The sequence below is a fragment of the Pseudomonas fulva genome (genome assembly GCF_023517795.1).
GTDB classification, from domain to species: Bacteria; Pseudomonadota; Gammaproteobacteria; order Pseudomonadales; family Pseudomonadaceae; genus Aquipseudomonas; species Aquipseudomonas fulva_D.
On record NZ_CP082928.1, the window covers coordinates 2397854 to 2850791 of the forward strand.

The 452938-nt window shown below is 64.9% G+C and carries 425 protein-coding genes, 3 tRNA genes, 3 rRNA genes, 1 other RNA gene, 3 pseudogenes and 1 riboswitch (1 of these 436 only partly in view); of the genes and pseudogenes, 206 read left to right on the forward strand and 229 right to left on the reverse strand.

The window, feature by feature from the left end; all coding sequences use genetic code 11:
* Positions 1–203: 203 nt before the first annotated feature.
* The 13 genes from K8U54_RS10730 to K8U54_RS10790 form a co-directional block, all read right to left on the reverse strand.
* Positions 204–1265: a protein-glutamate methylesterase/protein-glutamine glutaminase gene (locus K8U54_RS10730; protein WP_249910114.1), complete on the reverse strand. Its 1062-nt coding sequence runs from the start codon at positions 1263–1265 to the stop codon at positions 204–206.
* Complete coding sequence (locus tag K8U54_RS10735; RefSeq protein WP_249910115.1) at positions 1262–1780, reverse strand: chemotaxis protein CheD; 519 nt, start codon at positions 1778–1780, stop codon at positions 1262–1264. The genes K8U54_RS10730 and K8U54_RS10735 overlap by 4 nt, the downstream gene beginning before the upstream one ends.
* Complete coding sequence (locus tag K8U54_RS10740) at positions 1773–2588, reverse strand: CheR family methyltransferase (protein WP_249910116.1); 816 nt, start codon at positions 2586–2588, stop codon at positions 1773–1775. The genes K8U54_RS10735 and K8U54_RS10740 overlap by 8 nt, the downstream gene beginning before the upstream one ends.
* A gap of 1 nt (position 2589) precedes the next feature.
* The gene (locus K8U54_RS10745; protein ID WP_249910117.1) at positions 2590–3105 is read right to left on the reverse strand and encodes a chemotaxis protein CheW; all 516 of its coding nucleotides are present in this window, start codon (positions 3103–3105) and stop codon (positions 2590–2592) included.
* Positions 3106–3108: 3 nt separating this feature from the next.
* Entirely contained in the window at positions 3109–4758 is a 1650-nt protein-coding gene (locus tag K8U54_RS10750) for a methyl-accepting chemotaxis protein (RefSeq protein ID WP_249910118.1), read from the reverse strand.
* Between the two features lie 50 nt (positions 4759–4808).
* Positions 4809–5306, reverse strand: coding sequence for a chemotaxis protein CheW (locus K8U54_RS10755; RefSeq protein ID WP_249910119.1), 498 nt, complete (start codon positions 5304–5306; stop codon positions 4809–4811).
* Positions 5303–7474, reverse strand: a complete 2172-nt coding sequence (locus K8U54_RS10760) for a chemotaxis protein CheA (protein WP_249910120.1) — start codon at positions 7472–7474, stop codon at positions 5303–5305. Before K8U54_RS10760 ends, K8U54_RS10755 begins: the two co-directional genes overlap by 4 nt.
* A gap of 5 nt (positions 7475–7479) precedes the next feature.
* A complete protein-coding gene (locus K8U54_RS10765; protein ID WP_249910121.1) occupies positions 7480–7800 on the reverse strand; it encodes an STAS domain-containing protein in 321 nt (106 codons plus the stop codon).
* Positions 7797–8165: a response regulator gene (locus K8U54_RS10770; RefSeq protein ID WP_070884736.1), complete on the reverse strand. Its 369-nt coding sequence runs from the start codon at positions 8163–8165 to the stop codon at positions 7797–7799. Before K8U54_RS10770 ends, K8U54_RS10765 begins: the two co-directional genes overlap by 4 nt.
* Positions 8166–8173: 8 nt before the next feature.
* Positions 8174–9328, reverse strand: a complete 1155-nt coding sequence (locus K8U54_RS10775) for a methyl-accepting chemotaxis protein (RefSeq protein ID WP_249910122.1) — start codon at positions 9326–9328, stop codon at positions 8174–8176.
* A 184-nt stretch (positions 9329–9512) separates the two neighbouring features.
* Complete coding sequence (locus K8U54_RS10780) at positions 9513–10151, reverse strand: response regulator (RefSeq protein ID WP_249910123.1); 639 nt, start codon at positions 10149–10151, stop codon at positions 9513–9515.
* A gap of 431 nt (positions 10152–10582) precedes the next feature.
* A complete protein-coding gene (locus K8U54_RS10785) occupies positions 10583–11779 on the reverse strand; it encodes a class I SAM-dependent rRNA methyltransferase (RefSeq protein WP_249910124.1) in 1197 nt (398 codons plus the stop codon).
* Between the two features lie 116 nt (positions 11780–11895).
* Positions 11896–12435: a type 1 glutamine amidotransferase domain-containing protein gene (locus K8U54_RS10790; RefSeq protein WP_249910125.1), complete on the reverse strand. Its 540-nt coding sequence runs from the start codon at positions 12433–12435 to the stop codon at positions 11896–11898.
* Positions 12436–12657: 222 nt separating this feature from the next.
* Between K8U54_RS10790 and K8U54_RS10795 the strand changes: the two genes are divergently transcribed.
* The 3 genes from K8U54_RS10795 (at position 12658) to K8U54_RS10805 (ending at position 14774) form a co-directional block, all read left to right on the forward strand.
* Complete coding sequence (locus tag K8U54_RS10795) at positions 12658–13470, forward strand: HDOD domain-containing protein (protein ID WP_249910430.1); 813 nt, start codon at positions 12658–12660, stop codon at positions 13468–13470.
* Between the two features lie 32 nt (positions 13471–13502).
* A complete protein-coding gene (gene mutM, locus K8U54_RS10800) occupies positions 13503–14315 on the forward strand; it encodes a bifunctional DNA-formamidopyrimidine glycosylase/DNA-(apurinic or apyrimidinic site) lyase (RefSeq protein ID WP_249910126.1) in 813 nt (270 codons plus the stop codon).
* A gap of 117 nt (positions 14316–14432) precedes the next feature.
* On the forward strand, positions 14433–14774 hold the full coding sequence (locus tag K8U54_RS10805) for a multidrug transporter (RefSeq protein ID WP_249910127.1): 342 nt from the start codon (positions 14433–14435) through the stop codon (positions 14772–14774).
* Positions 14775–15047: 273 nt separating this feature from the next.
* Here K8U54_RS10805 and ggt read toward each other — a convergent pair whose 3' ends face one another.
* From ggt to K8U54_RS10840, 7 genes are all read right to left on the reverse strand, one after another.
* On the reverse strand, positions 15048–16742 hold the full coding sequence (ggt, locus tag K8U54_RS10810; protein WP_434059996.1) for a gamma-glutamyltransferase: 1695 nt from the start codon (positions 16740–16742) through the stop codon (positions 15048–15050).
* Positions 16743–16994 (reverse strand): YfhL family 4Fe-4S dicluster ferredoxin, encoded by a 252-nt coding sequence (locus K8U54_RS10815; protein ID WP_249910128.1) that lies wholly within the window; start codon positions 16992–16994, stop codon positions 16743–16745.
* A gap of 289 nt (positions 16995–17283) precedes the next feature.
* Positions 17284–17766, reverse strand: coding sequence for a pantetheine-phosphate adenylyltransferase (gene coaD / locus K8U54_RS10820; protein WP_093506703.1), 483 nt, complete (start codon positions 17764–17766; stop codon positions 17284–17286).
* 147 nt (positions 17767–17913) lie between these two features.
* Positions 17914–18903, reverse strand: coding sequence for a hydrolase (locus K8U54_RS10825; RefSeq protein WP_249910129.1), 990 nt, complete (start codon positions 18901–18903; stop codon positions 17914–17916).
* A gap of 38 nt (positions 18904–18941) precedes the next feature.
* The gene (gene rsmD / locus K8U54_RS10830; protein WP_249910130.1) at positions 18942–19547 is read right to left on the reverse strand and encodes a 16S rRNA (guanine(966)-N(2))-methyltransferase RsmD; all 606 of its coding nucleotides are present in this window, start codon (positions 19545–19547) and stop codon (positions 18942–18944) included.
* Complete coding sequence (locus tag K8U54_RS10835; RefSeq protein ID WP_249910131.1) at positions 19547–21046, reverse strand: M16 family metallopeptidase; 1500 nt, start codon at positions 21044–21046, stop codon at positions 19547–19549. Before K8U54_RS10835 ends, rsmD begins: the two co-directional genes overlap by 1 nt.
* Positions 21039–22397 (reverse strand): M16 family metallopeptidase, encoded by a 1359-nt coding sequence (locus tag K8U54_RS10840; RefSeq protein ID WP_249910132.1) that lies wholly within the window; start codon positions 22395–22397, stop codon positions 21039–21041. The genes K8U54_RS10835 and K8U54_RS10840 overlap by 8 nt, the downstream gene beginning before the upstream one ends.
* A 253-nt stretch (positions 22398–22650) precedes the next feature.
* Here K8U54_RS10840 and ftsY point away from each other — a divergent pair, with 253 nt between their 5' ends.
* The 4 genes from ftsY (at position 22651) to rpoH (ending at position 26758) form a co-directional block, all read left to right on the forward strand.
* Positions 22651–24087, forward strand: coding sequence for a signal recognition particle-docking protein FtsY (gene ftsY, locus K8U54_RS10845; protein ID WP_249910133.1), 1437 nt, complete (start codon positions 22651–22653; stop codon positions 24085–24087).
* Positions 24087–24758: a cell division ATP-binding protein FtsE gene (gene ftsE, locus K8U54_RS10850; protein WP_249910134.1), complete on the forward strand. Its 672-nt coding sequence runs from the start codon at positions 24087–24089 to the stop codon at positions 24756–24758. The genes ftsY and ftsE overlap by 1 nt, the downstream gene beginning before the upstream one ends.
* Positions 24755–25771 carry a permease-like cell division protein FtsX gene (gene ftsX / locus K8U54_RS10855; RefSeq protein ID WP_249910135.1) on the forward strand — a complete coding sequence of 339 codons (1017 nt, stop codon included), beginning with the start codon at positions 24755–24757 and terminating at the stop codon, positions 25769–25771. The genes ftsE and ftsX overlap by 4 nt, the downstream gene beginning before the upstream one ends.
* A gap of 132 nt (positions 25772–25903) precedes the next feature.
* On the forward strand, positions 25904–26758 hold the full coding sequence (gene rpoH / locus K8U54_RS10860; protein WP_070884720.1) for an RNA polymerase sigma factor RpoH: 855 nt from the start codon (positions 25904–25906) through the stop codon (positions 26756–26758).
* A 190-nt stretch (positions 26759–26948) separates the two neighbouring features.
* On the opposite strand, the gene mtgA is transcribed toward rpoH, so the two are convergent.
* On the reverse strand, positions 26949–27671 hold the full coding sequence (mtgA, locus tag K8U54_RS10865) for a monofunctional biosynthetic peptidoglycan transglycosylase (RefSeq protein WP_249910136.1): 723 nt from the start codon (positions 27669–27671) through the stop codon (positions 26949–26951).
* A gap of 141 nt (positions 27672–27812) precedes the next feature.
* On the opposite strand from mtgA, the gene K8U54_RS10870 reads away from it, so the two are divergent.
* The 5 genes from K8U54_RS10870 to K8U54_RS10890 all read left to right on the forward strand — a co-directional run bounded on the left by K8U54_RS10870 (position 27813) and on the right by K8U54_RS10890 (position 30697).
* Positions 27813–28184, forward strand: a complete 372-nt coding sequence (locus K8U54_RS10870; protein WP_249910137.1) for a DUF423 domain-containing protein — start codon at positions 27813–27815, stop codon at positions 28182–28184.
* A 336-nt stretch (positions 28185–28520) separates the two neighbouring features.
* A complete protein-coding gene (gene thiS / locus K8U54_RS10875; protein ID WP_074886998.1) occupies positions 28521–28721 on the forward strand; it encodes a sulfur carrier protein ThiS in 201 nt (66 codons plus the stop codon).
* A 42-nt stretch (positions 28722–28763) separates the two neighbouring features.
* Positions 28764–29558 (forward strand): thiazole synthase, encoded by a 795-nt coding sequence (locus K8U54_RS10880; RefSeq protein ID WP_070884716.1) that lies wholly within the window; start codon positions 28764–28766, stop codon positions 29556–29558.
* 118 nt (positions 29559–29676) lie between these two features.
* On the forward strand, positions 29677–30348 hold the full coding sequence (trmB, locus tag K8U54_RS10885) for a tRNA (guanosine(46)-N7)-methyltransferase TrmB (protein ID WP_249910432.1): 672 nt from the start codon (positions 29677–29679) through the stop codon (positions 30346–30348).
* 4 nt (positions 30349–30352) lie between these two features.
* Positions 30353–30697: a hypothetical protein gene (locus tag K8U54_RS10890; protein WP_249910138.1), complete on the forward strand. Its 345-nt coding sequence runs from the start codon at positions 30353–30355 to the stop codon at positions 30695–30697.
* Here the strand turns inward: K8U54_RS10890 and K8U54_RS10895 are convergent, their stop codons facing one another.
* Entirely contained in the window at positions 30698–31582 is an 885-nt protein-coding gene (locus tag K8U54_RS10895) for an EamA family transporter (RefSeq protein ID WP_249910139.1), read from the reverse strand.
* 196 nt (positions 31583–31778) lie between these two features.
* Positions 31779–32558, reverse strand: coding sequence for an exodeoxyribonuclease III (locus K8U54_RS10900; protein WP_070884712.1), 780 nt, complete (start codon positions 32556–32558; stop codon positions 31779–31781).
* A gap of 93 nt (positions 32559–32651) precedes the next feature.
* Between K8U54_RS10900 and pyrE the strand changes: the two genes are divergently transcribed.
* Both pyrE and K8U54_RS10910 read left to right on the forward strand, forming a co-directional pair.
* Positions 32652–33293 carry an orotate phosphoribosyltransferase gene (pyrE, locus tag K8U54_RS10905; RefSeq protein WP_249910140.1) on the forward strand — a complete coding sequence of 214 codons (642 nt, stop codon included), beginning with the start codon at positions 32652–32654 and terminating at the stop codon, positions 33291–33293.
* A 27-nt stretch (positions 33294–33320) separates the two neighbouring features.
* Positions 33321–33914 carry a DUF4124 domain-containing protein gene (locus K8U54_RS10910; RefSeq protein ID WP_249910141.1) on the forward strand — a complete coding sequence of 198 codons (594 nt, stop codon included), beginning with the start codon at positions 33321–33323 and terminating at the stop codon, positions 33912–33914.
* A gap of 38 nt (positions 33915–33952) precedes the next feature.
* On the opposite strand, the gene K8U54_RS10915 is transcribed toward K8U54_RS10910, so the two are convergent.
* Entirely contained in the window at positions 33953–34351 is a 399-nt protein-coding gene (locus tag K8U54_RS10915) for an acyl-CoA thioesterase (protein ID WP_070884709.1), read from the reverse strand.
* A gap of 303 nt (positions 34352–34654) precedes the next feature.
* On the opposite strand from K8U54_RS10915, the gene K8U54_RS10920 reads away from it, so the two are divergent.
* From K8U54_RS10920 to K8U54_RS10945, 6 genes are all read left to right on the forward strand, one after another.
* On the forward strand, positions 34655–35623 hold the full coding sequence (locus tag K8U54_RS10920) for a PstS family phosphate ABC transporter substrate-binding protein (RefSeq protein WP_249910142.1): 969 nt from the start codon (positions 34655–34657) through the stop codon (positions 35621–35623).
* Between the two features lie 165 nt (positions 35624–35788).
* The gene (locus tag K8U54_RS10925; RefSeq protein ID WP_249910143.1) at positions 35789–38074 is read left to right on the forward strand and encodes an ABC transporter permease subunit; all 2286 of its coding nucleotides are present in this window, start codon (positions 35789–35791) and stop codon (positions 38072–38074) included.
* Positions 38075–38087: 13 nt separating this feature from the next.
* Complete coding sequence (gene pstA / locus K8U54_RS10930; RefSeq protein ID WP_249910144.1) at positions 38088–39764, forward strand: phosphate ABC transporter permease PstA; 1677 nt, start codon at positions 38088–38090, stop codon at positions 39762–39764.
* A 102-nt stretch (positions 39765–39866) separates the two neighbouring features.
* Positions 39867–40700 carry a phosphate ABC transporter ATP-binding protein PstB gene (pstB, locus tag K8U54_RS10935; protein ID WP_249910145.1) on the forward strand — a complete coding sequence of 278 codons (834 nt, stop codon included), beginning with the start codon at positions 39867–39869 and terminating at the stop codon, positions 40698–40700.
* 105 nt (positions 40701–40805) lie between these two features.
* Positions 40806–41534 (forward strand): phosphate signaling complex protein PhoU, encoded by a 729-nt coding sequence (phoU, locus tag K8U54_RS10940; RefSeq protein ID WP_249910146.1) that lies wholly within the window; start codon positions 40806–40808, stop codon positions 41532–41534.
* Positions 41535–41665: 131 nt separating this feature from the next.
* The gene (locus K8U54_RS10945) at positions 41666–42568 is read left to right on the forward strand and encodes a response regulator (protein WP_249910147.1); all 903 of its coding nucleotides are present in this window, start codon (positions 41666–41668) and stop codon (positions 42566–42568) included.
* 51 nt (positions 42569–42619) lie between these two features.
* Here the strand turns inward: K8U54_RS10945 and K8U54_RS10950 are convergent, their stop codons facing one another.
* Positions 42620–44038 carry a DASH family cryptochrome gene (locus K8U54_RS10950; protein WP_249910148.1) on the reverse strand — a complete coding sequence of 473 codons (1419 nt, stop codon included), beginning with the start codon at positions 44036–44038 and terminating at the stop codon, positions 42620–42622.
* Between the two features lie 169 nt (positions 44039–44207).
* Here K8U54_RS10950 and K8U54_RS10955 point away from each other — a divergent pair, with 169 nt between their 5' ends.
* Together K8U54_RS10955 and K8U54_RS10960 are read left to right on the forward strand one after the other, a co-directional pair.
* Positions 44208–44801, forward strand: coding sequence for a MarC family protein (locus K8U54_RS10955; RefSeq protein ID WP_070884702.1), 594 nt, complete (start codon positions 44208–44210; stop codon positions 44799–44801).
* On the forward strand, positions 44798–45580 hold the full coding sequence (locus K8U54_RS10960; RefSeq protein WP_249910149.1) for an N-acetylmuramoyl-L-alanine amidase: 783 nt from the start codon (positions 44798–44800) through the stop codon (positions 45578–45580). The genes K8U54_RS10955 and K8U54_RS10960 overlap by 4 nt, the downstream gene beginning before the upstream one ends.
* Positions 45581–46073: 493 nt before the next feature.
* On the opposite strand, the gene K8U54_RS10965 is transcribed toward K8U54_RS10960, so the two are convergent.
* Complete coding sequence (locus K8U54_RS10965) at positions 46074–47858, reverse strand: KinB sensor domain-containing domain (protein WP_249910150.1); 1785 nt, start codon at positions 47856–47858, stop codon at positions 46074–46076.
* Positions 47855–49198: a sigma-54-dependent response regulator transcription factor AlgB gene (gene algB, locus K8U54_RS10970; protein WP_249910151.1), complete on the reverse strand. Its 1344-nt coding sequence runs from the start codon at positions 49196–49198 to the stop codon at positions 47855–47857. Before algB ends, K8U54_RS10965 begins: the two co-directional genes overlap by 4 nt.
* A gap of 225 nt (positions 49199–49423) precedes the next feature.
* Here algB and K8U54_RS10975 point away from each other — a divergent pair, with 225 nt between their 5' ends.
* The 6 genes from K8U54_RS10975 (at position 49424) to K8U54_RS11000 (ending at position 53342) form a co-directional block, all read left to right on the forward strand.
* Positions 49424–50275 carry a BON domain-containing protein gene (locus K8U54_RS10975; RefSeq protein ID WP_249910152.1) on the forward strand — a complete coding sequence of 284 codons (852 nt, stop codon included), beginning with the start codon at positions 49424–49426 and terminating at the stop codon, positions 50273–50275.
* Between the two features lie 82 nt (positions 50276–50357).
* Positions 50358–50786: a ferritin-like domain-containing protein gene (locus K8U54_RS10980; RefSeq protein ID WP_249910153.1), complete on the forward strand. Its 429-nt coding sequence runs from the start codon at positions 50358–50360 to the stop codon at positions 50784–50786.
* Positions 50787–50988: 202 nt separating this feature from the next.
* The gene (locus tag K8U54_RS10985; protein WP_249910154.1) at positions 50989–51285 is read left to right on the forward strand and encodes a hypothetical protein; all 297 of its coding nucleotides are present in this window, start codon (positions 50989–50991) and stop codon (positions 51283–51285) included.
* Positions 51286–51348: 63 nt separating this feature from the next.
* Positions 51349–51513, forward strand: coding sequence for a DUF1328 domain-containing protein (locus K8U54_RS10990; protein ID WP_013789335.1), 165 nt, complete (start codon positions 51349–51351; stop codon positions 51511–51513).
* A 7-nt stretch (positions 51514–51520) separates the two neighbouring features.
* Complete coding sequence (locus K8U54_RS10995) at positions 51521–51988, forward strand: inhibitor of vertebrate lysozyme family protein (protein WP_249910155.1); 468 nt, start codon at positions 51521–51523, stop codon at positions 51986–51988.
* Between the two features lie 124 nt (positions 51989–52112).
* On the forward strand, positions 52113–53342 hold the full coding sequence (locus tag K8U54_RS11000; protein ID WP_249910156.1) for a nucleoside recognition domain-containing protein: 1230 nt from the start codon (positions 52113–52115) through the stop codon (positions 53340–53342).
* On the opposite strand, the gene K8U54_RS11005 is transcribed toward K8U54_RS11000, so the two are convergent.
* Both K8U54_RS11005 and K8U54_RS11010 read right to left on the reverse strand, forming a co-directional pair.
* The gene (locus K8U54_RS11005; protein WP_249910433.1) at positions 53324–54493 is read right to left on the reverse strand and encodes a DUF5924 family protein; all 1170 of its coding nucleotides are present in this window, start codon (positions 54491–54493) and stop codon (positions 53324–53326) included. The genes K8U54_RS11000 and K8U54_RS11005 overlap by 19 nt on opposite strands.
* A gap of 224 nt (positions 54494–54717) precedes the next feature.
* Complete coding sequence (locus K8U54_RS11010) at positions 54718–55617, reverse strand: LysR family transcriptional regulator (protein WP_249910157.1); 900 nt, start codon at positions 55615–55617, stop codon at positions 54718–54720.
* 153 nt (positions 55618–55770) lie between these two features.
* On the opposite strand from K8U54_RS11010, the gene K8U54_RS11015 reads away from it, so the two are divergent.
* Both K8U54_RS11015 and K8U54_RS11020 read left to right on the forward strand, forming a co-directional pair.
* Positions 55771–56952, forward strand: coding sequence for an acyl-CoA dehydrogenase (locus K8U54_RS11015; RefSeq protein WP_249910158.1), 1182 nt, complete (start codon positions 55771–55773; stop codon positions 56950–56952).
* Positions 56953–57026: 74 nt separating this feature from the next.
* The gene (locus K8U54_RS11020) at positions 57027–58250 is read left to right on the forward strand and encodes a CaiB/BaiF CoA transferase family protein (RefSeq protein ID WP_249910159.1); all 1224 of its coding nucleotides are present in this window, start codon (positions 57027–57029) and stop codon (positions 58248–58250) included.
* A gap of 30 nt (positions 58251–58280) precedes the next feature.
* Here K8U54_RS11020 and hmpA read toward each other — a convergent pair whose 3' ends face one another.
* Positions 58281–59462 carry an NO-inducible flavohemoprotein gene (hmpA, locus tag K8U54_RS11025; protein ID WP_249910160.1) on the reverse strand — a complete coding sequence of 394 codons (1182 nt, stop codon included), beginning with the start codon at positions 59460–59462 and terminating at the stop codon, positions 58281–58283.
* A 156-nt stretch (positions 59463–59618) separates the two neighbouring features.
* On the opposite strand from hmpA, the gene norR reads away from it, so the two are divergent.
* From norR to rrf, 6 genes are all read left to right on the forward strand, one after another.
* Positions 59619–61181: a nitric oxide reductase transcriptional regulator NorR gene (gene norR / locus K8U54_RS11030; protein WP_249910161.1), complete on the forward strand. Its 1563-nt coding sequence runs from the start codon at positions 59619–59621 to the stop codon at positions 61179–61181.
* Positions 61182–61786: 605 nt separating this feature from the next.
* Positions 61787–63322, forward strand: a 16S ribosomal RNA gene (locus tag K8U54_RS11035).
* A gap of 162 nt (positions 63323–63484) precedes the next feature.
* Positions 63485–63561, forward strand: a tRNA-Ile gene (locus K8U54_RS11040).
* Between the two features lie 19 nt (positions 63562–63580).
* Positions 63581–63656: transfer RNA gene (locus K8U54_RS11045), tRNA-Ala, on the forward strand.
* A 257-nt stretch (positions 63657–63913) separates the two neighbouring features.
* Positions 63914–66805 (forward strand): 23S ribosomal RNA (locus tag K8U54_RS11050).
* A 137-nt stretch (positions 66806–66942) separates the two neighbouring features.
* Positions 66943–67058: ribosomal RNA gene (gene rrf / locus K8U54_RS11055) — 5S ribosomal RNA — on the forward strand.
* The 16S, 23S and 5S rRNA genes sit together here with 2 tRNA genes alongside, the layout of an rRNA operon.
* A 519-nt stretch (positions 67059–67577) precedes the next feature.
* On the opposite strand, the gene K8U54_RS11060 is transcribed toward rrf, so the two are convergent.
* The 9 genes from K8U54_RS11060 to K8U54_RS11100 all read right to left on the reverse strand — a co-directional run bounded on the left by K8U54_RS11060 (position 67578) and on the right by K8U54_RS11100 (position 76593).
* Complete coding sequence (locus K8U54_RS11060; protein ID WP_249910162.1) at positions 67578–68363, reverse strand: HpcH/HpaI aldolase family protein; 786 nt, start codon at positions 68361–68363, stop codon at positions 67578–67580.
* 10 nt (positions 68364–68373) lie between these two features.
* Complete coding sequence (locus K8U54_RS11065) at positions 68374–69177, reverse strand: carbon-nitrogen hydrolase family protein (RefSeq protein ID WP_249910163.1); 804 nt, start codon at positions 69175–69177, stop codon at positions 68374–68376.
* A 294-nt stretch (positions 69178–69471) separates the two neighbouring features.
* The gene (locus K8U54_RS11070; protein ID WP_249910164.1) at positions 69472–70470 is read right to left on the reverse strand and encodes a TRAP transporter substrate-binding protein; all 999 of its coding nucleotides are present in this window, start codon (positions 70468–70470) and stop codon (positions 69472–69474) included.
* A 25-nt stretch (positions 70471–70495) separates the two neighbouring features.
* Positions 70496–71779, reverse strand: coding sequence for a TRAP transporter large permease subunit (locus K8U54_RS11075; RefSeq protein WP_249910165.1), 1284 nt, complete (start codon positions 71777–71779; stop codon positions 70496–70498).
* Positions 71779–72318, reverse strand: a complete 540-nt coding sequence (locus K8U54_RS11080; protein ID WP_249910166.1) for a TRAP transporter small permease — start codon at positions 72316–72318, stop codon at positions 71779–71781. Before K8U54_RS11080 ends, K8U54_RS11075 begins: the two co-directional genes overlap by 1 nt.
* Positions 72319–72795: 477 nt before the next feature.
* A complete protein-coding gene (locus K8U54_RS11085) occupies positions 72796–74076 on the reverse strand; it encodes a TRAP transporter large permease (RefSeq protein ID WP_249910167.1) in 1281 nt (426 codons plus the stop codon).
* Position 74077: 1 nt separating this feature from the next.
* Entirely contained in the window at positions 74078–74683 is a 606-nt protein-coding gene (locus K8U54_RS11090; RefSeq protein WP_249910168.1) for a TRAP transporter small permease subunit, read from the reverse strand.
* A gap of 71 nt (positions 74684–74754) precedes the next feature.
* Complete coding sequence (locus tag K8U54_RS11095) at positions 74755–75810, reverse strand: TRAP transporter substrate-binding protein (RefSeq protein ID WP_249910169.1); 1056 nt, start codon at positions 75808–75810, stop codon at positions 74755–74757.
* Positions 75811–75921: 111 nt separating this feature from the next.
* Positions 75922–76593, reverse strand: a complete 672-nt coding sequence (locus K8U54_RS11100) for an RraA family protein (RefSeq protein ID WP_249910170.1) — start codon at positions 76591–76593, stop codon at positions 75922–75924.
* 107 nt (positions 76594–76700) lie between these two features.
* Here K8U54_RS11100 and K8U54_RS11105 point away from each other — a divergent pair, with 107 nt between their 5' ends.
* Complete coding sequence (locus tag K8U54_RS11105; RefSeq protein WP_249910171.1) at positions 76701–77621, forward strand: LysR family transcriptional regulator; 921 nt, start codon at positions 76701–76703, stop codon at positions 77619–77621.
* A 20-nt stretch (positions 77622–77641) separates the two neighbouring features.
* Here the strand turns inward: K8U54_RS11105 and K8U54_RS11110 are convergent, their stop codons facing one another.
* Complete coding sequence (locus K8U54_RS11110) at positions 77642–78472, reverse strand: DUF1206 domain-containing protein (RefSeq protein WP_249910172.1); 831 nt, start codon at positions 78470–78472, stop codon at positions 77642–77644.
* Positions 78473–78678: 206 nt separating this feature from the next.
* Positions 78679–78755 (reverse strand) — tRNA-Arg (locus tag K8U54_RS11115).
* Between the two features lie 337 nt (positions 78756–79092).
* Between K8U54_RS11115 and gabD the strand changes: the two genes are divergently transcribed.
* From gabD to K8U54_RS11145, 6 genes are all read left to right on the forward strand, one after another.
* The gene (gabD, locus tag K8U54_RS11120; RefSeq protein WP_249910173.1) at positions 79093–80541 is read left to right on the forward strand and encodes an NADP-dependent succinate-semialdehyde dehydrogenase; all 1449 of its coding nucleotides are present in this window, start codon (positions 79093–79095) and stop codon (positions 80539–80541) included.
* A 150-nt stretch (positions 80542–80691) separates the two neighbouring features.
* Entirely contained in the window at positions 80692–81972 is a 1281-nt protein-coding gene (gabT, locus tag K8U54_RS11125) for a 4-aminobutyrate--2-oxoglutarate transaminase (RefSeq protein ID WP_027909035.1), read from the forward strand.
* 282 nt (positions 81973–82254) lie between these two features.
* Complete coding sequence (locus tag K8U54_RS11130; RefSeq protein ID WP_249910174.1) at positions 82255–83331, forward strand: FAD-dependent oxidoreductase; 1077 nt, start codon at positions 82255–82257, stop codon at positions 83329–83331.
* Positions 83332–83687: 356 nt separating this feature from the next.
* Positions 83688–85082 carry a methyl-accepting chemotaxis protein gene (locus K8U54_RS11135; protein WP_434060023.1) on the forward strand — a complete coding sequence of 465 codons (1395 nt, stop codon included), beginning with the start codon at positions 83688–83690 and terminating at the stop codon, positions 85080–85082.
* Positions 85083–85446: 364 nt separating this feature from the next.
* Positions 85447–86814: a glutamine synthetase family protein gene (locus K8U54_RS11140; protein ID WP_249910176.1), complete on the forward strand. Its 1368-nt coding sequence runs from the start codon at positions 85447–85449 to the stop codon at positions 86812–86814.
* Between the two features lie 129 nt (positions 86815–86943).
* Positions 86944–88257 carry an NAD(P)/FAD-dependent oxidoreductase gene (locus K8U54_RS11145; RefSeq protein WP_249910177.1) on the forward strand — a complete coding sequence of 438 codons (1314 nt, stop codon included), beginning with the start codon at positions 86944–86946 and terminating at the stop codon, positions 88255–88257.
* A 51-nt stretch (positions 88258–88308) separates the two neighbouring features.
* On the opposite strand, the gene K8U54_RS11150 is transcribed toward K8U54_RS11145, so the two are convergent.
* Complete coding sequence (locus tag K8U54_RS11150) at positions 88309–89685, reverse strand: uracil-xanthine permease family protein (RefSeq protein WP_434059997.1); 1377 nt, start codon at positions 89683–89685, stop codon at positions 88309–88311.
* Positions 89686–89978: 293 nt separating this feature from the next.
* Between K8U54_RS11150 and tauA the strand changes: the two genes are divergently transcribed.
* From tauA to tauD, 4 genes are all read left to right on the forward strand, one after another.
* The gene (gene tauA, locus K8U54_RS11155) at positions 89979–90962 is read left to right on the forward strand and encodes a taurine ABC transporter substrate-binding protein (RefSeq protein WP_434059998.1); all 984 of its coding nucleotides are present in this window, start codon (positions 89979–89981) and stop codon (positions 90960–90962) included.
* A 67-nt stretch (positions 90963–91029) separates the two neighbouring features.
* Entirely contained in the window at positions 91030–91818 is a 789-nt protein-coding gene (locus K8U54_RS11160; RefSeq protein WP_249910179.1) for a taurine ABC transporter ATP-binding protein, read from the forward strand.
* Positions 91808–92623: a taurine ABC transporter permease TauC gene (gene tauC / locus K8U54_RS11165; protein ID WP_249910180.1), complete on the forward strand. Its 816-nt coding sequence runs from the start codon at positions 91808–91810 to the stop codon at positions 92621–92623. Before K8U54_RS11160 ends, tauC begins: the two co-directional genes overlap by 11 nt.
* A 5-nt stretch (positions 92624–92628) precedes the next feature.
* A complete protein-coding gene (tauD, locus tag K8U54_RS11170; protein WP_249910181.1) occupies positions 92629–93492 on the forward strand; it encodes a taurine dioxygenase in 864 nt (287 codons plus the stop codon).
* Between the two features lie 396 nt (positions 93493–93888).
* Here tauD and K8U54_RS11175 read toward each other — a convergent pair whose 3' ends face one another.
* The 3 genes from K8U54_RS11175 to K8U54_RS11185 form a co-directional block, all read right to left on the reverse strand.
* Positions 93889–96351: a TonB-dependent siderophore receptor gene (locus tag K8U54_RS11175; RefSeq protein ID WP_249910182.1), complete on the reverse strand. Its 2463-nt coding sequence runs from the start codon at positions 96349–96351 to the stop codon at positions 93889–93891.
* A gap of 146 nt (positions 96352–96497) precedes the next feature.
* Positions 96498–97457 (reverse strand): FecR domain-containing protein, encoded by a 960-nt coding sequence (locus K8U54_RS11180; protein ID WP_249910183.1) that lies wholly within the window; start codon positions 97455–97457, stop codon positions 96498–96500.
* A complete protein-coding gene (locus K8U54_RS11185; RefSeq protein WP_249910184.1) occupies positions 97454–97972 on the reverse strand; it encodes a sigma-70 family RNA polymerase sigma factor in 519 nt (172 codons plus the stop codon). The genes K8U54_RS11180 and K8U54_RS11185 overlap by 4 nt, the downstream gene beginning before the upstream one ends.
* Positions 97973–98211: 239 nt before the next feature.
* On the opposite strand from K8U54_RS11185, the gene K8U54_RS11190 reads away from it, so the two are divergent.
* The 4 genes from K8U54_RS11190 (at position 98212) to K8U54_RS11205 (ending at position 100432) form a co-directional block, all read left to right on the forward strand.
* Positions 98212–98427 (forward strand): dodecin, encoded by a 216-nt coding sequence (locus K8U54_RS11190; RefSeq protein WP_013789361.1) that lies wholly within the window; start codon positions 98212–98214, stop codon positions 98425–98427.
* A gap of 115 nt (positions 98428–98542) precedes the next feature.
* A complete protein-coding gene (locus tag K8U54_RS11195) occupies positions 98543–98764 on the forward strand; it encodes a DUF1161 domain-containing protein (RefSeq protein WP_249910185.1) in 222 nt (73 codons plus the stop codon).
* Between the two features lie 160 nt (positions 98765–98924).
* Positions 98925–99920 (forward strand): LLM class flavin-dependent oxidoreductase, encoded by a 996-nt coding sequence (locus tag K8U54_RS11200; RefSeq protein WP_249910186.1) that lies wholly within the window; start codon positions 98925–98927, stop codon positions 99918–99920.
* A gap of 86 nt (positions 99921–100006) precedes the next feature.
* Positions 100007–100432, forward strand: coding sequence for an OsmC family protein (locus tag K8U54_RS11205; protein WP_249910187.1), 426 nt, complete (start codon positions 100007–100009; stop codon positions 100430–100432).
* A 62-nt stretch (positions 100433–100494) separates the two neighbouring features.
* On the opposite strand, the gene K8U54_RS11210 is transcribed toward K8U54_RS11205, so the two are convergent.
* Positions 100495–100914 carry a hypothetical protein gene (locus tag K8U54_RS11210; RefSeq protein WP_070885797.1) on the reverse strand — a complete coding sequence of 140 codons (420 nt, stop codon included), beginning with the start codon at positions 100912–100914 and terminating at the stop codon, positions 100495–100497.
* Between the two features lie 90 nt (positions 100915–101004).
* Between K8U54_RS11210 and K8U54_RS11215 the strand changes: the two genes are divergently transcribed.
* Together K8U54_RS11215 and K8U54_RS11220 are read left to right on the forward strand one after the other, a co-directional pair.
* Entirely contained in the window at positions 101005–102093 is a 1089-nt protein-coding gene (locus K8U54_RS11215) for an aminopeptidase (RefSeq protein WP_249910188.1), read from the forward strand.
* 34 nt (positions 102094–102127) lie between these two features.
* Positions 102128–102382 carry a DUF1161 domain-containing protein gene (locus tag K8U54_RS11220; protein WP_249910189.1) on the forward strand — a complete coding sequence of 85 codons (255 nt, stop codon included), beginning with the start codon at positions 102128–102130 and terminating at the stop codon, positions 102380–102382.
* Between the two features lie 20 nt (positions 102383–102402).
* Here K8U54_RS11220 and K8U54_RS11225 read toward each other — a convergent pair whose 3' ends face one another.
* The 3 genes from K8U54_RS11225 to K8U54_RS11235 form a co-directional block, all read right to left on the reverse strand.
* Positions 102403–103050, reverse strand: a complete 648-nt coding sequence (locus K8U54_RS11225; protein ID WP_249910190.1) for an HAD family hydrolase — start codon at positions 103048–103050, stop codon at positions 102403–102405.
* Positions 103051–103113: 63 nt separating this feature from the next.
* Positions 103114–104076, reverse strand: coding sequence for a hypothetical protein (locus K8U54_RS11230; RefSeq protein WP_249910191.1), 963 nt, complete (start codon positions 104074–104076; stop codon positions 103114–103116).
* 65 nt (positions 104077–104141) lie between these two features.
* A complete protein-coding gene (locus K8U54_RS11235; protein ID WP_249910192.1) occupies positions 104142–104690 on the reverse strand; it encodes a hypothetical protein in 549 nt (182 codons plus the stop codon).
* A 563-nt stretch (positions 104691–105253) separates the two neighbouring features.
* Here K8U54_RS11235 and K8U54_RS11240 point away from each other — a divergent pair.
* The 5 genes from K8U54_RS11240 to K8U54_RS11260 all read left to right on the forward strand — a co-directional run bounded on the left by K8U54_RS11240 (position 105254) and on the right by K8U54_RS11260 (position 110629).
* A complete protein-coding gene (locus K8U54_RS11240; protein WP_249910193.1) occupies positions 105254–105859 on the forward strand; it encodes a c-type cytochrome in 606 nt (201 codons plus the stop codon).
* Between the two features lie 152 nt (positions 105860–106011).
* Positions 106012–106641 carry a thiol:disulfide interchange protein DsbA/DsbL gene (locus K8U54_RS11245; RefSeq protein ID WP_249910194.1) on the forward strand — a complete coding sequence of 210 codons (630 nt, stop codon included), beginning with the start codon at positions 106012–106014 and terminating at the stop codon, positions 106639–106641.
* 22 nt (positions 106642–106663) lie between these two features.
* On the forward strand, positions 106664–107527 hold the full coding sequence (locus K8U54_RS11250; protein ID WP_249910195.1) for an endonuclease/exonuclease/phosphatase family protein: 864 nt from the start codon (positions 106664–106666) through the stop codon (positions 107525–107527).
* 2 nt (positions 107528–107529) lie between these two features.
* Positions 107530–109563 (forward strand): GGDEF domain-containing protein, encoded by a 2034-nt coding sequence (locus K8U54_RS11255; protein ID WP_249910196.1) that lies wholly within the window; start codon positions 107530–107532, stop codon positions 109561–109563.
* A 160-nt stretch (positions 109564–109723) separates the two neighbouring features.
* Positions 109724–110629, forward strand: coding sequence for a peptidoglycan DD-metalloendopeptidase family protein (locus tag K8U54_RS11260; RefSeq protein ID WP_249910197.1), 906 nt, complete (start codon positions 109724–109726; stop codon positions 110627–110629).
* Positions 110630–110644: 15 nt separating this feature from the next.
* On the opposite strand, the gene K8U54_RS11265 is transcribed toward K8U54_RS11260, so the two are convergent.
* The 7 genes from K8U54_RS11265 to K8U54_RS11295 all read right to left on the reverse strand — a co-directional run bounded on the left by K8U54_RS11265 (position 110645) and on the right by K8U54_RS11295 (position 117869).
* The gene (locus K8U54_RS11265) at positions 110645–111391 is read right to left on the reverse strand and encodes an endonuclease/exonuclease/phosphatase family protein (protein WP_249910198.1); all 747 of its coding nucleotides are present in this window, start codon (positions 111389–111391) and stop codon (positions 110645–110647) included.
* A 155-nt stretch (positions 111392–111546) separates the two neighbouring features.
* A complete protein-coding gene (locus K8U54_RS11270; protein WP_249910199.1) occupies positions 111547–112305 on the reverse strand; it encodes a hypothetical protein in 759 nt (252 codons plus the stop codon).
* A 235-nt stretch (positions 112306–112540) separates the two neighbouring features.
* Positions 112541–113881, reverse strand: coding sequence for a hemolysin family protein (locus tag K8U54_RS11275; RefSeq protein WP_249910200.1), 1341 nt, complete (start codon positions 113879–113881; stop codon positions 112541–112543).
* A gap of 349 nt (positions 113882–114230) precedes the next feature.
* Positions 114231–115538 carry a phosphate regulon sensor histidine kinase PhoR gene (gene phoR, locus K8U54_RS11280; RefSeq protein WP_249910201.1) on the reverse strand — a complete coding sequence of 436 codons (1308 nt, stop codon included), beginning with the start codon at positions 115536–115538 and terminating at the stop codon, positions 114231–114233.
* A 51-nt stretch (positions 115539–115589) separates the two neighbouring features.
* Positions 115590–116279, reverse strand: coding sequence for a phosphate regulon transcriptional regulator PhoB (gene phoB, locus K8U54_RS11285; RefSeq protein WP_070885833.1), 690 nt, complete (start codon positions 116277–116279; stop codon positions 115590–115592).
* Between the two features lie 101 nt (positions 116280–116380).
* A complete protein-coding gene (ubiA, locus tag K8U54_RS11290) occupies positions 116381–117271 on the reverse strand; it encodes a 4-hydroxybenzoate octaprenyltransferase (RefSeq protein WP_249910202.1) in 891 nt (296 codons plus the stop codon).
* A gap of 55 nt (positions 117272–117326) precedes the next feature.
* Positions 117327–117869 carry a chorismate--pyruvate lyase family protein gene (locus K8U54_RS11295; RefSeq protein WP_434059999.1) on the reverse strand — a complete coding sequence of 181 codons (543 nt, stop codon included), beginning with the start codon at positions 117867–117869 and terminating at the stop codon, positions 117327–117329.
* Between the two features lie 143 nt (positions 117870–118012).
* Here K8U54_RS11295 and K8U54_RS11300 point away from each other — a divergent pair, with 143 nt between their 5' ends.
* The 4 genes from K8U54_RS11300 to K8U54_RS11315 all read left to right on the forward strand — a co-directional run bounded on the left by K8U54_RS11300 (position 118013) and on the right by K8U54_RS11315 (position 120422).
* On the forward strand, positions 118013–118180 hold the full coding sequence (locus K8U54_RS11300) for a rubredoxin (protein WP_070885836.1): 168 nt from the start codon (positions 118013–118015) through the stop codon (positions 118178–118180).
* Between the two features lie 94 nt (positions 118181–118274).
* Positions 118275–119423 carry an FAD-dependent oxidoreductase gene (locus K8U54_RS11305; RefSeq protein ID WP_249910203.1) on the forward strand — a complete coding sequence of 383 codons (1149 nt, stop codon included), beginning with the start codon at positions 118275–118277 and terminating at the stop codon, positions 119421–119423.
* A 169-nt stretch (positions 119424–119592) separates the two neighbouring features.
* Entirely contained in the window at positions 119593–119865 is a 273-nt protein-coding gene (locus K8U54_RS11310; RefSeq protein ID WP_013789407.1) for an HU family DNA-binding protein, read from the forward strand.
* A gap of 164 nt (positions 119866–120029) precedes the next feature.
* Positions 120030–120422 carry a helicase gene (locus K8U54_RS11315; protein ID WP_249910204.1) on the forward strand — a complete coding sequence of 131 codons (393 nt, stop codon included), beginning with the start codon at positions 120030–120032 and terminating at the stop codon, positions 120420–120422.
* 45 nt (positions 120423–120467) lie between these two features.
* Here the strand turns inward: K8U54_RS11315 and K8U54_RS11320 are convergent, their stop codons facing one another.
* The 6 genes from K8U54_RS11320 to exbB all read right to left on the reverse strand — a co-directional run bounded on the left by K8U54_RS11320 (position 120468) and on the right by exbB (position 126980).
* Complete coding sequence (locus tag K8U54_RS11320) at positions 120468–121871, reverse strand: aminoacyl-tRNA deacylase and HDOD domain-containing protein (protein WP_249910205.1); 1404 nt, start codon at positions 121869–121871, stop codon at positions 120468–120470.
* A 95-nt stretch (positions 121872–121966) separates the two neighbouring features.
* Positions 121967–124042: an ATP-dependent DNA helicase RecG gene (gene recG / locus K8U54_RS11325; RefSeq protein WP_249910206.1), complete on the reverse strand. Its 2076-nt coding sequence runs from the start codon at positions 124040–124042 to the stop codon at positions 121967–121969.
* An 8-nt stretch (positions 124043–124050) separates the two neighbouring features.
* Positions 124051–124974: a hydrogen peroxide-inducible genes activator gene (locus K8U54_RS11330; RefSeq protein ID WP_249910207.1), complete on the reverse strand. Its 924-nt coding sequence runs from the start codon at positions 124972–124974 to the stop codon at positions 124051–124053.
* A 152-nt stretch (positions 124975–125126) separates the two neighbouring features.
* Entirely contained in the window at positions 125127–125870 is a 744-nt protein-coding gene (locus K8U54_RS11335; RefSeq protein ID WP_249910208.1) for an energy transducer TonB, read from the reverse strand.
* Positions 125867–126295: a TonB system transport protein ExbD gene (exbD, locus tag K8U54_RS11340; protein ID WP_070885843.1), complete on the reverse strand. Its 429-nt coding sequence runs from the start codon at positions 126293–126295 to the stop codon at positions 125867–125869. Before exbD ends, K8U54_RS11335 begins: the two co-directional genes overlap by 4 nt.
* Before the next feature lie 4 nt (positions 126296–126299).
* On the reverse strand, positions 126300–126980 hold the full coding sequence (gene exbB / locus K8U54_RS25330; protein ID WP_434060024.1) for a tonB-system energizer ExbB: 681 nt from the start codon (positions 126978–126980) through the stop codon (positions 126300–126302).
* A 620-nt stretch (positions 126981–127600) separates the two neighbouring features.
* Here exbB and K8U54_RS11350 point away from each other — a divergent pair.
* A complete protein-coding gene (locus tag K8U54_RS11350; protein ID WP_249910210.1) occupies positions 127601–128458 on the forward strand; it encodes an SDR family oxidoreductase in 858 nt (285 codons plus the stop codon).
* A gap of 40 nt (positions 128459–128498) precedes the next feature.
* Here the strand turns inward: K8U54_RS11350 and K8U54_RS11355 are convergent, their stop codons facing one another.
* The 5 genes from K8U54_RS11355 to K8U54_RS11375 form a co-directional block, all read right to left on the reverse strand.
* The gene (locus K8U54_RS11355; RefSeq protein WP_249910211.1) at positions 128499–128879 is read right to left on the reverse strand and encodes a RidA family protein; all 381 of its coding nucleotides are present in this window, start codon (positions 128877–128879) and stop codon (positions 128499–128501) included.
* Between the two features lie 180 nt (positions 128880–129059).
* The gene (spoT, locus tag K8U54_RS11360; protein WP_070885847.1) at positions 129060–131168 is read right to left on the reverse strand and encodes a bifunctional GTP diphosphokinase/guanosine-3',5'-bis pyrophosphate 3'-pyrophosphohydrolase; all 2109 of its coding nucleotides are present in this window, start codon (positions 131166–131168) and stop codon (positions 129060–129062) included.
* A gap of 60 nt (positions 131169–131228) precedes the next feature.
* Entirely contained in the window at positions 131229–131492 is a 264-nt protein-coding gene (rpoZ, locus tag K8U54_RS11365) for a DNA-directed RNA polymerase subunit omega (protein ID WP_013789418.1), read from the reverse strand.
* Between the two features lie 168 nt (positions 131493–131660).
* Entirely contained in the window at positions 131661–132281 is a 621-nt protein-coding gene (gene gmk, locus K8U54_RS11370; RefSeq protein ID WP_249910212.1) for a guanylate kinase, read from the reverse strand.
* 55 nt (positions 132282–132336) lie between these two features.
* Positions 132337–133200, reverse strand: coding sequence for a YicC/YloC family endoribonuclease (locus K8U54_RS11375; protein WP_249910213.1), 864 nt, complete (start codon positions 133198–133200; stop codon positions 132337–132339).
* Between the two features lie 161 nt (positions 133201–133361).
* Here K8U54_RS11375 and rph point away from each other — a divergent pair, with 161 nt between their 5' ends.
* The 4 genes from rph to K8U54_RS11395 all read left to right on the forward strand — a co-directional run bounded on the left by rph (position 133362) and on the right by K8U54_RS11395 (position 135618).
* Positions 133362–134084: a ribonuclease PH gene (rph, locus tag K8U54_RS11380; RefSeq protein ID WP_249910214.1), complete on the forward strand. Its 723-nt coding sequence runs from the start codon at positions 133362–133364 to the stop codon at positions 134082–134084.
* Positions 134085–134111: 27 nt separating this feature from the next.
* Positions 134112–134486: a DUF4870 domain-containing protein gene (locus K8U54_RS11385; protein WP_249910215.1), complete on the forward strand. Its 375-nt coding sequence runs from the start codon at positions 134112–134114 to the stop codon at positions 134484–134486.
* Between the two features lie 133 nt (positions 134487–134619).
* A complete protein-coding gene (locus K8U54_RS11390; protein WP_249910216.1) occupies positions 134620–135420 on the forward strand; it encodes a hypothetical protein in 801 nt (266 codons plus the stop codon).
* A gap of 15 nt (positions 135421–135435) precedes the next feature.
* On the forward strand, positions 135436–135618 hold the full coding sequence (locus tag K8U54_RS11395) for a hypothetical protein (RefSeq protein ID WP_249910217.1): 183 nt from the start codon (positions 135436–135438) through the stop codon (positions 135616–135618).
* Positions 135619–135624: 6 nt separating this feature from the next.
* Here the strand turns inward: K8U54_RS11395 and K8U54_RS11400 are convergent, their stop codons facing one another.
* The 11 genes from K8U54_RS11400 to K8U54_RS11450 form a co-directional block, all read right to left on the reverse strand.
* Entirely contained in the window at positions 135625–135948 is a 324-nt protein-coding gene (locus K8U54_RS11400) for a DUF3392 domain-containing protein (protein ID WP_249910218.1), read from the reverse strand.
* An 80-nt stretch (positions 135949–136028) separates the two neighbouring features.
* Complete coding sequence (gene hemW, locus K8U54_RS11405; protein ID WP_249910219.1) at positions 136029–137183, reverse strand: radical SAM family heme chaperone HemW; 1155 nt, start codon at positions 137181–137183, stop codon at positions 136029–136031.
* A gap of 241 nt (positions 137184–137424) precedes the next feature.
* Positions 137425–138018 (reverse strand): RdgB/HAM1 family non-canonical purine NTP pyrophosphatase, encoded by a 594-nt coding sequence (gene rdgB, locus K8U54_RS11410; RefSeq protein ID WP_249910220.1) that lies wholly within the window; start codon positions 138016–138018, stop codon positions 137425–137427.
* Positions 138015–138419, reverse strand: coding sequence for a DUF4426 domain-containing protein (locus K8U54_RS11415; protein ID WP_249910221.1), 405 nt, complete (start codon positions 138417–138419; stop codon positions 138015–138017). Before K8U54_RS11415 ends, rdgB begins: the two co-directional genes overlap by 4 nt.
* Positions 138420–138427: 8 nt before the next feature.
* Positions 138428–139048, reverse strand: coding sequence for a methionine biosynthesis protein MetW (gene metW / locus K8U54_RS11420; RefSeq protein WP_075928463.1), 621 nt, complete (start codon positions 139046–139048; stop codon positions 138428–138430).
* 2 nt (positions 139049–139050) lie between these two features.
* On the reverse strand, positions 139051–140190 hold the full coding sequence (metX, locus tag K8U54_RS11425; protein ID WP_249910222.1) for a homoserine O-succinyltransferase MetX: 1140 nt from the start codon (positions 140188–140190) through the stop codon (positions 139051–139053).
* 122 nt (positions 140191–140312) lie between these two features.
* On the reverse strand, positions 140313–142295 hold the full coding sequence (locus tag K8U54_RS11430) for a dynamin-like GTPase family protein (RefSeq protein WP_249910223.1): 1983 nt from the start codon (positions 142293–142295) through the stop codon (positions 140313–140315).
* A 108-nt stretch (positions 142296–142403) separates the two neighbouring features.
* Positions 142404–142700: a DUF167 domain-containing protein gene (locus K8U54_RS11435; RefSeq protein ID WP_249910224.1), complete on the reverse strand. Its 297-nt coding sequence runs from the start codon at positions 142698–142700 to the stop codon at positions 142404–142406.
* Positions 142701–142845: 145 nt separating this feature from the next.
* Entirely contained in the window at positions 142846–143436 is a 591-nt protein-coding gene (locus tag K8U54_RS11440) for a YggT family protein (RefSeq protein ID WP_111461365.1), read from the reverse strand.
* A gap of 11 nt (positions 143437–143447) precedes the next feature.
* Positions 143448–144266, reverse strand: coding sequence for a pyrroline-5-carboxylate reductase (gene proC / locus K8U54_RS11445; protein ID WP_249910225.1), 819 nt, complete (start codon positions 144264–144266; stop codon positions 143448–143450).
* 36 nt (positions 144267–144302) lie between these two features.
* Positions 144303–144989 (reverse strand): YggS family pyridoxal phosphate-dependent enzyme, encoded by a 687-nt coding sequence (locus K8U54_RS11450; protein WP_249910226.1) that lies wholly within the window; start codon positions 144987–144989, stop codon positions 144303–144305.
* A gap of 136 nt (positions 144990–145125) precedes the next feature.
* On the opposite strand from K8U54_RS11450, the gene K8U54_RS11455 reads away from it, so the two are divergent.
* Entirely contained in the window at positions 145126–146160 is a 1035-nt protein-coding gene (locus K8U54_RS11455) for a type IV pilus twitching motility protein PilT (protein WP_070885862.1), read from the forward strand.
* 65 nt (positions 146161–146225) lie between these two features.
* A complete protein-coding gene (locus K8U54_RS11460; RefSeq protein WP_070885863.1) occupies positions 146226–147371 on the forward strand; it encodes a PilT/PilU family type 4a pilus ATPase in 1146 nt (381 codons plus the stop codon).
* 271 nt (positions 147372–147642) lie between these two features.
* On the opposite strand, the gene K8U54_RS11465 is transcribed toward K8U54_RS11460, so the two are convergent.
* From K8U54_RS11465 to K8U54_RS11485, 5 genes are all read right to left on the reverse strand, one after another.
* Positions 147643–148929 carry a HipA domain-containing protein gene (locus K8U54_RS11465; RefSeq protein WP_249910227.1) on the reverse strand — a complete coding sequence of 429 codons (1287 nt, stop codon included), beginning with the start codon at positions 148927–148929 and terminating at the stop codon, positions 147643–147645.
* Positions 148926–149177 carry a helix-turn-helix domain-containing protein gene (locus K8U54_RS11470; RefSeq protein WP_249910228.1) on the reverse strand — a complete coding sequence of 84 codons (252 nt, stop codon included), beginning with the start codon at positions 149175–149177 and terminating at the stop codon, positions 148926–148928. The genes K8U54_RS11465 and K8U54_RS11470 overlap by 4 nt, the downstream gene beginning before the upstream one ends.
* A 126-nt stretch (positions 149178–149303) precedes the next feature.
* The gene (locus K8U54_RS11475; protein ID WP_249910229.1) at positions 149304–149606 is read right to left on the reverse strand and encodes a hypothetical protein; all 303 of its coding nucleotides are present in this window, start codon (positions 149604–149606) and stop codon (positions 149304–149306) included.
* A gap of 226 nt (positions 149607–149832) precedes the next feature.
* A complete protein-coding gene (locus tag K8U54_RS11480) occupies positions 149833–150690 on the reverse strand; it encodes a TIGR03915 family putative DNA repair protein (protein ID WP_249910230.1) in 858 nt (285 codons plus the stop codon).
* On the reverse strand, positions 150690–151901 hold the full coding sequence (locus K8U54_RS11485) for a putative DNA modification/repair radical SAM protein (protein ID WP_249910231.1): 1212 nt from the start codon (positions 151899–151901) through the stop codon (positions 150690–150692). The genes K8U54_RS11480 and K8U54_RS11485 overlap by 1 nt, the downstream gene beginning before the upstream one ends.
* A 137-nt stretch (positions 151902–152038) precedes the next feature.
* Between K8U54_RS11485 and K8U54_RS11490 the strand changes: the two genes are divergently transcribed.
* Positions 152039–152440: an NINE protein gene (locus tag K8U54_RS11490; RefSeq protein WP_192423842.1), complete on the forward strand. Its 402-nt coding sequence runs from the start codon at positions 152039–152041 to the stop codon at positions 152438–152440.
* Positions 152441–152554: 114 nt separating this feature from the next.
* Here K8U54_RS11490 and K8U54_RS11495 read toward each other — a convergent pair whose 3' ends face one another.
* The 7 genes from K8U54_RS11495 to gshB form a co-directional block, all read right to left on the reverse strand.
* Positions 152555–153826, reverse strand: a complete 1272-nt coding sequence (locus K8U54_RS11495) for a dihydroorotase (RefSeq protein WP_249910232.1) — start codon at positions 153824–153826, stop codon at positions 152555–152557.
* Positions 153826–154833 carry an aspartate carbamoyltransferase catalytic subunit gene (locus K8U54_RS11500; protein ID WP_249910233.1) on the reverse strand — a complete coding sequence of 336 codons (1008 nt, stop codon included), beginning with the start codon at positions 154831–154833 and terminating at the stop codon, positions 153826–153828. The genes K8U54_RS11495 and K8U54_RS11500 overlap by 1 nt, the downstream gene beginning before the upstream one ends.
* Positions 154830–155351: a bifunctional pyr operon transcriptional regulator/uracil phosphoribosyltransferase PyrR gene (gene pyrR, locus K8U54_RS11505; RefSeq protein ID WP_070885869.1), complete on the reverse strand. Its 522-nt coding sequence runs from the start codon at positions 155349–155351 to the stop codon at positions 154830–154832. The genes K8U54_RS11500 and pyrR overlap by 4 nt, the downstream gene beginning before the upstream one ends.
* A 21-nt stretch (positions 155352–155372) precedes the next feature.
* On the reverse strand, positions 155373–155816 hold the full coding sequence (gene ruvX, locus K8U54_RS11510; RefSeq protein ID WP_013789443.1) for a Holliday junction resolvase RuvX: 444 nt from the start codon (positions 155814–155816) through the stop codon (positions 155373–155375).
* Positions 155816–156385: a YqgE/AlgH family protein gene (locus K8U54_RS11515; protein WP_249910234.1), complete on the reverse strand. Its 570-nt coding sequence runs from the start codon at positions 156383–156385 to the stop codon at positions 155816–155818. The genes ruvX and K8U54_RS11515 overlap by 1 nt, the downstream gene beginning before the upstream one ends.
* Before the next feature lie 69 nt (positions 156386–156454).
* Positions 156455–157351 (reverse strand): energy transducer TonB, encoded by an 897-nt coding sequence (locus tag K8U54_RS11520; RefSeq protein ID WP_249910235.1) that lies wholly within the window; start codon positions 157349–157351, stop codon positions 156455–156457.
* A gap of 101 nt (positions 157352–157452) precedes the next feature.
* Positions 157453–158415, reverse strand: a complete 963-nt coding sequence (gene gshB, locus K8U54_RS11525) for a glutathione synthase (protein WP_249910236.1) — start codon at positions 158413–158415, stop codon at positions 157453–157455.
* A gap of 228 nt (positions 158416–158643) precedes the next feature.
* Between gshB and pilG the strand changes: the two genes are divergently transcribed.
* The 8 genes from pilG (at position 158644) to K8U54_RS11565 (ending at position 172146) form a co-directional block, all read left to right on the forward strand.
* Entirely contained in the window at positions 158644–159051 is a 408-nt protein-coding gene (gene pilG, locus K8U54_RS11530; RefSeq protein ID WP_070885873.1) for a twitching motility response regulator PilG, read from the forward strand.
* A 48-nt stretch (positions 159052–159099) separates the two neighbouring features.
* On the forward strand, positions 159100–159465 hold the full coding sequence (pilH, locus tag K8U54_RS11535) for a twitching motility response regulator PilH (protein ID WP_013789448.1): 366 nt from the start codon (positions 159100–159102) through the stop codon (positions 159463–159465).
* Between the two features lie 44 nt (positions 159466–159509).
* Positions 159510–160049: a chemotaxis protein CheW gene (locus K8U54_RS11540; RefSeq protein ID WP_249910237.1), complete on the forward strand. Its 540-nt coding sequence runs from the start codon at positions 159510–159512 to the stop codon at positions 160047–160049.
* A gap of 82 nt (positions 160050–160131) precedes the next feature.
* On the forward strand, positions 160132–162180 hold the full coding sequence (locus K8U54_RS11545; protein WP_249910238.1) for a methyl-accepting chemotaxis protein: 2049 nt from the start codon (positions 160132–160134) through the stop codon (positions 162178–162180).
* A 68-nt stretch (positions 162181–162248) separates the two neighbouring features.
* Positions 162249–163097, forward strand: a complete 849-nt coding sequence (locus tag K8U54_RS11550; protein ID WP_283939409.1) for a CheR family methyltransferase — start codon at positions 162249–162251, stop codon at positions 163095–163097.
* A gap of 14 nt (positions 163098–163111) precedes the next feature.
* Positions 163112–170608 (forward strand): Hpt domain-containing protein, encoded by a 7497-nt coding sequence (locus K8U54_RS11555; RefSeq protein WP_249910239.1) that lies wholly within the window; start codon positions 163112–163114, stop codon positions 170606–170608.
* Positions 170605–171663: a chemotaxis protein CheB gene (locus K8U54_RS11560; protein ID WP_249910240.1), complete on the forward strand. Its 1059-nt coding sequence runs from the start codon at positions 170605–170607 to the stop codon at positions 171661–171663. Before K8U54_RS11555 ends, K8U54_RS11560 begins: the two co-directional genes overlap by 4 nt.
* Before the next feature lie 12 nt (positions 171664–171675).
* Positions 171676–172146: a chemotaxis protein CheW gene (locus K8U54_RS11565; protein WP_249910241.1), complete on the forward strand. Its 471-nt coding sequence runs from the start codon at positions 171676–171678 to the stop codon at positions 172144–172146.
* A gap of 64 nt (positions 172147–172210) precedes the next feature.
* On the opposite strand, the gene K8U54_RS11570 is transcribed toward K8U54_RS11565, so the two are convergent.
* From K8U54_RS11570 to K8U54_RS11580, 3 genes are all read right to left on the reverse strand, one after another.
* Positions 172211–172735, reverse strand: a complete 525-nt coding sequence (locus K8U54_RS11570; protein ID WP_249910242.1) for a cytochrome b — start codon at positions 172733–172735, stop codon at positions 172211–172213.
* A 113-nt stretch (positions 172736–172848) separates the two neighbouring features.
* Complete coding sequence (locus K8U54_RS11575) at positions 172849–173568, reverse strand: 16S rRNA (uracil(1498)-N(3))-methyltransferase (protein WP_249910243.1); 720 nt, start codon at positions 173566–173568, stop codon at positions 172849–172851.
* Positions 173569–173646: 78 nt separating this feature from the next.
* Entirely contained in the window at positions 173647–175050 is a 1404-nt protein-coding gene (locus K8U54_RS11580) for an adenosylmethionine--8-amino-7-oxononanoate transaminase (protein WP_249910244.1), read from the reverse strand.
* 264 nt (positions 175051–175314) lie between these two features.
* Between K8U54_RS11580 and K8U54_RS11585 the strand changes: the two genes are divergently transcribed.
* Both K8U54_RS11585 and K8U54_RS11590 read left to right on the forward strand, forming a co-directional pair.
* Positions 175315–175860: a cytochrome b gene (locus K8U54_RS11585; protein WP_249910245.1), complete on the forward strand. Its 546-nt coding sequence runs from the start codon at positions 175315–175317 to the stop codon at positions 175858–175860.
* A 61-nt stretch (positions 175861–175921) separates the two neighbouring features.
* Entirely contained in the window at positions 175922–176500 is a 579-nt protein-coding gene (locus K8U54_RS11590) for a YceI family protein (RefSeq protein WP_249910246.1), read from the forward strand.
* 93 nt (positions 176501–176593) lie between these two features.
* Here K8U54_RS11590 and K8U54_RS11595 read toward each other — a convergent pair whose 3' ends face one another.
* From K8U54_RS11595 to ahcY, 5 genes are all read right to left on the reverse strand, one after another.
* Positions 176594–178444 carry a DEAD/DEAH box helicase gene (locus K8U54_RS11595; protein WP_249910247.1) on the reverse strand — a complete coding sequence of 617 codons (1851 nt, stop codon included), beginning with the start codon at positions 178442–178444 and terminating at the stop codon, positions 176594–176596.
* A gap of 239 nt (positions 178445–178683) precedes the next feature.
* Positions 178684–179430 (reverse strand): siderophore-interacting protein, encoded by a 747-nt coding sequence (locus K8U54_RS11600; protein ID WP_249910248.1) that lies wholly within the window; start codon positions 179428–179430, stop codon positions 178684–178686.
* 65 nt (positions 179431–179495) lie between these two features.
* Positions 179496–180869, reverse strand: coding sequence for a nucleotide 5'-monophosphate nucleosidase PpnN (ppnN, locus tag K8U54_RS11605; RefSeq protein WP_249910249.1), 1374 nt, complete (start codon positions 180867–180869; stop codon positions 179496–179498).
* Between the two features lie 245 nt (positions 180870–181114).
* Entirely contained in the window at positions 181115–181957 is an 843-nt protein-coding gene (metF, locus tag K8U54_RS11610; RefSeq protein WP_249910250.1) for a methylenetetrahydrofolate reductase [NAD(P)H], read from the reverse strand.
* Positions 181958–182013: 56 nt separating this feature from the next.
* Positions 182014–183408, reverse strand: coding sequence for an adenosylhomocysteinase (gene ahcY / locus K8U54_RS11615; RefSeq protein WP_249910251.1), 1395 nt, complete (start codon positions 183406–183408; stop codon positions 182014–182016).
* 80 nt (positions 183409–183488) lie between these two features.
* Positions 183489–183641, reverse strand: a riboswitch (S-adenosyl-L-homocysteine riboswitch).
* 266 nt (positions 183642–183907) lie between these two features.
* Here ahcY and K8U54_RS11620 point away from each other — a divergent pair.
* The gene (locus tag K8U54_RS11620) at positions 183908–184297 is read left to right on the forward strand and encodes an acyl-CoA thioesterase (RefSeq protein ID WP_283939410.1); all 390 of its coding nucleotides are present in this window, start codon (positions 183908–183910) and stop codon (positions 184295–184297) included.
* Positions 184298–184418: 121 nt separating this feature from the next.
* Here the strand turns inward: K8U54_RS11620 and ligB are convergent, their stop codons facing one another.
* Positions 184419–186092, reverse strand: a complete 1674-nt coding sequence (gene ligB / locus K8U54_RS11625; protein WP_249910252.1) for an NAD-dependent DNA ligase LigB — start codon at positions 186090–186092, stop codon at positions 184419–184421.
* 224 nt (positions 186093–186316) lie between these two features.
* On the opposite strand from ligB, the gene K8U54_RS11630 reads away from it, so the two are divergent.
* Positions 186317–186643, forward strand: coding sequence for a hypothetical protein (locus K8U54_RS11630; protein WP_249910253.1), 327 nt, complete (start codon positions 186317–186319; stop codon positions 186641–186643).
* Between the two features lie 110 nt (positions 186644–186753).
* On the opposite strand, the gene metK is transcribed toward K8U54_RS11630, so the two are convergent.
* Positions 186754–187944: a methionine adenosyltransferase gene (gene metK / locus K8U54_RS11635; RefSeq protein ID WP_249910254.1), complete on the reverse strand. Its 1191-nt coding sequence runs from the start codon at positions 187942–187944 to the stop codon at positions 186754–186756.
* Positions 187941–188969, reverse strand: coding sequence for an ArsR/SmtB family transcription factor (locus tag K8U54_RS11640; RefSeq protein ID WP_249910255.1), 1029 nt, complete (start codon positions 188967–188969; stop codon positions 187941–187943). The genes metK and K8U54_RS11640 overlap by 4 nt, the downstream gene beginning before the upstream one ends.
* Positions 188970–189206: 237 nt before the next feature.
* On the opposite strand from K8U54_RS11640, the gene tkt reads away from it, so the two are divergent.
* The 6 genes from tkt (at position 189207) to fba (ending at position 195329) form a co-directional block, all read left to right on the forward strand.
* Positions 189207–191207, forward strand: a complete 2001-nt coding sequence (gene tkt / locus K8U54_RS11645; protein WP_249910256.1) for a transketolase — start codon at positions 189207–189209, stop codon at positions 191205–191207.
* A 66-nt stretch (positions 191208–191273) separates the two neighbouring features.
* The gene (gene epd, locus K8U54_RS11650; protein WP_249910257.1) at positions 191274–192338 is read left to right on the forward strand and encodes an erythrose-4-phosphate dehydrogenase; all 1065 of its coding nucleotides are present in this window, start codon (positions 191274–191276) and stop codon (positions 192336–192338) included.
* 4 nt (positions 192339–192342) lie between these two features.
* Positions 192343–193512, forward strand: a complete 1170-nt coding sequence (locus K8U54_RS11655; RefSeq protein WP_434060000.1) for a phosphoglycerate kinase — start codon at positions 192343–192345, stop codon at positions 193510–193512.
* Between the two features lie 111 nt (positions 193513–193623).
* The gene (locus K8U54_RS11660) at positions 193624–193818 is read left to right on the forward strand and encodes a hypothetical protein (RefSeq protein ID WP_249910258.1); all 195 of its coding nucleotides are present in this window, start codon (positions 193624–193626) and stop codon (positions 193816–193818) included.
* Positions 193819–193833: 15 nt separating this feature from the next.
* The gene (locus K8U54_RS11665; RefSeq protein WP_249910259.1) at positions 193834–194163 is read left to right on the forward strand and encodes an MliC family protein; all 330 of its coding nucleotides are present in this window, start codon (positions 193834–193836) and stop codon (positions 194161–194163) included.
* 101 nt (positions 194164–194264) lie between these two features.
* Complete coding sequence (fba, locus tag K8U54_RS11670; RefSeq protein WP_027903947.1) at positions 194265–195329, forward strand: class II fructose-bisphosphate aldolase; 1065 nt, start codon at positions 194265–194267, stop codon at positions 195327–195329.
* Positions 195330–195385: 56 nt separating this feature from the next.
* Here the strand turns inward: fba and K8U54_RS11675 are convergent, their stop codons facing one another.
* A complete protein-coding gene (locus K8U54_RS11675) occupies positions 195386–195547 on the reverse strand; it encodes a hypothetical protein (protein WP_249910260.1) in 162 nt (53 codons plus the stop codon).
* On the opposite strand from K8U54_RS11675, the gene K8U54_RS11680 reads away from it, so the two are divergent.
* Genes K8U54_RS11680 through K8U54_RS11690 form a run of 3 tightly spaced genes read left to right on the forward strand, consistent with a single transcriptional unit; the run spans position 195546 to position 197644 of the window.
* Entirely contained in the window at positions 195546–195989 is a 444-nt protein-coding gene (locus K8U54_RS11680) for a hypothetical protein (RefSeq protein ID WP_249910261.1), read from the forward strand. The genes K8U54_RS11675 and K8U54_RS11680 overlap by 2 nt on opposite strands.
* A gap of 23 nt (positions 195990–196012) precedes the next feature.
* Positions 196013–197098, forward strand: a complete 1086-nt coding sequence (locus K8U54_RS11685; protein ID WP_249910262.1) for a PQQ-dependent sugar dehydrogenase — start codon at positions 196013–196015, stop codon at positions 197096–197098.
* Between the two features lie 39 nt (positions 197099–197137).
* Positions 197138–197644 (forward strand): M48 metallopeptidase family protein, encoded by a 507-nt coding sequence (locus K8U54_RS11690; protein WP_249910263.1) that lies wholly within the window; start codon positions 197138–197140, stop codon positions 197642–197644.
* Here K8U54_RS11690 and K8U54_RS11695 read toward each other — a convergent pair.
* Entirely contained in the window at positions 197638–198120 is a 483-nt protein-coding gene (locus tag K8U54_RS11695; RefSeq protein ID WP_249910264.1) for a GreA/GreB family elongation factor, read from the reverse strand. The two genes, K8U54_RS11690 and K8U54_RS11695, sit on opposite strands and share 7 nt — an antisense overlap.
* A 5-nt stretch (positions 198121–198125) precedes the next feature.
* Positions 198126–200315, reverse strand: a complete 2190-nt coding sequence (gene yccS, locus K8U54_RS11700; RefSeq protein WP_249910265.1) for a YccS family putative transporter — start codon at positions 200313–200315, stop codon at positions 198126–198128.
* A 252-nt stretch (positions 200316–200567) separates the two neighbouring features.
* Here yccS and K8U54_RS11705 point away from each other — a divergent pair, with 252 nt between their 5' ends.
* Positions 200568–201245 carry a glutathione S-transferase N-terminal domain-containing protein gene (locus K8U54_RS11705; RefSeq protein ID WP_249910266.1) on the forward strand — a complete coding sequence of 226 codons (678 nt, stop codon included), beginning with the start codon at positions 200568–200570 and terminating at the stop codon, positions 201243–201245.
* A gap of 24 nt (positions 201246–201269) precedes the next feature.
* Here K8U54_RS11705 and K8U54_RS11710 read toward each other — a convergent pair whose 3' ends face one another.
* Positions 201270–203531, reverse strand: coding sequence for a putative bifunctional diguanylate cyclase/phosphodiesterase (locus K8U54_RS11710; protein ID WP_249910267.1), 2262 nt, complete (start codon positions 203529–203531; stop codon positions 201270–201272).
* Between the two features lie 163 nt (positions 203532–203694).
* Between K8U54_RS11710 and desA the strand changes: the two genes are divergently transcribed.
* The 3 genes from desA to K8U54_RS11725 all read left to right on the forward strand — a co-directional run bounded on the left by desA (position 203695) and on the right by K8U54_RS11725 (position 207803).
* Positions 203695–204879, forward strand: coding sequence for a delta-9 fatty acid desaturase DesA (gene desA / locus K8U54_RS11715; protein WP_249910268.1), 1185 nt, complete (start codon positions 203695–203697; stop codon positions 204877–204879).
* A 158-nt stretch (positions 204880–205037) separates the two neighbouring features.
* On the forward strand, positions 205038–206003 hold the full coding sequence (locus tag K8U54_RS11720; protein WP_249910269.1) for a GGDEF domain-containing protein: 966 nt from the start codon (positions 205038–205040) through the stop codon (positions 206001–206003).
* A gap of 420 nt (positions 206004–206423) precedes the next feature.
* Positions 206424–207803 (forward strand): OprD family porin, encoded by a 1380-nt coding sequence (locus K8U54_RS11725; protein WP_249910270.1) that lies wholly within the window; start codon positions 206424–206426, stop codon positions 207801–207803.
* A 100-nt stretch (positions 207804–207903) separates the two neighbouring features.
* Here K8U54_RS11725 and aguA read toward each other — a convergent pair whose 3' ends face one another.
* The 5 genes from aguA to K8U54_RS11750 form a co-directional block, all read right to left on the reverse strand.
* Positions 207904–209010, reverse strand: a complete 1107-nt coding sequence (aguA, locus tag K8U54_RS11730) for an agmatine deiminase (protein ID WP_249910271.1) — start codon at positions 209008–209010, stop codon at positions 207904–207906.
* A 24-nt stretch (positions 209011–209034) separates the two neighbouring features.
* Positions 209035–209913 (reverse strand): N-carbamoylputrescine amidase, encoded by an 879-nt coding sequence (aguB, locus tag K8U54_RS11735; protein ID WP_249910272.1) that lies wholly within the window; start codon positions 209911–209913, stop codon positions 209035–209037.
* 235 nt (positions 209914–210148) lie between these two features.
* Positions 210149–210772, reverse strand: coding sequence for a TetR/AcrR family transcriptional regulator (locus K8U54_RS11740; protein WP_249910273.1), 624 nt, complete (start codon positions 210770–210772; stop codon positions 210149–210151).
* Complete coding sequence (locus tag K8U54_RS11745; protein WP_249910274.1) at positions 210773–211834, reverse strand: polyamine ABC transporter substrate-binding protein; 1062 nt, start codon at positions 211832–211834, stop codon at positions 210773–210775.
* Positions 211835–211943: 109 nt separating this feature from the next.
* Positions 211944–213323, reverse strand: coding sequence for a glutamine synthetase family protein (locus K8U54_RS11750; protein ID WP_249910275.1), 1380 nt, complete (start codon positions 213321–213323; stop codon positions 211944–211946).
* A gap of 822 nt (positions 213324–214145) precedes the next feature.
* Between K8U54_RS11750 and K8U54_RS11755 the strand changes: the two genes are divergently transcribed.
* The 7 genes from K8U54_RS11755 (at position 214146) to K8U54_RS11785 (ending at position 222513) form a co-directional block, all read left to right on the forward strand.
* A complete protein-coding gene (locus K8U54_RS11755) occupies positions 214146–215504 on the forward strand; it encodes a glutamine synthetase family protein (protein WP_070885911.1) in 1359 nt (452 codons plus the stop codon).
* Positions 215505–215559: 55 nt separating this feature from the next.
* The gene (locus K8U54_RS11760; protein ID WP_249910276.1) at positions 215560–216927 is read left to right on the forward strand and encodes an aspartate aminotransferase family protein; all 1368 of its coding nucleotides are present in this window, start codon (positions 215560–215562) and stop codon (positions 216925–216927) included.
* 166 nt (positions 216928–217093) lie between these two features.
* Positions 217094–218194 (forward strand): polyamine ABC transporter substrate-binding protein, encoded by a 1101-nt coding sequence (locus K8U54_RS11765; protein ID WP_139159484.1) that lies wholly within the window; start codon positions 217094–217096, stop codon positions 218192–218194.
* Between the two features lie 149 nt (positions 218195–218343).
* Positions 218344–219438 (forward strand): polyamine ABC transporter substrate-binding protein, encoded by a 1095-nt coding sequence (locus K8U54_RS11770; protein ID WP_249910277.1) that lies wholly within the window; start codon positions 218344–218346, stop codon positions 219436–219438.
* Positions 219439–219495: 57 nt separating this feature from the next.
* Positions 219496–220650: a polyamine ABC transporter ATP-binding protein gene (gene potA, locus K8U54_RS11775; RefSeq protein ID WP_249910278.1), complete on the forward strand. Its 1155-nt coding sequence runs from the start codon at positions 219496–219498 to the stop codon at positions 220648–220650.
* 23 nt (positions 220651–220673) lie between these two features.
* Positions 220674–221555, forward strand: a complete 882-nt coding sequence (locus K8U54_RS11780; protein ID WP_249910438.1) for an ABC transporter permease subunit — start codon at positions 220674–220676, stop codon at positions 221553–221555.
* Between the two features lie 82 nt (positions 221556–221637).
* Positions 221638–222513: an ABC transporter permease subunit gene (locus K8U54_RS11785; protein ID WP_249910279.1), complete on the forward strand. Its 876-nt coding sequence runs from the start codon at positions 221638–221640 to the stop codon at positions 222511–222513.
* A gap of 471 nt (positions 222514–222984) precedes the next feature.
* On the opposite strand, the gene K8U54_RS11790 is transcribed toward K8U54_RS11785, so the two are convergent.
* The 3 genes from K8U54_RS11790 to K8U54_RS11800 form a co-directional block, all read right to left on the reverse strand.
* The gene (locus tag K8U54_RS11790; RefSeq protein ID WP_249910280.1) at positions 222985–224958 is read right to left on the reverse strand and encodes a BCCT family transporter; all 1974 of its coding nucleotides are present in this window, start codon (positions 224956–224958) and stop codon (positions 222985–222987) included.
* 221 nt (positions 224959–225179) lie between these two features.
* The gene (locus K8U54_RS11795) at positions 225180–226670 is read right to left on the reverse strand and encodes a YifB family Mg chelatase-like AAA ATPase (RefSeq protein ID WP_249910281.1); all 1491 of its coding nucleotides are present in this window, start codon (positions 226668–226670) and stop codon (positions 225180–225182) included.
* Positions 226671–226703: 33 nt separating this feature from the next.
* Complete coding sequence (locus K8U54_RS11800; RefSeq protein WP_070885918.1) at positions 226704–226976, reverse strand: accessory factor UbiK family protein; 273 nt, start codon at positions 226974–226976, stop codon at positions 226704–226706.
* A gap of 390 nt (positions 226977–227366) precedes the next feature.
* Between K8U54_RS11800 and glnK the strand changes: the two genes are divergently transcribed.
* From glnK to sutA, 5 genes are all read left to right on the forward strand, one after another.
* A complete protein-coding gene (gene glnK / locus K8U54_RS11805) occupies positions 227367–227705 on the forward strand; it encodes a P-II family nitrogen regulator (RefSeq protein ID WP_003096476.1) in 339 nt (112 codons plus the stop codon).
* A 40-nt stretch (positions 227706–227745) separates the two neighbouring features.
* Complete coding sequence (locus K8U54_RS11810) at positions 227746–229062, forward strand: ammonium transporter (protein ID WP_070885919.1); 1317 nt, start codon at positions 227746–227748, stop codon at positions 229060–229062.
* A 117-nt stretch (positions 229063–229179) separates the two neighbouring features.
* Positions 229180–230433, forward strand: a complete 1254-nt coding sequence (locus K8U54_RS11815) for an ammonium transporter (protein WP_249910282.1) — start codon at positions 229180–229182, stop codon at positions 230431–230433.
* A gap of 131 nt (positions 230434–230564) precedes the next feature.
* Positions 230565–230990, forward strand: coding sequence for a secondary thiamine-phosphate synthase enzyme YjbQ (locus K8U54_RS11820; protein ID WP_249910439.1), 426 nt, complete (start codon positions 230565–230567; stop codon positions 230988–230990).
* 76 nt (positions 230991–231066) lie between these two features.
* A complete protein-coding gene (gene sutA / locus K8U54_RS11825; protein WP_070885922.1) occupies positions 231067–231387 on the forward strand; it encodes a transcriptional regulator SutA in 321 nt (106 codons plus the stop codon).
* A 139-nt stretch (positions 231388–231526) separates the two neighbouring features.
* On the opposite strand, the gene K8U54_RS11830 is transcribed toward sutA, so the two are convergent.
* From K8U54_RS11830 to lptM, 6 genes are all read right to left on the reverse strand, one after another.
* The gene (locus K8U54_RS11830) at positions 231527–232222 is read right to left on the reverse strand and encodes an HAD family hydrolase (protein WP_249910283.1); all 696 of its coding nucleotides are present in this window, start codon (positions 232220–232222) and stop codon (positions 231527–231529) included.
* A complete protein-coding gene (gene xerC / locus K8U54_RS11835) occupies positions 232219–233124 on the reverse strand; it encodes a tyrosine recombinase XerC (protein ID WP_249910284.1) in 906 nt (301 codons plus the stop codon). The genes K8U54_RS11830 and xerC overlap by 4 nt, the downstream gene beginning before the upstream one ends.
* Positions 233125–233200: 76 nt before the next feature.
* Positions 233201–233896 (reverse strand): DUF484 family protein, encoded by a 696-nt coding sequence (locus tag K8U54_RS11840; protein WP_249910285.1) that lies wholly within the window; start codon positions 233894–233896, stop codon positions 233201–233203.
* The gene (dapF, locus tag K8U54_RS11845; RefSeq protein ID WP_249910286.1) at positions 233893–234723 is read right to left on the reverse strand and encodes a diaminopimelate epimerase; all 831 of its coding nucleotides are present in this window, start codon (positions 234721–234723) and stop codon (positions 233893–233895) included. The genes K8U54_RS11840 and dapF overlap by 4 nt, the downstream gene beginning before the upstream one ends.
* A 5-nt stretch (positions 234724–234728) precedes the next feature.
* A complete protein-coding gene (lysA, locus tag K8U54_RS11850; RefSeq protein WP_249910287.1) occupies positions 234729–235976 on the reverse strand; it encodes a diaminopimelate decarboxylase in 1248 nt (415 codons plus the stop codon).
* A 9-nt stretch (positions 235977–235985) separates the two neighbouring features.
* Complete coding sequence (lptM, locus tag K8U54_RS11855; protein WP_074885553.1) at positions 235986–236111, reverse strand: LPS translocon maturation chaperone LptM; 126 nt, start codon at positions 236109–236111, stop codon at positions 235986–235988.
* Between the two features lie 181 nt (positions 236112–236292).
* Here lptM and cyaY point away from each other — a divergent pair, with 181 nt between their 5' ends.
* The 3 genes from cyaY (at position 236293) to rnk (ending at position 237343) form a co-directional block, all read left to right on the forward strand.
* Positions 236293–236625 carry an iron donor protein CyaY gene (gene cyaY, locus K8U54_RS11860; protein WP_070885928.1) on the forward strand — a complete coding sequence of 111 codons (333 nt, stop codon included), beginning with the start codon at positions 236293–236295 and terminating at the stop codon, positions 236623–236625.
* Positions 236615–236818 (forward strand): DUF1289 domain-containing protein, encoded by a 204-nt coding sequence (locus K8U54_RS11865; RefSeq protein ID WP_249910288.1) that lies wholly within the window; start codon positions 236615–236617, stop codon positions 236816–236818. The genes cyaY and K8U54_RS11865 overlap by 11 nt, the downstream gene beginning before the upstream one ends.
* A gap of 117 nt (positions 236819–236935) precedes the next feature.
* Positions 236936–237343, forward strand: a complete 408-nt coding sequence (gene rnk, locus K8U54_RS11870) for a nucleoside diphosphate kinase regulator (protein WP_249910289.1) — start codon at positions 236936–236938, stop codon at positions 237341–237343.
* Between the two features lie 82 nt (positions 237344–237425).
* On the opposite strand, the gene K8U54_RS11875 is transcribed toward rnk, so the two are convergent.
* The 9 genes from K8U54_RS11875 to K8U54_RS11915 all read right to left on the reverse strand — a co-directional run bounded on the left by K8U54_RS11875 (position 237426) and on the right by K8U54_RS11915 (position 250999).
* A complete protein-coding gene (locus K8U54_RS11875; RefSeq protein WP_249910290.1) occupies positions 237426–239117 on the reverse strand; it encodes an ABC transporter ATP-binding protein/permease in 1692 nt (563 codons plus the stop codon).
* The gene (locus K8U54_RS11880) at positions 239114–241903 is read right to left on the reverse strand and encodes a M16 family metallopeptidase (protein WP_249910291.1); all 2790 of its coding nucleotides are present in this window, start codon (positions 241901–241903) and stop codon (positions 239114–239116) included. The genes K8U54_RS11875 and K8U54_RS11880 overlap by 4 nt, the downstream gene beginning before the upstream one ends.
* A gap of 14 nt (positions 241904–241917) precedes the next feature.
* A complete protein-coding gene (locus K8U54_RS11885) occupies positions 241918–244764 on the reverse strand; it encodes a TonB-dependent receptor (protein WP_249910292.1) in 2847 nt (948 codons plus the stop codon).
* Between the two features lie 166 nt (positions 244765–244930).
* Positions 244931–245917 carry a FecR family protein gene (locus K8U54_RS11890; RefSeq protein ID WP_249910293.1) on the reverse strand — a complete coding sequence of 329 codons (987 nt, stop codon included), beginning with the start codon at positions 245915–245917 and terminating at the stop codon, positions 244931–244933.
* Positions 245918–246007: 90 nt separating this feature from the next.
* On the reverse strand, positions 246008–246523 hold the full coding sequence (locus K8U54_RS11895) for a sigma-70 family RNA polymerase sigma factor (RefSeq protein ID WP_070886192.1): 516 nt from the start codon (positions 246521–246523) through the stop codon (positions 246008–246010).
* Positions 246524–246600: 77 nt separating this feature from the next.
* The gene (locus K8U54_RS11900) at positions 246601–249450 is read right to left on the reverse strand and encodes a class I adenylate cyclase (RefSeq protein WP_249910294.1); all 2850 of its coding nucleotides are present in this window, start codon (positions 249448–249450) and stop codon (positions 246601–246603) included.
* A gap of 105 nt (positions 249451–249555) precedes the next feature.
* Positions 249556–249801, reverse strand: coding sequence for a TIGR02647 family protein (locus K8U54_RS11905; RefSeq protein WP_070885935.1), 246 nt, complete (start codon positions 249799–249801; stop codon positions 249556–249558).
* Positions 249791–250645 carry a substrate-binding periplasmic protein gene (locus tag K8U54_RS11910; RefSeq protein ID WP_249910295.1) on the reverse strand — a complete coding sequence of 285 codons (855 nt, stop codon included), beginning with the start codon at positions 250643–250645 and terminating at the stop codon, positions 249791–249793. Before K8U54_RS11910 ends, K8U54_RS11905 begins: the two co-directional genes overlap by 11 nt.
* Before the next feature lie 78 nt (positions 250646–250723).
* Positions 250724–250999 (reverse strand): hypothetical protein, encoded by a 276-nt coding sequence (locus K8U54_RS11915; RefSeq protein WP_249910296.1) that lies wholly within the window; start codon positions 250997–250999, stop codon positions 250724–250726.
* Positions 251000–251153: 154 nt separating this feature from the next.
* Here K8U54_RS11915 and K8U54_RS11920 point away from each other — a divergent pair, with 154 nt between their 5' ends.
* From K8U54_RS11920 to K8U54_RS11955, 8 genes are all read left to right on the forward strand, one after another.
* On the forward strand, positions 251154–251951 hold the full coding sequence (locus K8U54_RS11920) for an IclR family transcriptional regulator (RefSeq protein WP_249910297.1): 798 nt from the start codon (positions 251154–251156) through the stop codon (positions 251949–251951).
* On the forward strand, positions 251948–252925 hold the full coding sequence (locus tag K8U54_RS11925; protein WP_249910298.1) for a 2-dehydro-3-deoxygalactonokinase: 978 nt from the start codon (positions 251948–251950) through the stop codon (positions 252923–252925). The genes K8U54_RS11920 and K8U54_RS11925 overlap by 4 nt, the downstream gene beginning before the upstream one ends.
* Positions 252918–253541 (forward strand): 2-dehydro-3-deoxy-6-phosphogalactonate aldolase, encoded by a 624-nt coding sequence (locus K8U54_RS11930; RefSeq protein ID WP_249910299.1) that lies wholly within the window; start codon positions 252918–252920, stop codon positions 253539–253541. The genes K8U54_RS11925 and K8U54_RS11930 overlap by 8 nt, the downstream gene beginning before the upstream one ends.
* Positions 253542–253602: 61 nt before the next feature.
* On the forward strand, positions 253603–254610 hold the full coding sequence (locus K8U54_RS11935; protein WP_249910300.1) for a Bug family tripartite tricarboxylate transporter substrate binding protein: 1008 nt from the start codon (positions 253603–253605) through the stop codon (positions 254608–254610).
* Positions 254611–254678: 68 nt separating this feature from the next.
* Positions 254679–255170, forward strand: a complete 492-nt coding sequence (locus tag K8U54_RS11940; RefSeq protein WP_249910301.1) for a tripartite tricarboxylate transporter TctB family protein — start codon at positions 254679–254681, stop codon at positions 255168–255170.
* Between the two features lie 2 nt (positions 255171–255172).
* The gene (locus K8U54_RS11945; RefSeq protein ID WP_249910302.1) at positions 255173–256708 is read left to right on the forward strand and encodes a tripartite tricarboxylate transporter permease; all 1536 of its coding nucleotides are present in this window, start codon (positions 255173–255175) and stop codon (positions 256706–256708) included.
* Positions 256708–257487 (forward strand): SDR family NAD(P)-dependent oxidoreductase, encoded by a 780-nt coding sequence (locus K8U54_RS11950; protein WP_249910303.1) that lies wholly within the window; start codon positions 256708–256710, stop codon positions 257485–257487. The genes K8U54_RS11945 and K8U54_RS11950 overlap by 1 nt, the downstream gene beginning before the upstream one ends.
* Entirely contained in the window at positions 257484–257924 is a 441-nt protein-coding gene (locus K8U54_RS11955; RefSeq protein WP_249910304.1) for a GlcG/HbpS family heme-binding protein, read from the forward strand. Before K8U54_RS11950 ends, K8U54_RS11955 begins: the two co-directional genes overlap by 4 nt.
* Before the next feature lie 40 nt (positions 257925–257964).
* Here the strand turns inward: K8U54_RS11955 and K8U54_RS11960 are convergent, their stop codons facing one another.
* Positions 257965–258207, reverse strand: a complete 243-nt coding sequence (locus K8U54_RS11960) for a DUF4282 domain-containing protein (RefSeq protein WP_075960223.1) — start codon at positions 258205–258207, stop codon at positions 257965–257967.
* Between the two features lie 202 nt (positions 258208–258409).
* Between K8U54_RS11960 and K8U54_RS11965 the strand changes: the two genes are divergently transcribed.
* Positions 258410–259075: a glutathione S-transferase family protein gene (locus K8U54_RS11965; RefSeq protein ID WP_249910305.1), complete on the forward strand. Its 666-nt coding sequence runs from the start codon at positions 258410–258412 to the stop codon at positions 259073–259075.
* On the opposite strand, the gene K8U54_RS11970 is transcribed toward K8U54_RS11965, so the two are convergent.
* The 3 genes from K8U54_RS11970 to argH are packed head-to-tail and all read right to left on the reverse strand — an operon-like array spanning position 259076 to position 261247.
* Positions 259076–259555, reverse strand: coding sequence for a GNAT family N-acetyltransferase (locus tag K8U54_RS11970; protein WP_249910306.1), 480 nt, complete (start codon positions 259553–259555; stop codon positions 259076–259078).
* A 19-nt stretch (positions 259556–259574) separates the two neighbouring features.
* Positions 259575–259817: a hypothetical protein gene (locus tag K8U54_RS11975; protein ID WP_249910307.1), complete on the reverse strand. Its 243-nt coding sequence runs from the start codon at positions 259815–259817 to the stop codon at positions 259575–259577.
* A gap of 35 nt (positions 259818–259852) precedes the next feature.
* Positions 259853–261247, reverse strand: coding sequence for an argininosuccinate lyase (gene argH, locus K8U54_RS11980; RefSeq protein ID WP_249910308.1), 1395 nt, complete (start codon positions 261245–261247; stop codon positions 259853–259855).
* 219 nt (positions 261248–261466) lie between these two features.
* On the opposite strand from argH, the gene K8U54_RS11985 reads away from it, so the two are divergent.
* The 10 genes from K8U54_RS11985 (at position 261467) to K8U54_RS12030 (ending at position 270981) form a co-directional block, all read left to right on the forward strand.
* Complete coding sequence (locus K8U54_RS11985; protein ID WP_249910309.1) at positions 261467–262543, forward strand: sensor histidine kinase; 1077 nt, start codon at positions 261467–261469, stop codon at positions 262541–262543.
* Complete coding sequence (locus K8U54_RS11990) at positions 262540–263286, forward strand: LytR/AlgR family response regulator transcription factor (protein ID WP_249910310.1); 747 nt, start codon at positions 262540–262542, stop codon at positions 263284–263286. The genes K8U54_RS11985 and K8U54_RS11990 overlap by 4 nt, the downstream gene beginning before the upstream one ends.
* 103 nt (positions 263287–263389) lie before the next feature.
* Positions 263390–264328 carry a hydroxymethylbilane synthase gene (gene hemC, locus K8U54_RS11995; protein WP_249910311.1) on the forward strand — a complete coding sequence of 313 codons (939 nt, stop codon included), beginning with the start codon at positions 263390–263392 and terminating at the stop codon, positions 264326–264328.
* Positions 264325–265098, forward strand: a complete 774-nt coding sequence (locus K8U54_RS12000) for a uroporphyrinogen-III synthase (protein ID WP_249910312.1) — start codon at positions 264325–264327, stop codon at positions 265096–265098. The genes hemC and K8U54_RS12000 overlap by 4 nt, the downstream gene beginning before the upstream one ends.
* 16 nt (positions 265099–265114) lie before the next feature.
* Positions 265115–266251, forward strand: coding sequence for a uroporphyrinogen-III C-methyltransferase (locus K8U54_RS12005; protein WP_249910313.1), 1137 nt, complete (start codon positions 265115–265117; stop codon positions 266249–266251).
* The gene (locus K8U54_RS12010; RefSeq protein WP_249910314.1) at positions 266248–267525 is read left to right on the forward strand and encodes a heme biosynthesis HemY N-terminal domain-containing protein; all 1278 of its coding nucleotides are present in this window, start codon (positions 266248–266250) and stop codon (positions 267523–267525) included. The genes K8U54_RS12005 and K8U54_RS12010 overlap by 4 nt, the downstream gene beginning before the upstream one ends.
* A gap of 312 nt (positions 267526–267837) precedes the next feature.
* On the forward strand, positions 267838–268299 hold the full coding sequence (gene rsd, locus K8U54_RS12015) for a sigma D regulator (RefSeq protein ID WP_249910315.1): 462 nt from the start codon (positions 267838–267840) through the stop codon (positions 268297–268299).
* Between the two features lie 139 nt (positions 268300–268438).
* Positions 268439–269554, forward strand: a complete 1116-nt coding sequence (locus K8U54_RS12020; RefSeq protein ID WP_249910316.1) for an AlgP family protein — start codon at positions 268439–268441, stop codon at positions 269552–269554.
* A gap of 175 nt (positions 269555–269729) precedes the next feature.
* On the forward strand, positions 269730–270158 hold the full coding sequence (locus K8U54_RS12025) for a phasin family protein (protein ID WP_249910317.1): 429 nt from the start codon (positions 269730–269732) through the stop codon (positions 270156–270158).
* 10 nt (positions 270159–270168) lie between these two features.
* On the forward strand, positions 270169–270981 hold the full coding sequence (locus tag K8U54_RS12030; RefSeq protein ID WP_249910440.1) for a phasin family protein: 813 nt from the start codon (positions 270169–270171) through the stop codon (positions 270979–270981).
* A 107-nt stretch (positions 270982–271088) separates the two neighbouring features.
* On the opposite strand, the gene K8U54_RS12035 is transcribed toward K8U54_RS12030, so the two are convergent.
* The 6 genes from K8U54_RS12035 to K8U54_RS12060 all read right to left on the reverse strand — a co-directional run bounded on the left by K8U54_RS12035 (position 271089) and on the right by K8U54_RS12060 (position 278467).
* Positions 271089–271460, reverse strand: a complete 372-nt coding sequence (locus K8U54_RS12035) for a gamma-butyrobetaine hydroxylase-like domain-containing protein (RefSeq protein ID WP_249910318.1) — start codon at positions 271458–271460, stop codon at positions 271089–271091.
* A gap of 63 nt (positions 271461–271523) precedes the next feature.
* On the reverse strand, positions 271524–272864 hold the full coding sequence (hslU, locus tag K8U54_RS12040) for an HslU--HslV peptidase ATPase subunit (protein ID WP_249910319.1): 1341 nt from the start codon (positions 272862–272864) through the stop codon (positions 271524–271526).
* Between the two features lie 25 nt (positions 272865–272889).
* Positions 272890–273426: an ATP-dependent protease subunit HslV gene (hslV, locus tag K8U54_RS12045; protein ID WP_249910320.1), complete on the reverse strand. Its 537-nt coding sequence runs from the start codon at positions 273424–273426 to the stop codon at positions 272890–272892.
* Between the two features lie 236 nt (positions 273427–273662).
* The gene (locus tag K8U54_RS12050; protein WP_249910321.1) at positions 273663–274364 is read right to left on the reverse strand and encodes an SPOR domain-containing protein; all 702 of its coding nucleotides are present in this window, start codon (positions 274362–274364) and stop codon (positions 273663–273665) included.
* Positions 274365–276104 (reverse strand): arginine--tRNA ligase, encoded by a 1740-nt coding sequence (gene argS / locus K8U54_RS12055; protein WP_249910322.1) that lies wholly within the window; start codon positions 276102–276104, stop codon positions 274365–274367.
* A 143-nt stretch (positions 276105–276247) separates the two neighbouring features.
* Positions 276248–278467 (reverse strand): primosomal protein N', encoded by a 2220-nt coding sequence (locus K8U54_RS12060; protein ID WP_249910323.1) that lies wholly within the window; start codon positions 278465–278467, stop codon positions 276248–276250.
* Between the two features lie 165 nt (positions 278468–278632).
* Between K8U54_RS12060 and rpmE the strand changes: the two genes are divergently transcribed.
* The 4 genes from rpmE to K8U54_RS12080 all read left to right on the forward strand — a co-directional run bounded on the left by rpmE (position 278633) and on the right by K8U54_RS12080 (position 282470).
* Positions 278633–278845, forward strand: coding sequence for a 50S ribosomal protein L31 (gene rpmE / locus K8U54_RS12065; RefSeq protein WP_070885964.1), 213 nt, complete (start codon positions 278633–278635; stop codon positions 278843–278845).
* A gap of 26 nt (positions 278846–278871) precedes the next feature.
* Entirely contained in the window at positions 278872–279669 is a 798-nt protein-coding gene (locus tag K8U54_RS12070; RefSeq protein WP_249910324.1) for a thermonuclease family protein, read from the forward strand.
* Positions 279666–281099 carry a M48 family metalloprotease gene (locus K8U54_RS12075; RefSeq protein ID WP_249910325.1) on the forward strand — a complete coding sequence of 478 codons (1434 nt, stop codon included), beginning with the start codon at positions 279666–279668 and terminating at the stop codon, positions 281097–281099. The genes K8U54_RS12070 and K8U54_RS12075 overlap by 4 nt, the downstream gene beginning before the upstream one ends.
* 102 nt (positions 281100–281201) lie before the next feature.
* Entirely contained in the window at positions 281202–282470 is a 1269-nt protein-coding gene (locus K8U54_RS12080; protein ID WP_249910326.1) for a malic enzyme-like NAD(P)-binding protein, read from the forward strand.
* Positions 282471–282582: 112 nt separating this feature from the next.
* Here K8U54_RS12080 and K8U54_RS12085 read toward each other — a convergent pair whose 3' ends face one another.
* The gene (locus K8U54_RS12085; RefSeq protein WP_434060001.1) at positions 282583–285018 is read right to left on the reverse strand and encodes a penicillin-binding protein 1A; all 2436 of its coding nucleotides are present in this window, start codon (positions 285016–285018) and stop codon (positions 282583–282585) included.
* 184 nt (positions 285019–285202) lie between these two features.
* Between K8U54_RS12085 and K8U54_RS12090 the strand changes: the two genes are divergently transcribed.
* The 11 genes from K8U54_RS12090 (at position 285203) to hemE (ending at position 300879) form a co-directional block, all read left to right on the forward strand.
* On the forward strand, positions 285203–286267 hold the full coding sequence (locus K8U54_RS12090; RefSeq protein WP_249910328.1) for a pilus assembly protein PilM: 1065 nt from the start codon (positions 285203–285205) through the stop codon (positions 286265–286267).
* Positions 286267–286839 (forward strand): PilN domain-containing protein, encoded by a 573-nt coding sequence (locus K8U54_RS12095; RefSeq protein ID WP_249910329.1) that lies wholly within the window; start codon positions 286267–286269, stop codon positions 286837–286839. The genes K8U54_RS12090 and K8U54_RS12095 overlap by 1 nt, the downstream gene beginning before the upstream one ends.
* Entirely contained in the window at positions 286836–287459 is a 624-nt protein-coding gene (gene pilO, locus K8U54_RS12100; protein WP_249910330.1) for a type 4a pilus biogenesis protein PilO, read from the forward strand. Before K8U54_RS12095 ends, pilO begins: the two co-directional genes overlap by 4 nt.
* On the forward strand, positions 287456–287974 hold the full coding sequence (pilP, locus tag K8U54_RS12105) for a type 4a pilus biogenesis lipoprotein PilP (RefSeq protein ID WP_249910331.1): 519 nt from the start codon (positions 287456–287458) through the stop codon (positions 287972–287974). Before pilO ends, pilP begins: the two co-directional genes overlap by 4 nt.
* 54 nt (positions 287975–288028) lie before the next feature.
* Positions 288029–290197: a type IV pilus secretin PilQ gene (pilQ, locus tag K8U54_RS12110; RefSeq protein WP_249910332.1), complete on the forward strand. Its 2169-nt coding sequence runs from the start codon at positions 288029–288031 to the stop codon at positions 290195–290197.
* A 3-nt stretch (positions 290198–290200) separates the two neighbouring features.
* Complete coding sequence (aroK, locus tag K8U54_RS12115) at positions 290201–290719, forward strand: shikimate kinase AroK (RefSeq protein ID WP_075928589.1); 519 nt, start codon at positions 290201–290203, stop codon at positions 290717–290719.
* Between the two features lie 51 nt (positions 290720–290770).
* The gene (aroB, locus tag K8U54_RS12120) at positions 290771–291877 is read left to right on the forward strand and encodes a 3-dehydroquinate synthase (RefSeq protein WP_249910333.1); all 1107 of its coding nucleotides are present in this window, start codon (positions 290771–290773) and stop codon (positions 291875–291877) included.
* A gap of 7 nt (positions 291878–291884) precedes the next feature.
* Entirely contained in the window at positions 291885–293507 is a 1623-nt protein-coding gene (locus K8U54_RS12125; RefSeq protein ID WP_249910334.1) for an AAA family ATPase, read from the forward strand.
* 203 nt (positions 293508–293710) lie between these two features.
* A complete protein-coding gene (gene gltB / locus K8U54_RS12130) occupies positions 293711–298159 on the forward strand; it encodes a glutamate synthase large subunit (protein WP_249910335.1) in 4449 nt (1482 codons plus the stop codon).
* 101 nt (positions 298160–298260) lie between these two features.
* Positions 298261–299679 (forward strand): FAD-dependent oxidoreductase, encoded by a 1419-nt coding sequence (locus K8U54_RS12135; RefSeq protein WP_249910336.1) that lies wholly within the window; start codon positions 298261–298263, stop codon positions 299677–299679.
* Positions 299680–299811: 132 nt separating this feature from the next.
* Positions 299812–300879 (forward strand): uroporphyrinogen decarboxylase, encoded by a 1068-nt coding sequence (gene hemE / locus K8U54_RS12140; RefSeq protein WP_249910337.1) that lies wholly within the window; start codon positions 299812–299814, stop codon positions 300877–300879.
* 6 nt (positions 300880–300885) lie between these two features.
* Here hemE and K8U54_RS12145 read toward each other — a convergent pair whose 3' ends face one another.
* Positions 300886–301287 (reverse strand): DUF2141 domain-containing protein, encoded by a 402-nt coding sequence (locus K8U54_RS12145; protein WP_249910338.1) that lies wholly within the window; start codon positions 301285–301287, stop codon positions 300886–300888.
* 84 nt (positions 301288–301371) lie between these two features.
* Between K8U54_RS12145 and K8U54_RS12150 the strand changes: the two genes are divergently transcribed.
* Genes K8U54_RS12150 through K8U54_RS12165 form a run of 4 tightly spaced genes read left to right on the forward strand, consistent with a single transcriptional unit; the run spans position 301372 to position 304860 of the window.
* A complete protein-coding gene (locus tag K8U54_RS12150) occupies positions 301372–302289 on the forward strand; it encodes a dialkylrecorsinol condensing enzyme (RefSeq protein ID WP_249910339.1) in 918 nt (305 codons plus the stop codon).
* An 18-nt stretch (positions 302290–302307) separates the two neighbouring features.
* Positions 302308–303465 (forward strand): beta-ketoacyl-ACP synthase III, encoded by a 1158-nt coding sequence (locus K8U54_RS12155; RefSeq protein ID WP_249910340.1) that lies wholly within the window; start codon positions 302308–302310, stop codon positions 303463–303465.
* Complete coding sequence (locus K8U54_RS12160) at positions 303455–303862, forward strand: hypothetical protein (protein WP_249910341.1); 408 nt, start codon at positions 303455–303457, stop codon at positions 303860–303862. Before K8U54_RS12155 ends, K8U54_RS12160 begins: the two co-directional genes overlap by 11 nt.
* Complete coding sequence (locus tag K8U54_RS12165) at positions 303859–304860, forward strand: BtrH N-terminal domain-containing protein (RefSeq protein ID WP_249910342.1); 1002 nt, start codon at positions 303859–303861, stop codon at positions 304858–304860. The genes K8U54_RS12160 and K8U54_RS12165 overlap by 4 nt, the downstream gene beginning before the upstream one ends.
* Positions 304861–305021: 161 nt before the next feature.
* Here K8U54_RS12165 and K8U54_RS12170 read toward each other — a convergent pair whose 3' ends face one another.
* The 6 genes from K8U54_RS12170 to K8U54_RS12195 are packed head-to-tail and all read right to left on the reverse strand — an operon-like array spanning position 305022 to position 309389.
* The gene (locus tag K8U54_RS12170; RefSeq protein WP_249910343.1) at positions 305022–305573 is read right to left on the reverse strand and encodes a hypothetical protein; all 552 of its coding nucleotides are present in this window, start codon (positions 305571–305573) and stop codon (positions 305022–305024) included.
* Complete coding sequence (locus K8U54_RS12175) at positions 305570–306676, reverse strand: beta-ketoacyl synthase N-terminal-like domain-containing protein (protein ID WP_249910344.1); 1107 nt, start codon at positions 306674–306676, stop codon at positions 305570–305572. The genes K8U54_RS12170 and K8U54_RS12175 overlap by 4 nt, the downstream gene beginning before the upstream one ends.
* On the reverse strand, positions 306673–306939 hold the full coding sequence (locus tag K8U54_RS12180; protein WP_070885984.1) for a hypothetical protein: 267 nt from the start codon (positions 306937–306939) through the stop codon (positions 306673–306675). Before K8U54_RS12180 ends, K8U54_RS12175 begins: the two co-directional genes overlap by 4 nt.
* Positions 306921–308108 carry an ABC transporter permease gene (locus tag K8U54_RS12185; RefSeq protein WP_249910345.1) on the reverse strand — a complete coding sequence of 396 codons (1188 nt, stop codon included), beginning with the start codon at positions 308106–308108 and terminating at the stop codon, positions 306921–306923. The genes K8U54_RS12180 and K8U54_RS12185 overlap by 19 nt, the downstream gene beginning before the upstream one ends.
* On the reverse strand, positions 308105–308989 hold the full coding sequence (locus tag K8U54_RS12190) for an ABC transporter ATP-binding protein (RefSeq protein WP_249910346.1): 885 nt from the start codon (positions 308987–308989) through the stop codon (positions 308105–308107). Before K8U54_RS12190 ends, K8U54_RS12185 begins: the two co-directional genes overlap by 4 nt.
* Positions 308982–309389 carry a beta-hydroxyacyl-ACP dehydratase gene (locus tag K8U54_RS12195; protein WP_249910347.1) on the reverse strand — a complete coding sequence of 136 codons (408 nt, stop codon included), beginning with the start codon at positions 309387–309389 and terminating at the stop codon, positions 308982–308984. Before K8U54_RS12195 ends, K8U54_RS12190 begins: the two co-directional genes overlap by 8 nt.
* A gap of 58 nt (positions 309390–309447) precedes the next feature.
* Between K8U54_RS12195 and K8U54_RS12200 the strand changes: the two genes are divergently transcribed.
* Positions 309448–310002 carry a methyltransferase family protein gene (locus K8U54_RS12200; protein ID WP_249910348.1) on the forward strand — a complete coding sequence of 185 codons (555 nt, stop codon included), beginning with the start codon at positions 309448–309450 and terminating at the stop codon, positions 310000–310002.
* Positions 310003–310067: 65 nt separating this feature from the next.
* On the opposite strand, the gene K8U54_RS12205 is transcribed toward K8U54_RS12200, so the two are convergent.
* From K8U54_RS12205 to K8U54_RS12315, 23 genes are all read right to left on the reverse strand, one after another.
* Positions 310068–310604: an Sbal_3080 family lipoprotein gene (locus tag K8U54_RS12205; protein WP_249910349.1), complete on the reverse strand. Its 537-nt coding sequence runs from the start codon at positions 310602–310604 to the stop codon at positions 310068–310070.
* 69 nt (positions 310605–310673) lie between these two features.
* Positions 310674–311114, reverse strand: coding sequence for an excinuclease (locus tag K8U54_RS12210; protein WP_249910350.1), 441 nt, complete (start codon positions 311112–311114; stop codon positions 310674–310676).
* Entirely contained in the window at positions 311111–311533 is a 423-nt protein-coding gene (locus K8U54_RS12215) for a hypothetical protein (RefSeq protein WP_249910351.1), read from the reverse strand. The genes K8U54_RS12210 and K8U54_RS12215 overlap by 4 nt, the downstream gene beginning before the upstream one ends.
* A gap of 24 nt (positions 311534–311557) precedes the next feature.
* On the reverse strand, positions 311558–312784 hold the full coding sequence (locus K8U54_RS12220; RefSeq protein WP_249910352.1) for a beta-ketoacyl-ACP synthase: 1227 nt from the start codon (positions 312782–312784) through the stop codon (positions 311558–311560).
* A 16-nt stretch (positions 312785–312800) separates the two neighbouring features.
* On the reverse strand, positions 312801–313529 hold the full coding sequence (fabG, locus tag K8U54_RS12225; protein WP_249910353.1) for a 3-oxoacyl-ACP reductase FabG: 729 nt from the start codon (positions 313527–313529) through the stop codon (positions 312801–312803).
* Positions 313529–313948 (reverse strand): hotdog family protein, encoded by a 420-nt coding sequence (locus K8U54_RS12230; RefSeq protein ID WP_434060025.1) that lies wholly within the window; start codon positions 313946–313948, stop codon positions 313529–313531. The genes fabG and K8U54_RS12230 overlap by 1 nt, the downstream gene beginning before the upstream one ends.
* A 41-nt stretch (positions 313949–313989) precedes the next feature.
* On the reverse strand, positions 313990–315180 hold the full coding sequence (locus tag K8U54_RS12235) for a beta-ketoacyl-[acyl-carrier-protein] synthase family protein (RefSeq protein ID WP_249910355.1): 1191 nt from the start codon (positions 315178–315180) through the stop codon (positions 313990–313992).
* Positions 315177–315656 (reverse strand): DUF3261 domain-containing protein, encoded by a 480-nt coding sequence (locus K8U54_RS12240; protein WP_249910356.1) that lies wholly within the window; start codon positions 315654–315656, stop codon positions 315177–315179. The genes K8U54_RS12235 and K8U54_RS12240 overlap by 4 nt, the downstream gene beginning before the upstream one ends.
* Positions 315653–316375: a class I SAM-dependent methyltransferase gene (locus K8U54_RS12245; RefSeq protein ID WP_249910357.1), complete on the reverse strand. Its 723-nt coding sequence runs from the start codon at positions 316373–316375 to the stop codon at positions 315653–315655. The genes K8U54_RS12240 and K8U54_RS12245 overlap by 4 nt, the downstream gene beginning before the upstream one ends.
* A 10-nt stretch (positions 316376–316385) precedes the next feature.
* A complete protein-coding gene (locus K8U54_RS12250) occupies positions 316386–317630 on the reverse strand; it encodes an NAD(P)/FAD-dependent oxidoreductase (protein WP_249910358.1) in 1245 nt (414 codons plus the stop codon).
* On the reverse strand, positions 317617–318765 hold the full coding sequence (locus K8U54_RS12255; RefSeq protein WP_249910359.1) for a sodium:proton antiporter: 1149 nt from the start codon (positions 318763–318765) through the stop codon (positions 317617–317619). The genes K8U54_RS12250 and K8U54_RS12255 overlap by 14 nt, the downstream gene beginning before the upstream one ends.
* Positions 318762–321101, reverse strand: a complete 2340-nt coding sequence (locus K8U54_RS12260) for an MMPL family transporter (protein WP_249910360.1) — start codon at positions 321099–321101, stop codon at positions 318762–318764. The genes K8U54_RS12255 and K8U54_RS12260 overlap by 4 nt, the downstream gene beginning before the upstream one ends.
* On the reverse strand, positions 321091–321699 hold the full coding sequence (locus K8U54_RS12265; RefSeq protein WP_249906123.1) for an outer membrane lipoprotein carrier protein LolA: 609 nt from the start codon (positions 321697–321699) through the stop codon (positions 321091–321093). The genes K8U54_RS12260 and K8U54_RS12265 overlap by 11 nt, the downstream gene beginning before the upstream one ends.
* Positions 321696–322121 carry an acyl-CoA thioesterase gene (locus K8U54_RS12270; RefSeq protein ID WP_249906124.1) on the reverse strand — a complete coding sequence of 142 codons (426 nt, stop codon included), beginning with the start codon at positions 322119–322121 and terminating at the stop codon, positions 321696–321698. The genes K8U54_RS12265 and K8U54_RS12270 overlap by 4 nt, the downstream gene beginning before the upstream one ends.
* A gap of 89 nt (positions 322122–322210) precedes the next feature.
* Positions 322211–323752: an HAL/PAL/TAL family ammonia-lyase gene (locus tag K8U54_RS12275; protein ID WP_249906125.1), complete on the reverse strand. Its 1542-nt coding sequence runs from the start codon at positions 323750–323752 to the stop codon at positions 322211–322213.
* On the reverse strand, positions 323733–324668 hold the full coding sequence (locus K8U54_RS12280; RefSeq protein WP_249906126.1) for a glycosyl transferase: 936 nt from the start codon (positions 324666–324668) through the stop codon (positions 323733–323735). The genes K8U54_RS12275 and K8U54_RS12280 overlap by 20 nt, the downstream gene beginning before the upstream one ends.
* Positions 324668–325411, reverse strand: coding sequence for a glycosyltransferase family 2 protein (locus K8U54_RS12285; RefSeq protein WP_249906127.1), 744 nt, complete (start codon positions 325409–325411; stop codon positions 324668–324670). The genes K8U54_RS12280 and K8U54_RS12285 overlap by 1 nt, the downstream gene beginning before the upstream one ends.
* Positions 325408–327066 (reverse strand): acyl-CoA synthetase family protein, encoded by a 1659-nt coding sequence (locus K8U54_RS12290; protein ID WP_249906128.1) that lies wholly within the window; start codon positions 327064–327066, stop codon positions 325408–325410. Before K8U54_RS12290 ends, K8U54_RS12285 begins: the two co-directional genes overlap by 4 nt.
* Entirely contained in the window at positions 327063–327608 is a 546-nt protein-coding gene (locus K8U54_RS12295; RefSeq protein WP_249906129.1) for a hypothetical protein, read from the reverse strand. Before K8U54_RS12295 ends, K8U54_RS12290 begins: the two co-directional genes overlap by 4 nt.
* The gene (locus K8U54_RS12300; protein WP_192422646.1) at positions 327605–327862 is read right to left on the reverse strand and encodes an acyl carrier protein; all 258 of its coding nucleotides are present in this window, start codon (positions 327860–327862) and stop codon (positions 327605–327607) included. The genes K8U54_RS12295 and K8U54_RS12300 overlap by 4 nt, the downstream gene beginning before the upstream one ends.
* 11 nt (positions 327863–327873) lie before the next feature.
* Positions 327874–328134 carry a phosphopantetheine-binding protein gene (locus K8U54_RS12305; RefSeq protein WP_070886005.1) on the reverse strand — a complete coding sequence of 87 codons (261 nt, stop codon included), beginning with the start codon at positions 328132–328134 and terminating at the stop codon, positions 327874–327876.
* Positions 328115–328924 (reverse strand): lysophospholipid acyltransferase family protein, encoded by an 810-nt coding sequence (locus tag K8U54_RS12310; RefSeq protein WP_249906130.1) that lies wholly within the window; start codon positions 328922–328924, stop codon positions 328115–328117. Before K8U54_RS12310 ends, K8U54_RS12305 begins: the two co-directional genes overlap by 20 nt.
* Positions 328897–329610 (reverse strand): beta-ketoacyl synthase chain length factor, encoded by a 714-nt coding sequence (locus K8U54_RS12315; protein WP_249906131.1) that lies wholly within the window; start codon positions 329608–329610, stop codon positions 328897–328899. Before K8U54_RS12315 ends, K8U54_RS12310 begins: the two co-directional genes overlap by 28 nt.
* Before the next feature lie 235 nt (positions 329611–329845).
* On the opposite strand from K8U54_RS12315, the gene K8U54_RS12320 reads away from it, so the two are divergent.
* Positions 329846–330616, forward strand: coding sequence for a ParA family protein (locus K8U54_RS12320; RefSeq protein WP_249906132.1), 771 nt, complete (start codon positions 329846–329848; stop codon positions 330614–330616).
* A gap of 13 nt (positions 330617–330629) precedes the next feature.
* Here the strand turns inward: K8U54_RS12320 and K8U54_RS12325 are convergent, their stop codons facing one another.
* Both K8U54_RS12325 and trxC read right to left on the reverse strand, forming a co-directional pair.
* A complete protein-coding gene (locus K8U54_RS12325; RefSeq protein WP_249906133.1) occupies positions 330630–330986 on the reverse strand; it encodes a universal stress protein in 357 nt (118 codons plus the stop codon).
* A 112-nt stretch (positions 330987–331098) separates the two neighbouring features.
* Positions 331099–331533, reverse strand: coding sequence for a thioredoxin TrxC (trxC, locus tag K8U54_RS12330; RefSeq protein ID WP_249906134.1), 435 nt, complete (start codon positions 331531–331533; stop codon positions 331099–331101).
* Between the two features lie 164 nt (positions 331534–331697).
* Here trxC and K8U54_RS12335 point away from each other — a divergent pair, with 164 nt between their 5' ends.
* Positions 331698–333152, forward strand: a complete 1455-nt coding sequence (locus K8U54_RS12335) for an alpha/beta hydrolase (RefSeq protein ID WP_249906135.1) — start codon at positions 331698–331700, stop codon at positions 333150–333152.
* 151 nt (positions 333153–333303) lie between these two features.
* Here K8U54_RS12335 and K8U54_RS12340 read toward each other — a convergent pair whose 3' ends face one another.
* Positions 333304–335043, reverse strand: a complete 1740-nt coding sequence (locus tag K8U54_RS12340; RefSeq protein WP_249906136.1) for a BCCT family transporter — start codon at positions 335041–335043, stop codon at positions 333304–333306.
* A 231-nt stretch (positions 335044–335274) separates the two neighbouring features.
* Positions 335275–337476: an OsmC domain/YcaO domain-containing protein gene (locus K8U54_RS12345; protein WP_249906137.1), complete on the reverse strand. Its 2202-nt coding sequence runs from the start codon at positions 337474–337476 to the stop codon at positions 335275–335277.
* 178 nt (positions 337477–337654) lie between these two features.
* On the opposite strand from K8U54_RS12345, the gene K8U54_RS12350 reads away from it, so the two are divergent.
* Positions 337655–337900: a type II toxin-antitoxin system CcdA family antitoxin gene (locus tag K8U54_RS12350; protein ID WP_249906138.1), complete on the forward strand. Its 246-nt coding sequence runs from the start codon at positions 337655–337657 to the stop codon at positions 337898–337900.
* On the forward strand, positions 337900–338217 hold the full coding sequence (locus K8U54_RS12355) for a CcdB family protein (protein ID WP_249906139.1): 318 nt from the start codon (positions 337900–337902) through the stop codon (positions 338215–338217). The genes K8U54_RS12350 and K8U54_RS12355 overlap by 1 nt, the downstream gene beginning before the upstream one ends.
* A 73-nt stretch (positions 338218–338290) precedes the next feature.
* Here K8U54_RS12355 and K8U54_RS12360 read toward each other — a convergent pair whose 3' ends face one another.
* Positions 338291–338704: a GFA family protein gene (locus K8U54_RS12360; RefSeq protein ID WP_249906140.1), complete on the reverse strand. Its 414-nt coding sequence runs from the start codon at positions 338702–338704 to the stop codon at positions 338291–338293.
* A gap of 184 nt (positions 338705–338888) precedes the next feature.
* Here K8U54_RS12360 and K8U54_RS12365 point away from each other — a divergent pair, with 184 nt between their 5' ends.
* On the forward strand, positions 338889–339587 hold the full coding sequence (locus K8U54_RS12365) for an aspartate/glutamate racemase family protein (protein ID WP_249906141.1): 699 nt from the start codon (positions 338889–338891) through the stop codon (positions 339585–339587).
* A 157-nt stretch (positions 339588–339744) separates the two neighbouring features.
* On the opposite strand, the gene K8U54_RS12370 is transcribed toward K8U54_RS12365, so the two are convergent.
* From K8U54_RS12370 to K8U54_RS12405, 8 genes are all read right to left on the reverse strand, one after another.
* Complete coding sequence (locus tag K8U54_RS12370) at positions 339745–340671, reverse strand: DUF4238 domain-containing protein (protein ID WP_249906142.1); 927 nt, start codon at positions 340669–340671, stop codon at positions 339745–339747.
* A 110-nt stretch (positions 340672–340781) separates the two neighbouring features.
* Positions 340782–341609 (reverse strand): abortive infection family protein, encoded by an 828-nt coding sequence (locus tag K8U54_RS12375; RefSeq protein ID WP_249906143.1) that lies wholly within the window; start codon positions 341607–341609, stop codon positions 340782–340784.
* A 120-nt stretch (positions 341610–341729) separates the two neighbouring features.
* Entirely contained in the window at positions 341730–342128 is a 399-nt protein-coding gene (locus K8U54_RS12380; protein ID WP_249906144.1) for a hypothetical protein, read from the reverse strand.
* A gap of 455 nt (positions 342129–342583) precedes the next feature.
* Positions 342584–342910 (reverse strand): hypothetical protein, encoded by a 327-nt coding sequence (locus K8U54_RS12385; RefSeq protein WP_249906145.1) that lies wholly within the window; start codon positions 342908–342910, stop codon positions 342584–342586.
* 33 nt (positions 342911–342943) lie between these two features.
* The gene (selO, locus tag K8U54_RS12390) at positions 342944–344407 is read right to left on the reverse strand and encodes a protein adenylyltransferase SelO (protein ID WP_249906146.1); all 1464 of its coding nucleotides are present in this window, start codon (positions 344405–344407) and stop codon (positions 342944–342946) included.
* Positions 344404–347751 carry a mechanosensitive channel MscK gene (gene mscK, locus K8U54_RS12395; RefSeq protein WP_249906147.1) on the reverse strand — a complete coding sequence of 1116 codons (3348 nt, stop codon included), beginning with the start codon at positions 347749–347751 and terminating at the stop codon, positions 344404–344406. The genes selO and mscK overlap by 4 nt, the downstream gene beginning before the upstream one ends.
* Positions 347752–347887: 136 nt before the next feature.
* The gene (locus K8U54_RS12400; RefSeq protein ID WP_249906148.1) at positions 347888–349630 is read right to left on the reverse strand and encodes a potassium/proton antiporter; all 1743 of its coding nucleotides are present in this window, start codon (positions 349628–349630) and stop codon (positions 347888–347890) included.
* 150 nt (positions 349631–349780) lie between these two features.
* Complete coding sequence (locus K8U54_RS12405) at positions 349781–350752, reverse strand: helix-turn-helix transcriptional regulator (protein WP_249906149.1); 972 nt, start codon at positions 350750–350752, stop codon at positions 349781–349783.
* Positions 350753–351100: 348 nt separating this feature from the next.
* Here K8U54_RS12405 and K8U54_RS12410 point away from each other — a divergent pair, with 348 nt between their 5' ends.
* Both K8U54_RS12410 and K8U54_RS12415 read left to right on the forward strand, forming a co-directional pair.
* Positions 351101–353323 (forward strand): TonB-dependent siderophore receptor, encoded by a 2223-nt coding sequence (locus K8U54_RS12410; protein ID WP_434059949.1) that lies wholly within the window; start codon positions 351101–351103, stop codon positions 353321–353323.
* Between the two features lie 75 nt (positions 353324–353398).
* A complete protein-coding gene (locus K8U54_RS12415) occupies positions 353399–353689 on the forward strand; it encodes a DUF2218 domain-containing protein (RefSeq protein ID WP_249906150.1) in 291 nt (96 codons plus the stop codon).
* Between the two features lie 14 nt (positions 353690–353703).
* On the opposite strand, the gene ppx is transcribed toward K8U54_RS12415, so the two are convergent.
* Positions 353704–355209: an exopolyphosphatase gene (ppx, locus tag K8U54_RS12420; RefSeq protein WP_249906151.1), complete on the reverse strand. Its 1506-nt coding sequence runs from the start codon at positions 355207–355209 to the stop codon at positions 353704–353706.
* A gap of 255 nt (positions 355210–355464) precedes the next feature.
* On the opposite strand from ppx, the gene trxA reads away from it, so the two are divergent.
* The 4 genes from trxA to K8U54_RS12440 all read left to right on the forward strand — a co-directional run bounded on the left by trxA (position 355465) and on the right by K8U54_RS12440 (position 360041).
* A complete protein-coding gene (gene trxA, locus K8U54_RS12425; RefSeq protein ID WP_013789608.1) occupies positions 355465–355791 on the forward strand; it encodes a thioredoxin TrxA in 327 nt (108 codons plus the stop codon).
* Positions 355792–356031: 240 nt separating this feature from the next.
* Positions 356032–357291 carry a transcription termination factor Rho gene (gene rho, locus K8U54_RS12430; RefSeq protein WP_013789609.1) on the forward strand — a complete coding sequence of 420 codons (1260 nt, stop codon included), beginning with the start codon at positions 356032–356034 and terminating at the stop codon, positions 357289–357291.
* Between the two features lie 315 nt (positions 357292–357606).
* Entirely contained in the window at positions 357607–359073 is a 1467-nt protein-coding gene (gene ubiD / locus K8U54_RS12435) for a 4-hydroxy-3-polyprenylbenzoate decarboxylase (RefSeq protein WP_249906152.1), read from the forward strand.
* Entirely contained in the window at positions 359073–360041 is a 969-nt protein-coding gene (locus K8U54_RS12440) for a CDP-6-deoxy-delta-3,4-glucoseen reductase (protein ID WP_249906153.1), read from the forward strand. Before ubiD ends, K8U54_RS12440 begins: the two co-directional genes overlap by 1 nt.
* Before the next feature lie 54 nt (positions 360042–360095).
* On the opposite strand, the gene K8U54_RS12445 is transcribed toward K8U54_RS12440, so the two are convergent.
* Complete coding sequence (locus K8U54_RS12445) at positions 360096–361076, reverse strand: NADPH:quinone oxidoreductase family protein (RefSeq protein WP_249906154.1); 981 nt, start codon at positions 361074–361076, stop codon at positions 360096–360098.
* A 150-nt stretch (positions 361077–361226) separates the two neighbouring features.
* On the opposite strand from K8U54_RS12445, the gene K8U54_RS12450 reads away from it, so the two are divergent.
* Positions 361227–361646 (forward strand): flagellar basal body-associated protein FliL, encoded by a 420-nt coding sequence (locus tag K8U54_RS12450; protein ID WP_249906155.1) that lies wholly within the window; start codon positions 361227–361229, stop codon positions 361644–361646.
* Here K8U54_RS12450 and K8U54_RS12455 read toward each other — a convergent pair whose 3' ends face one another.
* Positions 361647–362096 carry an EVE domain-containing protein gene (locus K8U54_RS12455; protein WP_249906156.1) on the reverse strand — a complete coding sequence of 150 codons (450 nt, stop codon included), beginning with the start codon at positions 362094–362096 and terminating at the stop codon, positions 361647–361649.
* Between the two features lie 68 nt (positions 362097–362164).
* Between K8U54_RS12455 and K8U54_RS25195 the strand changes: the two genes are divergently transcribed.
* Positions 362165–362296, forward strand: a complete 132-nt coding sequence (locus K8U54_RS25195) for a hypothetical protein (protein ID WP_283939375.1) — start codon at positions 362165–362167, stop codon at positions 362294–362296.
* 2 nt (positions 362297–362298) lie between these two features.
* On the opposite strand, the gene K8U54_RS12460 is transcribed toward K8U54_RS25195, so the two are convergent.
* From K8U54_RS12460 to K8U54_RS12475, 4 genes are all read right to left on the reverse strand, one after another.
* The gene (locus tag K8U54_RS12460) at positions 362299–362895 is read right to left on the reverse strand and encodes a 5-formyltetrahydrofolate cyclo-ligase (protein ID WP_249906157.1); all 597 of its coding nucleotides are present in this window, start codon (positions 362893–362895) and stop codon (positions 362299–362301) included.
* Positions 362896–362998: 103 nt separating this feature from the next.
* Positions 362999–363178, reverse strand: a non-coding RNA gene (gene ssrS, locus K8U54_RS12465) — 6S RNA.
* A gap of 33 nt (positions 363179–363211) precedes the next feature.
* Complete coding sequence (locus K8U54_RS12470) at positions 363212–363523, reverse strand: cell division protein ZapA (protein ID WP_249906158.1); 312 nt, start codon at positions 363521–363523, stop codon at positions 363212–363214.
* Entirely contained in the window at positions 363520–363729 is a 210-nt protein-coding gene (locus K8U54_RS12475; protein WP_013789617.1) for a TIGR02449 family protein, read from the reverse strand. Before K8U54_RS12475 ends, K8U54_RS12470 begins: the two co-directional genes overlap by 4 nt.
* A 144-nt stretch (positions 363730–363873) precedes the next feature.
* Here K8U54_RS12475 and K8U54_RS12480 point away from each other — a divergent pair, with 144 nt between their 5' ends.
* The 9 genes from K8U54_RS12480 (at position 363874) to gcvH (ending at position 373283) form a co-directional block, all read left to right on the forward strand.
* Complete coding sequence (locus tag K8U54_RS12480; protein WP_249906159.1) at positions 363874–364428, forward strand: YecA family protein; 555 nt, start codon at positions 363874–363876, stop codon at positions 364426–364428.
* Between the two features lie 34 nt (positions 364429–364462).
* On the forward strand, positions 364463–365797 hold the full coding sequence (pepP, locus tag K8U54_RS12485) for a Xaa-Pro aminopeptidase (protein WP_249906160.1): 1335 nt from the start codon (positions 364463–364465) through the stop codon (positions 365795–365797).
* A 4-nt stretch (positions 365798–365801) separates the two neighbouring features.
* Entirely contained in the window at positions 365802–366992 is a 1191-nt protein-coding gene (gene ubiH, locus K8U54_RS12490; protein WP_249906161.1) for a 2-octaprenyl-6-methoxyphenyl hydroxylase, read from the forward strand.
* The gene (locus tag K8U54_RS12495; protein WP_249906162.1) at positions 366989–367471 is read left to right on the forward strand and encodes a DUF4442 domain-containing protein; all 483 of its coding nucleotides are present in this window, start codon (positions 366989–366991) and stop codon (positions 367469–367471) included. Before ubiH ends, K8U54_RS12495 begins: the two co-directional genes overlap by 4 nt.
* A gap of 13 nt (positions 367472–367484) precedes the next feature.
* On the forward strand, positions 367485–368702 hold the full coding sequence (locus tag K8U54_RS12500; RefSeq protein WP_249906163.1) for a 2-octaprenyl-3-methyl-6-methoxy-1,4-benzoquinol hydroxylase: 1218 nt from the start codon (positions 367485–367487) through the stop codon (positions 368700–368702).
* Between the two features lie 94 nt (positions 368703–368796).
* Positions 368797–369798, forward strand: a complete 1002-nt coding sequence (locus K8U54_RS12505) for an extracellular solute-binding protein (RefSeq protein ID WP_249906164.1) — start codon at positions 368797–368799, stop codon at positions 369796–369798.
* 163 nt (positions 369799–369961) lie between these two features.
* Positions 369962–371515 (forward strand): ABC transporter permease, encoded by a 1554-nt coding sequence (locus K8U54_RS12510; protein ID WP_249910442.1) that lies wholly within the window; start codon positions 369962–369964, stop codon positions 371513–371515.
* 207 nt (positions 371516–371722) lie between these two features.
* Positions 371723–372817, forward strand: coding sequence for a glycine cleavage system aminomethyltransferase GcvT (gene gcvT, locus K8U54_RS12515; protein ID WP_249906165.1), 1095 nt, complete (start codon positions 371723–371725; stop codon positions 372815–372817).
* A gap of 82 nt (positions 372818–372899) precedes the next feature.
* Positions 372900–373283: a glycine cleavage system protein GcvH gene (gene gcvH / locus K8U54_RS12520; protein WP_249906166.1), complete on the forward strand. Its 384-nt coding sequence runs from the start codon at positions 372900–372902 to the stop codon at positions 373281–373283.
* Positions 373284–373349: 66 nt separating this feature from the next.
* Here the strand turns inward: gcvH and K8U54_RS12525 are convergent, their stop codons facing one another.
* The 5 genes from K8U54_RS12525 to K8U54_RS12545 all read right to left on the reverse strand — a co-directional run bounded on the left by K8U54_RS12525 (position 373350) and on the right by K8U54_RS12545 (position 379445).
* Entirely contained in the window at positions 373350–373652 is a 303-nt protein-coding gene (locus K8U54_RS12525) for a DUF2388 domain-containing protein (protein ID WP_070886036.1), read from the reverse strand.
* Positions 373653–373755: 103 nt separating this feature from the next.
* Entirely contained in the window at positions 373756–375363 is a 1608-nt protein-coding gene (locus K8U54_RS12530; RefSeq protein WP_249906167.1) for a methyl-accepting chemotaxis protein, read from the reverse strand.
* Between the two features lie 50 nt (positions 375364–375413).
* Positions 375414–377198, reverse strand: a complete 1785-nt coding sequence (locus K8U54_RS12535; RefSeq protein WP_249906168.1) for a GspE/PulE family protein — start codon at positions 377196–377198, stop codon at positions 375414–375416.
* A gap of 90 nt (positions 377199–377288) precedes the next feature.
* Complete coding sequence (locus tag K8U54_RS12540; protein WP_249906169.1) at positions 377289–378020, reverse strand: DUF502 domain-containing protein; 732 nt, start codon at positions 378018–378020, stop codon at positions 377289–377291.
* 54 nt (positions 378021–378074) lie between these two features.
* Complete coding sequence (locus K8U54_RS12545; protein WP_249906170.1) at positions 378075–379445, reverse strand: inorganic triphosphatase; 1371 nt, start codon at positions 379443–379445, stop codon at positions 378075–378077.
* A gap of 299 nt (positions 379446–379744) precedes the next feature.
* Between K8U54_RS12545 and K8U54_RS12550 the strand changes: the two genes are divergently transcribed.
* The 5 genes from K8U54_RS12550 (at position 379745) to K8U54_RS12570 (ending at position 385921) form a co-directional block, all read left to right on the forward strand.
* Positions 379745–380425 (forward strand): TIGR00153 family protein, encoded by a 681-nt coding sequence (locus K8U54_RS12550; RefSeq protein ID WP_249906171.1) that lies wholly within the window; start codon positions 379745–379747, stop codon positions 380423–380425.
* A gap of 38 nt (positions 380426–380463) precedes the next feature.
* Positions 380464–381729: an inorganic phosphate transporter gene (locus K8U54_RS12555; protein ID WP_249906172.1), complete on the forward strand. Its 1266-nt coding sequence runs from the start codon at positions 380464–380466 to the stop codon at positions 381727–381729.
* A 225-nt stretch (positions 381730–381954) separates the two neighbouring features.
* Positions 381955–383103, forward strand: coding sequence for an acetylornithine deacetylase (gene argE / locus K8U54_RS12560; protein WP_249906173.1), 1149 nt, complete (start codon positions 381955–381957; stop codon positions 383101–383103).
* A 118-nt stretch (positions 383104–383221) separates the two neighbouring features.
* Positions 383222–384520 carry an amino-acid N-acetyltransferase gene (argA, locus tag K8U54_RS12565; protein WP_249906174.1) on the forward strand — a complete coding sequence of 433 codons (1299 nt, stop codon included), beginning with the start codon at positions 383222–383224 and terminating at the stop codon, positions 384518–384520.
* Positions 384521–384685: 165 nt separating this feature from the next.
* Complete coding sequence (locus K8U54_RS12570) at positions 384686–385921, forward strand: M20/M25/M40 family metallo-hydrolase (protein ID WP_249906175.1); 1236 nt, start codon at positions 384686–384688, stop codon at positions 385919–385921.
* A 42-nt stretch (positions 385922–385963) separates the two neighbouring features.
* Here the strand turns inward: K8U54_RS12570 and trmA are convergent, their stop codons facing one another.
* Both trmA and K8U54_RS12580 read right to left on the reverse strand, forming a co-directional pair.
* Complete coding sequence (gene trmA, locus K8U54_RS12575; RefSeq protein WP_249906176.1) at positions 385964–387058, reverse strand: tRNA (uridine(54)-C5)-methyltransferase TrmA; 1095 nt, start codon at positions 387056–387058, stop codon at positions 385964–385966.
* A 438-nt stretch (positions 387059–387496) separates the two neighbouring features.
* Positions 387497–388786 carry an NCS2 family permease gene (locus tag K8U54_RS12580; RefSeq protein WP_249906177.1) on the reverse strand — a complete coding sequence of 430 codons (1290 nt, stop codon included), beginning with the start codon at positions 388784–388786 and terminating at the stop codon, positions 387497–387499.
* Positions 388787–389044: 258 nt separating this feature from the next.
* On the opposite strand from K8U54_RS12580, the gene K8U54_RS12585 reads away from it, so the two are divergent.
* Both K8U54_RS12585 and K8U54_RS12590 read left to right on the forward strand, forming a co-directional pair.
* Entirely contained in the window at positions 389045–390736 is a 1692-nt protein-coding gene (locus K8U54_RS12585) for a molecular chaperone HscC (protein ID WP_249906178.1), read from the forward strand.
* Between the two features lie 6 nt (positions 390737–390742).
* The gene (locus K8U54_RS12590) at positions 390743–392278 is read left to right on the forward strand and encodes a J domain-containing protein (RefSeq protein ID WP_249906179.1); all 1536 of its coding nucleotides are present in this window, start codon (positions 390743–390745) and stop codon (positions 392276–392278) included.
* 72 nt (positions 392279–392350) lie between these two features.
* Here the strand turns inward: K8U54_RS12590 and K8U54_RS12595 are convergent, their stop codons facing one another.
* From K8U54_RS12595 to K8U54_RS12620, 6 genes are all read right to left on the reverse strand, one after another.
* On the reverse strand, positions 392351–393589 hold the full coding sequence (locus K8U54_RS12595) for an MFS transporter (protein ID WP_249906180.1): 1239 nt from the start codon (positions 393587–393589) through the stop codon (positions 392351–392353).
* Between the two features lie 350 nt (positions 393590–393939).
* Positions 393940–394233, reverse strand: a complete 294-nt coding sequence (locus tag K8U54_RS12600) for a hypothetical protein (protein ID WP_070886050.1) — start codon at positions 394231–394233, stop codon at positions 393940–393942.
* Between the two features lie 112 nt (positions 394234–394345).
* Positions 394346–396475 (reverse strand): ATP-binding protein, encoded by a 2130-nt coding sequence (locus tag K8U54_RS12605; protein WP_249906181.1) that lies wholly within the window; start codon positions 396473–396475, stop codon positions 394346–394348.
* 70 nt (positions 396476–396545) lie between these two features.
* Entirely contained in the window at positions 396546–398936 is a 2391-nt protein-coding gene (locus K8U54_RS12610; RefSeq protein ID WP_249906182.1) for a response regulator, read from the reverse strand.
* Between the two features lie 61 nt (positions 398937–398997).
* Positions 398998–399483 carry a response regulator gene (locus K8U54_RS12615; protein ID WP_249906183.1) on the reverse strand — a complete coding sequence of 162 codons (486 nt, stop codon included), beginning with the start codon at positions 399481–399483 and terminating at the stop codon, positions 398998–399000.
* A 16-nt stretch (positions 399484–399499) separates the two neighbouring features.
* Positions 399500–401758 (reverse strand): ATP-binding protein, encoded by a 2259-nt coding sequence (locus K8U54_RS12620; protein WP_249906184.1) that lies wholly within the window; start codon positions 401756–401758, stop codon positions 399500–399502.
* A gap of 284 nt (positions 401759–402042) precedes the next feature.
* Between K8U54_RS12620 and K8U54_RS12625 the strand changes: the two genes are divergently transcribed.
* Entirely contained in the window at positions 402043–402978 is a 936-nt protein-coding gene (locus K8U54_RS12625; RefSeq protein ID WP_249906185.1) for an SdiA-regulated domain-containing protein, read from the forward strand.
* 39 nt (positions 402979–403017) lie between these two features.
* Here the strand turns inward: K8U54_RS12625 and K8U54_RS12630 are convergent, their stop codons facing one another.
* From K8U54_RS12630 to K8U54_RS12650, 5 genes are all read right to left on the reverse strand, one after another.
* The gene (locus K8U54_RS12630) at positions 403018–403581 is read right to left on the reverse strand and encodes a DUF4136 domain-containing protein (protein ID WP_249906186.1); all 564 of its coding nucleotides are present in this window, start codon (positions 403579–403581) and stop codon (positions 403018–403020) included.
* 31 nt (positions 403582–403612) lie between these two features.
* Complete coding sequence (locus K8U54_RS12635) at positions 403613–404230, reverse strand: DUF4136 domain-containing protein (protein WP_249906187.1); 618 nt, start codon at positions 404228–404230, stop codon at positions 403613–403615.
* Between the two features lie 25 nt (positions 404231–404255).
* Positions 404256–405005 carry a methyltransferase domain-containing protein gene (locus K8U54_RS12640; protein WP_249906188.1) on the reverse strand — a complete coding sequence of 250 codons (750 nt, stop codon included), beginning with the start codon at positions 405003–405005 and terminating at the stop codon, positions 404256–404258.
* Positions 405005–405307 (reverse strand): MazG-like family protein, encoded by a 303-nt coding sequence (locus K8U54_RS12645; protein WP_249906189.1) that lies wholly within the window; start codon positions 405305–405307, stop codon positions 405005–405007. Before K8U54_RS12645 ends, K8U54_RS12640 begins: the two co-directional genes overlap by 1 nt.
* 209 nt (positions 405308–405516) lie before the next feature.
* Positions 405517–406368 (reverse strand): MaoC family dehydratase, encoded by an 852-nt coding sequence (locus K8U54_RS12650; protein ID WP_249906190.1) that lies wholly within the window; start codon positions 406366–406368, stop codon positions 405517–405519.
* A 281-nt stretch (positions 406369–406649) separates the two neighbouring features.
* Between K8U54_RS12650 and K8U54_RS12655 the strand changes: the two are divergent.
* A pseudogene (locus K8U54_RS12655) lies at positions 406650–406979 on the forward strand (helix-turn-helix transcriptional regulator); the annotation flags it as partial.
* Here the strand turns inward: K8U54_RS12655 and K8U54_RS12660 are convergent.
* Positions 406980–408335, reverse strand: a complete 1356-nt coding sequence (locus tag K8U54_RS12660) for a 3-oxoacyl-ACP reductase (RefSeq protein WP_249906191.1) — start codon at positions 408333–408335, stop codon at positions 406980–406982.
* A 136-nt stretch (positions 408336–408471) separates the two neighbouring features.
* Here K8U54_RS12660 and K8U54_RS12665 point away from each other — a divergent pair, with 136 nt between their 5' ends.
* Positions 408472–409749: an acetyl-CoA C-acetyltransferase gene (locus K8U54_RS12665; RefSeq protein ID WP_249906192.1), complete on the forward strand. Its 1278-nt coding sequence runs from the start codon at positions 408472–408474 to the stop codon at positions 409747–409749.
* Positions 409750–409815: 66 nt separating this feature from the next.
* Here K8U54_RS12665 and ada read toward each other — a convergent pair whose 3' ends face one another.
* On the reverse strand, positions 409816–410859 hold the full coding sequence (ada, locus tag K8U54_RS12670; protein WP_249906193.1) for a bifunctional DNA-binding transcriptional regulator/O6-methylguanine-DNA methyltransferase Ada: 1044 nt from the start codon (positions 410857–410859) through the stop codon (positions 409816–409818).
* Between the two features lie 173 nt (positions 410860–411032).
* On the opposite strand from ada, the gene K8U54_RS12675 reads away from it, so the two are divergent.
* Positions 411033–411920 (forward strand): PA4780 family RIO1-like protein kinase, encoded by an 888-nt coding sequence (locus K8U54_RS12675; protein WP_249906194.1) that lies wholly within the window; start codon positions 411033–411035, stop codon positions 411918–411920.
* A 185-nt stretch (positions 411921–412105) separates the two neighbouring features.
* On the opposite strand, the pseudogene K8U54_RS25335 reads toward K8U54_RS12675, so the two are convergent.
* Together K8U54_RS25335 and K8U54_RS12685 are read right to left on the reverse strand one after the other, a co-directional pair.
* Positions 412106–412615: pseudogene (locus tag K8U54_RS25335) on the reverse strand (methyl-accepting chemotaxis protein); the annotation flags it as partial.
* A 1611-nt stretch (positions 412616–414226) separates the two neighbouring features.
* Positions 414227–415840 (reverse strand): response regulator, encoded by a 1614-nt coding sequence (locus K8U54_RS12685; protein ID WP_249906196.1) that lies wholly within the window; start codon positions 415838–415840, stop codon positions 414227–414229.
* A gap of 323 nt (positions 415841–416163) precedes the next feature.
* On the opposite strand from K8U54_RS12685, the gene K8U54_RS12690 reads away from it, so the two are divergent.
* From K8U54_RS12690 to K8U54_RS12715, 6 genes are all read left to right on the forward strand, one after another.
* Positions 416164–417231, forward strand: coding sequence for a DUF2333 family protein (locus tag K8U54_RS12690; RefSeq protein ID WP_249906197.1), 1068 nt, complete (start codon positions 416164–416166; stop codon positions 417229–417231).
* 3 nt (positions 417232–417234) lie between these two features.
* Positions 417235–417768 carry an NUDIX hydrolase gene (locus K8U54_RS12695; protein WP_249906198.1) on the forward strand — a complete coding sequence of 178 codons (534 nt, stop codon included), beginning with the start codon at positions 417235–417237 and terminating at the stop codon, positions 417766–417768.
* A 109-nt stretch (positions 417769–417877) separates the two neighbouring features.
* A complete protein-coding gene (locus K8U54_RS12700; protein ID WP_249906199.1) occupies positions 417878–418249 on the forward strand; it encodes a translation initiation factor Sui1 in 372 nt (123 codons plus the stop codon).
* Between the two features lie 133 nt (positions 418250–418382).
* Positions 418383–420296 carry an arginine decarboxylase gene (gene speA / locus K8U54_RS12705; RefSeq protein WP_249906200.1) on the forward strand — a complete coding sequence of 638 codons (1914 nt, stop codon included), beginning with the start codon at positions 418383–418385 and terminating at the stop codon, positions 420294–420296.
* Positions 420297–420347: 51 nt separating this feature from the next.
* Entirely contained in the window at positions 420348–420767 is a 420-nt protein-coding gene (locus K8U54_RS12710; RefSeq protein WP_249906201.1) for a DUF4174 domain-containing protein, read from the forward strand.
* A gap of 105 nt (positions 420768–420872) precedes the next feature.
* On the forward strand, positions 420873–421136 hold the full coding sequence (locus tag K8U54_RS12715) for a carboxymuconolactone decarboxylase family protein (protein ID WP_249906202.1): 264 nt from the start codon (positions 420873–420875) through the stop codon (positions 421134–421136).
* 199 nt (positions 421137–421335) lie between these two features.
* Here K8U54_RS12715 and K8U54_RS12720 read toward each other — a convergent pair whose 3' ends face one another.
* Entirely contained in the window at positions 421336–422046 is a 711-nt protein-coding gene (locus tag K8U54_RS12720) for an NUDIX hydrolase (RefSeq protein WP_249906203.1), read from the reverse strand.
* Complete coding sequence (locus tag K8U54_RS12725; protein WP_249906204.1) at positions 422043–422624, reverse strand: adenylyltransferase/cytidyltransferase family protein; 582 nt, start codon at positions 422622–422624, stop codon at positions 422043–422045. The genes K8U54_RS12720 and K8U54_RS12725 overlap by 4 nt, the downstream gene beginning before the upstream one ends.
* Positions 422625–422723: 99 nt before the next feature.
* Between K8U54_RS12725 and K8U54_RS12730 the strand changes: the two genes are divergently transcribed.
* Genes K8U54_RS12730 through nadE form a run of 3 tightly spaced genes read left to right on the forward strand, consistent with a single transcriptional unit; the run spans position 422724 to position 425423 of the window.
* Complete coding sequence (locus K8U54_RS12730; protein WP_249906205.1) at positions 422724–423377, forward strand: isochorismatase family protein; 654 nt, start codon at positions 422724–422726, stop codon at positions 423375–423377.
* Positions 423370–424575: a nicotinate phosphoribosyltransferase gene (gene pncB / locus K8U54_RS12735; protein WP_249906206.1), complete on the forward strand. Its 1206-nt coding sequence runs from the start codon at positions 423370–423372 to the stop codon at positions 424573–424575. Before K8U54_RS12730 ends, pncB begins: the two co-directional genes overlap by 8 nt.
* A gap of 20 nt (positions 424576–424595) precedes the next feature.
* Entirely contained in the window at positions 424596–425423 is an 828-nt protein-coding gene (nadE, locus tag K8U54_RS12740; RefSeq protein ID WP_249906207.1) for an ammonia-dependent NAD(+) synthetase, read from the forward strand.
* A 69-nt stretch (positions 425424–425492) separates the two neighbouring features.
* Here nadE and K8U54_RS12745 read toward each other — a convergent pair whose 3' ends face one another.
* Positions 425493–426836 (reverse strand): MATE family efflux transporter, encoded by a 1344-nt coding sequence (locus tag K8U54_RS12745; RefSeq protein ID WP_249906208.1) that lies wholly within the window; start codon positions 426834–426836, stop codon positions 425493–425495.
* Positions 426837–426981: 145 nt separating this feature from the next.
* Here K8U54_RS12745 and K8U54_RS12750 point away from each other — a divergent pair, with 145 nt between their 5' ends.
* The 3 genes from K8U54_RS12750 (at position 426982) to K8U54_RS12760 (ending at position 430979) form a co-directional block, all read left to right on the forward strand.
* Positions 426982–427485 (forward strand): RNA polymerase sigma factor, encoded by a 504-nt coding sequence (locus K8U54_RS12750; protein ID WP_249906209.1) that lies wholly within the window; start codon positions 426982–426984, stop codon positions 427483–427485.
* A complete protein-coding gene (locus tag K8U54_RS12755; protein ID WP_249906210.1) occupies positions 427482–428426 on the forward strand; it encodes a FecR family protein in 945 nt (314 codons plus the stop codon). The genes K8U54_RS12750 and K8U54_RS12755 overlap by 4 nt, the downstream gene beginning before the upstream one ends.
* A gap of 141 nt (positions 428427–428567) precedes the next feature.
* Positions 428568–430979 carry a TonB-dependent receptor gene (locus K8U54_RS12760; protein WP_249906211.1) on the forward strand — a complete coding sequence of 804 codons (2412 nt, stop codon included), beginning with the start codon at positions 428568–428570 and terminating at the stop codon, positions 430977–430979.
* 243 nt (positions 430980–431222) lie between these two features.
* On the opposite strand, the gene K8U54_RS12765 is transcribed toward K8U54_RS12760, so the two are convergent.
* Positions 431223–433397 carry a TonB-dependent receptor family protein gene (locus K8U54_RS12765; RefSeq protein WP_249906212.1) on the reverse strand — a complete coding sequence of 725 codons (2175 nt, stop codon included), beginning with the start codon at positions 433395–433397 and terminating at the stop codon, positions 431223–431225.
* A 306-nt stretch (positions 433398–433703) separates the two neighbouring features.
* Here K8U54_RS12765 and K8U54_RS12770 point away from each other — a divergent pair, with 306 nt between their 5' ends.
* Genes K8U54_RS12770 through K8U54_RS12790 form a run of 5 tightly spaced genes read left to right on the forward strand, consistent with a single transcriptional unit; the run spans position 433704 to position 438818 of the window.
* Entirely contained in the window at positions 433704–434789 is a 1086-nt protein-coding gene (locus tag K8U54_RS12770) for an ABC transporter substrate-binding protein (RefSeq protein ID WP_249906213.1), read from the forward strand.
* Complete coding sequence (locus K8U54_RS12775) at positions 434770–435765, forward strand: ABC transporter permease (RefSeq protein WP_249906214.1); 996 nt, start codon at positions 434770–434772, stop codon at positions 435763–435765. Before K8U54_RS12770 ends, K8U54_RS12775 begins: the two co-directional genes overlap by 20 nt.
* Positions 435759–436550: an ABC transporter ATP-binding protein gene (locus K8U54_RS12780; protein ID WP_249906215.1), complete on the forward strand. Its 792-nt coding sequence runs from the start codon at positions 435759–435761 to the stop codon at positions 436548–436550. The genes K8U54_RS12775 and K8U54_RS12780 overlap by 7 nt, the downstream gene beginning before the upstream one ends.
* 31 nt (positions 436551–436581) lie before the next feature.
* Positions 436582–437502, forward strand: coding sequence for an aliphatic sulfonate ABC transporter substrate-binding protein (locus K8U54_RS12785; RefSeq protein ID WP_249906216.1), 921 nt, complete (start codon positions 436582–436584; stop codon positions 437500–437502).
* On the forward strand, positions 437499–438818 hold the full coding sequence (locus K8U54_RS12790) for an LLM class flavin-dependent oxidoreductase (protein ID WP_249906217.1): 1320 nt from the start codon (positions 437499–437501) through the stop codon (positions 438816–438818). Before K8U54_RS12785 ends, K8U54_RS12790 begins: the two co-directional genes overlap by 4 nt.
* A gap of 518 nt (positions 438819–439336) precedes the next feature.
* Here the strand turns inward: K8U54_RS12790 and K8U54_RS12795 are convergent.
* Genes K8U54_RS12795 through K8U54_RS12855 form a run of 13 tightly spaced genes read right to left on the reverse strand, consistent with a single transcriptional unit; the run spans position 439337 to position 447898 of the window.
* The gene (locus tag K8U54_RS12795) at positions 439337–439687 is read right to left on the reverse strand and encodes a Mor transcription activator family protein (RefSeq protein ID WP_249906218.1); all 351 of its coding nucleotides are present in this window, start codon (positions 439685–439687) and stop codon (positions 439337–439339) included.
* Positions 439688–439698: 11 nt separating this feature from the next.
* Positions 439699–440244 carry a hypothetical protein gene (locus tag K8U54_RS12800; RefSeq protein WP_249906219.1) on the reverse strand — a complete coding sequence of 182 codons (546 nt, stop codon included), beginning with the start codon at positions 440242–440244 and terminating at the stop codon, positions 439699–439701.
* A complete protein-coding gene (locus tag K8U54_RS12805; protein ID WP_249906220.1) occupies positions 440244–440810 on the reverse strand; it encodes a gp16 family protein in 567 nt (188 codons plus the stop codon). Before K8U54_RS12805 ends, K8U54_RS12800 begins: the two co-directional genes overlap by 1 nt.
* Complete coding sequence (locus tag K8U54_RS12810; protein ID WP_249906221.1) at positions 440807–441202, reverse strand: hypothetical protein; 396 nt, start codon at positions 441200–441202, stop codon at positions 440807–440809. Before K8U54_RS12810 ends, K8U54_RS12805 begins: the two co-directional genes overlap by 4 nt.
* 1 nt (position 441203) lies before the next feature.
* On the reverse strand, positions 441204–441893 hold the full coding sequence (locus tag K8U54_RS12815; protein WP_249906222.1) for a DUF2786 domain-containing protein: 690 nt from the start codon (positions 441891–441893) through the stop codon (positions 441204–441206).
* Entirely contained in the window at positions 441893–442513 is a 621-nt protein-coding gene (locus K8U54_RS12820) for a DUF3164 family protein (RefSeq protein WP_249906223.1), read from the reverse strand. Before K8U54_RS12820 ends, K8U54_RS12815 begins: the two co-directional genes overlap by 1 nt.
* Positions 442510–442890, reverse strand: coding sequence for a hypothetical protein (locus tag K8U54_RS12825; protein WP_249906224.1), 381 nt, complete (start codon positions 442888–442890; stop codon positions 442510–442512). The genes K8U54_RS12820 and K8U54_RS12825 overlap by 4 nt, the downstream gene beginning before the upstream one ends.
* Before the next feature lie 2 nt (positions 442891–442892).
* Entirely contained in the window at positions 442893–444098 is a 1206-nt protein-coding gene (locus K8U54_RS12830) for an AAA family ATPase (protein ID WP_249906225.1), read from the reverse strand.
* Positions 444098–445873: a DDE-type integrase/transposase/recombinase gene (locus tag K8U54_RS12835; RefSeq protein WP_249906226.1), complete on the reverse strand. Its 1776-nt coding sequence runs from the start codon at positions 445871–445873 to the stop codon at positions 444098–444100. The genes K8U54_RS12830 and K8U54_RS12835 overlap by 1 nt, the downstream gene beginning before the upstream one ends.
* A gap of 2 nt (positions 445874–445875) precedes the next feature.
* The gene (locus tag K8U54_RS12840) at positions 445876–446820 is read right to left on the reverse strand and encodes a hypothetical protein (RefSeq protein WP_249906227.1); all 945 of its coding nucleotides are present in this window, start codon (positions 446818–446820) and stop codon (positions 445876–445878) included.
* Positions 446820–447095 carry a hypothetical protein gene (locus tag K8U54_RS12845; RefSeq protein WP_249906228.1) on the reverse strand — a complete coding sequence of 92 codons (276 nt, stop codon included), beginning with the start codon at positions 447093–447095 and terminating at the stop codon, positions 446820–446822. The genes K8U54_RS12840 and K8U54_RS12845 overlap by 1 nt, the downstream gene beginning before the upstream one ends.
* A 19-nt stretch (positions 447096–447114) precedes the next feature.
* Positions 447115–447423 (reverse strand): helix-turn-helix domain-containing protein, encoded by a 309-nt coding sequence (locus K8U54_RS12850; protein WP_249906229.1) that lies wholly within the window; start codon positions 447421–447423, stop codon positions 447115–447117.
* The gene (locus tag K8U54_RS12855) at positions 447416–447898 is read right to left on the reverse strand and encodes a hypothetical protein (RefSeq protein ID WP_249906230.1); all 483 of its coding nucleotides are present in this window, start codon (positions 447896–447898) and stop codon (positions 447416–447418) included. Before K8U54_RS12855 ends, K8U54_RS12850 begins: the two co-directional genes overlap by 8 nt.
* Before the next feature lie 286 nt (positions 447899–448184).
* Between K8U54_RS12855 and K8U54_RS12860 the strand changes: the two genes are divergently transcribed.
* Positions 448185–448466, forward strand: coding sequence for a hypothetical protein (locus K8U54_RS12860; RefSeq protein WP_249906231.1), 282 nt, complete (start codon positions 448185–448187; stop codon positions 448464–448466).
* Positions 448467–448471: 5 nt separating this feature from the next.
* Here the strand turns inward: K8U54_RS12860 and K8U54_RS12865 are convergent, their stop codons facing one another.
* The gene (locus K8U54_RS12865) at positions 448472–448681 is read right to left on the reverse strand and encodes a DNA-binding protein (protein WP_249906232.1); all 210 of its coding nucleotides are present in this window, start codon (positions 448679–448681) and stop codon (positions 448472–448474) included.
* A 95-nt stretch (positions 448682–448776) separates the two neighbouring features.
* On the opposite strand from K8U54_RS12865, the pseudogene K8U54_RS25340 reads away from it, so the two are divergent.
* From K8U54_RS25340 to K8U54_RS12895, 6 genes and pseudogenes are all read left to right on the forward strand, one after another.
* A pseudogene (locus K8U54_RS25340) lies at positions 448777–448986 on the forward strand (helix-turn-helix domain-containing protein); the annotation flags it as partial.
* A 302-nt stretch (positions 448987–449288) separates the two neighbouring features.
* The gene (locus K8U54_RS12875; protein ID WP_249906234.1) at positions 449289–449792 is read left to right on the forward strand and encodes a hypothetical protein; all 504 of its coding nucleotides are present in this window, start codon (positions 449289–449291) and stop codon (positions 449790–449792) included.
* A gap of 473 nt (positions 449793–450265) precedes the next feature.
* Positions 450266–451102, forward strand: a complete 837-nt coding sequence (locus K8U54_RS12880; RefSeq protein ID WP_249906235.1) for an LPO_1073/Vpar_1526 family protein — start codon at positions 450266–450268, stop codon at positions 451100–451102.
* Positions 451103–451278: 176 nt separating this feature from the next.
* Positions 451279–451533, forward strand: coding sequence for a putative holin (locus K8U54_RS12885; RefSeq protein ID WP_249906236.1), 255 nt, complete (start codon positions 451279–451281; stop codon positions 451531–451533).
* Complete coding sequence (locus K8U54_RS12890; protein WP_249906237.1) at positions 451533–452168, forward strand: transglycosylase SLT domain-containing protein; 636 nt, start codon at positions 451533–451535, stop codon at positions 452166–452168. The genes K8U54_RS12885 and K8U54_RS12890 overlap by 1 nt, the downstream gene beginning before the upstream one ends.
* A 183-nt stretch (positions 452169–452351) precedes the next feature.
* Positions 452352–452938 carry the 5' portion of a lysis protein gene (locus K8U54_RS12895; protein ID WP_249906238.1) on the forward strand. Its footprint extends 37 nt past the window's final position, so 587 of the gene's 624 nt are visible here — the first part of the coding sequence; it begins with the start codon at positions 452352–452354; the stop codon falls past the right edge of the window.

A 452938-nucleotide genomic window follows, 5' to 3' on the forward strand; every position in this document is an offset into this window, starting at 1 on the left:
GTAGGCATTGATAGAGGGGTGAGCGGATCAGCGGCAGATGACCGCGAAGCAAGGTGGCATGGCGCACGACGGGATCTCCGTCTGCCTGCCCGGGCTCACAGGCCCGCCGAAGGGTGGCTGGCGGGAAATGCCCCGATTCTACGCCGCACCGGGCGGGGGAGGAAAGGCTGGCGGCTGCCAGCCGTCCCGCAGTTGCGAGCGCGCTAACCGCGCAGAATGGCGGCCGGGATCTGCTCCAGGGGGATTTCCCGGCTGACCGCGCCAAGCTTCATGGCTTCCTTGGGCATGCCGTAGACCACGCAGCTGGCCTCGTCCTGGCCGAGGGTCAGGGCGCCGGCCTCGAACATTTCGCGCAGGCCACGGGCGCCGTCGTCACCCATGCCGGTCATGATGATGCCGGTGGCGTTGGCCCCGGCGGCGCGGGCGGTGGAGCGAAACAGCACGTCCACCGAGGGCCTGTGGCGGCTGACCGGCGGGCCGTCGACCACATCGACCACGTACTGGGCGCCGCTGCGCTTGAGCAGCAGGTGGCGGCCGCCCGGGGCGATCAGGGCGCGACCGGGCACCACGCGGTCACCATGGCGCGCCTCCAGCACCTCCAGTTCGCACAGGCCGTTGAGGCGCTCGGCGAAGGCGGCGGTGAAGCGCTCGGGCATGTGCTGGACGATCACCAGCGCCGGGCACACCCGTGGCAGGCGGGTGAGGATGTATTCCAGCGCCTGGGTGCCGCCGGTGGAGGTGCCGATGGCGACGATGCGCTCGGTGGTGCGCGCCATGGCACCACTGGCGGGCGGCAGGATGGCGTCGGCGCTGAGCTTGGCCTGGGGCGCGGCGGGCACCGCCTTGTTGGCCAGGCGTCGCACGTTGGCGCGGGCCGCCGCCTTGACCGCATTGACCAGGTCATCGCTGGCGTCGACCAGGAATTTGCTGAGGCTGGCCTGGGGTTTGGTGACGATGCTCACCGCCCCTGCCGACAGCGCCTGCATGGTGGTGGTGGCGCCCTTTTCGGTGAGCGTCGAGCAGATCACCACGGGGGTGGGGTGTTCGGCCATCAGTTTGCGCAGAAAGGTGATGCCGTCCATGCGCGGCATCTCGACGTCGAGCACGATCACGTCGGGCCATTGACGTTGCATCTTGTCGAGGGCGAACAACGGGTCGGCGGCGGTGCCGATGACTTCGATCGCCGGGTCGGCCGCCAGCACCTGGGAGAGCACCTGGCGCACCACGGCCGAGTCGTCGACGATCATGACTTTTATGCTTTTCATTTCCAATGCTGTCCAGCGCGGAGCCCGGGGGCGTTGAGTGGCAGGCTTTGCTTCAGGGCGACCTGGCCGCTCCAGATATCAAAGATGAGATTGCGGTGGCGGGTACCGCCGACATGCTCGCCGTAACAGGCGAGGTTGCGCTCGGCCAGCAGGCGGCGGGCCATGGCGACGTTGTGCTGGCCCACATGCTGGCGCCGGGAGTGGGCCAGCTCGGCGAACATGTGGGCGCCACCGAAGATCCGCGCCTGGTAGTCGCCCAGCGCTGTGCCGCTCTGGCTGATCGCATCGCACAAAAGGCTCATCACCTCGTCGCCATAACGCCCGTCGCTCTGGGCGCTGGGGCGGCCACGGGTGGGCAGGATGAAATGGCACATGCCGCCCAGGCGTGCCTGGGGATGCCAGAGCACGATCGACACGCAGGAGCCGAGCAAGGTGCGCACGCGGGTGTAGAGCCCGCCGAAGTGGTAACCGCCGGGTTGCAGATAAACCTCGGTGATAGCAGGGCGTTTAGGCATTTGGCTTCTGGTAGATCGAGGGTTTTATGACCTTGAGGGTGTCGTTGACGCCGTTCAGGCTCTCCGAGTGGCTGATGATGAAATGGCCGCCCGGGCGCAGGTGGCTGAGCAGCCGTGCGACCACCTGGCGCTTGGTCTCGGCGTCGAAGTAGATCATCACGTTGCGCAGGAAGATCACGTCGAACAGCCCTACATCCGGCAGCGCGTTGTTGAGGTTGATCTGGGCGAAGCGCACCCGCTGGCGCAGGGACGGGGCGATCATCATCCGCCCCTGGTTGTCGTCGACGCCGCGCAGGCAGTGCTTGACCAGCAGATGGCGGGGGATGTTCTGGCCGTCCTCGAGGTCGTACACGCCGTTGCGCGCCTGGGTGAGGATGCGCTGGCTGATGTCCGAGGCGAGGATCTCCCAGGGGCGCTCGCCCAGGCGTTCGGCCAGCAGCAGGGCCAGGGTGTAGGGCTCTTCGCCGCTGGAGCAGGCGCCGCTCCAGATGCGCAGGGGGCGGCCGCTGGGAATCGCGCCGGGCCTCTGCAGCAGCTCGCGCAGGAAGTCGAAGTGCTTGGGCTCGCGGAAGAAGTAGGTTTCGTTGGTGGTGAGCAGGTCCACGCAGGTCTGCAGCTCCGCCTTGTCCTTGCCGACCAGGCGGAAGTATTCGCCATAGGTGGCCATGGCCAGTGCGCGCAGGCGCTTGTTGAGGCGGCCGGCCACCAGGGTCTTCTTGGTATCGGACAGGTGAATGCCGGCGATATCGTGGATCAACTGGCGGAACTGGCTGAACTCGGTATCCGAGAGCGTGGCTTGGTTCGACATGTCAGTGACCGGCACCCTGTTGCTGCGCCTGATTCAGCGCGACGTATTCCTCGGCGGAGATCACCCGGCCGATATCCAGCATCACCACCAGGCGGTCATCGAGCTTGCCCATGCCACGAATGAAGTCGGCGCGAATGCTGCCGCCAAAGGCAGGCGTCGGCTCGATATGCTCGGCGCCCAGCTCGCGCACTTCATTGACCGCATCGACGACGATGCCGATCACCTGGGTATGGCCTGGCCCGGCGATCTCCAAGATCACGATGCAGGTGCGTGGGCCGATGGCGGTTGCTTGCCCGCCGAAGCGTTGGCCAAGGTCCACCACCGGCACCACGGCGCCGCGCAGGTTGATCACGCCGAGAATGCTCGGCGGCATCATCGGCACCGTGGTCAGCCGGCCGTAGCCGATGATTTCGCGCACGGCGCGGATCTCCACCGCGAACAGCTCGTGGGCCAGGGTGAAGGTCAGGTACTGGCCCGACTCCGCCGTGGCGTTGTCGAGCAGCCGTGGTTCACTCATGGGCTACTCCTGGAAGCGCACGTAGCCGGCGGGCAGGCCGCCGGGATGACCGTCATCGTCACGCGGCTGGCGCATCGGGCCATTGCCGCGCGGGGGCTGCGGGCGATTGCGCGGCGGGTTGGCGACGGTGATGCGCTCGCCCGCAGCCGTGAGGCGGAAGAAGTCCATCAGCTGTTGCAGCTGCTCGGCCTGGCCGCTCATTTCTTCGGCGGTGGCGGCCAGCTCCTCGGACGCCGAGGCGTTCTGCTGGGTCAGCTCGCTGAGCTGGTTCATGGCCGTGCTGATCTGGCCGACGCCACTGCTCTGCTCGTCGGAGGCGGCGGCGATTTCCTGTACTAGGTCGGAGGTCTTGGCGATGGACGGCACGATCTCGTCGAGCAGGGTGCCGGCGCGTTCGGCCAGGGCCACGCTGCTCTTCGCCACTTCGCCGATCTCCTGGGCGGCCACCTGGCTGCGTTCGGCCAGCTTGCGCACTTCCGCCGCGACCACGGCGAACCCCTTGCCGTGCTCGCCGGCACGGGCCGCTTCGATGGCGGCGTTGAGGGCCAGCAGGTTGGTCTGGTAGGCGATGTCGTCGACGATGCCGATCTTGTCGGCGATGGTCTTCATCGCGCGCACGGTGTCTTTCACCGCCTGGCCGCCTTCACCGGCCTCGTTGGCGGCCTTGCTGGCCATGCCGTCGGTGACCCGGGCGTTCTCGGTGTTCTGCGCGATGGAAGCGGACATCTCTTCCATCGAGGCGCTGGTCTCCTCGACCGAAGCGGCCTGCTCGGAGGCGGCCTGGCTCATGCTCTGGGCGGTGGAGGAAATTTCCTCGGAGGCGCTGGACAGCGAATCGGCGGAGCTGCGTACCTCGGCGATGATCTGCGCCAGCTTGGCGCTCATGTTGCTCATGGCATTGAGCAACTGGCCGGTTTCGTCGCGCGCCTTGCTCTCCAGGTTGACGCGCAGGTCACCTTCGGCCAGCAGGTTCGCCGCGTCGACGGCGCGGCCCAGCGGGCGGGTGATGCTGCGGCTGATCAGGAAGCCGAGAAGCACGCCGAACAGCACACCGCCGATGATCACGGCGATCATGATGGTGCGGCTGGAGCTGTACAGCTCGGTGGTCTGGTCGTTGGCCTCGCTTGCGTTGGCCTCCTTGATCTTCGACAGCTCGGCGAAGATTTCCCCGATCTTGTCGCCATGGGCGCGGGTCTCGGTCAGCTGACGCTGCAGTTCCGGATCCGCGGCATACAGATCCTGAGCCGCCGCGCTTCGCAGCGTTTGCGTCAGGCTGTCCTGATAGTCCTTCCATACCGCATCGGACTCGCGGAACAGCTCCATGGCGCGATCGCTGGAAAACAGCTTGCGGGCTTCGTCGATGAGCGTGCGCGCGGTTTCGCTGTAGTTGGTGATTTCGTTGCGAATCCGCTCACGGTCCTGCTGGGTGGTCGCCAGCAGGTAGTTGGCACGCGCCCGACCGATGTAGATCAGGTTGAGGTTGGCGTCCTTGATCTTCGACAGCCCGATCAGCTCCCGGGCATACATCTTGTCGGCCAGGTCGTTCATGGTCGAGGTGTTGGACAGGCCGACCAGGCCGACGATGGCGCTGATTCCGGCGACCAGGATGAAGGCGACGATGAGCCGGGTACCGATCTTGAAGTTACTGAGCATGGTGCAAATCCTTTCGAGTGGAGGTCGCTAATGAGGTCAAGCCCGTCGGCTCAGTCGCTTTCTGTATTCGGCGGGCTGCCGAGTGCTTCTAGATCGAGTACCTGGGCGAGAGCCAGCAAGGTGACGAAGCGTTCCTCCAGACGCACGACACCGGCGATGAAATCGCTACGCAAATGACTGCCGAAGGACGGCGCCGGCTGAATCTGCGCCGGGTGGATCTCCCGCACCGCGCTGACGGCATCCACCAGCACGCCGATGGGCTGCGGGCGTTGCTCGTCCGGCATGTCGAGAATCACGATGCAGGTGCGCTTGCCCAACGGCGTCAGCTGGCCGTTGAAGCGCGCCTGCAGGTCGATCACCGGCACCACGGAGCCGCGCAGATTGGTCGCACCGCGGACCGCTGCCGGCATGCGTGGTACCGGGGTGAAGCGGGTGCATTCGAGAATTTCCCGCACGTGCAGGGTATCGACGGCGTAGTGCTCGTCGCCCAGCACGAAGGTCAGGTACTGCTGGGCCGGTTCACGGCTGGCGTTGGCGAGCGTGTTCATGCTTCAAGTCTCTCGGCACGTGCCGTTTCCGAGGCGCTGGTCAGCTGGGTCAGCAGGCTGGGGATGTCGAGGATCAGGGCCACATTGCCGTCACCCAGAATGGTGAAGCCGCCGAGCCCCTGGCAGGCTTCGAATACCTTGCCCAAGGGCTTGATCACCGTCTGGAATTCGCCGGCCAGGTGATCGACCACCAGCCCGGCGCGCAGCCCGGCATGGCGTACCACCACCACGCTTTCACGGCGCGGCGGCTGGCTTGCTTCCTCGAACAGGTCACGCAGGCGCACGATGGGCAGCATCTGCCCACGCAGTTCCAGGTGGCCGCGCCTGAACGCGGTGCCGGCGGGCAGCTCGATGCATTCTTCCACCAGTTCCAGGGGAATCACGTAACCGGCCTGGCCGACACTGACCAGGAAGCCATCGATGATCGCCAGGGTCAGCGGCAGGCGAATGCGGATGCGCGTGCCCTGGCCCAGGGTGCTGTCCAGTTCGATGGTGCCGCGCAGGGCGGTGATGTTGCGCTTGACCACGTCCATGCCGACGCCACGGCCGGACAGGTTGCTGACCTGCTCGGCGGTGGAGAAACCGGGCTCGAAGATCAGCGCGAAGATGTCTTTCTCCGCCAGCGTCTGCCCGTCACCGACCAGGCCGCGCTCGCGGGCCTTGGCGAGAATCCGCTGGGCATCGAGGCCACCGCCGTCGTCGCTGACTTCCAGCACGATGCTGCCGGCATCGTGATAGGCGTTGAGCGACACCTTGCCCTGGGCGGGCTTGCCGCGGGCCAGGCGGGTTTCCACCGACTCGATGCCATGATCCATGGCGTTGCGCACCAGGTGGGTAAGCGGGTCGGTGATGCGTTCGACGACCGTCTTGTCCAGTTCGGTGTCGGCCCCGCTGATGGACAGGGCGATATCCTTGCCCAGCTCGCCGGAGACGTCACGCACGACGCGCTGGAAGCGGTTGAAGGTGCTGCCGATCTGCACCATGCGCAGCGGCAGGGCCGAATCGCGAACCTCTTCGACCAGCCGGGAGAGCAGCTCGGTGGCTTCGAGCATTTCCGGGTGGCCACAGGTCTGGGCGGTCATCCGCGCCCCGGCCCCGGCGATGATCAGTTCGCCGACGAGGTCGATCAGCTTGTCCAGCTTGCCGGCATCGACGCGGATCAGGCTGTTCTCGTTGCTGCGGTTCTCCTTGATCTGCTGTTGCTTCTGCAGGGCGGCGGCGATCACCGGCGGCTGCACCAGGCTTTCCTCGACCAGCACCCGGCCGATCGGCCGCGCCTCGTCGCGCTCCTGGCCCTGCACCTGGGCATGCAGGACCTCCTGCAGTTCGTTGGCGGTCAGGGTGCCGCAGCGCATGAGGATCTCGCCCAGGCGCATGTCCTCTTCGGGCAGGGCGCGGATCAGCTCCAGGTATTCGTCCGACTTGCTGTTGGGCGGCAGGATGCGGATCAGGCTGTCTTCGCGCACGAACTCGAAGGCCCCCTCGATGGTGGCCTTGTCGGCCTCGCTGGCGAAGGCCACCTCGAAACCCAGGTAGCAGGTTTCCGGATCCATTTCGGCGGCGCCTGGAATGCGGTCCAGCAGCGGAACGATGCTGATGATGTGGCCGAAGGTATTCAGGTAGCGGAACAGGCCGAGGGGGTCCATGCCGTTGCGCAGGGTGTCCGGGCCGAAGCGCAGGGACAGGTGCCAGTGGTCGGCGCCGACACCGTTTTCCTGGGTGCGCTCGACGCGCGGGGCTGCCGCGGGTACCGGCTCGCTGCGCGGCGCAGGTTCCAGGTAGTGGGACAGCTGTTCACCGAGCTGCTGGTGGGCGATCTGCGTATCGGCCTCGAGATCTTTCAGGTCGGCGCCGCTGTCGACCAGCGCCACCAGTCGTGCCAGGTGGTCGCCGACCTGCAGGAACAGTGCGGTCATGGCCTTGTCGAAGCGCAGCTCGCCATTGCGCACCCGGTCCAGCACGCTCTCGGCGATATGGGTGAAGGCGACGATCACATCGAGGCCGAACAGCCCGGCCGAGCCCTTGATGGTATGGGCGGCGCGAAAGATGGCGTTGATGGTGTCGGCGTCGTCGGGATCGTTCTCCAGCTGCAGCAGGGCTTCTTCCATCTGCTGCAGCAGTTCCTGGCTCTCGGCGATGAACACCTGCAGCACTTCGTCCATGTTCATGGTGATTACTCGCTGGCCGGCTTGATCAGGATAGGGTCGCCAAAGAAGGTGCCCAGCCCGCTCAACTCGAAGGCCTCGATCACGGCGGGGCTGTGGTTGGTCAGGCGCAGGGCGCAGTTCATGCGCGCCGCCTCCTGCTTGGTGAGGATCAGCAGTTGCAGGCCGGCGCAGTCCAGCTCGTCGACGGCGCCGAGGTCGAGCTCCACTTCCACGTCGCAGGCCAGCGCCTGCATCAGCAGTTGCAGGTGCTCGGTGGCGCTGTAGATGGTCAGGCCACCTTCCAGCGGCAGGATGCGGTAGAGGCTCTCGGCCGGCGTGTCGGTCATGGCAGGATCAGCTTGGAAACGGCAGTGAGCATCTGCGCCGGCTGGAAGGGCTTGACCACCCACGCCTTGGCGCCCGCTGCGCGGCCTTCTTCCTTGCGCGCTTCGCCGGCCTCGGTGGTGAGCATGATCACCGGGGTGAACTTGTAGGCGGGCAGCTGCTTGACGTTCTTCACGAAGGTGATGCCGTCCATGTTCGGCATGTTCACGTCACTGATGATCAGGTGCACCTTGCGGCCGTCGAGCTTGCTCAGCGCGTCCTTGCCGTCGCAACCCTCGATGACCTGATAGCCGGCCCCTTTGAGCGTGATGCTGACGACCTGACGGATGGAAGCGGAGTCGTCGACGATGAGTACGGTCTTGCTCATGGGGAACCTCAGAAAAACGTGATGTCGGAGTCGGTGCGTTTGCTGCTGCTGTCGCCGCGGTGGATACCGTGCTGCTCGGGCGTGGTGTAGGTCTGGGCCAGCTCGCTGAGCCAGCGGTCGGCGTCCAGGGGTTCCGGCGCCAGGCTCTGCTGGCGCTGCGCCGTGCGATGCTGGATATGGGCATGCAGCTTGTCCTGGTCGGCGGCGATATGGCCGAGGGTCTGGCTGATGCGATCCTGGAATTGCAGCGATACCAGCACCTCGGCGATGTCCTGGGCGACGGATTCGCTCTGGGTGCGCATGGCATCGTTGTGGTGGACGATGTCGCTGGCGTTCTGCTTGAAGCGGCTGATCACCCCGGCGATCACGTCGCTGGCCTTGTTCAGGGTGACGGTGTCGGTCTTGGTGTATTCCTGGGAGATGTCCAGGGTCTTGTGGATGGCGTCGTTGACGATCACCACGGTTTCGCCGATGCGCTGGCCGGTATCACCCGACATCGACGACAGCTTGCGCACCTCGTCGGCGACCACCGCGAAACCGCGGCCGCTCTCGCCGGCGCGGGCGGCTTCGATGGCCGCGTTGAGCGCCAGCAGGTTGGTCTGCTTGGCGATATTGGCGACGTCCTGAGCCATGTCCTGCAACTGATCGGTGAAGCTGGACAGCTGGGTGATCTCCTTGAGCAGCGATTCCTTGCTGGCCAGGGCGTCGCGCAGGGCGACGATGATCATGTCCAGTTCGTATTCGCAGCTCGACAACAGTGCCACCAGGCGCTTGCCCGCTTCACGTTCGGTGCTGCCGCCCAGGCTGCTCTGGATGCGCGTGGCGAGCTGGGCAAAGCGCTCGCTCAGGGCGCTGATGGATTCCTCGGTGTGGCTGCGAGCGGTCTCGATGTGCTGCGACCACAGCGGCAGCACCTGGCCGCAGAGCTGCTCGACGCTGTCGTCCGTGTCAGCCGGCGTGGCCCCCTGGGCATGTGCCTGTGCGAGGGTGCCGGGTTCGTCGCTCCTGTGGCGTAAGCCGACGGTGGCCAGCGCGCCAACCACGATCAGCCCGACCAGGGCGGGCAGTAGGCTCACCAACTGCTGGTCGATGAGCACCACGGCGACAATGCCGAAGGCCAGGACCAGCAGGGGCGCAAGCAGGGAAACTGGGGTTTGGCGCATTTACGGCTCCGTGGCGAACTGGTTCGGGCTCTTGCGGAATGGGTTTCAGGCGGGCAGAGCTCCGGCACGATAACCATGCATTGCTTTGGGCTGTACTCAGGATGCATGAAGCATCATCGATGGGTGCATCGGATTTAACCGACATTTATCCGGGTTTAGTGGCCGCAAACATCTAGGGATTTCCTTATGCGATGTCAGAATTCAGCAGGCTGGAGGCGAAGCGGATAAGGTCCGCGTTGGTGGCGAAATTCATCTTCTCCATCAGATTTATCTTGTGGGTACTGACGGTCTTGTTGCTGATGGCCAATTGATTGGCGATCTGGTTGACGCTCAGCCCGGCGGCGAGCAGGCGCATGATCTGGAATTCCCGATTGGTCAGGCTGTCGAGCCCGCTTCTACTGGCGGGCTTGAGGCTGCTGAGGGCAATCGGCTCCATCAGCGACGGATCGATATAGCGGTTGCCGCCAGCGACCGTTCGCACCGCCTCGACGAGAATTTCCGGCGACTGGCATTTAGTGATGTAGCCCCGGGCGCCCCCGCGCATCAGCCGCATGGCCACGTGCGGGTCGTTGTGCATGCTGAGCACCAGAATGGGCAGCGCAGGGTTCTGGTCGGCGATACGTGCGATCAGGGCTTCGCCGCTCAGGCCGGGCATGCTGATATCGAGCAGCAGCAGGTCGACCGAAACACTGTGCAGTTTTTCCAGAGCCTGGGTGCCATCGGCGGCTTCGGCGACAACCTGCACATCCTCGTACAGCTCGAACAGGCGTTTGAGCCCTTCGCGCATGAGCCTGTGGTCGTCGGCGATCAGTAGCTGGATCATCGGTGCATCCTTGAACAGGGCGGGCCTCGGGAAAATTCGCCTGGACGATATGGCCCTGGTACGACGCCCGGTCGGCATCGCGGTCGATCGGCCTGGCTTTCGATTAACGCTAGCTGGTTTGTGCAGGATGTGGGGCAAGCCGATGCCCGGTGCCTGGGCTGCGGCGATCAGCCGCTACGCTGTCGCGCACCTGGGTGCGGTAATGCTGCGGTCCTGGAGCGGTGAGGATTGCCGGGCGGCGGCTGGCAGTGACGAGCGCGGGCGATCAGGACGCGGGTGGCTTGGGAGGGCGAATCAGCGGCGCGGCGCCGCGCGGCGGGGGCTGCCCGTTCAGGCCGTTGAACGGTGGCAGCGCAACCCGGGCCGCGGGCCACGAGGGGCCCTGGGGCGAGTGGCATCCGCCCCTGCGGGGCGGTGCGCATAGCGTGTCGTCAGCTGTTGGGCAGCAGGCGGCAGGTCAGGCTCTTGATGTAGCGGGTCTCATTGATGGCCGGGTGCACCGGATGATCCGGCCCCTGGGCGCCGCGCTCGAGCAGCTGGATATTGCGGTCCAGATGGCGGGCGCTGGTCAGCAGGATGTTCTGCAGGTTGTCCTCTTCCAGGTGCATGGAGCAGCTGGCGCTGACCAGAATGCCGTCCTTGTTGAGCAGGCGCATGGCGGTTTCGTTGAGGCGACGATAGGCCGCTTCGCCGTTCTTGATGTCCTTCTTGCGCTTGATGAAGGCGGGTGGGTCGGCGATCACTACGTCGAAGCGTTCTTCGGCCGCTTTCAGCTCACGCAGGGCGGCGAACACATCGCCTTCCACGCAGGTGACCTTCTCGGCGAAGCCGTTGAGCGTGGCGTTGCGCTCCACGCCGTCGAGGGCGAAGGCCGAGGCATCCACGCAGAACACTTCGCTGGCGCCGAACGCCGCCGCCTGCACGCCCCAGCCACCGATATAGCTGAACAGGTCGAGTACGCGCTTGCCCTTGACGTAGGGCGCCAGGCGCGCGCGGTTCATGCGGTGGTCATAGAACCAGCCGGTCTTCTGGCCTTCGATCACCGGTGCTTCGAACTTCACGCCGTTCTCTTCCAGGGCGACCCATTCCGGCACCACGCCGAAGGCGGTGTCCACGTAGCGCTCCAGGCCTTCGGCATCACGGGCGGCGGAATCGTTCTTGAGCAGGATGCCGCTGGGCTTGAGCACCTGGATCAGCGCCGCCAGCACGTCCTCCTTGTGGCGTTCCATGGTCGCCGAGGCCAGCTGCACCACGAGGATGTCGAAGAAACGGTCGACCACCAGGCCCGGCAACAGGTCGGAGTCGCCGTACACCAGGCGGTAGCAGGGCTGGTCGAACAGGCGCTCACGCAGGCTCAGCGCCACGTTGAGGCGATGCACCAGCAGGGATTTGTCCAGCACGTGCTTGACGTCACGCGACAGCAGACGCGCGCAGATCAGGTTGTTGGGGCTCAGGGCGACGATGCCCAGAGGCTTGCCCCCGGCGGCTTCGAGAATCGCCTGGTCACCGGCCTCGAAGGCATTGAGCGGCGTGACCGCGACATCGATCTCGTTGCTGTAGACCCACAGGTGACCGGCGCGCAGGCGTCGGTCGGCATTGGCTTTCAGGCGCAGGCTAGGCAGGGACATGGTGGGCTCCGTCGCAAAAAACGCGCATTCTAAACGAGGAGCCCGGCAGCTGCTTGCCGCAGTTGCAACGGCGCGGACGCACTGCCGTGGTTCACGGCGGCGTCCACGGCCGCGGCTCAGGCGGCGAGCGCGGCGATCAGCTTCTCGTTGAAGGCCGGCAGGTCATCCGGGGTGCGGCTGCTGATCAGCTTGCCGTCGACCACCACTTCCTTGTCCACCCAGGTGGCGCCGGCGTTCTTCAGGTCGTCGGTCAGCGACGGGTAGCTGGTCAGGGTCTTGCCCTTGAGCAGGTCGGCCGTGGCGAGAATCCAGGCGCCATGACAGATCACGGCGATCGGCTTGTTGGCCTTGGCGGCGTCCTTGACCAGCTCCACGGCCATCTCGTCGAGGCGAATGGTGTCGGCATTGACCACCCCGCCGGGCAGCACGATGGCGTCGTAATCGTCGATCCTGGCGGTATCGAAGGTCTTGTCGACCGCGAAGCTGTCGGCCGGGGTGGTGTGGTTCCAGCCGGTGACCTCCCCGGATTGGCTGGACAGGATCTCAGCGGTGGCGCCGAGTTCTTCGAGTGCCTGTTTGGGGCCGGTCAGTTCGACCTGCTCGAAACCGTCGGTAACCAGCAGAGCGATACGCTTGCCTGTGAGGGACTTGCTCATCGAAAACACCTCTCTGAATAGGCTGAGTGAGTAGTATTCGGGGGCATTGCGAGCCGCTAAGTTCAGTCCAGGCGACGACCTGCAGATTTGTTCTGTAACCGTTCGATCCAAAGTCATCGCGCTCAGGGTAGACTGCGCGCTCCATCACATTCTTACCTTGCCGCCTCCATGGAAAAAGAACTCTCGGCCGAGCAGATACAGGCGTTTCTGCAAGGCATCAGCGTGCCGCCGCAACCGCAGATCATGGTGGATCTGCAGTTCGAGCAGTACATGCCGAACCCGGATCTGAAGGCCATCGCGCGGCTGATCAGCCAGGACCCGGGGCTGTCCGGCGCCTTGCTGAAAATCGTCAACTCGCCGTATTTCGGCCTGGCCAACCGCATCGGCTCGATCCAGCGGGCGGTCAACCTGCTGGGCAGTCGCTCGGTGATCAACATGGTCAACGCCCTGTCGATCCGCGGCGAGATGAGCGACGAGACCATCGTGACCCTCAACCGCTTCTGGGACACCGCCCAGGACGTGGCCATGACCAGCCTGACCCTGGCCAAGCGCATCGGCTACGAGTCCGTGGACGAGGCCTACACCCTGGGCCTGTTCCACAATTGCGGCATTCCGCTGATGCTCAAGCGCTTCCCCGACTACATGAGCGTGCTCGAGGAGTCCTACGCCAGCGCCAATGCCGAACGGCGCATCGTCGACACCGAGAACCGCCTGCTCAACACCAACCACGCGGTGGTCGGCTACTACACCGCCAAGTCGTGGAACCTGCCGCTGCACCTGTGCCAGGCCATCGCCAATCACCATAACGTGCTGGCCATCTTCGCCGAGGAAAACGACAACGACGCCCAGCTCAAGAACCTGTTGGCGATCCTCAAGATGGCCGAGCACATCTGCCGCAGCTACCAGGTGCTGGGCAACCAGAGCGAGGATCACGAATGGCAGGCCATCGAGCCGCTGATTCTCGATTACGTGGGGCTTTCCGGGTACGACTTCGAGAGCCTGCGCGAGAGCATCCGCGACCTGGGCGCCGCCTGAGGCGCCGTCCCTGAATCCGTTGCGAGTCCCTCATGCCTGAACTGCCAGAAGTCGAAACCACCCGTCGTGGTATCGCCCCCCACCTGATCGGCCAGCGCGTCAGCCGGGTGCTCGTCCGTGAGCGGCGCCTGCGCTGGCCGATTCCCGAAGACCTCGATGTGCGCCTGTCCGGCCAGCGCATCGAAGCCGTGGAGCGACGCGCCAAGTACCTGCTGATCAAGGCCGAGACCGGCACGCTGATCAGCCACCTGGGCATGTCGGGCAATCTGCGCCTGGTCGAGGCGGGGCTGCCGGCAGCCAAGCACGAACACGTCGACATCGAACTGGAGTCCGGGCTGTCGCTGCGTTACACCGACCCGCGGCGCTTCGGGGCGCTGCTGTGGAGCGAGTTGCCGCTGGAGCACGAGCTGCTCGCGCGCCTCGGCCCCGAGCCGCTGACCGAGCTGTTCGACGGCGAGCGCCTGTACCAGCTGTCGCGCGGCAAGGCGGTGGCGGTCAAGCCGTTCATCATGGACAACGCGGTAGTGGTTGGCGTGGGCAATATCTATGCGACCGAAGCGCTGTTCGCCGCTGGCATCGATCCGCGCCGCGCTGCCGGTACGGTGTCGCGGGCGCGTTACCTGCGCCTGGCCCAGGAGATCAAGCGCGTGCTGGCCCACGCCATCGAGCGCGGCGGCACCACCCTGCGCGATTTCATCGGCGGCGATGGCCAGCCCGGCTACTTCCAGCAGGAGCTGTTCGCCTATGGTCGCGGCGGCCAGTTCTGCAAGCTCTGTGGCAGCACCCTGCGCGAAGTCAAGCTGGGCCAGCGGGCCAGCGTTTACTGCCCGAAATGCCAGCGCTGAGCCGTTTCATCCGATAACGTGAGCAGTTGTTCAGCGATTGACGGCCATCACGCGACAATTGCTGGCGCGCTGTTATAGTTACCGGCATCGTCCCGTATACCTCTGAAGGATCGCCCCATGAAACTGTTTCGCTCTTGCGCTGCTGTTCTGGCGCTGACTGCTGCCTCGCTGGCGCTGACCGCCAATGCGCAAGAGGTGCAGCAGAACGCCAGCGGTGACCCGCTCTACACCGTTCAGGCCCCGGATGGCTTCGCCATGCTCGGCGACCTGCTGATCGCCCGCCCGCTGCTGATCGGCGCCACCGCCATCGGCGCCGCGGCGTTCGTCGTCGCCCTGCCGTTCTCGGCGCTGGGCGGTGGCATCGGCGCCACCGGCCGTGCGCTGGTGGTCGAGCCGGGCAAGGCAGCCTTCGTGCGTTGCCTGGGCTGCACCGGTGACGGCTACAACCAGCGTCAGTGATCACGCCTGGCGCCCAATAAAAAGCCCCTCGTCGAGGGGCTTTTTATTGCCTGCGGGTTTTAGAGCCTGTTCACGATCTTTATGTGCATGAAGCGGCAGCTACAAGGCAGAAGCGGCTGTCACTGATCCCTTGTGGGAGCGGGCCATGCCCGCGAAAAATCACGGGCATGGACTAGGCGTCCCCGCCCGTTTCCACTGGATAGGTGAACGGCCACTGCCGCGAATCAACTGCCAAAATCGATGAACCTGAGCTGAAAAATCATGAACAGGTTCTTAGCGAATGGCTTGCACCGCGCTGTTGCCGATGCCCCGCGGATCGCTGGCCGCCTCGACCTGGCCGCTGGTCTTGTTCCAGCGCAGCACCTGCCCGTTGCCGTATTCGCGCTGCACATCCTTGAGCCGGTAGCCACGTGCCTGCAACTCGGCGGCCTGGGCAGCGCTGAAGGTCTGCGGCTCGTGCTCGATGACGTCCGGCAGGTACTGGTGGTGGTAGCGCGGCGCCGCTGGCCAACTGGCGATGGGCTGGCCATCCAGGTACTGCAGGATCGACAGCAGCACCATGCTCGGGATGCGGCTGCCGCCCGGGGTGCCGAAACTGGTGAACTCGCCCGGGCTGTCGATGAAGGTCGGGCTCATGCTCGACAGCGGGCGCTTGCCGGCGGCGATCGCGTTGGCCTGGCTGCCGGCGAGTGCATAGGCGTTGGCGCCACCCAGGTCGGCGGCGAAATCGTCCATTTCATCGTTGAGCAGCACGCCGGTGCCGGGCACCGTGAAGGCGGCACCGAACGGCAGGTTGATCGACAGGGTGGCGCTCACCGCGTTGCCGTCGGCATCTAGCACGGTGAAGTGGGTGGTGTGATCGCCTTCCTTCCAGGGCTTGGCCGGCGGCAGCTGGCTGCTCGGGGTGGCCTTGTACGGATCGATACCGCGGCTCAGGCCCTGCAGGTAATCCGGGTTGAGCAGGCGCGCAGCAGGATTGCCGACGAAGTCCGGGTCACCCAGCTGGCCGCGGTCGCGGTAGGCCCGGCGCAGGGTTTCCACCACCAGGTGGGTGCGCTGCACCGGGTCGGCCGTCCGCCAAGGCAGGTGCTGCAGCATGAGCAGGCTCTGGGCCAGGGCCACGCCACCGGCCGAGGGTGGCGGGGCGCTGATCAGTTCGCGACCTTCGGCCAGCGGTACGCGAATCGGCTGGCGCGTCGCGGTGCGATAGTCGGCCAGATCCTGCAGCGTCCAGATACCGCCCGCGGCGCGCACGCCGGCCACCAGGCGCTCGGCCGCGGGACCGGCATAGAAACCGTCACGCCCCTGATGGGCCAGCTTCAGCAGGGTATCGGCCAGCTCCGGTTGGCGCAGCAGAGCGCCTTCTGGGGGGACTTCGCCGCCGCTCAGAAATAGCCGCGCGGTTTCCGCGTCGTCGCGCATCGCCGCCAGGCGCATGGTGGCGCGATCGCGGTACACGCGGTCGACCGGGAAACCCTCCCGGGCCAGGCGGATGGCCGGCGCCAGGCTGTCGCGCAGAGGCAGTTTGCCGTGCCGCTCGGCCAGTTCGACCAGCGCGGCGGGCAAGCCCGGAATCGCGGCGGCCAGCGCGCCATCACGGGACAGTGCCGGCTGCACCTGGCCGTCACGGCGATAGAGATCGGCGTGGGCGGCGCCGGGGGCGCGCTCGCGGGCATCGAGAAAATCGTAGCGGGCGTCGGCGCTGCGCAGCAGGAAGAAACCACCGCCTCCCAGGCCCGAGCCGTAGGGCTCGACCACGGCAAGCGCAGCGCTGATGGCGACGGCGGCGTCGAAAGCGTTGCCGCCCAGCGCCAGGGTTTCCTTGCCGGCGACCGTGGCGGCAGGGTGGGCAGTGGCGATGGCGCTGCTGCCGGGGCGCTCGGCGGCCTGCAGGCCGAGGCTGAGCAGCAGAAGCAGCGCGCCGGACAGGGCGCGCAGGGAGGAGAGGCCGCGAAGGGGACGGCGCACTCAGGCCTTGCCGGTGAGCGCTTGGTACTTGGCCATCAACTGCTCCTTGCTCTCGACGTTGTTCTCGTCGAGGGGGATGCAGTCCACCGGGCAGACCTGCTGGCACTGCGGCTCGTCGTAGTGGCCCACGCATTCGGTGCACAGGTTGGGATCGATCACGTAGATCTCCTCGCCCTGGGAAATCGCCGCGTTCGGGCACTCAGGTTCGCAGACGTCGCAGTTGATGCAATCGTCGGTAATGATCAGGGACATGAAAGGCAAGCTCCCGCCGGGCCAGCGGCCGCGACACAATCGAACGGATAGCAGGCCGTTGAAAAACTATCTAGGTTGCCATCGCGGCGTAAAAAACAGGCTCGGATGCGAGTCCAATCAAAATGCTCATGTACTGCTCGTACACTCCGCTTTTTCACCTGTTTTTGCCTTGCGCTGGACTGCCTCGATCACGTTTTTCAACGGCCCGCTAGTCGCGATTGTGCCGCATTGTGGACGCCAGCGCACCCCTGCGCGCCGTATGGCGCTCAGGCGTACAGGCAGTGTCGGGTCAGCGGTTCTTGAAGCGTTCGGTCAGCGCCTCGGCCACGGCCGGGTGCACGAACTTGCTGATGTCGCCGCCCAGGTTGGCGATCTCGCGCACCAGGGTGGAAGAGATGAAGGAATACTTTTCCGATGGCGTGAGGAACAGGCTTTCCAGGTCCGGCGCCAGTTGCCGGTTCATGTTGGCCAGCTGGAATTCGTATTCGAAATCCGACACCGCGCGCAGGCCGCGCAGCAGCACGTTGGCACCCTGTTCCTTGGCGAACGAGGCGAGCAACGTGGAGAAGCCGATCACCTCGACGTTGGGCAGGTGCTTGGTGACTTCCCGGGCCAGCTCCACGCGCTGTTCGAGGGAGAACAACGGGTTCTTCTTCGGGCTGGCAGCGACCGCGATGACCACGCTGTCGAACAGCCGCGCGGCGCGCTCGACCAGATCGCCATGCCCCTTGGTAATGGGGTCGAAGGTGCCTGGGTATAACACTCGATTCATCGTGACGTCCTGGCAGGCGCGTTAGGGAGTCGGATGGTAGCGCAGCACGCCGGGGCGGGCCAAGTCGGCGACCCGTTCATGGCCCCGGATATGGGCGTTTATCGCGCCGAACCCAGGGGGGGAACGCCCTATTTCGAGGCGATTTCCTCACCCCAGCCTGACGCTTTGCAGCCAGTCTGGAATGCGCCTTTCCAGGTAGTAGCCGGGCCGGCGTGGCGAGCCGTCGACGAAGCCGACGTGGCCGCCCCTGACATGCAGTTCGAAGCGGACGCAGTCGGCCAGCTCACTGGCTTCGGGCAGGCTGTGGGGATAGACGAAGGGATCGTCGGTGGCCTGGATCATCAGCGTCGGCGTCTGGATGCGGCCCAGGTAGTAGCGGCTCGAGGAGCGTCGGTAATAGTCGTCGGCATCTTCGAAACCGTGCAGCGGCGCGGTGATGCGGCCGTCGAAGTCCCAGAAGGTGCGCATGCCGTCCAGTGGGCCGAGCCTTTCCAGGGTCGACAGGCGATCGGCCTGGCCCTGGTGGGCGAACAGGCGCTGCTTGTCCTTCACGTAGGCGACCATGGCGCGCATGAAGTGCGCCTGATAGACCCGCGAGAAACCGATGCCGATGCGGTCGGCACACTGATCCAGACGAAAGGGCACCGATACTGCGGCAGCCCCCTGCAGGCCACTGTGCGCACCACTTTCGCCCAGGTACTTGAGCAGCACGTTGCCGCCCAGCGAATAGCCCACTGCATACAGCGGGGCCATGGGCCGCTTGGCGTGCAGGTGGCGAAGGGTTTCGGCCAGGTCTTCGCTGGCGCCGGAGTGGTAACCCCGTGGCAGCAGGTTGGGCTCACCCGAGCAGCCACGCCAGTTCAGCGCCACGCTGGCCCAGCCCCGGGCGGCCAACTGGCGTTGCAGGCCGAGCACGTAGTGGGAGCTGGAAGAGCCGGTCAGGCCGTGCAGCACCAGCACCAGGGGCGCGTGGGCCTCATGGGGGCCATGCCAGTCGAGGTCGAGAAAGTCGCCGTCCTCCAGCCACAGGCGTTCGCGCTGGCGTTCGAGTGCGGGTAGGCGGCGACACAGCGAGCCCCAGAGGGTCTGCAGATGAGGCCCCGGCAGCCACCAGGCCGGCCGGAAGCCGTGGTTCATCTCTGCTCCCACGCCCATCTGCAGGCCACCGGCGGCCCTCAAGCCGCGCGGCGCTCCCACAGCGCGTAATGCACCTGCCCGGCCTTCTGCTCGCGGTGCAGGCGCCAGTTGCCGGGCATACCTAGGCTGGAGGGCACCTGCTCGCTTTCGGTATAGACCCAGGCATCGTCGGCCAGCCAACCGCGCTCCTCCAGCAACGTGCAGGCGGGCAGCAACAGGTCCTGGCTGAATGGCGGATCGAGAAACACCAGGTCGAACGGTGTAGCCGGCTGGTTCTGCAGGTAGGCGAGGGCGTCGCTCTGCAGCACCTGGCCGTTGTCGCAACGCAAGGTGGCCAGGTGGCCGCGCAGGCTGGTCACCGCTGCCGGGTTGAGGTCCAGCGCCAGGGCACTGCCGGCGCCACGCGACAGCGCTTCGAGAAACAGCGCGCCACTGCCGGCGAAGGGGTCGAGCACCCGGGCGGCTTCCACGTAGGGCGCCAGCCAGTTGAACAGCGTCTCGCGCACGCGGTTGGGCGTGGGGCGCAGGCCGTGGGCCATGGGGAAGGCGAACTGGCGACTGCGCCATTGCCCGGCAATGATGCGCAGCTGGCCGTCGCCACCGTGGGCGACGGGGGCCTTGCCGGTGGTCGGTCGTCTGGCCATCAGTGCTCCGGTACGGCAGCGGGCATCTCTGCCGGCTGGTCGGTGGGCGGCGGCAGCTCTTTCTGCTCGACCTTCGGCCCGGCTGTGACGATCACCAGGGCCTCGGGGTCGAGATGCTTTGCCATGGCGGCTTTCACCTGCTCGACGCTGAGCGCCTGCACCTGGGCCATGAAGTCTTCCAAGTAGGTGAGCGGCAGGTCGTAGAAGCCGATGGCGCCGAGCTGGCCGACGATGGCCGCGTTGCTGGCCGTGGACAGCGGGAAGCTGCCGGCCATTTCGCGTTTGGCGGCGTCCAGCTCCTGCTGGGTCGGGCCGTTGGCGACGAACTCACCCAGCAGATCCTTGACCAGTTGCAGGGTGCCTTCGCTGAGTTCGGCGCGGGTCTGCAGGTTGATCATGAACGGGCCGCGGGCCTGCATGGCGGTAAAACCGGAGTACACGCCGTAGGTCAGGCCACGTTTTTCACGTACTTCGGTCATCAGCCGGGTGCCGAAACCACCACCGCCGAATACCTGGTTGCCCAGGTACAGCGCTGCGTAGTCCGGGTCCTGCCGGGTAATGCCGAGTTGGGCGATCAGCAGGTGGGTCTGGTTGGACGGAAAGTCGATATGGGTCAGGCCGGGCTGCGGCGCCTGCGGTTCGACGGTCTTCGCCAGCGCCGGACCCTTGGGCAGCGCGGCGGAGACCTCGGCGGCCATGGCTTGGGCTTCCTCGCGGGACAGGTCGCCGACCAGGGCGATGACCGCGTTGCCGGCAGCGTAGGCCTTGGCATGGAAGGCCTGCAGCTGTTCGCGGCTGATACCGGGCACCGACTGCGCGTTGCCTTCGCTGGGGTGACCGTAGGGGTGCTCGCCGTACAGGCGCTCGAACAGTTCGAGGCTGGCCAGCTTGCCCGGGTTCTGCTTCTGGAATTCGAAGCCGGCGAGTATCTGGTTCTTGATGCGCGCCAGGGAGTCGGCGGGGAAGGTCGGCTGGCCGATCACCTGTTCGAACAGCTTCAGGGCCGGTTCGCGCTGCTCGGCGGCACTGAGGCTGCGCAGGCTGGTCACCGCCATGTCGCGGTAGGCGCCATTGCCGAACTCGGCGCCCAGGCTCTCGAAGCCGGCGGCGATGGCGCCGACGTCCTTGCCGGGCACGCCTTCGTTGAGCATGGCGTTGGTCAGCAGCGCCAGGCCGGGCACGTCGCCGTCCTGGCTGCTGCCGCCGGCGAAGGTCAGGCGCAGGTCGAACATCGGCAGCTCGCGGGCCTCGACGAACAGCACCTTGGCGCCCTCGGCGGTCTGCCAGCTCTGGATGTCCAGTTTGCGGCGGGCCGGTTCCTTGCCGTCCAGTTCGGCCAGTGATTGCAGCTGGCTGTCGTCGGCCTGTGCGACTTGTGCGGCCTGGCCAGCAGGCTCGGCGGCATCGGGTGTGCGTTTGACGGTAAAGGCCAGGGCCGCCAGCAGGGCGATCAGGAACAAACCCAGCAGGGCATAGCGCGGGCCGTTGCGCTTACTCATCGCGCTTCTCCTCGGGCAGAACATGGGCGACGCTGAGGCGATCGCGGGTGAAGTAGGTCTTGGCGGCTTTCTGGATGTCGGCCGGGGTCACGGCCTCCAGCTCGGCCAGTTCCTGGTCGATCAGCGTCCAGGACAGACCAACGGTTTCCAGCTGGCCGATGGCGGTGGCCTGGCTGCTGATCGAGTCACGGTCATAGACCAGTTCGGCGATCAGTTGGGCGCGTACACGGGCCAGCTCCTCGGCCGAGGGTGCGGTGTTCTGCAGGTCCTGCAGTTCGCGCCAGATGCCCGCTTCGGTCTGTTCCAGGGTCTTGCCGGTCTGCACGTTGGGGGTGGCGGAAAGGGTGAACAGGCTGTCGCCGCGGGTGTAGCCGTTGTACCAGGCACCGGCGCCAGAGACCAGTTCCTCGCCGCGCTCCAGGCGGGTGGCCAGGCGAGCGCTGTAGCCGCCGTCGAGCAGAGCGGCGATCAGGCGCAGGGCATGCACGTCACGCGGGTTCTCGGCGGTGGCCAGGCCCGGCACGTTGAAACCCATCATCAGGCTCGGCAGCTGGGTCTTCAGGTGCAGGGTGATCTGCCGCTCGCCCGGCGCGGGCAACTCCAACGGGATCTTCGCGGCCGGCACGTCACCTTTGGGGATCGCGCCGAAATAGCGCTGGGCCAGGGCCTTCACGGCGTCCGCGGTGACGTCGCCGACCACCACCAGGGTGGCGTTGTTGGGCACGTACCAGGTTTCGTACCAGTGACGCAGCTCCTGCACGCTCATGCGGTCCAGGTCGGCCATCCAGCCGATGGTCGGGATGCTGTAGCCGCTGGCCGGGTAGGCCATGGCCTTGAAGCGCTCGTAGGCGAGGCCCGAGGGTTTGTCGTCGGTACGCAGGCGGCGTTCTTCCTTGATCACCTCGATCTCGCGCGCGAATTCTTCCGGTGGCAGGCGCAGGCTGGCCAGGCGGTCGGCTTCCAACTCGAAGGCGACGCCCAGGCGGTCGGCGGCCAGCACCTGGTAGTAGGCGGTGTAGTCGTCGCTGGTGAAGGCGTTCTCTTCGGCGCCCAGGTCGCGCAGCACCCGCGAGGCCTCGCCGGGGCCGAGCTTGCGGCTGCCCTTGAACATCATGTGTTCCAAGGCGTGGGACAGGCCGGTCTGGCCGGCGGTCTCGTAGCTGGAGCCGACCTTGTACCAGATCTGCGAGACCACCACGGGGGCGCGGTGGTCTTCGCGGACGATGACCTTGAGGCCGTTGTCGAGGGTGAATTCGTGGGTGGGTTGCGGTGCCGCGGCCTGCGCCCCGAAGGGCAGGGCACAGACGGCCAGTAGCAGGCCGGCGAGATGGCGGGCAAGTGAACTGGACAAACCTCTCTCCTCGTTGAACCACGCCGGGCGTGGGATTGCGGTCGGGTATGAGCGCGGTGCAGCGTCGCCGGAGCAGGCCGTCAGGACGGTCGCGTGGCTTAGCCGTGGCAGCTGCGGAGGTGCTAGGATACGCATCCGTTTTAACGGCGACCACGTCTATGCGGTGGCAGTCTGCGATTAGCCATCTGCAAGCCCCTCAGCCCATCCGTGCAAGGGCGCCATGGCGTTCGCCCCAGTGAGATAGCCGTCCTCCATGTTTGGTTCAAAAGACGACAACAAGACTCCGGCCCCTGAGCCGGTTGCCGAGAAAGCCGAAAAACGCGGCCTGTTTGGCTGGCTGCGCAAGAAGCCGACCGAGCCGGCACCAGCCGCCTCCGAGCCCCAGGCCGAGGTGCCCGAGGCACTGCCGCCCGCATCGCCCGAGCCAGGGGCCCAGGAGCCGTTGGCCGAAGCCCCTTCTGTCGTGGAGAGCGACCCGGTCGAGCGTGACCCGGTCAGTCGCGACTCGATCGAAACAGCGGTTTCCAGCGAGCCGGCCGTAGCCGCAGCGCACGTGGCCGATGACGCGACCCGCCATGGTCCCGAAGCGCTGCCTGAAGCCGTTGCCGAGCAGCCGGCCGCGCAGCCGGAGCATCCCGCCGCGCTGGCCACCGGCAGCGATGTACTTCATGCCGTGCCTGCTACACCTGCTGCGGTACTCGCCGCGCCGGTCGAGGCGGTCAGTGAGGCGGTGGTCGAGCAGAACAAACCCTCGGACAACAAGGGCGGCTGGTTCGCCCGTCTGCGCCAGGGCCTGTCGAAGACCAGCGCCAGCATCGGCGAAGGCATGGCCAGCCTGTTCCTCGGCAAGAAGACCATCGACGATGACCTGCTCGACGAGATCGAGACCCGTTTGCTCACCGCCGACGTTGGCGTGGAGGCCACCACGGCGATCATCGGCAGCCTGACCCAGAAGGTCGCGCGCAAGCAGCTGACCGACAGCGATGCACTGTTCAAGGCGTTGCAGGAAGAGCTGGCCGCCATGCTGCGCCCGGTCGAGCAGCCGCTGCAGATCGACGGCGCCAAGCGTCCCTACGTGATCCTGGTGGTCGGCGTGAACGGCGCCGGCAAGACCACCACCATCGGCAAGCTGGCATCGAGGCTGCAGGGCGAGGGCAAGAAGGTCATGCTCGCCGCCGGCGATACCTTCCGCGCCGCCGCCGTCGAGCAGCTGCAGGTGTGGGGCGAGCGCAACAAGATCCCGGTGATCGCCCAGCACACCGGCGCCGATTCGGCCTCGGTGATCTTCGACGCCGTGCAGGCCGCCAAGGCCCGTGGCATGGACGTGCTGATCGCCGATACCGCCGGCCGTCTGCACACCAAGGACAACCTGATGGAGGAGCTGAAGAAGGTCCGTCGGGTGATCGGCAAGCTCGACGACAGCGCCCCCCATGAAGTGCTGCTGGTGCTCGATGCCGGCACCGGCCAGAACGCCATCAACCAGGCCAAACAATTCAACCAGACGGTGAACTTGACCGGCCTGGCCCTGACCAAGCTGGATGGCACGGCCAAGGGCGGGGTGATCTTCGCCCTGGCCAAGCAGTTCGGCCTGCCGATTCGCTACATCGGTGTTGGCGAAGGTATCGACGATCTGCGCACCTTCGAGGCCGAACCCTTCGTTCAGGCGCTTTTCCAGCAGCGGGAGCAGTGATGATCCGATTCGAGCAGGTCGGCAAGCGTTACCCCAACGGACATGTCGGGTTGCATGAGTTGAGTTTCCGCGTGCGGCGCGGCGAGTTCCTGTTCGTCACCGGGCACTCCGGCGCCGGCAAGAGCACGTTGCTGCGCCTGCTGTTGGCCATGGAGCGCCCGACCTCCGGCAAGCTGCTGCTGGCTGGCCAGGACCTGGGCCAGATCAGCAATGCGCAGATTCCCTTCCTGCGCCGGCAGATCGGCGTGGTGTTCCAGAACCACCAGCTGCTGTTCGACCGCAGCGTGTTCGACAACGTGGCCCTGCCCCTGCAGATCCTCGGGCTGTCCAAGAGCGATATCGGTCGCCGTGTCGGCTCGGCCCTGGAGCGGGTGTCGCTGAGCGACAAGGCCGAGCTGTTTCCCGGCGACCTGTCCACCGGGCAGCAACAGCGTGTCGGCATCGCCCGCGCCATCGTCCATCGTCCGGCCCTGCTGCTGGCCGACGAACCCACCGGTAACCTCGACCCGCGTCTGGCGGCGGAAATCATGGGCGTATTCGAAGACATCAACCGCCTCGGCACCAGCGTGCTGATCGCCAGTCACGACCTGGCACTGATCGCGCGCATGCGTCACCGCATGCTGACCCTGCAACGTGGCCGCCTGATCGGCGATGGGGAGGCCGGCGAATGAGTGCGTCGCGCATCCCACCACCGCAGCCCTCCCAGCGCGTCGGCGCGGCGCCGAAGAACGCCGAGCCCCAGGGGCCGGACAACGAACCGGATTTTCGCACCCTGACCCGCGCCTGGCTGGAAAGCCACCGCGCCAGCCTGGTCGACAGCCTGCGCCGCCTCGGCAAGCAACCGATCGGCAGCTTCTTCACCTGTCTGGTGATGGCCGTGGCCCTGAGCCTGCCCATGGGCCTGTCGCTGCTGCTCGGCAACGTCGAACGCCTGGGCGGCTCCTGGCAGCGCGCCGCGCAGATTTCCGTGTTCCTCAAGATCGATGCCAGCGACAGCCAGGGTCAGGCCCTGCGCGAAGAGATCGCCGGCATGGACGATGTGGCCGAGGCCGAGTGGGTCAGCCGCGAGCAGGCGCTGGAGGAATTCCAGCAGCAGTCCGGTCTCGGCCAGGCGCTCAAGGAGCTGCCGGACAACCCGCTGCCCGGCGCGGTGCTGGTCACCCCCCGGGAAGTCGACAAGGCCACGCTGGAAGCCCTGCGCCTGCGGCTGTCCGAATTGCCCCATGTGGAGCAGGCCCAGCTTGACCTGCTGTGGGTCGAGCGCCTGGGCGCCATCCTCTCGCTGGGCGATCGCTTCGTCTTTGGCCTGACCGTGCTGCTGGTCATGGCGTTGCTGCTGGTGATCGGCAATACCATTCGCCTGCACATCGAGAACCGGCGCACCGAGATCGAAGTGATCAAGCTGGTCGGCGGCACCGATAGCTATGTGCGCCGCCCGTTCCTTTATATGGGCGCGCTGTATGGCCTGGGCGCGGGTGTGCTGGCGTGGCTGGTGCTGGCCTTTGGGCTGAACTGGTTGAACGATGCCGTGGTGCGCCTGTCCGGATTGTATGGCAGCGATTTCGCGCTGGCCGGCGTGCCCGCAGGCGACGGCTTCTCCCTATTGCTGGGAGCGGTGCTGTTGGGGTATATCGGTGCGTGGCTGGCGGTGGCGCGACATCTGAGAGAGCTTGCACCCCGCTGAGGCGCTAGTTTGACGCTTCGCTAACACATTGATTTGGTTGATATTGACTATTGACCGGGGAACCAGGATGGTGGCTTCCGGTCATAGTGCGCAGTGCTACACTGCGTATGTTTCGTGAATCGGAGGATTCGAATGTCCACTTCTTTGCAACCTGTTCATGCTCTGGTTCCAGGCGCCAACCTGGAAGCTTACGTGCATGCCGTTAACAGCATTCCGCTGCTGACGCCCGAGCAGGAGCGTGAACTGGCCGGTAATCTCTTCTACAAGCAGGACCTCGATGCAGCCCGCCAGATGGTATTGGCTCACCTGCGTTTCGTGGTGCATATCGCGCGCAGTTACTCCGGCTACGGTCTGGCCCAAGCCGACCTGATCCAGGAAGGCAACGTCGGCCTGATGAAGGCGGTCAAGCGTTTCAACCCGGAGATGGGTGTGCGCCTGGTATCGTTCGCCGTGCACTGGATCCGTGCGGAAATCCACGAGTTCATTCTCAAGAACTGGCGGATCGTCAAGGTCGCGACCACCAAGGCCCAGCGCAAGCTGTTCTTCAACCTGCGTAGCCAGAAGAAGCGCCTGGCCTGGCTGAATAACGACGAAGTCAACGCCGTGGCCGAAAGCCTGGGCGTCGAGGCCCGTGAAGTGCGCGAGATGGAAAGCCGCCTGACCGGTCAGGACATGGCCTTCGACCCGGCTGCCGATGCCGACGACGACAGCGCCTTCCAGTCCCCGGCCCAGTACCTGGAAGACCACCGCTACGATCCCGCTCGGCAGATGGAAGACGAGGACTGGAGCGACACCTCCAGTGCCAACCTGCACGAGGCGCTCGAAGCCCTCGACGAGCGCAGCCGCGATATTCTGCAACAGCGCTGGTTGGCCGAAGAGAAGGCCACGCTGCACGAGCTGGCGGCCAAGTACAACGTTTCGGCGGAGCGTATCCGTCAGCTGGAGAAGAATGCGATGAACAAGCTCAAGGGCTCCATCGCCGCCTGACCCGGCCTGCAACACCAAACGCCCCGACTCTGTTCGGGGCGTTTTTGTTTGTGTGGCCCAGAGCTGCCGGATTTAGCTGTCGTGGGAGCGGGCGGGGACGCCTAGTTCATGCCCGCGAAACGGGTTTCCCTGGAGGTGAAGTTCGCGGGCATGGCCCGCTCCCACCTTCAAATCGCGTTGTTTCCGAAGCCTATTTCGCCCACCACGCCGGCCGTGGCGCCTGCAGCTGGTCCAGGTAATGGCTACCACCTAGCTGGCGCATCTGCCGGCGAATCCAGTTGGCCCGCTGGTTGACGTAGCCACTGGGACGGCCCGCATCGAACTGCCGCGGGTTGGGCAGCACCGCCGCGAGCAGGCTGGCCTGGCGCGCCGACAGGTAGGCGGCGCCGATGTTGAAGTGGTGTTGAGCCGCGGCCTCGGCGCCGAACACGCCGTCGGCCCATTCCGCGCTGTTGAGGTAGACCTCGAGGATGCGCTCCTTGGGCCACAACAGCTCGATCAGCGCCGTGAACCACACCTCGATACCCTTGCGCAGCCAGCTACGGCCGGACCACAGGAACAGGTTCTTGGCCACCTGCTGGCTGAGGGTGCTGGCGCCGCGTACCGAGCCTCCCTGCTGGTTATGCGACAGCGCCGCCTTGATCGCCTCGACGTCGAAGCCCCAGTGCTGGGCGAACTTCTGGTCTTCGCTGGCGATGACCGCGATCTTCAGGTCATCCGGCAGTTGATCCCAGGAGCGCCAGGTGCGCTGCAGGTCGATGGGGTTGCCGTCGACCCAGGACTCGATCTTGCGCTCGACCATCAGCGCCGTGCCCGGTGGCGGCACCCAGCGCAGGGCGAGCACCAGCAGGAAGGAGCCGGCGATGAACCAGAGCAGCAACTTCAGCAGGAGGCGGCGAAGGGATCGGAGCATGCGCAGGTAGCCAGGCTTGATTGGCCGATTAGTATACGGCGCCTGATGAGGTTGCGGACAACGCTGCGGCAATCCGGGGCGCGCGGTGGGGCGGGTGTGGGCGTAAACTGCACGCTCATTTTTCGCATCAATGAGAGCGTTATGGTCCGCCTGTGGTTGTTGCTGTCGGCCTTTGCCGGCTTTACCGGAGTTGCACTGGGTGCCTTCGCCGCCCATGGCCTGAAGAGCAGGCTGAGCGCCGAGTACCTGGCGGTGTTCCAGACCGGCACCCATTATCAGTTGATCCATGCCCTGGCCCTGCTGGGCGTGGCCATCCTGGCGCTGGTCGCGCCAGGGCGCCTGGTCAACCTGGCAGGCGCCTGCTTTGCCGTCGGTATCCTGCTGTTCTCGGGCAGCCTCTACCTGTTGACCCTTAGCGGAATCGGCAAGCTGGGTATCATCACGCCCATTGGCGGCCTGGCCTTTCTGGCCGGCTGGGCGTGCCTGGGGCTGCTTGCCTGGCGCATGGCCTGAGAGCCTGCTCACGATCTGCTGCGCGTCGGCGCTCCCGCGTTAAAAACAAGCTGGATTGCCAGTCCAGTCGGATAGCCGCTTGCGGCTAACGCGCTTAAGCGCGGCCCGAAGGGCGAGCGAAGCGAGTAATACTCATTTACCACTCGTAAACTCGAGTGCGAGCCCAGTCCGTTCCTCGCTTGTTTTTGCGGGGGCGCCTAGCCCTTGGATCGCTCTAGCTCGCGATATCGTGAACAGGCTCTGAGGCTGCGCGAGACCAATGGCAGGCCTGCGCCTTGGTCATCGCCGGGGATCGGGCTAGAATGCCGGCCCTTTCTCCTGTTGTGACGGGTCGCCATGCATATCCAGTTGAACGGTGAAACCCTCGAGCTGCCCGAAGGTGCCAGCGTCGCCGACCTGATCGAGCGCCTGGAACTGAGCGGGCGTCGCGTGGCGGTCGAGCGTAACCTCGATATCGTGCCGCGTAGCCAGTACGCCAGCACGGCGCTGGCCGACGGTGACCGCCTCGAAGTGGTCCATGCCATCGGCGGCGGTTGAGCCCCGCGCCACGCCCTTCCCACTTTCTGCAGAGGAATCTCCATGAGCCACGCTGTCAGTGACAAGCCGTTTACCCTGGCCGGCCGCACCTACCAGTCGCGTCTGCTGGTCGGCACCGGTAAATACAAGGATCTCGACGAAACCCGCGACGCCATCGAGGCCTCGGGCGCGGAGATCGTCACCGTGGCGGTGCGCCGTACCAATATCGGCCAGAACCCGGGCGAGCCGAACCTGCTCGACGTGATCTCGCCGGATCGCTACACCATCCTGCCCAACACCGCCGGTTGCTACGACGCCATCGAGGCCGTGCGTACCTGCCGCCTGGCCCGCGAGCTGCTCGACGGCCACAAGCTGGTCAAGCTGGAGGTGCTGGCCGACCAGAAGACCCTGTTCCCCAACGTGATCGAAACCCTCAAGGCCGCCGAGGTGCTGGTCAAGGAAGGTTTCGACGTAATGGTCTACACCAGCGATGACCCGATCATCGCGCGCCAGCTCGCCGAGATGGGCTGCATCGCCGTGATGCCCCTGGCCGGCCTGATCGGCACCGGGCTGGGCATCTGCAACCCCTACAACCTGCGCATCATCCTCGAGGAAGCCAAGGTGCCGGTGCTGGTCGATGCCGGCGTCGGCACGGCGTCCGACGCGACCATCGCCATGGAGCTGGGTTGCGAGGCGGTGCTGATGAACAGCGCCATCGCCCATGCCCAGCATCCGGTGCTGATGGCGCAGGCCATGAAATACGCCATCGAGGCCGGCCGCCTGGCCTACCTGGCCGGGCGTATGCCGAAGAAACTCTATGCCAGCGCGTCTTCCCCCTTGGAAGGATTGATCCGCTGAGTCGCCTTTGCCTAGGCGCCTGACGGGGACATGAGTCCCCGTTTCTCATTTCACTTAGTGTCCCGAGTACCCCATGAGCGATATCGAACAAACCCCAGCCGAAGAAACCCCACGGCACATGCGCGCCATCAAGAGTTTCGTGATGCGTGCCGGGCGCATGACCGAAGGCCAGCAGCGTGGCTTCGACCAGGGGCTGCCGAAATTCGGCCTGGAGTTGAGCGATGGCATGCAGGATTTCGACGCGGTATTCGGACGTCAGGCGCCGCGCACCTTCGAAATCGGCTTCGGCATGGGCCACTCCACCCTGGAAATGGCTGCCGCCGCGCCTGAACAGGACTTCATCGGCGTGGAAGTGCACCGGCCGGGCGTGGGCGCCTTGCTCAACGGCGTGATGACGCAGAACCTGACCAACCTGCGTGTTTACAGTTGCGATGCCCTGGAAGTGCTGCGTCAGTGCGTGCCCGACGCCAGCCTCGACCGCGTGCTGCTGTTCTTTCCGGATCCCTGGCACAAGGCGCGTCATAACAAGCGCCGCATCGTCCAGCCGGCCTTTGCCGAACTGGTACGCCAGAAGCTCAAGGTGGGCGGCGTGCTGCACATGGCCACCGACTGGGAGCCCTACGCCGAATACATGCTGGAGGTGATGAACGTGGCGCCGGGGTATCGCAATCTCGCCACCGATGGCCGTTGCGTCGAACGCCCGGCCGAGCGCCCGGTGACCAAGTTCGAGCGTCGCGGCGAGCGCCTCGGGCACGGCGTATGGGACCTCAAGTTCGAGCGCATCGCCTGAGCTTATGACTCGCCTGTCGAGGCGCCAGGCCCGCCGCGCCGGCCATGCACGCCATCGTCCGCAATGGCAGATGCCCCAGCCCAGCGCTCGCGCGGCCTGGGCAGCGCGCCTGCTGTTGCCGGTGACGGCGCTGGTCATGGCGGTCTGCGCTGCGGCGCTGCTGTTCACGGTGGGGCAGGCGCTGCACAGCGGCGTGGCCATCTCACCGTCCAGAATCGGTCCGGCGACCTTTTACCCGCTTGTCACCCACCCACTGGGCTATTGCCTGACGTTGCTGCTGCACAGCTTGATCGCCTTTGCCATGGCCGGGGCGGGCTGGTTCTGCTGGCGCATGTCGCGGCAGGGCTGATCAGGCCGTCGCGCCACGCAGTTGTTGCAGCAGGCGCGGGCCGAACACGTTGATCAGCAAGCCGAGCATGACGATGGCCGCGCCGAGCCACTGCACGGTGCTCAGTGCCTCGCCGAGAAACAGCCATGCCGAGCTGAGGCCGACCACCGGCACCAGCAGGGAGAACGGCGCCACCTGGCTGGCCGGGTAGCGCGACAGCAGGCGGCTCCACAGCCCGTAACCGAGCAGGGTGGCGATAAAGGCCAGGTAGGCGATGGCCAGCACCGAGCTGAGGGAAATGCTGCGCAACGCCGTCTCGATCTGCGCCGGGCCTTCCATTATCAGCGACAGGGCCAGGAACGGCAGTGGCGGAATCAGGCTGCCCCAGGCCACCAGGCTGACCAGGTTGACCTTGCCGATGCGCTTGGTGACCACATTGCCCAGCCCCCACATCGCCGCCGCGCACAGGGTCAGCACGAAGCCGGCCAGGGTGAAGGCGCGCCCGCTCTCGCTGCCGATCAGCAGCAGGCCCGCCGCCGCTACTACCAGGCCGATCAGGCTGCTGCGGCGCACGGTCTCGCCGATGAACAGCGCGGCGAAACCCAGGGTGAAGAACGCCTGCGCCTGCAGCACCAGCGACGCCAGCCCGGCGGGCATGCCGACGTACATGGCCGAGAACAGAAAGGCGAACTGCCCCAGGGAGATGGTCAGGCCGTAGGCCAGCAGCCAGCGCAGCGGCATGGCCGGGCGGCGAATGAAGAGGATCGCCGGAAAGGCGGCGAGCATGAAGCGCAGGGCGCCGAGCAGCATGGGCGGCACACCCTCGAGGCCGACCTTGATGATCACGAAGTTGACGCCCCAGGCGACGATCACCACGGCGGCCAGCAGGATGTCCTTGGGTGTCATGGGCGCGGCCTCGGGTGGTGGTATGCGGACCGGCAGGCTAACGCGTATGGGCTCGGGTGACACGCCACAGTTGGCGGCGTTTTTCCCCATACAGAGCACCGCCGAAACTCGCCAACCTTTTTAGAGGCGCTCTACAGCGCGGCGCAAATGAAAACGCCCCGTACAGGTCGGGGCGTTTTGGTCCGCATGGCATAGATCAGACGGTCAGCGTCCAGTCGTAGTCGACGATCAGCGGCGCATGCTGCGAGAAGCGCGGCTGACGTGGCAGACGGGCGCTGCGCACGCTGCGGCGCATGCCGGGGGTGAGCAGCTGGTAGTCGAAGCGATAGCCCAGGTTGAGCATCTCCGCCTGCTCGTTGTCCGGCCACCAGCTGAACTGGTCGGCCTCGCGGTTGACCTCGCGCACGGCATCGACATAACCCATGGTGCCGGTCACCTCGTCCATCCAGGCGCGCTCGGGCGCCATGAAGCCAGGTGACTGCTGGCAGTCGCGCCAGTTCTTCACGTCCAGCTTCTGGTGGGCGACGTACAGCGAGCCGCAATAGATGTAATCGCGGCGCTTGCGGCGTTGCTTGTCCAGGTACTTGGAGAAATCGTCCATGAACTTGAATTTCTGATTCAGGTTCTCGTCACCGCCCATGCCCGATGGCAGCAGCAGCGAGGCGATACTCACCTTGTCGAAATCGGCCTGCAGGTAGCGCCCGTAGCGATCGGCCGTTTCAAAACCGAGCCCGCTGATTACCGCCTTGGGTTGCAACCGCGAATACAGCGCCACGCCACCCTGGCTTGGTACTTCTGCATCGCAGGCATAGAGGAAATAGCCATCCAGTTGGAGGGCTTGGTCGTCCAGTTCAAAGGCGGAGGCACGGGTATCCTGCAGGCAGATCACGTCGGCATTCTGTGCTTGCAGCCAACTGAGCAAACCGCGCTCGACTGCAGCATGAATACCATTCACGTTCACACTGATGATCCGCATAAATGGCCCCCAAAAACACGTGCGTGTATGATACCTGAGCTAGACGTCGTTTAGTAATTCAAAGCCACATCCTGTGCTGCCTCAAGGTCTTTCATGCAAACGTATCAGCGCGATTTCATTCGATTTGCCATCGAGCGAGGCGTTCTGCGCTTCGGCCAGTTCACTCTCAAGTCCGGTCGCGTCAGCCCGTACTTCTTCAATGCCGGGCTGTTCGACAGCGGCCTGGCGCTGGCCAAGCTGGGGCGTTTCTATGCAGCGGCAGTGGTGAACAGCGGCATTTCCTTCGACGTGCTGTTCGGCCCGGCCTACAAGGGCATCCCGCTGGCCGCCAGCACCGGTGTGGCCCTGGCCGAGCACCACGACGTCGATACGCCCTGGTGCTTCAATCGCAAGGAAGCCAAGGATCACGGCGAGGGCGGCACCCTGGTCGGTGCGCCGCTGAGTGGCCGCGTGCTGATCATCGATGACGTGATCACCGCCGGCACGGCGATCCGCGAAGTGATGCAGATCATCCAGGCCCAGGGTGCCCAGGCCGCTGGCGTACTGATCGCCCTGGATCGCCAGGAGCGTGGCCGCGGCGAGCTGTCGGCGATCCAGGAAGTCGAGCGCGACTTCAACATTCCGGTGGTCAGCATCGTTTCCCTGCAGCAGGTGCTGGAATATCTGGCCGATGATGCTGAACTGAAACAACACCTGCCCGCCGTGGAAGCCTACCGGGCCGAATTCGGCATCTGACCGGCGGCTCGCCGAGAGAACGTGCCTATGTCCACCTTGCCCCTGATGCGCCGCACCCTCTGGCTTGGTCTGTTGCTGCCGTTGTGGGCGAATGCGGCGGAGATGTACCGCTACACCAATGCCCAGGGCATCACGGTGATCGACCGCCAGGGCGTACCCAGCGAGTTCATCGCCAAGGGCTACGAGGTGCTCAACGAGCAGGGCCGTGTGGTGCGCGTGGTGCCGCCGGCGCCGACCGCCGAAGAGATGCAGAAGATTCTCGCCGATCGCGAACGAGCGAAATCCGACGCCCAGCTGCTGCGTCTGTACAGCAGTCTCGAGGACGTCGATCGCGCCCAGGCGCGCAAGCTCGCCGAACTGGACGGCCTGATCGGCGTGGCCAAGGGCAATCTGCAGTCGGTGCGCCAGCAACAGGCCAACCTGCAGAAGCAGGCGGCGGATCAGGAGCGTGCAGGGCGCGAAGTGCCCAAGCCATTGCTCGACCAGATCACCAGCCAGCGTGACGAGCAGGTACGCATCAAGAAGGACATAGACCGCTACCAGGCAGCGCGTGCACAGGCGCAAAAAACCTTTGCAGCGGATCGTCTGCGGGTCACCGAGCTGCTAGGGCAGGGTCGCTAGCTCATTACACGGCGCCGCGCACCAGGCGCGGCGCGAACTCAGCGGCGCGATACGGCGCGGGTGCGGCCGCTGCTGTCGATGGCGACGAACACGAATACCGCTTCGGTCACCTTGCGCCACTCGCTGGACAGCGGGTCGTCACTCCACACTTCCACCAGCATCTGGATCGAGCTGCGGCCGACTTCCAGCGTCTGGGTATAGAAGGACAATTGCGCGCCGACCGGCACCGGTACCAGGAAGGCCATGCGATCGATCGCCACGGTCGCCACGCGGCCTGCTGCCACCTTGGTGGCCATGGCCGTGCCGGCCAGGTCCATCTGCGAAACCAGCCAACCGCCATAAATGTCGCCGAAGCCATTGGTTTCGCGCGGCAGGGCGGTGATCTGCAGGGCCAGGTCGCCTTGCGGTATCGGGTCTTCCTGTTCGAGGTCTTTCATCTGTTCACGGCTCGCGGCGCAGTGGTGGGCCCTGCAGGCAGGGGCCGGGAAAGTATACCGGCTGGGCGGTCACACCGCGACCATAGCGCGTTGCAGACGCCTGCGCGCGCCGATTCACGAATCCGCCATGCCCGTCCGCGCCGTCATCCGACTGTCATATTTGTTACATAGAGTGGTCACATGGGCTGACGATACTGAGCAGCGTTCCAACCAACACGACCCAATCGTGACAAGGCGGCGGATCGGGCGCTACGACCACGGCAGCCAGCCTTTCAATGATTACCACTCTGCTAGGAGCAAGGCATGAAACTGAAGCGTTTGATGGCCGCCATGACATTCGTCGCCGCTGGCGTCGCCACTGCCAACGCGGTTGCCGCTGTCGATCCGGCTCTGCCGAGCTACGAGAAGACCTCGGGTGTATCGGGCAACCTGTCCAGCGTCGGCTCCGACTCTCTGGCCAACCTGATGACCCTGTGGGCTGAAAGCTACAAGCAGTCCTACCCGAACGTGAACATCCAGATCCAGGCTGCCGGTTCCTCCACCGCGCCACCTGCGCTGACCGAAGGCACCGCCAACCTCGGCCCGATGTCGCGCCCGATGAAGGACAGCGAAATCCAGGCCTTCGAGCAGAAGTTCGGTTACAAGCCGACTGCCGTGCCGGTCGCCATCGATGCCCTGGCCGTATTCGTGCACAAGGACAACCCGATCAAGCAGCTGACCATGCAGCAGGTCGACGCCATCTTCTCCAGCACCCGCCTGTGCGGTGAAGCCAAGGACGTGAAAACCTGGGGCGAGCTGGGCCTGAGCGGTGAGTGGGCGGCCAAGCCGATCCAGCTGTTCGGTCGTAACTCGGTATCCGGCACGTACGGCTACTTCAAGGAAGAAGCACTGTGCAAAGGCGACTTCAAGTCCAATGTCAACGAGCAGCCGGGTTCGGCCTCCGTGGTGCAGTCGATCTCCAGCACCGTCAACGCCATCGGTTACTCGGGCATCGGTTACCGCACCGCCAGCGTGCGCGCCGTTCCCCTGGTCAACAAGAAGGGCGAAGTCGAGGAAGCCAACGAAACCAACGCGCTGTCGGGCAAATACCCGCTGGCTCGCTTCTTCTACATCTACGTGAACAAGGCGCCCAACAAGCCGCTGAGCCCGCTGGATGCCGAGTTCCTCAAGCTGATCCTGTCCAAGCAGGGCCAGGACGTGGTGGTCAAGGACGGCTATATTCCGCTGCCGCTCAAGGTCGTCGAGAAGACCCGCAAGGAACTGGGTCTGTAATCAGGCCCTAAGCAGCGACACCGAAGCCCGCCTCTCCTCGAGAGGTGGGCTTCGCTACGTCACCGTGCTGTAACTTTTCTGTCACATGAGCCGGCTAGATTGTCCGGCTCGTGAAACAGACGAAAAATACGGCGCGCTCATGGCCGTGCAGAGACGCTCTCCATTATGAATGACTTGGCAAGTGAACCCATGACCGCCTCCCCCAATTCCCTCGGGCTGGACTTCAACACGCCGGCCCTGAAGCGCAAGCGGCGCATGCGCGCCTTCAAGGATCGCCTGGCCCGCTGGTGCGTATCCATTGGCGGGCTGGCCGTGCTCGGCGCCATCACCCTGATCTTCTTCTATCTCGCCTATGTCGTGCTGCCGATGTTCCAGGGCGCCGATCTCGAGAAGCGTGATGCCATACAGCCAGCCTGGCTGGCCGATGCCGGCAAGCCGCTGCTGATGACGCTGGAGGAGCAGAACCAGGTCGGCATGCGCCTGGCCAGCAACGGCAAGATCCAGTTCTTCGATGCCAAGAGCATGGCCGCCCTGACCACGGTCGACCTGCCCCTGCCGGCCGGCAGCGAAGTGGTTTCCGTCGGTGAGGATCAGCCGGGCAGCCACCGTGTCGCCCTCGGCCTGTCCAACGGCCAGGCGCTGGTGTTCGAACACACCTATCGCATCACCTATCCGAACGACGTGAAGACCATCACGCCGTCCATCGTCTATCCGTTTGGCGAAACGCCGCTGACCATCGACCCGCAGGGCCGCCCGCTGGAGCACATGGGCATCAGCGTCAACAGCGGCACGCTGCTGATCGCCGGCTCGGTGGGCAGCGAGCTGCAGGTGCTGAGCCTGAGCCGCGATGAAAACATGATGACCGGCGAGGTCGAGGTCAGCGAGGAGCGCCTGGCGCTGCCGCAGATCGCCGAGCCGATCAAGGAACTGATCATCGAGCCACGCCAGCACTGGCTGTTCGTGATCAACGGCCGCGCCACCGCCGACGTATTCGACCTGCGCGCCAAGGCCCTCAATGGCCGCTACAAGCTGCTCAACGACGGCGTTCGCGAAGTGACCCACGCCACCTCGCTGCTGGGCGGCATCTCGCTGCTCATCGGCGACAGTACCGGCGGTATCGGCCAGTGGTTCATGGTGCGCGACCAAGACGGCAATTCCGCGCTCAAGCAGGTGCGCGAGTTCAAGATGGCCGGCAGCCCGGTCAGCCAGATCCTCTCCGAGGAGCGTCGCAAGGGCTTCATCGCCCTGGACGAGAAGGGCAACCTGGGGATCTTCCACAGTACCGCGCACCGTACCCTGCTGGTCGAGCCGGTGGCCGAAGGCCACAGCATCGCCGCGCTGTCGCCCCGCGCCAACCGTGCGCTGGTAGAAGCCAATGGCAAGATCGAGCGTATCCTGATCGACAACCCCCACCCGGAGATTTCCTGGAGCTCGCTGTGGGGTAAGGTCTGGTACGAGAACTACGAAAAGCCCGAGTACGTCTGGCAGTCGACCTCCGCCAGTACCGATGCCGAGCCCAAGCTGAGCCTGGCACCGCTGGCCTTCGGTACCCTGAAAGCCGCGTTCTACGCCATGTTGCTGGCCGCGCCACTGGCCATCGCCGCGGCGATCTATACCGCCTACTTCATGGCCCCGGCCATGCGCGGCAAGGTCAAGCCGGTCATCGAGCTGATGGAAGCGTTGCCGACGGTGATCCTCGGCTTCTTCGCCGGCCTGTTCCTGGCGCCCTATGTCGAGGGACACCTGCCCGGGATATTCAGCCTGCTGATCTTCACCCCGATCGGCATCCTGCTGGCGGGCTTCCTCTGGAGCCGCCTGCCGGAGTCCATTCGCCTGCGCGTGCCGGATGGCTGGGAAGCCGCCCTGCTGATTCCGGTGATCCTGCTGGTCGGCTCGTTCTCCCTGAGCATGAGCGGGCACCTGGAAAACTGGCTGTTCGACGGCAACATGCGCGCCTGGCTGACCAATGACCTGGGCATTCCCTTCGACCAGCGCAACGCCCTGGTGGTCGGCCTGGCCATGGGCTTCGCGGTGATCCCGAACATCTACTCGATCGCCGAGGACGCGGTGTTCAGCGTGCCCAAGAGCCTGACCTTCGGGTCCCTGGCGCTGGGGGCCACCCCCTGGCAGACCCTCACCCGCGTGGTGATCCTGACCGCCAGCCCGGGCATCTTCTCGGCACTGATGATCGGCATGGGCCGTGCTGTCGGCGAGACCATGATCGTACTGATGGCCACCGGCAACACGCCGATCATGGACATGAACATCTTCCAGGGCCTGCGCACCCTGGCGGCCAACGTGGCAGTGGAAATGCCCGAGTCGGAGGTCGGCGGTACCCACTATCGCGTGCTGTTCCTCTCCGCGCTGGTGCTGCTGACCTTCACCTTCGTCATGAACACCCTGGCCGAGCTGGTGCGTCAGCGCCTGCGCGTCAAATACGCATCGCTCTGAGGACTGCAAGACCATGTCCGTGAAACAGAACAACCTCAAATCCTGGTTCAAGAGCGGCTCGCCGTGGATCTGGATGAATGCCGGTGCGGTATCCATCGCCATCGTCATGGTCATTGGCCTGCTGGCGGTGATCGCCGTACGCGGCCTGGCGCATTTCTGGCCGGCCGATATCGTCGAGGGCAACTACCTGATACCCGGCCAGGCCGCCACGGTGATGGCCGGTGAAGTGGTGCAGAAGGAAGAGATTCCACGCGCCCGGCTGGCCTCCGCCGGCCTGCCGGTGAACGTCGACGGTGGCGAGTTCATGACCCGTGAACTGCTCAAGGTGGGTAACCGTGACTTCTATGGCGCGGACTTCTCCTGGGTGGTCGGCGAATGGCTGACCGATCTGCGCAAGCCCAGGGACATGACCGCCTTCGAGCGGCGCGAGTGGGGCAACTTCTACGGCTATGTGGTCAACGTCAAGGAAGAGGGTCGCCTGGTCGCCGAAGGCGAGGCCGCCTGGCCGGAGCTGCAGAAGCGTCTGGAGCGTGTCGAAAAGCTGCACGGCGAAATCGTCAAGCTGGAGAAGCGCGACATCGGCCGCATCAACGCCGGTCTCGAGCGGGTCCGCCTGCAGACCCGCCGGCTGGAACTCGACGGTAACCTGACCGAGGCCGCGCAAGCCGATCTGGCCGCCGAGCGCGCCCGCTGGGATGCCGAATACAAGGTGCTGGAGCAGGAACTCAACGCCCGCCACCAGCAGTTCAACCGCGACAGCGTGACCGTGCGCTCGGCCGAAGGTCGCGAGCAGGAAATCAGCCTCGGCAAGGTTGTGCGGGCCTATCGCCCCAACGCCATGACCACGCTGGACAAGCTCGGCTTCTACGGCAGCAAGCTGTGGGAGTTCGTCAGCGACGACCCGCGCGAGGCGAACACCGAGGGCGGGATCTTCCCGGCGATCTTCGGCACCATCATGATGACCCTGATCATGGCGGTGATCGTCACGCCGTTCGGGGTGGTTGCCGCCATCTACCTGCGTGAATACGCCAAGCAGGGTCCGTTGACCCGGGTGATCCGCATCGCGGTGAACAACCTGGCCGGTGTGCCGGCGATCGTCTACGGCGTATTCGGCCTGGGCTTCTTCGTCTATGTACTGGGTGGCTCGATCGACCGCCTGTTCTTCCCGGAAGCCGCGCCGGCGCCGACCTTCGGCACCCCCGGCCTGCTGTGGGCCTCGCTGACCCTGGCGCTGCTCGCGGTGCCGGTGGTGATCGTCGCCACCGAGGAAGGTCTGTCGCGTATCCCACGGGCTTTGCGTGAGGGCTCCCTGGCCCTGGGCGCGACCAAGGTGGAAACCTTGTGGCGCGTGGTGTTGCCGATGGCCAGCCCGGCGATGATGACCGGCCTGATCCTCGCCGTGGCCCGGGCCGCCGGTGAAGTCGCGCCGCTGATGCTGGTGGGCGTGGTCAAGCTGGCGCCGAGCCTGCCGGTGGATGGCAACTACCCTTATCTGCACCTCGACCAGAAGATCATGCACCTGGGCTTCCATATTTTCGACGTCGGCTTCCAGAGTCCCAACGTCGAAGCGGCGCGCCCGCTGGTCTACGCTACAGCGTTGCTGCTGGTCCTGGTCATCGCGATTCTCAACCTGACGGCCATCTACCTGCGCAACCGCCTGCGCGAGAAATACAAGGCCCTGGATCATTAAATCCGAGCCGCAAGCCTCGAGCCGCAAGCTTCCTGCAGAAGCGTGGCGAACGGGCTTGCAGCTTGTAGCTTGCAGCTTGCCGCTGCGAACGGAGTGAGCACTATGCAACACGAAACCGCTACCCACGGCATCGATCTCGCGGCACTGGGCCGAGACAAGCAGAGCCTGGACCTGACCAAGGAAACCACGGCCATCGAAGTGCCGGGCCTGAACCTGTTCTATGGCGACAAGCAGGCGCTGTACGACGTCAAGATGAACATTCCCAAGCAGCGCGTGACCGCCTTCATCGGACCAAGCGGTTGCGGCAAGTCGACCCTGCTGCGCACCTTCAACCGGATGAACGACCTGGTCGACGGTTGCCGCGTGGAAGGCGAGATCAACATCGACGGCCGCAACATCTACCGCAAGGGCGAGGACGTCGCCGAGCTGCGTCGCCGCGTCGGCATGGTGTTCCAGAAACCCAACCCGTTCCCCAAGAGCATCTACGAGAACGTGGTGTACGGCCTGCGCATCCAGGGCATCAACCAGAAGCGCGTCCTCGACGAGGCCGTCGAATGGGGCCTGAAGAGCGCCGCCCTGTGGGACGAAGTGAAGGACCGTCTGCATGACTCGGCCCTCGGGCTGTCCGGCGGTCAGCAACAGCGTCTGGTGATCGCCCGTACCGTGGCGGTGCAGCCCGAAGTGCTGCTGCTCGACGAACCGTGCTCGGCCCTCGACCCGATCTCCACGCTGAAGGTCGAAGAGCTGATCTACGAATTGAAATCCAAGTACACCATCGTCATCGTCACCCACAATATGCAGCAGGCCGCGCGGGTGTCCGATTACACGGCGTTCATGTACATGGGCAAACTGATCGAGTTCGGTGACACCGACGCGCTGTTCACCAACCCGGCCAAGAAGCAGACCGAAGACTACATCACCGGCCGCTACGGCTAACGGCAGCCGCAATGCTCAAGCGGCACCCTAACGGCAGCCTAGTATGATGACTCACTGGCTTGAAGCTTATGGCTTGAGGCATGCAGCTTTCGCGGAGCGAACCCGATGATCAACAAAGACAGCCTGACCCACCACATTTCCCAGCAGTTCAACGCCGAACTGGAGGAAGTACGCAGCCACCTTCTGGCCATGGGCGGCCTGGTCGAGAAGCAGGTCAACGACGCGGTCACCTCGCTGATCGAAGCCGACTCCGGCCTGGCCCAGCAGGTGCGCGAGATTGATGACCAGATCAACCAGATGGAGCGCAACATCGACGAAGAATGCGTGCGCATTCTCGCCCGTCGCCAGCCGGCCGCCTCGGACCTGCGCTTGATCATCAGCATCTCCAAGTCGGTGATCGACCTGGAGCGCATCGGTGACGAAGCCACCAAGATCGCCAAGCGCGCCATTCTGCTCACCGAAGAAGGTGAGTCGCCACGCGGTTACGTCGAGGTTCGCCACATTGGCGACCAGGTGCGCAGGATGGTCCAGGAAGCCCTGGACGCCTTCGCCCGGTTCGACGCCGACCTGGCGCTGTCGGTCGCCCAGTACGACAAGACCGTCGACCGCGAGTACAAGACCGCCCTGCGCGAGCTGGTCACCTACATGATGGAAGACCCGCGCTCGATCTCCCGCGTGCTCAACGTGATCTGGGCGCTGCGCTCCCTGGAGCGGATCGGCGACCACGCGCGCAACATCGCCGAACTGGTGATCTACCTGGTGCGCGGTACCGACGTCAAACACATCGGCCTGACCCGCATGCAGGAAGAAGTGCAGGGCGGCGCCAAGCAGTGAAGGGCGGCCCGGCGGGTGCATCCCTGCGCAGCGATTGCGCTGGCTGTGTGCGCTCGCCCAGGGATGTGCTTTAGTGTTGGCAATGAGCCAGTGCACACGTCTATGCTAATGGCCATTCGAGGGAGTGGTCGATGAGCAAAGTCAGTGTACTGGTGGTGGACGACGCCACCTTTATCCGCGATCTGGTGAAGAAGGGGCTGCGTGACAACCTGCCCGGTATCCAGATCGAGGAAGCGGTCAACGGGCGCAAGGCCCAGCAGATTCTCGGCCGCAATCCGATCGATCTGATTCTCTGTGACTGGGAAATGCCGGAAATGTCCGGCCTCGAGCTGCTGCAATGGTGCCGCGAGCAGGAATCGCTGAAAGGCGTGCCCTTCATCATGGTCACCAGCCGCGGCGACAAGGAAAACGTGGTGCAGGCCATCCAGGCCGGCGTCTCCGATTTCATCGGCAAGCCGTTTTCCAACGAGCAACTGATCACCAAGGTCAAGAAAGCCCTGCAGCGCGCCGGCAAGCTGGCCGCGCTGATGTCGGCCGCACCGCCGAAGATGCTCAGCACCGGTGCCTTTGCCAACGACTCGCTGGCCGCGCTGACGGGTGGCAAGAGCGAGGTGGTGCGGCCTGCTGCGCCCACGCCGGCGGCAGCCTTTGCGCCGAGTCCTGCAGCTGCGCCTGCCAAGGCTGCCGCAGTGCCGGCCGGGCGCGGCCAGGGGCAATTGCGTCTGCCGGGCGGCATGATGGCCTGCGTGGTCAAGGCGCTGAGCCTCAAGGAGGCGCTGCTGGTGGTCAAGCGTGGCGAGTTGTTGCCGCAGGTGCTGGAGAGTGCGGTGCTCGACCTCGAGCAGGGCGAAGCCTCGGAGGTGGCGCGGCTCAATGGCTACCTGCACAGCGTTGCCGCCTTCGAGCCCAAGCCGGACAGCGAATGGCTGCAGGTGGTGTTTCGCTTCGTCGACCGCGACCCGCAGAAGATGGACTACCTGTCCCGCCTGATTGCCCGTGGTACCGCCCAGAAACACTTCTCGCCGGGCGCCTGATCAGGCCGCCAGCCAACCGCCGAGCGGCCATCGGGCACGCTCGGCTCTCGCTCAGGCCACTTCGTTGAGGTGGCGTTGCCAGGCATCCGGGATTCGCTCCAGCCGTGGATAGTTGATGGCGTCGAGCTGCTGTGCCTGCAGCAGGAACGGCGTGTGGCGCTGGTGCTTCGGCAGCTGGCGCAGTTCCGGTAGCCACAAGCTCACGTATTCGCCCTTGGGATCGTACTGGCGCGCCTGCTTGAGGGCATTGAAGGTGCGTTTGAGGCGTGGGTCGCTACCGACCCCGGCCAGGTACGCCCAGTTGCCCCAGTTGCTCGCCGGGTCGTAGTCGATCAGGTGCTCCTCGAACCAGGCCGCGCCGTGGCGCCAGTCCTGCTGCAGATCGCTGACCAGGTAGCTGGCCACCACCTGACGGCCGCGGTTGGACATATAGCCGGTGGCGATCAGCTCGCGCATGTTGGCATCCACCAGCGGCATGCCGGTACGGCCCTGGGTCCAGTGCTCGAAACGCTCGTCGATCTGCTGCGGCGCCCGCTCGGTGGCCTTCAGCCCCCCGGCCTCGAACAGCGCCTGGCCATAACGCTGCAGGGTGCAGCGGAAGAACTCACGCCACAGCAGCTCCAGCCACAGCCAATAGGTCGATTCGTTGGCGCCGTACAGCGACTCATGGCGCCGCAACTCGGCCGCGGTGCGGCGTGGCGACAGCGAGCCATTAGCCAGCCAGGGCGAGAACTTGGAGGAGTACTCGCTGCCGATCATGCCATTGCGGGTGTCCTTGTAGGTACGCACGTTCTGGCTGTCCCACAGGTAATCGCGCAGGCGCGCCAGGGCGGCGGTTTCGCCACCGGAGAAGGGGAAGGCACTGGGCACCACGCTCAGGGCATCGCCCAGGCCCAGTTGCGACTGGGTGGGCAGGGCGTAGGCGTGGGTGTCCAGGCCTTCCGGCAATGGGGGTAGCTGGTCGGGGGCCGCTTGCGGCTGGAACACGTACTGGCGCGCGTCGATCAGTGCGCGGAACTGGCTGTAGACCTGGGGCAACTGATCGAGCGGGCAGGGCAGCTCCGCTTCGCTGAACAGGCCATTGCCCTGGGCGGTGCGCAGCGGCACGCTGCCCAGGCTGTCACGCACGCGGGCGAGAACCGCACGTTCCTGCGGAGCGATTTCATCGAGGGTCAGCACCTGCCGGATGTCGAACTGACCGACCAGTTGGGTGATCACCTCTTCCGGCTTGCCGGTGGCCACCAGCAGCTTGGAGCCACGCTGGCGCAGCGCGCTATCGAGGGCGGTCAGACTTTCCAGCAGGAAGCGTGCGCGATGCACGCCGATGCGCCGGCTGCCGAATTGGTCGAATTGCAGCAATGCCGGGTCGAGCACATAGAGCGGCAGCAGACAATTGGACGCGAGTGCGGCCTGCAGGGCGGGGTGATCATCGAGGCGAAGATCCTGTTTGAACCAGAGCAGCGCGCGCATGGCATGTTCCCTCATGGTGGACTGCCTGTAGATCGTGCAGAGGTATGACAAGTTCAGCGCCGTCCGGCGGTGACCGATGGCTTTCAAGGACGGGGCGAGGGCGCATTGCTGACTGACGCGAAAGGCTGCAGCCACTAGACTACGCGGCTGTTTTCAGGAGCCCCTTGCAATGGATATCTTCAGCATCGCCGTGTTGCTGTTTCTGGTCACCGACCCGTTCGGCAACATCGCCATCTTTATCGCCGCCTTGAAGAACGTGGCGCCGGAGCGCCGCCTGTGGGTGGCCGCGCGCGAACTGCTGTTCGCCCTGGCGTTGCTGCTGCTGTTCCTTACCTTTGGTGACAAAGTGCTCAGCGCACTGGGCCTGTCGCGGGAGGCAACGGCGATTGCCGGCGGTATCATCCTGTTCGTCATCGCCATGCGCTTGATCTTCCCCAGTCCCCAGGGCGTACTGGGCGACGTGCCGGACGGCGAGCCGATGCTGGTGCCGCTGGCCACCCCGGCGGTTGCCGGCCCCTCGGCCCTGGCGGTACTGATGACCTTGCGCAATACCCACGAGGGCGCGCTCTGGGAGCTTTACCTGGCACTGATCATGGCCTGGGCCGCGACCGCATTCATCCTGTTGCAGGCGTCTTTCCTGCAGCGGTTCCTCGGCCCTCGCGGGCTGACCGCAGTGGAGCGACTGATGGGCATGCTGTTGATCATGCTCAGCGTCGACATGCTGCTGGACAACATTCAGAGCGTATTGCATATCCAGCCATGAAAGTTCTCAGCCTTGCCTTGTTCGTCCTCCTGCTCGCCGGCTGCAGCAGCGGCCCGCGCATCGACCACAGCTACACCGCCAGCGGGCAGAGCAGCCGCGTGCAGTACATCGTGTTGCACTACACCTCGACCGATCTGCCGCATTCGCTCGAGTTGCTGACCAAGGAAGAAGTCAGCGCCCACTACCTGATCAACGCCGTGCCGCCGACCATCTACCAGTTGGTCGACGAGAACCGCCGGGCCTGGCATGCCGGGGTCAGCGAATGGCAGGGGCGCACCTGGCTCAACGGTACGACCATCGGCATCGAGCTGATCAACCAGGGCTACTTCGACACGCCCAAGGGCCGTTACTGGCAGCCCTACGCCCAGGCGCAGATCGACGCACTGATCGTGCTGCTCAAGGACATCATGCAGCGCCATCAGCTGCCACCCGGCAGCATCATCGGCCACAGCGATATCGCGCCGCAGCGCAAGGTCGATCCGGGCCCGCTGTTTCCCTGGAAGCAACTGGCCGATGCAGGGCTGATGCCCTGGCCGAACGCCGAGGTGGTGGCTCGCCAGCAGGCGGTGTTCAGCAGCAGCCTGCCGAGCGTGGCCTGGTTCCAGCAGCAGTTGGCGGAACAGGGCTATGAGGTGCCGAGCACTGGCGTGCTGGATGAAGCTACCCGCAACGTGATTCGCGCCTTCCAGATGAAGTACCGCCAGGCGCTGTACGACGGGCAGCCAGATGCCGAAACCGCAGCCCTGCTGCTGGAAGTCAATCGCCTGGCCAAGGGGTGAGGCTCTTGGAACCTGTTCATGATCTGTCAGACCAGATTCGTCGATTTTGGCAGCTAAGCGGTGGGAACGGACGTAAGACCTCTATTTGTGCGAGCGGGCCATGCCCGCGAAAAGCCGATTCCCATGATGGGTTCGCCAGCATTACCGAGTTGCCTATGTGCTCGGTTCCGCTCTGACGAGCGGGTTACTTTTGGCATTGCCCCAAAAGTAACCAAAAGGTCTAGCCCCGACATCCGGCCCCAGCTGCGCTGGGGTTCCCTCGTTGCATCGTCGTTCCGGGGGCCGGCCTGGAAGGGCCATCCCTGGCCCATCAGGCCTCTCGCCGCATCCATGCGGCTCGTCCCCCTACACAACGATTCCACTCGGCCTCCTGAAGGGGCGATTGGTGTCGTCTGTTATTGCTATGCAGGAGAAGCATCAAAGAGCCAAAGCGGCGAACGGCCGCTTCTGCCTTGTAGTTGCCGCTTCATGTGCATAAAGATTGTGAACAACCCTACAGGGGCAGGGCGAGGTGGAAGCGCGCGCCCTGGCCCGGCTGGGATTCGGCGCCGATGCGCCCGCCGTGCAGCTGGACGATTTCCTTGCACAGCGCCAGGCCGAGGCCGGCGCCGCCTTTCTTGTGGCCGATCTGCACGAACGGCTCGAACAGGCGGGCCTGCTGGCCGTAGGCGATACCTTCGCCTTGATCCTCGACGCTGATCAGCAGGCGTTCGTCCTGGCGCTGGGCGGACAGCCGCAGGGTGCCACCTTCCGGGCTGTGGCGCAGGGCATTGTCGATCAGGTGATCGAGCACCCGCTCGATCTGCGCCCGATCCAGGTGGGTTCGCGGCAAGGCATCACCGACGTCCAGTTGCATGTGGATCTTGCGGGCCTGGGCCTTGCCGCGGTGGCGCCTGGCTGCGTTCTCGAGCAGCTCCGGGATGTCGCAGGGCGCCCGCTCGAGTTTCTGCACGCCGCTCTGGTAGCGCGAGAAATTCAGCAGGTCCTCGATCAGGTGCACCAGCCGTTCCATCTCCTCCTCGACGATGCGCACCAGGTCGGCCTCGCGGGATTTCTCGGCGAACTTGCTGCGTTCACGCAGTAAACCAAAGGCCATGTGCATGCCGGTCACCGGCGTGCGCAGTTCATGGGAGGCGCGCAGCACGAACTCGTTGCGCGCCCGCTCGAAGGCGCGCTGCTCGGTCACGTCATGCAGCACCATCACCGCGCCCAGGATATGCCCCTGGCTGTGGCTCACCGGCGTCAGGCTGTAGTTGAGCAGGCGCGTCTCGCCATTGGCCTCGACCTGCAAGTCCGCCAGGCGCTGCTCCAGGTTGTGCCCCTGCAGTACGTGCTGCAGTTGCTCGTCCAGCTCGGGGCGGCCCAGGGCCTGGCTGGGACGCTGGCCGAGCGGCTGATCGTCCCAGCCCAGCTGGCGCTGGGCCACCGGGTTGAAATGCTCGAGCAGGCCGTCACGGCCGAAGATCAGCAGGCCGTCGTCGATGCTGTCGAGCACCGCCTGCAGGCGCCGTTGCTCGGACATCAGTGCTTCGACGTTGCTGCTCTTGAGCTGGCGCAGGCTCTCGGCCATCAGGCCGAAGCGGCGGCTCAGCGCCGACAGTTCGGCAACCGGGGTGATCGGCAGAGTGACCTGGAAGTCGCCACGGCCGATCTGGTCGGCGGCCCGGGCCAGGGCGTCGATCGGCTGGCCGACCCGGCGGGCAATGGTGTGCGCGGTGATGAAGCCGATCACCAGCACCGCCAGACCGACCAGGCCCAGCAGCCCGGCGATCAGCCAGGCACGTTCGTGGGACTGCGCCTCCGCCTCCTTGACGGTGGACACGTAGTGAACCTGCAGGGAGTTGAGGCGGTCACGGACGGTTTCGATGGTCTTGGCGAAGTCGTCGTTGGTGAGCAACTCGTGACGGACCGTCATCGGGTCTTCGAGCAGGGTGCTGAACTTCTGGTAGGCCGTCTGGATCTCCACGATCGCCCGGCGGTCACTCTCGGTCATGCTGCCTTTCAGGCTGTCATCGAGCCAGCGGCGGATGCGCTGGTCGGAGTCCTGCAGGCTCTGCACGGTGCGCTCGTCGAAGTCTTCGCTGAGCATCAGGAACAACTGCCGGCCCAGCTCCTGGCGCAGATCCAGGCTGGTGCTGATGACCTCCAGGTTGTGGGCCAGCGAGCGACTCTGCGACTGGGTCAGCTGCAGCACGCTGAAGATGCCCAGGCTCAGCCCCAGCAAGGCCACGGTAAGCAGCGCACTGGTGCTGAGAAACAGCTTGCTGCGCAGCTTCATAGGCCGAGCTGCTTGCGTTTGCGATACAGGGTCGAGGCATCGATGCCCAGGGTCTTGGCCGCCTGGTCCAGGGTGTCGCTGTTGGCCAGCACGGCGGCGATATGGGCTTTTTCCAGCTCCTCGAGGCTCAGGTCGGCACCCACCCGTGGCGCGCTGTTGGCGGCTGGCGCGCTCATGCCCAGGTGGGCGACTTCCACCCACTCGCCCGGGCAGATGATGCTGGCGCGCTCGATCACGTTACGCAGCTCGCGGATGTTGCCGGGCCACTGGTAGGCGAGCAACGCCTTGACGGCGTCTTCGCTGAAGCCCCGCGCCGGGCGGGCATAGTCCTTGACGAAGCGGGCCAGAAAGCGGTCGGCGAGGGTCAGGATGTCGTCGGCTCGTTCGCGCAGCGGCGGCAGGGTCAGGGTGATGACATTGAGGCGGTACAGCAGGTCCTCGCGGAAGTGACCTTCCTTGACCATCTCGTTGAGGTCACGGTTGGTGGCGGCGAGGATGCGCACGTCGGCGTGGCGGGTCACCGGGTCACCGACCCGTTCGTATTCCTTGTCCTGAATGAAGCGCAGCAGCTTGGGCTGCAGGGTCAGCGGGAAGTCGCCGATCTCGTCGAGGAACAGGGTGCCGCCGTCGGCCTGGTTGACGCGGCCCAGGGTGCTTTCGCTGGCGCCGGTGAACGCGCCGCGGCTGTGGCCGAACAGCTCGCTTTCCATCAGCTCGGCGGTCAGCGACGGGCAGTTGATGGTTACGCAGGACTTCTTGGCGCGGCGGCTCCAGCCGTGGATGGCGCGCGCCAACTCGCCCTTGCCGGTGCCCGACTCGCCAAGGATGAGGATATTGGCGTCGGTGGCGGCCACCTGCCGGGCGGTCTCCAGAATCGCCATCATCGCCGGGCTGTGCGAGTCGATGCCATCGCTGGGCTTGCGCACTTCGCCTTCCAGCGCTTCGAGGCGTGCGGACAGCTGGCGCACTTCCAGTTGCTTGGCCGCGGCCAGGCGCAACTGATCGGGGCTGCACGGTTTGACCAGGTAATCGGCGGCGCCGGCCTGCATGGCGTCCACCGCACTGTCGATGGCCGAGTGTGCGGTGACGATCACCACCCGCATCCAGGGCGCCTGGATACGCATCTGGGCGAGCACGTCCAGGCCATTTTCATCCCCCAGGCGCAAATCGAGAAAGCACATGTCGAATACCTGGCGCTGCAGCAGCGATTCGGTTTGCGCGGCGCTGTTGGCGGTAGTGACCTGGTAGCCCTCGTCCTCCAGGCAATAGCGGAAGGTACGCAGGATAGCCGCTTCGTCGTCGACCAATAGGATGCGTCCGCTCTGACCTGTTGCTTCCATTTACGTGCTCCATGGGGTGAATGGCAGAGATTATCTGGAAATCTTCGTGCAAGTTGCACGGCTAGTATGACGCGATCTTGCATCGTGCAAGCGGTCATTAGCCAGGCATTGGATTTAACCAGCTGATTTTAGTTGGTTTTTATTTTTACAGGTGGCTGGCATAGCCCTTGCGACTTTCCTCGGTCCGCTTGCGAGCGGCTTTTTTGGCAAAGAAGGAGGCGTTACATGCTGTTGAGACAAACCACGTTGGCCATGGCCGTTACCGGTCTGATCACCCTGGCTCCGCTGGTGCAGGCAGCCGAAGGCGATCTCTCGCGGCAATTGAGCGATGCCCGCCAGCAGGGGGCCATCGACACCGCATTCGCGCTTAATCGGCATCTCGACCCGTTCGATATCGAGGTGGCCGTGGAGGATGGCATCGCCACCTTGACGGGAGTCGTGGAGAACACCGCCGAGCAGGAACTGGCCAGTGAGCTGGCAGGCAGCATCGAAGGTGTTCGCGAGGTCGACAACCAGTTGCAGATCGATCCCGACCTGGCCCCGCCGGTGCTCGAAGAACAGGCCCGGATCGTCACCGAAAAGACCCTGGCCCAACGCTTCGACGATGCGACCCTGGCCGCGACGGTGAAGTCCAAGCTGCTGTGGAACAGCAACACCGAAGGGCTCGACATCCAGGTGCGCGCGGAAAATGGCGTGGTCAGCCTCGGTGGCAATGCCGGTACGCCAGCCGCCAAGGAGCTGGCCGGGGAGCTGGTCACCAACACCGAAGGCGTGCGCGAGGTACACAACCACCTGAGCATCAACACGGCCGACAGCGCCACCGCCGAAGCGCAGAACGCCGCCAACGATGCAGCGGCCTCGATCAGTGATACCTGGATCACCAACAAGGTGAAGGCCAGCTTCCTCTATAGCCGCAACCTCGACGCCCTGAACATCAAGGTCGATACCCGCGAGGGCTTCGTCAGTCTCAGCGGCACGGTGCTCAGCAATGCCGAGAAGCGCCTGGCGGTGGAGACCGCACGCAGTATCCGTGGCGTGCGTGGCGTCGATGCCGACGCCCTGCGGATCGCCAGCTAATTCCGTTACAGCCAGGCAGGCCGTCCGGCCTGCCGCTTCCGGCAGCGTCGCTGGCGCTGCCAACCTCTTCAGGAGACCTGCCATGAGCTACAAGACCGAGCAACTGAACGAACTGATCGCCATCATCCGCGACGGCCAGCGCTTCTACGAGCACGCCCATGACGAGATCAAGGACCAACGGCTGCAGGCCCTGTTCCGCGACATGGCCCAGGCCAAGCATCAGGTGATCCAGGCGCTTGCGGTCAAGGTTGCGGCCAACCATGAAGAGCCCACCAGCAGCGCAACCCTGGTGGGCAAGCTGCGTCAGGCTTATGCCGATGCCCGTGCCACGCTCTCGAGTGACGAGGAGGCGGCTTACGTCGCGCAACTGGAAGAGGCCGAAGACCGCATCCTCGAGGCCTTCGAAGACGCCATGGAAACCGCGCAGCCCGACGTTCGCGCGCTACTTGCCGTGGAAATGCCCAAGGTACGGGCCTGTCACCAACGTATGCGCGAACTCAAGAACGCCTGACAGCGCTGTCTGCGGCGTCGTGCAGAACGCCCGAGCCGCAGGCGGTCATCGTGCAGGATGCCAATGATGGCATTTCTTTTACATATTATAAGTTATTGATTTAAAAGGATTTTATTTTTTCAGAAAGCTGGCACGCAGGCTGCAATTATCTCCTCATGAACTGAACGCCAAGCCGTTCGACAACGATCTTGAGGAGCCCAGCATGAACCTTCACCGCGCCCACACCGAGATCCTGATTCTGGCCGTCGCCGCCGTGATGGTCCTGCTGGTAAGCGTGGCGACCAAGGCGCCCGTGCAGAAGGTGCTGGCGCCGCAGGTGTCGAGCCAGGCGGTCATGCCGGTTTCGATCGAAGTGCCGACCGATGCGCGCCCAGCCGCGGTTCATGCCGTGCCGGCTACCTTGCAGACCATCAGCACGCCAGCGGCGCACAGCGACAGCGACTGGGTGCGCGCCGATTCTGTCGAAGCGCCTGCCAAGCAAACCCGTTGGGTGTTCTGAAACGCCCTTACCGATTTTCCAGTGTTACACCCGTAAGACCTCAAAAAACCAAGGAGAAACGCCATGCTGAGTTGGGCCATTACCTTTCTGATCATCGCCATTGTTGCCGCTGTACTGGGTTTCGGTGGTATCGCGGGCACTGCCACAGGTATCGCGAAAATCCTTTTCGTGGTGTTCCTGGTCATGTTCATCGTTTCCTTCATCATGGGTCGTCGCCCACGGGGCTAGGCGAGGCATGACGATGAATCGATTCAAGACGCTCGCTGCCGCCCTCATGCTGGGTGGCAGTGCGGCGGCCTTGGCCGCCAATACGGACGGTGCGTTCCGCCTCAACGAGCTGCTCGGGAGCAACCCGGACTATCGTGAAGCCTGGCAGGATCTGATTCAGGACGAGGAGCGTCTGCCCGAATGGGTGATCAACCTCAGTGGCGTCGCCACACCGATGAAAACCCTGGAAGAAGACGGTGACCAATACCTGGTCGGGCAATTGTGCGAAACCTCGAACTGTTTCAATCAACGCCTCTATGTCGCCTTCACGCCGGACAAGGACGATGCTTACGCCCTCTGGGTCCAGGTACCCGAAGGTCTGCCGAAGGACAAGGCGCCCAGTAAGCATGCTGACCTGCGCTGGCTCGGTGAGCCGGATGACGGCGTCAAGCAACTGCTACAGGAACAGTTGAAGAAAGATCCCGACTGGTACTGATGCTGATAACGGCGCCTTCTGGCGCCGTTGCTCCCTCTGTAGTCCCCAATCCGCATGCCGTTGCCTGCTTCTTCTCGAGCCGAGGCGCGCTATCATCAGCCGCTACGTTCAAGGGGGGTGACCTATGCTCAACGGCCTGTGGCTGAGCTTTTTCGTGGTGGCGGCGGTAGCGGGGCTCAGCCGTTGGTTGCTGGCGGACGACCCAGCGGTATTCGGCGCGATGGTGGAAAGCCTGTTCGCCATGGCCAAGCTTTCGGTCGAGGTGATGGTGCTCCTGTTCGGCACCCTGACCCTGTGGCTCGGGCTGCTGCGTATCGCCGAAAAGGCCGGCTTGGTCGATGCCCTGGCGCGGGTGCTCGGCCCGCTGTTCGCCCGTCTGATGCCTGAAGTGCCGCGTGGCCATCCGGCCCTCGGCCTGATCACCATGAACTTCGCCGCCAATGGCCTGGGCCTGGACAACGCTGCCACGCCCATCGGTCTCAAGGCGATGCGCGCCCTGCAGGATCTCAACCCCAGCAGTACCACGGCGAGCAACGCGCAGATCCTGTTTCTGGTGCTTAATGCCTCGTCGCTGACCCTGCTGCCGGTCACCATCTTCATGTACCGCGCCCAGCAGGGCGCGCCCGATCCGACCCTGGTGTTCCTGCCCATCCTGCTGGCCACCAGCGTGTCGACCCTGGTCGGTCTGTTCTCCGTGGCCATCATGCAGCGCCTGCGCCTGTGGGACCCGGTGGTGCTGGCCTACATGATTCCCGGTGCGCTGTTGCTGGGCAGCTTCATGGCCATGCTGGCCGGCATGTCGGCCACGGCCCTGGCGGCGCTGTCCTCGCTGCTTGGCAACCTGACCCTGTTCGGGGTGATCGTCGCCTTCGTGGTCATAGGCGCGTTGCGCAAGGTGCAGGTCTACGAGCAGTTCATCGAGGGCGCCAAGGAAGGCTTCGACGTGGCCAAGAGCCTGTTGCCCTACCTGGTGGCGATGCTCTGTGCCATCGGTGTGCTGCGCGCCTCCGGAGCGCTGGAGCTGGCACTGGACGGCATCCGCTGGGTCGTCGCCTGGGGCGGCTGGGATACCCGCTTCGTCGATGCGCTGCCCACGGCGATGGTCAAGCCCTTCTCCGGCAGCGCCGCGCGGGCCATGCTGATCGAAACCATGCAGAGCCAGGGGGTGGACAGCTTCCCGGCCCTGGCGGCGGCGATCATTCAGGGCAGTACGGAAACCACCTTCTACGTGCTGGCCGTGTACTTCGGTGCGGTCGGCATCCAGCGCGCCCGGCATGCGGTGGGCTGCGCCTTGCTGGCCGAGCTGGCCGGGGTGATCGCGGCCATCGCCGTATGCTACTGGTTCTTTGGTTGAGCGGCCGGTTCGCCATCCGCCGCGCTTGAGGGTTGCTCCGCCGGCTGGGGCGCTGGCTCGGCAGGTTCGGGCGTGGACTCGTCGGGCGCCTCAGGCTCGGCCTCCGGCGTAGCCGCTGGTTCGACAGACGCCGGTGCTGGCGCCTCCCGAGGCGTTGACGGGCTGGCCGGCGCACCGCCATCGGCCGTGACCTCGAAACGCAGTACGCCGATCATCTGCCCGGCGTCGGTCACTACCTGAATCTGCCAGTCACCCTCCACGTCCTGGGGGAAGTTCTTCTTGTGCGTCCAGGCGCGGTAGCCTTTCTCGCGGCCGCCGTGGATATCCAGGGCGATGCGCTCCAGCTCCTCGCCGTTATGTTCCCAGACATGGTAGATGCGCTCGTCCAGGCCGCGTGGGGCGTTGATCGCCGTGTAGGCATAGAGGCCGGTGCTGCGCAGCTGGCTGGCGGTCAGCTGGTCGATGCCTTCGCCGGGCGAGCGGTTCTGGTTGTCGAACTCGGTGGTGATCGCCACCTCGGTCAGCCACAGCGTGGCCGGCGGCACCCAGGTACGGGTCACCCAGCCGAAGGCGCCGATGGCCAGGGTCAGGCCGACCAGCAGCAGGCCGCGCCACCATTTGCGCACGGTGATGATGCTGAACAGGCTCGGAAATGACAGCACCACCGCGGCGGCGAGCGAATACTGATAGCTCTGGGTGGTGTTGAGCTTGAAGATGATCGGCAGCGCCGTGAGCATCACCGCGAACAGAGCCAGGGTGTGGTAGGCGAGAAAGATCCAGCGCCTGGGTGCCAGCCACTTGTAGTACAGCGGGTCGGTGATCGACACCAGTGCCGCCGCGGCCAGCAGCCCGCTGAACAGGGCCTGGCTGCTGTTCCAGGTGGTGGTGATGAAGAAGAACGGCAGAACGAAGAACAGGCTTTCCTGGTGAATCATCTGCGTGGCGTAGCGCAGCAGCGGTCGCGGCAACTCGAACCCGAAACGCGCGGCGATGCGTTCGCGCAGCACGTTTTCCAGAATCAGCCACAGCCAACTGACCAGCAGGACCAGGGCCAGCACCTTGGCCAGCCCGGCCTGGCGGTCGACCAGCACAAAACTGGCGACACCGGAGAGAAACCCGAAAATGGCGATCACGCCCGGATGGCGCTGCATCAACGCGATGATCCGGAACACGAGGGTCTTGCTGGAGGCGATTAGGGACAAGGCAGTTCTGGCAGTCATCTAGATCGATGCGCAGGATACTGCATTTGTCCAAATTTTAGGCTTCCGCCGATCAGGCCCTGCGCGCCCATGTGGGAGCGCGCCATGCGCGCGAAAAATCACGAACATAGCTTGTCTCATAGACCGCTACGCGGTCCTGCAGCCTGTGAGACCAATCAGCTTATTACCCGATACTGCTTCGCCTCTCCCAGCAACCAATCCCGAAAGGCCTGCAACGCCGCCGACTCGACCTTGCGCTCCGGTACCGTCAGGTAATAGGCGCGGCCGCCATCGGGTACCGGGCGGTCGAGGGCGACCACCAGGCTGCCATCGGCCAGTTCCCGCTGGATCAGAAACGGCGGGATCAATGCCACGCCCATTTCATGGCGGGCCGCCTGGGCGAGCATCGAGAACAGCTCCAGGCGTGGCCCGGTCATGTCGCGGCTGACGTTCAGGCCCTGGGCCGCGAACCACTGGCGCCAGGCATAGGGGCGGGTGCTCTGCTGCAGCAACGGCCATTCGGCGATGCGTTCGGCACTGGCCGGCTGGCCGCCGAGCAACGCCGGGCTGCACACCGGCATCAGGTGCTCGTGCATCAGGAAATGCGCTTCGGTACCCGACCAGTCGCCGTCGCCAAAGTAGATCGCCGCGTCGAAACCGGTGTCGGCGAACAGGAACGGGCGGGTGCGATTGGTCAGGTGCACGGTGACTTCCGGGTGCAGGCGCTGGAAGTCCTTCAGGCGCGGCAGCAGCCACTGCGTCGCGAAGGTGGGTACCACGGCCAGCTCCAGGCCCATGGCGCCCTGGGTACCCATCAGTGCCAGGGTGTCGCGCTCCACCGCGTCGAGTTGCGCCGCGACCTTGGCGGCGTAGGCGGTGCCTGCTTCGGTAAGCAGTACGCCACGGCGCGAGCGGCGAAACAGCTCCACGCCGAGAAAGGCCTCCAGGCCGGCGATCTGCCGGCACACCGCGCCCTGGGTCAGCGCCAGTTCGTCGGCGGCGCGGGTAAAACTCTGGTGGCGGGCCGAGGCCTCGAAGGCGACCAGCGCCGCCGTGCTGGGAATCTTGCGCCGCATCTATGCAAACGCCTCACTTGTGAATAGTTATACGGGGTCCTCAGGCTATCTCGGAGTGAGCTTTTTGCACAGTGACGTGCGCAATAGTCGTTTGCGGCCAGCCGACTAGGCTCTTAGGCTGAGCCCACTAGGTTACTGCCCGAGGATTTCGTGATGGCCGCCAAGGCAAGCTTCAACTGGATCGACCCGCTGCTGCTCGACCAGCAGCTCAGCGAAGAAGAGCGCATGGTGCGCGACAGCGCCGAGCAGTTCGCCGCCGACAAGCTGGCACCGCGGGTGCTCGAAGCCTTCCGTCATGAGAAGACCGACCCGGCGATCTTCCGCGAGATGGGCGAAACCGGTCTGCTCGGTGCGACCATTCCCGAAGCCTACGGCGGCAGCGGCCTCAACTACGTGTGCTACGGGCTGATCGCCCGCGAAGTGGAGCGCATCGATTCCGGCTACCGCTCGATGATGAGCGTGCAGTCGTCACTGGTGATGGTACCGATCAATGAATTCGGCAACGAAGCCACCAAGCAGAAATACCTGCCCAAGCTGGCTACCGGCGAATACATCGGCTGCTTCGGCCTCACAGAGCCCAACTACGGCTCCGACCCCGGCTCGATGATCTCCCGCGCCAGGAAGGTCGACGGCGGCTACCGTCTGAGCGGCAGCAAGATGTGGATCACCAATTCGCCCATCGCCGATGTCTTCGTGGTCTGGGCCAAGGATGACGCCGGCGAGATCCGTGGCTTCGTGCTGGAGAAGGGCTGGGAAGGCCTCTCGGCGCCGGCCATTCATGGCAAGGTCGGCCTGCGCGCGTCGATCACCGGCGAGATCGTCATGGACAACGTGTTCTGCCCCGAAGAGAACGCCTTTCCGGACGTACGTGGCCTGCGCGGCCCGTTCACCTGCCTGAACTCGGCTCGCTACGGCATCAGCTGGGGCGCGCTGGGCGCTGCCGAAGCCTGCTGGCACACGGCGCGCCAGTACACCCTGGACCGTCAGCAGTTCGGCCGCCCATTGGCTGCCAACCAGCTGATCCAGAAAAAGCTGGCCGACATGCAGACCGAAATCACCCTGGCCCTGCAGGGCTGCCTGCGCCTGGGGCGCATGAAGGACGACGGCACCGCAGCGGTGGAGATCACCTCGATCATGAAGCGCAACAGCTGCGGCAAGGCGCTGGATATCGCCCGGATGGCCCGCGACATGCTGGGTGGCAACGGCATCAGCGACGAGTTTGGTGTGGCCCGTCACCTGGTCAACCTCGAGGTGGTCAACACCTATGAAGGTACTCACGATGTGCACGCGCTGATTCTGGGGCGGGCGCAGACGGGCATCCAGGCCTTCTTCTAAGCCGTTCCAGGTTGTGGATCGTTCCCGCGCCTGGCGTGGGAGCGCCTGCGTCATCTCCGTACGAGGCCTCTGCGATGTCCGGTGCCCTGTCTCATCTGCGTGTGCTCGACCTGTCCCGCGTGCTCGCCGGCCCCTGGTGTGGGCAGAACCTGGCCGATCTCGGCGCCGAGGTCATCAAGGTCGAGCGCCCCAGGGTCGGTGATGACACCCGCCATTGGGGGCCGCCCTACCTGCGTGATGGCGAGGGGCGCGATACCAGCGAGGCGGCCTATTTCCTTGCGGCCAACCGCAACAAGCAGTCGCTGACCCTGGACTTCACCCAGGCCGAAGGCCAGCGCCTGGTGCGCGAGCTGGCGGCCAAGTCGGACATCCTTATCGAGAACTTCAAGGTCGGCGGGCTGGCGGCCTACGGGCTGGACTACACCAGCCTCAAGGCGATCAATCCGCGGCTGATCTATTGCTCCATCACCGGCTTCGGCCAGAGCGGCCCCTATGCCAAGCGGGCCGGTTACGACTTCATGATCCAGGGCCTGGGCGGCCTGATGAGCCTGACCGGCCAGCCCGATGGCGGCGAGGGCGGCGGCCCGGTCAAGGTCGGCGTCGCGCTGACCGATATCCTCACCGGGCTGTACGCCACGGTCGCCGTGCTCGCCGCGTTGGCGCATCGGGAGAAGACCGGGGAGGGCCAGCACATCGACATGGCGCTGCTCGACGTGCAGGTGGCGTGCCTGGCCAATCAGGCGATGAATTACCTCACCACCGGCGTTTCGCCGAAGCGCCTGGGCAATGCCCATCCGAATATCGTGCCCTACCAGGCCTTCCCGACGGCCGATGGCGACCTAATCCTTACCGTCGGCAACGACAGCCAGTTCCGCAAATTCTGCGAAGTGGCCGGCCATCCCGAGTGGGGCGCGGACCCGCGCTTTGCCAGCAACGGCCAGCGTGTCGCCCACCGGGCCGAACTGATTCCGCTGATCCGCCAGGCCACGGTGTTTCGCACCACGGCCGAGTGGGTGACGGTGCTCGAGGCCGCGGGCGTGCCGTGCGGCCCGGTGAACGATCTGCACCAGGTCTTCGCCGATCCCCAGGTGATTGCCCGAGGCCTGCGGCTCGACCTGGCGCATCCCCTGGCGGGCAGTACGCCCCAGGTAGCCAGCCCGCTACGCCTGTCGGCCAGCCCCGTCGAGTACCGTCAGGCGCCGCCGCTGCTGGGTGAGCATACCGAGCGGGTGCTGGGCGAGGTGCTGGGGCTGGATGCCGGGCAGATCGAGGCGCTGCGCAGTCAGGGCGTGATCTGACCTATCTCCAGCGCCCCAAGGGACATCGGGTCAGGCGTCGAGCTGGGAGGCCGGGCCGAAGAACTCGTAGCGGCACTGTTCAGCGGGTACGCCCAGATCGTCCAGATGCCGTTTCACCTGGGCCATAAAGGGCTTCGGCCCCAGGAAGTAGGCATCCAGATCACGGTCCTCGGGCAGCCACTCGGCCAGTTGCTCGCGGCTCACCACGCCCTGGGCGTGGGGCTGGTCACCGTCGCGCGGGTCGCTGTAGCAGAAGCGATAGCTGATCTGCGGGTAGTCGCGGCTCTGCGCCTCGATCCACTGCTTGAACGCGTGCACACCGCCATGGCGGGCATAGTGGATGAAGTGAATGGGCCGGCCGCTCTCGCGGGCCGCCTCCACCATCGCCAGCGCCGGGGTGATGCCTACGCCTGCGGTGATCAACGCCAGGGGCTTGCTTGAGGGGCGTAGCACGAAGTCGCCCGCTGGCGGGAACAGCTCCAGGGTATCGCCGACCTGGATATGGTCATGCAGGTAGTTGGAGACCTTGCCCTCGGTTTCGCGCTTGACGCTGATCCGATACTGGCGACCATTGCCCTGGGCGGACAGCGAGTAGTTGCGGCGTTGCTCCTGACCGTCGATGAGCATGCGCAGGCCGATGTATTGCCCCGGCTGTTGAAGCAGCACCGTACCGCCGTCCACTGGCGCCAGAAGGAACGAGGTGATCTCCTCGCTCTCGGGCGTCTTGGCCACTACCCTGAAGTCCCGCGAGCCGCGCCATCCCCCTGGCGCCTGTTCGTGCTCCTGGTAAGCGCTCTCCTCCGCACCGATCAGAATGTCTGCCAGTTGCCCGTAAGCCACGCCCCAGGCCTGGATCACTTCATCGGTGGCGATCTCCTCGCCCAGCACCTCGCGAATGGCACGCAGCAGGCAGCTGCCGACGATCGGGTAATGTTCCGGGAGGATCTGCAGCGCCACGTGCTTGTTGACGATCTGGCTCACCAGCGGGCCGAGCGCTTCGAGGCGATCGATGTGGCGGGCATACATCAGGACCGCATTGGCCAGCGCACGTTGCTGGGCACCGCTGGCCTGGTGGGCCTGGTTGAACAGCGGACGTACCTCGGGATACTCCTCCAGCATCATCGCGTAGAAGTGCCGGGTCAGGGCTTCGCCCCCGGTTTCCAGCAACGGGACGGTGGCTTTGATGATGGCGCGTTGTGGGTGGCTCAGCATGATGATGGTTCCTGTCGCAAGGCATGAAGGGGATCTGCCAGGGCCATTACAGATCCCGTGCCAACTGGCAAACCCGCTGGATTACTGGGCCTGCGCATGTTATGAGTCATTTTGACCGCATGCGTTGTGTGTCTTTATGACTCTTCAGGTGTCTTTATGACTTCCAATCCTCTGCTGGTTGCCCTGCTTCCGCTGGTCGATGACCTCTCCCGGGATCTGCCTGAAAGCGAGCGTTACCGGCGCCTGCTCGCGGCGCTACGGCAGTTGTTTCCCTGCGATGCCGTGGCACTGCTCAGGCTCGATGGCGAGGTGCTGGTGCCGCTGTCCATAGAGGGGCTGAGTGCCGACACCATGGGGCGCCGCTTCAAGGTAAGCGAGCATCCCCGGCTGCATGAACTGCTGCAGCACCGCGGGCCTACTCGATTCGCCGCTGACTGCGAGCTGCCCGATCCCTACGATGGCCTGCTGGAGGGCCAAAACGGGCACCTGGAGGTACACGACTGCCTGGGGTGCCCGCTTTACGTGAAGGAGCAGTTGTGGGGGTTGTTGACCCTGGACTCACTGCAGTCGAGCAGCTTCGGTCGTGTCGATCTGGGCATGCTGGAAGCTTTCGCCAGTCTCGCGTCGGCGACCGTGGCGGCCAGTGAGCGCATTTCCCTGCTCATGGGGCGCGTGGAAGATGAGCAGCGCCGCGCCGACCTTTATAAGCAAGCAGCTGCCGCCGTGCGGCCAAGGGAGATGATCGGCCAGAGCCCCAGGCACAAGGCGCTGCTGCAGGAAATAGAGCTGGTCGGCAGCAGTGACCTGACGGTGCTGATCAGCGGCGAGACGGGCGTCGGCAAGGAACTGGTGGCCGAGGCGCTGCATGGGGCGTCTTCCCGTGCTTCACGGCCCATGGTCAGCATCAACTGTGCGGCCTTGCCGGACACCCTGGTGGAGAGCGAGCTGTTCGGTCATGTACGGGGCGCCTTTTCCGGGGCTGTCAGCGAGCGGCGTGGCAAGTTCGAGCTGGCTGACGGCGCCACCCTGTTTCTCGATGAGGTGGGCGAACTGCCCCTGGCGGTGCAATCCAAGCTGCTACGGGTACTGCAGAGCGGGCAGCTGCAACGCGTGGGGTCGGATCGCGAGCACCGGGTAGACGTCCGCGTGCTGGCGGCTACCAACCGCGACCTGGCCGAAGAGGTGCGTGCCGGGCGTTTTCGCGCCGACCTCTATCACCGCTTGAGCGTTTATCCGCTCAAGGTGCCGGCCCTGCGTGAGCGGGGGCGTGACGTGCTGCTGCTGGCCGGTTACTTCCTTGAAGACAACCGGGCGCGCCTTGGGCTGCGCAGCCTGCGTCTTGCGCCGGATGCGCAGAAGACGCTGCTGCAGCATGACTGGCCCGGCAACGTACGTGAGCTCGAGCACCTGATCGGCCGTGCGGCGATCAAGGCACTGTCGGCCTGCGCCGAGCGCCCGCAGATATTGACCATCGACAGTCGCGCACTGGATCTTCACCCCGCACATCGCACCTATATAGAAGAAGAGGTGAGTGGGGCGACCGAGTCCGAGGTGCCGTCGGTGGGGCAGCCGCTTCGCGGCTCGGTGGATGACTACCAGCGACGTCTTATAGAAGCAGCGCTCGAACGTCATGCCGGGCGCTGGGCAGACGTGGCGCGCGAGCTGGCAGTCGATCGGGCCAACCTGCAGCGATTGGCCCGGCGGCTGGGCCTGAAATAGGTCTATTTGGTTGCTGCTTATATAGAAGAGAGCCCGTCCGGCAGCTTTATTTCAATTAGATGAAATAAACGGTTGACCTGAGTTTCAGGGGGCCTATAATGCGCACCACTTCCGGCGCAGCCTGATCTGAAAACTCTTTTTAGATCAACGAGTTAGACGAAAATAAGGGTTGCACGGGCGGCGAATTCGAGTAGAATGCGCCGGCATCGACAGGGCGGTTTGAATGGTCTTGTTGGTGGTTCGATCAGGTTTGATCGAAGGCGGTAAAAGAGGGTGTTGACAGCGGTTTGTAACGCTGTAGAATGCGCCTCCCGCTGGAGAGAAGATGATCTGGTCGGGCGCTGCAAGGTGTTGAGAAGAAAGAAAAAATTCTTCAAAAACAACTTGACAGCAAGTGAGGGTGCTGTAAGATGCGCGCCTCGGTTGAGACGAAAGCCTCAGCCAACCGTTCTTTAACAACTGAATCAAGCAATTCGTGTGGGTGCTTGTGAGTTAAGACTGATAGATCGCAAGATTATCAGCATCACAAGTAACACTCGTGAATTCGAGAGTTTTTTGCGATTGCTGAGCCAAGTTTAGGGTTTTCTCAAAACCCAAGCAGTATTGAACTGAAGAGTTTGATCATGGCTCAGATTGAACGCTGGCGGCAGGCCTAACACATGCAAGTCGAGCGGTTGAAGGGAGCTTGCTCCCTGATTCAGCGGCGGACGGGTGAGTAATGCCTAGGAATCTGCCTATTAGTGGGGGACAACGTTTCGAAAGGAACGCTAATACCGCATACGTCCTACGGGAGAAAGCAGGGGACCTTCGGGCCTTGCGCTAATAGATGAGCCTAGGTCGGATTAGCTAGTTGGTGGGGTAAAGGCTCACCAAGGCGACGATCCGTAACTGGTCTGAGAGGATGATCAGTCACACTGGAACTGAGACACGGTCCAGACTCCTACGGGAGGCAGCAGTGGGGAATATTGGACAATGGGCGAAAGCCTGATCCAGCCATGCCGCGTGTGTGAAGAAGGTCTTCGGATTGTAAAGCACTTTAAGTTGGGAGGAAGGGTTGTAGATTAATACTCTGCAATTTTGACGTTACCGACAGAATAAGCACCGGCTAACTCTGTGCCAGCAGCCGCGGTAATACAGAGGGTGCAAGCGTTAATCGGAATTACTGGGCGTAAAGCGCGCGTAGGTGGTTTGTTAAGTTGGATGTGAAAGCCCCGGGCTCAACCTGGGAACTGCATCCAAAACTGGCAAGCTAGAGTACGGTAGAGGGTGGTGGAATTTCCTGTGTAGCGGTGAAATGCGTAGATATAGGAAGGAACACCAGTGGCGAAGGCGACCACCTGGACTGATACTGACACTGAGGTGCGAAAGCGTGGGGAGCAAACAGGATTAGATACCCTGGTAGTCCACGCCGTAAACGATGTCAACTAGCCGTTGGAATCCTTGAGATTTTAGTGGCGCAGCTAACGCATTAAGTTGACCGCCTGGGGAGTACGGCCGCAAGGTTAAAACTCAAATGAATTGACGGGGGCCCGCACAAGCGGTGGAGCATGTGGTTTAATTCGAAGCAACGCGAAGAACCTTACCTGGCCTTGACATGCTGAGAACTTTCCAGAGATGGATTGGTGCCTTCGGGAACTCAGACACAGGTGCTGCATGGCTGTCGTCAGCTCGTGTCGTGAGATGTTGGGTTAAGTCCCGTAACGAGCGCAACCCTTGTCCTTAGTTACCAGCACCTCGGGTGGGAACTCTAAGGAGACTGCCGGTGACAAACCGGAGGAAGGTGGGGATGACGTCAAGTCATCATGGCCCTTACGGCCAGGGCTACACACGTGCTACAATGGTCGGTACAAAGGGTTGCCAAGCCGCGAGGTGGAGCTAATCCCATAAAACCGATCGTAGTCCGGATCGCAGTCTGCAACTCGACTGCGTGAAGTCGGAATCGCTAGTAATCGTGAATCAGAATGTCACGGTGAATACGTTCCCGGGCCTTGTACACACCGCCCGTCACACCATGGGAGTGGGTTGCACCAGAAGTAGCTAGTCTAACCTTCGGGAGGACGGTTACCACGGTGTGATTCATGACTGGGGTGAAGTCGTAACAAGGTAGCCGTAGGGGAACCTGCGGCTGGATCACCTCCTTAATCGAAGATCGCAGCTTATTCATAAGCTCCCACACGAATTGCTTGATTCATTGTAGAAGACGATGCTGTAACGCCTAGGCTAGGCCGGTGCTCAGTTGGTTGGAGCGCACCCCACGCTGTTGTAGAGAGTAGGGTGAGGTCGGCTTGGTGCCGCCCTGTTATAGGTCTGTAGCTCAGTTGGTTAGAGCGCACCCCTGATAAGGGTGAGGTCGGCAGTTCAAATCTGCCCAGACCTACCAATTCAGGTGCAGATGATACGGGGCCATAGCTCAGCTGGGAGAGCGCCTGCCTTGCACGCAGGAGGTCAGCGGTTCGATCCCGCTTGGCTCCACCACTATCTGGTTGCAGTCGTTGCGTTGAGAGCTCAGAAATGAGCATTCCTGTTTAGGCAGTGTGAATGTTGATTTCTGGTCTTTGACCAGTCGAAACATCGTTCTTTAAAAATTTGGGTATGTGATAGAAGTGACTGATTGATTACTTTCACTGGTAGTCAATCTGGTCAAGGTAAAATTTGCGTTGTTCTCAAGTGCAAATTTTCGGCGAATGTCGTCTTCACGTTATAGACAGTAACCAGATTGCTTGGGGTTATATGGTCAAGTGAAGAAGCGCATACGGTGGATGCCTTGGCAGTCAGAGGCGATGAAAGACGTTGTAGCCTGCGATAAGCTTTGGGGAGTCGGCAAACAGACTGTGATCCAGAGATCTCTGAATGGGGGAACCCACCTAGCATAAGCTGGGTATCATGCACTGAATACATAGGTGCATGAGGCGAACCAGGGGAACTGAAACATCTAAGTACCCTGAGGAAAAGAAATCAACCGAGATTCCCTTAGTAGTGGCGAGCGAACGGGGACTAGCCCTTAAGTTGATTAGAGTGTAGTGGAAGGCTCTGGAAAGTGCCGCCGTAGTGGGTGATAGCCCCGTACACGAAATGCTCTTATCAATGAAATCGAGTAGGACGGAGCACGAGAAACTTTGTCTGAATATGGGGGGACCATCCTCCAAGGCTAAATACTACTGACTGACCGATAGTGAACCAGTACCGTGAGGGAAAGGCGAAAAGAACCCCGGAGAGGGGAGTGAAATAGAACCTGAAACCGTATGCGTACAAGCAGTGGGAGCCTACTTTGTTGGGTGACTGCGTACCTTTTGTATAATGGGTCAGCGACTTATATTCAGTGGCGAGCTTAACCGAATAGGGGAGGCGTAGCGAAAGCGAGTCTTAATAGGGCGTTTAGTCGCTGGGTATAGACCCGAAACCGGGCGATCTATCCATGGGCAGGTTGAAGGTTAGGTAACACTGACTGGAGGACCGAACCGACTACCGTTGAAAAGTTAGCGGATGACCTGTGGATCGGAGTGAAAGGCTAATCAAGCTCGGAGATAGCTGGTTCTCCTCGAAAGCTATTTAGGTAGCGCCTCGTGTATCACTGCTGGGGGTAGAGCACTGTTTCGGCTAGGGGGTCATCCCGACTTACCAAACCGATGCAAACTCCGAATACCAGCAAGTGTCAGCACGGGAGACACACGGCGGGTGCTAACGTCCGTCGTGAAAAGGGAAACAACCCAGACCGTCAGCTAAGGTCCCAAAGTTATGGTTAAGTGGGAAACGATGTGGGAAGGCTTAGACAGCTAGGAGGTTGGCTTAGAAGCAGCCACCCTTTAAAGAAAGCGTAATAGCTCACTAGTCGAGTCGGCCTGCGCGGAAGATGTAACGGGGCTCAAACCATACACCGAAGCTACGGGTTCAACGTAAGTTGAGCGGTAGAGGAGCGTTCTGTAAGCCTGTGAAGGTGAGTTGAGAAGCTTGCTGGAGGTATCAGAAGTGCGAATGCTGACATGAGTAACGACAATGCGAGTGAAAAACTCGCACGCCGAAAGACCAAGGTTTCCTGCGCAACGTTAATCGACGCAGGGTGAGTCGGCCCCTAAGGCGAGGCAGAAATGCGTAGTCGATGGGAAACGGGTTAATATTCCCGTACTTCTAATTACTGCGATGGAGGGACGGAGAAGGCTAGGCCAGCACGGCGTTGGTTGTCCGTGTTTAAGGTGGTAGGCTGGTTTCTTAGGTAAATCCGGGAGATCAAGGCCGAGAGCTGATGACGAGTTGTCCTTTAGGACGATGAAGTGGTTGATGCCATGCTTCCAGGAAAAGCTTCTAAGCTTCAGGTAATTAGGAACCGTACCCCAAACCGACACAGGTGGTTAGGTAGAGAATACCAAGGCGCTTGAGAGAACTCGGGTGAAGGAACTAGGCAAAATGGCACCGTAACTTCGGGAGAAGGTGCGCCGGTGAGTGTGAAGGGTTTACCCCGTAAGCACATGCCGGTCGAAGATACCAGGCCGCTGCGACTGTTTATTAAAAACACAGCACTCTGCAAACACGAAAGTGGACGTATAGGGTGTGACGCCTGCCCGGTGCCGGAAGGTTAATTGATGGGGTTAGCTAACGCGAAGCTCTTGATCGAAGCCCCGGTAAACGGCGGCCGTAACTATAACGGTCCTAAGGTAGCGAAATTCCTTGTCGGGTAAGTTCCGACCTGCACGAATGGCGTAACGATGGCGGCGCTGTCTCCACCCGAGACTCAGTGAAATTGAAATCGCTGTGAAGATGCAGTGTATCCGCGGCTAGACGGAAAGACCCCGTGAACCTTTACTATAGCTTTGCACTGGACTTTGAGCTTGCTTGTGTAGGATAGGTGGGAGGCTTTGAAGTGGGGACGCCAGTTCTCATGGAGCCATCCTTGAAATACCACCCTGGCAACCTTGAGGTTCTAACTCTGGTCCGTTATCCGGATCGAGGACAGTGTATGGTGGGTAGTTTGACTGGGGCGGTCTCCTCCTAAAGAGTAACGGAGGAGTACGAAGGTGCGCTCAGACCGGTCGGAAATCGGTCGCAGAGTATAAAGGCAAAAGCGCGCTTGACTGCGAGACAGACACGTCGAGCAGGTACGAAAGTAGGTCTTAGTGATCCGGTGGTTCTGTATGGAAGGGCCATCGCTCAACGGATAAAAGGTACTCCGGGGATAACAGGCTGATACCGCCCAAGAGTTCATATCGACGGCGGTGTTTGGCACCTCGATGTCGGCTCATCACATCCTGGGGCTGAAGCCGGTCCCAAGGGTATGGCTGTTCGCCATTTAAAGTGGTACGCGAGCTGGGTTTAGAACGTCGTGAGACAGTTCGGTCCCTATCTGCCGTGGACGTTTGAGATTTGAGAGGGGCTGCTCCTAGTACGAGAGGACCGGAGTGGACGAACCTCTGGTGTTCCGGTTGTCACGCCAGTGGCATTGCCGGGTAGCTATGTTCGGGAAAGATAACCGCTGAAAGCATCTAAGCGGGAAACTTGCCTCAAGATGAGATCTCACTGGAACCTTGAGTTCCCTAAAGGGCCGTCGAAGACTACGACGTTGATAGGCTGGGTGTGTAAGCGTTGTGAGGCGTTGAGCTAACCAGTACTAATTGCCCGTGAGGCTTGACCATATAACACCCAAACAATTTGGCTGTTAGACGGTTGAAGTCGACAGTAATGCCGAAGATTTGCGAGAACACGTAATACCAACCGATATCACATACCCAATTCGCTGCAGCGGCTAAACCCCGAAGCAGCAACCCGTTTGCTTGACGACCATAGAGCGTTGGAACCACCTGATCCCATCCCGAACTCAGTAGTGAAACGACGCATCGCCGATGGTAGTGTGGAGCTTCTCCATGTGAGAGTAGGTCATCGTCAAGCTTCTACCCGAAAGCCCTGGTCAGTTTACTGATCAGGGCTTTCTCTTTTTCGCTCGAATGATGGTGTGGCTGTGAGAGTCCCGGAGTGCCGGCCAGATCATCGTCAAGCTTCTATAAGAAACCCCAGGTCTCGACAGAGATCTGGGGTTTCGTCTTTTCGGCTCACAAAAACCGAAAGATGCAGGGCAGGCAGGTGGTAGGAAGCAAGCTGCCCCGGGTATCGCTGCGCTCAACCGCAGGCTACGGAAGAAATAGACGTAAAGGCTCCACGGTCGCAGAGTTGCTGGTGGAAGGGTGGAGCGTCTTCCACCCTACGGTGCATATAGAACTCTCGTGACCCAGTGAGCTGGTCGGAGCACGGCGCCGTTCGACTATCTCCTGCTTACGCACAGCGCATGTGGCGTCGTAGCCTGACTGCAGACTCTCCAGCTCGGCTCTTCGGTAGCGGGCTCCTCAGGCCCAGTCTGCAGAAACGAAAAAGCCCGCATAGCGCGGGCTTCGTGGGTTGGGGGTTATCTGGTTACTGCAGCTGTTCCCTCACCGCAGCGATGCTGCGTCCCGCCTGGTTGAGCCAGGACAGGTCACTGCCCATCAGCAGCATGTCACTGCCCATGTCGCGCAGTCGCCTGGCGGTCTCGCCGTCGGCCGGGAAGCAGGGCACCATGACCTGGATACCGCGGGCATGGCATTTCTCGATCAGCAGTTCCAGGCGTTGCAGCACTTCGGGGTTACCCAGGCGGTAGTCGACCGGTAACTGGCGCGACAACGAATAGTCGGCCGGGCCGAAGTGCACGGCGTCGATGCCCTCGACGTCGAGGATCGCGTCGATGTTGTCGAAGAACTCGTAGCTCTCCGCCATCGGCACGATCACCGTGCGCTCGTTCTCCGCCTGGGTATAAGTGCCCCAGTCGAAGTTCGGCCCGGCGTAGCCTGCCGAACGCACCGAGCTGTCACCGCCACGGCGGCCCATGGGTGGGAACTTGCTGCTGCGGATGATGCTGCGCATCTGCTCGGCGTTGTGCACCTGCGGAATGATCACGCCGCTGGCACCCATTTCCAGGGCCTTGCGGATATCCCAGTCAAGGGTGCCACGCACCCGTACCAGGCTATGGATATTCGAACACTTGGCCGCCAGGATCAGCTTCTCCATGTCGCGGTCGACGCCGAGCGAAGTGTGCTCGGCATCGATGAACACGAAGTCCAGGCCCCAGTTGCCGGCCACTTCGATGGGCATCGAAGCGGTACTGTAGATGTTCATGCCATAGGTGGTGCCGCGTGCCATCAGCTGTTTCAGTGTGCTGGTCATCGGGGTGCCCTCAGATGCGGTAGGTGTCGGGCAGGCGATCCCGGAAGGGATGCACTTCGAACACGCCGGGTTCGCGGATCAGCGACTTGTTGCGGGCCTTCTCCACGTCGATCTCTACGGTGAACACGCCATCTTCCGCGCCGGCACGTACCAGCGTCTTGCCGGACGGCTCGATGATGTGGCTCATGCCGATGAACTGCATGCCGCCGTCCATATCGTTACGGTTCGGCGCCACGAAGTAGACGATATTCTCCGCCGCTCGCACGGTGCTGAAGATGTCCGGCAGCATACGTGCCTGCTCTGGCCAGGCGGCCGGCAGCACGACGATGTCGGCGCCTTCCAGGGCCAGGGTGCGGACCACTTCCGGGAAGCGGATCTCGTAACAGATGGCCATACCGATGCGACCGATCTCGGTATCGAAAACCGGTGGCGTCCATTCATCCGGGGTGTCGGTGAAGCGGTCGCCAATCATGAACGGCAGGTGACGCTTGCGGTGCAGGCCGACGATGCCTGCGGGGCCGATCAGCGCAGCGGTATTGAAGATGGCATCCGGCAGTCGTTCGTAGAAGCCGGCGATGATATAGATGCCGGTCTCTGCGCTTACCGCCAGCAACGGGGCCAGCGCCTCGATCCCGATGGCGCCACGCTCCAGCTCTTCACGGCTGTCGAAGGAGCCGCCGGTAAGCAGGCATTCGGGGAAAGCGATCAGGCGTGAGCCTTCACGCGCCGTCTGACGCGAGAGCTCGGCGACCTTCTCGATGGTCTGGGTCGGGTTGCCCGGAACGGGGTGGATCTGCGCGACCGAAATTTTCATGGGTTTCCTCTATGGCTGGCAGAGCGCGCCCAGGGGATCGGGCGCGCTTGTTCGTGCAGCGACGCTGCGGTGCTTAGGTTTTTTCATGATCGTCGTGTGCATGAGGTGGCCGCTCCAAGGCAAAAGCGGCCATTCGAAGCGGCTGCTTTTGTGGGAGGGGCTTTAGCCCCGATGTGCCTGACTAGGCGCAAAGAACTCGAGGCTAAAGCCTCTCCCACAACCTTCTCACCGGCTGCTTGCGCCCCTTAGCTGCCAAAATCGACGAACCTGGGTTGGAAGATCATGAACAGGTGTTCAGGGCTGGGTGACGTCCATGGCCTCGTACACCTTCTTCACGAGCTGCGGATCGATCTTGGCGGCGTACTTGTCGACGACCGGGCGAATCCTCTCCTGGATGCGCGCGACTTCCTCGTCCGGCAGCTCGTTGACCTGCATGCCGGAGGCCTCCAGCTCGGCGATGGCCTTGCTGTCCGCCTCGCGGGAGATCTGCCGCTGCTCGAGGCGCACCTCCATGGCCACCTCGCTGATCAGCTTCTTCTCGTCGTCGTTGAGCGTGTCCCAAAAGCCTTTGCCGATCAGCACGATCTGCGGGTTGTAGTTGTGATGGGTGAGGCTCAGGTACTTCTGCACCTCGTTGAACTTGGAGGCGAGGATCAGCGCGGCCGGGTTTTCCTGGCCGTCGACGGTGCCGGTCTCCAGCGCCGTGTGCACTTCGGTGAACGGCAGCGGTGTCGGGTTGGCACCGAGGGCCGACCACACGTCGAGGAACAGCGGCGATTGCTGGGCGCGGATCTTCAGCCCGGCGATGTCTTCCAGCTTGGCCACCGGGCGCTTGTTGTTGGTCAGGTTGCGTACGCCCAGCTCCCAGAACGCCAGGCCGACCAGATTCTGTTCGGGTAGCTGGTCGGTGAGCATCTTGCCGACCTCGCCATCGAGCATGGCGTCGACCTTGGCGGTGTCGGTGTACAGGAACGGGAAATCGAGGATGCCGAAGTCGGTGACGTGGTTGAGCATCAGCCCGGCGTTCCAGGTCATCATCTCTATCACTCCACCCTGCAGCGACGACAGCACCTGTACGTCACCACCAAGCACGCCGTTGGGGAAGGTGCGTACCTTGATCTTGCCCCCGCTGCGCTCGCTGACTTTCTCGGCGAACAGCTCCATGCCGATGGCCGGCGGCGTGCCCTTGGGGCTGGTGGCGGCGAACTTGATGGTGTGCGAGTTGTACTCGGCGGCAAAGCTCAGGCTGCTGGCCAGCAGCAAGCCGGCCAGTGCGGTCAGTTTCATCTTCATGGTGAAATCCTTGTTGTGGTTGTTGTTATTTGGCGAACCATTCGGCCGGCACGGTGACCAGCTGCGGAAAGGCGACGAGCAGGAACAGCACGACGATTTCGGCGATCAGGAACGGGAAGGTGCCCTTGAGCAGCGCCTCATAGCGCATTCGGCCGATGCCACAGACCACGTTGAGCACCGTGCCTACGGGTGGGGTGATCAGGCCGATGGAGCAATTGATCATGAACAGCACGCCGAAATAGATCGGGTCGATGTCCGCCGCCGTCACCACCGGCACCAGGATCGGCGCGAGCAGCAGCACGGTGGGGGTGAGGTCCATGACCATGGAAATCACCAGGATCAGCAGCATCAGCACCAGGATCAGCAACTTCGGGTTGTCCATCACCGGTTCGATCAGGTCGATGATCTGCCCGGGTATATCGGCGATGGTGATCATCCACGCCGGGATCGAGGCGGCGGCGACCAGGAACATCACCGCTGCGGTGGTCTTGCCGGCACGCAGCAGCAGCGCGTTGAGGTCCTTGAGGTTCAGCTCGCGGTACACCAGGGCGGATACCAGCAGCGCATAGACGCTGGCCACGGCGCCCGCTTCGGTCGGCGTGACCACCCCGAAGCGCAGGCCGACGACGATGATCACCGGCAGCATCAGCGCCCAGATGCTGTCGACGAACGCCTTGGCGCGTTCCTTACCGCTGGCTTTGGGGCTCAGTTGCACATCGGTGTCGCGGCGCGACACCAGCCACCAGGCCACGCACAGCGCCACGGCGATCATCAGCCCCGGGGCGATGCCGGCGAGGAACAGCTTGGTGATCGACAGGCCGGACGCCACGCCGAGCACCACGAAGCCAATGCTCGGCGGGATGATCGAGCCGAGTACCGAGACCGAGGCGATCAGGCCACCGGAGCGGTTCTTGTTGTAGCCGGCGATGACCATCATCGGCAGCAGCAGCGCGGTCAGTGAGGCGGCATCGGCCAGTGCCGAGCCGGACAGGCTGGACAGCAGCACGCCGGCGAAGATGGTCACGTAGCCTAAGCCACCACGCAGGTGGCCGACCATGGCGATGGCCAGGTTGATGATGCGCTTGGACAACCCACCGCTGTTCATCACCTCACCGGCGATGATGAACAGCGGAATGGCCAGCAGGGGGAAGCTGCCGGCGGAGTTGATGATGTTCTGCGCGATGATCTGCCCATCGAATAGGCCCAGCAGCCACATCAGCGCTACGCCGCAGAGGATCAGGGCGTAGGCGATGGGAGCGCCGATAAGGATGGCGGCCATCAGCACGCCAACGAAGACGGTAAGGGCCATTACTTCAGTACCCCAGGTTGGGTGGTCGGTGCGACATGGCTGTCGGGCTCGGCGGTGGGCGGGATGTAGCTGCCCGCCGGCCTTCTCAGGTTGCCGATCATCTGCACGGCGATCAGCACAGCGCTGAGCACCGAGAACACCAGGCCGGCGCCGTAGAACAGCGCCATGGACACACCGGTCGAGGGGGCGCCGACGTGCAGGTTGATCAGCGTCTGCTTCCAGCTGCCCTGCAGGAACAGCCAGGTGACGTAGAGCATCAGCACCTGGGTGAGCAGCAACAGGTATTTGCCGACCGTGGGCGATACGCGGCTGGTCACGATATCGACGCCGATATGGCCGTTCTCGTGGAGCATCAGCTGAGCCCCGGCGAACACCAGCCAGACGAAGGCCAGCCGCGAGATCTCCTCACTGAAGAACAGCCCGGAGTTGAAACCGTAGCGCAGAACCACGTTGGAGAAGATCAACAGGGTGATGCATACCAGGCTGGAAACGATCAGCACTTTCAGCGTGGCGAAGTAGATAGTCAGAATGCTTTTCATGATGCGCTCTCCGGCGAATGGGCAGATGAGCGAAGCAGGAAAGTTGCCTGGTTTTCGGCGCGCACGAAGGCGTCCGATACGGCAGCGCTGGCCGTGTCGTCGGGGGCGGGCATTGATCACCTTTTTATTATTGGTTGGATGTTTATATGCGGTAGTTGATTCTTTTCTGAATGCCGATAAGTGTCAACGCAACTGCCCGAAGAGTCGGATTCAATGTTTTTATTAGGCTGATAAATATGACTGCGCAAGATGCACGTCTACCTACAACGGTGCAAACCATGCACTGTTGCTTGCAGCTAGTTGCGTGAGTAATCAGGCAGGCAGCCGAGCGCCGCCGGCCTTGCAGGCATACGGGATGTGATAGGGAAAAGTAAGCGCCGTGCACCTACATGCAAATCCTTTTGCAGAAGTTGTCGAGTAATTAGAGCGCTTGATTAGCTCCAGGCAGGTTTATAGATATCAAGTTTTATAAGATGTTCAGGCGAACTGTGGCAGCCACAGGGCCAACTGCGGGAATACAATTAATAACGCGATAAGTAACAACAGCACGAAGCAGAAGGGTAATGCACCGTAAATCACATCCATGAAGTTGCCCTTGTTACGAATACTCTGCACCACGAACAGGTTCATGCCGAACGGTGGGGTTATCTGACCCATCTCGCAAAGCACGATCAGGATCACCCCGAACCACAACGGGTCGAAACCCAGCGCGACGATTACCGGCACCACCAGCGGCGCGGTGGTGATCAGCATCGCCAGGGTGTCCATGAAGCAGCCGAGCACGATGTAGAACAGGATGATCGCCAATAGCGTGGCCATTGGCGACATGTCCAGGTCGGTGACGAAGCTGACCAGTGTGGGCGTCAGGCCGATGGCCGACAGCACGAAGTTGAGAAAGAACGCCGACAGGGTGATGAAAATGATCATCCCGCTGGTGCGCATGGTCGATTCGAACGCCTGCCCCAGGTTCTGCCAGGTGAAGGTGCGGCGCCACAGGCCCAGGCCGAACGCCGCCAGCACACCGAGTGCCGCCGACTCGCTGGCGGTGGCGAAACCACTGTAGATGGCGCCGACCACCAGCACGAAGATCGCCAGCGGCGGTAGCAGGTCGGGAATGCTCGCCAGGCGTGCGGCCCAGTTGACGTGTTGCCGGGTGCCGCCGAGCCTCGGCCAGATCATGCAGGTGATCACGATCATCGCCACGAACATCACGCACAGCAGCACGCCGGGAATGGTCGCTGCCAGGTAGAGCTTGGGCACCGAGATGTTGGCGATCAGCGCGAACAGGATCATGTTGATCGACGGCGGAATCAGAATGCCCAGGGTGCCGCCCGCCGCGATGGAACCGAGGAACAGCGGCGCCGGATAGCCCTTGCGCACCTGCTCCGGCAGGGCGATGGTCGAGATGGTCGCCGCCGTGGCCACGCTGGAACCGCTGGTGGCGGAGAACAACGCCGAGGCGCCGATGTTGGAGTTCATCAGGCCGCCCGGCAGCCACGACAGCCACTTGTCCGCCGCGCTGTACATGCGTCCGGCCACACCCGAGCAGACCAGCAGCTCGCCCATCAGCACATACAGCGGAATGGCCACCAGCAGGAATTCGGCGCCGGTACTCCAGGCGATCTCGCCCATGGCATTGCTCAGCGGCAACGTCGAGAACAGCTCGGCCAGCGACATGCCCAGCAGGCCCACGCTGACTGCCGCGGCCACGCTGAGGCCGAGCAGGCCCAGCAATACGATCAGGGTGAATGCCAGCATCTCAGCGACCCTCCCGGGTGGTTGCACCACGGCTGGAGCGAGACTCTTCCTCGATCTCCTCCTCGACCGAATTGATGCCGATCAGTGCGTTGGCGGCGGCCCAGCGTTGCTGACGCAGCTGCATCAGGCTGTTGTAGCCCAGTACCAGAATGGTCGAGGCGAAGAACAGGTAGCCGGCGAACCACAGCGACTGGGGAATCCACTGCGGCACCTGCAACGGGGTGGTGGAAATCGAGCGATAGGCGATGGAATCCCACAGCACCCCACCGACATGCAGCAGCAGCGTGCCGACGAACAGCGCCATGCCGGCCAGGGCCAGCAGATCCAGGCCGACCCTGGGCTTGAGCGACAGGCGCGAGTAAAGGATATCCACGCGCAGGTGGGAGCGCCTGAGCAGCGCGATGGGAAAGGCCCAGGCGCTGACGATGGCCAGCACGTAACCGGCGATCTCGTCGGCACCGCCCATGGAAAAGCCCAGCAGGCGGCGCAGCAGCAGGTCGATGCTGATCATCAGGGCCGAGCCCATCAGCGCGATGCCGCCCATCCAGGCGCTGGCCCGGGCGATGCGATTGATGAGCCGGAGGCTCGGGGTGTCGTCAGGTTGCATGAGCAGGTTTCTCCGCGAACGGGTGGAGTTCAGCGCGGCAAGCGCCGCTTCGGGCGAGGCTTTCGCTGTGCTCAGGGATCTTTCAGCGCTACGCCGATCGCCTTGCCCGCCGTGGCGTTCCATTGCTGCACGCAGTCGGCGCCACAACGCTTGCCCCAGTCATTGGCGATGCGCAGCACGACCTCGCGCAGCCTGGCGCGCTCCTCGTCGCTCGGCGCACTGGCCTGCATCGCGGCGGGGTGATGAATCTGGCAGTCGGCGGCGCCGGTGTTGCAGGCCAGCGCATAGCGGTTCTCCCGGGCGGTTTCCGTCCACAGGGCATCCTCCAGCACCTGCGCCTGGGCCAGCAGCAGGCGCTGCACATCGGGGGCAAGTTGCTGCCAGCGTTGCAGGCCCATGGCGTAGAAGCCGATCGACCAGTCCACCGGCAGGTCATAGACGTGGCCCGCCACGTCGTACCACTTGGCGGCATTGCCCGAACCCATGCCGGTTACCGCGCAGTCGATGACACCGGTCTGCATGGCCGTGACCACCTCGGCGAAGGGCAGGGTGACCGGCGATCCGCCGAGCGCGCCGACCATGTCGGCCATGTTGCGACCGCGCACCCGCACCTTGCGGCCCTTGAGGTCGGCGAGCCCATTCACGGCATCGCGGCAGAAGAACACCTGGGCGGTATAGGGCACCGTGGCCAGCAGCTTGACGCCGTGGCGCTCGGCCATGCGGGCCTCGAGCACCGGTTTGTAGGCATCGGCGATCTGCCGTGCAGTGGCGATGTCGGCGGCCATGCCGGGCAGGTCGATGCCCTCGAAGGCCGCATCGTCGCCGGCCACGAAGGCGAACACGCCCATGCCGATCTCGACGGCGCCTGCGCGCAGCACGCGCACCATCTCCGGGCCCTTGAGACCACTTTCAGAGAGGCCCATCAGGCGTGCGGTGATCGTGCCACCCGAGTTGGCCGGCAGGGTTTCGGTCCAGAACGGGCGCTCGACGGCGCGAAAGGTGTAGTTGTGGCTACCGCCACCGACCACGTTGAAATGGACGGACGACGTATCGTCCGCAAGTGCGCTGGCGCCAATCGCGCAGCCCAGCGCAGCCAGGATCATCCTGGGGAGCGAATGCAGTTTCATGGTAGTCCTGTTGTTTTTCTGGGGGAGCTACGGGGCAGAAACCTGATGAAAAGTGCAGCGGGTCAGTATTTGAATTGTCATCGCGCCTGACCTGGCGCGGTGCGGCCGAGGTCAGCGTGCCCTGTCGATGGCCGCGTCGATCAGCGGGCGCGAGCCCACCACGTCGGGAAATTTCTCGCCCTGGGCCAGGCGCGCGAGTGTGTGCTTCTCGTTCTCCTGGAATTCGATGGCGCGGTGGGCCAATGCCAGGGCCTGGGCGGGCGGCAGGATGACGATGCCGTTCTCGTCGGCGATCACCGCATCACCGGGCCGAACGACGACCCCGCCGCACTGCACCGCGGTACAGAATTCGCCTTCCTCACCCTTCACCCGCGTGGTGATGGCGCTGGCGCCCCAGGACCACACCGGCACGCCGTGCTGGCGCAGCTCGCCCAGGTCGGTGACGTAGCCGTCGATGATGATCCCGGCAATGCCCGCCTGCTTGGCGGCATAGGCCATGGCACCACCCATGGCCGCGGTCACGCTTTCGCCGCAACGGTCGACCACCAGAAAGTCGCCCGGCCTGGCGCAACCCATCGCGTAATGCAGGATGCCGCCGTCGGCACCGGGCATCTTCACCGTCACCGCGGTGCCCACGCTGCGCACATTTTCGAAGTGTGCGCGTATTTGCGGGCGCACTATGCCGGTGGTGATGAAATGACCGATGGTGGCGGGCTCGGCGCGCAAGAGAACGGAAAGTTCTTCTGGATTAATCGCCTCGGGAAGTGCTTCGATAATATACATGCGCTGTTTAATTATTCGTTTTGGGCAAGAAGTGGGCCCGATCCTAACAAGCATGTTTTTGTGGCGATAATAAAAATCAGCGGACGGAAGTAGGGACGATTTTTATCATGCGAATTACCCTGATGCAGATCGAGGCCTTCTACTGGACGGCCCGATTGGGCGGTGTACACGCTGCATCTCGCCACCTTCACCTGACCCAGCCGGCCATTTCCTCACGCATCCGGGAGATGGAATCGCTGCTCAGCGTCAAGCTGTTCGACCGCAGCAAGCAGCGCATGACCCTCACCGCCGATGGCCATATCGCCTTGCGCCACGCCGAACTGGCGCTCAACAACAGCGTGAAACTGGAGCAGTTCGCCGCCAAGCAGAAGCAGCACCGCCGATTGCGCCTGGGCGCCGACGAATGCTCGGCGATGGTCGGGCTGACCGCGGTGATCGCCGAGATCAAGGCGCACTTTCCCGAGATCACCCTGGAAATCACCATCGACGTCGGCGCGGTGCTCAACCGCAAGCTCAATGATCACGAACTGGACCTGGCACTGCTCACCAACCCGGCGACCCGCGAGGACGTCACCGACATCTTCATCGGCTGGATGACTTTCCAGTGGGTCGCCGCACCGCAACTGGCCATCGACGCCGATCCCTTTTTACCGGAGCACGCCGCGGGTCACCCCATCGTCAGCCACTCGGCGCCCTCGACCCTGTACTCGGTAGTGGAGAGCTGGCTCAAGGGCGGCAACGCACCGTCGGAAGCCTTCCACTCCAGCAACTCCCTGAGCTTCATGGCCAAGCTGGTTTCCGCCGGCCATGCCATCGGCATCCTGCCGGTGCCGCTGATCCGCGAAATGCTCGCCCTCAACCTGCTGAAAACCCTGCCCTGCGAGCCACCCATCCCGCCAGCGCGCTTCTGCCTCTCCTACATGACGGAAATGCCCGACATGCAGATCGATGCGCTGGTGGCGATTACCCGGGAAACCCTGTTGCGGCAGAAGTTTCTGGTCGGGGCGGAGGTGATGGAAGGCGACTGACTGGGTGCCTGGAGCCTGGGTCAGTCGAAGACCGCCGCCGTGTCGATGCGCCGCCAGATCGCTTCGGCAAAACTGTAGAGCGCGAAGGCGATCAGGCCCGCGCCAATCAGGCCCAGCCAGAAGGCGCCGAAGGGCAAGGATTGCAAGGCGTGCAGCGCGTCCTCCAGGCCTGGTGGGGAGGTGGGTTCATAACGGGTACCGCCGCTGAACAGCATGCCGGCCACCACCAGAAAGGAAACGCCGCGGGCGATGAGGCCGACCTTGGAGATGGGCGTTACCCAGCGCATGACGTCATCCGAGGCCGAGAAGTACTTTTCGAACTTGGCTTTCCAGCCCTTGATGATATGGGCGATACCGACGCCCAAAGGCACCAGCGCCACCAGGTAAACCAGATAGTTCGAATACTTCCAGCCCAGCATGCCGGAGAGAAAGTCTTCGCCGCCACCGCCACCCCCGGAGGACTCGCCCAGCGAGCTGCCCAGCAGGCCCAGCGTGAACAGGGTCAGCAGGCTGTAGCTGATGGCGCCGCCGACGAGGCCGGCACGCGCGGCGAGCCCCTTGGCGTCGGTGCCATGGTCTTCCGGGTCGGTGATCGCCTGGGTCAGCCGCCAGGCGGCATAGGCGACGAGCCCGACCACCATGATCCACAGCAGCGTTTCACCGAATGGCTGCCCCAGCAACTGCGAGATGGCGCCTTTGGTGCCGACCGTGTCACTGCTCCCCCAGGCCGCGAGCAGCGCGAAGGTGCCGATGATCAGGTACACCACGCCACGCGCCGCATAGCCGGTTCGAGCGAGCCAGACGATGCCTCGGGAGAGTTCGCCTTTGGCGTGAATGGCCGGGTTGTACATGGTAGGCATCCTGAGTGGGTGAGGGAGATAGCGATGCAGTTGACACCCACGGGCGGATTGCGGTTTCGATTGATTGGCCAGCGGTTTCGGAAAGGCGCGGTGGCGGCGCCGAAAGACCTGCCTGGCGCCAGAAACGACAAAGCCCGCACAGGGCGGGCTTCGTGTTGTGTTTCCTGGTCACCTGTCGGGTGGAGGAAACAGCGATATGGCGCACTCGGCGGGATTCGAACCCACGACCCCTGCCTTCGGAGGGCAGTACTCTATCCAGCTGAGCTACGAGTGCGTTGCGGGGCGCAATCATACCCATGTCGCTGGCGTGCGTCCATGCTGGTCGTAGCGCTCGTTCGGCGGCTGGCTTGGGCTATAAAGAAAACCGTCGGGGATCCCCGCCCATCTGCGGGCTGTTAATTTTCTCGAACATCCTATTGCCCTTTGGGTGAGCTGATCTTAGGATCTGTTTGATATTTCAAACGTCGGTGTTTGCCAGGCTGAGCGCCCGGTTACACGCCGTTCGAACTGCCAGGCAGTGGCTGATCTGTCGCTCTATCCCTACCTGGGTTCGCTCCCAGCTTCTTTTCGTCATCTCCTGGCGCCATGGTGCCGGGACAGAGGAGACCGCCATGCAACTGAAAGACGCGCAACTGTTCCGCCAGCAGGCTTTCGTCAACGGCGCCTGGGCTGATGCCGACAGCGGCCAGACCATCAAGGTGACCAACCCGGCCACCGGTGAAGTGATCGGCAGCGTACCGAAGATGGGCGCCGCCGAAACCCGCCGCGCCATCGAAGCGGCCGACAAGGCACTGCCGGCCTGGCGTGCACTGACCGCCAAGGAGCGTTCCGCCAAGCTGCGTCGCTGGTACGAGCTGATGCTGGAGAACCAGGACGACCTGGCGCGCCTGATGACCATCGAGCAGGGCAAGCCACTGGCCGAAGCCAAGGGCGAGATCGCCTACGCCGCCTCGTTCATCGAATGGTTCGCCGAAGAAGCCAAGCGCGTGTATGGCGACACCATTCCGGGCCACCAGGCCGACAAGCGCCTGATCGTCATCAAGCAACCGATCGGCGTCACCGCCGCCATCACCCCGTGGAACTTCCCGGCCGCGATGATCACCCGTAAGGCCGGCCCGGCCCTGGCCGCTGGTTGCACCATGGTGCTCAAGCCCGCTTCGCAGACCCCATACTCCGCCCTGGCCCTGGCCGAGCTGGCGACCCGTGCCGGCATCCCGGCTGGCGTGTTCAGCGTGGTGACCGGCAGCGCCGGTGAAGTGGGCGGCGAGCTGACCGGCAACCCGATCGTGCGCAAGCTGTCGTTCACCGGCTCCACCGAGATCGGTCGCCAGCTGATGGCCGAATGTGCCCAGGACATCAAGAAGGTCTCCCTGGAGCTGGGCGGCAACGCGCCCTTCATCGTGTTCGACGATGCCGACCTGGACAAGGCCATCGAAGGCGCGATCATCTCCAAGTACCGCAACAACGGCCAGACCTGCGTGTGCGCCAACCGCATCTACGTGCAGGACGGCGTCTACGAGGCCTTCGCCGAGAAACTCAAGGTCGCGGTCGAGAAGCTGAAGATCGGCAACGGCCTGGAAGACGGCACCACCACCGGCCCGCTGATCGACGAGAAGGCCGTGGCCAAGGTCAAGGAGCACATCGAGGACGCCGTTGCCAAAGGCGCCAAGATCCTCTCCGGCGGCAAGACCCACGCCCTGGGCGGCACCTTCTTCGAGCCGACCATTCTGGCCGACGTGCCGAAGAGCGCGCTGGTCTCCAAGGACGAAACCTTCGGCCCGCTGGCGCCGCTGTTCCGTTTCAAGGACGAAGCCGAAGTGATCGCCATGGCCAACGACACCGAGTTCGGCCTGGCCTCCTACTTCTACGCCCGTGACCTCTCCCGCGTATTCCGCGTGGCCGAGGCACTGGAATACGGTATGGTCGGCATCAACACCGGTCTGATCTCCAACGAAGTGGCGCCGTTCGGCGGCATCAAGGCCTCGGGCCTGGGCCGTGAAGGCTCCAAGTACGGCATCGAGGATTACCTGGAAATCAAGTACCTCTGCTTGAGCATTTAAGCTGATCGACCTGCGCCGCTGCGGCGGCGCAACACACGTTTCTCCCTGTATCCCGCAAGGCCCGGCAGTCGATCATCGCATGCTGTCGTGGCTGCAGCGGGATGCGTCATCCTTGAACCACACCGACGATGAGCGGTGAATGAGGAAGCCATGAGCAAGACCAACGAATCCCTGCTGCAACGCCGCCAGGCCGCCGTACCGCGCGGTGTCGGCCAGATCCACCCGATCGTCGCCGAGCGCGCCGAGAACGCCACCGTGTGGGACGTCGAAGGCCGCGAGTACATCGACTTCGCCGGCGGTATCGCCGTACTGAACACCGGCCACCTGCACCCGAAAGTGGTCGCCGCCGTTCAGGAGCAGCTGACCAAGCTGACCCATACCTGCTTCCAGGTGCTCGCCTACGAGCCCTACATCGAGCTGTGCGAAGAAATCGCCAAGCGCGTACCGGGTGACTTCGCCAAGAAGACCCTGCTGGTCACCTCCGGCTCCGAAGCGGTCGAGAACGCCGTGAAGATCGCCCGTGCCGCCACCGGCCGTGCCGGCGTGATCGCCTTCACCGGCGCCTACCACGGCCGCACCATGATGACCCTGTCGCTGACCGGCAAGGTGGTGCCGTACTCCGCCGGCATGGGCCTGATGCCTGCTGGCGTGTACCGCGCCGTTGCGCCGTGCGAGCTGCATGGCGTCAGCGAAGACGAATCCATCGCCAGCATCGAGCGCATCTTCAAGAACGATGCCCAGCCCCAGGACATCGCCGCGATCATCATCGAGCCGGTACAGGGCGAAGGCGGTTTCTACGTCAACTCGCCAGCCTTCATGCAGCGCCTGCGCGCCCTGTGCGACCAGCACGGCATCCTGCTGATCGCCGATGAAGTGCAGACCGGCGCTGGCCGTACCGGCACCTTCTTCGCCACCGAGCAACTGGGCGTGGTGCCGGACCTGACCACCTTCGCCAAGTCCGTCGGCGGCGGCTTCCCGATCTCCGGCGTCAGCGGCAAGGCCGAGATCATGGACAAGATCGCCCCCGGTGGCCTGGGCGGCACCTATGCCGGCAGCCCCATCGCCTGCGCCGCGGCCCTGGCCGTGCTCAAGGTGTTCGACGAAGAGAAGCTGCTGGATCGCTCCAACGCCGTTGGCGAGAAGCTCAAGGCTGGCCTGCGTGACATCGCCGCCAAGCACAAGGTGATCGGCGACGTGCGCGGCCTGGGTTCGATGGTCGCCATCGAGCTGTTCGAAGGCGGCGACCACAGCAAGCCGGCTGCCGAGCTGACCGGCAAGATCGTCGCCAAGGCGCGCGAGAAAGGCCTGATCCTGCTGTCGTGCGGCACCTACTACAACGTGGTGCGCTTCCTGATGCCGGTGACCATCCCGGACGCCCAGCTGGAAAAAGGCATCGCCATCGTGGCCGAGTGCTTCGACGAACTGGCGTAAGCCACAGCGTTGCAAAGGACCCGCTTCGGCGGGTCTTTTTTTGCCTGCGTTTTAAACCGCCGTACAGAGTCCGGGGGTTGCAGCGCCTGAGTGATAACCGCAGGACAAATGTGTCGAAAACCCGCCGCAAGCGTCTCTTCACTTGCTCGAAACGGCCTGTTGCCGCCATGCTCCATCGACCCGTCGCGGGAGGGATCATTGCGCGCCTGTTTCGGTCAAAGCTCGCGGTGCCTGCCCAAGGTGCAGCACGTCGCTCCCAGGCTCTCAAGGATATCGGTGTAGATGATTGACCACGATCTGTTGCTGGTAGGCGCAGGCCCGGCCCATCTTGGGGTTCTGCGGCGCTGGGCGCTGATCGAGCGACCGGCGGGGCGTATCGCCCTGGTGGCGGGTGCCGAGCACACCTGGCACGCCGGCATGCTGCCCGGGCTGGTGGGTGGTCGTTATTCGCCCCAGGATTGCCAGATCGGCCTGAGCGCACTGTGCCAGGCGGCGCAGGTCGAGCTGATCGTCGCGCCCGTTGCTGCGCTGGACGCCGCCACCCGCCAGCTGACCCTGGCCGATGACCGCGTGCTGCAGGGCAACTGGCTGTCGCTCAACGTCGGCGACCGGGTTGCCTGCCCGCCCCGTGAAGGCGAGGGCATGGACGTGCTGGCGGTGAAACCGGTCGATCAGTTCATCAGCGGCTGGCAGGCCTGGCAGCGCGACCCGCAACCCCTGGCCATTCTCGGTGGTGGTGTGGCGGGTGTGGAAATGGCTCTGGCGCTCGCCGATCAGGTGCCGCAGCTGGCGCTGTTCTGCGGTGAGCCGCTGCTGGCCGGGCACTGCGCCGGTTTGCGCATGCGCGCCTGGGGGCACCTGCGCATGCGCCGCGTGCAGGTGCGCGAGCACTGCCCGATCAGCCGTATCGACGGCAACTGCCTGATCAGCGGTGAGGCCTCCGTGTGGCACGGTGGCCGCCTGCTGCTGGCCAGCGGGGCCCAGGCGCTGCCGTGGATCGCCACCAGCGGCCTGAGCTGCGACGGCGACGGCTTCGTGCACACCGCCCCCACGCTGCAAAGCCATTCCCACCCCCAGGTGTTCGCTGTCGGCGACTGCGCCAGCCTGCCCGGCGTGCGCAAGAGTGGCCTGTATTCGATGCGCCAGGTGCCGGTGCTCGCCGCCAACCTGTCTGCGGCCCTGCGCGGCGGCGTGCTACGAGACTACAAGGCGCGCGGCCAACGCCCCCTGCTGCTGGCCAGCGGCGATGGCGGTGCCCTGCTGGGGTGGCACCAGTGGAGCGCAGGCGGGCAGCTCTATGGGCGCTGCAAGGACTACTTCGACCGCGCCTTCGTCAAACGCCATCGCCTCGAACGCTAATCGGCGTTTGCACTCTGCGACCAAAGTGCCATAGCCCGACACGCCGTCCAGTGATCAACTGATTCGCTTGGCCTTGCTGCTACAGATTTAGCCCGCACGGTCGATGAGCTAGGGATAGACGCGGCACTCTGCCGAGCGGCCAGGTTGGCTGCCAGCGCCGCACCATAAGAACAACGAGGTGCACCATGGACGTAGGGTTTACTCGTGATCGGCTCGCTTTGGCCTTGCATGTGCTCGGCCTGGTGACGTTGCTGGTGGTCTGGCAGCAGCTGCAGATGCCGCCTTACCTCGCCGCCGTCGCGCTGCTCTTGCTGGCGCTGTGGCCGTGGCTCGGCCCCTGGCGACGCCCGGCTGCTATGGCGTCTACAGCCGCCCCCGCGGCGTCGCTGGACACGCTGAGCCAGAGCCTGTCGCAGCACACCTGCCATAACGCCTTGTCCGCCGCTCAGGTGGCCTTCACCGTGCAGCAACTGGCCGGCCGGTTGCAGTCGCAGCTGGCCGCGGTCGAGCAGATCAGCGAAGGCGCCCACGCCGTGACCCATACCGAGCAGAGCAATGCCGAGCGTGCCGGTCAGACCCTTGGCGCCGCGCAGACCGTGCGCGCCAGCAGCGCCAGCGGCCAGACCGAGCTGCAGCAGGCCATCGCGCGGATGCAGCAGCTCAGCGCCCAGGCGGCGGCCAGCCGCGAGTTGATCGATGGCCTCGGCGCGCGGACCGAGCAGATCGAGCAGGTCACCCAGGTGATCCAGTCCATCGCCAGCCAGACCAACCTGCTGGCGCTCAACGCCGCCATCGAGGCCGCCCGCGCCGGTGAGCAGGGCCGCGGTTTCGCGGTGGTCGCCGACGAAGTGCGCAGCCTGGCCGGGCGTACCGCCAGCGCCACCGGCGAGGTGGGGCAGATGGTCGCCGATATCCGCCAGCAAAGCGCGGCGGTGGTCAGCCATATCCAGCGCCAGGCCGAAGAACTCGAAGCGGCCGCCCGGCAGGTCGAGTTCACTGGCGAGCAACTGCGCGGCATCGCCGACCTGGCCGCCGATGTCGATGCCCAGGTGGCGCAGATCAGCGCCGGCACGGCGAGCAATCACGGGCATCTGGCCGAGTTGCTGGTGGCGGTGGAGCAACTGCGGAGCGACGTGCGCAGCAGCGAGGATCAGACCCGCCAGCTGGGCAAGGCCGCCGAGCAACTGGTCGGCCAGGCGGAAAGCGTCAGCGAGCAGCTGGCCAGCGTCGGGCTCGACGACTACCACCAGCGCATCTACGAGCTCGCCCTGGAGGGCGCCGCTGCGATTGCCAGGCAGTTCGAGGCCGATGTCCAGGCCGGGCGCATCAGCCTCGCGGACCTGTTCGACCGTCAGTACCAGCCGATCCCAGACAGCTTCCCGGCCAAGTTCCGCACCCGCTTCGACAGCTACGCCGATGGCGTGCTGCCGGCCATCCAGGAGCCGCTGCTCAAGCGTCACGAAGGCCTGGTGTTCGCCATCGCCACCACGCCGGAAGGCTACGTGCCGACCCACAATCAGGCCTTCAACCATCCGCCCACCGGTGACCGCGCCGTGGACACCGTGAAGAGTCGCAGCAAGCGGCTGTTCAACGACCGCACCGGCATCCGCTGCGGCAGCCACCAGCAGCGCGTGCTGCTGCAGACCTACATGCGCGATACCGGTGAGCTGATGCACGACCTGTCGGTACCGATCCATGTGCAGGGCAAGCATTGGGGTGGTTTGCGCCTGGGCTACCGGCCGGAGCCGTGAGCGTGATTGTTTAGCCAGTGGCGATCTGAAGGTACGGCAATAACGATTTAACCTGACTGTCGCGGCGTGCGAGCCTCGGGGCATGTCTATCCCGGTCTGCCGTCCTGCCCACGCTCTTGCCCTGCCAGCCTTGCGCGCGCGGGGCCGGGCGCCCGAACCCACGGCATTGCCGCAGATCCTCGCCTTCTGGGCGCTCTGGCATTGCCGCCACGCCCGCCCGCCTGACGTCCTTTCCGCCCGCTGACTCCGATGGCTGCGCCATGTCCGCAGCCGCTGATGCCTATTTGTCTGCCTGCGCCACCTGTTCGCCAAGCGAGCCGGCCGTGCGGACACCGAGCGCCCGACTGGCGCAAGCGAGTGCGATATGACGAGTTTCGCCGCTGTGCAGCAAGCCCAGGATTTCCTGGCCGCTAATCCCGATATCGAATTGATCGAGCTGTTCATCCTCGACGCCAATGGCGTGCCGCGCGGCAAGCTGCTGCACCGCGAGGAACTGCTGGCGCTGTACCAGAGTGGCCGGCCGCTGCCGAGTACGATGCTTGGTCTGTCCATCCAGGGCGAAGATGTCGAGGACACCGGGCTGGTCTGGGAGGTGGGCGATATCGACTGCCGCGCCTACCCGCTGGCCGGCAGCCTGGTGCGTTTGCCCTGGCGGCAGATTCCCACCGCCGCCGTGCAGGTGTCGATGCACCCGACTGAGGGAATGCCAGCTACGCCGGCCGACCCACGGCATTTGCTGCAGCGGGTGATCGAGCAGCTCGAAGCCGACGGTTACCACCCGGTGATGGCCTGCGAGCTGGAATTCTTCCTGCTCGACCAGAAACGCGACGCCCACGGCCGCCCGCAGCCGGCGCTGGACGGCGACGGCGGTCGGCCGCGGCAGACCCAGGTCTACGGCCTGCGCGAGCTGGAACAGATCGAGCCGTTTCTCAAGGACCTCTATGGGGCCTGCAAGGCCCAGGGCATCCCGGCGCGCACGGCGATTTCCGAATACGCCCCCGGCCAGGTGGAGATCACCCTGGAGCACGGCCCGGCGCTCGCGGCCATGGACCAGGCGGTGCGCTACAAGCGCCTGGTCAAGGGTGTCGCCCATGCCCACGGCATGCAGGCGTGCTTCATGGCCAAGCCTTTCGATCACCTGGCCGGCACGGGTATGCATATGCACGTGAGCCTGGCCGATGGGCAGGGCGACAACCTGTTCGCCAGTGAAAGCCCAGCAGGCACGCCGCTGCTGCGCCAGGCGGTGGGTGGCATGCTCGCCAGCCTGCTCGACTCGCTGCTGCTGTTCTGCCCCAACGCCAACTCCTACCGGCGCTTCCAGGCCAACAGCTATGCGCCGCTGGCGCCCACCTGGGGTGTGGATAACCGCACCGTCAGCCTGCGCGTACCCGGTGGCCCGGCCAATACCCGGCACGTGGAGCACCGCATCTGCGGCGCAGATGCCAACCCCTATCTCGCCGCCGCGGCGATCCTGGCCGGGATTCACCGGGGCATCCGCCAGGCGCTGGACCCTGGTGCGCCGGTCGAGGGCAACGGCTATGCCCAGGCTACCGAGCATCTGCCTACCCAGTGGTCGGCGGCAATCCAGGCACTGGAGCAATCCGAGTGGGCGCACGAGACCTTCGGCGCCGATTTCCTCAGGGTCTTTCTCGCGGTCAAGCGCGCCGAATACCGCCAGTTCATGGGCGAGGTCGGCGAGCAGGACTGGCGCTGGTACCTGAGCAATGCCTGATGGCTCCTGTTTGCAAGGCTCGGGGCTGAAGCGGATCGCCGCCCGGCCCCTCCTACACAAGCGCTCTGTGGGCGGGGCTTTAGCCCCGATGGCTGATTTATCGGTGCCAGCGCACCCCAAGGACATGCAATGAACGCAAGCAACCACCCCGTCAAACCCGCCGCCGAGCGTGCGCCGTCCTACTACGCGGCCTCGCTCAACTTCGAGAGCGACTACCCGACGCTGCAGGGCAGCATGACCGTCGACGTGGCCATCATCGGCGGCGGCTTCACCGGCATCGCCACGGCGGTGGAGCTGGCCGAGCGCGGCCTCAAGGTCGCCGTGGTGGAAACCCACAAGGTCGGCTGGGGCGCCAGTGGGCGCAACGGCGGCCAGGTCACCGGCAGCCTGTCCGGCGACGAAGCCATGGGCAAGCAGATGCGCAACACCCTGGGCAAGGAGGTGGACGACTTCATCTGGCACCTGCGCTGGCGCGGCCACGAAATCATCAGCAACCGCGTGGCCAGGTACGGCATCGCCTGCGACCTCAAGCACGGCCACCTGCATACGGCGATGAAGGCCAGCCACCTGGACGAGCTCAAGGCCACCTACGACGAAGCGCTGCGCCGCGGCATGGCGGGCGATGTCAGCCTGCTCGACGCCGCCGGCGTGCGGGCGCAACTGGGCAGCGACCTGTACTGCGGCGCGCTGAAGAACACCCGCAACATGCACCTGCACCCGCTCAACCTGTGTCTCGGCGAGGCCAGGGCTGCCGAAAGCCTGGGCGCGCTGATCTTCGAGCATTCCGAGGTGCTGGCGATCGTCCACGGCCCGCGTCCGGCGGTGGTTACTACGGGCGGGCGGATCGAGGCCAAGCAGGTGCTGCTGGCCGGCGACGTCTACCACAAGCTGGAGCGCCGCCAGCTCAAGGGCCTGATCTTCCCGGCCATGGGCGGCATCGTCACCACCGCGCCGCTGGGCGAGCTGGCCGGCGAGATCAACCCACAGGACCTGGCGGTGTACGACTGCCGCTTCGTGCTCGACTACTACCGCCTGACCGGCGATGGCCGGCTGCTGTTCGGCGGTGGCGCCAACTACTCGGGGCGCGATTCACGGGATATCGCCGGCGAGCTGCGCCCCTGCATCGAGCGCACCTTCCCGCAGCTCAAGGGCGTGCCGATCGACTTCCAGTGGAGCTGCGCCATGGGCATCGTGATGAACCGCATCCCGCAACTGGGCAAGCTGTCGGGCAACGTCTGGTACTGCCAGGGCTACTCCGGCCATGGCGTGGCGACCAGTCACATCATGGGCGAGATCATGGCCAAGGCGATCACCGGCGACCTGGAGCAGTTCGACACCTTCGCCGCCTGCAAGCACATCAAGGTGCCCCTGGGCGACCAGCTCGGCAACCCGATGCTGGCAGCGGGCATGTGGTATTACCAGATGCTCGAGAAGTTGCGCTGACGGCAGTTCGCCAGGGTTGCCTGCACCCTGGCGGTAACGGGCCACAGATTCTTAGTCGTGGCGTTCGGCCTTGGCCGCGCTCTCCGGCAGGAACCAGTTGAGCACCAGCGCGCAGATGCCGCCGGTGGCCACGCCGGACTCCAGCACGTTGCGCAGGGCCGCCGGCATATGGGCGAGGAACTCCGGCACCTGGGAAACGCCGAGGCCGAGGGCCAGGGACACGGCGATGATCAGCAGCGCGCGACGGTCCAGTTCGATGCCGGCGAGGATGTTGATGCCCGAGGCCGCCACGGCGCCGAACATGACCATCGCCGCGCCACCGAGCACCGGCTCCGGCACCGCCTGGATCACACCGGCTACGGCCGGGAACAGGCCGAGAATCACCAGCACCAGGGCGATCCACACACCGATATGGCGGCTGGCGATGCCGGTCAGCTGAATCACCCCGTTGTTCTGGGCGAAAATCGAGCTGGGAAAGGTATTGAACACGCCGGCCAGCAGCGAATTGACGCCGTTGACCAGCACGCCGCCCTTGATGCGTTGCATCCACAGCGGGCCTTCCACCGGCTGGCGCGACACCTTGCTGGTGGCGGTCACATCGCCGATGGCTTCCAGGGACGTCACCAGGTAGATCACCAGCATCGGGATGAACAGGCTCCACGAGAAGCCCAGGCCGAAGTGCAGCGGCGTCGGCACCTGGAACAGCTCGGCCTGGTGCATGCCGGTGAAGTCCAGGCGGCCCAGGTAGCCGGCCAGCGCGTAGCCGACCAGCAGGGCGATGACGATGGCGCAACTGCGCAGCCACACCACCGGGATGCGATTGAGCACCACGATCACCGCCAGCACCACGCCGGACAGCAGCAGGTTCTCGCCGTTGGCGAAGGTGCCATTGGCCATCGCGCCATAGCCGCCGCCCATGCTGATCAGGCCGACCTTGATCAGCGTCAGGCCGATCATCAGCACCACGATGCCGGTCACCAGCGGGGTGATCAGCTTCTTCACGAACGGCAAAATGCGCGAGATGCCGATCTCCACGAACGAGCCGGCGATCACCACGCCGAAGATCGCCGCCATCACGCCTTCCACCGGCGTGCCCTGCTTGACCATCAGCGCGCCGCCGGCGATCAGCGGGCCGACGAAGTTGAAGCTGGTGCCCTGCACCACCAGCAGGCCCGCGCCCAGCGGCCCGAAGCGACGGCATTGCACGTAGGTGGCGATGCCGGAAATCACCAGGCTCATGGACACGATCAGGTTGGTGTCGCGGGCCGACACGCCCAGTGCCTGGCAGATCAGCAGGCCTGGCGTGACGATCGGCACGATGATCGCCAGCAGGTGTTGCAGGGCGGCGAGGATCGCCACCAGCGGGCGCGGGCGGTCTTCGAGGCCGTAGATCAGTTCGCCGTTACGCGGGGAGTCACCTGGTTGCATGGTCGTGATCGCCTGGAAAAGCGGCGGATTCTACTGCCTGGGCCGGGCAATCCCAAGAGGCGGTCGTCAGGGCAGCGGGGTACGAGCGGCACGTCGGCGGTGGCGCCTTGCGAGTCGACAGAAGCTCAGCCGGGCAAGCGCTGCGGCTCTGGCTCGCGGCTGTCATCGACGGCTCTAAGCTAATCGTAAAATGTTATTGGAGAGATATTTCTTATAACCATAAATTTCTCGAACAGCGCCACCGAGGCGTATGGCAGCCGGGACAGCCTGGTGCCCTTTGCGAGGAGTTGCCCATGAAACACGCCATCAAGACCCTGCTGCTCGCCGTCGTGGCTGCCACCAGCCTGCAGGCCCAGGCGGCCGATATCGTGATTGGCTACCAGACCGGCGTCGACCCATCCAAGGTCGCCCAGGCCGACGGTGCCTACGAGAAGGCCATCGGCGAAAAGCTCGACTGGCGACGCTTCAATTCCGGGCCCGAAGTGGTGACCGCCCTGGCCTCCGGTGACGTGCAGATCGGCAACCTCGGCTCCAGCCCGCTGGCCGCGGCCACCTCGCGCAAATTGCCGCTGGTGACCTTCCTGGTCGCGGCGCAGATCAACGCCGCCGAGGCCCTGGTGGTGCGCGACGGCAGCGGTATCGACACCCCCGAGCAACTGGTCGGCAAGACCATCGCCACGCCGTTCGTGTCCACCTCCCACTACAGCCTGCTCGGTGCCCTCAAGCACTGGAACATCGACCCGAGCAAGGTGAAGATCGTCAACCTCAACCCCGCCGAGATCAACGCGGCCTGGAAGCGCGGTGACATCGACGGTGCCTTCGTCTGGTCGCCGGCCCTGGGCGAGATCAAGCGCAGCGGCAAGGTGCTGACCGATGCCGCCGAAGTCGGCAAGTGGGGCGCGCCCACCTTCGAGGTGTGGGTCGCTCGCAAGGATTTCGCCGAGCAGCACCCCGAGGTGCTGGCCAAGTTCGCTGGCGTGACCCTGGACGCCTTTGCCGACTACCAGGCCAACGCCGCCAAGTGGACAGCCGATTCCGAGCAGGCCAGGAAGATCGCCAAGCTGATCGGCGCCAATGCCGCCGACGTTCCCGAGCTGCTGGCCGGCTCGACCTACCCCGACGCGCAGCAGCAGGTGAGCGCCGAGCTGCTGGGCGGCGGCACCGCCAAGGCCACTGCGCGCACCGCCGAGTTCCTCAAGGAACAGAAGCGCATTCCCACCGTACTGCCGGACTATTCGCCCTATGTGAGCGCCGAGTACGTGCGCAAGGCGTTGTAACACCGAATCACCTTCACGACAGGTTTGCCCCTCCTCGGAGGGGCTTTTTTTAATCGAGGAGTCGACCATGAGCCGACTGAACGCCGAGCGGGTCAGCCTGAGCTTCACGCGCCGTGGTGATGCACAGGTGATCCTGGATAGCTTCGACCTGCAGATCGACAAGGGCGAGTCCGTGGTCGTGCTCGGCCCATCGGGCTGCGGCAAGTCCAGCCTGCTCAACGTGCTGGCCGGTTTCCAGCCGGTGGATGGCGGCCGGGTGCATATCGACGGCAAAACCCTGCAAGGCCCGGGCGGCGAGCGCGGCGTGGTGTTCCAGGACGACGCGCTGATGCCCTGGCTCGATGCTCTCGACAACGTCGCCCTGGGCCTGCGCCTGCGTGGCCTGGGCAAGGCCGAGCGCCATGCGCGGGCGCGGCAGGTGCTGGAGCTGGTGGGCCTGGGCAGCCATGCCCACCACCAGGTCGGCGAGTTGTCCGGCGGGCAGCGCCAGCGCCTGGGATTGGCGCGCGCCCTGGCAGTCGACCCGGATTTCCTGCTGCTCGACGAACCCTTCGGCGCCCTCGATGCACTGACCCGCGAACGTATGCAGGTGCTGCTGCTCGACGTCTGGAAGCGCACCGGCAAGGGCCTGTTCCTGATCACCCACAGCGTCGACGAGGCGCTGTTCCTGGCCACCGAGCTGATCGTGCTGGATGGTCCGCCCGCCCGTGCGGTGCTGCGTCGCCAGCTGCCTTTCGCGCGCCGTTACCTCGCTGGCGAGCCGGTGCGTTCGATCAAGGGTGACCCTGCCTTTGCCGAGCTGCGCCAGGAGCTGCTCGATGTCTTTCTTCAGGAGCCCGCCGACCATGCCTTCTGACGCCTTGCAAACGGATTTGAATAACCGTACCCGCCGTTCGGTGATCCGCCTCGACCGTCGCCAGGTGGCTGCCTTGGCTACCCTGGCAGCGTTGGTGGGCCTGTGGTGGCTGGCCACCCACCTGGGCTGGATCGACACCATCTTCCTGCCGGCGCCCGAGCAACTGCTGGTGGCCCTCGAGGGCTTGCTGCACGACGGCTACCTGGACGCCACCCTGTGGCAGCACCTGAGCACCAGCCTGTGGCGCGTGCTGGTGGCCTTGCTGGCGGCGGTGGTCACGGCGGTGCCGCTGGGCATCGCCATGGGCCTCAATCCGACCTTGAACGCTGCGCTCGACCCGCTGGTGGAGTTCTACCGGCCGATTCCGCCGCTGGCCTACCTGCCGTTGATGGTGATCTGGTTCGGTATCGGCGAGCTGTCCAAGGTGCTGCTCATCTACCTGGCGTTGTTCGCGCCGCTGCTGATCGCCACCGTGGGCGGCGTGCGCCGCGTCGACAAGGCGCGTATCCAGGCGGTGCGCTGCCTGGGCGCCAGCCGTCTGCAGGTGGTGCGCCACGTGATTCTGCCCAGCGCGTTGCCGGACATCCTCACTGGGCTGCGCATCGCTCTCGGGGTGGGCTGGTCGACGCTGGTGGCTGCCGAGCTGATCGCCGCCAACCAGGGCCTGGGTTTCATGGTGCAGTCCGCCGCGCAGTTCCTCGCCACCGATGTGGTGGTGGTCGGCATCCTGCTGATCGCCGGTATCGCCCTGACCATCGAGCTGGGTTTGCGGGCCTTGCAGAAACGTTTCGCGTCCTGGAGCTGACGATCATGAGCATCCAGTTCGAACGTCTCGGCCAGGCCCTCGGTGCTCGCGTCACCGGTATCGACCTGGCGCAGCCGCTGACGCCCGCCGCCCATCGGACGCTGCACCAGGGCCTGCTCGAGCACCAGGTACTGTTCTTTCGCGACCAGTTGCTGACGCCCGCCCAGCAGCGCAATGCCGCCGCGTTGTTCGGTGATCTGCATATCCATCCGCTCTACCCGAAGATCGAGGCGCAGCCGGAAATCCTCGTGCTGGATACCGACCTCAACGACCTGCGCGACAACGCCCTGTGGCATTCGGACGTGTCATTCATCCCGTCGCCGCCGCTGGGCTCGCTGCTCAGCGCCCGGCACGTGCCGCGCCATGGCGGCGATACACTGTGGGCCAGCTGCTCGGCGGCCTACGAGGCGCTGTCCGCGCCGATCCGCGGGCTGCTCGACGGCCTGACGGCGGTGCACGACCTGACCCTGTCGTTTCCGCTGGAGCGCTTCGGCAACACCCCGGATGCCCTGGAAAAATGGAACGCCGCCCGCGCCGCCAACCCGCCGGTGACTCATCCGGTGGTTCGCGTGCACCCGGAAACCGGGCGCAAGGGCCTGTTCGTCAGTGAGGCGTTCACCAGCCGTATCGTCGAGCTGGAGCCGGACGAAAGCACCGCGCTGCTGCAGCTGCTGTGCAAGCAGATCGCCCGGCCGGAATTCGCCGTGCGCTGGCAATGGCGCCAGGGCGATCTGGCCTTCTGGGACAATCGCCTGACCCAGCACTACGCCTGCGACGACTACCGTCCGCAGCGGCGCATCATGCACCGGGCGACGATTCTGGGGGATCGGCCTTATGGGCCTGGCGCGCAACGCCAGGCTGCACGATAAGATAGGCGGATCTCAAATGCGCAATCAGCGTGCTGATGGGGCAGCCATACCGGACCGGCCGGCCGCCTCGAGTCCGTGTGAGTGAACCGCTTTCAGGCCGCCGCTCTGATCGATTTCGTGCGGGTTCTCTGGTCGTGGCGCGCATTCGTAACTGCCGCCGCCCGCAATGAATGGAAGACCGTGGCTGGTCCGGCTGACGAAGGTGCAGGGCCCGTGCAGCTCGTTTGCCACCATCGCAAGCCTTGCGGTCATCGGCAAAGCGGTGTCATCGCGCGATGAAGACCGTGGTGCTCTCCTCGTGCCGATACGACCGGCCATGAATGAAAACGCAAACGGCGCGCCACGCAGGCACGCCGTCTGGCTCGAACGAGCTGTAGGGTTGGCCTCGACGCTTGGTCAGAAGTCGTAGCGCAGCGTCAGGTTGGCGTTACGCGACGCACCGTAATGGCCATAGCTCCCAGCCATCCCGGAGTAGTACTTCTCGTCGAAGACGTTCTCCAGATTTACCGTGGCGGCCAGGTGCTCGTCGATCTGGTAGCGGGCCATCAGGCTGGTGATGGCGTAGTCGTCCTGAGTGACGCGTGTGGCGACCTGCACGTTGCGAACCCGAGGGAAGAACACCGACGATTTGGAATTCCAGTTGACGCCACCGCCGACCGTCAACCTTTCCCACTCACCCGGTAGCCGGTAGGTGGTCCAGAAGCGGAACGTGTCCATCGGCAATTGCGTGGTAATGCGCGTGCCTTCGGCGTTCTCGGTGCGGGTGTGGCTATAGCCGGTCTGCACGTTCCAGCCTGGCGTTATTTCGCCTGCTACCTCCAGGTCGATGCCCTTGGTCTCGGCGCCCTGCTCGGCGCGGTACGCCGCAACCTCGGTGTTGCCCACGGTGCCGTCGGCCACCGCCACGTTGTCGCGCTTGACCCAGTACACCGCCGTATTGGCATTCAAACGGCCGCCGAAGAATTCGCCCTTCCAGCCCAGCTCGTAGTTCTTGCCGACCTCGGGGTCGAGCCCCGTGCCGTTGCGATCGATCGCCGACTGCGGCTTGAAGATGTCGGTGTAGCTGAGGTACACCGATTGCTCGGGGGTGAGGTCGTAGATCAAGCCGGCGTAGGGCGTGAGCACATCGGTTTCGGTGCGCTGGTCGGTGCGCAGGTAATCGAACGGCCCGTCCAGGTCGTAGGAGTGGATGTAGTAGTCGTAGTGATAGTCCGACACCCGCGCGCCTAGGATCAGGTGCCATTGATCGGTGAAGTTGAAGCGGCTGGCGACGAAGTAACCCTGCTGGCGAATCTTGATATCGAAGTCCATCGCGCCGGTGATGGGCGCCTCGGCGATCTGGTTGTCCCAGGTGTAGTAGTTGAACGAATCGATATCGCCCGAGAAGGCCTGGTGACCGTTGTGGTAGTCGGCGTAGTTGTAGCCGACCGCCAGGTCATGGGTGCGCCCCAGCAGCTCGAACGGGCCTTTCACGTTGATGTCCAGCCCACGCTGCACCTGCTTGACCGCGACGTCGGCACGTCCGGCCGAGGCATTGCCGGTGGCCTGGTCGATGAAGGTGTTGCTGGTCTGGCTGTCGTAGGTGGTGTTGGCCACGTCGCGCTTGATCTTCATGTGGTTGGCCACCACGCGCAGATCCCAGTCGTTGGCCAGGGCCTGTTCCAGGGTCGCGGTGTAGTTGGTGGTGTCGAATTTCTCGTACCCCCAGCGCGCGCCCGAGCTGCGGCTTCTGGAAAAATCGGTGGGCTGGCCATTGGTGTACAGCAGCGGCACGCCGGGCGAGCCGGTCGCCTTGTATTTCTGGTTGTCGACCCCCAAACGCAGCAGCGTGCTGTCGGTCAGGTCGCCTTCGATCACGCCGTAGAGAATTTCCCGGTCCTGGGTGTACCAGTCCATGTAGGTGTCGCTATCCTGCTTGGCGGCCACCAGCCGACCGCGTACGGTTTTCTCTGCGTTCAGCGGGCCGGACACGTCGGCTTCGCCGCGGTAGTTGTCCCAGGTTCCGGCGCTGCCCTGGATGTACGACTTGAACTCGGCGGTGGGTTTCTTGCGAATCAGGTTGACCACGCCGCTGGGGTCGCCGGCGCCGGTCATCAAACCGGTGGCGCCGCGCACGATCTCGATGTGGTCGTACAGCGCCATGTCCAACAGGGTGTTGGGCATGCTGCGGGTTTCGTTTTCCTGGATCGTGGTGACGCCGTCGAACTGGTAGGTGTTGATGGCGCTGCCACGGGCATAGATGTTGTAGCGCTCGCCGCCGTCCTGGGTCATGGTGATGCCGGGCGTACTTTTCAGCACATCGGTCATGCTCGCCAGATGCTGATCGTCCATGCGCTGACGCGTCACCACGGTGATGGTCTGCGGCGTTTCGCGGATCGACAGGTTCATCTTGGTGGCGGTGCTGGTCTGCGCGGTGGTGTACGAGTTCGTATCCTCGGTGGTCGCCCCCAGGCCATTGGATTGGATGGTGGTGGCGCCCAGTTCGAGCGCATTCGCGCTGTCCACCACCCTTTCCAATGCATAGTTGCCGCCGGTATCGAGAGCACGCAGGCCACTGCCTGCGAGCAGTTGCGCCAGGCCGTCGGCCACCGAGTAGCTACCATTGAGCCCCGGGCTGCGCTTGCCTGCGGTGAGCTGGGCATCGGTGGAAAGCAGGATGCCAGCCTCGCTGGCGAAGCGGTTCAGCGCCTGGTCCAGGTTGCCGGCAGCAATGGCGTAGTGGCGGGCCTGCTCGCTGGCGAACGCGGCGCTTGCCGGGACGGTGAGCAGCAGTGGGCCGCTGATGAGCAGGCCGGTGAACAGCGCGTGGCGAACCGCGAGGTGCAAGGGGGAGCGGGTCAAGGTGGGCAGATGCGGCATTCTGGATGATCCTCTTGAGAATGCTTCTTGGTCGAGTTCAAGAGGTATCCCGAACGGCGCCGCAGAACCGACAAGGCGTTGTGCAATTTTTTGTGGTGCCCAGTTCGAACACCCTCAACCCGCGCAGCGGTGTAACGGTGCAAGCGCTAAGTGGCAGGGCCGACCGTGACCCAGTAACGGGTCAGGCGATGAACCTTCACTGGCAGCGATTGCTGCAGCGCGGTCAACACGCGGTCGGTGTCGGCCAGGGGGAATACGCCTGTGAGCGCCAGGTTGGCGACGGCCGGGTCGCAGCGCAGAACGCCGGGGCGGTGGCGTGACAGCTCGGCGAGGAACTGAATCAGCGGCATGCGTTCGGCAATCAGACGGCCGTCGTGCCAGGCGATTGCATTGCTGTCGACCGCGGCTACCTCGCCCAGCTGCCAAGCCGAGAACCAGCGGCTCTGCCCGGCCTGCAGGCGTGCCGGAGAGAGATGACGCGGACGCAGCTCCAACTCGCCCTCGAACAGGGCGACCTGGCTGCCGCCGCGCTGCTGGTAGACGGAAAAACGCGTGCCCAGCGCCTGGATCTCGCCGGCTGCAGTTTCCACGATCAAGGGTCGCTGCGCCGGGTCATGGGCGCTGTCGAGCAGCAGCTCGCCGTCCAGCAGGCGGATACGCCGCTCGCTGGCGCTGAACAGGATATCCACCGCGCTGCCGCTGTTGAGGCTCAAACGACTGCCATCGGCCAGGGTGCGCTTCAGGCGTTCGCCAGTGCCGCTGCGCAGGTCAGCCATGGCCTCGCGCCAGGGCAGTTGCGTGTGGGCGAGATAACCGCTGCCGCCGGCCACCAACAGCACCCCCAGCAGCTTGAGCGCCTGCCGGCGACGCGCATCGGGCAGCTCGCGCAGCACGGCGCGGGCCGTGTCGCTCGGTACGCCGTTCAGGGTGCTCTGCAGATGTTCCAAGCGCTGCCAGGCGCGGCCGTGCTCCGGGTCGGCGGCACGCCATTCGCTGAATTGGCGTTTCTGTTCGTCATCCAGCTCGCCGCCCCACTGCAGCATCAGCCAGTGGCTCGCCTGCTCGACGATGGCGGGGGCAATGGGCGCTTCGCTGGCGCGGTTCATTCGGCGTAGAACACCTGATAGCAGGCGGCGATGGCGCGCAGCATGTATTTTTGCACCGAGCTGACGCTGACGTTCAGGCGCTCGGCAATCTGCGGGTAAGTCAGCCCTTCGAACTGCGACAGCACAAAGGCCTCGCGTACCCTGGCTGGCATTTCGTCGAGCATGGCATCGATCTGCAGCAGGGTTTCGATGACCATGGCGCGGGTCTCCAGCGACGGGGTTTGCGGCTCCGGTAGGGCGGCCAGGCTTTCCAGGAACGCCTGTTCGATGCGCTGGCGGCGCCATTGGTCGATGACCAGATTACGAGCGATCTGAGCCAGAAAGCGGCGACCTTCACCCTGCTGTGGCAAGCGTCGTGTCACCAGCAGCCGGAGGAAGGTGTCCTGGGCGATATCGGCGGCCCGCTCGCGGTCGCCCAGGCGACGACGCAGCCAGCCGCGCAACCAGCCATGGTGGTTGTGATAGAGCCTGTGTACGTCATCGTGTAGCGATGACGGCGGCAGAACGCTCGACACCCTGAACTCCCTGGCGCGCCAATGCAGATAAGAATTGATCGCGATTGTAGGGTAGCGGCCGATCTTTGCAAACGGGTAACGATGGAAAACCGTCCGTGCGTGGCATATACCGCCATCGCCCGCGGTAATGTGGCTCGGACTGCAAGAACACTCAAAAACCTGAACTTAGCAGTGCCCTCCAGTGACTGATTGATTAAGGGCAATCAGCCCATTCGTGTTTACCAGCCCTGGAGGCGGATATGTCGGATCATCACACTTACAAGAAGGTCGAGCTGGTTGGCTCGTCCACCTCGAGTATCGAAGATGCCATCAACAATGCCTTGGCCGAGGCCAGCAAGAGCATCCGGCATCTGGAGTGGTTCGAAATCACCGAAACCCGTGGTCATATCGCCGATGGTGCGGTGGCTCACTATCAGGTCACCTTGAAAGTCGGGTTCCGCATCGCCAACAGCTGATGGTGGCGAGCCAGGTTAGCTGCAGTCGCTCGCCATAACGGTGATCTGCGGCTTTATCGAGCCGGGCCATTTTCAGGCGCCCGGTGTTGTTCACTGTTACGAGGGAGCGTTTGTGATGAAGAAAGTGTTGTTTGCAGCAGGCCTGATGGCGCTCGCCGGTTCCGCTTTCGCGGCCAAAGACTGCGAGGAGCTCAAAGGCGAGATCGATGCGAAGATCCAGGCCAATGGCGTTTCGTCCTATACCCTGGAAATCGTCGACAAAGGCAGCGTGACCGATCGCCAAGTGGTCGGCACCTGCGGTGGCGACACCAAGGAAATCGTCTACCAGCGCAACTGATGACGATGGTCGAAAGCCGGCTCGCAGCTTCTGCGAAGCCGGCTTTTTACTGCCTGCGATTTGCCATGGAGTTGGCCTGAGTCGATTGGGAGGCGTAGGATAAGACCTACTGTTTTACTCGGGTAAGGCTCTGGCGTTATCCACCAGCAAGGGTTCTCTCATGTCCGCACTCGCGAAACTTCCTTTCTCCGTTCTCGACCTAGCGCCGATCCGCGACACCGGCAGCGCACAGCAGGCGCTGCACAACTCGCTGGCGCTGGCCCAGCATGTCGAGTCGCTGGAATTCAACCGTTTCTGGGTCGCCGAGCACCACAACATGGATGGCATCGCCAGCTCGGCGACCGCCGTGCTGCTCGGCTACCTGGCGGCCGGCACCTCGCGCATTCGCCTGGGGTCGGGCGGGGTGATGCTGCCCAACCACGCGCCACTGGTGGTCGCCGAGCAGTTCGGCACCCTGGCGACCCTGTATCCGGGCCGTATCGAGCTGGGTCTGGGGCGCGCGCCCGGGGCGGATCAATTCACCGCCCATGCGTTGCGCCGCGAGCGCTCCGGCAGCGCTGACGACTTTCCCCAGGATGTCGCCGAGCTGCAGCGTTACCTCGGCCCGCGCACACCCGATCAACGGGTCATCGCCGTGCCCGGCACCGGCACCAGCGTGCCGATCTGGCTGCTCGGCTCCAGCCTGTTCAGCGCCCAGTTGGCTGGTGAGCGCGGTTTGCCCTATGCCTTTGCCTCGCACTTCGCGCCGCGTTACGTGCACGAGGCGATTCGGGTTTACCGCAACGCCTTCCAGCCCTCCGAGGTGCTCGACAAGCCCTACGTGATGCTCGGTGTACCGTTGCTGGCCGCCGATACCGACGAGCAGGCGCAATACCTGGCCACCTCTGCCTACCAGCGCATTCTCTCGCTGATTCGCGGCCAGAGCCTGGTGCAGCGCCCGCCGGTGGAGTCGATGGAAGGCCTGTGGCTGCCCCACGAGCGCGATGCCGTAGGCAGCTTCCTGGGCATGGCGGTGATCGGCGGGCCGCAGAAGATTCGCGCGCGGCTGGAGGTGTTGCTGGAGCAGACCGAGGCCGACGAGCTGATCTTCACCTGCGACCACTATGATTTCGCCGACCGCCTGCACGCCTTCGACATCCTCGCCAGCCTGCGTTGATCGAGGCGGCACAGGACCAAAAAACTCGAACTTGCCTGGCCGCTGTCTCTCTGAATTCTGTACCCCTCATCAACAGGAGCAGCGAGATGAAGAAGACAGCATCGGCCCACTGGCAGGGCGGCATCAAAGACGGCAAGGGCACCATTTCCACCCAGAGCGGGGTGCTTTCCGAGCAGCCCTACGGCTTCAATACCCGCTTCGAAGACAAGCCCGGCACCAACCCGGAAGAGCTGATCGGTGCGGCCCATGCCGGCTGTTTCTCCATGGCGCTGTCCAAGGAGCTTGGCGAAGCAGGCATGACTGCCGACAGCATCGATACCAAGGCCGAAGTGACCCTGGACAAGCAGGACGGCGGCTTCGCCATCACTGCCGTGCACCTGTCGCTCAAGGCGAGGATTCCGGGTGCTGATCGCGCCGCTTTCGAAAAAGCGGTGGAAACCGCCAAGACCGGTTGCCCGGTATCCAAGGTGCTGAACGCCGAAATCACCCTGGAAGTGGTGCTGGAAGCCTGATCGGCCTCCCTTATTCCAGCCGCTGAGCCGCCCCGCGTGGCTCAGCGGCTGTTCCACATCACTCAGAAACTGCCGCAGCGCAGATTCTTGCCCTGGGCCAACACGTTGCGCTCGGCATCGTAGAGCACCGCCTGACCGCGCATCACCACCGAGCGGGCTTCGACGCGATAGCGCTGGCCGGCCTTGAAGTCGTCATAGCGAATGCGGATGTCACAGGTCAGTTGCTGGGGCTCGGACATCATCGAGGCGCCACCGCCGCCGGCCACTTCGAAGCGATAGCGCATTTCCAGCTCATGGGCCCCAGGGGTCACCTGAAAGTAGCGACCGTCATTGACCCGCTCGCGGTCCAGGCGCTCGGCCATCAGCAGGTCGATGCCTTCGCCCTTGAGGTCGATCCAGGCCATGTTCGGGTCGGCGGGTGGCAGCGGCGACGCGCAGGCACCGAGGAGCAACAGGCTGGCAAGCAGTAGGGGCTGGCGCATCGAAGTGTCTCCGGTAGGCGATTGTGCAGATGCAGCAGTATCGCGCAAAGCAGGCGCGACTTCGCGGTAGGATGAGGCGCCTACCCTTACATGACGACGGCCATGCTCGAGCAGTGCACCTCTCTTCTTGTCGACCTGCCGCGCCGCGCTGCGGTTCCCCTGCTGGCGCTGCTGCTGACCGGCTGCAGCACGGTCGATTACTACGGGCAACTGGCGCGCGGGCAACTGCAACTGCTCAATGCCCGGCAACCGGTGCAGGCCGTGATCGATGACCCGGCGACCGATGCACAGGTGCGTCAGCGCCTGGTTCTATCCCAGCAGGCCCGCCGGTTCGCCAGTGCGCATCTGGCCCTGCCGGATAACCGCAGCTACCGGCTGTATGCCGATCTGCAGCGGCCGTTCGTGGTATGGAATCTGTTTGCAACGCCCGAGTTTTCGTTGCAGCCGCAACTGCACTGTTTTCCGATTGCCGGCTGCGTGGCCTACCGCGGGTTCTATGAGCAAAACCGTGCGCGGGGTGCGGCGGCCTTGCTCGAGGCGCAGGGCCTGGACACCTACCTGGGCGGCGTGGAAGCCTATTCGACCCTGGGCTGGTTCGATGACCCGATCCTCAACACCATGCTGCGCTGGAGCGACGAGCGATTGGTCGCCGTGATCTTCCATGAGCTGGCGCACCAACGGTATTACCTGGCCGGCGATACGGCGTTCAACGAGTCCTATGCCACCTTCGTCGAGCAGGAGGGGCTGCGGCAATGGCGCGCCGCACGTGGCCTGCCGGCCGCCAAGACGCTCGACGTGCAGCCGCGCGAGCAGTTCAGCGAGCTGGTACTGGCCAGCCGCGCACGGCTGGAGAAACTCTACGCCAGCGGCCTGGAAGCCGACGCCATGCGTGCCGGCAAACAGGCGGAATTCGAGCGCCTGCGCGCCGAGTATCGGCAACTGCGCACTCGCCAGTGGAACGGTGTGGGCTACTACGACGGCTGGATCAACGGCCCCATGAACAACGCCAAGCTGCTGCCGTTCGGGCTGTACGACCAGTGGGTCGCGGCGTTCGCCAGGCTGTTCGCCGAGGTGAACGGCGACTGGCCGACCTTCTACCGACGGGTCGCCGACCTGGGGTCGTTGCCGCCAACGCAACGGCTTATACAACTGCAGGCGCTGGACGCTGTCCGAGAGTAGGGTCAGAACCAACTAGACGCAGAGGAAGGTCGTGATGAGAGGATGGACGGCAGTGATGCTGGTGCTGGGCGTGACGAGCGGCAGCGCCTGGGCGGCGCCCAAGTCGTGCGAGGAGCTCAAGCAGGAAATCGAAGTGAAGATCCAGGCCGCGGGCGTGGCCAGCTATACCCTGGAAATCGTGCCAAACGAAGAGGTCGAGGACGACGCCATGGTGATCGGCACCTGCGACGGCGGCAGCCGCAAGGTGATCTATCAGCGCAACGACCTGACCGGCTCGCGGATGATGTAGCGGCCTGCGCCGCCACCCCTTCAGCCGGCGAAGGCCTGGCGCAGCTGCGCCAGGGTCTGCACATGGTGAGCCGGGCGCTCGCTGCTCAGCTCTTCCAGGCTACCGAACCCGTAACCGACCGCCACCGCCCGCACGCCGTTGCTATGGGCGCCGATCAGGTCATGCTTGCGATCGCCGATCATCAGCGTATCGGCCGGGTCGAGGCCTTCCTGTTCGAGCAGGTGGGCGATCAGCTCCACCTTGTTGGTGCGCGTGCCGCCCAGTTCGCTGCCGTAGATGGCCTTGAAGTAACGGGCGAAATCGAAGTGCCGGGCGATCTCGCTGGCGAACACCGTGGGTTTGCTGGTGGCGATGTACAGGGTGCGGCCCTGATCCTGCAGCAATTGCAGCAACTCGATCACGCCGTCGAATACCTGGTTCTCGTACAGCCCGACCTCGCGGAAGCGGTCACGGTAGTGATTCACCGCCTCCCAGGCGCGCGCCTCGCTGAGGCTGTAGGTGTGCATGAAGCACTGCAGCAGCGGCGGGCCGATGAAATGCTCCAGGGCCACCAGGTCGGGCTCGTGGATATCCAGTTTCGACAGCGCGTATTGCACCGAGCGGGTGATGCCCTCACGGGGGTCGGTAAGGGTGCCGTCGAGGTCGAAGAGAACGGTGCGCTGCTGCATGGTGGGGTATCCGCTGGCCTGAATCGGCGCGGATTGTCCCGCACCCCGAGGCGCCGCGGCAACTCAGGCCGCGAGCGGCCGGTAGAGCCAGCGCAGGCTCAGGTGGGTCAGCGGCCATAGCAGCGCCAGCAGCAGGACGCCGAACAGCACCATCAGCACCAGTACCAGAAATTCCGAGCCGGCATACAGGGCCACCAGCAACACGAAACCCAGCACGCCGGCCACCAGCAGCCAGATCGCCATGCACGCCAGGACGCTCACCAGCAGACGGCCGATGGCCAGCCGTGGCAACTGCGCCGGCAGGGAGCGGTGGGCGGCGATCAGCGCCACCAGGCCGTACACCACCCCGACAGCACTGCTGAGCCCCAGCATCCACTCCATGCCGTAGGGGCTGATGGCGGTGGAGGGCAGCAGCGTCAGCAGCTTGGTGTAGAACACGATGAACAGCAGGCCGAAGGCCAGCGCGGTTTCACCACGGCTTGTCCGGGTGAGGCCGCTCTGGAACTGGCCCGTGCGGCGCATCAGGTGCAGGCTCAGCCACAGCGGCAGCAGGGTCGCCAGCATGTAGGACACCAGGTTCAGTGGCAGCATGAGCAGGGTGGGCGAGAAGCCGCTGGCGTTCTCGTACAGCCAGGGCCCTATCTGCGCCCACAGCAGGTTGTAGAGCAGGCCGACCACGAAAATGGCCACCAGGTAGAGGCCCACGAACAGGGCGACAAGCCGCGCCGGGCGGCTGACATCCACCAGCGCGTATCGCTGCAGGTAGTAGCGGGCGAGCAGCAGCGCACTGCAGCCGTCGACCGCCAGGGCGCTGAGCCAATAGGCACCCAGCTGCCACAGGTTGTTCAGGTAAGCCTGGAAATGCTCCGGTTCCAGGGTCAGCCACATGATGACCCAGTGGATCACCAGGCTCGCCGTGCAACATGCCAGCGCCGTGAACAGCAGGCGCATGGGCAGTGGCGACGGCTGGCGAGCTTCATGGGAAGAGACCGGCTCGGCCGGATTGATCGCGTAGGGGTTGACCATGAAGGTTCCTGATCAGCCTGCAAGGGCTGGATTGTAGAGGTGGGTTTCACGTCGGTGTCCGGGCTTCAGCGCGACGGCGGCGGCAGCCATTGCGAACGGCCGAAGCGGCCGAGCAGCCAGGTGAGCGGCCACATGAAGGCCGACAGGATCAGCAGGTACTCCAGGAACCGAAAGGGCACCACCACCCAACTGCTCAGTTCATCCACCCGCTGGCCGCTGGCATCGACGAAGTGGAAATCGTAATTCACCCCGGTGCTGCCACCACCGTGGGTAACGATCTCCCGGGTCTGCAACTGCGCGCCAGCCGGGGCGAACAACCACTCCAGCGGCTTGTTGTAGGCCGGGTTTCCACGGGCATCGAGGAACATCCCTACATAGGCGGTGATGGCAATCAATACCGCCGCCGCCACTGGCTTCGCCCAGGTGATGCGGGCCTTGCAGGCAATCGCGGCGAACACCAGCAGGATCGCCGCGCTGGCCACGCCATCGATAAAGATCGCGCCCGTGAAGAACAGGTACAAGGCCAAACCGATCAGGCAGAAACCACCGATCACGGCGGCGGCGATGGCGAAGATGGAGAGAACCGTCAGGAAATTGGAACGTGGTTTTTTCATGGGGGGCAATTCTAGCCTAGGCCCTGGCAGAGCCTACACAGTGGCTCAGATTCGGTCGATGCGAGTTCACTTTAACGACTGGGCGTCACGTTATGGAGGCTTCAATCATGTGGCCAAGTATCCTTAATGCCCTTTGATTTCCGATATCGATACAGCCCCGCTCGCGCGCCCACCAATACGATGACAAATAGGCCGACAACCAGCCAGCTGTCGCCCAGGTAATGCTCCGGAACGCTGTATAGAGCCCAATATCTTCCCGACGCCGGCAAGCATTTCCTGTTCCTCATTGTCTTGCTGTCTGCAGGACGAATCTGCACGGGGGATTGATGCCGATCATTATCGGGCCTGCGGCGCTGAGCAATCATGGCGGGTGCCGAGTGGGTAACCAGGCTGTTAGGGTGCAGGGCAGGGGGTGTGCCGAGCGGCGCGTTATCCCCGGGCCATGCCGCCCCAAGGTTCGTGCAGAAACGCGCGCGGCTTGAGTCTTTTCGCACTGCCGTGCATGACAGGGCGGGCGGAACGCCCCGGTTCATAACACTTCTCTTAGCCGTTTGGATGAGCTGATGAACAAGACAATAGTGAGTCTGCTGCTGGCGCTGGGCCTGGCCGGGGCGGCCCAGGCGGCGGGTGATCCGGCCGCGGGACAGGCCAAGGCCGTGGTATGCGGGGCCTGTCACGGAGTCGATGGCAACAGCGCACTGGCCAATTTCCCCAAGCTGGCCGGCCAGGGTGAGCGCTACCTGCTCAAGCAGATGCAGGACATCAAGTCCGGCGCCCGTCCGGTGCTGGAAATGACCGGCATGCTCGAGCCGCTGAGCGAGCAGGACATGGCCGATGTCGCCGCCTACTTCGCCAGCCAGAAGATCAGCGTGGGCGCGGCCGACGCGGCGCTGGTCGAGCGTGGCCAGGCTCTGTTTCGCGGCGGCAAGCTGGCCGAGGGCATGCCGGCCTGTAGCGGTTGCCACTCGCCCGATGGCAGCGGTATCGCCACGGCGGGCTACCCGCACCTGGGTGGCCAGCACGCCGATTACATCGCCAAGCAGCTGACCGCCTTCCGTGAAGGCGAGCGCAGCAACGACGGCGACGCCATGATCATGCGCGACATCGCCGCCAAGCTCAGCAACAAGGATATCGAGGCGCTGTCGAGCTATGTTCAGGGCCTGCACTGAGGCGCTGATCGGCTTTTGCCTGGTGGTGAACAAAAAGGGTGGCGATGGCCACCCTTTTTCGCTGTCGAGCCCGCTACAATGAGAGGAACCTGCCGGGTGGCGACCAGTCGAACCAGAGCTGTCCGCAGCACCTTCATCGTTAGGAGTCATGCATGCGTAATCTGATCCTTTCCGCGGTCCTGGCCACTGCCAGCCTGTTCGGCGTTAGCGCCCACGCCGCCGATATCGAGGCCGGCAAGCAGTACGTCGAGCTGAGCAATCCGGTACCGATTTCCAAGCCCGGCAAGATCGAGGTCGTCGAGCTGTTCTGGTACGGCTGCCCGCACTGCTACCAGTTCGAACCGACCCTCAACCCCTGGGTCGAGAAGCTGCCGGCCGACGTCAACTTCGTGCGCATTCCCGCCCTGTTCGGTGGCCTGTGGAACGCCCATGGGCAGATGTTCATCACCCTGGAAAGCATGAAGGTCGAGCACAAGGTGCACGACGCCGTGTTCCGCGCCATCCACAAGGAAGGCCGCAAGCTGGCTACCCCGGAAGAAATGGCGGATTTCCTGGTCACCCAGGACATCGACCGTGACGCCTTCCTCAAGGCCTACAATTCCTTTGGCGTGAAAAGCCAGATGGAAAAGGCCAAGAAACTGGCCATGGCCTACCAGATCAATGGCGTACCGGTGATGATCGTCAACGGCAAGTACCGCTTCGACATCTCCAGCTCGGGTGGCCCGGAGCAGACCCTGGAGGTCGCCGATCACCTGATCGCCAAAGAGCGCGCCGCCAAGTAATCGATCTATCGGAGCGCCTGCCATGCTGCGTCGCCGCTCGATGCCCCGTCAGGCTGGCCTGTGCGATCCACAGGTCAACCCCGACTGCACCCCGGACAGCGAGTGGCCGCAGGATGGACGCTTGCGGCTGCTCAGCTTCAACATTCAGGTCGGTATCAGTACCGAGCGCTATCACCATTACCTGACCCGCGGCTGGCAGCACCTGCTGCCGCATCAGGGCCGTGCCGGCAACCTGCAGCGCATCGGCGACCTGCTCGGCGATTACGACATCGTCGCCCTGCAGGAGGCCGACGGTGGCAGCGTGCGCTCCGGCTTCATCAACCAGGTCGAGCACCTGGCGCGCATGGGGGCCTTCCCCTACTGGTACCAGCAGCTCAACCGCAACCTGGGGCGTTTCGCCCAGCACAGCAACGGGCTGCTCAGCCGCCTGCGGCCGACCCTGCTGGAGGATCACCCGCTGCCCGGCCCGGCCGGCCGCGGCGCGATCCTGCTGCGCATCGGCGAGGGTGACGACGCCGTCGCCGTGGTGATGATGCACCTGGCGCTGGGGGCGCGTACCCGCACCCGGCAGCTGGCCTATATCCGTGAGCTGATCGGCGGCTATCGCCACCAGATTCTCATGGGCGACATGAACACCCACGCCATCGACCTGCTGGAGCATTCGCCGCTGCGCGATCTCGGCTTGCTCGCCCCGCAGGTCGAGGCGACCTTTCCGAGCTGGCGCCCGCAGCGCTGTCTCGACCATATTCTGCTCAGCCCCGGTCTGGAGCTCGAGCGCTTTCAGGTACTGGCGCAGCCGATCTCCGACCACCTGCCGGTGGCCGTGGAAATCCGCCTGCCCAATGCCCTGACGCCACCGTTGACGCCCCGTGTACAGGAGCCCTGAGCATGGCCGACGACGCCAAACGCTGGCGCGAGAAGTACCTTGCCAATATCGAGCAGCAGGAAAAGCTCGAACGCCGCTGGGACATGCGCATCGACCTGCTGCGTCGCGGGCTGGTGCGCAGCAGCCTGGCCGCCGAGGGTGCTGACAAGGCGGTTGACCAGTGCATGCAGGATCTGCGCGAGATCCTGCGCCGCGACGACATGGACGCCGGCCTCAGTGCCCTGATCCCGCGCCTGGAAAAGACCGTCCTGGATTCCGAGCAGCGCCGCCAGCAGCGTATCGAGCAGGTGGCCACGGGCCTGGCGAGCCTGGTCGCGCAGTTGCTGAAGATGGATCTGCCGGGTGACGTGCGCAAGCCGCTCAAGCGCTATGCCAAGCAGGTCGAGGAGCGGGCCCGCCAGTCCCGGGAAATGCCCGCCCTGCTGGCCGAACTGAGCCAGTTGCAGCAGCAGGCGCTACAGGCGCTGGGTGGCGAGCAGGTCGAGCGGCCGGGGTTTATCGAGCGGCTGTTCGGTAGCCGCGATAGCGCCAGCCCGGCAGCCAATGCTGAGTCTGCTGCTTCGCCTGCGCCGCTTGAGCCGAGCCAACACACCGCGACCACCTACGACGAGGACGAATCGGTCGAGCAGCCGGTCGCCGAGCGAGCGGCGGCTGAGCCGCAAGCGCAAACCCTAACGACTCCAGTAGAGGTAGCACCGGCGGTTATCGCCGAAGCGTCGCCATCGCCATCGTCATCGCTGGAAGCTCCCCCGCAGCCCGCCCCCGTCGCGGCCAGCGCGCCTGCTGCCGTCAGCCGCGTGATGCTGGACAGCCTGCCGCTGTCGTCCGCTTTGCTGATGCCGTCGCCCGTGGCCAAGGCGGCTGCCGAGCCGGCCAACGAGAGCGTCGCCATAGCGGAGCCCGCTGAGCAAGCAGCGCTCGAGGCTGTCGTCGTTAACGCGGCAGTTCCGGCCGATCCCGACTATGCGCTGCCGCCGGCACCCGAACCGGGCTACAGCGCCATCGCCAGTCATGTGGAAGGCAGCCTGCTGAAGCTGCTGGAAGAGTTGCCGCTGCCCGAGCGGCACCAGGGCCAGGCCGAGGCGCTGCGCCAGCGCATCACCGCCGGGCTGAACATGTACGAGTTGGTGCCGGTACTCGATGACCTGGCGGTGCTGATGCTGGCCATCGCCGATGTCGGCCAGCGCGAATTCGAGGGCTACCTCAAGCAGCTCAACGAGCGCCTCGCCGCCTTTCAGGGCAGCCTGCAGGACGTGCACACCGACTACACCGATTCCGCCGAAGCGGCGCGCAGCCTGGACAGTGAGCTGCGCCAGCAGGTCGACGGCCTGCACAGCAGCGTGCAGGAGGCCACCGACCTAGACAACCTCAAGGAACTGGTGGAAAACCGCCTCAGCGGGCTGCTCGGCACCATGAGCCAGTACCAGCAGCAACGCGACGCCCGCGAGCTGCAGGTCGGCGAGCGCCTGCAGATCCTGGTCGACCGGGTGGCCAGCATGGAGCTGGAGGCCAAGGGGTTTCGCGATCATCTCGAAGAACAGCGCCAGAAGGCCCTGCTCGACCCGCTCACCGGGCTGCCCAACCGGGCGGCCTGGACCGAGCGCCTGGATCTCGAACTGGCGCGCCTGCAGCGTTATGGCGGCGACCTGCTGCTGGCGGTGCTGGATATCGATCACTTCAAACGCATCAACGACGACTACGGCCACCTGGCCGGCGACAAGGTGTTGAAGATCATCGCCGGCGAACTGTTCAAGCGGCTGCGCAAGACCGATTTCATCGCCCGCTTCGGCGGCGAAGAGTTCGTGCTGCTGGTTCCTTCCACGCCCATGGAGGGCGGATTGAAGCTGCTCGACACGCTGCGCTCGGCGATCGAGAACTGCCCGTTCCATTTCAAGGGCGAGCGGGTGACCATCACCCTGTCTGGTGGCATCAGTTCGTTCAGCAGCGCCGAGCGCAGCGAGCAGGTGTTCGAGCGCGCGGACCAGGCCCTGTACCGCGCCAAGCGCGGCGGGCGCAACCGGATCGAGGTGGGCTGAGGGCGGCTGCCGGCAGCGCGCGGCGGCATCGTGTGGGTTCTGTGCGCCAGGCACACCAGGCCTGTGCCGGTTGTCGCAAAGCGCAGCGCCGGCAGTCGCCCGGCCATCGAGACGCTGCTAGTCTTGCCCTGCCGAACACTTGATAACCAGATCGACTCTTATGCTAGGTACGCTAGGGCGCCTCTCACTGCTGCTGGGACTCGCTGCGCTCGCTTCTCAGGCGAATGCGCTGACCGTCTACAAGTACACCGATGCCAATGGCGTGGTCACCTACAGTGACCAGGCGGCGCCCGGTGCGAAGGTGTTCGTGTTCAGCGACCGCATGGTCGAGAAGCTCGACAACCAGGTGAAGCTGGAAACCCGCAAGCACGCCGCCGGCGAGACCCTGCTGGTGCGCAACGATCTGTATGCGCCGGTGCAGGTGGAGCTCAGGCTGGAGCAGCTGAGCAACGTCAGTGGTGCGCCGGGCAAACCGATCAACTGGGTCTTGCCGCCGCGCAGCGAGATCCGCCTGGCCACCCTGGCGCCGCTGGATCCTGCCAAGCCGCTGCGCTATACGCCGAAGCTCAATTACGCCCTCGGTGACCCGCGGCTGTTGCCGATCAGGCAGGCCTATCCGCTGCCGTGGCGCGGCGGGCCGTTTCGTCTGACCCAGGGTGCCAATGGCCAGTACAGCCACTTCACCCCCAAGGGCCGTTACGCCCTGGATATCGCCATGCCGGAAGGCACGCCGATCGTCGCGGCGCGCGCCGGCATGGTGGTCAAGACCGAGAACGACCAGAGTGGGCGTGGCACCAATCCCTCGGGCAACTTCGTGCGCATCCTGCATGACGACGGCACCATGGGTGTGTACCTGCACCTCATGCAGGGTTCGGTGAGCGTGCGCGAGGGGCAGCGTGTTGCGGTCGGCGCGCCGATCGGCCGCTCCGGCAATACCGGCAACAGCACCGGTCCGCACCTGCACTTCGTGGTACAGCGCAACGTGGGCATGGCGCTGGAGTCGATCCCCTTCGAGTTCGCCCAGCCGGTGGACAGCCTGCCCAATTTCGCCGTGGGTGGCGACTGAAACCTTCTGCCTCGGCTAGCTGGCCGTGCTCAGGCGGCAACTCACCGCGCAGTGGTCGGATACGCCGGTGGTCAGCCTGGCGTCATCCAGGCGGTAGTTCGGCGTATGGAACAGCCCGTCGACCATGAACGGAATGTCGCCGGCGCGGTGCAGCGAGCCGTCGATGCTGCTGGTGTAATGCGCCGGTATCCCGTCGATGAAGTGTTCGGCGATCAGGTCGAAGGTGGCGCGCCCGCGCGGTGCGTTGAAGTCGCCGGTCAGCAGCAGCCCGCCTGCTGCTGTGGCTTGCGCCTGGGCCAGGGCGATCAGCTTGCCGGCGCTCTCGCGCTGGTACGGCGTGGAGCTGCCGAACGGGGTGACGTTGAGATGGGTGACGGCGACGCGGAAACCATCGACCGTGGCGCTGAGCATCACTTCGGCGATGCTCAGCGGGTCGGCCATGCGCTTGCCCTCGAGGGTGACGAAGGCCATCTCCTGAATGCGCTCGGGGCTGCCCGAGTAGTACTCGGCCTTCAGGTTCGCCAGGGCGCCACCGCGGGCCAGCATGCCGACGCCCACCACGTTGGCGGGGCCTTCCTCGGGGTAGCGGGCCATGGGGGCGAAGGCCATGGCGCCGCCCATCAGGGCTTCGAAGAAGGGGATGTCGCGCTCGCAGAGTTCCTGCAGGCAGAGCAGCTCCGGGCGCTCACGCTCGATAAAGGCGGCGACCCGCGACAGGTGTCTGGAACGTTCGATATTGATGGAGGCGATGCTGAGCGACATGGGATCAGGGGGAGGCTGTGAGAGAGGCGTTGAAGGATTTCGTGGGCGCTGAAACGATGGCGCAGTATACCCGACGCCTGGCACCCAGGGCCGGTCTGCCCGGTGCTGAATGCAAATCGCCCGGCAAGCCGGGCGATTCGATTACGGCGGCGTGATCAGAACGCCAGGCCGACCTTCAGGCCAACCTGTTCCTGCTTGAGCTTGCTGTTTTCCGCCAGCACGCTGTCACTGTCGATCTTGTAGTTGGTGCGGGTGTAGTAGAGGCTGGTGCTGATCGGCAGGTTGTTGATGCCCTTGTTCCACAGCACGGTCAGCTCGGCGTACGGGTTGGCCTTGTCCTTCAGGTCGACGGTGTCGCTGCCTTCGCCGCTGACTTTCAGCTCGGCTTCGGCGTCGAGCGAGTAGCGTGCGCCGGCCTCCAGGCGCACGGTGTAGTCCGGGGTCAGGTAGTTGTAGCCGACGCCCGCCTTGGCGAACGGTGCCTTGCTGGTCAGCTTGACGTTGGTGTCGAACGGGCCGACGTCGTCCTGCTCGATACGGCCCCAGTCGTAGCCACCGCCGACGACGAAGTCGATGTAGTTGTTGGTGCTCAGCGCAGCGCGCAGGCCCAGGTCGATGTCGGCGCGGGCCGCCTTGTACTCGTCGTCGTCCTTCTCGCGGTACTGGCCTTCGATACCGGCCTGGTAGATGAAGCCCTCGTGACCCGTCAGTTTGTTGCCGAAGTTGTAGAACAGACCGCCCTGATTCAGACGCTCCTTGTCGCTTTCACCAAAGGTGCTCAATTTGTACTGGTTGTGCGAGCCGATCACACCGATGGTCGAAATCGGATCGGTGATCGAGTCGGCGTAGGCATGGGAAGCGCCGGCGAGGCACAGGGCGAGTAGGGTTTTCGAGGTGATTCCATTGATTTGCATGGCTGAATCCTTGGCAGTCTGTTTAGGTGACGGCGTGCACCGATCCCATCGATGCCCGCGGTGGACTGCCCGGCGCCAGGCGCCATTCGAGCAAGCCGACGAACGGTCGTAAGTGCTTGTCAGGCAAGGTGAGGGTGAGGCTGATCACCCGCAATAGATGACCGATCGGTCAGGTTGCCAGCGCGGCACGATCGGCGGCTGGGCGGGTGCCCTCGCCGCCGCCCGCGCATTGGCCTCAGTCGAGCTTGATGACCTTGGCCAGGAGGATCTTCGGCCCTTTCATCTTCTTGACGATCAACCGCAGGCCGGCGACTTCCAGGGACTCCTCCTCCTCGGGCACCCGCTTGAGGGTTTCATAGATCAGGCCGGCAAGGGTCTCGGCCTCGATATGGTCGAGGTCGATGCCCAGCAGCCGCTCGAGCTTGAACAGCGGGGTGTCGCCACGCACCAGCAGCTTGCCGGGCTGGTAGGCGAGGATGCCGCGTTCGGTCTTGCGGTGTTCGTCCTGGATGTCGCCGACCAGGGCTTCGAGCACGTCCTCCATGGTCAGGTAGCCGATCACCTTGCCGTCGGCCTCTTCGACCAGGGCGAAATGCGCGCTGCCCTTGCGGAACTGCTCCAGCAGGTCGGACAGCGGCAGGTTGCGGCTGACCTTCTCGATCGGCCGCATCAGCTCGCCCAGGCGCAGGGTCGAGGGCAGCATTTCCAGCAATGACAGGTGCAGCAGCAGGTCCTTGATGTGCAGCACGCCGACGAACTCGCCCGCGGCTTCGTCGTAGATCGGGAAACGGCTGTACTTGTGGCGGCGGAACAGGCTGAACACCTCGTCCAGCGTGGCGTTGAGTTCCAGGTAGACGAGGTCTTCGCGGGAGTTCGCCCAGTCGACCACCTCCAGTTCGCCGAGCTCCACGGCAGAGGCGAGCACGCGCATGTCCTGGTCGCTCGGGTCGCTGGCACGGCTGGAATGCAGGATCAGCTTGAGCTCGTCGCGGCTGTAATGATGCTCGTGGTGGCCGGCTGGCTGATCCTGACCGGCAATGCGCAGGATGGCGTTGGCGCTGGCGTTGAGCAGGAAGATCGCCGGGTACATGGCCCAGTAGAACAGGTACAGCGGCGCCGCCGTCCACAGCGACAGCAGCTCCGGCTTGCGAATGGCCCAGGATTTGGGGGCCAGTTCGCCGATCACGATGTGCAGGTAGGAAATGATGAAGAACGCGGTGAAGAAGGCGATGCCGTGGATCAGCTTCTGCGATTCGATGCCGACCGAGGTCAGCAGCGGCTCGAGCAGGTGCGCGAAGGCCGGTTCACCCACCCAGCCCAGGCCCAGGGAGGCCAGGGTGATACCCAGCTGGCAGGCGGACAGGTAGGCATCGAGCTGGTTGTGCACGGTACGCAGGATGTGCCCGCGCCAGCCGTTCTTCTGGGCCAGGGCTTCGACCTTGGTGGCGCGCAGCTTGACCATGGCGAACTCGGCGGCCACGAAGAAGCCATTGAGCAGCACCAGAAACAGGGCGAACAGCACCAGGCCCATGTCCGCGAAATAACTGGAGAAGGAGACGCTCGTAGAGGGATCCATAAGGGGTTCGTGTGACCGGATGTTGCTAAAGGGTGGGGCCTGGGCGAGCGCTTTGCAATAGGCTCTAGGGTCTGTTGACGTTTCAGCGCGAGCCGCGTTGCTGCAAGAAATCTCGCCAGGCCGGGCGGCGATCCGCTAGGCGGAGGACGCAGGGAATGGTGTTCCCTTGCCAAGTCCTCCAACAACGCATGGCGAGATTTCTCGTGCAACCCGTAGGGCCGGGCCCGTTTTGTCGCGATGCGGCGTTTCTCGCCGGCTCATTTAGCTAGCTAAACTTCGCGGCTCGTGCCTTGCCTCGCGACAAAACGGGCTCCGGCGCGGCCGTGCATGAAACGTCAACAGGCCCTATTCAGCGGGTTGGCGCGGCGATCTGCGCCGGCTGGAAATGGCAGGTGAACAGGCTGCCCTTGCCGATCACGCTGGTGATCTCCAGCCCACCGCGGTGGCGCAGCAGCACGTGTTTGACGATGGCCAGGCCCAGGCCCGTGCCGCCGGTGTGGCTGGCGCGGCTGGAGTCGACCCGGTAGAAACGCTCGGTCAGGCGCGGCAGGTGCTTGGCCTCGATACCGGGGCCGGTGTCCTGCACCGACAGGTGCGCGCCCTGTGCGTCCTGCCACCAGCGAATGCGGATCTCGCCGTCGGGCTGGGTGTACTTCACGGCGTTGAACACCAGGTTGGAAAACGCGCTGCGCAGCTCCGACTCGCTGCCCTTGAGCCTGAGGCCGGCGTCGGCTTCCAGGCTGATGCGGTGGTTGCGTTCGGCAGACAGCGCCAGGGCATCGTTGCGGATGGTCTGCAGCAGCAGGTCGACCGCCACCGGGTGGTTGTCGGAGGGGTAATCGGTGGCTTCCAGCTTGGCCAGCAGCAGCAGGTCGTTGAGCAGGCCCTGCATGCGCGCGCCTTGCTGCTGCATCTGCTGCAGGGCGCGGCGCCAGCGCGGGTTGATCTCGTCGACGTTGTCCTGCAGGGTTTCCAGGTAGCCGGAAATCACCGTCAGCGGCGTGCGCAGTTCGTGGGAAACGTTGGCGACGAAGTCCTTGCGCATCTGCTCCAGCTGGTGGAGGCGGGTGACGTCGCGCACCAGCATCAGGTGCTCCTGATTACCGTAGCGGGTGATGTTGAGCTGCAGCTGCTTGCGCGGGTTGACCGGCGAGGGCAGGTCGAGGGGCTCGAGGAAATTGCCGCGCTCGAAGTAATCCTTGAAGCGTGGGTCGCGCACCAGGTTGGTAATCGACTGGCCGCTGTCCTGGGGCGTCTTCAGGCCCAGCAGGGTTTCCGACGCCTTGTTCCACCACTCCAGGTTGCCGTGACTGTCGAGCATGATCACCGCGTCACGCAGTGCCGCGGTGGACTCCTGCACGCGGTCGATCACCGCCTGCAGGCGGCCGCGGGCGCGCTGGTTGCGGCGCTGCAGGTGGTAGATGCTGTCGAACACCTCGCCCCACAGGCCGTAGCCGTCGGGTGGTGGTTCGTCGGGCTGGTGATCCTTGAGCCAGGCATGCAGGCGCAGCAACTGGCTGAGGTTCCACAGCAGGTGGGCGGCCAGGCCAATGGCGATGGCCCAGGCATATTCGCCGGTGATCACGCCAGCGGCCAGGCAGGCCGCGATCAGCAGTACAAGGCGGCGGGTTATGGCGCCACGCCAGTTGCTCGTCACGTTTCGCTCATCCGCCAGCCAATCCCTGTCGTGGTGAAATCAGGCTATCGCTCAGCCCTTGGTGGAGAAACGATAACCGGTGCCGCGTACCGTCTGCACCAGATTTTCATAGGCCTCGCCCAACGCCTTGCGCAGGCGACGGATATGCACGTCGACGGTACGCTCCTCGACATAGACGTTGCCGCCCCAGACCTGGTCGAGCAGCTGGCCGCGGGTGTAGGCGCGTTCCTGGTGGGTCATGAAGAACTGCAACAGGCGGTATTCGGTGGGGCCCATTTCGGCCGGCTTGCCGTCGATGGTCACGCGGTGGCTGATCGGGTCGAGCAGCAGGCCGCCCACTTCGATCGGGCCTTCGCTGTCGCTCGGGCCGGCGCGGCGCAGCACGGCCTTGAGGCGGGCGACCAGCTCGCGTGGCGAGAACGGCTTGGTGATGTAGTCGTCGGCGCCGACTTCCAGGCCCTGGATCTTGTTGTCCTCTTCGCCCTTGGCGGTGAGCATGATGATCGGAATGTCGCCGGTCAGCTCGTCGCGCTTCAGGCGCCGGGCCAGCTCGATACCGGAGGTGCCGGGCAACATCCAGTCGAGCAGGATCAGGTCGGGCTTGCGGTCGACGATGATGGCGTGGGCCTGCCCGGTGTTTTCCGCTTCCAGGCACTCGTACCCGGCCATTTCCAGCGCCACCACGATCATCTCGCGGATCGGCGCTTCGTCGTCGACGATCAGGATGTTCTTGCCAACCATGGGTTGAGCCTCGGTTCATTCAACTGTCATGCGGCGCATTAGATAACGGAATTATTGCAGCGATATGACAGCCGTGCGGCAGGCGCCTCGCGCGGCCACTCTCAGCGCATGGCGTAATCCAGCACGATGCCGAGGAAGATCGCCAGGCCCGCCCAGTGGTTGTGCAGAAAGGCCCGGAAGCAGATCAGCGGCTCGCGCTGGCGGGTAGTGCGAAATTCCCAGGCGAAGCAGCCGGCGGCCACCAGCAGGCCTAGATGGAAGTAAAGGCCCAGCTCGAAGCGCGCGCCAGCCAGCAGCAGGCACAGCAGGGCCAGGCCCTGCAGGCCGAGAATGATCACCCGGTCGGCATCGCCGAACAGGATCGCGGTGGATTTCACGCCGATCTTCAGGTCGTCCTCGCGGTCGGCCATGGCGTAGTAGGTGTCGTAGGCCACGGTCCATATCACGTTGGCCAGCAGCAGCAGCCAGGCCGCCGCCGGCAGCTCGCCGGTCTCGGCGGTGAAGGCCATCGGCATGCCCCAGGAGAACGCGGTGCCGAGCACCACCTGGGGGTAATAGGTGTAGCGCTTCATGAACGGATACAGCGCCGCCACGGCCAGGGCGCCGAACGACAGCCATACGGTGGTGGCGTTGGTCAGCAGCACCAGGGCGAAACTGAGGGCCACCAGCACGGCGAAGAGGATCAGCGCTTCGCGCGCGGTGACCTTGCCGCTGGCCAGCGGGCGGGCCTTGGTGCGGCTGACGTGGCCGTCGAAATGGCGATCGGCGTAATCGTTGATCACGCAGCCGGCGGCGCGCATCAGCACCACGCCGGTCACGAAGATCAGCAGATTCTTGATGCTTGGCACGCCTTCGGCGGCGATCCACAGCGCCCACAGCGTCGGCCACAGCAGCAGGTAGATGCCGATGGGTTTGTCCATGCGCGTCAACTGCAGGAAATCCCAGGTGCGTGGGTGCAGGCGATTGAGCGATTGCAGCAGACGGATGTACATCGGGCGGTTCTCCTGGCGCGGTGCGCGGATTATACGGCGCCGCGCCGGTGGGGGGTCAGCGGCTCGCCGCGGGCCAGAAGTCGGGCAGGAAGACCTCGGCGACCAGCACGGCCAGCGGGCCGCGACGAAAGCACGAGCGGCGGGCCCACAAACCGTCCTGCCGGGCTTCTGCCGGCAGCCAGGCACCAGGGTAGCGGCAGACCTGCAGTTCGCCGCGGGCGAAGGCCTGGTCACTGAACAACAGCTCACCCAGGGAGCGGCTGCCCAGTTGCTGAAGATCCAGGCCCGAGCCGTCCAGCGCCTGGCGGGCGGCCACACTGCGGGCGAACACCCAGGGCTGGCCATTGCCGCGCAGGTAGACCTCGCGCACCCAGCCAAGGCTGCCCGGCGGCACGCCCAGCGCCGCGCACTCGTCGTCACGCAGCAGCAGCCAACCTTCGCGCAGCGGCGTGACGCTGAAACCGCCCGCCGACAGTTCGGTCAACCGCCGGGTGAGGGATTGTTCGTTGAACAGCCAGTCGCAAACGTTGGCCGAGGGCACGCTGGGTAGCAGGTCGCGGGTGAGCCAGGTGGGTGTCTGGAAGGCAGGACGGGGCACGGTGCAGGTTCGCGATGGGGCGGAGCGCGGAGTCTACCATGGGCGTTGCGGGCCCTCGGCATTCGTCGCGCCCGCTTGGCGATAGCGCGGCATTTGCGGTAGCGTGCCCGCGCAATAACCGTGAGTAGCGCCGGAGAGCCTGTATGAAGAAGTGGCAATGTGTGGTCTGCGGACTGATCTATGACGAGCGCGAGGGCTGGCCGGATGACGGCATCGTGCCGGGCACCCGCTGGGAAGATGTGCCCGAGGATTGGCTGTGCCCCGACTGTGGCGTGGGCAAGATGGACTTCGAGATGATCGAAATCAACTGAGAAATCGCTCGAAGCTCGCTGCGCGTCGGCCCTGCTGCGTTGGCACGGCGCTGGCTCGCGAAGCGTTGAACATTCTTGAGGAAAGGAACGAGCAATGAGTGATCCCGTCGTCATCATCGGCACTGGCCTGGCCGGCTACAACCTGGCCCGCGAGTTTCGCAAGCTGGACAGCGAAACGCCGTTGCTGCTGATTACCGCCGACGACGGACGCTCGTATTCCAAGCCGATGCTGTCCACCGGCTTCGGCAAGAACAAGGATGCCGATGGGCTGTGCATGGCCGAGCCGGGCGCCATGGCCGAGCAGCTGAATGCGCAGGTGTGGACCCACACCCGGGTCACCGGTATCGATGCCGGTCACCGCCGCCTGTGGATCGGCGAGGAGGCGGTGGCCTATCGCGACCTGGTGCTGGCCTGGGGCGCCGAGGTGCTTGCCGTGCCCATCGAGGGCGACGCCGCTGACCAGTTGTTCACGGTCAACGATCTGCAGGGCTACGGGCGGTTTCGCCAGGCCGTCGAGGGCAAGCGCAAGGTGCTGATTCTCGGTGCCGGGCTGATTGGCTGCGAGTTCGCCAACGATCTGTCCCTGGGCGGCTATGAAGTCGATCTGGTGGCGCCCTGCGAACAACTGATGCCGGCCTTGCTGCCGGCCGAAGCCGCCGCAGCGGTACAAGGCGGTCTCGAAGCGCTGGGCGTGCGCTTTCACCTCGGCCCGGTGGTCAGTCGCCTGCAGCACGCGGCCAGTGGGCTCGAGGCGCATTTGTCCGATGGCCGCACGATTGCCTGCGATGCGGTGATCTCCGCCGTCGGCCTGCGCCCGCGTACCGACCTTGCCGCCGCCGCGGGCCTGGCGGTGAACCGTGGCGTGGTGGTCGACCGTCTGCTGCGTACCTCCCACGAACATATCCACGCCCTGGGCGATTGCGCCGAGGTCGACGGCCTCAACCTGCTCTACGTGATGCCGCTGATGGCCTGCGCCCGGGCGCTGGCCAGGACCCTGGCCGGCACGCCGAGCGAGGTGGCCTACGGCGCCATGCCGGTTACCGTGAAGACCCCGGCCTGCCCACTGGTGGTGTCACCGCCGCCGCGGGGCAGCGCAGGGCGCTGGACGGTCGAAGGCAGCGGCGCCGATATCCGCGCCCTGTGCCACGACGCCTCGGGTGCGCTGCTGGGCTACGCACTGACCGGCACCGCCGTGCAGGAGCGCCTGGCGCTGAATCGCCAACTGCCGGCCCTGCTGGCGTAGGCGATCTGTCGCCTGCTCGACAAAAAGGGCGGATTTAGCCCGGCCCGGGGCTGGCGAAGGCCCCCAGAGCGTGCCATTCTCCCCAGGCCTGGCCGCAGCGTAGAGCTGTCGGCGCGCGTTGGCGCCAGGGCGCGGAACACAACAACAACAAACCGTAAATGAGGCAATCATGCGTAAACCGGAACTCGCCGCTGCAATCGCGGAAAAAGCTGATCTGACCAAGGATCAGGCCAATCGTGTACTCAACGCCGTTCTCGAAGAAATCACCGGGGCACTGAACCGCAAGGACAGCGTCACGCTGGTCGGCTTCGGCACCTTCGTGCAGCGCCACCGCGGCGCCCGTACCGGCAAGAACCCGCAGACCGGGCAGCCAGTGAAGATCAAGGCCAGCAATACCGTCGCCTTCAAGCCGGGCAAGGCCCTCAAGGACTCGATCAACTGAGCTTGGGGTCTGTTGAGATTTGCGCCCAGGCAGCCACTGTATTGCGGCGCTGAAATCTCAGCAGACCTTCACCACCCGCCAGCACGTCCACCACCCCCGGCTGTCAGGCTTGGGGCAGGTCGCTACAATGCACGGCTCTCTCACTTGCGCGAACAGGCCATGCCATGAAATTTCGTTTTCTTCTGTGGATGCTGGGCCGGCTGATGGCCAAGGCCAGCCGTGACAACCCGGCGTTCCGCCAGCAGCTCGAAGGCCGTGATCTGGTATTCCAGCTGCACACTCTGGACGGCAAGATCGCCCGGCATTTCATCGTCGACAACCAGCGCATCACCAGCAAGCGCGGCGCCGCCAGCGCGCCGGCCTTTGCCATCGGTTTCAAGGATGCTGCCTACGGCTATGCCACGCTGACCGCCCAGAACAAGCAGCTGGCGTTCATGCAGGGTATCCAGAACAAGGACATCCAGATTCAGGGCAACCCGGCCCTGGTCATCTGGTTCCAGGGCCTGACCAAGTACCTGCGGCCCAGGAAGCGCTCGGCCGACCGGAAGGCGGCCTGAGGCGATTGCCGCGGCGCGCGTCCAAGGACGGGCCGCCGCTGCGGGTCAGTGCGGTGAGCCGAACTGGGTGGCCAGGTCGCGCAAGGCGACTTCGGCAGCCAGCACCTTGTTGAGTGCTTCCTCGGCCTTCTCCCGGGTGATGCCCAGGTTGTCCAGCAGGCTGGCCGGAATCTCGCGCGCGGGGCCGTTACCGATACCGCGGTTGTGCAGCAGGCTGACTGCCAGGTAGACGAGGTTCGGGTAGGTGGCATGGTTGCCGGCGTAGGTGGGGTCATGCTGGAAGCGCAGGCCGACTGCCAGTTCCTCGGGCATGTCCCAGTAGCGCATCAACCAGGAGCCGATCTGCTCGCGGCTGATGCCCAGCAGGTGCTGCTCGATGTAGCTGTGCGGCAGGTGCGGGTTGACCTCCAGGTGCCGGCAGATCAGCGAGAAGTGCGGCGGGAAGACGTGGGCCAGCACCAGGTTGCCGAAATTGTGCAGCAGGCCGGCCAGGTAGGTCAGGCCGACTTCCGGGCGTTGCGCCCGGGGCATGGCACGGGTCAGCCCTTCGATGACGGCGGCGGTGTAGATTGCCTGCTGCCAATAGGGCGTGGCTTGCTGCGGCTGGTCCTTGGGCAGGCTGAGGGTCTTGCCCAGGGCCAGGCCCAGTGCCAGGTTGACCACCAGATCGAAGCCCAGCACACGCACGATGGCATCTTCGACCGAGCGGATCTTGCCCGGCGCCGCGTAGTAGGGCGAAGCCGCCCAGCTGACCACCTGGGCGGCCAGCGCCGGATCGGTCTCCACCACGCCGGTGATGTCGTCGACCGTGGCATTGGGGTCGACCCGCAGCTTGATGATCTTCTGCGCCGTCTCGGCCAGCGGTGGAATCTCGATGGTTTCTTCCAGGCGCTGCTGGATGCGGCGTGCAGTGAACGCCTGCACCGCCTGGCTAATCTCCTGGCGATCGTCTTCGGGGCGGCTGAAGTTGGGGCGCACCTTGCTCGCCGGCTCGCCGAAACGCGCCGCGCTGGCCTTGCCGAGCAGGCCCTTGAAGGCTTCGGTGCCGATCTCCAGGAGCACGCCCTGCTGGCCGGACTGGATGTACAGGCTCGGCACCTCGAGCAGGCGCTCGTCGTACAGGCAGGGCGAGCTGGTCAGGGCCGGAATGCCCGGCAACACAGCCAGGTCATGCTTGCCCAGCATGCGGGCCAGGCGCTCGGGCTTGACGGCCGTCAGCTTGCGGCCGGTCAGCTCGGCCAGCCGGTTGAGATCGAGCAGCTGATTCTGCGCAAACAGCACCAGCAGGGCGCCCACGGCGTCCTCGAGCAGCACGGTCTGCACGCGCTGGGCAGCCGGGATGCCGGGTTGGTCGTGGCGAGCCTGATAAGTCACACCGAGTTTCTCCAGCAGCTGACGGATTACATGAGGCGGTTGGGGGGAGGTGTCGGCGATGGCTAGTTCAGTCATGACGTATTCCGTCTTCAAAGGGAGCGCAACGTCCCAAGTATAACCAGCAAGCTGACGACGCAACCGTTCGAGTCAACCATCGTCCCGTGTCTTGCTCACACTTGCCCATATTGTTGCCCGTGGCGCAGCCAGCGCTCCAGCAGCGGGCTGACATGCTGCGGCCATTGCTCCTGCAGCGCCTGGGCGGCATCGCGTACCGCCGGCAGCAGGTCGGCGTCACGCATCAGATCGGCTACCTTGAACTGCAACAGGCCGGTTTGTCGAGTGCCGAGCATTTCTCCGGGCCCGCGCAGCTCCAGATCCTTCTCCGCGATGATGAAGCCGTCACAGGTTTCGCGCATGATGCCCAGTCGCTCGCGGCCGATCTGCGACAGTGGCGGGTGGTAGAGCAGCACGCAGTGGCTGGCCGCGCTGCCACGGCCGACCCGGCCTCGCAGCTGGTGCAACTGGGCCAGGCCGAGGCGTTCGGGGTTCTCGATGATCATCAGGCTGGCATTGGGCACGTCGACGCCCACTTCGATCACCGTGGTGGCCACCAGCAGCTGCAGGTGGCCCTGTTTGAACTGATCCATCACCGCAGCCTTTTCGGCCGGCTTCATGCGCCCGTGGATCAGCCCGACCCGCTGGCCGACCAGCGCGGCCGACAGGTCCTCGTAGGTGGTTTGCGCCGCCTGGCAGGTCAGTTCCTCGGATTCCTCGATCAGCGTGCACACCCAGTAGGCCTGGCGGCCCTCGTTGCAGGCCGAGCGCACCCGCTCGACCACCTCGAAGCGGCGGCTGTCGGCGACCAGCACGGTGTTCACCGGCGTACGGCCAGGGGGCAGTTCGTCGAGGATCGAGGTGTCCAGGTCGGCGTAGGCGCTCATCGCCAGGGTGCGCGGGATGGGCGTGGCGGTCATGATCAGCTGGTGCGGGCTGAGCCGGCCGCCCACGCCTTTCTGGCGCAGGGCCAGGCGCTGTTGCACGCCAAAGCGATGCTGCTCGTCGATGATCGCCAGGGCCAGGTTGCGAAAGCGCACCTCGTCCTGGAACAGCGCGTGGGTGCCGACCACCATCGGCGCGCCGGCGGCGATCTGTTCCAGGGCCGCCACCCGCGCCTTGCCCTTGAGCTTGCCGGCCAGCCAGGCGGTCTCCAGGCCCAGGGGCTGCAGCCAGCGGGTGAAGTTGATGAAGTGCTGCTCGGCGAGAATCTCGGTAGGCGCCATCAGCGCCACCTGGTAGCCGGCCTCGATGGCCTGCAGCGCCGCGAAGGCGGCCACCACCGTCTTGCCGGCGCCGACGTCGCCCTGCACCAGGCGCAGCATCGGCTCGTGCTGGCTGAGGTCGTAGGCGATCTCCGCGCCGACCCGCTGCTGGGCGCCGGTGGGCTTGAAGCCGAGGTTATCGAGAAACTGCTGCGGCAGGCGCTTGGCGACCGGCAGCGAGGGCGCCTGCTGGGCGCGGGCGCTTTCGCGCAGGCGCTGCATCGACAGCTGATGGGTCAGCAGTTCCTCGAAGGCCAGCCGGTGCTGGGCCCAGTGGCGGCCTTCGGCGAGCTCTTCCAGGTCGGCGTCCGGAGGCGGGCGATGCAGGTAGCGAATCGCCTGATCCAGCGGTGCCAGGGCGTATTCCTTGGCCAGCTCCCGAGGCAGCCAGTCCGGCAGACTGTGCGGGCCGAGGCGCGCCAGCGCCTGTTCGCTGAGCTGGCGCAGGCGCTGCTGGGTCAGGCCTTCGGTGGTCGGGTAGATCGGTGTCAGCGTCTGTTCCACCGCCGGCGGTTCGTCGCCGGTCAGCGCGCGGTATTCGGGATGATAGATTTCCAGGCCCGACGAGCCGGGGCGGATCTCCCCATAGCAGCGCACCTGGGTGCCGCGCTTGAGGCCTTCTTTCTGGGCGTTGCTGAAATGGTAGAAGCGCAGGCTCAGGGTGCCGCTGCCGTCGCTCAGGCGCACCAGCAGGCTGCGGCGCTTGCCCATCACCACGTCGGCGCCGGAAACCGTGCCCTCGACCACGGCATCCTGGCCGGGGCGCAGGGCGCCGATGGGCACTATGCGGGTGCGGTCCTGGTAGCGCAGCGGCAGGTGGAAGAGGATGTCCTGCAGGGTCTCCAGGCCGACCTTGGCGAGCTTTTCCGCCAGGGCCGCGCCAACGCCCTTGAGGTCGGTAACGGAAACCGTCGACAGCTCGCTCATCGCCGTGCTCAGGCGTTACGCGGCAGTGGCTTGGCGACCGAGCACAGGCGGATGGAGTCGGCCAGCACCTCGATGGCCTTGGGGCGCGGGAAACTGGCGCGCCAGGCGATGGCCACGGTGCGGAACGGCGCCGGTGGGCTGAGCGGGCGGACTTCGATCACGCCGGGCGCGTAGTGATGACTGTCGACCGCCGAGAACGGCAGGATCGATACACCCAGCCCCGAGGCGACCATATGGCGAATGGTTTCCAGGGAACTGGATTCCACCGTGGTGTGCTTGGCGTTTTCTTCGCCCTTGCGCAGCGTCGGGCAGGCCTCCAGCACCTGGTCACGGAAGCAGTGACCCTCGCCGAGCAGCAGCAGGCTCTTGTCGTTGAGCAGCTTGGTGTCGATGGTCTGCATGGCCGTCCACGGGTGGTCCGCCGGCAGCAGCGCATAGAAAGGCTCGTCGTACAGCGGCAGGGTCAGCACGTCGGCTTCCTGGAACGGCAGGGCGACGATGATCGCGTCCAGCTCGCCGGTGCGCAGCTTGTCGCGCAGCACGTGGGTGAAGTTTTCCTCGATGTACAGCGGCATCTGGGTGGCCACACGATGCAGCTGCGGGATCAGATGAGGGAACAGGTACGGGCCTACGGTGTAGATGGCACCGATCTTCAACGGTGCCGCTAGCTGGTTCTTGCCAGCCTGGGCCAGTTCGCGAATGCCCTGGGCCTGTTCCAGCACCTTCTGCGCCTGGGTGACAATGCCTTCGCCGACGGGGGTCAGGCGCACGGCGCTCTTGCTGCGCTCGAAGATCAGCACGCCGAGCTCGTCCTCGAGCTTCTTCACGCCAACCGACAGCGTGGGCTGGCTGACGTGACAACGCTCCGCGGCACGGCCGAAGTGCTGTTCCTGGGCGAGCGTCACGATATAGCGCAGTTCGGTGAGGGTCATAGTCTTAATCCATTGAGATGGCGCCAAGCATAGCCGCTGTCTTCAAGGGAACCAACTGTTCAGGGCGCTCAAATAATGTCAGCCAGCGCGATGGCTGTCAGGAGGGGATGACAGCTGCCCCGGCGTTTGCCGGGGTAGCTGCAGGGCTGGAGTCAGCGGCCGCGGCCGCGCTCCAGCGAGTAGATGAAGGGTGCGACGATCTCGATGCTGCCGTTGTTGAGCACTTCCGCCGGTGGCTTGGGCAGCGGCTGGGCGCGACGAATCATCTGCAGCGTGGCGCGATCCAGCGACGCGCTGCTGGACTTGCCGACCAGCGTGTAGGACAGCACCTTACCGTCGGCATCGACTACGAAGCGCAGGCGATTGACCCCCTCGAGGCCGCGGCGGCGCGCGTCTTCGGGGTAACGCTTGTATTTGGCCAGGTGAGCCAGCAGCTCGCTCTGCCAGGTTCTTTCCGCCTTGCTCGGCGAACTGACCGGCGCCTGCTGCGGCGCTGCCGGCTTGGCTTCGGCCGGGGCGGGCGGTGCCGGCGGCGCTTCTGCTGGCGGCTGCTCCTGGGGCTCCGGTGGTTTGGGCTCGGGCGGCTTGGGTTTCGGCGGCTTCGGCTTGGGCTTCGGCTTGGGCGGCGTGACCGCCAGCGTGGGCTTCGGCGCTTCGGCGATTTTCGGCTGCGGCTCTGGCTCCTCCGGCACCACTTCCGGTGGCGGCGGCGGTGCAGGCTTGGGCGCGGCTGGCGGCAAGGGCTCCAGCTCGACGATCATCGCCGCCGGTGGCGGCAGCTCGATGGGCGTCGCCTGGGGCTGCCAGTACATGGCCCAGAGGAACAGGCCGACGTGCAGCCCAATCACGATGACCAGGCTGGCGACCCAGGAGAACGTGCGGCTGGATTTCTTCATTGCGCGCCGACCGTCTCCAGGCCCACCAGGCCGATCTTCAGGTAACCGGTACCGCGCAGGGTGTCCATGACTTCCATCAGGTCGCCATATTCGACGCCCTTGTCACCCCGTACGAAGATGGTCTTTTCCTTGTCGTTCTGGGTCAGCTTGTCGAGCGCGGCGCCGAGCATGGCCGGCTGTACCTCGTCGTTGTCCAGAAACAGCTTCTTGTCTTCCTTGATGCTCAGGTAGATCGGCTTTTCCGGTCGCGGCGCCGGTTTGGCGCTGGAGGCGGGCAGGTCGATCTTAACGTCGACGGTGGCCAGTGGCGCGGCGACCATGAAGATGATCAGCAGCACCAGCATGACGTCGATGAAGGGCGTGACGTTGATCTCGTGGTTTTCCTGGAGATCGTCGCCGCCGTTTTCGTTGAGATGAAGCCCCATGGCCTTAACCCACCTTGACCACGTGAGGCGGCTGGGCGCGATCATGGCCCGGCTGCATGTCCAGGTCGCGGCTCACCAGCAGCAGCACCTGGGCCGAGGCATCGGCGACCTGGGCCTTGTAGGCACTGATCGAGCGCGAGAAGGCGTTGTAGATGATCACCGCCGGAATCGCCGCGACCAGGCCCAGTGCGGTGGCCAGCAAGGCTTCGGCGATGCCGGGGGCGACCACCGCGAGGTTGGTGGTCTGGGTTTTGGCGATGCCGATGAAACTGTTCATGATGCCCCATACGGTACCGAACAGGCCGACGAAGGGCGCGGTGGAGCCGATGGTGGCGAGCACCCCGGTGCCCTTGCTCATGTCGCGGCCGCAGGCGCCGACCAGGCGCTCGAGGCGGAAGCTGACGCGTTCCTTGATGCCTTCCTTCTCGCGGCTGCTGGCCGAGAGCTTCAGCTCTTCGCGGGCGTCCTCGATGAGGATTTCGCTGAAGCTGTGCTTGGCGCGGGCCTGGTCGCTGGCCTGGGCCAGGCTGCGCGCACCCTTGAGCTCGACGATCTCGCGGCGCAGGCGGCGGCGCGCTGTCACCAGCTCGATGGTCTTGGCGATCCAGATGGTCCAGGTGAGGATCGAGGCCAGCACCAGGCCGATCATCACGCTTTTGACCACCACGTCGGCGCCCTGGTACATGCCCCACGGCGACAGGTCGTGGAACACCTGCTCGGCTTCGGCGGCGGGATCGCTGTTCAACGCCTGGGCGTCAGCGCTCTGCTGGGCGGCCAGCGCCTGGTTGAGCTTGTCCGCATCCTGGGGAGCGATGTTGTTCTCGCTGAAGAACTGCTGACGCGCTGCATTCAGCTGCTCGGGCGTCGCCTGCGGGCCGAGCGCTTCGAGCTTGTCGCCCAGCGCGTCGACCTGTGCTGCCGCCTCTGGCGACAGCGGCTGTACTTGCTGCCCGGCTGCGGCAGGTTGTGCGGCTGTCGGTTGCTCGGCGGCGGGTTGAGCGGGCGCCGGGGCGGTCTGATCAGCGAAGCTTGCTGCCGGCGCCAGCATCAGACTGAGCAGCAGGGCGAGAGAGGCGCCGAGGCGTTGCGGCCGAGCGGCGACGGTGAGTGGCTTGGCGCTATGGGCGATAGAGTTCATGCTTGCCTGACCTAAATGTGGGGGCGGTAACCTGCGCGGCCATGGGGGGCGCGCGGAAAAAAAGGCTAAGCATTATTGCAAGTAATTCTTGTTCATGAAAGTGTTGGTGTAACCTTATTACCTTTGTGTGGCGCTTTTCAGCGCTCGCCAGGTCGAGAGGGAAGCGGATGAGTAAAGTTGCAGAGGCGCTGATCGCCGGTTGTGGCGATGTGGGTAGCCGGCTGGCTATGCGGCTGCGTAACGCGGGTTGGCAGGTCCACGGCATGCGTCGCAGCGTGTCGGAACTGCCCGCAGGCATCGTGCCGGTGGCCGGCGATCTGCACCAGGCGGATTGTCCCGGCCAGTGGCCCCGCGGTGCGCTGGATTACCTGGTGTACAGCGCAGCTGCCACCGAGCATGACGAGGCGGGCTATCGGCAGGCCTACGTCGATGGGCTGCGCCATGTGCTGGGCTGGCTGCAGGCCCGTGGGCAGCGGCCCAGGCGACTGATTTTCGTCTCCAGCAGCGGCGTATATGGCCAGATAGGGGGCGAATGGGTCGACGAGACGTCGCCCGCCGAGGCGCAGAGCTATTCCGGGCGGATCATGCGCGAGGCCGAGCAGGTGGCCTGGAGCAGCGGGGTGCCGGCCACCGTGCTGCGCCTGACGGGCATCTACGGACCCGGCCGTGAATGGCTGCTCAGGCAGGTACGCATGGGCTATCGGGTGGCGGTGGAGCCGCCGCTGTTCGGTAACCGTATCCATGTCGACGATGCGGCCGGGTTGCTGGCCTTTCTGTTGCAGGCCGATCTGGCGGGCAAGGCGCTGGACGATTGCTATATCGGCGTGGACGACGAGCCGGCGCCACTGCATGAAGTGGTCTGCTGGCTGCGCGAGCAACTCGGGGTCCAGCACTGGGCCGAGGATTCGGCGGTGCGCCGTTCCGGCAGCAAGCGCTGCAGCAATGCCCGGGCCCGGGCGCTGGGTTGGGCGCCGCAGCATCCCAGTTATCGCGAGGGCTATGCCGCGGTGCTGCAGGGCAGCTGACGGGGAAAGCCCGGAGACCTTGCTCCGGGCATGGGGCCGGTCAGTCGATGACCAGGATGCCGTCCATTTCCACCTGGGCGCCTTTCGGCAGGGCGGCCACGCCAATGGCGGCGCGCGCCGGGTAGGGCTGCTGGAAGTAGCGGCCCATCACTTCGTTGACGGTGGCGAAGTGGGCGAGGTCGGTGAGGAAGATATTCAGCTTGACCACATCCTTGAACGAGCCGCCGGCGGCTTCGATCACCGACTTGAGGTTTTCGAAGACCTGTACGGTCTGCGCTTCGAAGCCTTCCACCAGCTCCATGGTCTTGGGGTCCAGCGGGATCTGCCCGGACAGGTAGACGGTGTTGCCGGCCTTGATGGCCTGGGAGTAGGTGCCGATGGCGGCCGGGGCCTTGTCGCTGTTGATGACGCTCTTGCTCATGGAGAACTCCTCGATAGGGGCAGCCTCAGGCTGCAAGACGGACGCAGGCAGGCTACAGGCTGGCGTTCGCCGCCTCAAGCCAAGACCCGCGTCGTTGCGCCTTTTGGATAGGCAATGACGCTGCCAGGCAGCGGGGCTGAAAGTGCGGGAGGGTGTGCTTTCAGGCAGGGGCGCGACGGGTCACGCCTTCGTGCGGGTGATACGCATGACCCCGGGCAGGGTGCGCAGCTTCTTGATCACCCGGGCCAGGTGCACCCGGTCGTGTACGCTGACCACCAGCTGCACCACGCTGACGCGCCCGTCGCGCTCGTCCATGCTGATCTTCTCGATGTTGCCGTCGGCAGCGTTGACGCTGCCGGCCAGCAGGGCGATCAGGCCGCGCTGGTGCTCCAGCTCGACACGCAGTTCGACGTTGAATTCGCCCGTGACATCCTTGGCCCAGGCCAGCTGGATGCATTTTTCCGGGTTGTGGCGCACTTCGCTGATGTTCCGGCAGGTGTCCAGGTGCACCACCATGCCCTTGCCGGCCGAGAGATGGCCGACGATCGGGTCGCCCGGAATCGGCGTGCAGCACTTGGCGTAGCTGAGCACCAGGCCCTCGGTGCCACGAATGGCCAGGGGGCCTTCGGCATTGGGCAGTTCCTCGCCGTCGCTGGCCAGCAGGCGGCGCGCCACCACGTAAGCCATGCGATTACCCAGGCCGATGTCTTCGAGCAGGTCGTCGAAGGTTTCCAGGCGGTATTCGTTGAGTACCGCCAGTTGGCGTTCGGCGGGTACCTTGTCGAGATGGCTCTCGAAGCTGGCCAGCACCTTGTTGAGCAGGCGCTCGCCGAGGTTCACCGATTCCGAGCGGCGCTGCAGCTTGAGTGCATGGCGGATATGGGTGCGCGCCTTGCCGGTGACCACGAAATTCAGCCAGGCCGGGTTGGGGCGTGCCCCCGGGGCGCTGACGATTTCCACCGTGGAGCCGCTTTCCAGGGCCTGGGAGAGGGGGGCCAGGCGACGGTTGATACGGCAGGCGATGCAGGTGTTGCCGACGTCGGTGTGCACCGCGTAGGCGAAGTCCACGGCCGTGGAGCCCTTGGGCAGCTCCATGATGCGACCCTTGGGCGTGAACACGTAGACTTCGTCCGGGAACAGGTCGATCTTCACGCTCTCGATGAATTCCAGCGAGTTGCCGGCGCGTTGCTGCAGCTCCAGCACGCCCTTGACCCATTGGCGCGCGCGGGCGTGGTTGCCCTTGGGCAGCTCGTCCTCGTTGGACTTGTACAGCCAGTGCGCGGCGATACCGTTGTTGGCCATCTCTTCCATCTCGCGGGTACGGATCTGGATTTCGATGGGCACGCCGTGCATGCCGAACAGCGTGGTATGCAGTGACTGATAGCCGTTGGCCTTGGGAATCGCGATGTAATCCTTGAAACGGCCCGGCAGCGGCTTGTACAGATTGTGCACGGCGCCGAGCACGCGGTAGCAGGTGTCGACCTTGTCGACCACGATGCGGAAGGCGTACACATCCATGATCTCGTTGAACGACTTACGCTTGCCGCGCATCTTCTGGTAGATGCTGTACAGGTGCTTCTCGCGGCCCACCACTTCGCCGCTCAGGCCTTCGCGTTCGAGGCAGTGCAGCAGCGACTCCTCGATGCGCGTGACGATTTCCTTGCGGTTGCCCCGGGCGCGGCGCACGGCGGCGCGAATGCGCTCGGAGCGCATCGGGTGCATGGCCTTGAAGCCCAGGTCTTCGAACTCCACGCGCATGCTGTGCATGCCCAGCCGGTTGGCGATGGGCGCGTAGATCTCCAGGGTTTCCTTGGCGATGCGCCGGCGTTTCTCGCCGGACAGCACTTCCAGGGTGCGCATGTTGTGCAGGCGGTCGGCCAGCTTGACCAGGATCACGCGGATGTCCCGCGCCATGGCCATGGCCATCTTCTGGAAGTTCTCGGCCTGGGCCTCGGCCTTGGTCTCGAAATTCATCTGGGTCAGCTTGCTGACCCCATCCACCAGCTCCGCCACGGATTCGCCGAACTGCGCGTGCAGGGCTTCCTTGGCGATGCCGGTGTCTTCGATCACGTCGTGCAGCATGGCGGCCATCAGGCTCTGATGGTCCATGTGCATGTCGGCGAGGATGCTGGCCACGGCCAGCGGGTGGGTCACGTAGGCTTCACCGCTGCGGCGGCGTTGCCCGTCGTGCGCCTGTTCGGCGTAGAAGTAGGCGCGACGGACGAGGTTGACCTGCTCGTCGCCCAGGTAGCCCGAAAGCCTGTCGGCGAGGGCGTCTATGCTCGCCATGGGAGACTCCCATGGCGAGCATTGTGCACCTGCGACGTACGCTTTCGACCCGGCATAGGCTTACAGAGGCTCGTTCGCCTCTTCCTCGAAGGCTGCGAACAGCGGTTCTTCTTCGATGATGTCTTCCTGGGCGACGATTTCGGCGTCTACCAGGCCGCTGGCGATTTCGCGCAGGGCGACCACGGTCGGCTTGTCGTTTTCCCACGCCACTTTCGGCTCCTTGCCGCCGGTGGCGATTTGACGAGCGCGCTTGGTGGCGAGCATGACCAGCTCGAAGCGGTTATCGACGTTGTCCAGGCAGTCTTCAACGGTAACGCGGGCCATGGTGTTCCTCGTAGCGAATGCAAAATTAGCTGGGCCCGAATGGGCGAGCGGACTGAATAGTCTAGAAAAATGCCGGCATTAAGGGAAGCGAAAGTCGCTGAGAGGCACGAGTTCGCCACACCGTACGGATTTTCGCTGCCTCAATGGCAGCGTCCACCCGCTTTTGTCTCAGGCCAGCAACTCGCTCAGCAGGCCGGCATGGCGCTGCTGTTGGGATGTCTGCAGCAATTGGTTGGCGCGAAACACCGCCTTCAGGTCGCTGAGCGCGTGGCTGAAATCGTCGTTGATCACCAGGTAGTCGTATTCGACGTAGTGGCTCATCTCGCTGACGGCCTCGCGCATGCGCCGCTCGATGATCTCGCCACTGTCCTGGCCGCGATTGGTCAGGCGGTGGCGCAGCGCTTCGCGGGTCGGCGGCAGGATGAAAATCGACTTGGCCTGGGGCATCAGCCGGCGCACCTGCTGGGCGCCCTGCCAGTCGATCTCCAGGATCAGGTCGATACCTTGGGCCAGGGTCTTTTCCAGCGCGCGCTGTGAGGTGCCGTAGAAATTGTCGAACACCTGAGCGTGCTCGAGGAATTCGCCCTGCTCGAGCATGGCGGTGAACTGCCCGTGATCCACGAAGTGGTAGTGCACGCCGTCGACTTCACCGGGGCGCATGGCGCGAGTGGTGTGCGATACCGACACGCGAATGTGCGGCTCGCTGTCGATCAGCGCGGTCACCAAGCTACTTTTACCCGCTCCCGAGGGGGCGGAAATGATGTACAGCGTGCCGCTGGTGATGCTCATGGATCTGTCCTGAAAGATTTAATCCGGAAGACGCGCAGCCAATGCCAGGCGTGAATTATTCGATGTTCTGCACCTGCTCGCGCATTTGCTCGATCAGCACCTTGAGGTTGACGGCCGCCTGGGTGCTGCGCGGGTCGAACGCCTTGGAACCGAGGGTGTTGGCTTCGCGGTTGAGTTCCTGCATCAGGAAGTCCAGGCGGCGCCCGGCCGCGCCGCCGGCCTTGAGCACGCGGCGTACTTCGGTGACATGGGTACTCAGGCGATCCAGCTCCTCGGCCACGTCGCTCTTCTGGGCGAGCATCACCAGTTCCTGTTCCAGGCGCTGCGGGTCGAGCTCGGCCTGCATCTCGCGGCAGCGTTCGATGATCTTCTGGCGCTGGGCTTCGAGCATCTGCGGCACCAGCTCGCGCAGGGCGGCGACTTCCTCGAGCATGCTGTCGAGGCGCTCGTTGAGCAGCTTGGCCAGCTCGGCGCCTTCGCGGCTGCGGCCGCTCTTGAGTTCCGCCAGGGCACCGGCGAACAGCTCCAGGGCCGCTTTGTTGAGAGCCTGAGGGTCGCTGCTGTCGGCCACCAGCACGCCGGGCCAGGCGAGCACTTCCAGCGGGTTCAGCGGCGCGGGCTGCTTGATCAGGGCGGCGACGCTCTCGGCGGCGGTGATCAGCTGGGTGGCCTTGTCGCGGTCGACCTGCAGCGGTTTGCCGGCACTGTCTTCGATAAGGCGCAGGGTACATTCCACCTTGCCGCGCGACAGGCCCTGGCGCAGGGCTTCGCGCACCGCGCCTTCGAGGTCGCGGAAGGCTTCCGGCAGGCGCAGGTGAGGCTCGAGGTAGCGATGGTTGACCGAGCGCAGCTCCCAGCTCAGGGTGCCGTTGGCACCTGCCTGCTCGGTGCGGGCGAAGGCTGTCATGCTGTGGATCATGGGGCGTACCTCGGTTTGCGGTGGGGCAAAGGCGGCGATTGTAGCGCAGTGCGGCGGTGGCTCCCAATCGCCTGGCAGGGCCATCGGGCGGGCGCGGTCGCGGCCCGGCGGCAACAGCCCCTATAATGGGCGGCAGATTCTACTCGAGAGCAGGTATTTTGATGAAACGTCCCAGTGGCCGCGCCGCCGATCAGTTGCGTTCGATCCGCATCACCCGCAACTACACCAAGCATGCCGAAGGTTCGGTACTGGTGGAGTTCGGCGACACCAAGGTGATTTGCACCGTCAGCGTCGAGCAGGGCGTACCGCGCTTTCTGAAAGGCCAGGGCCAGGGCTGGGTGACTGCCGAGTACGGCATGCTGCCGCGCGCCACCGGCGACCGCAACCAGCGCGAAGCCAGCAAGGGCAAGCAGGGCGGCCGCACCCTGGAAATCCAGCGTTTGATCGGCCGCTCGCTGCGCGCCGCGCTGGACATGAGCAAGCTGGGCGAGAACACCCTGTACGTCGATTGCGATGTGATCCAGGCCGACGGCGGCACCCGCACCGCATCGATCACCGGCGCCATGGTCGCCCTGGTCGATGCCCTGAAGGTGATGAAGAAACGTGGCGGCCTGAAAGGCGGCGACCCGCTCAAGCAGATGATCGCGGCGGTATCCGTGGGTATCTACCAGGGCGAACCGGTGCTGGATCTGGATTACCTGGAAGATTCCGCCGCCGAGACCGACCTCAACGTGGTGATGACCAGCACCGGTGGCTTCATCGAAGTGCAGGGCACCGCCGAAGGCGCGCCGTTCCAGCCGGCCGAACTGAATGCCATGCTGGCCCTGGCGCAACAGGGCATGGGCGAGCTGTTCGCCGTGCAGCAGGCTGCGCTGGCCGAGTGATTTTTTCGCTGACCGAGGAGAGCCGTGATGGATGAGCATAACGCTGTAACGCCTGCTGCCGAGCCCGATCGGGATGCGCGCCAGTGGGCGATGATCTGCCACTTCGCGGCCGCCCTCGGCTTCGTGTTTCCCTTCGGCAACCTGATCGGCCCGCTGGTGGTCTGGCAGGTGAAGAAGGACTCGCACGCCTTTATCGACGAACAGGGCAAGGAAGCGCTCAACTTCCAGCTGACGGTGGCCATCGCCGGCATCGTCTGCCTGTTGCTGATGCTGGTGCTGATCGGCTTTCTGCTGATGGGCCTGCTGTGCATCGGCACCGTGGTGCTGACCATCATCGGCGGCATCAAGGCCGGTGAGGGCAAGCACTATCGTTATCCATTCTGCTTGCGATTGATCAAATGATCAGCGCCTAATCGAAGAAAAAGCCAGCAGATTGCTGGCTTTTTTATTGAAGTGTAACCAGGTGTTGATTCGCTTGGGGGTGACTTTTAAGCTCTGCCACGAAAATAGCCCCTCGAGCTTACCAAGGACATCCATGATCCCCATCAACCCATTGGCCATGATGCTCGGATCGTTGTTCCTGCTGGTCTCCCTGATTTGCGTCGCGGCGCTGGCGGCGCTGCTGATTGCCTGCCTGAATGCCCGCTCCCGACGCTTTATCCGGGCGCACCCCTGGTGGTTTGGGCTGCTTGCCATATTCCTGGTCGCCGGCAGCCTGCCCACCGTCGGATTTCTGCGCTGGCAGGCACAGCACTGGCTCGCCCAGCGCGCGCTCAGCCCTCGTCTGGAGAGTCAACAGGTGCTGGGCGAACTGGTGTTGCCGGCCGGTACCCGGGTATGGCTGGAGCGCCTGGAACCCGGCAAGCACCTCAGTGGCGAGCCATTACCCCATGGTCTGCAGAGCCTGCAGCGCGCCGAGTTCGATGGCCAGCCCGGCCTGGTGCAGGGCGCCGCCGTGCGGCGCCTGGACCTGGGCGACACGCTTGCCGAGGTCAGTCTGGTCGACGATGCCGGGCTGGGTGGTTGGCAGTGCTCGGCGCAGGCCCCGGTTACCTTCGGCTATCCCGCCGGCGCACGGTTTGCGCCCCAGCAATGGCGGCTGGAGGGCTGCACGCTGGCTGCCGGCAGCCAGGTCGCCGGCATCCTCTGGCCGGGGCCGATGACCGTGCACGCGGTGGAGAAGGGCCGTTGGCAGCTGGAAACCGACAATACGCCGGTGCGTTTCCAGGGGCTCGAGGTACGGCTATGGAACCTGTGGCTCGACGGGCCCTATGGCGCGTTGCTGGACTGGCAGGCCGAGTTGACCGAGCCGGTCGAGTTCGGCCCCATGCAGTAGCCCGCGGCCACGCGAGTGCGCGCCTTTCACGGTAACCTGCTGTTCAGCCCGCTGGTCGAGGCGCCCGCGGTCGATCGCCGTAGTGGCAAGCCCATCGAGCCCGACCTGTCGGTCGAGCAGGATGCTGGCGGTGAGGTGCTGGGCACCCACCGCAATGGCGACGTGGGTGTGATCGACTGGATCAGAATCGTGCCTTGAAGCGGCTCAACTGCGATCGGCCAGCACGCCGATCAGGAACATCACCACCAGCAATACCGGCGCCAGGGTGTAGTTGTTGAAGTGGCCCAGCAGCTGGGTGAGCAGGGGCGTCAGGTAGACCAGCGCCAGGCCGTAGCCGACCACGCAGACCGCGACGAATATCAGGGTGCGCAGCACGAAGTTGAGGCTGCCGATGCGGCCCTGTATCCAGGCGTTGATGGCCGGGCCGAACAGCACCAGCAGGGTGGCCATCAGGCCCAGGGAAATCTCGCCGAGGTGGCCACGGCTCCAGCGTGACACGGTGGCGATCAGGTCCAGCACATAATCCATGGTTGCTCCTCTGGCATGACGGGTTGAATCCTGCTGCCTGGGATCATCCGGCGTGCCGTTGGTTCGCGGGCACCGGTGATTCAGGGCAGAAAGTACTGCAGCAGATCATTGAGAAACAGCTGACCTTCACGGGTCGCCGCCAGGCGTGTCGGGTCCTTGTGCAGCATGCCGCGTTGCTCGACCTGGGCGCGGGCCTCTGCCAGGTGCTCGAGGGGCAGGCCGGTGCGCTGGCTGAACAGTTCGGCGGCGCAGCCATCGGTCAGGCGCAGCACGTTGATCAGGAACTCGAACGGCAGCTCGTCGACGCTGAGGGCGCGCTCGCCCGCGCTGTATCGCTTGGCGGGGTCGAGGTAATCCTTGGGCAGGCGGGTTTTCCAGGTGCGGCTGATGCGCCCTTCCGGTGTGCTCAGCTTGCCGTGGGCGCCGGCGCCGATGCCGAGAAAATCACCAAAGGTCCAGTAATTCAGGTTATGCCGCGCCATGCGGCCGGGCTGCGCGTAGGCCGAGACTTCGTACTGGGCGTAGCCATGTTCGGCGAGCAGCGTCTGGCCGGCTTCCTGGATGTCCCACAGGGTGTCGTCTTCGGGCAGCACCGGTGGCTGGTTCCAGAACACCGTGTTCGGCTCCACCGTCAGCTGATACCAGGACAGATGGGTCGGCGCCTGGGCGATGGCGATGCGCAGGTCGCCCAGGGCGTCATCCAGGGACTGATCCGGCAGGCCGTGCATCAGATCCAGGTTGAAGTTGTCGAAGCCGGCGGCCCGGGCCATGTCGGCAGCGCGCACGGCTTCGTCACCATCGTGGATGCGCCCCAAAGCCTTGAGCTTGTCGGCCTGGAAGCTCTGCACACCGATCGACAGCCGGTTGATGCCCAGGCGCCGGTACGCGGCGAATTTCTCCTGCTCGAAGGTGCCGGGGTTGGCCTCCAGGGTGATTTCGATATCGGCCACGAACGGGATGCGCCGCTCCACGCCGTCCAGCAAGCGGCCAAGGGCCTTGGCGGAAAACAGGCTGGGCGTGCCGCCGCCAAAGAAGATCGAGGTCAGCGCGCGGCCATGGGCCTGGGCCAGGTCAGCGTCGAGATCGGCGAGCAGCGCATCGACATAGGCCTCTTCCGGCAGGTTGGGGCCGGCGGCGTGGGAGTTGAAATCGCAGTAGGGGCACTTGCGCACGCACCAGGGAATATGGACGTACAGGGCCAGGGGCGGCAGCTGGAACACGGGCTTCTGGATCACGGCAGGGTGGTTGCGGGGCGCTATCGTGGCACGAGTTGGGCAAACTGCCAAAGTGCGTGGACGAAACGCCCCATTTGAAACCGCTTGGAGCCTGTTCAAAGGCTCGCGAGCTAGAGCAATGCAAGGCCTAGGCGGCCCCACAAAAACAGGCGAGGACGCGGAGTTTACGAGCTGTAAATGAGCAGTCCGAGGCTGTTTTTAACGCCGCAGTGCCGACGCGCAGCAGACTTTGAACAGGTTCTTACAAACCCAGGCGCTGCTTGAGCAACTTCATGGCGATGGCGCGGTGGCTGAGCTGATTCTTGTCGGCCGCAGGCAGCTCGGCGCTGGAGCACTGGCGCTCCTCGACCCAGAACAGCGGGTCGTAGCCAAAGCCGTGCTCGCCGCGGGCTTCGTGGAGGATGCGGCCGTGCCACAGGCCTTCGCAGAGGATCGGCAGCGGATCGTCGGCATGCCGTACCAGGGCCAGGCAGCAGACGAACTGGGCGCCGCGCGCGGCATCCGGCACATCCTTGAGGGCCGCCAGCAGCTTGGCGTTGTTGGCGGCATCGCCCTGGCCATCGGCGTAGCGGGCCGAATAGATGCCCGGTGCGCCGCCGAGGAAGTCCACCGCCAGGCCGGAGTCGTCGGCCAGTGCCGGCAAACCGGACAGGCGCGAGGCGTTGCGGGCCTTGAGAATGGCATTCTCGACGAACGACAGGCCGGTTTCCTCCGGCTCCACCTGGCTGAATTCACCGACCGAGCGCAGGCGCACGCGGTCGCCGAGCATGGCTTGCAGTTCCTTGAGTTTGCCGGCGTTGTGGCTGGCGAGGACGAGTTCTGGGAAAGGCATCATGGCTCCGGAAAGAGTTCCTGGTTGAAGTCCAGGCGCTGGCCGTTCACCTGCAGGTTGAACAGCAGCACCTCACGGGATTGGAGGGGAAACTGCGCCAGGTAGGAAACGAATTCGCCCTCGCGCTGTTCGACGAAGGTCAGCGTCTGGCCGTGGCCAAGCACGTTCTTCACCTCGCCGCTGATCTCTGCTGTCGTCGGCTTGCCGCCGCGCAGCACGCTGATGTTCAGCACCCCCAGCGTGGCGCTGCGCACCAGGCCACTGGCCTGGGCGATCTGCGGCTGCAGGTAGTTGGCGTTGAAGGCGCTGTAATGCACCTGCAGGTCACCGAGGCGCTGCATGCGGTTGTCGGCCAGTGCCGGCAGGCCCAGGCTCAGAACGATCAACATGGCGAGCAGGCGCATGGGGCGGCCTAGTTGGCGATGCGCACGTCGTGCGCATTGTGGCCGCTGATGCGGTAGATGCCGATCTCGCCCAGCAGATTCGGCCAGGCGCGGCTGGCCCAGCCATGCCGGTGCTCGCGGTCCACGGCCAGGCGATCGAGTACCCGGGCGCTCTGCTGGTGGCACAGGCGCTCGAAGTCCTCGAAGGTGCAGAAGTGGATGTTCGGCGTGTTGTACCAGGTGTACGGCAGGAAGTCGGAGACCGGCATGCGGCCCTTGCTGGCCAGGTACCAGCGGCAGCGCCAGTGGCCGAAGTTAGGAAAGGTGATGATGCAGGTCTTGCCGACGCGCAGCATCTCGGCCAGCACCTTGTCGGGAAAGTGCAGCGCCTGCAGCGATTGGGTCATGACCACCACGTCGAAGCTGTCGCTGGCGAAGTTGCCCAGGCCTTCGTCGAGGTTCTGTTCGATGACGTTGACGCCCTTGCCGATGCATTGGGCGATCTTGTCCGGGTCGATCTCCAGGCCGTAGCCGCTGACCTGCTTGTTGGCGCCCAGCCAGGCGAGCAGTTCACCGTCGCCGCAGCCCAGGTCGAGGACGCGGCTGCCGGCGGGAATCCATTCCTGGATGATCTCTAGGTCGGCGCGCATGCTTATACCTCGATCCGTTTCATGTAGCTGGCAAAACCCTGCAGGTAGCGGGGGATCGGCATCAGGAAGGCGTCGTGGCCCTGGGGCGCATCGATCTCCAGGTAGCAGACGTTCTTGCGGGCGGCGAGCAGGGCGTCGACGATCTCCCGCGAGCGCGCTGGCGAGAAGCGCCAGTCGGTGGTGAACGACATCACGCAGAAGTCCGCCTTGGCCTTGGCCAGGGTCTTGGCCAGGTCGCCGTCGTGCTCGGCAGCCGGGTCGAAGTAGTCCAGCGCTTTGGTCATCAGCAGGTAGGTGTTGGCGTCGAAGCGCCCGGAAAACTCCTCGCCCTGGTAACGCAGGTAGCTCTCGACCTGAAATTCCACGCTGTGGAAGTCGTAGTTGAGCTTTTCGTTCTTCAGGCCGCGACCGAATTTCTCGCCCATGGCGTCATCGGACAGGTAGGTGATGTGGCCGACCATACGCGCCAGCATCAGGCCGCGCTTTGGGATCACGCCCTGGTCCTGGAAGTGCCCGCCATGGAATTCCGGGTCGGTGAGAATCGCCTGGCGCGCCACTTCGTTGAAGGCGATGTTCTGCGCCGAGAGCTTCGGTGCCGAGGCGATGGCCAGGCAATGACGCACGCGCTCCGGGTAGCTGATGGTCCACTGCATGGCCTGCATGCCGCCCAGGCTGCCACCGACTACGGCAGCCCACTGATGGACGCCCAGCAGGTCGGCCAGGCGCGCCTGGCTGTTGACCCAGTCTTCCACGGTCATTACCGGGAAGTCGGCACCGAACGGCTTGCCGGTGGCCGGGTTGATGTCCGACGGACCGGTCGAGCCGTTGCAGCCGCCCAGGTTGTTGAGGCTGACGACGAAGAACTTGTTGGTATCGATCGGCTTGCCGGGGCCGATGCAGCTGTCCCACCAGCCCGGCTTGCGGTCGTCGACGCTGTGGTAACCGGCGGCATGATGATGGCCGGACAGCGCGTGGCAGATCAGCACCGCGTTGCTGGCGCTGGCGTTGAGCTCGCCGTAGGTTTCATAGGTCAGCTGGTAGTCGGCCAGGCTGCGCCCGCAGGCCAGCGCCAGCGGCTCGGCGAAGCGGGCGATCTGCGGCGTTACCAGGCCAACGGAGTCTTGAGGAAAAACAGTCGACATCGACTCTGCTCGGCTAAGAAAAGGGATGTGGGAAAGTGCAGCAGTCTAAAGAGCGCGCCTGTCAGCGGCAAGGAAACTGCTGGCCGCGCTAGCCTAGCCCACTAGCGCGGCGGCATCCGGGGCTATTCGGCACTGCCGATCGGACGCGGTATGCCCTTGAGGGTGACCACCTTGGCCTGGCGCTGGATGGGCGCCGGGCGGCGCATCACGCGCAGCATGTCGCCGGCCTGGCCCAGTTGCCCCTTGAGCTCCTCGGCATACTGGGCCAGCTGCTGGTGGCGCTGGCGCCCGTGCTGGGTGTCCTGGGCCAGGGCCTTGAGGCGCAGCATGTGGCCTTCCAGCAACTGCTTGTGCTCCAGGGTGTGCTGCATCAGCGGCATCAGCGCCTCGTCGGCCCAGCGCTCGGCATCACGGCGCAGCCGGCGGTGCAGGCCGATGACTTCCTGCACCAGGGTGGCGAAGAAGCGGCGGCCGAGGCTGCGCTGCTCGGTCAGCAGCGCCTTCAGCCCCAGGCGGAAACGGTCGCCCTTCTTCTGCAGGTGGCGCAGTTCGCGCACGTAGTCGGTCAGCTCGAAGCGCGGCGCATCGGTCGCCTGCAGCGGGTTTTCCTCGTTGTGCCGGCGGTAGATGGCCTCGACCATGCGGTTGGCCATGTCGGCATCGTGGGACAGGCTGTGCAGGTCGTCCTCGACGGCTGTGAAGAAATTCAGGATCGACTGGTTGATGCCCAGGGTCGTCCAGGCGCCGTTGAGCTGGCGCCGCAGCAGGGCGAGGTGGGCTTCGAGCTTTTCCGCCTGGGCGGAGGTCTTCAGGCGTTCGCCCTGGTTGCGCAGCAAACGCTGGTTGGTACGCAGCGCCACCAGGCGCTTGTGGTGCAGGGTGTGGTCGTCCTTGGTACGGCTGGTCAGCTCCATCAGCATCTGGCCGTTGTCCTGGCGGCGCTCGTCGAGCAGCTCCAGCTGTTCGTTGACCTTGGCCAGGCGCAGACCGAGCACGTGCTGGCTGTTGTTGAGCATGGCCAGCACCTGGCGCACCACCCGTTCCTCGAGCAGCTGTTCCTTTTGCGCCACGATGCGTTCGCAGAGCAGCGTCTCCAGCTCGGCCATCTGGCTGCGGGCCAGCAGCGCCGGGTCCTGGCGCACCTTGGCGAGCAATGCCTGTTTGGCCGACAGCGGCAGAACGTCCCGGCCGGCGATGCCCAGGTGGCGGGCGGCCTGCATGCGTACCCGCTCGATGGCGTTGGCCACGAAGGCCTCGCCGGCCAGGTCGTCCCACAGCACGTCGATCTTGTTCAGCACCGCGTACAGGCAGCCCTGGCGATCCTCGTCGAGCGGTTGCACGTGTTGCTGCCAGATATCCAGGTCGCTGGCCGTCACGCCCGTGTCGGCGGACAGCAGGAAGATCACCGCCTGGGCGCTGGGCAGCATCGACAGGGTCAACTCCGGCTCGCAGCCCAGGGCGTTGAGGCCCGGTGTGTCGAGAATGCGCAGGCCCTGGCGCAGCAGCGGGTGATCGAAGTTGACGATGGCGTGGCGCCAGGCCGGTACCAGCACCTGGCCGGCTTGCTCGGTGCTTTCCAGGTTATCCGGGTGAAAGCCCAGGGCGATGGCCTTCTCCACCGGCATGCGCTTGCTGGCGGCGACCTGGGCGAAGGCCTTGGCCATGCCGTCCGGGTCGCTGGTGTCCAGGGCGACGTTCACCCAGTGGCGCGGCGTGCGCTTGAACTGCGCCACGCTGGCTTCGGCGATGCGCGTCTCGATCGGCAGCAGGCGGATATAGGGCTGCGCGGCGCCCGGATCGAAGAGAATCTCGGTCGGGCACATGGTGGTGCGCCCGGCCTGGGAGGGCAGCAGGCGCTGGCCGTATTCGGAAAAGAACAGGCTGTTGATCAGCTCGGTCTTGCCGCGGGAGAACTCGCCGACGAAGGCCAGGGTGATATGGTCGGTGCGCAGCAGGCGCAACGCCCGCTCCAGGCGCGCCTCGACACCCTCGCTGCTCAGCCGGTTATGGGCCAGCCAGCTGCGGTAGCGGGTGATCTCGCGGACCAGTTCGCGCTTCCAGGCGACGTAGGCATCGACCTGTTCACTGAGACGTTCCATGCTCATCGGTGGGTTCCCTGGCTGGGCATCGGCGTTGATGCGGGCTGCCGAGCATTATGGGAGGGCACGCGGCGGCGTCAATGGCGGCTGCTCGCAATGGCACCTGATGGTCGTTCAGGTCGGGCGAGCGGTCAGGCCGAGTTCGGCGGGCAATGTGGCGGGTGCCTGGATGCGCACGCGCTTCTGGCGGCTCTGCTGGCCGCTCAGCAGGCTGACCTGGCTCTTGGCGACGCCAAAGGCGCCGGCCAGAAAGGCCAGCAGCTGTGCATTGGCCTTGCCGTCCACCGGCGGGGCGGTGAGGCGAATCTTCAGGCGCTCGCCGTGCAGCCCGGCGAAAGCGTCATTGCTCGCCTTGGGCTGCAGGTGGCAGTCGAGGATCAGCGCGTCGCCGTCCCAGCGGTAGAAACTCATTGATTTCTAGAACCTGTTCATGATCTCGCGAGCTAGAGCCCTACAAGGCAAAAACAGGCGAGGACGCGGAGTTTACGAGTTGTAAATGAGCAGTCCGAGCCTGTTTTTAACGCAGTAGGGCCGACGCGCAGCAGATCATGAGAGCTCAGATCGCCAGGCTCAGGCCGCTGAACATACCGGTACTGATCGCCAGGTTGCGGATCACCAGCATGTCGATCAGGTTGAGGATCAGGAACGCCACGATCGGCGACAGGTCCAGGCCACCCAGGTTGGGCAGGATGCGGCGGATCGGTGCCAGCAGCGGTTCGCAGATCTGGTTGACCAGCAGGGCGGCCGGGTTGTGGGTGCCCTGGGCGACCCAGGAGAGGATCACGCTGATGATCAGGGCGAAGAAGAACACCTTGAGCAGCAGGGCGGTGACGCCAATGATTGACCACACCAGGATCAGCAGCGGATCGCCGACGCCGACGCCCATCAGCATCAGGGTCAGGGCCATCAGCACGAACTGCACGATCAGCGCCAGCACCAGGGAGGCCAGGTCGAGGCCGCCGATGCTCGGGATGATCCGGCGCAGCGGCTTGAGCAGCGGGTGGGTGGCGCGCACGATGAACTGGCTGAGCGGGTTGTAGAAGTCCGCGCGGACCAGTTGCAGGATGAAGCGCAGCAGCACGATCAGCAGGTAGAAGCTGCCGATGGTCTGCAGGATGTAAACGGCTGCGGTGTTCAGACCGATCATTGATTGTCTCCTTATTGACCCAGTTGTTCGGCCAGCTCGGCCGAGCGCCCGTCGGCGGCCGCGACGGCCTGCTCGACCAGGGCCTCGAAGCCGCCAGCCTGGAATGTCTTGATCGCCGCCTCAGTGGTGCCGGCCGGCGAGGTGACACGGCGGCGCAGCTCGGCGGCGTCGACGTCGCTGTTCAATGCCATCTGCGCGGCGCCCAGGGCGGTCTGCATCGTCAGCCTGGCGGCGACGTCGCGGGGCAGGCCGAGCTTCTCGCCGCTGGCGGTCATCGCCTCGATCAGCAGGAAGAAGTAGGCCGGGCCGCTGCCGGACACGGCGGTGACCGCGTCGATCAGTTTTTCCTCGTCCAGCCATACCGCCATGCCGACGGCACCGAGCAACTGCTCGGCTTGCTGGCGCTGTTCGCCGCTGACCTGGGCATTGGCGTACAGGCCGCTGGCGCCCAGGCGCAGCAGCGACGGGGTGTTGGGCATGCAGCGCACGATGGCGCGCGGGCCGAGCCAGTTTTCCAGGCTGGCGCTGCTGATGCCGGCGGCGATGGAGACGATCAGCTGGCCGGCCTGCACATGGGGCGCCAGGTCCAGGCACACGTCCTTCATGACCTGGGGCTTGACCGCCAGGACGATCACGTCGGCGTCACGGCAGGCCTCGGCATTGCTCGCCACCACGTCGATACCGTGCTCGGCGGTGATCTTCTCGCGTTGCTCGGCGCCACGGTCGCTGGCGCGGATGGCGCCCGCCGGCAGGCCCTGGGCGAGCAGTCCGCCGATCAGGCTGGCAGCCATGTTGCCGGCGCCGATAAAGGCGATGCGGGGAGTGGTCATGGTGAGGTTCCTGTCTAGAGGGTCGATATCGGTGATTCAGGCCTTGCCGTAGTCGCGTTCGCCAAACAGCGCCGTGCCGATGCGCACCCAGCTCGCGCCCTCGGCGATGGCCGCTTCGAGGTCGTGGCTCATGCCCATGGACAGGGTGTCGAGATCGAGGTTCAGCGCGTCCCGCAGTGCGCGCAGGCGGGCGAACGCCGCACGTTGCTCGGCCGCGTCATCGGTGGGCGCGGGGATTGTCATCAATCCGCGCAAACGCAGGTTGGGCAGTTGTGTAACCGCCTGTGCCAAGGCCGCGAGTTCCTCGGGCACGCAGCCGGACTTGCTCGCTTCGCCGCTGACGTTGACCTGCAGGCAGATGTTCAGGGGCGGTAGCTCGGCGGGGCGCTGGGCGCTCAGGCGTTCGGCGACTTTCAGGCGATCCACCGAGTGCACCCAGGCGAAGTGCTCGGCGATGGGGCGGGTCTTGTTGGACTGGATGGGGCCGATGAAATGCCAGGTCAGCGTCAGGTCTCCGAGCAGCGCCTGTTTGTCGAGCGCCTCCTGCAGGTAGTTCTCACCGAAATCCCGCAGGCCGGCCGCATGGGCTTCACGAATCGCCTCGGCGGGCTTGGTCTTGCTCACCGCCAGCAGCCCGACGGAGGAAAAATCCCGCTGCGAGGCTTGCGCCGCCTCACGGATCCGCACACCGACCTTTGCAATATTCTCTGCTATCGTGGACATTACCTGCGCCTGCCGCCTGAGCGTTTCTGCGGGCCCCACGGTGTTCTGCCAAGGGCGTGCTCGCGCAGCCGCCTGGTGATCCCCCAAGGCCCCAATCCTTAAGTTACGCGGCATTCTACCGTCATTAGGGAGTCCCATGGATATCACCGAGCTGCTCGCCTTCAGCGCCAAGCAAGGCGCGTCGGACCTGCACCTTTCCGCAGGCTTGCCGCCGATGATCCGTGTCGACGGCGATGTCCGCCGGATCAACCTGCCTGCCCTGGATCACAAGCAGGTGCACGCGCTGATCTACGACATCATGAACGACAAGCAGCGCAAGGATTTCGAAGAGTTCCTGGAGACCGACTTCTCCTTCGAAGTGCCGGGCGTTGCGCGCTTTCGGGTCAACGCCTTCAACCAGAACCGCGGCAGCGGTGCGGTGTTCCGGACCATTCCCTCGAAAGTGCTGAGCATGGAAGACCTCGGCATGGGCGAGATCTTCAAGAAGATCTCCGACGTGCCGCGCGGCCTGGTGCTGGTGACCGGGCCGACCGGTTCGGGCAAGTCCACCACCCTGGCGGCGATGCTCGACTACATCAACAGCAACAAGTACCACCACATTCTCACCGTCGAAGACCCGATCGAATTCGTTCACGAATCGAAGAAGTGCCTGATCAACCAGCGTGAAGTGCATCGCGATACCCACGGCTTCTCCGAAGCCCTGCGCTCGGCACTGCGTGAAGACCCGGACATCATTCTGGTCGGCGAGATGCGCGACCTGGAAACCATCCGCCTGGCGTTGACCGCCGCGGAAACCGGTCACCTGGTGTTCGGCACCCTGCACACCACTTCCGCCGCCAAGACCATCGACCGGGTGGTCGACGTGTTCCCGGCCGAGGAGAAGTCCATGGTCCGTTCCATGCTCTCCGAGTCGCTGCAGGCGGTGATCTCCCAGACCCTGTTGAAGAAGATCGGCGGCGGTCGGGTAGCGGCCCACGAAATCATGATCGGCACCCCGGCGATCCGTAACCTGATCCGCGAAGACAAGGTGGCGCAGATGTACTCGGCCATCCAGACCGGCGGTGCGCTGGGCATGGAAACCCTGGATGCGTGCCTGAAGAGGCTGGTTTCCAAAGGCCTGGTCAGCCGCGAAAGTGCCCGAGAAAAAGCCAAGACCCCGGAAAATTTCTAAGCCCTGCCGGCGGACTCGCTCCGCCGGCAATTGAACATCGCGCCAGCGCATTTAGGTAAGCATCCATGGAATTCGAGAAACTGTTGCGCCTGATGGTCGAGAAGGGCGGCTCCGACCTGTTCATCACCGCTGGCGTGCCGCCGTCGATGAAGGTCAACGGCAAGATCATGCCGGTGACCAAGACCCCGCTGTCGCCGGAAATGACCCGTGAGACCGTGCACGGGGTGATGAACGAGCAGCAGCGCCGGGATTTTGCCGAGAACCATGAGTGCAACTTCGCGATCAGCGCCCGTGGCATCGGTCGTTTCCGGGTCAGTGCCTTCTACCAGCGCAACCTGGCCGGCATGGTGCTGCGCCGTATCGAGACCAACATCCCGACGCTGGACGACCTCAAGCTGCCGGAGATTCTCAAGAAGCTGGCGCTGACCAAGCGCGGCCTGGTGCTGTTCGTCGGCGCCACCGGTACCGGCAAGTCCACTTCCCTGGCGGCGATGATCGGTTACCGCAACAAGAACAGCAGCGGCCACATCATCTCCATCGAAGACCCGATCGAGTACATCCACCAGCACCAGAACTGCATCGTCACCCAGCGCGAAGTGGGCATCGACACCGACTCCTTCGAAGTGGCGCTGAAAAACACCCTGCGCCAGGCGCCGGATGTGATTCTGATCGGTGAGGTGCGTACTCGCGAGACCATGGACCATGCCGTGGCCTTCGCCGAGACCGGCCACCTGTGCCTGGCCACTCTGCACGCCAACAACGCCAACCAGGCGCTGGACCGGATCATCAACTTCTTCCCGGCGGATCGGCAGAATCAGGTATGGATGGACCTGTCCCTGAACCTCAAGGCCATCGTCGCCCAGCAGCTGATCCCCACGCCCGATGGCAAGGGCCGCCGTGCGGTGATCGAGGTGCTGATCAACACCCCGCTGGCCGCCGACCTGATCCGCAAGGGCGAGGTGCACGAGCTCAAGGCGCTGATGAAGCGTTCCACCGAGCACGGCATGCAGACCTTCGACCAGGCGCTCTACAACCTCTACAGCCAGGGCGAGATCACCTACGAAGACGCCCTGCTGTACGCCGACTCGGCCAACGACCTGCGCCTGATGATCAAGCTCGGATCGGAAACCGATGGTGAGCACCTGACCAGCGTTTCCCAGGGGCTGTCACTGGAAATCAGCGACGAGGATCAGGGCCGGCGCTTCCGCTAAGCCTTGTTTGTTTCGGTCGTACGGAGCAAAACCCGCTCCGGCGGGTTTTTCGTTGGTCACTCGGGACTGCCTGTGCGGCAGTGGAGTTTCACCTCGGCAGGCTGGGCGGTGGCGGATATTTCTGAGCTGCCGATCAGGTAGCTCAGAAATATTGCTTTGCGCTTTTATGTTCTTTCGACTGCTGAGCAAGCAGCCTCATGTAAAGAAATCGCTGTGTTCTTTATGCGTTGAGCGAACCAGTAAAGAAAACGGCGTTTCTTTTACACGTTGTCTATTGCAGCCGAGCGGCCTGCTCTGCCACTAATGCCCGAATCGCCCGCAGGCAACGCATCTCGCCGGCAAAGGTGGCGCGCAGTTCCGGGCGTTGGGCTGCCAGTTCGGTATTTTCCTGCTGGGTCTGTGTCAGCAATTCATCGGTGTGCGCGACGATGCGTTCCTGCATGCGCTGCAACTGTGCGTTGGCCGGGGAACGTTTCAGGCCCAACGCTTCGGCGGCGTCGAGCAGATGCTGGCGGTCGATACGTGCGAGGTGCGACTCGCCAAGAATAGGCCAGGCCAGCGTGGTCGCATGGGGCCAGCGATCCTGGTCGAAGACACGGGTTTCGTAGACGGCTGTGCTCAGCAGGTCATAGAACGGCGATAACTGCTGGCCGCGTGAGCCGACCAGAAAGCTGATGTTCTTCAGGTGGGCATCGGTATTGCCGATCAGCACGTTGAACAGCAGCCAGTTGAACAGGCGAGTACGGGAGACTGCCGGGGCAGTGGTCAGCCCCAGTAGCTGAACCAGGCGCTCAATGCTGCCGGCCTGGTATTTGAAGTGGCGATCCAGGCCGAGCATCTGGCAAGCGTCGATGCTGTGCAGACGTTGCCAGGTGTCGCCCTGTACCTGGCGGTCGAAGCGTTCGATCAGGTAGATCGGCTGGGGCACGTAATGACGACTGACGTTGGGCACGGTCAGGCCGACGCGAGCGGCCAGGCGCATGCAGAACCACTCGTTGATCACCGAATGGGCGAAGGCGCGCTCGGGGTGATCCGGTTTGAGGATGTGCGTCGAGGGGGCGGCACCGACTGGCTCATATAGCTCGCCGTCTTTGAGCACCACAGCCAGCTTGTGCTGAGCGCCGGCCAGGGACATGCGCTTGTGGGCTTCGTGGGTCAGTGGCAGGCGCGGCATGGCGGCGATGCGTCTGGCCAATGCTTCGTCCGTCAGGGCGCGCAGTTCGCCTCTCGGCAGCGCCTCGCCCGGCGGCAGCAGGGTCAGTGAGCCGGCAGATTCGGCGCCGTAGTACGCCAGCAGGGTAAAGGCATCGCTGGCATCCAGGCGGGCGTCGGCGGCCAGTAACTGGCGCTGGCCTTCCTCGGGCAGCAGGTTGTCGAAGTACCACTGCACCGGGCGCTGGCTGCTGTTGTCGACGATGCTGCCCTGTGCCCGTGGCAGGCTTGGGCAGAGGTCGAAGGCGGCCCAGTCGTCGGCGTAGCGGAAGCTCCATACGCCATTGTCGTCGTACAGATGCCCGACTAGGCGATCACCGATCCAGGCCAGCAGCTCGCGCTTCATGCGTCAGTCTCACTGGAGGGAGCTTGCACCTCATCCGGCAGATCGACGATCAAGCGCAGGCCGAGGCCGTCAAGCACCTGAAACAGCTTGCCCCACTGCACGCTCTCGCTACCGCGTTCGACCTTGCCGAGGAAGTTCTCGCTGACGCCGATACTGCCGGCGGCGTCATCCTGGCGGATGTTCTGTGCCTTGCGTGTCCGACGTATCAATTCGCCAAGCTCAGTGGCGCTTTTGAGTGTGGTTTGCATGTTGAATCCTCACGGTTGTGAGGAATCTGGCACGTAATACCCGGTTAAGCAAGGAAATCCTCACAGTCGTGAGGATTGGTGGGCTTTTCACGGCATGGCGCGCGTTAATCCTTACGATCATGTGGATTAACGCTCACGAGTGAAGCCTAGGGCCTCATGCCACCGCCAGGAAAGGTCGGTCAGGGTGCCGCTGTAGTTGCGCTGGCAGTCGAGGCTGATCGGCCCGTAGCGCATGGCGCAGGTATGCAGGCTCAGGCCCTTGCGTTCGGCCAGGGCGGTCAGCTCGGCTTCATAGCCGTTGTGCCCCCAGCTGTGGATGCGTGGCCCGTAGTGCAGCGACAGATTGGTCAGCAGGTTTTTGTCCAAGTGTCGCCAGGTGCTGTCCTCTTCGTCGCGCTGGAAGAATTCGTCGTCACGCTCTGGCAGCAAGGCGTAGTTGAGCTGCGGGCGGCCTTTGCGAAAGCGCTGTTGGTGTTCACTGCCGTATGGGCAGCTCAGAATCCAACGCCGGCTCCCGGCACGAGGAACTGACCGTTCACTGCCGTATAGGCAGCTCAGAAAATGCAGCCGGCCTGCCTAGACCTGCCCGTAACGTTCACTGCCGTATAGGCAGTTCAGAAATCACAGCGTAGACGACGCCATGGCTGACCTGGGTTCACTGCCGTACCGGCAGCACTTTCTCGGCATCTGCATGGATGCGTTTGCCGGGCTGCGCGGCCACGGCCTGGGCCTGGCCATCGGCCTGAGCGCCGGCGCGAGCCTGGCTCATCAGGCGGGGGATAAGCGGGCCTTCCGGCAGGTTGCGCCAGAAGCGCACCGGCATATTGGTTTCCAGCACACTGCGATTGAGCCGCGCCGGGTTGAAGGTGCTGCCGTAGTAGGCCAGCCACATCGCTTCGTTGCGATCATCGGTACCTTGGGCCAGTTGCTGCCATTGCGGTGGGCAGGGGTTGGCGTGGCGCAGCTTCTCACCGTCCCAGTACACACCGTCGTCCGGCGTGGCGATCAGCCAGGTCTGCCGGCCAAGGCGCTCGGCGAAGTGCCCCGAGGCGCTGGCGAGAATGTCGTGGGCCGGTTCGTGCCAGGCCACCAGCTCCGGCCCGCCGGCGCTGGCGTCCCGTGGCTTGAAGCGCAGGAAGGCGTGCAGGTGGTGCGCCTCGCGACGGACCGCCTTGAGGCGGGCGTGCAGTTCGCTGCCATCGATATCGCCGGCCAGCATGGCGGCCTGGTCGCCGTTGGCGACGCGCCAGAGGATGCGGTACAGCAGCGCCCAACGCTGGGCGCAGCGAAAGCGGGCGGCGCTTTCCAGCTGATCGATCAAGGTGCGCGGGACGCGCACCGGGCGATCAGCCGCCACGGCCGGTGGCGGCTCGTCCAGCTGGCCGAACAGGTCGTGATTTTCCTGGCTGTCCTGCACCCAGCTCAGTTGATGCGGGGCCATGCCGCGGCGCAGCTGCGTTCTGGCCGCTTCGCGCCAGCCATCGAAGCTGCCGTCGAAACACACCGAATACATCACCACAGCCCCATCTGCTGCGGCGCTTCGCTCAATTGCTGACGCAGTACCAGGGATTCGCGGGTCGCCTGAGCCGGGCGGTAGTCCTGGGTGACGATGAATGGCTTGGCCTTTTCCAGCACGCAGCGCAGGCGGCCGACGTCTTCGAAGCGGATGCGTTTCTGGCGGCGCAGGGCCACCAGACGCTGGGCGCTGAGCACACCGATGCCGGGGATGCGGGCGATCAGGGTCACGTCGGCGCGGTTGAGGTCGACGGGAAAGTGCTGGCGATTGTTCAGCGCCCAGGCCAGCTTGGGGTCGATATCCAGGGCCAGGTTGCCGGGGCCGTCGAGCAGTTCGGTGGCCTTGAAGCCGTAGCCGCGCATCAGGAAGTCCGCCTGGTACAGGCGGTGTTCGCGCAGCAGGGGCGGCGCTTCGAAGGGCACGCTCTTGGGGCTTTGCGGGATCGGACTGAAGGCCGAGTAATAGACACGCTTGAGGCGAAAATCGCCATACAGCGACTGTGCGGTGTGCAGGATGGTGCTGTCGTCGGTGGCATCGGCGCCGACGATCATCTGCGTGCTCTGCCCGGCTGGTGCGAAGGCCGGCGCGCGCTTCTCGCTGTCGGCCTCCTCGACGCCATTGCGAATGGTGCCCATGGCCTGCTTGATCGGCGCCACGCTCTTTTCCGGTGCCAGGCGGATCAGGCTGGTTTCGGTGGGCAGCTCGATGTTGACGCTGAGGCGATCGGCGTAGCGGCCCGCCTCGGCGATCAGTTCCGGTGAGGCGTCGGGGATGGTCTTGAGGTGGATATAACCGCGAAACTCGTGTTCTTCGCGCAGCAGCTTGGCGACCCGGTTGAGCTGCTCCATGGTGTAGTCTGCCGAGCGAATGATGCCGGAACTGAGAAACAGCCCGCTGATGCAGTTGCGGCGGTAGAAATCCAGGGTCAGGGTGACCACTTCCTCGGGTGTGAAGCGTGCGCGGGGCACGTCGCTGGAGCGGCGGTTGACGCAGTACTGGCAATCGTACAGGCAGAAATTGGTCAGCAGGATTTTCAACAGCGCGACACAGCGCCCGTCCGGTGTGAAACTGTGGCAGATGCCCATGCCGTCGGTGGCGCCCATGCCGCTCTGGCCTTTCGAGCTGCGTTTGGGCGCGCCGCTGCTGGCGCAGGAAACATCGTATTTGGCGGCGTCGGCGAGTACCGTGAGCTTTTCGATCAATTCCATGGGTAACGATTCGATAGCTGTATTTATGTACAGTATTCGGTAAGCCTACGGTTCCCGCAAGGCCGTCTCGTCGGTGAAAGGCGAAACCTGCGCCGTCGCCCTGGATCGAAGCGAATCAACCTATATGACTGGAGAATCTGATGCAGCGTCCTGATACCCACAGCAAGATCATCGGCTACCTGCTGTGGATCTTCGGCTTTCTCGGTGCGCACCGCTTCTATTACGGCAAGCCGGTGACCGGCACCATCTGGTTTTTCACCCTGGGCCTGCTGTTCATTGGCTGGATCATCGACCTGTTCCTGATCCCGGCGATGGATCGGGAAGCGGACCTGCGTTTCACGTCCGGGCGGATCGACTACAACGTCGCCTGGATCCTGCTGACCTTTCTGGGCATCTTCGGCGCGCACCGCATGTACCAGGGCAAGTGGATCACCGGGATCCTCTATCTGCTGACCGGCGGGCTGTTTCTGGTCGGCGTGCTCTACGACCTGTGGACGCTGAACAACCAGGTGTCGATCGAGAATGCGCGCAATGGATAGGGTTGCTGTAAGGTGAAGCCAGGCATCGCTGCCGGCCCTTGGGGCGACATGGATGCCTGGTTGATGCGGATTATTTCGCGGGCATGGCCCGCTCCCACATGAGCCGGTGGCGGATCAGCCTTGGAAGCTGATATGCCCGTCCACCAGGGTGTAGCGCACCTGGCCGGGCAGGCAATGGCCAAGGAACGGGCTGTTGCGGCCCTTGGAGTACCAGCTTTCGCCGGCCACGGTGGAGGCTTGCGGATCGAACAGCAGGATATCCGCCGCCTGACCTGCCTTCAGCTGACCGACCGGCAGGCGCAATGCCTGGGCCGGGCCGCTGCTCAGGCGGGCGAGCAGGGTCGGCAGGTCCAGCAGGCCGTCCTGTACCAGGGTCATGGCCAGCGGCAGCAGCAACTGCACACCGCTGATGCCTGGCTCGGTTTCGCCGAACGGCGCCAGCTTGGCGTCCAGCTCGTGGGGTTGGTGATGGCTGGAAATGGCGCTGATCACGCCGCTCTTCACCGCCTCGCGCAGGCCGTCGCGATCCGCGCGGGTGCGCAGCGGCGGTTGCACATGATAGAGGCTGGAGAAGTCGATCAGCGCTTCGTCGGTGAGGATCAACTGGTACAGCGCCACGTCGGCGGTCACCGGCAGGCCGCGGGCCTGGGCATCGGCGATCAGCTGGGCGCCACGGGCGCTGGTCAGCTGGCTGAAATGGGCGCGCACGCCGCTTTGCTCGACCAGCAGCAGGTCGCGCGCCAGGGCCACGGTCTCGGCGGTTTCCGGGATGCCCGACAGGCCGAGGAAGCTGGCCGTGGCGCCTTCGTGGGCCAGGCCGCCTTCGGCGAGGTCGTGATCCTGGGAGTGGAAGATCACCGTGAGGTCGAAGGTGGCCGCGTATTCCAGGGCGCGGCGCAGGGTGCGTGCGTTGCGGAAATTGTTCAGGCCATTGCCGAACGCCACGCAGCCGGCATCGCGCAGGGCGACCAGCTCGGCGAGTTGCTCGCCATCGAGCCCCTTGCTCAGGGCGCCGATGGGAAACACCTTGGCGTGGCCGGCTTCGCGGGCGCGGTCGAGGATCAGCTCGGCCACCGCCGAGGTGTCCAGCACCGGCTTGGTGATCGGCGGGCAGCACAGGCTGGTGACGCCGCCGGCAGCGGCGGCCAGGGTTTCGCTGGCGATGCTGCCCTTGCGGCTGTAGCCGGGCTCGCGCAGGGCCACCGACAGGTCGACCAGGCCGGGCGCTGCGACTAGGCCGCCGGCGTCCAGGGTCTGGTCGGCTTCGAAGCCGTCCGGCGCCTGGCCGATGGCGCTCAGCTTGCCACCTTCTATATACAGGTCGGCGACCTGATTGAGGCCGCTGCTCGGGTCGATGACGCGGGCGCCGAGGATACGGGTACGCATCAGTTGTGCTCCTCAGCGTTGAGTTGGCGTTGTGCGTTCTGGCCGCTCATGGCCATGGACAGCACGGCCATGCGGATGGCGATGCCGTAGGTGACCTGGTTGAGGATCACCGATTGCGGGCCGTCGGCCACCGCCGACTCGATCTCCACGCCGCGGTTGATCGGCCCCGGGTGCATGACCAGGGCATCGGGCTTGGCCAGCGCGAGGCGCTGTTCGGTCAGGCCGAACAGGCGGTAGAACTCGCCCTCGCTGGGTAGCAGGCCGCCGGTCATGCGCTCGCGCTGCAGGCGCAGCATGATCACCACGTCGACATCCTTGAGGCCTTCGTTGGCGTCGCTGAACACCCGCACGCCGTAGCTTTCTTCCAGGCCGATGGGCAGCAGGGTCTTCGGCGCGATCACGCGGATGTCCGGGCAGCCCAGGGTCTTGAGCGCCAGCATGTTGGAGCGCGCCACCCGCGAATGCAGGATGTCGCCGACGATGGCCACCGAGAGGTTCTCGAAGCTGCCCTTGTGGCGACGGATGGTAAGCATGTCGAGCATGCCCTGGGTCGGGTGCGCGTGGCGGCCGTCGCCACCGTTGATGATCGCCAGGTTCGGGCACACGTGCTCGGCGATGAAGTGCGCGGCACCGGAGCCGGCATGGCGCACCACGAAAATGTCGGCGGCCATGGCTTCCAGGTTGCGCAGGGTGTCGAACAGCGTCTCGCCCTTGCTGGTCGAGCTGGTCGACACGTTAAGGCTGATCACGTCGGCGGACAGGCGCTGGGCGGCCAGTTCGAAGGTGGTACGGGTGCGCGTGGAGTTCTCGAAGAACACGTTGCATACCGTCTTGCCGCGCAGCAGCGGGACCTTCTTCACGGCGCGGGCACCGACTTCCAGGAAGGAGTCGGCGGTGTCGAGGATTTCCGTCAGCAGCTCGCGGGGCAGACCGTCGAGGGACAGGAAGTGGCGCAACTGGCCCTGGTCGTTCAGTTGCAGCGGGCGCTTGGCATCGAGTGCGGTCATTGCGGACGGCCTTGGTCGGAAAGCGTCTGGAGTTCGAGGGTGAAGGGCGCGGGGCCGGACAATTTTACCCGCTGATCGGCCGCCAGCGACAGCGTCGCGCCGACCACGTCGGGGCGGATCGGCAGCTCGCGGGCGTCCAGGTCGAGCAGGCTGACCAGGGTCACGCTGGCGGGGCGGCCGTAGTCGAACAACTCGTTCAATGCGGCGCGGATGGTGCGCCCGCTCATCAGCACGTCGTCGATCAGCACCAGGTGCTGGCCTTCGATCTCGAACGGCAGCTCGGACGGCTGCACCTGCGGATGCAGGCCGTTCTGGGTGAAGTCGTCGCGGTAGAAGGACACGTCGAGCACGCCGAGCGGCTCGTCGCGGCCCAGCTGTTCGAGCAGCGCCTGGGCCACCCACACGCCGCCGGTGCGGATGCCGATGAAGCGAGGCGTGGCGATCTGCCGGCGGTTCAGGTGGCTGCTCAGCGAGGTGGCCATCTGCGGCAGCAGGTCGGCGGGGTTGGGTAGGCTCATCTAAAGCTCCTTGTGGCCGGGTCAGCCCAGGCAGTTTTCTTCCAGCCAGCCCTGCAACAGCAGGGCGGCGGCCAGGGCGTCGACCGGGCGCTGGCGGTAGCCGCCGGTCTGCCCCTGTTGCAGGCGCTCGCCCTTGGCGGCGTAGGTGGTCAGGCGTTCGTCGTGGGTGAAGACCGGCAGGTTGAAACGGCCATTGAGGCGGCGGGCGAACTTCTCGGCGCGCTCGCTCATGTCGCTTGGCGTGCCATCCATGTTCAGCGGCAGGCCGACGACGATGGCATCGGGTTGCCACTCCTTGATCAGCGCCTCGACCTTCTGCCAGTCCGGCACACCGTTCTGGGCCTTGAGGATGCACAGCTCGCGGGCCGAGCCGGTGATCGGCTGGCCGACGGCGACGCCGATCTGCTTGGTGCCGTAGTCGAAGCCGAGCAACAGGCGCAGCGATTGTTTATCGACCTCGGCCATCAGGCGTGGCCCGCCTGGGCGGTGAGCAGGTTGAGGTCGATGCCGAGCAGCGCGGCCGCCGCGCCCAGGCGCTGGTCGTAGGGGGTTTCGAAGAGGATCGCCGGGCTTGCCGGGCAGGTCAGCCAGGCATTGTCGGCCAACTCGGCCTCCAGCTGGCCGGCGCCCCAGCCGGCATAGCCGAGGGCGATCAGATGATTGGCCGGGCCGTGGCCTTCGGCGATGGCGAACAGCACATCCTGGGAGGTCGACAGGCCCAGCTCGCCCAGGTTGACCGTGGCCTGGAACTGCGGGCCCTCGGGGTGCAGGACGAAGCCGCGATCGGTCTGCACCGGGCCGCCGCTGAAGATCGGCAGGCTCTGGCACAGACCCGCGGGCTGGCTATCGGGGCGCAGCTGCTCAAGCACGTCGGCCAGGTTCAGGCCGTTGGGGCGGTTGATCACCAGGCCCATGGCACCCTGGTCGTTGTGATCAATCAGGTAGATCACGGTATGCGCGAAATTCGGATCGTCCATGTGCGGCATGGCGATCAGAAAGTGGTGTTTGAGAATGCTTGGGCTGGCGTCTTTCATGGCCGCTAGTTTGAAGCTGCGCGACGCAAGCTACAAGCTGCACGTAAGGCCGAAAACCCTGGGGCCTCGTCAGTTGCTCGACAGGCGGTCGCCACGCTCGAAACGCCAGGTGCGGATGATCTCCAGGCGGTCGATGTCGGCCAGGTCGCCGGTGAACGGCGCGTAGGGCGCGGCCAGGCGCACGATGCGCATGGCGGCCTGATCGAGTACCTGCTCGCCGGAAGACTCCAGCACCATCACTTCGTACAGGCTGCCGTCGCGGTTGATCGACACCAGCAGGCGCAGGCTGCCGTGGATCTGCCGGCGGCGCGCGTCGTCCGGGTAGTTGAGGTTACCGATGCGCTCGACCTTCTTGCGCCATTCGTCCTTGTACCAGGCGCCCTTGTCGCGCATGGTCGAGGCGGCGTTGAGGCGGTGGATCTTCGGCCGCTTGGCGTACTGCTGCACCTGGTCAGACAGCTCGGCTTCCAGGCTGGCGATCTCGGCGGACAGTTGCGCGCTGTCGAATGAAGGCGCCTGCGGGCTCGGCGGCGTCGGCTTGGTTTCCTCGCGCTTGGCCGGGGCCTTCTGCTGCTGCGGGGCGCGGGTGGTCACCGCGGCTTTCGGCGCTTCGGGCTTGACGGCTGGCGGTGGCGGTGCGGCGGCGGGCGTCACCTTGCGCACTTCGGTGTCCTGGAAGGGCGCCTGTTCGGTGGTGGTCGGCGCGGCCTTCTTGTCCAGGGTGCCGCTGCCCTGCTGGTTGTCCTGGGCGAGGAACTCCGCCTCCTTGGGCTGTTCATCGCTCTTGAAGGTGGACAGGGTGATTTCCAGGGTCTTGCTGATCTGCCCGGGCTCGGCGAAGGTGAAGCCGACGCCGAGAATCAGTGCGGCGTGCAGCACCGCCGCCAGGAACAGGGTGAACCCCAGCCGATCCGCCGGACGAACGCCGGAAGAGTTGAGATCGGGAGGGGTGGCTGTGGCGTTCATCACTGTCTGTCGTCGGAGCTGTCAACGGTTCGGCACGGTCGTGCTGAAACGTCAGCAGACCCTGGGTTGCCGCGCAGTCTGCCGAGGCGATGGGCAAAAGTCTATGAAGCACTCCGCGCATTGAGCTTTTCGGCAATCTTGTCCATCAGCTGTTCGCCGATGCGCGTGTCGAAGGCCGCATCGATCTCGCGAATGCAGGTCGGGCTGGTGACGTTGATCTCGGTGAGGCGGTCGCCGATCACGTCCAGGCCGACGAACAGCAGGCCGCGTTCGCGCAGGCTCGGGCCGACGGCAGCGGCGATTTCGCGGTCGCGCTCGGTGAGCGGGCGGGCTTCGCCGCGACCGCCGGCGGCCAGGTTGCCACGGGTTTCGCCGCTGGCCGGTATGCGCGCCAGGCAGTAGGGCACCGGTTCACCGTCTATCATCAGAATACGCTTGTCGCCGTCGACGATGGCCGGCAGGTAACGCTGTGCCATGATCTGCTGGCTGCCGTGGGCGGTGAGGGCCTCGAGGATCACCGACAGGTTCGGGTCGCCCTCGCGGTGACGAAAAATCATCGATCCGCCCATTCCATCGAGGGGTTTGAGAATGATGTCACGGTGCTGTCGCGCAAAATCACGCAGAATGTCGGGTCTACGGCTGACGATGGTTTCCGGCGTGTACTGCGCAAAGCGTGTGGCGAAGAACTTCTCGTTGCAGTCGCGCAGGCTCTGGGGGCGGTTGACCACCAGGGTGCCGGCTTCCTCGGCCTGTTCGAGCAGGTAGGTTGAATAGACGAATTCGTTATCGAAGGGCGGGTCCTTGCGCATCAGGATCACGTCGAGGTCGGCCAGGGGCAGGTCCTGCTCGTCACCGAACTCGAACCAGCGCTGGGGATCGGCGAACACCTTGAGCGGGCGGGTACGGCCGCGGGCGACACCGGCGGCCTGGTAGAGGTCCTTCTGCTCCATATAGAAGAGGCTCCAGCCGCGCGCCTGGGCAGCCAGCAGCATGGCCAGCGAGCTGTCCTTCTTGTAGGCGATCTGTGCGATGGGATCCATGACGATGCCGAGCCGAACGCTCATTGAGGTATCTCCGTAGAGGGCGGTGCGAAGCAGCCGCGAAGGTAGCAGGGATGGGCGCCAAGGGTGGCGCTGACGGGGCTGGTGGTCAAGGGCGACCAGGCCGATGGCTTGCATGTGGAGAGTGTGCTAAAAAGGCCCAGCGATGGGCCGGGCCCATTGGTTTCAGGGCCTCCGGCGCACTGGATATGGCGTAATACAACGACTCACCGAAGTGGTGGCAGGGCAGACATGGAACAGCATTCGGAAGGCTTGAGGGTGATGGTGATCGACGACTCGAAGACGATTCGTCGTACAGCGGAAACCCTGCTGAAAAAGGTGGGCTGTGACGTGATCACCGCTGTGGATGGTTTCGATGCCCTGGCGAAGATCGCCGACACCCATCCGAACATCATCTTCGTCGACATCATGATGCCGCGTCTCGACGGCTATCAGACCTGTGCGTTGATCAAGAACAACAGTGCCTTCAAGTCCACCCCCGTTATCATGCTGTCGTCCAAGGACGGCCTGTTCGACAAGGCCAAGGGGCGTATCGTCGGTTCTGATCAATACCTGACCAAGCCATTCAGCAAGGAAGAGCTGCTCGGCGCGATCAAGACCCACGTGCCGGAGTTCTCTCCGGTCGAGCAGGCGTCCTGACGCCCGGCTGTCGCTACAACCGCCTCTCTTCATGTATTGGGAAACATCATGGCTCGAATTCTGATTGTTGATGACTCGCCGACCGAAATGTACAAGCTGACCGCCATGCTGGAAAAGCACGGCCACCAGGTACTCAAGGCCGAAAACGGCGCCGACGGCGTCGCCCTGGCACGCCAGGAAAAACCCGATGTGGTGCTGATGGACATCGTCATGCCCGGGCTCAATGGCTTCCAGGCCACCCGGCAGCTGACCAAGGATGCCGAGACCAGCCACATCCCGGTGATCATCGTCACCACCAAGGATCAGGAAACCGACAAGGTCTGGGGCAAGCGCCAGGGCGCCAAGGACTACCTGACCAAGCCGGTGGACGAAGCTACGCTGCTGAAGACACTGAACGCGGTGCTCGCCGGCTGAGGCCGCGCAGCGCGACACGACAAAAGAAGAAGGTCACGACAGGCATGTCAGAGACACGCAGCCCCTTTCAGCTCCTTCTCGGCATCGAGCAGCGCTGCCGCGCATTGGCAGCGGGCCTGCCGTCGCAGCAGGTGGCGGTGCAGACCTGGAGTGGCATTGGCTTTCGCATGGGCGAGCGGTTTTTCGTCGCACCGATGGGTGAGGTCGGTGAAGTGTTGCACGAGCCACGGCATACCTTGCTGCCCGGCGTGAAAAGCTGGGTCAAGGGCGTGGCCAACGTGCGTGGACGATTGCTGCCGGTGATGGACCTGTGCGGCTTTTTCGGCGGCGAGCTGTCGCCCCTGCGCAAGCAGCGGCGGGTGCTGGTGGTCGATCACCAGGACGTCTTCGCCGGCCTGACGGTCGACGAGGTGTTCGGCATGCAGCATTTTGCGGTGGATACCTTTTCCGAGCAGTTGCCAGCGCTCGAGGCGTCCATCGCACCATTCATTCACGGTGTGTTCCAGCGCGAGCAGCCCTGGTTGGTGTTCAGCCCTCATGCGCTGGCCCAGGCCCCAGAGTTTGGCGACGTGGCATACAGATAGCTTTTCGGTGGGGGCGGCGCAGCCAGCCTTCTGACGTTAGATGGAATTCGAAGTGCGGTAGGGTCCAGGCGGGGGCCAGATAATGAAAAAAGTAATCTCCAACAACGTACTGGCGGGGACACGGGTCGGTGCACTCGTGGCGGGGCTGTTCGTCGTCCTGATCGTTTCGATCGTGATGCTGTTCGCCAACTTCGCGTACATGAACACGCAGAGCAACTACGACACCGAGTACCTCGGCCATGCGGGCGAGCTGCGCGTACTGTCCCAGCGTATCGCCAAGGACGCCACCGAATCCGCCGCGGGCAAGGCCGAAGCCTTCGCCCTGTTGCGCGATGCGCGCAACGACTTCCAGACCCGCTGGGCCTACCTGACCGATGGCAACGCGCAGACCGGCCTGCCCGCCGCGCCGGCCTCGGTGCAGGCGCAGATGGCCGCCGTGCAGCAGGACTGGGATGCCCTGCGGCAGAACGCCGACGCCATTCTGGCCAGTGAACAGACCGTTCTGTCGCTGCACCAGGTGGCCGCCACCCTGGCCGAAACCATTCCGCAGCTGCAGGTCGAGTACGAGGAAGTGGTCGACATCCTGCTGGAAAGCGGCGCGCCCGCTGCCCAGGTATCGGTTGCCCAGCGTCAGTCGCTGCTCGCCGAACGTATTCTCGGCTCGGTGAACAAGGTGCTGGCCGGTGACCAGGATTCGGTCCAGGCCGCCGACATGTTCGGTCGCGACGCCAGCCTGTTCGGTCGCGTGCTCAACGCCATGCAGGAAGGCAACGCGGCCATGGAGATCACCAAGGTCAGCGACCAGGAAGCCCTGGAACGTCTGGCGGAGATTTCCGAGCTGTTCGAATTCATTTCCGGTTCCGTGGACGAGATTCTCGAAACCTCGCCGGAGCTGTTCCAGGTTCGTGAATCGGCCAACACCATCTTCACCGTTTCGCAGACCCTGCTCGACAAGGCCTCGACCCTGTCCGAGGGCTTCGAAGGGCTGGCCTCCGGCCGCTCCCTGAACACCATCGCCGGTTACGTGCTGGGCGCCCTGGCACTGGGTTCGATTCTGATCATCGGCCTGTTGATGGTGCAGGAGACCAACCGTCGACTGGCCGAAACCGCCGAGAAGAACGAACGTAACCAGACCGCGATTCTGCGTCTGCTCGATGAGATCGCCGACCTCGCCGACGGTGACCTGACGGTGGCGGCGACGGTAACCGAAGACTTCACCGGCGCCATCGCCGACTCCATCAACTATTCCATCGACCAGCTGCGCGAACTGGTCGCGACGATCAACATGACCGCCGTGCAGGTGGCTGGCGCCGCCCAGGAAACCCAGGCTACCGCCATGCACCTGGCCGAGGCTTCCGAGCACCAGGCCCAGGAAATCGCCGGGGCGTCGGCGGCGATCAACGAAATGGCCGTGTCGATTGACCAGGTATCGGCGAACGCCTCGGAATCCTCCGCGGTAGCGGAACGCTCCGTAGCCATCGCCAACAAGGGCAACGAAGTCGTACACAACACCATCACCGGCATGGACAACATCCGTGAGCAGATCCAGGACACCTCGAAGCGAATCAAGCGTCTCGGTGAATCGTCCCAGGAGATCGGTGACATCGTGAGCCTGATCAACGACATCGCCGACCAGACCAACATCCTCGCCCTGAACGCCGCGATCCAGGCCTCCATGGCCGGTGACGCCGGCCGCGGCTTCGCCGTGGTAGCGGACGAGGTACAACGCCTCGCCGAACGTTCCTCCGGCGCGACCAAGCAGATCGAGGCGCTGGTAAAGACCATTCAGACCGACACCAACGAAGCGGTCATCTCTATGGAGCAGACCACTTCCGAAGTGGTACGCGGTGCACGCCTGGCGCAGGACGCGGGTGTGGCCCTGGAAGAGATCGAGAAGGTATCCAAGACCCTCGCCGCACTCATCCAGAACATTTCCAACGCGGCGCGTCAGCAGGCATCGTCTGCCGGCCACATCTCCAACACCATGAACGTGATTCAGGAGATCACCTCGCAGACCTCGTCCGGTACCACCGCGACCGCCAAGAGCATTGGTAACCTGGCCAAGATGGCCAGTGAAATGCGCAACTCGGTGTCCGGTTTCAACCTGCCAAACGACGGCGAGCAGGCGTGATCCTCTGCCGTCTGGCGCATTGAACGATGCACCAGGCGGCGGTCGCGTGCTCGAGCGAGGGTTTCATCATGCAGTCAGGCGTCTGGGCCTTGCAGCCAGTAGCGGACATGTCCGCCACGGAGTTCCGCGACTGGCAGCAGTTGCTGGAAGCGCGCCTGGGCATGGTGGTCAACGAGCAGCGCCGGGTGTTTCTGCAGACCAACCTGAGCACGCGCATGCGCGAACTGGGCATCGCCGACTACGCCAGCTACTACCGGCAGGTCACCGATGGCCCGCGCGGCGCCGTGGAATGGGCGAACCTGCTGGATCGGCTGACCGTACAGGAAACCCGTTTCTACCGGCATCCGGCTTCGTTCGAGGTGTACCAGGCCTACGTCGCCCGGCGCGGCGAGCAGGGCCTGGACAAGCCCCTGGCGATCTGGAGCGTGGGCTGCTCGAGCGGTGAGGAAGCCTACTCGCTGGCCATCGGTGCCAGCGAAGCGCTGGGGCCGCAGGGGCGATTCGGGGTCACCGGCACCGACATCAGCCGCAGCGCCCTGGCCAAGGCCCGGGAAGGCCTGTACGACGGACGCCGGCTGCAACCGCTGGATGAAGACCTGCGCGCGCGCTATTTCACGCGCCAGGGTGATGAACGCTTCAAGGTTTTGCCGGAACTGGCCGCACGGGTGTGCTGCGCCAGGCTCAACGTGCTGGAGTTGGACAAGGCGCCAATGACCGGCATGGACGTTATTTTTTGTCAGAACTTGCTGATCTATTTTCGCCGCTGGCGACGCCGCGAGATCCTCAACCGCCTGGCCGAGTGCCTGGCGCCGGGTGGCTTGCTGGTGATCGGGGTCGGTGAAGTGGTCGGCTGGCAGCACCCGGACATGCTTCCGGTGGCCGATGAGCGAGTGCTGGCGTATACCCGCAAGGGCTAAGAGACGGAGTGTGTATGGGTGATCGGCACGACTATGTCGCCCTGGAGTGGGTCAAGGGCGAAATCGCGGAAACCCTGAAGCAGGCGCGACAGGCACTGGAGGCGTTCGTCGAGAATCCGCAGGATTCGACGCGCATGCGCTTCTGCCAGACCTACGTGCATCAGGTTCACGGCACCCTGCAGATGGTCGAGTTCTTCGGCGCGGCCTTGCTCGCCGAGGAGATGGAGCACCTGGCTCAGGCGCTGATCGACGGTCGCGTGGCCAACCAGGGCGAAGCGCTGGAAGTGCTGATGCAGGCCATCCTGCAGCTGCCGGTGTACCTGGACCGCATCCAGACCGCGCGCCGCGACCTGCCCATGGTGGTGCTGCCGCTGCTCAACGACCTGCGCGCGGCGCGGGGCGAGAAGCTGCTGTCGGAAACCAGCCTGTTCTCCCCGGATCTGTCCAGCCGTGCCGCGGCCTTGTCGCCCGAGTCGCTGACCCAATTGCGCACCGCCGAACTGCCGGCCCTGCTGCGCAAGCTACGGCAGATGCTGCAGGTGGCGCTGGTGGGGGTCATCCGCCAGCAGGACATGGGCACCAACCTCGGTTACATGGCGCGGGTGTTCGCGCGCCTGGAAACCCTGTGCAAGCACTCGCCGCTGGAGTCGCTGTGGCAGATCGCCTCCGGTGTGGTCGAGGGCCTGTCCAACGGCAGCATCGCCAACGGCACCTCGGTGCGCACGCTGCTGCGCCAGGTCGACAAGGAGCTCAAGCGCCTGACCGAGCAGGGCGCCGACGGCATCAACCAGAGCGCGCCGGACGAACTCACCAAGAACCTGCTGTTCTACGTCGCCAAGGCCTCGTCGCAGTCGCCGCGCAACCGGGTGCTGCGCGAGCGCTACAACCTCGACGAAGCGCTGCCCGGCGAGGGCGTGGTCGACGAGGAGCGGGCCCGTCTGGCCGGCCCCGACCGCGATGCCATGCGCTCGGTGGTGGCCGCGCTCTGTGAGGAGCTGGTGCGGGTCAAGGACAGCCTCGACCTGTTCGTGCGCAGCGACCGCGCCCAGGTCAACGAGCTACAGGCGCTGCTGGTGCCGCTCAAGCAGATCGCCGACACCCTGGCGGTGCTCGGCTTCGCCCAGCCGCGCAAGGTCATCGTCGACCAGCTCGACGTGGTACGCGCCCTCACCGAAGGCACCCAGTCGCCAAGCGACGCGGTGCTGATGGACGTCGCCGGTGCGCTGCTCTACGTCGAAGCGACGCTGACCGGCATGGTCGGCCAGAACGAGGGCAACAAGCGCGAAGAAAGCCACCTGCCTACCACCGATGTCGGGCAGATCCACCAGCTGGTGATCAAGGAAGCGCGCAACGGCCTGGAGCAGGCCAAGGACGCGATCATCGAGTTCATCGCCTCGCAGTGGAATCACGATCATCTGGCCCGTGTGCCGGAACTGCTGACCCAGGTGCGTGGCGGGCTGGCGATGATTCCGCTGGAGCGTGCCGCGGCGCTGCTCAATGCCTGCAACCGCTACATCCAGGAACAGCTGCTGGCCCGCAAGGCGGTGCCGAACTGGCAGAACCTCGACACCCTGGCCGATGCCATCACCAGCGTCGAGTATTACCTGGAGCGCCTGTCCGAAGACCACGCCACCCAGGGCGACCTGATTCTCGACGTTGCCGAGGAAAGCCTCGGCGCGCTGGGCTATCCACTGCAGGAAAAGCCCTCGATCCTCGACGCCCCCGTCGAAGACGAGCCGGCCCCGCTGGACGATCCGCTGCACGATATCGACGTGCTGGCTGCTCCCGCTGCCGACGGCGCCGAGGCGGATGCAGCGGCCGAGCCGGTTGCCGGTGAGCTGCCCCTGCTGGACGAGCCGGCTTTCGAACAGCCGCAGCTGTCCAGTGAGGCGGTCGACCTGGCTGGCGATGTGGCCGATACGCACTGGCCGCAGGATGAACAAGCCGCCGAGCCCCAGGCTTCTGCGCCGGCCGAGCTGCCTGAGCTGCATGCCGAGGTGATCGAGCCCGGCGAGCAGGCGACCGAGACCTTGAGCGAGACAGCGCAGGCCACCAGCTGGTCGCTGGTCGACGAGCAGCCCCAGGCGCTGACGCCTGAGCCCGCCGACGCCGCGACCGACCCCTACGCACTCGACCTGAGCGAACTGGGCGACGACCCCTACGCCGATGCCAAGGCCGCGGTAGCCGATGATGCCTGGTCGCTGGATGACGGCGAGCTGCTGGACGAAGCGCCGGGCACCGCGAAGCAGGATGACGACTTCCTGCTCTCAGCCGAGCCGCTGGAGCTTGGCGAGCTGGAGATGCTGCCGGTTGCCGAACAACCGGCATCCGTCGCCGACGAGACCTGGTCCTTCGATCTCGACGATAAGCCGGCCGCCGCGCCCGAGTCGCACAGCCGTGCCGAAGACGAGCTGTGGTCGCTCGACGAACTGCAGAGCGGCCTCGAGCCGAGTGCTGCCGAGCCGACTGCCGCCGAGCTGCCGCTACTCGACCTGCCCGCCCAGGGCTTCGAAGAACAGCCGCTGGAACTCGAGTCGCTGGACCTGGATGGGAGCGGCGAACCGCAGTGGAACGAAGTCGACCTGGCCGACCTGCAGTTGCCGGAAGTCGAGCTGCCCGGTTTGCCCGAGGCGCCCGTGGTCGAGGAGCCGGAGGGCGAAAAGCCCCTGTCGATGGCCGATGTGATGGCCGCACCGGTGCAGGCGATCAACCCGCCGGCGGCGGATGTGCCGCCCAGCCTGCTGCCGCCGCCTGCCGATGAGGAACCCATCGACGAGGAGCTGCGCGAGGTATTCATCGAGGAAGCCGGCGAGGTGCTGGAAACCATCGCCGAGTTCCTGCCGCGCTGGTGCGCCGACACCGACGACCGCGAGGCGTTGACCGAGATCCGCCGCGCCTTCCACACCCTCAAGGGCAGTGGCCGCATGGTGCGCGCCCTGGTCATCGGCGAGCTGGCGTGGTCGATCGAGAACCTGCTCAACCGGGTGCTCGACCGCAGCATCCAGCCGGGTGACGAGGTCAAGCAGGTGATCAACCAGGTCGTCGCGCTGACGCCCGAGCTGGTCGAAGAGTTCGCCGCCCAGGCCCAGCGCCAGCGTGATGACGTCGACCGCCTGGCGGCCGACGCCCATGCCCTGGCCAAGGGGCTGAACCTCCCAAAGCATGACGCCCCGGCTGCTGCGGTAGCCGAGCCCGCGGGCGAGATCGAGGCTGCCGCACCGGCCCATGACGAACCGGCCGGGCTGGACCCGCAGTTGCTGGAGATCTTCCGCAACGAGGCGGAAAACCACCTCGACACCCTGGCCGCCTTTCTCGACGACTGCGCCCGGGAAATGCCGCAGCCGGTGACCGATGACCTGCAGCGTGCCCTGCACACCCTCAAGGGCAGTGCCTACATGGCCGGCATCCTGCCGATGGCGGAAGTGGCCGCGCCGTTGGAGAAGATGGTCAAGGAGTTCAAGGTCAACCTGGTGCCCCTGGACCTGACCGAAGCCGAGGTGCTGGTCGAGGCCCAGGCGCTGTTCCGTCAGGGTCTGGCCCAGCTGGAAAGCGACCCGCTGCGGCCGATTCCGGGTACCGAAGACTTTCTGCAGCGCGTGCAGCAACTGCACCAGCAGCGCCTCGAACACGCCCAGAGCCAGCGCCAGGACGAGCACGGCGAGAGCCGCGATCCGCAACTGATCAGCATCTTCCTGGCCGAGGGCATGGACATCCTGCTCGATGCCGAAGACCTGCTGCGCCGCTGGCGCACGCAGCCGTCCGAGCGCCAGGAGCTCAATACCCTGCTCGAAGAGCTGACCACCCTCGGTCGCGGCGCGGAAATGGCCGAGCTGCCGCAGATCGACGAGCTGTGCGAAGCGCTGCTGGACGTCTATGGCGCCGTGGAAGACGGCAGCCTGGCGGTCAGCGAGCGCTTCTTCGACGAAGCCGAGCAGGCCCACGAAGCGCTGGTCAGCATGATGGACCAGGTGGCCGCCGGCCTCGAAGTCAGCGCCTGCCCCGAGCGCGTAGCCGCCTTGCGCGCGCTGTTCGACGAGGCGCTGGACCCGGCCAAGCTGGCCCTGCTGTCCGGCGAGGTGCCGGGCCTGCAGGTGGTCGAGCTGGAGGAGGCGACCCGCGAACTGCAAGCCGCTGAAGTTGCCGAACAGCCGCTCGGCGAGTCTGGCGACGACGCCGAGTCGGACGACCACGAGCTGGAGTCGATCTTCCTCGAAGAGGCGGCCGATATCCTCGACAGTGCCGCCGGCAACCTGCAGCGCTGGCTGGCAGAGCCGGACAACCGCACGCTGCTGTCGTCGCTGCAACGCGACATGCACACCCTCAAGGGTGGTGCCAACATGGCCGGCGTGACGCCGATCAGCGAACTGGCCCACGAACTGGAAGCCCTCTACGAAGGGCTGGTGGATCGCCGCTACGGCGTTTCCCCCTTCGCCACCGACAGCGTGCAGCAGGGCCATGGGCTGCTCGGCGCCATGCTCGCCAACCTGCAGGCCCGCCAGCCGGCGCAGCCGGCCGACGAGCTGGTCGCCGCCATTCGCCAGTTCCGCCAGCGTGGTGGCCAGGACGAGCAATACGCCGAGCCCTACGCCGCGATGGCGCCCGAGGCGATCGACCCCGCGGATGCCTGGCCCGAGCCGGAGCCCGAAGCGCCCATCGCCGAGCCCATCGTGGCGCCGGCCGAGCCGCCGGTGATGCATGCCGAACCGGCGCCGCAGGGGGCTGTGCACAGCGAGCGCGATCCCGAGCTGGTCGAGATCTTTCTCGAGGAAGGCTTCGACATCATCGACAGCGCCGGCGCGGCCCTGAGCCACTGGATGGACGATGTCGACAACAGCCTCGATCTGGAATCCCTGCAACGTGACCTGCACACCCTCAAGGGTGGTGCGCGGATGGCCGAGATCCGCGAAATCGGCGATCTGGCCCACGAGCTGGAGTTCCTCTATGAGGACCTCGGCAACGGCCGCCTGCGCCCCAGCCCGATGCTGTTCGAACTGCTCCACGCCTGTCACGACCGCCTCGCGGAAATGCTCGACGCCGTGCGTTCGCAGCGCCAGGTGCCGAACGGCGACGAGCTGATCGAGACCATTCGTCGCCTGCGCGCCAACCCGGACGAGCAGCTCAGCATGCCGCGCGCCGTGCCCCTGAGCGCCGCGCCGCAAGAATCCTTCGATGCCGACGGCGACGAAATCCTCGACATCTTCCTCGAGGAAGCCGACGACCTACTCGAGGCCATGGAGGCCGGCATCGGTCGCTGGGAAGAGCGGCGTGACGATGCCAGTTGCATCGACGACCTGCTGCGCATCCTGCACACCTTGAAGGGGGGCGCGCGCCTGGCCGGGCAGAAGCAGCTGGGTGACCAGAGTCACGACCTCGAGCAGCACCTGACCGAAGCCCAGACCCAGGGTGCGCCCTGGCCGGACAGCCTGTTCCTCGACGTGCAGTCCGGCTTCGAGGGCCTGCAGAAGAGTCTCGACGAGCTGCGTACGCGCCTGCTGCAACAACCCCAGGACGAACGCCCGGCGGCCGAGCCGGAGCAGCCGCTGGCACGGGCGGTGACGTCCATCGTCGCCGCCAGCGAACTGCCGGTGGCCGCGGTGGAGAATCGCGTGCTGCCGTTCGTGCAGCGCGCCGAAGTGGCTGCCGAGGAGGCCGCCGCGCGGCGTGCCCCGCAGGAGCTGGTCAAGGTGCCCGCCGATCTGCTCGAGGGCCTGGTCAACCTGGCCGGTGAAACCTCGATCTTCCGCGGTCGCGTCGAGCAGCAGGTCAGCGACTTCGGCTTCACCCTGAGCGAGATGGAAGCCACCATCGACCGCGTGCGCGATCAGTTGCGCCGCCTGGATACCGAAACCCAGGCGCAGATCCTCAGCCGCTACCAGGCCGAGGCCGAGCGCGCCGGTTACGAGGAGTTCGACCCGCTGGAGATGGACCGCCACTCCCAGCTGCAGCAGCTGTCGCGAGCCCTGTTCGAGTCGGCCTCCGACCTCCTGGACCTCAAGGAAACCCTGGCTTCGCGTAACCGTGACGCGGAAACCCTGCTGCTGCAACAGGCGCGGGTCAACACCGAGCTGCAGGAAGGCCTGATGCGCACGCGCATGGTGCCCTTCGATCGCCTGGTGCCGCGCCTGCGCCGTATCGTGCGCCAGGTCGCCAGCGAACTCGGCAAGCAGGTCGAGTTCACCGTCGGCAACGCCGATGGCGAGATGGACCGCACGGTGCTCGAGCGTATCGTCGCGCCGCTGGAACACATGCTGCGCAACGCCGTCGACCACGGTATCGAGGGTGCTGCGGTGCGCAGCAAGGCCGGCAAGCCGGAGCAGGGCAGCATTCGCCTGGAGCTGGGCCGTGAAGGCGGCGACATCGTGCTGACGCTCAGCGACGACGGTGCCGGCATCAACCTCGATGCGGTGCGCCGCAAGGCCATCGAGCGCGGTCTGATGGACGCGGGCGCCGACCTCAGCGAGCACGAGATCCTGCAGTTCATTCTCGAGGCCGGGTTCTCCACCGCCGAGAAGGTCACGCAGATTTCCGGCCGCGGTGTGGGCATGGACGTGGTCAACGCCGAGGTCAAGCAGCTCGGTGGTTCGATGAGCATCGACTCGGTCAGCGGCGAAGGCACCACCTTCCGTATTCGCCTGCCGTTCACCGTTTCGGTCAACCGGGCGCTGATGGTGCTGTCCGGCGAAGACCTCTACGCCATCCCGCTGAACACCATCGAAGGCATCGTGCGCGTGTCGCCCTACGAGCTGGAAAGCTACTACGGCCCCGATGCGCCGCGCTTCGAATACGCCGGCCAAGCCTACGAACTGCGTTACCTGGGCGACCTGCTGAACAACGGCCAGCATCCCAAGCTGGTCGGTCAGAGCCTGCCGCTGCCGGTGATCCTGGTGCGTTCCAGCGAACACGCCGTGGCCGTGCAGGTGGACTCTCTGGCCGGTTCGCGGGAGATCGTGGTGAAGAGCCTCGGCCCGCAGTTCGCCACGGTCCCGGGTATTTCCGGCGCGACCATCCTCGGCGACGGTCGCGTGGTGGTGATTCTCGACCTGCTGGCGACCATCCGCGAGCTGCACGCCCACCTGCAGTACCAGGTCCGGCCGCGTCTGGCGGCCGATGCCGGCAGCGTGCCGGACGTCGAGGTCGAGCGCCCGACCCTGGTCATGGTGGTGGACGACTCGGTCACCGTGCGCAAGGTCACCAGCCGCCTGCTGGAGCGCAACGGCATGAACGTGCTGACCGCCAAGGACGGGGTCGATGCCATCGCCCAGCTGCAGGAGCATCGCCCCGACATCATGCTGCTGGACATCGAAATGCCGCGCATGGACGGCTTCGAGGTCGCCAACCTGATTCGCCACGACGAAGGCCTCAAGGACCTGCCGATCATCATGATCACCTCGCGTACCGGTGAGAAACACCGTGAGCGGGCGATGAGCATCGGCGTCAACGAGTACCTCGGCAAGCCGTACCAGGAGTCGCTGTTGCTCGGCTCCATCGAGAAATGGACCAAGCGCTCATGAGCCAATCCAGTGCAGCACGTATCGCCGTGATCGCCGACACGTCGCTGCAGCGCCATGTGCTGCAGCAGGCCCTGAGCAGCAACGGCTATCAGGTGGTGCTCAACAGCGATCCGGGGCGCCTCGATGATGCGGCGTTGCAGGCTTGTGAAGCGGACCTGTGGCTGGTCGACCTGATGCAGTCCGATGACCTGCCGCTGATCGACACCCTGATGGCCGACGCCGAGGTGCCCGTGCTGTTCGGCGAGGGCCACGCGCCGGAGCGCAGTTCCGAACACTACCCGCGCTGGGAGCGCCGCCTGGTCGGCAAACTGAAGAAGCTGGTCGGCGATCCCGCCCTGGCCGCCGCGGATGGCGGCCTGGATGGCGTGCTGGCCGAAGCCCAGCGCCCCGGTCGCATCGAATTGCCGGCGCTGCTGGCCAACACACCGCTGCAGGCGGGTGAACCCGCCCGGCAGGTGTGGCTGCTGGCGGCCTCGCTGGGCGGGCCGGCGGCGGTCAAGGCGTTTCTCGACGCGCTGCCGGGCGGCCTGCCGGTGGCCTTCCTGTATGCCCAGCATATCGATCCCAGTTTCGAGGCCACTCTGCCCCAGGCCGTTGGCCGCCACAGCCAGTGGCGGGTCGGCACCGTACGTGATGGCGACGCCCTGCGCTGCGGCGAAGTGGTGGTGGTGCCGATCAGCAACGAGCTGACCTTTGCCGATGACGGCGCCATGCGTGTCGCCAGTCGTTCCTGGCCGGAACCCTACAGCCCGTCGATCGACCAGATGATGCTCAACCTGGCCCAGCGCTACGCCGCAGGCAGTGGCGTGATCGCCTTCAGTGGCATGGGCAGCGACGGCAGCGCCGCGGCCGCCTATGTGAAACGCCAGGGCGGCATCATCTGGACGCAGCGGGCCGAGAGTTGCGCCTGCTCGAGCATGCCCGACAGCCTGCGCGAGGGCGGCTACAGCAGTTTCACCGCCGATCCGCGGGAGCTGGCGGCGGCGCTGGTCGAGCACCTCGCCGAGCAATGCGTCGGTGATCGGCACTCTTCTCCTACCTCGTTCGCTGTCTGACAGGATGTTTTCATGAGCCAAGCCGTCGTTACCCAGAACAGCGTCAGCAGCCTGACCGGTCTGGTCGTGCCGCTGGCCGATCGCGCGCTGCTACTGCCCAACGTGGCGGTGGCCGAGCTGATTCCCTATCGTGCGCCACCGGCCATGGCCGGCATGCCGGACTGGTTCCTCGGCCAGGTGGCCTGGCGCGACCTGAGTCTGCCGCTGCTCAGTTTCGAGGCCGCCAGTGGCGGTCAGCCGGTGGTGGGCAGCGGTGCCCGCATCGCCATCCTCAATGCCCTTGGCGGCCGTGCCAACGTCAAGTTCATCGCCCTGCTGGTCCAGGGCATTCCCCGATCCCTGCGGGTGACCGAGGACCTGCCGCGGGCTGACGTGGCACTGGCGCCCCTGGAGCTGGCTGCCGTGAAGATGGAGGATGCGGTGCTGCGCATTCCCGATCTGCAAGGGCTGGAGCAGTTGCTCGCCGATGCCGAGCTGATCTGACCGGCATCTGGTCAATACGCCGCGATCGATAGCAGCCGCTGGCATCTGCGTTGCGCGGGGAATCTCAGCTACGCCGCGGCAGCATCGCCCCCAGCACACCGTCGCGCAGCCGGTAGTGGTGCCAGAGCGCCATGCAGGCGTGGCCCAGAATCAGCGCGAACAGCAGGTACTTGGCCGTCAGATGAAACTGGCGTGCCAGGGCGCGGGTGCTGTCGGAGACCGGCAACGGATCGATGGTCAGCAGCCAGAACAGCTCCAGCTGGCGTTTGCCGAACAGCAGGCCACTCAGCGGCATCGCCAGCAGCAACAGGTACAGGGTGCCATGGGCCAGCTTGGCCGCCGAGCGCTGCCAGCGGGCGCTGTCCGCCAGCAACCGGGGGGCACCGTGCCGAGCACGCACCAGCAGGCGCAGCACGGTCAGCAGCAGAATGGTCAGGCCCAGGGATTTGTGCAGGGTGAACACCCCGCCGGTGCCGCCGAGCAGGTCGGCGACCAGATCCTGGGCATAAGGTAGCGACAGGGTGCAGATGACCAGCACGGCGCTGAGCCAGTGCAGCGCGATCTGGGTGCCCGAATAGCGGTCAGTCATGGTTCGCTTCTCATCATGCCCGCCAGGCGCGGGGCCACCTGCTGATGATAGCCAATTGCTCATGGATTTCTTGTGGCTTTGCGCGACTCACCGACAGGCTTAGCGGCGATGGGTCAGAAATCGCCCCACAGGTGCTGGGCCACGGCAAGGCCCGCAACCGGCGCGGTTTCCGTGCGCAGCACGCGTGGCCCCAGGCGGGCGGCGTGGAAGCCGGCGCCCTTGGCGTGTTCAACCTCGGCATCGGCCAGGCCGCCTTCGGGACCGATCAGGAAGGCCAGCGAAGCGGGTCTGGCATGGCTGCTCAGCGGCTCGGCAACGGGGTGCAGCACCAGCTTGAGATCCGCCTGGGTTTGCTGAAGCCAGTCATCCAGCGCGATGGGCGGATGAATCACGGGAACCACCGAGCGGCCACATTGTTCGCAGGCACTGATCGCCACCTGGCGCCAGTGGGCCATGCGTTTGTCGGTGCGTTCATCCTTTAGGCGCACCTCGCAGCGTGCGCTGACGATCGGGCTGATCTCCTGGGCGCCGAGCTCGGTGGCCTTCTGGATCGCCCAGTCCATGCGTTCACCGCGCGACAGGCCCTGGCCCAGGTGGACGTGCAGCGGCGACTCGGGCTGCCCGGCGACCTGTTCGCGCAGCTCGACACGCACGGTTTTCTTGCCCACCTCGACCAGCTCGCCAAGAAACTCCTGGCCACTGCCATCGAACAGCTGCACCGCATCGCCCGCGGCATGACGCAGCACCCGGCCGATGTAATGGGCCTGGGCTTCGGGCAGTTCGTGCTGGCCAAGGGAAAGCGGGGCGTCGATATAGAAACGGGACAGGCGCATAAGGGCTTCGGCTACGGCGGCGGGCTTTAGGCGTGCAGTCTACCGCTTGCAGCCGGCCGCCTGAAGCCCGCCGCCGTTTCAGCCCGGATCACGAAAGCCCGGGTAGCGGGTGTCGGCAACCGGCACGCTGACCGAGGTGCGGGTGGCCAGGTCGATGCCTTCGCTGGCCACCTCGGCGAGAAAGTCGATCTGCTCTTCGCTGATCACGTAGGGCGGCAGGAAGTACACCACGCTGCCCAGGGGGCGCAGCAAGGCGCCGCGGGTCAGGGCGTGCTGGTACACCCTGAGGCCGCGGCGCTCCTGCCACGGGTAGGCGACCTTGCCGGCCTTGTCCTGGACCATCTCGATGGCCAGGGCCATGCCGGTCTGGCGCACCTCGGCCACATGCGGGTGATCGACCAAGTGTGCGGTGGCGCTGGCCATGCGCGTGGCGAGCCGCTTGTTGGCGTCGATCACGCCGTCTTCCTCGAAGATATCCAGGGTCGCCAGGGCCGCGGCGCAGGCCAGCGGGTTGCCGGTGTAGGTGTGCGAATGCAGGAAGGCGCGCAGGGTCGCGTACTCGTCATAGAACGCGGCGTAGACCTCGTCGGTGGTCAGCACCGCGGCCATCGGCAGATAGCCGCCGGTCAGCGCCTTGGACAACACCAGGAAGTCCGGGGTGATCCCGGCCTGCTCGCAGGCGAACAGCGTACCGGTACGCCCGAAGCCGACGGCGATCTCGTCGTGGATCAGGTGCACGCCGTAGCGGTCGCAGGCCTCGCGCAGCAGCGTCAGGTAGATCGGGTGGTACATGCGCATGCCGCCCGCGCCCTGGATCAGCGGCTCGACGATCACCGCCGCCACCTCGTGGTGGTGCTCGGCCAGGGTCTGCTCCATGGCGGCGAACATCGTCCGCGAGTGCTCCTCCCAGCTCACCCCCTCCGGGCGCAGGTAGCAGTCCGGGCTCGGCACCTTGAGGGTGTCGAGCAGCAATGCCTTGTAGGTGTCGGTGAACAGCGCGACATCGCCCACCGACATCGCCGCCACGGTTTCGCCGTGGTAGCTGTTGGTCAGGGTCACGAAGCGTTTCTTCGCAGGCGCGCCGCTGTTGAGCCAGTAGTGAAAGCTCATCTTCAGCGCCACCTCGATGCCCGAGGAGCCGTTGTCGGCATAGAACACCCGGTTCAGGCCTTGCGGGGTGATCTTCACCAGACGTTCGGACAGCTCCACCACCGGCTGGTGGCTGAAACCGGCGAGCATCACGTGTTCGAGCTGATCGACCTGCCGCTTGATGCGCTCACCGATCCGCGGGTTGGCATGGCCGAACACGTTGACCCACCACGAGCTGACGGCATCCAGGTAACGCTTGCCCTCGAAATCTTCGAGCCACACGCCTTCGCCACGGCGAATCGGAATCAGCGGCAGGCGCTCGTGGTCCTTCATCTGTGTACAGGGGTGCCAGAGGACGTCCAGGTCACGCTGCATCCAGTGTTGGTTACTCATCGAGTCGCTCTCCCAATTGTCAGCGGGCAAGCCTATCAGATGCGCGTGCCCGGGGTTTTTCGCGGTCCATCACCGCCGATCCGCTGGAAGCGACCGTTCAGGTATGGCGCATTGAACGGCATGAGGAAATCAGGGACCAAGCTCATTGGTCTCGGGAGGTGGCGCACAGCTATCGTCTTTCTCGATATTTCACAGCAATAATTTCTGCTATTAGTCGATAGGTTTGTTGCTAATCTCTGTCCAACTCAACTCTGGAAGCAGGCCATGCAGTGGCGTAACTCTACGTTCCGATACGGTCTCATCAGCGTTTCCCTGCATTGGCTGGTGGCCGTTGCGGTATTCGGTTTGTTCGCCCTCGGCTTCTGGATGGTCGGGCTGAGCTACTACAGCAGCTGGTATCAGACGGCGCCGAACATCCACAAGAGCATCGGCATCCTGCTGTTCATGGTCATGCTGGCGCGCCTGCTGTGGCGCCTGGCCAGCCCGCCACCGCCAGCCCTGGCCGAGCACGGCCGGCTGACGCGGGTGGCCAGCAAGCTGGGGCATGGCTTCCTCTACCTGGGGCTGTTCGTGCTGATGACCTCCGGCTACCTGATCTCCACCGCCGATGGCCGTGGCATCAGCGTGTTCGGCTGGTTCGAAGTGCCGGCGAGCGTGACCAGCATCCCCAATCAGGGTGATGTTGCCGGCCTGATCCATGAATACCTGGCCTGGGCTATCGTGATCTTTGCGGTCCTGCATGGCCTGGCTGCGTTGAAGCACCACTTCATCGACCGTGATCGCACCCTGTTGCGTATCTTCGGGCGCTGATCTTCCTGCGGTTGCGGCGTTGCCCTGCAATGCCGTTCATTTCATCTCACAAGGAGTTCCCATGTTGAAGAAGACTTTCGCTGCACTGGCGCTGGGTACCGCACTGCTGGGCGCCGGCCACGCAATGGCTGCCGATTACGCCATCGACAAGAAAGGCCAGCACGCCTTCGTCAATTTCAAGATCAGCCACCTGGGCTATAGCTGGCTGTACGGCACGTTCAAGGATTTCGACGGCTCCTTCACCTTCGACGAGAAGAACCCGGAAGCCAGCAAGGTCGAGGTAACCCTGAAGACCGAGAGCGTCGACACCAACCACGCCGAGCGCGACAAGCACATCCGCAGCGCCGACTTCCTCAACGTCAGCAAGAACCCGACCGCGACCTTCAAGTCCACCTCGGTCAAGTCGACCGGCGAGGGCACTGCCGACATCACCGGTGACCTGACCCTCAACGGCGTGACCAAGCCGGTGGTGATCGCCGCCAAATTCATCGGCCAGGGCGACGACCCGTGGGGCGGCTACCGTGCCGGCTTCGAGGGCAGCACCAAGCTGAAGCTGAAAGACTTCAACATCGAGAAGGACCTGGGCCCGGCTTCGCAGGAAGTCGAGCTGATCATCTCCGTGGAAGGCGTACGCAAGTAAGCCCATAAAACAAAAAACGCCGGCTCTGAGCCGGCGTTTTCGTTTGTGTACCTGCTAAATACCCAGACCGCAGCCTGGGTATTCAGCCGGCCGTTACTCGCTGTCGCGGTTACGGGTCAGCAGCGCGGGCTTTTCGCCGCGAGGGCGGCTGCTGGGCAACTGATCGAGCTGTTCGGCGGTCGGCAGACGGTCGCTGCGCGAAGCCTTGTGCATGATGATCGGCTGCTTCTCGGGCGCGTCACGACGCGGGCCTTCACGACGGGGCAGCTCATCGCGATTCAGCGAAGTGGTGACGGTGTCACGCGCGCCACGGCCACGGTTGTCGCCGCCGCGGTTGCGACCGCCACCTTGACCCTGGCTCTGACGTTTGCCGCCGCCATTGGCCCCACCACCACCGGTACGCGGGCCTTTGCCCTGACCACGTGGAGCCTGCCCAGCGCCGCCGCCGGCATTCTGTCCGTTGCCCTGGCGACGGCCACGGCCTTGCGGCTTGTTCTGGGTCGGCACGTAGTCGACACGGTTGCCGAAGTTGTCGATATCGTCATCGCGAAATTCATCCGGCGCGCGATCCGGTGGCAGGGCGGGAGCGCCTGCAGCCGGCGCAGGGCGTGCCTGGCTGCGTGGCTGCTGGCCGCGCGCCGGCTTGGCTTTGGCCTGGGGCTGGCTCTTCGCCTTGCCGCCATCCTTGCCCTTGTCGCGACGGCCGCCGTTCTGGCGCTCGCCTTCGGCCTTGGCACCACGCGGCTGACGTGGTTTCTGCGGCTCACGCACTTCCGGGCGCTCGGCCTCGACCTTGCTGGCATCGAAGCCCATCAGATCGCCATCCGGGATCTTCTGCTTGGTCATCCGCTCGATGCTCTTGAGCAGCTTCTCTTCGTCCGGCGCGACCAGCGAGATCGCTTCGCCGCTACGGCCGGCACGACCGGTACGGCCGATGCGGTGCACGTAGTCTTCCTCGACGTTGGGCAGTTCGAAGTTGACCACGTGAGGCAACTGATCGATGTCCAGGCCGCGGGCGGCAATATCGGTGGCCACCAGGATGCGCACCTTGTTGGCCTTGAAGTCGGCCAGGGCCTTGGTGCGCGCGTTCTGGCTCTTGTTGCCGTGAATCGCCGCGGCGGTCAGGCCATGCTTTTCCAGATACTCGGCCAGGCGGTTGGCGCCGTGCTTGGTTCGGGTGAAGACCAGCACCTGTTCCCAGGCGCCGGCGGTGACCAGGTGAGCGAGCAGGGCACGCTTGTGGCTGGCCGGCAGGCGGAACACGCGCTGCTCGATGCGCTCGACCGTGGTGTTCGGCGGCGTGACCTCGATGCGCTCGGGGTCATGCAGCAGCTTGCTGGCCAGGTCGGTGATGTCCTTGGAGAAGGTTGCCGAGAACAGCAGGTTCTGACGCTTGGCCGGCAGGCGGGCAAGAACCTTCTTCACGTCATGGATGAAGCCCATGTCGAGCATGCGGTCGGCTTCGTCCAGCACGAGGATTTCCACGTGGGACAGGTCGACGCTGCCTTGCCCGGCCAGGTCGAGCAGGCGGCCAGGGCAGGCGACCAGTACGTCGACGCCCTTGGCCAGGGCCTGCACTTGGGGGTTCATGCCAACGCCGCCGAAAATGCAGGCGCTGACGAATTTCAAATCGCGGGCATACAGCTTGAAGCTGTCATGCACCTGGGCAGCCAGTTCGCGCGTGGGGGTGAGCACCAGCACGCGGGGCTGCTTCGGGCCGTGGCGCTGTTCGCGATCCGGATGGCCGTTGGGGAACAGCCGCTCGAGGATCGGCAGGGCGAAGCCGCCGGTCTTACCTGTACCCGTCTGGGCCGCCACCATCAGGTCGCGACCTTGCAACGCGGCGGGGATGGCCCGCTGTTGCACCGGAGTGGGCTGGGTGTAGCCGGCGGCTTCGACCGCGCGGACCAAAGCCTCGGAGAGACCGAGGGAGGCAAAGGACATGTGCAATCCTGTCTGGTGAGGGCGTGGCCCTATAGGTGTAGTGCCTGGCTTGAATCGCACGTGGGGCGTGCAATCCCGTCCGGTACTGCTGGCCACTGGGGGCAGCATCCGGGCGCAAGCCTGGCGGGAAGGCCCGAGTGTAACAGGATTGGCGGCATTGGGCACAACTTGCCGCCAATCGGTGTCGCGCTATCCCTTGTCACTCGGGGGTTGCAGCGATTGGCCGGTGGCCTTGGCGATCACTCGCCCTGCGCCTCGGCGTCCTCGCGTTTTACGGTTTTATGTTGATCTTCGCTGCTGCCCAGCTTCCAGTAACTGGAGATATACAGGTCCTTGCGGTCGACCTGGCGCTCCTCACGAAAGTGCTGGCGCAACGCGCGCATGCCGCTGAACTCACAGGCCGCCCAGATGCTCGGGCGCCCCGGCAGCCATTCCAGCTGACGCACCTGATCGACCAGCAATCGGCTGTTTTCGCCGGGACGGGGGTTGACCAGCCAGTGCAGCTCGACGCCTGCGGGGTGGCGCAGCGGCTGGATATCCTCGGCATCGATCACCTCGATGACGGCATGGCCGCGGGCGCCGGCCGGCAATTGCTCGAGGTTCACGCTGATCGCCGGCAGGGCGGTCATGTCGCCGATCACCAGAAACCAGTCGGCGCTATTGTCGACCAGCTTCTTCGGCCCTGGCCCGCCAATGACGATACGGTCGCCGGGCTTGGCGTCCCTGGCCCACTGCGAGGCCGGGCCGGCGTCCTCGTGCAGCACGAAATCGACGTCGAACTGGTCGGCGCGTTGCTGGCGCACGGTATAGGTGCGCACCAGGTCCTTGTCGCTGCCGGGGGCCGAGAACATCAACTTGATATAGGCGCTTTGCTGATCATCGGGGAAGCTGTCGATCTCGCCGCCACCCAAGGTCACGCGCAGCATATGCGGGGTGACAAAGCGCGACGATATGACCTGCAGCGTGCGGGGAGCGGGACGTGCCATGGTGGTCTCCAGAGCAGGTAAGTGGTAGTGCAGCGAGGGCTCGGCGCCCTCGCGCGGGGCGCTGCCTAGCTGACTACCCGGTAGCACGGCACGTAGGCCGAGCCGCCCGGCAGCTTCATGCGGTGCTGCTCGACGAAGGCCTGCAGCAGGCGATCCAGGGGCTGCATGATGCTCTTGTCACCGCGCAGCTCGTAAGGGCCGTGCTCTTCGATCAGCTGGATACCGTGGGCCTTGACGTTGCCGGCGACGATGCCGGAGAAGGCGCGGCGCAGGTTGGCAGCCAGTTCGTGGGTCGGCTGCTCGCGGGTCAGGTTGAGGCCCGCCATGGCGTCGTGGGTCGGCTCGAACGGGTGCTGGAAGCTCTCGTCGATCTTCAGCAGCCAGTTGAAGTGGAAGGCGTCGTTGCGCTCGCGGCGGAACTGCTTGACCGCCTTGATGCCGGCCGCCATATGGCGGGCCACGGCAGCCGGGTCGTTGGGGATCAGCACGTAGCGGTTCTGCGCTTCGCGGCCCAGGGTGGCGCCGATGAAGTCGTGCAGCTGCTGCAGATAGGGCTCGGCGCTCTTCGGGCCGGTGAGCACCAGCGGGAAGGGCAGCTCGGCGTTGTCCGGGTGCATGAGGATGCCCAGCAGATACAGGAATTCCTCCGCCGTGCCGGCGCCACCGGGGAAGATGATGATGCCGTGGCCGAGGCGCACGAAGGCTTCCAGGCGCTTTTCGATGTCCGGCAGGATCACCAGTTCGTTGACGATGGGGTTCGGCGCTTCGGCGGCGATGATGCCCGGCTCGGTCAGGCCCAGGTAGCGGGCGCCGAGGATGCGCTGCTTGGCGTGGGAAATGGTGGCGCCCTTCATCGGCCCCTTCATCACGCCCGGGCCGCAGCCGGTGCACACGTCCAGGGCTCGCAGGCCCAGTTCGTGGCCGACCCTCTTGGTGTACTTGTATTCCTCGGTGCTGATCGAGTGGCCGCCCCAGCACACCACCATCTTCGGCTCGGCGCCGGCGCGCAGGGTGCGGGCGTTGCGCAGCAGGTGGAACACGTAATCGGTGAGGCCGCTGGAGCTGTCCACATCGACCCGCTTGTTCTCCAGCTCGCTCTGGGTGTAGACGATGTCGCGCAGGGCGCTGAACAGCATCTCGCGGGTGCTGGCGATCATCTCGCCATCGACGAAGGCATCGGCCGGCGCGTTGATCAGCTCCAGGCGGATACCGCGGTCCTGCTGGTGGATCTTCACTTCGAAGTCCGGGTAGGCCTCGAGGATGGTCTTGGCGTTGTCGCTGTGCGAGCCGGTGTTGAGGATCGCCAGGGCGCACTGGCGAAACAGCGCGTAGACGCTGCCCGAACCGGTTTCGCGCAGCTGCTGGACTTCACGCTGGGAGAGGGTTTCCAGGCTGCCTTTCGGCGACACCGAGGCGTTGATTTTCTGGCGAGTGAGCATGCAGGCTTCCCGTGGTAGCGCGACAACTCGAGCCGATCCTGGCTGATCGCGCATTGATGAATTCGCACCCGGCGGTCATGCCCCCTGTCGGGGTATCCGGGCGGCTGTACTGTCGACCAGCAAAGGGCTTCGGGTCAACGGGTACAGGGCTGACAGGTCGATCCAACTTGCCAATGCAGTGGATTTCGTCGCCTGGTAGGAAAGAAAAAGGCCGCGAAAGTTCGCTCTTTCGCGGCCTTGGCGTATCAGCCCTGCAGGTTCTTCCACACCGCCAGGCTGGGGGCGGCCTGGTTGAGGGTATAGAAGTGCAGGCCGGGTGCGCCACCAGCGATCAGGCGTTCGCACAGGCCGGTGATCATCTCTTCGCCGAAGCGCTGGATGCTCGGGGTGTCGTCGCCATAGGCTTCCAGCTGCTTGCGCACCCAGCGTGGCAGCTCGGCGCCGCAGGCATCGGAGAAGCGCGCCAGCTTGCTGTAGTTGGTGATCGGCATGATGCCCGGGATTACCGGGATATCCACGCCCAGCTTGCGCACGCGCTCGACGAAGTAGAAGTAGCAGTCGGCGTTGAAGAAGTACTGGGTGATCGCGCTGTCTGCGCCGGCCTTGGCCTTGCGCACGAAGTTGGCGATATCGTCCTCGAAATTGCGAGCCTGGGGGTGCATCTCCGGGTAGGCCGCCACTTCGATATGGAAGTGATCGCCGGTTTCGCTGCGAATCAGCTCGACCAGGTCGTTGGCGTGGCGCAGCTCGCCGCTGGACATGCCCATGCCTGACGGCAGGTCGCCGCGCAGGGCGACGATACGGTTGATGCCCTTGCTCTTGTACAGGTTGAGCAGCTCGACCAACTCGGCCTTGCTGTCGCCAACGCAGGACAGGTGCGGCGCGGTCGGCACCTTCACTTCACTGTCGAGCTGCAGCACGGTATTGAGGGTGCGGTCGCGGGTGGAACCACCGGCGCCGTAGGTGCAGGAGAAGAAGTCCGGGCTGTAGCCGGCCAGCTCTCGCGCGGTGTTCAGCAGTTTCTCGTGTCCGGCATCGGTCTTCGTCGGGAAGAACTCGAAGCTGACGTTGGGGCGTTTCTGAGACATGACGATTCCTTCGGGCTACGCCGCGCAGGTCTTGGCCCTGCGCGGCGTACCGCCTATCAGTAGCGGTAGCTGTCCGGCTTGAACGGACCTTCGACGGTCACGCCGATGTAGTCGGCCTGCTGCTGGGTCAGCTGGGTGACCACGCCACCGAAGCCCTTGACCATTTCCAGGGCGACTTCTTCGTCCAGCTTCTTGGGCAGCACTTCGACGGTCAGGCGCTCGGCTTTCTTCTCGGCGCTGAGATCGGCGAACTTCTGTTCGAACAGGAAGATCTGCGCCAGCACCTGGTTGGCGAACGAGCCGTCCATGATGCGGCTCGGGTGGCCGGTGGCGTTGCCCAGGTTCACCAGGCGGCCTTCGGCCAGCAGGATCAGGTAGTCGTCGTTGGCGGCGTCGAAGCTGCCGGCACCGGTGCGGTGGATCTTGTGCACCTGCGGCTTGACCTCTTCCCATGCCCAGTTCTTGCGCATGAAGGCGGTGTCGATCTCGTTGTCGAAGTGACCGATGTTGCAGACCACGGCGCGCTTCTTCAGGGCCTTGAGCATGCCAGCGTCGCAGACATTGGCGTTGCCAGTGGTGGTGACGATCAGGTCGATCTTGCCCAGCAGCGCCTTGTCGATGCAGGCGTCGGTGCCGTCGTTACGGCCGTCGATATACGGCGAAACCAGTTCGTAGCCGTCCATACAGGCCTGCATGGCGCAGATCGGGTCGATCTCGGAGACCTTGACGATCATGCCTTCCTGACGCAGCGAAGCGGCCGAGCCCTTGCCCACGTCGCCGTAGCCGATGACCAGCGCCTGCTTGCCCGACAGCAGGTGGTCGGTGCCGCGCTTGATGGCGTCGTTGAGGCTGTGACGGCAGCCGTACTTGTTGTCGTTCTTGCTCTTGGTGACCGCGTCGTTGACGTTGATCGCCGGGACCTTCAGGGTGCCGGCCTTGAGCATGTCGAGCAGACGGTGCACGCCGGTGGTGGTCTCCTCGGTCACGCCGTGGATGCGCTCGAGCATCTGCGGGTATTTCTTGTGCAGGATCTCGGTCAGGTCACCGCCGTCGTCGAGCACCATGTTGGCGTCCCACGGCTGGCCGTCCTTGAGGATGGTCTGCTCGATGCACCACTCGTACTCCTGCTCGGTCTCGCCCTTCCAGGCGAATACCGGGATGCCGGCGGCGGCGATGGCGGCAGCGGCCTGATCCTGGGTGGAGAAGATGTTGCAGCTCGACCAGCGCACTTCGGCGCCCAGGGCGGTCAGCGTTTCGATCAGCACGCCGGTCTGGATGGTCATGTGGATGCAGCCGAGGATCTTGGCGCCCTTGAGCGGCTGGCTGGCGGCGTACTTGCGGCGCAGGCCCATCAATGCCGGCATCTCGGATTCGGCGATGATCAGCTCGCGGCGGCCCCAGTCGGCCAGGGAAATGTCGGCGACCTTGTAGTCGTTGAAAGCAGCGCTCATGCAGTAACTCTCCGTTAGGTTGTCTGCTGTCGACAGTGCAACCTTGCCAGCGTCGGATGACGCGCAGGTGTCGCACGATTGTCGAGTGGGCGCCGTTGATGCGTTTGCTAAACGCCCCATCCGAGCCTGACAGCCTGAAAGGTTGATTCGAATCTGCCGCCAAGCATTGTGGGAATACAGGGCTTGGGGATTCGAAACAAATCTTTCAGGTTGCTGCAGCGCCCCTCGGACAGGTGGCGGGAACGCCCGGTGGCGGGCGTGTGTAACTGGGCGATTATAGCCGCGCCGGCGCGCGAGCCCAAGGCTTTCCATCGCGGTGATGGTCGATTTGCAGCGGATGCTGACGGACGTAGCGGGCGTTGGTCGTGCGGCCTGCCCCCAGGCCTGCTGAACCCCACCTGATAGCTTGTGTCGATAACCATTATCGATAACGCGGCAATGATCCGCTCGCCGATCTTTGCGATCATCACTGCCGAACAGAACACGGAAAGGAGGGCGCATGAACTTTCATACACGCAAGTGGGTAAAGCCTGAAGACCTCAACCCCAATGGTACGCTGTTCGGTGGCAGCCTGCTGAAGTGGATCGACGAGGAGGCGGCGATCTACGCCATCATCCAGCTGGGCAGCCAGCGCGTGGTGACCAAGTTGATTTCCGAGATCAACTTCGTCTCCTCGGCGCGGCAGAGCGACATCATCGAGCTGGGCATCACCGCCACCGAGTTCGGCCGCACCTCGATCACCCTGCGCTGCGAAGTGCGCAACAAGATCACCCGCAAGAGCATCCTGACCATCGACAAGATGGTCTTCGTCAACCTTGGCGAGGATGGCCAGCCGGCGCCCCACGGCAAGACCGAAATCACCTATATCAAGGACCAGTTCAAGGATTGAGTGCGTGCGCATCCGACGGTGATGGTCGGCGCATGGCAAGGCCACGCAGGTCCAGTTGCCGGATAGAGCCAGCCGCAGGTTGCGCCGGCCTGGTCCGGACGACCGACCTGCTGCTTCGTGCTTACCGGGTCTGAAAACCCGCAACGCCCGCCTCACCCAACTGATCGGCAAGCGCCACGATGTCCTCGTGCTGAAAGAACGCGTGCAGCTGAGCCGCGCGGGTCGGGCCGATAGCGGGCAATGCCCGCCAGTCTGCAAGGCTGCGCTGATGCAGCTGCCTCCAGTTGTCCGCCGCCAGGCGGTCTGGGTTCACTGGCGCGCCCAGTGCCCGCAACCAATCCCGGAACGGTCGCTGCCGCGCTTCGGCGAAGCGTTGGTTCAGCGCCGTGGCACCCTGGGCACCGATGCCGGGTATCGCCAGCAGTTGTTGCTCGTCCAGATGCAACCAGTCGAGCAGGCCATCGAGGTGCTTTGCTTCAAGCAGTTTCTGCCAGGTGCCGGCGCCGACGCCGTGCAGGTTCAGCGCCTGCTTGCCGCTGAGCCAGGTGAGGCGGGCATGGAATTGCCTGGTGCAACCGGGTGAGGCGCGCAGGCAGCTCAGGGCGTGGTACTCGTCACTGTTCGGGATATCCAGCGGTGAGCGGGTGGTGGTCTGCAACACCACGCCTTCCAGCTGTGGAATGGCTTGCCCGGCCAGGCGGATGGCGACGTGGTCACCGGGCCGAATATCCAGCTGGCGCCAGCGTTGCAGCGAACCGACGCTGACCACGCGGATGGTGCGGTCGTCGAGTTTCACCGGTTGCAGGCGCAGCAGCGGTGTTATGCGTCCGGTGCGGCCGATGCTGAAGTCGACTGCCTCGACCAGCGCCAGGGCCTCTCTGGCCGGGTACTTCCAGGCCGCTGCCCAGTGCGGCGGTTCGGCACGCCAGCGCTCGCCGCCGGGGCGCTGGCCCTGGCGCAGTACCACACCATCGGTGGCGAAGGGCAGCGGGCTGCGGTACCACCGTTCTCGCCAGCGCCGGGCGTCGCCTGGCTTATCGACCGGCTGGCTGTAAGTGCGGCTGTCCTGGAAACCCAGTTGCACCAGCCCATCCAGGCGCTGCTGCATGTCGGCCGGGCCATTGGGCCAATCCCAGACGAACAGCCCGATGCTGGCCGCCTGCTCCGGTAGCAGTTCCTGGCGCGCCATCAGGCCCGCCACCGCGCTACGTGCCGCGGCGCCGCCCTCGCTGGCCTGCACATGACCCGGGCGCTTCAGGTAGAGCTCGCCTTGCAGGATCAGCGTGCCGCGTTCGTGCAGCTGCTTGGGAATGGCGGCGATCTGTGTGGCTTGGGGCGTCCAGTTCTGGCCGCTGTTGCCGTCGCCACGGCTGATCACCTGCCGCAGGGTGCCGTCTCTGTAGCGCAGGGTTACCGCCACACCGTCGACCTTAGGCTGGATCCACAGGTCGTCGCGGCTGGCCATCCAATTTGCGACGGCACGCTCGTGGGCCAGTTTGCGCAACCCGGTTTGCGCCACGGGATGCTCAATTGGACCTTGTGTGCCGTTCAGGGGGTTGGCAGTGGGCGACTCGCTGCAGCGCTGCCAGTGCTCGAGGTGGGCGCGGGCCTGGTCATAGAGTTCATCGCTGATCAGCGACTGCCCCTGACGGTGGTAGGCATCGTCCCAGTGGGCAACCTGGGCCGCCAGTTCGGCGGCTTGCCGAGCATGGGCGGGCGTCTGCGTCGGGCAGTCGTCGGCCAGGGTGGTGGTGGACAGTGACAGGACGGTACAGGCTGCGATCCAGGCTTTCATGGGCGGAGCATCCTTGCTCGGGCGATGAATAGGCAGGCTAGTCGCTGCGCCAGCAGGTCGCAAACGTCGAGGTCCGGGGAAAATGGGCGCTGGCCGACATTTCCGGCGCTGGCTGTTTGTTGCGGAAAATGTCCGGTGCTAAAGTCCGCGCCCCCGCACACCAAATGGATTTGCCCGGCGGCGGGGTGTATTGCCGGGCCTCATCTCTGGAGGTCTAGAGTCCCATGCGTACTTCCGTTCTGTTGTGCTCGGCTGCCCTGGTCGCTGCCAACTCCTTCGCTCAGGCGGCTGAAGACACTCAGCTCAAGTGTCAGCAGAAGATGTCGGCCAACGCCGAGAAAATTGCCCAGGTCAAACAGCTGGCCGGCCTGCTCGGCAACCAGCAGGCCAACGACGCCATTGCCCAGGTCGAAGGCGGTTGTGACCAGCTCGGCGCCAGTGCCGAAGGAACTGCTGCCCCGGTCGCGCAGAGCCAGGGCAACGGCAAGGCCGAGAACATTGCGGCTGCCGCCGAGACCCTGAAAAGCCTGGGCTCGCTGTTCGGCAAGTGATTGGCCTGCCCGCCTGGCGGGTATGAAAAAGCCTCCGTGGGCGTCGTGCCCCCGGAGGCTTTTTCGTAGCGACTGAGGTCGCTGCGCCAGGCGCGGCGACCTGCCGAGGCTTACAGGCCGGCGGCGGCGCGCAGCTCGGCGGCCTTGTCGGTCTTCTCCCAGGTGAAGCTGGTGAAGCTGTCGTCGCCGACGGTCAGTTGCTGCGGCTCGCGGCCGAAGTGGCCATAGGCGGCGGTCGGCTGGTACATCGGGTGCAGCAGGTCGAGCATCTTGGTGATGGCGTACGGACGCAGGTCGAACACGTCGCGAACCAGCCTGATGATGGTCTCTTCCGCCACCTTGTTGGTGCCGAAGGTGTTGATCGCGATGGAGGTCGGCTGGGCCACGCCGATGGCATAGGAGACCTGGATCTCGCAGCGCTCGGCCAGGCCGGCGGCGACGATGTTCTTGGCCACATAGCGGCCAGCGTAGGCAGCGGAGCGGTCGACCTTGGACGGATCCTTGCCGGAGAAGGCGCCGCCACCGTGGCGGGCCATGCCGCCGTAGCTGTCGACGATGATCTTGCGGCCGGTCAGGCCGCAGTCGCCCACCGGGCCGCCGATCACGAAGTTGCCGGTCGGGTTGATGTGGAACTGGGTGTCCTTGTGCAGCAGTTCGGCGGGCAGGGTGTGCTTGATCACCAGCTCCATCACCGCTTCGCGCAGGTCGCTCAGCGAGACGTCCGGGTTGTGCTGGGTGGACAGCACCACGGCGTCGATGCCGACCACCTTGCCGTTCTCGTAGCGGCAGGTGACCTGGGATTTGGCGTCCGGGCGCAGCCACGGCAGCAGGCCGGACTTGCGCGCTTCGGCCTGGCGCTCGACCAGGGCGTGGGAGAAACGGATCGGCGCCGGCATCAGCACGTCGGTTTCGTTGCTGGCGTAGCCGAACATCAGGCCCTGGTCGCCGGCACCCTGGTCTTCCGGCTTGGCACGGTCGACGCCCTGGTTGATGTCCGGGGACTGCTTGCCGATGATGTTCATCACGCCGCAGGTGGCGCCGTCGAAGCCGACGTCCGAGCTGGTGTAGCCGATGTTGCAGATCACGTCGCGGACGATCTGTTCCAGATCGACCCAGGCGCTGGTGGTCACTTCACCGGCGATGATCGCCACGCCGGTCTTGACCAGAGTTTCCACGGCCACGCGGGCGTGCTTGTCCTGGGTGATGATGGCGTCGAGCACGGCATCGGAAATCTGGTCGGCGATCTTGTCCGGGTGCCCTTCGGACACGGACTCGGAGGTAAACAGGGAGTATTCGCTCATCTATCGGTTGTCCTGGCGAGTGGGGGCCTCTCGGCCGCGTGCGTGAGTGGAAGGGTGCGCTGAAAATGCCGCACCTGAATTTGAAAACCATTGCGCAGGCCGACATACAGGCTTTCACCCGGGGTCAGGCCGGCGGCGATTGCCCAGTGGGCGAGATCGTCCTGTTCGAAGCCTAGCCAGAGATCGCCGCAGGTGTCGCGGGCCCAGCTCTGGTCATGGCTGCACAGTTCAGTGATCAGCAGGCTGCCGCCCGGGTTCACTTGTTCGGCCAGCTTGCGCAGGGCCTGGGCCGGTGCGGCGAAGTGATGCAGCACCATGTTCAGCACCACGCAGTCGGCGCCCGGGTAGGCGTCCTGCAGGGCATCGGCCAGCCGCAGCTGCACATTGCCCAGGCCGTCCTGCTGGCAGCGCTGGCGGGCGAGGTCGAGCATCGCCTCGCTGTTGTCCAGAGCGGTCACGCTGGCGAAGCGGCGCGCCAGCTCCGGCAGGAAGCCACCGTCGCCAGGGCCGATTTCCAGCGCGCTGGCATGGGCCGGCAAATCCAGCGAGTCGAGCAGGGCCACCACGCTGTCACGGTACTGCGGCAGGCCGGCGATCAGGTCCTGCTGGGCCTGGAAACGTTCGGCGCTGCGGGCGAAGAAGTCGCGGCTGGCAGCGGCCCTTTGCTGGTGCACCTGGGCGATACGCTGGCGCACCTCGGCGGGCAGCAGCAGGCTGTCGACCTCCTGCAGCAGCGCGGCATGCAGGGTGCCGCCCACGCTCTCGGCCTGGGCCAGGGCGCGGCGGTAGAAGATCGCGTTGCCTTCCCGGCGTGTCGCCACCAGGCCGGCCTGGGCCAGTACCTTGAGGTGATGGCTCATGCCCGACTGGCCGATGGCGAAGATCTGCGCCAGTTCCAGCACGCCGAACGAGTCGTTGCTCAGGGCGCGCAGAACGTTCAGCCGCAACCCGTCGCCCGCGGCCTTGCACAGGGCGGACAGCTGGTCGGTGGGCTCGAAAGCGAGGGCGGGCGCGCGTTGGGTCATGGGCGCAGTCTAGTCGGTCATTTTTCAGCCAGCAACCGCAATATCAAAAAGTTTTGATATTGCGGTTGCCGTGTTCCCGGCGGCTTTTTGCTTGGCGCAGGCGCCGCTATGGATAAAAAGCGCTGCAATATTGTCGCGGACAGACCATCTGTCATTGCCCCGGTGGTGCTCGCTGGGCGAAAATGGGCGCCTTTTTTCGTCCCAGCTGCTTCGGCAGCCACCCGCAGGAGATTAGCGATGCCCAGCCGTCGTGAGCGTGCCAATGCCATTCGTGCCCTCAGCATGGATGCTGTGCAAAAAGCCAACAGCGGCCACCCCGGTGCCCCCATGGGCATGGCGGATATCGCCGAGGTGCTGTGGCGCGACTACCTGAAGCACAACCCGGCCAACCCGAAGTTCGCCGACCGTGACCGCTTCGTGCTGTCCAACGGCCACGGCTCGATGCTGATCTATTCGCTGCTGCACCTGACCGGCTACGACCTGTCCATCGACGACCTGAAGAATTTCCGCCAGCTGCACAGCAAGACCCCGGGCCACCCGGAATACGGTTACGCACCGGGCGTGGAGACCACCACCGGCCCGCTTGGCCAGGGTATCGCCAACGCCGTGGGTTTCGCCCTCGCCGAGAAGATCATGGCGGCGCAGTTCAACCGCGACGGCCACGACATCGTCGACCACTACACCTACGCTTTCCTGGGCGACGGTTGCATGATGGAAGGCATCAGCCATGAAGTCTGCTCCCTGGCCGGCACCCTGGGCCTGGGCAAGCTGATCGCCTTCTACGACGACAACGGCATTTCCATCGACGGCGAAGTGCACGGCTGGTTCACCGATGACACCCCGGCGCGCTTCGAAGCCTACGGCTGGCAGGTGATCCGCAATGTCGACGGCCACGATGCCGAAGAAATCAAGATGGCCATCGACACCGCACGCAAGTCCAGCGACCGTCCGACGCTGATCTGCTGCAAGACCATCATCGGTTTCGGCTCGCCGAACAAGCAGGGCAAGGAAGAGTCCCACGGCGCCGCCCTGGGCCATGACGAAATCGCCCTCACCCGTGCGGCGTTGAACTGGAACCACGCGCCGTTCGAGGTTCCGGCCGACATCTATGCCGAGTGGGATGCCAAGGAAGCCGGCCTGGCGGCCGAAGCCGAGTGGGATCAGCGCTTCGCCGCCTACTCCGCCGCCCATCCCGAGCTGGCCAACGAGTTCATCCGCCGCATGGCGGGCGAGCTGCCGGCCGACTTCTCCGCCAAGGCCAGCGAGTTCATCCGTGCCGTCGCCGAGAAAGGCGAAACCATCGCCAGCCGCAAGGCCAGCCAGAACTGCCTGAATGCCTTTGGCCCACTGCTGCCGGAACTGCTCGGCGGCTCCGCCGACCTGGCCGGTTCCAACCTGACCCTGTGGAAGGGCTGCAAGCCGGTCGTCGCCGAAGATGCCTCGGGCAACTACATGTACTACGGTGTGCGCGAATTCGGCATGAGCGCGATCATGAACGGTATCGCCCTGCACGGCGGCCTGATTCCCTACGGTGCGACCTTCCTGATGTTCATGGAGTACGCCCGCAACGCGGTGCGCATGTCGGCGCTGATGAAGCTGCGCGTGCTCTACGTGTTCACCCACGACTCCATCGGTCTCGGTGAAGACGGCCCGACCCACCAGCCGGTCGAGCAGCTGACCAGCCTACGCACCACGCCGAACCTGGACACCTGGCGCCCGGCGGACACCGTCGAAGCCGCGGTGGCCTGGAAGCACTCGGTCGAGCGCAAGGACGGCCCGAGCGCGCTGATCTTCTCCCGCCAGAACCTGCCGCATAACCTGCGCGACCACGAAACCGAAGCGGCCATCAGCCGTGGCGGCTACGTGCTGAAGGACTGTGCCGGCGAGCCGGAGCTGATCCTGATCGCCACCGGTTCGGAGGTCGGCCTGGCCATCCAGGCGGCTGACAAGCTGAGCGAGCAGGGCCGCAAGGTCCGCGTGGTGTCGATGCCGTCGACCAACGTCTTCGACCAGCAGGACGCTGCCTACAAGCAGTCCGTGCTGCCGCTGCAGGTCACCGCGCGGATCGCCATCGAAGCCGCCCATGCCGACTTTTGGTACAAGTACGTCGGCCTCGAAGGCCGTGTCATCGGCATGGAAACCTACGGTGAATCGGCGCCAGCCGGCCAGCTGTTCGAGCACTTCGGCTTCACCGTCGAGAACATCATCGGCACCGCCGAAGAACTGCTCGACGCCTGACCCCGTCAGCCGGGGCGAACCTGCGCGGTTCGCCCCGGCTCATGCTCGACTCTTTTAGAGATCGCCATGTCCCATCGCTCTTACCGCGTTGCCCTGAACGGCTATGGCCGCATCGGTCGTTGCGTTTTGCGTGCGCTGCACGAGCGGGCCGGCGAAGCGCGACTGGATATCGTCGCGCTCAATGATCTGGCCGATCAGGCCAGCATCGAATACCTGACCCGTTTCGACTCCACCCACGGGCGTTTTCCCGGCGAGGTGAAGGTGGCGGGCGACCATCTGCATATCAACGGCAAGCCGCTCAAGGTGTTGCGTCAGCGCGAACCCCAGGGCGTCGACTGGCGCGCGCTGGATATCGACCTGTTGCTCGAATGCTCCGGCCAGTACACCACCCGCGAGCAGGCCGAACGTTTCCTGAGGGCGGGGGCGCCGCGGGTGCTGCTGTCGCAACCGATGGCCAGCGAGGGCGATGTCGACGCCACGGTGGTGTACGGCGTCAATCAGCACGGCCTGACGGGCCGCGAGCGCCTGGTTTCCAACGCCTCCTGCACCACCAACTGCGGCGTACCGCTGCTCAAGCTGCTGAACGAGACGGTGGGGCTGGAGTACATCTCCATCACCACCATCCACTCGGCGATGAACGACCAGCCGGTAATCGACGCCTATCACGACGAAGACCTGCGCCGTACCCGCTCGGCCTTCCAGTCGGTGATTCCGGTGTCCACCGGGTTGGCGCGCGGTATCGAGCGGCTGCTGCCGGAACTTGCCGGGCGAATCCAGGCCAAAGCCATTCGGGTGCCGACGGTCAACGTGTCCTGCCTGGATATCACCTTGCAGACCGCCCGCGACACCAGTGCCGAGGAGATCAACCGGATCCTGCGCCGGGCCGCCGAACAGGGGCCGCTGCAGGGCCTGCTGGCGTACACCGAGTTGCCCCACGCCAGTTGCGACTTCAACCATGATCCCCATTCGGCCATCGTCGACGGCAGTCAGACGCGGGTTTCCGGGCCACGCCTGGTCAACCTGCTGGCCTGGTTCGACAACGAATGGGGTTTCGCCAACCGTATGCTCGACATGGCCGTGCATTATCTCGATGCCGCCGCTCACTTATCACCAGCCCCTGTTAAGGACTGATTCAATGACCCTGAACATCGCGAAAATGGCCGACCTTGATCTGCAAGGCAAGCGCGTGCTGATCCGTGAAGACCTCAACGTGCCGGTCAAGGACGGCGTTGTGAAGAGTGATGCGCGCATTCTCGCCGCGCTGCCGACCATCAAGCTGGCCCTGGAAAAAGGCGCCGCGGTAATGGTCTGCTCGCACCTGGGGCGCCCGACCGAAGGCGAATTCAGCGAAGAGAACAGCCTGGCGCCGGTAGCCGCCTACCTGAGCAAGGCCCTGGGCCGCGAGGTGCCGCTGGTCAAGGACTACCTGAACGGTGTCGAGCTGCAGGCCGGTGAGCTGGTGCTGTTCGAGAACGTACGCTTCAACAAGGGCGAGAAGAAGAATGCCGACGAGCTGGCCCAGCAATACGCCGCCCTGTGCGATGTGTTCGTGATGGACGCGTTCGGCACCGCTCACCGCGCCGAAGGTTCGACCCACGGCGTGGCCAAGTTCGCCAAGGTCGCCGCCGCCGGCCCGCTGCTGGCTGCCGAACTGGATGCCCTGGGCAAGGCCCTGGGCGCGCCGGCCAAGCCGATGGCGGCAATCGTCGCCGGCTCCAAGGTGTCGACCAAGCTGGACGTGCTGAACAGCCTGAGCGGCATCTGCGACCAGCTGATCGTCGGGGGCGGCATCGCCAACACCTTCCTGGCCGCTGCCGGTTATCCGGTCGGCAAGTCCCTTTACGAAGCCGACCTGGTCGACACCGCCAAGGCCATCGCCGCCAAGGTCAGCGTGCCGCTGCCGGTCGATGTGGTGGTCGGCAAGGAGTTTTCCGAGTCCGCCGCCGCGACCGTCAAGGCCGTCGCCGATGTGGCCGAGGATGACATGATCCTCGACATCGGCCCGCAGACCGCCAAGCAGTTCGCCGAGCTGCTCAAGGCCTCCAAGACCATCCTGTGGAACGGCCCGGTCGGGGTGTTCGAGTTCGACCAGTTCGGTGAAGGCACCAAGGCCCTGGCCCTGGCCATCGCCGAAAGCCCGGCGTTCTCCATCGCCGGTGGTGGCGACACCCTGGCGGCCATCGACAAGTACGACGTGGCGCAGCGCATTTCCTATATCTCCACCGGCGGCGGCGCCTTCCTCGAATTCGTCGAGGGCAAGGTACTGCCTGCGGTGGAAATCCTGCAGAAGCGTGCAGCCGAGTAACTGAGTCGAGACGGTTGGGGTCGGTACGGGCGGTTTCGTACAGACCCTAAACCTTGGCGGGCGGCGGTGGTCATTACCCTTGTATGGAAATCAGCCAGCAAGGAGTGATCGATGCGTAACCTGACCATGGTATTGAGCTTTTGTGTCGTCCTGGGCGGTTGTGCCTGGGGCGGATCGCCACGCGATGAAGCCTGCAACGTGTTGAGTCCGGCGGAAATTGATCTGCCGACCACCCGCGAGGATCAGCGCATCGAAGGGCAGAGTACCGGTGACTCGACGCCGCCCATGGGCGAGCAGAACTGCTAGAGCAAGGAGAGTGCAATGAACCGATATCAATACGCTGCCGCGTTGCTTGGGCTGGCCATGCTTGCCGGCTGCGCCGGCAAGGATTACGCCGATAGCCAGCAATGGAATCGCTGGGTGTGTGACAGCCAGGCGGAGGTGTTCTGGCGCTACGCCGACCCGGCCCATGAAAAAGTCGATGTGCGCATGGGGGGCAGCGATGTCGTCCATCGCTTGAGCCTGGAGCCGTCCGGTTCCGGCGAACTGTACAGCGACGGCACGCTGTCCTTCCATGCCAAGGGTGAGGAAGGCCTGGTCTATCGCACCGCCAATGACGATTTGCTCGGGCGCGGCTGCAAGGCGCCCTGAGCGACCGGCGAGCGGGCCTGCCCGCTCGCGCAAACTTGAATAGCGCCTGCCACTGCGGCAGGCTTGCACGATCAACGAGCCCTATCGGGAGATAGCAAAACATGGCACTTATCAGCATGCGCCAGATGCTCGACCACGCCGCCGAATTCGGCTACGGCGTGCCGGCCTTCAACGTCAACAACCTCGAGCAGATGCGCGCCATCATGGAAGCCGCCGACAAGACCGATTCGCCGGTCATCGTCCAGGCCTCTGCAGGTGCCCGCAAGTACGCTGGCGCGCCGTTCCTGCGCCACCTGATCCTCGCCGCGATCGAAGAATTCCCGCACATCCCGGTGTGCATGCACCAGGACCACGGCACCAGCCCTGACGTCTGCCAGCGCTCCATCCAGCTGGGCTTCAGCTCGGTGATGATGGACGGCTCGCTGAAGGAAGACGGCAAGACCCCGGCCGACTACGAGTACAACGTGCGCGTGACCCAGCAGACCGTGGCCTTCGCCCACGCCTGCGGCGTTTCGGTCGAGGGTGAGCTGGGCTGCCTGGGTAGCCTGGAAACCGGCATGGCCGGTGAAGAAGACGGTGTCGGCGCCGAAGGCGTGCTCGATCACAGCCAGTTGCTGACCGACCCGGAAGAAGCCGCTGACTTCGTCAAGAAGACCCAGGTCGACGCCCTGGCCATCGCCATCGGCACCAGCCACGGTGCCTACAAGTTCACCAAGCCGCCAACCGGCGATGTGCTGTCCATCGAGCGCATCAAGGAAATCCACAAGCGCATCCCCAATACCCACCTGGTGATGCACGGCTCCAGCTCGGTACCCCAGGACTGGCTGGCGATCATCAACGAGTACGGTGGCGACATCAAGGAAACCTACGGCGTGCCGGTCGAGGAGATCGTCGAAGGCATCAAGTACGGCGTACGCAAGGTCAACATCGATACCGATCTGCGTCTGGCCTCCACCGGTGCGATCCGCCGTTTCATGGCGCAGAACCCGGCCGAGTTCGACCCGCGCAAATACTTCGCCAAGACCGTGGAAGCCATGCGTGACGTGTGCATCGCCCGCTACGAGGCCTTCGGCACCGCCGGCAACGCCTCGAAGATCAAGCCGATCTCCCTGGAAGGCATGTTCCAGCGTTACGCCAAGGGTGAGCTGACCGCCAAGGTCAACTGATCGCAGCGTCAATGGCCTGGCCTGAAAGCCGCCTGCCCCTGATGGGCAGGCGGCTTTCATGCATCTGGCCCCGGCGTTTCCAGCCGGACGTGCATGCCGCCACTGCGGCTACTGCCGGCATCTGCCGATTCACGAAAAACCATGTAAAACTCCTCTTCCGACTCCGCGCAGGCGCTGCGCCATACTGCCGCCACGCGTTTCAGGATGTCGGCTCCCATGCCTCAAAACTCTCGCCTCTGGCTGCCATTCGGCTTGGCCGTGCTCGTTGCTACCGTGCTCGGCAGCGTCGTTCAGACCCAGTTCAATCTCGCCGCCCTGCAGCAGCTCGGTGCCAGCATCTCCCCAGGCATCCGCCTGCAGGCCACCGCCCATGATCTGCTGGGTTTCAGCCCCACGTTCGCCGCACTGGTGATCGCCGCCTTCATCGTCGCCTTGCCGCTGACCGCCCGGTTGGCGCCCGCCCAGGGCGGGCTGCGCGGGCTGGCATTTCTGCTCGCCGGTGCCCTGGCGGTGTGGCTGGCCTTGGCCGTGGCCAATGCCCTGGCGCCGATGCCCACCCTGATCGGCGCCAATCGCACGCTGGCCGGCACCCTGGCGCTGATGCTCTGCGGCAGCCTGGGTAGCCTGGTGTTCGCACGTTTCAGCGGCGCCGCACGCTGATGGTCTCAATCAAGGATGGCGTAGTGAGAATTGTCTGGCTGGCAGCGGGGCTTTGCGCGGCCGCGCTGGCCCATGCCGATTACCGTATCGAAACCGTCACCGGCGGGCTGGCCCACCCCTGGTCCATGGCGTTTTTGCCCGATGGCCGCATGCTGGTGACCGAGCGAACCGGCCAGCTGCGCCTGATCGATGCCGGCGGCAAGCTGCAGGCCGAGCCGGTCCGCGGACTGCCGACGCCCTTCGTGGCCACCCAGGCCGGGCTGATGGAAGTGGCGCTGGATCCGCACTTCGCCAGCGATCCCTGGATCTACCTGAGCTACGCCCATGGCGAGCTCGACGCCAACAACACGCGGCTGGCCCGCGCCCGCCTGGTCGACGGCGAGCTGCGTGATTTCCAGGTGCTGTTCACTGCCCAGCCGGCCAAGGCAGGCGCCTCCCACTACGGTGGGCGCATCGCCTTCTTGCCTGACGACACCCTGGTGCTGACCCTGGGTGATGGCTTCGACGGGCGCGAGCAGGCGCAGAACCCGGGCAATCACCTGGGCAAGACGGTGCGCCTGAACCGCGATGGCAGCATCCCGCCGGACAACCCGCTGCGCGGCCAGGCGGGCGTCGCCGAGGAAATCTACAGCCTGGGGCACCGCAACGTGCAGGGCATCGTCTACGACCGCCAGCGCAAGCGCCTGTACAGCCACGAGCACGGCCCCAAGGGCGGCGACGAGCTGAATCTGCTGCAGCCCGGTGGCAACTACGGCTGGCCGCTGACGTCCTTCGGCGTCGACTACACCGGGGCGATGGTCACGCCCTTCACCGAGTTGCCCGGCTACCTGGCGCCGGAGCTGCACTGGACGCCGTCGGTGGCGCCCTCCGGGCTGGCGCTGTATACCGGCGATCGCTTCCCGCACTGGAAGGGTGACCTGTTCGTCTCCACCCTGGCGGAGAAGAGCGTGCGCCGGGTACGCCTCGACAAGGGCCGGCTGGCCGGAGAGGACATTCTTTTCCAGGAGCTGGAGGAGCGCATTCGCGGCGTCTACGACGGGCCGGACGGCGCGCTGTATCTGCTGACCGACAGCGAGGATGGCAGGCTGCTGCGGGTCGTGCCGCTGTAGAGGCATAATCTGCCGCCAGCTTTTCGCCGTGAACGCCCCATGACACCGCTCAAATACCTCCAGGGTTACCCCGCTTCGCTCCAGGACCAGGTGCGCCAGATGATCGCGGGCGAGCGCCTGGGTGATTACCTAGCGCAGCGCTATGGCGGCCGTCATGGGATCCAGAGTGACAAGGCGCTGTATGCCTATGTCATGGCGCTCAAGCAGGAACACCTGAAGAACGCGCCGGCCATCGACAAGGTGCTGTTCGACAATCGCCTCGACCTGACCCACCGCGCCCTCGGCCTGCACACCAGCATCTCCCGGGTGCAGGGCGGCAAGCTCAAGGCCAAGAAGGAGATTCGCGTCGCTTCGCTGTTTCGCGAGGCGGCGCCACAGTTCCTGCAGATGATCGTGGTGCACGAGCTGGCGCACCTCAAGGAGAGCGATCACAACAAGGCGTTCTACAAGCTCTGCGAGTACATGCTGCCGGACTATCAGCAACTGGAGTTCGACCTGCGCCTGTACCTGACCTGGCGGGATCTGCAGGCCGGCGCGCCTCAATAGGCTTCGATGATCTCGTGGTGCTGCGCGCGGCCGGCGACGCTCAGCTCGATCTCGTCACCGATGCGCCGCCCGAGCAGGCGCTGGCCTAGCGGCGCATCGGGGCTCAGCACCAGAATCGTGCGCTGCTCGACCTGCACCTTGATCGCCGCCCCCTCCGGGCCGAGAAACAGCCATTGCTGCTGGTCGTTCTCGTCGGCCAGCAGCACCAGGCTGGTCAGCCGAATGCCTTGGGTAGCGTCATAGGCGCGCACCAGCAACTGGCGCCAGACGCGCAGGCGCAGGCCGATCTCTTCCACGCGGCGAGCCTGTCCGGCTGCCAAGTAGGCAGCTTCCAGCCCGAGGGTGTCGTACTTGTTCTCGGCGATGTTCTCTTCATGGGTGGCCGTCTCGTGGGCCGCCCGCGCCGCCTGTTCGGCGGCCTGCAACTCGAGGCCGAGGCGCTCGATGACCTGCTGCACGATGGCGTGCTTGTCCATGGTGATCAGGCCTCGTACGCCGGCTTTTCGCGGTTCTTGAGCAGGTGCGCCGCCAGGGTGCGCAGCGGGCCGAGCTGCCGGGCGATCAGCGACAGCTGGGTCTGCACCAGGCGCTGGGCATCGTCCAGATCATCGGGCATCTGCTCCAGGCAACTGGCGAGATGCTCTTCGTGGTCGCTCTGGATGGCCACTGGCGTCTGTTCGCTGAGGCCGCGGGCGATCTCGTCGAGGCTGTCGGCCAGGCGCAGGGCGCTGGCCGGCAACTCGTTCTGCTCGTCGGCCAGCAGGGCTTCGCCGCGGTGTGCGCCCAGGCCCGACAGGTAGCTGAGCAGGGTGTGGGAGAGCACCAGGAAGCGAAAGCCGATATCCGCCTCCTTACGAAAGTGCCCGGGCTCCATCAGCATGTTGCCCAGGGTGGTCGACAGTGCCGCGTCGGCGTTGTGGGCGTTGCGCCGGGCCAGGCGATAGGCGAGGTCGTCGCGCTTGCCTTCGGCGTACTGGCGCATGATCTGCCGCAGGTAGGTGCTGTTGCAGCTCAGGGTATTGGCCACCACGCGATTGAGCCGGCGACCCTGCCAGTCCGGCAGGATCAGGAACACCGCCAGGCCGGCGATCAGGCTGCCGAGCAGGGTATCGAACAGGCGCGGCAGGATCAGCCCGTAGCCATCACCCACCTGGTTGAAGCAGAACAGCACCAGCAGGGTGATCGCCGCCGTGGCCACGGTGTAGCGGCTGGAGCGGGTGGCGAAGAACACCACGCCGGCGGCGACGGCGAAGAAGGCCTGGATCAACTGGGCCGGGAACAGGTCGATCAGCGCCCAGCCCAGCAGCAGCCCGAGCACGGTGCCGATGATGCGCTGCACCAGCTTCATGCGCGTGGCGCCGTAGTTGGGCTGGCAGACGAACAGGGTGGTGAGCAGGATCCAGTAGCCCTGGGTCGGGTGAATCCAGTGCAGCACGCCATAACCGGCAGCCAGGGCGATGGACAGGCGCAGGGCATGGCGAAACAGCAGCGAGGTCGGGGTGAGCTGCAGGCGGATGCGCTCCCATACATCGCGCAGCGACTGTGGTTCGCGATCGAGCAGCGAGCTGTCCTGCTCCTCGGCCAGGGCGTCGGGGTTGCTGGCGCTGCTCAGCAGGCGGTCGAGGGTGCCGAGGTTGCCGGCCAGGGCGCCGAGCGAGCGCAGCAGGTGTTTCCAGGCCGGGTTGCTCTGGATGCGCAGGTGCTCCAGGGATGCCTGCAGGTCGGCCTGGGCCTGGCTGTAGTGCTCGCCGTACTCGAACGGCTGGCGCAGCTCGATGGCCTGGGCCAGGGCATGGCAGGCCTTGCCGTGCAGGCGCAGCAGGCGCTGGCAGCGGAACATCACGTCGCTGTGGAAGAAGGCTTCGGCCAGGGCGTTGTAAGGGTAGTGCGAGGAACTGGCGCGCTCGTGGATATCCTGGGCGAGAAAATACAGCTTCAGGTAGCGGCTGACCTTAGGGCCTGGGCGGCCATTGCCGACCCGGTGCAGGATGATTTCCTTGGTGGCATTGAGCGCCGCCACCACCCGACCATTCTGCTTGGCCAGATCCAGGCGCCGTGCCTCCACGTCCAACTGGCGCAGCGGCTCGAACAGCGCGGCCTTGAGCTTGAGGTACAGCCCCAGCTCACGAAACAGCCGGGCCAGGCTCTGTTGTACCGGCTGGTGGGCGAACAAGGCATGCCAGAGCACCGAGAGCACGCCGTACCAGGCGGCGCCCGCCACCAGCAGCAGCGGCTCGAGCCATAGCCCGGCGACGCCGCCGCGCTGCTCCACGCCGATCATGCTGTACACCGCCAGAATCAGGGTGGCCGAACCGAGCGTGGCGAAACGCTCGCCCAGGGCGCCGAGCATGGTCAGGGCAAAGGCCGACAGCGCCAGGGCACTGACGAACAGCCAGGGATAGGGAAACAGGAATTCGACCGTATAGGCCGCGGCGCTGAAGCACCCCAGGGTCACCAGCAATGCGGTAAGGCGGCCCTGCCAACTGTCGTCGGTTTCGGCCAGGGCGCTGGCGATCACCCCGAGAAACAACGGGATCAGGCCGTGCATCCAGCCCTGATGCCAGCACAGCGCCAGGCTGCCGCCCAGGGCAATGAATACCCGCAGGCTGTAGCTGAACTTGTCCAGTGCCCAGAGGCGACGCAGCGAGTGGCGCAAGGAGGGGGACGGCATCCGGATGGCGACCTTTAGGGAAAATGACTGACACGCTGTTCAACGCGGCGTTTCGATTGTGCCTTGCCCGCATCGTTCAGTGCGAGAGGCAGCTCGCGGTTGGCTACCCGTGTCCCACTGTCGATGCTGGACGCCGGCCCCGCCCGGTAGGTCACCGCGCCTGAACTCTGCGCGCGGCGCCCGGCTCCAAGATCTTACCCATTGCCCACTGGTGCCGGCAGGCGGCCGCCACCATTCGACAGGAGCGCCTCCATGATCGACCTCCATTACTGGACGACCCCCAATGGCCACAAGATCAGCATCTTTCTCGAAGAGAGCGGGCTGGATTACGACGTGCACCCCGTCAATATCGGCGAGGGCCAGCAGTTCGAACCGGCATTTCTGAAGATCTCGCCGAACAACCGGATCCCGGCCATCGTCGACAACAATCCCGGCGACGGCGGCGAGCCGATCTCGGTGTTCGAGTCCGGGGCGATTCTCGAGTACCTGGCCGACAAGATCGGCCGCTTCATGCCGCTGCAGCCGCGCTTGCGCGTGCAGGTTCAGCAATGGCTGCATTGGCAGATGGGCGGGCTGGGGCCAATGGCCGGGCAGAACCATCACTTCGTGCGCTTCGCGCCGGAGCAGATTCCCTATGCCATCGACCGCTACGTGAAAGAGACGGCGCGCCTGTACGGCGTACTGGACCGGCAGCTCGAGGGGCGCGAGTACGTGGCCGGTGACTATTCGATCGCCGACATGGCCATCTACCCCTGGGCCAAGGGCTGGGAGCTGCAGCGCCAGCGCCTCGAGGATTTCCCCAACATGGCCGCCTGGCTGGCGCGCATGGGCAAGCGGCCTGCGGTGCAGCGGGCCTATCAGGTTGCCGAGGCCATCGGCCAGCGCCCCGACGAGGTGCTCACCAGCGACGCGCGCAAGGCGTTGTTCTGAGGTGCGCTGCTGGCGCGACGTTGGTCACGCCAGCGGCAGGTTCTGCGCGGGCACCGGGCGACCGATGAAGTAGCCCTGAACGTAGTCGCAGCCCAGCTGGCGCAGACGCTCTAGCTGCTCGACGCGCTCCACGCCTTCGGCAAGGACCTTCATCTCCATGCTGTGCGCCAGGGCGATCACCGCGCGGGTGATCGCCAGGTCGTCCTGGTCGTCGGGCAGGCCCGCTACGAAGCTCTGGTCGAGCTTGAGCTTGTGTACCGGCAAGCGCTTCAGGCGCGCCAGCGAACTGTAACCGGTGCCGAAGTCGTCGATGGCCAGGCGCACGCCCAGGCTGCGCAGGCGTTCGAGCAGGGCCTGGGCCTGATCCGGGGCGTCCATCACCGCGCTTTCCGTCACTTCCAGCTCCAAACAGCTCGCCGGCAGGCCAGTGCTCTGCAAGACCTGGGCGACGCGCTGATCCAGTTCGCCGCGGCTGAACAGGCGGCTGGAGATGTTCACGGCGACGAATTGCAGACCGTGCCCGGCGTTGCGCCAGGCGACCATCTGCCGGCATGCCTGCTCGAGCACCCAGGCGTCGATGGCGCTGATCATGCCGCTGTCTTCGGCAATCGGAATGAACTCGCCAGGCGGCACCAGCCCACGCTGCGGATGCTGCCAGCGTACCAGTGCCTCGACACCTATCATCTGGTTGTCAGTCAGGCTGTGCAGCGGTTGGTAATGTACCCGCAGCTCGCCATTTTCGATGGCGTGCCGCATGCCGGCGATCAGTTCCACACGCTGGCGTGCGTACTCGGTCTGCTCCTGATCGTAGAACGCGAAGCCTTCACGGCCGCTGTTCTTGGCCTTGAACAGCGCCGAGTCGACGTTGCGCAGCACCTCATCGACGGTCTTCGCATCTTCGGGATACAGGCAGATGCCCACACTGGCCGAGATGAACAGCTCCTGACCGTCGAGCAGGAACGGTGCGTTCAGGCAGTCGATCAGTGCCTGCGCCAGATGCGCCGCCTGCTCGGCCTGTGTGCAGTCTTCGCTGAGCACGGCGAACTCGTCACCGCCCAGACGCGCCAGGGTACTGCCGGGGCCGAGCCTGCTGGCGAGCCGCTCCCCGGTGGCCTTGAGCAACAGGTCGCCAACATTGTGGCCGAGACTCTCGTTGATGTGCTTGAAGTGATCCAGGTCCACGACCAGCACGGCGCCGCGATCGTCGTCGCGCTGGGCGCGCTGCAGGGCATGTTCGACGCGCTCGCTGAACAGCAGGCGGTTGGGCAGGTTGCTCAGCGGATCGTGGTGGGCGAGGTGGTCGAGTTCCTGCTGGGAATGCTTGAGCACGCTGATGTCGGAAAACACGGCCACATAGTGGCTGAGCAGGCCGTGGTCGCCGCGGATGGCGCGGATGCATTGCCACTGCGGATAGATTTCGCCGTCCTTGCGCCGGTTCCACACCTCGCCGCTCCAGCTGCCCTGGGTTTGCAATGTGTGCCAGAGCTGCTGGTAGAACGCGGCGTCATGGCGGCCGGACTTGAGCAGGGTGGGGTGCTTGCCGAGGATTTCCGCTTCGCTGTAGCCGGTGATCCGGCTGAACGCCGGATTGATGTGCACGATGGTCTGCTGCGCATCGGTGACCAGCACGCCTTCCTGGGTCGATTCGAATACCGCGGCCGCCTGGCGCAGGCTGTCGGCGTCGGCGCGGCGTTGGGTGACGTCCTTGACGGTGCCGATGAAACGCTCCGGCCGCCCCTGGGCATCGAGCTGCAGGCGACCGCGCGACAGTACCCAGCGGTAGCTGCCGTCGCGGTGGCGCAGGCGGTAGCTGTTTTCGTAGGAAGTGTCCGCGGTCGCCTGCATCACTTCGTCGAGGACGCGCTGGTAGGCAGGGCGGTCCTCGGGGTGCAGCAATTGTTGCCACTGGTCGCGGTCAGCGCTCAGTTCGCCATCCTTCATGCCCAGCAGGGTGTGGTAACCCGGCGAATAGTAAACGCGCTGGCGGCGCAGGTCCCAGTCCCAGAGACCGTCCTCGGTGGCCGACAGGGCCAGGCTGAGGCGTTCCTCGCTGGCGCGCAGCGCCGTGCCGATTCGCGCCTGGCGGCCCAGGTGGCGGCTGATCGTCAGGTACAGCAGGCCGCTGGTCAGCAGCACGAATACCAGGCCCTTCCAGACCTGGGCCTGCTCCGTCTGTCGGGCCGTCAGGTCGAGGGAGGCCAGCAGCAGGTCGCTGAACACGATCCACAGGCCGGCGGCTATCAGGTAGTTCAAAGTCAGGCGTAATGCGCCTTGGCGAGTGCTCATGGGCGGATAACGGCTTCCCTGTCGCTGGAAAAGATCATCGCTGGGGGCATTCTTGTAACATCCTTAGCCAAAAGACCAAGTGGTTTTCCAGCAGTTGATGTTGATAATGGAAGCGCGGCACTTTGTCCGCATCGCTTTCTCTCTGCAAGAGGTACCCCTGCCCATGTGGTACAACGGTTTTCTCGACTTGCCGGTCTGGCAGCTCATCATCGTTACCCTGCTGCTGACCCACGTCACCATCGTGGCCGTCACGGTCTATCTGCACCGTTACTCGGCCCATCGCTCCCTGGAGCTGAACCCTGCACTCAAGCACTTCTTCCGTTTCTGGCTGTGGATGACCACAGGCATGAATACCCGCGAGTGGACGGCCATCCACCGCAAGCACCACGCCAAATGCGAAACCGCCGACGATCCCCATAGCCCGGTGGTGAAAGGGCTTGGCACGGTGATGCGCAAAGGCGCCGAATTGTATGCCGAAGAGGCGAAGAACGAGGACACCCTGCGCATCTACGGCAAGAATTGCCCCGATGACTGGCTCGAGCGCAACGTCTATTCGCGCTTCCCGCTTGGTGGTGTGTCGCTGATGCTGATCATCGATGTGCTGCTGTTCGGCGCACTCGGTCTGACCGTATGGGCCGTGCAGATGATCTGGATTCCCTTCTGGGCGGCCGGCGTCATCAACGGGCTGGGCCATGCCGTCGGCTATCGCAACTTCGAATGCCGCGACGCGGCCACCAATCTGGTGCCCTGGGGCATCATCATTGGCGGCGAGGAGCTGCACAACAACCACCACACCTACCCCAACTCCGCCAAGCTGTCGGTCAAGCCCTGGGAGTTCGACATGGGCTGGGCGTGGATAAAACTGTTCAGCTTCCTGGGGCTCGCCAAGGTTCAGCGTGTCGCGCCGATCGCCCACCGAGTACCAGGCAAAGGGATTCTGGACATGGACACCGCCATGGCCATCCTCAACAACCGTTTCCAGATCATGGCCCAGTACCGCAAGCTGGTGATCGGGCCGCTGGTCAAGCAGGAGCTCGCCAAGGCCGACGAGTCGGTTCGCCACCAGTTCCGCCGCGCCAAGCGATTGCTCTCCCGTGAGCCGAGCCTGCTGCACGACAAGCAGCAGGTGCATATCGATGCGATGCTGGCGCACAGCCAGGCGCTCAAGGTGATCTACGAGAAGCGTCTGGCCCTGCAGCTGATCTGGGCGCGTACCAGTGCCAACGGCCATGACATGCTCGAGGCCATCAAGCACTGGGTGCAGGATGCCGAGGCCAGTGGCATTCAATCCCTGCGCGACTTCGCCGAGCAGCTGAAGACCTACTCCCTGCGACCCGTCGCCGCGTGACGTAGCGCACAAAGCTGAGCGGGCGGTGAACCGCCCACTGCGGCCATGGTCATAGCTGTGACCCGGTCGCCCTACAAAAGCCCGCCATTCGGCGGGCTTTTTCGATTCCCCGTGGCGACCTTCACCGCAATCAAAAGGCCAATGTTCTGGATCGGTATATGGATGAACTCGCAGCTATCGACCTGGAGGAGCTGACCCTGGCGTTGCTGCACAGCCGTGCCGAGGGCACTCGGCTGCGCGAGCGCGAGCAGCTGTTCAGTACCCTGCTGGGCAGTGTGAACGCCGTACTCTGGGCGTTCGACTGGGAGGCCCAGCAGATCATCTACGTCAGCCCGGCCTACGAGCTGGTTTTCGGCCGTTCGGCCGGCTTGCTGCTGGCCGACTACGGTGAATGGCGCAACAGTATCTATCCGGATGATCTGGAGTACGCTGCCGAGAGCATGGCCAAGGTACTGGAGACCGGCGCCGTGGAGGCCCGGGAGTATCGGATCATCCGCGCCGATGGCGAAATCCGCTGGCTCAGTGACAAGTGCTTTATCGGCCGGCAGAGCGAGACCCATGCCTCGCCGATCATCTTCGGTATCGCCGAGGACATTACCGAGAAGAAGCAGCTAGAAGGCGAGCTGCATCGCTTGGCGACCACCGACGTGCTGACCCAGAGCAGCAACCGGCGGCACTTCTTCGAATGCGCCCAGAGTGAGTTCGAGCTGGCGCGCACCCATGGGCAGCCGCTGGCTTTTCTGCTCCTGGACCTGGACGATTTCAAGCACATCAATGACACCTACGGCCATCAGGTGGGCGACCAGGTGCTGCAGCAACTGGCCAATTGCGCCAGCTCGGTGCTGCGCCGAGGTGATCTGTTCGGGCGAATCGGTGGTGAGGAATTCGCGGCGCTGTTCCCGGGATGCGAGCCGGAACTGGCCTCGCAGATCGCCCAGCGCCTGCAACGGGAAATTCAACGCCTGTCGTTCAGCCATGAAGGCACGGCTTTCGGTATCACCGTCAGCCAGGGCCTGACGTCCCTGCGCAGCGGCGACCCTGGGCTCGATGTGCTCTACGCACGTGCCGATGCGGCCATGTATCAGGCCAAGCGCCAGGGCAAGAATCAGATCGTCACCAGCTGACTTGGCGGAAAATCGCCTTGTTCCCCCTGCTGTTCGGCGGATAATCGCTCATTTTAGTCGATGAGCGACTGCCACTTCCTGTCATTTTGCCAGTAACATATTGAAATGTTGGCTGTTATGCGACTTTGGTCGCCCATGGCACGTAATCTGCTGTGCTAAATTCACAGCAACGGCCTTGGGCCGACAATAATAATGCCGAGAATCTGACGATGCCCTTTGCCTGTCGCTGCAGCAGCCAGACCAACCTGTTTCATCTTTACCCTTGAGTTTTCGTAGTGCCGTGCCCGTAGCTGTGGCGCCTTCCGGCTGCCTGCTGCCCCACGGCGCTACCCGAATTCGGCTGGCTGCACGCCTAGAACGCGGCACCTTCCAGACCGATGTGCACCACCAATAAAAGAACAGAACACTGGAGAGATCACGATGAAAAAAGCTTCCCTGGCGCTGGCCGTAGCCGCCGGCACTCTGGGTCTGACCCTGGGCAACGTTGCCAACGCTGCCTTTATCGAAGACAGCACGGCCAAGCTGGATCTGCGTAACTTCTATTTCGACAACGACAACCGTGAAAGCCAGGGTGATGTGGGTGTTGCCAACGCTCACAATGGCCAGGTGCGTGAGTGGGGCCAGGCGTTCCAGCTGAACCTGCAGTCGGGCTTTACCGAAGGCACCGTGGGCGTGGGCGTCGATGCCCTCGGCCTGCTGGGCGTGCGTCTGGACGGTGGCGGCCGCGCGGGCAAAGTCGGGCAAGATCGTAATCCGAGTGCTCTGTTCCCCCTGGAAAGCGATGGCAGCGCTCGTGACGAGTTCAGCAGCCTGGGCCTGACCGGCAAGATCCGTTTCTCCAAGACCGTTGCCCATGTTGGTACCCTGCAGCCGAAACTGCCGGTGGTGACCTTCAACGATGGTCGTCTGATCCCGCAGACCTTCGAAGGCGCGCAGATCACCTCCAACGAGATCGACAACCTGACCCTGATTGCCGGTCAGCTGGAGCACGCCAAGGGCCGTACCTCCAGTAACGCCGACTCGCTGGCTATCGCTGGCGCCGGTGCAGGTGCCGACAGCAACAAGTTCTACTACGGCGGCGCTGACTACAAGATCAACAAGGATCTGCTGGTTCAGTACTACTACGGCAACCTGGATGACTTCTACAAGCAGCACTTCCTGGGTCTGACCCATACCCTGGCGCTGGGCGCTGGCTCGCTGAAATCCGACCTGCGCTATTTCGACACCAACTCCGACGGCAAGAATGGCAGTGCCGCTGGTCGTGCTGAGGGCTACCTGGGTTCGGGTTACTACGGCCGCAATGCCGCTGGTACCGGCATCACTACCGGTGAAGTCGACAACCGTACCTGGAGCGCGTTCTTCACCTACAGCCTGGAAGGTCACGCGCTGAGCGCCGGTTACCAGCAGGTTTCCGGTGACAGCAACTTCATCCAGCTGAACCAGGGCTCGATCCCAGGCCAGGGTGGCTCTACCACCTACCTGATCACCGACCGTCAGATCAGCAACTTCGGCCGTGCCGGCGAGCGTACCTGGATCACCCAGTACGGCTACGACTTCGGCAAGATCGGCGTGCCGGGCCTGACCGCCAACGTGTTGTACATGAAAGGTGACAACATCAAGTCGGCAAGGGGCGATCTGAAAGAGTGGGAACGCGACCTGACCATCAGCTACGTGGTACAGGAAGGCGCTGCCAAGGGGCTGGGCTTCGCTTGGCGTAACGCTTCGCTGCGTTCGGAAGTTGCCAACGCCGACGCCGACCAGAACCGCCTGATCGTCAGCTACAGCATCCCCCTGCTCTAAGCTGTCCTGATGGGCCGCGCCACGCGGCGGCCCGTTCAAATGCAAAAGCCCGGACTGGTTCCGGGCTTTTGTTTTTCTGCAGGTCTGCAGGGCGCTGCGGTCAGCGGGCGGTGGCCACCGGCTGCTGCTGGGTGATGCAGTGAATATTGCCGCCGCCGAGCAGGATTTCCCGGCCCGGCACCATCACCACGCGATGCTCCGGGAACAGGCGATCGAGAATGGCCTTGGCCTCCTGGTCCTTGGGATCGTCGAAGCTGGGCGCGACGATGCCGCCGTTGACGATCAGGAAGTTCACGTAGGAGCCGGCCAGCCGTACCTGCGGGCTACGCTCCTGGCTGCCGAGCACGCGGTCGACACCGGCGCATTCTTCCTCGGTGGCATGCAGCGGGCCCGGAATCGGCATCTTGTGTACGGTCAGCTTGCGGCCCTTGGCGTCGCGGGCTTTTTCCAGTACGCCCATGGCGTCCTGGCATCGGCTGTAGTTGGGGTCTTGCGGATCGTCGGTCCAGGCCAGCAGCACTTCACCCGGGCGCACGTAGCAGCAGAAGTTGTCGACGTGGCCGTCGGTCTCGTCGTTGTACAGGCCATGGGGCAGCCAGATCACGGTGTCGATGGCCAGGTGATCGGCCAGCACGGCTTCGATCTGCTCGCGGCTCAGGTGCGGGTTGCGGTTGTGATTGAGCAGGCACTCTTCGGTGGTGATCAGGGTGCCTTCGCCGTCGACGTGGATCGAGCCGCCCTCGAGCACGAAACCCTCGGTGCGATAACGGTCGCAGCTTTCGATGTTGAGGATCTTGCTGGCCACCTGATCGTCGCGCAGCCACGGGAAGTACAGGCCACCTTCGAAACCGCCCCAGGCGTTGAAGCCCCAGTCCACGCCGCGCAGTTCGCCCTGGGCATTGGTCACGAAGGTCGGGCCGGTGTCGCGCACCCAGGCATCGTCGGTGGTCATTTCGACGACCCGGATGCGCTCGTGCTGCAGGTGCGCACAGGCATTCTCGTACTGGGCGGCCGAGGCGCAGACGGTCACGGTTTCGAACTCGGCGATCGCCCTGGCAACCGCCGTGAAGGCGTGCTGCGCAGGCTTGCCGCCCAGGCGCCAGTTGTCCGGGCGCTCCGGCCATACCATCCAGGTCTGGCTGTGGGGCTCCCATTCGGCCGGCATGCGAAAGCCGTCGGCGCGAGGGGTCGAGGTCAGCGTGGTCATGGCGTGCTCCGTTGGTCTGTGGGTTCAGGAGGCAGGTGTGCCATCCAGGGTTGTCAGTGGCGTATACAGGTCGGGGCGGCGATCCCGGAATGTGCCCCAGGCGCTGCGCACCTGCTCCAGCTTGGCGAGATCGAAACTGTGCACCCGTACGCCGGCCTCGCTCTCGCCGAGTTCTTCGACCTTCTCGCCGAACTGGTTGGCGATGAAGGATGAGCCATGGAAGCTGATGGCGTAGCCGTCCTGCTGTTCCACGCCGATGCGGTTGCTGGCAACCAGCGGTACCAGGTTGGCGCCCGCGTGGCCCTGTTGCACCCGTTGCCAATGGTCGCGCGCAAGGATGCTGGCGTCATCGAGCTCGCTGCCGATGGCGGTCGGGTAGAGCAGCACCTCGGCACCCTGCAGGACCATGGTACGGGCACATTCGGGAAACCACTGATCCCAGCAGATACCGACACCGATTCGGGCGTAGCGGGTATCCCATACCTTGAAGCCGGTATCGCCCGGTTCGAAGCAGTACCGCTCGTGGTAGCCGGGGCCATCAGGAGTATGGCTCTGGCGATAGCTGCCAAGGTTGCTGCCGTCGGCATCGATCACCGCCACGCTGTTGAAGCGCGCCGGCCCGGCCAGTTCGTAGAAGCTGATCGGCAGAACCACCTGCAGTTCCCTGGCCAGTGCCTGGAAATGCCTGATGGCTGGGTTGTCAGCCACCCGCGTGGCCAGTTGCAGGGAGTCCGGGTTGGGTTTCTGACAGAAATACGGCGTCTCGAACAATGCTTGCAGCAGGATGATCTGCGCACCCATGGCGGCCGCTTCGCGCACGTGCTTTTCGGCATTGGCGATGTTCGTTGCGGTATCCGTGACGCAAGCCATTTGCGTGGCCGCCACGGTGACGGTACGAGACATGAGCAGCCTCCAGGCAATGGATCAGAGCGCCAATATCGGCAGCGCTATCGATTCAAGCGGGCGAGGACAAGAATGTCCACTTCAGGGTGATCTTATAGTCGATATATATCGATTTTAAAATCGATTTGATCGTCGTAAGACCCGTTAAATAGCGAAATTTACCGATAAATATTTGTAATAGATGGATCTTTTCGGCGTGATGACTCCAATAGCCGTGTCACCGCTACGACGCCCGTCATGGTGCCGCGCGTTTGCGCAGGAAGGGTGGCAGGTACAGTCCCAGATAGGCTTCGAACACCCGCAAGCCTTCCTCGGCGTAGCGTGGCGTGATTTCACCGTGCTGCTGAATCGAGCGGGCGTAGACGCGGTCACCCAGCTCCATGGCCAGGGCAAATACATCGATGTCGTCCGGCAGGGCCGGCAGCTCGAAATAGTGGTCGAACAGCGCGCGGTTCTGCTGGCTGAGTTCGATATCGTGCTGGCGGTCGGCCTGGGCCACCTCGGCGAGGCCATGCTGGGCGAGGATCAATTGCCGGGCTGCGGCATCACCGGCATAGATGCTCAGCATGCGCTGTTCGATGAGGCGGGCAAGGTCGCGCCAGCTGTGCAGCCCCTCGGCATCGATGGGCTCCTGCAGGCAGGCGCGAAAGGCGCGGTGTACATCGGCGGTAAGCGCCTGCAGCAGCGCGGGCACGCTGGAAAAGAAGTGGTAGATCGACGAGGGTGCGATAGCTGCGCGTTCGGCCACGGTGTAGATCGACAGTGCCGCCACGCCCTGCTCGGCGAGGAGGGTGCGGGCTGCACCGAGAATCTGTTCGATACGGGCCTGGCTGCTGGCCCGGGGTTTTCGGTTGGTCAATCAGGCGCCCTCACGAAAGCGCTGCCAGGCCGCTTCGCGAACCTCGGCCTGTTTGGCGGGCAGGGTTTCCAGCATATGCAGGCGGCGTTTCAGTTCGGCGTCGGGATAGAGGGCGGGTTCGCTGCTCAGGCTGTCGTCGAGAAACTGTCTGGCGTCGGCATTGCCACTGGGGTACAGCGTCTCGCTGGTGATCTGGGCCGCCACCTCGGGTTGCATCAGGTAGTCGATGAAGCGATGGGCCAGGTCCGCGCGGGCTGCGCTGCTGGGAATCACCAGGTTGTCGATGAACAGCGCCGAGCCCTCGTCGGGGATCACGAACGCCACCGGCTGGCCCTTTCTGGCGGCGCTCAGGGCGTCACCCACCCAGGCGAGCGCCATGCACAGGCGGCCATTGTCGAGGTCGTCGATATAGCGCTCGCTGTCCACATAGCGCAGGTTCGGTCGCACCTGCAACAGCAACTCGCCCGCGCGCTTGATCCGCGCCGGGGCGGCGCGTGCCAGGCTGCGCCCCTGGTAGTTGAACAGCACCGACAGCACCTCCGCCGGCGCATCCAGGGAGCTGATGCCGCAACTCGCCAGGCGTGCGCTCTGGGCCGGGTCGAAGAACAGGCTCCAGCTGTGCGGCAGTGGCCCGCCGTAGGCCGCTTCCGCCTTGGGCCGGTTGATCGCCAGACCGACCGCACCCCACAGGTACGGAATGGCGTGACGGTTACCGGCATCGACGGCGGCGAGCTTTTTCAGCAGGTCCTGATCCAGGTGCGCGCGATTGCTCAGTTGCGGCAAGTTTAGGGGTTGCAGTTTGCCGTCGCTGATCAGCTGCGGCAGCGTATTGTGCGAGACCACCGCGATGTCGATGGGCTCGCCGGTAGCCATCACCGCGTCGAGCTCTTCGGCCGTGCTGAAGGTGTGGTAGTCGACCCTGATCCCGGTTTTCTTCTGGAAGCGCTCCAGCACCTCGGGGGCGATGTAGTCATTCCAGTTGTAGACCCGGATGCTGTCGCTGGCTGCAGTCATTGCAGATGCCGGGGCGAGGGCTAGCAGAAGGGCGAGACGTCGGATCATGGCGGTCATCCTGATAGCAATGGTGACGATGGGGGCACGCCAGGCACAGCGTGCCGGGTCAGGCAGCCTCGCCTGTGAAAACGCCGGCTGGTGCCGGCGTTTCAGGGGGTTACACGGTGTGCAGGTACCAGTTGTACTCGAGGTCGGAGATGGTCGTCTCGAACTCCTGCAGTTCGGCTTCCTTGCAGGCGACGAAGATGTCGATGTAGTCCGGGCTGATGTACTTGTTGAGTACCTCGCTGTCGTCCAGCTCGCGCAGGGCATCGCGCAGGTTGTTCGGCAGGCTCTGCTCGAGCTGCTCGTAGGAGTTGCCCTCGATTGGCTCGCCCGGATCCAGCTTGTTGGTCAGGCCGTGGTGAATGCCGGCGAGGATAGCCGCCATCATCAGGTACGGGTTGGCATCGGCACCGGCCACCCGGTGCTCGATGCGGATCGCGTCGCTGCTGCCGGTCGGCACGCGTACCGCCACGGTGCGGTTGTCCAGGCCCCAGCTCGGCGCGTTCGGCACGTAGAACTGCGCCCCGAAACGCCGGTAGGAGTTGACGTTGGGGCACAGGAAGGCCATCGACGCCGGCATGGTGTCGAGGATCCCGGCGATGGCATGGCGCAGCGGTGCGTGCTGCTCCGGATCGTCGGTGGCGAAGATGTTCTGCCCGGTCTTCTTGTCGAGCAGCGAGATGTGCACGTGCAGACCGTTGCCCGCCTGGCCCGGATAGGGCTTGGCCATGAAGGTGGAATCCATCTCGTGGTCGTAGGCGATGTTCTTGATCAGGCGCTTGAGCAGCAGCGCGTGGTCGCAGGCCTTGAGCGCATCCTTGGTGTGGTGCAGGTTGACCTCGAACTGCGCCGGCGCACTTTCCTTGACGATGGCGTCGGCCGGCAGCGCCTGTTCCTTGGCGGCTTCGAGCATGTCCTGCAGGCAGTCGACGTACTCGTCGAGGTCGTCGATCAGGTAGACCTGGGTGGAGTGCGGGCGCTTGCCGGAAATCGGCGAGCGCGGCGGTTGCGGACGGCCATTCACGTTCTCCTGGTCGATCAGGTAGAACTCCAGTTCGAAAGCCGCACAGATGGTCAGGCCGAGTTCGTCGAACTTCTGTACCACCTGACGCAATACCTCTCGTGGGTCGGCAAAGAAGGGGCTGCCGTCCAGTTCGTGCATGGTCATCAGCAATTGCGCGGTGGGGCGCTTCTGCCAGGGTTCCTTGCACAGGGTATCGGGGATGGGGAAGCAGATACGGTCGGCGTCGCCGATGTCCAGGCCCAGGCCTGTGCTCTCGACGGTGGCGCCATTGATGTCCAGGGCGAATAGCGAAGCCGGCAGGTTGATGCCTTTTTCGTACACCTTGTGGAGGCTGGCACGTTCGATGCGCTTGCCGCGCACGACGCCATTCATATCTGCAATCAGAAGGTCGACGAACTGAACCTCAGGATGTTCCTTGAGGAACGCGTTCGCTTCATTGAGCTGAACGGCACGCGGGGGTACCGACATGATGCAACACCTATGTTGTTAAAAATATCAATCAATTGCTGACACACCGCGAGTCAATCCCAAACGCCAGATGCTGTCAAGGCAGCCTGATGCTGCCCCAAACGGGGGCGTGATGGCCATTTTTAGGGCGTTTCAGGGCATTTCTGCGAAAAAGCGCTGCACCGTTTTAGGCTTCTATTGCCAGCTTTCGTGAGTCGACATGAACCGGTTGTGTAAAAAAACGAACAAGATTAAGCTCGGTGAAACCCCAGATAATCCAACAATACGGGTGTTGCATGAGCTGCGTGTCGCTGTCCGGCGTCATTGCCAGTCCCACAGGGTTCGCGGCGTTGCCGGCTATGGCGGAGGCCGGACCCGCTTTGCGCGCGGTGACCCCGCATCGCTTCCCTCGGCGTTTCGTCGCTGCCACGCCAGTGGGCCGATTCGCTCGAAAATCTGCACACTCCGTCAGTATCCTCCTGTCCTGCGTGTCTATGCTGTGCTGTCGAGCGGGGCGGCTTCGTGTATCTGTTCCCTACCCGCGTGCCGACGCGATTGACCGCGGTTGGCGATGCCCGGCAGGGACGGCGCGCGCTTTGCAATGGCATCTGCCGCTGTCGAGCGCAACAAAGGTCGGTTACAGTCGTGGGCGATGTGGTGAGACGCCGCTTCGTGCGGGCAGGCGCCGGCTCTTGCGCCTGGAGGAACGGTCAGACGGCTGTCCGCCATGACGTCAACACCCTGGATTATCCCGTGCGCTGGCGGCTGCATCCAGGCCCGCCGCCAGATTCGGGGCATGTCGAGCCGGCCGAGGATGCCGGTTTCAAAAAACCTGAGGTCTCTATGAGCACCAAACTGGACCAGCTCTCCAGCTGGTTGAAAGAACGCAAGATCACCGAAGTCGAATGTCTGGTCAGCGACCTGACGGGGATTGCCCGGGGCAAGATCTCGCCGACCAACAAATTCCTCGACGAAAAGGGTATGCGCCTGCCCGAGAGCGTATTGCTGCAGACCGTCACCGGCGACTACGTCGAAGACGATGTGTATTACGACCTGCTCGACCCGGCCGATATCGACATGTTCTGCCGGCCGGACGAGAACGCCGTGTTCATCGTGCCCTGGGCCATCGAGCCGACCGCCCAGGTGATCCACGACACCTACGACAAGCAGGGCAATCCCATCGAGCTGTCGCCGCGCAACATCCTCAAGAAAGTGCTGCGCCTCTATACCGACAAGGGTTGGCAGCCGATCGTGGCGCCGGAGATGGAGTTCTACCTGACTAAGCGCAACAGCGACCCTGACTTCCCGCTGGTGGCGCCGATGGGCCGCTCGGGGCGCCCGGAAACCGGCCGGCAGAGCTTCTCGATCGACGCGGCCAACGAATTCGATCCGTTGTTCGAAGACATGTACGACTGGTGCGAGCTGCAGGGCCTGGATCTGGACACCCTGATCCACGAGGAAGGCCCGGCGCAGATGGAGATCAACTTCCGGCACGGCGAGGCCCTGCACCTGGCCGACCAGATCCTGGTGTTCAAGCGCACCATGCGCGAAGCGGCGCTCAAGCACGACGTGGCGGCGACCTTCATGGCCAAGCCGATCACCGATGAGCCGGGCAGCGCCATGCACCTGCACCAGAGCATCATCGACCTGAAGACCGGCAAGAACATCTTCTCCAACGAAGACGGTTCGATGAGCCAGCTGTTCATGCACCACATCGGCGGCCTGCAGAAATACATCCCCGAAGTGCTGCCGCTGTTCGCCCCCAACGTCAACTCGTTCCGCCGCTTCCTGCCCGATACCTCGGCGCCGGTGAACGTCGAATGGGGCGAGGAGAACCGTACCGTCGGCCTGCGCGTGCCGGATGCCACGCCGCAGAACCGTCGGGTGGAAAACCGCCTGGCCGGCGCCGACGCCAACCCCTACCTGGCCCTGGCGGCCAGCCTGCTGTGCGGCTACATCGGCATGGTCGAAGGAATCGAGCCGAGCGCACCGGTGGTGGGCCGTGGCTACGAGCGCCGCAACCTGCGCCTGCCGCTGACCCTGGAGGCGGCGCTGGAGCGCATGGAAACCTGCCAGGTCGTCGAACAGTACCTGGGCCACAAGTTCGTCAGCGGCTATGTGGCGGTCAAACGTGCCGAGCACGAGAACTTCAAGCGGGTGATCAGTTCCTGGGAACGCGAGTTCCTGCTGCTCTCGGTCTGATCCAGCCGGGGCTGGCGCGCGATCCGCACGGCCCTGCATTCATAAAGAGGTGAACATGACGGCAAACAATGCGAAGACCCAGCAGTGGCAGGCCATGAGCCGTGATCACCACCTGGCGCCCTTCAGTGACTTCAAGCAACTGGCCGAAAAAGGCCCGCGCATCATCACCCGCGGTGAGGGTGTGCACCTGTGGGACAGCGAAGGCAACAAGATTCTCGATGGCATGGCCGGGCTCTGGTGCCTGGCCGTAGGCTACGGTCGTGAGGAACTGGTCGAGGCGGCCAGCAAGCAGATGCGCGAGCTGCCCTTCTACAACACCTTCTTCCAGACCGCGCACCCGCCGGTGCTGGAGCTGGCCAAGGCGCTCGCCGAGGTGACGCCGGCCGGTATGAACCACGTGTTCTTCACCGGCTCGGGCTCGGAAGGCAACGACACCATGCTGCGCATGGTCCGCCACTACTGGGCGCTCAAGGGCAAACCGGCGAAGAAGGTGGTGATCGCCCGCGAGAACGGCTATCACGGCTCCACCGTCGCTGGCGCCAGCCTGGGCGGCATGAAGGGCATGCACGAGCAGGGCGACCTGCCGATTCCGGGCATCGTGCACATCGCCCAGCCGTACTGGTTCGGCGAGGGCGGCGACATGAGCCCGGAAGCCTTCGGTATCTGGGCCGCCGACGAGCTGGAGAAGAAGATTCTCGAGGTCGGCGAAGACAACGTCGCGGCCTTCCTGGCCGAGCCCATCCAGGGCGCCGGTGGGGTGATCATCCCTCCGGACAGCTATTGGCCGCGGGTGCGCGAGATTCTCGCCAAGTACGACATCCTCTTCGTCGCCGACGAGGTGATCTGCGGTTTCGGCCGTACCGGTGAGTGGTTTGGCAGCGATTACTACGGCAACACGCCGGACATGATGACCATCGCCAAGGGCCTGACCTCCGGCTACGTGCCGATGGGTGGCCTGGTGGTGCGTGACGAGATCGTCCAGGTGCTCAACGAGGGTGGCGATTTCAACCACGGCTTCACCTATTCCGGGCATCCGGTGGCGGCGGCGGTGGCGCTGGAGAACATTCGAATTCTGCGCGAAGAAAAGATCATCGAGCGGGTCAGAGAAGAAACGGCACCGTATTTGCAGAAGCGACTGCGCGAGCTGGCCGATCATCCATTGGTCGGCGAGGTGCGCGGCGTGGGCATGCTGGGCGCCATCGAACTGGTGAAGGACAAGGCGACCCGCGGGCGTTATCCGAGCGACAAGGCGGTGGGCATGATCTGCCGCGGGCACTGTTTCGAGAACGGTCTGATCATGCGCGCCGTGGGCGACACCATGATCATTTCGCCGCCGCTGGTGATCAGCAAGAGCGAGATCGACGAGCTGGTGGAAAAGGCCCGTAAATGCCTGGATCTCACCGCCCGTGCTTTACTGGCCTGACGGCCGTCGTGCGCTTTCGCACGCAGCGACAGTCGGGTGTAATCAATTGCCTGTGAGGGCTTGAGCGATGGGGCTGTTATCGCCAGACTTGCCGGCCAAAAAAACGGGCCCAGCCGCGAAGAACGGCGGCCCGGTTAATCGACATCACATAAGGGAGCTGAACCGCATGATCAAGACTTTCGGCAAGACTCTGCTGGCGGTGACGCTGGCCGGCGCCGTGGCCGGTATGGCGCAGGCAGATGGCAAGGTATTGAACGTCTACAACTGGTCGGACTACATCGCCGCGGATACCGTGGCCAAGTTCACCAAGGAGACCGGTATCAAGGTCACCTACGACGTCTTCGACTCCAACGAAACCCTGGAAGCCAAGTTGTTCGCTGGCAAGTCCGGCTACGACATCGTGGTGCCGTCCAACAACTTCCTGGCCAAGCATATCAAGGCCAAGGTCTATCAGCCGCTGGACAAGTCCAAGCTGCCGAACTGGGAGAACCTGGACAAGAACCTGCTGAAAACCGTCGAGGTCAGCGACCCGGGCAACCAGTACGCCTTCCCGTACATGTGGGGCTCGATCGGCATCGGCTTCAACCCGGAGAAGGTCAAGGCCGCGCTTGGCGACAACGCGCCGGTGGATTCCTGGGACCTGCTGTTCAAGCCCGAGAACATCGAGAAGCTGAAGGCCTGTGGCGTGTCGTTCCTCGACTCGCCGACCGAGATCCTGCCGATCGCCCTGCAGTATCTGGGTTACGACCCAACCAGCACCGATCCGAAGCAGCTCAAGGAAGCCGAGGCGCTGTTCCTGAAGATCCGCCCGTCGGTCACCTACTTCCACTCGTCCAAGTACATCTCCGATCTGGCCAACGGCAACCTCTGCGTGGCCGTGGGTTACTCGGGTGACGTCTACCAGGCCAAGGCCCGTGCCGAAGAGGCCGGTGGCAAGGTCAAGGTGTCCTACAACATTCCGAAGGAAGGCGCCGGTACCTTCTTCGACATGGTGGCCATCCCCGCCGATGCGGAAAACGTCGAGTCGGCCTATGCCTTCATGAACTTCCTGATGAAGCCGGAAATCATGGCCGAGATCACCAACGAAGTGCACTTCCCCAACGGCAACGCGAAAGCCACGCCGCTGGTCGACGAAGCCATTCGCAACGACCCGGGCGTGTACCCGACCCAGGAAACCATGGGCAAGCTGTACGCCTTCCCGGATCTGCCGCCGGCCGCCCAGCGCGCCATGACCCGCAGCTGGACGAAGATCAAGTCCGGCCGCTGATGCCGATAACCGCGGTGCCTGGCGCCGCGGTCTGCGCTCATGGGCAAGGGGCGGATCGCCGCCCGTCGAGTGCCGCGCCGCTGTCGTGGCGCTCCCCCGAATCGCGATACGTCACCTGCGGGTGATGAGCCACAAGAAGAGGACGACCTGTGCATTTTCCCCTGGGCAAGATCCTGACAACGACCGCGCTTTCGGTTGGCCTGGCAACCCTGGCACATGCCGACGGTACCGTGCATATCTACAACTGGAGCGACTATATCGGCGAGGACACCCTGGCCGCGTTCCAGAAAGACACGGGCATCAAACCGGTCTACGACGTCTTCGACTCCAACGAAACCCTGGAAGGCAAACTGCTCGCTGGCCGTAGCGGCTACGACGTGGTGGTGCCGTCCAATCATTTTCTCGGCAAGCAGATCAAGGCGGGCGCATTCCAGAAGCTCGACCGGAGCAAACTGCCGAACTGGAACAACCTCGACCCGGCGCTGCTCAAGCAGCTGGAAACCAACGACCCGGGCAATCAGTACGCCGTACCGTACCTCTGGGGTACCAACGGCATCGGCTACAACGTCGCCAAGGTCAAGGAAGTGCTGGGTGTCGACAAGATCGACTCCTGGGCTGTGCTGTTCGAAGCGCAGAACATGAAGAAGCTCGCCAGTTGCGGCGTGTCCTTCATGGATTCGGCGGACGAGATGATCCCCTCGGTGCTCAACTACCTGGGCCTGGATCCCAACAGCCAGAGCGCCGATGACTACGCCAAGGCCGAAGCCAAGCTGATGGAAGTGCGCCCCTACGTGAGCTACTTCCACTCCTCGAAATACATCTCGGACCTGGCCAACGGCAACATCTGCGTGGCGTTCGGCTACTCCGGCGATGTCCTGCAGGCATCCGACCGTGCCGCGGAGGCTGGAAAGGGCGTCGAAATCGCCTATGCGATTCCCAAGGAAGGCGCCAACCTGTGGTTCGACATGCTCGCCATCCCCAAGGATGCCAGCAACGTCGAGCAGGCCCATGCCTTCATAAACTACCTTCTCGATCCACAGGTGATCGCCGGGGTCAGTGACTATGTCGGCTATGCCAACCCCAACCTCAAGGCGGGCGAGCTGATGGACCAGGACATTCGCCAGGACGAGTCGGTGTACCCACCCCAGGCCGTGCTGGACAAGTTGTACGTGATGGCCGAACTGCCGCCCAAGGCGCAGCGCCTGATGACGCGAAGCTGGACGAAGATCAAGTCCGGAAGATGATGAACCCTTTAGCGCCCGGCCCTCGCCGGGCGCCATTTTTACTGCGGGAGTTTGGTAATGGCAGTTGCTTCCAGTACCTATAAGAAGGTCATCGAGGGCAGCCAGCAACCCAAAGAGGTGCTGGTCAAGATCGAGCGCGTAACCAAGAAGTTCGACGAAACCGTCGCGGTCGACGATGTCTCGCTGACCATCAACAAGGGCGAGATCTTCGCCCTGCTCGGGGGCTCCGGCTCGGGCAAGTCGACCCTGCTGCGCATGCTCGCCGGGTTCGAACGACCCACCGAGGGGCGTATCTACCTCGACGGCCAGGACATTACCGAACTGCCGCCCTACGATCGACCGATCAACATGATGTTCCAGTCCTACGCGCTGTTCCCGCACATGAGCGTGGCGGACAATATCGCCTTCGGCCTCAAGCAGGACAGGATGTCCAAGGCCGAGATCGACGAGCGCGTGGCCGAGATGCTCAAGCTGGTGCACATGACCCAGTACGCCAAGCGCAAGCCGCACCAGCTCTCCGGCGGCCAGCGCCAGCGCGTGGCCCTGGCCCGCTCCCTGGCCAAGCGGCCCAAGCTGCTGCTGCTCGACGAACCCATGGGCGCCCTGGACAAGAAGCTGCGTTCGCAGATGCAGCTCGAATTGGTGGAGATCATCGAGCGCGTGGGCGTGACCTGCGTGATGGTCACCCACGACCAGGAAGAGGCCATGACCATGGCCCAGCGCATCGCCATCATGCACCTGGGCTGGATCGCCCAGATCGGCAGCCCGATCGACGTCTACGAGACGCCGGCTAGCCGCCTGGTCTGCGAGTTCATCGGCAACGTCAACCTGTTCGACGGGCAGATCGTCCACGACGATACCGACCACGCGGTGATCGACTGCCCGCAGCTGGACAAGCCCATCTACATCGGTCACGGCATCAGCACCCGCGCCCAGGAGACCCAGGTCACCTACGCCCTGCGCCCGGAAAAGCTGTTGATGGCCACCCAGTTGCCGGCCGATCACGAGCACCCGGACTACAACTGGAGCCACGGCATCGTGCACGACATCGCCTACCTGGGCGGCCACTCGGTGTACTACGTCAAGCTGACTTCCGGGCAGATCGTCCAGTGTTTCATCGCCAACGCCGAGCGTCGTGGCAAGCGGCCGACCTGGGATGAGCCCGTGGTGGTGTTCTGGGAAGACGACAGCGGCGTGGTATTGCAATCATGAAGATGAGCAGCCTGACCAAGCGTATGCCTAACGGCCGACACCTGGTGATCGGCATTCCGTTCATCTGGCTGTTCCTGTTCTTCCTGCTGCCCTTCGTGATCGTGCTGAAGATCAGCTTCGCCGAAGCCGACGTGGCTATCCCGCCGTACACGCAAATCTACACCTGGGTGGACAATACCCTGCAGGTGGTACTGAACCTGGGCAACTACATCTTCCTTACCGAAGACGAGTTGTACCTGGCTGCCTACCTGGGTTCGCTGAAGATCGCCTTTTTCAGCACCCTGGCCTGTCTGCTGATCGGCTACCCGATGGCCTATGCCATCGCCCGGGCCAGGAAGGAAACCCAGACGGTCCTGCTGCTGCTGGTGATGATGCCGACCTGGACCGCGATCCTGATCCGCGTCTACGCCTGGATGGGCATTCTCAGCAACAACGGCCTGCTCAACGGCTTCCTGCAGAGCATCGGCCTGATCGACGCACCGCTGCAGATCCTCAACACCAACACCGCGGTGTACATCGGTATCGTCTACTCGTACCTGCCCTTCATGATCCTGCCGCTGTTCGCCAACCTGGTGAAGCACGACCAGAGCCTGCTCGAAGCGGCCTCGGACCTGGGATCGAGCAACTTCAACAGCTTCTGGAAGATCACCGTGCCGCTGTCCAGGAACGGCATCATCGCCGGCTGCATGCTGGTGTTCATCCCGGTGGTCGGCGAGTTCGTGATCCCCGAGCTGCTCGGCGGACCGGAAACCCTGATGATCGGCAAGGTGCTGTGGCAGGAGTTCTTCAACAACCGCGACTGGCCGGTGGCTTCCGCGCTGGCGGTGGTGATGCTGGCGATCCTGTTGGTGCCGATCATTCTGTTCAACCGTAACCAAGCTAAAGAGCTGGAGGGACGCGTATGACTCTGCATAGCACGCGTCAAGGATCATTCTGTTCAACCGGCTCTTCACCCACAGGCCGGGCCAAAGAGCTGGAGGGCCGGGTATGAAGCATTTCCGTTTCTCCACGCTGATGCTGTGGGTCGGCCTGTTGTTCATCTACCTGCCGATGGTCATTCTGGTGATCTACTCGTTCAACGAGTCGCGCCTGGTAACGGTGTGGGGCGGCTGGTCGACCAAGTGGTACTGGAGCCTGCTCGACGACCGCCAGTTGATGGGCGCCGTATGGCGCTCTCTGGAGATTGCCCTCTATACGGCGATTGCCGCGGTGGCGCTGGGTACGCTGGCGGCCTTCGTGCTGACCCGCATCAGCCGCTTCAAGGGCCGCACCCTGTTCGGCGGCCTGGTCACTGCGCCGCTGGTGATGCCGGAGGTGATCACCGGTCTGTCGCTGCTGCTGCTGTTCGTAGCCATGGCGCAACTGATTGGCTGGCCGGCAGAGCGTGGCATGATGACCATCTGGATCGCCCACACCACCTTCTGTTCGGCCTATGTGGCCGTGGTGGTGTCGGCACGCCTGCGCGAGCTGGATCTGTCCATCGAGGAAGCCGCCATGGACCTCGGCGCGCGGCCGTGGAAGGTGTTCTTCCTGATCACCATCCCGATGATCGCGCCCTCGTTGATGGCGGGCGGCATGATGTCCTTCGCGCTGTCGCTCGATGACCTGGTGCTGGCCAGTTTCGTGTCCGGCCCTGGCGCCACCACGCTGCCCATGGAGGTGTTCTCCAAGGTGCGCCTGGGCGTGACGCCGGCAATCAACGCCATCGCCAGCCTGATCCTGCTGGCGGTGTCGCTGGCCACCTTCCTGGTGTGGTTCTTCACCCACCGCGCCGAGGAACGCCGTCGCAAGGCGATCCAGCAGGTCATGGAAGAAAGCCAGAACGCCATCGGTAGCCGCCCGGAGGCCAAGCCGGCGCACTGAATCAGCTGAGCTGCAAGACGATGCCCGCCACTGCGCAAGCAGGGCGGGCATTTTCATTTCCGGCAGTGGCTGGCGATGATTGCACCATCCGCCAGAGTCTGTTCACCAGCGTTTTGGGCGACATTAGAAAGACTGCAACAAGGCAAGAGCAGCCGTTCGCTGGTCCATTGTGGGAGCGGGCCATGCGCGCGAAAAATCGCGGGCATGGACTGGGCGTCCCCGCCCGCTCCCACAGCTACTGCGCCGATGACTACTTCCGTCTTTTTGCAGGCACAACGCTGAAAGTCGGGCCGAAAGGTCATGAGCAGGCCATCAGGGAGGCTGGTGACGCGGGCTGGAAGCGCTTGCCACGCAGTCATCAAGCTGCACCCGGCAATCAGTCAGCGCGGGTTGCCCTGCCGAGGCAAGGAGAAGGTAGAAATGAAAACGCCCGGGCTATCACGGCCCGGGCGTTCTGGTTACTGCAGAGGCTTAGCGCGTCAGGTGCAGGAAGTGCATATGGCGCTCGTACTGGTCGAGGATGTCGCCGATCACCTCCTCACGGTTCCAGCCCATCACGTCGTAATCCTGGCCGCCTTCGTTGAGGTGCACCTCGGCGCGGAAGTACTTGCGCTCCTCGTTGGAGTCATCGCGGGTGTCACGCAGGGCGAAGCTTGGCTGGATCAGGGCGCGGGGGCGTACCTGATACTGGAAGTCCGCTTCGGCGCCATGGCTGACCGACAGCGTGACACGACCGTCGTCGCCGCTTTCGACCTGGGCTTCACGGCCCTGCTTGCGCATTTCCTCGGCCACCTGCTGGCAGGCAGGCAGCACCGTTTCGGCGATGAAGCGGTTGACGTGGGAGCGGCGCGGCAGCATCACCATGCTGCGCAGGCGGCGTTGCCAGCCGCCAGGGCTCGAGGCGCCACGGGGGCTGAGGGCAACCTGATCGCGCAGGTTGCGTTTGGCCGCATCGATCTGCAGGGCGCGCAGCAGGCCCCACATCGAGGCCATCAGGGCGATCACGAAGGGCAGGGCGCTGGCGATGGTGGCCGTCTGCAGCGCCTTGAGGCCGTCGGCCAGCAGCAGCGAAGCGGCCACCACGGCCATCAGCGCGGCCCAGAAGATACGCTGCCACACCGGTGTCTGGTCGTGGCCGCCGGAGGCCAGCATGTCCACCACCATGGCCCCGGAGTCCGCCGAGGTGACGAAGAACACCACGATCATCAGCACCGCGATCTGCGAGAGGATCATCGACAGTGGGAAGTGTTCGAGGAACGCGAACAGCGCCAGGGAGCTGTCCTGGTTCACCGCTTCGGCCAGGTCGGTAATCCCGTCGACGAGAATCATGTGAATCGCGGTGTCGCCGAACACCGTCATCCACAGCAGGGTGAAGCCGGCCGGCACCACCAGCACGCCGCTGATGAACTGGCGGATGGTGCGGCCACGGGAAATCCGTGCGATGAACAGGCCCACGAACGGCGACCAGGACAGCCACCAGCCCCAGTAGAACAGGGTCCAGCCACCGATCCAGTCAGTCGGCTCGTAGGCATACAGGTTGAAGGTCTTGCTGACGATCTCCGACAGGTAGCCGCCGGTGTTCTGCACGAAGGTCTGCATGATGAACACGGTCGGGCCGAGTACCAGCACGATCAGCAGCAGGCCCACGGCGAGCAGCATGTTCAGCTCGGACAGGCGGCGGATGCCCTTGTCCAGGCCGCTGACCACGGAGATGGTCGCCAGCAGCATGGTGAAGATCAGCAGGCCGATCTGCACCGTGGTGGTGGTGGGCAGGCCGTACAGATGGTTCAGGCCGGTGTTGATCTGCAGCACGCCGTAGCCCAGCGAGGTGGCCACGCCGAGCACGGTGCCGATGACCGCGAAGATGTCCACCGCATGGCCGATGGGGCCGTAGATGCGGTCGCCGATCAGCGGGTACAGCGCCGAGCGCAGGGTCAGCGGCAGGTTATGCCGGAACGCGAAATAGGCGAGGATCAAGGCGACGATGGCGTAGATCGCCCAGGCGTGCAGGCCCCAGTGGAAGAAGGTCAGCTTCATCGCTTCCTTCGCCGCGGTGACGGTCTGCGGGTCGCCCACTGGCGGGTCGATGAAGTGCATGACCGGCTCGGCCACGCCAAAGAACATCAGGCCGATGCCCATGCCTGCGCAGAACAGCATGGAGAACCAGGTGGTGTTGTTGTATTCGGGCTCGCTGTGATCCGGGCCGAGCTTGATGTCGCCGAAGCGGCTCATGGCCAGGAACACCACGAACAGCAGGATCAATGCGACGGCAAGGATATAGACCCAGCTGGCATTTTCGATGATCCAGGCCTGGGTGGCGCCGAACACGCTCTGGGCGTTGTCCTTGAATGCCGTGCTGTAGATCACCAGGCAGGCGATCAGGAAGGTCGAGCCGAAGAAAACCGGCGGGTTGAGGGTGGAGCGGGAAGACAGATTTGCCCCCATTGAGCTAGCTCTCCTTGGTCGGAGTCAGTCCATGACGTGCGCATCCTCCACCTCAGCTTAGGCTGGATCGGATGGATGGCAGGATGGAGAAACGACTCGGGTTTTCGGATGGCCGCCAAAAGCGGAAGGCCCGCGATTGTAGCATTACCGATAGTCGGATTCTTGGCCACGCCTGCTATCGATAGGCCATTAGCCGTTTCGTTCAGCTTATTTGCGCAGGCTTACAGGCTGGTGCGGTACTGCAGCGCTTCGGCCAGATGCTGGCGACTGATGCGCTCCTCGGCCTGCAGGTCGGCCAGGGTTCGCGCCACCTTCAGCACGCGGTGCGCCGAGCGCAGTGACAGGGTGAGGCGCTCGCAGGCGTGCTCCAGCCACTGGCGATCGGCGTCGGCCAGGTGACAGTGGGTCCGCAGCCCGGGCAGGTCGAGAAAGGCATTGGCAATGCCCTGGCGCTGCAGCTGGATGTCCCGTGCGGCGGCGACGCGGCTGGCGGCGGCCGCGCTGGTCTCGCCGTTGTCTGGCGGCGCATCGAGCTGGGTGCTCTCGCGGGCCACGGTGATGTGCAGGTCGATGCGGTCGAGCAACGGCCCGGACAGCTTGCCGCGATAGCGCTGGATCTGCTCCGGGCTGCAGCGACAGCGGCCGCTGGGATCGCCGAGAAACCCGCAAGGGCAGGGGTTCATGGCCGCCACCAGCTGGAAGCGGGCAGGGAAGGCGACCTTGTCACGGGCGCGGGCGATCACGATATGGCCACTTTCCAGGGGCTCGCGAAGCACCTCGAGCACGCGGCGGTCGAACTCGGGTAATTCGTCCAGAAACAGGACGCCGTGGTGGGCCAGGGTGATTTCTCCCGGCTGCGGGCGGCTGCCACCGCCCACCAGGGCCGGGCCGGATGCGCTGTGGTGCGGGTGCCTGAAAGGGCGCTGTGGCCAACTCTGCAGCGGCGTGTGGCTGGCCACCGAGCGTATCGCGGCGACCTGCAGGGCCTCCTCTTCGGTGAGCGGCGGCAGCAGGCCGGGCAGGCGGCTGGCCAGGAGCGTCTTGCCGGTTCCCGGCGGCCCGCTCAGCAACAGATTGTGGCCGCCGGCAGCGGCCACCAGCAGGGCACGCTTGGCGGCGATCTGGCCCTGCACTTCGGCAAGGTCCGGGTAGGGCTGGGTATGGCGCAACAGGCCCTCGGCCTGGTAGGGCGCCAGCGGCGTCTGGCCGTTGAGGTGCGCGACCAACTCCAGCAGGTGATCGACCGCCAGAACGCTGAGACCGGTAGCCAGGCTGGCCTCCTCGGCGTTTTCCCTGGGTACCACCAGGGTGCGACCGGCTTGCCGGGCAGCCAGTGCGGCGGGCAGTACGCCCTGAACCGGGCGAATCGCACCGGACAGGGCGAGCTCGCCGAGGCATTCGAGGCTGGTCAGGGATTCGCCGGGTAGCTGGCCGCTGGCGGCAAGGATGCCCAGGGCGATGGCCAGGTCGAAGCGACCGCCGTCCTTGGGCAGATCCGCTGGGGCGAGATTCAGGGTGATACGGCGCGGTGGGAAATCCAGGGCACAGTTGAGGATGGCGCTGCGTACGCGGTCCTTGGATTCCTTGACCGCGGTTTCCGGCAGCCCGACCAGGGCCAGGGAGGGCAGGCCGTTGGCCAGGTGCGCCTCGACGGTCACTGCGGGTGCATCGACGCCGACCTGGGCGCGGCTATGGACGATGGCCAATGACATTGATCACTCCTTGATCGCGTGCCGGCCGAGCCGTTACTCGGCCGGTGCGTGCGGCGTCGTTGCGGTGCGTGCTTCGAGCTCGGCGACCTTGGCTTCCAGGGCTTCGAGGCGCGCGCGGGTGCGGGCCAGTACGACCATCTGGCTGTCGAATTCCTCGCGACTCACCAGATCCAGCTTGCTGAAGCTGCTCTGCAGCAGGGCCTTGAGCTGGCTTTCGATTTCACTGCGGGGCAGCGGGTTGTCACCGCTGAGCAGGCGACTGGCCTGGCTGCTGAGGGCATCGAGCAACGCTTTGGGTGGCAGCATGGGAACCTTCCAGAATGAGTTGGCGGCAGTGTAGCACGGTGGTTTTTCGCCGCCGCTGCGCCGGTGGCGCACCAATGGTGTGCATGGTGTGGTGCGGTTTGGCGCACTTCTGGTGCGAAGGCTTGGGCGTGACACCGATCACAATTGCCTACAGCCCTGTAAGTTCATGAAAAGCGGCGCTTTGCCGGTATTGGCAAGAATTCTGCTTAGAGGCTCATGACCCATGCACTGATGCGGTTCGGTTGTCACGAACGGGCGGGAGGGGTTCGCCGCGAGCAGTTGGTCAGCCCGTCTTGGCAGCCGATGCATACAAAAGCCGGACACTGAGCTTAGACTGGCGCCGGGGTAACAATTCCTGGGGCAAGTCCACCTTACACGGGAGAGAGTTTCATGAAACTAGTCACTGCCATCATCAAGCCGTTCAAGCTGGACGACGTCCGCGAATCGCTGTCGGAAATCGGTGTGCAAGGCATCACCGTCACCGAAGTGAAAGGCTTCGGCCGCCAGAAGGGCCATACCGAGCTGTACCGCGGCGCTGAATATGTCGTCGACTTCCTGCCCAAGGTAAAGATCGACGTCGCCATTGCTGACGATCAGCTGGACCGCGTCATCGAAGCCATCACCAAGGCTGCCAACACCGGCAAGATCGGTGATGGCAAGATTTTCGTCGTAAACCTGGAACAGGCGATCCGCATCCGTACCGGCGAAACCGATACCGACGCGATCTAAAGCTCCGCCCCCACCCCCAAATCGTCCCAGGAGTTAAATCATGACTCTGCGAAAAATCGCAGGGCTTGGAGCCCTTTCGTCCCTGTTTTTCCCAAGCCTGGTCATGGCTCAGGAAAAAACGCTGAATTCCGGTGATACGGCCTGGATGCTGACCGCCACCGCCCTGGTGCTGTTCATGACCATTCCAGGCCTGGCGCTGTTCTACGCCGGCATGGTGCGTTCCAAGAACGTCCTGTCGGTGATGATGCAGTGCTTCGCCATCACCGCGCTGATGAGCCTGCTGTGGTTCGCCTACGGTTACAGCCTGGCGTTCGACACCACCGGGATGGAAGCCGGTGTCACCAACTTCAGCTCCTTCGTGGGCGGCCTGGGCAACATGTTCCTCGGCAACCTGACCAAGGAATCGCTCACCGCGGCCTTCCCGGAAAGCGTATTCATCACCTTCCAGATGACCTTCGCCATCATCACTCCGGCGCTGATCGTCGGTGCCTTCGCCGAGCGCATGAAGTTCTCTGCGATGCTGGTGTTCATGACCGTCTGGTTCACCCTTGTCTACGCGCCGATCGCGCACATGGTCTGGGGCGGCGACGGTGCCCTGATGTGGGACTGGGGCGTGCTCGACTTCGCTGGCGGCACCGTGGTGCACATCAACGCCGGTATCGCTGGCCTGGTGGCGTGCATCGTGCTCGGCAAGCGCAAGGGTTACCCGAGCGTGGCCATGGCGCCGCACAACCTGGGCTACACCCTGATCGGCGCAGCGATGCTGTGGGTCGGCTGGTTCGGCTTCAACGCCGGCTCCGCTGCCGCCGCCGACCAGACCGCTGGCATGGCCATGCTGGTCACCCAGATCGCCACCGCCGCCGCTGCGCTGGGCTGGATGTTCGCCGAGTGGATCACCCACGGCAAACCCAGCGCACTGGGCATCGCCTCGGGCGTGGTCGCCGGCCTGATCGGCATCACCCCGGCGGCCGGTACCGTCGGCCCGATGGGCGCGATGATCATCGGCCTGTCGGCCGGCGTGATCTGCTTCTTCTGCGCCACCAGCCTCAAGCGCAAGCTGGGCTACGACGACTCCCTGGACGTGTTCGGCGTGCACGGCGTGGGCGGCATCGTCGGCGCGCTGCTGACCGGTATCTTCGCTGCACCGGCCCTGGGCGGCTTCGGTGAGGTCGAGAACATCGGCCTGCAACTGTGGATCCAGTTCAAGGGCGTGGCCGTCACCGTGATCTACACCGGTATCGTCACCTTCGTGATCCTCAAGGTCATCGATGCCGTGATGGGCCTGCGGGTCAGCGACGAGGACGAGTCGGTCGGCCTCGACCTGGCTCAGCACAACGAGCGCGGCTACATCCTGTAAGTACCAGCGGCCCGCTTTCTGTGGCGGGCCGACAGCACACGGAGTGCGCCCGGAGCCAACCCGGGCGCCTCGACCGCACAGCGCACGCCCGTGCGCAACGGCCAGAGGTGATAAAAAATGGACAACACAGCACTGACTGCTCTGCAGTATGGTTTCGATACCTTCTACTTCCTGATCTGTGGCGCCCTCGTCATGTGGATGGCCGCCGGCTTCGCCATGCTCGAAGCAGGCCTGGTACGAGCCAAGAACACCACCGAGATCCTCACCAAGAACGTAGCGCTGTTCGCCATCGCCTGCATCATGTACCTGCTGATCGGCTACTACATCATGTACTCCAGCCCCGAGGGCGGCATCCTGCCGAGCTTCGGTTTTCTGATCGGTGACGAGAACAGCGTCGAGTCGGTACTGGCCGGTGGCGAAGATGCCCCGTACTACGCCGCCCGCTCGGACTTCTTCTTCCAGATCGTGTTCGCCGCCACCTGCATGTCGATCGTTTCCGGCGCGGTGGCCGAGCGCATGAAACTCTGGTCGTTCATCGCCTTCGCGGTGGTGATGACCGCGGTGATCTACCCGGTGCAGGGCTTCTGGAAATGGGGCGGCGGTTTCCTCGACGCTGCCGGTTTCCTCGATTTCGCCGGCTCCAGTGTGGTGCACATGGCTGGCGCCGCTGCAGCCTTGGCCGGGGTGATCCTGCTCGGTGCGCGCAAGGGCAAGTACGGCGCCAATGGCCAGGTGAACGCCATTCCGGGCGCCAACCTGCCGCTGGCGACCCTGGGCATGTTCATCCTGTGGATGGGCTGGTTCGGCTTCAACGGTGGCTCGCAGCTGAAGATGAGCACCATCGAAGACGCCAACGCCGTGGCCCAGGTGTTCGTCAACACCAACATGGCCGCCGCTGGCGGTCTGATCGCCGCGCTGATCGTCGCGCGCATCCTGTTCGGCAAGGCCGACCTGACCATGGCCATCAACGGTGCGCTGGCGGGTCTGGTGTCGATCACCGCCGAGCCGCTGACCCCGACCGCGCTGCAGGCCACCCTGATCGGCGGCGTGGGCGGCGTGCTGGTGGTGTTCGCCATCCTCGGCTTCGACAAGATCAAGGTCGACGACCCGGTGGGTGCCATCTCCGTGCATGGTGCGGCGGGCATCTGGGGCACCCTGGCGGTCTGCCTGACCAACCCGGAATCCAGCCTGGGCGCTCAGCTGCTGGGCATCGCCTGCATCTTCGCCTGGGTGTTCATCGCCAGCTTGATCGTCTGGAGCATCATCAAGGCGGTCGTCGGCCTGCGGGTGTCCGAGGAAGAAGAGTACGACGGCGTCGACCTGGTCGAGTGCGGGATGGAAGCCTACCCCGAGTTCACCGGCAAGAAATGATGGGTGAGGCGCATGGCGCCGACCATCATCAGTAAAAATGATGGTCCACACCGGCAAAAGGGCGCTCAGGCGCCCTTTGCTTTTTTGTCGGGCACGCTAGAATGCGCGCGTTGAAAAACGAGGCGACGAGCATGTGGCAGCAACGGCTGATCACCTTGCGCCCACGGGCGCGAGGCTTTCATCTGGTGACCGATGAATTGCTGGATGCATTACCGGAACTGCCGAGCTACAGGGTGGGTCTGTTACACCTGTGGCTGCAGCACACATCGGCGTCGCTGACCGTCAACGAGAATGCCGACCCTGCGGTGCGCCGCGACTTCGAGCGCTTCTTCCGCCGTCTCGTCCCCGAGGACGCGACCGGCTACGAGCACTGCGACGAAGGCCCGGACGATCTGCCGGCGCACTTCAAGGCGAGCCTGCTCGGTGTCCAGCTGCAGTTGCCCGTGAGTAACGGACGCCTGGCGCTGGGTACCTGGCAAGGGATTTACCTGGGCGAACACCGCGAACACGGTGGCCCCCGACGTGTGCTTGCAACCTTGCAAGGTACGGCAAATTGAATTTTTTCCAGCCGTTCGGCAACGTTGGACGACTGGGCTATAACTAACCTGCTTTTCGCAAGTCATGAGGCTGAACATGAGCGACGAAGAACTGGAACAAGACGAGCTGGAAGGCGCAGACGAGGACGACGGCGAGGAGCTGGCGGCCGCTGATGGTGATGTCGCCGATGATGACAGCGAGTCCGATAGCGCGGCGCCTGCCAAGGGCAAAGCCAAGAAGGCCGTTGAAGTCGAGGAGCTGCCGAGCGTAGAAGCCAAGCAGAAGGAACGCGATGCGCTGGCGCGCGCCATGGAGGAATTCCTCTCCCGCGGTGGCAAGGTTCAGGAAGTGGAGCCCAACGTCGTCTCCGACCCGCCCAAGAAGCCCGACAGCAAGTACGGCAGTCGCCCCATCTGACGCGAACGCTGGATTTGAATGCAAAAGCCCGCCGTTATGGCGGGCTTTTGCATGTTGGCTCTGTGGTAGAAATTTGATTTGGTGGGCTGAAGCCACCCTACGACCAATCACCTGTAGGGTGGGCTTCAGCCCACCAACGCTATGCCCAACGCTGCAGCAGCGCCGGCAGCTCGCCCAGGCTACGGATCTGCGCGTCGGCTTCTTGCTCTCCGGCCCAGGCCTTGCCCTCGGGATTGAACCACACCGCGCGCCAGCCGGCGGCCTGTGCGCCGGCGATATCGTCGCCGGGGTGGTCGCCGATATGCACCGCCTGCCCGGCCTGCATCCCGGAGCGAGCGAGGGCTTCCTCGAATGGCCTGCGGTCAGGTTTGCCAACGCCCAGCTCCTCGGCGCAGAGAATGAAACTGAAGTAGTCCGCCAGGCCGAGGCGGCGCACGTCGGCGTTGCCGTTGGTGATCACGCCCAGGCTGTACTGATTGGCCAATAGCTCCAGCGTGGTGACGGTGTCGCTGAAGAAGGTGATGGCGTGGCGCGCCTCGAGCATCGCCTGGAAGGCGCCTTCGGCCAGTTCCGCAGCTTCCTCGGGGCCGTGGCCGACGCCTTGCAGCGCGTGGCGCAGGGTGCGTCGGCGCAGCTCGCTGAGGCGGTATTTCAGGCCGGGCTCGGCCTCCAGCAGGCGGCCACGAACCTGGCCCAGGTGATCTACCGGCTGGCTGGCCAGGCGTGGTGCATGCTGGCTGATCCAGTCGCGCATGGCGGTTTCTGCACCGAGGATCACCGGGCGGTTGTCCCACAGGGTGTCGTCGAGGTCGAAGGTGATCAGGCGAATGCTCATGAATCCTGTCTCTTGCGGCGTTTGGCCCGTGGATGGGCGCTGTCGTAGACCTTGCTCAGGTGCTGGAAATCCAGGTGGGTGTACACCTGGGTGGTGGCGATGTCGGCATGGCCGAGCAGCTCCTGCACGGCGCGCAGATCCTGGGATGACTCGAGCATATGGCTGGCGAAGGAATGGCGCAGCATATGGGGATGGATGTGCTGGCCGAGTTCGCTGACGCCGGCCTGACGTACCCGCAGCTGCACGGCGCGGGCGCCGATGCGACGGCCCTGGCGGCTGACGAATACCGCGCCATCGACCGGGTTGGCCAGCGCTCGCAGTGGCAGCCACTCTTGCAGTGCTTCGCGTGCCTTGCTGCCTACCGGCAGCTCGCGCACCTTGCTGCCCTTGCCGGTGACGCGCACCAGGCCGGCCGGCAGATCGAGCCAGTCGAGGTTCAGGGCGACCAGCTCCGACAGGCGCAGGCCGGACGAATAGAACAGCTCGAGCATGGCGTGATCGCGGCGGGCGATGAAGTCGTCTTCCTGGGCGCCGTCGAGTAGCTGGGTGGCACGATCCACGTCCAGCACCCGCGGCAATTTGCGCTCGCCCTTGGGCGGCGTCAGGCCGGTTGCCGGGTCGTGCCGGCAGTGGCCTTCGCGGATCAGGTAGCGGTACAGGCCGCGGGTGGCCGACAGCAGGCGTGCGAGGCTGCGCGCCGACTGGCCTTGCTTGTGCAGGCGCGCGACCTGGCGACGCAGGCGGGTGATGTCGAGTTGCGCCCAGTCCGCCAGGCCTTCCTGCTCGCAATAGGCGAGCAGCTTGGCGAGGTCGCGGCGATAGCCATCCAGGGTATGGGCCGACACCTGCCGTTCGCTGCGCAGGTGTTCGAGGTAGGCATCCAGGTCAGCTGCAAGCTTCAAGCTTCGAGCTCCAAGTCAAAGGCCGCTTCTGCTTCCGCTTTTCTTGCTGCTTGAAGCTCGTGGCTTGCCGCTATGTTCAGCGTACCGAGCGCAGCGGCGCGGAAAAGCGCGGCAGCACCCGCGACAGCACTTCGGCGATATAACCGAGGAACAGCGTGCCCAGCGAGCTCTTGTAGTGCTGCGCATCGGCGCTGCCGATCGCCAGCACACCGTGCAGGCCCTGATGGTTCAGGCCGACCACGGCTGCCGAACCGACATCGCTGCCGGCTTCGCCGAACAGGAACTTCAGCTCATGTTCGCGCAGCACGCCGCAGATGGTCTTGCCACCGGCCAGCAGGCCGCCGATGGCCTGGTGCGCCTCGGCGCTGCTGACGCTACGGCCGACCGGCAGCGGCGTATCGCTGAACAGGATCAGGCCCACGAACGGCACCTGGAATTCCCGGCGCAGGCTGTCTTCCACGCAGCTGACCACTTCCTCGAGGCTGCTGGCGTCCATCAGGTCGAGCACCAGGCGGCGGGTCTTGTCGAACAGCCGGTCGTTGTCGCGGGCCACGTCCATCAGGTGCGACAGGCGCTGGCGCATCTCGATGTTGCGCTCGCGCAGCAGTTTGACCTGACGCTCGACCAGCGACACGGTATCGCCGCGCTGGTGCGGAATGCGCAGCTCGGGAATCAGCTCGTCGTGGTCGATGAAGAACTCGGGGTGCAGGCGCAGGTAGGCGGCGACCGTTTCCGAGTCCAGGGGCTTGGGCGAATCCTGCTGGTCAGTCATAGGCGAACCTGTCCTTCGTACACGCGCACGGCGGGGCCGGTCATCATAACGGGCTGGCCGGGACCTGCCCACTCGATGTGCAGCTTGCCGCCGGGCAGCTCCAGCTGTACGGGCGAGTCCATCCAGCCCTGGCGGATCGCCGCGACGGCGGCCGCGCAGGCGCCGGTGCCGCAGGCCTGGGTTTCCCCGGCGCCGCGTTCCCAGACGCGCAGACGACCACGCTGACGGTCGACGACCTGCAGGAAGCCGACGTTGACCCGCTGTGGAAAGCGCGGATGGTGTTCCAGCTTCGCGCCCAGTTCATGTACCGGCGCGCTGTCGACATCATCGACGCGCAGTACCGCATGGGGATTGCCCATGGATACCGCGGCCAGCTCGTGGCGTTGTCCGTCGACGTCTACGGTGTAGCTCAGCGCTTCGGCATCGGCCTGGAAGGGGATCTGCTCGGGCACCAGCCGCGGTGCGCCCATGTCCACGGTGATCAGCCCGTCGGCACGCACGTTGAGCTCGATGATGCCGCCCTTGGTTTCCACGCGGATGTGCTTCTTCACCGTCAGGCGCTTGTCCAGCACGAAGCGGGCGAAGCAGCGCGCGCCATTGCCGCACTGTTCCACTTCGCTGCCGTCGGCGTTGAAGATGCGGTAGCGGAAATCCACGTCCGGGTGCTGCGGCGGCTCGACCAGCAGCAGCTGGTCGAAGCCGATGCCGGTGTGCCGGTCGCCCCACTGCTTGGCATGCTTGGGCTGGATATGGGCATGCTGGCTGACCAGGTCGAGAACCATGAAGTCGTTGCCCAGGCCATGCATCTTGGTAAAGCGCAATAACATGGGCATTACTCCGGCAGGCGGCTTTCGCCCGCGAAGAGCTCGTCCAGGGTTTCGCGGCGACGTACTTCGTAGGCCTGCTCGCCGTCCACCATCACCTCGGCGGCGCGGCCGCGGGTGTTGTAGTTGGAACTCATCACGAAGCCATAGGCACCGGCCGACCGCACGGCCAGCAGGTCGCCTTCTTCGAGCACCAGTTGGCGATCCTTGGCCAGGAAATCGCCGGTCTCGCAGATCGGCCCGACCAAGTCGTAGCTGCGCGCCTCGCCGTTACGGGGCTGCACCGGCGAGACCTCCATCCAGGCCTGGTACAGGGCCGGACGGATCAGGTCGTTCATCGCCGCATCGATAATGGCGAAGTCCTTGTGTTCGGTGTGCTTGAGGTATTCCACCTGGGTCAGCAGCACGCCGCCATTGGCGACGATGAAGCGGCCCGGCTCGAACACCAGGGCCAGGTCACGACCCGCCAGGCGTTTGCGCACGGCGGCGATGTAGTCACCGGCCAGCGGTGGCTGCTCGTCGCGGTACTGCACGCCGAGGCCGCCGCCCAGATCCAGGTGCTTGATGACGATGCCGCGCGCGGCCAGCTTGTCGATCAGCAGCAGCAGGCGATCCAGGGCATCGAGGAAGGGCTCCAGGGTGGTCAGCTGCGAACCGATATGGCAGTCGACGCCAACCACCTCGATGTTCGGCAGCTCGGCAGCGCGGGCGTAGACCGCCTCGGCCTGCTCGATGTCGATGCCGAACTTGTTTTCCTTGAGGCCGGTGGAGATGTACGGGTGGGTGCCGGCGTCCACGTCCGGGTTGACGCGCAGGGAGACGGGCGCCTTGACGTCCATCTCGGCGGCCACCTTCTGCAGGCGCTCCAGCTCCACGCCCGACTCGACGTTGAAACAGTGCACGCCGACTTCCAGGGCACGGCGCATGTCGTCGCGGCTCTTGCCGACGCCGGAGAAGACGATGCGGCTCGGCTCGCCACCGGCGGCCAGCACGCGCTCCAGTTCACCGCTGGATACGATGTCGAAGCCGGCGCCGAGGCGCGCCAGCACGTTCAGCACGCCGATATTGGAGTTGGCCTTGACCGCGAAACACACCAGGTGCGGCATACCGGCCAGGGCATCGGCGTAGGCGCGGTACTGCGCCTCGATATGGGCGCGCGAGTAGACGTAGGTGGGCGTGCCGAAGCGCTGGGCGACGGCGGACAACGCCACACCTTCCGCGAACAGCGAGCCGTCGCGGTATTCGAAGGTGTTCATGGGCGGCCCTTATCTGTCTTGCGAAGAGGCGGACTGGTTATCATCCGGCAGGTACAGCGGGCCTTTCTGGCCACAGCCGCCGAGCAAGGTGGTAACGGCGACGAGCGCGATGAGGGCAGTGAACAGCCGCTTCATGGTCAAATCCTTGTAATAAAGCATAATTGCCCCCGAGTATACCGACCCCCCGGCATGTTGCCTATGCGCCGGGATTCCCGTCCGGCGGGGCTTTGCCCTGGCCTGCTGGCGCGTGCTGGCCAGGGCGTGCCCGCGTTTTGCGGCGCTGCGACGCAGCTGAATTTTTCATGAGGTAAGTGCAATGAGTTTGAGCGAAGCCCGTTTCCACGATCTGGTCGACGCGCTGCAGCAGGCGCTGGAAGACATCTTCGACGACAGCGACCTGGACATCGACCTGGAGAACTCCGCGGGCGTGCTGACGGTGCGCTTCGACAATGGCTCGCAACTGATCTTCAGCCGCCAGCCGGCCCTGCGCCAGCTGTGGCTGGCGGCCCGCTCGGGAGGCTTTCACTTCGACTACGACGAGGACAACCAGCGCTGGATCTGCGACAGCAGCGACGAACTCCTCAGCGAGATGCTCGAGCGCATCGTCGCCGAGCAGGCCGGTGTCGAGCTCGAGTTCGATGAAATCTGAAGACGCCGGCGAGCCTGCGCCTGGCGATGCTCCGGTGGCATCGCCCTGTCGCCGCCGTTGTTGCCTGAACGAGGCCGAGCGCTGCCTCGGTTGCGGGCGCCTGCTGGCGGAAATCCTCGAATGGGGCCATGCCAGCGACGCCCGCCGTCGCGTCATTCGCGCCCTGGCCGAGCAGCGGCTGGCACTTGGCTGACCTGGCTCTTGTTTATTTGGGTGGCTGTGGTACGGTCAATCCAACTTCTGCAAAAACCCCGTCGTCTCGATGGGGTTTTGCTTTTTTGGCGTCCAGCAAAGGAGATATGCCCGCACCATGGCCAGCACACCGTCCATCACCATTACCCGTCTCGATCTGCAGCGCCTCGAGCAGTTGCTCGACGGCCTCGATGATTTCGGCCCGACAGCCGAGGCCCTGCAGGCCGAGCTGGATCGCGCCGAGGTGGTCGGCCACGAGCAGATTCCGGCCGGGGTGGTGACCATGAATTCACGTGTGCATTGTCGCGAGGAAGGAAGTGGCAAGGACTACCACCTGACCCTGGTCTACCCCCAGGACGCCGGCGGTGAAGGCAAGGTCTCGATCCTTGCACCGGTGGGTGCGGCCCTGCTGGGCCTGAGCGTCGGCCAGCATATCGACTGGCCGGCACCGGGCGGCAAGCAGCTCAAACTGACCCTGCTGGAGGTCGAATACCAGCCCGAAGCGGCCGGCGAATACGATCGCTGAGCTGTGCCCGGCGCGCGCTGATCCTGCTGCCGAGTCGCTTCTCCTTTTCCCGGGGCGCGCACGGCGCGGCCCGGCCATCCGCTCAAGCCGTGACCGGCGACCGTGCCACCGGGCTGCATGCCGGCCCACATTCCTGCAGATCGATGCTGCGTTCGAACAGGCGCTGCACCGCCGGCTGATGGCTGACGCCGACCAGCGTGCAGTCCGGCAGGCGTTCGCGCAGGCGCATGAAGAGTTCGCAGGCGGCCCGTTCGTCGAGCTGGTTGGTGGCCTCGTCGAGGTACAGGGTATCGGGCCGATAGAGCAGAGCACGGGCCAGGGCCAGGCGCTGCTGCTCGCCGCCCGAGAGTTCGCGGCCCCATTCGGCTTCCCGCTCCAGGTCTGCCGCCAGGTGGCCGAGGCCGACATCCTGCAGCGCGCCGATCAATTCCAGGGTGGCCGGTACCTGCGCCGCGGGGTAGGCCAGCGCTTCGTCGAGCCGGCCGCTGGCCAGGTAGGGCTTCTGGGGCAGCAGCAGGCTGCGCCCGCCGGGTAGTTGCCAGCTGCCGCGGTGGTGCGGCCAGAGGCCCATCAGGGTGCGCAGCAGGGTGGTCTTGCCCAGGCCACTGGCGCCGGCCAGGCGCAACCATTCACCGGGCCGCGCGTGCAGCGCCAGGCCGCACAGCAGCGCCTCGCCATTGGGCCGCAGCACATCCAGGCCGCCGGTGCTGAGGCTCTCGCCACGTTCGAGTACGACCGGCTGCAGGCGTTCCATGGCCTGCTGGAACTGACCCAGGCGCTGCACCGTGGCGCTCCATTCGGCCAGGTCGCGGTAGGAGAAGATGAACCAGCTCAGTGACTCCTGGACGGCTTTGAAGGCGCCGCGAATCTGCATCAAGCCGCCCAGGGTAATCGCCTTGGACAGGTAGAGTGGCAATGCGATGAACACCGGCACGATAAGACTGATGCGACTGTAGCCTGCGGTGAAAATGCCTAGCTTCAGCTCGCATTGCATCAGGTTTCGCCAGTTCGCGGCGATGGCAGAGAAACGCAGATCCAGACCTTTGCGTTCGGCCGCTTCTCCGCCATAAAGGGCGATCTGCTCGGCATGCTCGCGTTTGCGCAGCAGGTCGGCGCGGTAGGCGGCTTCGCTGCGCTGGCGCTCATAGTTCAGGCCGTGCAGCGGATGGCCGAGCCAATGGGTGAGGGCGGTGGCGACCAGGGTATAGATGATTGCTGCCCAGACCAGATAGCCATCGATGGTCAGGTTGTAGCCGCCAATGTCGTAAGTTTGGGTGCCTGACAATTGCCAGAGGATGCTGAAGAAGGCACCGATCTGCAGGCTGTTGATAAACAGCGAGACGACGATGCCGACGGTCTTGTCTGCCAGCAGGTAGACATCTTCGGCGATACGTTGATCCGGATAGTCCGTTTCACCGCTCAGGCCCAGGCGATAGTAACGGCGCTCGCCCAGCCAGCGCTCCAGCAGATGGTCGTTGAGGTGCTGGCGCCAGCGCAGCATCAGCGCCTTGTTGAACCAGTCCTTGGCGACTATTGCGGCGACCACTAGGCCGACGGCAATAGCGTACTGGCCCATCAGACCGAGCAGGGCCTTGCCGTCGAAGGTCGCCAGGGTGTCGTAGAAGGTCTTGCTCCACTCGCTGATATAGACGTTGACCTGTACCAGGCCGGCGCCCATGGCCAAAGCCAGCGCCAGCAGGGCCCAGCCCGGCCAGCCGGCGCGGCTGCCCCAGAACGGCCTGGCGAGCCTGAAGAACAGACGCAAGGTGTTCACGAACCGGCGCCTTCTGCAGGCAGCACCTGCATGCGCACCTCATTGGCCAGCGGGAAGATCTGCCGGGCCAGGCGCTTCATCGCCGCCGTTTCCAGCGCGGCGGGCAGCTTGTCCTGCTCGCTCAGGTAGCGCGGGTCGCCCCAGGCGCGCTCGCTGAGCATCAGCCGGTGCAACTGGGTGGCGGGGTCTTCACGGCGCTGGTTTTCCTTGCGCTGCAGCTCATTGCGCAGGGCCGCCACGCGCGGCTCGGTGACTGCCACGGGTAGCGCCGCCAGGGTTTCCTGGGCCAGTTGCCAGAGTTCGTCGGCGCGCTGCGGCGCGCTGCTGAAGTGCAGCTCGCTGTCGATGCGCTGGTGCGCGTGGCTCAGTTCGCTGTCGAAGCGCAGGCGGTAGATGCCGGTGGCATCGCCACGCAGGCGCTGCTTGAGTTCGGCGTTGGCAATTTCCCGCAGGGCGGCGATGCGCGCGGCGTCGGCCGGGTTCCAGGCGTGCGGCTGGAAGCTGCTGGCATACAAGCTGGCGCGTGGCTCCAGGGCGATGGCCAGTGTCGCCAGGCGACGACCGGGCTGGCGTGCCACGGGCGCAGCCTGCAAGGGCTCACCGCGGGGGATGGCCGCCAGGTAGCGGCTGACCAGCGCCTGCAGCTCGGCTTCGGGCAGGTCGGCCATCAGGTAGTAGGTGACAGGGGCGGCAGCCTGGCGCAGCCAGTCGGCTTCCAGCTGGCTGCGGCTCAAGGCGTTCAGCGCCTCGGCAGTGGGCGCCTGCCAGTCGTCCTGGCCCTGCTTGAGGCGTCGCCAGGTGGCGTCCTGTTCGCTGCGCACGTGGTCGCGCTGGCGCTGCAGCTGATCGTGGAGCTGCCCGACGCTGTCGCGGTAGGCCTGTTCGTCCAGGGTAGTGCGTGTCTGCCGGGCCTGGTAGAAGGCCAGCAGGCTGGCCAGTTGCTGCGGCGCGGCGCTGCCCTGGGCTTCCAGGCGGCTGGCCTGTTGCTCGAAGGACAGCTGCACGCCTTCGAGCTTCTTCCAGGCGTTCAGCTGTTCTTCGCTCCAGCCGGTTGGCGGGGTCTGCAAGGCCAGCTGGCTGGCGATCTGCGCGCGCCACGGCAGGGCGCCCCGATACCGGAAGCCGGCGCTGGAGTCGACTCGCAGCTGTACCTTGCCGTCGGCACCGGGGCGGCGCAGCCATACCAGGCGGTCACCGTTGCTCAGTTGCCAGTGCTCGACCTGTTCGGCTGCGAAGCGGCGCCGCTCGACAATGCGCCCCGCCGGCAAGGCGCTGCTCAGCGTGGGGACCACGACCTCCGCCTGGGCAGCGGGTGGCAGCGGCGCGGCCAGCTCGGTATCGGCCAGGATCTGCCACTGCCGCAGCACGCTGGCGGCCGTGGGCAGCTCCAGTTCCATGCCCCCCGGCGCGCTGAGCTGCAGCACCCGATCCGGGCTGGCCAGCCAGCTGCGGAGGCGCTGCTGCAGATCGTCCGCGTCGATGGCGTCCAGATTGGCCAGGGTAATGCGGGCGATGGCTGCCGGTTCCTGCAGCACCCGCTCGGCAAGGGTCGCGTCGTTGAGCTGGCGTACCCAGCCATCGAAATCCCGCTGCGCCGGATCGCTCAGCATGCGTTCGGCGATCCGGCGGATATCGTCCTTCACGGCCTGCACGTCGTCCTCGTGCAGCGGATGGCGGTCGATGCGCTGCAGCTCGCGCAGCAGGGCTTGCAGCGACTGCTCGTGATGCTGACCCTTGACCGCGGCGGCCACGGCCAATACGCCGCTGCGCCGGCCGATCTGGGTCTTCACAGCAGTAAGGCTGCTGGTCTGGGTTTCATCCAGCGGCTGGCGGCGCAACTGACGCGACAGCACGCTGAGGGCCAAGCGGTCGATCAGCCGGTCGCGGCTGGCGGCGCGGGTCTGTTCGCGGCTGTCGAGCTGGCTGAAGCGAAACAGCAGGGCGACCTGGTTGCTGCCGCTCTGGCTGTCCTGTACGCGAAACACCTTCAGCCTGTCGTCCAGTGGCAGTTCCAGGTGCTCGCGACTCGGCACGTTGCCGCGCCGAGGCTTGGCGAACGCCTGCTCGATCTGCCCGATCAGCCGGTGCGGCTCGAAGTCGCCGACGACGTTCAGCACCATGTTGTTAGGCAGGTACCAACGCTGCTGAAAGGCCTGCAATGCGCCCAGCTGCGCCTCTTCGATGGCCTGGCGGTTGCCGATGGTGCGGTGCGCGGGGTACCGCGAGCCGGTGCGCTGGGCGGCGGTGCGCTTGGCGTTCATGCGCTGGGCCACACCCAGGCCGCCGCGCCATTCCTCGATGACGATGGGACGCTCGCGGTTCAGGTCCTCTGCGGTGAAGTCGGCGGCGAAGGCCATGTTGGCCAGGGTCTGTAGCGCCAGCGCGGCGCTCTTGACGCCATCGGGCGGGCTGAGCAGGTACTGGGTGCGGTCGTAGCTGGTCACCGCATTGAAATGCCGGCCCTGTTGCCAGCCGGCCTTTTGCAGGCGCTGGCGCACGTCGAGCGGCTCACCGCCGTGGCTGTAGAAGGCCAGGTGCTCGAGCATATGGGCGACACCGATCTGGTCGTCGGCCTCGTCCACCGAGCCGGCGTGCACCGTCAGGCGCATATCCAGACGGCCCTTTTGCTCATCGGTGCGGATCAGGTTGTAACGCAAGCCGTTGGGCAGCTCGCCACGGGTGACGATGGGGTGCCACTGCAACTGCGCGTCGCCGGCGGGCAGGGAGGTGCAGGCACCGAGCAGCAACGCTGCCAGTGCCGTGAGGAGGGCTTTCACGGGATGCATGGGCGCGCGCCTTCTTAGAATTGGTAGCCGACTTCGAGCCAGTACTGGCGGCCCATTTCGTACTTGTAACCAGAGCTGCTGTAGATTTCGGCCACTTCATCCAGGACGTTCTTCACGTCCACGGCAACGAAGGCGGACTGGTCGCGCACCACCGGAATCTGCCATTTGGCGCGTAGATCCCAGGTAAAGGCGGCGTTGACCTCGCCGAAGTTGTAGTTGTCGTAGGTGGTTCCCCCCACCTCGATGGTCCCGTCGGCCACGATCTGCTCATACCCGGCGCGATAGCGAAGGAAGTTGCTGAGCGTCATGTTCGCCTGGGGAACGTGGGTGATGGTGGTCACGCGCGCTGTCCACGGGCGGTTGAAGTTGGCTGCAGGCAATTGGCTGTAGCGCATGAGCTGGCCGTCGTACATCACCAGTTCGTCGTTCAGCTCGTCGCGCGAGAACGAAACGTCGTAATTGGAGTTGAATGTGCTCTGCGTGCGTGTCCAGTCGGCAGCAAACTGCACGTTGGAGCGAGTACCGAGCAGGCGAAACTCCGCGTCGGGCGTGATCGTCAGCGAAACCGCATCGGTCTCGCTGCTACCCGCGTTGGTATAAACGGTGTAAGTAGTGCTTTCGTTCAGGCCATCGCCGCTTGGCAGGCCGAGGTTCACGCCCTGAGTCCTGACCACCTGATCGCGTCCTTCACGGCGCACGTACTTGAGTTCGAAGGTCGTGTTCAACCAGCGTTGCGCAATGCCAACCATCCATTCGTCGTTGTAGGGAATATCGATCTTGCGGAACGAGCTGCTATCGGCAACCCCTCTGGTGATCGGACCGAACTCGCTGAGTGTATTGCCTGTCGCGACCGGTCGCGACTGCCTGTATTCCAGGGATTCACGGCCATCTGCCAGGCGATACTTGAACATGGTCCGCCCGTAGTAGCGGTTGAACCCTGTCGTCAGTACCGTGCTTGAGTCGCCGAACAGGTCGTAGTCGGCGGAGAAGCGCGGAGCGATGGTTTTCTTTTCCATGTAGTCATCGCCATCGAAGCGGACGCCGGGGCGCAACTGCAAGCGGCCCCACTGCATACGATCCTGCAGGAACAGGGCGTAGCGCTTTTCGTCCATGGCTATTTCCCCGGCGTTGTAGTGCGTCAGGCTGCGAAAATACTGGCGGGTAAGAGCGCCCGATACGTTGGTGCCGATGGAGCAATACTCGCTATCGAGTTCTCCGCTCGAGTAATTGCAGGTGTTGGTGCCGGCTGGGGTCGCGGTCAAGGCGGCGGCAGTCGTTGCGCTTTCAGGGCGTTTGTAATTGGCCTGTTGATAGGCCAGCTCCAGGCCCGCCTGGAAATTGTGCTCGATCCCCAGCGCGTGAATGGGCTCCCAATCGGATTTGAAGGTGTAGGTCATGCTTTTCTGGCGTTGCTCGATATCGCCGAAGCTACCCTCGCGACTCAGGCTCGTGTTACTGAGCGGATTGCCCCAGTTCTTTTCACTCGACCATCGCCATTGCTTGCTGACGTTGCTGTCGCTGTCACGTGAGCTTTGCAGGTCGGTGTATGCAAGATTGTGGGTGTAGGTTGCGTTATCGCCGAACCAGGTGGCTTTGACAGATGCCTGTTGGCCGCCCTGAATCAGGACGAAGTCGGAGTTCTTGGCGTTCTCGCGGAAGTACTCGCTTTCCTGGGGGGCGTGGGTGAGTGACACGTCGAGTTGCAGGCGGTCGTTGACCTGCCAGTAGGTCTTGAGAAGGAAGTTGTCGATTTGCCGCGTCTGGTCTTTCTTGCTGGTGTCGCCTGAACTGTTGAAGTCATTGGCGTAGGCATTCAGCGGAATGGTGGAATGCTTACGCGAAAAATTGAAAAGAGCGCCGAAGTTTTCGGTGAGATGACCTTCCAGGGTGCCCCTCAAGGTCCATTTCTCGAACTCGGGCTGTTCCTGGGTCGTGGTGGAATTTTCGAATCCCTCACGGTCTTCCTCGTTGATGTGATAGTTGGCCCAGGCTGAGCGGCTCATGCTGGCCGACAGCTTGCCGTGCAGCTCCTGTGTCGGGCGCCGGGTAATCGCGTTGATGACCCCGCCATTGAACCCACCGTATTCGGCCGGTACGTTGCTGTCGTAGACCCTCACTTCTTCGAGCAGGTCGGCATCCAGGGCAATGCCGTGGCTACGGCTGGGTGTACCCCTGGCATCGGCGATGGTGTTCCAGTCATGGCGGCCAGGGTCGATGTCATTGTTGATCCCCACGCCGTCGATCATGAAGCTGTTCTGATAGAACTCGGCGCCGTTGATGCTGATATCGGCGGGATCGATTTCGCCGGGTGTGCTCGAGCTTTGCTGGGTGTTGCTGAACTGCACGCTGGGGTGCATCTGCAGCAGTGTGGTGATATCGCCGTTGGCGCCGGGAAAGGCTTCGATGGCCCGTCGATCCACCACCGTTTCGCCCATGAAGCTCTGGCTGGCCGCAGCGAGCACCACGGTATTACCCAGCTCCAGCGCTTCCTGTTGGCTGGCCACCGGGAAGAAGGTCAGCAGCTGCTGCTGATAGTTCCAGCCGATGTTGCTGCCTTCCAGCAAACGCGACAGCGCCTGTTCGCTGCTTATCTGCCCGGTGATCGCCTTGCTGCGCAGGTGACCGACCAGCTGTTGATCGGCGCTGACCTGCAGGCCGCTCTGCTGGGCGAAGGCGATCAGGGCGTCGGCCAGGGGTTGGGCAGGAATGTCGAAGGCATGGTGTTGCTGCAGCAGTGCGCTGGAGGCGTCCTGCGCCATGGCCGTACCGACGCTGACCGGCAGGGCGCCGCACAGGCCGAGCAGGCCCAGGCTGATGACTCTGCCCAGGGCCCTGGCAGGGATGAGGGGATTTGCGGGCAACCGCGACTGCTTGTTCATACCTTCCCCGAACGGGCCAGCGGCCCAATTGAAAGCTAATGCGAATCTGTATCGATTCGTGTTCGAGGCAATGACGTGTCGGCGCTGAAAATTTTCAGAGAAAGTCGAATTATTTTTTTGAGATCAGAAAAAGCCGCTCGAAAGCGGCTCAGGGTTCGCGGTCGACGACTCGCAGCCAGGCTGTCCAAGTGCTGACTCGCCCCTGATAGGGTTGGATGACGGCGCGCAGGGCGGCATCCGGGTTGCGCAGGTCGTAGACGCCGGTGATGCGCCTGTCGCCCAGTTCATCGTCGCGTAACGCCAGCTTGCCCGGCAGATAGGGGCGCAATTCGTCGAGCACATCGGCAATGCGGGCGTCGCGCACCACCAGACGGCCTTGCTGCCAAGCGGCTATCTGGCTGACCGGGAGCGTGTCGCGAGTAACCTGGTCGCTGCCGCGCCACTGCAGCCGGTCGCCTGTGCGCAGCGCTTCGGCCAAGGTCTGGTTGCCCTCGGCCACCCGCACCGAGCCATGCTGCACCGCGACGGTCAGTTGGCTGGGGCGCACGCTCACGTTGAACGCTGTGCCGGTCACGGTGATCTGCAGGTTGTGCGCATCGACCCTGAAGGGCCGGCTCTGGTCCGGGGTTACCTCGAAGAACGCCTGGCCGCTGAGCAGGCGTACCTCACGGCGGTTGCCGTCGAACTCGACGCTGATCGCCGACTGGCTGTCGAGCTGCACGCGGCTGCCGTCGTCCAGTTCGATGCTGCGCTGCTGACCCAGGCCCGTACGGTAGTCGCTCTGGTAGCGGAGATAGGCGTCAGGGGCCATCCACAGCATGAAACAGGCGGCCAGCGAACCCGCCAGCAGGGCTGGCCAGCGCCGCCTGCGTGGGCGCTGCGAGCCTGGAGCTGAAACCGCCGCTGTAGCGATGCCGGCGGCCGGTATGCGGGGGCGTTCGGTGGGAGGCGGGGCTGCCGCTGCCGCGGTCGAGCCGGTCAGTTGCCAGACCCGCTCGGCCTTGCGATAGGCCTCGACATGACGGGGGTCGATGGCCAGCCAGGCGGCCAGCTCGGTCCGCAGCGCGGCATCCTCGGGGCGCTGCTGGATGCGCAGCAGCCAGTCCAGTGCGGTGTGGGTGAGGTTGCCGGTCATGGTCGTTGCGGATCGTCCTTAAAGGTGGGCAAGGGTCGCACACACGCGCCCCTGCGAGCAAAGGACGGCTCAGCGCCGCGGATTTTCAGCTCAGCCATTGGCCTGCTCCAGGCGATCGGCGCAATGACACAGCGCCTGGTGCACCAGTTGGTGCGCCAGGCCGACGGAAATATTCAGGGTGACGGCGATCTGCTGCAGGGTATGGCCTTCCAGGCGGTGCATGGCGAAGGCGCGCTGCACGCGAGGCGGCAGTTCAGCCAGGGCCGCGTTGACGAGGCGCAGCTCGGCGCTGGTGCTGGCCTGTTGCTCGGGCCCCGGCTTGTCGTCGGAGAGGGTTTCGAGCAGCTCGTCGCCATCGGGTTGGCGGCGCTCGGTCGCGTCCCGGCGGCTCAGGTCGAATGCCAGGTTGCGGACGATTCGGTAGAGATAGCCCACTGGCTGCTCGATCACCGCGTCGACGCTGTCGCGGCTGCTGAAGCGCAGCCAGGCTTCCTGCACCACGTCTTCGGCCTGGGCGCGGCAACTGAGCAGCGAGGCGGCGTAGTCCACCAGGGCGAGGCGGTGGAGGAGGTACAGGTCGAGTTTGGGATTGGTTGCTGGGGACACGATTGGCACTGCCGCAAGCCGTGCACAGCGGGCGTGCCACAGCGAGCGAGCATGTTAGCTTATCGTGAGAATTGTTATCAATAAGGTCTGGGCGCGGCCAGCGCACCGTTCAGTGCCTCTTCGAGGCTGGCCTTGTAGCGCAGGTAATGCACTGCCGAGGGTTGCCTGTCGCCGAGCAACGCGGAAAGGTCCAGGTCGGTGATGTAGCAGGGGTAAGGCTGCTCCTCGCTGCGCTGGGCGAGGATATGCCGGGCCACGGTGGCGAACAGTTGCTCGCCGTGTTCGAGCTCGGAAAATTCCCGATGATTGCAGAACAGGCTGATGTAGGCGCGCGGGCCGGTGCCCGGCTCGACGATGGCCTGCACGTCATAGAACGGCAGGCTGACTTCGCTCTGCGGCGCCGGCCTGGGTTCCAGGCGTTGCGCGCGCAGCGGGGCGGCGGGCAGCAGTTGGTGGTAGAGAATTTCCAAGGGCTGTGGCGGCCCTTCCAGGGCCTGGGCGGCGTCGCGTCGATACAGCAGCGATTGCAGGAAGCGGTGCAGCGGCGTCAGCAGGCTGGTTTCGTTATGGAACGGCGCCTGGCTGCGCCACAGCGCGCCGCATTCGTCCAGCACGCTGATCTGGGCCAGACCGTCCGCTTCGTGCAGGCGGTAGAACACCTGGATGCACCCAGGGCGCCCGGCCTCGAGGATCAGCGCCAGGTCGTCGCCTGTCAGCGCGTTGCGGTCCAGGCGCAGCGCGCTGTACTCGGCGCGGTCCTGGGCCAGGTGCTCGAGCAGCGCCGGCCGATCCTCCAGCGTGCTGTGCCGGACGTTGCCGGGTGACAGGTCGAGCAAGTGATAGCGGCGAGCGATCTGCAGCAGGTAGCGCGGCCGCTCGCCGCTGTCGAGGCAGTCGATCAACTCGCCGAGCAGGCCCTCGACCCTCTCGACGATGGTCGCGGCACGGTTGCGGCAATAGCAGAGCACCCGCAGGTTGGCACGCTCATCGCCGGCGGGCAGGGCATTGAGTACGTCGCTCAGGCAGTCGAGCAGGGCGGTGGAACCCTCGTAACGTTCGACCAGCAGCTCGTTCCAGCTGTTGAGGGTGATCCGGTCGAGGGTCAGCACCAGGTTGTCGCGCACGCCCGAGTAGCCCAGGGGGTCGGTGCGCTCACTGGTCATGTGCACATTCATCTGGCTGTGCTGCCTGAGCGGGTCGCGGCCGACGTTGATCAGCAACAGCTCCTCGGCCGGCCGACGCGGTCGCGCCAGGGCGGCCTCGGTCGCGGCTGGCAACGGCATGGGCAGGTTCTGGGCCAGGCAGCCGAGCAACTGGCTGAGTTCGAACTCGGTGAGGTCGCTGTCGCCCGGATGCAGTGACAGGTGGGTGCCGCTGTCGATCACGCCGTTGCGGTGACTCCAGGCGAGCAGCTCGATCAGGCTGCGGGCCTGGCGCAGGGGCGCGAAATCCTGCCATTCCTGAGCGCCCAGGCTGCCGTTGTACAGCGCCCAGCGCTCGCCCTTGGGCGTCGGGTTATGCACCAGGGTCAGGGTATCTTCGCCCAGGTCCGGGGCGATGCCCGGGTTGATGAATTCCACCTTGCCGGCGCGACGTTCGAAGGCGGCATACAGGCGGCGGCCCAGCACGGCCAGGTCGCGGCTATCGGCCGCCACGCCATCGGCGCGATGGCGGGCGAACAGCGACAGGAAGCGGTAGCTGTAGTTGAGTTCGTTGACCAGTGCCTGGCGCTCGGCGACGACCTGGCGGACCTTCCACTGGCTGCGGCTGTCGAGCAGGATCAACTGGCGCTCGCCCCAGCCCCACTCCCCCGTCAGCCGCTCGAGCAGCAGGCGTTGCCAGCTCTTTTCGCGGTGGCGCGGCGGTTTGCTGATCTTCTTGTTGACCTTCAGGTACAGGCAGCGCCTGACCAGCTCCAGGCGCTCGGTTTCGCCACGCGCCTGCAGGTATTCCTCCAGACGGCGGTAGATCAGCACATAGGGATCCAGTTCGTCGAGGTCGAGCAGGCCGTTGTAGACCGCCTGCTTGAAACGCAGCGACAGGCAACGTACCTGGGGATGCTCGCTGGCATAGACCTCGGTGAGCAGCAACTTGAGCGCCGACTTGTAGGGCGATTCGATTCCCTTGAACAGCTGCCACATGCCGGCACCGAGAAACTCACCAGCCGGCACCTGGGCCAGGTGGCCGAAATCGAGCACGTCTTCGGCGCGGACGAAGCGCTTGCTCAGCAGGGTCTCGGTCACCTGGGCGTAGCGATGCTCGTCGCCGGCCGGCACCAGCCACCACAGCGGCATGCGCCCGCCTAGCCAGATCGCCGTGCGGTAGAACTCGTCGAGGAGCAGGAAATGCTGGGTGGTGCCGCAGTCGTCCGAGGTCAGCTGCGCTTCGCGGGCGCCGCTGCGAAAGCGCTCGGGGTCGATCAGGAAGAAGTGCGCCTCGGCGCCCTGGCCGGCCGCCCAGCTCTGCAGCAGGTCGCATTTGCGGCGCAGGGCTTCGCGGCTGCCCTCGTCGAGATCGCTGGCGTGGCAGACCCACAGGTCCATGTCGCTCTGCTCGGCCTGGGCCACGGTGCCCAGGCTGCCCATCAGAAACAGGCCATGGATGGGCGTCGGCGCTTGGGCGCGAGCCGGCTTGTAGGCGAACGAGCGGGTCAGGCGCTGGGCTTCGGCCAGGAGCTCGGGCGAAGGTTCGAAGTGGGCCAGCCCGGCCGGCGTCTGCGCCGATACATAGCCGGGCAGCAGCGGATGATTGACGTGGAACAGCAGTGGCAGCAACGTCAGCACGCGTTGCTGGCGGGGCGACAGGGCCTGCATGGCGCGCTGCTGACGACCGTGGTTGATGCGCATGAAGCGCGCACGCAGCTGGGTCAGCACCTTGCGGTCGATGCCGTCATCGATGTCGGGGCGCAGGGGAAGGTGGCGCGTCATGCTCGGGCTCTGCCGGGTGATGAGCAAGCCTACAGGCGCGGCGTGCCTGCTCGCAATGACCGCCGGGAAGGGCCTGCCGCATCGGGCGGCAGGCAGCATCAGGCGTCAGCGTGCCTGGGCAGTGGTGAGGATGGTTTTCAGGCTTTGCGCATGCTCGGCGGCTTCGTGGCCCAGGCGGGTCAGGTAGCCGCCATCAGGGAGGGTGATCAGGCCCTTGTCATGCAGGCGCCCGGCAGCGGCGACGGCCGACGAGGCGGCATCGTGGTGGATTTTCAGACCCTCCTGACCATTGTCGAGGTTGAACAGCAAAAGAATTTCCAGTTCGGCGACCAGATCGGCATTAAAGACCATGGTGACTCCTGCCTGTTGTTGTGGTGCACGGCACGGGCCGTGAGTCGCGGGTTTGCCCCGCAGGCAGAGTGTAGTCAAGGCGGCGGCAGTTCGCCGGGGCGTGCTGCCAGCGGTCGAGAATCTTCTGGTAGCGGCCATCCTGGCGCAGGGCGCGCATGCCTTGCTCGAAGCGCTGCAGCAGCGCCACCGCATCGGGGTTGCTGCGCGAGAAGCTCAGATAGAGCGTGGGGCTGTCGAGCGTCTCCAGGGCCACGAACTGCCCGGCCAGTTGCGGATTCTCCCTGAACAGTGCCTGGGCGGTGCCGCGATAGGCGGCCACGAAGTCCACGCGGCCGTGCTGCAGCATGAGAAAGCCACTGAGGTCGCGGCGCACCGGGACGCGGATCACCTGGTTCGCGTTGTCCAGGCGCGCGCCGTATTCGTAGCCGATGGTTACGGCCACCCTGCGCCCGGCCAAGTCCTGCGGCGTGCCCTCGAGCGGCACCGCATCGCGGCGTGCCCAGAGCAGGATATCGTCGCTGAACAGCGGCTCGTCGGGGATCAGGTAATCGGCGTCGATGCGCGCATCCGGCGCAGTATTGAAACAGGCCGCCAGCGAGCCCTCCCGGGTCATCTGCATGCAGCGAGAATAGGGGTAGGGCACCAGTTCCACGGGCGTTTCACTGGCGGCGAAGGCCGCCTCGACGATATCCACCGACATGCCCTGAATCCTGCCGTCGCGGTAGGCGGTATAGGGGTACCAGTCGTCCTCGGCACCAATGCGCAGCACGTGCTCGGCCTGCGCCATGGCGCTGAGGGCGAGCAGCAGGAGCAGGCACGGGCTGAGGAATGTGGAAGGGCGCATCCGAGCTGGTCCACAGGGGCTTGGGGCAACGCTAGCAGCGCCCCGGGTGGTAAAGGAGGCGGTTGGCCGTGGCGGTGCTCAGGCTTCGTCGGGCAGGGTCGGCAGGGCGCGCAGCAGTCGCTCGTAGTTCTCGGCATCGAAGGGGCGGTCTTCGCGCAGCATGGCATCCACTTCGTGGGCCAGCACCATGGCCATCATCTGCACGCTTTCCTCACGCTCGTGGCCGACCAAGGTCAGTTTGTTCAGCACCGCCTGCGCGAAGGCCGGCTCGCCGGATTCCAGCTGATTCTCGATGGCCTGCACCAGGGTGTTCTCGGTAAAGGTGTCGTCGTCGTGCTCGTCGGCGGTGCTCATGGGGCGCGGCTCCGTGGTGGCTGAATAGATCGCAGTGTGACAGCTGCGCCTGGAAAATGGCCATGGCAAAAATTACTCCTACAATATGGGAGCTTGTTTCGCATGTTGAGAATTGCCAGGAAGCCGATTAGAGTCCATTGCCAGGAGAGACCCCATGTCCGACAAAAACACCAATCAGGCACCCACCGGTGCCCAGGCGCTGTTCCGCGGCCTGGCCGTTATCGACGCCGTTGCCCAGGGTGCCAGCAGCCTGGTGGATATCGGCGCGGCCATTGGCTGCACGCGCAGCACCACCCATCGGCTGATCGCCGCACTGGTGCAGGCCGGTTATCTGCGCGCCATCGGCGGCAGCGCGGGTGGTTATCAGCTGGGCCCCAGGCTCATCGAGCTCGGCTACAAGGCGCGTGCGCAGATGCCGCTGGCCAATGTCGCGCGGCCGCATCTGGAAGCGCTGGCACGCCTGACTCAGGACACCGTGCACCTGGGCGTGCGGGAGGACGGCGATGTGCTCTACATCGAGAAGCTGCCCAGTAGCCGTGGCCTGGAAATGCGCTCGCGAATCGGCCTGCGCATGCCGCTGGCGCTGACCGGCATCGGTAAGTCACTGATGCTCGACCTGCCCGAGGCCCAGTGGCAGGCGCTCTACCAGCAGGGCCTGCAACGCCGAGCCGGGCAGTCGGGCCTGCGCGAGGAATTCACCCCCTGGGACGATTTTCGCGCGCTGATGAACGGCTATGCCGACGGCGGTTTCAGCTTCGACCTGGAAGAGAACGAGCTGGGCGTGCGTTGTGTCGCCGCCCCGGTGCGTGACGCCAGCGGGCAGATCGTCGCTGCACTGAGCGTCGCCAGCGCCATCCCCTACATGCCGGAGACACGCCTGCAGGAGCTGCGCCCAGAGGTGATCGCCTGCGCCGTGGCCATTTCCCGAGAACTGGGCTGGAGCGCCTCATGACCGAACGCCCCACGCCGACGCTGATCGCCCTCGACTGGGGAACCTCATCGCTACGTGCCTACCTGCTCGGCGACGGCGGTCGGGTGCTGGCCATGCAGAGTCGGCCATGGGGCGTGCAGCACACGCCAGATGGCGACTTCGCCCGCGCTTATGCAGAGTTGGTCGGAGACTGGTACCGTCAATGGCCGGGGTTGCCGGCGCTGGCGTGCGGCATGATCGGCAGCCGCCAGGGCTGGCGCGAAGTGCCGTATGCACGCTGCCCGGCGACGGTGAACGACCTGGTCGACGGGCTGCTGGCCCTGGATACGCCCGGCGGCACGCTGCATCTGCTGCCGGGGGTGCTCGATGCCAGCGCCTTGCCCAACGTGATTCGCGGCGAGGAAACCCAGGTGTTCGGCGCCCTGCAACTGGCCCCCGAACTGTGCGAGAGCGCGCTGCTGGTGCTGCCCGGTACCCACAGCAAATGGGTCACGGTGCGCGAGGGGGCGATCAGCCACTTCACCACCTATATGACCGGCGAGCTGTTCGCGGTCCTGCGCGATCATTCGATTCTCGGCCGCCCGGCCCGCGAGGCGGGCAGTGAACGCAGTGATGAGGCCTTTCAGCGCGGCCTCGACGTGGCCCGTAGCAGCGCTGCCGAGGGGGTGTCCGGCCGTTTGTTCAGTACCCGCAGCCTGTTGCTTACCGAGCGCCTGACGGCCGGCGAAAGCCTGGATTATCTGTCTGGCTTGCTGATCGGCGAGGAGCTGCGCAGCGTGCTTGCCAGCCTTGAAGGTGCCGCCTGCCCGCCACTGGTGCTGATTGGCGACGCCCACCTGTGCGACCGCTATCGCCTGGCCCTGGCGCGCTTTGGCGTGGCGTCCGTACGGACACTGGAGCATGCCGGTGTCGCTGGTCTCTGGCACCTGGCCTGCGCGGCCAGGTTGATCACCGCAACGCCCATCCCCGTTCCGAGGAGTGCCCCGCATGTCTGATAGCTATCTGCAGCAATTGCCACTGATCGCCATTCTGCGTGGCGTCACGCCCCAGGAGATCGTGCCGGTCGGCCTGGCGCTTTATGACGCCGGCTTTCGGCTTATCGAGATTCCGCTGAACTCGCCCCAGCCGTTGCAGAGCATCAGCCTGCTGGCGGCCGAGTTGGGCGACAGCGCGCTGATCGGCGCCGGCACCGTGCTGAGGACCGAGCAGGTCGAAGAGGTGGCGCAAGCCGGTGGGCGGCTGATCGTGTCGCCCAACTGCAACCCCGAGGTGATTCGTGCCACGCGTCGTGCCGGGCTGTTCAGCTCGCCGGGCGTGGCGACGCCGAGTGAGGGGTTTGCGGCGCTGGATGCCGGCGCCCAGGTGCTCAAATTGTTTCCCGCCGAGCAATTCAACCCGTCGATCGTCAAGGCGTGGCGCGCGGTGTTCTCGCGGGATATCGCCCTGCTGCCGGTGGGGGGCATCACCCCTGACGCAATGGCGGCCTATGTCGCCGCGGGCGCCAGCGGCTTTGGTCTCGGTTCGGCACTGTACAAACCGGGCATGAGTGCTGCCGAAGTGGGCGAGAACGGCAAGGCCTTCGTGGCCGCCTGGAGGGCCACGCAACACTGAGATTCGCTGCACCCGACCACCATGACAGCCGTACTCGACAATAATAAAAGGAGAGCTCGTTATGCTCGTTAACCACGCACCTCGCACGTCCTTGCTTGGCAAGCTACTGAGCCGCACCGGCTGCAAGCTGGCCGCACTGAGCCTCGCCCTGGGCCTGGCCATGCCGGCAATGGCCGCCGAATGGCCGAGCCGTCCCGTCAGCATCATCGTCCCGGCTGGTGCGGGCGGTGGCTCGGACGGCACCGCGCGCATCCTGTCCAAGTACCTCAAGCAGGAGCTGGGGCAGCAGTTCAACGTCATCAACCTGGGGCAGGGCGGCGGCGTGGTCGGCATCCAGCGGATCATCAGCGCGAAGGCTGATGGCTACACCCTGGGCATCCTGTTCAACTACGCGCACTACAAGGAAATGGGCCAGGCCGACTTCAAGGCCAGCGACTTCACGCCCATTGGCCAGTACAATTTCGACCTCGCCGGTTTCCAGGTCAATACCGACTCGCCCTTCACCAGCCTGCGGCAGGCGCTCGATGCGCTGAAGGCCGACCCTGGCAAATACACCATCGCCTGTGCCGGTGGTTGCGGCGGTTCCTGGCCGATGGCCGTGGCCGGCCTGCTGGATGCCTGGCAGGTCGACCTGCAGAAGGTGCGCATGATTCCCGGCCAGGGCGCCGCTGCGGCGATGCAGGACCTGGCTGCCGGTGGTGTCGACTTCGTGCCGTGCTCGCTGCCCGAGGCCGATGCGCTGCTGCGCTCGAACAAGGTTCGCAGCCTGGCGGTATTCGGTTCCGAGCGTCAGGCCGCCTACCCGGACGTGCCGACCCTCAAGGAGCAAACCGGTCTGGATCTGGAGCTGGGCTCGTTCCGTGCGCTGGTGGCGCCCGCCGGCCTGCCGGATGACATCAAGGTCAAGCTCGAAGCGACCCTGGAGAAGATCTACAACGACCCCGAGTGGCGCAAGGAAATGGAAGGCCGCGGCTTCCGTCCGCAATGGCGCAACGCCGAGGCCTTCGGAGAGTACCTGGAGCAGCACACCCGTGACGTCCAGGCACTGATCAGCAAGCTCAACCCGTAAATCGTTGCGGTGCCACGCCTGCCTGTCCGGCGGGTGCGGCACCCGGCTGCTCGCCAGGAGCGCACACCATGAAATTCAGCGACATCGCCCTCGGGGTGCTCTTCACCCTGCTCGGGCTGGGTGTTCTGCTGCACGGCCAGCAGATGAAAACTTCGCCGTTCTTCCAATACGGTGCCGGCTTCTTTCCGTCGATCATCGGCAGCCTGCTGGCGGTTTGCGGGGTGATTCTGCTGATCAGGGGCGTGCGTCTGGCGCTGGTTCGGCAGGACGGCGGTTTCTGGCTGGTGCAGGCCGGCCCCTGGCTGCGCGATCACGAGCGGCTGATCAATATCCTGCTGGTGCCGCTGCTGGTGGTGGTGTTCATCGCCACCATCGAACGCGTCGGCTTCCTGCTTTGCTGCGTGGTGCTGGTCGGCGTGTTGGGCCAGCGCTTCAGCGGCCGGCCGTTGTTGTCCTGGATGACGGCGGTATGGGTCACCCTGTTCCTCTACCTGTTCTTCCAGCAGGTGATGAGCGTGCAACTGCCCATGGGCTTTCTCACCGATTACCTGGGGGGTTGAGTGTGGACACGATAATCAACGCTTTCGGCATGGTGATGACCTTCGAAGTATTGGCCGTGATGGTGATCGCAGCCCTCTACGGGCTGTTCGTCGGCGCCATTCCCGGCCTCACCGCGACCATGGCGGTCGCGCTGATGGTGCCAGTGACGTTCTTCATGGACCCGGTGCCGGCCATCTCCGCAATCGTCACCATGGCCGCGATGGCGATCTTTGCCGGTGACCTGCCCGCGGTGTACATGCGCATGCCCGGTACGCCCGCTTCGGCGGCCTACACCGAACCGTGCTATGGCCTGGCGCAACGCGGCCTGGGTGAATACGCGCTGAGCATGAGCGCGGTCAGCTCAGCCATCGGCGGCAGCATCGGCGTACTGGCGCTGATTCTGTTCGCGCCATTCTTGGCCGAGTTCGCCCTCAACTTCAGTTCGTTCGAGTATTTCTGGCTGGCCTGCATGGGCCTGACCGCCGCCATCGCGGTCGCCGACAGCTCGCCAGTCAAGGGCGCCATTTCGCTGCTGCTCGGTTTGCTGGTGGCCAGCGTGGGGCTGGATCCGGTGTCGGGCGAGGCGCGCTTCACGTTTGGCAATGCCGACCTGCTCGGCGGTCTGGGCTTCATCCCGGTGATCATCGGCCTGTTTGCCGTGGCGGAAATTCTGCGTTTCTGCACCCGCAACAGCCGTGCCGGTAACTCCCGGCAGGCCGCGCTGGTGGCGCAGAAGCCCATGTTGCTGCAAGCGCTGCGCGACATCTTCAAGTACAAGGCGGGTGTCGGTCAGGGCTCGTTCGTCGGTGTGCTGGTCGGCATCCTGCCGGGGGCGGGCGCCGATGTGGCGGCGTACATTTCCTACGCCATGTCCAAGCGCGCCGCCGCCAGGCGCACCACGCCGGACGAGGTCAACATGGCCAAGATCGTTCCGGCTACCGCCGCCAACAATGCGGCAGTGGGTGGCAGCTTCATCCCCGCCACGGTGTTCGGCATTCCCGGTGATTCGCTGACCGCCATCGTCATCGGCGTGCTGTTCATGAAGGGGCTGAATCCGGGGCCGACGATCTTTACCGAGAACGCCGACATGATCAATGCGGTGTTTCTAGCCTTCTTGCTCGCCAACATCCTGCTGATCCCTTTCGGCTTTCTCGCCATCAAGCTGTTCAAGCGCGTGCTGCAGGTGCCCCAGAGCATCCTCATGCCGGTGATTCTGGCGTTCTCGATCGTCGGCGCCTTCGCGGTGGAAAACACCCTGTTCGCCATCGTCACCATTCTCGCCTTCGGCATCGTCGGCTTTGTGATGGAAGAGAACGGCTTTCCGCTGGCACCGATGATTCTCGGCATCGTCCTCGGGCCGATGCTCGAGGAAACCTTCATCACCTCGATGATGCGCGCCCAGGGTGACCTGATGGTGTTCTTCGAGCGCCCGGTTTCCCTGGCGCTGGCCATCATCACCCTGTCGCTGTGGATGCTGCCGCTGCTACTGCGTGTGCTCAAGCGCCGTGCCAGCAGCTCTGTGCCACCTCCTGCCCACCCTAAAGAGGAATGTTCCTAATGACCTTCAATGACCTGCGCGGCAAGCGTGTGCTGATCACTGGCTCCACCCTGGGTATTGGCCTGGCAACTGCCCGTGCCTTCGCCAGGCTTGGTGCCAACGTCGGCATTACCGCGCGCAACACGCCGGCCAATCTCGATGCGCTGCTCAAGGAACTGTCGGCCGATGGTGGCCAGGCGGCGTTCTTCGCCGGCGATCTCGGCAAGACCGAGGCCTGCGTGGCCACCGTCGCTGCCTTCGTCGAGCGTTTCGGCGGTATCGACGTGCTGATCAACAACGCCGGTGCGCTCCTGGAGCGCCGTGGCCTGGAGAGCATCGACGATGCCTTCTTCGACGCCATGACCGACGTCAACCTGCGCTCGGCGCTGATGGTCACCCGGGAGGCTATTCCTCATCTGCGCGCCTCGGCCAAGGCCAGCGGGCAGAGTGCAGCGGTGATCACCACCGGCTCGATCGCCGCACATGGTGGCGGTGGCCCAGGCGCCAGCCTGTATGCAGCGGCCAAGGCCTGGCTGCACAACATCCAGCGTAACTGGGTGCGTGAATTCACCCCGGCCAATATCCGCTTCAACATCGTCTCCCCGGGTACCGTCGACACCGCCTTTCATGCCGACAAGGACGACGCGGCGCGTGCTGCGGTCAGCACCACCATTCCCATGGGCCGTTTCGGCACGCCGGAAGAGATGGCGCCGTCGTACCTGTTTCTCGCCTCGCACGCCTGCAGTGGTTACATCACCGGCCAGGTGCTCGACGTCAACGGCGGCCAGGCAATGCCATGAGTACGCCTACCCAGTTCGCGTCTGGCGTGCTGAGCTACGGTGCACCTATCGGGTTGCAGCTGGCGCGCCATATCGCCGCGGCGGCCGAGCGGGAGGCGCTGGCCCATGGCTGGCCGATGGTGATCGCCGTGGCCGACAGCGGCGGCAATCTGGTGCTGCTGCACAAGCTCGACGAGGCGGCGCTGGGCAGTGTCGAGGTGGCGATCAGGAAAGCCTGCACCGCGGCGCAGTTCAAGCGCTCCACCAAGGGGTTCGAAGAAACCCTTGCCACCGGCGGCGCAGCATTGCGGCTGCTGTCGATGCACAACGCCATTCTGCTGGAAGGCGGCGTGCCGCTGGTGCACGACGGCAAGGTCATCGGTGCTATCGGGGTGTCGGGCATGCACCCGACGCAGGACGGACAGGTGGCGTTGGCAGGAGCCGCTGCGCTGGCGTGAGTGCAGCGCCCGCGCACCCAGGTGCGCGGGTACTTGCGTCTCAGGGGCGGTTGGCGATCTTCTGCAGGTTCTCGTGAATCTTGAACAGCACGATCATCAGCTCGCAGCCGATACGTGCGCCGATGACGCCGCCGATCAGGGTGCCCAGGCCGCCGAGGAAACTGCCGTAGGCGCCGAACATCATCGTCAGGCTGCTCACCGCCACGCTGAGCAGCATCAGCCAGTAGACGAAGGTAATGATTTTCGGGGTGAGCATCGCGTCGAAGAAGAACAGGTTCTTCATGGGGGGATCTCCAGTCCATGGGTTGGCGAATGCCCGGTCGTTCGCGCCTGTCAGCTGCAAGCCGAGATACCGGGCGGGGCGCAGGGTAGCAGCCGTCACGGGCGGCGGCCAGTTGTCCGAAATGCCACTGGCGGGGCCTGGCGAATGCCGCTAGCGTGTTGTCCTGACCGAGCCCGGTCTGCCTACCAGAGGAAACGTATCCATGCTCAGGCTCCATGGTTTCGCTGTCAGCAACTACTACAACATGGTCAAGCTCGCCCTCCTGGAAAAGGGCCTGCCGTTCGAGGAAGTGCAGGTCTTCGCCTCCCGTGACGCGGCCTTCCTGGCGATCAGCCCGCGCGGCAAGGTGCCGGTGCTGCAATGCGAGCACGGTTACATCAGCGAGACCTCCGCCATCCTCGAATACCTCGAGGCGCTGGACCAGGGCCCGTCGCTGCTGCCCAGGAATGCCTACGAGCAGGCGCGGGTGCGCGAGTTGGCCAAGCACATCGAGCTGTACATCGAGCTGCCCGCCCGTGCCTGCTACGCCCAGGCGTTCTTTGGCCTGCCGGTCGACCCGGCGATCCAGGCCAAGAGCCGCGAAGAACTGCTGGCCGGTATCGACGCGCTCAAGCGCCTCGCCAGGTTCTCACCCTACGTGGCGGGCGACAGCCTGAGCCTGGCCGACCTGTATTTCCTGTACAGCCTCGACCTGGCCGCGGCCGTGGCCCACAAGCTGTTCGCCATCGACCTGCTGGGCGATTTCCCCAAGGCCCGGGCACTGCTCGAGCGCTTCGCCGAGAACCCCAACGTGCAGCGCATCGCGGCGGACAAGGACGCGCTGATGGGACCGTTCCTGGCTCACATGAAGGCGCGCTTCGGCGGCTGATCAGCCGGCGGCGAAGCTCGTCAGGGCTTCGCCGGTCAGGCGATAGCCGATCCACTCGTTCTGCGGCTTGGCACCGATGGAGTCGTAGAACTCGATGGCCGGCGTGTTCCAGTCCAGCACCGACCATTCGAAGCGCCCGCAACCACGGGCCACCGCCAGCTTGGCCAGGTGGCGCAGCAGCGCTTTACCCGCGCCGACGCCGCGTTGCTCCGGGGTGACGTAGAGGTCTTCCAGGTACAGGCCGTGCTTGCCCAGCCAGGTCGAGTAGTTGAAGAAATACACGGCGTAGCCGATCGGCTCGCCGTTCAGTTCACAGATCAGGCCGTGGGCGGTGCTGCCCTCGCCGAACAGGCTGGTTTCGATGCCGGCGACATCGGTCTTCACCTCGTGCTCGGCCTTCTCGTAGATGGCCAGGTCGGTGATGAAGCGCAGGATCAGGGCGGCGTCTTCGCGTACGGCGGGGCGAATGGTGAGGGCCATGGGATCTCTCATTGAGGTTTCAGCTATAGGTGATGGTCAGCCAGGCCAATGGCAAACCCACGAGGCAAAAGAAGCCGAATGCGGCGACCCAGGACGTACGTGAGCCCATCGGATCGTCCACGCACAGTGGCAGGGCCGGGTAGCGGCCCAGTGTCAGCAGGCGCAGGGCTAGCCAGCCGGTGATGTACAGGATGTAGCCGACGACGACCTCCAGTACCCACTCGGCGAGCAGTGCCAGGCCGCGCAGCAACAATTCAGGCAAGGGAACTCCTTTTCCCGTTTCTCGCCAAGGCGCGCTTAGCGGCTCGCCAGCAGCTCCCGGCCGCGCGCCACCGCCGCACGCACCTGAGCCGGTGCGGTGCCGCCGATATGGTTGCGGGCATTCACCGAGCCTTCCAGGGTCAGCACGGCGAACACGTCCTGCTCGATCTGGTCGCTGAACTGGCGCAGCTCGTCCAGGCTCATCTCGGCCAGGTCCTTGCCGCTGTCCACGCCATATTTCACCGCATGGCCGACGATCTCGTGGCAGTCGCGGAACGGCAGGCCCTTGCGCACCAGGTAATCGGCCAGGTCGGTGGCGGTGGAGAAACCGCGTAGCGCCGCCTCACGCATGATGGCGTGCTTGGGCTTGATGGCCGGGATCATGTCGGCGAAGGCACGCAGCGAATCACGCAGCGTATCGGCGGCGTCGAACAGCGGTTCCTTGTCTTCCTGGTTGTCCTTGTTGTAGGCCAGCGGCTGGCCTTTCATCAGGGTCAGCAGGCCGGTCAGGGCGCCGAACACGCGACCGGTCTTGCCGCGCACCAACTCGGGTACGTCCGGGTTCTTCTTCTGCGGCATGATCGAGCTGCCGGTGCAGAAACGATCCGGCAGGTCGATGAACTGGAACTGGGCGCTGGTCCAGAGCACCAGTTCTTCGGAGAAGCGCGACAGGTGCATCATCGCCAGGGAGGCGGCAGCGCAGAATTCGATGGCGAAGTCGCGATCCGACACGCCGTCCAGGGAATTGCCGCCCACGGCGTCGAAGCCCAGCAGCTCGGCGGTGATCTCACGCTGGATCGGGTAGGTGGTGCCGGCCAGCGCGGCGCTGCCCAGGGGCATGCGGTTGGTGCGCTTGCGGCAGTCGACCAGGCGCTCGTGGTCGCGGCTGAGCATTTCGAACCAGGCCAGCAGGTGGTGGCCGAAGGTCACCGGCTGGGCGGTCTGCAGGTGAGTGAAGCCGGGCATGATGGTGTCCGCTTCACGCTCGGCCTGGTCCAGCAGACCCTGCTGCAGGCGGGTGATCTCGGCGAGGATCAGGTCGATCTCGTCGCGCAGCCACAGGCGGATGTCGGTGGCCACCTGGTCGTTGCGCGAGCGGCCGGTGTGCAGCTTCTTGCCGGTCACGCCGATGCGGTCGGTTAGGCGCGCCTCGATGTTCATGTGCACGTCTTCCAGGTCGACGCGCCAGTCGAACTGGCCGGCTTCGATCTCGCCCTGGATCTGCGTGAGGCCATCGATGATCGCGTCGCGCTCGGCATCGCTGAGCACGCCGACCTTGGCCAGCATGCTGGCGTGGGCGATGGAGCCCATGATGTCGTGGCGATAAAGGCGCTTGTCGAATTCCACCGAGGCAGTGAAGCGGGCGACGAAGGCGTCGACGGGCTCGCTGAAGCGGCCGCCCCAGGACTGGTTGGTTTTCTCTTGGCTCATGAATATGACTCGGCTGTAGGCGTATTCGGACGGATCGAGGCGGCCCGTCGTGGCGGAAAAGTGTGCCGATGATAACAGACCCTGAACCCGGCGCAGCGGCCGGTACGAGTGTCGCCTGGGTCACAGTTTGATCCCTTCGCCATGGGTTTGCGTGGCTTATTTCGCTCGCCTGCGGTGGCCTCTCTTGCCCGTCGCGCAGCGCCCGCCGAAACTGCAGCGATGAACGATAAACGCAAGACCTCGACCCCCCAGGCGCCGAACGATTTCTTCGTGCCCGAACTGTGCCAGCCCGAAGCGCTGCTCAGCACCGTGCTGCTCGCCGAGTTGCTGGTGCTGGTGCTGGTGCTCGCCGAGCCGATGCTGCCCGGTTTCGACTGGGTGCGCCTGGCGCTGACCTCGTTGTTCGTGCAGTGGATCGTGTTGTTGTCCTCGGCACTGCTGTGCCGCCTCAGGCCGCTGCTCGCGCGGCTGCCGGCGATGTGGGCGGGGGCGGCCTGCTGCGCCCTGGTGGTGGGGCTGACGCTGGGCTGTACGGCAGTGGCCGACTACTACGACCTGGGCGGCCCGCTGCCCCATGAGGGTGAGGTCAACCTGTACCTGCGCCATGCGCTGATCAGCCTGATCATGTCGGCGCTGCTGCTGCGTTATTTCTATCTGCAGAGCCAGTGGCGGCGTCAGGAGCAGGCCGAGCTGCGCGCACGCATCGAATCGCTGCAGGCGCGCATCCGCCCGCACTTCCTGTTCAACAGTTTGAACAGCATCGCGAGCCTGGTTGTCACAGATTCTGCCAGGGCGGAACAGGCGGTGCTGGATCTCTCCGACCTGTTCCGGGCAAGCCTGGCCAAGCCCGGTAGCCTCGTCAGTTGGAACGAGGAACTGGAACTGGCACGGCGGTACCTGTCGATCGAGCAATACCGGCTTGGCGAACGGCTACAGTTGCAGTGGGACGTCGACGATGTACCCGCTGACCTGCCGATTCCCCAGCTGACCCTGCAGCCGTTGCTGGAGAACGCTCTGATCTACGGTATCCAGCCACGTATCGAAGGGGGACTGGTGCAGATATCAGCCACATACAACGATGGAATCTTCCATCTCAGCGTCAGCAATCCCTATGAGGAGGGCGGCGCGCCCATGGCTTCGCGCGGCACGCACCAGGCGCTGGCCAATATCGATGCGCGGCTTGCGGCACTTTTCGGTTCGCAGGCCAATCTCAGTGTGGAGCGCCGCGATGGCCTTCACTACACCCGTCTACGCTACCCATGTGCAAGACCCATGCAGGAAGCCAGATCATTATGAATGTCTTGATCGTTGATGACGAACCCCTTGCCCGCGAGCGCCTGAGCCGAATGGTGGCCGCGCTGGACGGCTATCGTGTGGTCGAGCCCTCTGCGAGCAATGGCGAGGAGGCGCTGGCGCTCGTCGAGAGCCTCAAGCCCGATGTCGTGCTGCTCGACATCCGCATGCCGGGCCTCGATGGTCTGCAGGCCGCTGCCAAGCTTTGCGAACGCGAGGCACCGCCCGCGGTGATCTTCTGCACGGCCCATGATGAATTCGCGGTGGAGGCGTTCCAGGTCAGCGCGGTGGGCTATCTGGTCAAGCCCGTGCGCCCCGAGCACCTCGAGGATGCGCTGAAGAAAGCCGAGCGCCTCAATCGCGTACAACTGGCGGCGCTGACCCGCCCGGCAGCGGAAAGTGGCGTTGGCCCGCGCAGCCATATCAGCGCGCGGACTCGCAAGGGCATCGAGCTGATCCCCCTGGATGACGTCATCTATTTCATCGCCGATCACAAATACGTCACCTTGCGCCATGAGGGAGGCGAGGTGCTGCTCGACGAGCCGCTCAAGGCCCTCGAAGACGAATTCGGTGATCGCTTCGTGCGCATCCACCGCAACGCCCTGGTGGCGCGCGAGCGCATCGAGCGCCTGCAGCGCACCCCGTTGGGCCACTTCCAGCTTTACCTCAAGGGCCTCAATGGTGATGCGCTGGTGGTCAGCCGTCGCCATGTCGCGGGTGTACGCAAATTGATGAGCCAGATCTAGCAGCGGCGTCGCGGGCAGTAGGGCGAAGGGTCGCAGCCGGGTTCGGGCCGGCGCCCCGTGAGCCTGTTATCATCCGCGGCAACTGGTTTTCTGGAACGTGCAAATGCCCCGCGAAATTCGCATCGCCACCCGCAAGAGTGCCCTGGCCCTGTGGCAGGCCGAACACGTCAAGGCCCGTCTCGAGGCGGCCCACCCGGGTCTGCAGGTGAGCCTGGTGCCAATGGTCAGCAAGGGCGACAAGCTGCTCGATGCACCCTTGGCCAAGATCGGCGGCAAGGGTTTGTTCGTCAAGGAGCTGGAAACCGCCCTGCTGGAAGACCAGGCCGACATCGCCGTGCATTCGATGAAGGACGTGCCGATGGATTTTCCCGCAGGTCTCGGCCTGTTCTGCATCTGTGAGCGTGAAGACCCACGTGACGCCTTCGTCTCCAATACCTACGAAAGCCTCGACGCGTTGCCCGCCGGCAGCGTGGTCGGCACCTCCAGCCTGCGTCGCCAGGCCCAGCTGCTGGCCCGACGCCCGGACCTGAACATCCATTTCCTGCGTGGCAACGTCAACACCCGCCTGGCCAAGCTGGATGCCGGTGAGTACGACGCCATCATCCTCGCTGCCGCGGGTCTGATTCGCCTGGGTTTCGAGGAGCGCATCCGCGCCTCCATCACCGTCGAGCACAGCCTGCCGGCGGGCGGGCAGGGCGCGGTGGGCATCGAATGCCGGGTTGCCGACAGCGAGTTGCAGCAACTGCTGGCGCCGCTCAACCACACCGAGACGGCCTTGCGCGTGACCGCCGAGCGCGCCATGAACAAGCGCCTCAACGGCGGCTGTCAGGTGCCCATCGCCTGCTATGCGATTCTCGAAGGCGAGCAACTGTGGCTGCGCGGCCTGGTCGGTGAGCCCGATGGCAGCCGCCTGCTGCGCGCCGAACAGCGCGGCTCGGCCGAAGATGCCGAGCGCCTTGGCATCGAGGTCGCCGAAGCGCTGCTGGCCCAGGGCGCCGGCGAGATCCTCAACGCCATCTACGGCGAGGCGGCTGCCGAGTGAGCCCCTGGCGCCTGCTGCTGACGCGCCCCGAGCAGGAGTGCCAGGCGCTGGCCCGATCGCTCGCCGGCGAAGGCATCCATGGCGCCTGCCTGCCCCTGCTGGGCATCGAGCCACTGCCGGAAACGCCCCAGCAAAGCGCCACCATCTGCGACCTGCACCGCTACACGGCGGTGATCGTGGTGAGCAAGCCGGCCGCCCGCTTCGGGCTCGAGCTGCTGGATCGCTACTGGCCGCAGCCGCTTGCCGATCAGCCCTGGTTCAGCGTCGGTGCCGGCACCGGGCAGATCCTTGTCGACTATGGCCTGACGGTGTTCTGGCCCAAACACGGCGACGACAGCGAAGCCCTGCTGGACCTGCCCGAGTTGCAGGCGGCGCTCGAGGAGGCGATGTTTCCCCGGGTGCTGATCATCCGCGGCGAGGATGGCCGCACCCTGCTGGCCGAGCGCTTGCAGGCGCAAGGCGTCGAGGTGGACTATCTGCCGGTCTACCGCCGTGTGCTGCCAGCCTACCCCGCCGGTACCCTGCAGCAGCTGATACAGGTGGAACGCTTGAATGCCCTGGTGGTCAGCAGTGGGCAGGGCCTGATGCATCTGAGGCAACTGGCGGCGGATGACTGGCCCACGCTGGCGCAGCTACCCTTGTTCGTGCCCAGCCCGCGCGTTGCCGAAATGGCGCGTGCGCTCGGTGCGGTTGATGTTGTGGATTGCCGCGGTGCCGACACCGCGGCGTTGTTGGCGGCCTTGCGTGCGCAGGCTTCGCCCGACTCTTGAAGCAAAGGATGGATACGTGAGCGAAGCGACTCCCCCCAACGAGCAGGATCAGCCTGTGCAGACCGCCCCCGAATCGTCCCCAGCCGCTGCCGAGGCCAAGCCGGCGGCGCGCGGCTCGGCGATGGCCGCCGCGGCCCTGTTGGTCGGTGCCATCGGTGTCGGCGTCGGCGGCTGGAGTGCCTGGCAATTGCACAGCCTGCAAGGCGAGGCACGGCAACAGGCCGGCCAGCTCGAGCAGGCCCGCAGCCAGACCCAGGCATTGGCGCAGCGCACCGAGGGCCTCAGTGGCCGCTTCGAGCAGTTGCCCAGTGTCGAGGAGCTCGAGGAGCGTCGCCAACTGGTGGCGCAGCTGCAGGGTGACCAGCAATTGCTCAATCGCCGCCTGGAGACCGTGCTGGGTGCCAGCCGCCAGGACTGGCGCCTGGCCGAGGCCGAGCACCTGCTGCGCCTGGCCAGCCTGCGCCTGTCGGCGTTGCAGGACATCAACAGCGCCACGGCGCTGGTCCAGGCGGCCGACGAGATCCTCCGCGACCAGGATGACCCGGCGGCCTTCGCTGCCCGCGAGCAACTGGCCAAGAGCCTGGAGGCCTTGCGCGCCACCGCCAACCCTGATCGCACCGGGCTGTTCCTGCAGCTCGGCGCACTGCGCGAGCAGGCGTCGCAACTCAACTCGCTGAATCCCAAATTCGTCGCTGACGGTGGCGTGCTCGGCGAACTGGCGGCCGAAAGCGAGCCCGGCACCTGGTGGGGCCAGGGTCTGCACAAGCTCTCGCAGTATTTCCGCCTCGATTTCAATGCCGATCAGAACGTGCGCCCGCTGCTGGCCGGGCAGAGCCTGACGCAGGTCCGTCTGGCCCTGAGCCTGGCGCTCGAGCAGGCCCAGTGGGCTGCGCTGCATGGCCAGACCCAGGTCTATCGGCAGGCCCTGCAGCAGGCCGCCGAGGTGCTGGACGCCAACTTCAACCGTGACAACCCGGACAGCCGCGCCCTGCGCGCCCGCGTTGGCGAGCTGGTCGACCAGCCCATCGAGGTCAAGGCGCCCGAACTCAGCGAATCGCTCAACGCCGTGCAGGCTTATATCGAGCACAAGCAGTCGGCGCGTGAGCGCCTCAAGGATGCCCCCGGCGAGGATGGCGGGGAGGAGCGCCCATGAAGCGCGTGTACCTGCTGTTGCTCAGCGTGTTGGTGATCGGCGGGCTGGCGCTGCTGGGCCTGGCCATCTCCGAACATCAGGGCTACGTGCTGTTCGCCTACAAGGGGTTCCGCTACGAATCGACCCTGTGGGCCTTCGTGCTGCTGATCGTCGCGGTCGTCCTGGCGCTGTGGCTGCTGCGGGTTTTGCTTCGAGCAGTGCTGGTGTCGGTCGGGCTGATCAACCCCTGGTCGCGACTGCACCGCGAGCGCCGGGTGCGCAGCGCGTCCGAGCACGGTTTTCAGGAGTTGATCGAAGGCCGCTGGAGCAAGGCGCAGACGCACCTGAGCCGCATCGCGCGCAACGAGCCGCGACCTCTGATCCACTACCTGGGCGCTGCCCGGGCCGCCCACAACCTCGAGCACTACGAACAAAGCGACGCCCTGCTCGAGGAGGCACTGCAGCGCCAGCCCAACGCCGAGCTGGCGATCGCCCTGACCCACGCCGAGCTGCAACTGGCGCGTGGTGACGTCGACAATGCCCAGGAAACCCTGCAGGTGATGCACGAGCGCCATCCGCACAACCCGCAGGTGCTGCGCCAGCTGCAGCAGCTCTACACGACGCGGGGCGACTGGCAGGCCGTGCTCAAGCTGCTGCCGGTATTGCGCAAGGAAAAGGCCATGGCGCCTGCCGAGCTGATGGCGCTGGAGCGCCGCGCCTGGCGTGAATACCTGCTCGGCCTGGATTTCAACGAGGCGGGCGACGGCGCGCTGCCGTCATTGGCCCAGGCCTGGGAACGCCTGTCGCCCAGCTTGCGTGGCGATCCCGAATTGCTGGCGGTGTACGCCGATCGCCTGCGTGCCCTCGGCGCCGAGCCGGGTGCCGAGGAGCTGCTCAACAAGGCCTTGAACCGCGAGTACGACAGCCGCCTGGCACGCCTATACGGATTGCTGCGTGGCCGTGATTCGGCCAGGCAACTGCAGGCTGCCGAAGGCTGGCTCAAACAGCATCCCGATGATGCCGGCTTGCTGCTCACCCTGGGTCGGCTGAGCCTGCATAACCAGCTGTGGGGCAAGGCCCGTGATTACTTCGAGGCCAGCCTGACGCTCGAGCGGCACCCCGAGACCTGTGCCGAACTGGCGCGCCTGCTGGCGCAACTGGGCGAAGTGGAACGCAGTAACCGTTTGTTTCAGGAAGGCCTGGGGCTGCTCGACCGCCGCCTGAGTGGTCAGGCCGTGAGCGTGGCGCCCGTATCCAGCGTCGCCCAGGCCCAGGGTACGCCGCTTCAGGGCTGACCCAGGTCCGTGCGCGTCGGCCGGGCCGGCGCCGCTTCAATCGCCCTTGAAGGGCGATTGAAGCGGGCATAACCTGAGACGAAATGAGAGGTCGGACTACGCCCAGAATCATGCTAGTGTCCGGACTCGGCTGCACGTTCAAGGATCGACTCGTGGTGCGTTGCCGTCGCTGCCTGCCATGGCCCGCAGTGACTTTCGGCCAGTGGGATGCTGCCAGGTGACCAGCCAACTTCCGATTCGTGGCGAAGACAGGTCGAACGACGGTCTGCGCCGCGATGCCTACAGGACTTACTCATAAGGGAGCGGATCACCATGCTCGAAAGTTGCCAGAATGCGCAGGAGCGATGGGGCGGCGTACACCTGATGATCGATCGCTGGCTGCAGGAACGTGCCGAACTGATCAAGGCCTACGTGGCCATCGACGACGTCAGCGACAAGGCGGTGATGCAGCGATTCTGCGAATACCTCGTCGACTACGTTTCCGCCGGCCATTTCGAGATCTACCAGCAGCTCACCGAAGAAGCCCGGGCGTTTGGTGATCAGCGCGGCCTGGAGCTGGCCAAGCAGATCTACCCGCGTATCGAGGTGATCACCGAAGCGGCGTTGGCCTTCAACGACCGCTGCGATGAAGGCGATTGTGGCGATGTCGACTCGGTGAGCGGTGAGCTCAAGCGCCTGGGCAACATGCTCCACGAGCGCTTCGAGCTCGAGGACTGCCTGATCGAAGTCCTGCACACCGCCCACAAGCAGCAGGCCACCGCCGCCGCCGTATGAGCCACGACGCCGCGATCATCCGCGGCGTCGTCGTTTCAGGCCCTCGCGAAGCATTCGCCGGTGCTTGCAAAGCGCCTCTGGCGGGCGCAAATTTCACCCACCCATGTATGGCTTTATCCCATCCGCCTGGAGGCGCGTCATGCCGGCCACAAAGAACGTGAAGAAGAAATCGGTCACCACCCCTTTGCATCTGCTGCAGCAGCTTTCCGGAAGCTTGCTCGAGCACCTCGAGAACGCCTGCTCGCAAGCGCTGGTAGATGCCGAGAAGATTCTCGCCAAACTGGAAAAGCAGCGCGGTAGCGCCCAGGAAAAACTGCACAAGGCGCGCGGCAAACTGCAGTCGGCGGTGGCCGACGGCAAGGCCAAGGCACAGTCCAAGGCCAAGGCTGCGGTGGATGAGCTGGAAGGCGTGCTCGATGCGCTGCAGGCTCGCCAGACCGAAACCCGCCTGTACATCGTGCAGCTCAAGCGCGACGCCCAGGAAAGCCTGAAACTGGCCCAGGGTGTTGGCAAGGTGCGTGAGGCGGCCGGCAAGGCCCTCATCAGCCGCGATAAGGCCGAGGCCAAGCCGGCCGCCGCCAAGGCGGCAGTCAAGCCTGCGGCTGCCAAACCAGTTGCCAGGGCGGCTGCAAAACCTGCCGCGAGCAAACCTGCGGTTAAAGCTGCGGTGAAACCAGCGGCTCGAGCAGCTGCCAAGCCGGCGGCCAAGGCTGCAGCCAACCCCGCTGCCAAGCCGGCTACCAAGGCAGCCGCGAAGCCTGCTGCCAAACCAACCGCTCAAGCCGCCGCGAAATCGGCTAGCGCCAAGCCAGCCGCCAAACCTGCCACTGCCAAAGCCACGGCCAAGCCAGCTGCCAAAGCGACTGCGAAAGCCGCCACCGCCAAGCCAGCAGCCAAGGCTGCGGTGAAGCCCGCTGCCCAGCCGGCCGCTCAGGCAACTGCCAAACCGGCCAGCGCCAAACCCGCGGTCAAGCCCGCAGCTAAACCGGCCGCCAAGCCAGCCGCCAAAGCTGCCGCGAAGCCTGCCACTCAGGCTGCGGTGAAACCGGCTGCCGCCAAGCCGGCGACCAAGGCTGCCGCCAAGCCTGCTGCTGGCAAACCCGCGGCCAAGCCTGCTGGCAAAGCCACTGCTGCAAAGCCGGTGGCCAAGCCTGAGGCCAGCAAGCCTGCCGTTGCACCGGCGAGCGAGTCGGCTGCTGCGCCCGCGCCTGCCGCCAATGCTGCCAACGGCGCAACGCCGCCAGCCAGCAACTGATCGGCATCTGAGCCTGCGAGCCTTGTGCTCGCAGGCTCAGCCCGCCTCCTCGATCATCGGCATGCACTCGCGCGATCCCCGCGCCAATTAGTATGCGTTTTCTAGTTTTGCCCTTTACGGTGCCTGGTAAGCCTGTGTCCTGCAGGCCATCTCCCAAGCTACCGTGAGGTGCCCCATGTCGCGCGTTACCATCAGCAAGAAGCCGTTTGTCCCTGCCCGCCGCCCTGTCGCTGGCGATCGACCGTCGCGGGTCAGGAAATTGTGGCTCGCCGGTCTGGGTGCTTATGCCAGGGTTGGCCAGGAGGGCCTGGAGTATTTCCAGACGCTGGTGCACCTGGGGGAGCAAGCGGAACAGCGCGGCAGGAAACAGGTCAATGAACAAGTCGAGGCGGCCAATGGCCAGCTCGACGAAGCCAGAAGCAGAGTGTCCGTTGTGAAGAACCAGGTCGCCGCGCGCATCGAAAAGATCGAGCAGGCCTTCGATTCACGCGTGGCTGGCGCACTGAACCGCCTTGGCATCCCCGCCCGACAGGATATCCAAGCCCTGTCTGCTAAGCTGGATGAGCTGAGCGCGTTGCTCGAGCGTGTCGCGCGTACCCAATGAGGAGAGCAGGATGGCTGTCAAAAAGAAAACCGAGAAACAGACCAGCTCATGGATCGGCGAGGTTGAAAAGTACTCGCGGCAGATCTGGTTGGCAGGCCTGGGCGCTTACTCCAAGGTCAGCAAGGACGGCACCAAGCTGTTCGATACCCTGGTCAAGGATGGCGAAAAGGCCGAGAAGGCCGCCAAGGGCAATGTCGACAAGCAGGCCGATGCGATGAAAGCGTCGGTCGATTCGTCCGTCACCAGCGCCCGTTCGCGGGTCGACGAGGTCAAGGGCAAGGCGATCGGCAAGTGGAGTGAACTCGAGGAGGCGTTCGACAAGCGTCTCAACAATGCCATCTCCCGTCTGGGCGTGCCGAGCCGTAACGAGGTCAAGGCGCTCAACGACAAGGTCGACCTGCTGACCCGTCAGTTGGAGACACTGACCGGCGTGTCCAGCAAGGCGACCGCCAAACCGGCGATGAGCAAGGCCGCGGCCAAGCCGGCTAGCAAAACGGCGACCACGCGCAAGGCAGCTGCCAGCAGCAAGGCGGCCAGCACGGCAGCGGCGAAACCAGCTGCCACGTCCGCCGCTGCCAAATCCGCACCTGCCCGGAAAGCACCGGTGAGCAAGACGGCAGCAGGCAAGCCGGCCGCCGCTACCAAGACTCCGCTCAAACCGACGGCTAAAACGGCTGCCAAGCCCGTGGCCAAATCGGCGGGCAAAGCCGCCATCAAGCCGGCAGCGAAGAAGCCAGCGGCGAGTAAGGCCGCCACGGCGCCAGCCGCGCCGATCACCACGCCTGGGACAGCGACTACCAACGCTTCGGACACTCAGTCCTAAGGCGGTCGCTCGTCTGTCAAACGCCCGATTCTGTATCGGGCGTGTCTGTTTGCAACTGGCGTTTTCGACCAGGCGGAAGTCAGGCCAGTTCTACCGACCGGCGGATGTCAGAGCATCAGGCGTACGACCGACTCGTTCGGGTCGCGGGATTGGCCGGCAGCGGCCAGGGCATCCAGGTAGTCACGCCACAGTTCGTCCTGGCGCAGAGCCAGTTGGTGCAGGTAGTCCCAGCTGAACAGCCCGCTGTCATGGCCGTCATCGAAGGTCAGCTTGAGGGCGTAGTTGCCGGCGGGCTCGATGCCGACCAGTGCGACGTTCATCTTGCCGGTCTGCAGGATGGGCTTGCCGTGGCCCTGCACCTCGGCGGAGGGGGAATGCACGCGCAGGAATTCGGCGGGCAGCCGGTAGCTGTCGCTGCCGTAGTGCAGCTCCAGGACGCGCGAGGCCTTGTGCAGCTTGATCGAGGTGGGGATGAGCACGTTGGGCTCCAGGCGGGCTGAAAGACTGCACGGCGCCGCCTGGCGCCGTGCAGGGTCAGGCTATCAGAGAATGTAGCGCGACAGGTCTTCGTCCTGCGCCAGCTCGCCCAGGTGGCTGTTCACGTAGGCGGCGTCGATGCGGATGGTTTCACCGCCCTGCTGGCCCGCCAGGTCACCGGCGCTGAACGACACCTCTTCGAGCAGACGCTCGAGCAGGGTGTGCAGGCGACGGGCACCGATGTTCTCGGTCTTCTCGTTGACCTGCCAGGCGATCTCGGCGATGCGCTTGATGCCCTCGTCGACGAATTCGACGCCCAGGCCTTCGGTCTGCAGCAGCGCCACGTACTGCTCGGTGAGCGAGGCGTGGGGTTCGCTGAGGATGCGCTCGAAATCTTCCGGGCTCAGGGCCTTGAGCTCGACGCGGATCGGCAGGCGGCCCTGCAGCTCCGGCACCAGGTCGCTCGGCTTGCTGAGGTGGAAGGCACCCGAGGCGATGAACAGGATATGGTCGGTCTTGACCATGCCCAGCTTGGTGTTCACGGTGCAGCCCTCGATCAGCGGCAGCAGGTCGCGCTGCACGCCTTCGCGGGACACGTCGGCGCCGCCGGCGTTGGCGCGCTTGGCCACCTTGTCGATCTCGTCGATGAACACGATGCCGTGCTGCTCGACGGCTTCCAGGGCCTTGGCCTTGAGTTCTTCCTCGTTGACCAGGCGACCGGCTTCCTCGTCACGCACCAGTTTCAGCGCGTCCTTGACCTTGAGCTTGCGGCTCTTCTTCTTGCCCTTGCCCATGTTGGAGAACAGGTTCTGCAACTGGCTGGTCATTTCTTCCATGCCGGGCGGGGTCATGATCTCGATGCCGGCCGGGCTGTCGGCCACTTCGATGTCGATTTCCTTGTCGTCCAGCTGGCCTTCGCGCAGGCGCTTGCGGAACAGCTGGCGGGTGTTCGAGTCGCTGCTCGACGCTGCTTCCTCGGCAAAGCCGCTGCGTGCCGGTGGCAGCAGGGCATCGAGGATGCGGTCCTCGGCGGCGTCTTCGGCACGGTGGCGTACGCGGATGATTTCCTGCTCGCGCAGCATCTTCAGGGCGGCATCGGCGAGGTCGCGGATGATCGACTCGACGTCACGGCCGACATAGCCGACCTCGGTGAACTTGGTGGCTTCGACCTTGAGGAACGGCGCGTTGGCCAGCTTGGCCAGGCGGCGGGCGATTTCGGTCTTGCCGACGCCGGTGGGGCCGATCATCAGGATGTTTTTCGGCGTGACCTCGGCGCGCAGCTCGGCCGGCAGCTGCATGCGCCGCCAGCGGTTGCGCAGGGCGATGGCCACGGCGCGCTTGGCGTCGTCCTGGCCGATGATGTGGCGGTTGAGTTCGTGAACGATCTCGCGGGGTGTCATGGACATGGGCGGGCTCCGATCCGGACTGGCTTCAAACGGCCGAGTCCAGTTCCTCGATGGTCAGGTTCTGGTTGGTGAACACGCAGATCGAGCCGGCGATGTTCAGCGCGGTTTCGGCGATCTCGCGGGCGCCCAGGTCGTCGCCGCCTTTTTGCAGAAGCGCCAGGGCCGCGGCCTGGGCGAAGCCACCACCGGAGCCCATGGCGATCAGGCCATGCTCGGGTTCGACCACGTCACCATTGCCGGTGATGATCAGCGAGGCGTCCTTGTTGGCCACCGCGAGCATGGCTTCCAGGCGGCTCAGGGAACGATCGGTACGCCAGTCCTTGGCCAGTTCGACGGCGGCGCGTACCAGGTGGCCCTGGTGCCTTTCGAGCTGGGCTTCGAAGCGCTCGAACAGGGTGAAGGCATCGGCAGTGGCACCGGCGAAGCCGGCGATCACCTGGCCGTGGTAGAGGCGACGAACCTTCTTGGCGTTGCCTTTCATCACGGTGTTGCCGAGCGAAACCTGGCCGTCGCCACCCATGACGACTTTGCCATGGCGGCGGACTGAAACGATGGTGGTCAAGGGGAGAGTCTCCACGCTGCGGGGCGAAATGGCCCTGATGACTCTCAGATGGGGGCCCGTCGCGGTTTTTCAACCGGCGGCGGGTTAGCAGGCCATTGAAAAGCGTAGGCGAGGCCGCCGATGCGAGGCAAAACAGGCTAAAAAGCGCAGTTTACGTGTTGTAAATGAGCATTTTTAGCCTGTTTTAACGAAGCAGCGGCAACGCAGGTAGCTTTTCAATCGCCTGTTAAAGGGGATCAGCGCAGCTGGCGCTGCTGCAACAGCAGGTTGCCGAAACCGCCAGCCGCCAGGGTCTTCTGGGCGCTGGCCAGTTGCTCGCGGTTGGCGAAGGGGCCGACCAGCACGCGGTGCCAGGTCTTGTCCTGCACGGTGCCGGATTCCACCCGCACGTTCTGGCCGAGCAGGATGATCTGCGCACGCATGCTTTCGGCCTTGTCCTTGCTCGGGAACGAGCCGGCCTGCAGGAAGAATTGCGTGGTCAGCGGTGCCTGGCTGGTCTCTGCCGGTTTGGCCACCGGCGGCGCCGGCGGGGGTGTTTCGCCATTCAGCGCGGCCTGGGCGCGGGCAGCGTCGATCTTGGCGGCCTCTTCAGGGGTTACCGGCTTCGGCTCAGGCGTGGGTGTGGTGGGGGGCGGCACGGCATCCGGCGGCACGATCACCTCGGACTCCGGCAGCAGGGTGTAGAAGTCGTACTTGGGCTTGCCCGGCTCCTGGCTGGTGGCCGAGGGCGTCGGCTTGGGCGTGGTGCTGGCGCGCTCCGGCTGTGGCTTGTCGCGCTTGACCGCCTCGTCGCCCGGCTTGAGGTTGAGCAGCAGGGTGACGAACACGCCCACGGCCAGGCCGCAGGCGAGCCAGATCCAGCCGGGTACCGGGCGTTTGCTCGGGGCCTTGTAGCGGCTGGCGCCGCGTTTGGGTGCTGGCTTCTTGCGAGCTGCCACTTACATGCGCTCCAGGGTTTCCAGGCCCAGCAATTGCAGGCCTTGCTTGAGGGTACGGCGGGTCAGGGCGGCAAGACGCAGGCGGCTCTGGCGGGTGCCTTCGTCTTCGGCGCCGAGCACCGGGCAATGCTCGTAGAAGCTGGAAAACAGCCCGGCCACGTCGTAGAGGTAGGCGCACAGCAGGTGCGGCGTGCCCTTGTCGGCGACGCTGCCCAGCACTTCGCCGAACTGCGCGAGCTTGCCGGCCAGTTCGATTTCCTGGGGCGCATGAAGTTCGATATGGCCGCCGATCTCCTCGATGCCCTTGCCCAGCTTGCGGAAGATGCTCGCGGTACGGGTATAGGCGTACAGCAGGTAGGGCGCGGTATTGCCTTCGAAGCTGAGCATCAGCTCGAAGTTGAAGCTGTAGTCGCTGGTGCGGTGCTTGGACAGGTCGGCGTACTTGACCGCACCGATGCCCACCGCACGGGCGATCTGCCGCAGTTCGGCGTCATCCAGTTCCGGGTTCTTAGCCTTGACCAGCTCGTAGGCGCGCGATTCGGCCTCGTCGAGCAGGTCGATCAGCTTCACGGTGCCGCCATCGCGGGTCTTGAACGGGCGGCCATCGGCGCCGTTCATGGTGCCGAAGCCCATGTGCTCCAGTTCCATGCCCTCGTGCACGAAGCCGGCGCGGCGGGCGACTTCGAAAGCCATCTGGAAGTGCAGGGCCTGGCGCTGGTCGACGAAGTACAGGGCGCGGTCGGCCTTGAGCACCTGGCTACGATAGCGCATGGCCGCCAGGTCGGTGGTCGAGTACAGGTAGCCACCGCCGGCCTTCTGCACGATCACCGGCAGCGGGTTGCCCTCGGCATTCTTGTACTCTTCGAGGAAGACGCACTGGGCGCCGTTGTCCTCGGTGAGCAGGCCCTTGCTGCGCAGGTCGGCGACCACATTGGCCAGGTCGGCATTGTAGGCGCTTTCGCCCTTGACGTCGGCGGGGGTCAGCTTGACGCCCAGGCGGTCATAGGCCTTCTGGCAGTGGCTCAGGGAGATGGCATTGAAGCGGTTCCACAGACGCATGCACTCCGGCTCGCCGGCCTGCAGTTCGACGACAAGGGCGCGGGCGCGTTCGGCGAATTCCGGTGAATCGTCGAAACGCTTCTTGGCGGCGCGGTAGAAGCCTTCCAGGTCGGCCAGCTCGCTTTCCGCGGCGGCCGGGTTCTCTTCCATGAAGGCCAGCAGCATGCCGAACTGGGTGCCCCAGTCGCCCACGTGGTTCTGGCGGATCACCTCGTCGCCGAGAAATTCCAGCACCCGCGCCACGGCGTCGCCGATGATGGTCGAGCGCAGGTGGCCAACGTGCATTTCCTTGGCCAGGTTTGGCGACGACAGGTCGACGACCACGCGCTGCGTCGGGCCGTTCTTGCGCACGCCCAGGTGCTCGTCGGCCAGGGCCGCTTCCAGGCGCTCGGCCAGGGCGTCGCTGTTCTGGAAGAAGTTGAGAAAGCCGGGCCCGGCGATCTCGACCTTGCTGATCTGCGCATCGGCAGGCAGCGCGTCGATCAGCTTCTGGGCCAGGTCGCGGGGCTTCATGCCGGCCGGTTTGGCCAGCATCATGGCGATGTTGCTGGCGAAGTCGCCGTGGGTCTTGTCGCGGGTGTTCTCCACCTGGATCGTCGGGCTCAGGCCGTCGGGCAGCACGCCTTCGGCGGTCAGGCGGGTCAGGGCTTGCTGGATCAGGTGGCGAATGCTGTCTTTCATGGTCTGCTCGTTCGGCCGCGAGGTGCGGCGCCGCTCGAAAGCGTGGGTGGAAAACTGCGCATTATAAAAGCAGCCGCGGGCCGCAAGCCACCGGCGGCGCGGAAAAGCGCGCCGCAGTTGTCTCCGGATGCGAGCCGGGGTGTTCAGAACAGGTCGATCGGGTCGACATCCAGCGACCAGCGTACCGCGCGGCCGCTGGGTAGGCTTTCCAGGACCAGCAGCCAATGGGCCAGCAGCTTGTGCAGCGGCGCCCGGGCGTTGCCCTGCAGCAGCAATTGCGCACGGTAGCGCCCGGCACGCCGCTCCATGGGCGCAGGCACCGGGCCCAGCAGTTCGATGCCGCTCAGCGCCAGCTCACCCAGCAACTGCTCGGCTACGCTGCAGGCTTCGTCGAGGAAGCCTTCGGCCTGACCGGGCTTGTGCGCCTCGGCGCGCAACAGTGCCAGGTGGCAGAACGGCGGCAGGCCGGCGGCGCGGCGTTCGCTCAGCGCCTGGTCGGCAAAGGCGAAGTAACCCTGTTCGGTCAGTTGCACCAGCAGCGGGTGGTCGGCCAGGTGGCTCTGGATGATCACCTTGCCCGGCTCCTCGGCGCGTCCTGCGCGGCCGGCGACCTGGACGATCAACTGGGCCATGCGTTCGCTGGCGCGGAAGTCGGCGGAGAACAGGCCGCCGTCGGCATCGAGGATCGCCACCAGGGTGACGCGCGGAAAGTGGTGCCCCTTGGCGAGCATCTGGGTGCCGACCAGGATGCAGGGTTCGCCGCGCTGCACGGTGTTGAACAGGCTGTTCATCGCCTCCTTGCGCGAGGTGCTGTCGCGATCGACACGCAGTACCGGTATCTCCGGAAACAGAATCTCCAAACGCTCTTCGGCGCGCTCGGTGCCGGCGCCGACCGGGCGCAGGTCGACGTTGTTGCAACTGGGGCAGTTGCTGGGCTGGCGCTCGGCGTGGCCGCAATGGTGGCAGCGCAGCTCGCGGCTGCGCTGGTGCACGGTCATGCGCGCATCGCAGCGCGGGCATTCGGACAGCCAGCCGCATTCGTGGCACAGCAGCGTGGGTGCGAAGCCGCGGCGATTGAGGAACACCAGCACCTGCTGGCCGGCTGCCAGGGTCTGGGTGATGGCCTGCTGCAGCGGCGGCGACATGCCGGCATCCAGCGGGCGGCTCTTGATGTCCAGGCGCAGGAAGCGTGGTGGCTGGGCGCCGCCGGCGCGCTGGTTCATGCGCAGCAGGGCGTAGCGGCCGCTGTGGGCGTTGTGCAGGCTCTCCAGCGAGGGCGTGGCCGAGCCGAGCACGATCGGCACGTTTTCCTGGTGGGCGCGCACCACCGCCAGGTCGCGGGCGTGGTAGCGCAGGCCTTCCTGCTGTTTATAGGAGGCGTCGTGCTCCTCGTCGATGATGATCAGCCCCGGCCGCTTCATCGGCGTGAACAGCGCCGAGCGGGTGCCGATGATGATGTCGGCCTCGCCGTCGCGCGCCGCCAGCCAGGCATCCAGACGTTCGCGGTCGTTGACCGCCGAGTGCAGCAGGGCGATGCGCGCGTTGAAGCGGCGCTCGAAGCGCGCCAGGGTCTGCGGGCCGAGGTTGATCTCGGGGATCAGTACCAGCGCCTGCTTGCCGGCCTCCAGGGTCTCGCGGATCAACTGCAGGTACACCTCGGTCTTGCCGCTGCCGGTCACCCCGGCCAGCAGAAAGGCGTTGAAGCCATCGAAGCCGGCGCGCACCGCCTCCGCCGCCGCGCGCTGTTCGGCATTGAGTGGTAGCTCGGGTTGGGCCAGCCAGTTGGCGTGGCGCTCCGGGCTGCTCAGGCGGCGCACTTCGACGCGCACCAGGCCCTTTTCCTGCAGCAACTGCAGGCTGTCGCGGTTGATCTGCAACTGGCTGAGCAACTGGTGGGCGACGCCGTGAGGGTGCTGGGCGATGGTCTTCAGGGCGTCGCGCTGGCGCGGCGCGCGGGCCAGGCGGGGATCGTCCAAGCGAGCGTCCTTGGCGATCAGCCAGAAGCGTTCCTGGCGAGCTTCGGCGGGCTCGCCCTGGCGCAACAGTACCGGCAGCGCCCAGCTCAGGGTGTCGCCCAGGCTGTGCTGGTAATACTGGGCGGTCCACTGGCACAGGCGCATCAGCGCCGGCGGCACCGGGGCTTGCAGGTCGAGCAGTTGCAAGGCGGGCTTGAGTTTGTCGGCCGGCACCTCGCTGTGGCCTGTGACCTCGATCAGTACACCGATCATCTCGCGGCGGCCGAAGGGCACGCGCAGCCGTGCACCGGGCTGCAGGTCGCGGGCCGACACGCCGGGCGGGGCGAGGTAGTCGAACAGCCGGCGCAGTGGCGAGGGCAGGGCGAGTCGCAGGATGACGTCGGGCACGCAGAGGCTCCAGGCAGGCGAGGCGCAATAGTAACAGGCCATGTGCGACGGCCGGTAACAGCGGGTTAGTTGCATCAACGGCCGGCTCTGGTATGATCCGCGGCCAACCTAAGTGCGGTACCTGACAATAGTGTCGGGTGGCGGCACAAAACCTGAGGAAGAATCATGAAAGCCGATATCCATCCGGAATACGTCGCCATCGACGCCACCTGCAGCTGCGGTAACGTCATCAAGACCCGCTCCACTCTGGGCAAGCCCCTGAGCCTGGACGTCTGCTCCGAGTGCCACCCGTTCTACACCGGCAAGCAGAAGGTGCTGGACACCGGCGGCCGTATCGATCGCTTCAAGCAGCGTTTCGGTGTGTTCGGCGCCAAGTAAGCGACCGAGCAGCGAAAGAGGCCCACATGGCTGTTTTCGCATCATTGAAAAAGGCGTCCCTGGTGGGCGCCTTTTTCGTTTCTGTCTTTTGCCTGCCGGCCCATGCGCTCTGCCCGACGCCGGGCAAGTTGCCACAGGCCAAGGTACAGCGTGTGGTGGATGGCGACACCCTGCGCCTGGTCGATGGCCGCAACGTTCGCCTGATCGGCCTCAACGCCCCCGAGTTGGCACGTAAGGGCCGGCCTGCCGAGCCGTTCGCCGAGGCCGCCCGTGAACGCCTCGCCAAGCTGGTGGCCGCCAATGACGGTCGAGTTGGCGTGCAGGCTGGCGAGCAGAAACAGGATCGCTACGGGCGCACCCTGGCCCACCTGTACGACAGGCAGGGTCGCAATCTGGAAGCGCAACTGCTCGCCGAAGGGTTCGGCCAGATGGTGGCGATCATGCCCAATGTGGCGCTGGTCGCCTGCCACCGCGAAGCCGAGCGCCAGGCGCGTAGCGCCCGGGCCGGGCTCTGGGCGCAACTGCGGCCGCTGCCGGCTGGCGCGGTGCGCGCGGGTGGTTTCGTGTTGCTCGAGGGGCAGGTGCAGCGTGTCGAGCGCAATCGCGGCGGTGTGTGGATCGAGCTGGGCAACTCGGTGGTGCTGCGCATTGCGCCGCAGGTGCTGGACACCTTTGCCGCGGCTGCCCTGCATGATCTGCAAGGCAAGCGGATCGAGGCGCGGGGCTGGATGATCGATCGCTCCCGCGGTGGCGGCCTCAAGGCCGGCCAGGCACGCTGGATGTTGCCCCTGACCCACGGCGCCATGCTGGAGGTGCTGCGATGAGGTTGTGTTTGCTGCTTCTGTTGCTGGCGACCCTGACGGGCTGCGCGGTGAATCCGGCCACCGGCCGTACCGACTTCGTGATGATGAGCGAGGCCCAGGAGCTGTCCCTCGGCCGCGATGCCCATCAGCAGATACTCAAGCAATACCCGCGTTACCCCGATGAAGCCCTGCAGGCCTATGTGCAGCAAGTTGGTGAGCGCGTGGCGCGGCATAGCCACCGTGGGCAGCTGGACTATCACTTCACGGTGATCGACAGCCCGGACATCAATGCCTTCGCCCTGCCGGGCGGCTACATCTATATCCACCGCGGGCTGATGGCCTACCTGGGCTCGGAGGCCGAGCTGGCGGCCGTGCTCGGCCACGAGGTCGGGCACGTGACCGCCCGTCATGGGGTGCGCCAGCAAAGCCAGTCGACCGCCTGGGGCCTGCTTGGCCAGGCGGTGGCCATGGGCACCGGCGTTGGTGCCGCCGCGGACGTCACCGGTGTGCTGGGCAATGCCGTGGTGCGTGGCTATGGCCGTGACATGGAGCTGGAGGCCGAGGGCCTCGGCGCCCAGTACCTGGCCCGCGGCGGTTATGACCCGCAGGCGATGATCGAAGTGGTCAAGGTGCTCAAGCTGCAGGAAGACTTCGCCCGCGACCAGGCTGCGGCACGCGGCGAGCAGCAGCCGGTTGGCAGCTACCATGGTCTGTTCGACACCCACCCGGACAACGACCGCCGCCTGCAGCAGGTGATGGGCCCGGCCCGTGCGCTGGTCGCCGGGCAGCAGGAGGTCAATCGCGAGGCCTTCCTGAAACGGCTGCAGGGCTTGCCGTTCGGTGATTCGGCCGAGAGCGGCATCCGTCGCGGCGAGCGCTTCTATCACCGTGATCTTGACTTCACCCTGGCGTTCGCCAAGGGCTGGAGCCTGATCAACGAGCCGCAGCAGCTGATCGGCCAGTCGCCAGACAAGCAGCTGCTCGTCGCCATGATGCTGGAAGACAATCCGCGCCGGCTGGACGCCGCGACCCTGCTCAAGCAACGCATCGGTGGCCGGCGCCTGCTCGGTGGCGAGCCGCTGCAGCAGGGCGGGCTGCAGGGCTACACCGGCCTGGTCGAGGGCAGCGCGCCGCGCCGGGTGGCGGTGATCCTCAAGGACGACAAGGCCTACCTGTTCGTCGGTGCGGCCAAGGGTCGCGCCGCGAGCGCGGCGCAAGACGCCCAGATGCTGGCGGCGATCAGCAGTTTTCGGCCGTTGCAGCCAGCCGAGCGCAAGCTGGCCGAGCCGCTGAGGTTGCACGTGCTGCGCGTCAGCCCAGGGCAAACCATCAAGGCCCTGGCGGCTGGCAGCGGTCTGCCCGGTGATGCCGAGGCGACCTTGCGGCTGCTCAACAATCTTTATCCACAGGGTGAGCCTCGCCCGGGTGATTGGTTCAAGACGGTTCGCTGAGGCACGTTTGCAGGCTGACTGCATAGTCTTGTGCAGGCCCCTGAACTTTGCGTATCCTCGGCCGCCTGCCAGTCCATAGCCCAAAAAAGCGGAAATGCCACTATGTCTGATCTGAAAACTGCCGCTCTCGAATACCATGAGAAGCCCCGTCCGGGTAAGTTGAGCGTCGAGCTCACCAAACCCACCGCCACTGCCCGTGACCTGTCGCTGGCCTACAGCCCGGGTGTCGCCGAGCCAGTGCGCGAGATCGCTCGCGATCCGGAGCTCGCCTACCGTTACACCGGTAAAGGCAACCTGGTGGCAGTCATTTCCGACGGCACCGCAATCCTTGGCCTGGGCGACCTCGGCCCACTGGCTTCCAAGCCGGTCATGGAAGGCAAGGGCGTGCTGTTCAAGCGTTTCGCCGGTGTCGACGTGTTCGACATCGAGGTCGACGCCGAAAGCCCGCAGGCCTTCATCGACACCGTCAAGCGCATCTCCATCACCTTCGGCGGCATCAACCTGGAAGACATCAAGGCGCCCGAGTGCTTCGAGATCGAGCGCGCGCTGATCGAGCAGTGCGACATCCCGGTGTTCCACGATGACCAGCACGGCACCGCGATCGTCACCGCGGCCGGTATGCTCAACGCCCTGGAAATCGCCGGCAAGACCCTGCCGGAAGCCAAGATCGTCTGCCTCGGCGCCGGCGCTGCAGCCATCTCCTGCATGAAGCTGCTGGTGAGCATGGGTGCCAAGGTCGAGAACATCTTCATGATCGACCGTAAAGGCGTGATCCACGCCGGCCGTGACGATCTGAACCAGTACAAGGCGGTATTCGCCACCGAAACCACCAAGCGCACCTTGGACGACGCCCTCACTGGCGCTGACGTATTCGTCGGCCTGTCCGGCCCGGACCTGCTGAGCGCCGAAGGCCTCAAGCTGATGGCGCCGAACCCGATCGTGTTCGCCTGCTCGAACCCGGACCCGGAAATCAAGCCGGAGCTGGCCCACGCCACCCGCGACGACGTGATCATGGCCACCGGTCGTTCCGACTACCCGAATCAGGTCAACAACGTGCTGGGCTTCCCGTTCATCTTCCGTGGTGCGCTGGACGTTCGCGCGACCCGCATCAACGAAGAGATGAAGATCGCTGCCGCCAATGCCCTGCGCGAGCTGGCCAAGCTGCCGGTGCCCCAGGAAGTCTGTGATGCCTACGGCGGCATCAAGCTGGAATTCGGCCGCGAGTACATCATTCCGAAGCCGATGGACGCTCGCCTGATCAACGTGGTCTGCGACGCCGTGGCCAAGGCCGCTATCGAAAGCGGCGTGGCGACCCTGCCGTATCCGAAGCACTACCCGCTGCAGTCGGTCGACGACGTGTTCAAGGGCTGAGTCGTTCAGCTGATACAGAAAACCCGCTTCGGCGGGTTTTTTATTGTGTTCGTTTCGAGCTGGGAAGATTTGCCACGAGGTCCTGCCAGCGGCTGGGCCGCTGGCCTTGCCCTCAGAACAGGTCGATCGGCGCGCTTTCATCCGCGGGCAGCGGGCTGTTCGGCGCGCCCATGCCCGGGTCGAGCTCGTTCATCGGCGGTGGTGAATCTTCGCTCTTGAACAGCTCGAAGTAGGCATCCGGCGTGCCCGGCGCGGCGGCGCGGCCGCTGTGCGGATCGACGCGTAGGGTCAGTATGCCTTCGGGCTCGGCAGGCGCGTGGTTGGGCTTGTCCTTGAGGGCGGCGCCCATGTAGTTCATCCAGATCGGCAGCGCCACGGTTCCGCCGTATTCATGGCGGCCCAGGCTCTCCGGCTGGTCGAAGCCGGCCCATACGGTGGTCACGAAATCGGCGTTGTAGCCGGAAAACCAGCTGTCCTTGGATTCGTTGGTGGTGCCGGTCTTGCCCGCCAGATCGGTACGGCCCAGGGCCATGGCCCGGCGCCCGGTCCCGCGCTTGATCACGTCCTGCAGCATGCTGGTCATGATGTAGGCGGTGCGCTCGTCGAGGATACGCTCGGCGGTCGCCGGCTGCGGGGCGTCCGGCAGTTGCTCGGGGGCCGCCTCGGCGGTGCTCATCACGCCTTCCTCGTTGACCGGTGGCGGCACTTCGGGCTTGGCTGCATTGGGCACGGTCGGCGGGTTGGCGATGAACAGCGGGTCACCATGGCGGTTGTCGATGCGCTGGATCAGGTACGGCTGCACCTTGTGCCCGCCGTTGGCGAACGCCGTCCAGCCGGTGGCGATTTCCATGGGCGTCAGGTTGGCGGTGCCCAGGGCCAGGGACAGGTTGCGCGGCAGATCCTGGCGGTTGAAGCCGAAGCGCTCGATGTAGCGCAGGGTGTTCTCGATACCCATGGCCTGCAGCAGGCGGATCGATACCAGGTTGCGCGACTTGTACAGCGCTTCACGCAGGCGGATGGGGCCAAGGAAGGTGTTGGTGTCGTTCTTCGGTCGCCAGACCTGGTCCATATAGTCGTCGACGAACACGATCGGCGCGTCGTTGACCAGGCTGGAGGCGGTGTAGCCGTTATCGAGCGCTGCGCTATAGATGAAGGGTTTGAAGCTCGAGCCGGGCTGGCGCTTGGCCTGCACGGCGCGGTTGTAGTTGCTCTGCTCGAAGGAGAAGCCGCCGACCAGGGCGCGGATGGCGCCGTTCTGCGGGTCGAGCGAGACCAGGGCGCTTTGCGCGCTGGGCAGTTGCGCGAAGCGCAGGCTGCCGTCGTCCTGGCGCTGCACGCGGATCAGGTCGCCGATCTGCGCCACATCCGCCGGTTGCTGCGGGCGTGGCCCCAGGCTGTTGGTGTTGAGGAACGGGCGTGCCCATTTCATGCTGTCCCACGACACGGCTTCCTCGTCGCCGCGACGGGTCAGCACCAGGATGCCGCTCTTCTCGACCTGGGTAACGATGGCCGGCTCCAAGCCGCCGCGCAGGCCCTGCTTGCTTAGCTCGGCCTGCCAGGTTTCTCGGGTCATGCCGGGCAGACGACTTTCCGGGCCGCGATACCCGTGGCGCTGGTCGTAGTCGATCAGGCCGTCGCGCAGGGCCTTGTTGGCCATGACCTGCAGGTCGCTGGGCACCGTGGTGGTGACGTTGAAGCCCTGGGTGTAGGCGTCGCTGCCATAGCGGCCGACCATTTCTGCACGGGCCATCTCGGCCACGTAGGGCGCCGGCACCTCGGGGGTGGGCACGTGGTAGCTGGCGTCCACCGGTTCGGCGAGCGCGGCTTCGTAGCGCGCCTGGTCGATGCGCCCCAGGCGATGCATGCGGCCGAGAATCCAGTCGCGGCGCTCCTTGGCCCGGGTCGGATTGGTCAACGGGTTGAACGCCGAAGGTGCCTTGGGAAGACCGGCTATCGTCGCAAGCTGCGAGAGGCTCAAGTCTCGGATGGATTTGCCGTAATAGACTTGGGCGGCGGCTTCGATGCCGTAGGCGCGGTGACCCAGGTAGATCTTGTTGACGTACAGCTCGAGGATCTCGTTCTTGCTCAGCTCGCGCTCGATCTGCAGGGCGAGCAGGATCTCGGTGATCTTGCGCGAAAAGCTGCGCTCGCTGGTGAGGAAGAAGTTCTTCGCCACCTGCATGGTGATGGTGCTGCCGCCGGACTGAATTTGACCTGTTTTCAATAATTGCGTGGCAGCGCGCATCAGGCTCGTAAGATCAACGCCATAATGGTTTGCGAAGTTATCGTCTTCGGCCGCCAGCAGGGCGCTGGTGAAATCGGCCGGTATGTCGGCGAAGGCGATGGGCGAGCGGCGCATCTCGCCGAATTCGGCGATGAGTTTTCCGTCGCTGCTGTACACGCGAAGGGGTATCTGCAGCTCTATACTGCGCAAGGCATCGACAGAGGGCAGGGTCGGGCTCAGGTAGAGGAAGGCACCACTGACGGCGAGTACCAGCGCACAAAAAACGGCGATGACGGACCAGCAGAAAAACTTCAGCAAACGCATCAAGATTTTTGGATTTCCAGATAAAAGAATGAGTTAAGCGGAAGGCAAAATGAAAAGGCAAAAGCTGATCACATTATAAGCGTTTTTTTTGCCGGGGAGCCATTTGCGCTTCTGTCAAGTCTGCTATTTAATGTGGAAAAACATAAATCATCCGTAAGTTATGGATGTGAATAGGAAATCGGTCGTGCTAGGGCTCTTCAGTAAAAAAGCGAATACGCTTTTGGGGATCGATATAAGTTCGACCTCCGTCAAGCTCCTCGAATTGAGTCGCTCAGGTAGCCGCTACAAGGTAGAGGCCTACGCTGTCGAGCCGCTCCCTGCCAACGCTGTGGTCGAAAAGAACATCGCCGAGCTCGAAGGGGTCGGCCAGGCCTTGTCCCGTGTCCTGGCCAAGGCCAAGACCAGCGTGCGCTCGGTCTCCGTGGCCGTTGCCGGCTCCGCGGTGATCACCAAGACCGTCGAGATGGAAGCGGGCCTGTCGGACGACGAGCTGGAGAACCAGCTCAAGCTCGAGGCCGACCAGTACATTCCGTACCCGCTTGAAGAGGTGGCGATCGACTTCGAAGTTCAGGGCATTTCGCCGCGCAACCCCGAGCGGGTCGAAGTGCTGCTTGCCGCCTGCCGCAAGGAAAACGTCGAAGTCCGCGAGGCCGCCCTGGCCCTCGCCGGGCTGACCGCCAAGGTCGTCGATGTCGAAGCCTATGCCCTCGAGCGTGCCTACGACCTGCTGGCCGAGCAGCTCGGCGGCGCACACGACGAGTTGACCGTGGCCGTCGTCGACATCGGCGCGACCATGACCACGCTCAGCGTGCTGCACAATGGCCGCACCATCTACACCCGCGAGCAGCTGTTCGGTGGCCGCCAGCTGACCGAGGAAATTCAGCGTCGCTATGGCCTGTCCGTCGATGAGGCCGGGCTTGCCAAGAAGCAGGGCGGCCTGCCCGACGACTACGAAAGCGAAGTGCTGCAGCCGTTCAAGGATGCATTGGTACAGCAGGTGTCGCGCTCGCTGCAGTTCTTCTTCGCCGCCGGCCAGTACAACGATGTGGATTACATCCTGCTGGCCGGTGGCACCGCTTCCATCCCCGATCTCGACCGCCTTATCCAGCAGAAGATCGGTACCCAGACGCTGGTCGCCAACCCCTTCGCGGACATGGCCCTGAGCGGCAAGGTGAATGCGGGAGCGCTGGCCAGTGATGCACCGGCATTGATGATTGCCTGCGGCCTGGCGATGAGGAGTTTCGACTGATGGCGCGGATTAACCTCCTTCCCTGGCGCGAGCAGCTTCGCGAAGAGCGCAAGCAGCGCTTTCTGGTGTCGCTGGGTGGCCTGCTGGTCGCCGCGGCAGCGCTGATCTTTCTGGGCGACCAGTACCTCAACGGCGAGATCGAGAATCAGCAGGCTCGTAACGACTTCGTGCGCAAGGAAATTGCCGTGCTCGACACCCGCATCGCGGAAATCAGCGAGCTGCGCACCCGCCGCCAGCAGTTGCTGGAGCGGATGAAGATCATTCAGGACCTGCAGGGCAATCGCCCGGTCATTGGCCATGTGTTCGACCAGTTGGTGCGAACGCTGCCCGATGGCGTGTATTTCACCGGGGTAAAAATGACCGACAAGACCATCGCCATCGTCGGCGCGGCCGAGTCGAACAGCCGAGTGTCCAAACTGATGCGTGACATGGATGCCTCCGACTGGCTGACCGCGCCCAATCTGACCGAGGTCAAGGCCGTCACCGCTGGCGCAGTGGACCAGGCCAACACCTTCCAGCTGACCGTGCAGCAATCCAAGCCCGTCAAGGAAGAAGCGGAGGTCAAGCCATGAGCCTGAATGATTCTCTGGCCAGCCTGCGCAAGGTCGATATCAACGATCTCGATCTGAACAACATCGGCTCCTGGCCCGCCGCGGTCAAGGTGATCGCCGGCATTCTGGCCGTCGTGCTGGTTCTGGTACTGGGCTACAACTTCCACCTGAAAGACCTGCAGGCCACCTTGGATCAGCAGCGTCTGGATGAAGAAACCCTCAAGGAGCAGTTTTCCACCAAGGCGTTCCAGGCGGCCAACCTGGAGGCTTACCGCGAGCAGATGAAGGAGGCCGAGACGTCGTTCGGTGCTCTGCTCAAGCAGTTGCCCAGCGACACCGAAGTGCCGGGTCTGCTCGAAGACATCACCCGTATCGGCCTGGACAGCGGTCTGGAGTTCGAGGAGATCAAGTTGCTACCGGAAGTCACGCAGCCGTTCTACATCGAACTGCCTATCCAGATTCAGGTGGTCGGTGGCTACCATGACCTGGCGACCTTCGTCAGTGGCGTCGCCAGTCAGCCGCGCATCGTTACGCTGCATGATTTCGAACTGGTTCCGGCCGAGGACGGCAGTACCTCCAAGCTGCGCATGAAGGTTCTGGCCAAGACCTATCGTTACAACGACAAGGGGGCACACCAATGAAACGTGCCCTTGTACCTGGCCTGTTGCTGCTGACCCTGAGCGGCTGCGGCGGCGGTGACTTCAGTGACCTGCAAGCCTACATGGATGAGGTGCGGGCGCGGCCAAAGGGCCAGATCGAGCCGCTGCCGCAACCTGAACCTTACGAAAGCTTCACCTACAGTGCTGCCGCCTTGCGCAGCCCATTCCAGCCGCCGGTGAAGATCGATATGGTCGCTCGGGCGAAAGGCAGCAAGGAAATCAAACCCGACGAAACGCGCGTGAAGCAGTTTCTCGAAGGGTTCAATATCGAGCTGTTCGAAATGGTCGGCACGCTGGCCAATGACAATGGTTCGTTCGCTCTGGTGAGCGGTGCGGGCGGAGTCCATCGCGTCAAGGTCGGGGATTACCTGGGACGCAATGAAGGCCGCATCGTCGCCATCGACAGCGCCAAGATCGATGTGGTCGAGATCGTCCCGGATGGTGACGGCGGCTGGCTCGAGCGTCCTCGTACCCTCACTCTGAAGGAACGCTCCTGAGGAGCGAGGTGAACCATGAATAGAAATAACCGGTCTGCCAAACGGAATCCAAGCATGAACAGCTCTCTCTCTCGCCTAAGCATCTCGCTGCTGGTGGCACTGCTCTCTCCTGCCGCTCTGGCCGCCAACCTGCAGGCGCTGGACGTGGCGGCTCTGCCGGGCGACCGTGTCGAGCTGAAACTGTCCTTCGACGAGCCGGTAGCGGCGCCGCGCGGCTACACCATCGAGCAGCCGGCGCGCATCGCCCTGGATCTGCCCGGCGTTTCCAACAAGCTGGGCGTGAAGAACCGGGAGCTGGGCATGGGCAATGCGCGCAGCGTCACCGTGGTCGAGGCCAAGGATCGTACGCGGTTGATCATCAACCTGACCAACCTGTCGCCCTACAATACCCGCACCGAAGGCAACAACCTGTTCGTGCAGGTCGGTACCGGCGTGGCCACGTCGGCAACCACCACGGCGGCAGCGCCAGTGAGCGCGCCTGCGCCAGCAACGGCCCGTCCTGCCCAGGCGGCGACGCCGGTTGCGGCACCGGCAGCGCCGAAGGTGTTCGGCGCCGTCAACAAGTCGATCAGCAATATCGACTTTCAACGTGGCGAGCAGGGTGAGGGCAACGTCGTCATCAACCTGTCCGATGCGTCCGTCAGCCCTGATATCCAGGAGCGTGGCGGCAAGATCATTCTCAATTTCAACCGCACCCAGCTGCCTGAAGCCCTGCGTGTGCGCCTGGACGTCAAGGACTTCGCCACCCCGGTGCAGTTCGTCAGTGCCAGCGGCACGGGTGATGATGCAAGCATCGTGATCGAGCCTGTTGGCGCTTTCGATTATCTGGCCTACCAGACCGAGAACAAGCTGACCCTCAGCGTCAAGCCGCTGACCCAGGAAGATGCCGACAAGCGTCAGGCCGAGCGCTTCGCCTATACCGGCGAGAAGCTGTCGCTGAACTTCCAGGATATCGACGTGCGTTCGGTGCTGCAGCTGATCGCCGATTTCACCGATTTGAACCTGGTCGCCAGTGATACGGTGGCGGGCAATATCACCCTGCGTCTGCAGAACGTTCCATGGGATCAGGCACTGGACCTGGTGCTCAAGACCAAAGGCCTCGACAAGCGCCAGGTCGGCAACGTGCTGTTGGTAGCGCCGGCGGAAGAAATTGCCGCCCGTGAGCGTCAAGAGCTGGAGTCGCAGAAGCAGATCGCCGAACTGGCCCCGCTGCGCCGTGAGCTGATTCAGGTCAACTACGCCAAGGCTGCCGATATGGCCAAGCTGTTCCAGTCGGTGACCAGTGCCAATGGTGGCGTGGCGGATGATCGTGGCTCGATTACCGTCGATGAGCGCACCAATAGCATCATCGCTTATCAGACTCAGGAGCGGCTGGATGAGCTGCGCCGTATCGTCGCTCAGCTGGATGTGGCGGTGCGTCAGGTGATGATCGAGGCGCGTATCGTTGAGGCCAATGTCAATTATGATAAGGCGCTGGGCGTGCGTTGGGGAGGGAGTGCAAGGAGAGGCGGCTGGGATGTAAGTGGTAAGGATGGTGTTCAGGCTTTTGATGAAGATACTGGTGCACGAGCTCCATTCGTAGGAACGGATACAATCGGTAGTACGACTTTGGATGATGGTCTTGCTCGCTTGCCTTTCGTTGATATGGGGGTAGCTAATAGTACTTCTGGTATCGGTATAGGCTTCTTGAGTAACAATGTGGTACTTGATCTTCAGCTTTCTGCCATGGAAAGCTCGGGTAACGGCGAAATTGTCTCTCAGCCCAAGGTGGTGACCTCAGATAAGGAAACCGCGAAGATTTTGAAGGGCCAAGAGGTTCCCTATCAGGAAGCTAGCTCCAGTGGAGCAACGTCTACATCGTTTAAAGAAGCTGCCTTGTCTCTTGAAGTAACCCCGCAAATCACGCCGGACAACCGCATTATCATGGAAGTAAAGGTGACCAAGGATGCACCGGACTTCCAGCGAGCAGTTAACGGAGTTCCGCCGATTAACAAAAATGAAGTCAATGCCAAGGTGCTCGTTTCTGATGGCGAGACGATCGTAATTGGTGGGGTGTTCGAGAATACTCAGAGCAAATCTGTCGAAAAGGTTCCGTTTCTTGGGGATGTGCCGTATCTGGGCCGCCTGTTCCGCCGCGATATCGTGCAGGACAACAAGACCGAGTTGCTGGTTTTCATCACTCCGCGCATCATGAACACCTCTGCGGTGGCCGTGAGTCGGTAATTTGTGCGTAATCTGATCCTTGTCGGCCCGATGGGTGCTGGAAAAAGCACCATCGGGCGTTTGCTGGCCAAAGAGCTGCGGTTGCCATTCAAGGACTCCGACAAGGAGATCGAACAGCGTACCGGTGCCGATATACCCTGGATTTTCGATGTCGAGGGCGAGCAGGGTTTCCGTGAGCGCGAGCAAGCGGTCATCTGTTCGCTGTGCGAATCCGATGGTCTGGTGCTGGCTACGGGCGGCGGTGCGGTATTGCGACCGCAGAATCGCCAGGCGCTGCGCGACAGTGGGCGGGTTGTGTATCTGCATGCGTCCGTGGAGCAGCAGATCGACCGCACGGCCCGTGATCGCAATCGCCCCTTGTTGCGTGCGCCCAATCCCGGGCAGGTGCTGGCTGACCTGCTGGCCATTCGTGATCCGCTGTATCGGGAAATCGCGGATGTGATCATCGAGACCGATGAGCGTCCGCCGCGAATGGTGGTTCAGGAAATTCTCGAGCGGCTGGAAGCGCTGGCGCCCCGTTAATGACAGGGCAGAACTGCGCTATCCTAGAGCCCTTTTTCAATCGGGGGCTCCATGCAAACACTTCATGTTGATCTCGCTGAGCGCAGCTACCCCATTCATATCGGGGCAGGCCTGCTGGGCCGCGCCGATCTGCTGGCGCCGCATATCGTCGGCCGTCAGGTGGCCATCGTCACCAACGAGACCATCGCGCCGCTGTATCTGCAAGCCCTGCAGGATACGCTCGCCGACTACCGCGTCACCCCGATCGTGCTGCCCGATGGCGAGGCGTTCAAGAACTGGGAAACCCTGCAGAGCATCTTCGATGGCCTGCTCGGCGCGCGCCATGATCGACGCACTACCGTCCTGGCCTTGGGTGGTGGGGTGATCGGCGATATGGCCGGCTTCGCCGCGGCCTGCTACCAGCGTGGCGTGAACTTCATCCAGTTGCCGACCACCCTGCTGTCTCAGGTCGACTCGTCGGTAGGGGGCAAGACCGGCATCAACCACCCGCTGGGCAAGAACATGGTCGGTGCGTTCTACCAGCCCCAGGCCGTGCTGATCGATACGCGCAGCCTGGACACCCTGCCGCCCCGTGAGCTGTCGGCGGGTCTGGCTGAGGTGATCAAGTACGGGCTGATCTGCGACGCGCCGTTTCTCGGCTGGCTCGAGGAGAACATGGCCGCCCTGCGTAGCCTGGATCAGGCCGCGTTGACCGAGGCCATCGAGCGCTCCTGTGCGGCCAAGGCGCGGGTGGTCGGTGCCGACGAGAAGGAAACCGGCGTGCGCGCCACGCTGAACCTGGGCCATACCTTCGGGCATGCCATCGAGACACAGATGGGCTATGGCGTCTGGCTGCACGGTGAAGCCGTGGCGGCAGGAACGGTGATGGCCCTGGAGATGTCTCATCGCCTGGGCTGGATCACTGCCGACGAGCGTGATCGTGGTATTCGTCTGTTCCAGGCCGCCGGCCTGCCTGTGGTGCCGCCACAGACGATGACGCCCGGGCAGTTCCTCGAGCACATGGCCGTGGACAAGAAGGTGCTGGATGGTCAATTGCGCCTGGTGCTGCTGCGTTCGCTGGGCGAGGCGGTGGTGACCAGCGATTACCCGGCAGACATATTGAGTGCCACCCTGGCTGCCGATTACCCGGCGCTGGTGGCCCGGCTTAACAATCAGTGAGTATTCAATGACCAGTTTGCACGCCGACGAAGCATTTCTCGACCACTACCAGTTCACCCACGATCCCTTCGCGGCGCGGGTGCCTGGCTTCAAGTTCTTCCCGGCGCAGCGCAAGCCGGTGCTCGGGCAGCTGCATCACCTGGCGCGCTACAGCCAGTTGCTGCTGGTGGTCACCGGCCCCGAGGGCAGTGGCAAGACCCTGCTGCGCCAGGCGCTGGTCGCCAGCACCAACAAACAGGCGGTGCACAACGTGGTGGTTTCGGCCCAGGGAGCGGCGGATCCGGCGACCCTGATGCGCCATGTCGCCCAGGGTTTGAATACCCAGCAGACCGATCGCGCCTCGCTGCTCGGGCAGGTTGGCCAGCTGTCTTTGACCGGGCAGGAGGTCTACCTGCTGATCGACGATGCCGAGGAGCTCAGCGATGCGGCGATCGACGAACTGCTGATCCTGGCGCAAGGCAACAGCGAAGGTCGTCCCCACGTCTTCCTGTTCGCCGATAGCGACCTGATCGCCCGCCTGGATGCCCTGAGCAATGGCGAAGAATCCTTCCATGTGATCGAGCTGCAGCCCTACAGCGAAGACGAGACCCGTGAATACCTGGCCGTCCGCCTGGAAGGCGCGGCCCAGGGCATCGACCTGCTGTCCGAAGAGCAGATCGAGCTGATTCACGAGCGCTCCGGTGGTTGGCCGGGTGAAATCAACCGGGTGGCGCGCGATGTGCTGATCGACGCCATGGCCGCGCGTCGTGGCGCGGTAAAGGGCGGTGGTTTCGCACTCAAGCTGCCCAGGAAGCACCTGCTCGCGCTGGGTGTGGTCGCTGTCGGTGTGGCTGCCGCCCTGCTCATGCAGGGCCGCTCCGAGCCTACCGATGCGCAAGCTCCGGCCCAGGCCCAGCTGCCCATGGGTGCAGCGCCGCAGCCTGAAGCTGCACAGAGTGCGCCAGCTGGCGCCGAGCAGGGCGCCGATGGGCGGCCGCCGATCGAGTTCGCGGGCAGCAACCAGCCGCTGCCGTTGCCGCTGGTAGGTCAGTCGCAGCCGGTGATCCGCCAGCCTCTGGCCCAGGCAGCGGGTGAAACCGACGGTGAAGCGAACGTCGAGTTGCCGGAGTCCACGCCGGCCGCGCCGGTGAACATTCCCCCGACAGCCGCGCAGAACGTGCCCGCGCCAACGCCTGCTCCGGCCCCGCAAATGGCCGCGCCCCCTGTACCTCAGCCGAAACCGGCTGAGCAGCCGAAGCCGGTGCAGCAGCCCAAACCGGTCGAGCAGCCCAAACCCGCTACGCCGCCTGCCACGGCAGCCCGGCCTGCGCCGGCGACGCCAGCACCCGCCACGGCGGGTGGCGCGCAAGCCAATAGCTGGTATGCGGCGCAGAGCAAGAGCCACTACACCCTGCAGGTGCTGGGTACCAGCACGGAGGCCGCGGCGCGTTCCTTCGTCAGTCAGAACGGCTCGCAGTACCGCTACTTCAAGAAGATGCACCAGGGTAAGCCACTTTTCGTCATCACTTATGGTAGCTTTGCCAGCCGCGACGCCGCCCAGGCTGCCGTAAAGACCCTGCCCGCCAAGGTTCAGGCCGGCAAGCCGTGGCCGAAGACCTTCGCCAGCGTCACCCAGGAAATGACCAACTGATCGAAAGAGCCCGTTACGTACAAAATCGCGTAACGGGCTCTTTCGTTTTTGCGACATTTTATTCCTGTTTTTCGTCACATTGTTCTTTGTGGCGCCTATCTCGCTATGTACAATGCCCTCCGTTTGCCTGCGCAACGCGGCGTCTAGACCTGCGCGCGGATTAGAGAAAACGCCTGAGAAAGGCTGTCTGGTGAGAGTCCCCTATGAAAGCAGGTTTGTACCGTCCTGATGAGTTCAAGGATAACTGCGGCTTCGGCCTGATCGCCCACATGCAGGGTGAGGCCAGCCATCACCTGTTGCAGACCGCGATCGAAGCCCTGACCTGCATGACCCACCGTGGTGGCATCAATGCCGACGGCAAGACGGGTGACGGCTGCGGTTTGCTGATTCAAAAGCCCGATCTGTTCCTGCGCGCCGTGGCCCAGGACACCTTCGGCGTCGACCTGCCCAAGCAATATGCCGTCGGCATGGTCTTCCTCAACCAGGATGACGCCAGGGCCAGTGCTGCTCGCGACAACATGAACCGCGAGATCCAGGCGGCTGGCCTGAGCCTGGTCGGCTGGCGCAAGGTGCCGATCGATACCAGCGTGCTTGGCCAGCTGGCGCTGGAGCGTTTGCCGCAGATCGAGCAGGTGTTCGTCGGCGGTGAAGGCCTGAGCGATCAGGAGTTCGCCATCAAGCTGTTCTGCGCCCGTCGCCGCTCATCGGTGGCCAACGCCGCGGACACCGAGCACTACATCTGCAGCTTCTCGCACAAGACCATCATCTACAAAGGCCTGATGATGCCGGCCGACCTGCAGCAGTTCTACCCGGACCTGGGTGACGAGCGCCTGCAGACCGCCATCTGCGTCTTCCACCAGCGCTTCTCCACCAACACCCTGCCGAAGTGGCCGCTGGCTCAGCCGTTCCGTTTCCTCGCCCACAACGGCGAAATCAACACCATCACCGGCAACCGCAACTGGGCCCAGGCACGCCGCACCAAGTTCGAGAACGGCCAGATCCCGGCCCTTGACGAGCTCGGCCCGCTGGTCAACCGCGTGGGTTCCGACTCCTCGAGCATGGACAACATGCTCGAACTGATGGTCACCGGCGGCATCGACCTGTTCCGCGGCGTGCGCATGATCATTCCGCCGGCCTGGCAGAACGTCGAAACCATGGACGCCGACCTGCGCGCGTTCTACGAATACAACTCCATGCACATGGAGCCCTGGGATGGCCCGGCCGGCGTGGTGCTGACCGATGGCCGCCATGCCGTGTGCCTGCTCGACCGCAACGGCCTGCGCCCGGCGCGCTGGGTGACCACCACCAATGGCTACATCACCCTGGCTTCGGAAATCGGCGTGTGGAATTACCAGCCCGAGGACGTGGTCGCCAAAGGCCGTGTCGGCCCGGGCCAGATCCTTGCCGTGGATACCGAAACCGGCCAGGTGCTGACCACCGACGACATCGACAACCGCCTCAAGTCGCGCCACCCCTACAAGCAGTGGCTGCGCAAGAGCGCGCTGCGCGTGCGCGCGACCATGGAAGACAACGACCATGGCTCGGCCTTCTACGAGGCCGACCAGCTCAAGCAATACATGAAGATGTTCCAGGTCACCTTCGAGGAGCGTGACCAGGTGCTGCGCCCGCTCGCCGAGCAGGGCCAGGAAGCGGTCGGTTCCATGGGTGACGACACGCCGATGGCCGTGCTGAGCCAGCGCGTGCGCTCGCCGTACGATTATTTCCGCCAGCAGTTCGCCCAGGTCACCAACCCGCCGATCGACCCGCTGCGCGAAGCCATCGTCATGTCGCTGGAGATCTGCCTCGGGGCCGAGCGCAATATCTTCGAGGAGTCGCCCGAGCACGCCATTCGCGTGATCCTCAGCTCGCCGGTGATCTCCCCGGCCAAGTGGCGCACCCTGATGAACCTGGACCGCCCGGGTTTCGAGCGGCAGATCATCGACCTCAACTACGACGAGTCGATCGGCCTGGAAGCGGCCGTGCGCAACATGGCCGACCAGGCCGAAGAAGCCGTGCGCGCCGGCAAGGTATTGCTGGTACTCAGCGACCGCCATATCGCCCCAGGCAAGCTGCCGGCCCACGCCGCACTGGTCACTGGCGCCGTGCACCACCGCCTGACCGAGACCGGCCTGCGTTGCGACTGCAACATCCTGGTGGAAACCGCCACTGCCCGTGACCCGCACCATTACGCGGTGCTGATCGGCTTCGGCGCCTCGGCGGTCTATCCGTTCCTGGCCTACGAAGTGCTGGGCGACCTGATCCGCACCGGCGAAGTGCTGGGCGACCTGTACGAAGTCTTCAAGTACTACCGCAAGGGCATCTCCAAGGGCCTCTTGAAGATCCTCTCGAAGATGGGCATCTCCACCGTCGGTTCCTACCGCGGCGCCCAGCTGTTCGAAGCCGTCGGCCTGGCCGACGAGGTCACCGACCTGTGCTTCCGTGGCGTGCCGAGCCGCCTCAAGGGCGCGCGTTTCGTCGACCTGGAAGCCGAGCAGAAAGCCCTGGCCGCCGAAGCCTGGAACAACCGCAAGGCCATTCAGCAGGGCGGTTTGCTCAAGTTCGTCTATGGCGGCGAATACCACGCCTACAACCCGGACGTGGTCAACACCCTGCAGGCCGCGGTCAAGCAGGGCAGCTACGAGAAATTCAAGGAATACACCGCGCTGGTGGATACCCGCCCGGTGTCGATGCTGCGCGATCTGCTGCAGGTCAAGCTGGCTGACCAGCCGCTGAGCCTGGACGAAGTCGAGCCACTGGAGGCGATCTTCAAGCGCTTCGATGCGGCCGGCATCTCCCTGGGCGCTCTGTCGCCCGAAGCCCACGAGGCCCTGGCCGAGGCGATGAACCGCCTGGGCGCGCGCTCCAACTCCGGCGAGGGCGGTGAGGACCCGGCGCGCTACGGCACCATCAAGAGTTCGAAGATCAAGCAGATCGCCACTGGCCGTTTCGGCGTGACCCCGGAATACCTGGTCAACGCCGAAGTGCTGCAGATCAAGGTCGCCCAGGGTGCCAAGCCGGGCGAGGGCGGTCAGCTGCCAGGCGGCAAGGTCAACGGCTTGATCGCCAAGCTGCGCTATGCGGTGCCGGGCGTGACGCTGATCTCGCCGCCGCCGCACCACGACATCTACTCCATCGAAGACCTGGCGCAGCTGATCTATGACCTCAAACAGGTCAACCCCAGCGCCCTGGTCTCGGTGAAGCTGGTCTCCGAGGCTGGTGTCGGCACCATCGCCGCAGGTGTGGCCAAGGCCTACGCCGACCTGATCACCATCTCCGGCTATGACGGCGGTACCGGCGCCTCGCCGCTGACCTCCATCAAGTACGCGGGCGCGCCGTGGGAACTGGGCCTGGCGGAAACCCACCAGACCCTGCGCGGCAACGACCTGCGCGGCAAGGTACGGGTACAGACCGACGGCGGCCTGAAAACCGGCCTGGACGTGATCAAGGCCGCCATCCTCGGCGCCGAGAGCTTCGGCTTTGGCACCGCGCCGATGGTCGCGCTGGGCTGCAAGTACCTGCGCATCTGCCACCTGAACAACTGCGCCACCGGCGTGGCCACCCAGAACGACAAGCTGCGCAAGGACCACTTCATCGGCACCGTCGACATGGTGGTGAATTTCTTCACCTATGTGGCCGAAGAAACCCGCGAATGGCTGGCCAGGCTGGGCGTGCGCAGCCTCGGCGAGCTGATCGGTCGTACCGACCTGCTCGACGTGCTGCCGGGCGAAAGCGCCAAGCAGAACCACCTGGATCTGACCCCGCTGCTGGGCAGCGACCATATCCCGGCGAACAAGCCGCAGTTCTGCGAAGTCGACCGCAACCCGCCGTTCGACCAGGGCCTGCTGGCCGAGGAAATGCTGTCCATGGCCAAGTCGGCCATCGATGGCGCCACCGGCGGCGAGTTCGAACTCGACATCTGCAACTGCGACCGTTCCATCGGTGCCCGCGTCTCCGGCGAAATCGCCCGGGTGCATGGCAACCAGGGCATGGTCAAGGCGCCGATCACCTTCCGCTTCAAGGGTACTGCCGGGCAGAGCTTCGGGGTGTGGAACGCCGGCGGCCTGAACCTGTACCTCGAAGGCGACGCCAACGACTACGTCGGCAAGGGCATGACTGCCGGCAAGCTGGTGATCGTGCCGCCGAAGGGCAGCCCGTTCGCCACCCAGGACAGCGCGATCATCGGCAACACCTGCCTGTACGGCGCCACGGGCGGCAAGCTGTTCGCCGCCGGCACCGCGGGTGAGCGTTTCGCGGTGCGTAACTCCGGCGCCCATGCGGTGGTCGAGGGTGTGGGCGACCACTGTTGCGAGTACATGACCGGCGGCTTCGTCTGCGTACTGGGCAAGACCGGCTACAACTTCGGTTCCGGCATGACCGGCGGCTTCGCCTACGTGCTCGACCTGGACAACAGCTTCTACGACCGTGTGAACCATGAACTGGTGGAGATCCAGCGCATCAACAGCGAGTCCATGGAAGCCTACCGTAGCCACCTGGAGCGCGTGCTGGTCGAATACGTCGAAGAGACGTCGAGCGAGTGGGGCCGCAACCTGCTGGAAAACCTGGACGACTACCTGCGCAAGTTCTGGCTGGTCAAGCCCAAGGCCGCGAACCTCAAGTCGCTGCTCTCCAGCATCCGCGCCAACCCGCAATAAGCAGCTTCAAGCGGCGTGCCCGACCAAAGGGCCGCCGCTCAACGTGATTGTCTCGCAGCTCTGGGCGCATCGCCCGGCGCCGCTGTTAAGAGGTTTATGACATGGCTGAACGTCTGAATAACGACTTCCAGTTCATCGAAGTCGGGCGTAAAGACCCGAAGAAGAAGCTGCTGCGTCAGCGCAAGAAAGAATTCGTCGAGATCTACGACACCTTCAAGCCGGCCCAGGCCAGCGACCAGGCGCACCGCTGCCTGGGTTGCGGCAACCCGTATTGCGAGTGGAAGTGCCCGGTGCACAACTTCATCCCCAGCTGGTTGAAGCTGGTCTCCGAGGGCAACATCCTGGCCGCCGCCGAGCTGAGCCACCAGACCAACACCCTGCCGGAAGTCTGCGGCCGCGTGTGCCCGCAGGACCGTCTCTGCGAGGGCGCCTGTACCCTCAACGACGGCTTCGGCGCGGTGACCATCGGCTCGGTGGAGAAGTACATCACCGACACCGCCTTCGCCATGGGCTGGCGCCCGGACATGTCCAAGGTCAAGCCGACCGGCAAGCGGGTCGCGGTGATCGGCGCCGGTCCGGCCGGCCTGGGCTGTGCCGACGTGCTGGTGCGCAACGGCGTGACCCCGGTGGTGTTCGACAAGAACCCGGAGATCGGCGGCCTGCTGACCTTCGGCATCCCCGAGTTCAAGCTGGAAAAGACCGTGCTCAGCAACCGCCGCGAAGTCTTCACCGGCATGGGCATCGAGTTCCGCCTGAACACCGAAGTGGGCAAGGACATCACCCTGCAGCAGCTGCTGGATGAATACGATGCCGTGTTCATGGGCATGGGCACCTACACCTACATGAAGGGCGGCTTCCCTGGTGAAGACCTGCCGGGCGTCCACGATGCGCTGGATTTCCTGATCGCCAACGTCAACCGCAACCTCGGTTTCGAGAAGGTGCCGGAAGACTTCGTCGACATGAAGGGCAAGCGCGTCGTGGTGCTCGGCGGTGGTGACACCGCCATGGACTGCAACCGCACCTCGATCCGCCAGGGTGCCAAGGCCGTGACCTGCGCCTACCGCCGCGACGAAGCGAACATGCCGGGCTCGCGCAAGGAAGTGAAGAACGCCAAGGAGGAGGGCGTGAAGTTCCTGTTCAACCGCCAGCCCATCGCCATCGTCGGCGAAGACCGGGTCGAAGGCGTCAAGGTGGTCGAGACCCGCCTCGGCGAGCCGGATGCCCGTGGCCGTCGCAGCCCCGAGCCGATCCCGGGCTCCGAGGAAATCATCCCGGCCGAAGCCGTGCTGATCGCCTTCGGCTTCCGCCCGAGCCCGGCACCGTGGTTCGAGGAGTTCGATATCCGTATCGACACCCAGGGCCGTGTGGTCGCGCCAGAAAAGGCCACCTTCAAGCACCAGACCAGCAACCCGAAGGTGTTTGCTGGCGGTGACATGGTGCGCGGCTCCGACCTGGTGGTTACCGCCATCTACGAAGGGCGCAACGCCGCGGAAGGGATTCTCGACTACCTCGGCGTCTAAGCTACTGCGCTCGGCGAGCCGTCAGGCATTTGCCCGCGACAAATTGACCCGATAGAGAAAAGGCACGGCCCTCGCCGTGCCTTTTGTTTTGGGGTCTGCGAAAATGCCCGCACTTTTTTCTAGGACTCTGCCATGACCGCCCTGAAGAACGACCGTTTCCTGCGTGCCCTGCTTAAGCAGCCCGTCGACGTCACGCCGGTGTGGATGATGCGCCAGGCCGGTCGTTACCTGCCCGAGTACCGCGCCAGCCGCGCCAAGGCCGGGGACTTCATGAGCCTGATGATGAACCCCGAGTTCGCCTGCGAAGTCACCCTGCAGCCGCTGGATCGCTACCCGCAGCTCGACGCCGCGATCCTGTTCTCGGACATCCTCACCATTCCCCATGCCATGGGTCAGGGTCTGTACTTCGAAACCGGCGAAGGCCCGCGTTTCAGGAAGGTGATCAGCAGCGCCGCGGATATCGAGGCACTGCCGATTCCCGATCCGGAACAGGACCTGGGCTACGTGATGGACGCGGTGCGCACCATCAAGTCGGCGCTGAATGGCCGTGTTCCGCTGATCGGCTTTTCCGGCAGCCCATGGACGCTGGCGACCTATATGGTCGAAGGCGGCTCGTCGAAGGACTTCCGCAAGATCAAGGCGATGCTCTACGACCAGCCCGAGGCCATGCACGCGCTGCTCGACAAGCTGGCGCAGTCGGTGACCGCCTACCTCAACGGGCAGATTCGCGCCGGCGCCCAGGCCGTGCAAATCTTCGATACCTGGGGCGGCAACCTGTCGTCGGCCGCCTATCAGACCTTTTCCCTGGCCTACATGCAGAAGATCGTCGACGGCCTGATCCGCGAGCAGGACGGTCGCAAGATCCCAGTGATCCTGTTCACCAAGAATGGCGGCCTGTGGTTGGAGTCGATAGCAGCCACCGGTGCCGACGCCCTGGGCCTGGACTGGAGCTGCGACATCGGCGAAGCGCGCCGCCGCGTCGGTCATCAGGTGGCCCTGCAGGGCAACATGGATCCCACCGTGCTGTACGCCAAGCCAGCGGCGATTCGCGCCGAAGTCGCGCGCATCCTCGACAGCTACGGCAATGGCACTGGGCATGTCTTCAACCTGGGCCATGGCATCACCCCGGAAGTCGATCCGGCCCACGCCGGCGCCTTCCTCGAAGCCGTCCACGAGCTGTCGGCTGCCTACCACCGTTGATTGCGGTTAGTCCGTCTGCGCTTTGCCGCGAGGCTGGTGCAGGCGGATATCGATCAGCGTGTCCTCGTCGCCATGCTCGAATTGTGCCGCCCTGGGTGTCGGCTTGCCCTTGAGCAAGGTCGGATTGGCGGAGAAGCCGACGGGCTCCTGGGGAATGCCGCGGGGGCTGAGGTCGAGGCGGCCGTTGCCGTTACTGTCCTGATAGAGCTGCAGGGCGAAGCGCCCCGGCGGCACGTCCTTGACGATCACCTGCTCGCCGCTGCCCTGCTGCGCGTGCAACAGCGGCTCCCAGGTCTTCTGATCTGCGCTGACCAGCCCCAGGTAGAGCGGGGCGGTACTCTGATTGCCCTGCACGCGCACCAAAAGATCGCCCGCCTGGGCCGACAAGGTGCCAGACAGGAGAACCACTGCGCAGGCCACGCAGCGTTTGGTTACGATTTGAAGAAGTCTCTGTGGCATAATCCGCCCATTTTGCAGGGATTCGCTTAAAAAATGCGTCAGGTTCTCGTCGTTCACTTTTCACAGACTGGCCAATTGAACCGCCTGGTGCAATCGGTCTGTGCGCCCATGCAGGCGAGTGACGGCGTGCAGGTCGATTTCCTGGCCCTGCAGCCGGCCCAGCCGTTTCCCTTTCCCTGGCCCTTTCTCGGCTTCTTCCGGATCTTCCCGGAAACCGTGCTGATGAAGCCGCAGCCGCTGCTGCCCCTCGCCGTCGACCCCGACAAGCGCTACGACCTGATCATTCTCGCCTACCAGGTATGGTTCCTGTCGCCCTCGCTGCCCTGCAGCAGTTTTCTGGCCTCGCCCGAGGCTGCTCAGCTGCTCAAGGGCACGCCGGTGGTGACCCTGATCGGCTGTCGCAACATGTGGCTGATGGCTCAGGAAAAAGTCAAGGCGCGCCTGCAGGCGCTGGGCGCGCGGCTGGTCGACAACGTGGTGCTGACCGATGCCTGTGGCGCTGCAGCGAGCTTTCTGGCCACGCCGTTGTGGATGTTCACCGGCCGGCAGAAGCCCTACAGCTGGGTGCCGCGTGCCGGTATCGACGAGGGCGAACTGGCTGCCGCCAGCCGCTTTGGCGAGGCCATGGTGCGCCGCCTGGTGGCTGACGAGCAGCCCATCGAGCAGCCGATGCTCATCGGCCTGGGCGCGGTGAAGGTGGATGAAAAACTGATTGCCAGCGAAAAGGTCGGCAACCGCAGCTTTACCCTGTGGAGTCGCCTGCTCTCCGCGCTAGGCCCGCAGCAGAGCATGCGTCGCGGCATCGGGCTGGTGGTCTATATCGCTTTCCTGATCTGCCTGATTCTCACCGTGGTGCCGATCAGCGCCCTGTTGAAAAAGTTGTTGGCGCCGTTGTTCAAGGCGCGAATCCAGCGTCAGAAGGCCTACTTCGCCGGTCCGTCCGGCGAGTGAAGTGACCGAGGTAATCCTGTGGTAGCACCCGTATTCATCAACCGTATCAGTGCCAGCCTGCCCCATGAACCGGTCGATAACGAGCAAATGGAGGCGCGGCTCGGCATGGTCGGCGAAAAGCCCTCGCGGGCGCGCAAGCTGATCCTGCGCCGCAACGGCATCCAGCAGCGCCACTACGTCATTGACCCGCGTACCGGCGAGCCCAGCCTGAGCAACGCCCAGCTCAGCGCCGAGGCGATTCGCGGCCTGGCCGGCGACGGCTTCGACCTGAATGAACTCGAGTGCCTGGTGGCCAGTACCTCGTCGCCCGACCAGGTGATGCCCGGCCACGCGGTGATGGTGCACGGCGAGCTGGGCAGCCCGCCCTGCGAAGTGGTGACCACCGCCGGTATCTGCGTATGCGGGATGACCGCTCTGAAATACGCGTGGATGAACGTGGCCAGCGGGCAGAGCCGCAACGCCGTGGCCTGTGGCTCTGAAGTGGCCTCGGCGATGATGCAGGCGCGCAACTTCAACGCCGAATACGAGAGCCGCGTCGACGAACTGGAAAAACACCCGGAAATCGCCTTCGAGAAGGATTTCCTGCGCTGGATGCTCTCCGACGGCGCTGGTGCCGTACTGTTGCAGGATCGCCCCAACGCCCAGGGCCTGAGCCTGCGCATCGACTGGCTGGACATCCTGTCCTTCGCCGATCGGATGCCGGCCTGCATGTATGCCGGTGCCGAGATGGAAGACGGCGCGCTACGTGGCTGGGCCCGCTATGACGCCGAGCAGCGCGCGCAGCGCTCGGTGATGGCGGTCAAGCAGGACGTCAAGCTGCTCAACGACAATATCGTCCGCCTCACCGTGGTCGAGGCGTTGCGCCGCATCATGGCGCGCCGCGAGCTGCGCGTGGCGGACATCGACTGGTTCCTGCCGCATTACTCGTCCGAATTCTTCCGCGAGCGCCTGGCGGCTGGCCTGGCCGAGGTCGACCTGGCGATCCCCATGGCGCGCTGGTTCACCAACCTGACGAGCAAGGGCAACACCGGCGCGGCGTCGATCTTCATCATCCTCGACGAGCTGTTCAATGGCGGGCACCTGCGCCGCGGCCAGAAGCTGCTCTGCTACGTACCGGAAAGCGGGCGTTTCTCCAGTGCATTCATGCACCTGACGGTGGTCGGCGATGAAGCTTGACGAGGTTCCCCAGGATCCGGATTCCGCCTACGGCGGGCACAGCAAGCTGCTCTATGCCGTCGATGACCAGGGCCGCTACCAGGGCGCGCCAAGCGCCGGTTGGGAGCCGGAGTCCTATTCCACCCAGCTGGCGGTCGCCGAGCTGCAGGCCCAGGAAGCCGAGGCCCACGCCGCCTGGCAGCGCGGCGAGGCGTCGCCGCTCGAGTGCCTGATGTACCGCTACCGCATGGACCTGCCGGCCCTGGCGCAGATTGCCGGGATTTGGCAATGGCGCATACGCCGGCACTTTCGACCTGAAATCTACCAGCGCCTGAGCGATTCGCTGCTGGCCCGCTACGCCGAGGCCTTCGGTTTGACCGTCGACGAGCTGCGTCGCTATCAGAAGGAGCTGCCATGAGCGCGTTCGAGCACCGCCAGAGCGCCCACTGCGAAAGCGGTGTGATGGCCAGCCTGCTCAGCCAGGCCGGCCTGCCGATGAGCGAGCCGATGGCCTTCGGCCTGGCCTCGGGCCTGGCATTCGCCTACCTGCCGATCGTCAAGCTCGGCGGTATGCCGCTGATCGCCTACCGCATGCCGCCGCGCCACCTGATCAAGACCCTCAGCAAGCGCCTGGGTGTGAGGCTGACCAGCCGCACCTTCAGCAATCCCCAGCAGGGGCGCCAGGCCCTCGACGAGGCGCTGAACAGCGGCCGTCTGGTCGGGCTGCAGAGCTCGGTGTTCTGGCTGCCGTACTTCCCGCCGGAGATGCGCTTTCACTTCAACGCCCACAACCTCCTGGCCTATGGGCGTGAGGGCGACGACTATCTGCTCAGCGACCCGGTGTTCGAGGCGCCGGTGCGCTGCGCCACTGCGGACCTGCAGAAGGCCCGCTTTGCCAAGGGCGTCCTGGCGGCCAAGGGTTTGATGTATTACCTGGATGACGTGTCGCCCGAGCAGGACTGGGCGCAGCTGATTCGCCAGAGCGTGCTGTCCACCACGCGCATTCTCGATGGCCTGCCACTGCCGTGGATCGGCATTCGCGGCATTCGCCACTTGGCCAACTGCGTGGAGAGGCTCGACCCGGCCCAGGCCAAGTACAACCGCCTGTATCTGACCCATATCGTGCGCATGCAGGAAGAGATCGGCACCGGCGGCGCCGGCTTTCGTTTCATGTATGCCAGCTTCCTGCAGGAGGCCGGCGAGAAGATCGGCGACGCCACCCTGCGCGAGGCCTCGACGCGCATGACCGCGGTGGGCGACGACTGGCGCCAGTTCGCCTCGGCCTGCGTGCGCGCCAGCCGTAGCAAGGGCGGGGCCCCGGACTTCCGGCCGATTGCCGAGATGTTGCGGGGAATTGCTGGGCAGGAGCGGGTGTTGATGAAAGAGCTGGGGGCTTGGGCCAAGCGTAAGGGCTGAGGCTCAGCTGTCTGAGTTCTGTGGGAGCGGGCCACTCCGAAGATTTTTCGCGGGCATGTAGGGTGGATGACGCTTTTTCATCCACCTTTGTGATCGCGGGGCGGTGGACGGGAGAAGCATCGTCCCCCCTACCAACGGCCGTTCCCGCCCCGCTCGCTGCGTTATAGCTGCAACTCCAGCACATCGATCCCCGCCGTCAGCCCGGCAAAATCCGCCGCCTGGCTGGGCCCTGCGATCAGCACCGCCTGGGCCTCGAAGGCCTGGTCTTCATCGATCACCACCAGCAGCGCCTGGCCGACCAGGTCGTCGGCCAGATCCAGGGCCGCCATGGCCTGCAGATGCTTCCATACATTCGGGCCGGCACCGATAAAGAGGTTCGGCCCTTCCAGCCCCAGTTGGGCGGCGACGTGAAAGCCGGCGGCATTGCTGACGCTGTTGACGAACTCGAAGGGCTTGGGCTGCAGTTGGTGCACGCACACGCTGTCGAGCAGCGAGCCCATGGTGGCCCGGGCCGGGTGGCGCGAGGCCAGGTACAGCCCGCAGTCACGACGGGTCATGGCCTTGAGCGGCGCGGTGCACAGCAGGGCCTGCAGAATCAGCCGATCGATGCGGCGTGGCGTGGTCGGCAGCCAGCTGATCAGCGCGGTCTTGAGGTCCTTGTCGGTGTTTTCCGAGTTCCCGCGTACGCTGCAGGCCGCGATGACATGGCTCATGGTGCGTCTCCCGCGCCGCGTTGCAGCACCAGGCTGGCGTTGTTGCCGCCAAAGCCGAAGTAGTTGGCCAGCAGCAGGCTGCCCTCGGTAACCGCCAGGGGCTCGCCCGACAGCGGCAGCAGGGCGTCCCGGGCGTAGTCGCAGGCGGGCAGGTGGGCGAGGTTTTCCACCAGCAGCAGGGTCTCGGTCAGGCCGCAGGCGCCCAGGGTGTGGCCGAGCCAGGGCTTGAGCACGCACAGCGGCGGCAGCGCCTCACCGAACAGCCGGCGCACGCCGTTGCTCTCGGCGCTGTCATTGGCGCCAGTGGCCGTACCGTGGGGTTTGACCAGGCCGATCTGCTCGGCAGTCACGCCAGCACCGCGCAGGGCTTCGCGCATCACCCACTCGATATGGCTGCCGTCTTCGCGGGTATTGGTCAAGCTGCTGGTGTCGCAGGCGCTGAAGCCGCCCAGCAGGCGGGCCAGCGGTGCCGGGCCCGGCTCCAGGGCCAGCAGGGTGGCCGCGTAGGCCTCGCCCAGCACCAGGCCATCGCGTTGCGGGTGGAAGGGGCGATAATCGCCGCTGGGCGATACCAGGCCCAAGGCGCCAAAGCCTTGCTGGGCGATGGCGCTGGGGGGTTCGAAGGCCAGCACCAGGACCCGGCGATACAGGTGGGCGCCCAACATGCGGGCACCATATAGCAAGCCATTGGCGGCGCTCGTGCAAGCGGTGTTGAGGGTGAAGGCGTCGACGAAACCGAAGCGCTCGCGCAGCCGCTCGGCGATCAGGTCGAGGGAGGTCGAGTGATCCGGGTGAAAGCCGCCGTGGCGAGCCGCGCGTGCCTCCAGCTCGTTGATATCCAGGCTGGTGCTGGCGACGATCAGCAGGCAGTCGTCCAGCGCGCCGGGCTCGTCGCCCAGGGTTTCGCGAATCAGCCGGTCGCAATGCTCGCCCGGTGTTTCGCCGCCGGCCACGGCCAGGTACGGACGTGGCGCCTGCAGCTCGTGCAGCAGCACGGTGTTGGCGGTTGGCCGCAGGCCGCTGCGCAGGGCGGCGTTGGCGACGCGCAGGTCGGCGCCGAGGGCACTGTGCAGGGCGCCTCGCTGCAGGTAGACGGGCGTCACTGCTGTTGCCTGATAAAGGCCGCGATACTGGCGATGCTGTTGAGAATACGCCGGCCGTCCTTGGCGCCTTCGATGCGTACGCCGTAGTGCTGCTGCAGCGCCAGGGAGACTTGCAGGGCGTCCAGGCTATCCATCTGGATACGGCTCTGCTGGCCGAACAGCGGTTCGTCGTCTCCGATGCTTTGCCAGTCGATGTCGTCTTCCTTGTCGCACTCGCGAATCAGCAACTGCTTGAGCTTTTCTTCTAGTAGTGTGTGGTCCATTGCGTTTGCTGTACTCGTTTGTGGAACAGGAACAAGCCGCTGGCGCCGGCCACCGCTGCGAACAGCAGCAGGCGCGCGCACCAGGGGGCTACGTCGTTCAGTGAGCCGTGGCCCACCAGCAGGGTAAGGAAGGCGTCCAGTGCCCAGCTCATCGGTGATAGCTCCGCGAGCTGACGCATGGCCTCGGGCATCACGCTCTTGGGCACCATGATGCCGCCGATGGCTGCGAGGATGATATTGATCCCGCCGCCAAGCAATAGGGCTTGTTCACTACTGCGCGCCATGGCGGCCAGCAACAGGCCCAGGCTGGTGGTGGTCAGGGCGATGCTGATGGCCAACACGGCGTAGGCGAGCAGGCTGCCGTTGAGCTCCAGCGCCGGCAGGCCCGCCAGCGGCAGGCCGTGCACGCCGATCGTCAGCAGCACCACAAACTGCACCAGGTTGATGGCCAGGTACGGCAGCACCTTGCTCGCCGCCAGGGGGCCGAGGCCCAGGCCCAGGCAGCGGAAGCGCAGCAGCGCGCCGCTCTGCTGCTCGCGCTGGAAGCTGCCGGCCATCGGCAGCATCACGAAGAACATGCCGAAGATCAGCCAGGCCGGCACGCTCATCTGCGTGGCGTTGGCCTGGGCGCTGAGGTCGCCGCTGGCCAGGCGCGCCTGCTCGTCGATGCGGCTTTCGGTGCGCTGCTGGATCAACTCGAGCTTCTCGGCATGGCTGAGTCCTTCTTCCAGCGCGCCGCTGTCCTGCAGGTAGGCGAGCAGCCGGGTCTGCGCCAGGGCGATGGTTACCGCAGCGTGCAGGCGCTGGCGCGAGAGGCGGTCGAACTGGGCGGGGAAACTCAGGGTCGGGCCCTGATGGGGCGTATCCAGCAGCTTCTCTTCGAAGTCCGCCGGCAGGCTGATGCGCGCCATCTGCGCCGGCCCATCGGCCAGCAGCTGGCTGTCGGGCAACTGCGCCTGCAGGGCATCGTGAAAGAAACGGCTCGACTCGCTGGGCTGCGGGGTTTGCAGCACCAGCTGCAGCGGCGGCAGGCGATCCTGCAGGTAGCTGGACATGGCGCCGGCCATGATCACCAGAAACAGCGTCGGCATGAGGAACAGCACGGCCAGGGCGTGAGGGTCGCGCAGCAGCAGGAGGATTTCCTTGCGAACCAGGGCGCGCAGCCTCATAGCCGGCCTCCGTTGAGGCGCAGGTACAGCTGCTCCAGGGACGGCCGACCGAAGCGCAGCAGGCTGGGGGCTTGGGGCTGTGCGGCGATGAAACGGGTGATCGCCAGCAGCTGTTCGACGTCCAGCGCGGCGATGCGCACGCCGTTGGGCGTGTGTTCGGCGTTGATGCCAAGCTCGGTGAGCAATGATGGCAGCGCATCGGGGGCGTGCTCGGGCCACTCCAGAAACAGGCCGGGCTGGTCGCCGAGCAATTGATGCTTGTCGACGTCCAGCTGCACACGGCCTTCGTGCAGCAGCAGGATGCGGTCGGCGACCTTTTCCACTTCATCCAGATAATGGCTGGTGTAGATCACCGCCTTGCCGTCGGCGGTCAGCTGCTGCACGGCGTCGAGCAGCAACTGCCGGCTGGCGGCATCGACGCCCACGGTGGCCTCGTCGAACAGATACAGCTCGGCCGGTTGCAGCAGGCCGATGGCGAAGTTCAGACGTCGCTGCTCGCCACCAGACAGGCGCTCTGCGCGGCGTTCGAGCTTGTCCGCCAGGGACGTGCCGGCGATGCAGTGCTCCAGGCGCTGGTGACGCTCGGCACCGCGCAGCCCGTAGAGATCGGCGAACAGCGCGAGATTTTCCCTCACCTTCAGCCCGGCGTAGAAGGCCAGTTGCTGGGGCACCAGGCCCAGGCGTCGCTCGCCCCGCCAGAGAATCCGCCCATCCAGGGGCTGCAGTACGCCGCTGAGCAGCGACAGCAGGGTGGTCTTGCCGGCGCCATTGCTGCCCAAGAGCCCCAGGCATTGGCCGGCCTGAAGCTGCAGGTCGATGCCGTGCAGCGCCGGTTGCGCTGCACCAGGGTAGCGATAGGCGATGCGGCTGAGTTCAAGCACGGACGAGCACCAGCAGCAGTTTGCCGTCCAGCAGCAGGCGCTCGCCTTCCTGCACGTTGAAGCCGTAAAGGGCGCCGGCCGGGCTCAGGGCTTCCTGGGTCGCGCTGACCAGCAGGACGCCTTCGCGCTGCGTGGGGTGATAGTGCAGCTGCAGCTGGGAGAGTTTGCCGACCAGGGCCATTTCGATGGCGCTGTCGTTGCCGTATAAGGCACCATGCGCAGCGCACAATTGGGCAGCGGCCTCGAACAACAGGCACGGCGAGGCGTTCTCGCCCAGGTTCTGCAGATGCCGCCAGTCGCTCAGGCCGCGGATGCCGGTGGCATCGTGGTCGAGCAGGGCATCCAGCCAGAGGGCCTGGCCCTGGTGCGGCAGCAGTGAGTGCAGTTGGGTGCGATCCATGGCGGGCGTCTGGCGTGCGAGCGCAGCAGTGTAACAGAGGGTCTCAGGGAGCAAGCGAGTGGGCGGTTGGCAATTGGTGGTTTTCGTGGGGCTGAGCATCGCCCTGACCCTGGTCTCCTGGCGCTCGCTGGGCAACCCGCGCAGCCACGGCTTCTACCGCTACTTCGCCTGGGAAGTGATGCTGGTGATGCTGGTGCTCAACGCGCCGTTCTGGTTCGAGGACCGCGCCGCCGTGCATCAGCAGATTTCCTGGGTGTTGCTGACCGCCTCGCTGGCGGTGCTGTTCGCCGGCATCTACCAGATGCGCCGCTTCGGGCGTGCCGACGAGCGCCGCCAGGACGACGAACTGTTCGCTTTCGAGCGCACCTCGCAACTGGTCACCAGTGGCATCTTCGCCCACATCCGTCACCCGATGTACTGCTCGCTGCTGCTGCTCGCCTGGGGTATCGCCTGGAAGCAGCCGGGTGTTCTGGTCATGCTGCTGGCCGTGGCCGCCAGCGTGCTGCTCTGGCTCGCCGCGCGCGTCGAGGAGCGTGAGTCGCTGGCCTATTTCGGCGACGCCTATCGCGACTACATGGCGCGCAGCCGGATGTTCGTGCCCTTCATTTTCTGAATTCAGCGAACGTCGGATGAGGGCTGGTCTTCCAGCATCAGCTGGCGGTAGGCGCGCTGATAAGATTAGTAGTCCAGATTCTGTTGCTGCAGCTGCTTGAGACGCTCCTGCTTGCTCAGCTTGCCGCTCTCGCTGGTAGCTGGAGGCGTTACGACAGGCGCGGCGATTGGCTGGGTATTGTTCAGCAGCTGATCGATCACCGGATCCATCTTGCTTTTAGTGCCCTGCCACTTCATCAGCGACAGGCCGCCCTTGCCGCGCAGGTGATAGGCCGCCGTGGCCAATGTTTCCCGCCGCGGGCCGAGAACGGTCAGCTCGGCGCTGGAAAGATAAGGTGCCATGTCCCACGAGCGCCGCGCCGTATACCTCACCACGTACGGGCACTGATCCCACGGAATCGTTGCGTAGGGCTGGGTGGTGATGCCGTGTCGGGCGAAGCCCTGCTGCAGCACCGGTACGAAGTCGCTGACCATGACCTTGGGGTTTTCTTCGATACACATGGTGGTCGGCGCGCTTTGCAGTGGCGTGATGCGAACCGAGGTGCAGGCGGTAAGGCCGAGCGCCAGGGCCGAGAGGGATAGCGCAGATAGAACCTTGGACATGCTGATCAACTTCCTTGTGATGAAAAAGCCGCCCACAGGCGGCTTGTTTGGCAAGGTGGCAGCGGGCGCTTACTTGACGCTCGCGTACTTACCCTTCAGCGCGACGCCCGCCATGATGGCGCCGGCGTGGCATTCGTACTTGCTGCTGTCGCGGTATTCCTTGTTCTTGTAGTTGCTGGCCAGGTCGACCACGGCATTGGCGCCGGCGGCCTTGGCCGAGTTCTGCAGCTTGATCAGGGCCGATTGCAGCACCCAGCGGCAGGCCTCCTCGTCGCTCTTGTTGAAGGCGTTGGTCTTCTGGCTGGTGGTCACGTTGGCGTTGATGATCTTGGCGCCGGCCGGGGTCTTGTTCAGGTAGAACTTCACCGAGCCGTCCAGGCGGCCGGCCTGGATGGCCTCGTTGACCACCGACTGGAAGTCCAGGAAGTGGGCGGTGTCACGGGCCTGGCTGACGGCGGGCAGCAGGGCGGCGGTCAGCAGCAGGGCAGCGGTCAAGCGTTTCGCGTTCATCGGGTTTCTCCTGGGATGTCACTGGGCGTGGGAAGGGAAGGGCGGCGCAATTCCTGCTGGATGGTGCGGTCGAGCTTGCGCACCCACTTGTTGTAGGCGCGGTGAATGGTGCCGTCGTGATAATCGAGGTTCTGGCTGTCGCGGTATTGGATCGAGTAGGTCGCGGCGCTGTAGGGGATGGTGATGTCGGCCTGGTGCCCGCGGCGGGTGTACTGCGCCATGATCTGCCCACCATCGGCACGTTCCACCGTCCATTGCCGGCGCTGCAGGGCAGTGAGGATTGCCCGACGCATGTCGTCCTCGCCTTTCACCACGGCAGGCGGTGCACTGCTGTTGATGTTCATCACGGGTTTCGAGCCGCAGGCGGCAATGCCCAGCAGCAGAACGGCAAGCAGGGCGAAGCGGTTGAAGCGAGACATCATCCTTGGTCCTTGTCTTGGGGGTCAGCGCCAGCGGCGGAAGATCAGCGAGGTGTTGACCCCGCCAAAGGCGAAATTGTTGTTCATCACGTAGTCGTTGCTCATTTCGCGGAATTCGCCGCGCAGGTAGTCCAGTTCGCCGCAGGCCGGGTCGATGTCATCCAGGTTGAGGGTGTGCACGTAGCTGTCGCGGTTGAGCATCTCGATGCTGAACCAGGATTCCAGCGCGCCGCAGGCGCCCAGGGTGTGACCGAAGTAGCTCTTCTGCGAGCTGATCGGCATGCGCGGGCCGAACAGGCTGCTGGTGGCCTGGGTTTCGGCGACGTCGCCCTGTTCGGTGGCGGTGCCGTGGCCGTTGACGTAGCCGATGGCCCCGGGGGCCAACGCGGCATCTTCCAGGGCCAGCTCCATGGCGCGGCGCATGGTGGCCTGCACGGGCTTGGTGGCGTGCTGGCCGTCGGCGTTGCAGCCGAAGCCGACGATCTCGGCATGGATGGTGGCGCCGCGGGCCAGGGCGTGTTCGAGCTCTTCGAGTACCAGCATGCCGGCGCCTTCGCCGATCACCAGGCCGTCGCGGCCGCTGTCGTAGGGGCGCGGGCTGGTGTGCGGTGCGTCGTTCTTCAGGCTGGTGGCGTACAGTGCGTCGAACACCATGGCTTCGGTCGGGCACAGCTCTTCGGCGCCGCCGGCGAGCATCAAGGGCAGGCGGCCGAACTTGATCGCCTCGTAGGCGTAGCCGATGCCCTGGCTGCCGCTGGTGCAGGCGCTGGACGTCGGGATCAGCCGGCCGGTGAGGCCGAAGAAGATGCTGATATTGGCCGCCGTGGTGTGCGGCATCATGCGGATGTAGGAGTTGGCGTTCAGGCCGTCGGCCACCGAGTTGAGCAGCATGTTGCCGAACGCCTTGATCTCCTCGGTGCTGCCGGTGGACGAGCCACAGGCCACGCCCATGCGCCCGTCCCTGATGCTTTCGTCATCGAGCAGGCCGGCATCGGCCAGGGCACGCTCGGCGGCGTACACCGACAGGCGCGACACGCGGCCCATGCTGCGCAGCTGCTTGCGGGTCCAGCGGGCGGGCACGACGAAGTCGTCGACCGGGCCGCCCAGGCGGGTGTTCAGCTCGCTGAAGCGATCCCACTCGTGCATCACGCGGATGCCGCTGCGGTTGGCGCGGAAGTTCGCCGCGATGCTGTCCCAGCTGTCGCCCAGGGAGGTGATGCCGGCCATGCCGGTTACGACTACGCGTTTCATGCCACTTCGCTCTCTTTCAACACAGACCGCCATTGACGGCGATCACCTGGCGGGTGATGTAGGCCGCCTCGTCGGACATCAGGAAATTCACCGTGCCGGCCACTTCTTCCGGGGTGCCCATGCGCGCGGCCGGCACCATCTTGAGAATCTCCTCGAGCGGTACATGCTCGTCGAGAATCTCGGTGTCGATCAGCCCCGGGGCCACGCAGTTGACGGTGATCTTGCGTTTGCCCAGCTCGATCGCCAGGGCCTTGGCAGCGCCGATGATGCCGGCCTTCGAGGCGCTGTAGTTGACCTGGCCGCGGTTGCCGATCAGCCCGGAAACCGAGGTGATGCAGACGATACGCCCTGGCTTGCGGCGACGCACCATCGGCATCGTCAGCGGGTGCAGCACGTTGTAGAAACCATCCAGATTTGTGCGCAGCACCACATCCCAGTCCTCCTCGCCGAGCGCCGGGAAGGCGCCGTCGCGGGTCAGCCCGGCGTTGCACACCACGCCGTAGTAGGCACCGTGGCTTTCCACGTCGGCTTCCAGGGCGTTGCGGCAGGTTTGCCGGTCGGCCACGTCGAACTGCAGGATGCGCGCGCGCCGGCCCAGGGCCTCGATCTCGCGCTGTACCGCCTCGGCCTCGTCACGGCGCGAGCGGCAATGCAGCACCAGGTCGAAACCGGCGCGTGCCAGGCGCAGGGCAATGGCGCGGCCGATACCGCGGCTCGATCCGGTGACCAGAATGGTCTCGCTCATTAAGTCGGCTCCTGAAGTGGGGGTTCTTGAACATAGGTGGACACGTCGCGGGGCTGAAACACGTTGAGCCGCGCCTCGACCAGAATGCCCGGGCCTTCGAGGCGGCATTCGAATACGCACATGCCGTTGTCGTCCTGCAGCGAGCGATTGGCGTGGATCAGCAGCGTGCTGCCAGCCGGAAAGCGGTCCACGTTGCAGGTAAAGTTGCGGGTGCCGAGCAGAAAGCCCAGCTCCACCGGCAGGCCTTGTTCACGGGCATGGCAACCGCCGAAGGCGGCCACGCTCTGGGCCATCAGCTCGATGCCCACGGCGGCCGGCAGGCTGCCGTCGGTCTGGCTGAACAGGCCACCCGGGCGCACTACCAGGCGGGTGTCGATATGGTCGGCGCCGAACGCCAGCACCTCGTCGATCAGAATCATGTCGCCAGCGTGGGGCACCAGCTCGGCGACGGGCCAGACACTCACGGCAGGTCTCCTAGAATCAAGGAAATATTGTTGCCACCAAAGGCGAACGAGTTGCTCATCAGGTAGCGGCGGCCAGCCGCTGGCAGCGTACCGGGCGCGTCGACGAGCGCCAGGCGTGGCAGTTGCGTATCGGCCACGCCGTCCCAGACGTGAGGGGGCAGGCGGTCGGCGGTGTTGTAATGGCTCAGGGTCAGCCAGCAGAACGCGGCTTCCAGTGCCCCGGCGGCGCCCAGGGTATGGCCGGTCAGCGCCTTGCTCGACGAACAGGCCACGCCGGCCGGGAACAGCGCCTGTACGGCCAGGCTTTCCATGGCATCGTTATGGGGGGTGGCAGTGCCGTGCAGGTTGAGGTAGCCGATCTGCTCGGCGGTCAGGCCCGCCGCGCTCAGCGCTTTGCGCATCGCCTGCTGGGCGCCAAGGCCTTCGGGGTGCGGCGCGGAGATATGGTGGGCGTCGGAGGTGGCGCCGCCGCCGAGCAGGCCGATGCCGGGGCCCTCGGCGCGGGTCATCAGAAACAGTGCGGCGGCCTCGCCGATATTGATGCCGTGGCGGTTGGCCGAGAACGGGTTGCAGCGCTCGTCGGACACCGCCTCCAGGCTGGCGAAGCCGTTCAGGGTCAGCTTGCAGAGGCTGTCCACGCCGCCACATAGCACCGCATCGCACAGGCCCATGCGCAGCAGGCGCTGGGCGGCGAGCAGGGCGCGGCCGCTGGAGGTGCAGGCCGTGGACTGGCAATAGGCCGGGCCGCTCAGGCCCAGCCAGTCGGCGAGAAAACTCGCGGGTGCGGCGATTTCCTGGCGACTGTAGCGGTAAGCATCCGGCAGCTCGCCGTTGTGCACATACTCGGCGATATGCTCGCCGGCTTCGGCGATGCCCGAGGTGCTGGTGCCGAGCACCACGGCGATGCGGCTGGGGCCGTATTGGGTGATGGCCGCCTGGATGTCGTCCTCGATCTCCAAGGCGGCGGCCAGCAGCAGACGGTTGTTGCGACTGGCGAGGTGCTCGAAGCCGGCGGGCATCGCGGGCAGCGGCGCATCCACCGCACCGACGGTCACGCTGCGCTCGGGGATCCAGCCGGCCTGGCGGCGCATGCCGCTGGTGTCGCCGGCGAACAGGGCGTCGGCCACCGCCTGCTTGCCCTGACCCAGGGCGCAGACCACGCCGAGGGCGTCGAGTCGAGCGATCATGGTTGCGTCTCCAGCGGGCGCACGCGGTACTGCTGCGTGGCGTTACTCAGTTCGATGGCCCGCCCGGCACCGTAACGGATGCGCCAGTCCGGGGCCAGCTGGCGGCCCTCGGCGCCCAGGCGCCACTGCTTGCCGGCGTAGCTGGCGGCCAGCTGATCATCCGGGGTGAGGGCGAACAGCAGGGCGGCGAACAGCTCGCGGGCGGGGGCGTTGGGCGGCAGCAGGCCGTCATTGTGCCAGGCGCCATTGGCCAGGGATTGCCGGGCCAACGGTACGCCGAGCGGGTCGAACAGCGACCAGCGCAACGCGCTGCCCTCGGCCTGGATCACCAGCAGCCAGTCCTGGCCGTCGGCGGTACTGACATGCAGCGACAGCGGCAGCGGCTGCGCCAGTTGCGGCGCGGCAGCGGGCAGCGGTGTGCGCGCAGCACAGGCGCTCAGCAACAGCAAGCAGGCGAGGGTCAGCAGGCGTTTCATGCAGGCTCCAGCGGTTTGCGCACCGCGGCGTTGACCAGGGTTTCGTTGCGTTGGCCGAACGGCTTGGGCTTGCGGATGCCCCAGCGTTCCAGCAGGCCGAAATCCTCCGAGCGGCTCCACCACAGGTAGGGGTAGGAGACGTTGCGCGCGTTGAATTCGAAGCCTTGCCGGCGCAGCATACCGAGGTATTGGTCGGCGCTCTTCTGCACCTCCATCGGGTGGCGGAACAGCCAGCGGATCACCCAGGTGTCGATGTAGTACTTGGTCGACTCGGCGAACAGCAGCAGGCCGCCGGGCTTGAGCACGCGCCAGAACTCGGCCAGCGCCTGCTCCTGTTCGACCAGGTGATGGAAGGTCTGGTGGCAGAACAGCATGTCCACGCTGGCGTCGGGCAAGCCGATGGCCGCGCAGTCGCTGGCGATCAGCTGCACGTCGAGACCCAGGCGCTTGGCCTCGGCGGCCGAGCACTCGAGGCTGTGTGGGTCGGCGTCCAGGCCGATGATGCGCGCCGGCGCGAAGGCGCGCTGCAGCAGGCCGAACGACTTGCCCTGGCCGCAGCCGGCATCCAGCAGCACCGGTGCGGCCGGCAGCGGGCCGTCGATCAGCCCGCGCAGATCATCGATGGCCACGCGCAGCACATGGTGCTGCCACACGTGGCTGCGCAGGAACCAGAAACCGAAACCGGTTTCCTCGACGTAGGTCGATGCGGCGCGATCCATCGCAATCTCCTCAGGCACTGGCACACAGCTCGGCGAGCACCCGCAGGCGGCGCTTGGGCTCGGCGACATAGGGGTTGCGCTGGTCCCAGGCGTAGCCGGCGAGGATCGAGCTGATCATGGCGCGGATATCCGGCGAGGCCTTGGGATAGTAGATGACGTCCTGGAAGCTGCCGTCGTACCAGCCTTCGACGTACACACGGAAGGTGTCGACGCCGCGCTTGAGCGGGATGGCGAAGTCCTGCTCCCAGTCCACGGTCTCGCCGCTCAGCTGGCGGTGCAGCAGGTTGGCGGCCATGCTCGCCGAGCGCATGGCGATGGTCACGCCGGAGCTGAACACCGGGTCGAGGAATTCGGCAGCGTTGCCCAGCAGGGCGAAGCCCTTGCCATGCAGCGCCTTGACGTTGGCCGAGTAGCCCTTGATCTCGCGCACCGGGGTGTCCCACACGGCATTGCCGAGTACCTTGGCCAGGCTCGGGGTTTCGGCGACGAACTGCTTGAGGGCGGCGTCCATGTTCTCGGGGTAGCCGTCGAAGCGCTCGGCCAGGCCGACCACGCCCAGCGAGCAGCGGCCGTTGCTGAACGGAATGGTCCAGAACCACAGGTCGCGCAGGGTCGGGTGGGTGGTGATGAGGATCTTCTCGCGATCGAAGCCCGGATGGTCGATGCGGTCTTCGATATGGGTGAACAGCGCCTTGCGCATCGGCAGGTTGGACGGCAGCTCCAGGTCCAGCAGGCGCGGCAGCAGGCGGCCGTAGCCGCTGGCGTCGAGCACGAAGGTGCAGCGCACCTGGTACTCGTGGCCGTCGGTGAGGCGGCGTACCGACAGCAGCGGCTGCTCACCGCTGAAGTCCACGGCGACGATTTCCTCTTCGTAGCGGATGGTCACCCCCTGGCGCTCGGCTTCATCGGCCAGCACCTTGTCGAAGTCGGCGCGCTGCACCTGGTAGGTCGAGCCGAAGCTCTCTGTGAAGGTCTCGCGAAAATCGAAGTCGGTGTAGCGGTCACCCCAGGCGAAGGCCGCGCCATGCTTGGTCTGGAAGCCCGCGGCACGCACCGCGTCGATCATCCCGGCTTCCTCGACGAAGTCCAGGCAGTGCGACAGCAGGCTCTCGCCGATGGAAAAGCGCGGGAAGCGCTGGCGCTCGAGGATCAGCACCTCGTGGCCCTTGCGCTTGAGGATGGCGGCGGCAATGGCGCCGGCCGGGCCGGCACCGGCTACGACGATCTGATGCTGTTGGACTTCAGGAGATTTCATAACGGCTTTTTGCCTCGCTCGGGTAAGCGCGCCGACCCATCACGGCGGGCAGCAGGGTGGAGAACAGGCTCATCAGCAGCAGGCCGAAGTACAGCATGGCGTCGATCAACTGCAGGTGCAGGAGCAAATTGAGAAACACGATTTCGGTCAGCCCGCGGATGTTCAGCAGCAGGCTTTCCTGCCACTTGATCCGCGCCGGCGCCTGCGGCTCGGCCCAGTGCAGGCCCAGCCAGCTGCCGAGCACCTTGCTGAGCACCGGCACCACCAGCAGCACGCCGACGGCGAACCAGGAGTCGGCCGCGCCAATGCCATGGAAATCCACGCGCAGCACGCCGCAGGTGAGGATCAGCGGCACCGCCAGGCCGTTCATCAACAGCTTCCACTGGCGCTGCGGCAAAGGCAGCTGGAACGGCACGCGAATCGCCGCCAGGCACAGCATGTAGGCGATGCCGAACACCAGGGCGTTGAGGGCGAGGCTGTGCAGCAGCACCATCAGGGCGAAGAACGGCAGGCTGTAGAACAGCGGGTGGCGCAGCCTGAGCAGGTTGAACATCAGCGGCAGGGTGGCGGCCAGCAGCGGCCACAGCAGGCTGGCCGGATGGCTGCTGCCCTGGGCCAGGCCGAACAGGCTCCAGCACATGAAGTCCATCAGAATCGCGGCGTGCAGCAGGCGTTTGGTGGCCGCCGGCGGGTAGCCGATGCTCTGCAGGAACAGGTAGAGCACCGGAATCGCGGTGATCGAGAACAGCAGGCCGATGCCCACCGCGCTCAGCCAGCCGTAGTCGCCGGGCAGCACCCACAGGGCGCAGGCCAGGCCGGCCAGCAGCGGGATCAGGAAGCTCGGCAGTGCGATCTTCAGGCACGCCGGGCTGAGCTGCAGGTCGATCACGTCGCTGAGGATGTAACCGAGCAGCAGGGCGAAGCTCAGCCCATAGGCCAGCTCGACCCAGGCCGGTGCCAGCAGGTCAGCGGCCGTGAGCTGCAGGTACGGCTCCGCCCAGCCGAGCAGCAGGGCGGGAATCGCCAGGCTGGCGACCAGCAACTGGCCGACGATGGGAATCAGCCGGCGGCCACCGAGGATGCCGACCAGGGCATAGAGCGCCAGCGCCAGCAGCCAGAAGCCGAGCACGCTCATGGCTGGACCTGCGCAGTGTGGCGCGGCGCCGCCCAGGGCGAGAGCAGGAAGCAGAACATCAGGCCCAGGCTGATGGCCAGGCCGAAGTTGGCGATGGCCGGCGTCTGGCTGATCAGCAGCAGGCCGAACGACAGCCAGCTGGACACCGCCGACAGCAGCGTGCCGAGCAGGCTGACCGCCGGCCCGCCGATGTTCTCGCGCATCAGGATGGCGTAATCGACGCCGATGGCGGTGATCAGCAGCAGGCCGAACAGGCTGAACAGGGTCAGCGGCTGGCCCAGCCAACCCAGGCAGGCCAGGGAAGCGAGGGCCGCCAGCAGCGGCAGGCAGACCACCCGCAGTGCACCACCCAGGCCGAACGGGATGCACAGCAGCAGCACGATGGCCAGGCAGGAAATCAGCTTGAGTTCGGCGGCGCTGACCTGGGTGGCGGCGAACAGCCGGTTCAGCTCGCCGAGGCGGTCGACCAGCTGCACGCCGTCCAGGCCATCGGCGGCGCCTTGCAGCACGGCGCTGTCGGTCTGCCCCTGCAGGCTGACGATGGCAGCCACGCCCTGCTCGTCGCGGCCCAGCCACAGCGCCCGCCAGGGCTCGGCCAGTGGGCTGGCGAGGGCCTGTTCCAGGTTGGCCTGCGGCTGCTCCAGCAGTTGCTGCAGCTCGGCCTGCAAGGCGTTGGCGGGAATGCCCAGATCCAGCAGCGGCTGCCAGTGCTCCGGCAGCGCGCGCAGCGCTGCGCGGGTGGCCTGCAATTGCTCGGTTGGGGCGAGCAACTGATTGAGCGACAGGTAGCTGCGCAGCTGGCTGTTGCCGACCAGGCCGTCGAGCCGTGCGCCGAGCGCCTGCTGGCGCTGCAGCAGCTGCGCTTCGTCGCTGGCGCGCACCAGGAAGAACTGGCTGGTGGGCTGCTGGCCGGTGAGTTCGACGATGCGCTGGGATTGGGCGAACAGCGCCGGGTCCTTGCCCAGCCACTGGCGCAGGTCGTTCTGGCTGTGCAGCTGCCAGATGCCGCCGGCGCAGAACGCCAGAAACAGCGCCAGCAGCCAGTAGGTGCCACGGCCCTGGCGCAGGCGGCCGTGCCAACTGATCGTGCGCGTGGCCAGGGCCAGCAGGCGCGGTGCCGGGCGCAGCTGCATGCCGTTGAGCCAGGCGGGCAGCAGGCACACCGAACACAGGTAGGCGCCGATCAGCCCGGCGGCGGAGAACGCGGCGATCTGGGTCAGCGCCGGAAATGGCGTCAAGGCCAGCGCCAGGTAGCCGATCAGGTTGGTGCCCAGGCTCAGGCTCAGGCCCGGCAGGGTGCTGCGCAGGGCGCTCCAGCTGCGCCACTCTGCATGCCCCCAGCTCTTGCTCAGGTAGTGCAGCGGGTAGTCGGCGGCCACCCCGATCAGGCTGGCGCCGAGCACCAGGGTCAGGGCATTGATCTGCCCGAAGATCAGCACGCAGGCGGCGCAACCGGCCACCAGCGCCACGCCGATGGGCAGCAGGCTGAGCAGTACCCGCGGACGCCGGAAGCCGATCAGCAACAGCAGCAGGGTGCCCAGGCTGGCCGCGCCGCCGATCAGGCTCATCTCGCTCATTGCCTTGTGCTGGCCGGCGGCGGCGTACAGCGCGCCACCGGTGGCGAGCAGCTGGCCGCCCTCGGCCTCGACGCCCTGGCGAGCCGCTGCGATGCCCTGGGCGATGACCAGCGGCGACTGCATGTCGAAGGTATCGCCGCGGCTGCGCAGGTGCAGCACGGCCCAGGTCATGCCGGGCTCGCCCACCAGCAGCACGCCGCTGGCCAGGTCCGGCTGCACCCGGCCGCCGAAATTCAGGGCCTGCTGGGCGCGGGCGCCAAGGCCGAACCAGTCCTGCTCCGGCGGCAGCAGGCTGAACGAGGCGAAGGGGTCGAACAGCGCGGTGGCGCGTTGCTCGATAAAGGCCTCCGGCTGCTCGATCAGCAGCTGGCGGTCGGCGGCCGGCAACAGGTTCAGGCGGCTTTCGCGCAGGTGCCGGCGCAGGGCGTCGAGATCGCTGTCGAGCTGCCAGCGCACCTGGCCGAAATGCCCGCTTTCCTGCCATTGCCGACCCAGCTCGCCGGCCAGAGCGATCGCCCGTTCGCGCTGCGGATGGCCGACCAGCACCAGCAGGTCGTGCTGAATGGGCTCCTGCATGCGTGCCTCGGCCTGCTGCAGGCGTGCGTCACCGGCGCCGCTGGGCAACAGGGCGAGGATGCTCGCCGCCACTGGCGGGCCGTTGCGCCACTGCCAGGCGGTCAGCGCCAGCAGTGCCAACAACAGCACGGCGAACAGTCGCGGCAGGCGGCGTTCGATCAGACCGGTCCGTTCAGCGCGCAAAATCGCTGCGCTCCTGCTCGTTCAGGGCGTCGCCGGCGACGCTGGCGGGCATGCGCAGCAGCGTGCGGTCGCCCTGGACTTCGTGCAGCTCGATGCGCTCGACCAGTTCGCCACCGCCGATGTCGATGCGGCTGAACACCTGCTTGAGCAGCATCGAAGTGGGCGTCAGGGTCAGGGTCCAGGCCTTGGCGTCGCCGCTCAGCTGCAGTTCGAAATTACGCGCCAGGCCGCTGTGGTTGCCCTTGAGCACGTCGAGAAACAGCTTGCTTTGCTGGGCCGCCACATCACGCCCGGGTTGCATCTGCCAGCCGTCGGCGGTGCGTTTGGCGATGCCGTTGGCGTTGATGCGGTAATCCTGCTTGAGCGGTTTTTCCAGTTTCCACAACAGGCCGGCGTCGGCCGCCAGGACGAAGGTGCCACTGCTGGTCAGCGGTTGCGGCAGGGCGCGCAGGTGTTTTTCCTGCACGAACGGGCCGCGCACCACCGGGTGCTGCGACAGCTGTCGGCTCAGTGTGTCGAGAGTGAGGGTGTCGGCCTGGCTGCTCAAAGCGCTGAGCAGCAGGCCGATCAGCAGGGAGAAACGCGCCAGGGCTTTCATCCGATCACCCGCTGCACGGCATCGATGAATACCTTGGGCGAGGCCAGCTGCATTTCGCGGCTGTCGATTTCCACGGCGACCTGCACGCTGCTGCCGCGGGTCATGCGTTCGCCGGTGGCGGTATCTGTGATCAGGTAGTGGATCTTCAGGCGGTTTTCCCATTCCACCAGGTCGGCGCACACGGTGATGCGCTGGCCGAAGGTGGCGCCACGGATGTAGCGCAGCTGCAGGTCGATCACCGGCCAGGCGTAGCCGCTGTCGCGCATTTGCGGATAGCCGTGGTCGAGCTTGTCGAGCAGGGCGCAGCGGGCCTGCTCGAAGTATTTGACGTAGTGGCCATGCCAGACGATTTCCATCATGTCCACGTCGAAGAACGGCACGAGGATCTCCACCTCGGCCTGCAGAACGCCTTTAGCGCGCATGGATAGCGTCCTCGAGAGCGATGGCTATCTCTGTGGGAGCGGGCCATGCCCGCGAATCGTGGGCATGGCCCACTCCCACACCAATCTGATCAGGCATACAGGCTCCAGTGCTGGGCGCGGATGCGTTGCAGGCACAGGCGCAGTTCGCCTTCCAGGGCGCGGTCCTCGAGCAGTGGCGGGAAGTCTTCGCCCAGTTGCCCGTGCATCTCGGCGAGGGCGGCCGGCAGCACGGTGGCTTCGGCGCGCCGGCGCAGCCACACGCCCTGGTTGGCGGCCAGCAGCGTGGCGGCCGCGACCTGCTCGGCCAGCTCCAGGCTGCGCAGGGCGTCGCGGGCGGCGATGGTGCCCATGCTCACCTTGTCCTGGTTGTGGCACTCGGTGGAGCGCGAGAACACGCTGGCCGGCAGGGTGTTCTTCAGGGCTTCGGCGGTCCAGGCGCTGGCGCCGATCTGCACGGCCTTGAAGCCGTGGTTGATCATCGCGGTTTCCACTGGCGCGCCGGACAGGTTGCTCGGCAGGCCGTGGTTGTAGCGGGTGTCGACCAGCAGGGCGAGCTGGCGGTCGAGCAGGTCGGCGAGGTTGCCGATCAGGTTCTTCAGGCTGTCCATGGCGAAGGCGATATGCCCGCCGTAGAAGTGCCCGCCGTGCAGCACACGCTCTTCGTCCGGGTCGATCAGCGGGTTGTCGTTGGCGCTGTTCAGCTCGTTCTCGATGAACTGGCGCAGCAGGCCCAGGCTGTCGGCCAGCACGCCGAGCACGTGGGGTGCGCAGCGGATCGAGTAGCGGTCCTGCAGGCGGTGCAGCGGCGCGGTCGGGGCGTCGATGGCCAGGTCCTGGCGGATCCATGCGGCCACCTGGTTCTGGCCCGGGTGCGGCTTGGCGGCGAACAGGCGCTCGTCGAAGTGCTCCGGGTTGCCCTGCAGGGCGACGACGTTGAGCGCGGTGATGCGCGTGGCCAGCTTGAGCAGATAGTCGGCACGGGAATAGGCCTGGCAGGCCAGGGCGGTCATCACCGCAGTGCCGTTCATCAGCGCCAGGGCTTCCTTGGGGCGCAGCACCAGGGGTGTCCAGCCCAGCTCGGCGTGCACCTCGGCAGCGCTGCGGCGCTTGCCGCGATACATCACCTCACGCTCGCCACACAGGGTTGCGGCGATGTAGGACAGCGGCGTCAGGTCGCCGCTGGCGCCCACCGAGCCTTCTTCCGGGATCAGCGGCAGCACGTCGTGGTCGAGAAACGCCTGCAGGCGTTCGAGCAGCTCCAGGCGCACGCCGGACATGCCCTGGCACAGCGACTGCAAACGCGCGGCCAGCACGGCGCGGGTGGCCTGCTCGTCGAGCAGCTTGCCCAGGCCGCAGCCGTGGAAGGTGTACAGGTGACGCGGCAGCGCCTCGACCTGATGCAGCGGCACGGCCACCACGCAGGAGTCGCCATAGCCGGTGGTGATGCCGTAGATCATGCCTTCGCGGTCCAGCAGGCTGTCGACGAAGCGCGCACCGCGGGCGATGCGCTCGCGCCATGCAGGGCTCTCGTCCAGCGCGCCGCGCACGGTGCGCTGGGCCAGGCTGACGATCTGCTCGAGACGCAGCGGCTGCGCGCCGAAGGTCACGGTTTCAGGCTGCTGTGTTGTCATGGTCGTTCCAGAACGGATAGAAGTTGAACCACTGCTGCGGGGCTTGCAGGCAGCGTCCGGCGAGGTGATCGGCATAGCGTTGCGCCCAACCCTGGATCACCGCATCGCGCTCGCTGCGCTTCCAGCGCACGGCGTCGGTGAAGGGTTGCAGCATGACCCGATAGCGGCCGTCGATCTTCAGGCAGTCGATCAGGTTGACCGGGCACTGCAGCAGCCCGGCCAGTAGCCAGGGGCCTTGCGGCAGGGGCGCCGAGTGGCCGAGGAAATTCACCTCGACGGTGCGCTCGCCATGCAGCGGCACACGGTCGCCGGCGATCGCCAGCCACTCGCCGCGCTCCAGGTGCTCGGCCAGGCGCATCATCACCGCAGGGTCTAGCTCGCTGACCTGGATCAGCCGCAGGTTGCTCGCACCGCTTTCCTTGAGCAGGCGGTTGAACTGCTCGGCGTGGCGGGTGTGCACCAGCACGTTCATGCGCACTTCGGCGCTCAGCTCGGCCAGGGCGCGGCACACCTCGAGGTTGCCCAGGTGGGCGCCGACCAGCAGCTGCCCGCGGTTGCCACTCATCTGGTCATGCAGGCCATGGGGGTCGACCAGCTCGACGTCGCTCAGCTTGAGGCGTGCGCTCCACACGTCGAGCTTGTCGAGCAGGCTGTCGGCGAAGGCCATGAACTGGGCGAATACCGAGCGACGGGTCGGGCGCAGCTCGGCGCGCGCGCTCCAGCTCGCCAGGTTGTGCTGGTATTGATGGATGCTGCGCCGAGCCTTGGCGCCGAACAGGAAGAAGTAGGCAACGATCAGGTACAGCAGCGGACTCAGCGCCCGGCGGCCCAGGTGACGGGCGGCCAGGGCGGTGAGCTTCATCAGGGCGAAGCTGCCACGCTCGCGCTGGCCGGCCCAGTGGCGGGAGCGATCCATCAGCGCCACCGCCGGTACAAGAGCCACGGCGCGCGGCAGAGCATGCCGAAGAACAGCCGGGCGTGCATTTTCGAGATCAGCACGTTGTCCTGCCAGAGGCGAAAGTGCGAGACGCCGTCTTCGGGGTAGTGCACGCGGGTCGGCAGCCAGCGCATCGGCTGCCCGCGCCAGGAAAGACGCACGAGGATTTCCGAGTCGAAGTCCATGCGTTTGCCGAGACTCGCCGAGTCGATCAACGCCACGCTGGCGGCCAGCGGGTAGACCCGGAAGCCGCACATGGAGTCGCGGATCTCGAGCGACAGGCTGTTGATCCACACCCATACATGGGTCAGGTAGCGCGCGTACAGGCGACCCTTGGGCACGCTGGCGTCGTACTGCGGATAGCCGCAGACGATGGCCTCGGGATGGACGCGGGATTCGTCGAGAAAGCCGCGCACCGCCTGCAGGTCGTGCTGGCCGTCGGCGTCCACCTGCAGGGCGTGGGTGAAACCCAGGCGCTGGGCTTCACGCAGGCCGGCCATCACCGCGCCGCCCTTGCCCTGGTTCTCGGCCAGGCGCAGCAGGTGGGTGTCGGCCTCGCCAGCCAGGCTGTCTATCACCGCGGCGCATGCCGGGCTGGAGGCGTCGTCGACCAGCAGGCACGGCAGGCCCAGGGCCTGCAGGCTGGCGACCACGCCGGGTAGCGGCCCTTCGTGGTTGTACACCGGGATCAGCGCGCAGGGGCGGTGCTGCAAGCCGCTCATGGCGCCGCCTTGAGCAGAATGCGCCCGGACGAGCAGTTGGCTTCGCCGCTGCGAAAGGTGAAGTACAGCTTGCTGCGCTCGGCGTCGAAACGCAGGGTCAGCTGCAGGCGGTCGCCAGGGCGCACCAGCTGCTGGAACTTGAGCACTTCCATGCCGCCGAACAGCGGCGGCAGGTCGTTGATCAGCTCGCGAGCCAGTTGCTGGGCCCAGTCGATCTGCACCACGCCCGGCAGCACCGGGGTGCCGGGAAAGTGGCCGCTGAAGTGCGCCAGATCCAGGGGCACGTCCAGTTCCAGGTACCATTCGCCGCCTTCTTCCCGGGCGCTGGCCGGCTCGACCCGGGTCGGGCGGGCGGCGGCCAGCAGCTCGTTCACCTGGGCCTGGCCCAGCTTGCCCTGGCTGCTGTACGGCAGGTGCGGCAGCAGGCGCCAGCGGCGCGGCAGGGCGATGGCCTCGCAGTGGCCGGCCAGGTGCTGGCGCAGGCCTTCGGTCAGGTGCCGACGACCCTGGTTACGTAGCGTGTGCAGGCCTTCCGGGGACAATGCGACCAGCGCGCCAAGAAAGGCGCGGCCCTGTTGCAGCACGCCCAGGCGCGCCTCGTTGACCCAGGCGTGCTGGGCCAGGGCCTGTTCGAGCAGGGGCAGGGAAATACGTTTTTCTTCCAGTTTGACGATGCGATCCAGGCGCGCGCCGAGGGTGAAGCGGCCGTCGGCGTCGATCTGCACGGCGTCGGCCATCTGTTCCCAGTGCCCAGCCGGCAGGTAGGACGAGCTCAGGCGCAGGGCACCTTCTTCGTTGACCGCGAGCTGCACACCGGCGAACGGCTGCCAGTGCTGACCGCCCTGGCGCCAGCCGATGCCGCCGGTTTCCGAGCTGCCGTAGATTTCCGTCGGCCACTGGCCCAGGCGCTCGTGCACCGAGGCGGCGGCGTCGGCCGGCAGGGCGCCGCCGGAGGAGAACACCTGACGCACGCGGCTCAGGGCCACCCAGTCGAGGTTGTCGCCCATGCGCTTGAGCAGCGCCGGGCTGGTGATCCAGGCAAAGCTCGGGTGCGGCAGGCTGGCCAGCTGCAGGTCTTCGGGAAACGGCTGGGCCTTGGGCAGGAACACGCGGCCGGCGCACAACGGCCAGAGCACGCGGAACAGCAGGCCGTAGATGTGTTGCGCGGCCACGCTGCCGATGATCAGCGCATCGCCGAGGCGCTCGCCCCACAGCGCTTCCAGCGCCTGTACTTCGTTGGCCAACTGGCCGAGGCGCTTGTCGATCAGCTTGGGCTCGCCGCTGGAGCCCGAGGTGCACAGGGTCAGGCGGCAGCGCTCGCGGTCCAGCCGCTTGGCGGTCAGTGGTGGGGTGGTGATCGAATCGTCGAGCTGCTCGACCCACAGGTCGACCTGGGCGCCCAGGCGCTGGCGGGTCTGCGGCTGGGCATCGGCGGGCAGCAGCACCTGGATGTCCGCCTGCCAGGCGGCGAGCAGGGCGATGGCCAGCTCGGCGGCGTCCTGCAGGTGCAGGGCGACGCGCTGCACACCGGCTGCCTGCCAGTGGGCGGCCAGGCTCAGGGCTCGTTGGCAGAACTCGGCATGGTCGAGCTCGGGCGTCACCTGGCGGCTGGCATCAGGGGCCAGCAGCAGGTCTTCGAGGTTCAGCCAGCTCATGCGGTTCTCCTTACACGTTGACGTACCAACCATTCGCCGGCGAATAGCAGGCCCATCAGGAGGTAGGAAATCAGCCCGGTGTACAGCGCCCACCAGGACAGCGGCGCCCACAGGTTCAGGGCCACCACCAGCAGACCGTTGGTGAGCATGAAGATGGCCCACACTTCGGTGACCCGGCGGGTGTAGCGCACCGCCACCGGGGGCAGCTCGGGCTCGCGCAGGCGGGCCAGGCGTTCGGCCATCGGCATGCCAATCTTCAGGCTGCTGGCGAACAGCAGGCCCAGCAGCAGACTGACCAGCACCGGGTACCAGCGCAGCAGCGCCGGCTCGTCGGCCAGTGCCAGCAGCAGGCAGAACACCAGTACGGCGCCGGTCATGCGCCGGCTGTTGCGATCACCCGGGTTGCTGAGCAACCGTGCCAGCCAAAGGCCGCCGAGCAGGGCGGCGAACAGCGTCGGTGACAGGTGGCCGGCGCCGAAGTACACGGCGAATGGGTAGGCCACACTGACCAGGGCGACCAGCAGGCCGAACAGACGGCTCATGCCGGGTCCGCGTTGACCATCTGGTACACCGCCTCGACCACGTCGCCCACGGTGCGCACCGTCTTGAACGCTTCGGCAGCAATCTTCTTGCCGGTCTGGCGCTTGATGTGGTCGATCAGGTCGACGGCGTCGATGCTGTCGATTTCCAGGTCTTCGTAGAGGTTGGCGTCCAGGCTGATGCGCTCGGGGCTCAGTTCGAACAGCTCAACCAGGGCGTCGCGCAAGGTGGCGAAGATTTCCTCACGGGTTTGCATGGTCATCGTCCTCAGGCTGCCTGGCGGCTGGCAACGAAGGCAGCGAGGCTGGCGACGTTGGCGAAATGGGTGCGGGTGTCCTTGGCTTCGGCGTCGATCTTGATGCCGAACCGTTTCTGGATCGCCAGGCCGAGCTCCAGGGCATCGACCGAGTCCAGGCCCAGGCCCTCGCCGAACAGGGTCAGGTCGTCGTCGATGTCCTGAGCGGTGACGTCCTCGAGGCCCAGGGAGTCGATGATCAGGTTCTTGATCTCAAGCTGTAGAGCGCTCATCTTTGGCGAGCTCCTGTATGAAATGCTGATGCAGATGATCGTTGAGTTTGCGCGACGCGACCGGCGCCGCGCCCATGGCGGCGAAGCGAGCCGGGTCGATGTCGTCGCCGACGCGCAGGCGGATATGGAAGCGCCGCGCGGGAATGCGGTACCAGGGCTCGGCCTTGGTCAGGGTGGTGGGCGACACGCTGATCACCACGGGGGTGATCAGCCGCGCGCCGCGCAGGGCAATGGCCGCCGCGCCGCGGTGAAATTCCGGCGCCTGGCCGGGCGTGGTGCGCGTGCCTTCCGGGAAGATCACCAGGGTCTGGCCCTGCTGCAGCGCGCCGGCGGCCTCGTCGAGCATGTCCATGCTGCCGCTGTTGCTGATGTAGCCCGCCGAACGGATCGGCCCGCGCATGCAGGGGTTGTTCCACAGGCTCTGTTTGACCACGCAGTTGGTATCGCGGGTGAAGGCGATGGTCACCACCACGTCGATCAGCGAGGGGTGGTTGGCTATGATCATCTGCCCAGGGCGACCGAGGCGCTCGGCGCCTTCCACTTCGTAGGTGAGCACCCCGCTGCGGTACATGAATTCGACGAAGGTGCGAAAGGTCAGGCTGACCACGCGCCGGGCGCGGCGCTGGTGGGCGGCGGCGTCGCCGGGCAACAGCGACAGCACCGGGAACACCAGGATGCGCAGCAGCACGCCGCCGATACCGAACAGCGTGAAGCTGGCCGCCGTGGCGATCAGCCGCCACCAGTAGGGCGGGCTGTAGCGTTTCACAGGCTTTTGCGTGACCAGGTCCATTGACGCTCTTTCCAGGTATGTTGGAGGGCGGCGCTGTGCAGGCACAGGCTCTGGATCAGGTTCAGCGGGTGCGGCCATGCCGCTCGCGGGCCTTGCCCGTGGTGCAGGGCCAGGCTCCAGTCATCGCCGGGCGTCAGCAGCAGGGCCAGCGCATAGGGGAACGGCACATCGTCGATGAACGGCGCATAGGGCAGCGGCTGGGCGTCCTCACCGATCACCAGCAGCACGGCTGGCGCGCCCTCGGCGAGAAAGGTCAGGGCTTCGAGCATGGCCATTTCCAGGCCGTCGGCTTCGCCGGCCAGGGCGGTCATCTCGCTGGTATCGCCACGCATGATCGACCATTGGCCGATAATCGCATTGTGCACAGAAAGGCTGAACTGTGTCGGCGACAGCGGTTCTCTTACTGCAAGTTCCTTGAGGATGGCCAGGTTGCGTGGGGTCTCGCCATGCCGCGAAACGAACACCAGAGGCAGTGCCGAATGCCCTTCGGCCAATGGCCAGGCGACCTGGAACACCATGCGCGCCAGGCGGCTCAGGCGGCGGCGCTGCAGGGCGGGGAGAAAACCGACATCCGGCTGCTCACCGCCATCGAGCAGGCGTTCGGGTGCCTTGCTCCAGGCGAGCCAGTCATCCGTACTGTCCAGGCCGGGAGCCCAGGCACGCCATTGATCGATCCTGAAATGCATCTGTAGATGAAACTCTGCTTGGCCCGCCGGGCATTTCCTTGTCTGTACGACTGTCCTGTGCGACAAGAGCCTTGTCGATGGGGAGCGATGCTGCGCCCGGCATTATCCGGGTGATGGCAAGGGGCCGCAAACATTAAGTAGCGATTTTCTGATGGATGACCCGTTTCGCTTGCCACTCGCGACTGTCATCGAGTTTTGCCTAGTATCAATGTACTAGTGGAGAGTGGAGGTTCGAATGAGGCGCGTGGTTTTCAATCAGAAAGGCGGGGTGGGCAAGTCGAGCATTGCCTGCAATCTGGCTGCGGTCAGTGCGTCGCAAGGGTACCGAACGCTGCTGGTCGATCTCGATGCCCAGGGCAACTCGTCTCACTACCTGACCGGGCTGACCGGCGACGACATCCCCATGGGTATCGCCGACTTCTTCAAGCAGACGCTGTCCAGCGGGCCGTTTGCCAAGAAGGGCAAGGTGGATATCTACGAAACGCCCTTCGACAACCTGCACGTGATCACCGCCACCGCCGAGTTGGCCGAACTGCAGCCCAAGCTGGAGCAGAAACACAAGATCAACAAGCTGCGCAAACTGCTCGAGGAGTTGGCCGAAGACTACGAACAGATCTACCTGGATACCCCGCCGGCGCTGAATTTCTACACGGTTTCCGCATTGATCGCCGCCGATCGCGTGCTGATTCCCTTCGACTGCGACACCTTCTCGCGCAATGCCCTGTACGGCCTGCTGCGCGAGATCGAGGAGCTGAAGGAAGACCACAACGAGGACCTGCAGGTCGAGGGTATCGTGGTCAACCAGTTCCAACCCCGCGCCTCGCTGCCTCAGCAGTTGCTCGACGAGCTGGTGGCCGAGGGCCTGCCGGTGCTGCCGGTCAACCTGATGAGTTCGGTGAAGATGCGCGAATCCCACCAGGCCTGCATGCCGCTGATCTACCTCGACCCGCGGCACAAGCTGACCCAGCAGTACATCGAACTGCACGATCTGTTGCAGCGCGGCTGACCGCGGGCGGTCCCTAGCGCACCACGAACACGTCGCACGGCGCCTTGTGCAGGAAGTGCTGGGCCAGGATGCCGAGCAGCGCCTGGCTCAGGGCGCCACGACCGTGGCTGCCGAGCACCAGCAGATCACTGCCGCGGGCCCTGAGCTGCTCCTGCAGGCAGCGCAGGATGCCGCCTTGGTGCACGGCGTGGCTGATGCTGTTGTCCAGCACCTGCCGCGCCTGGTCGTGGGCCTGCTCGCTTCCGGCCGGGTCGAGCACGTGCAGCACGCTCAGGCGCGCGCCGTGCTGCTGCGCCAATTGCGTCGCCCGGTGCAGCGCCAGGTCGGCGGTGCCGCGCAGGTTGTGGGCGATCAGAATGTGCTTGAGCATGGCGCCTCCCGCCTTGCTGCCATCGGGCTTTGCGCCGCGATGATCCTTCCATGGATTAGTTGGCTTGCTGATCGCTGGCAAGGCCAGATGTCGCTGGCGTGGCGCGTGGCCTTCAGACGCCCTGGGCGTTCAGCCAGGCGAGCAGCTGTGGCAGCGGCAGCGCGCCGCTTTGGCGGGCGACTTCCCGACCGCCCTGAAACAGGATCAGGCTGGGGATCGAGCGGATGCCCAGTTGCGCGGCCAGTTGCTGGTTGGCCTCGCTGTCCAGCTTGCCCAGCCGGCAGCGGGTACGCAGTTCGTCCGCCGCCTGGGCGAAGGTCGGCGCGAAGCTGCGGCACGGGCCGCACCAGGCGGCCCATACATCGACCAGCAACGGCAGGTCGCCCTTGAGCTGGCGGGCGTAGTTGCCCTGGTCGAGCTCGAACGGCGTACCCGGCAGCACCTCGGCCTTGCAATGGCCACAGCGCGGCGCCTCGCCCAGGCGTGCACGGGGAAGGCGATTGAGGCTGCTGCAACGGGGGCAGGGGATGATCGCTGAGTCGCTCATGACGGGCTCCGAACCGAACAATATCGACCCGAAGCCTATGGGCTGTGGCGCGCCATCGCAAGGCGCGCGCAATAGCGCAAGGTTCAGCATCGCGGACGGCACCAGCGCTTTTGCCGGGCGAAACGTTATGATGAGTCGTTTGCGATGGTCGCGGAGGGGCGAGCATGAAGGCGGTGAAAAAAGCGATTCGCCTGGGCGGCCTGGTGATGGCGGTGATCGCGCTGACCTTTTTCGCCCTGCGCATCTACGACGCCCATAACAAGCCGGATCTCGGCCCCTGGCACACCTTCGTGCCCCGGGAACTGAGCGCCGACGAACTCGACGCCGCCAGTTGGCAGGACTACCTGCTGGCCGAACAGGCGCTGTTCGCGGCGCTGCCCGGCAAGGTCTACCAACGCCTGGACGATGCCGAGCGGGTGCCGGACAACCGCTATTTCGCCGACAGCCCGCTCAACGCCTCGCGCTTCGAATGGGACTGGAACCGCTCCTACGTGCTGGAGCCCGAGGGCAAGCCGAAGGGCGCCGCGGTGATGCTGCACGGCCTGACCGATTCGCCCTACAGCCTGCGGCATATCACCAGGCTGTATCGCGATGCCGGCTTCGTGGTGGTCGGCCTGCGCCTGCCTGGGCATGGCACCACGCCTGGCGCGCTGACCAGCGTGACCTGGCAGCAGTGGCTGGCCGCTACCCGTATGGCGGTGCGCGAGGCTCAGCGGCTGATCGAGCCGGGTGAGGAGCTGCAATTGGTCGGCTATTCCGCTGGTGGCGGCCTGGCGCTCAAGTACGCCCTCGATGCCCTGGGCAACGGGGAGATGGCGCGCCCCACGCGCCTGACCCTGATTTCGCCGATGATCGGTGTGGCCGGCTACGCCCGTTTCGCCGGATTGGCCGGGTTGCCGGCGGTGTTCCCGGCGTTCGCCAAGGCCGCCTGGCTGGACGTGCTGCCCGAGTACAACCCGTTCAAGTACAACTCCTTCGCCCTCAATGCGGCGCGCCAGTCCTACCTGTTCACCAGCGCCCTGCAGGAGCAGATCGCCGTGCTGGCTGGGCGCAATGCCCTGGGGGAGCTGGCCCCGGTGCTGACCTTCCAGTCGTTGGTCGATTACACGGTGAGCACCCCGGCCGTGGTCGAGGGCCTGTACCGCCACCTGCCGGCCAACGGCAGCGAGCTGGTGCTGTTCGACCTCAACCGTTTCGTCGACTTCGGGCCTCTGCTTGGTGCCCACGCCAAGTCGCCGCATGACCTGCTACCCGCCGCGCCGCGCCGTTACCGCACCACGCTGATCGGCAACCTATCACCCGCAACCCTGGACGCCGCCGCGCGCTCTACCGAAGCCGGCGCCACCGAGGAGCAGCTCATGCCCATCGGGCTGGCCTTCCCCCGGGAAGTCTTCTCGCTGTCCCACGTCGCCCTGCCATTTCCGCTGAGCGATTCGCTGTACGGGCTGCAGCCTGATGAACCGGAGGATTACGGCGTGCACCTCGGCGCGCTGTCGGTGCGTGGCGAGCGCGGTGTGCTGCTGGTGAGCATGGAGGCGCTGCAGCGGGTGACCTCGAACCCGTTCTATCCCTACATGATCGAGCGGATGCGTGAGCATGGGCGATTGCGGGCGTATTAGCTGATTTATGGAGAAATGCGATCTCCCTGTGGGAGCGGGCGGGGACGCCTAGGCCATGCCCGCGAATTCGTGCGCATGGCGCGCTCCCACTATTACGGCGTTAACCTCGACTCCCGCGTTCAGCCATTTATCTGTGCCCTGGAGCAGGGTATCAAGCGTTCGGCTGCCTCTCGGCTGCCTCGCCCTTGTCCTTCTTCTCCTTGACCACGAAGTAGAACTCTTCGCCGTGCTTCACCGCGCCGTAGAGCACCGCCTTCTCGATCAGCTCGCTGCCGCGCAGGTCGCGCAGCATCATCGGGTCCTTGCGCAGGTCGCGGTACAGGGCGATGCACAGCAGGGCCATCACCACCACGAAGGGCAGCGCCACCACGATGGTCAGGTTCTGCAGGCCGGTCAATGCCGCACCTGGATCGCGTGGATCGCCGATGGCCAGCATGATCGCGGCCACCGCGCCGGTCAGCGCGCCCCAGAAGATCATGGTGCCGCGCGATGGCTCGGTGGTGCCGTGTTCGGACAGCGTGCCCATCACCAGTGACGCCGCGTCGGCACCGGAGACGAAGAAGATGCCCACCAGGACCATCACCAGTACCGAGGTGACCGAGATGAAGGGGTAGCTTTCCAGCAGTTCATAGAGGGCGACATTGCTGTCCACCGCGCCATTGGTCAGGGTGAACACACCTTCGCGCAACGCGTCGATACCGGCGCCGCCGAAGATCACGAACCACACCAGGCTGACCAGGCTCGGCACCAGCAGCACACCGGTGACGAACTGGCGAATGGTGCGGCCGCGGCTGATGCGGGCAATGAACATGCCCACGAAGGGCGTCCAGGAAATCCACCAGGCCCAGTAGAACACCGTCCAGCTGGACAGCCAGCTGTCCATGCTGTCGCCGCCGCTGGCATTGGTGCGCGCCATCATTTCCGGCAGCAGGTTGATGTAGTCGCCCAGGGAGGTCGGCAGCAGGTTGAGCATCAGCAGGGTCGGCCCGGCGATGAACACGAAGGCGGCCAGCAGCAGGGCCAGCGCCATGTTGGTGTTGGACAGCCACTGGATACCCTTGTCGATGCCGGACACCGCCGAGGCCACGAAGGCCACGGTCAGCAGGGTGATCAGGCCGATATAGAACAGCTTGCCGGGCTGCTCGACCCAGCCGTTGTACTCCAGCCCGCCGGCGATCTGCAGCGCGCCGAGGCCCAGCGAGGCGGCCGAGCCGAACAGCGTGGCGAAGATCGCCATCATGTCGATGGCGCGGCCGATGGGGCCGTTGGCGTGCTCGCCCATCAGCGGCCGAAAGGCGGCGGATATCAGCTGCGAGCGGCCGCGGCGAAAGGTGCCGTAGGCGATCGCCAGGCCGACGATGGCATACATCGCCCAGGGATGCAGGCTCCAGTGAAACAGCGTGGTGGCCATGGCCACCTGCATGGCGGCATTGGTCTGCGCCTCGGCGGTGCCCGGCGGCGGGCTCACGTAATGGGACAGCGGCTCGGCCACGCCAAAGAACATCAGGCCGATGCCCATGCCGGCGCTGAACATCATGGCGATCCATGACGTGGTGCGAAATTCCGGCCCCTCGCCGTCCTTGCCGAGGGGAATCTTGCCGTAGCGACTGGCCGCCAGCCACAGCACGAAGACCACGAAGATCGTCGAGGTGAGCACGAAGAACCAGCCGAAATTGACGATGACCCAGGACTGCGCCGTGGCGGCGTTCTTCGCCAGGCTGGCCTGGTTGAGAAAGCCCCAGGCCACGAAGGCCAGGGCCAGCAGGCTGGTGAAGCCGAACACGATCCAGTCCAGCTTGCCTTCCAGATAACGGTCGCGCCTGGCCTCCTCCGTCTGCGACGGGTCGGTGATACCAAGCTCCGGTGTTTCAATATTGCCTTGCATTGCCATGGCTGCTGGGTGCCCTCTATGGGTTCTTGTTGGTCTCGTCACGCAAGTTGAGGCATGCCCTGGCCTGTCGCGCTTGCACGGTGCGCGCGAGTTCGCGTGAACGATGATGCGTACCCACCATCCGCTGGCCCTGTCTGTTAACGCCCCGCGCCGTTCTCGTAGCGACCTTTGGGGGGCGCGAAAACGCAGAAAGCACCCGAAGGTGCTTTCTCGTTGGCGCGTTCGGCTGGCCTATTGGTTGGCAAGGCCTGCCGCTCTGGCGCGCGCCGCGTGCAGTTTCCTGTAGCTGTCGATCAGGCGCTGGTGCTTGTCCAGGCCCTCCAGTTTCATGCTGGTGGGCGTCAGGCCGGAGAAACGCACGCTGCCGTGCACCGAGCCGATCGCGGCATCGATGCGTTCGCTGCCGAACATGCGCCGCAGGTTGTGCTCGAAGTTGGCCAGCTCCAGCTCGTCGTCCAGCTGGATCTCCAGTACCGCGTTGACCGCCTGGTAGAACAGGCCGCGTTCGACGGTGTTGTCGTTGTACTGCAGGAAGGCCTCGACCAGTTCCTTGGTGTCGTCGTACTTGTTCAGCGCCAGGTTGATCAGCAGCTTCAGCTCGAGAATGGTCAGCTGGCCCCACACCGTGTTGTCGTCGAACTCGATGCCGATCAGCGTGCTGATGTCGGTGTAGTCGTCGACCTCGATATTGTTGAGGTTGCGCAGCAGCGACTTGAGCTCGCGGTCGCTCAGGGTGTGCAGGTTGAGGATGTCCTTGCGAAACAGCAGGGCCTTGTTGGTGTTGTCCCAGACCAGGTCCTCGACCGGATAGATCTCCGAGTAGCCGGGCACGAGGATGCGGCAGGCGTTGGCGCCGAGGTCGTCATAGGTGGCTACGTAGACCTCCTTGCCCATGTCCTCGAGGATACCGAACAGGGTCGCGGCTTCCTGCTCGTTGGAGTCGGCGCCCTCGCCGGAGAAATCCCACTCGACGAAGTCGAAGTCGGCCTTGGCGCCGAAGAAGCGCCAGGACACCACACCGCTGGAGTCGATGAAGTGCTCGACGAAGTTGTTCGGCTCGGTCAGCGCCAGACTGTCGAAGGTCGGTTGCGGCAGGTCGTTGAGGCCCTCGAAGCTGCGCCCCTGCAGCAGCTCGGTGAGGCTGCGCTCCAGGGCCACTTCCAGGCTCGGGTGGGCGCCGAAGGAGGCGAACACGCCGCCGGTACGCGGATTCATCAAAGTCACGCACATCACCGGGAATTCACCGCCCAGGGAGGCGTCCTTGACCAGCACCGGGAAGCCTTGTTCTTCCAGGCCCTGGATGCCGGCGACGATGCCCGGGTACTTGGCCAGCACCTCCTGCGGCACATCCGGCAGGCACAGCTCGCCTTCGAGGATCTCGCGCTTCACCGCCCGCTCGAAGATCTCCGACAGGCACTGCACCTGGGCCTCGGCCAGGGTATTGCCGGCGCTCATGCCGTTGGACAGGTACAGGTTCTCGATCAGGTTGGAAGGGAAATACACCGTCTGGCCATCGCTCCTGCGCACGAAGGGCAGCGAACAGATGCCGCGCAGGGTGTTGCCCGAGTTGGTGTCGTACAGGTGCGAGCCACGCAGTTCGCCATCCGGGTTGTAGATGGCCAGGCAATGCGCGTCGAGGATCTCCTCGGGTAGTGCGTCCTTCGGGCCCGGCTTGAACCAGCGCTCGTTCGGGTAGTGGACGAACTCGGCAGCGGCGACGTCCTCGCCCCAGAACTGGTCGTTGTAGAAGAAGTTGCAGTTCAGCCGCTCGATGAACTCGCCCAGGGCCGAGGCCAGGGCGCTTTCCTTGGTCGAACCCTTGCCGTTGGTGAAGCACAGGTTCGACTGCGCATCACGGATATGCAGCGACCAGACGTTGGGCACGATATTGCGCCAGGAGGCGATCTCGATCTTCATCCCCAGATCCGCGAGGATGCCCGACATGTTGGCGATGGTCTGCTCCAGCGGCAGATCCTTGCCCGGGATATAGGTGGTGGTATCGGACACCGGCATCAGCAGCGCCTGGGCATCAGCGTCGAGGTTGTCGACTTCCTCGATGATGAACTCGGGGCCTTGCTGCACCACCTTCTTCACCGTGCAGCGGTCGATGGAGCGCAGAATGCCCAGGCGATCCTTCTCGGAGATATCGGCGGGCAGCTCCACCTGGATCTTGAAGATCTGCGCGTAGCGGTTCTCCGGGTCGACGATATTGTTCTGCGACAGGCGGATATTCTCGGTGGGAATGTCCCGCGTCTGGCAGTAAAGCTTGACGAAGTACGCCGCGCACAGCGCCGAGGAAGCCAGGAAATAGTCGAACGGCCCCGGCGCCGAGCCATCGCCCTTGTAGCGAATCGGCTGATCGGCGATCACCGTGAAGTCGTCGAACTTGGCTTCGAGGCGAAGGTTGTCGAGAAAGTTGACCTTGATTTCCATGGAGCGGCACCGGCAAGCAAACGAATGGCCGGCATTATCCGGGTTTTCGCGGGGAAGTCTCGTGCGGGGTCTGGATGGCAGCTGAGTGGTGGCCCCTTGGTCGAATACCTCGAAAAGCCGCTTTACTGAGAATTCCTGTGCGCATAAATTGTGCGCGTTATTCGGCAAGGAAATGCTCATGTTGCCTTCATACGATCTCAATGCCCCGAAACGAGCGGCCAACCTTCGCGTCAATGAGGATCTGCTCAATAAGGTCAAGGCTCTCGACATCAACCTCTCTGCCACCCTGGAAAAGGCATTGGCCCAGGCGTTGAAGGAAAAGCAGCGTGAGCAATGGTTGACAGACAACCGTCAGGCCATCGCTGCTTACAATGAGCATGTAGAGGCCAATGGCGTGTTCGGCGACGAATTGCGCAGCTTCTGATGCCGCAGTTTGCCGTTTATAGAAACATCAATCCTGCCACCAGGGCCGCCGTGCCCTTGCTGCTCGATGTACAGAGCGACCTGCTTGCGGAACTCGGTACGCGGGTTGTGGTGCCGCTCTATCCGGCGAGCATCCTGCAGGGAGAGATGTTGAAAAGCCTCACGCCACGGTTTGAAATCGAAGGTGAGCCGTACGTGATGATGACGCCGCAAATGGCGGGTATCGCCAACAAACAGTTGGGGCTCATGGTGGCGGATTTAACTGCGCGGCGTGATGAAATCATCGCGGCGCTCGATCTGCTGATAACCGGCATTTGAGCAAAGTGCGTGTGTGGGCAGGGTGGGTGACTCCGCAGCGCGGACAGGTGCTCGCCGTACGATCTGCGCGGGCTCAGCGCTGGCGATCGTCGCCCGGTGCTTTCTCCAGCGCCGACAGATCCTGTACCCAGGGCAGCGCCGCTTCGCACCACTTCTGCCAGGTCGGCCGCAATTGCTGCGACTCGGCCAGCACGCCGACGCGCAGACCGTAAGCGGTCGGGTTGTCGGCGTCATAGGTAAACAACTGCGAACCACAGTCGCCACAGAACGCCTGGGCACGCCGCGAACCGCTCTCCGCCACCTTCACATACACCTTGGGCGTACCCCGCAGCAGCGAAAATGTGCCAGGAAGCGCCGGCGTGGAGACCCGGAACGCCGTGCCAGTGAGCTTCTGGCAATCGTGGCAATGGCACACGCTGGTGAGTTGTGGGTCCGTTTCTGCGACGAAGGCGATGGCGTCGCAGTGGCAGCTACCGTGGACTTTCATGAGGGTCACCTGGGCTAGGCAAGAGAGTTGATTGTGCTGTGACGCGGGATCGGTGGGAAGACGAAGGTTTTTTATTTTGTGGAGGTTCGAGGCGAGCCTGCGCTGTGCCGCGAGCTGCCCGCTGTATATCTATACGTTGAGGCGTTAGGGTCGGCAGGATCAATCAATGTCAGGGAGATGACTCATGCGACGTATTGGCATTCTGGGCGGCATGAGCTGGGAATCCACCGCGGTCTATTACCGCCAGCTCAATGAGGGCGTCCGTGACCGGCTGGGCGGTTTGCACTCGGCTTCACTGTTGCTTGATTCAGTCGACTTCGCCGAGATCGCTGAACTGCAGCGCCGGGCCGAATGGCAGCAGGCTGGCGAGCGCCTTGCTCGCGCAGCACATGGCCTGCAGCAAGCTGGCGCGGGAGCCATTCTGTTGGCCACCAATACCATGCACAAGATCGCTCCGGCCATTGAGGCGCAGATCGATATCCCATTGCTGCATATTGGCGATGCGGTTGGTCAGGCGCTGCACGCCCGTGGCGTGGGCCGGGCCGCGTTGCTTGGTACACGCTTCACCATGCAGGAGGATTTTTATCAGCAGCGTCTGGCTGAGCGATACGGCATTGAGGTGCTGCTGCCGACTGCCGAGCAGATAGCCGAAGTCGACCGGGTGATTTTTGCTGAGTTGTGTCGCGGCGAATTCAATGACAAATCGCGGACTTTCTATCTTGATTGCCTCAGCCAGCTGTCCGAGCAGGGTGCCGAGGCGGTGATTCTCGGTTGTACCGAAATTGGGCTATTGTTGGCGAGCGAGCAGGCGAGCATTCCAATGTTCGACAGCGCCGAGTTGCATGTGCAGATGGCATTGGAGTGGATGCTGGCTGGGCCGTGAGCACCAGCCAGTCATAGCTCATGACGAAAGAGAAATGTTTATTTTGGACTAATAGCGCTGTGCCATAAATAAATCCGTCCCCTTTTCCCATAAATAAATCCGTCCCCTTTTCCCAAAAGGCAGTCCGCTGGAACGAGGGTTAGGCATTGCAGCGGATTTATCTGCGAGTTGGGTCATAGAGCGTTTGCAAGCGACCATTGACAACGCTGTATCCGATATTTTTGGGCGCTGGCTGTCCAAAATTATTCACTACAAACTTAGGCGGAATGGTCTGCCGAGAAAACACAAAACGCCTCGCTGCACCTAGGATGATGCGGTTCTGACGCGCAACGCCTTGGTTCGTCACCTCGCCGATCATCGCCACGGTTAGATCATCAACGAAGTGGAGGGGCACAGGTAGAACTTGCAGTGCGATATCGGGGGTTAGTGGCGCGTGAATATCAAAGGGGATATTGAAAGTAGTACGCCATGGCTCTTCAACGACCAGCCCTCCGTCAGTATAGAGATACTCCGCATCGCCAACACGACGTGTGATAAGGAAGACTGATCTCGCAATCACTTCAACATACTTTTTGTAAAGGTGAAGCATGTTGTCCAGCGCGCGGTCCTTGACGCTCATACTTGGTTCTGCCTGCTTCTCATGAAACGCAACCAGCCGGGCTAGATACTGAGGATGCCTCACCAAGAGCGCGGCGACGTACTGCGAAATTGCTTGGCGGATCTCGGGTGGAGTCGTGATCATCTCTACGTAGGGATTCACGCGAAAGCCCAGCTGTCTGGCTGTGCTAGCTTTCTCAGGATCGCCGCGAAACGACTGTCGGCTGACATTGGAAGGTTCGATTAGGTGTTCGATCATTCTCGTAGCCGGGCCGTCAATGGCTTCGGCAAACCACTCCTCAATCCCTGTATCCTTAGTGTCATCATCACGGAAGCGCGTGTACAACTCCGATTCGACTCCAATGTTCAGAGGGTTGGTGCGGAATGTCGATCCATCTGCTCGAGTCACCGTCACGAACCCCTGTGCGTCGGTCCAGTATCGAGACTGCGCCATTGGCCACCAGTGATGTCTCTTGGGCTTGTTCATAGTGTGTTTGCTCGCACGACGACTCCGCCATGCCTAACGTTTGATTAAGGGGCGGGCTTTAGCCCATCCCAGTGAGCGAATCGAACGGTTTGAACCATTTGTTAGAGTTTTTATCGGCGCTTTCTTTCATCCCACGTCTCTAAGACAAATAACGCAATCGTGTGAGCGGAGTGGATTGCGAGCCTCGCATGCCTTGGCTTAAGTTTGTAGACTTTCCGACCTTCTCCGTGCGCTGAGCTTGCATGAGTTCTGAAGGCGCCAATTCCATCAACAACTGATAGCACACCAGAGAGAATCCTTTTCAGGTCGTCATCCTGTAGCAGTCCCGGTTCAAAGCCGAGATCAGAGCGCACTACCTTCCAAACATTCTGCAGATCCTGCTTTTGAGGCATCTCCAGGTTTTCATCAGTAATGTAAGTCTTGAATATAGATTCCAATATATTGCAAGCAGCAGAGACTGCTTCCCTTGGCTCTGAGTTTACATTGGCAAGGGCCCTTGTAAATTCAGCATCTATTGAGGGAATATCTCGGCCTTTAATCAACTCGGCTAATGATCGGCTAGGTGTTGAACTGCCATCTGAAATTATGCCGCCCGCAATATATGTAAGATTACAGCGAGACAATATTGCCTCAATTTTTCTTTTAAATTCCTTTTTAGTGTCTGCAACATGGATGCTATACGTTGAGCGCGAGTTTTCCTCTATATCAGGAAACTCCATGTAATACTCAATTATGCGGCCTAAAACCACTAAGGGTCTTTCTGTTTCTTTATTGACGCGCCGCAGCCATGCTTGGACTTTTACTTGTTTTGAGCCCTCGGGTGGCTCTCCCGGTGCCTCTGCATAAGAGAAAAGATTGTCTAAGCTCGCATGACTCTCCAAGTCGGGCATATTCTCTGAGAGTACGGCTATCACCGGAGCCGGAATTTCTTTTCTCATAGGTCAACTCAAAAAATATTCAAAACTCTAACGTTTAGGCGTAATCGGCGCCGGAGCATAGCGGAGGGAACCCAAAAGCCCAGCTTTTGGGCGTCCGGTTGACGGACTTGTTAGCCGCCATCACTCAACCCTGCGCTGCTTCAATAGCTTGTTGATTTCGTTAACCGCATTCTGTTCTTCGATTTGGAATGCATTAGGTTCGATCGTGGCTTTCAGCGATTGAAAGCCAAGAAAGAGCGAGGCTACTCCAAGGATTAAGGTGGCCAAATCAGCTTTCCCTTTGAAAGTTGCCCAACCTGCCGCAGCGCAAAAAAATGCGACGCTGAGAGAATAAAGCGGTTTGAGCCTTTTGACCTTGCGGGCTTGTTCAAGACGAATGTTTTCCTGCCGGAATGGCCTCTCCTGCAGTAACTCATCGCTTGAACAATGGATCAGCAACTTGTGCTCATTTTGAGAGTGGTCCGTAACATTGAAGTCACCCTGAACATTGATCTGTCCATCGTTGTTGAAGTCTCGCAATCGTCGCCTCCTCGGGGGTAAGTAGTAAGTATTAGGGTTTTTGCTAGCGGCTAACAGTGATTAAATAGAAATTCTTTATCAATACGCTATTGCGGAATTCCGTATAACGTCGCTGCCTTATTGGCTGTGCAGGCTGAATTCTCAGAAAAAAACAATAGTTTGCCGCGTGGGCATACAGAACTCTCGCGTATTCGCGTGATTTGTGTCAGCACAGCACTTCTGCCCGGCGATGTAGGCGGCGAGGTCGTGGCGCAGCTGCGAAGTAGGGCGAAGTGCACTGCAAATTCCTTTTGGCAATGGTTTACGCGTGCGGGTATCCAGCCGCAGAGGGTTTCGACGATAAGAGGTTGCCCTGTAAACGGCAAGTGCCTGCCGGGCAATATGCTGCACAGGGCAGAGTTATGCGTGCAGACGTATTGGCGGATTACACCTTTGGCTAATACGCTCTACGTTGCTCAGCGGGTGTCCCACGCGGCTTTCTCTTTACCGAACTTCAGGCTCACTTGTTCCCCATGCCGATAAGACATAACGAAAGAAGACCAGCCCTCGTCGCGTCGCCGCGCGTTCGCCTGCAGCTGCCTGACCAGTTCGTTCAGCACTGCGTGATTCATCTCATGACGAGCTTGGGCGTTCTGTACATCACCCAGTTCAGTCGTCAGTTGAGTATCTATATAACCCTTGCCAACGATGCAGCTAAATGTAAAAGCGTCGTACTCCTCGAGAATCCCGTCGTCGATAAGAGTGAAAAGCTGCTGTGCTAGAGGAAAGTCATCAGTGACCATCGCGATGTAGCTCCCTTGGTCTCAATATGGCATTCACGAAGAACAACTGATCGACAGATGCTTACCCCAGTCCGGTGGCCGCTGCGCGTAATGCTCCTTGCCCGGCTGCTCGTCGAATGGGCGGGTCAGGACCTTATGCAGTTCACGCACCGGCTCGTAATCGCCGGCTTCGGCAGCGGCGATGGCTTCCTGGGCGAGGTAGTTGCGTAGCACGAAGAGCGGGTTGACCGCGTGCATACGCGCCTGGCGCTCGCTCTGTTCGAAGCCTTCGCGGTCCAGGCGGGCCAGGTAGTCGGCGCCCCAGGCATCGAAGCCCTGGAGGTCGACGAAGTCGTTGCGCACCACTTTTAGCGCCTCGGCTGGCGCCTGGTCACCCAGGTGGCGGAAGAACAGCGAGTAGTCCGTGGCCTTGCCGGCTTGCATCAGGGTCAGCAGGCGCTGGATCAGTTCTTCGTCGCCTTCTTCGGCGCTGGTGAAGCCCAGCCGTTTGCGCATCAGGTCGTGGTAGTGGGCCTGGTAGATCGGCAGGAACAGGTCGAGGGTTTCGCGCAGGCTGTCGACTTCCACCAGGGGCGTCAGCGCCTGGGCGAGGGCCGAGAGGTTCCAGTGGGCGATGGGCACCTGGTTGCTGAAGCTGTAGCGGCCGGTGTCATCGGAGTGGTTGCAGATGTGCTTGGCATCGAAGTCGTCAAGAAAGGCGTAGGGGCCGAAGTCGAAGGTGATGCCGAGGATCGACATGTTGTCGGTGTTCATCACCCCGTGACAGAAGCCGTAGGCCTGCCACCAGGCGACCATCTCCGCAGTGCGTTCCAGCACCGCCTTGAGCAGCGCGGCATAGGGCTGCGGTTGCTCGCGGCAGGCCGGGTAATGATGCGTGATGACGTAATCGGCGAGTTGCTTGAGCTGCTCGTGCTGGCGCGTGTAGTAGAAGTACTCGAAGTGGCCGAAGCGGATATGGCTGGGCGCCAGGCGCACCAGCATGGCGGCGGTTTCCTGCTTCTCGCGCCATACCGGGGTGCTCGAACCGGTCACGCACAACGCCCGCGAGCTGGGGATGCCCAGGGCGTGCAGCGCTTCGCTGGCCAGGAACTCGCGGATCGATGAGCGCAGCACGGCGCGGCCGTCGCCCATGCGCGAGTAGGGCGTCATGCCGGCGCCCTTGAGGTGCAGGTCCCAGTGTTCGCCGGCATCGTTGAGCACTTCGCCGAGCAGCAGGCCGCGGCCATCGCCCAGGCGTGGCGAGTAGCCGCCGAACTGATGACCGGAATAGACCATGGCGCGCGGCTCGGCGTCGCTCCACAGCTGGTTGCCGGAGAACAGCTCGGCGAATACCTCGCGCTGCGCTTCGCGCGGGTCGAGATCGAGCAGGGCCAGGGCACTGTCGCTGACCACCACCAGACGCGGCTCGGCGATGGGCTCGGGCAATATATGCGTGGAAAACCCGTCACCCAGGCCGGCGAAACGATTGTCGAAGGTCAGGGTGTCGAGGGTTTTCATGGTTTGGCCTCGTGTTTTTTCTCGGCTTGCTCGGCGCTCGCCAGTTGCTCGTCATCCAGCTTGAGCGTGTCGTGGGGCGCCGCTGCGCGGCTGAGCACGATGTCCATCTTCGGCGTGCTGGACAGGTTGATGTCGTTGTCGGCGAACAGCTGGTCGATACGGCGGTTGAGCTCATCGGTCGCGGTACCGCGGTCGCCCAGTTCCTTGACGTAGAACTTCAGCTCGTGGGTCAGGCCATCCGGCGCGTACAGGCTGAGCTGGGCGGTCGGTGCCGGGTCGCGCATCACCCGCGAATTCTCCTGGGCGGCCTGCAGCAGCAGGGTACGGACCTTCTCCAGGTCGGCGCCGCGGTTGACCTTGAAGGTCAGCACGATGCGGGTCACCGTATCGGTCAGGGTCCAGTTGATCAACTGGCTGGTGACGAACGTCTTGTTCGGCACTATCACTTCCTTGCGATCACTGTCGATGATGTGGGTGGCGCGGATGTGGATGCGCTTCACCGTGCCGGTCACGCCGCCGATGGTGACCAGGTCGCCGATGCGCACCGGGCGCTCGAAGAGGATGATCAGGCCGGAGATGAAGTTGGCGAAGATCTCCTGCATGCCGAAACCGATACCCACCGACAGCGCGGCGACCAGCCATTGCAGCTTGTTCCAGCTGACCCCCAGGGTCGACAGGGTGACCACGATACCGGTGCCGAAGATCACGTACGACAGCAGGGTGGTGGTGGCATAGGCGCTGCCCTGGGCCAGGCGCAGGCGCGACAGCACCAGCACTTCCAGAAGGCCCGGCAGGTTGCGGCCCAGGGCCAGGGTGATGGCGGCGATGATCAGCGCGTACAGGGCATCGAGCAGGCTGATCGGCACCAGCGAGGCGGCGCTGCCGACCACGGTACTGCTGTTGTATTCGTAGAGGGTGATGTTGTCGAGGTAGGCGAATACCGAGATCAGGTCGGCCCACACCCAGTACATGGCGGCGATGAAGCTGCCCAGCAGGGTCAGGCGGATCAGGCGCAGGGACTGCTGGTTGACCTGTTCGATGTCCAGGCGCGGGGTTTCCAGCTGGATTTCGGTGCCCTCGCTGTCCTCGGTGGTCTGCGCTTCGCGTTTCGCGGTGGCGCGCTGATAGGCCAGGCGCCGCGCGGCGACCGCCAGGCCGCGCACGAACACCGCCTCGACCACCAGCCAGATCAACAGCAGGTAGAGGGTGTCGATCAACCGGTCGCTGAGCTTCAGGGCGGTGTAGTAGTAACCGAAGCACACCGCCAGGAACAGGCCCAGCGGCAGCATGCTGAACAGCACGCCGATGAACATGCGGAAGGTCGAGGCGTTCTCCCGGGCCGGGCCACGCAGCAGCAGTTTCTGCAGCAGCCAGATCATCAGGCCGTAGCAGGTCAGTACCACGGCGATGCCGATGACGTCGTCGGACAGGCTCGACGGCTGGTGCTCGGCGACGGTGACCACCGCCACCAGCGCCATCACCACCACGCCCAGCCAGCGGATCTGCCGGTGCAGGTAGGCCACATGGGCACGGGCCCAGTGGAAGTGCAGCTCGGCCACGCCGCCCGGGGTGAAGATGCGGTACACGGTGTAGAACACCAGCCAGGCCTGGGCCATGCCGAGGAAGGCCGATCCCAGGTTGACGTTCAGGCCGCGGGCGTCCATCTGCAGGGCGAAGCCGCACAGCGCCAGGAGCAGGGTGCCGGGCAGGGCCAGCAACACGTTGAGGAGGATCGCCACCGGCGTGTGCAGCTGGCTGTCACGCTTGAAGTGGCCGATGTCCTTGTGCAGGTCGGTGAGTTTCTGGCTCAGGTAGCGACGCTTGAACAGCAGCAGGCCCATCACCAGCAGCAACGGCAGGAACAGCAGCGGCCGCTCGATCAGGCCGGCGCCGAGCTGGCTGATGTTGTCGAGCCAGGGCAGGTCGGAAATCTGCCGCTGCAGCTGGGCTGGGGCGCTCTTGAACCAGTCGAGGTTGAGCGGGTTGTTGCTGGGGATCCAGAACATCTGCTCGTCGAGGGTGGCGCGCAGGGCCGTGGCGGTGTCCTGCAGCTGTTTCTGGTTGAGCTGCAGGGTGATCGATTCGTTGAGCAGCGCATTGAGCTCGCGATTGAGTTGGTCATGCAGCACGCGGCGGGTGTCGATCAGGTCCAGCAGGGATTCGCGCAGTTCCGGCGTCACGCTTTCCGGCGGCTGGGCGGCCAGCTGCTTGTCGACGTAGGCGCCGGGGTTGGAAATCTGCTCGCGCTGCTGGTTGAGCTCGAACTGGTAGAGGCGGATGTCGGCGATTTCGTCGGCCAGACCGCTATCGAGCTTGAGCTTGGGCAGTGCCTGCTTCTGCTTGTAGAGGATCTTGGACAGCAGCAGGCTGCCCTGCAGCACGCTGATCTGCTCGTCGAGGGCCTGGTCGGTCTGGTTCAGGGTGTCGAGCTGCTGCTGGGTGCGCAGGTTGAGCTGGGTCAGCTCGTTGAGACGGTCGGTGCCGCGCAGCAGGTAGTCGGACAGCTTGAGGTTCAGCGCGCTCTCGCGTGACAGCAGGGTATCGGAGCCGCCGACCTTCTGCGCCTCCATGGACTGCTCGGCGACGGTGCGTTCGGACTGGTCGCGGCGCTTTTCGTTGATCAGGTTCTGCAGGTCCTGCAGCTCCACGTCCAGGCGCTTGATGCGCTCGTCGAGCAGGTCGCGCTGGGCGCTGCCCAGGTCCTGCAGCACGCTGTTGCCGGCCATCTCCTGGCGGCGCAGCTGGGTCAGGGCGCCCAGTTGGGCCAGCTCGGCCTTGAGCTGGGCGACGCGCTCGGCGCTCAGCGCCTTGCCGTCCTCGCGGCCGTTCTTGAGCAGGGTGTTGATCTGCTGGGCACGGGTCTGGTTGCCGCTGATCTCGGCCTGGGCACGCTCGGGGCGTGTCTGTGCGGTGATGATCAGGGTGTTGGCATCGTTGAGCTGCTTCTGCCAGTCGCTGAGCTGGGCGCTGCGCTCGCTGAGAATCTGCTCCAATTGGGCGACGCTGGTGGTGGCGTAGCGCTGGGCCACGGGCACCACCTTGGTGGCCTTGAGCTTCTCCAGTTCGCGGTGGGCGTCCTGGGTCTGGCGGGGCGCCTGGGCCAGCTGCTTCTCCAGCGCGGCCAGCTTCTGCTGGCTATCGGCCTGGGCCTTGAGCGCATCCAGGGTCCTTTCCAGCGTCTGGCGCACCAGGCTCTGCTCGGGCTCGACCAGCTTGCGGTCGGCCAGGGTGTCCAGGCTGCGCTGCACGTCGGCAGCGGTCGGGTTGGCGTCGGCCCAGGCGGGCGAATTGGCCAGGCACAGGCCCAGCAGGAAAACGGCAAGCAAACGACGGAAAGAGTGCATGGTCATGATCGCGGGGGTGGAGTCCTGCTGAGTCTACAGACTGGTGAGAAGTCCCGCGCGGCGATCTGTCACACGCTGCCGCGCATCGGCCCCGCCGGCTCGGCAGGGCGCTGACGGGCGGGCTGGTGGGCGGTTGTCAGAACGACAGACCAGGGCCCGGGCGGACGCCTTCGGGGAATCTGACGCCGACCTTGCGGATCTTGTTCCCGTCCATCTCGGCGACCGTCCAGGTCAGGCCCTGCCACTCGACCTGATCGCCGACCACCGGCCCGCCGCCGATCTGCTGGTTGATGAAGCGGCCCAGGGTCAGCGAGGGGTCGAGGTCGGTGGTGGCCAGGCCGTAGAGCGCGGCGATGGCGCCGAGCTGGGCGTCGCCTTCGAGCACGAAGTCGCCGAAGAAGCGCAGGTCCATGCCGCGCTGCGGTGCCTGGCTGAACAGCTTGCCGAGGGCTGGCAGGTCGTGTTCATGGCCGATCACGCAGAGCATGTCGCCGGCCTCCAGCACCGTGCTGCCGGACGGGTGCAGCAGCTGGTGGTGGCGAAACAGCGCGGCGACGCGGGTGGAGTCCGGCATCTTCAGGTCGCGCAGCGGCGCGCCGATGCACCACTTTTCCGCGCCCAGGCGATAGACGAACAGCTCCCACTGGCTGGTCGGGTGCACTTCCAGGCCGGCCCGGGAGATCGGTGCCGGGTCGGGCGGCACCGTCACCTTCAGGGCCTTGGCCACCCACGGCAGGCTGGCGCCCTGCAGCAGCAGCGATACCAGCACGATGAAGAACGCCAGGTTGAAATACAGCTGGGCATGGGGCAGCCCGGCCATCATCGGGAACACGGCGAGAATGATCGGCACCGCACCGCGCAGGCCGACCCAGGCGATGAACACCTTCTCCTTGGTATGGAAGGCGCGGAACGGGCTGAGCCCGACCAGCACCGACAGCGGCCGCGCGATGAGAATCATCCACAGCGCCAGGCCCAGGGCCGGCAGGGCGATGGGCAGCAGGTCGTGGGGCGTGACCAGCAGGCCGAGCACCAGGAACATGCCGATCTGCGCCAGCCAGGCCATGCCGTCGAGCATGTGCAGGATGCCGTGGCGCGAGCGGATCGGCCGGTTGCCCAGCACCAGGCCGCACAGGTACACGGCCAGGAAACCGCTGCCGTGCAGGGCGTTGGTCAGGGCGAACACCAGCAGGCCGCCACTGACCACCAGCAACGGGTACAGGCCGTGGGCCAGGTGCAGGCGATTGATGATCTTCAGCAACAGCCAGCCGCCGCCCAGGCCGAGCACCGCTCCGATGCCGAACTCCTGCAGCAGGTGGCCGAGGAAACTCAGGTGGAATTCGCCCTGGCCCTTGGCGAGCATGTCGATCAGCGTGACGGTGAGAAACACCGCCATCGGGTCGTTGCTGCCGGATTCGATTTCCAGGGTCGCGCTGACCCGCTCGTTGAGGCCCTTGCCGCCAAGCAGCGAGAACACCGCCGCGGCGTCCGTGGAACCGACGATGGCGCCGATCAGCAGGCCCTGCATCAGGCTCAGGTCGAACAGCCAGGCCGCGACCATCCCGGTCAGCACCGTGGTGATCAGTACGCCGACCGTGGCCAGCGACAGGGCGGGCCACAAGGCCACCCGGAAGCTGCCGACCCGGGTGCGCACGCCGCCGTCGAGCAGGATCACCGCCAGCGCCAGGTTGCCCACCAGATAGGCGGTCGGGTAGTTGTTGAAGATGATGCCGCCACCGTCGACGCCGGCGACCATGCCGACAGCGAGGATGATGACCAGAATCGGGATGCCAAGGCGCGAGGACAGCGAGCTGACCATGATGCTCGCACCGACCATGAGGGCGCCGACGAGCAGGAGGCTGTTGATGGTGCTGGCATCCAAGGCGACATGACTCCACGGGCGGAAAAGCGAGCCCGATTCTAGCCTGCAGGTCTGCGCCGCTGTCAAAAATAGTTACAAACCTCGGCAGGGCCGCGCGATGCGGCCCCGAGCGGCTGGCGCTGTTGCCCGAGGCGCTGGAACGCGGCCGTTCTAGAGCTTGCTGCGCACCTGCCTGGGCGTCAGGCCGAACTGGCGTTTGAACGCCGTGGCGAAGTTGGCCGCACTGCCATAGCCCGCCCGCCAGGCTGCCTCGGTCACGCTGATACCGTCGCGTTCGAGGGCTTCGCGAGCCTGTTTGAGCTTGCGCACGCGCTGGTACTCGAACAGCGTCATGCCCTGGCTGGCCTGGAACTGGCGTTGCAGGCTGTTGATGTTGATGCCGGCCTCGCGGGCGATGGCCTCGGTGTTCCAGTGATCGGCCTGGCCACTGTCGAGCAGTTCCAGCACGCGGCGGATGCGCTGGTGTTCGTGGGGGCGCAGGCCCTGCGGCGGCTGGGTGCCTTGCTGGCTGATCATCGCCAGGGCCTCGCCGGCGATTTCCAGGCTGCGGCTTTCCAGGTAGAGGTTCTCCAGCAGCGGGTTGTAGCCCGGCGGGTTGAGAATCTGCTCGGCCAGGGTGCGCAGCCGCGCCGAGGGTTGCCAGCGCAGCATGGCCAGGTGCTGGCGGCTGAAGCGTTCGATCGCCGCACACTGGTTCTGCCCGTCCAGGCCGCCGGCGTCCAGCCACTGCGGCGACAGGCTGATCACCAGCTTGCGGATATGGCTGCCGCGCCGCGCCTGGCGGGAGAACAGCACCGGTTCGGCCAGCGACACCGCGATGCCTTCACCACGCCCGTGCGCGGCGCCGAAGCGTACCGCGCGGTCGTCGTAGCGCACGTCGCTGTGGCCGTCGAGAAACAGCACGAAGTTCAGGCGCGGCTCGATCTGCAGTTGCGTGCTGAAGGTGCTCAGCTCATGGCAGTCGCTGCAATGCAGCGACAGGCCCGAGCGCAGGTGCAGCCAGCGCAGCTTGCCGCGAAACAGGTTGGCTTGTGAGGATTCACTGTCGATCAGGCGCAGTTGCGGGCCCAGTTCAGGGCCGATCTGGCGGATCAGCTCCTGGGGATGAAGGACGGTGTTCATGATCGAGGCCTCGCGGCTGGTGTGACGGCTGCCGTGGGCGCTCATTCGGCGCGTGCTCGCAGCGGGATGAAGGAAGGCTGGCGCGAGTCCGAGTACCCGCTTGTGGCGGGCCAGGTACCGGCCGCGAACCATGGATGGATTCGTCTGCACCCTGATCGGAAACGCCCGGGAAGCCTAACGTTGGCAGATACCTAAATGCAAATGATTCCTAAGCGTAAATGCCTGGTGGGTTGATCTGGCGCAAACATCATCGTTGTTTGCGCAAACCTTTTGGCCGTTTTGCCGTGGGAAAATCTCCTCATGCAAATACGAATCGATTGCGTATTTATCTGGGGAAGGAAGCAGTTCATGAATACAGGTCACGGGGTTTGGGCACTCAATCGGCTGGCACTGGCGATGCTGCTGGCGGGCGGATCGGTCGCGCTGGCTCAGGAACCGGTCGATCGGGCCGTCGAGCTGGAGGAGACCCGGGTCATGGCCACGGCCCAGGAAGAGCTCAAGCAGGCGCCGGGCGTTTCGCTGATCAGTGCCGAGGACATCCGCAAGGCGCCGCCGGCCAACGACCTGGCCGATATCATCCGCAAGCAGCCCGGCGTCAACCTGACCGGCAACAGCGGCTCCGGTGCGCGTGGCAACAACCGGCAGATCGATATCCGCGGCATGGGGCCGGAGAACACCCTGATCCTGGTCGACGGCAAACCGATCAGTTCGCGCAATGCGGTGCGCTATGGCTGGCGCGGTGACCGTGACACCCGCGGCGACACCAACTGGGTGCCGGCCGAGCAGGTCGAGCGCATCGAGGTGCTGCGCGGCCCGGCCGCGGCGCGCTATGGCAGCGGCGCGGCAGGCGGGGTGATCAACATCATCACCAAAAAGGCCGATCTGGAGCACCATGGCAACCTCAGCCTGTACGCCAACGCGCCGCAGCACAGCGAGGAGGGCGCCACGCGGCGCTTCAACTTCGGCCTCAGCGGGCCGCTGGCGGAGAACCTGTCGTACCGCCTGTATGGCAACCTGAACAAGACCGATGCCGACGACGAGGACATCAACAGCGGCCATACCATCGACCCGACCGCGCGTTCCACGGCGGGCCGCGAAGGCGTGCGCAACAAGGACATCAACAGCCTCTTGTCCTGGCGCCTGAACGACGAGCAGAGCCTCGATCTCGAGGCCGGTTTCAGCCGCCAGGGCAACATCTACGCCGGCGACAGCATGAACAACAGCGCCTCGGCGACGCTCGCCGGCTTCCGTTCGCCCTGGTTGGGCCGGGCAACCAACGTGGTCTACCGCGAGAACTACGCCATCACCCACCACGGTGACTGGGCGTTCGGCACCACCCTGAACTACCTGCAGTACGAGAAGACCCGCAACCGCCGCTTGCAGGAAGGCCTGGCCGGTGGGCCGGAAGGCAACATCAATGGCAGCCTGTTCGGCACCATCGAGCTGCAGAGCACCACCGCCCACAGCGAGGTCAACCTGCCGCTTTCCGGTGCGCTGGAGCAGGTGCTGACGCTCGGCGCGGAGTGGAGCGAGCAACGCATGGATGACCCGTTCTCCAACACCCAGACCACCAGCGAGGCGGGCTCGGTACCGGGCATCAGTGGCAGTTCGCGGCCCACCGATTCGTCGGCGCGCATCGCCTCGGTGTTCATCGAGGACAACATCGAACTGCGGCCGGGCACCACCCTGACGCCAGGCCTGCGTTTCGACCGGCACAGCGTGGTGGGCGGCAACTGGAGCCCGTCGCTCAACCTGTCCCACGAGCTTAGCGACGAACTGGTGGTCAAGGCCGGTATCGCCCGCGCCTACAAGGCACCCAACCTGTTCCAGCTCAACCCCAATTACCTGCTCTACAGCCGTGGGCAGGGCTGTTGGGGCGCCGGCGGCAGCTGCTACCTGCAGGGCAACGACGGCCTGGACGCCGAAACCAGCATCAACAAGGAACTGGGCATCGAGTTCAAGCGTGACGGCTGGGTGGCCGGCATCACCTGGTTCCGCAACGACTACCGCAACAAGATCGAGGCCGGCAGAACGGCGGTCGGCAGCGCCACCGGTGGCAGCAATGCCGGCTACGCCAACGCCGACATCTTCCGCTGGGAGAACGTGCCCCGGGCGGTCGTCGAGGGCCTGGAAGGCACCCTCAAGGTGCCGCTCAGCCCGGCGCTGGACTGGAGCACCAACTTCACCTACATGCTGCAGTCGACCAACAAGCAAACCGGCGAACCGCTGTCGATCATTCCCGAGTTCACCGTCAACTCGACGCTCGACTGGCAGGTCAGCGAGCCCCTGGCCCTGCAGGCGACGGTGACCTGGTACGGCCGGCAGACCCCCGGCAAGTACGACTACCAGGGCAACCTGCTGAGCGGCGAGGCGCGCCGGGAGGTATCACCCTATGCCCTGGCCGGACTGAGCGGCACTTATCGGCTGGGCGACGGCTGGAGCGTCGGGGCGGGTGTCAACAATCTCTTCGACAAGCGCCTGTACCGCGAAGGCAATGCCGTGCAGGCCGGCGCCTACACCTACAACGAGCCGGGGCGCACCTTCTACACCAGCCTGAGCTACGACTTCTGAGCCGCACGGCGCGGGCCATGCGTCGCCCGCGCCGTTACCGCGACACCCATAAGAAATAAACCGTGAGAGCCCTGCATGATCCGTTTCCAAGGCGCCGTGGCCACCGCGTCGGCCACGCTGTACATGACCAAGCTGTGCAAACATTTTCGCCACAAGATCGCTGTCGAGTTCGATGAGCGGCAGGCGAGAGCCGATTTTCCGTTCGGGCTGTGCTGGATGTACGCCGATGCGCAGGGGCTGCGTTTCGCCTGCGAGGCGCCGGATGAAGGCGCTGCGGCGCGCATCCGCGCGGTGCTCGACGATCACCTGCCGCGGTTCGCCCGCCAGGAAGGCCTGATTATCGCGTGGCAGCCCTCGGGCACCTGATCCAGGCGCCGCGGTCAGCTGACGGTCAGGGTCATGTCGATGCGCTTGAGCCACTCGGCTTCGCTTTCGAAATCCGCCTGGGTCAGCGGGTTGGCGGCCAGCCAGCCCTGGGGAAATTCGATGGCCAGGCTGGACGGGCCGACCTTCAGGCGCACCGTGGGCATGTTCTGGCTGCCACGAATGTGGTGGAACAGGATGGCGAAGCGCAGCAGTACGCACAGGCGCACCAGCTTGACCCCCTCGGCACCGAACTCGGTGAGCTTTTCCCGGGGGATGTTGCGGCGGTGGCCACGCACCAGCAGGGCGAGCATCTGCTGATCCTGGCGCGAGAAGCCGGCCAGGTCGGAGTGCTCGATCAGGTAGGCGCCGTGCTTGTGGTACTGGTAGTGGGCGATGTCCAGGCCGACTTCGTGCACCTTGGCAGCCCAGCTGAGCAGTTCGCGGTGCCAGTCGTCGGTCAGCTCCCAATCCTTGGCGACCTTGTCCAGCGCCGACAGCGCCTTGGCTTCCACCCGCGCCGCCTGTTCCTGGTCGACGTGGTAGCGCTCCATGAATGCCGACAGGGTGCGCTCGCGCACGTCCTCATGCTGATGACGGCCGAGCAGGTCGTAGAGCACGCCCTCGCGCAGCGCGCCTTCGGAGTGGCTCATGCGGTTCAGCTCGCAGGCGTCGAAGATGGCTTCGAGGATGGCCAGACCGGCCGGGAAGATCGGTCGGCGGTCGGGTTTCAGACCGTCGAGGTCAAGGCGCTCGACATCGCCGCACTTGAACACCTTGCGCTTGAGCCAGGCCAGGCCTTCGGCGGTGACTTCGCCGTTGTTGCTCAGCCCCGCGGACTGGATCGCCAGGCCGATGGCCTTGATGGTACCCGAGGCGCCCACCGCATCCTGCCAGCCGAGGCGGGTCAGGCCGTGCTCGATGCCCATGATCTCCAGGCGCGCCGCCGTATAGGCCTGGGCATAGCGAGCCGGGGTGATCTTGCCATCCTTGAAATAGCGCTGGGTGTAGCTGACGCAGCCCATCTGCAGGCTTTCGCGCAGCAACGGCTCGAAGCGCTGGCCGATGATGAATTCGGTACTGCCGCCGCCGATATCGGCGACCAGGCGCTTGCCCGGGGTATCGGCGATCGAATGGGACACGCCCAGATAGATGAGGCGCGCTTCCTCGCGCCCCGAGATCACTTCCACCTGATGGCCCAGCAGCGCCTCGGCCCGGCGGATGAATTCGGCGCGGTTGCGCGCCTCGCGCAGGGCGTTGGTGCCGACGATGCGCACCGCGCCCTGGGGCAGGCTGTTGGTCAGTTGGGCGAAGCGGCTCAGGCAGTCGAGGCCGCGTTGCATGGCCTCTTCGCTGAGCTGGCGGTGTTCGTCGATGCCCGCCGCCAGCTGTACCTTGTCACCGAGCCGTTCAAGAATACGGATCTCGCCATGGTCGGCCTTGGCCAGCACCATGTGAAAGCTGTTGGAGCCCAGGTCGATGGCGGCGACCAGGGGAAAGGACTCGGAATGGGTTTGCGGCATGATCAGTCAATCTCGATGCAGAACCCCGCCATCGTGCCACGATAGGCCGCGCACGCCAACGGATACGCACGGTGCAGGCATTGCGCCAGCTGCCTGCGGGCCGTCTCCATTGCGCGTCATCGGCGGCGGCGTCCATTGGCCGTATCGATAGCCTCTATGGCTACGCTCAATGGCGGGCGCCTTCCTGTGTCACGCGAGCCGGGCTATCATGGCCGCCACTTTTATCGTTATTGCGTGCCAACACGGAGACTTCCCATGAGTGAATTCATCACCAATGTAAGCGATGCCAGCTTCGACCAGGACGTCATCCAGGCAGACGGGCCGGTACTGGTCGACTACTGGGCCGAGTGGTGCGGCCCGTGCAAGATGATCGCTCCGGTGCTGGACGAGATCTCCAAGGAGTACCAGGGCAAGCTGAAGGTCTGCAAACTGAACATCGACGAAAACCAGGACACGCCACCCAAGTATGGCGTGCGTGGCATCCCGACCCTGATGCTGTTCAAGAACGGCAGCGTCGAAGCCACCAAGGTCGGCGCCCTGTCCAAGTCGCAGCTGGCCGCCTTCATCGACGCCAACCTGTAAAGCGTCGCCGAAAAGCCCCGTAGACAACGGGGCTTTTTTCTGCCTGAAGGCTAGACGCCTTCGCAAAGCCGATGTTACATTCGGGGCCGTCGCTTTTCCTAAGCGACCCCCTGCACGCCGCTGCCGACGCATTCCTAATCGAACATTCGACAATAAAGCGGGCGCCTGTCGCCTCCTCGCGGTGCGGCCTCTCAAGCTCAATGCTTACCATTCCCTCCTCTATAAATACGTCATTCCTATATGAATCTGACTGAACTCAAGCAAAAGCCGATTACCGAACTGCTGGAAATGGCCGAGCAGATGGGCATCGAGAACATGGCCCGCTCGCGCAAGCAGGACGTGATCTTCTCGCTGTTGAAGAAACACGCCAAAGGCGGTGAAGAAATTTCCGGTGACGGCGTGCTGGAGATCCTCCAGGACGGCTTCGGCTTCTTGCGCAGCGCAGACGCTTCCTATCTCGCCGGCCCCGATGACATCTACGTCTCGCCGAGCCAGATCCGCCGCTTCAACCTGCGTACCGGTGACACCATCGTCGGCAAGATCCGCCCGCCGAAAGAAGGCGAGCGTTACTTCGCCCTGCTCAAGGTCGACAGCATCAACTTCGACCGCCCGGAAAACGCCAAGAACAAGATCCTGTTCGAGAACCTGACGCCGCTGTTCCCGAACCAGCGCCTGACCATGGAAGCCGGCAATGGCTCCACCGAGGACATCACCGGCCGCGTGATCGACCTCTGCGCGCCGATTGGCAAGGGCCAGCGCGGCCTGATCGTCGCCCCGCCGAAAGCGGGCAAGACCATCATGCTGCAGAACATCGCCTCGAACATCACCCGTAACAACCCCGAATGCCACCTGATCGTTCTGCTGATCGACGAGCGTCCGGAAGAAGTGACCGAGATGCAGCGCACCGTGCGCGGCGAAGTGGTCGCTTCCACCTTCGACGAGCCGCCGACCCGCCACGTGCAGGTGGCCGAGATGGTCATCGAGAAGGCCAAGCGCCTGGTCGAGCACAAGAAGGATGTGGTCATCCTGCTCGACTCCATCACCCGTCTGGCCCGTGCCTACAACACCGTGATCCCAAGCTCCGGCAAGGTGCTGACCGGTGGTGTCGACGCCCACGCCCTGGAGAAGCCGAAACGTTTCTTCGGCGCCGCGCGTAACATCGAGGAAGGCGGCTCGCTGACCATCATCGCCACCGCGCTGGTGGAAACCGGCTCGAAGATGGACGAAGTGATCTACGAAGAATTCAAGGGTACCGGCAACATGGAGCTGCCCCTGGATCGCCGTATCGCCGAGAAGCGCGTATTCCCGGCCATCAACATCAACCGCGCCGGTACCCGCCGCGAAGAGCTGCTGACCGCCGAAGACGAACTGCAGCGCATGTGGATCCTGCGCAAGCTGCTGCACCCGATGGACGAAATCGCCGCCATCGAGTTCCTGATCGACAAGCTCAAGGCGACCAAAACTAACGACGAGTTCTTCATGTCCATGAAGCGCAAGTAAGCGGATCTACTGCGCGAATGCCATGCTTCGTTGAAAACCGGCTCAAAAAGCCGCTTGCGGCTAACGCACTTTAGTGCGGCCCCGAAGGGGCGAGCGGAGCGAGTCATGCTAATGTACAAAAGTACACTCCGCTTTTTCGCCGGTTTTCGTGGGGGCGCCTAGTCCTCGCCTGACCTTCGCTCGCTACGATCCAGCATTTACTGGTGGCACAAAAAAGCCGGGGAAACCCGGCTTTTGTCTGTCTGTAATATCGACTGTTCTGCAAGTCCGACTTCGGCGCTAAACTTTGCGCCCCGATTCGAGTGAGGTTCCAGCATGCAGTATCGCGATCTGCGCGACTTTATCCGCGGCCTGGAAGCGCGCGGCGAGCTCAAGCGCATCAAGGCGCCGGTATCGCCGATCCTGGAAATGACCGAAGTGTGCGACCGTACCCTGCGCAAGGGCGGCCCGGCACTGCTGTTCGAGAACCCCACCGGCCACAGCGTTCCGGTGCTCGGCAACCTGTTCGGCACACCCAAGCGCGTGGCGCTGGGCATGGGCGCCGAGGACGTTTCCGAGCTGCGCGAAATCGGCAAGCTGCTGGCCTTTCTCAAGGAGCCCGAGCCGCCGAAGGGCCTCAAGGATGCCTGGAGCAAGCTGCCGATCTTCAAGAAGGTCATCAGCATGGCGCCCAAGGTGCTCAAGGATGCGCCGTGCCACGAAGTGGTCGAGGAGGGCGACGACGTCGACCTGGCCAAGCTGCCGATCCAGCATTGCTGGCCCGGCGACGTGGCGCCGCTGATCACCTGGGGCCTGACCATCACCAAGGGGCCGAACAAGGAACGCCAGAACCTCGGCATCTACCGCCAGCAGGTGATCGGCCGCAACAAGGTGATCATGCGCTGGCTCAGCCACCGCGGCGGCGCGCTGGATTATCGCGAGTGGTGCCAGAAGCATCCGGGCAAACCCTATCCGGTGTGCGTGGCCCTGGGCGCGGACCCGGCGACCATCCTCGGTGCCGTGACGCCGGTGCCCGACACGCTCTCCGAATACGCCTTCGCGGGTCTGTTGCGTGGCCATCGCACCGAACTGGTCAAGGCCATCGGCAGCGATCTGCAGGTGCCTGCCAGTGCCGAGATCGTTCTCGAGGGCGTGATCCATCCGGGCGAGACCGCGCCGGAAGGCCCCTATGGCGACCACACCGGTTACTACAACGAGGTCGACACCTTCCCGGTGTTCACGGTCGAGCGCATCACCCGGCGCCGCGACCCGATCTATCACAGCACCTACACCGGCCGGCCGCCAGATGAGCCGGCGATTCTCGGCGTGGCGCTGAACGAGGTGTTCGTGCCGATCCTGCAGAAGCAGTTCCCGGAGATCACCGACTTCTACCTGCCGCCGGAAGGCTGTTCCTACCGCATGGCGGTGGTGACCATGAAGAAGCAATACCCAGGGCACGCCAAACGCGTGATGCTCGGCGTGTGGTCGTTCCTGCGCCAGTTCATGTACACCAAGTTCGTGATCGTTACCGACGACGACATCGATGCCCGCGACTGGAACGACGTGATCTGGGCCATCACCACGCGCATGGATCCCAAGCGCGACACGGTGATGATCGAGAACACGCCGATCGACTACCTGGATTTCGCCTCACCGATCTCCGGCCTGGGTTCGAAGATGGGCCTGGATGCCACTCACAAGTGGCCGGGAGAAACCAATCGTGAGTGGGGCCGCGCCATCGTCAAGGACGAGGCGGTCACCAGGCGGGTCGATGAAATGTGGAGCGAGTTGGGAATCGATTGATGAAGGTCACCCTGCAACCCTCCGGCGCGGTGCTCGATGTCGACGCCGGTGAAGCCATCCTCGATGCCGCGCGGCGTTTGGGCTACAGCTGCCCGCAAAGCTGTCGCAACGGCAACTGCCATGTCTGCGCTGCGCTGCTGGTGGAGGGCCGCGTGCGCCAGAACGGCGCCGAGCTGGATCATGGCGAGCTGTACACCTGTATCGCCGAGCCGCTGGAAGACTGCGTGCTGCATTGGGACGGCGTACTGCTGCCCGGCGAATTGCCGGTGCGCAGCCTGGGTTGCCAGGTGGTGGATTGCATCGAGGCCGGTGGCGACGTGTGGCGCGTGCTGCTGCGGGCGCCGGCCGGCAAACCGCCGCGCTACCACGCCGGCCAGTACCTGTTGATCGAGCGTCAGGATGGCGAGAAGTCGGCCTTTTCCCTGGCCTCGGCGCCGCAGCAGGGCCGTGATCTGGAGCTGCACATCCTCGGCCGCGAAACGAGTGCCCTGAACCTGCTGCAGCAGTTGCGCGAGCAGGGCACGGCGCGGGTGCAGCTGCCGTTCGGCGATGCCCACCTGGCCGAATTGCCGGACGGGCCCTTGGTGCTGATCGCCGCGGGCACCGGCATGGCGCAGATGCACAGCCTGATCGAGGAATGCCGCTCGCGGGGTTTCCAGCACCCGGTGCATCTGTATTGGGGGGCGCGGCGTCCCGAAGACTTCTACCAACTGCCCCATTGGGACGAGTGGCAGGCACTGCCCAACCTGTCTCTGCATCGGGTGGTCAGCGACCAGTGCGGTTGGCAGGGCCGCTGCGGCCTGTTGCACGAGGCCGTTCGAGAAGACTTCGCCGATCTGCGTGCGCTGCACGTCTATGCCAGCGGTTCGCCGAGCATGGTCTACGCCACCCTGGATGCGCTGGTGGAGTCCGGCATGGACGCTCACCAGATGCGCGCCGACGTGTTCGCCTACGCGCCGCGGGGCTGACCGAAAAAGCCGCCCTCGGGCGGCTTGCTGTTTTCAGGAGCTGGCGCGCGTCCGTCAGCGAACGGTCACCACCAGCTTGCCGACGGCCTTGCGCTGGCCGAGGGCAGCGATCGCCTCGCCACCGCGTTCCAACGGGAAGGTCTGCGATACCAGCGGCTTGAGCTTGCCCTCGGCATGCCAGGCGAACAACTGGCGGAAGTTGTCGGCGTTGTCCGCCGGCTGGCGCCCGGCGAACGAACCCCAGAACACGCCAACCAGGGATGCACCCTTGAGCAGCGGCAGGTTGGCCGGCAGCGCCGGGATGCCGCCGCCTGCGGCGAAGCCCACCACCAGGAAGCGGCCGTTCCAGGCCATGCAGCGAAACGCTTCCTCGAACAGCGGGCCGCCGACCGGGTCGTAGATCACGTCCACGCCATTGCCAGCTGTGAGCCTTTTCACCTCGTCCTTGAGGCTCTGCTCGCTGTAGTTGATCAGCTCGTCGGCGCCGGCGTTGCGCGCTACCTCAAGCTTCTCGGCGCTGCTGGCCGCGGCGATCACCCGGGCGCCCATGGCCTTGCCGATCTCTACCGCTGCCAGGCCGACGCCGCCCGCTGCGCCGAGCACCAGCAAGGTTTCGCCGGGCTGCAGGTTGGCGCGCTGGCGCAGTGCATGCATCGAGGTGCCGTAGGTCATGCCGAATGCGGCGGCGATGTTCAGCTCCATGCTCTCGGGCACCGGCAGCACGTTGTAGGCCGGCGCGGCGACCTGCTCGGCGAAGCCGCCCCAGCCTGTCAGGGCCATCACCCGGTCGCCCGTCTTCAGGTGGGCGACCTTGTCGCCCACGGCGCTGACCAGGCCGGCGACTTCGCCGCCGGGCGAGAACGGGAAGGGCGGTTTGAACTGGTACTTGCCTTCGATGATCAGCGTGTCCGGGAAATTCACCCCGGCGGCCTGCACCTCGATCAGCACCTCGTTGCCTTTCGGGCGGGGGCTGTCGACATCCTCCAGTACCAGCGTTGCGGCCGGGCCGAAGGCTTTGCAGAGCAGTGCTTTCATCGCGGTATACCTCGAACGGAACAGGTCTGCAGTTTAGGTGGGCCGGATGGCCGGTCAACGAGCATGGCCCCGTCTGATAACCCGCCATAAGCATTGGGGTCTGCGCCGCGCGTTGCTATGCTTGCCGGCAACTCAATGGAGATTGCCCCCGTGAAAACCCTCATCACGCTTCTGCTTGCCTGCGCACTGTCGATCCCGGCGTTCGCCAACGAAGAAAAGAAGGAAGGCGAAGGTGAGGGCGCCGTGCCCCAGGTGATCTACCACAGCCTGACGCCCGCCCTGGTCGGCAACTTTGGTGCCGGGCCCAAGCTCAAGTACTACAAGGCCGATGTGGCACTGCGCGTTACCGGTGCCGACGCCGAGGCCAAGGTCACTCATCACGAGCCGCTGATCCGCAATCAGCTGGTGATGCTGTTTTCCCAGCAGACCGAAGAGAACCTGGCCACCCCGGATGCCAAGGAAAAACTGCGCCAGGAAGCCCTCAAGCAGGTGCAGCAGGTGCTGACCGACGAGGAAGGCCAGCCGCTGGTCGAGGACCTGCTGTTCAACAACCTGATCCTGCAGGGCTGATCACTTCAGCAGCAGGATCGCCGTCCACTGCGCTTCGGTAACCGGCATCACCGACAGGCGACTGCCTTTGTGCACCAAGGCCAGCTCTGCCAGCGCCGTTTGCGCCTTCAGTTCGGCTAGGGGAATGACCTGCCTGAACGCCTCCACGAAGCTTACGTCGATGGCCGTCCATGGGTTCTTGTCGGCGCTGGCCTTGGCATCGAAGTAATGGCTCTGTGGGTCCAGCGCGGCGGGATCCGGGTAGGGCTTGCCTTCTATCCGGGCGATGCCGGCCACGCCAGGCTGCGGGCAGCTGGAGTGATAGAACAGGACCTGATCGCCGGCCTGCATGCTGCGGATGAAGTTGCGCGCCTGGTAATTGCGCACGCCATCCCAGCGGGTCTTGCCCAGGCGCTGCAGGTCATGGATGGACAGTTCGTCGGGTTCGGATTTCATCAGCCAAAAGGGCATGAACTTTGCTCTCGGAGTCGGTGCGCTGCAGGGGCTGCGTAACGGGTTTTTCGGTTGGAGGTGGTGGTATGCGGCGCAAGCCTGATTTGTTGTGGATGCTGGTGCTGGTATTCAGCCTTGGCATGGTGACCACGGGCTATACGCAAAGCCAGTGGCAGCAGGGTAAACCGCCTACCGAGGCGGTGCGAGCCCGGCTCTGACCCTAGTACCAGCCGCCATCGGTCACGGTGGCATCCAGGGGTACGTCCCAGCTGGCCATGGCCAGTCTGTCCACCTGCTGGCAGCGGTGGGCCAGCCCGAGCAGTGTCGGTTTGTGCCAATTTTTGCGCAGCGCCCGATAGGCCAGGCTGCGATCGTAGAAGCCGCCGCCCATACCGAGCCGACCGCCATGCTGATCGAAGCCCACCAGGGGCAATAGCATCAGGTCCAGCGTCCATATCTTGCGCTGACGCTTGCCGTTGCGGCGCGGTTCGGGAATCCCGAAACGGTTGGCCGCCAGTTTTTCGTGCGCATCGAGACGCTGGAACACCATGCTGGTGCGCGGCCAGGATTTCAGTACCGGCAGGTACACCTGCTTGCCGCGGGCATGGGCGGCTTTGACCAGCAGGTGCGGGTCGATCTCACCATCATTGGCCAGGTACAGGGCGACGCTGCGCGCGCGGCGAAAGAGCGGGTGCTGGGCCACTTGGCGATACAGCGCTGCGGCCGCCTGGCGTTGCGCGGCCCTGGGCAGTTCGCGGCGGGTCTTGCGTAGCGTGCGGCGCAGCTGGGCGCGGGTCAGGTTGCTGGCTTCGATCATGGGCCGATCCCCTTGTGGTTCCGACTGCGCCGTGCATCCCTGGGCGCCCGCCACCAACAAAAAGCCCGCTGCTGGCCTGGGCCAGCAGCGGGCTGTAAATTTGTGACTCCCCAGCATGCCGCTGTCGGTTTAGCCCTTGAACCCGAAAGTTCAAGGTGGAGGTTGCAGGAAACCTTAAGGCTTTCCGTCAAGCGGACATGCACACCGGCCTCAACTGACAACCCCCGGGGTTGTGCGTATCGGCTCAGGGACATCAACCAACTGGCGCACACTCCAGGGAGCTGCGGCCAGTATAACGCAAAAGGACGACCGTTGGTCAGACGCCACGGCCATCGGTTTCGTCGAGTGCGTTGTCTACCCGGCCGAGCAGGTCGCGCACGTGATCGCGGGTGACGGTGGCCTGCTTGTCGAGGTTCTGCTGCTTGTGCAGCAGATCGTGGGTGATGTTCAGGGCAGCCATCACCGCGACCCGGTCGGCGCCGATGACCTTGCCGCCGCTGCGGATCTCCCGCATCTTGCCGTCCAGGTAGCGGGCGGCGTTCTGCAGGTTGCTACGCTCATCGGCGGGGCAGGCGATGCAATATTCTTTGTCCAGAATCTGAACGGTAACGGTATTCGATTGGGTCATGAGTCCTGCTCCAGGGCTTTGAGGCGCGAAATCATCGATTCGACCTTGTGCCGAGCCATTTCGTTCTTTTCGATCAGATGAGCGCGTTCTTCGCGCCACGCCTGCTCGCTTTCCAGCAAGAGACGGTTTTGTGCCTTGAGTCGCTCGACGCGCTGGATCAGCAATTCCAGCTTCGCCGTCAGGGCGTGTAGGTCGGCGTCTTCCATTGGCTCTCGCTTTGGCAGAGTGTGCGCAGTGTATAGATCCAGCGGCTCGCCAGTGCAAACCGGCCGATGGTCTTGGCGCGCCTGCCGATGCTAGGATAGAAAGCCTCCATTCTAGTGATTGCGCCCCTTGGCGCCTAGTGATCGATGCCGACTTCCAGTTCTCCCTACGCTGCATTCGCTGCCCTGCTCGCCAGTGGTGGTTCCTCCGTTTCGCCTGCCGAGCTGCATGGCCTGTTGCTGGGCCGTAGCTGTGCCGGCGCGGGCTTCGAAACCGGCCCCTGGCTGGTCGACGCCACCGAACTACTTGGCGTCGAGCCACCGGAAAACGTGCGCCAGGCGCTGATCGGCCTGCAGGAAATGGTGCGCGGCGAGCTGACCGGTGACGACGTCACCGTGGTTCTGCTGTTGCCTTCGGACGAGGCGCCGCTGGCCGAGCGTGCCGCGGCGCTGGGCCAGTGGTGCCAGGGCTTTCTCGGCGGCTTCGGGCTGACCGTCGGCGATGCCGCGCTGAGCGCCGAAGCCATGGAAGTGCTGCAGGATTTGTCCGCCATCGCCCAGGTGCAGAACGCGCTGGACGAATCCGAGGACGGCGAGAACGATTACATGGAGGTCATGGAGTACCTGCGCGTCGCGCCGCTGCTGCTGTTCAGCGAGTGCGCCAAGCCGGCTGCTCCGGCGCCCAAGCCTTCGCTGCACTGATCGCGCCCTTCACCGACCGGAATCGAGCCTGCCCATGACCAGCATCTCCAAAGCGGAATACGCCCGCCGTCGCAAGGCGCTGATGGCGCAGATGGAACCCAACAGCATCGCCATCCTGCCGGCGGCGCCGGTGTTCATCCGCAACCGCGACGTCGAGCATATCTACCGTCAGGACAGCGACTTCCAGTACCTGTCCGGCTTTCCCGAGCCCGAGGCGGTGATCGCCCTGATCCCCGGCCGCGAGCATGGCGAGTACGTGCTGTTCTGTCGCGAGCGTGATCCCGAGCGCGAACTGTGGGACGGCCTGCGCGCCGGCCAGGAGGGGGCGATCAGCCAGTACGGCGCGGACGATGCCTTTCCCATCGGCGATATCGACGACATCCTGCCGGGTCTGATCGAAGGCCGTGAGCGCGTCTACTACGCCGTGGGCACCAACCCCGAGTTCGACCGGCACCTGATGGAGTGGGTCAACGTGATCCGCTCCAAGGCGCGCCAGGGTGCGTCGCCGCCCAAGGAGTTCGTCGCCCTCAACCATTTCCTGCACGACCTGCGCCTGTACAAGTCGGCCGGTGAAGTGAAGGTGATGCGCGAAGCGGCGCAGATTTCCGCCCGCGCCCATATCAAGGCCATGCAGGCCAGCCGCGCCGGGCTCTACGAATATCACCTGGAAGCCGAGCTGGATTACGAATTCCGCAAGGGCGGCGCGAAGATGCCGGCCTACGGCTCCATCGTCGCCGCCGGCAGGAACGCCTGCATCCTGCATTACCGCGAGAACGACGCGCTGCTCAAGGATGGCGACCTGGTGCTGATCGACGCCGGCTGCGAGATCGACTGCTACGCCAGCGACATCACCCGCACCTTCCCGGTCAGCGGCACATTCTCGCCCGAGCAGAAGGCCATCTACGAGATCGTGCTGGCGGCCAATATGGAAGCCTTCAAGTTCATCGCCCCGGGCCGCCACTGGAACGAGGCCCACGAGGCCACGGTGCGGGTCATTACCAGGGGGCTGGTGGAATTGGGCCTGCTGCAGGGCGACGTCGACGAGCTGATCGCCGCCGAGGCCTACAAGCCCTTCTACATGCACCGCGCCGGCCACTGGCTGGGCATGGACGTGCACGATGTCGGCGAATACAAGGTCGGCGGCGAATGGCGCGTGCTCGAAGTGGGCATGGCGATGACCGTCGAGCCGGGTATCTACATCGCGGTGGATAACCAGAACGTCGCCAAGAAATGGCGCGGCATCGGTGTGCGCATCGAGGATGACGTGGTGGTGACCAAGAGCGGCTGCGAGATCCTCACCAACGATGTGCCCAAGACCGTCGACGAGATCCAGGCCCTGATGGCCGCCGCCCGCGCTCAGGTAGCCTGAGGCCATGCTGCGCGTGGATGTGGCGATCATCGGTGGCGGCCTGGTCGGCGCCAGCCTGGCGCTGGCCCTGCAGGGCGAGGCGCGCAGGCGCGGTTGGCGCATCGCGCTGATCGAACCCTTCGCCCCCGGCGACGGCTACCAGCCCAGTTACGACGCCCGCTCGACGGCGCTGTCCTACGGCTCGCGGCTGATCTACGAGGGCCTCGGCCTGTGGCCGGCGATTGCCGAACAGGCCACCGCCATCGAGCGCATTCACGTCTCCGACAGCGGGCGTTTCGCGGCAGCCCGGCTCAGCGCCGATCAGGAAAACGTGCCGGCCCTGGGTTACGTGGTGGAAAACGCCTGGCTCGGCCACTGCCTGTGGCAGGCACTGGACGCCGAGGTGATCCAGTGGCGCTGCCCGGCCCAGGTCGAGCGCATGGAGCCCACCGCCGAGGGTTATCGCCTGACCCTGGACGATGAAACCCTGATCGACTGCTCGCTGGCCATCCTCGCCGACGGCGGGCGTTCGTCGCTGCGTGAACAACTGGGCATCGCCGTCAATCAGCGGCCGTATGAGCAGACCGCCCTGATCGCCAATGTCACCCCGGAGCGGACCCATGGCGGCGAGGCATTCGAGCGTTTCACCGAGTCCGGCCCGCTGGCGCTGCTGCCGCTTTCCGACAACCGCTGCGCGCTGGTGTGGACGCACCCGAGCCGCCAGATCGAGCGGCTGCTCAAACTCGACGAGCGTACCTTTTTGGCCGAGTTGCAGCAGGCCTTCGGCTACCGCCTTGGCGCGCTCAAGCAGGTCGGTGCACGGGTGCCGTATCCGCTGGTGCTGATCGAGGCCGCCGAGCAGGTGCGTGCCAACCTGGTGGTGCTCGGCAATGCCGCCCACAGCCTGCACCCGATTGCCGGCCAGGGCTTCAACCTGTCGCTGCGTGACGTGCGGGCGCTCGCCGATAACCTGCTGGCGAGCAGTGCACCGCTCGGCGATCTGGCTACCCTGCAGCGCTACGCCGATACTCAGGCTGGTGATCAGGCGCGCACCGTGGCGTTTTCCGACCAGGTCACCCGGCTGTTCAGCACCGATCAGCCGCTGCTCGCCGCCGGCCGCAACCTGGGCCTGCTGGGGCTCGAGCTGCTGCCGCCGGCCAAGCGCTGGTTCGCCCGCCAGGCCATGGGCATGGGTACCCGCGGTAACCCGCAATGACTGCGCGCCAGCTGGCGCGCAAGGCCCGTGTGCTGCGCTGGATCATGAACCTCTATCCGCCCTACCTGGGCGCCGGGGTATGGATTCGCCGCATCGCCCCGGACTTTCGCCAGGTCGATATACGGATGGCGCTGCGCTGGTACAACCGCAATTACGTGGGTACCCAGTTCGGCGGCAGCCTGTATTCGATGACTGATCCCTTCTACATGTTGATGCTGATGGAGAACCTGGGCCGCGATTACGTGGTCTGGGACAAGGCCGCCAGCATCGATTTCATCGCGCCCGGCCGCGGCCCGGTGTTCGCCTCCTTCGCCATCGATCAGGCCTTCATCGACCAGGTGCGCGAGCGCACCGCTGGCGGCGACAAGTACCTGCCCGAATTGCCGGTCGAGGTGCGCGATGGCAGCGGCGCCCTGGTGGCGCGGGTCAACAAGACGCTTTACGTGCGGCTCAAGCCGCGTGTGCGACAGGCAGCCTGAGGATATGAACGAGATGCGTGCAGACCTGATCATCGTCGGTGCCGGAATGGTGGGCAGCGCCCTGGCGCTGGCCTTGCGCGAGCAGGGCCTGGAGTGCCTGGTGCTCGACGGCGGGCCGATGCGCGTCGAGCCTTTCGACGCCAGCGCCGGCTATGAGCCGCGGGTCAGCGCCCTGTCGATGGCCAGCCAGCGCATTCTCGAGCGCCTCGGCGCCTGGCCCGGCGTGCTGGCGCGGCGCAGCTGCCCCTATAGCGAGATGCACGTGTGGGACGGCAGCGGCACCGGCCATATCCATTTCAGCGCCGCCAGCGTGCATGCACTGACCCTCGGCCATATCGTCGAGAACCGTGTGGTACAGGACGCCCTTGTCGAGCGCCTGCATGACAGCGACGTCGGCCTGTTGGCCGATGCGCGCCTGGAGCGCATGCGCCACTCCGGCGATGACTGGTTGCTGACCCTGGCCGACGGCCGCGAATTGCGCACGCCGCTGGTGATTGCCGCCGATGGCGCCAACTCGGCGGTGCGCCGCCTGGCGGGCTGCGAAACCCGCGAATGGGATTACCTGCACCATGCCATCGTCACCAGCGTGCGCTGCGCCGAGGCTCATCAGGCGACGGCCTGGCAACGCTTCACCGACGAGGGGCCGCTGGCCTTCCTGCCGCTGGGCGAGCGCGACGGCGAGCACTGGTGCTCGATCGTCTGGTCGACCACGCCGGAGCAGGCGACCGGGCTGATGGCGCTGGATGACCAGGCTTTTTCCACCGCCCTCGGCCAGGCATTCGAATACCGCCTGGGCCAGGTGCTGCAGGTGGATCGTCGGCTGTGCATTCCGCTGCGCCAGCGCCATGCCAAGCGTTACGTGGAGCCGGGCCTGGCGCTGATCGGTGATGCCGCCCACACCATCCACCCGCTGGCCGGGCAGGGCGTCAACCTCGGCTTCCTGGATGCCGCGGTATTGGCCGAGGTGTTGGCACAAGCCGCTGCCCGGGGGGAGCGGCTGGCCGATGAGCGCGTGCTGAGCCGCTACGAACGCCGGCGCATGCCCCACAACCTGACGATGATGGCAGCCATGGAAGGCTTCCAGCGCCTGTTCCAGAGCGATTCACTGACGCTGCGCCTGGCGCGCAACGCCGGTCTGGATCTGGTCAATGGCCTGGAAGACGCCAAGGCATTGTTCGTGCGCCAGGCCCTGGGTCTGAGCGGCGACCTGCCGGCGCTGGCCAGGGCATGATGGCGCTGTAATATCTGGCAATGACCTCCCGGTGTGCGGTGCAGATGCGAGTCACTATCATCCTCGCTCCCTTATCGCTCACAAGGACCCTGCCATGTCGGTACGTCGCGCGCTTCTCGCCGTTTTCACCCTCAGCACCCTGGCCAGTGCCGTGCAGGCCGCTGATGAGGTCGTGGTCTATTCCTCGCGTATCGACGAGCTGATCAAGCCGGTGTTCGACGCCTACACCGCCAAGAGCGGTGTGGCGGTGAAGTTCATCACCGACAAGGAAGCGCCGTTGATGGCGCGCATCAAGGCCGAAGGCGAGAACACCCCGGCGGATCTGCTGATCACCGTCGACGCCGGCAACCTCTGGCAGGCCGAGCAGATGGGCATTCTGCAACCGATGAAATCCACCGTCGTCGACGCCAACATTCCCGCCCAATATCGCGCCGCCAGTGGTGCCTGGACCGGCCTGTCGCTGCGCGCCCGTACCCTCGTCTACTCGCCGGAGCGGGTGAAGGACGGCGAGCTGACCACCTATGAAGCCCTGGCCGACAAGAACTGGGAAGGCCGCCTGTGCCTGCGCACCAGCAAGAAGGTCTACAACCAGTCGCTCACCGCCACCCTGATCGAGACCCACGGCGATGCCAAGGCCGAAGCGATCATCAAGGGCTGGGTCAATAACCTGGCCACCGACCCGTTCCCGGACGACAACTCGGTGATCAACGCCGTGGCCGCCGGCCAGTGCGACGTGGGTATCGTCAACACCTACTATTTCGGTCGCCTGCACGAGCAGAACCCGGACCTGAAGGCCAAGCTGTTCTGGCCGAACCAGCAAGACCGCGGCGTGCACGTCAACCTGTCCGGCGTTGGTCTGACCAAGCACGCACCGAACCCCGAGGCTGCCCAGAAGCTGGTCGAGTGGATGACCAGCGCCGAGGCGCAGAACATCTTTGCCGACGCCAACAAGGAGTTTCCGGCCAACCCACAGGTGAAGCCCTCGGCGGAAGTCGCCTCCTGGGGTGAGTTCAGGGCCGACAGCATCGCCGTGGAAGTGGCCGGCAAGCGCCAGGCCGAGGCCATTCGCCTGATGGATCGCGCTGGCTGGAACTGATTACTGACCGCTGTGCCTGAACGTGCCGTCAGCGGCTAGTCAGGCGCTTGCAGGCGACGCCCCGGCATTGTCCGGGGCGTCGTGCTTTATACGTTTTGGAGTGTGTGTGGCCCATCAGACCCGCTGGTACCCCATCGCCTTTGCCGTGGCCCTGCTGGTGCTTATGCCATTGCTTGTGCTGCTGGCGAGCTGGCACGAGGTCGATCGGCAGATCTGGTCGCACCTGTGGCAGACCCAGCTGCCGCGGCTGATCGGCAACACGGTGACGCTGGTGCTCGGCGTCGGAGTCGGAGTGACGCTGCTCGGCGTGAGCCTGGCCTGGCTGACCAGCCTCTGCGAATTTCCCGGCCGGCGCTGGCTGGACTGGGCGCTGATGCTGCCCTTCGCGATTCCCGCCTACGTGCTGGCCTTCGTGTTCGTCGGCCTGCTGGATTTCGCCGGGCCTGTGCAGAGCGCAATGCGCGAATGGCTGGGCAGCGGGGTGCGTTTTCCCAGGGTGCGTTCCACCGCCGGGGTGATCATCGTCCTGGTGCTGGTGTTCTACCCCTACGTCTACTTGCTGGCGCGCAATGCCTTCCTGGCCCAGGGCAAGGGGCTGCTGGAGGCGGCGCGCACGCTCGGCCACACGCCCTGGCAGGCATTCTGGCGAGTGGCCTTGCCGGTGGCCTGGCCGGCGATCGGCGCTGGCCTGGCCCTGGCACTGATGGAGACCCTGGCCGATTTCGGCGCGGTCTCGGTATTCAACTTCGACACCTTCACCACCGCCATCTACAAGACCTGGTACGGCTTCTACAGCCTGGGCAGCGCGGCGCAACTGGCCTGCCTGCTGCTGTTCGCGGTGATGCTGGTGCTCTACGGCGAGCGGCGTGCCCGTGGCGCCGTACGGCCCGCCGTCGAGCGGCCGCGCAGCGGCGCGCTGTATCGCCTGAGCGGCCTGCGGGCGCTGGCGGCCAGCGCCTGGTGCCTGCTGGTGTTCGCCTGCGCTTTCGTGATCCCGATGCTGCAGTTGCTGGTGTGGTTCTGGCAACGCGGGCGCTTCGACCTCGATGAGCGCTACCTGGCGCTGATCCTCCATACCCTGTACCTGGGCGCCCTGGCGGCGCTGATCACCGTGGCGGTGGCCCTGCTGCTGGCCTTCGCCCGGCGCCAGGCACCAACCCGCTTGATGGGCGCCACCATCGGCCTGGCCAACCTCGGCTACGCGCTGCCCGGCTCGATGCTGGCGGTGGCGATCATGCTGGCCTTCAGCACCCTGGACAACGGCCTGGTCATTCCCTTGTCGAGGTGGCTCGGGGGCGCCGGCAAGGCGCTGTTGCTGGGCAGCCTGGGCGCGCTACTGCTGGCCTACCTGATCCGCTTTCTGGCGGTGGCCCATGGGCCCCTGGAAACCAGCCTGGCGCGCATTCGCCCATCGCTGGCCCAGGCGTCGCGCAGTCTGGGGGTCGGCGGCGTGGCATTGTTCGGGCGCCTGTACCTGCCGCTGCTGATGCCCGGCGTGCTGTCGGCGGCCCTGCTGGTCTTCGTCGACGTGCTCAAGGAAATGCCGGCCACGCTGCTGATGCGTCCCTTCGGCTGGGACACCCTGGCGGTGCGCATCTTCGAGATGACCAGCGAAGGCGAGTGGGCGCGCGCCGCGCTGCCGGCGCTGACCCTGGTGCTGGTGGGGCTGCTGCCGGTCATCGTGCTGATCCGCCGTTCCGCCCAGCGAATCGGATAAGCGGTCATCTGGCGATCCCAGGGCCCCTCGCCAGAGCCCGCCGGGCGCTTTGTTACACGGCCTGCCAATGTGCGAGATGACCGGCCCCGACCATGCGGCTACAATGCGCGCCATTCGCTGTGGCCCGCCATGCAGCCAGCTCCAAATTCACCTGGAATGGCCCATTTCACGCACGCCCCAGCCTTGCAACGCCCGGAAGGAGATCCCATGGGACAGCGCACACCTCTTTACGACCTGCACCTGGCGCTCGGCGCCAAGATGGTCGATTTCGGCGGCTGGGACATGCCGCTGCACTACGGCTCCCAGGTCGAGGAGCATCATCAGGTCCGCCGCGACTGCGGGGTGTTCGACGTCTCCCACATGACCGTGGTCGACGTGCAGGGCGCCGATGCCAGGCCGTATCTGCAGCGCCTGCTGGCCAACGACGTGGCGCGTCTGCAAAACCCGGGCAAGGCCCTCTACAGCGCCATGCTCAACGAACAGGGTGGGGTGATCGACGACCTGATCGTCTACCTGCTCGATACCGTCGAAGTACCGGCCTACCGGCTGGTGGTCAATGCCGCCACCCGCGACAAGGACCTGGCCTGGATGCGCGCCCACAGCAGCGAGTTCGCCGTCGAGTTGCGCGAGCGCAGCGACTTCGCGATGTTCGCCGTGCAAGGCCCCAAGGCCCGCGCCCGCACTGCCGAGCTGGTCAGCCAGGCACGTGCCGGCCTGATCCACGAGCTCAAGCCCTTCCAGGGCCTGCCCGATGGCGACTGGTTCATCGCCCGCACCGGCTACACCGGCGAGGACGGTCTGGAAATCATGCTACCGGCCGGCGAAGCCGTGGCGTTCTTCAACGACCTGGTCGGCGCCGGCATTTCCCCCATCGGCCTTGGTGCGCGCGACACCCTGCGCCTGGAGGCGGGCCTGAATCTCTATGGCCAGGACATGGACGAGCAGGCCTCGCCGCTGGCCTGCAACCTGGCCTGGACGGTTGCCTGGGAGCCGGCCGGGCGTGCCTTCATCGGTCGCGAGGCCCTGCAGCGCCAGCACGCGGCTGGCGAACACCCGCGTCTGGTCGGTGTGGTGCTCGAGGAGCGTGGCGTGTTGCGTGCGCACCAGGTGGTGCGCGTCGACGGCGTCGGCGAAGGCGAGATCACCAGCGGCAGCTTCTCGCCGACCCTGGGCAAATCCATCGCGTTGGCCCGCGTACCGGCGAAGACCGGTGACCGCGCGGAAGTGGAAATTCGCGGCAAGTGGTATCCGCTGCGCGTGGTGCAGCCGAGTTTCGTGCGCCATGGCAAGGTGTTGATCTAACGTCTACGCTGACGCGTCCGTGCGCGCCTGCTAAATTCCCCGGACGGCGCGGTCGCCGTCCTGTCTGATGAGGAACGACAACATGAGCTCTATCCCCGCCGATCTGCGTTACGCCACCAGCCACGAATGGGCACGCCTGGAAGCCGACGGCAGCGTGACCGTGGGCATCTCCGACCATGCACAGGAAGCGCTGGGTGATGTGGTGTTCATCGAGCTGCCGGAAATCGGCAAGGTGCTCGATGCGGGCCAGGAAGCCGGTGTGGTCGAGTCGGTGAAGGCCGCTTCCGACATCTACGCGCCAGTCGGTGGCGAAGTGATCGCCATCAACGAAGCCTTGGCCGACAGCCCGGAAAGCGTCAACAACGACCCATACGGCAGCTGGTTCTTCAAGTTGCAGCCCAGCGATGCCTCGCAACTGCAGAAGCTGCTGGACAGCGCGGGCTACCAAGCAAGTATCGACGGCTGAATCCCAGACGAGAAAGCCGGCCCCTGGGCCGGCTTTCTTGTCACTGCTGGGCAGTGGAGCGCTTCTTTACTGCTGGGCAGTGAGAATCGCGGTGGCCAGCTCCATGTCGCTGGCTTGCAGATCCGGGTTGTCGGTGCGGATCTTCTGCAGCGCCGCCTCCAGATAAGGGCCGCGGATTTCGCCGTTGCTGGCGATATAGCTGCTGGCGTCATCCTGGGCGGGGACGATCATCTTGTTGTCCTTGAAGGTCAGGTAGGTCGACGCGGTGGTCGCCCCCGACGACAGGACGTCGCGCAGGTTGACGGCATGGACCTGGGTGGCAGCGGCCAGAAACAGGCCGGCGAGCAGCAACGAACTTGAACGGCGCATGGCAATGACTCCTTGTGGGTTTTCCTCTCCTTGAGAGTCGGGCCACGGGCTACTGGTTCCACCGGCTTGCGGGGCAACAGCCAGGGTTGCCGCCACCTGCACGCTAGAGCTCGAAGCGCCTGACCGAGGCCTGCATGGCCTGGGCGGAGTTGTCCATCTGCACCAGCATCTGCGCCAGTTCCTGCATGGCCCGGTTGTTGCGCTGGGCCACCTCGCTGATCATTTCCACCCGCTCGGCGACTTCGTTGCTGGCCTTGGACTGCTCGGTGATGGTGTGGGCGATCTCGTCGACCATCTGCGCCGAGCGCTGCACGCCCTGGCGAATCTCGGTGATCGAGGCATTGGCCTGGCGAGCCATGCCGACGCCCTCGCCGACCCGGTTGACCCCGGCGTCCATGCTCTTCACCGCCTGGGCGGTGGATTCGCGGATGCGCTGGATCATCGCGGTGATTTCCTCGGTCGACTGCGCGGTACGGGCCGCCAGGCCGCGGACTTCATCGGCCACCACGGCGAAACCGCGGCCGGCTTCCCCGGCACGCGCCGCCTCGATGGCGGCGTTGAGCGCCAGCAGGTTGGTCTGTTCGGCAATGCCGCGGATCACCTGGATGATCGAGTCGATTTCCTCGGATGACTGGCCCAGCACGGTGACGGTCTGCGACGACTGATTGACCGCATCGGCAATGTGGTTCATGCCATCGACCACGCCGACGATCACCTGCCCGCCGCTGGTGGTCAGCTGTTCGGACTGCTCGGCAATGTCCCGGGCGCTGCGGGTGTGTTCGGCGATCTGGGCGATATTGCCGATCATCTGTTCCATGGCGGCGGCCATGCTGGTGGCACCTTCGGCCTGTTCGCTGGCGCCGCGTGCCACTTCGCTGGAGGTCTGGCTCAGGTGCTGGGAGGCGCGGCGCAATTCCTCGCTCTCGGTGCGGATGGTTTCGATCATCTGCCGCAGGCTGGCCTGCATGTCGGCCAGGCTCTGCTGCAATTGGCCGGCTTCGTCGCGGCTGTCGACGCTGATGGGCGCGCGCAGATTGCCCTGAGCCATGGCGCGCGCGGCCTGGATGATCTTGGCCAGGGGCTGCAGCACCGAGCGCAGCAACTGCCGGGTGATCGCCAGGATCAACAGGCAGGCGACGCCCAGGCTGCCCCATTGCCACCAGGAGGCCTGCTGCACCACGGCTTCGGTTTGTGCGCGGGTCTGGGCGACGCTGGCTTCGATCTGCTCGCTGATCGCTTCGTTGCGCACTTCCAGTTCGGCGAAGCTGCGCGAGAAGTCGGCCATCAGCGCGCGCGCCGCCACCGGGTCGACGAGGGCCTGTTCGACGATGCGGGTGGCCGACTGAATGTAGGCCTCCAGCACCGGACCAACCTCGTCGATGGCCTGTCGAATGTCCGGGGCCAGCGGCAATGCCGCATTCTTGGCCATGGCCTGGCGAAAGCGCGCACTGTGTTCCTCGAGATCGTCGCGGGCCTGGGCGGCGGCTGCGGCATCGCCGGGAGCGGTGAGAAAGGCGCCGAGCACGTCGGCGCGCAGGGCGTCGTGCATCATGTCGCCATCCATGTGGTGGCGCAGGGCATTGGCATTGATTTCGTTGGCCGCCAGGGCCTCACCCAACTGCGCCTGGCCCCACAGGCCGATGCCTCCGACCAGAAGCGTGGCAACGATACTGACGGCCCCACAGGCGAGCATCTTCTGGCGGATATTCATGGCGCCGCTCCTGGCGTAGGCGGGCTTCCCTGGGCCCGCGTTCGCGCAGATTAGCGCTGCTCGCTTTGCGGTGTCACGCGCAATACCTCTTCGAGTGTGGTCTGCCCGGCGGCGATCTTTTGCGCACCGGAAAGGCGCAGGCTGCGCATGCCATCCTTGAAGGCCTGGCGGCGTAGCGGCGTGAGGTCGGTATCGGCGCTGATCAAGGGTTTCAGGCTGTCGTTCAGCAGCATGATCTCGTACACCCCGGCGCGTCCGCGGTAGCCGGTTTCCCGGCATTCGACACAGCCCACGGCGCGGTGTGCGCCGGTTGGCAGCGGGGCGTTCCAGGGGCGGGTCAGTTCCTGCCAGTCGGCCTCGTCGAACTCCACCGGCGCCTTGCAGTGCGGGCACAGGGTGCGCACCAGGCGCTGGGCCATGACACCCAGCAAGGTCGCCTTGAGCAGGTAGTGCGGCACGCCCAGTTCGAGCAGACGGGTAATGGCGCTCGGCGCGTCGTTGGTGTGCAGGGTGGAGAGCACCAGGTGACCGGTCAATGCCGCCTGGATGGCCATCTCGGCGGTTTCCAGGTCGCGGATCTCGCCGACCATGATGATGTCCGGGTCCTGGCGCATCAGCGCGCGTACGCCGCTGGCGAAGGTCAGGTCGATGTTGTGCTGCACCTGCATCTGGTTGAAGGCGCCCTCGATCATCTCGATGGGGTCTTCGATGGTGCACACGTTCACTTCCTCGGTGGCCAGCTGCTTGAGGGTGGTGTACAGCGTGGTGGTCTTGCCCGAGCCAGTGGGGCCGGTGACCAGGATGATGCCGTTGGGCTGGCGGGTCATGCTTTCCCAGCGCTTGAGGTCATCGGGGCTGAAGCCCAGTTGGTCGAAACCGCGCAGCAGCACGTCGGGGTCGAAGATGCGCATCACCATCTTCTCGCCGAAGGCGGTAGGCAGGGTCGACAGGCGCAGTTCCACCTCGTTGCCGGCCGGCGTCTTGGTCTTCACCCGGCCGTCCTGGGGTTTGCGCTTTTCGGCGACGTTCATCCGGCCCAGGGTCTTCAGGCGGCTGACGATGGCCATGGTGACCTGGGCGGGGAACTGGTAGACGGTGTGCAGCACGCCGTCGATACGAAAGCGTACGCTGCCCTGTTCGCGGCGCGGCTCGATATGGATGTCGCTGGCGCGTTGCTGGAAGGCGTACTGGAACAGCCAGTCGACGATGTTCACCACGTGGGCATCGTTGGCGTCCGGCTCCTGATCCTGGGCGCCGAGGTTGAGCAGTTGCTCGAAGTTGCCGACGTTGCTGATCTTCGCATCGCTGTTGGTGGCGCCGCTGACCGAGCGGGCCAGGCGGTAGAACTCCACGGTGAAGCGCTGGATGTCCGCCGGGTTGGCCACCACGCGCTTGATCGGCCGCTTGAGCACGTGGACGAGGTTGGCCTCCCAGCTGTGCATGAACGGCTGGGCGCTGGCAATGGTCACCGCCTCGGCACTCACCGCCACGGCAAGGATCCTGTGGCGCTGGGCGAAGGCGTAGGACATCAGCGGGGTGACCGCCGCGGCGTCGATCTTCAGCGGGTCGATGCGCATGTAGGGCTGCCCGGCCAGCTGGGCCAGCCAGAGGGTCAGGCTTTCCAGGTCGAGAACGCGGCCCGGGCGCGACTGATCCTCGAGTTGCTGGGCAGCCAGGAACTCCAGCGGGTGCAGGTCGGTATTGGCGCCACTGCGGCGGATCGCCAGGCACTGCTCGGCGCTTTCCTGGGCGATGCGTCCCTGGCCGACCAGCTCGCGCAACAGTTCGTTGAGGTCCAGCAGGCGGTCGGCGGCGGCAGGCGAAAGGCTGGACATGCGGGCTCCTGATGGCGACGTATTCTAATAACGCTAGCAGCATGCCTGATTGAACCGGCGCCGACTAAGCGCCGGTTCAAGGTTCAGCTATCAGGCCTGCGGCCTGGGTGGTTGCTCGTCAGCCGGCGGCAACTGCTGCGGCGTGGCTGGCGCCTCGCTGTCGCGGCCATCTTCCAGGCTCTGCGCCGGCAGGGAGGGCGGCGGCGTGAGGCCCATGGACACATAGATGCTGGTCAGCGCGTCGACGCCCATGTTGGCCGGCTTCACCCATTCGGCCGGCACGTAGAGCAGGCCGCCGCCAACCGGAATCGGCGCCGTCGGCACCAGGATCGCCAGGTGCGGGCGGCCTTCCAGCTCCACCGTCTCGGAGGTCGGCTGCAGGGCCAGCACCGCCACCCCATCGCCGCCGCCGAAGAAGCACCACACCGGGCGCATGCTGGTGATGTCGGTGTTCTTCTTGTCGAGCAGGCCGACGAAGCGGTCGGCCAGGTTGTAGAAGTTGCCGATCAGCGGGGTACGCCGCAGGGTCACGTCGATCAGCCAGCCGAGCGGGCGGCGCAGGCCCAGTTTCACCGCCAGGCCGAGGGGATAGAGGCTGATCAGCAGCACCAGGGTACCGAGCAGGTAGGCCAGGTAGGGGTTGCTGGCGAACGGCGTGCCGAGCGCAGCGAACAGCCGGCCGATGGCCGTGGACGGGCCGATCAGGTTATTGAGCAGGCTGACCAGCCAGGCCAGCACCACCATGGTCAGGGCCAGGGGCAGCAGCGCCAGCAGGCCGGTGAGCCAGGTGGCGGCGATGGATTTCAGGCTGAGTTTGAACATCGAGGGGCATCCTGTCGTCGAGCGGGGCAGGTGGGGGGCCACCTGCCGTGTGCATCAGCCGTTCTTCAGCAGCGCTTTCCAGGGCTTGAGGCTCATGATGATCTGCGCCTGGGTCATGCGCGCCTCCAGTTCCTCTGGACTCAGCGGGCGCTTGGCCAGTTCAGCCAGTTTGTTGAGCTCGCCGAACAGCCGGTCGGTCTCGGCAACGTCGAGCGTGCCGCGGGCCAGGTGCAGCCAGAGCAGCAGGCGCTCCAGGCGCGGCAGTTGCTCGGCCAGGTCCTCGGGCTGCTGCTGGTAGCGCTTGAGTTGCAGGTCGCGGCCTTCTTCGGCGAAGAAGGTCGGCAGCCAGCTTTGCAGCGCCGCGGCGCCCTGGCGATCGCCACGCTTGTTGCGCGCGCTGGTCCAGCTGCGGGCCAGCAGCCAGCGCGAGGTGTTCAGCGAGAACCGGCCCCAGCGGGTCTGCGCCAGTTCGGCGGCGAACTGGGCCGGCGCCTCCTGGCGCGCGGCGTCGTCCTGCTGACCGGCCTGTACCCGGGGGCGCCAGTCTTCCAGCAGGGCATCGAGTACCTGGCGCAGTTCGCTGGTGCTGGCCCGCGGGGCGGCCTGGCCGAGGCTGCCGAACAGGGCGCGCAGCTCCACCAGGCAGTCCAGCCAGTCGACCAGCAGGCGCCAGTGGCCGTTGTGGCGGTACTGTTCGGCCAGGCGCTGGCTGCTGCCGAGCAGGAACCAGCCGATGGCGGCCACGGCGTCGTCCAGGCTCTGCTCGGCATCCAGTTGCGGGGTGGGGAGTTGCAGGCCGTAGCTGGCCTCGTCGAACAGGCGGTAGCCGCGCTCGGCCTTGCTGATGTCGCAGGGCATCAAGGGCAGGTCGGCGGCCAGCTCGGCGGCCAGTTCCAGCAGCGCCTCGGGCTCGCCCTGGCGCAGCTCCAGTTCCAGTTCGCAGATTTCTTCCTGTTGCTTGCCGGCGATCACCTTGCCCAGGTCCAGCGCCGCCTCGATGACCACCCGAGCCTTGCCGCGGCCCCAGGCGATCTCGGCGCGCTGGCGCACGAAGTCGGTGGTGAAGATCGGCTTGAGCTGCTTCTTGTCCAGCTCGGCCAGGGCGGCCGGCCAGCAGCTGTCATCGAGTTTCTTGAGATCCAGCTTGGCCTTGCTCAGGTACCAGTCCCACTCGTTGCGCTCCGACAGTCCGGCCACGCTCTGGCCGCGGCTCTTGAGGGTCTGGATGATCTGCTCGCCATCCTTGCGCAGGCGCAGGGCTACCCGGGCGGCTGCGAGGTCGCGGGCCTCGGTGTCGAAATACTGGTTGAACAGCTCGCTCGTCTCCCAGCCGGCCTTGCTGCGTTTCTTCAGCAGCGGGTGGGATTGCAGGGCGGCCAGGGTTTCGCGACTGGCGCGCAGTTTGATTTCGGTTTCTTTATTCATTGCGAGGGCTCGGTGAAGCGGCGACGGCGGCGGGGGTTGCACGGTGCGAGGCGTTGCCTCGCACGTTAGGCCGTACAGGGTAGAGGAAAAGCGCGGCGGATGCAGGTCGGCGAGTGCCACCGACGCCTGGGAGTGAGGTGCCTGAAATATTCATGTGGCTAGTTTCCCCGAAGTTAATCTGTTTTTCGTGGGAAATAAGTGACGAAATACGACTTTATTACCATCAGATGACACGTGCTGGCCTGCTCAGGATGTCATCCGTATACTTGCCGCCTCTTTGACAGACAGGGGTCACCCCCATGCCAAGCAATCCGTTCATCAGCAGCCTGTTCGGCCGCTCACCGATCGGGCCGATGCAACAGCATATCGCCAAGGCTCACGAATGCGCCGCCAACCTGGTGCCATTCTTCGAGGCGGTGATGGCCGAAGACTGGACGCGGGTCGAGCAGGTGCAACAGGCGATGGTGCGCCTGGAGAACGAGGCGGACAAGCTCAAGAAGAACGTGCGCATGCACCTGCCCAAGAGCCTGTTCCTGCCGGTGCCACGTTCCGACCTGCTGGAGTTGCTGAGCACCCAGGACAAGGTCGCCAACCGGGCCAAGGATATCGCCGGGTTGATGCTGGGCCGTTCCATGACCATTCCTACCGATCTGCAGCCGCTGATGCTGGCGTACGTGCAGCGGTGCGTGGACGCCAGTGCCCAGGCACTCAAGGCGATGAAGGAGCTGGATTCGCTGCTCGAGGCCGGTTTCGCCGGTCGTGAGGCCACCCTGGTCGAGCGCATGGTCGAGGAACTCGAGGAAATCGAGCGCGAAACCGACCGCCAGCAGATCGAGGTGCGCCGCACCTTGTTCAAACTGGAAAAGGATCTTCCCGCAGTCGATGTGATGTTCCTCTACCGGATCATCGACTGGGTCGGAGACATTGCCGATCGCGCCGAGCGCGTGGGCAACCGACTGGAACAACTGCTGGCGCGCTGAGCCGCCAGCATCCTTTCTGGGTTTACAGGTAAATCTCTATGTCTCTTGTCGCGGACTACGGTTTCGTACTCCTCGTGATGGCCTGCTGCTTTGGTTTGTTCATGGCGTGGGGCGTTGGTGCCAATGATGTGTCCAATGCCATGGGTACTTCGGTGGGTGCCAAGGCGCTGACCATCAAGCAGGCGATCCTGATCGCCATGGTCTTCGAATTCTGCGGTGCCTATCTGGCCGGTGGTCAGGTCACCGAAACCATCAAGAACGGCATCGTCGATGCCTCGGTGATCCCCGCCGACATGTTCGTGCTGGGCATGATGGCCTCGCTGTTGTCGGCCGGTACCTGGCTGCTGATCGCCTCGATCCGCGGCTGGCCGGTGTCCACCACCCACTCGATCGTCGGCGCGATCATCGGCTTCGCCTCGGTCAGCGTGTCGGTCGATGCGGTGAACTGGGGCGGCCTGGTGCCCATCGTTTCCAGCTGGGTGGTCACCCCGTTCATCTCCGGCCTGCTGGCCTTCGGCCTGTTCATGAGCGTGCAGTGGCTGATCTTCGACACCGAGGATCCGTTTCGCAACGCCAAGCGCTGGGTGCCGGTGTACATGTTCCTGACCGGCTTCATGCTGGCGCTGATGACCTTCACCAAGGGCCTCAAGCACGTCGGCCTGAACTTCACCACCGGCCAGAGCATTCTGCTGTCCGCCGGCGTCGGCCTGCTGGTGGCCGGCCTGGGCATCCTGCTGCTGCGCCGCATCAAGCTGGACGAGGAAGCCGACAAGGACTTCCACTTCGCCAGCGTCGAGAAGGTCTTCGCGGTGCTGATGATCTTCACCGCCTGCTCCATGGCCTTCGCCCACGGCGCCAGTGACGTTTCCAACGCCGTCGGCCCGCTGGCCGCGGTGGTCGGGGTAATCGAGGCGGGTGGCGACATGGCCATCGGCGGCCAGTCCTCGGTACCCGGCTGGGTGCTGCTGATGGGCGCCGTGGGTATCGTCATCGGCCTGGCCACCTATGGCTGGAAGGTGATCGCCACCATCGGCAAGAAGATCACCCAGCTGACCCCGAGCCGCGGTTTCGCCGCCGAGCTGGCCACCGCCGCCACCGTGGTCGCCGCTTCGGGCATCGGCCTGCCGATCTCCACCACCCATACGCTGGTCGGCGCGGTACTGGGCATCGGCATGGCGCGGGGCATCGGCGCGCTCAACCTGGCGGTGGTCGGGCGCATCTTCACCTCCTGGGTGGTGACCCTGCCGATTGGTGCAGCGCTGGCGATCATTTATCTCGAAATCTTCATGCTGATCTTCCTGTGATCCTTTGACGGTCTGCTGCACGGCCGTCAATGAGCAGAGTCCTTGGGTAGGAGGGGCCGGGCGGCGATCCGCTTTAGCCCCGAGCGCTTTGTAACCCGATGAAAAGCTCGTGGCTAAAGCCACTCCTACCCGATTGCCGGCCCTGAAAAACAGCGATTCTCCATTGGCGGTTCTCGCCGGCAACGCTTCACTCTATGATGAGGCGACCGACCCGAGAGAGCCGCCATGTCATTTCTCCCCCTCAAGGATCGCTTCGCGGCGCTGATCGCCGTGCCATCGGTCAGTTGCACCCAGCCCGCCCTGGATCAATCCAACCAGCCGGTCATCGACCTCCTGGCCAACTGGCTCAGCGAGCTGGGGTTCGCCTGCGAAAAGCAGCAGGTCGAGCCGGGCAAGTTCAACCTGATCGCCACCTACGGCAGCGGCCCCGGCGGCCTGGTGCTGGCCGGGCACAGCGACACCGTACCGTTCGATGAAGCCCTGTGGCAGAGCGACCCGCTCAAGCTCACCGACACCGGTGATCGCTGGGTCGGCCTCGGCGTGTGTGACATGAAGGGCTTTTTCGCGCTGATCATCGAGGCGGTGCAGACGCTGCTCGACCAACCCTTCAAGCAGCCACTGATCATCCTCGCCACCTGCGACGAGGAGTGTTCGATGTCCGGCGCCCGGGCGCTGGCCGAAGCCGGCCGGCCGCTGGGCCGTGCCGCGGTGATCGGCGAGCCCACCGGGCTCAAGCCGATCCGCCTGCACAAGGGCGTGATGATGGAGCGCATCGATATCCTCGGGCAGAGCGGCCACTCCTCCAACCCGGCCCTGGGGCGCAGTGCCCTGGATGCCATGCACGAGGTGATGGGCGAACTGATGCAGCTGCGTCGGCAGTGGCAGCAGGAGTACCGCAACCCGCAGTTCAGCGTGCCGCAGCCGACCCTGAATTTCGGCTGCATCCATGGCGGCGACAACCCCAATCGCATCTGCGGTCAGTGCTCCCTGGAATTCGACCTTCGGCCATTGCCGGGCATGCAGCCCGAAGCGCTGCGTGCGGCGATCCGCCAGAAGCTGCAGCCTTTGGCCGAGCGCCATGAGGTGAGCATCGATTTCGCGCCGCTGTTTCCCGCCGTGCCGCCCTACGAGCAATCGGCCGATGCCGAGCTGGTGCGCGTCGCCGAGCGGCTGACCGGGCACACCGCTGCCGCGGTGGCCTTCGGCACCGAAGCGCCGTATTTCCAGCAATTGGGCTGTGAAACCCTGGTGCTCGGCCCCGGCGATATCGACTGCGCCCACCAGCCGGGCGAGTACCTGGATACCGACCGCCTGATTCCCACGGTGCAGCTGCTGCGCCAACTGATTCAGCACTACTGCCTGAGCCCGCGCTGAGATGAGGAGCATTTCGCTGATGGCATTGCGACGACGATAACGCACCGCGCCTGCCTGCGAGGCCAGCTGCCTCGCACCCCTCGATGCTTCTTTCGTTCTCCCAAGGGTTTCGCCGCACATGTACGACTACGTCAACTGGCTCCGTCACGCTTCGCCCTACATCAACGCCCACCGCGACTGCACTTTCGTGGTCATGCTGCCGGGCGAGGGCGTGGCCCATCCGAATTTCGGCAATATCGTCCATGACCTGGTGCTGCTGCACAGCCTGGGCGTGCGCCTGGTGCTGGTGCATGGCTCGCGCCCGCAGATCGAGGCGCGCCTGGCCGCCCGTGGCCTGCAGCCGCGCTATCACCGCGACCTGCGGGTAACCGACAGCGCCACCCTGGAATGTGTGATCGATGCCGTCGGCCAGCTGCGCATCGCCATCGAGGCGCGGCTGTCGATGGACATCGCCGCCTCGCCCATGCAGGGCTCGCGGCTGCGGGTGAGCAGCGGTAACTACGTCACCGCGCGGCCCATCGGCGTGCTCGATGGCGTCGACTACCACCACACCGGCGAAGTGCGGCGTATCGACCGCAAGGGCATCAACCGCCAGCTCGACGAGCGCAATATCGTGCTGCTGTCGCCGCTCGGTTATTCGCCCACTGGCGAGATCTTCAACCTGGCCTGCGAAGACGTGGCCATGCGCGCGGCCACCGACCTGGCCGCCGACAAGCTGATCCTGTTCAGCAGCCAGCAGGGTCTGCTCGACGAGGACGGCAAGCTGATTCGCGAGTTGCGCCCGCAGCAGGTGCCGGCCCACGTGCAGCGCCTGGGCAGCGACTACCAGGGCGAGCTGCTGGATGCCGCCGCCCAGGCGTGCCGAGGCGGTGTGAAGCGCAGCCATATCGTCAGCTACACCGGCGACGGCTCACTGCTCACCGAGCTGTTCACCCGCGACGGTGGCGGCACCATGGTCGACCCCGAGCAGTTCGAGTCGCTGCGTGAGGCCGACATCAACGACGTCGGTGGGCTGATCGACCTGATCACGCCGCTGGAGGAGCAGGGCATTCTGGTGCGCCGTTCGCGGGAAGTGCTGGAGCGCGAGATCGGCCACTTCAGCATCGTCGAGCGTGACGGCATGATCATCGCCTGCGCGGCGCTCTACCCGATCGCCGACTCGACCTGTGGCGAGCTGGCCTGCCTGGCGGTCAACCCGGAATATCGCCATGGCGGCCGTGGTGACGAGTTGCTCGAACGCATCGAGGAGCGCGCCCGGGCCAAGGGCATCAACACCCTGTTCGTGCTCACCACCCGCACCGCCCACTGGTTCCGCGAGCGTGGCTTCGAGCCCAGCAGCGTCGACCGCCTGCCGGCCGCCCGTGCCTCGCTGTACAACTTCCAGCGCAATTCGAAGATCTTCGAAAAGAGCATCTGATCCGTAGCCTGCCTTGAACACGATCAGGCCCGGGATGAACGCCATCCCGGGCCTGATCGCGCTTGGCAATTCAGCGGCGCAGTGACCTTAATCGATGCCATCGGCTGGCGAGGCGGCCCATCTTGGTCAAGGCTGCAAGGACACCCTATCGAGAAAGGACCGCGCATGCCCATTCGACGCTCACCGATTACCGCCGCCCTCGCGCTCTCATTCCTGTCGTTTTCCGTGCTCGCCGCCGACCTGGCGCCTGACGCGTTACTCGAGAGAGCCGCAGCCGAACAGAAGCCGTACCTCGCCACCGTCGAGCAACTGGTCAACGTCGATACCGGCACCGGTCAGGAGCCGGGCCTGAAGACCGTCAGCGCCCTGTTGGTCGAACGGCTCAAGGCGCTGGGCGCCAAGGTCGAAACGAGCCCGGCCAGCCCGTCGGCGGGCGACAATATCGTCGGCACCTTCAAGGGCGCCGGCAGTAAATCCTTCTTGCTGATGGTTCACTACGACACGGTGTTCCTGCCGGGCACCGCCGCCAAGCGGCCGTTCAAGGTCGAGGGCGAGCGCGCTTATGGCCCCGGCGTGGCCGATGCCAAAGGTGGCGTGGCGATGATCCTGCATTCGCTGAAGCTGCTGCAGGACGACAAGTTCGATGGCTTCGGCACCCTGACCGTGCTGTTCAACCCCGATGAGGAAACCGGCTCAGCCGGCTCGAAGACGATCATCGGCGAACTGGCACGCCAGCATGACTACGTGTTCTCGTACGAGCCGCCAGACAAGGATGCGGTAACCGTCGCCACCAACGGCATCAACGGCGTGATGCTCGAGGTCAAGGGCAAGTCCTCCCACGCGGGCTCGGCCCCGGAGGCCGGGCGTAACGCGGCCATGGAGCTGGCGCACCAGATGCTGCAGCTCAAGGACCTGGGCGATCCGGCCAAGGGCACCACGGTCAACTGGACCATGGTCAAGGCCGGCGACAAACGCAATATCATTCCCGCCAGCGCCTCGGCCGAGGCGGACATGCGCTACTCGAACCTGAGCGAAAGCGACCGGGTGCTGGCCGACGCGCAACGCCTGGTGGAGAAAAAGCTGATCGACGGCACCGAGGTCACGGTGCGTCTGGAGAAGGGGCGCCCGCCGCTGGCCAGGAACGCGGGCTCCGAGCAGTTGGCCAAGCAGGCCCAGGCGCTCTATGCCAGGATCGATCGCAGCATCGAACCGATCGCCATGCGCTTCGGCACCGATGCCGGCTACGCCTACGTACCGGGCAGCGACAAGCCGGCGGTGCTGGAAACCATGGGGGTGGTGGGCGCCGGTCTGCATGCCGACGACGAGTACATCGAGCTGTCGAGCATCGCCCCGCGCCTGTACCTGACGGTGGCGTTGATTCGCCAGCTATCGGCGCAATAGTGCGATGGCAGCGCGAGCCTGGCTCGCGCTGTACTCCATCCGTTAGCGGCGCACCAGTAGCACGCCTGATTCCATGTGATGTGTATAGGGGAACTGGTCGAACAGCGCGCAGCGCTCGATGCGGTGGGTGTCGTGCAGCTGGGCGATGTTCTGCGCCAGGGTCTCCGGGTTGCAGGAGATATACAGGATGCGCTCGAAGCGGCGGGTCAGTTCGCAGGTATCGGGATCCATGCCGGCGCGGGGTGGGTCGACGAACACGCTGCCGAAGTCGTAGCTCTTCAGGTCGACATCGGCCAGGCGGCGGAACGGGCGCACTTCATTGAGCGCCTCGGTCAACTCCTCGGCGGACAGGCGCACCAGGGTGACGTTGTCGATGCCGTTGTCGGCCAGGTTGGCCAGGGCGGCGTTGACCGAGGTCTTGCTGATCTCGGTGGCCAGCACCTGGCGCACCCGGGTGGCCAGGGGCAGGGTGAAGTTGCCGTTGCCGCAGTACAGCTCCAGCAGGTCGTCATCGCGCTGGCCCAGTACATCGTAGGCCCAGCCGAGCATCTTCTGGCACACCTCGCCATTGGGCTGGGTGAAGGCGCCTTCCGGCTGGCGATAGCGGAAGGTGCGGCCGGCGACCTGCAGCTCCTCTTCCACGTAGGGACGGCCAACGACGATGCGCTTGCCCTTCGAGCGGCCGACCACACTGACCTGCAGCTCTTCCGCCAGCAGGGCGGCAGCGGCTTCCCAGGCGTCGTCGAGCGGGCGGTGGTAGCACAGGGTGATCAGCGCATCGCCGGTCAGGGTCGTCAGGAACTCGACCTGGAACAGCTTGAAGCCCAGCGCCGGGCTGGCCTGCCAGGCGGCCTTCAGGCGCGGCATCAGCGCGTTGATGCGCAGGCTGGCGACGGGGAAGTCTTCGAAGAAGATCGGGCTGTACTTGTCGCCGGCCTCGAACATCGCATAATGACGGCTTTCGCTGCCGGCCTCGCGCCACAGGCGGAATTCGGTACGCAGGCGGTAATACTCGCGCGGCGACTCGAACACCTCGGGCTCAGGGGCAGCGAAGGGCGCCAGCAGCTCGACCAGGCGGGCCTTCTTCTCGGCGAGTTGGGCGTCGTAGGCGGCGGGGTCGAATGCAGGACGGCTCATCGGTCACTCGTGCGGCAGGAAAACGGGGCGCCATTGTAGCGATTCCGCTGCCAGCGTGCCGGTGTCGTCGATTATTGGTGGGGGCAGGACGCGGAGCGTGGGAGCGATCAATGCATTTCCTGTGGGAGCGTAATGGCCGATCAGCGCGTAGGGCGTACTCGCGAAGCAGTACGCCGTTGCGGTTGGTCAGGATTGGCGCGGTTTGGCGGACTGTTCGCTTCGCTCCTGAGTGCGCGCTACGGGCTTGAAGGCTCGCGAGCTAGAGCCATGCAAGGCCTCGGCGGCCCCGCAAAAACAGGCGAGGAAGTGGAGTGTACTTTTGTACATGAGCATTACTCGCTTCGCTCGCCCTCCGGGCCGCGCTTAAGCGCGTTAGCCGCAAGCGGCTATCCGAGCCTGTTTTTAACGCCGCAGGGCCGACGCGCAGCAGCCTTCTACCTAGAACAACGCCAGCTTGATCACGCAGAAGATCGCCAGGGCGACGAGCATGCCATTGAGCTCGCGGAACCGCCCGGCCAGGGTCTTGGCGGCAACCCAGGTGATGAAGCCGAAGGCGATACCGGTGGCGATGGAGTAGGTCAGCGGCATGGCCAGCGCAGTGACCACCACCGGCGCGGCGACGGTGATATCGCTCCACTCGATCTCGGCCATGCCCGAGGCCATCAGCACGGCCACGAACAGCAGCGCCGGGGCGGTGGCGAAGGCCGGTACGCTGCCGGCCAGCGGCGCGAAGAACAGGGCGAACAGGAACAACACGGCAACCACGATGGCGGTCAGGCCGGTGCGCCCGCCGGCGCTGACGCCAGCGGCGGATTCGATGTAGCTGGTGGTGGTCGAGGTGCCCAGCAGCGAGCCGCCCAGGGCCGCGGTGCTGTCGGCGATCAGCGCACGGCCCATCTTCGGCAGGTGGCCGTCCTTGCGCATCAGGCCGGCCTTCTTGGCCACGGCGATCAGGGTGCCGGAGTTGTCGAACAGGTCGACGAACAGGAAGGCGAAGATCACGCTGATCAGGCCGACATCCAGCGCGCCGGCGATGTCCAGTTGCATGAAGGTCGGCGCCAGGGACGGCGGCATCGATACCACGCCGCCGAACTCGCTGACCCCGAGCAGTATGCTCAGGCCGGTGACCACCAGGATGCTGATCAGCACCGCACCGGTCACCCGCAGCGCTTCCAGGCCGATGATCAGGAAGAAACCGAGGATCGCCAGCAGCGCGGCGGGCGAGCCCAGGTCGCCGAGGCCGACCATGGTCGCCGGGTTGGCGGCGACGATGCCGGCGTTCTGCAGGGCGATCAGCGCCAGGAACAGGCCGATGCCCGCGGCGATGGCCGAGCGCAGCTCCAGCGGAATGCTGTTGATGATCCACTCGCGGATCTTGAAGATCGACAGCAGGAAGAACAGGCACGCCGACAGGAATACCGCGCCGAGGGCGACCTGCCAGGTGTGGCCCATGCCCATCACCACGGTGTAGGTGAAGAAGGCATTGAGGCCCATGCCCGGCGCCAGGGCGATCGGGTAGTTGGCGATCAGGCCCATCACCGCCGAGCCGAAGGCCGCCGCCAGGCAGGTGGCGACGAACACCGCGCCCTTGTCCATGCCGGTTTCGCCGAGGATGCTCGGGTTGACGAACAGGATGTAGGCCATGGTGAGGAAGGTGGTGACACCGGCGAGTATTTCGGTGCGCACGTTGGTGTTGTGTGCGTTGAGTTGGAACAGTCTTTCCAGCATGCGGAGCTCCGATGGCAGCGAACGCGCGTTGAAGTATGCAGAGCGCAAGCAAAGCACTTCACGTGCCATATCGCGTTGCCGATCCACGAAAGCGCGGCATCATAGCAGCCCGCTCCAGGCCCCGGCAGCGGTCTCTGTCGGCAAGTTGGCAAACCGCGGCAAACCTCCTTTACCCAGCCTTGTCAGAGCGCTCTAATACCGCCCCGCCCGGCGCCTGACGCGCCGTTGGCCGGCACGCACAGGGAGGCTGCAACGCACATGATCATCGGAATCGACCTCGGCACCACCAACAGCCTGGTCTCGGTCTGGGACGGCGAGGCGGCGCGGCTGGTGCCCAATGCCCTGGGCCGCTTGCTGACGCCCAGCGTGGTCGGCCTCGACGACCACGACCAACTGGTGGTCGGCGATATCGCCCGCGAGCGCCTGCAAACCCACCCGCACCTCACCGCGGCGCTGTTCAAGCGGCACATGGGCAGCGCCCGGAGCACCCGCCTGGGGTCGCGCGCGTTCCGCCCGGAAGAATTGTCCGCGCTGGTGCTGCGCAGCCTCAAGGAGGACGTCGAGCGCGCCTATGGGCAGCCGGTCAGCGAAGCGGTGATCAGCGTGCCGGCGTACTTCAGCGATGCCCAACGCAAAGCCACGCGCATCGCTGGCGAGCTGGCCGGGCTGAAGGTCGAGAAGCTGATCAACGAACCCACCGCTGCGGCCCTGGCCTATGGCCTGCACCAGAAGGGCGAGGCGACCTTTCTGGTCTTCGACCTGGGCGGCGGCACCTTCGACGTGTCGGTGCTGGAGCTGTTCGAGGGCGTAATGGAAGTGCGCGCCAGTGCCGGCGACAACTTCCTCGGCGGCGAGGACTTCGACGATGCCCTGGTCGCCCACTTCCTCAGTGCCATGAACGGCCAGGGCCTGCCCGACCACCAGCAGCCGGCGATCCATCAGCGCCTGCGCCGCGAAGCCCAGCGCGTGCGCCATGCCCTGGGGCAACAGCCCGAGGCGGTGTTCCAGCTGCGCGAGGATGGTCGCGAGTGGACGCTGCCGCTGAGCCAGGACAGGCTGCTGAGCATCTGCGAACCGCTGCTCGAACGCCTGCGCGCGCCCATCGAGCGGGCCCTGCGCGATGCGCGCATCAAGGTCGCCGACCTCGACGAAGTGCTGCTGGTCGGCGGCACCACGCGCATGCCGCTGGTGCGCAAGCTGGTGGCCAGCCTGTTCGGGCGCTTCCCGGCCATGCACCTCAACCCCGACGAGGTGATCGCTCAGGGCGCCGCTATCCAGGCCGCGCTCAAGGCCCGCGATGCCACGCTGGAGGAGGTGGTGCTCACCGACGTCTGCCCCTTCAGCCTGGGCGTGGAAATCAGCAAGCAGGTGGGCACCCAGCAGCAGAGCGGCCATTACCTGCCGATCATCGAGCGCAACTGCGTGGTGCCGGTCAGCCGGGTGCAGAGCGTGTACACCCTGCATGACAACCAGAAGCAGGTCAGCGTACGCATCTACCAGGGCGAAAGCCGGCTGGTGGCCAACAACATCTTTCTCGGCGAGCTGGACGTGGCCGTGCCGCCGCGGCCCGCTGGCGAAGTGTCCCTGGATATCCGCTTCACCTACGACATCAACGGCCTGCTCGAGGCCCAGGTGGACACACCGCTGACCGGTGAAAGCCATCGCCTGGTGATCGAGAACAACCCCGGCGTGCTCAGCCCCGCGGAAATCGCCGAGCGTTTCGCGGCGCTGGAGGCGCTCAAGGTCCACCCGCGCGACCAGCAGGTCAACAGCGCTCTGATGGCGCGCCTGGAACGCCTGTATCAGGAGTGCCTGGGCGATTTGCGCGAACACGTCGGCCAGCTGGCCGCGCATTTCGCCAGCATTCTGGAGCGCCAGGACGAGCGGGAAATTCGCGAGGCCCGTGGCGAAGTGGCCGCGCGCCTGGATGCCATCGAGCAGGGGTACTGATCGCTTATGAACCCCTGGACGCTGCTTGGCCTGGACGCCGACGCCGATACCCGCAGCATCAAGCGCCGCTATGCGCAGCTGCTCAAACAGCACCGCCCGGACGAGGACACCGAGGCCTTCCAGCGCCTGCGCGAAGCCTACGAGCAGGCATTGGCGCATGCTGCCGCCGAGGATCGATCGCGGAATGCCGGCTCCGAGCAACGGCAGGTGCCTGCTGTGGCGTCGACGTTAGTGGTGGAGGACGAGCCTGTTGTCGCAGCGGCCACTGAAGCGCCAGCGCATGCGCGCCTCGAGCAGTTGCTGGAGGCCAACGACTCGCTGGACGCGGCCCTGCAGCAGGCCCGCGAACAGGGGCTGGAAACCGATCTGCAGCGTTATCTGCTGGCCCGCTGCGCCACCCTTGACGAAGAGGGGCTGAACATCCTGCGCTGGGGCATGCAGCGCTTGCAATGGCTGTCGCCCTGGCAGGCCGAATACCTGCCCCGCGCACATTCGGAGGCCCTGGCCGCGCGCCTGTTGGCTGTGGAACTGGAAACTCTGCAGCAGCGCTTGCAGGCCGGCGAGGAGCGCGCCGTCGTGGATGCCGCCACCGCCCTGCTGGCCAGCGACTGGCTGCAGTCCTTCGACCGCCGCCGGCAGTTGCAGGACGGCATGGTGTGGATGCTCGAAGTCACCGATCATTGGACGGGCGGGCTGTTTGATCGCCTGTGCCGGCTGTTCGGCTGGAACGAGGACACCGGTGAGCTGCCGTGCTCCGTCGAGCGCTGGAACTGGCTGTGCTGGCGCTGCGAGCGTCACGCCGTGGGCCAGCGCGTGCAGCAACATCTGCAACTGGATTGGCCGCTGCGCGCCGAGGAACGCGCGGCCTGGCTACTGCTAAAAAGTCTGAATGAGCGTGACACGCGCCAGTTGGTCGACCGTTTCGACGCTGAGGACTGGCAGGCCTGTGACGCGCTGGAGCACATGCTCACCGAGCGTTACCCCGAGTTGCCGGAGCTGCTCGACCTGCAGATCGACGAGGATTGGTGGCGCTGGCAGCCACGCCAATGGACGGTGCCGGCCACGGTCTACGCCTGGCTCATGCTGTTCACCGCGATGTTCGCCACCTCGCTGCAGGATGCGCAGATGTCGGTGTACCTGGAACGTTCGGGCGGCTATCTCGGCCTGGGGCTCAAGGACCTGCTGATCAGCGTCGGGATGGTCGCCTGGATGGTGATGCTCGCCCGCGGCTGGAGCCGGCTGGCCCGGTACCTGACCCGCCTCGACGTACCGCTGAGCCGGTTGCTGCTGCCCGCCGTCTGGCGCGACCGTGGCGCCGGCATGCTGGTGCTGCGCCATGGCTTGCCGGCCGCTCTTTTCGCGATGATCGTCACCTCATTCGCGCCAAGCCTGGTTCCTGGCGGAGTCGTATTCGGCGCTGCCTTGCTGCTCGAAGTGCTGTTTCTCGGCCTGGTTGGCGGCCGCCGTATGCCCTGGCCGCGCTGGTCGCTGTGGCGCACCGGCGCCTTCAAGGTCGACTACAGCAAGAAGGCCGAGTGGTGAACCCCTGGGAACTGCTGGGCCTGGACGCCGAGGCTGAACCGCGCACCATCAAGCGTCGTCACGCGCGGTCGTTCAACCAGACTCATCCCCCACCAACGGATCCCGAATCCGGTCCCGACTCGACAGCGCCGGGAACAGCTTGATCCACAGCAGGCTGATGCCGATTGCGCCGAAGCCGCCGATCAGCACGGCCGGCACGGTGCCGAACCAGGCGGCGCTGACCCCGGCGCGGAAGTCGCCGAGCTGGTTGGAGGCGCCGATAAACAGGCTGTTCACCGCGCCCACCCGGCCGCGCATGTCATCGGGCGTCTGCAGTTGCACGAAGGCGCCGCGGATCACCATGCTGACCATGTCGGCGGCGCCGAGCAGCACCAGGGTCGCCAGGCTGAACCACAGCGAGGTGGACAGGCCGAAGCCGATGGTCGCCACGCCGAAGATCGCCACCGAGCCGAGAATCACCGGGCCGACCCGCCGCTCGATGGGGTGGCGCGCCAGGTAGATGGACATCAGCAGGGCGCCCACCGCCGGCGCCGAGCGCAACAGGCCCAGGCCCCAGGGGCCGGTGAGCAGAATGTCCTTGGCGAATACCGGCAGCAGGGCGGTGGCGCCGCCGAGCAGCACGGCGAACATGTCCATGGAAATGGCGCCGAACACTTCCGGGCGGCTGCGGATGAAGCGGAAGCCGGCCAGCAGCGATTCCACGGAAATCTTCTGCTTCAGCGGTTTCTGTTGCGACGGCAGGCTGAGCATCATGCCCACTGCGATCAGGTAGAGCACCAGCGCCGGGCCGTACACCCAGACCGGCGCCACGGCGTAGAGCACGCCGCCCAGGGCCGGGGAGACGATGGTCGCGGTCTGCATCGCTGAGCTGGAGGCGGCCACGGCGGCGGGGAACAGGCCCGGCGGCACGATATTGGGCAGCAGCGCCTGGGTAGTGGGCATTTCGAATGCCCGGGCGGTGCCCATCATGAAGGCGATGACGAAGATCATCTCGCGGGTCAGGCTACCCGTGCTGCTGCCGAGCAACAGGGTGATGGCGACGATGGCCTGGCCACACTGGCACAGGGCGGCGACCTTGCGGCGGTCGAAGCGGTCGGCGACATGGCCGGTCAACAGGATGAAGAGGATCTTGGGCAGGAATTCGACCAGGCCGACCAGACCCAGGTCGAGCACGTTGCCGGTGAGGCTGTACATCTGCCAGCCAATGGCCACGGTGAGCATCTGGAAGCCGCTGGCGGTGAAGACCCGGGCCAGCCAGAAGCGGATGAAAGGCGTGTGGTGACGCAGTAGCAACTGACCATGGACGGACATTGGAGTACTTGGGCGGCTGACGACGGCCGTTCAGCCTAGCACGTCCGCTGTAACACTTGGATGCAAGATGTCTGATGACTTCAGACAACAGCGCTGCATGTGCCGTGGTGCTCAGAATCTGTTCATGATCTTTCAGCCCGGTTCGTCGACTTTGGCGGTTAAGTGGCGCAAGCGGCCGATCGTAGGGTGGACGACGCTTCACCTACGCGGCCCGACCCGTCCACCGCTCTGCGATTGCAATGGTGGATGAAAAGAGCGTCAGCTACGCGCCCCGATCCACCCTACGTAGCGAACGGCCGCTTCTACCTTGTAGTTGCCGCTTCAGGCGTATGAAGATTTTGAGCAGGCGCTTAGTGGATCAGCCCGCTAAGCAGCCACAGGCCCAGCAATAGCCAGATCAGGCCACCGATCACCGAGCCGCGCATGAACGAGCGCACCGCGCTGTAGAGCAGGATCAGCCCCAGCAGCAATACGGCGATGCTGAGCAGCGAGGGGGTGACGCCCAGGGCGCCGGACAGGCCGTCGATAAAGCTGGCGACTGCGCCGGCGAGCATGCCGAACACGCCGCTCAGGGCATCGACGATAAAGCGGATGAACGAGCCGAACGCCTCGCCCAGGGATTCGAAAAAGCCTTCTACGCGCATGCAGGGATTCCTGGAAAAAGGACAGGGCGACAAGCGCCGGGGTGCCGACTATTGAGCCGCTGCCTCGTTGCGGAGTTCCCCGATTCTGCGCCTGGCATCAGGCTGTTGCCGATCAGTCGCCGAGCATGGCCTTGAGCTTGCCGGCCAGGGCCTCGAAGGAGAACGGCTTGGCGATCATGTCCATGTCCTTGCCCAGGTAGCCGTCGCGCATTTGCGCGCCCTCGGCGTAGCCGGTGGCGAACAGCACCTTGAGGTTCGGCTGGCGCTGGCGGGCGGCGTCGGCGAGCTGCCGGCCGTTCATGCCGGGCAGGCCGACATCGGTGAGCAGCAGGTCGAGCGGCGCGTGCTGCTCCATGAGCCCCAGGGCGCTCTGTGCATCACTGGCCTGGATAAGGTTGTAGCCCAGTTCTTCGAGCACCTCGACCATCAGCATGCGCACCACCTTGTCGTCTTCCACCACCAGGATGCATTCGCCGGTGCCGCGCGGCGCCTCAGGCGTCGTGCTGTGCGGCAGCTCGGCCGGTGCCACGGCCAGGCGTGGCAGGTAAAGGTTCAGGGTGGTGCCGCGGCCGACCTGGCTTTCCAGGTGCAGGTAGCCGCCGGTCTGCTTGACGAAGCCGTAGACCATCGACAGGCCCAGGCCGGTGCCCTGGCCGATGGGTTTGGTGGTGAAGAACGGCTCGAAGGCGTGGCGAATGATTTCCTCGGGCATGCCACAACCGGTATCGCTGACCGACAGCAGCAGGTAGTCGCCGGCCGGTACCTGGTGATTCTGTGCCTCGCGCTCACCGAGCTGGGTGTTGCGGGTCTCGATGCGCAGCCTGCCGCCGTCGGGCATGGCGTCCCGGGCATTGATGGCCAGGTTGATCAGCGCGTTTTCCAGTTGGTGGCCGTCGCTGCGGGTTGGCCACAGGTCGTCGGCCAGCTGGGTTTCCAGGCTGATCTGCTCGCCCAGGGTACGCACCAGCAGGTCCTCGAGGGCCCGCACCAGCACGTTGACCTCGACCGGGCGCATGTCCAGCGACTGGCGCCGGGCAAAGGCCAGCAGGCGGTGGGTCAGCGAGGCGCCGCGGTTGGCCGAGGCAATGGCGGCGTCGACGAAGCGCGCCAATTGTGGGTGTTCGTTGCCCGGCAGCTTGCGCTGGATCAGCTCCAGGCTGCCGAGAATGCCGGCCAGCAGGTTGTTGAAGTCGTGGGCGATGCCGCCGGTCAACTGGCCGATGGCTTCCATCTTCTGCGCCTGGCGCAGCTGTTCCTCGGCCTGGGTGCGCTGCAGCACGGCCTCGCTGACTCGTTCCTCGAGGGTCTGGGTCAGCTGGCGCAGCGCCAGCTCGGTGCGCTTGCGCTCGTCGATGTCCATCAATACGCCGGGAAAGCGCAGCGGCGTGCCATCGGGGGCCCGCTCGCAGCGGCCGTTGGCCTCGATCCACCGATAGCTCCCGTCGGCCTGCAGGACGCGGTACTCGGCACGGTAGCTGCCGCCGGTGGCGATGGTGTGCTCGATCATCGCGCGTACCCGCGGTCGGTCCTGCGGGTGGATGGCCAGGGTGACGCGATCCAGCGCCATGCCGCTGGCCGCCTGCTGGGGGTCGGCGGCGAAGGCGCGGGCGAAGCGTTCGTCGCCGGTCACCCGATCGTTGGGAATGTCCCACACCCAGGTGCCGAGCACGGCACCGGCGTTGAGCGCCAGTTCGATGCGCTCGTTGGCGCTGCGCAATTCGGCTTCGGCCTGGGTGCGCTGTTCGATGGCGACGATCTGGTTGGTGGTCTCCACCACGATGCACATCATGCCGTGGGAGCGGCCGGTGTTGTCGAGCAGCGGGTTGTAGTAGAGGTTCATCCACGCATCGTCCTGCAGACCGGGGCGGCGCAGGGGCAGGTAGAGGTTTTCCTGGCACATGGAACGACCGGTCAGGCCCATGCTGATCACGTGGCGGTTCCACTCGGCGATCTCCGGCCAGGCATCCTCTGCAGGCAGGCCGAAGATGTCCGGGTGGCGCTGGCCGGCGAAGGCCGCGTAAGCATCGTTGTAGATCAGCACGCCGCGCTCGCCGCACAGCAACACGATCGGCGTCGGTGAGGAGAGGATCAGGCGCGTGGTGCTGATCAGCACCTCCGGCCATTGCCCGATGGGGCCGAGCGCGGTGGCTGCCCAGTCGAAACGGCGGATGAGTTCGACCGTGTCGCCGGACTGACCGGCGAACAGACAGGATTGGAGGGGCGTATTCTCTGTCGCGGACATCGATCGGGGAGCTTATCCTGGCGGTCTGGCCACTAGCGCAGCCTGCTGGTTGGCCGCAGCGCTGGCGGGTTCAGGTGGACTTGCCGCTGGCGAAGGCGAGCTGCAGCTTCTCCGCCAGTTCGTCGCTGCGATAGGGCTTTTGCACGATGAAGGCCTCATCGGCGTCGAGCCCGCCCAGTTCCGCGTAGCCGGTGACGAATACCACCGGCAGTTGCGGGTAGCGGCGGCGTACCGCCTGGGCCAGTTCGGCGCCGTTCATGCCCGGCATGGCGAAGTCGGCGAGCAGCAGGTCGATGTCATCGTCGAGTTTGCTCAGGGCGTCCAGGCCGCTGTGGGCTTCGCGCACCTGATAGCCGAGGGCGTCCAGCGTCAGGGCGGTGACCTCGCGCACCCGAGGGTCATCGTCGACCAGCAGGATGGTGCGCTGGTCGCCCGGCTCGGCGATCGGCAGCGGCTGGCTGGATACCTGTTCCTCGGCCGGCACCACGTTGCGCAGGCCCGGCAGGTAGACCTTGACCGTGGTGCCGACGCCCATCTTGGTGAGAATGCGCGCGCCGCCACCGGACTGCTTGGCGAAGCCGAACACCTGGGCCAGGCCGAGGCCCGAGCCCTTGCCGATTTCCTTGGTGGTGAAGAACGGTTCGAAGGCCTTGGCCAGCACCGCCTCGCTCATGCCGCTGCCGGAATCCTGCACCGACAGCACCACGTAGTCGCCGGGCTCCGGGTCTTCCGGGCGGCGCGGGGCTTCGCTGATCACCTCGTTGCTGGTGCTCAGGTGCAGGGTGCCGCCCACACCCATGGCATCGCGGGCGTTGATCGCCAGGTTGAGGATGATCAGTTCGATCTGCGTCGGGTCGACCCGGGCATGCCACAGGTCGGGCTCGGTGGTGGTCTCGATCAATACGCTGCCGCCCAGGGTGCTCTTCAGCAGTTCGAGCATGCCCAGCACGGTTTCGCCGAGGTTGACCGCTTCCGGCACCAGGCGCTGGCGCCGCGAGAAGGCCAGCAGCTGACCGGTCAGCTTGGCGCCGCGCTCGCCGGCATCGGTGATGTTCTGCAGGCGGCCACGGGCCTTGTCCAGGTTGCCCTTTTCCAGGTCGCGGATCAGGAAGCTGGTGCTGGTCAGCACCACCGTCAGCAGGTTGTTGAAGTCATGGGCGACGCCTGCGGTGAGCTGGCCGACCGCTTCCAGGCGCTGCATCTGCTGCAGGGTCGCCTCGACGCGCTCGCGCTCGGCGATCTGCTCGCGCAGCTGCTGGTTGGTGGCGGCCAGTTCCTCGACCACGGCGCGCTCGTGGGTGATGTCGCGTACCGTGGTGTACAGCAGGTCGTCGTCGCGCACCACGATCCACGACAGCCAGTGGTACTCGCCGCCGGCATGGCGCATGCGGTTGACGAAGCGCACCGAGGCGTTGTCCGAGGTCACCCGCTCGATGTGCGCGCGGGTATCGTTCTGGTCGTCGGCATGCACCAGTTCCCACAGTGGGCCCTGGGTAAGCTGCTGGCGCGTCCAGCCGAGGGTCTGTTCCCAGGCGGGGTTGAGGGCGCTGGGGCGCATGTCGAAACGCAGCACGGCAAGCAGGTCGCGGGACAGTTCCCAGTTGCGGTCGCGCTCACGGGTACGTTTCTCGACGCGCTCGCCGAGTACGTCGTTGAGGCGCAACAGGGCTTCGTTGGCCTGCTTCTGTTCGGTGATGTCGTGCAGCACGCCGAGAAAGCGGGTGCACTGGCCGTCGTCGAAGAACGCCTGGCCGCGGGCGGAAATCCAGCGCTTGCTGCCATTGCTCAGGGGCAGGCGGAATTCGGCCTGGAATTCGTTGCCGCTGTCGGTGGCCAGCGCCTCGTTGACCCGCTGGCGCAGTTGCGCGCGGTCATCGGGGTGGCAGCGGCCGAGAAACAGGGCCATGTCGACCTCGGTGTCCGGCTCCAGCTCATACAGGGCGCGGCAACGTTCGTCCCAGATCAGCGTATCGGTGGCCGGCATGTAATCCCACATGCCCATGCGCGCTGCGCCGATGGCCAGCCGGGCGCGGGCCTCGACGGCCTGCAGGGTGTCTTCCACGCGGCGCCGCTCTTCGCGCTCGTTGACCTCGGCCATGGCGCGGTCGATGGCCTTGGGCAGGAACGGCAGGTTCTGCTTGAGCACGTAGTCGACGGCGCCCAGGCGCATCATTTCCACCGCGTGCTCTTCGCCGAACATGCCGGACAGGAAGATGAACGGCGTCTGCGGGGCCAGGCGGCGCGCCACTTCCAGCGCCTGGGCCCCTGACGAGCCGGGCAGCAGGTAGTCGGAGACGATCAGGTCGAAGCGCTCGTTCTTCAGTGCGCGTTCGGCGGCCTCGTGGTCGTAGACCAGGGTGCTGTCGACCGTCAGACCGTTGCGTTCCAGTGCGAGCAGGGCCAGTTCCGCATCATGCGGGCTGTCTTCGATGAACAGTAATTTGATGGGCACAAGCGGCATGGAAAGGTCGTCGATCACGGTCTGTGGTTAGGCCTGGAAATCACGCAAGGATCGCGGGCGATCAGTTTTCGTCGGCTGGCGTCTCGTCGTCCTTGGAGCGACGTTGCAGGCGCATGGAGCCTGGAGGCGGCTCGTTGAGCACTGCCCAGAACACACCGAGGTCGGAAATGGCCGAGACGAACGCCTTGAATTCGACCGGTTTGACCACGTAGGCGTTCACGTTCAATTCGTAGGCGCGTTGCAGGTCCGGACCCTCGCGCGACGAGGTGAGCATGACGATCGGCATGCTGCGCAGTTCCGGGGAGTCGCGCACCACCTTGAGCACTTCCAGACCGTCGACCTTCGGCAGCTTGAGGTCGAGCATCATGATCGCCGGGTTGCCGGGCAGACGATCGGCATGGTCACCACGGCGGAACAGGTAGTCCAGCGCCTCGGCACCATCGCGCATGACGATCACGTCATTGGCCAGCTGGCTGCGCTCCAGCGCGATCAGGGTCAATTCCAGATCGTGTGGATTGTCTTCGACCAGCAGAATAGGTTTGAGCATTAAAGTCCTCGACCCGTCATGACATGGCGGGGTGGTGGCGTTTGGGTAACGCGAAATAGAAAGTGGCGCCCTGATTGATCTTGCCCTCGGCCCAGACCCGCCCGTCGTGACGCTCGATTATACGTCGTACGCTGGCCAGGCCGATGCCGGTGCCTTCGAATTCCTCCATACGGTGCAAGCGCTGGAATACGCCGAACAGCTTGTCCACGTACTCCATATTGAAGCCCACGCCATTGTCGCGCACAAAGACGACCACTTCTTCATCGCTTTCCTGGGCGCCGACGACGATGATCGCCGGGTCACGCTCGCGGCTGTACTTGATGGCGTTGGCCAGCAGGTTGCGCAGCGCCAGATGCAGGAAGGCGGCGTCGGCGACCACCCGCGGCAGCGGCTGGATGTGCCATTCCAGGTGGCGACTCTGGTAGTCGGGTTTCATTTCCTCGCGGATCGATTCGACCAGCGCCTGCAGGTTGACGTCCGTGAAGCGCAGTGCCGAGCGGCCCATCTGCGAGAAGCTCAGCAGGTTGTCCACCAGGGTGCCGGCGAAGCGTGCCGATTCGGTGATGTGCTCGAGAAAGCGTATCCCGCGCTCGGACAGCTTGGCGCCTTCGAAATCGCCCAGCAGCTCGGCATAGCCGGCAATATGCCGCAGCGGAGCGCGCAGGTCGTGGGATACGCTGTAGGAAAAGGCTTCCAGCTCCTTGTTGGTTTTCTTCAGGTCGTTGGCCAGCTGGGCCATTTCCTCGGCCTTGCGCAGCACGATACCGAGCACCGCGTTGCGCAGCTCCAGGGCGCTTTCCGGCTCCTGCTCGTGCCAGGGCGTGGAGAAACCGCTGATTTCCTCCTGCCAGCGCGCGAAGCTGTTGCGGGGGTTGAGCGCGCCGCTGGCGCTGACCGCTTTCTCGGGCTTGCCGGCCCATTGCACGACGCGCTTCTGCTCCGGCTTGAACCAGATCAGGTAGTGCGAGTGCAGCTCGGAGATGGCCACCGCCAGCAGGCCGCCGACGTGCTTGGCCAGCTCGGGCAGCTGCGGGATGTCACGGCCGACGTTGTCGGTCTGGAACAGGTCCTCGCTCTGGCGGGCACCCAGCCATTGCACCAGGGCATTGACCTGGTCGCGTGGTGGCGTCTGGCCGATCAGGTCGCAATGCGAGGCCGAGATGATCGCCGCGCCGCTGGCCTGGGCGAAGTCGAGCAAGGTATCGGGCAGCGACAGCAAGCCTTCGCTGACGCTGTCGCGGTCGGCCATCGCCGAGAGCATCTGCACGATGTGGCGGCGCAACTGCAGCAGGTGCTGGGTGCGCGAGTGGGCGATCTTCGCCTCGATCTGCAGCGACAGCATGCGGCCCAGCAGCTCGCAGGCGGTGCGCGTCTGGAAACCGACCGAGCGGGCGCTGGCGTGGTGGCAGGAAATCAGCCCCCACAGCTGGCCTTCGACCACGATGGAGATCGACATCGAGGCGATGGTCTGCATGTTGCGCATGTACTGCAGGTGCACCGGCGAAACGCTGCGCAGCGTCGCGAAGCTGAGGTCCAGGGGCTTGCCGGTCAGCGGGTTGCAGGCCGGGCGCAGCGGCGAGGGCTGGTAGTTGGCGTCTTCGATCACCCGGATCCGGTTGGCCACGTACAGCTGGCGGGCCTGGGGCGGGATGTCCGAGGCCGGGAAGCTCAGGCCCAGGTAGCTGGGATAGTCCTCGTCGAGGCACTCGGCGAGCACCAGGCCATTGCCTTCGGGATCGAAGCTGTAGATCTTCACGCGGCCGAAACCGGTGACGCGCTTGACCTCGGCCACCGACAGCCGGCACAGCTCGTCGATGTCCTCGGCGCCCTGCAGGTGGCCGATGAAGGTGCGCACCATCGGGTACAGGGTGTTGTAGGCGGTGACCACGTTGCTGGTGGTCTCGAATTCGGCGATCAGCACCTGATCGAAGCGGTGGGCGACCATCGCGGTCATCTCGCCGCGACGGCTGCCTTCGCGAAAGCGCACGTCACCGATGTGAAAGGGCGTGGTGTCGTCGTCGGACAGCTGCGCCAGGCGCTCGGCCAGCACGGCGCTGTCTTCGAGCAACTCGTCCAGGTGCCGCCCCAGCAGCCAGTCGGGCTCGAGGCCGAGCCAGTCGGCGACGTTCTCGCTGACCTGCAGTACCGTCAACGCCTGCTCGTCGAACACCATCAGGAAACCCTGGGGCTGGATGCTGCCCGGGATATGGATGGGTTCCTTGGCGCAGTTGGCGATCGCGGTACTCAAGGAGGTGCTGGTTTCACTGGACGCCAAGATGATCTCCTTCAGTTCCAGGCCGATCGGCATGCGGGGGCGCGGGCGAGCAGGGCTGGCCATCGTCGCCGGCGCGCTGCGCACTTTCTTGCGGCAGTCTGCACGCTCTTTCGAGCCGGGTAAACCATCATCCGCAGTAGCCGCCGGGCTGCAGCGCGCAGAATCCGGTTACAGGGCGCTGAGGAACTTTGCCCGCAGGCGCCTCTCTCAATGCGGTCCCGGGTGCCGCGCAATTGCAACATTGCTCAGGCACCCTGCCCGCACATCCCCCGTCGAGAGTCATCATGCTATCTGCCGCCAAACGGGCTTTTTCCCGCCTGCCTGTCCTGCGCCCATGGATGGGGCTGCTGTTCGCCGTGCTGCTCGCCGCCGTTTACCAGATGCGTGCGCTGCACCTGGATGATCGCTTTTATTACTGGCTGACCACGCCGGCTGTGTCGCAGTGGACGCCGGGCAGCCTGCTGGGCCGTGAATACAAGGTGCAGGTGGATGCCAAGGCCGTCGGCAATGTGAAGAACAACCTCTCCGGCATCAGCTACGACGAGCAGCGTGACCAGCTGTGGGCAGTGCTCAACAACCCCGAAGAGCTGCTGGCCATGAGCAAGGACGGTGAGGTGCTGGCGCGCTACCCGCTGAGCGGTTTCAGCGATGTCGAGGGCGTCACCTACCTGGGCGGTGGCTTGCTGCTGCTGGCTGAGGAGCGTCAGCACGGCCTGGTGGTGGTGCCGGTGCCCGAGCGCGCCGGGGCGTTGTTCCGCGAGGACTATCGGGCCCTGACCCTGGGCATCCAGCGCGACGGCAACCAGGGCTTCGAGGGGGTGGGCTACGACCGCGCCCGCGACCGGCTGTTCGTCGCCAAGGAACACTCGCCGATGAAGCTTTACGAGATTCGTGGCCTGAAGCGCAGCATGCAGGGTGATTTCGGTTTGGAGATCCTCGATCACGAGGACTGGATTCGCGATTCGGTGTTCGCTACCGACCTGTCATCGGTGCATTTCGACGAGCGCACCGGCCACCTGGCACTCCTCAGTGACGAGTCGAAGCGGATCATGGAACTCGATGGCGACAGCGGCAAGCTGATCGGATTCCGCACCCTCGATGGCGGTTTCGCCGGCCTTGGCAAAGCCGTTCCCCAGGGTGAAGGCATGACCTTCGACGACCAGGGCAACCTGTATATCGTCAGCGAGCCGAACCTGTTCTATCGCTTCGGTCGCGGCTGAGGCTTCGGTCGGGCCCCGCCGCCAAAGGACGTCGCGCCGTCAGCGTGGTGGATACTGGCTGAGCACCCGAGCGACGGTTTCGCGGATCTGCGCCTCGCGCTCGGCCGGATTGCCGGCGGCGTCGCGCACGATGCGCTCGTCGCTGCCACGCCAGACCAGCTTGCCATCGTCGCCGTCGAACAGGTCGACCTGCACGGTCGCCACCTTGTAGTCGAGGGTGCGGGTTTCGTTATAGGCCGGGCCGCCCCAGTAAGGGCCCCAGTAGCCGCCGAAACCACCGCCAAAACCGCTGCTGACCTGCTGCTGGCGATCATCGACGACCAGCCACACCTGAACCTTCAGGTCACCCTTGGCGCCACCAGCTGCCGGACGCAGGCCGCGCTGGTCGAGCTGGTCCGCCACGGCACTGCGCAGGCGCTGTTCGGTGAGGTCGCTGCGGATGCGCGGGTCGTCGGGCTTGTACTGCACCGCCGGCTCCTGCCAGCTCCAGCTGCGGTAAGCGCCGAAATCGCGGCTGGCATCGAAATCGCGGTTGATCTGCTGGCTCTGGCAGGCGCCGAGCAACAGCAGCAGGGGAATCAGTAGCAGAGGCAGGCGGCGCATAAGCGTTCTCCCAATTCATCGATAGGGTGGTTCATGCCGGCGGGTACTCGCCGAGAGCGTCACTGACGGCCTTGCGCAGGGCATCGGCACGCTCGGCCTGGCTGCCGCTGCTGCGCATCTCGGCCTGGCCGCTCCACACCTGTTCGCCGCTGCGGCCGTCGAAGAAATCGATGCGTACCACCACGACCTCCTCATCGTAGGTGCGGGTCAGCGGTACACGGGCACCCACGCCGACGCCGTTGCCGTAGTAACCGCGGTTGCCGAAGCTGCCATAACCGCCACCGTAGTACGGGTCGTAACTGTCGGCCACCTGGCGCACGCGGCGTTCCAGGCGGGTGTCGGTGCGCACCTTGAGGTCGGCGGCGGCATTACCCTGGACGGGGCGCAGGCCGCGCTGGTCGAGGGCGTTGTTGAGCGCGTCCTGCACCAGGTCGGCGCTGGCCCAGGCGCTGCCGGCCGGGCGCTGTTGCCAGGTCCAGCTGCGGTAGGCGCCATAGTCGCGGGGGGCGGCCGGGTAGGCGCTGCGGTCGAAATGGTTGGCGGCACCCGGCGGCGCTGGCGGCAAGGGCACGGAGTCGGAGGAGTACGGATTGTGGCTCTGGCAGGCGGCCAGGGCGGTGGTGAGCAGCAACAGGGCGATGCGTTTCATGGCGTCTCTCCTGGCAAGGCAGGCGTCAGCGTGGCCGACAGATCCAGTGCAGGTAGCGTCCCAGGCCGGCGAAGGCCGGGTGGCGGCGGTGCGCCAGCTCCATTTCCAGCAGGTCGGCAAGCTGTGCCTTGGCCTGGAAGTCCCGTGGCATGTAGTCGTGGAAAACCCGTACGCCGCTCCTGTGTTCGACCTGCCAACTGGCGGCAAGTTGCGATTCGAGTTGCCGCGGGTCGAGGGGGCGCTGGGGCGTCAGGCTCTGCTTCTCACCGGCGAATTCGTCCTTGCGCAGCTTGCGCAGGTGGCCCTTGAGCAGGTTGCGGTAGATCAGCGCGTCCTTGTTGTAGAACGCCAGGGACAGCCAGCCATCGGTAGCGGTCAGCCCATGCAGGGCCGGGAGGATGGCGGCCGGCTCGGCCAGCCATTCGAGCACCGCGTGGCAGATGACCAGGTCGAAGGGCGCTTCGAAGTGCCCCGGCAGCTCCTGCCAGGGCGCCTGGATGAAGGTGGCCGCCACGCCGGCTTGGGCGAAGCGCTCGCGGGCGCCGGCGAGCATGGGTTCGGCGGGCTCGGCCAGGGTGACCTGGTGGCCGCGCTCGGCCAGCCACAGCGCCATATGGCCCAGGCCGGCGCCGACATCGAGCACCCGCAACGGGCGATCGGGCAGGGCTTCGGCGAGGTCGGCCTGCAGCACGGCCAGGCGGATCGCGCCCTTGGCGCCGCCATAGATCTTCTCGGCGAAGCGGGTCGCCAGTTCATCGAAGTGCCGGTCGCTCATCAGGCGAACCGCCGTTCGCTGTCGGCCAGCTTGGCGCGCACCACCTGGTCCATGTCCAGGCCCAGCTCGCTGCACAGGAGCAGCAGGTAGAGCACCACGTCACCGATTTCCTGGCCGGCATGTTCGAGCTGGTCTGCCGGCAGCTGGCGCGACTGGTCTTCGCTGAGCCACTGGAAGATTTCCACCAGCTCGGCCATTTCCACGCTGGCGGCCATGGCCAGGTTCTTTGGGGCGTGGAACTGGCGCCAGTCGTTGCGATCACGAATGGCGTGCAGGCGGGCGGTGAGTTCGGCGATGTTCATGGGGCGTCCCTTGGGCGGAGGCCGCACATTCTTTCATGGGTGACGAGCGCCGTCCAAAGGCTGGCGAGCTGGACGTCTGCAGGGCGGAAATTGCCGGGGGCCGGGCTCGCACGCGCGCTGAGGGCTGCAGTTGAGCCTCCGACTGCGCTGGCGATCCAGCCAATTTCCAACGTGGCAGGGGCGGCGCGCAGCAGCCTTCTACGCGCGCACTAGATGACCTGCCAGTAGCCGGCCATATGCGGCACATCGTCCTTGCCGCGCAGGTCGAACTGGCCCTCCGCCGCCGGCAGGCTGGCACGCATGTGCAGCGTGCTCGGCAGCAATACCGGCTTCTGGAAGCGCGCCTCGACGCTGTAGCCCGAGGCCGGCAGGTGGGCCTGCAGCGCCGCCAGTGCGCGCGCCTTGTTCCACAGCCCATGGGCGATGGCGCGGGGGAAACCGAACGGCTTGGCGCTCAGGGGCGACAGGTGGATGGGGTTGTAGTCCCCGGACACCCGCGCATAACGGCGGCCGATGTTGGACGGTGCCTGCCAGCTGTCCAGCTCGTCCATCGGCAGGCTGGGCGATTCGCTGCGGCCGATGGCCGGGCCGTCGAGCTTGACGCCGCGGCAGAGCAGGCGGCTGTCCCCCTCCCAAAGCAGGCCGAGTTGATCCTCGAGACGGGTGATCACGCTGAACACCGCCCCCTTGTCATGGGGCGCCAGGTTGCTCGCCTCTATGCTCAGGGTGAAGGGCCCCAGGCCGGCCAGCTGGCGTACCACGCGGATGCGGTTTTCCAGGTGCACCAGGCCCAGCAGCGGGAAGGGAAAGTCAGGCTCGGTGAGCAGCTTCATCTGCAGGGTGAAGGCCAGCACGTGGGGGTAGGTGGCTGGGAGGCGGGCATCGTCGCGGAAGCCACACAGCTCGCGATAGCGTGCCAGGTGACTGGCATCGACGCTCACCGGGCAGCGTAGCCCAGAGTGCGGCAGCACCTTGCCGGTGATTCCCCGCCGGGTCGCCGCGCGCAGGAGCAGGCCGGGCAGGGCCGGTGGGGTGTGCAAATCGAGCCATTCGGTTGCCATCGTGCGCTCCGCTGCAAGGTGAGGGTGTGGGTACTCTCGTCGAGATCTAGGACATTGGCCAGCGGCCATTGGTGCCCGCTGCGCAAACGATTGCCCACTGGCCGAGCGCAGATGGCAAAAGCTGCCTACGCTTGGGTGGGTAAAATCGACCCGGCCATCACAGACGCAAGGAATGCAGCATGCCCGACCTGGACAAGCACAGACCCGTCACGCCTGCGCCCGCGCTGATGCCGAGGTTCCTGTGCCTGCGCAATTCGATTCCCCCGAGCGCCGGGTATGTGCGTCCCGAACTGGTCGGTGAGGTGAACCGGCTGATCGATGAACTGCTGGTCGAGGGGGCGACCCTGGAACAGGTTGCCGCTCGCCTCGACATGCCGGCACGGCGGCTGCGCGAGCGCTTGGCCCAGGCCGGCGTGCGCTTCAACGAGTTGCTCAGCGCTTGTCGCTGCAACCTGGCCAAACGCCTGCTGGTGGACACCGAAGAACGTATCGAACGGATCGCCGAACGCACCGGCTTCTCCGAGCCCAGTACCTTCTGCCGCGCGTTCAAGCGCTGGGTCGGCCAGACGCCGGTGGAGTTCCGCCGTCGCGGCCGCAGCGCTGCGTCGTGATCAGGCGCCCAGCAGGCTCTGCCCGCAGACCCGCAACACCTGACCGCTGACCGCTCCCGAGCCGGGTTGCGCGAACCAGGCTACCGCTTCGGCGACATCCCGGGGCAGGCCGCCTTGGTTCATCGAGTTCATGCGCCGGCCGGCCTCGCGAATGGTGAAGGGAATGGCGGCGGTCATGCCCGTTTCGATAAAGCCCGGCGCCACCGCGTTGATGCTGATGCCGCGTTGCGCCAGGGTCGGCGCCCAGCTCTGGGCAAGGCCGATCAGCCCGGCCTTGCTGGTTGCATAGTTGGTCTGCCCGACGTTGCCGGCGATGCCGCTGAGCGAGGCGATCAGTACCACGCGACCATTGTCGCGCAGGGTGCCGGCTTCCAGCAGCGCGGCGGTGAGTTGCTGCGGGGCACGCAGGTTGACCTCGATTACCGAGTCCCACAGGCCCTCGCTCATTTTCGCCAGGGTCTTGTCGCGGGTGATACCGGCGTTGTGGACGACGATATCCATGCCGCCGGGCAGCGCCTCGACCAGTTTGCGCGGAGCGTCTTCGGCGCAGATGTCCAGGGCCAGGCTGCGGCCGCCGAGGCGCGCCGCCAGGGCGTCGAGGGCGTCCTTGGCCGCTGGCACGTCCAGCAGCAGCACCTCGGCACCGTCACGGGCCAGGGTTTCGGCGATGGCGGCGCCAATGCCGCGGCTGGCGCCGGTGACCAGCGCGGTCTTGCCGGCCAGCGGGCGCGTCCAGTCGCTGACCTGCTCGGCGCAGGGTTGCAGGCGCAGCACCTGGGCCGAGATGTAGGCGCTCTTGGGCGACAGCAGAAAGCGCAACGCGCCTTCGAGCTGGCGCTCCGCCCCCGGGTCGACGTGCAGCAGCTGCACGGTGCCGCCGCGGCGGATCTCCTTGGCCAGCGAGCGGGTGAAGCCTTCCAGTGCGCGCTGCACGCTCGAGGCCTGCGGATCGTCGAGCGTCTGCGGCGCACGACCGAGCACCACCACATGGGGGCAGCGATCGAGGTTCTTCAGCGCTGGCTGGAAGAACTGGCGCAGGGCGTCGAGTTCCTCGAAGCGGCGCAGGCCGCTGGCATCGAAAACCAGGCCCTTGAGTCTTGGGCCGTGTTCGGCCGTCCAGCGCGGTAGGCCGAACTGCTCGTCACGGGGCGCGAACAGCTCATCGGTCAGGCGCTTGGCGAAGCCCGCCACCGCGGCGCCCAGGTCGCCCTCACCGCCGATCAGCAGGGCGCCTTCCAGTGGCCGATTGCGACCGGCTACCCAACGCTCCAGGGGCAGTGGCGCGGGCAGGCCGAGCGCACCGACCAGGCGACGGCCAGCCGGCGTATTGGCGAAGTTGAGGTAGCGGTCGGACATGGAACAGACTCCAGGGCTGAAACTCAAAGTGGTTGACCACTGTACGCGATCACTCGTTTCATGCATCGACAGCAGCCCAATGACCGGCCCTCGAGTCGGTGAATTGCCGCAAAATATTACCTGCAAGGAGCCGTTCATGAGCCTGCCGCGCCGGGTCGCCATCGTTGGTGGCAACCGCATTCCCTTCGCCCGCTCCAACAGCGCCTACGCCACGGCCAGCAACCAGGCCATGCTCACCAGTGCGCTGGAAGGCCTGGTCGAGCGCTACAACCTGCATGGCGAGCGCCTCGGCGAGGTGGTGGCCGGCGCGGTGCTCAAGCACTCGCGGGACTTCAACCTGACCCGCGAATGCGTGCTCGGCTCGCGCCTGGCCCCGCAAACCCCGGCCTATGACCTGCAGCAGGCCTGCGGCACCGGCCTGGAGGCGGCGTTGCTGGTCGCCAACAAGATTGCCCTGGGGCAGATCGAGTGCGGTATCGCCGGCGGCGTGGACACCACCTCGGATGCGCCGATCGGCGTCAACGAGGGCTTGCGCAAGATCCTGTTACAAGCCAACCGGGCCAGGAGCACCGGCGACAAGCTCAAGACTCTGTTGCAGATCCGCCCCCGGCATCTGGCACCCTCATTGCCACGCAATGGCGAGCCACGTACCGGCCTGTCCATGGGGCAGCATTGCGAACTGATGGCGCAACACTGGGCCATCCCCCGTGACGAGCAGGATCAGCTGGCCGTGGCCAGCCATCGCCAGCTGGCTGCGGCCTATGCCGAGGGCTGGCAGGACGATCTGATGACGCCGTTCCTCGGCCTGACCCGTGACCAGAACCTGCGCCCCGATATCGACCTGGCCAAGCTGGCAACCCTCAAACCGGTGTTCGAGAAGGGCCTGCGCGGCACCCTGACCGCCGCCAATTCCACGCCCCTGACCGACGGTGCGTCGCTGGTGCTGCTCGCCAGCGAGGAATGGGCCAAGGCCCGTGGCCTGCCGATTCTCGCCTACTGGCGCGACGGTGAGGCGGCGGCGGTGGATTTCGTCAAAGGCCACGAAGGGCTGCTGATGGCACCGGTGTACGCCGTGCCGCGGCTACTGGCGCGCAACGGCCTGAGCCTGCAGGATTTCGACTACTACGAGATCCACGAGGCCTTCGCCGCCCAGGTGCTGTGCACCCTCAAGGCCTGGGAAGACGCCGACTACTGCCGGGAACGACTGGGCCTGGAGCAGCCGCTGGGCAGCATCGACCGCGCCAGGCTCAACGTCAAAGGCAGCTCCCTGGCTGCCGGCCACCCGTTTGCCGCCACCGGCGGGCGGATCGTCGCCAACCTGGCCAAGCTGCTGGCGGTCGCCGGTGAGGGCCGCGGTCTGATTTCCATCTGCGCCGCGGGTGGGCAGGGCGTGACGGCGATTCTGGAGCGCTGAGGCGAGCGAGCCGTAGTCCGCTTCCCGCGTAGCAGCCCCCTTGCAATCGCTTCGCTCGACGTCCCGTCAGGGGGCGTCCTTTTCGCGCCTTTCCGCTTCGGCCGCCAGCAACGCCGCCTTGCGCGCCACGCCCCAGCGGTAGCCACCCAGGCTGCCATCGGCCGCCGTCACCCGGTGGCAGGGCACCAGCAGGCCCAGGGGGTTGCTGGCACAGGCGCGGGCGATGGCCCGCGGGTGACTGTCCAGCGCGGTGGCGAGCTGCCCGTAGGTGCGCGTCTGGCCGACGGGAATGGCGCGCAGGGCCTGCCAGACGCGTTGCTGGAAAGCCGTGCCGCGCAGGTCCAGCGGCAGCCTGGCGGCGCGCGCGGGCTCGCCCAGTTGCTGCAGTACCTCGCTCAGCCACGCCTGCAGCTGCCCTTGATCGGCCTGCAGGCTGGCCGCCGGGAAGCGTTGGCGCAGCTCGGTTTCCAAGGCGTCGGCCGTATCGCCGAACAGCAGGGCGCACAGCCCGTTTTCACTGCTGGCCATGAGCAGATGGCCGAGCGGGCAGGGCACCACCGCCACGCGCAACGTCTCGCCCGGCGATCCCAGGCGCCGCCGCGCCAGGGCCACACCATCGCGTTGTGCATAGAGGCTGCGGGTATTGCTGTAGCCGTTGTCCAGCGCTGCGTCGAGTACCGACCTGGCGCCCGGCAGGCTGGCAGCCAGGCGCTCGCGTTGGCGGGCGCTGGTCCAGGCCTTGGGCGTCAGGCCGGTGCGCGCCTTGAAGGCCCGGGCTAGGTGCGAGGCGGACAGGCCGATGCGCGCCGCCAGCGCGTCGAGGGTTGGCGGTTTGTCGGCCTCGTCGAGCAGGCGGCAGGCGGCACTCACCAACGCGTCGAGTTGTTCGGCGGGGCTTGCGCCCTGGGGCGTGCAGCGCTTGCAGGGGCGGTACCCCGCCGCTTCGGCCTGCACCGGGCCGTCATGGAAACTGACGTTCTCGCGGCGTGGGCGGCGCGCCGGACAACTGGGCCGGCAATAGATACCGGTCGAGCGCACGGCGAAGACGAATTGCCCATCCTGGGCGGCATCGCGCTCGCACACGGCCTGCCAGCGACGTTCTTCGGACATGTTCATCTCCTGTAACGATGTCCTGAATTGTCGGTATCCGGCTGCCTGCGCGCCAGTGCCAATCGCGCTTTCGAACTGCCTGGACTGGCCCATTCTTTTCATGGGCTGGGCGCTGCCTCTGGTTTGCCGTATAAAAGGGCCGCATAGCCCACCGAGGACCCCGATAAAAGCTGATGAAGACGCCAAAACGCATTGAGCCCCTGGTCGAGGACGGCCTGGTGGACGAGGTGATTCGCCCTTTGATGAGCGGCAAGGAAGCAGCGGTCTACGTGGTGCGTTGCGGTTCCGAGTTGCGTTGCGCCAAGGTTTACAAGGAGGCCAACAAGCGCGGGTTCCGCCAGGCCGCCGAGTATCAGGAGGGCCGCAAGGTGCGCAACAGCCGTGATGCGCGGGCCATGGCGAAGGGTTCCAAGTACGGGCGCAAGAACCAGGAGGAGAACTGGCAGAATGCCGAAGTCGCCGCGCTGTTTCGCCTGGCCAGTGCCGGCGTGCGGGTGCCCAAGCCCTATGACTTCCTGGACGGCGTGCTGCTGATGGAACTGGTCACCGATGGCGAAGGCGATGTGGCGCCGCGCCTCAACGACGTCGACCTGCACCCCGAGGACGCCCGCGAGTTCCATGCCTTCATGATCGAGGAGATCGTGAAGATGCTGTGTGCCGGCCTGGTGCACGGCGACCTGTCGGAGTTCAACGTGCTGCTCGGCCCGGACGGCCCGGTGATCATCGACCTGCCCCAGGCGGTGGACGCCGCCGGCAACAACCACGCCTTCAAGATGCTCGAGCGTGATGTCGGCAACATGGCGGCCTACTTCGGCCAGTTCGCTCCGGAACTCAGGTACAGCAAGTACGCCAAGGAAATGTGGGCGCTCTATGAAGAGGGCAAGCTGACCCCGGATAGCGTGCTGACCGGCGAATTCAAGGACCCGGAAGACGAAGCCGACGTCGACGCGGTGATGCGCGAGATCAAGGCCGCCCTGGCCGAAGAGGCACGCCGCCAGGCCGCGCTCAATGCCGACGAGGAGCCCAAGGACCGCGAGCCGCCTCCGCCCTGGGAGCGCTGAGCCGCGCACGGCGCCACCCGGTGAGAGCGGGCGTGGGCGCCCAGTTCACGCCCGCGATTTCGCGCGCATGACGCGCTCCCACAGTGGTAATCCGGTCGCTCAGGTCATTTTGGGTTGCGTCGCTGCGGCCCGGCCGATCCCCTGGCGCGATGCTGTCGGCCTATCTATCTGGATCGCCGCTCCTGTCAAACCCGAAACGCCTGCACGGCCTGGTCCAGCTGGCCGCTCAGCACCTGCAGCTCGACGCTCTGCGCGCGGCCCTGGCCGATGCGCTGCAGGTTGTCGCCGCCGAGTTGGTGAATGCGCTCGCTGTGATCGCGGATCTCGCTGACCGCGCCGCCCTGGTATGCCGTGGTCTCGGCGATGCGCGCCGCCATGCTGGTGATGGTACCGATGGCGCCGACGATCTCGTCCAGCGCACCGTCGGCGGTGCGCGCCTGTTCGGCGGTGGCTTCGGCGTGCTCGACCTGGCTGCGCATAGCCTGTACCGAGCTGTTGGCCGCCTGCTGCAGGCGGCCGATGACTTCCTGAATCTGCGCGGTGGCCGAGCTGGTTCGCAGGGATAGCGAGCGCACCTCATCGGCCACCACCGCGAAACCACGGCCCGCGTCGCCGGCCCGTGCCGCCTCGATGGCCGCATTGAGGGCCAGCAGGTTGGTCTGCTCGGCGACGCTGCGGATCACCGTCAGTACGCTGCCGATGGTGGCGGTTTCCGTGGCCAGGTGCTCGATCGCCTGGGCATTGCCCTGCACCTCGTCGACCAGTGCATGCAGGCCGGAAAGGCTGTTGCCGATGACCTTCTGGCCCTGGGCGAGGGCGCGGTCGGCGTTGCGGCTGGCGGTGGCGGTCTGGCTGGCGTCGTCGGCCACCTGCAGGATGGTCGCCTCCAGCTCGCTCAGGGCGTCGCGGATCTGCGCGGTATCGCTGGCCTGGCGTTCGGCGCCGTCGTGCAGGCCGCCGCTCAGCTCCGCCAGGGTATGGCTGGAGGCCGAAACCTGGGCAGCGTGCTGGTGAATGGTGCCCACCAGCTCGACCAGGTAGCGGCGCAGGCGATTGAGCGACTCCTCGATGTCGCGCAGTTCACGGGTGTTGGTGGCCAGGTGGACCTCGCCCGCGAAGTCGCCCGCGGCCCAGGCCGAGAGTGCCGGAACCAGGCGCTCGAGCAGGCGGCTGAGGCGCCGCTGCAGGGTGTCGATGAGCAGCGCGACGAGCAGGATCAGCCCCACCATGACGCCGAGTATCAGCCGCGTTTCGCCCTGGATGCGACCATGCTCGGCGCGCACCCGGGGCTCCAGGGCGGTAAAGGATTGCTGCACCGCATCCAGGCGCGCGCGGGTGCTGGCGGCCAGCTGCGCACGTTGCTCGATCAGTGCCTGGGTGCGGGCCAGCTCGCCAGGGTAACGGCCGAGCAGGCCGTCGAATTCGCGCTTGAGGCTGATACCGCGGTCCTGCGCTTCGCTCTCCTGGCTGTCGTTGTCCAGACCCAGCAGGGAGGCGAAAGCATTGCCGCCTGAGGCCGCTTGCTCCGTGACGCCGAGCAGCGGCAGCTCGTTGATCCTCTTGGCCTGTACCTGCAGGGCCTGTACTTCACGCTCCACATCGGTGGCCAGTTCGGCACGCCCGCTGCTGACCAGCTTGGTGCGGGCCAGCGCCAGGCGGGCCAGGTGTTGCGAGGCATCGAAGAGCGCGGGGCGGTAGGCGTCGGCGGCATCGCTACGGGCCTCGTCGGCGTAGCGCGCGAGCCCCGTCAGCGCATCGGCCATTTCCCGTTCGGCCTGGATCAGCAGCCCCTGTGGATCGCCGGACAGCTTGCCGGCCGCCAGCAGTTGTTCGGCGGCGAAGGCTTTCAGCTCGCCCAGGCTGTTGCCCAGATCGCCGGCGAGGTCGCTTGGCAGTTCGTCGACATTGGCCTGCAGTGCGTCCAGGTTCTGGAGGGCGGCGCTATGGCGCAAGGCATCGCCGCTTTCCAGGTAGCCAAGAATGTTGCCGGCCGCCTCGCGTTGGAATTGCTGGGCGAGTTCCAGGTACTGCTCCATCAGCACATAGGGGCGCTCCAGTGCCCGCTGCGACCACCACAAGGTGCAGGCCAGGGCAATGCCGATGCCGACCAGCAGGAGGGTGTTGAGATTGGTGAGGGATTTGAGGCGCATGGGCTCGCTTGACGTCCGATCGGTGATGGCACTGCGCCATGCAGTGCGGTCTGATCGGTACGTTATGGCGGCTTTGTGACAAGGTGGTTACGCCCGGGGGCGCGTCGCCCTGTGAGGCCCGGCGACCGACATGCGGTCGCCGGGCACTAGCCGAATTCACCCATAGATTTCGACGCGGTTGCGGCCACCGTTCTTGGCGCGGTACAGGGCCTCGTCGGCACGCTGCGACAGGAGCTTGCTGTCGGCGTCATCGACCATTTCGGCAATGCCGCAGCTAAAGGTGCAGCTCAGGTCGTGGGGGTGGGCCGGGTAGTGGATCTCGGCGAACCGCGCGCGGACTTCGTCCAGTACCCTGGTTGCCGTCTGCGCATCGGTGTTGGGCATCACCACGGCGAATTCCTCGCCGCCATAACGGCCGATGCAGTCGCTCTTGCGCAGGCGCTGCTTGAGGAACAACGCCAGGCTCTTGATCACCCGGTCGCCCATGGGATGGCCGTAGTTGTCGTTGACCTTCTTGAAGTAATCGATATCAATCATCGCGAAGCTCAGCGGCTGCTCGTCGCGCTGGGCGCGAAAGCGCGCATCCTCGAGCAGCTGCAGGGTGTGGGTATGGTTGAACAGCCCGGTCAGGCTGTCGCGTACCATGCGTGCCTTGAGGCTGCGTGCGCGGTCGGCGCGGTTGCGTACGGTGGCGATCAGGTGGCGGGGCTTGATCGGCTTGGTGAGAAAGTCGTCGCCGCCCTCGCTCATCGCATCGAGCTGCTTGTCCAGATCGTCCTCGGCGGACAGGTAGATGATCGGCACGCTGACGTAGCGGTCGTTATGGCGGATCACCTGGGCCAGCTCGGTGCCGTTGCAGGCCGGCATGTACATGTCGAGGATGATCAGGTCCGGCTGGAACTCGGCCAGCTCGTCCATCGCCTGGATCGGCTCGGTGAGCGTGCGGGTGACGATGCCGGCGCTGTTGAGCACCCGCTCGGTGTGGGTGGCCTGGGCGCGGGAATCGTCGACGATCAGCACGCGGTAGGGCTCGTACTGGGCCACGTGGGTCAGCACCTCGATGCGTTCGAGCAGGCTCGAGGCGTCCATGGAGCCGGTAAAGAACTCGCGCCCGCCGGCACGCACCGCCGCCAGGCGGGTTGGGGTGTCGGTGTCTTCGTGGCTGTAGAACAGCACCGGGATCTTTTCCTGCAGGCCTTCCTGAACCGCCTGGGCCAGTTGCAGACCGTTGCCGGCGCCGGCGAAATCGATCTCCATGACGATGGCCGCCGGATGGCGCTCGAGCATGGCGGCGCGAAAGGCGTTGGCGGTATCCAGCGGCTTGGCGTTCATGCCGAAGAACTCGAGTTGCTGAGCCAGGCGTTCGGCGCGCTCCAGGTGCTGCAGGGCCAGGTACACGGGTTTGCGCAACGGCGGCAGGGTGGTGTGCTCGAAACGGTCGCCGTGGCGCAGGCCGGTGCGCGACAGGCGCTGCATCAACTGGTTGAGTTCGCTGATCACTTCGCTGTTGAGGCGGCCCCGGTTGGCGCCCACCACGCCCAGGCAGGCGACGATGCGCGTACCCAGCTCACGGTGCTCGACCTGCTCGAAACGCTCGGCATACCGTTGCAGCAGCTGCGCGGCCTCCTGCAGTTCCTGCATGCCGGCGTCGTTCCATTCGCCCCGTTGCAGGCGCAGCCACACTTCCAGAACCTGGCGGGCCTGGTGGATCACCCGCTGGGCGAAATGCTGTTTGAGCCGGTCGCGGCTGGGGTCTTCTTGCTCGGTCATGGCCTGTCGATCTGCATGTGGCGGCGTGGGGCTGATTGTGATGGCCTCATGCTATCACTGGGGGGTTATTTTGCCATTCCTTTGACGCCAGTGTTGTGAATCGCCCCGCACCCTTGGCCATGCTATCGGTAGATGCTGCGCCCAGGCCGATGACTCCGGCCGGTCACGTCGTGAATAGCTTGCTGCGCTGCGCAGCGAGGCAGCCTTCCCTTATAGTGGCAGCGTAGCTTCGATGCAGGCCATGGGGCGGCCAAGTATTAGCGCAACCCTCCCATGGCCCTGTGGTCGAAGCCCTGTACGTCGTTGATCAAAGGATAATCGCCATGCTCGATTGGAAGAACCGCACCACCGGCACCGCCCATGCCGATGACGGTGCCAGCACGGGGACTCGCCGTCGTCTTGGCGGCGGGCTCGGCCGTGTCATCGTCGGCTTGCTGGGTATCTATCTGCTGGTGGCGCTGGTCGTCGGCTGGTGGTGGAGCCAGGAGCCGGACCTGTTCCCGGTACAGCAGCGCGTGCAGGCTGCGGCGGAAAGCAGCCAGCGTCAGGTGGTCAACGGCTACACCACGGTGGAAACCCTCAAGCAGGTCGCCCAGACCCTGCTCGACAAGCCGGGTGGCTACCTGGCCAACGACCTGGCCCCGCCGGGCCTGTGGCTCGACAACATGCCGAGCTGGGAATACGGCGTGCTGGTGCAGGTGCGTGATTTCTCCCGCGCGCTGCGCAAGGATTTCGCCCGCTCGCAATCGCAATCCACCGAGGATGGCGACCTGGCCCGCGCCGAGCCGCGCTTCAACTTCGACCATCGCAGCTGGGCGCTGCCGGCCGCCGAGTCCGAGTACCGCGAAGGCATCAACTCGCTGGATCGCTACCTCGCTCGCCTGTCCGAGCCGGGCCAGGGCGGCGCACGTTTCTATACCCGTGCCGACAACCTGAACAACTGGTTCGGTGATGTCGCCACCCGCCTGGGCTCGCTGTCCCAGCGCCTGTCGGCCAGCGTCGGCCAGGTGCGCCTGAACACCGAGGTGACCGAGACCACCGAGCTGGCCGAAGGCCAGGTGCCGGAGGTGACCGAGCGCACCTACGAAACCCCGTGGCTGCAGATCGACAACGTGTTCTACGAAGCACGCGGTCAGGCCTGGGCGCTGTCCCACCTGCTGCGCGCCATCGAAGTCGATTTCGCCGACGTGCTGGCCAAGAAGAACGCCACCGTCAGTGTGCGGCAGATCATCCGCGAACTGGAGGCCGCCCAGGCCACGCTGTGGAGCCCCATGGTGCTCAACGGCAGCGGCTACGGCATCCTCGCCAACCACTCGCTGGTGATGGCCAACTACATCTCGCGGGCCAACGCCGCGGTGATCGACCTGCGTCAGCTGCTGTCCCAGGGCTGATTGATGGCCGTTGCCAGCGCCGAGGTGGCGCATCGCGCTGCCTCGGATGCCGAGCTGATCGCCTGGGTCGATGAACAGGACCGTGTGCTTGGCGCCCTGCCACGCGCCGAACTGCGTAGCCGCGGCCTGATCGGCCGCGGCACCTTCATTCTTCTATTCAACGCTGCCGGTGAGCTGTGTGTGCACCGCCGCACCCTGAGCAAGGCAGTGTATCCCGGTTATTGGGATATTGCCGCCGGTGGCATGGTGGCGGCCGGTGAAAGCTACGCACTGTCGGCCGAGCGCGAGCTGGCCGAAGAGCTGGGTATCCGCGATGCGGTGCTGCGTGACCATGGGCGTTTCTTCTTCGATCAGCCGGAGAACCGTATCTGGTGCGGGGTGTTTTCAGCGGTTTCCGATGCGCCGCTGGTGCTGCAGCCCGAAGAGGTTCTGGAGGCGCGCTTCATGAGTCTCGAAGCCGCGCAGCGCGATATCGAGCTTAAGCCCTACTGTCCCGACTCGCTCGTGGCGCTGCAGCACTATCTCGCCAATCGCTGATCACTCCGCGGGGTCGCCAATCCATCAGGGGTTGGCGCATTTCGCTTCTTAGCATTGCCGGCCTTTGTCGTTACACTGCGCCGCTCCCATCCACTGAGGAAAAAACGCGGTGGCCAAGAAAACCTCTTCATTCGCCGGCCTCGGTGGCCTGGTGTTCTCCACGGACGCAGGCCGGCATTGCCCGGATTGCTCGCAGCCGGTGGACGCCTGCACCTGTTCGCGCACGACGATTCCCGAGGGCGATGGCATTGCCCGGGTGCGCCGCGAGACCAAGGGCCGCGGCGGCAAGACGGTGACCACCATCGGCGGCGTGCCGCTGGGCGAAGAACCGCTCAAGGAGCTGGCCTCGGCCTTGAAGAAACGCTGCGGCTGCGGTGGCTCGCTCAAGGATGGCGTGATCGAGATCCAGGGCGACCATGTCGAACTGCTGCTCGCCGAACTGCTCAAGCGCGGGTTCAAGGCCAAGAAATCCGGTGGCTGAACGTCGCCGCCCAGTGACGCTTTAAACTTACTCGCTGCTCGGCCAGTCCATTGCCGAGCAACCGTCATTTCCAGGCTCTATGCTCGCCCGACCTTTTCGACAGCATCAGCCTATCTGCAACAGGGGAACCTCGATGGCCGCACGACGCACACGCAAGGACGATGGAAGCCAATGGACCGTAGGCGACAGCCGCAGTGTCTATGGCATCCGCCACTGGGGCGCCGGCTACTTCTCGATCAACGATGCGGGCCGCGTCGAAGTGCGCCCCAACGGGCCTGACAGCACGCCCATCGACCTCCATGAGCAGGTCGAGGAGCTGCGCCAGAGCGGCCTGTCGCTGCCACTGCTGGTGCGCTTCCCGGACATCCTGCAGGACCGCGTGCGCAAGCTGACCGGCGCCTTCGATGCCAGCATCGCGCGCCTGGAATACGGCAATCGCTACACCGCGCTGTACCCCATCAAGGTCAACCAGCAGGAAGCGGTGGTGGAGAACATCATCGCCACCGAAAACGTTTCCATTGGCCTGGAAGCCGGCTCCAAGCCCGAGCTGCTGGCCGTGCTGGCACTGGCGCCGAAGGGCGGCACCATCGTCTGCAACGGCTACAAGGACCGCGAATTCATCCGCCTGGCGCTGATGGGCCAGAAACTCGGCCACAACGTGTTCATCGTCATCGAGAAGGAGTCGGAAGTCGCCCTGGTGATCGACGAGGCCGCCGAACTCAAGGTGGCGCCGCAGATCGGCCTGCGCGTGCGACTGTCGTCCCTGGCATCGAGCAAGTGGGCGGACACCGGCGGCGAGAAGTCCAAGTTCGGCCTGTCCGCCGCGCAGCTGCTGTCGGTGGTCGAGCGCTTCCGCAAGGCCGGCCTGGATCAGGGCATCCGCCTGCTGCACTTCCATATGGGCTCGCAGATCGCCAATATCGCTGATTACCGCAAGGGTTTCCGCGAAGCCATCCGCTATTACGGCGAGCTGCGTGCCCTCGGCCTGCCGGTCGACCATATCGACGTCGGCGGCGGCCTGGGCGTCGACTACGACGGCACCCACTCGCGCAACGCCAGCTCGATCAACTACGACATGGAAGACTACGCCGACGCGGTGGTCGACATGCTCAAGGAATTCTGCGACCGCCAGGAGATCCCCCACCCGCACATCTTCTCGGAAAGCGGCCGGGCGATGACCGCGCACCACGCCGTGCTGCTGGTGCAGGTGACCGACGTGGAGCGCCACAACGACGACGTGCCGGCAATCGACCGCAGCATCGAGCAGCCCGAAGTGCTGCAGGTGCTGATCGACCTGCTCGACGACAGCGACCCGGAAATGGTCGCCGAAACCTACTGGCGCGCCACCCACTACGTCAGCGAGGCGGCCGGACAATACTCCGCCGGCAAGCTCGACCTGCCCCAGAAGGCCCTGGCCGAGCAGTGCTACTTCTCCATCTGCCGTCGCCTGTACAACCAGCTCAAGGCGCGCCAGCGTTCCCACCGCCAGGTGCTCGACGAGCTCAACGACAAGCTGGCCGACAAGTACATCTGCAACTTCTCGGTATTCCAGAGCCTGCCGGACACCTGGGCCATCGGGCAGATCCTGCCGATCCTGCCGCTCAACCGCCTGGACGAGGAGCCGCTGCGCCGCGCCGTGCTGCAGGACCTGACCTGTGACTCGGACGGCAAGATCAACCAGTACGTCGACGAGCAGTCCATCGAGACCAGCCTGCCGGTGCACGAGCTGCGTGATGGCGAGGACTACGTGCTAGGGATCTTCCTGGTCGGTGCCTACCAGGAAATTCTCGGCGATATGCACAACCTGTTCGGTGACACCGACTCGGTGAACATCTACCAGAACGCCGACGGCAGCATCTACCACGCCGGTATCGAGACCCATGACACCATCGAGGACATGCTGCGCTATGTGCACCTGTCGCCCGAGGAGCTGATGACCCACTACCGCGACAAGGTGGCCAGTGCGCGCATCAGCGCCCGCGAGCGTACCCAGTTCCTCGACGCCCTGCGCCTGGGGCTGACGCGCTCTTCGTACCTGTCGTACTGAGGGCATCCGCATCGCTGAGCGGCGGGCGCGATCCCGCCCGGAGGAGAGGCCATGAAGCGTTTCGCGACTCTGCTGCTCTCGGCCCTGCCGTTGCTGGCCCAGGCCAGCGAGGATCCGCTGCAGGCCGAGCGCTGGAAGACCCGCCCGTTGATCGTGTTGGCGGCCAGCGCCGATGACCCGTTGCTGGCGCGGGTGCAGGCCGCGCTGCGCGAGCCGGCCAACCGCGAGGCGTTCGTCGAGCGCGACATGGTGCTCTACACGGTGGTCGGCCAGCAGGGCCGGCGCAATGAGCAGCCCCTGGAGGCCATCGCCACCAAGCGCCTGCTGCTGGCGCTGGACGCCGGCAATGCCCGGCCCCAGGTGATTCTGGTCGGCAAGGACGGCGGCAAGAAGATCCAGCAGGGCGCCGATGCGGACTTGCAGGCGATCTTCCGGACCATCGACCGCATGCCCATGCGGCAGAACGAATAGCCCGAACGCTCACAACATGGACCAATGAGGTTGTAGCGTCTTGGCTCTATTGAGCAGGCCGGGTGGTGAGTAATCTGGCGTCCATTCGATGGCGAGGACGCCAGCATGGCTGACTCCGTTACCCTGCGCGGCGTGCAGGATCCGGCCCCGTGCCTGGCCGGCTGGCGCATCAGCAGCCATTTCGATGAAGCCGAACGTGCCGCGCTGGCCTGGGCGGAATCGCTGACCGACATCGCCCACAGCCATGCGCCGGATGAGGTGTTCGAGCCGCTCAAGGCGCACTTCACCGATTCGCAGATCAGCGACCTGACCTTCGCCATATCGCTGATGAATGCCTTCAATCGGTTGGCGATCGGCATGCGGCAGTAGGAATAGTTGATCGGCAGCCCATGGCTGACGAATGGGGAGCGGCCATGCCCGCGAAATCTCGGGCATGAGCGAGGAACTCCTGCCTGTTTCCAATAGATCAATTCAGGTGCTGGTTTGATTCGCCAGGCTAGGGGCTCTGTCCGCAATTCGCCGGCATGAACCAGGCGTCCCCGCCCGCTTCCACAGGTACGGATCCGGATCAGCTGCTCGCCCGATCCGCCAACAGACTTCGGTCGAATACGAACACGCCCTCGGCTTGCTCGGTCAGCGCCCACAACTGCTGGGGGCGGCCCATCTTCGGGAAGTTCTTCTCGCCGGTATCGCGAATCCAGCCGGCGTCCTTCATCTTTTCCAGGCGCTTGCGCAGCGAGGTGTTGTTGATCGTCGTGCCCAGGCACGCCTGGGCGGCGTTCAGGGCGTCGAGTACGGTGAAACGCGGCGGCGCCAGGTACAGTGGCAGGCTGGTGTAGACGGATTTGCCGGCCAGGCGCTCGACGCTCAGGCGCACCAGCTGCCCGTGGTCGAAGGGCAGGGCGAGGCGGCCGTTCAGCACTTCGTCGAGCGGTGCGAAACGCAGGCCGTCGTCGGCGGTTTCGGTATCCGGTGCCAGCAGGGCCAGGTAGTAGGTGCTCATCGACCAGCCACGGGGGTCACGCTCGGCACTGCCTTCGGTGCCGACCTGTTCGAGGTGGCGCGGCAGCACCTGGGCCTTGTCGCGCAACACGCGATGGGCAGCGGCTTCCAGGTTGGCGTCGCGGGTGCTGCCATTGACGATCACCCCCGGCAGCGCCCACTGGCCCAGAAACGGTTCGCGCTCGCGGCGGTGCAGCAGCACATGCAGCCCGCGGCTCTCGGCATCCATGCGCAGGGCGATCAGATCCACGCTTGCCAGTACCTCAACAGAACTCAAACGGACCTCCTGTAAATCGTCATCTCGCTGTGGATTTCCGGCAATTGCCAGGCCTCGGGGATCGCTTGCCCGGCGGCGATCATCGCCCGAATCGCGCTGCTGTGCACGGTCATCTCCTCGCCCGCCACCAGCAGGCCGAAGCGCTGGCGCAGCTCGGCGGCGCGGTGAAATGTCTGCAGCCGGGTGAGGTTGTCTTCACCGATCACCAGCGCCAGGCGCTCGGTCGGCAGCCCGTATCGTTCGGCCAGCCGGCTGAGCAGGTCGTAGCTGTAGATCACCCGGCCATCGGCGCCGAGCTCGCGCTCCAGGTTGCAGCAGCGTACCCGATCGCCGAAGCGCGCGGCCAGGCGCTCGACCCAGGCGCAGCGCAGGTCGAAGTCGGCCATGCGTTTGCCGTCGGCGTGCCGGTAACTGGGCACCACCAACACCTGCTCGCAGGTTTCCAGCACACGCTGGATCACGCTGGCATGGCCGGCATGGGGTGGGTCGAAGGCGCCGCCGTAGATGGCCAGCGCGAAACGTCGCGGCGCCGGTTCGGCATGGCCTGCCGCGAAACACTGCAGAGCTGTCGGCAGCATCGTGATTCTCCTTGCAGATGGGAGTTGACATACATAATACACCTGGTGGAATATGTGTCCATCCCGCAGTGATGCGGCTCCATGAGCAGGAGGTGTCAGATGAAGATCGCCACGTTCGATGTCGATGCGCAAAAAGGCTTCACCAGCCTGTGCCCCGATGAATTGCCGGTGGCCGGCGGCCATGAGATCGCCGCGCCGCTCAACGACATGGCGCGTCGTGGCACCCTGCGCCTGGGCAGCAAGGACGCCCACGCCGCCAATGCCCTGTGGGTGGTCGACAGCCACGCCAGGATGCTGCAGCCCCTGGGCCACCCCAACGCCGACCTGACCTGGGTCAGCCACTGCGTGCCGGGCACCCCGGGCTTCGAGCTGCTCGACGCGCTGCCCGCGCCAATCGACTATGACTTCTTCGTGTGGAAAGGTGTCGAACCTGATCTGCACCCCTACGGCGCCTGCTACCACGACCTGGCTGGCCAGCGCAGTACGGGCGTCATCGAATACCTGAAGGTGGCCGGTGCCGGGGCCGTGGTGGTCGGCGGCCTGGCTCTGGACTTCTGCGTGAAGAACACCGCGCTGCAACTGCGTAGCGCCGGCCTCGAGGTGTTGCTGTATCTTCCGGCGTGCCGGGCCATTTCCGAAGCCGGCGCGACGCAAGCCATCGACCAGATGCGCGCGCAGGGCATCATCATCTGCGCCGATGGCGGAGCGCTCGACAACGAGCTGGCCCGCCTCGAGGAGAGTGACCATGAGTGAGAGCGTATTCGCCCCCAGCATCATCCAGAACCTGCTGGACACCGATTTCTACAAGCTGACCATGATGCAGGCGGTGCTGCACAACTACCCCAACGCCGAGGTGGAGTGGGAGTTTCGCTGCCGCAGCAACGAGGACCTGACGCCTTACCTGGCCGAGATCCGCTACCAGATCGAACAGCTGGTCAACACCTCGATCACCCCGGACCAACTGGCCTACCTGGAGAAGATCCCGTTCATCAAGCCGGACTTCATCCGCTTCCTCAGCCTGTTCCGCTTCAACATGCGCTACGTGCACGTCGGCACCGACGATGCCGGCCAGCTGGCGATCCGCGTACGCGGGCCCTGGCTGCACGTGATCCTCTACGAGATTCCGCTGCTGGCGATCATCTCCGAGGTGCGCAACCGCTATCGCTACCGCGAGGTGGTGATCGAGCAGGTGCGCGAGCAGCTGTACCGTAAGCTCGACTGGCTCAAGGGCGAAGCCACCGCCGATGAGCTGGCGGGCTTCCAGGTGGCCGATTTCGGCACCCGCCGGCGCTTTTCCTACCGCGTACAGGAAGAGGTGGTGAACATCCTCAAGCACGATTTTCCGGGGCGTTTCGTCGGCACCAGCAACGTGCACCTGGCCCGCGAGCTGGAACTGCGGCCCCTGGGCACCATGGCCCACGAATGGTTCATGGCCCACCAGCAACTCGGTCCGCGGCTGATCGACAGCCAGAAGGCGGCGCTGGAGTGCTGGGTCAAGGAATACCGCGGCCTGCTGGGCATCGCCCTGACCGACACCGTCGGCATGGACAGTTTCCTCGGCGACTTCGATCTGTACTTCGCCAAGCTGTTCGATGGCCTGCGCCACGACTCCGGCGACCCGCTGGCCTGGGCCGAGAAGGCCATCGCCCACTACGAGAAGCTGGGCATCGACCCGATGAGCAAGACCCTGGTCTTTTCCGACGGTCTGACCCTGCCCAAGGCACTTGAACTGTACCGCGCGCTGCATGATCGCATTCATGTGAGCTTCGGTATCGGCACCAACCTGACCTGCGACATCCCGGGTGTGGAGCCGATGAACATCGTCATCAAGATGATCGACTGCAACGGCCAGCCGGTGGCGAAGATTTCCGACACGCCGGGCAAGACCCAGTGCCGGGACCCGAACTTCGTGACCTACCTGAAACATGTTTTTCGCCTCGAAGCCAACTGACGCGAACCAAGGGAGACACCATGAGCAATCGACAAGCTGAAATCGCCAACGCCCTGGGCGTCATCGCCCCGTTCACCTCGGATGCCGACGTGGACGCCGAGATCGCCAAGCGCATCGCCTTCATCAAGAACACCCTGACCGCCTCGCGCACCAAGGTGCTGGTGCTCGGCATCAGCGGCGGCGTCGACTCCACGGCAGCCGGCCGCCTGGCCCAGCTGGCGGTGGAGCAGCTGCGCGGCGAGACGCAGGATCAGGACTACCGTTTCATCGCCATCCGCCTGCCGCACAACGTGCAGCACGACGAGTCCGACGCCCAGGCCGCGCTGGCCTTTATCGCCGCGGATGAAGTGCAGACCATCGACATCGCCCCAGCCGTTTCCGGCCTGGCCAGGCAGATCGGCGAGCTGGGTGGGTTGACCTCGGCACGTCGCGACTTCGTGCTCGGCAACACCAAGGCGCGCATGCGCATGCTGGCCCAGTACACCGTGGCCAACGCCCGCAACGGGCTGGTGATCGGCACCGACCATGCCGCCGAAGCGGTGATGGGCTTCTTCACCAAATTCGGTGACGGCGCCTGCGACCTCGCCCCGCTCAGCGGCCTGGTCAAGGGCCAGGTGCGGCGCATCGCCGAGCGCCTCGGCGCCCCGGCCGCGGTATTCTCCAAGGTGCCGACCGCCGACCTGGAGGACGAGCGCCCGGGCATCCCGGACGAGCAGGTGCACGGCGTCAGTTACGAGGACATCGACGCCTTCCTGCAGGGCAAGCCGGTCAGCGACACCGCCTATCAGGCCATCGTACAGACCTATGACAAGACCCAGCACAAGCGCGAGTTGCCGCTGGTGCCCTGATCGCCAGCGCGACGAAAAAGCCCGCGATTCAGCGGGCTTTTTCATGTCTGGAGAGTGGCAAACGCTCGATCAATTGCCCGGTGCCGCAATCCACTGACCACGCCGCGCCAGGCGCCAGGCCAGTACACCCAGGGTCAGGCTGCGCAGCGCCATGAAGGCCAGAAAGGCGATCCACAGACCGTGGTTGCCGAAACCCTGCAGCGCCACGGCGACCGGCAGGCCGATGGCCAGGGCGACGAGCATGGCATTGCGCATCTCGCGGGCCCGGGTGGCGCCGATAAACAGGCCGTCGAGCAGGTAGCTCCACACTGCGAACAGCGGCAGCAGGGCGAGATAGGGCAGGTAGAGATCGGCGGTTTCGCGCACCGCGGCGATATCGGTCTGCAGGTTGACGAACAGGTGGCCGCCAGAGGCGAATGCCGCGGCAAACACCAGGCTGGCCAGCAGCGACCAGATACCGGCGACGATCAGGCTGCGCCTGAGGGCCAGGCGATCCCGCGCGCCGATGGCGTGGCCGCACAGCGCCTCGACCGCATGGGCCAAGCCATCCAGGGCATAGGCGGTGATCAGCAGGCCATTGAGCAGCAGGGCGTTGGCCGCCACCGTGGCGTCGCCGAGGCGCGCGCCCTGGATGGTGATCAGCAGGAACACCGCCTGCAGCGCCAGGGAGCGCAGGAAGATGTCGCGGTTGACCGCCAGCAGCGCGCGCCAGCTCTGCCACCGGGCCATCGCCGCCCAGCGGGTGGTGCCCGGATAGCGACGCAGGGCGCGCCGTGCCAGCGCCAGGCCGACCAGCAGGCCGCCCCATTCGGCCAGCACCGCGGCGCGGGCAGCGCCGACCACTTCCCAGTGCAGGCCGAGCACGAACCACAGCGACAGCAGGATATTCAGCAGGTTGGTGGCCAGCAGCATCACCAGCGGCGCCCGCGCATTCTGGGCGCCGAGCAGCCAGCCGATCAGCGCGTAGTTGGCCAGCGCTGCGGGCAAACCCAGTAAGCGGGTGTGCAGAAAATCCCGGGTCAGGCCGTCGAGTTCGGCCGAGGGGTTCATCTGCCCCAGTGCCAGCCCACTGAAGGGTACGGCCAGCGCGCCAAGCACCAGCGCCAGCAGGGCGGCGAGCAGCAACCCCTGCACCAGCACCTGGCGCAGCGCACCACCGTCACCACGTCCACAGGCCTGGGCGGCGAAGCCGGTGGTACCCATGCGCAGGAAACCCAGCACCCCGACGATCAGGATGTACAGGCTGCTGCCCACCGCCACGGCGCCCAGCTGGTGGGCGTGGGGCAGGTGGCCGACCACCGCGGTGTCGACCAGCGCCACCAAGGGTACGGACAGGTTGGACAGGATCATCGGCGCGGCCAGCGCCCAGACCTTGCGGTGGGTCGGCGCGTGGCGCCAGGCATCACGAAACATGGGCAACTCCCTGCAGGCTGCGCAGTATAAGGGTGTTGCCGTTGCGCGGGCATGGCAGGCGGTAGCGAGTTGGTCGTCGCATCGCATTGAAAATTGTTCGCAGCGGATATATGTTCGCAACCCTTTCCCGGCACGAGATTTCCGAGTGCGCCCGCCCCGCGACACCGACGCCCAACACGGCCAGTTCCAGCGCCATGCCGGCGAGCTGCTGCGTTTCCTGACGCGCCAGGTCAAGTGCAGCGAGCTGGCGGCGGATCTGCGCCAGGAAACCTGGCTGCGCTTCCAGCGCCGTGGCAACGACGAGGTGGGCAACCTGCGGGCCTTCCTGTATCGCATCGCCCGCAATCTGGTGATCGATCACCTGCGCCAGCAGCAGGCACGGCCGGCGCCGGAGGACGTCTCGGTGGAGCTGGCTTCGGAGCAGCCCGGTCCCGAGCAGATCGTGGCGGACGTGCAGCAGCTCGGCCGTCTGCAGGGTATCCTTGCGGACTTGCCGCCCCACCTGCGCCAGGCGCTGCTGTGGAATCGCCTGGATGGCCTGACGCAAAAGGAGATCGGCCAGCGCCTCGGGGTGTCCGAAAGCATGGCCGGGCGCTATATCCTCAAGGCCCTCGAACACTGCCAGCAGAAAATGGATTGGATGCCGTGACCGTTGACGCTTCGCTTCTCGCCCAGGCCAGGGAATGGCAGGTGCTGCTGCATTCGGGGCGCGCCACGGCGGCCGATCACCTGGCGGCCAAAGCCTGGCGCGAGCGTTCGCCGGCCCATGAACAGGCTGCCCGCGAGGTGGATCGCCTGTGGGCGTTGCTAGGTCAGGTGCAGCCGGCGGCTGTGCCGCCCGCCGTCGCGCAAACCCTGCAGCCATCCCGCCGACGCCGCTCCGTGCGCTGGGGTGTGTCGCTGGCCAGTGCCGCGGCATTGCTGCTGGCCCTGTGGCTGCCCCAGGGCACCTGGCTGGGCTGGTACGCCGACGTGGCGACGGCGCCGGGTGAAGTGCGCAGCCTCGAACTGGACGACGGTTCGATCCTCACCCTCAATGGCGCCACCGCACTGGACTGGACGCTCGGCGAAGGGCGCCGGGAAGTGCGCCTGTACCGCGGCGAGGTGGATTTGCAGGTCGCCAAGGACGCCAGTCGGCCGTTCATCGTCGAGGCGGGGCCGGCGCGCATCCGGGTCACCGGCACGCGTTTCGATGTCGACTACGATGGCCGCGACGTGGTGCTGGCGGTGACCGAAGGGCAGGTGCAGGCCAGCGATGCCTCGAACCGGCCACTGCCGGTGGGCGCCAACCAGCAGGTGCGCTGGAGCGGCGACCAGCTGCAGGCGGTGCAGCCGCTGGATGCCCGCCAGCAACTGGCCTGGCAGCGCGGCAAACTGGTGTTCCGCGCCCAGCCGCTGGGCCAGGTGTTCGCCGCGCTGGAGCGCAGCCAGGGCCAGCGGGTGATCTTTCTCGACGCCAGCGTGCGTGAGCTGAAGGTTACCGGCGTGTTCGCCCATGACGATCCCCAGGCCGTACTGCGCGCCATCGAAAGCGCCCTGCCGGTACGCCTGGTGCGCCTGCCCGGTTTATTGCTGGTCGGCCGGGCCTGATCCGCTGCCCCGTGGTTCGCGGCATTGGTTGGTGCTGGAAAATAATTGCCAGTGCAGTTCAGAAACGTGCGGGTGCTTCGTCTTCCTCTCTGCAAATGCGACTTCTTCGCATGACCTTATGCAGAACACAGGAAATCCAGCATGCGCCTGACGCGTACCTCTCTCTGGCAAGCCATCGCCACCGCCCACCTGCTGCTCGCCGCCACCAGCGCCTCGGCCCTGGAGTTCGACCTTCCGGCACAGCCGCTCGACGCGGCGCTGACCGACTTCGCCGAGCAGGCCAACGTGCGCCTGCTCTACGATGCCAGCCTGACCCCCGGCGAGCGTCAGGCGCCGGCCCTCAAGGGCGACTACTCGGTGGACGAGGGCCTGCAGCGGCTGTTGCAGGGCAGCGGCCTGAGCTATCTGATCGGCGCCGACGGCACGGTCAGCCTGGTGCCGCTGAGCAATGACGCTGGCTCGCTGCAACTCGACGCCACCACCGTCAGCGGCCAGGCCGATGGGCGCCTGGATCTGCCGGTCGAGTACGCCGGCGGCCAGGTCGCCCGTGGCGCGCGGATCGGCATGCTGGGCAATCAGGATATGCAGGATGTGCCGTTCAGTGCATCCAGTTACACCAACGAGCTGATCGAGAGTCGTCAGGCGCGCAGCCTGGGCGAGGTGCTGGCCAGCGACCCGGCGATTCGACAATCCAACGGTTTCGGCAATTTTTCCCAGGTTTTCGTCGTGCGTGGCTTCCAGCTGTACACCGACGAGATCGCCTTCAACGGTTTGTACGGCATCCTGCCGCGCCAGATCATTTCCACCGAAGCGGTCGAGCGCGTCGAAGTGTTCAAGGGCGCCAACGCCTTTCTCAACGGTGTGGCGCCGGGAGGCAGCGGCGTAGGCGGCTCGATCAACGTCATCTCCAAGCGCGCCGAAGACAAGCCCAACCGCAGCATCACCCTGGATTACGCCAGTGACAGCCGCGTGGGCGGGCATGTCGACCTCGGCCAGCGTTTCGGTGAAGACAATCGCTTCGGCGTGCGCGTCAACCTGGCCAAGCGTGACGGCGAAGCAGCGGTGGACGGTGAGCATTCGCACTTCAGCCTAGCGACGGTCGGACTCGATTATCGCGGTGACAGGCTGCGTGTCTCGACCGATTTTGGCTACCAGAAGCAGCGCATCGACGAAGGACGTGCGGTGATCAACCTGGCAACCGATACCAGCGGCCTGGGCGGCAAGCTACCCAAGGCGCCGGACTCGGACGCCAACTACGCGCAGCCGTGGAGCTGGTCGCAGCTGGAGGATACCTACGGCATGTTCAATGCCGAGTACGATCTCAGCGAAAACTGGACGGCGTACCTGGCCGGTGGTGGCAAGTACACCCGCGAGAATGGCGTGTATTCCTCGCTGTTCCTGGCATCGTCGAATGGCGATGGTCAGGTTGGCCGTCTGTATTCGCCTCTGGATCAGGAAACCCTCAGTTCGGTGGGCGGCCTGCGTGGGCGGGTGCAGACCGGTGCAGTCAGTCATCAGCTGAATTTCGCGGTCAACGGTTTGTGGCAAGAGAAGCGCAATGCCTTCGAGTCGACCTCGACTTTTCCAGTCAACAACCGCCTGCCGGGCAACCTCTACGATCCCTTTCCGAGCCCCGAGCCAATCGCGAGTGTCAGCGGCGATCTGCATGACCCACGCAAGACCGCCAAGATCGTCAACCGCAGTGCCGCTATTTCCGACACTCTCGGTTTCATGGATGACCGCCTGCTGCTGACCCTGGGCTTGCGCCGGCAGTCCATTGGTTCGGATGCGTGGAGTGCTGCTAACGGTTCACGTACGGCGAATTATCAGGACAGCATTACCACGCCGGCATACGGCTTGGTGTTCAAGGCTACGGATTACCTGTCCTTTTATGCCAACCGTATCGAGTCTCTGCAGCAGGGCGCTACGGCCCCCAACGCTGCCGCCAACCGGGGCACCATGTTCGCGCCCTATCGCTCCAAGCAGATCGAGACCGGTGTCAAACTGGATTGGGGCACCTTTGGCGGTAGCCTCGGTGTCTATCGCATCGAGCAGCCCCAAGGGGTAACCGGTAGCGACAACGTTTATCGGGTGGATGCCGAGCAGCGTAACCGGGGTGTCGAGTTGAATATGTTTGGCGAGCCGCTTTCCGGTTTGCGTGTGCTGGCCGGCGCCACCTGGGTGGACACCGAATTGCGCGGTACGGCCAATGGCGCTAACGATGGCAATCGTGCCGTTGGCGTACCGGAGTTCCAGTTCAATGTCGGCGCCGACTGGGACGTGCCGGGCGTGCCGGGCTTGAGCCTCAACGGCTTGTTGCTGCGCACCGGTGGCCAGTACATCGACTCGGGCAACAACCTGAGCATTCCGTCCTGGACGCGCGTCGATCTGGGCGCTCGCTATGGGATGAAGCTCGATGAGGAGCGCCAGCTGACCTTGCGCGCCGGCCTGGAGAACGTGGCGGACAAATCCTATTGGGCATCCACCAATGGCGGTTATCTGACCCAGGGTGAGCCACGTACCCTGAAGGTCTCGGCCACGTTGGACTTCTGACCCGCCAACCACCGTTCCCCATAGCCCGTCACTGAGCGCAGCGATGTGCGGGGAGCGGTGTTTACGCAACGGGGTGTGGCGTGGCTGAAATCGCTCCCCGGGTTTCGCTGCGCTCTACGCCAGGCTACGGCGAGTTCGGTCGGCAGTGCGTAGGGTGGACGACGCTTCATCCGTCCACCCTGCAACGACCGCCATGGCGGAAAAAACGTCCCGGCTCACTCAGCTAACGGAAGCCCGCGTCCGTCAATTGAAGCTGTACGACACGCCGACATAGGCGCCGAAGCCTTCGCCCGGTGTCGAGCGGGCGCCGTCCTGGCCGGCGGCGTTGTACACCGGTGTCACGGTGGCGGCGTAGCGCTTGTCGGTCAGGTTGCGCAGATCCAGCCAGGTTTGCCAGTCATCCTTCGGCGAGGCGTAGCCCAGGGTCGCGCCAAAGATCGCGTAGGCATCGGCGTAATAGGAATTGGCGTAATCCACCGCCACCTTGGAGGCGTACAGGGTGTTGAGCCCGGCGTAGAAGCCGCTCGGGTGGTCGTAGCGCAGCTCGGCCTGGTAGTAGTGGCGGGGCAGGCCGGGCAGGCGATTGTCGCCAAAGGCGCCGTCGTCGCGGTAGTGGAAGTCGCTGAAGGTGTAGGCCTGGCGCAAGGCCAGGACGCCAGTTGCGCCACCGTTCCACAGCGGGCTATCGAGGCCCAGCTCGATGCCCTGGTGGACGGTGGGGCTGGCGTTCGATTCAGAAGGAGGAGCGCTGGCAGTGATTTCCACCGTCAGCAGTTCATTGCGCACCAGCGAGTAGTAATAGGCCGCATTCCATTGGCCCAGCATGGAGTCGCCACGGCCGCCGATTTCGACGCTGCTGGCGGTCTGGTTATCCAGCGAGATCGGCGCGCGCTGGCGGGCACTGTACGGCTGGTTGCTGTTGGGGAAACGCAGCGGCGAACTCCAGAGCATCGACCAGGCGTGGGGCGGCTCGACCGAGCGGCTGACATTGCCGTATAGCTGCACGTCCGGGTTGAGCTGGTAGCGCAGGCCGATACGCGGCGCGTAATCCCAGGTGTGCTCGCTGAGCTTGTCGTCGGTGGCTGGCCAGGTCACTTCTACTTCACGGCGGGTATAGATCAGCGCCAGACCGCTGGTCAGCCACAGGTCGGGGGCCAGTTCGGTTTCGTTGCCGATATGCAGCACGTTGTCCGAACCCAGGTGCTCGTAGGCGCGCATCAGGGTGCCGGCGGGGTAGGTGGCTGTTGGGCCGCCGTTCGCGCTGACGGTGATCGGCAGCGCGGCATTTTCTTTGGACTTGCTGCTCGGCAGGTTGGTGGTGCTACGGAAACCCACGGTGGTGGTGCTGTCGAGCCCGAACAGCCTATGGCGACGGCTGTAGTTCAGCGTGCCGCTGACATCGCTGTAGTCCACGCGCACCCGGTAGGTGTTGCCGTTGGGCGAGCTGTTCTCGACGATATCCATCGGGTAGTGGTGATAGGCCAGGCCGGCCACCAGGGTGGAATCGTCATCGATCTGCCAGGTGGTCTTGTTGGCCAGCCAGGTGCTGCCGGGTTGGTCGCGGTGGGCATCGATACGCAGGTTATTGGCGGCGGCCGCCCGTGGGTCGTGCTCGATCTGCGCCTTGGTCAGCCGGCCCGGCACTTCATGCTCGGTCTCCCGATAGCGCAGGTAAAAGCGCGTTTCCAGACTGTCGTTGATGCGCCAGCCGAGGTTCGCCGCGACCCCTTTGCCCTTGCCTGAGGAGTGATCCTGATAGCCGTCGTACTCGCTGTCGGTCAGGTTGATGTAGTAATCGAAATCCCCCAGCACCTGGCCGGAGCTGATACTGCGCTTCTGGTAGCCATGGCTGCCGGCTTCGTAGCGTAGCTGCAGCTTGTCGGCATCGCGGCCGGTGCGGGTGATGTAGTCGATGGCGCCGCCCAGGGCCAGCGAGCCCTTGTCGAACCCATTGGCGCCGCGCAGCACTTCGGCGCGGCTTATCCACAGCGGCTCCAGTAGCTCATAGGGCGTGCCACCCGAGCCGGTCAGCGGCAGGCCATCGAGCATGATGTGGTTGCCGGAAGCGTGGGAGCCGGTGCCGCGGTTGATGCCCGAGCCGCGGATGGCGATCTTGATGCCCTCGTTACCCGGCGACTGCGCATACACGCCCGGCTGGTAGGCCAGCACATCGGCATTGCCGGCGACGCGGCCCTGCTCGACACGCTGCATATCCACCAGATTGGTGCCGCCTGGCACCTGATTGAGTTGCTCTTCAGCCGCCTGCTGCTCGGTCAACGCCTGCTCGGTGACCTGCACGCCGTCGAGCTGCAGGCTGCCCGGCGTGGTATCGGCATGGGCGGCGGGCAGCGCCGTGCCCAGCAGGCTGGCAGCCAGCAGATGACGTGGGCGCAGGGCGAATGGGGGCAGGCAGGGCATTGCGGGGCTCTCCGTGAGGCGGTGTGTTGGATGGCGGGGGTAGGACGGCGGCCGGCAAGAATAAGCCACCTCTGCCTCACGAGAATCACCAGGCGGCGGCAAGGCTTTTAACATCGCGACGTATTAACTTACCCATTTGGCATATTAGGTTATGCCTAAATTGAATTTCCCTGTGGATCGTCAAATCGATACCGTCTAAGGCTTTCCCAGTGACGCCGGCTGCAAATGCCCCTGGAGCGTCCTGCCGACCTTATCCGCACGCTACCCGACCACGCGGCGCATGCACGACTCTCTTATGGAGGCGCCATGCCCATCTCCGTGCTCAACCGCCGTCAGCTGCTTGCCCTGGCGGGTACCGCCACCGCGGCGGCATTCGCCAGCCGCTTCACCTGGGCCGACGTCCATGCTGGCCACGGCGCCCATGCCGGGCACGCTGGCCATGGCACGCAGCCGGTTGGTAGCGGCCTGGATCTGAACAGCGATCGCTGGGTTTTGCCCGAGCCGCGCAAGATCAAGCTGGCCACCAACCTCAATGCCGTTTGCCTGGCGCCTGTGGCGGTCGCCGACAGCCAGGGCATCTTCAAGCGCCATAACCTGGAGGTCGAGTTCGTCAACTTCGGCAACTCCACCGAGGTGCTGCTCGAATCCATGGCCACCGGCAAGGCCGACGCCGCCACCGGCATGGCGCTGCGCTGGCTGAAGGCGCTGGAGCAGGGCTTCGACGTCAAGCTGACCGCCGGCACCCATGGCGGCTGCCTGCGCCTGCTGACCCTGGACGAAGGCCCGAAAAGCTTCGAGGCGCTGAAGGGCACCACCATCGGCGTGACCGACATGGCCGCGGCGGACAAGAACTTCTTCTCGTTGATGCTCAAGCGCCATGGCGTCGACCCGGTGCGCGACGTGACCTGGCGGGTGTACCCCATCGACCTGCTCAGCGTCGCCCTGGAGAAGGGCGAGATCCAGGCCGCCAGCGGCTCCGATCCACTGATGTACCGGGTCAAGCAGCAGCCGGGCTTCGCCGAGCTGGCGACCAACATGATCGAGGAGTACGCCAACATGAGCTGCTGCGTGGTCGGGGTCAGCGGCGAGCTGGCGCGCAACGACACGCCGGTGGCGGCGGCCATCACCCACTCGATCCTGCAGGCCCATGCCTGGGCGTCGCGCAACCCCGATGCGGTGGCCGAGGAGTTTCTCAAGTTCGCCATCAATACCTCCAGGGAAGAGGTGCACGCCATCCTCACCGAGCACACCCACGGCTATTACTCGGTGGGAAACACCTTCGTGAAGGAGATCGCGGTGTACGCCCGCGACCTGAAGAACGTCGAGGTGCTGCGCCCGCGTACCGATCCCCTGGAATTCGCGGAGAGCATCCATGCCGACGTATTCGCTTGAGCAAAGCCAGGCGCAACCGCGCGTGGCCACGCCACGCTGGCGCGCTGGCCTGCTGGCCGCACTGGCGTGGATAGCCTTCGCCCTGTTCACCGCGTTCTACCCCGATGGCGGCAAGCCTTGGCCCTTTACCCGGGAGCTGGCGTACGTCGGCGCTGGTATCGGCGTGCTGTTGGCGCTGCTCGGCATCCTGCCGGGGCCGTGCGGCCGGCTGGTGGCACGCCTGCGCCCGGCGGGCGCCTGGCTGGCGGCGCTGCCCGTGCTGCTTGGCATATGGCTGCTGGTCACCGCCAAGGTGGTGCTGTTGCCGGTGCCGTTCTTCGCGCCGCCCCAGGCGCTGATCGAAGTGTTCGTCGATGACTGGTTCCGCCTTGGCGAAAGCCTCCTGCATTCGTTGTGGCTGCTGGTCAACGGCGTGGTGGTGGGCGGCATCGCCGGGTTCATCGCCGGGGTGGCGATTGGCTGGTCGCACCGCATCGGCTACTGGGTGCATCCGGTGCTGCGCATCCTCGGGCCGGTTCCGTCCACCGCGCTGCTGCCGATCTGCTTCTTTTTCTTCCCCACCAGCTGGAGCGCCAGCGTTTTCCTGATCGCTCTGGCGACCTGGTTCCCGGTCACGGTGCTGACCTGGTCGGGTGTGGCCAGCGTCGACAAGGCGTACTACGAGGTGGCCCGCACCCTGGGTGCCAATGCGCGCTTTCTGGTCTGGCGAGTGGCGATCCCGGCCGCATTGCCCCACGTGTTCGTCGGCCTGTTCATGGGCCTGGGCGCTTCGTTCTCGGTGCTGGTGGTGGCCGAGATGATGGGCGTCAAAGCCGGCCTCGGCTGGTACCTGCAGTGGGCCCAGGGCTGGGCCGCCTACGCCAACATGTACGCGGCGCTGCTGGTGATGGCGCTGCTTTGCTCGGGGCTGATCACTCTGCTGTTCATCGTACGTGATCGGGTGTTGTCCTGGCAGAAGGGGGCGGTGAAATGGTGAGTATCGCAACCCCTGTCCCACCCCAGGCTGCCGGTATGAGCCTGGATATCCGTGGCCTTAGCCATGCCTTCGACCTGGGCGACAGCCGCCTGCCGGTGCTCGACAAGGTGGACCTGCACCTGGCGCCCGGCGAGAGCGTCGGCCTGCTCGGGCCGTCCGGCTGTGGTAAGTCGACCCTGCTGCGCCTGGTCGCCGGGCTGGAGAACCTGCAGAGCGGCAGCCTGCTGGCCGACGGCGCAGCGCTTCCCGGGCCGCATCACTCGCGGGTACTGGTGTTCCAGGACCCGACGCTCTACCCCTGGCGCACTGTGTGGGACAACGTCGCCCTCGGCCTGCAGGCCCGTGGCCAGCTCAGGGAGCAGAAGCACCGCGTCGACGAGACGCTGCGCAAGGTCGGCCTGCTGGAATTTCGCGAGGCTTACCCGCGCCAACTCTCCGGCGGCATGGCGCAGCGGGTGGCGCTGGCCCGTGCACTGATCAACGAGCCGCGCCTGCTGTTGCTCGACGAGCCCCTGGGCAAGCTCGACTCGCTGACCCGCATCGCCATGCAGAGCGAGCTGATTCGCCTCTGGCAGCAGCAGGCCTACAGCTCGCTGCTGGTCACCCACGACGTCGAGGAGGCGCTGCTGCTCTGCGACCGCGTGCTGGTGTTCTCGGCGCGCCCGGCGCGGGTGCTGGCCGAGCTCGAGGTCGAGCGCCCCTATCCGCGTCGCCGCGACGATCCGCGTCTGCTCGAGTTGCGTCACCACGCCCTGCAGTTGCTGGGGCAGGGCAGCGACTGGTGAGCATCCCCTTATTTCCTGTTGGAGCCGTTCAATGAAGATCCGCACCGGCCTGTCGGCCCTGTTGCTGTCCACCCTGTCGCTGGCAGTCTCTGCCGCTGAGCTGACCATCGGCGACCAGCGAGGCAATGCGCGCGCCGTCATGGAGGCGGCCGGCGTACTCGATGGCCTGGATTATCAGATCCAGTGGCGCGAGTTTCCCAACGCCGCCCCGCTACTCGAAGCCTTGCGCGCCGGCCACCTCGATGGTGGCCTGGTCGGCGAAGCGCCGCTGACCTTCGCCGCAGCGGCCGGGCTGGAGGCCAAGGCGATTCAGGCGGCGAGCTACCTGGGCAACGCGCTGATCATCGGCGGTAATGCCGGCATCGTCTCGGTCGCCGACCTAAAGGGCAAGAAGATCGCCGCGGTCAAAGGTTCATCGGGCCAGGCGCTGGCGCTCAATGCCCTGGCGCGTGTCGGGCTGAAACCAGGCGACGTGACCTTCGTCAACACCACGCCCTCGGAGGCGACCCTGGCCTTGAGCAACGGCAGCGTCGATGCCGTCGCCACCTGGGAGCCCTACGTTTCCTTCGCCGTACAGCAGAGCGGCGCAAAGATTCTCGCCGACGGCAAGGACTACCCGAGCCTGAATTACCTGGTGGCCGCCAATACGGCGTTGCAAAGCAAAAGCGCCGAACTCGAGGATTTCTCCGCACGGCTGGCCCAGGCGCGGATCTGGGGCGCGGCACATCCCGAGCCCTACGCCAAGGCCATTGCCAGCCTGCTCAAGCTGCCTCAGGCGGTGGCGCTGGGCAAGGTGCAGCGTGAGGTCAACACGCCGCAGACCGACCTCGCCGCCGTGCGCGCGCTACAGCAGGCGACCATCGACCTGTATCAGCGTGAAGGCTTGATCCCGCGAAGCTTCCCGGCGGACAGCGTGATCGAGGCGAGCTTCTTCGCGGAGCGAGCGCCATGATGCACCTGGCGCTGTACCTGGAGGCCGGTACCCACCAGGGTGGCTGGCGGCACCCGCATTCGGCCTCCACCGGCTCGGTCGACTGGCCGTTGTACAAGACCATCGCCCGACGCGCCGAAGCGGCCTGCCTGGACATGCTGTTCGTGGCCGACAAACTGTCGATCGACGACAACTATGGCGGTCACTTCGCCGAAACGGTGCGCTACCGCCCGGTGGTGCGGCCCGAGCCGCTGACCCTGCTGTCCGCTCTGGCAGCGGTGACCGATCGCATCGGCGTGGGCGGCACGGTGTCGTCGTCCTATGCGCTGCCTTACAGCGCGGCGCGCATGCTGGCCAATATCGACCACATCAGCGGCGGCCGTGCGGCCTGGAATCTGGTGACCTCGGTCAGCGATGGCGAGGCGCGCAACTTCGGCCGTCAACAGCACTACGGCCATGCCGAGCGGTATGCCCGTGCCGGCGAGTTCATCGATGTGGTGCAGAAGCTCTGGGACAGCTGGGGCGACGACGCGCTGCTGCTCGACGCACAGCGGGGTGTGTTCGCCGACCCGGATGCCTTTCATTACCTGCATCACCGCGGCGAGTTCTTCGATATCAAGGGGCCGATCAATATTCCGCGTCCACCCCAGGGCCAGCCTGTGCTGATCCAGGCCGGGGTGTCCGAGGCGTTTCTCGACCTGGCGGCGAAGAACGCCGAAGTGGTGTTCGTGGTGCATCCGCAACTGGAACGCGCCAAGGCGTTCTATCGCCTGCTCAAGGACAAGGCACGCAGCCATGGCCGCGACCCGGACACGCTGAAGATCCTGCCCGGCATCGTGCCGGTGGTGGGCGAAACCCATGCCGCGGCTTTGGCCAAGGATCGTCTGCTCAAGGAGCTGATTCGCCCCGAGGCGGGGTTGAGCTTCATGTCCGCCAGCATGAACCACGACCTGGCGCAGTACCCCCAGGAGGGGCCATTTCCGGATATCCGCGAGGCCATCACCGGCAGCAAGGGGCGTTTTCAGTACGTGATCGAACAGGCCATCGAGCTGGGCCTGACGGTCGGGCAAACGGGCAAGCGCTACGCCGAGAGCCTCAGCTTCTTCTCACCGGTCGGCTCGCCCGAAGGCGTCGCCGAACAGCTCGCCGAGTGGTACCGCGCGGGTGCCTGTGACGGCTTCGTGATCCTGCCGCCCTACTTGGAAGCGCAGGGCGATCTGTTTCTCGAAGGTGTGGTGCCGGCTTTGCAGGCCTCGGGGTTATTCCGTACCGAATATCCTGGCCAGACGCTGCGCGACACCCTCGGCCTGGCCCGGCCGGCGAGTCGGTTCGCCTGAGCGGGCCGATAGCCTTGGCCATTTCCCGGCGGTGGCGACTCGTCGCCGCGCTCGTCTTCTTTCGCGGCGCTGTTACTCCCTGACGCAGCGAGTGCCTGCATAGCCCTTCATCCGATAACGCGCACGTTGTGCCACGCCCGCGGAACTAAGTCAGAACGCCGCAGCGACAGCCTGTCGCGCGGCATCCAGCCACGCTGGTAAGTGGCGTGGCGAGGCGTAATCTGAAGGCGATCCATTGATCCAGATCAAGGCGCCTTTCGCCTTGGCTGTCTGCGGTACACGCATAACAAGGCGCCTCTAAAAACGTAGGCGAGGTAGTCAGCGCAAGGCAAAAACAAGCGAGAAAGCGGAGTTTACGAGTTGTAAATGAGCATTTTGAGCTTGTTTTTAACGTGTGCAGGCTTGAGAAAGAGAATACCCAAAAAGCGCGATAAAGATGGGATATAGGGGAATGGGCGGGAATATATCGGGATGGGAAGTGTAAAGGCGTTGCCGTAGTGGTAACGGTGAATGACGGCCTAGAGCAGGCCGTCACCGAGGTCGAGTTTATGCTGGTCGCGGTCGAACTTCCTATCCTGTACCCGCTTCAGCAGCTTATAGATCGCGTTCTCTGTCAGGCCGTATTGCTGGGCTAGCGCGTGGTGGTTGTTGCCTCTGAATTTTGAGAGGATCTCCACGTCGCGCTTGCTCAGGTTGAACCGGTGATCCTTCGGAATGCAGATGGTCGCGCCGGCCCAGGTCTGTGCCAGATGGTCGGCGATCGCGTTGCCGAGCTGCTCGGCAACAGCGGCATCCATGCCGTGCTCCCGTGCGACAACCGCGGCGTGCGCAGCGACTCCGCTCAGCAGTTCGTGGCGCTTGTCAGCCATTGCAGACGACATCATTCCCCCCTTAGCGCCCTGATCTGGCGCTCGCCTTCGTCAGCAGATACCAGGCCCAGCACCATATCGGCCTGGATTCGGCCGATACGCTCCTGGATGTCCTGCTGCGGTGTGGTGGCCTTGCGTGCCGGCTTGGCCGGTGCGGCCGCTTGCGCCTGGGCAGGATCTGCAGCAATCCCGTAGACGACCGAACGCAGGTAGTTGTGGCTGGTCAGCGGCAGCGACAGGCGCTCGCGTTGCGCGATCATCTGCTCGATGCCTGCAGTCCATAGGCGCGGCGGTGCCGGCTTCGCGTCGTTGGTGCGTGCGTCCCGCTGCACCTGGCCAGACTCGACCAGGCCAACCAGCTCCTCAACCAGCTTGATGGCTTTCGTCGTACGCAGGCCCCGGCTGGCCGGGCTGAACAGGCGCAGGTAGTTCAGCACGGCACGCCCCAGCTTCGGCTCGACGCCGGCGAGCAGCGCCGCCAGCCTCTTGCCGTCCTCATCGGCGAAACCCGCTTCGTGCGGGAACTGCTCGCCGCAGCATGGGCATTGGAGCTGCATCAGACCAGCCCCCGTGCGGCAGCCGCGGCCTGAAGCGTTTCCACCAGGCTCTTGAGGATTGGACGCTGCCGCTGCCAGCCCTTCGGTAGGCTTTCCAAATCAGTACGCCAGTTTGGATCATGCTCGCCGAGCAGCTTGAGCAGCTCTTCCACATTGCTCATCAGAGCCCGCTTCTCCTGCTCAACGTGCAATGCAGCGATCAGGTCAGCGAGCTGCTTTGGCGTCTTGAGCCAGGCGACCCGCTGCACCTTGAACATCCGCCAGACGATCGCGTCTGCATATGCCCAGGACAGCCCCATATCAGCCAGCAACGCCTCGACCTTCTCGATCTCGGCCGGCAGCACCTTGAAGTTATGAGGCTTGCCCTTCGACTTGGCGGACGGCTTCGGCTTCCAGCCCAGGCGCTCGAACTCCTCGATCACTTTGGCTGCCTGCCGGACATTCAGCTCCTTGGCGCTTCGCACGCCAGCCACGCGAGCCAGCAGCCCTCTATATATGTCATCCGCCATGTTCAACTGGGACTTGGCGATATGGATCTTGCTCAAGGTTGCGCGTGCAAGGCTCATCGACGTGCCCCCGTGTCGATTGATGCCAGGCGACGTTTCAACGTCGCCATCTGCTTGCGCATTGCCCGCATTTCCTTCGCCGCGTCGACTGCCTGCGACTTCGGTACCGAGACTGTCGCAATGACCTTTTCAGGCTGTGGTTCAGGAGCTGCCGTCTCAGGCTTGGGCTTTACCACCTGAGCTTCGGCCTGGAGGTTGTCCGGCCGCTTAGCAGGATTGATCGAGAAGTTGCCCCATGGGGTCGACTCGGTCGGGCGTGCCAGGTTGTCGAAGGCTTCAATCTTGCCGCCCTTGGCCAGGAAGGCCTCGATCTGAGCGTCCAGCTCGCGCTGGCGCTCCTGGGCAGCGGTCATGTCGCGGGATGGTGCTTCGGAGAAAAGTGGATGCGCCATGTCACACCCCCTGCGTCAGTCGAGCGACTGGCTTATGGCCGAGGCCCTGGTGCAGCTGGGCGCTCTTGCCTGCCTGGTAGCCGGCATCGCTGGCCACTTCGTCGCGCGCTTTCAGCTTGCGGCGTTTGATTTCCGCCTTGTCCAGGTTCGGGTAGTTCTTAGCCATGTAGGCCTGGATGGCTTCGGCAATGTTGTCCTCGACGCCGGCGAATTCCTGCACCTTCATATAAACCGCGTCGATCCAGCCGTGAGCGAAGGCGTCGCCGCGGGCGACCTTGGTGGAGCGCTTGCAGCGTTTCTGCGACGACAGGAACTCCTTGCGAGCCTTTTGCAACTGGCGCTCCAGTACCTGGTAGGCGTAGCCAGATAGTTCCGGCGCTGCGCCACACCCGATGAACTTGAAAGATGCCGCCGAATGCCAGCTGGTGGCGATGATCAGGTGGGTACCGAACGCCTCACCACACACCATGGCTAGGCGAGTACGCCATGCCGGTGGTGTGCCATCCGAACCTGCAGGCACCTTTGACTCGCCAGCCATGCTGGCCAGCACGTCGCCCATCTCCAGGTTGTAGGATTCCATCAGCTTGTGCGCCTGGCGCAGCGCGATCTCGGCTTCGTTGGGGTTGGAGCCCTTGCCCTTGGCCATCTCCAGGCACTTTTTGATCTTTTCGAGAATGCGATCCTGATCCATCACACCACCGCCATGTTCAGGTTGATCGGTTCATAGCGGTCGGTGGCACCAACACGCTGGTAGAAGCGCACGTAAATAGCCGTGCCGTTGACCTGGATGGAGTCTTTCAACGCCTCCATGGCCTGCTTCCAGTCCGGGTCGTCGATCTCCACGCGCAGGAGACTGAGGACGTCGCCGGTTTTGATCTGGCCTTGGCGGTTGGCCCGAAAAGCTCGATCTACCAGAACGCGAAGGTGCTGGTCTGCACCCTCGCTCCACTTGCGGATACAGCCGTCGATCAGCTCCTTGGCCGCGAGGATCTCCTCGGTGAACGTGATGCGCTCAGCAATCGCACGCTCGATTTTGAATTGGCCGTTGTAGGTGATGATCGAGACGTTGCCCTTCTTGCCGCCGAGCTTCACGCCGTAGCGCTCAGCGGAAATGGTGATCAAGTCTTCGATATCGCCCAGGGCCTTGTGCTTGAGCTCGGCCAGTTGCTTGTTGATGGTCAGCGCCATGGCCGCCAGTTCCCCGGCAACCTGGTCGCGCAATTTGTCGTGCTCGCGCACCTGATGCTCTGGCACCAGGTGGCCAGCGGCGTTCTGGACGAAGCCGGCTGGGATAGTGAAGGGATTGCTCATGAGCGCGGCCCCTCGAACTTGGCGAACCACACCACGTCCACGCCATCGATGGTCACTGTGTGTCGGCGGTGATGGACGTAGTCCCGGTGGCGGATGCCGCGCAGTCGCTTCTCGAAGGCCATGCACAGTGCGGGCGCACTTTCCGGGCGGATGAAGATCTTGTTGTCCGGGAACTCCATGCCGGCGATATCGACGCCGGCCAGGCGCAGGTCACGCACCAGGGCGTTGTAGGTGCGCAGGCGGCTGGCGAACTCCGGGGTCAGGTAGATCGGCGCGGTGCGCTCTTCCAGGGACTGATCCGTGGTGTTTGCGGCATAGGTCACGCGGGCGTCGATCAGTACGGACGCCTTTTTGAATGGCACGACAGTGCTATGCATGGTCAAACCTCCGCGAAGATGTCCGGCGTCAGCCGGTTAGTGCCGACAGATGCGGCCATGTTGAGGGCGGCGGTCAGCATGTTGTGCACCGCCAAGGGGTACAGCACCGAGTTCTCGGTCTTGGTCTTGCTGCCGCTGATGGTGAGCTTGCTACGCAGCGCCTCGACCGCGGCGTCGTCCATGATGTCGACGAGGTGCTTGTCGATCAGCTTGAAGCGGTGCTGCAGGTAAGGGCCGAGCTGCTCGCCCAAGGCGTTCAGGCGGATGACCTCGCAGCGCTGCACCACCTCGCGCACGTCGGCGCGGTTTTCGCTGAGCTTGTTGCCCAGCTCGGTCTGGCCGATGAGCACGATGCTGAGCAGCTTGTCGAACCCATCCTCCAGCTCGAAGAAGCGCTTGAGGTGCTTGAGGGTCGGGATCGGCAGCGCGTGTGCCTCCTCGATGATCAGCACATGCTTGTTGCCGGTACGGTGGGATTCACGCAGCGCGTTGTGTACCGCGCGAAAGCGCTGTTCCTGGCCGCGCGGCATCTTGCTGCCGGGGCTGACGGTGGCCAGGATGGCCTCGCAGATGTGGATGGCCTTCAGGGTCTTGCCCTTGAAGTCGTCGTCTTCCATGCCGAGGATGTAGGGCTCGATGATGATCACCGGCTTGTCCTCTGCCTGCAGGCGAGCGTGCAGATCCTTGCGGATCGTGCTCTTGCCCGAGCCCGACTCGCCGACGATGGCCATGAAGATGCCGTAGCGCGATACCTGGTAGAGGTTCTCGCGCACAAAGCGGATATCCGGCGAGACGAACAGCTCGGCGCTGCTGCGTGGCTCCGCGAACGGATCACGATGCAGGCCGAATGTCATTCGTGCTTGCTGTGTCAGGGTTTGCTTGCGTAGTAGCATGGTGTCGGGCTCCTCGATGCTTTTCTTAGGGTTGCGGTGCTCAGGCTGTTGGGCGTTGCAGCGCCCAGCAGCCACCTTCGTGTTGTTCTCCCCGGTGTCCTCCTCCTCGAAAATGCCCACCAGCTGCATGCCGGTGATGCCAAACGACTCCAGCCAGGTGACGATGCGGGCCTTCAGGTCGGCCTGGTCGATGGTCTTGGGCCACATGCTGTGGTTGATCAGCTGTGAAATGGTTGGCCGCGACAGCTCCAGCTCGCGGGCCAAATCGGCCTGGCCGAGGTTGTGGTAGCGCAGTAGCGCTTTGAGCTTGAGCATCAGGCACCTCCTACAACGGCCAGCGTTGGCCGGCGTGTGAATGCGCTGCGCAGTTGCGAGGCAACGGCAGCGAGGTCGTCTTCCTTAACCCCGTTCGGGTAGTGCTGGCTGAGCCAGGCGTAGTGGTCGGCATTCCAGCCGGCGATATCGGCCTGCAGGCGCTTGGCAACCGCGAAGACGCTGAGCGGCGGCGTCTCGATGGTCGGAATGACCAGGTCATGCTGAGTACCGCGGCGCGGCATGAAGGCCGGCAGGTCGGCCTCGGTCATTTCCTTGTAGGGTTGCAGCTGGCCGCCGAACGGAATCGCCTTGGCCTTGCGGGCGGCATCCACTTCGTCCTGGGTGTTGGCGCCCATGGCCAGCTTCTCGGCCTCTTTGCGGGCGGTCTGTGCTGGGGTGTCTGCCTTGCGGGTGAACTTCTCGCCGATGATGGTCGATGCCACGTCGAAGCCCAGGTCGTTAGTCACGATGGCGGGCACCACGTAGAACACCTCATGCCCATCAGCTGCGGTAGCCACCACTTGGGCGGCGTCGTTGCGCCAGGGGTTGCGGGTCACCAGCACGCGGTCGTTGACCATCACGCCCGGCACCACTGAAACGTCGTATTCGCGGCCCTGGAAGGACACGCGCAGTTTGCTGTTGACCTTGCGCAGCTCGGGCTCGGCCACCGCCAGGCGGCGGCACTCGTCCACGCTCGGCACCTTGATCAGCTGGTGCTCACGAATGGTCATCCACACGGCCGAGCGGGTTTTCTTGTGGCGCGAATGCACGGCCTTGGCGTTGTAGTAGCCGCGCCAGATGACGGCCAGGCGGTTGAGTTCGTCCAGGTCGGCAACCGGCTGGAAGCGCAGGCCTGCCTCGAACTTGCGCTCGATGATGTTCCGGGCGTTCTCCACCTGGCCGGTCACCCGTGCAGCACCTGGTGCGTGAACGATGGTCTCGATACCCAGCGAGCGGCACAGGTTGCGGGCCATGGCCGAGGTGTTCGCAGAGCCGGGGTCCATCATCAGGATGCTGGGCCGGCCGTGCAAAATGTCGGCGCCGCCGCGCTCCTGCATGGCGTTGATCAGCACGCTGCAGAGGTTCTCGCCCGACTCGGCGCCCATCACGTACTCAAGGTAGATCCAGCCGCTGGCGTGGTCGGTGATCTCGTAAGACCACACGCGATCAGCAGAGATGCGCGCCAGGTTGCGCGGCTTGTTCTTGTAGAACTCTGCGTGATCCATCACACGCAGGCCGTTCTCCTCGGCTTTGGCGCCGGGCTTGAGGTAGTACAGCACGCATAGCGAGGCGTCGATCTGCCAGACGTGGTTCGGGTACAAGCTGGCCAGCTCGGTGACTGGTGCCGGTGCGAGCAGCTGGTCCGGGTGCAGTTTGTAGGTGCGCAGCGCGCGCCCGATGGCGCTGAGCGACATGGGGCGGATCTCGCCGGACTTCGTGTCGACCGTCTCGGCGCGGATCATTCCGCTGGTGCGCAGCGCGTCGACGGCATCACCCAGCGAGTACAAGCGCTTTTCGTTGCGCCGTGCGGACTCCATCAACGTGGTGCTGATGGTCAGCGCCTCGTCACGGCTCAGCGCGCTCTGGCCAGCGTCGGTGCGGCGTTTGCGGGGGGCGGTGGCCACATTGACCTCCTCCAGTTTGCGGTAGATGGTGGCTTGGCTGAGGCCGAGTTCGCGCGCCGCGGCCTTGCACAGCGCCGTGCGCTGACCCCGGCCCGCGCTTTCCAGGGCGCGGGAGAGGTCAACAAGGCGTTGAGTAATAACGGCGCTCATGCTCAGGCGTCCTGCTGGTGCTGGGCTTCTTTGATCCAGCCGAAGTCTTCGGCGCCGTCCAGGGCGGTCGGCAACTCGAACTCGGCGCGCATGTTGGCCAGCAGGTTTTCCAGGTGGGTGATCAGGCTGGCCTGGAACTGGCGGTGGTCGGTACCGGTTTCCTCTGCGTGCTTGCCCAGGGTGTTGAACGCCTCACGCAGCTTGCCGGTGATGTCCGCCTCGGCCTCGAAGGCGATGCCGACCACTTCCTGGCGCAGCTCCTTGGCGGTGTCGTCGGCGCTGAGCGTCAGGATGCGGCGCTTGGCCTTCTCCAGCTCCTGGCGTGTGCGATCCAGCTCGGCGTTCTTCTTGGTCAGCACGCCGCCCTGGGCGTCATAGTCGGCCTGGGTGTCTTCGAGCTTTTTCTGCAGGTCGGCCTTTTCCTTGGAGTGGGTGTGGATCAGCTCCTCGGCCAGGTACTGCACCGCTTCGAGGTTGCCCTGCTTGGAAGCCTCGATCAGGGCGCTGCGGGCGTCATCCGGCAGGCGGCGCCATTGGCGCATTTCGCGGTAGCCGATACCCATGCGGGTCATGGATTCCAGCGCTTCCTCGCCGAAGGCGCGAAGGTTGGAGATGTCCAGATCGGCCTTGTCCACCGAAACGCCGAGTAGCTCGCAGAACTCTCCCCAAGTCCCTTTCAGTTCCGAACCGTTCGGACTTTTCTTGCCCGCGATGGCCTTGTAAAGCTTGTTTTCTTTGACGTAGGCGAGCTTCGAAGTCCGAACCGTTCGGGAAAACTCCTCGAATGCCCCAGCCATCTGCGCCTGGCCCAGCAGTTGGTTTACCAGGTCGCGTTCCTCTTGCAGGCCCTGGGCGACCGCGCCCATGTTCTGGACGAGAGCCAGGGCGCCCTCATCAACCTGGGCGTCAGGGACGAGTTCCGCTGCTGCGGATGCCTTGCGAGCCATCAGGCAACCCTCCGACCATCAGCGAAGGTGCGCAGGCGCTCGACGGCCTTGTCGTGGTTGCCGCGCACTTCCTTGAGCAGGTTGCAGAACTCGTTATGCCCGCGCATGCGGCCCGCGAAGAAGGCGTCATCGTCGGTGGTGCCCTGCGCGTAAGGGCTGGTGACCGGCGTCAGGTCGACGCGGTTCTGCAGAACGGCGGCGAGGCCCTGGTGGAATGGCTCGCTACGCTTCTGCTCGCCGTCCAAGATCAGTGCTGCAATTTTCGAGTAGTTCATGGGTTGCTCCTGGTTGTGATCAGTGCCGGGATCCGGCCAGCACGCGTTGGTTGATTTCAGCGAGGCGGCCCTGCATGCGATCCATCTCGTTGGCGTGGGCCTGGGCGATTTGCAGCAGTGCGATCGAGGGGGCGAAGCGGCCGTTGTCCAGCTTCATGGCCAGGCCCTCGGCGATCAGGGTGTTCATGGCGCGGTTGATGTTGGCAGGGCTCTCGCTGAGGTTCTTGGCCAGGTCGCTGTTGCTCACGCCTTCCAAGGTTTTGCCCTTCAAGGCCTTGAGCACGCGCAGGGCGCGCGCCGCGCTGTCGCTGGTGCGTGGGTTACTCATCGTTACCTCCAAGTTCGAGCTGGGGTTGGGCGTGCTGGGCGACGTTGCCGTGGTGCCAGCCGAGGCCCTCCATGGCGGTGCGCACGGCGGCCAGGGTCGACTCGGCGTCCTGCTTGCCATCGTGGAAGGCGAGCAGCGCCGTCATGGCGCCGGTCAGCTCGCCCTGCAGGGAATTCAATTCATGGGTATTGGCTTTGCGGCCGGTGGGCACGTCGATCAGCAGCTTGCCGGCTGCCGCGCCCATCCACTGGGTCACGTAGCTGATGCCGCAGGCCGCCTCATAGGCCGGGATCATCACGGCGGGCATGCGGCCCGAGCTGATCCACTTGTAGAGCGTCCAGTGGTCAGCCACGCCCATGCGCTCTGCAATGCGCTCCACCGAGAGGTTGCGCATCTCGCGTGCGTACTCCTTGCAGAGCTCCAGGGCATGGCGCAACGAGTTCGGCTGCTGGCGTTTCCAGCGGCGGCGGCTCATTGGAAAGCCCGCTTTTGCAGCATCGCCAAACAAATAGGCTTTATGCCCATGGGCAACGCCGTTACAAAACTGCGAGCCTTTTGCTGTAAATTGACAAACCGGGACATGGCTATGACCGACCAGATTCAGAGGCTTGAGGCACAGGTGAATGCGCTTGCTCAATTGGCGCTTCGCCTGGCAGCTGTTGCCGAGATAGAGAGTGGCTTTCAGCCTGAGCAGCTACGGGATCTGCGCTGGCCTGGGGCTCCGTTTGAGGCCGAGGCTGTGCAGACGATGGGCTGGCTGTGTGATCAGCTGGCTCTGGCGCGGCAGCACCGTGCAGCTGCGCAGCAGCCAGGATCAGCAGCTGCTTGAGCGCACGGCTGGAGTGCACGCTGATGACGGGCTTGCTGCGCTGGCCGCGGGTGGCGTCCTGGAGGTGCAGGCATACATCTGCCGGTGTGCCTGGGGCGATCGCGATCAGTTGATCGAGCGCCAGGCGCCAGTGGTCGAGCGGGTGCGGCATCAGTGTGATCTCTTCAAGGCGGAGCTGTGGGCGCATAGCGGAGTCCCTCGCTTTGCTGGGTAGGTAGATCAGGCGGCGGCCAGCTCGGGCAGCTTCAAGCCCAGCGCGACGGCAATGTCGTGGGCCTTGCCGTAGTTGGCTTTGTCGAAGCCGTTGAGCACGCGGTACACAGCGTTGCGCTTGTAGCCGTGCTGGTCGGCCCATTGGGTGATGGTGATTCCGCGTTGGCGGAAGCGCTGTTTGACCTGGTCAGGGGTCAGTGCCTTCGGGGCAGCCATGGCGGTGGCTCCTTGCTGGTTGCTGAATGATGTTTGTGTTTTGTTGGGCTGATATTGGTGCACGTACGTGCACCTGTCAACTAAAAGGTGTCCGTTTGAGCACAATTGGTGAGCGGCTTCGTGAAGAGCGTGATCGGCTTGATTTGAGCCAGACAGCGTTCGCAGAGCTTGGCGGCGTGCAGAAGCGCGCCCAGATCAATTACGAAAAGGATGACAGGCACCCTGATGCGGGTTACTTGGCGGCTATAGCTGCTGCCAATGTCGATGTGCTGTATGTGCTGACCGGGGAGCGATTGGTGAGGCCCGAATCGATTGAGCCGGCCGTTGCGGGTCCCACGACGATTGGGGTGATAGATACTCAGAGGCTGGAGCGTATCGTCGAGCTGCTTGAGGCTTCTGCCTCAAAGGTCGGTAAGCAATGGCCTGCTAGGCGCCTAGTTTCTATGGCCGCCGAGGTCTACAACGTGCTCGCAGATGAGGTAACCCTAGACGAACCCAAGGTCGATCGAATCTTGAAGCTGGTGGTAAACCGGTAAGGGAGAGCCCTGCAGTGCAGAGCGCTGAGGGTCTTTGCAGTTGATAGCGCAGTGCGCAGCAAGGAGCGGTAATGAAGGATGATGATCTGATTGCGCTCGCCGAAAAGCTCGGTAAGGAAATTGATTCTTTGCCAAAGGACGGTAAGGAGCGCGAGATCTCAATCACGGTAGGTGGCAGCAACAGAGGAAACATCTCTGTGGGAGGTACTCAGATCGTAGTGAACTCTGCGGCCCGAGAACCTCAGTGGTCTGATCTTGAGCCGGCCGATCTAAGACGACATTTGAATCATTGGAAAGCTCAGTTATGGAGTGGGCATCGCGCGTACTGGCTCAATATTCCGTGCGTTCTCATCCTTGCTATTGGTATCGGTATCGCTTGGGGAGTTTTCTCAGGAACTTTGCCAATGCTCACCATCGCCGGTACCTACCCGATGCTTCCATTCATCGCTCTTGGTGTCATGGTGCCCCTGATGTTGTGGCTTTTGATCATTCGTAGAGTCGAGGGAAGGCACATTCAAGATTGCCAAGCAATTGTCGATGACATTCAGGCAGAGCTTCGTAAGCGCAGGCGTTGAATCAGATACTGATAAAGGAACTATCACGATGGCTAAGTGTGTTAGCAAAACCCAGTTCGCAGGAGTCGGTGCACTCGTCCAGTTGGTGGGGGGCGTGGCAGTAGCTGCTGGCGCGATTTACTACGGTGATACCGGTCTTTTAGTGGGTGGGGTTATTGGCGTTGCACTATTGGTAATCGGCAGCAATTTATCCAAGATTTTCCGCTGCTCCGACTGCGGCAACCGCCTGGACGGACGCCACGTTAAGTTGTGCCCTACCTGCAAGGCAGTAGTTGAATGAACGCAGTTTGGTCGTTTCTAGAAACGCATTATCAATGGTTTTTTTCTGGGATTGGCGTAGTCATAGCCACCGCGATCGTTGGCTTGATTTGGCGTCGAAGGAGTCCCCCGCAACAGCAACAAACTGTAATCGGCGGTGACGGTCATCAGGCTGGGCGGGACCTGACAGTGAATGTGAAAAAGGAAGAGAAATAATGCTTGGGAAGCAGCAGCAAGACGCGAAGGATGTTGCGGTAGCCGCTCAGGCTGGGCGGGACGTTACCGTCAATTACGGATTGAAAATGTCAGACGTCAAGGAGCTCACACAGATTTTTCTGGAGAAAAATTTGCCTGCTCTAAGAGACGAGGCGGCAAATATAGCCAGAGCGAATGCAGCCAGCTTCTTGAATGAGTTTGCTGAAAAACTGGCATCGTCTGGCAAGGTAAGTCAGGAGGCGTTTGCTCAGCCCGATGCGCAGGCGTGCTTTAGTCGTGCTTTGAATGACGGAGCCCTCAAGGGCAAGAAAATAGATCTCGGTATCTTGGCTGAGATGGTTGTCAAAAGGCTGGAAGCCTCGGATGACGATCTCATGTCCCTTGTTTATGAGGGTGCACTAGAGGCACTTCCTCGGCTCAGTGCTGCACAAGTGAGCTTTTTGGCCTGGGTTCACTACATGAAAAGTGTCAGGCACAACGCCATTTATAGCCTGGAAGCGTTAGACAACATCGCAGCGAAACTGATGCCTGTATTCGCGGCAGGGTTTGACCTGTCTGATGCCAATAAGCACTACATGTCCAGCTTGGGTTTATTAACGATTAATCTCATAGCAGATGCCGACCAGCTCTTTGAGAACCTATGTAAGAACTATGATTTCTTACCAAAGAATCGGGAAGAGATAATCGCCCAAGCGCCGTCTCTCGGCTTGCTAATCACGAAATATGGTGAATGCCGTATCCCTACAATTTTCCTATCTGCGACAGGCCAATTGATCGGGGTGATTGCGATAAAGAAAGTTATTCTGGGCGCCGATCCCAAGATTTGGATCTACTGAGCGACCCAAACTCGCGTTCCAACTGATAGTTTTTGCCCCGTCCAAATTACTCCGCGCGCGCGTGAGTCGATGATCGTCCTGCCTGCTTTGCAGGACTGACCATCGACCGGCCAGGGATGGCCACCCACGCGGAGAGTCCCATGTCTCGCTCTGTTCCCTCCCGGCGCGTGCCTCGCATGACGCTGGTGACCACTGTCGCTGTCTGCCTGCTGTTCATGCTCGCGTTCATTCGCCCTGAGCAGTTGCAGGTTGTGCTCTACAAGGTTCTCCTGGTCGTGCTCGGCGCGGTGATCGCGTTCTGGCTTGACCGCGCCATGTTCCCCAACTCCCGCCCTGAGCAGTGCGCCAACCATGTGCTGATGGCCGCCGCATTCATGCGCCGATCGCTCATCGTGCTGGCCGCCGTGCTCGGCCTGACGATGGGCCTGTGATGCGCGGCCTCATTGCGCTGGTCTGCGCCGCCGCGCTGATCGCCTGCCAGCTGGCCCAGGCGGACGCGATCCCGCGCGACGCCGAGCAGTACCGCCGCATCCTGGTGCGCGCGGCTCATGCCGAGTGGGGGCTGGACGCGCCGGTGGCCACCTTCGCGGCCCAGGTGCACCAGGAGTCCGCCTGGCGCGCCAATGCCAAGAGCCATGCCGGCGCCCAGGGCCTGGCGCAGTTCATGCCCGGTACCAGCGCCTGGATGGCTGAGTTGTACCCGGCAACGCTGGGTGCCAATCAACCCTACAACCCGGGCTGGGCCCTGCGAGCCATGGTCACCTACGATCGTTGGCTCTACGCACGAAACCAGACCGCTGCCAGCGAGTGTGATCGCTGGGCCTTCGCCCTGGCCGGCTACAACGGTGGCCAAGGGTGGGTGAATCGTGACCGTCAACTCGCCTCGGCCAAGGGTGCCGATCAGCGCGTCTGGTTCGATTCGGTCGAGCGCTTCAATGCGGGGCGCTCGGCAGCCAACTTTCGCGAGAACCGCGGCTACCCCCGCGCCATCCTGCTGCGCTGGGAGCGGGTCTACGTCAACGCCGGCTGGGGCAGCGGCGTGTGTGCTGAGAGGTATCAGCTGTGAAGCGCATTCTGATCGTATCGCTTGCCCTGGGCATGTTTGCGGCGACGGCGCCCGTCGTTGCTGCGACCCGTAACTGGCTGACCGAGCCAGAGCTGTATTGCTCACCGGTACCGCGCCCTCGCCATGGCAAATGCACAGCGCCGAAGGTGCTCCGCCCAGCGCGCAAGTACCGCCGGAGGTTCCATGCTCGCCGTCGTTGATGGGCTGCGCAAAGCCTGGCCGATTGGCCTGATGCTGCTGTGGTGGCTGAGCCTGGGCGCCGCCCAATGCTCGGGCGATCGCATCGGCTACGACCGAGCCAAGGCCATAGGCGACAAGGCGTTGAGCGATCTGCGTGAGGAGCACGCGAATCAACGTGCCCAGGTAGCCGAAGAGAACCTGGTGCTGTACCGCCAGCAAGTCACCCGCGCCAACGAGGCCGAGGCGCTGATGCTGCACGCCCAGGACGAACTGGCCAAAGCCCGCAAGCAACTGCAGGAGCGAATCCCCAATGTCACGACCGTCTACAAGCCGGCCCGCGATGCGGCGCCTGTTGCTATCCCTCGCGCTGTGTTCACTTGCGGCTGGCTGCGCGACTACAACGCCGCCCTCGGAGCCACTGTGCCGGCCCCAGCCGAATGCGCCGCTGCCGCCGGCGCTGCAGCGGGCACCTGGCCCGCCCCCGGCTCTGACGCCGAACTACTGGAAAGCCGCGTTACCCCGGCTGACATCCTGGCCCACATCACCGACTACGGCCTCTGGGCCCAGAACAACCTGGCGCAGCTGACGCA

Coding starts and splice junctions, on each gene's coding strand:
- K8U54_RS10730 (WP_249910114.1), bottom strand. CDS start 1,265: ATGAAAAGCATAAAAGTCATGATCGTCGACGACTCGGCCGTGGTGCGC.
- K8U54_RS10735 (WP_249910115.1), bottom strand. CDS start 1,780: ATGCCTAAACGCCCTGCTATCACCGAGGTTTATCTGCAACCCGGCGGT.
- K8U54_RS10740 (WP_249910116.1), bottom strand. CDS start 2,588: ATGTCGAACCAAGCCACGCTCTCGGATACCGAGTTCAGCCAGTTCCGC.
- K8U54_RS10745 (WP_249910117.1), bottom strand. CDS start 3,105: ATGAGTGAACCACGGCTGCTCGACAACGCCACGGCGGAGTCGGGCCAG.
- K8U54_RS10750 (WP_249910118.1), bottom strand. CDS start 4,758: ATGCTCAGTAACTTCAAGATCGGTACCCGGCTCATCGTCGCCTTCATC.
- K8U54_RS10755 (WP_249910119.1), bottom strand. CDS start 5,306: ATGAACACGCTCGCCAACGCCAGCCGTGAACCGGCCCAGCAGTACCTG.
- K8U54_RS10760 (WP_249910120.1), bottom strand. CDS start 7,474: ATGAACATGGACGAAGTGCTGCAGGTGTTCATCGCCGAGAGCCAGGAA.
- K8U54_RS10765 (WP_249910121.1), bottom strand. CDS start 7,800: ATGACCGACACGCCGGCCGAGAGCCTCTACCGCATCCTGCCGCTGGAA.
- K8U54_RS10770 (WP_070884736.1), bottom strand. CDS start 8,165: ATGAGCAAGACCGTACTCATCGTCGACGACTCCGCTTCCATCCGTCAG.
- K8U54_RS10775 (WP_249910122.1), bottom strand. CDS start 9,328: ATGCGCCAAACCCCAGTTTCCCTGCTTGCGCCCCTGCTGGTCCTGGCC.
- K8U54_RS10780 (WP_249910123.1), bottom strand. CDS start 10,151: ATGATCCAGCTACTGATCGCCGACGACCACAGGCTCATGCGCGAAGGG.
- K8U54_RS10785 (WP_249910124.1), bottom strand. CDS start 11,779: ATGTCCCTGCCTAGCCTGCGCCTGAAAGCCAATGCCGACCGACGCCTG.
- K8U54_RS10790 (WP_249910125.1), bottom strand. CDS start 12,435: ATGAGCAAGTCCCTCACAGGCAAGCGTATCGCTCTGCTGGTTACCGAC.
- mutM (WP_249910126.1), top strand. CDS start 13,503: ATGCCTGAACTGCCAGAAGTCGAAACCACCCGTCGTGGTATCGCCCCC.
- K8U54_RS10805 (WP_249910127.1), top strand. CDS start 14,433: ATGAAACTGTTTCGCTCTTGCGCTGCTGTTCTGGCGCTGACTGCTGCC.
- K8U54_RS10815 (WP_249910128.1), bottom strand. CDS start 16,994: ATGTCCCTGATCATTACCGACGATTGCATCAACTGCGACGTCTGCGAA.
- coaD (WP_093506703.1), bottom strand. CDS start 17,766: ATGAATCGAGTGTTATACCCAGGCACCTTCGACCCCATTACCAAGGGG.
- K8U54_RS10825 (WP_249910129.1), bottom strand. CDS start 18,903: ATGAACCACGGCTTCCGGCCGGCCTGGTGGCTGCCGGGGCCTCATCTG.
- rsmD (WP_249910130.1), bottom strand. CDS start 19,547: ATGGCCAGACGACCGACCACCGGCAAGGCCCCCGTCGCCCACGGTGGC.
- K8U54_RS10835 (WP_249910131.1), bottom strand. CDS start 21,046: ATGAGTAAGCGCAACGGCCCGCGCTATGCCCTGCTGGGTTTGTTCCTG.
- ftsY (WP_249910133.1), top strand. CDS start 22,651: ATGTTTGGTTCAAAAGACGACAACAAGACTCCGGCCCCTGAGCCGGTT.
- ftsE (WP_249910134.1), top strand. CDS start 24,087: ATGATCCGATTCGAGCAGGTCGGCAAGCGTTACCCCAACGGACATGTC.
- ftsX (WP_249910135.1), top strand. CDS start 24,755: ATGAGTGCGTCGCGCATCCCACCACCGCAGCCCTCCCAGCGCGTCGGC.
- rpoH (WP_070884720.1), top strand. CDS start 25,904: ATGTCCACTTCTTTGCAACCTGTTCATGCTCTGGTTCCAGGCGCCAAC.
- mtgA (WP_249910136.1), bottom strand. CDS start 27,671: ATGCTCCGATCCCTTCGCCGCCTCCTGCTGAAGTTGCTGCTCTGGTTC.
- K8U54_RS10870 (WP_249910137.1), top strand. CDS start 27,813: ATGGTCCGCCTGTGGTTGTTGCTGTCGGCCTTTGCCGGCTTTACCGGA.
- thiS (WP_074886998.1), top strand. CDS start 28,521: ATGCATATCCAGTTGAACGGTGAAACCCTCGAGCTGCCCGAAGGTGCC.
- K8U54_RS10880 (WP_070884716.1), top strand. CDS start 28,764: ATGAGCCACGCTGTCAGTGACAAGCCGTTTACCCTGGCCGGCCGCACC.
- trmB (WP_249910432.1), top strand. CDS start 29,677: ATGCGCGCCATCAAGAGTTTCGTGATGCGTGCCGGGCGCATGACCGAA.
- K8U54_RS10890 (WP_249910138.1), top strand. CDS start 30,353: ATGACTCGCCTGTCGAGGCGCCAGGCCCGCCGCGCCGGCCATGCACGC.
- K8U54_RS10895 (WP_249910139.1), bottom strand. CDS start 31,582: ATGACACCCAAGGACATCCTGCTGGCCGCCGTGGTGATCGTCGCCTGG.
- K8U54_RS10900 (WP_070884712.1), bottom strand. CDS start 32,558: ATGCGGATCATCAGTGTGAACGTGAATGGTATTCATGCTGCAGTCGAG.
- pyrE (WP_249910140.1), top strand. CDS start 32,652: ATGCAAACGTATCAGCGCGATTTCATTCGATTTGCCATCGAGCGAGGC.
- K8U54_RS10910 (WP_249910141.1), top strand. CDS start 33,321: ATGTCCACCTTGCCCCTGATGCGCCGCACCCTCTGGCTTGGTCTGTTG.
- K8U54_RS10915 (WP_070884709.1), bottom strand. CDS start 34,351: ATGAAAGACCTCGAACAGGAAGACCCGATACCGCAAGGCGACCTGGCC.
- K8U54_RS10920 (WP_249910142.1), top strand. CDS start 34,655: ATGAAACTGAAGCGTTTGATGGCCGCCATGACATTCGTCGCCGCTGGC.
- K8U54_RS10925 (WP_249910143.1), top strand. CDS start 35,789: ATGAATGACTTGGCAAGTGAACCCATGACCGCCTCCCCCAATTCCCTC.
- pstA (WP_249910144.1), top strand. CDS start 38,088: ATGTCCGTGAAACAGAACAACCTCAAATCCTGGTTCAAGAGCGGCTCG.
- pstB (WP_249910145.1), top strand. CDS start 39,867: ATGCAACACGAAACCGCTACCCACGGCATCGATCTCGCGGCACTGGGC.
- phoU (WP_249910146.1), top strand. CDS start 40,806: ATGATCAACAAAGACAGCCTGACCCACCACATTTCCCAGCAGTTCAAC.
- K8U54_RS10945 (WP_249910147.1), top strand. CDS start 41,666: ATGAGCAAAGTCAGTGTACTGGTGGTGGACGACGCCACCTTTATCCGC.
- K8U54_RS10950 (WP_249910148.1), bottom strand. CDS start 44,038: ATGCGCGCGCTGCTCTGGTTCAAACAGGATCTTCGCCTCGATGATCAC.
- K8U54_RS10955 (WP_070884702.1), top strand. CDS start 44,208: ATGGATATCTTCAGCATCGCCGTGTTGCTGTTTCTGGTCACCGACCCG.
- K8U54_RS10960 (WP_249910149.1), top strand. CDS start 44,798: ATGAAAGTTCTCAGCCTTGCCTTGTTCGTCCTCCTGCTCGCCGGCTGC.
- K8U54_RS10965 (WP_249910150.1), bottom strand. CDS start 47,858: ATGAAGCTGCGCAGCAAGCTGTTTCTCAGCACCAGTGCGCTGCTTACC.
- algB (WP_249910151.1), bottom strand. CDS start 49,198: ATGGAAGCAACAGGTCAGAGCGGACGCATCCTATTGGTCGACGACGAA.
- K8U54_RS10975 (WP_249910152.1), top strand. CDS start 49,424: ATGCTGTTGAGACAAACCACGTTGGCCATGGCCGTTACCGGTCTGATC.
- K8U54_RS10980 (WP_249910153.1), top strand. CDS start 50,358: ATGAGCTACAAGACCGAGCAACTGAACGAACTGATCGCCATCATCCGC.
- K8U54_RS10985 (WP_249910154.1), top strand. CDS start 50,989: ATGAACCTTCACCGCGCCCACACCGAGATCCTGATTCTGGCCGTCGCC.
- K8U54_RS10990 (WP_013789335.1), top strand. CDS start 51,349: ATGCTGAGTTGGGCCATTACCTTTCTGATCATCGCCATTGTTGCCGCT.
- K8U54_RS10995 (WP_249910155.1), top strand. CDS start 51,521: ATGACGATGAATCGATTCAAGACGCTCGCTGCCGCCCTCATGCTGGGT.
- K8U54_RS11000 (WP_249910156.1), top strand. CDS start 52,113: ATGCTCAACGGCCTGTGGCTGAGCTTTTTCGTGGTGGCGGCGGTAGCG.
- K8U54_RS11005 (WP_249910433.1), bottom strand. CDS start 54,493: ATGCAGCGCCATCCGGGCGTGATCGCCATTTTCGGGTTTCTCTCCGGT.
- K8U54_RS11010 (WP_249910157.1), bottom strand. CDS start 55,617: ATGCGGCGCAAGATTCCCAGCACGGCGGCGCTGGTCGCCTTCGAGGCC.
- K8U54_RS11015 (WP_249910158.1), top strand. CDS start 55,771: ATGGCCGCCAAGGCAAGCTTCAACTGGATCGACCCGCTGCTGCTCGAC.
- K8U54_RS11020 (WP_249910159.1), top strand. CDS start 57,027: ATGTCCGGTGCCCTGTCTCATCTGCGTGTGCTCGACCTGTCCCGCGTG.
- hmpA (WP_249910160.1), bottom strand. CDS start 59,462: ATGCTGAGCCACCCACAACGCGCCATCATCAAAGCCACCGTCCCGTTG.
- norR (WP_249910161.1), top strand. CDS start 59,619: ATGACTTCCAATCCTCTGCTGGTTGCCCTGCTTCCGCTGGTCGATGAC.
- K8U54_RS11060 (WP_249910162.1), bottom strand. CDS start 68,363: ATGACCAGCACACTGAAACAGCTGATGGCACGCGGCACCACCTATGGC.
- K8U54_RS11065 (WP_249910163.1), bottom strand. CDS start 69,177: ATGAAAATTTCGGTCGCGCAGATCCACCCCGTTCCGGGCAACCCGACC.
- K8U54_RS11070 (WP_249910164.1), bottom strand. CDS start 70,470: ATGAAGATGAAACTGACCGCACTGGCCGGCTTGCTGCTGGCCAGCAGC.
- K8U54_RS11075 (WP_249910165.1), bottom strand. CDS start 71,779: ATGGCCCTTACCGTCTTCGTTGGCGTGCTGATGGCCGCCATCCTTATC.
- K8U54_RS11080 (WP_249910166.1), bottom strand. CDS start 72,318: ATGAAAAGCATTCTGACTATCTACTTCGCCACGCTGAAAGTGCTGATC.
- K8U54_RS11085 (WP_249910167.1), bottom strand. CDS start 74,076: ATGCTGGCATTCACCCTGATCGTATTGCTGGGCCTGCTCGGCCTCAGC.
- K8U54_RS11090 (WP_249910168.1), bottom strand. CDS start 74,683: ATGCAACCTGACGACACCCCGAGCCTCCGGCTCATCAATCGCATCGCC.
- K8U54_RS11095 (WP_249910169.1), bottom strand. CDS start 75,810: ATGAAACTGCATTCGCTCCCCAGGATGATCCTGGCTGCGCTGGGCTGC.
- K8U54_RS11100 (WP_249910170.1), bottom strand. CDS start 76,593: ATGTATATTATCGAAGCACTTCCCGAGGCGATTAATCCAGAAGAACTT.
- K8U54_RS11105 (WP_249910171.1), top strand. CDS start 76,701: ATGCGAATTACCCTGATGCAGATCGAGGCCTTCTACTGGACGGCCCGA.
- K8U54_RS11110 (WP_249910172.1), bottom strand. CDS start 78,472: ATGTACAACCCGGCCATTCACGCCAAAGGCGAACTCTCCCGAGGCATC.
- gabD (WP_249910173.1), top strand. CDS start 79,093: ATGCAACTGAAAGACGCGCAACTGTTCCGCCAGCAGGCTTTCGTCAAC.
- gabT (WP_027909035.1), top strand. CDS start 80,692: ATGAGCAAGACCAACGAATCCCTGCTGCAACGCCGCCAGGCCGCCGTA.
- K8U54_RS11130 (WP_249910174.1), top strand. CDS start 82,255: ATGATTGACCACGATCTGTTGCTGGTAGGCGCAGGCCCGGCCCATCTT.
- K8U54_RS11135 (WP_434060023.1), top strand. CDS start 83,688: ATGGCGTCTACAGCCGCCCCCGCGGCGTCGCTGGACACGCTGAGCCAG.
- K8U54_RS11140 (WP_249910176.1), top strand. CDS start 85,447: ATGACGAGTTTCGCCGCTGTGCAGCAAGCCCAGGATTTCCTGGCCGCT.
- K8U54_RS11145 (WP_249910177.1), top strand. CDS start 86,944: ATGAACGCAAGCAACCACCCCGTCAAACCCGCCGCCGAGCGTGCGCCG.
- K8U54_RS11150 (WP_434059997.1), bottom strand. CDS start 89,685: ATGCAACCAGGTGACTCCCCGCGTAACGGCGAACTGATCTACGGCCTC.
- tauA (WP_434059998.1), top strand. CDS start 89,979: ATGAAACACGCCATCAAGACCCTGCTGCTCGCCGTCGTGGCTGCCACC.
- K8U54_RS11160 (WP_249910179.1), top strand. CDS start 91,030: ATGAGCCGACTGAACGCCGAGCGGGTCAGCCTGAGCTTCACGCGCCGT.
- tauC (WP_249910180.1), top strand. CDS start 91,808: ATGCCTTCTGACGCCTTGCAAACGGATTTGAATAACCGTACCCGCCGT.
- tauD (WP_249910181.1), top strand. CDS start 92,629: ATGAGCATCCAGTTCGAACGTCTCGGCCAGGCCCTCGGTGCTCGCGTC.
- K8U54_RS11175 (WP_249910182.1), bottom strand. CDS start 96,351: ATGCCGCATCTGCCCACCTTGACCCGCTCCCCCTTGCACCTCGCGGTT.
- K8U54_RS11180 (WP_249910183.1), bottom strand. CDS start 97,457: ATGAACCGCGCCAGCGAAGCGCCCATTGCCCCCGCCATCGTCGAGCAG.
- K8U54_RS11190 (WP_013789361.1), top strand. CDS start 98,212: ATGTCGGATCATCACACTTACAAGAAGGTCGAGCTGGTTGGCTCGTCC.
- K8U54_RS11195 (WP_249910185.1), top strand. CDS start 98,543: ATGAAGAAAGTGTTGTTTGCAGCAGGCCTGATGGCGCTCGCCGGTTCC.
- K8U54_RS11200 (WP_249910186.1), top strand. CDS start 98,925: ATGTCCGCACTCGCGAAACTTCCTTTCTCCGTTCTCGACCTAGCGCCG.
- K8U54_RS11205 (WP_249910187.1), top strand. CDS start 100,007: ATGAAGAAGACAGCATCGGCCCACTGGCAGGGCGGCATCAAAGACGGC.
- K8U54_RS11210 (WP_070885797.1), bottom strand. CDS start 100,914: ATGCGCCAGCCCCTACTGCTTGCCAGCCTGTTGCTCCTCGGTGCCTGC.
- K8U54_RS11215 (WP_249910188.1), top strand. CDS start 101,005: ATGACGACGGCCATGCTCGAGCAGTGCACCTCTCTTCTTGTCGACCTG.
- K8U54_RS11220 (WP_249910189.1), top strand. CDS start 102,128: ATGAGAGGATGGACGGCAGTGATGCTGGTGCTGGGCGTGACGAGCGGC.
- K8U54_RS11225 (WP_249910190.1), bottom strand. CDS start 103,050: ATGCAGCAGCGCACCGTTCTCTTCGACCTCGACGGCACCCTTACCGAC.
- K8U54_RS11230 (WP_249910191.1), bottom strand. CDS start 104,076: ATGGTCAACCCCTACGCGATCAATCCGGCCGAGCCGGTCTCTTCCCAT.
- K8U54_RS11235 (WP_249910192.1), bottom strand. CDS start 104,690: ATGAAAAAACCACGTTCCAATTTCCTGACGGTTCTCTCCATCTTCGCC.
- K8U54_RS11240 (WP_249910193.1), top strand. CDS start 105,254: ATGAACAAGACAATAGTGAGTCTGCTGCTGGCGCTGGGCCTGGCCGGG.
- K8U54_RS11245 (WP_249910194.1), top strand. CDS start 106,012: ATGCGTAATCTGATCCTTTCCGCGGTCCTGGCCACTGCCAGCCTGTTC.
- K8U54_RS11250 (WP_249910195.1), top strand. CDS start 106,664: ATGCTGCGTCGCCGCTCGATGCCCCGTCAGGCTGGCCTGTGCGATCCA.
- K8U54_RS11255 (WP_249910196.1), top strand. CDS start 107,530: ATGGCCGACGACGCCAAACGCTGGCGCGAGAAGTACCTTGCCAATATC.
- K8U54_RS11260 (WP_249910197.1), top strand. CDS start 109,724: ATGCTAGGTACGCTAGGGCGCCTCTCACTGCTGCTGGGACTCGCTGCG.
- K8U54_RS11265 (WP_249910198.1), bottom strand. CDS start 111,391: ATGTCGCTCAGCATCGCCTCCATCAATATCGAACGTTCCAGACACCTG.
- K8U54_RS11270 (WP_249910199.1), bottom strand. CDS start 112,305: ATGCAAATCAATGGAATCACCTCGAAAACCCTACTCGCCCTGTGCCTC.
- K8U54_RS11275 (WP_249910200.1), bottom strand. CDS start 113,881: ATGGATCCCTCTACGAGCGTCTCCTTCTCCAGTTATTTCGCGGACATG.
- phoB (WP_070885833.1), bottom strand. CDS start 116,279: ATGGTTGGCAAGAACATCCTGATCGTCGACGACGAAGCGCCGATCCGC.
- ubiA (WP_249910202.1), bottom strand. CDS start 117,271: ATGTACATCCGTCTGCTGCAATCGCTCAATCGCCTGCACCCACGCACC.
- K8U54_RS11300 (WP_070885836.1), top strand. CDS start 118,013: ATGAAGAAGTGGCAATGTGTGGTCTGCGGACTGATCTATGACGAGCGC.
- K8U54_RS11305 (WP_249910203.1), top strand. CDS start 118,275: ATGAGTGATCCCGTCGTCATCATCGGCACTGGCCTGGCCGGCTACAAC.
- K8U54_RS11310 (WP_013789407.1), top strand. CDS start 119,593: ATGCGTAAACCGGAACTCGCCGCTGCAATCGCGGAAAAAGCTGATCTG.
- K8U54_RS11315 (WP_249910204.1), top strand. CDS start 120,030: ATGAAATTTCGTTTTCTTCTGTGGATGCTGGGCCGGCTGATGGCCAAG.
- K8U54_RS11320 (WP_249910205.1), bottom strand. CDS start 121,871: ATGACTGAACTAGCCATCGCCGACACCTCCCCCCAACCGCCTCATGTA.
- recG (WP_249910206.1), bottom strand. CDS start 124,042: ATGAGCGAGCTGTCGACGGTTTCCGTTACCGACCTCAAGGGCGTTGGC.
- K8U54_RS11330 (WP_249910207.1), bottom strand. CDS start 124,974: ATGACCCTCACCGAACTGCGCTATATCGTGACGCTCGCCCAGGAACAG.
- K8U54_RS11335 (WP_249910208.1), bottom strand. CDS start 125,870: ATGAAGAAATCCAGCCGCACGTTCTCCTGGGTCGCCAGCCTGGTCATC.
- exbD (WP_070885843.1), bottom strand. CDS start 126,295: ATGGGGCTTCATCTCAACGAAAACGGCGGCGACGATCTCCAGGAAAAC.
- exbB (WP_434060024.1), bottom strand. CDS start 126,980: ATGTACCAGGGCGCCGACGTGGTGGTCAAAAGCGTGATGATCGGCCTG.
- K8U54_RS11350 (WP_249910210.1), top strand. CDS start 127,601: ATGAGTAAAGTTGCAGAGGCGCTGATCGCCGGTTGTGGCGATGTGGGT.
- K8U54_RS11355 (WP_249910211.1), bottom strand. CDS start 128,879: ATGAGCAAGAGCGTCATCAACAGCGACAAGGCCCCGGCCGCCATCGGC.
- spoT (WP_070885847.1), bottom strand. CDS start 131,168: ATGGCGAGCATAGACGCCCTCGCCGACAGGCTTTCGGGCTACCTGGGC.
- rpoZ (WP_013789418.1), bottom strand. CDS start 131,492: ATGGCCCGCGTTACCGTTGAAGACTGCCTGGACAACGTCGATAACCGC.
- gmk (WP_249910212.1), bottom strand. CDS start 132,281: ATGAGCATCACCAGCGGCACGCTGTACATCATTTCCGCCCCCTCGGGA.
- K8U54_RS11375 (WP_249910213.1), bottom strand. CDS start 133,200: ATGATCCACAGCATGACAGCCTTCGCCCGCACCGAGCAGGCAGGTGCC.
- rph (WP_249910214.1), top strand. CDS start 133,362: ATGAAACGTCCCAGTGGCCGCGCCGCCGATCAGTTGCGTTCGATCCGC.
- K8U54_RS11385 (WP_249910215.1), top strand. CDS start 134,112: ATGGATGAGCATAACGCTGTAACGCCTGCTGCCGAGCCCGATCGGGAT.
- K8U54_RS11390 (WP_249910216.1), top strand. CDS start 134,620: ATGATCCCCATCAACCCATTGGCCATGATGCTCGGATCGTTGTTCCTG.
- K8U54_RS11400 (WP_249910218.1), bottom strand. CDS start 135,948: ATGGATTATGTGCTGGACCTGATCGCCACCGTGTCACGCTGGAGCCGT.
- rdgB (WP_249910220.1), bottom strand. CDS start 138,018: ATGATGCCTTTCCCAGAACTCGTCCTCGCCAGCCACAACGCCGGCAAA.
- K8U54_RS11415 (WP_249910221.1), bottom strand. CDS start 138,419: ATGCGCCTGCTCGCCATGTTGATCGTTCTGAGCCTGGGCCTGCCGGCA.
- metW (WP_075928463.1), bottom strand. CDS start 139,048: ATGCGCGCCGACCTAGAGATCATCCAGGAATGGATTCCCGCCGGCAGC.
- metX (WP_249910222.1), bottom strand. CDS start 140,190: ATGTCGACTGTTTTTCCTCAAGACTCCGTTGGCCTGGTAACGCCGCAG.
- K8U54_RS11430 (WP_249910223.1), bottom strand. CDS start 142,295: ATGAGCATGGAACGTCTCAGTGAACAGGTCGATGCCTACGTCGCCTGG.
- K8U54_RS11435 (WP_249910224.1), bottom strand. CDS start 142,700: ATGAGTTTCTACCGCTGGGACGGCGACGCGCTGATCCTCGACTGCCAC.
- K8U54_RS11440 (WP_111461365.1), bottom strand. CDS start 143,436: ATGATCGGTCTGAACACCGCAGCCGTTTACATCCTGCAGACCATCGGC.
- proC (WP_249910225.1), bottom strand. CDS start 144,266: ATGACCACTCCCCGCATCGCCTTTATCGGCGCCGGCAACATGGCTGCC.
- K8U54_RS11450 (WP_249910226.1), bottom strand. CDS start 144,989: ATGTCCACGATAGCAGAGAATATTGCAAAGGTCGGTGTGCGGATCCGT.
- K8U54_RS11455 (WP_070885862.1), top strand. CDS start 145,126: ATGGATATCACCGAGCTGCTCGCCTTCAGCGCCAAGCAAGGCGCGTCG.
- K8U54_RS11460 (WP_070885863.1), top strand. CDS start 146,226: ATGGAATTCGAGAAACTGTTGCGCCTGATGGTCGAGAAGGGCGGCTCC.
- K8U54_RS11465 (WP_249910227.1), bottom strand. CDS start 148,929: ATGAAGCGCGAGCTGCTGGCCTGGATCGGTGATCGCCTAGTCGGGCAT.
- K8U54_RS11470 (WP_249910228.1), bottom strand. CDS start 149,177: ATGCAAACCACACTCAAAAGCGCCACTGAGCTTGGCGAATTGATACGT.
- K8U54_RS11480 (WP_249910230.1), bottom strand. CDS start 150,690: ATGTATTCGGTGTGTTTCGACGGCAGCTTCGATGGCTGGCGCGAAGCG.
- K8U54_RS11485 (WP_249910231.1), bottom strand. CDS start 151,901: ATGGAATTGATCGAAAAGCTCACGGTACTCGCCGACGCCGCCAAATAC.
- K8U54_RS11495 (WP_249910232.1), bottom strand. CDS start 153,826: ATGCGTACCCGTATCCTCGGCGCCCGCGTCATCGACCCGAGCAGCGGC.
- K8U54_RS11500 (WP_249910233.1), bottom strand. CDS start 154,833: ATGACCGCACTCGATGCCAAGCGCCCGCTGCAACTGAACGACCAGGGC.
- pyrR (WP_070885869.1), bottom strand. CDS start 155,351: ATGAGCCTACCCAACCCCGCCGACCTGCTGCCGCAGATGGCCACCTCG.
- ruvX (WP_013789443.1), bottom strand. CDS start 155,816: ATGGCCGAGGTCGATAAACAATCGCTGCGCCTGTTGCTCGGCTTCGAC.
- K8U54_RS11515 (WP_249910234.1), bottom strand. CDS start 156,385: ATGAAAGACGCCAGCCCAAGCATTCTCAAACACCACTTTCTGATCGCC.
- K8U54_RS11520 (WP_249910235.1), bottom strand. CDS start 157,351: ATGAACGCCACAGCCACCCCTCCCGATCTCAACTCTTCCGGCGTTCGT.
- gshB (WP_249910236.1), bottom strand. CDS start 158,415: ATGAGCGTTCGGCTCGGCATCGTCATGGATCCCATCGCACAGATCGCC.
- pilG (WP_070885873.1), top strand. CDS start 158,644: ATGGAACAGCATTCGGAAGGCTTGAGGGTGATGGTGATCGACGACTCG.
- pilH (WP_013789448.1), top strand. CDS start 159,100: ATGGCTCGAATTCTGATTGTTGATGACTCGCCGACCGAAATGTACAAG.
- K8U54_RS11540 (WP_249910237.1), top strand. CDS start 159,510: ATGTCAGAGACACGCAGCCCCTTTCAGCTCCTTCTCGGCATCGAGCAG.
- K8U54_RS11545 (WP_249910238.1), top strand. CDS start 160,132: ATGAAAAAAGTAATCTCCAACAACGTACTGGCGGGGACACGGGTCGGT.
- K8U54_RS11550 (WP_283939409.1), top strand. CDS start 162,249: ATGCAGTCAGGCGTCTGGGCCTTGCAGCCAGTAGCGGACATGTCCGCC.
- K8U54_RS11555 (WP_249910239.1), top strand. CDS start 163,112: ATGGGTGATCGGCACGACTATGTCGCCCTGGAGTGGGTCAAGGGCGAA.
- K8U54_RS11560 (WP_249910240.1), top strand. CDS start 170,605: ATGAGCCAATCCAGTGCAGCACGTATCGCCGTGATCGCCGACACGTCG.
- K8U54_RS11565 (WP_249910241.1), top strand. CDS start 171,676: ATGAGCCAAGCCGTCGTTACCCAGAACAGCGTCAGCAGCCTGACCGGT.
- K8U54_RS11570 (WP_249910242.1), bottom strand. CDS start 172,735: ATGACTGACCGCTATTCGGGCACCCAGATCGCGCTGCACTGGCTCAGC.
- K8U54_RS11575 (WP_249910243.1), bottom strand. CDS start 173,568: ATGCGCCTGTCCCGTTTCTATATCGACGCCCCGCTTTCCCTTGGCCAG.
- K8U54_RS11580 (WP_249910244.1), bottom strand. CDS start 175,050: ATGAGTAACCAACACTGGATGCAGCGTGACCTGGACGTCCTCTGGCAC.
- K8U54_RS11585 (WP_249910245.1), top strand. CDS start 175,315: ATGCAGTGGCGTAACTCTACGTTCCGATACGGTCTCATCAGCGTTTCC.
- K8U54_RS11590 (WP_249910246.1), top strand. CDS start 175,922: ATGTTGAAGAAGACTTTCGCTGCACTGGCGCTGGGTACCGCACTGCTG.
- K8U54_RS11595 (WP_249910247.1), bottom strand. CDS start 178,444: ATGTCCTTTGCCTCCCTCGGTCTCTCCGAGGCTTTGGTCCGCGCGGTC.
- K8U54_RS11600 (WP_249910248.1), bottom strand. CDS start 179,430: ATGGCACGTCCCGCTCCCCGCACGCTGCAGGTCATATCGTCGCGCTTT.
- ppnN (WP_249910249.1), bottom strand. CDS start 180,869: ATGCTCACTCGCCAGAAAATCAACGCCTCGGTGTCGCCGAAAGGCAGC.
- metF (WP_249910250.1), bottom strand. CDS start 181,957: ATGTCTCAGAAACGCCCCAACGTCAGCTTCGAGTTCTTCCCGACGAAG.
- ahcY (WP_249910251.1), bottom strand. CDS start 183,408: ATGAGCGCTGCTTTCAACGACTACAAGGTCGCCGACATTTCCCTGGCC.
- K8U54_RS11620 (WP_283939410.1), top strand. CDS start 183,908: ATGAACTTTCATACACGCAAGTGGGTAAAGCCTGAAGACCTCAACCCC.
- ligB (WP_249910252.1), bottom strand. CDS start 186,092: ATGAAAGCCTGGATCGCAGCCTGTACCGTCCTGTCACTGTCCACCACC.
- K8U54_RS11630 (WP_249910253.1), top strand. CDS start 186,317: ATGCGTACTTCCGTTCTGTTGTGCTCGGCTGCCCTGGTCGCTGCCAAC.
- metK (WP_249910254.1), bottom strand. CDS start 187,944: ATGAGCGAATACTCCCTGTTTACCTCCGAGTCCGTGTCCGAAGGGCAC.
- K8U54_RS11640 (WP_249910255.1), bottom strand. CDS start 188,969: ATGACCCAACGCGCGCCCGCCCTCGCTTTCGAGCCCACCGACCAGCTG.
- tkt (WP_249910256.1), top strand. CDS start 189,207: ATGCCCAGCCGTCGTGAGCGTGCCAATGCCATTCGTGCCCTCAGCATG.
- epd (WP_249910257.1), top strand. CDS start 191,274: ATGTCCCATCGCTCTTACCGCGTTGCCCTGAACGGCTATGGCCGCATC.
- K8U54_RS11655 (WP_434060000.1), top strand. CDS start 192,343: ATGACCCTGAACATCGCGAAAATGGCCGACCTTGATCTGCAAGGCAAG.
- K8U54_RS11660 (WP_249910258.1), top strand. CDS start 193,624: ATGCGTAACCTGACCATGGTATTGAGCTTTTGTGTCGTCCTGGGCGGT.
- K8U54_RS11665 (WP_249910259.1), top strand. CDS start 193,834: ATGAACCGATATCAATACGCTGCCGCGTTGCTTGGGCTGGCCATGCTT.
- fba (WP_027903947.1), top strand. CDS start 194,265: ATGGCACTTATCAGCATGCGCCAGATGCTCGACCACGCCGCCGAATTC.
- K8U54_RS11680 (WP_249910261.1), top strand. CDS start 195,546: ATGCCTCAAAACTCTCGCCTCTGGCTGCCATTCGGCTTGGCCGTGCTC.
- K8U54_RS11675 (WP_249910260.1), bottom strand. CDS start 195,547: ATGGGAGCCGACATCCTGAAACGCGTGGCGGCAGTATGGCGCAGCGCC.
- K8U54_RS11690 (WP_249910263.1), top strand. CDS start 197,138: ATGACACCGCTCAAATACCTCCAGGGTTACCCCGCTTCGCTCCAGGAC.
- K8U54_RS11695 (WP_249910264.1), bottom strand. CDS start 198,120: ATGGACAAGCACGCCATCGTGCAGCAGGTCATCGAGCGCCTCGGCCTC.
- yccS (WP_249910265.1), bottom strand. CDS start 200,315: ATGCCGTCCCCCTCCTTGCGCCACTCGCTGCGTCGCCTCTGGGCACTG.
- K8U54_RS11705 (WP_249910266.1), top strand. CDS start 200,568: ATGATCGACCTCCATTACTGGACGACCCCCAATGGCCACAAGATCAGC.
- K8U54_RS11710 (WP_249910267.1), bottom strand. CDS start 203,531: ATGAGCACTCGCCAAGGCGCATTACGCCTGACTTTGAACTACCTGATA.
- desA (WP_249910268.1), top strand. CDS start 203,695: ATGTGGTACAACGGTTTTCTCGACTTGCCGGTCTGGCAGCTCATCATC.
- K8U54_RS11720 (WP_249910269.1), top strand. CDS start 205,038: ATGGATGAACTCGCAGCTATCGACCTGGAGGAGCTGACCCTGGCGTTG.
- K8U54_RS11725 (WP_249910270.1), top strand. CDS start 206,424: ATGAAAAAAGCTTCCCTGGCGCTGGCCGTAGCCGCCGGCACTCTGGGT.
- aguA (WP_249910271.1), bottom strand. CDS start 209,010: ATGACCACGCTGACCTCGACCCCTCGCGCCGACGGCTTTCGCATGCCG.
- aguB (WP_249910272.1), bottom strand. CDS start 209,913: ATGTCTCGTACCGTCACCGTGGCGGCCACGCAAATGGCTTGCGTCACG.
- K8U54_RS11745 (WP_249910274.1), bottom strand. CDS start 211,834: ATGATCCGACGTCTCGCCCTTCTGCTAGCCCTCGCCCCGGCATCTGCA.
- K8U54_RS11750 (WP_249910275.1), bottom strand. CDS start 213,323: ATGTCGGTACCCCCGCGTGCCGTTCAGCTCAATGAAGCGAACGCGTTC.
- K8U54_RS11755 (WP_070885911.1), top strand. CDS start 214,146: ATGAGCACCAAACTGGACCAGCTCTCCAGCTGGTTGAAAGAACGCAAG.
- K8U54_RS11760 (WP_249910276.1), top strand. CDS start 215,560: ATGACGGCAAACAATGCGAAGACCCAGCAGTGGCAGGCCATGAGCCGT.
- K8U54_RS11765 (WP_139159484.1), top strand. CDS start 217,094: ATGATCAAGACTTTCGGCAAGACTCTGCTGGCGGTGACGCTGGCCGGC.
- potA (WP_249910278.1), top strand. CDS start 219,496: ATGGCAGTTGCTTCCAGTACCTATAAGAAGGTCATCGAGGGCAGCCAG.
- K8U54_RS11780 (WP_249910438.1), top strand. CDS start 220,674: ATGCCTAACGGCCGACACCTGGTGATCGGCATTCCGTTCATCTGGCTG.
- K8U54_RS11785 (WP_249910279.1), top strand. CDS start 221,638: ATGAAGCATTTCCGTTTCTCCACGCTGATGCTGTGGGTCGGCCTGTTG.
- K8U54_RS11790 (WP_249910280.1), bottom strand. CDS start 224,958: ATGGGGGCAAATCTGTCTTCCCGCTCCACCCTCAACCCGCCGGTTTTC.
- K8U54_RS11795 (WP_249910281.1), bottom strand. CDS start 226,670: ATGTCATTGGCCATCGTCCATAGCCGCGCCCAGGTCGGCGTCGATGCA.
- K8U54_RS11800 (WP_070885918.1), bottom strand. CDS start 226,976: ATGCTGCCACCCAAAGCGTTGCTCGATGCCCTCAGCAGCCAGGCCAGT.
- glnK (WP_003096476.1), top strand. CDS start 227,367: ATGAAACTAGTCACTGCCATCATCAAGCCGTTCAAGCTGGACGACGTC.
- K8U54_RS11810 (WP_070885919.1), top strand. CDS start 227,746: ATGACTCTGCGAAAAATCGCAGGGCTTGGAGCCCTTTCGTCCCTGTTT.
- K8U54_RS11815 (WP_249910282.1), top strand. CDS start 229,180: ATGGACAACACAGCACTGACTGCTCTGCAGTATGGTTTCGATACCTTC.
- K8U54_RS11820 (WP_249910439.1), top strand. CDS start 230,565: ATGTGGCAGCAACGGCTGATCACCTTGCGCCCACGGGCGCGAGGCTTT.
- sutA (WP_070885922.1), top strand. CDS start 231,067: ATGAGCGACGAAGAACTGGAACAAGACGAGCTGGAAGGCGCAGACGAG.
- K8U54_RS11830 (WP_249910283.1), bottom strand. CDS start 232,222: ATGAGCATTCGCCTGATCACCTTCGACCTCGACGACACCCTGTGGGAC.
- K8U54_RS11840 (WP_249910285.1), bottom strand. CDS start 233,896: ATGACTGACCAGCAGGATTCGCCCAAGCCCCTGGACTCGGAAACGGTC.
- dapF (WP_249910286.1), bottom strand. CDS start 234,723: ATGTTATTGCGCTTTACCAAGATGCATGGCCTGGGCAACGACTTCATG.
- lysA (WP_249910287.1), bottom strand. CDS start 235,976: ATGAACACCTTCGAATACCGCGACGGCTCGCTGTTCGCGGAAGGTGTG.
- lptM (WP_074885553.1), bottom strand. CDS start 236,111: ATGAAGCGGCTGTTCACTGCCCTCATCGCGCTCGTCGCCGTTACCACC.
- cyaY (WP_070885928.1), top strand. CDS start 236,293: ATGAGTTTGAGCGAAGCCCGTTTCCACGATCTGGTCGACGCGCTGCAG.
- K8U54_RS11865 (WP_249910288.1), top strand. CDS start 236,615: ATGAAATCTGAAGACGCCGGCGAGCCTGCGCCTGGCGATGCTCCGGTG.
- rnk (WP_249910289.1), top strand. CDS start 236,936: ATGGCCAGCACACCGTCCATCACCATTACCCGTCTCGATCTGCAGCGC.
- K8U54_RS11880 (WP_249910291.1), bottom strand. CDS start 241,903: ATGCATCCCGTGAAAGCCCTCCTCACGGCACTGGCAGCGTTGCTGCTC.
- K8U54_RS11890 (WP_249910293.1), bottom strand. CDS start 245,917: ATGACCGGCAACCTCACCCACACCGCACTGGACTGGCTGCTGCGCATC.
- K8U54_RS11900 (WP_249910294.1), bottom strand. CDS start 249,450: ATGACGCGCCACCTTCCCCTGCGCCCCGACATCGATGACGGCATCGAC.
- K8U54_RS11905 (WP_070885935.1), bottom strand. CDS start 249,801: ATGGTCTTTAATGCCGATCTGGTCGCCGAACTGGAAATTCTTTTGCTG.
- K8U54_RS11910 (WP_249910295.1), bottom strand. CDS start 250,645: ATGCGCCCTTCCACATTCCTCAGCCCGTGCCTGCTCCTGCTGCTCGCC.
- K8U54_RS11915 (WP_249910296.1), bottom strand. CDS start 250,999: ATGAGCACCGCCGACGAGCACGACGACGACACCTTTACCGAGAACACC.
- K8U54_RS11920 (WP_249910297.1), top strand. CDS start 251,154: ATGTCCGACAAAAACACCAATCAGGCACCCACCGGTGCCCAGGCGCTG.
- K8U54_RS11925 (WP_249910298.1), top strand. CDS start 251,948: ATGACCGAACGCCCCACGCCGACGCTGATCGCCCTCGACTGGGGAACC.
- K8U54_RS11930 (WP_249910299.1), top strand. CDS start 252,918: ATGTCTGATAGCTATCTGCAGCAATTGCCACTGATCGCCATTCTGCGT.
- K8U54_RS11935 (WP_249910300.1), top strand. CDS start 253,603: ATGCTCGTTAACCACGCACCTCGCACGTCCTTGCTTGGCAAGCTACTG.
- K8U54_RS11940 (WP_249910301.1), top strand. CDS start 254,679: ATGAAATTCAGCGACATCGCCCTCGGGGTGCTCTTCACCCTGCTCGGG.
- K8U54_RS11950 (WP_249910303.1), top strand. CDS start 256,708: ATGACCTTCAATGACCTGCGCGGCAAGCGTGTGCTGATCACTGGCTCC.
- K8U54_RS11955 (WP_249910304.1), top strand. CDS start 257,484: ATGAGTACGCCTACCCAGTTCGCGTCTGGCGTGCTGAGCTACGGTGCA.
- K8U54_RS11960 (WP_075960223.1), bottom strand. CDS start 258,207: ATGAAGAACCTGTTCTTCTTCGACGCGATGCTCACCCCGAAAATCATT.
- K8U54_RS11965 (WP_249910305.1), top strand. CDS start 258,410: ATGCTCAGGCTCCATGGTTTCGCTGTCAGCAACTACTACAACATGGTC.
- K8U54_RS11970 (WP_249910306.1), bottom strand. CDS start 259,555: ATGGCCCTCACCATTCGCCCCGCCGTACGCGAAGACGCCGCCCTGATC.
- argH (WP_249910308.1), bottom strand. CDS start 261,247: ATGAGCCAAGAGAAAACCAACCAGTCCTGGGGCGGCCGCTTCAGCGAG.
- K8U54_RS11985 (WP_249910309.1), top strand. CDS start 261,467: ATGAACGATAAACGCAAGACCTCGACCCCCCAGGCGCCGAACGATTTC.
- K8U54_RS11990 (WP_249910310.1), top strand. CDS start 262,540: ATGAATGTCTTGATCGTTGATGACGAACCCCTTGCCCGCGAGCGCCTG.
- hemC (WP_249910311.1), top strand. CDS start 263,390: ATGCCCCGCGAAATTCGCATCGCCACCCGCAAGAGTGCCCTGGCCCTG.
- K8U54_RS12010 (WP_249910314.1), top strand. CDS start 266,248: ATGAAGCGCGTGTACCTGCTGTTGCTCAGCGTGTTGGTGATCGGCGGG.
- rsd (WP_249910315.1), top strand. CDS start 267,838: ATGCTCGAAAGTTGCCAGAATGCGCAGGAGCGATGGGGCGGCGTACAC.
- K8U54_RS12020 (WP_249910316.1), top strand. CDS start 268,439: ATGCCGGCCACAAAGAACGTGAAGAAGAAATCGGTCACCACCCCTTTG.
- K8U54_RS12025 (WP_249910317.1), top strand. CDS start 269,730: ATGTCGCGCGTTACCATCAGCAAGAAGCCGTTTGTCCCTGCCCGCCGC.
- K8U54_RS12030 (WP_249910440.1), top strand. CDS start 270,169: ATGGCTGTCAAAAAGAAAACCGAGAAACAGACCAGCTCATGGATCGGC.
- hslU (WP_249910319.1), bottom strand. CDS start 272,864: ATGTCCATGACACCCCGCGAGATCGTTCACGAACTCAACCGCCACATC.
- argS (WP_249910322.1), bottom strand. CDS start 276,104: ATGAAAGACAGCATTCGCCACCTGATCCAGCAAGCCCTGACCCGCCTG.
- rpmE (WP_070885964.1), top strand. CDS start 278,633: ATGAAAGCCGATATCCATCCGGAATACGTCGCCATCGACGCCACCTGC.
- K8U54_RS12070 (WP_249910324.1), top strand. CDS start 278,872: ATGGCTGTTTTCGCATCATTGAAAAAGGCGTCCCTGGTGGGCGCCTTT.
- K8U54_RS12075 (WP_249910325.1), top strand. CDS start 279,666: ATGAGGTTGTGTTTGCTGCTTCTGTTGCTGGCGACCCTGACGGGCTGC.
- K8U54_RS12080 (WP_249910326.1), top strand. CDS start 281,202: ATGTCTGATCTGAAAACTGCCGCTCTCGAATACCATGAGAAGCCCCGT.
- K8U54_RS12085 (WP_434060001.1), bottom strand. CDS start 285,018: ATGCGTTTGCTGAAGTTTTTCTGCTGGTCCGTCATCGCCGTTTTTTGT.
- K8U54_RS12095 (WP_249910329.1), top strand. CDS start 286,267: ATGGCGCGGATTAACCTCCTTCCCTGGCGCGAGCAGCTTCGCGAAGAG.
- pilO (WP_249910330.1), top strand. CDS start 286,836: ATGAGCCTGAATGATTCTCTGGCCAGCCTGCGCAAGGTCGATATCAAC.
- pilP (WP_249910331.1), top strand. CDS start 287,456: ATGAAACGTGCCCTTGTACCTGGCCTGTTGCTGCTGACCCTGAGCGGC.
- pilQ (WP_249910332.1), top strand. CDS start 288,029: ATGAACAGCTCTCTCTCTCGCCTAAGCATCTCGCTGCTGGTGGCACTG.
- aroB (WP_249910333.1), top strand. CDS start 290,771: ATGCAAACACTTCATGTTGATCTCGCTGAGCGCAGCTACCCCATTCAT.
- K8U54_RS12125 (WP_249910334.1), top strand. CDS start 291,885: ATGACCAGTTTGCACGCCGACGAAGCATTTCTCGACCACTACCAGTTC.
- gltB (WP_249910335.1), top strand. CDS start 293,711: ATGAAAGCAGGTTTGTACCGTCCTGATGAGTTCAAGGATAACTGCGGC.
- K8U54_RS12135 (WP_249910336.1), top strand. CDS start 298,261: ATGGCTGAACGTCTGAATAACGACTTCCAGTTCATCGAAGTCGGGCGT.
- hemE (WP_249910337.1), top strand. CDS start 299,812: ATGACCGCCCTGAAGAACGACCGTTTCCTGCGTGCCCTGCTTAAGCAG.
- K8U54_RS12150 (WP_249910339.1), top strand. CDS start 301,372: ATGCGTCAGGTTCTCGTCGTTCACTTTTCACAGACTGGCCAATTGAAC.
- K8U54_RS12160 (WP_249910341.1), top strand. CDS start 303,455: ATGAAGCTTGACGAGGTTCCCCAGGATCCGGATTCCGCCTACGGCGGG.
- K8U54_RS12165 (WP_249910342.1), top strand. CDS start 303,859: ATGAGCGCGTTCGAGCACCGCCAGAGCGCCCACTGCGAAAGCGGTGTG.
- K8U54_RS12170 (WP_249910343.1), bottom strand. CDS start 305,573: ATGAGCCATGTCATCGCGGCCTGCAGCGTACGCGGGAACTCGGAAAAC.
- K8U54_RS12180 (WP_070885984.1), bottom strand. CDS start 306,939: ATGGACCACACACTACTAGAAGAAAAGCTCAAGCAGTTGCTGATTCGC.
- K8U54_RS12185 (WP_249910345.1), bottom strand. CDS start 308,108: ATGAGGCTGCGCGCCCTGGTTCGCAAGGAAATCCTCCTGCTGCTGCGC.
- K8U54_RS12195 (WP_249910347.1), bottom strand. CDS start 309,389: ATGGATCGCACCCAACTGCACTCACTGCTGCCGCACCAGGGCCAGGCC.
- K8U54_RS12205 (WP_249910349.1), bottom strand. CDS start 310,604: ATGTCCAAGGTTCTATCTGCGCTATCCCTCTCGGCCCTGGCGCTCGGC.
- K8U54_RS12210 (WP_249910350.1), bottom strand. CDS start 311,114: ATGAACGCGAAACGCTTGACCGCTGCCCTGCTGCTGACCGCCGCCCTG.
- K8U54_RS12215 (WP_249910351.1), bottom strand. CDS start 311,533: ATGTCTCGCTTCAACCGCTTCGCCCTGCTTGCCGTTCTGCTGCTGGGC.
- K8U54_RS12220 (WP_249910352.1), bottom strand. CDS start 312,784: ATGAAACGCGTAGTCGTAACCGGCATGGCCGGCATCACCTCCCTGGGC.
- fabG (WP_249910353.1), bottom strand. CDS start 313,529: ATGAGCGAGACCATTCTGGTCACCGGATCGAGCCGCGGTATCGGCCGC.
- K8U54_RS12230 (WP_434060025.1), bottom strand. CDS start 313,948: ATGATTCTGATCGACGAGGTGCTGGCGTTCGGCGCCGACCATATCGAC.
- K8U54_RS12235 (WP_249910355.1), bottom strand. CDS start 315,180: ATGATCGCTCGACTCGACGCCCTCGGCGTGGTCTGCGCCCTGGGTCAG.
- K8U54_RS12240 (WP_249910356.1), bottom strand. CDS start 315,656: ATGAAACGCCTGCTGACCCTCGCCTGCTTGCTGTTGCTGAGCGCCTGT.
- K8U54_RS12245 (WP_249910357.1), bottom strand. CDS start 316,375: ATGGATCGCGCCGCATCGACCTACGTCGAGGAAACCGGTTTCGGTTTC.
- K8U54_RS12250 (WP_249910358.1), bottom strand. CDS start 317,630: ATGAAATCTCCTGAAGTCCAACAGCATCAGATCGTCGTAGCCGGTGCC.
- K8U54_RS12255 (WP_249910359.1), bottom strand. CDS start 318,765: ATGAGCGTGCTCGGCTTCTGGCTGCTGGCGCTGGCGCTCTATGCCCTG.
- K8U54_RS12265 (WP_249906123.1), bottom strand. CDS start 321,699: ATGAAAGCCCTGGCGCGTTTCTCCCTGCTGATCGGCCTGCTGCTCAGC.
- K8U54_RS12270 (WP_249906124.1), bottom strand. CDS start 322,121: ATGCGCGCTAAAGGCGTTCTGCAGGCCGAGGTGGAGATCCTCGTGCCG.
- K8U54_RS12275 (WP_249906125.1), bottom strand. CDS start 323,752: ATGACAACACAGCAGCCTGAAACCGTGACCTTCGGCGCGCAGCCGCTG.
- K8U54_RS12280 (WP_249906126.1), bottom strand. CDS start 324,668: ATGGATCGCTCCCGCCACTGGGCCGGCCAGCGCGAGCGTGGCAGCTTC.
- K8U54_RS12285 (WP_249906127.1), bottom strand. CDS start 325,411: ATGAGCGGCTTGCAGCACCGCCCCTGCGCGCTGATCCCGGTGTACAAC.
- K8U54_RS12290 (WP_249906128.1), bottom strand. CDS start 327,066: ATGAGCTGGCTGAACCTCGAAGACCTGCTGCTGGCCCCTGATGCCAGC.
- K8U54_RS12295 (WP_249906129.1), bottom strand. CDS start 327,608: ATGAGCCGTCTGTTCGGCCTGCTGGTCGCCCTGGTCAGTGTGGCCTAC.
- K8U54_RS12300 (WP_192422646.1), bottom strand. CDS start 327,862: ATGCAAACCCGTGAGGAAATCTTCGCCACCTTGCGCGACGCCCTGGTT.
- K8U54_RS12305 (WP_070886005.1), bottom strand. CDS start 328,134: ATGAGCGCTCTACAGCTTGAGATCAAGAACCTGATCATCGACTCCCTG.
- K8U54_RS12310 (WP_249906130.1), bottom strand. CDS start 328,924: ATGGACCTGGTCACGCAAAAGCCTGTGAAACGCTACAGCCCGCCCTAC.
- K8U54_RS12315 (WP_249906131.1), bottom strand. CDS start 329,610: ATGCATTTCAGGATCGATCAATGGCGTGCCTGGGCTCCCGGCCTGGAC.
- K8U54_RS12320 (WP_249906132.1), top strand. CDS start 329,846: ATGAGGCGCGTGGTTTTCAATCAGAAAGGCGGGGTGGGCAAGTCGAGC.
- K8U54_RS12325 (WP_249906133.1), bottom strand. CDS start 330,986: ATGCTCAAGCACATTCTGATCGCCCACAACCTGCGCGGCACCGCCGAC.
- trxC (WP_249906134.1), bottom strand. CDS start 331,533: ATGAGCGACTCAGCGATCATCCCCTGCCCCCGTTGCAGCAGCCTCAAT.
- K8U54_RS12335 (WP_249906135.1), top strand. CDS start 331,698: ATGAAGGCGGTGAAAAAAGCGATTCGCCTGGGCGGCCTGGTGATGGCG.
- K8U54_RS12340 (WP_249906136.1), bottom strand. CDS start 335,043: ATGGCAATGCAAGGCAATATTGAAACACCGGAGCTTGGTATCACCGAC.
- K8U54_RS12345 (WP_249906137.1), bottom strand. CDS start 337,476: ATGGAAATCAAGGTCAACTTTCTCGACAACCTTCGCCTCGAAGCCAAG.
- K8U54_RS12350 (WP_249906138.1), top strand. CDS start 337,655: ATGTTGCCTTCATACGATCTCAATGCCCCGAAACGAGCGGCCAACCTT.
- K8U54_RS12355 (WP_249906139.1), top strand. CDS start 337,900: ATGCCGCAGTTTGCCGTTTATAGAAACATCAATCCTGCCACCAGGGCC.
- K8U54_RS12360 (WP_249906140.1), bottom strand. CDS start 338,704: ATGAAAGTCCACGGTAGCTGCCACTGCGACGCCATCGCCTTCGTCGCA.
- K8U54_RS12365 (WP_249906141.1), top strand. CDS start 338,889: ATGCGACGTATTGGCATTCTGGGCGGCATGAGCTGGGAATCCACCGCG.
- K8U54_RS12370 (WP_249906142.1), bottom strand. CDS start 340,671: ATGAACAAGCCCAAGAGACATCACTGGTGGCCAATGGCGCAGTCTCGA.
- K8U54_RS12375 (WP_249906143.1), bottom strand. CDS start 341,609: ATGAGAAAAGAAATTCCGGCTCCGGTGATAGCCGTACTCTCAGAGAAT.
- K8U54_RS12385 (WP_249906145.1), bottom strand. CDS start 342,910: ATGGTCACTGATGACTTTCCTCTAGCACAGCAGCTTTTCACTCTTATC.
- selO (WP_249906146.1), bottom strand. CDS start 344,407: ATGAAAACCCTCGACACCCTGACCTTCGACAATCGTTTCGCCGGCCTG.
- mscK (WP_249906147.1), bottom strand. CDS start 347,751: ATGCACTCTTTCCGTCGTTTGCTTGCCGTTTTCCTGCTGGGCCTGTGC.
- K8U54_RS12405 (WP_249906149.1), bottom strand. CDS start 350,752: ATGAACACCGTCCTTCATCCCCAGGAGCTGATCCGCCAGATCGGCCCT.
- K8U54_RS12410 (WP_434059949.1), top strand. CDS start 351,101: ATGAATACAGGTCACGGGGTTTGGGCACTCAATCGGCTGGCACTGGCG.
- K8U54_RS12415 (WP_249906150.1), top strand. CDS start 353,399: ATGATCCGTTTCCAAGGCGCCGTGGCCACCGCGTCGGCCACGCTGTAC.
- ppx (WP_249906151.1), bottom strand. CDS start 355,209: ATGCCGCAAACCCATTCCGAGTCCTTTCCCCTGGTCGCCGCCATCGAC.
- trxA (WP_013789608.1), top strand. CDS start 355,465: ATGAGTGAATTCATCACCAATGTAAGCGATGCCAGCTTCGACCAGGAC.
- rho (WP_013789609.1), top strand. CDS start 356,032: ATGAATCTGACTGAACTCAAGCAAAAGCCGATTACCGAACTGCTGGAA.
- ubiD (WP_249906152.1), top strand. CDS start 357,607: ATGCAGTATCGCGATCTGCGCGACTTTATCCGCGGCCTGGAAGCGCGC.
- K8U54_RS12440 (WP_249906153.1), top strand. CDS start 359,073: ATGAAGGTCACCCTGCAACCCTCCGGCGCGGTGCTCGATGTCGACGCC.
- K8U54_RS12445 (WP_249906154.1), bottom strand. CDS start 361,076: ATGAAAGCACTGCTCTGCAAAGCCTTCGGCCCGGCCGCAACGCTGGTA.
- K8U54_RS12455 (WP_249906156.1), bottom strand. CDS start 362,096: ATGCCCTTTTGGCTGATGAAATCCGAACCCGACGAACTGTCCATCCAT.
- K8U54_RS25195 (WP_283939375.1), top strand. CDS start 362,165: ATGCGGCGCAAGCCTGATTTGTTGTGGATGCTGGTGCTGGTATTCAGC.
- K8U54_RS12460 (WP_249906157.1), bottom strand. CDS start 362,895: ATGATCGAAGCCAGCAACCTGACCCGCGCCCAGCTGCGCCGCACGCTA.
- K8U54_RS12470 (WP_249906158.1), bottom strand. CDS start 363,523: ATGACCCAATCGAATACCGTTACCGTTCAGATTCTGGACAAAGAATAT.
- K8U54_RS12475 (WP_013789617.1), bottom strand. CDS start 363,729: ATGGAAGACGCCGACCTACACGCCCTGACGGCGAAGCTGGAATTGCTG.
- K8U54_RS12480 (WP_249906159.1), top strand. CDS start 363,874: ATGCCGACTTCCAGTTCTCCCTACGCTGCATTCGCTGCCCTGCTCGCC.
- pepP (WP_249906160.1), top strand. CDS start 364,463: ATGACCAGCATCTCCAAAGCGGAATACGCCCGCCGTCGCAAGGCGCTG.
- ubiH (WP_249906161.1), top strand. CDS start 365,802: ATGCTGCGCGTGGATGTGGCGATCATCGGTGGCGGCCTGGTCGGCGCC.
- K8U54_RS12495 (WP_249906162.1), top strand. CDS start 366,989: ATGACTGCGCGCCAGCTGGCGCGCAAGGCCCGTGTGCTGCGCTGGATC.
- K8U54_RS12500 (WP_249906163.1), top strand. CDS start 367,485: ATGCGTGCAGACCTGATCATCGTCGGTGCCGGAATGGTGGGCAGCGCC.
- K8U54_RS12505 (WP_249906164.1), top strand. CDS start 368,797: ATGTCGGTACGTCGCGCGCTTCTCGCCGTTTTCACCCTCAGCACCCTG.
- K8U54_RS12510 (WP_249910442.1), top strand. CDS start 369,962: ATGCCATTGCTTGTGCTGCTGGCGAGCTGGCACGAGGTCGATCGGCAG.
- gcvT (WP_249906165.1), top strand. CDS start 371,723: ATGGGACAGCGCACACCTCTTTACGACCTGCACCTGGCGCTCGGCGCC.
- gcvH (WP_249906166.1), top strand. CDS start 372,900: ATGAGCTCTATCCCCGCCGATCTGCGTTACGCCACCAGCCACGAATGG.
- K8U54_RS12525 (WP_070886036.1), bottom strand. CDS start 373,652: ATGCGCCGTTCAAGTTCGTTGCTGCTCGCCGGCCTGTTTCTGGCCGCT.
- K8U54_RS12530 (WP_249906167.1), bottom strand. CDS start 375,363: ATGAATATCCGCCAGAAGATGCTCGCCTGTGGGGCCGTCAGTATCGTT.
- K8U54_RS12535 (WP_249906168.1), bottom strand. CDS start 377,198: ATGTCCAGCCTTTCGCCTGCCGCCGCCGACCGCCTGCTGGACCTCAAC.
- K8U54_RS12540 (WP_249906169.1), bottom strand. CDS start 378,020: ATGTTCAAACTCAGCCTGAAATCCATCGCCGCCACCTGGCTCACCGGC.
- K8U54_RS12545 (WP_249906170.1), bottom strand. CDS start 379,445: ATGAATAAAGAAACCGAAATCAAACTGCGCGCCAGTCGCGAAACCCTG.
- K8U54_RS12550 (WP_249906171.1), top strand. CDS start 379,745: ATGCCAAGCAATCCGTTCATCAGCAGCCTGTTCGGCCGCTCACCGATC.
- K8U54_RS12555 (WP_249906172.1), top strand. CDS start 380,464: ATGTCTCTTGTCGCGGACTACGGTTTCGTACTCCTCGTGATGGCCTGC.
- argE (WP_249906173.1), top strand. CDS start 381,955: ATGTCATTTCTCCCCCTCAAGGATCGCTTCGCGGCGCTGATCGCCGTG.
- argA (WP_249906174.1), top strand. CDS start 383,222: ATGTACGACTACGTCAACTGGCTCCGTCACGCTTCGCCCTACATCAAC.
- K8U54_RS12570 (WP_249906175.1), top strand. CDS start 384,686: ATGCCCATTCGACGCTCACCGATTACCGCCGCCCTCGCGCTCTCATTC.
- trmA (WP_249906176.1), bottom strand. CDS start 387,058: ATGAGCCGTCCTGCATTCGACCCCGCCGCCTACGACGCCCAACTCGCC.
- K8U54_RS12580 (WP_249906177.1), bottom strand. CDS start 388,786: ATGCTGGAAAGACTGTTCCAACTCAACGCACACAACACCAACGTGCGC.
- K8U54_RS12585 (WP_249906178.1), top strand. CDS start 389,045: ATGATCATCGGAATCGACCTCGGCACCACCAACAGCCTGGTCTCGGTC.
- K8U54_RS12590 (WP_249906179.1), top strand. CDS start 390,743: ATGAACCCCTGGACGCTGCTTGGCCTGGACGCCGACGCCGATACCCGC.
- K8U54_RS12595 (WP_249906180.1), bottom strand. CDS start 393,589: ATGTCCGTCCATGGTCAGTTGCTACTGCGTCACCACACGCCTTTCATC.
- K8U54_RS12600 (WP_070886050.1), bottom strand. CDS start 394,233: ATGCGCGTAGAAGGCTTTTTCGAATCCCTGGGCGAGGCGTTCGGCTCG.
- K8U54_RS12605 (WP_249906181.1), bottom strand. CDS start 396,475: ATGTCCGCGACAGAGAATACGCCCCTCCAATCCTGTCTGTTCGCCGGT.
- K8U54_RS12610 (WP_249906182.1), bottom strand. CDS start 398,936: ATGCCGCTTGTGCCCATCAAATTACTGTTCATCGAAGACAGCCCGCAT.
- K8U54_RS12615 (WP_249906183.1), bottom strand. CDS start 399,483: ATGCTCAAACCTATTCTGCTGGTCGAAGACAATCCACACGATCTGGAA.
- K8U54_RS12625 (WP_249906185.1), top strand. CDS start 402,043: ATGCTATCTGCCGCCAAACGGGCTTTTTCCCGCCTGCCTGTCCTGCGC.
- K8U54_RS12630 (WP_249906186.1), bottom strand. CDS start 403,581: ATGCGCCGCCTGCCTCTGCTACTGATTCCCCTGCTGCTGTTGCTCGGC.
- K8U54_RS12635 (WP_249906187.1), bottom strand. CDS start 404,230: ATGAAACGCATCGCCCTGTTGCTGCTCACCACCGCCCTGGCCGCCTGC.
- K8U54_RS12640 (WP_249906188.1), bottom strand. CDS start 405,005: ATGAGCGACCGGCACTTCGATGAACTGGCGACCCGCTTCGCCGAGAAG.
- K8U54_RS12645 (WP_249906189.1), bottom strand. CDS start 405,307: ATGAACATCGCCGAACTCACCGCCCGCCTGCACGCCATTCGTGATCGC.
- K8U54_RS12650 (WP_249906190.1), bottom strand. CDS start 406,368: ATGGCAACCGAATGGCTCGATTTGCACACCCCACCGGCCCTGCCCGGC.
- K8U54_RS12660 (WP_249906191.1), bottom strand. CDS start 408,335: ATGTCCGACCGCTACCTCAACTTCGCCAATACGCCGGCTGGCCGTCGC.
- K8U54_RS12665 (WP_249906192.1), top strand. CDS start 408,472: ATGAGCCTGCCGCGCCGGGTCGCCATCGTTGGTGGCAACCGCATTCCC.
- ada (WP_249906193.1), bottom strand. CDS start 410,859: ATGTCCGAAGAACGTCGCTGGCAGGCCGTGTGCGAGCGCGATGCCGCC.
- K8U54_RS12675 (WP_249906194.1), top strand. CDS start 411,033: ATGAAGACGCCAAAACGCATTGAGCCCCTGGTCGAGGACGGCCTGGTG.
- K8U54_RS12685 (WP_249906196.1), bottom strand. CDS start 415,840: ATGACCGAGCAAGAAGACCCCAGCCGCGACCGGCTCAAACAGCATTTC.
- K8U54_RS12690 (WP_249906197.1), top strand. CDS start 416,164: ATGCTCGATTGGAAGAACCGCACCACCGGCACCGCCCATGCCGATGAC.
- K8U54_RS12695 (WP_249906198.1), top strand. CDS start 417,235: ATGGCCGTTGCCAGCGCCGAGGTGGCGCATCGCGCTGCCTCGGATGCC.
- speA (WP_249906200.1), top strand. CDS start 418,383: ATGGCCGCACGACGCACACGCAAGGACGATGGAAGCCAATGGACCGTA.
- K8U54_RS12710 (WP_249906201.1), top strand. CDS start 420,348: ATGAAGCGTTTCGCGACTCTGCTGCTCTCGGCCCTGCCGTTGCTGGCC.
- K8U54_RS12715 (WP_249906202.1), top strand. CDS start 420,873: ATGGCTGACTCCGTTACCCTGCGCGGCGTGCAGGATCCGGCCCCGTGC.
- K8U54_RS12725 (WP_249906204.1), bottom strand. CDS start 422,624: ATGCTGCCGACAGCTCTGCAGTGTTTCGCGGCAGGCCATGCCGAACCG.
- K8U54_RS12730 (WP_249906205.1), top strand. CDS start 422,724: ATGAAGATCGCCACGTTCGATGTCGATGCGCAAAAAGGCTTCACCAGC.
- pncB (WP_249906206.1), top strand. CDS start 423,370: ATGAGTGAGAGCGTATTCGCCCCCAGCATCATCCAGAACCTGCTGGAC.
- nadE (WP_249906207.1), top strand. CDS start 424,596: ATGAGCAATCGACAAGCTGAAATCGCCAACGCCCTGGGCGTCATCGCC.
- K8U54_RS12745 (WP_249906208.1), bottom strand. CDS start 426,836: ATGTTTCGTGATGCCTGGCGCCACGCGCCGACCCACCGCAAGGTCTGG.
- K8U54_RS12760 (WP_249906211.1), top strand. CDS start 428,568: ATGCGCCTGACGCGTACCTCTCTCTGGCAAGCCATCGCCACCGCCCAC.
- K8U54_RS12765 (WP_249906212.1), bottom strand. CDS start 433,397: ATGCCCTGCCTGCCCCCATTCGCCCTGCGCCCACGTCATCTGCTGGCT.
- K8U54_RS12770 (WP_249906213.1), top strand. CDS start 433,704: ATGCCCATCTCCGTGCTCAACCGCCGTCAGCTGCTTGCCCTGGCGGGT.
- K8U54_RS12775 (WP_249906214.1), top strand. CDS start 434,770: ATGCCGACGTATTCGCTTGAGCAAAGCCAGGCGCAACCGCGCGTGGCC.
- K8U54_RS12780 (WP_249906215.1), top strand. CDS start 435,759: ATGGTGAGTATCGCAACCCCTGTCCCACCCCAGGCTGCCGGTATGAGC.
- K8U54_RS12785 (WP_249906216.1), top strand. CDS start 436,582: ATGAAGATCCGCACCGGCCTGTCGGCCCTGTTGCTGTCCACCCTGTCG.
- K8U54_RS12790 (WP_249906217.1), top strand. CDS start 437,499: ATGATGCACCTGGCGCTGTACCTGGAGGCCGGTACCCACCAGGGTGGC.
- K8U54_RS12795 (WP_249906218.1), bottom strand. CDS start 439,687: ATGGCTGACAAGCGCCACGAACTGCTGAGCGGAGTCGCTGCGCACGCC.
- K8U54_RS12800 (WP_249906219.1), bottom strand. CDS start 440,244: ATGCAGCTCCAATGCCCATGCTGCGGCGAGCAGTTCCCGCACGAAGCG.
- K8U54_RS12805 (WP_249906220.1), bottom strand. CDS start 440,810: ATGAGCCTTGCACGCGCAACCTTGAGCAAGATCCATATCGCCAAGTCC.
- K8U54_RS12810 (WP_249906221.1), bottom strand. CDS start 441,202: ATGGCGCATCCACTTTTCTCCGAAGCACCATCCCGCGACATGACCGCT.
- K8U54_RS12815 (WP_249906222.1), bottom strand. CDS start 441,893: ATGGATCAGGATCGCATTCTCGAAAAGATCAAAAAGTGCCTGGAGATG.
- K8U54_RS12820 (WP_249906223.1), bottom strand. CDS start 442,513: ATGAGCAATCCCTTCACTATCCCAGCCGGCTTCGTCCAGAACGCCGCT.
- K8U54_RS12825 (WP_249906224.1), bottom strand. CDS start 442,890: ATGCATAGCACTGTCGTGCCATTCAAAAAGGCGTCCGTACTGATCGAC.
- K8U54_RS12830 (WP_249906225.1), bottom strand. CDS start 444,098: ATGCTCAAGCTCAAAGCGCTACTGCGCTACCACAACCTCGGCCAGGCC.
- K8U54_RS12835 (WP_249906226.1), bottom strand. CDS start 445,873: ATGAGCGCCGTTATTACTCAACGCCTTGTTGACCTCTCCCGCGCCCTG.
- K8U54_RS12840 (WP_249906227.1), bottom strand. CDS start 446,820: ATGGCTCGCAAGGCATCCGCAGCAGCGGAACTCGTCCCTGACGCCCAG.
- K8U54_RS12845 (WP_249906228.1), bottom strand. CDS start 447,095: ATGAACTACTCGAAAATTGCAGCACTGATCTTGGACGGCGAGCAGAAG.
- K8U54_RS12850 (WP_249906229.1), bottom strand. CDS start 447,423: ATGAGTAACCCACGCACCAGCGACAGCGCGGCGCGCGCCCTGCGCGTG.
- K8U54_RS12855 (WP_249906230.1), bottom strand. CDS start 447,898: ATGAGCCGCCGCCGCTGGAAACGCCAGCAGCCGAACTCGTTGCGCCAT.
- K8U54_RS12865 (WP_249906232.1), bottom strand. CDS start 448,681: ATGGCTGCCCCGAAGGCACTGACCCCTGACCAGGTCAAACAGCGCTTC.
- K8U54_RS12875 (WP_249906234.1), top strand. CDS start 449,289: ATGAAGGATGATGATCTGATTGCGCTCGCCGAAAAGCTCGGTAAGGAA.
- K8U54_RS12880 (WP_249906235.1), top strand. CDS start 450,266: ATGCTTGGGAAGCAGCAGCAAGACGCGAAGGATGTTGCGGTAGCCGCT.
- K8U54_RS12885 (WP_249906236.1), top strand. CDS start 451,279: ATGACGCTGGTGACCACTGTCGCTGTCTGCCTGCTGTTCATGCTCGCG.
- K8U54_RS12890 (WP_249906237.1), top strand. CDS start 451,533: ATGCGCGGCCTCATTGCGCTGGTCTGCGCCGCCGCGCTGATCGCCTGC.